General features: G+C 39.9%; 418 protein-coding genes, 22 tRNA genes, 1 rRNA gene, 1 other RNA gene, 2 pseudogenes, 2 riboswitches and 1 other annotated feature (1 of these 447 only partly in view). Of the genes and pseudogenes, 68 read left to right on the top strand and 376 right to left on the bottom strand.

All coding sequences use genetic code 11. The features are described 5' to 3' along the window. From AAA071_RS04000 to recQ, 19 genes are all read right to left on the bottom strand, one after another. A 16S ribosomal RNA gene (locus AAA071_RS04000) occupies nt 1–100 on the bottom strand; the annotation flags it as partial. Between the two features lie 333 nt (nt 101–433). Continuing rightward, nucleotides 434–509 (bottom strand) — tRNA-Lys (locus AAA071_RS04005). A gap of 4 nt (nt 510–513) precedes the next feature. Then, nucleotides 514–588, bottom strand: a tRNA-Gln gene (locus tag AAA071_RS04010). Between the two features lie 24 nt (nt 589–612). Beyond that, nucleotides 613–688 (bottom strand) — tRNA-His (locus AAA071_RS04015). Nucleotides 689–906: 218 nt separating this feature from the next. Then, nucleotides 907–1,746 (bottom strand): polyamine aminopropyltransferase, encoded by an 840-nt coding sequence (gene speE / locus AAA071_RS04020; RefSeq protein WP_004695340.1) that lies wholly within the window; start codon nt 1,744–1,746, stop codon nt 907–909. Nucleotides 1,747–1,829: 83 nt separating this feature from the next. Continuing rightward, nucleotides 1,830–2,459, bottom strand: coding sequence for a hypothetical protein (locus tag AAA071_RS04025; RefSeq protein ID WP_004695338.1), 630 nt, complete (start codon nt 2,457–2,459; stop codon nt 1,830–1,832). Between the two features lie 4 nt (nt 2,460–2,463). Further along, nucleotides 2,464–2,898, bottom strand: a complete 435-nt coding sequence (locus AAA071_RS04030; RefSeq protein ID WP_004695336.1) for a peptidylprolyl isomerase — start codon at nt 2,896–2,898, stop codon at nt 2,464–2,466. Then, nucleotides 2,895–3,602, bottom strand: coding sequence for a tRNA threonylcarbamoyladenosine dehydratase (locus AAA071_RS04035; protein WP_349234048.1), 708 nt, complete (start codon nt 3,600–3,602; stop codon nt 2,895–2,897). Before AAA071_RS04035 ends, AAA071_RS04030 begins: the two co-directional genes overlap by 4 nt. After that, the gene (locus AAA071_RS04040) at nt 3,602–3,976 is read right to left on the bottom strand and encodes a VOC family protein (RefSeq protein WP_004695332.1); all 375 of its coding nucleotides are present in this window, start codon (nt 3,974–3,976) and stop codon (nt 3,602–3,604) included. The genes AAA071_RS04035 and AAA071_RS04040 overlap by 1 nt, the downstream gene beginning before the upstream one ends. A 92-nt stretch (nt 3,977–4,068) precedes the next feature. Then, nucleotides 4,069–7,152: an AAA family ATPase gene (locus AAA071_RS04045; RefSeq protein ID WP_349234049.1), complete on the bottom strand. Its 3,084-nt coding sequence runs from the start codon at nt 7,150–7,152 to the stop codon at nt 4,069–4,071. Further along, the gene (locus AAA071_RS04050) at nt 7,153–8,385 is read right to left on the bottom strand and encodes an exonuclease SbcCD subunit D (RefSeq protein WP_155086589.1); all 1,233 of its coding nucleotides are present in this window, start codon (nt 8,383–8,385) and stop codon (nt 7,153–7,155) included. It abuts the gene before it with no gap. A gap of 216 nt (nt 8,386–8,601) precedes the next feature. After that, on the bottom strand, nt 8,602–9,438 hold the full coding sequence (locus AAA071_RS04055; protein WP_021148455.1) for a deoxyribonuclease IV: 837 nt from the start codon (nt 9,436–9,438) through the stop codon (nt 8,602–8,604). Between the two features lie 193 nt (nt 9,439–9,631). After that, the gene (locus tag AAA071_RS04060) at nt 9,632–10,051 is read right to left on the bottom strand and encodes a Fur family transcriptional regulator (protein WP_004695325.1); all 420 of its coding nucleotides are present in this window, start codon (nt 10,049–10,051) and stop codon (nt 9,632–9,634) included. A gap of 170 nt (nt 10,052–10,221) precedes the next feature. Next, nucleotides 10,222–11,769: a degradosome RNA helicase CshA gene (gene cshA, locus AAA071_RS04065; protein WP_008715062.1), complete on the bottom strand. Its 1,548-nt coding sequence runs from the start codon at nt 11,767–11,769 to the stop codon at nt 10,222–10,224. A gap of 680 nt (nt 11,770–12,449) precedes the next feature. Then, nucleotides 12,450–13,934 carry an aldehyde dehydrogenase family protein gene (locus AAA071_RS04070; RefSeq protein WP_004695312.1) on the bottom strand — a complete coding sequence of 495 codons (1,485 nt, stop codon included), beginning with the start codon at nt 13,932–13,934 and terminating at the stop codon, nt 12,450–12,452. Nucleotides 13,935–14,195: 261 nt separating this feature from the next. Then, complete coding sequence (locus AAA071_RS04075) at nt 14,196–16,508, bottom strand: Tex family protein (RefSeq protein WP_278618672.1); 2,313 nt, start codon at nt 16,506–16,508, stop codon at nt 14,196–14,198. Next, nucleotides 16,505–16,999 (bottom strand): dihydrofolate reductase, encoded by a 495-nt coding sequence (locus AAA071_RS04080; RefSeq protein ID WP_077707591.1) that lies wholly within the window; start codon nt 16,997–16,999, stop codon nt 16,505–16,507. The genes AAA071_RS04075 and AAA071_RS04080 overlap by 4 nt, the downstream gene beginning before the upstream one ends. A gap of 131 nt (nt 17,000–17,130) precedes the next feature. Then, a complete protein-coding gene (locus AAA071_RS04085) occupies nt 17,131–17,922 on the bottom strand; it encodes a thymidylate synthase (protein WP_278618674.1) in 792 nt (263 codons plus the stop codon). A 124-nt stretch (nt 17,923–18,046) separates the two neighbouring features. Continuing rightward, complete coding sequence (gene recQ, locus AAA071_RS04090) at nt 18,047–19,915, bottom strand: DNA helicase RecQ (RefSeq protein ID WP_349234050.1); 1,869 nt, start codon at nt 19,913–19,915, stop codon at nt 18,047–18,049. A 316-nt stretch (nt 19,916–20,231) separates the two neighbouring features. Between recQ and putP the strand changes: the two genes are divergently transcribed. Then, nucleotides 20,232–21,719 carry a sodium/proline symporter PutP gene (putP, locus tag AAA071_RS04095; protein ID WP_004696839.1) on the top strand — a complete coding sequence of 496 codons (1,488 nt, stop codon included), beginning with the start codon at nt 20,232–20,234 and terminating at the stop codon, nt 21,717–21,719. Nucleotides 21,720–21,765: 46 nt separating this feature from the next. On the opposite strand, the gene AAA071_RS04100 is transcribed toward putP, so the two are convergent. The 3 genes from AAA071_RS04100 to nifJ all read right to left on the bottom strand — a co-directional run bounded on the left by AAA071_RS04100 (nt 21,766) and on the right by nifJ (nt 28,568). After that, nucleotides 21,766–22,794, bottom strand: a complete 1,029-nt coding sequence (locus AAA071_RS04100) for a helix-turn-helix transcriptional regulator (RefSeq protein ID WP_012864707.1) — start codon at nt 22,792–22,794, stop codon at nt 21,766–21,768. 361 nt (nt 22,795–23,155) lie between these two features. After that, entirely contained in the window at nt 23,156–24,772 is a 1,617-nt protein-coding gene (locus AAA071_RS04105; RefSeq protein WP_128113973.1) for a methyltransferase regulatory domain-containing protein, read from the bottom strand. A 259-nt stretch (nt 24,773–25,031) separates the two neighbouring features. Then, complete coding sequence (gene nifJ, locus AAA071_RS04110) at nt 25,032–28,568, bottom strand: pyruvate:ferredoxin (flavodoxin) oxidoreductase (protein WP_278473006.1); 3,537 nt, start codon at nt 28,566–28,568, stop codon at nt 25,032–25,034. Nucleotides 28,569–28,954: 386 nt separating this feature from the next. Between nifJ and AAA071_RS04115 the strand changes: the two genes are divergently transcribed. Then, entirely contained in the window at nt 28,955–29,878 is a 924-nt protein-coding gene (locus tag AAA071_RS04115) for a LysR family transcriptional regulator (RefSeq protein WP_008602616.1), read from the top strand. Continuing rightward, nucleotides 29,878–30,306 (top strand): hypothetical protein, encoded by a 429-nt coding sequence (locus AAA071_RS04120; protein WP_119563340.1) that lies wholly within the window; start codon nt 29,878–29,880, stop codon nt 30,304–30,306. Before AAA071_RS04115 ends, AAA071_RS04120 begins: the two co-directional genes overlap by 1 nt. A 149-nt stretch (nt 30,307–30,455) precedes the next feature. Here the strand turns inward: AAA071_RS04120 and AAA071_RS04125 are convergent, their stop codons facing one another. The 51 genes from AAA071_RS04125 to AAA071_RS04375 all read right to left on the bottom strand — a co-directional run bounded on the left by AAA071_RS04125 (nt 30,456) and on the right by AAA071_RS04375 (nt 80,423). Then, nucleotides 30,456–31,073 carry an SAP domain-containing protein gene (locus AAA071_RS04125; protein ID WP_278473003.1) on the bottom strand — a complete coding sequence of 206 codons (618 nt, stop codon included), beginning with the start codon at nt 31,071–31,073 and terminating at the stop codon, nt 30,456–30,458. Between the two features lie 145 nt (nt 31,074–31,218). Beyond that, complete coding sequence (locus AAA071_RS04130; RefSeq protein ID WP_120055971.1) at nt 31,219–32,532, bottom strand: MFS transporter; 1,314 nt, start codon at nt 32,530–32,532, stop codon at nt 31,219–31,221. Between the two features lie 241 nt (nt 32,533–32,773). Next, nucleotides 32,774–33,130, bottom strand: coding sequence for a cupin domain-containing protein (locus AAA071_RS04135; protein WP_024066296.1), 357 nt, complete (start codon nt 33,128–33,130; stop codon nt 32,774–32,776). 28 nt (nt 33,131–33,158) lie between these two features. Continuing rightward, the gene (locus AAA071_RS04140; protein ID WP_195213284.1) at nt 33,159–34,034 is read right to left on the bottom strand and encodes a DUF4261 domain-containing protein; all 876 of its coding nucleotides are present in this window, start codon (nt 34,032–34,034) and stop codon (nt 33,159–33,161) included. A 16-nt stretch (nt 34,035–34,050) separates the two neighbouring features. Beyond that, complete coding sequence (locus tag AAA071_RS04145; protein ID WP_024064552.1) at nt 34,051–34,554, bottom strand: hypothetical protein; 504 nt, start codon at nt 34,552–34,554, stop codon at nt 34,051–34,053. Between the two features lie 249 nt (nt 34,555–34,803). Further along, nucleotides 34,804–36,351 (bottom strand): citrate lyase subunit alpha, encoded by a 1,548-nt coding sequence (gene citF / locus AAA071_RS04150; RefSeq protein ID WP_195213285.1) that lies wholly within the window; start codon nt 36,349–36,351, stop codon nt 34,804–34,806. Further along, complete coding sequence (locus AAA071_RS04155) at nt 36,341–37,306, bottom strand: HpcH/HpaI aldolase/citrate lyase family protein (RefSeq protein WP_004695279.1); 966 nt, start codon at nt 37,304–37,306, stop codon at nt 36,341–36,343. Before AAA071_RS04155 ends, citF begins: the two co-directional genes overlap by 11 nt. Further along, on the bottom strand, nt 37,306–37,575 hold the full coding sequence (citD, locus tag AAA071_RS04160) for a citrate lyase acyl carrier protein (protein ID WP_004696923.1): 270 nt from the start codon (nt 37,573–37,575) through the stop codon (nt 37,306–37,308). The genes AAA071_RS04155 and citD overlap by 1 nt, the downstream gene beginning before the upstream one ends. A 123-nt stretch (nt 37,576–37,698) precedes the next feature. Further along, a complete protein-coding gene (locus AAA071_RS04165) occupies nt 37,699–39,102 on the bottom strand; it encodes a DASS family sodium-coupled anion symporter (RefSeq protein WP_012864718.1) in 1,404 nt (467 codons plus the stop codon). A 388-nt stretch (nt 39,103–39,490) separates the two neighbouring features. Next, the gene (locus tag AAA071_RS04170) at nt 39,491–40,402 is read right to left on the bottom strand and encodes a LysR family transcriptional regulator (RefSeq protein WP_195213286.1); all 912 of its coding nucleotides are present in this window, start codon (nt 40,400–40,402) and stop codon (nt 39,491–39,493) included. A gap of 13 nt (nt 40,403–40,415) precedes the next feature. Continuing rightward, on the bottom strand, nt 40,416–41,159 hold the full coding sequence (locus AAA071_RS04175) for a Bax inhibitor-1/YccA family protein (RefSeq protein WP_101928435.1): 744 nt from the start codon (nt 41,157–41,159) through the stop codon (nt 40,416–40,418). Nucleotides 41,160–41,194: 35 nt separating this feature from the next. Further along, a complete protein-coding gene (gene pyk / locus AAA071_RS04180) occupies nt 41,195–42,943 on the bottom strand; it encodes a pyruvate kinase (protein ID WP_349234051.1) in 1,749 nt (582 codons plus the stop codon). Nucleotides 42,944–43,036: 93 nt separating this feature from the next. Next, nucleotides 43,037–46,444, bottom strand: a complete 3,408-nt coding sequence (locus AAA071_RS04185) for a DNA polymerase III subunit alpha (protein WP_195213287.1) — start codon at nt 46,442–46,444, stop codon at nt 43,037–43,039. A gap of 12 nt (nt 46,445–46,456) precedes the next feature. Then, complete coding sequence (locus tag AAA071_RS04190) at nt 46,457–47,224, bottom strand: M48 family metallopeptidase (protein ID WP_349234052.1); 768 nt, start codon at nt 47,222–47,224, stop codon at nt 46,457–46,459. A 234-nt stretch (nt 47,225–47,458) separates the two neighbouring features. Then, a complete protein-coding gene (locus tag AAA071_RS04195) occupies nt 47,459–47,938 on the bottom strand; it encodes a hypothetical protein (protein WP_077707604.1) in 480 nt (159 codons plus the stop codon). A 23-nt stretch (nt 47,939–47,961) separates the two neighbouring features. Beyond that, nucleotides 47,962–48,306 (bottom strand): hypothetical protein, encoded by a 345-nt coding sequence (locus AAA071_RS04200; RefSeq protein WP_229039603.1) that lies wholly within the window; start codon nt 48,304–48,306, stop codon nt 47,962–47,964. A gap of 181 nt (nt 48,307–48,487) precedes the next feature. Next, nucleotides 48,488–48,760 carry a hypothetical protein gene (locus AAA071_RS04205; protein ID WP_187658824.1) on the bottom strand — a complete coding sequence of 91 codons (273 nt, stop codon included), beginning with the start codon at nt 48,758–48,760 and terminating at the stop codon, nt 48,488–48,490. A gap of 469 nt (nt 48,761–49,229) precedes the next feature. Continuing rightward, on the bottom strand, nt 49,230–50,114 hold the full coding sequence (locus AAA071_RS04210; protein WP_349234053.1) for an immunity protein YezG family protein: 885 nt from the start codon (nt 50,112–50,114) through the stop codon (nt 49,230–49,232). Nucleotides 50,115–50,384: 270 nt separating this feature from the next. Next, on the bottom strand, nt 50,385–51,149 hold the full coding sequence (locus tag AAA071_RS04215; protein WP_012864732.1) for a DUF3969 family protein: 765 nt from the start codon (nt 51,147–51,149) through the stop codon (nt 50,385–50,387). A 75-nt stretch (nt 51,150–51,224) separates the two neighbouring features. Next, nucleotides 51,225–51,473, bottom strand: a complete 249-nt coding sequence (locus AAA071_RS04220) for a hypothetical protein (protein ID WP_012864733.1) — start codon at nt 51,471–51,473, stop codon at nt 51,225–51,227. A gap of 155 nt (nt 51,474–51,628) precedes the next feature. Beyond that, the gene (locus AAA071_RS04225; RefSeq protein WP_012864734.1) at nt 51,629–52,381 is read right to left on the bottom strand and encodes a hypothetical protein; all 753 of its coding nucleotides are present in this window, start codon (nt 52,379–52,381) and stop codon (nt 51,629–51,631) included. Between the two features lie 299 nt (nt 52,382–52,680). After that, nucleotides 52,681–53,142: a helix-turn-helix domain-containing protein gene (locus AAA071_RS04230; RefSeq protein ID WP_012864735.1), complete on the bottom strand. Its 462-nt coding sequence runs from the start codon at nt 53,140–53,142 to the stop codon at nt 52,681–52,683. A gap of 46 nt (nt 53,143–53,188) precedes the next feature. Continuing rightward, nucleotides 53,189–54,493 carry a glutamate-1-semialdehyde 2,1-aminomutase gene (hemL, locus tag AAA071_RS04235; RefSeq protein WP_012864736.1) on the bottom strand — a complete coding sequence of 435 codons (1,305 nt, stop codon included), beginning with the start codon at nt 54,491–54,493 and terminating at the stop codon, nt 53,189–53,191. A 9-nt stretch (nt 54,494–54,502) separates the two neighbouring features. Then, a complete protein-coding gene (hemB, locus tag AAA071_RS04240; RefSeq protein ID WP_008602583.1) occupies nt 54,503–55,477 on the bottom strand; it encodes a porphobilinogen synthase in 975 nt (324 codons plus the stop codon). 9 nt (nt 55,478–55,486) lie between these two features. Then, entirely contained in the window at nt 55,487–56,995 is a 1,509-nt protein-coding gene (gene cobA, locus AAA071_RS04245; RefSeq protein WP_349234054.1) for a uroporphyrinogen-III C-methyltransferase, read from the bottom strand. Then, nucleotides 56,992–57,930 (bottom strand): hydroxymethylbilane synthase, encoded by a 939-nt coding sequence (gene hemC / locus AAA071_RS04250; protein WP_316604163.1) that lies wholly within the window; start codon nt 57,928–57,930, stop codon nt 56,992–56,994. Before hemC ends, cobA begins: the two co-directional genes overlap by 4 nt. A 4-nt stretch (nt 57,931–57,934) precedes the next feature. Further along, the gene (gene hemA / locus AAA071_RS04255; protein ID WP_349234055.1) at nt 57,935–59,206 is read right to left on the bottom strand and encodes a glutamyl-tRNA reductase; all 1,272 of its coding nucleotides are present in this window, start codon (nt 59,204–59,206) and stop codon (nt 57,935–57,937) included. Next, nucleotides 59,175–59,822, bottom strand: a complete 648-nt coding sequence (locus tag AAA071_RS04260) for a precorrin-2 dehydrogenase/sirohydrochlorin ferrochelatase family protein (RefSeq protein WP_349234056.1) — start codon at nt 59,820–59,822, stop codon at nt 59,175–59,177. Before AAA071_RS04260 ends, hemA begins: the two co-directional genes overlap by 32 nt. Nucleotides 59,823–59,879: 57 nt before the next feature. Further along, nucleotides 59,880–60,665 (bottom strand): YlmH family RNA-binding protein, encoded by a 786-nt coding sequence (locus AAA071_RS04265; RefSeq protein WP_349234057.1) that lies wholly within the window; start codon nt 60,663–60,665, stop codon nt 59,880–59,882. A 2-nt stretch (nt 60,666–60,667) separates the two neighbouring features. Beyond that, entirely contained in the window at nt 60,668–61,462 is a 795-nt protein-coding gene (proC, locus tag AAA071_RS04270) for a pyrroline-5-carboxylate reductase (RefSeq protein ID WP_278618692.1), read from the bottom strand. A 26-nt stretch (nt 61,463–61,488) separates the two neighbouring features. Beyond that, on the bottom strand, nt 61,489–61,986 hold the full coding sequence (locus AAA071_RS04275) for a cell division protein SepF (RefSeq protein WP_278618694.1): 498 nt from the start codon (nt 61,984–61,986) through the stop codon (nt 61,489–61,491). A gap of 53 nt (nt 61,987–62,039) precedes the next feature. Next, entirely contained in the window at nt 62,040–62,726 is a 687-nt protein-coding gene (locus AAA071_RS04280) for a YggS family pyridoxal phosphate-dependent enzyme (RefSeq protein WP_004695221.1), read from the bottom strand. A 176-nt stretch (nt 62,727–62,902) separates the two neighbouring features. After that, entirely contained in the window at nt 62,903–63,757 is an 855-nt protein-coding gene (locus AAA071_RS04285) for a purine nucleoside phosphorylase YfiH/LACC1 family protein (protein ID WP_278618696.1), read from the bottom strand. 9 nt (nt 63,758–63,766) lie between these two features. Next, nucleotides 63,767–65,494, bottom strand: coding sequence for a radical SAM protein (locus tag AAA071_RS04290; RefSeq protein ID WP_278618697.1), 1,728 nt, complete (start codon nt 65,492–65,494; stop codon nt 63,767–63,769). A 115-nt stretch (nt 65,495–65,609) separates the two neighbouring features. Beyond that, complete coding sequence (locus AAA071_RS04295; RefSeq protein WP_278618698.1) at nt 65,610–66,314, bottom strand: DUF421 domain-containing protein; 705 nt, start codon at nt 66,312–66,314, stop codon at nt 65,610–65,612. A 12-nt stretch (nt 66,315–66,326) separates the two neighbouring features. After that, nucleotides 66,327–66,788: a DUF3290 family protein gene (locus AAA071_RS04300; RefSeq protein ID WP_278618699.1), complete on the bottom strand. Its 462-nt coding sequence runs from the start codon at nt 66,786–66,788 to the stop codon at nt 66,327–66,329. Nucleotides 66,789–66,961: 173 nt separating this feature from the next. Then, nucleotides 66,962–67,969, bottom strand: coding sequence for a ketol-acid reductoisomerase (ilvC, locus tag AAA071_RS04305; RefSeq protein ID WP_004695212.1), 1,008 nt, complete (start codon nt 67,967–67,969; stop codon nt 66,962–66,964). A 141-nt stretch (nt 67,970–68,110) separates the two neighbouring features. Then, nucleotides 68,111–68,896 (bottom strand): ABC transporter ATP-binding protein, encoded by a 786-nt coding sequence (locus AAA071_RS04310; protein WP_008602563.1) that lies wholly within the window; start codon nt 68,894–68,896, stop codon nt 68,111–68,113. 11 nt (nt 68,897–68,907) lie between these two features. Then, nucleotides 68,908–69,396 (bottom strand): acetolactate synthase small subunit, encoded by a 489-nt coding sequence (gene ilvN / locus AAA071_RS04315; RefSeq protein WP_004695208.1) that lies wholly within the window; start codon nt 69,394–69,396, stop codon nt 68,908–68,910. Continuing rightward, nucleotides 69,396–71,105: a biosynthetic-type acetolactate synthase large subunit gene (gene ilvB / locus AAA071_RS04320; RefSeq protein ID WP_155086563.1), complete on the bottom strand. Its 1,710-nt coding sequence runs from the start codon at nt 71,103–71,105 to the stop codon at nt 69,396–69,398. Before ilvB ends, ilvN begins: the two co-directional genes overlap by 1 nt. Nucleotides 71,106–71,123: 18 nt before the next feature. After that, complete coding sequence (ilvA, locus tag AAA071_RS04325; RefSeq protein ID WP_227037385.1) at nt 71,124–72,347, bottom strand: threonine ammonia-lyase; 1,224 nt, start codon at nt 72,345–72,347, stop codon at nt 71,124–71,126. A gap of 42 nt (nt 72,348–72,389) precedes the next feature. Further along, nucleotides 72,390–74,060 carry a dihydroxy-acid dehydratase gene (gene ilvD / locus AAA071_RS04330; RefSeq protein WP_349234058.1) on the bottom strand — a complete coding sequence of 557 codons (1,671 nt, stop codon included), beginning with the start codon at nt 74,058–74,060 and terminating at the stop codon, nt 72,390–72,392. A gap of 535 nt (nt 74,061–74,595) precedes the next feature. Then, the gene (locus AAA071_RS04335) at nt 74,596–75,999 is read right to left on the bottom strand and encodes a DASS family sodium-coupled anion symporter (protein ID WP_008602554.1); all 1,404 of its coding nucleotides are present in this window, start codon (nt 75,997–75,999) and stop codon (nt 74,596–74,598) included. A gap of 16 nt (nt 76,000–76,015) precedes the next feature. Continuing rightward, nucleotides 76,016–76,459, bottom strand: coding sequence for a cupin domain-containing protein (locus tag AAA071_RS04340; RefSeq protein ID WP_008602552.1), 444 nt, complete (start codon nt 76,457–76,459; stop codon nt 76,016–76,018). Between the two features lie 68 nt (nt 76,460–76,527). Next, complete coding sequence (locus AAA071_RS04345) at nt 76,528–76,836, bottom strand: heavy-metal-associated domain-containing protein (protein ID WP_008602550.1); 309 nt, start codon at nt 76,834–76,836, stop codon at nt 76,528–76,530. Between the two features lie 14 nt (nt 76,837–76,850). Continuing rightward, on the bottom strand, nt 76,851–77,093 hold the full coding sequence (locus tag AAA071_RS04350; protein WP_008602548.1) for a Sec-independent protein translocase subunit TatA/TatB: 243 nt from the start codon (nt 77,091–77,093) through the stop codon (nt 76,851–76,853). Between the two features lie 36 nt (nt 77,094–77,129). Continuing rightward, nucleotides 77,130–77,885: a 6-phosphogluconolactonase gene (pgl, locus tag AAA071_RS04355; protein ID WP_004695191.1), complete on the bottom strand. Its 756-nt coding sequence runs from the start codon at nt 77,883–77,885 to the stop codon at nt 77,130–77,132. A 170-nt stretch (nt 77,886–78,055) separates the two neighbouring features. Beyond that, nucleotides 78,056–78,847: a trans-2-decenoyl-ACP isomerase gene (gene fabM / locus AAA071_RS04360; protein WP_004695189.1), complete on the bottom strand. Its 792-nt coding sequence runs from the start codon at nt 78,845–78,847 to the stop codon at nt 78,056–78,058. 187 nt (nt 78,848–79,034) lie between these two features. Beyond that, on the bottom strand, nt 79,035–79,427 hold the full coding sequence (gene rpsI / locus AAA071_RS04365; protein WP_004695188.1) for a 30S ribosomal protein S9: 393 nt from the start codon (nt 79,425–79,427) through the stop codon (nt 79,035–79,037). A gap of 20 nt (nt 79,428–79,447) precedes the next feature. Beyond that, nucleotides 79,448–79,888, bottom strand: a complete 441-nt coding sequence (gene rplM / locus AAA071_RS04370) for a 50S ribosomal protein L13 (protein WP_004695186.1) — start codon at nt 79,886–79,888, stop codon at nt 79,448–79,450. Nucleotides 79,889–80,045: 157 nt separating this feature from the next. Beyond that, a complete protein-coding gene (locus tag AAA071_RS04375; protein WP_004695184.1) occupies nt 80,046–80,423 on the bottom strand; it encodes a WapI family immunity protein in 378 nt (125 codons plus the stop codon). 218 nt (nt 80,424–80,641) lie between these two features. Between AAA071_RS04375 and AAA071_RS04380 the strand changes: the two genes are divergently transcribed. Continuing rightward, complete coding sequence (locus tag AAA071_RS04380) at nt 80,642–81,847, top strand: MFS transporter (protein ID WP_302132499.1); 1,206 nt, start codon at nt 80,642–80,644, stop codon at nt 81,845–81,847. A gap of 97 nt (nt 81,848–81,944) precedes the next feature. On the opposite strand, the gene rpsD is transcribed toward AAA071_RS04380, so the two are convergent. Then, nucleotides 81,945–82,532, bottom strand: coding sequence for a 30S ribosomal protein S4 (rpsD, locus tag AAA071_RS04385; protein WP_004695181.1), 588 nt, complete (start codon nt 82,530–82,532; stop codon nt 81,945–81,947). 297 nt (nt 82,533–82,829) lie between these two features. Here rpsD and AAA071_RS04390 point away from each other — a divergent pair, with 297 nt between their 5' ends. Continuing rightward, nucleotides 82,830–83,729 (top strand): LysR family transcriptional regulator, encoded by a 900-nt coding sequence (locus AAA071_RS04390; RefSeq protein ID WP_349234059.1) that lies wholly within the window; start codon nt 82,830–82,832, stop codon nt 83,727–83,729. Nucleotides 83,730–83,882: 153 nt separating this feature from the next. Then, nucleotides 83,883–84,206, top strand: a complete 324-nt coding sequence (locus tag AAA071_RS04395; RefSeq protein ID WP_118091555.1) for a YnfA family protein — start codon at nt 83,883–83,885, stop codon at nt 84,204–84,206. Between the two features lie 89 nt (nt 84,207–84,295). On the opposite strand, the gene AAA071_RS04400 is transcribed toward AAA071_RS04395, so the two are convergent. The 56 genes from AAA071_RS04400 to AAA071_RS04675 all read right to left on the bottom strand — a co-directional run bounded on the left by AAA071_RS04400 (nt 84,296) and on the right by AAA071_RS04675 (nt 117,141). Next, nucleotides 84,296–85,003, bottom strand: a complete 708-nt coding sequence (locus AAA071_RS04400; RefSeq protein WP_302132498.1) for a class I SAM-dependent methyltransferase — start codon at nt 85,001–85,003, stop codon at nt 84,296–84,298. Next, on the bottom strand, nt 84,990–85,619 hold the full coding sequence (locus AAA071_RS04405; RefSeq protein ID WP_287542070.1) for a hypothetical protein: 630 nt from the start codon (nt 85,617–85,619) through the stop codon (nt 84,990–84,992). The genes AAA071_RS04400 and AAA071_RS04405 overlap by 14 nt, the downstream gene beginning before the upstream one ends. Before the next feature lie 108 nt (nt 85,620–85,727). After that, a tRNA-Val gene (locus tag AAA071_RS04410) sits at nt 85,728–85,803 on the bottom strand. A gap of 3 nt (nt 85,804–85,806) precedes the next feature. Continuing rightward, nucleotides 85,807–85,881: transfer RNA gene (locus AAA071_RS04415), tRNA-Glu, on the bottom strand. A gap of 8 nt (nt 85,882–85,889) precedes the next feature. Next, nucleotides 85,890–85,965, bottom strand: a tRNA-Asn gene (locus AAA071_RS04420). Nucleotides 85,966–85,972: 7 nt separating this feature from the next. After that, nucleotides 85,973–86,047 (bottom strand) — tRNA-Gly (locus AAA071_RS04425). Nucleotides 86,048–86,050: 3 nt separating this feature from the next. Beyond that, a tRNA-Val gene (locus AAA071_RS04430) sits at nt 86,051–86,126 on the bottom strand. Nucleotides 86,127–86,131: 5 nt separating this feature from the next. Next, a tRNA-Glu gene (locus tag AAA071_RS04435) sits at nt 86,132–86,206 on the bottom strand. A gap of 5 nt (nt 86,207–86,211) precedes the next feature. After that, nucleotides 86,212–86,287: transfer RNA gene (locus tag AAA071_RS04440), tRNA-Lys, on the bottom strand. A 3-nt stretch (nt 86,288–86,290) separates the two neighbouring features. Further along, nucleotides 86,291–86,366, bottom strand: a tRNA-Asn gene (locus tag AAA071_RS04445). A 5-nt stretch (nt 86,367–86,371) separates the two neighbouring features. Then, nucleotides 86,372–86,446 (bottom strand) — tRNA-Gly (locus AAA071_RS04450). Nucleotides 86,447–86,644: 198 nt separating this feature from the next. Further along, on the bottom strand, nt 86,645–87,763 hold the full coding sequence (locus AAA071_RS04455; protein ID WP_302132496.1) for a nicotinate-nucleotide--dimethylbenzimidazole phosphoribosyltransferase: 1,119 nt from the start codon (nt 87,761–87,763) through the stop codon (nt 86,645–86,647). After that, nucleotides 87,760–88,797 (bottom strand): nicotinate-nucleotide--dimethylbenzimidazole phosphoribosyltransferase, encoded by a 1,038-nt coding sequence (gene cobT / locus AAA071_RS04460; RefSeq protein WP_004695173.1) that lies wholly within the window; start codon nt 88,795–88,797, stop codon nt 87,760–87,762. The genes AAA071_RS04455 and cobT overlap by 4 nt, the downstream gene beginning before the upstream one ends. 124 nt (nt 88,798–88,921) lie before the next feature. Then, nucleotides 88,922–89,809 (bottom strand): prephenate dehydrogenase, encoded by an 888-nt coding sequence (locus AAA071_RS04465; RefSeq protein WP_287541883.1) that lies wholly within the window; start codon nt 89,807–89,809, stop codon nt 88,922–88,924. Between the two features lie 107 nt (nt 89,810–89,916). Continuing rightward, nucleotides 89,917–91,263, bottom strand: coding sequence for an MATE family efflux transporter (locus AAA071_RS04470; protein WP_004695170.1), 1,347 nt, complete (start codon nt 91,261–91,263; stop codon nt 89,917–89,919). A gap of 207 nt (nt 91,264–91,470) precedes the next feature. After that, entirely contained in the window at nt 91,471–92,343 is an 873-nt protein-coding gene (locus AAA071_RS04475) for a 2-oxoacid:ferredoxin oxidoreductase subunit beta (protein WP_004695167.1), read from the bottom strand. 1 nt (nt 92,344) lies between these two features. Further along, nucleotides 92,345–94,096: a 2-oxoacid:acceptor oxidoreductase subunit alpha gene (locus AAA071_RS04480; RefSeq protein WP_004695166.1), complete on the bottom strand. Its 1,752-nt coding sequence runs from the start codon at nt 94,094–94,096 to the stop codon at nt 92,345–92,347. A 295-nt stretch (nt 94,097–94,391) separates the two neighbouring features. Beyond that, a complete protein-coding gene (truA, locus tag AAA071_RS04485; protein ID WP_004695163.1) occupies nt 94,392–95,177 on the bottom strand; it encodes a tRNA pseudouridine(38-40) synthase TruA in 786 nt (261 codons plus the stop codon). Continuing rightward, nucleotides 95,174–95,977 carry an energy-coupling factor transporter transmembrane component T family protein gene (locus tag AAA071_RS04490; protein ID WP_004695161.1) on the bottom strand — a complete coding sequence of 268 codons (804 nt, stop codon included), beginning with the start codon at nt 95,975–95,977 and terminating at the stop codon, nt 95,174–95,176. The genes truA and AAA071_RS04490 overlap by 4 nt, the downstream gene beginning before the upstream one ends. Continuing rightward, a complete protein-coding gene (locus AAA071_RS04495; protein WP_004695160.1) occupies nt 95,967–96,827 on the bottom strand; it encodes an energy-coupling factor transporter ATPase in 861 nt (286 codons plus the stop codon). The genes AAA071_RS04490 and AAA071_RS04495 overlap by 11 nt, the downstream gene beginning before the upstream one ends. Further along, entirely contained in the window at nt 96,827–97,735 is a 909-nt protein-coding gene (locus AAA071_RS04500) for an energy-coupling factor transporter ATPase (protein WP_004695158.1), read from the bottom strand. Before AAA071_RS04500 ends, AAA071_RS04495 begins: the two co-directional genes overlap by 1 nt. A gap of 284 nt (nt 97,736–98,019) precedes the next feature. Next, a complete protein-coding gene (gene rplQ, locus AAA071_RS04505) occupies nt 98,020–98,355 on the bottom strand; it encodes a 50S ribosomal protein L17 (RefSeq protein WP_004695155.1) in 336 nt (111 codons plus the stop codon). 12 nt (nt 98,356–98,367) lie between these two features. Continuing rightward, nucleotides 98,368–99,372, bottom strand: coding sequence for a DNA-directed RNA polymerase subunit alpha (locus tag AAA071_RS04510; RefSeq protein WP_004695153.1), 1,005 nt, complete (start codon nt 99,370–99,372; stop codon nt 98,368–98,370). Between the two features lie 70 nt (nt 99,373–99,442). Next, nucleotides 99,443–99,832, bottom strand: coding sequence for a 30S ribosomal protein S11 (gene rpsK, locus AAA071_RS04515; RefSeq protein WP_004695151.1), 390 nt, complete (start codon nt 99,830–99,832; stop codon nt 99,443–99,445). A gap of 19 nt (nt 99,833–99,851) precedes the next feature. Next, nucleotides 99,852–100,220 carry a 30S ribosomal protein S13 gene (rpsM, locus tag AAA071_RS04520; protein ID WP_004695149.1) on the bottom strand — a complete coding sequence of 123 codons (369 nt, stop codon included), beginning with the start codon at nt 100,218–100,220 and terminating at the stop codon, nt 99,852–99,854. A gap of 23 nt (nt 100,221–100,243) precedes the next feature. Beyond that, a complete protein-coding gene (gene rpmJ, locus AAA071_RS04525; RefSeq protein ID WP_004695148.1) occupies nt 100,244–100,357 on the bottom strand; it encodes a 50S ribosomal protein L36 in 114 nt (37 codons plus the stop codon). A 26-nt stretch (nt 100,358–100,383) separates the two neighbouring features. Beyond that, complete coding sequence (gene infA / locus AAA071_RS04530; RefSeq protein ID WP_004695147.1) at nt 100,384–100,602, bottom strand: translation initiation factor IF-1; 219 nt, start codon at nt 100,600–100,602, stop codon at nt 100,384–100,386. 22 nt (nt 100,603–100,624) lie between these two features. Next, a complete protein-coding gene (map, locus tag AAA071_RS04535) occupies nt 100,625–101,395 on the bottom strand; it encodes a type I methionyl aminopeptidase (RefSeq protein WP_004695146.1) in 771 nt (256 codons plus the stop codon). Nucleotides 101,396–101,398: 3 nt separating this feature from the next. Beyond that, nucleotides 101,399–101,962, bottom strand: a complete 564-nt coding sequence (locus AAA071_RS04540; RefSeq protein ID WP_004695145.1) for an adenylate kinase — start codon at nt 101,960–101,962, stop codon at nt 101,399–101,401. 12 nt (nt 101,963–101,974) lie between these two features. Further along, a complete protein-coding gene (gene secY, locus AAA071_RS04545) occupies nt 101,975–103,237 on the bottom strand; it encodes a preprotein translocase subunit SecY (RefSeq protein WP_004695143.1) in 1,263 nt (420 codons plus the stop codon). 1 nt (nt 103,238) lies between these two features. Then, nucleotides 103,239–103,685: a 50S ribosomal protein L15 gene (gene rplO / locus AAA071_RS04550; protein ID WP_004695141.1), complete on the bottom strand. Its 447-nt coding sequence runs from the start codon at nt 103,683–103,685 to the stop codon at nt 103,239–103,241. 22 nt (nt 103,686–103,707) lie between these two features. Beyond that, nucleotides 103,708–103,887, bottom strand: coding sequence for a 50S ribosomal protein L30 (gene rpmD / locus AAA071_RS04555; RefSeq protein ID WP_004695138.1), 180 nt, complete (start codon nt 103,885–103,887; stop codon nt 103,708–103,710). 14 nt (nt 103,888–103,901) lie between these two features. Next, the gene (gene rpsE, locus AAA071_RS04560) at nt 103,902–104,405 is read right to left on the bottom strand and encodes a 30S ribosomal protein S5 (RefSeq protein ID WP_004695136.1); all 504 of its coding nucleotides are present in this window, start codon (nt 104,403–104,405) and stop codon (nt 103,902–103,904) included. A gap of 18 nt (nt 104,406–104,423) precedes the next feature. Then, nucleotides 104,424–104,804: a 50S ribosomal protein L18 gene (gene rplR, locus AAA071_RS04565; RefSeq protein WP_005385510.1), complete on the bottom strand. Its 381-nt coding sequence runs from the start codon at nt 104,802–104,804 to the stop codon at nt 104,424–104,426. A 17-nt stretch (nt 104,805–104,821) separates the two neighbouring features. Beyond that, nucleotides 104,822–105,367, bottom strand: a complete 546-nt coding sequence (rplF, locus tag AAA071_RS04570) for a 50S ribosomal protein L6 (protein WP_004695131.1) — start codon at nt 105,365–105,367, stop codon at nt 104,822–104,824. A 24-nt stretch (nt 105,368–105,391) separates the two neighbouring features. Continuing rightward, the gene (gene rpsH / locus AAA071_RS04575) at nt 105,392–105,778 is read right to left on the bottom strand and encodes a 30S ribosomal protein S8 (protein WP_004695128.1); all 387 of its coding nucleotides are present in this window, start codon (nt 105,776–105,778) and stop codon (nt 105,392–105,394) included. A 27-nt stretch (nt 105,779–105,805) separates the two neighbouring features. Beyond that, a complete protein-coding gene (gene rpsN, locus AAA071_RS04580; RefSeq protein WP_004695122.1) occupies nt 105,806–106,075 on the bottom strand; it encodes a 30S ribosomal protein S14 in 270 nt (89 codons plus the stop codon). Nucleotides 106,076–106,091: 16 nt separating this feature from the next. After that, nucleotides 106,092–106,631 carry a 50S ribosomal protein L5 gene (gene rplE, locus AAA071_RS04585; RefSeq protein WP_004695119.1) on the bottom strand — a complete coding sequence of 180 codons (540 nt, stop codon included), beginning with the start codon at nt 106,629–106,631 and terminating at the stop codon, nt 106,092–106,094. Between the two features lie 23 nt (nt 106,632–106,654). Further along, nucleotides 106,655–106,975: a 50S ribosomal protein L24 gene (gene rplX / locus AAA071_RS04590; RefSeq protein WP_004695118.1), complete on the bottom strand. Its 321-nt coding sequence runs from the start codon at nt 106,973–106,975 to the stop codon at nt 106,655–106,657. Nucleotides 106,976–106,993: 18 nt separating this feature from the next. Further along, nucleotides 106,994–107,362 carry a 50S ribosomal protein L14 gene (gene rplN / locus AAA071_RS04595; RefSeq protein WP_004695117.1) on the bottom strand — a complete coding sequence of 123 codons (369 nt, stop codon included), beginning with the start codon at nt 107,360–107,362 and terminating at the stop codon, nt 106,994–106,996. 24 nt (nt 107,363–107,386) lie between these two features. Next, nucleotides 107,387–107,647 carry a 30S ribosomal protein S17 gene (gene rpsQ, locus AAA071_RS04600; protein WP_004695116.1) on the bottom strand — a complete coding sequence of 87 codons (261 nt, stop codon included), beginning with the start codon at nt 107,645–107,647 and terminating at the stop codon, nt 107,387–107,389. 39 nt (nt 107,648–107,686) lie between these two features. Then, entirely contained in the window at nt 107,687–107,890 is a 204-nt protein-coding gene (gene rpmC, locus AAA071_RS04605; RefSeq protein ID WP_004695115.1) for a 50S ribosomal protein L29, read from the bottom strand. After that, nucleotides 107,880–108,317: a 50S ribosomal protein L16 gene (gene rplP / locus AAA071_RS04610; RefSeq protein ID WP_004695114.1), complete on the bottom strand. Its 438-nt coding sequence runs from the start codon at nt 108,315–108,317 to the stop codon at nt 107,880–107,882. Before rplP ends, rpmC begins: the two co-directional genes overlap by 11 nt. Beyond that, the gene (rpsC, locus tag AAA071_RS04615) at nt 108,317–108,985 is read right to left on the bottom strand and encodes a 30S ribosomal protein S3 (RefSeq protein ID WP_004695113.1); all 669 of its coding nucleotides are present in this window, start codon (nt 108,983–108,985) and stop codon (nt 108,317–108,319) included. The genes rplP and rpsC overlap by 1 nt, the downstream gene beginning before the upstream one ends. A gap of 16 nt (nt 108,986–109,001) precedes the next feature. Next, complete coding sequence (gene rplV, locus AAA071_RS04620; RefSeq protein ID WP_004695112.1) at nt 109,002–109,337, bottom strand: 50S ribosomal protein L22; 336 nt, start codon at nt 109,335–109,337, stop codon at nt 109,002–109,004. 13 nt (nt 109,338–109,350) lie between these two features. Continuing rightward, on the bottom strand, nt 109,351–109,632 hold the full coding sequence (rpsS, locus tag AAA071_RS04625; RefSeq protein ID WP_004695110.1) for a 30S ribosomal protein S19: 282 nt from the start codon (nt 109,630–109,632) through the stop codon (nt 109,351–109,353). A 23-nt stretch (nt 109,633–109,655) separates the two neighbouring features. Further along, complete coding sequence (gene rplB, locus AAA071_RS04630) at nt 109,656–110,486, bottom strand: 50S ribosomal protein L2 (protein ID WP_004695109.1); 831 nt, start codon at nt 110,484–110,486, stop codon at nt 109,656–109,658. Between the two features lie 26 nt (nt 110,487–110,512). After that, nucleotides 110,513–110,797 (bottom strand): 50S ribosomal protein L23, encoded by a 285-nt coding sequence (rplW, locus tag AAA071_RS04635; RefSeq protein ID WP_004695108.1) that lies wholly within the window; start codon nt 110,795–110,797, stop codon nt 110,513–110,515. Further along, on the bottom strand, nt 110,797–111,420 hold the full coding sequence (gene rplD, locus AAA071_RS04640) for a 50S ribosomal protein L4 (RefSeq protein ID WP_004695105.1): 624 nt from the start codon (nt 111,418–111,420) through the stop codon (nt 110,797–110,799). The genes rplW and rplD overlap by 1 nt, the downstream gene beginning before the upstream one ends. A gap of 26 nt (nt 111,421–111,446) precedes the next feature. Beyond that, complete coding sequence (rplC, locus tag AAA071_RS04645) at nt 111,447–112,088, bottom strand: 50S ribosomal protein L3 (RefSeq protein WP_004695102.1); 642 nt, start codon at nt 112,086–112,088, stop codon at nt 111,447–111,449. A gap of 12 nt (nt 112,089–112,100) precedes the next feature. Next, nucleotides 112,101–112,412 (bottom strand): 30S ribosomal protein S10, encoded by a 312-nt coding sequence (gene rpsJ, locus AAA071_RS04650; protein ID WP_004695100.1) that lies wholly within the window; start codon nt 112,410–112,412, stop codon nt 112,101–112,103. Nucleotides 112,413–112,592: 180 nt separating this feature from the next. After that, a complete protein-coding gene (tuf, locus tag AAA071_RS04655) occupies nt 112,593–113,780 on the bottom strand; it encodes an elongation factor Tu (protein ID WP_012864763.1) in 1,188 nt (395 codons plus the stop codon). Nucleotides 113,781–113,830: 50 nt separating this feature from the next. Further along, nucleotides 113,831–115,906, bottom strand: a complete 2,076-nt coding sequence (fusA, locus tag AAA071_RS04660) for an elongation factor G (protein WP_004693557.1) — start codon at nt 115,904–115,906, stop codon at nt 113,831–113,833. Nucleotides 115,907–115,921: 15 nt separating this feature from the next. After that, nucleotides 115,922–116,392 carry a 30S ribosomal protein S7 gene (gene rpsG / locus AAA071_RS04665; RefSeq protein WP_004693556.1) on the bottom strand — a complete coding sequence of 157 codons (471 nt, stop codon included), beginning with the start codon at nt 116,390–116,392 and terminating at the stop codon, nt 115,922–115,924. Nucleotides 116,393–116,444: 52 nt separating this feature from the next. Beyond that, entirely contained in the window at nt 116,445–116,819 is a 375-nt protein-coding gene (gene rpsL, locus AAA071_RS04670) for a 30S ribosomal protein S12 (RefSeq protein ID WP_004693554.1), read from the bottom strand. A 76-nt stretch (nt 116,820–116,895) separates the two neighbouring features. Next, nucleotides 116,896–117,141 carry a L7Ae/L30e/S12e/Gadd45 family ribosomal protein gene (locus AAA071_RS04675; RefSeq protein ID WP_004693552.1) on the bottom strand — a complete coding sequence of 82 codons (246 nt, stop codon included), beginning with the start codon at nt 117,139–117,141 and terminating at the stop codon, nt 116,896–116,898. A 355-nt stretch (nt 117,142–117,496) separates the two neighbouring features. Here AAA071_RS04675 and AAA071_RS04680 point away from each other — a divergent pair, with 355 nt between their 5' ends. After that, nucleotides 117,497–119,518 (top strand): BCCT family transporter, encoded by a 2,022-nt coding sequence (locus tag AAA071_RS04680; RefSeq protein WP_287509974.1) that lies wholly within the window; start codon nt 117,497–117,499, stop codon nt 119,516–119,518. A 261-nt stretch (nt 119,519–119,779) separates the two neighbouring features. Here the strand turns inward: AAA071_RS04680 and rpoC are convergent, their stop codons facing one another. The 3 genes from rpoC to AAA071_RS04695 all read right to left on the bottom strand — a co-directional run bounded on the left by rpoC (nt 119,780) and on the right by AAA071_RS04695 (nt 129,919). Next, on the bottom strand, nt 119,780–123,982 hold the full coding sequence (gene rpoC, locus AAA071_RS04685) for a DNA-directed RNA polymerase subunit beta' (RefSeq protein WP_004693548.1): 4,203 nt from the start codon (nt 123,980–123,982) through the stop codon (nt 119,780–119,782). 29 nt (nt 123,983–124,011) lie between these two features. Then, nucleotides 124,012–128,172, bottom strand: a complete 4,161-nt coding sequence (rpoB, locus tag AAA071_RS04690; RefSeq protein ID WP_302132495.1) for a DNA-directed RNA polymerase subunit beta — start codon at nt 128,170–128,172, stop codon at nt 124,012–124,014. A 331-nt stretch (nt 128,173–128,503) separates the two neighbouring features. Beyond that, complete coding sequence (locus tag AAA071_RS04695; protein ID WP_077707626.1) at nt 128,504–129,919, bottom strand: aspartate ammonia-lyase; 1,416 nt, start codon at nt 129,917–129,919, stop codon at nt 128,504–128,506. Nucleotides 129,920–130,202: 283 nt separating this feature from the next. Between AAA071_RS04695 and AAA071_RS04700 the strand changes: the two genes are divergently transcribed. Next, on the top strand, nt 130,203–131,843 hold the full coding sequence (locus AAA071_RS04700) for an ArnT family glycosyltransferase (protein WP_077707627.1): 1,641 nt from the start codon (nt 130,203–130,205) through the stop codon (nt 131,841–131,843). Nucleotides 131,844–131,884: 41 nt separating this feature from the next. Here AAA071_RS04700 and rplL read toward each other — a convergent pair whose 3' ends face one another. From rplL to hcp, 24 genes are all read right to left on the bottom strand, one after another. Continuing rightward, nucleotides 131,885–132,253, bottom strand: coding sequence for a 50S ribosomal protein L7/L12 (rplL, locus tag AAA071_RS04705; protein WP_008714934.1), 369 nt, complete (start codon nt 132,251–132,253; stop codon nt 131,885–131,887). 70 nt (nt 132,254–132,323) lie between these two features. Beyond that, nucleotides 132,324–132,821 (bottom strand): 50S ribosomal protein L10, encoded by a 498-nt coding sequence (gene rplJ, locus AAA071_RS04710; protein WP_008714932.1) that lies wholly within the window; start codon nt 132,819–132,821, stop codon nt 132,324–132,326. A 175-nt stretch (nt 132,822–132,996) separates the two neighbouring features. Next, nucleotides 132,997–133,707 carry a 50S ribosomal protein L1 gene (gene rplA, locus AAA071_RS04715; protein ID WP_004693536.1) on the bottom strand — a complete coding sequence of 237 codons (711 nt, stop codon included), beginning with the start codon at nt 133,705–133,707 and terminating at the stop codon, nt 132,997–132,999. Nucleotides 133,708–133,783: 76 nt separating this feature from the next. Then, a complete protein-coding gene (rplK, locus tag AAA071_RS04720) occupies nt 133,784–134,209 on the bottom strand; it encodes a 50S ribosomal protein L11 (protein WP_004693535.1) in 426 nt (141 codons plus the stop codon). A gap of 101 nt (nt 134,210–134,310) precedes the next feature. Continuing rightward, nucleotides 134,311–134,847, bottom strand: coding sequence for a transcription termination/antitermination protein NusG (gene nusG, locus AAA071_RS04725; RefSeq protein WP_004696753.1), 537 nt, complete (start codon nt 134,845–134,847; stop codon nt 134,311–134,313). Between the two features lie 12 nt (nt 134,848–134,859). Next, a complete protein-coding gene (gene secE / locus AAA071_RS04730) occupies nt 134,860–135,081 on the bottom strand; it encodes a preprotein translocase subunit SecE (protein ID WP_004693531.1) in 222 nt (73 codons plus the stop codon). 43 nt (nt 135,082–135,124) lie between these two features. Next, nucleotides 135,125–135,274, bottom strand: coding sequence for a 50S ribosomal protein L33 (gene rpmG / locus AAA071_RS04735; RefSeq protein ID WP_004693530.1), 150 nt, complete (start codon nt 135,272–135,274; stop codon nt 135,125–135,127). Between the two features lie 270 nt (nt 135,275–135,544). Beyond that, nucleotides 135,545–137,782, bottom strand: a complete 2,238-nt coding sequence (locus AAA071_RS04740; protein WP_004693527.1) for a nitric-oxide reductase large subunit — start codon at nt 137,780–137,782, stop codon at nt 135,545–135,547. Between the two features lie 335 nt (nt 137,783–138,117). Further along, nucleotides 138,118–139,305: an elongation factor Tu gene (tuf, locus tag AAA071_RS04745; RefSeq protein ID WP_012864763.1), complete on the bottom strand. Its 1,188-nt coding sequence runs from the start codon at nt 139,303–139,305 to the stop codon at nt 138,118–138,120. Nucleotides 139,306–139,485: 180 nt separating this feature from the next. Further along, nucleotides 139,486–139,562: transfer RNA gene (locus AAA071_RS04750), tRNA-Met, on the bottom strand. Nucleotides 139,563–139,567: 5 nt separating this feature from the next. Continuing rightward, nucleotides 139,568–139,643 (bottom strand) — tRNA-Thr (locus AAA071_RS04755). Between the two features lie 31 nt (nt 139,644–139,674). Further along, nucleotides 139,675–139,750: transfer RNA gene (locus tag AAA071_RS04760), tRNA-Met, on the bottom strand. A 5-nt stretch (nt 139,751–139,755) separates the two neighbouring features. Continuing rightward, nucleotides 139,756–139,840 (bottom strand) — tRNA-Tyr (locus AAA071_RS04765). A 10-nt stretch (nt 139,841–139,850) separates the two neighbouring features. Next, nucleotides 139,851–139,926 (bottom strand) — tRNA-Thr (locus tag AAA071_RS04770). Between the two features lie 446 nt (nt 139,927–140,372). Beyond that, complete coding sequence (gene brxF / locus AAA071_RS04775; protein WP_004695092.1) at nt 140,373–140,837, bottom strand: BREX-3 system P-loop-containing protein BrxF; 465 nt, start codon at nt 140,835–140,837, stop codon at nt 140,373–140,375. A gap of 28 nt (nt 140,838–140,865) precedes the next feature. Next, nucleotides 140,866–142,287 (bottom strand): hypothetical protein, encoded by a 1,422-nt coding sequence (locus AAA071_RS04780; protein WP_004697547.1) that lies wholly within the window; start codon nt 142,285–142,287, stop codon nt 140,866–140,868. Continuing rightward, nucleotides 142,284–142,937, bottom strand: coding sequence for a hydrogenase nickel incorporation protein HypB (gene hypB / locus AAA071_RS04785; protein WP_004697543.1), 654 nt, complete (start codon nt 142,935–142,937; stop codon nt 142,284–142,286). The genes AAA071_RS04780 and hypB overlap by 4 nt, the downstream gene beginning before the upstream one ends. 15 nt (nt 142,938–142,952) lie before the next feature. Next, nucleotides 142,953–143,294 (bottom strand): hydrogenase maturation nickel metallochaperone HypA/HybF, encoded by a 342-nt coding sequence (locus tag AAA071_RS04790; RefSeq protein ID WP_008714928.1) that lies wholly within the window; start codon nt 143,292–143,294, stop codon nt 142,953–142,955. Next, entirely contained in the window at nt 143,287–144,114 is an 828-nt protein-coding gene (locus AAA071_RS04795) for a bifunctional 5,10-methylenetetrahydrofolate dehydrogenase/5,10-methenyltetrahydrofolate cyclohydrolase (RefSeq protein WP_101928464.1), read from the bottom strand. Before AAA071_RS04795 ends, AAA071_RS04790 begins: the two co-directional genes overlap by 8 nt. Nucleotides 144,115–144,214: 100 nt before the next feature. After that, on the bottom strand, nt 144,215–146,182 hold the full coding sequence (locus AAA071_RS04800) for a penicillin-binding transpeptidase domain-containing protein (RefSeq protein ID WP_302132497.1): 1,968 nt from the start codon (nt 146,180–146,182) through the stop codon (nt 144,215–144,217). Further along, nucleotides 146,182–147,600 carry a CCA tRNA nucleotidyltransferase gene (locus AAA071_RS04805; RefSeq protein WP_349234060.1) on the bottom strand — a complete coding sequence of 473 codons (1,419 nt, stop codon included), beginning with the start codon at nt 147,598–147,600 and terminating at the stop codon, nt 146,182–146,184. The genes AAA071_RS04800 and AAA071_RS04805 overlap by 1 nt, the downstream gene beginning before the upstream one ends. Before the next feature lie 69 nt (nt 147,601–147,669). After that, a complete protein-coding gene (gene sdaAA / locus AAA071_RS04810; RefSeq protein WP_077707631.1) occupies nt 147,670–148,542 on the bottom strand; it encodes an L-serine ammonia-lyase, iron-sulfur-dependent, subunit alpha in 873 nt (290 codons plus the stop codon). A gap of 11 nt (nt 148,543–148,553) precedes the next feature. After that, nucleotides 148,554–149,216: an L-serine ammonia-lyase, iron-sulfur-dependent subunit beta gene (gene sdaAB / locus AAA071_RS04815; protein ID WP_038125691.1), complete on the bottom strand. Its 663-nt coding sequence runs from the start codon at nt 149,214–149,216 to the stop codon at nt 148,554–148,556. 436 nt (nt 149,217–149,652) lie between these two features. Beyond that, nucleotides 149,653–151,218, bottom strand: a complete 1,566-nt coding sequence (gene hcp, locus AAA071_RS04820; RefSeq protein ID WP_008602464.1) for a hydroxylamine reductase — start codon at nt 151,216–151,218, stop codon at nt 149,653–149,655. Nucleotides 151,219–151,490: 272 nt separating this feature from the next. On the opposite strand from hcp, the gene AAA071_RS04825 reads away from it, so the two are divergent. Continuing rightward, nucleotides 151,491–152,216: a Crp/Fnr family transcriptional regulator gene (locus tag AAA071_RS04825; protein ID WP_021148534.1), complete on the top strand. Its 726-nt coding sequence runs from the start codon at nt 151,491–151,493 to the stop codon at nt 152,214–152,216. 156 nt (nt 152,217–152,372) lie between these two features. Here the strand turns inward: AAA071_RS04825 and AAA071_RS04830 are convergent, their stop codons facing one another. From AAA071_RS04830 to AAA071_RS04845, 4 genes are all read right to left on the bottom strand, one after another. Then, nucleotides 152,373–154,112, bottom strand: a complete 1,740-nt coding sequence (locus AAA071_RS04830; RefSeq protein ID WP_349234061.1) for an LPO_1073/Vpar_1526 family protein — start codon at nt 154,110–154,112, stop codon at nt 152,373–152,375. A gap of 9 nt (nt 154,113–154,121) precedes the next feature. After that, nucleotides 154,122–154,673, bottom strand: coding sequence for a TIGR01440 family protein (locus AAA071_RS04835; protein WP_287550391.1), 552 nt, complete (start codon nt 154,671–154,673; stop codon nt 154,122–154,124). Between the two features lie 171 nt (nt 154,674–154,844). Further along, nucleotides 154,845–155,405, bottom strand: a complete 561-nt coding sequence (locus AAA071_RS04840; protein WP_004695073.1) for a Fe-S-containing hydro-lyase — start codon at nt 155,403–155,405, stop codon at nt 154,845–154,847. Between the two features lie 19 nt (nt 155,406–155,424). After that, complete coding sequence (locus tag AAA071_RS04845; protein WP_004695072.1) at nt 155,425–156,267, bottom strand: fumarate hydratase; 843 nt, start codon at nt 156,265–156,267, stop codon at nt 155,425–155,427. Between the two features lie 740 nt (nt 156,268–157,007). Between AAA071_RS04845 and AAA071_RS04850 the strand changes: the two genes are divergently transcribed. The 4 genes from AAA071_RS04850 to AAA071_RS04865 all read left to right on the top strand — a co-directional run bounded on the left by AAA071_RS04850 (nt 157,008) and on the right by AAA071_RS04865 (nt 158,260). Beyond that, nucleotides 157,008–157,083 (top strand) — tRNA-Asn (locus AAA071_RS04850). 4 nt (nt 157,084–157,087) lie between these two features. Beyond that, nucleotides 157,088–157,162 (top strand) — tRNA-Glu (locus AAA071_RS04855). Nucleotides 157,163–157,166: 4 nt separating this feature from the next. After that, a tRNA-Val gene (locus AAA071_RS04860) sits at nt 157,167–157,242 on the top strand. A gap of 109 nt (nt 157,243–157,351) precedes the next feature. Beyond that, a complete protein-coding gene (locus tag AAA071_RS04865) occupies nt 157,352–158,260 on the top strand; it encodes a hypothetical protein (RefSeq protein WP_058948096.1) in 909 nt (302 codons plus the stop codon). A 47-nt stretch (nt 158,261–158,307) separates the two neighbouring features. Here AAA071_RS04865 and atpC read toward each other — a convergent pair whose 3' ends face one another. The 16 genes from atpC to AAA071_RS04945 form a co-directional block, all read right to left on the bottom strand. Continuing rightward, a complete protein-coding gene (atpC, locus tag AAA071_RS04870; protein ID WP_024060190.1) occupies nt 158,308–158,715 on the bottom strand; it encodes an ATP synthase F1 subunit epsilon in 408 nt (135 codons plus the stop codon). 3 nt (nt 158,716–158,718) lie between these two features. After that, a complete protein-coding gene (gene atpD, locus AAA071_RS04875) occupies nt 158,719–160,143 on the bottom strand; it encodes a F0F1 ATP synthase subunit beta (protein WP_004695069.1) in 1,425 nt (474 codons plus the stop codon). Nucleotides 160,144–160,161: 18 nt separating this feature from the next. Next, a complete protein-coding gene (atpG, locus tag AAA071_RS04880; protein WP_004697537.1) occupies nt 160,162–161,016 on the bottom strand; it encodes an ATP synthase F1 subunit gamma in 855 nt (284 codons plus the stop codon). A 3-nt stretch (nt 161,017–161,019) separates the two neighbouring features. Further along, a complete protein-coding gene (atpA, locus tag AAA071_RS04885) occupies nt 161,020–162,558 on the bottom strand; it encodes a F0F1 ATP synthase subunit alpha (protein ID WP_349234062.1) in 1,539 nt (512 codons plus the stop codon). 16 nt (nt 162,559–162,574) lie between these two features. Continuing rightward, entirely contained in the window at nt 162,575–163,126 is a 552-nt protein-coding gene (gene atpH / locus AAA071_RS04890) for an ATP synthase F1 subunit delta (protein ID WP_021148537.1), read from the bottom strand. Nucleotides 163,127–163,130: 4 nt separating this feature from the next. Next, nucleotides 163,131–163,628 carry a F0F1 ATP synthase subunit B gene (gene atpF, locus AAA071_RS04895; protein ID WP_012864787.1) on the bottom strand — a complete coding sequence of 166 codons (498 nt, stop codon included), beginning with the start codon at nt 163,626–163,628 and terminating at the stop codon, nt 163,131–163,133. An 18-nt stretch (nt 163,629–163,646) separates the two neighbouring features. Next, nucleotides 163,647–163,874 (bottom strand): F0F1 ATP synthase subunit C, encoded by a 228-nt coding sequence (atpE, locus tag AAA071_RS04900; protein ID WP_004695064.1) that lies wholly within the window; start codon nt 163,872–163,874, stop codon nt 163,647–163,649. 23 nt (nt 163,875–163,897) lie between these two features. Continuing rightward, on the bottom strand, nt 163,898–164,572 hold the full coding sequence (atpB, locus tag AAA071_RS04905) for a F0F1 ATP synthase subunit A (RefSeq protein ID WP_004695063.1): 675 nt from the start codon (nt 164,570–164,572) through the stop codon (nt 163,898–163,900). Between the two features lie 200 nt (nt 164,573–164,772). Beyond that, nucleotides 164,773–165,009, bottom strand: coding sequence for a hypothetical protein (locus AAA071_RS04910; RefSeq protein WP_229055813.1), 237 nt, complete (start codon nt 165,007–165,009; stop codon nt 164,773–164,775). Between the two features lie 142 nt (nt 165,010–165,151). Beyond that, nucleotides 165,152–165,346, bottom strand: coding sequence for an AtpZ/AtpI family protein (locus AAA071_RS04915; protein WP_012864790.1), 195 nt, complete (start codon nt 165,344–165,346; stop codon nt 165,152–165,154). A gap of 1 nt (nt 165,347) precedes the next feature. Next, entirely contained in the window at nt 165,348–166,490 is a 1,143-nt protein-coding gene (wecB, locus tag AAA071_RS04920) for a non-hydrolyzing UDP-N-acetylglucosamine 2-epimerase (RefSeq protein ID WP_004695061.1), read from the bottom strand. Nucleotides 166,491–166,547: 57 nt separating this feature from the next. Continuing rightward, the gene (locus tag AAA071_RS04925) at nt 166,548–167,699 is read right to left on the bottom strand and encodes a glycosyltransferase family 4 protein (RefSeq protein WP_004695060.1); all 1,152 of its coding nucleotides are present in this window, start codon (nt 167,697–167,699) and stop codon (nt 166,548–166,550) included. A 34-nt stretch (nt 167,700–167,733) separates the two neighbouring features. Continuing rightward, nucleotides 167,734–169,092: a PFL family protein gene (locus AAA071_RS04930; protein ID WP_101928468.1), complete on the bottom strand. Its 1,359-nt coding sequence runs from the start codon at nt 169,090–169,092 to the stop codon at nt 167,734–167,736. Between the two features lie 8 nt (nt 169,093–169,100). Continuing rightward, nucleotides 169,101–169,376 (bottom strand): ACT domain-containing protein, encoded by a 276-nt coding sequence (locus tag AAA071_RS04935; RefSeq protein WP_004695058.1) that lies wholly within the window; start codon nt 169,374–169,376, stop codon nt 169,101–169,103. A gap of 134 nt (nt 169,377–169,510) precedes the next feature. Then, nucleotides 169,511–171,148, bottom strand: a complete 1,638-nt coding sequence (locus tag AAA071_RS04940; protein ID WP_278467681.1) for a phosphoglucomutase — start codon at nt 171,146–171,148, stop codon at nt 169,511–169,513. Between the two features lie 164 nt (nt 171,149–171,312). Then, nucleotides 171,313–172,263, bottom strand: a complete 951-nt coding sequence (locus AAA071_RS04945) for a YitT family protein (protein ID WP_156697263.1) — start codon at nt 172,261–172,263, stop codon at nt 171,313–171,315. Nucleotides 172,264–172,468: 205 nt separating this feature from the next. Between AAA071_RS04945 and ispE the strand changes: the two genes are divergently transcribed. The 4 genes from ispE to AAA071_RS04965 all read left to right on the top strand — a co-directional run bounded on the left by ispE (nt 172,469) and on the right by AAA071_RS04965 (nt 177,269). After that, the gene (ispE, locus tag AAA071_RS04950; RefSeq protein ID WP_227065187.1) at nt 172,469–173,365 is read left to right on the top strand and encodes a 4-(cytidine 5'-diphospho)-2-C-methyl-D-erythritol kinase; all 897 of its coding nucleotides are present in this window, start codon (nt 172,469–172,471) and stop codon (nt 173,363–173,365) included. Further along, entirely contained in the window at nt 173,362–174,054 is a 693-nt protein-coding gene (locus AAA071_RS04955; RefSeq protein WP_004697535.1) for a GntR family transcriptional regulator, read from the top strand. Before ispE ends, AAA071_RS04955 begins: the two co-directional genes overlap by 4 nt. Nucleotides 174,055–174,192: 138 nt before the next feature. After that, on the top strand, nt 174,193–175,653 hold the full coding sequence (locus AAA071_RS04960; RefSeq protein ID WP_021148542.1) for an alanine/glycine:cation symporter family protein: 1,461 nt from the start codon (nt 174,193–174,195) through the stop codon (nt 175,651–175,653). A 359-nt stretch (nt 175,654–176,012) separates the two neighbouring features. Next, nucleotides 176,013–177,269 carry a Glu/Leu/Phe/Val family dehydrogenase gene (locus AAA071_RS04965; protein ID WP_008602423.1) on the top strand — a complete coding sequence of 419 codons (1,257 nt, stop codon included), beginning with the start codon at nt 176,013–176,015 and terminating at the stop codon, nt 177,267–177,269. Nucleotides 177,270–177,410: 141 nt separating this feature from the next. On the opposite strand, the gene AAA071_RS04970 is transcribed toward AAA071_RS04965, so the two are convergent. From AAA071_RS04970 to AAA071_RS05000, 7 genes are all read right to left on the bottom strand, one after another. Next, complete coding sequence (locus AAA071_RS04970) at nt 177,411–177,902, bottom strand: QueT transporter family protein (RefSeq protein ID WP_316581636.1); 492 nt, start codon at nt 177,900–177,902, stop codon at nt 177,411–177,413. Between the two features lie 472 nt (nt 177,903–178,374). After that, nucleotides 178,375–179,064, bottom strand: coding sequence for a 7-cyano-7-deazaguanine synthase QueC (queC, locus tag AAA071_RS04975; protein ID WP_174892364.1), 690 nt, complete (start codon nt 179,062–179,064; stop codon nt 178,375–178,377). 68 nt (nt 179,065–179,132) lie between these two features. Then, complete coding sequence (locus AAA071_RS04980; protein ID WP_004695049.1) at nt 179,133–179,888, bottom strand: exodeoxyribonuclease III; 756 nt, start codon at nt 179,886–179,888, stop codon at nt 179,133–179,135. Between the two features lie 137 nt (nt 179,889–180,025). Further along, complete coding sequence (locus tag AAA071_RS04985; protein ID WP_004695048.1) at nt 180,026–180,253, bottom strand: hypothetical protein; 228 nt, start codon at nt 180,251–180,253, stop codon at nt 180,026–180,028. A 13-nt stretch (nt 180,254–180,266) separates the two neighbouring features. Next, a complete protein-coding gene (locus tag AAA071_RS04990; protein ID WP_174892365.1) occupies nt 180,267–181,085 on the bottom strand; it encodes a sulfurtransferase in 819 nt (272 codons plus the stop codon). Between the two features lie 186 nt (nt 181,086–181,271). Then, entirely contained in the window at nt 181,272–181,676 is a 405-nt protein-coding gene (locus AAA071_RS04995; protein ID WP_004695046.1) for a (deoxy)nucleoside triphosphate pyrophosphohydrolase, read from the bottom strand. A gap of 8 nt (nt 181,677–181,684) precedes the next feature. Next, on the bottom strand, nt 181,685–184,588 hold the full coding sequence (locus tag AAA071_RS05000; RefSeq protein ID WP_302682756.1) for a DEAD/DEAH box helicase: 2,904 nt from the start codon (nt 184,586–184,588) through the stop codon (nt 181,685–181,687). 314 nt (nt 184,589–184,902) lie between these two features. Between AAA071_RS05000 and AAA071_RS05005 the strand changes: the two genes are divergently transcribed. Continuing rightward, a complete protein-coding gene (locus AAA071_RS05005) occupies nt 184,903–185,832 on the top strand; it encodes a DUF3829 domain-containing protein (protein ID WP_004695044.1) in 930 nt (309 codons plus the stop codon). A 67-nt stretch (nt 185,833–185,899) separates the two neighbouring features. Here AAA071_RS05005 and AAA071_RS05010 read toward each other — a convergent pair whose 3' ends face one another. From AAA071_RS05010 to AAA071_RS05055, 10 genes are all read right to left on the bottom strand, one after another. Continuing rightward, complete coding sequence (locus AAA071_RS05010; RefSeq protein ID WP_316581637.1) at nt 185,900–187,453, bottom strand: ABC transporter substrate-binding protein; 1,554 nt, start codon at nt 187,451–187,453, stop codon at nt 185,900–185,902. A 386-nt stretch (nt 187,454–187,839) separates the two neighbouring features. Then, entirely contained in the window at nt 187,840–188,655 is an 816-nt protein-coding gene (locus AAA071_RS05015) for an ABC transporter ATP-binding protein (protein WP_004697532.1), read from the bottom strand. Then, nucleotides 188,648–189,445 (bottom strand): ABC transporter ATP-binding protein, encoded by a 798-nt coding sequence (locus tag AAA071_RS05020; RefSeq protein ID WP_004695041.1) that lies wholly within the window; start codon nt 189,443–189,445, stop codon nt 188,648–188,650. The genes AAA071_RS05015 and AAA071_RS05020 overlap by 8 nt, the downstream gene beginning before the upstream one ends. Nucleotides 189,446–189,457: 12 nt before the next feature. After that, nucleotides 189,458–191,026 carry an ABC transporter substrate-binding protein gene (locus tag AAA071_RS05025; RefSeq protein ID WP_004697531.1) on the bottom strand — a complete coding sequence of 523 codons (1,569 nt, stop codon included), beginning with the start codon at nt 191,024–191,026 and terminating at the stop codon, nt 189,458–189,460. A 153-nt stretch (nt 191,027–191,179) separates the two neighbouring features. Beyond that, complete coding sequence (nikC, locus tag AAA071_RS05030; protein ID WP_004695039.1) at nt 191,180–192,001, bottom strand: nickel transporter permease; 822 nt, start codon at nt 191,999–192,001, stop codon at nt 191,180–191,182. Then, nucleotides 192,001–192,939 (bottom strand): nickel ABC transporter permease, encoded by a 939-nt coding sequence (gene nikB, locus AAA071_RS05035; protein WP_004697516.1) that lies wholly within the window; start codon nt 192,937–192,939, stop codon nt 192,001–192,003. Before nikB ends, nikC begins: the two co-directional genes overlap by 1 nt. Before the next feature lie 145 nt (nt 192,940–193,084). Then, a riboswitch (cobalamin riboswitch) is annotated at nt 193,085–193,272 on the bottom strand. A 402-nt stretch (nt 193,273–193,674) separates the two neighbouring features. Beyond that, the gene (potE, locus tag AAA071_RS05040; RefSeq protein ID WP_004697529.1) at nt 193,675–195,006 is read right to left on the bottom strand and encodes a putrescine-ornithine antiporter; all 1,332 of its coding nucleotides are present in this window, start codon (nt 195,004–195,006) and stop codon (nt 193,675–193,677) included. Between the two features lie 595 nt (nt 195,007–195,601). Further along, nucleotides 195,602–197,029, bottom strand: a complete 1,428-nt coding sequence (argH, locus tag AAA071_RS05045; RefSeq protein ID WP_008602407.1) for an argininosuccinate lyase — start codon at nt 197,027–197,029, stop codon at nt 195,602–195,604. Beyond that, complete coding sequence (locus AAA071_RS05050) at nt 197,029–198,240, bottom strand: argininosuccinate synthase (protein ID WP_008602405.1); 1,212 nt, start codon at nt 198,238–198,240, stop codon at nt 197,029–197,031. The genes argH and AAA071_RS05050 overlap by 1 nt, the downstream gene beginning before the upstream one ends. 252 nt (nt 198,241–198,492) lie before the next feature. Continuing rightward, nucleotides 198,493–199,299 carry a transglycosylase domain-containing protein gene (locus tag AAA071_RS05055; RefSeq protein WP_058948111.1) on the bottom strand — a complete coding sequence of 269 codons (807 nt, stop codon included), beginning with the start codon at nt 199,297–199,299 and terminating at the stop codon, nt 198,493–198,495. A gap of 330 nt (nt 199,300–199,629) precedes the next feature. Here AAA071_RS05055 and AAA071_RS05060 point away from each other — a divergent pair, with 330 nt between their 5' ends. Further along, on the top strand, nt 199,630–199,908 hold the full coding sequence (locus tag AAA071_RS05060) for a metal-sensing transcriptional repressor (protein ID WP_004697521.1): 279 nt from the start codon (nt 199,630–199,632) through the stop codon (nt 199,906–199,908). Between the two features lie 92 nt (nt 199,909–200,000). Here the strand turns inward: AAA071_RS05060 and AAA071_RS05065 are convergent, their stop codons facing one another. Continuing rightward, entirely contained in the window at nt 200,001–200,261 is a 261-nt protein-coding gene (locus tag AAA071_RS05065) for an HPr family phosphocarrier protein (protein WP_215675767.1), read from the bottom strand. 138 nt (nt 200,262–200,399) lie between these two features. Beyond that, on the bottom strand, nt 200,400–202,127 hold the full coding sequence (gene ptsP, locus AAA071_RS05070) for a phosphoenolpyruvate--protein phosphotransferase (protein WP_278451787.1): 1,728 nt from the start codon (nt 202,125–202,127) through the stop codon (nt 200,400–200,402). Nucleotides 202,128–202,315: 188 nt separating this feature from the next. Here ptsP and dapF point away from each other — a divergent pair, with 188 nt between their 5' ends. From dapF to AAA071_RS05095, 5 genes are all read left to right on the top strand, one after another. Further along, nucleotides 202,316–203,149 (top strand): diaminopimelate epimerase, encoded by an 834-nt coding sequence (gene dapF / locus AAA071_RS05075; RefSeq protein ID WP_349234063.1) that lies wholly within the window; start codon nt 202,316–202,318, stop codon nt 203,147–203,149. Between the two features lie 61 nt (nt 203,150–203,210). Next, nucleotides 203,211–204,548, top strand: a complete 1,338-nt coding sequence (locus tag AAA071_RS05080) for a Na+/H+ antiporter NhaC family protein (RefSeq protein WP_243624569.1) — start codon at nt 203,211–203,213, stop codon at nt 204,546–204,548. 28 nt (nt 204,549–204,576) lie between these two features. Further along, complete coding sequence (gene pfkB / locus AAA071_RS05085; protein WP_278618231.1) at nt 204,577–205,491, top strand: 1-phosphofructokinase; 915 nt, start codon at nt 204,577–204,579, stop codon at nt 205,489–205,491. 33 nt (nt 205,492–205,524) lie between these two features. Then, nucleotides 205,525–207,519, top strand: a complete 1,995-nt coding sequence (locus AAA071_RS05090; RefSeq protein WP_278618233.1) for a PTS fructose transporter subunit IIABC — start codon at nt 205,525–205,527, stop codon at nt 207,517–207,519. A gap of 443 nt (nt 207,520–207,962) precedes the next feature. After that, nucleotides 207,963–211,757, top strand: a complete 3,795-nt coding sequence (locus AAA071_RS05095; protein ID WP_349234064.1) for a subtype B tannase — start codon at nt 207,963–207,965, stop codon at nt 211,755–211,757. A gap of 275 nt (nt 211,758–212,032) precedes the next feature. Here the strand turns inward: AAA071_RS05095 and cysK are convergent, their stop codons facing one another. From cysK to AAA071_RS05170, 15 genes are all read right to left on the bottom strand, one after another. Then, nucleotides 212,033–212,968, bottom strand: coding sequence for a cysteine synthase A (cysK, locus tag AAA071_RS05100; protein ID WP_012864824.1), 936 nt, complete (start codon nt 212,966–212,968; stop codon nt 212,033–212,035). Between the two features lie 15 nt (nt 212,969–212,983). Beyond that, a complete protein-coding gene (locus AAA071_RS05105; protein ID WP_004695020.1) occupies nt 212,984–213,433 on the bottom strand; it encodes an RrF2 family transcriptional regulator in 450 nt (149 codons plus the stop codon). A gap of 482 nt (nt 213,434–213,915) precedes the next feature. Further along, nucleotides 213,916–214,479 (bottom strand): alkyl hydroperoxide reductase subunit C, encoded by a 564-nt coding sequence (gene ahpC, locus AAA071_RS05110; RefSeq protein WP_004695016.1) that lies wholly within the window; start codon nt 214,477–214,479, stop codon nt 213,916–213,918. A gap of 187 nt (nt 214,480–214,666) precedes the next feature. Continuing rightward, the gene (locus AAA071_RS05115; protein ID WP_060919048.1) at nt 214,667–214,882 is read right to left on the bottom strand and encodes a hypothetical protein; all 216 of its coding nucleotides are present in this window, start codon (nt 214,880–214,882) and stop codon (nt 214,667–214,669) included. A gap of 9 nt (nt 214,883–214,891) precedes the next feature. Continuing rightward, nucleotides 214,892–216,502 carry a CTP synthase gene (pyrG, locus tag AAA071_RS05120; RefSeq protein WP_004695015.1) on the bottom strand — a complete coding sequence of 537 codons (1,611 nt, stop codon included), beginning with the start codon at nt 216,500–216,502 and terminating at the stop codon, nt 214,892–214,894. Between the two features lie 15 nt (nt 216,503–216,517). Further along, entirely contained in the window at nt 216,518–218,251 is a 1,734-nt protein-coding gene (argS, locus tag AAA071_RS05125) for an arginine--tRNA ligase (protein WP_278472600.1), read from the bottom strand. Further along, nucleotides 218,217–218,675 (bottom strand): YwiB family protein, encoded by a 459-nt coding sequence (locus tag AAA071_RS05130; protein WP_004695011.1) that lies wholly within the window; start codon nt 218,673–218,675, stop codon nt 218,217–218,219. Before AAA071_RS05130 ends, argS begins: the two co-directional genes overlap by 35 nt. Nucleotides 218,676–218,726: 51 nt before the next feature. After that, entirely contained in the window at nt 218,727–218,978 is a 252-nt protein-coding gene (locus AAA071_RS05135; RefSeq protein WP_278618411.1) for a GIY-YIG nuclease family protein, read from the bottom strand. Nucleotides 218,979–219,102: 124 nt separating this feature from the next. Continuing rightward, nucleotides 219,103–219,744, bottom strand: coding sequence for a peptidylprolyl isomerase (locus AAA071_RS05140; protein ID WP_004695007.1), 642 nt, complete (start codon nt 219,742–219,744; stop codon nt 219,103–219,105). A gap of 226 nt (nt 219,745–219,970) precedes the next feature. After that, complete coding sequence (locus tag AAA071_RS05145; protein WP_004698282.1) at nt 219,971–220,879, bottom strand: DUF3829 domain-containing protein; 909 nt, start codon at nt 220,877–220,879, stop codon at nt 219,971–219,973. Nucleotides 220,880–221,015: 136 nt separating this feature from the next. Then, nucleotides 221,016–221,792: an HAD family hydrolase gene (locus tag AAA071_RS05150; RefSeq protein ID WP_004695003.1), complete on the bottom strand. Its 777-nt coding sequence runs from the start codon at nt 221,790–221,792 to the stop codon at nt 221,016–221,018. An 8-nt stretch (nt 221,793–221,800) separates the two neighbouring features. Next, nucleotides 221,801–222,037: a DUF1653 domain-containing protein gene (locus AAA071_RS05155; RefSeq protein ID WP_278618235.1), complete on the bottom strand. Its 237-nt coding sequence runs from the start codon at nt 222,035–222,037 to the stop codon at nt 221,801–221,803. 44 nt (nt 222,038–222,081) lie between these two features. After that, nucleotides 222,082–223,155: an iron-containing alcohol dehydrogenase family protein gene (locus tag AAA071_RS05160; RefSeq protein ID WP_004694993.1), complete on the bottom strand. Its 1,074-nt coding sequence runs from the start codon at nt 223,153–223,155 to the stop codon at nt 222,082–222,084. A gap of 149 nt (nt 223,156–223,304) precedes the next feature. Beyond that, a complete protein-coding gene (gene brnQ, locus AAA071_RS05165) occupies nt 223,305–224,636 on the bottom strand; it encodes a branched-chain amino acid transport system II carrier protein (RefSeq protein WP_278618236.1) in 1,332 nt (443 codons plus the stop codon). 208 nt (nt 224,637–224,844) lie between these two features. Continuing rightward, on the bottom strand, nt 224,845–226,848 hold the full coding sequence (locus AAA071_RS05170) for a molybdopterin-containing oxidoreductase family protein (protein ID WP_058948118.1): 2,004 nt from the start codon (nt 226,846–226,848) through the stop codon (nt 224,845–224,847). Between the two features lie 580 nt (nt 226,849–227,428). On the opposite strand from AAA071_RS05170, the gene AAA071_RS05175 reads away from it, so the two are divergent. Further along, nucleotides 227,429–228,568: an Ldh family oxidoreductase gene (locus tag AAA071_RS05175; protein ID WP_004698291.1), complete on the top strand. Its 1,140-nt coding sequence runs from the start codon at nt 227,429–227,431 to the stop codon at nt 228,566–228,568. Nucleotides 228,569–228,863: 295 nt separating this feature from the next. Further along, entirely contained in the window at nt 228,864–230,501 is a 1,638-nt protein-coding gene (locus tag AAA071_RS05180) for an L-lactate permease (RefSeq protein ID WP_004694986.1), read from the top strand. Nucleotides 230,502–230,590: 89 nt separating this feature from the next. On the opposite strand, the gene AAA071_RS05185 is transcribed toward AAA071_RS05180, so the two are convergent. After that, the gene (locus AAA071_RS05185) at nt 230,591–230,875 is read right to left on the bottom strand and encodes a PepSY domain-containing protein (protein WP_195213318.1); all 285 of its coding nucleotides are present in this window, start codon (nt 230,873–230,875) and stop codon (nt 230,591–230,593) included. Nucleotides 230,876–231,253: 378 nt separating this feature from the next. Here AAA071_RS05185 and AAA071_RS05190 point away from each other — a divergent pair, with 378 nt between their 5' ends. Continuing rightward, the gene (locus tag AAA071_RS05190; RefSeq protein ID WP_278618237.1) at nt 231,254–232,441 is read left to right on the top strand and encodes a multidrug effflux MFS transporter; all 1,188 of its coding nucleotides are present in this window, start codon (nt 231,254–231,256) and stop codon (nt 232,439–232,441) included. 711 nt (nt 232,442–233,152) lie between these two features. Here the strand turns inward: AAA071_RS05190 and AAA071_RS05195 are convergent. The 8 genes from AAA071_RS05195 to AAA071_RS05230 form a co-directional block, all read right to left on the bottom strand. After that, nucleotides 233,153–237,409, bottom strand: a complete 4,257-nt coding sequence (locus AAA071_RS05195) for a 2-hydroxyacyl-CoA dehydratase (RefSeq protein WP_101928495.1) — start codon at nt 237,407–237,409, stop codon at nt 233,153–233,155. Nucleotides 237,410–237,923: 514 nt separating this feature from the next. Then, complete coding sequence (locus AAA071_RS05200) at nt 237,924–238,757, bottom strand: MetQ/NlpA family ABC transporter substrate-binding protein (RefSeq protein WP_101928496.1); 834 nt, start codon at nt 238,755–238,757, stop codon at nt 237,924–237,926. Between the two features lie 372 nt (nt 238,758–239,129). Further along, entirely contained in the window at nt 239,130–240,443 is a 1,314-nt protein-coding gene (locus AAA071_RS05205; RefSeq protein ID WP_101928497.1) for a DUF389 domain-containing protein, read from the bottom strand. A gap of 9 nt (nt 240,444–240,452) precedes the next feature. Then, a complete protein-coding gene (locus AAA071_RS05210; RefSeq protein WP_101928498.1) occupies nt 240,453–241,490 on the bottom strand; it encodes a nicotinate-nucleotide--dimethylbenzimidazole phosphoribosyltransferase in 1,038 nt (345 codons plus the stop codon). Nucleotides 241,491–241,779: 289 nt separating this feature from the next. After that, nucleotides 241,780–243,099: a dicarboxylate/amino acid:cation symporter gene (locus tag AAA071_RS05215; protein WP_195213320.1), complete on the bottom strand. Its 1,320-nt coding sequence runs from the start codon at nt 243,097–243,099 to the stop codon at nt 241,780–241,782. A 196-nt stretch (nt 243,100–243,295) separates the two neighbouring features. Continuing rightward, complete coding sequence (locus AAA071_RS05220; protein WP_024060227.1) at nt 243,296–244,162, bottom strand: hypothetical protein; 867 nt, start codon at nt 244,160–244,162, stop codon at nt 243,296–243,298. Between the two features lie 41 nt (nt 244,163–244,203). Then, the gene (locus tag AAA071_RS05225) at nt 244,204–245,034 is read right to left on the bottom strand and encodes a hypothetical protein (protein WP_004698137.1); all 831 of its coding nucleotides are present in this window, start codon (nt 245,032–245,034) and stop codon (nt 244,204–244,206) included. Between the two features lie 24 nt (nt 245,035–245,058). Further along, nucleotides 245,059–246,231, bottom strand: a complete 1,173-nt coding sequence (locus tag AAA071_RS05230) for an iron-containing alcohol dehydrogenase (protein WP_101928500.1) — start codon at nt 246,229–246,231, stop codon at nt 245,059–245,061. Between the two features lie 148 nt (nt 246,232–246,379). Between AAA071_RS05230 and AAA071_RS05235 the strand changes: the two genes are divergently transcribed. Beyond that, nucleotides 246,380–247,939, top strand: coding sequence for a hypothetical protein (locus AAA071_RS05235; RefSeq protein ID WP_101928501.1), 1,560 nt, complete (start codon nt 246,380–246,382; stop codon nt 247,937–247,939). A 73-nt stretch (nt 247,940–248,012) separates the two neighbouring features. Here the strand turns inward: AAA071_RS05235 and AAA071_RS05240 are convergent, their stop codons facing one another. After that, a complete protein-coding gene (locus tag AAA071_RS05240) occupies nt 248,013–248,936 on the bottom strand; it encodes a DUF2806 domain-containing protein (RefSeq protein WP_101928502.1) in 924 nt (307 codons plus the stop codon). Nucleotides 248,937–249,556: 620 nt separating this feature from the next. Between AAA071_RS05240 and AAA071_RS05245 the strand changes: the two genes are divergently transcribed. Both AAA071_RS05245 and AAA071_RS05250 read left to right on the top strand, forming a co-directional pair. Then, nucleotides 249,557–251,839 carry a ribonucleoside-diphosphate reductase subunit alpha gene (locus tag AAA071_RS05245; RefSeq protein ID WP_101928503.1) on the top strand — a complete coding sequence of 761 codons (2,283 nt, stop codon included), beginning with the start codon at nt 249,557–249,559 and terminating at the stop codon, nt 251,837–251,839. 199 nt (nt 251,840–252,038) lie between these two features. Further along, nucleotides 252,039–253,067, top strand: a complete 1,029-nt coding sequence (locus AAA071_RS05250; protein WP_058948130.1) for a ribonucleotide-diphosphate reductase subunit beta — start codon at nt 252,039–252,041, stop codon at nt 253,065–253,067. Nucleotides 253,068–253,447: 380 nt separating this feature from the next. Here AAA071_RS05250 and AAA071_RS05255 read toward each other — a convergent pair whose 3' ends face one another. Then, nucleotides 253,448–253,906, bottom strand: coding sequence for a DIP1984 family protein (locus AAA071_RS05255; protein WP_101928504.1), 459 nt, complete (start codon nt 253,904–253,906; stop codon nt 253,448–253,450). A 101-nt stretch (nt 253,907–254,007) separates the two neighbouring features. Next, nucleotides 254,008–254,424 carry a GNAT family N-acetyltransferase gene (locus AAA071_RS05260; RefSeq protein WP_004694957.1) on the bottom strand — a complete coding sequence of 139 codons (417 nt, stop codon included), beginning with the start codon at nt 254,422–254,424 and terminating at the stop codon, nt 254,008–254,010. Between the two features lie 473 nt (nt 254,425–254,897). On the opposite strand from AAA071_RS05260, the gene aroF reads away from it, so the two are divergent. The 8 genes from aroF to AAA071_RS05300 all read left to right on the top strand — a co-directional run bounded on the left by aroF (nt 254,898) and on the right by AAA071_RS05300 (nt 263,230). After that, nucleotides 254,898–255,911 (top strand): 3-deoxy-7-phosphoheptulonate synthase, encoded by a 1,014-nt coding sequence (aroF, locus tag AAA071_RS05265; RefSeq protein WP_101928505.1) that lies wholly within the window; start codon nt 254,898–254,900, stop codon nt 255,909–255,911. A gap of 74 nt (nt 255,912–255,985) precedes the next feature. After that, nucleotides 255,986–257,038: a 3-dehydroquinate synthase gene (gene aroB, locus AAA071_RS05270; protein WP_101928506.1), complete on the top strand. Its 1,053-nt coding sequence runs from the start codon at nt 255,986–255,988 to the stop codon at nt 257,036–257,038. A gap of 10 nt (nt 257,039–257,048) precedes the next feature. After that, nucleotides 257,049–258,317: a 3-phosphoshikimate 1-carboxyvinyltransferase gene (gene aroA / locus AAA071_RS05275; protein WP_195213321.1), complete on the top strand. Its 1,269-nt coding sequence runs from the start codon at nt 257,049–257,051 to the stop codon at nt 258,315–258,317. 74 nt (nt 258,318–258,391) lie between these two features. Then, nucleotides 258,392–259,486, top strand: a complete 1,095-nt coding sequence (gene aroC, locus AAA071_RS05280; RefSeq protein WP_101928508.1) for a chorismate synthase — start codon at nt 258,392–258,394, stop codon at nt 259,484–259,486. After that, entirely contained in the window at nt 259,473–260,612 is a 1,140-nt protein-coding gene (locus tag AAA071_RS05285; protein WP_077707672.1) for a bifunctional chorismate mutase/prephenate dehydratase, read from the top strand. The genes aroC and AAA071_RS05285 overlap by 14 nt, the downstream gene beginning before the upstream one ends. A 124-nt stretch (nt 260,613–260,736) precedes the next feature. Then, nucleotides 260,737–261,972 (top strand): shikimate kinase, encoded by a 1,236-nt coding sequence (locus AAA071_RS05290; RefSeq protein ID WP_077707673.1) that lies wholly within the window; start codon nt 260,737–260,739, stop codon nt 261,970–261,972. Between the two features lie 334 nt (nt 261,973–262,306). Further along, nucleotides 262,307–262,912, top strand: coding sequence for a type II toxin-antitoxin system RelB/DinJ family antitoxin (locus AAA071_RS05295; RefSeq protein WP_038125679.1), 606 nt, complete (start codon nt 262,307–262,309; stop codon nt 262,910–262,912). A gap of 15 nt (nt 262,913–262,927) precedes the next feature. Then, the gene (locus AAA071_RS05300; RefSeq protein ID WP_008602295.1) at nt 262,928–263,230 is read left to right on the top strand and encodes a type II toxin-antitoxin system RelE/ParE family toxin; all 303 of its coding nucleotides are present in this window, start codon (nt 262,928–262,930) and stop codon (nt 263,228–263,230) included. 24 nt (nt 263,231–263,254) lie between these two features. Here AAA071_RS05300 and aroD read toward each other — a convergent pair whose 3' ends face one another. From aroD to AAA071_RS05315, 3 genes are all read right to left on the bottom strand, one after another. Further along, on the bottom strand, nt 263,255–264,049 hold the full coding sequence (gene aroD / locus AAA071_RS05305) for a type I 3-dehydroquinate dehydratase (protein WP_101928509.1): 795 nt from the start codon (nt 264,047–264,049) through the stop codon (nt 263,255–263,257). A 309-nt stretch (nt 264,050–264,358) separates the two neighbouring features. Further along, nucleotides 264,359–265,603: an MFS transporter gene (locus AAA071_RS05310; RefSeq protein ID WP_101928510.1), complete on the bottom strand. Its 1,245-nt coding sequence runs from the start codon at nt 265,601–265,603 to the stop codon at nt 264,359–264,361. A gap of 261 nt (nt 265,604–265,864) precedes the next feature. Next, entirely contained in the window at nt 265,865–266,284 is a 420-nt protein-coding gene (locus AAA071_RS05315; protein ID WP_004694942.1) for an RrF2 family transcriptional regulator, read from the bottom strand. Nucleotides 266,285–266,430: 146 nt separating this feature from the next. Between AAA071_RS05315 and AAA071_RS05320 the strand changes: the two genes are divergently transcribed. Continuing rightward, nucleotides 266,431–267,798 carry an NCS2 family permease gene (locus AAA071_RS05320; RefSeq protein ID WP_101928511.1) on the top strand — a complete coding sequence of 456 codons (1,368 nt, stop codon included), beginning with the start codon at nt 266,431–266,433 and terminating at the stop codon, nt 267,796–267,798. Nucleotides 267,799–268,035: 237 nt separating this feature from the next. Here AAA071_RS05320 and AAA071_RS05325 read toward each other — a convergent pair whose 3' ends face one another. The 5 genes from AAA071_RS05325 to AAA071_RS05345 form a co-directional block, all read right to left on the bottom strand. Beyond that, nucleotides 268,036–269,343, bottom strand: coding sequence for a hypothetical protein (locus tag AAA071_RS05325; protein ID WP_101928512.1), 1,308 nt, complete (start codon nt 269,341–269,343; stop codon nt 268,036–268,038). Nucleotides 269,344–269,357: 14 nt separating this feature from the next. After that, nucleotides 269,358–270,143: a hypothetical protein gene (locus AAA071_RS05330; RefSeq protein ID WP_101928513.1), complete on the bottom strand. Its 786-nt coding sequence runs from the start codon at nt 270,141–270,143 to the stop codon at nt 269,358–269,360. 236 nt (nt 270,144–270,379) lie between these two features. Then, the gene (locus tag AAA071_RS05335) at nt 270,380–270,892 is read right to left on the bottom strand and encodes a pyridoxamine 5'-phosphate oxidase family protein (RefSeq protein ID WP_101928514.1); all 513 of its coding nucleotides are present in this window, start codon (nt 270,890–270,892) and stop codon (nt 270,380–270,382) included. Nucleotides 270,893–270,927: 35 nt separating this feature from the next. Next, nucleotides 270,928–271,371, bottom strand: a complete 444-nt coding sequence (locus AAA071_RS05340) for a MarR family winged helix-turn-helix transcriptional regulator (protein WP_101928515.1) — start codon at nt 271,369–271,371, stop codon at nt 270,928–270,930. A gap of 12 nt (nt 271,372–271,383) precedes the next feature. Beyond that, nucleotides 271,384–271,791, bottom strand: coding sequence for an SRPBCC family protein (locus AAA071_RS05345; RefSeq protein ID WP_004698277.1), 408 nt, complete (start codon nt 271,789–271,791; stop codon nt 271,384–271,386). A 293-nt stretch (nt 271,792–272,084) separates the two neighbouring features. Here AAA071_RS05345 and AAA071_RS05350 point away from each other — a divergent pair, with 293 nt between their 5' ends. Then, nucleotides 272,085–273,527: an amino acid permease gene (locus AAA071_RS05350; protein WP_101928516.1), complete on the top strand. Its 1,443-nt coding sequence runs from the start codon at nt 272,085–272,087 to the stop codon at nt 273,525–273,527. 31 nt (nt 273,528–273,558) lie between these two features. On the opposite strand, the gene AAA071_RS05355 is transcribed toward AAA071_RS05350, so the two are convergent. The 15 genes from AAA071_RS05355 to AAA071_RS05425 all read right to left on the bottom strand — a co-directional run bounded on the left by AAA071_RS05355 (nt 273,559) and on the right by AAA071_RS05425 (nt 294,181). Beyond that, nucleotides 273,559–274,131: an immunity protein YezG family protein gene (locus AAA071_RS05355; RefSeq protein ID WP_101928517.1), complete on the bottom strand. Its 573-nt coding sequence runs from the start codon at nt 274,129–274,131 to the stop codon at nt 273,559–273,561. An 81-nt stretch (nt 274,132–274,212) separates the two neighbouring features. Continuing rightward, complete coding sequence (locus AAA071_RS05360) at nt 274,213–275,109, bottom strand: hypothetical protein (RefSeq protein ID WP_101928518.1); 897 nt, start codon at nt 275,107–275,109, stop codon at nt 274,213–274,215. A gap of 206 nt (nt 275,110–275,315) precedes the next feature. Next, nucleotides 275,316–276,440, bottom strand: coding sequence for a cation diffusion facilitator family transporter (locus AAA071_RS05365; protein WP_101928519.1), 1,125 nt, complete (start codon nt 276,438–276,440; stop codon nt 275,316–275,318). A 260-nt stretch (nt 276,441–276,700) separates the two neighbouring features. Then, nucleotides 276,701–277,819 carry an RluA family pseudouridine synthase gene (locus AAA071_RS05370; protein WP_101928520.1) on the bottom strand — a complete coding sequence of 373 codons (1,119 nt, stop codon included), beginning with the start codon at nt 277,817–277,819 and terminating at the stop codon, nt 276,701–276,703. Continuing rightward, nucleotides 277,819–280,407: a 3'-5' exonuclease gene (locus tag AAA071_RS05375; protein WP_101928521.1), complete on the bottom strand. Its 2,589-nt coding sequence runs from the start codon at nt 280,405–280,407 to the stop codon at nt 277,819–277,821. Before AAA071_RS05375 ends, AAA071_RS05370 begins: the two co-directional genes overlap by 1 nt. Before the next feature lie 12 nt (nt 280,408–280,419). Then, on the bottom strand, nt 280,420–280,671 hold the full coding sequence (locus AAA071_RS05380; protein ID WP_004694917.1) for a hypothetical protein: 252 nt from the start codon (nt 280,669–280,671) through the stop codon (nt 280,420–280,422). Nucleotides 280,672–280,675: 4 nt separating this feature from the next. Beyond that, the gene (gene recR / locus AAA071_RS05385) at nt 280,676–281,272 is read right to left on the bottom strand and encodes a recombination mediator RecR (protein WP_101928522.1); all 597 of its coding nucleotides are present in this window, start codon (nt 281,270–281,272) and stop codon (nt 280,676–280,678) included. Beyond that, nucleotides 281,273–281,602 carry a YbaB/EbfC family nucleoid-associated protein gene (locus AAA071_RS05390; RefSeq protein ID WP_008714816.1) on the bottom strand — a complete coding sequence of 110 codons (330 nt, stop codon included), beginning with the start codon at nt 281,600–281,602 and terminating at the stop codon, nt 281,273–281,275. A 141-nt stretch (nt 281,603–281,743) separates the two neighbouring features. Beyond that, the gene (dnaX, locus tag AAA071_RS05395) at nt 281,744–284,422 is read right to left on the bottom strand and encodes a DNA polymerase III subunit gamma/tau (protein ID WP_278618249.1); all 2,679 of its coding nucleotides are present in this window, start codon (nt 284,420–284,422) and stop codon (nt 281,744–281,746) included. Between the two features lie 167 nt (nt 284,423–284,589). After that, an RNA gene (gene ffs, locus AAA071_RS05400) (signal recognition particle sRNA small type) lies at nt 284,590–284,689 on the bottom strand. A 116-nt stretch (nt 284,690–284,805) separates the two neighbouring features. After that, nucleotides 284,806–289,386 (bottom strand): glutamate synthase large subunit, encoded by a 4,581-nt coding sequence (gene gltB, locus AAA071_RS05405; protein ID WP_278618250.1) that lies wholly within the window; start codon nt 289,384–289,386, stop codon nt 284,806–284,808. A 315-nt stretch (nt 289,387–289,701) separates the two neighbouring features. Then, entirely contained in the window at nt 289,702–290,571 is an 870-nt protein-coding gene (locus AAA071_RS05410) for an RluA family pseudouridine synthase (RefSeq protein ID WP_278618251.1), read from the bottom strand. A gap of 1 nt (nt 290,572) precedes the next feature. Further along, nucleotides 290,573–291,766, bottom strand: coding sequence for a GNAT family N-acetyltransferase (locus AAA071_RS05415; RefSeq protein WP_302131990.1), 1,194 nt, complete (start codon nt 291,764–291,766; stop codon nt 290,573–290,575). 261 nt (nt 291,767–292,027) lie between these two features. Further along, complete coding sequence (locus tag AAA071_RS05420) at nt 292,028–292,963, bottom strand: DUF2156 domain-containing protein (protein WP_316062400.1); 936 nt, start codon at nt 292,961–292,963, stop codon at nt 292,028–292,030. Between the two features lie 102 nt (nt 292,964–293,065). Then, entirely contained in the window at nt 293,066–294,181 is a 1,116-nt protein-coding gene (locus AAA071_RS05425) for an efflux RND transporter periplasmic adaptor subunit (RefSeq protein WP_302131989.1), read from the bottom strand. Nucleotides 294,182–294,292: 111 nt separating this feature from the next. Here AAA071_RS05425 and AAA071_RS05430 point away from each other — a divergent pair, with 111 nt between their 5' ends. Continuing rightward, nucleotides 294,293–295,144, top strand: coding sequence for an aldo/keto reductase (locus AAA071_RS05430; RefSeq protein ID WP_302131988.1), 852 nt, complete (start codon nt 294,293–294,295; stop codon nt 295,142–295,144). A 149-nt stretch (nt 295,145–295,293) separates the two neighbouring features. Here AAA071_RS05430 and AAA071_RS05435 read toward each other — a convergent pair whose 3' ends face one another. From AAA071_RS05435 to AAA071_RS05445, 3 genes are all read right to left on the bottom strand, one after another. After that, the gene (locus AAA071_RS05435) at nt 295,294–295,632 is read right to left on the bottom strand and encodes a branched-chain amino acid transporter permease (protein ID WP_302131987.1); all 339 of its coding nucleotides are present in this window, start codon (nt 295,630–295,632) and stop codon (nt 295,294–295,296) included. After that, complete coding sequence (locus tag AAA071_RS05440; protein ID WP_004694895.1) at nt 295,625–296,290, bottom strand: AzlC family ABC transporter permease; 666 nt, start codon at nt 296,288–296,290, stop codon at nt 295,625–295,627. The genes AAA071_RS05435 and AAA071_RS05440 overlap by 8 nt, the downstream gene beginning before the upstream one ends. 100 nt (nt 296,291–296,390) lie before the next feature. After that, nucleotides 296,391–297,557 carry an iron-containing alcohol dehydrogenase gene (locus tag AAA071_RS05445; protein ID WP_004694893.1) on the bottom strand — a complete coding sequence of 389 codons (1,167 nt, stop codon included), beginning with the start codon at nt 297,555–297,557 and terminating at the stop codon, nt 296,391–296,393. 261 nt (nt 297,558–297,818) lie between these two features. Here AAA071_RS05445 and AAA071_RS05450 point away from each other — a divergent pair, with 261 nt between their 5' ends. Continuing rightward, entirely contained in the window at nt 297,819–298,637 is an 819-nt protein-coding gene (locus AAA071_RS05450) for a MetQ/NlpA family ABC transporter substrate-binding protein (protein WP_004694891.1), read from the top strand. Between the two features lie 72 nt (nt 298,638–298,709). Here AAA071_RS05450 and AAA071_RS05455 read toward each other — a convergent pair whose 3' ends face one another. The 6 genes from AAA071_RS05455 to AAA071_RS05480 form a co-directional block, all read right to left on the bottom strand. Beyond that, on the bottom strand, nt 298,710–299,525 hold the full coding sequence (locus AAA071_RS05455; protein WP_004694890.1) for a nitroreductase family protein: 816 nt from the start codon (nt 299,523–299,525) through the stop codon (nt 298,710–298,712). A 663-nt stretch (nt 299,526–300,188) separates the two neighbouring features. After that, nucleotides 300,189–301,742, bottom strand: a complete 1,554-nt coding sequence (locus tag AAA071_RS05460; protein WP_302131984.1) for a nitrite/sulfite reductase — start codon at nt 301,740–301,742, stop codon at nt 300,189–300,191. Between the two features lie 250 nt (nt 301,743–301,992). Continuing rightward, nucleotides 301,993–303,384, bottom strand: coding sequence for a cation:dicarboxylate symporter family transporter (locus AAA071_RS05465; RefSeq protein WP_008602231.1), 1,392 nt, complete (start codon nt 303,382–303,384; stop codon nt 301,993–301,995). 176 nt (nt 303,385–303,560) lie between these two features. Then, nucleotides 303,561–304,289 carry a LutC/YkgG family protein gene (locus AAA071_RS05470; RefSeq protein WP_004698205.1) on the bottom strand — a complete coding sequence of 243 codons (729 nt, stop codon included), beginning with the start codon at nt 304,287–304,289 and terminating at the stop codon, nt 303,561–303,563. Further along, entirely contained in the window at nt 304,289–305,734 is a 1,446-nt protein-coding gene (locus AAA071_RS05475; RefSeq protein ID WP_004694882.1) for a LutB/LldF family L-lactate oxidation iron-sulfur protein, read from the bottom strand. The genes AAA071_RS05470 and AAA071_RS05475 overlap by 1 nt, the downstream gene beginning before the upstream one ends. 12 nt (nt 305,735–305,746) lie before the next feature. Continuing rightward, entirely contained in the window at nt 305,747–306,484 is a 738-nt protein-coding gene (locus tag AAA071_RS05480) for a (Fe-S)-binding protein (protein WP_004698263.1), read from the bottom strand. A gap of 535 nt (nt 306,485–307,019) precedes the next feature. Here AAA071_RS05480 and AAA071_RS05485 point away from each other — a divergent pair. Together AAA071_RS05485 and AAA071_RS05490 are read left to right on the top strand one after the other, a co-directional pair. Next, complete coding sequence (locus AAA071_RS05485) at nt 307,020–308,735, top strand: S-layer homology domain-containing protein (RefSeq protein WP_302131983.1); 1,716 nt, start codon at nt 307,020–307,022, stop codon at nt 308,733–308,735. 183 nt (nt 308,736–308,918) lie between these two features. Further along, nucleotides 308,919–310,289 carry an S-layer homology domain-containing protein gene (locus AAA071_RS05490; protein ID WP_004698262.1) on the top strand — a complete coding sequence of 457 codons (1,371 nt, stop codon included), beginning with the start codon at nt 308,919–308,921 and terminating at the stop codon, nt 310,287–310,289. 93 nt (nt 310,290–310,382) lie between these two features. Here the strand turns inward: AAA071_RS05490 and AAA071_RS05495 are convergent, their stop codons facing one another. Continuing rightward, complete coding sequence (locus AAA071_RS05495; RefSeq protein ID WP_004694875.1) at nt 310,383–311,228, bottom strand: polysaccharide deacetylase family protein; 846 nt, start codon at nt 311,226–311,228, stop codon at nt 310,383–310,385. A gap of 11 nt (nt 311,229–311,239) precedes the next feature. Then, nucleotides 311,240–313,318 (bottom strand): OPT family oligopeptide transporter, encoded by a 2,079-nt coding sequence (locus tag AAA071_RS05500; protein WP_349234065.1) that lies wholly within the window; start codon nt 313,316–313,318, stop codon nt 311,240–311,242. Nucleotides 313,319–313,815: 497 nt separating this feature from the next. On the opposite strand from AAA071_RS05500, the gene AAA071_RS05505 reads away from it, so the two are divergent. Then, the gene (locus AAA071_RS05505; RefSeq protein ID WP_287531264.1) at nt 313,816–315,171 is read left to right on the top strand and encodes a class II fumarate hydratase; all 1,356 of its coding nucleotides are present in this window, start codon (nt 313,816–313,818) and stop codon (nt 315,169–315,171) included. Nucleotides 315,172–315,324: 153 nt separating this feature from the next. Here AAA071_RS05505 and AAA071_RS05510 read toward each other — a convergent pair whose 3' ends face one another. From AAA071_RS05510 to AAA071_RS05525, 4 genes are all read right to left on the bottom strand, one after another. Further along, a complete protein-coding gene (locus tag AAA071_RS05510; protein ID WP_349234066.1) occupies nt 315,325–315,888 on the bottom strand; it encodes a hypothetical protein in 564 nt (187 codons plus the stop codon). A 378-nt stretch (nt 315,889–316,266) separates the two neighbouring features. Then, nucleotides 316,267–317,448, bottom strand: coding sequence for a metallophosphoesterase (locus AAA071_RS05515; protein WP_316604386.1), 1,182 nt, complete (start codon nt 317,446–317,448; stop codon nt 316,267–316,269). Nucleotides 317,449–317,464: 16 nt separating this feature from the next. Next, nucleotides 317,465–318,562, bottom strand: a complete 1,098-nt coding sequence (gene mutY, locus AAA071_RS05520; RefSeq protein ID WP_323726773.1) for an A/G-specific adenine glycosylase — start codon at nt 318,560–318,562, stop codon at nt 317,465–317,467. A gap of 126 nt (nt 318,563–318,688) precedes the next feature. Next, complete coding sequence (locus tag AAA071_RS05525) at nt 318,689–319,210, bottom strand: 8-oxo-dGTP diphosphatase (RefSeq protein WP_314932702.1); 522 nt, start codon at nt 319,208–319,210, stop codon at nt 318,689–318,691. A 117-nt stretch (nt 319,211–319,327) separates the two neighbouring features. Between AAA071_RS05525 and AAA071_RS05530 the strand changes: the two genes are divergently transcribed. The 3 genes from AAA071_RS05530 (at nt 319,328) to AAA071_RS05540 (ending at nt 321,251) form a co-directional block, all read left to right on the top strand. Next, nucleotides 319,328–320,101, top strand: a complete 774-nt coding sequence (locus AAA071_RS05530; RefSeq protein ID WP_323726793.1) for a DUF4931 domain-containing protein — start codon at nt 319,328–319,330, stop codon at nt 320,099–320,101. 76 nt (nt 320,102–320,177) lie between these two features. Next, nucleotides 320,178–321,011 (top strand): metallophosphoesterase, encoded by an 834-nt coding sequence (locus AAA071_RS05535; protein ID WP_287508120.1) that lies wholly within the window; start codon nt 320,178–320,180, stop codon nt 321,009–321,011. Between the two features lie 9 nt (nt 321,012–321,020). Beyond that, complete coding sequence (locus AAA071_RS05540; RefSeq protein WP_004694858.1) at nt 321,021–321,251, top strand: hypothetical protein; 231 nt, start codon at nt 321,021–321,023, stop codon at nt 321,249–321,251. A gap of 134 nt (nt 321,252–321,385) precedes the next feature. Here the strand turns inward: AAA071_RS05540 and AAA071_RS05545 are convergent, their stop codons facing one another. From AAA071_RS05545 to crcB, 3 genes are all read right to left on the bottom strand, one after another. Next, complete coding sequence (locus AAA071_RS05545; protein WP_349234067.1) at nt 321,386–323,884, bottom strand: S-layer homology domain-containing protein; 2,499 nt, start codon at nt 323,882–323,884, stop codon at nt 321,386–321,388. A gap of 420 nt (nt 323,885–324,304) precedes the next feature. Next, nucleotides 324,305–325,285 (bottom strand): molybdopterin-binding protein, encoded by a 981-nt coding sequence (locus tag AAA071_RS05550; protein WP_077707755.1) that lies wholly within the window; start codon nt 325,283–325,285, stop codon nt 324,305–324,307. Between the two features lie 84 nt (nt 325,286–325,369). Continuing rightward, nucleotides 325,370–325,750: a fluoride efflux transporter CrcB gene (crcB, locus tag AAA071_RS05555; RefSeq protein WP_077707756.1), complete on the bottom strand. Its 381-nt coding sequence runs from the start codon at nt 325,748–325,750 to the stop codon at nt 325,370–325,372. Nucleotides 325,751–325,939: 189 nt separating this feature from the next. Between crcB and AAA071_RS05560 the strand changes: the two genes are divergently transcribed. Beyond that, nucleotides 325,940–326,323 carry a helix-turn-helix domain-containing protein gene (locus AAA071_RS05560; protein ID WP_287508126.1) on the top strand — a complete coding sequence of 128 codons (384 nt, stop codon included), beginning with the start codon at nt 325,940–325,942 and terminating at the stop codon, nt 326,321–326,323. Nucleotides 326,324–326,497: 174 nt separating this feature from the next. Here the strand turns inward: AAA071_RS05560 and AAA071_RS05565 are convergent, their stop codons facing one another. Next, nucleotides 326,498–327,205 (bottom strand): GntR family transcriptional regulator, encoded by a 708-nt coding sequence (locus tag AAA071_RS05565; RefSeq protein ID WP_004694848.1) that lies wholly within the window; start codon nt 327,203–327,205, stop codon nt 326,498–326,500. 208 nt (nt 327,206–327,413) lie between these two features. Here AAA071_RS05565 and AAA071_RS05570 point away from each other — a divergent pair, with 208 nt between their 5' ends. Further along, nucleotides 327,414–328,355 carry a diacylglycerol/lipid kinase family protein gene (locus AAA071_RS05570; protein ID WP_008602199.1) on the top strand — a complete coding sequence of 314 codons (942 nt, stop codon included), beginning with the start codon at nt 327,414–327,416 and terminating at the stop codon, nt 328,353–328,355. 80 nt (nt 328,356–328,435) lie between these two features. Here AAA071_RS05570 and addA read toward each other — a convergent pair whose 3' ends face one another. After that, nucleotides 328,436–332,302, bottom strand: a complete 3,867-nt coding sequence (addA, locus tag AAA071_RS05575; RefSeq protein WP_349234068.1) for a helicase-exonuclease AddAB subunit AddA — start codon at nt 332,300–332,302, stop codon at nt 328,436–328,438. Beyond that, complete coding sequence (locus AAA071_RS05580) at nt 332,292–335,849, bottom strand: PD-(D/E)XK nuclease family protein (RefSeq protein WP_287550323.1); 3,558 nt, start codon at nt 335,847–335,849, stop codon at nt 332,292–332,294. The genes addA and AAA071_RS05580 overlap by 11 nt, the downstream gene beginning before the upstream one ends. 350 nt (nt 335,850–336,199) lie before the next feature. Here AAA071_RS05580 and AAA071_RS05585 point away from each other — a divergent pair, with 350 nt between their 5' ends. Then, complete coding sequence (locus AAA071_RS05585; protein ID WP_287550321.1) at nt 336,200–337,192, top strand: hypothetical protein; 993 nt, start codon at nt 336,200–336,202, stop codon at nt 337,190–337,192. Nucleotides 337,193–337,279: 87 nt separating this feature from the next. Here AAA071_RS05585 and AAA071_RS05590 read toward each other — a convergent pair whose 3' ends face one another. The 6 genes from AAA071_RS05590 to AAA071_RS05615 form a co-directional block, all read right to left on the bottom strand. Further along, nucleotides 337,280–337,954 (bottom strand): flavodoxin family protein, encoded by a 675-nt coding sequence (locus tag AAA071_RS05590; RefSeq protein WP_287550319.1) that lies wholly within the window; start codon nt 337,952–337,954, stop codon nt 337,280–337,282. Between the two features lie 11 nt (nt 337,955–337,965). Next, complete coding sequence (locus AAA071_RS05595) at nt 337,966–338,847, bottom strand: DMT family transporter (RefSeq protein ID WP_287550317.1); 882 nt, start codon at nt 338,845–338,847, stop codon at nt 337,966–337,968. Continuing rightward, the gene (locus AAA071_RS05600) at nt 338,844–339,422 is read right to left on the bottom strand and encodes an anthranilate synthase component II (RefSeq protein ID WP_287550315.1); all 579 of its coding nucleotides are present in this window, start codon (nt 339,420–339,422) and stop codon (nt 338,844–338,846) included. Before AAA071_RS05600 ends, AAA071_RS05595 begins: the two co-directional genes overlap by 4 nt. A 14-nt stretch (nt 339,423–339,436) precedes the next feature. Then, entirely contained in the window at nt 339,437–340,906 is a 1,470-nt protein-coding gene (locus AAA071_RS05605) for an anthranilate synthase component I family protein (protein WP_316101772.1), read from the bottom strand. Nucleotides 340,907–340,980: 74 nt separating this feature from the next. Continuing rightward, nucleotides 340,981–341,228: a binding site (T-box leader), on the bottom strand. A 314-nt stretch (nt 341,229–341,542) separates the two neighbouring features. Further along, complete coding sequence (locus AAA071_RS05610; protein WP_287550554.1) at nt 341,543–342,094, bottom strand: SGNH/GDSL hydrolase family protein; 552 nt, start codon at nt 342,092–342,094, stop codon at nt 341,543–341,545. 148 nt (nt 342,095–342,242) lie between these two features. Continuing rightward, nucleotides 342,243–343,469, bottom strand: a complete 1,227-nt coding sequence (locus AAA071_RS05615; protein WP_287550553.1) for an MFS transporter — start codon at nt 343,467–343,469, stop codon at nt 342,243–342,245. A gap of 142 nt (nt 343,470–343,611) precedes the next feature. On the opposite strand from AAA071_RS05615, the gene AAA071_RS05620 reads away from it, so the two are divergent. Next, nucleotides 343,612–343,776, top strand: a complete 165-nt coding sequence (locus AAA071_RS05620) for a hypothetical protein (protein WP_287550552.1) — start codon at nt 343,612–343,614, stop codon at nt 343,774–343,776. Here the strand turns inward: AAA071_RS05620 and AAA071_RS05625 are convergent, their stop codons facing one another. The 35 genes from AAA071_RS05625 to AAA071_RS05795 all read right to left on the bottom strand — a co-directional run bounded on the left by AAA071_RS05625 (nt 343,777) and on the right by AAA071_RS05795 (nt 383,197). Beyond that, nucleotides 343,777–344,424: a DUF6338 family protein gene (locus AAA071_RS05625; RefSeq protein WP_287550551.1), complete on the bottom strand. Its 648-nt coding sequence runs from the start codon at nt 344,422–344,424 to the stop codon at nt 343,777–343,779. It lies immediately after the preceding gene. A gap of 408 nt (nt 344,425–344,832) precedes the next feature. Next, nucleotides 344,833–344,921: transfer RNA gene (locus tag AAA071_RS05630), tRNA-Ser, on the bottom strand. 168 nt (nt 344,922–345,089) lie between these two features. Then, complete coding sequence (locus AAA071_RS05635) at nt 345,090–346,043, bottom strand: magnesium transporter CorA family protein (RefSeq protein ID WP_004694714.1); 954 nt, start codon at nt 346,041–346,043, stop codon at nt 345,090–345,092. Between the two features lie 445 nt (nt 346,044–346,488). Beyond that, nucleotides 346,489–348,618 carry a heavy metal translocating P-type ATPase gene (locus AAA071_RS05640; protein WP_287550550.1) on the bottom strand — a complete coding sequence of 710 codons (2,130 nt, stop codon included), beginning with the start codon at nt 348,616–348,618 and terminating at the stop codon, nt 346,489–346,491. A gap of 255 nt (nt 348,619–348,873) precedes the next feature. After that, nucleotides 348,874–350,406: an ABC transporter permease/substrate-binding protein gene (locus AAA071_RS05645; protein WP_287550549.1), complete on the bottom strand. Its 1,533-nt coding sequence runs from the start codon at nt 350,404–350,406 to the stop codon at nt 348,874–348,876. Between the two features lie 173 nt (nt 350,407–350,579). Beyond that, the gene (locus AAA071_RS05650; RefSeq protein WP_004694706.1) at nt 350,580–350,906 is read right to left on the bottom strand and encodes a YolD-like family protein; all 327 of its coding nucleotides are present in this window, start codon (nt 350,904–350,906) and stop codon (nt 350,580–350,582) included. A gap of 56 nt (nt 350,907–350,962) precedes the next feature. Continuing rightward, entirely contained in the window at nt 350,963–352,246 is a 1,284-nt protein-coding gene (locus AAA071_RS05655) for a Y-family DNA polymerase (protein WP_004694705.1), read from the bottom strand. A gap of 224 nt (nt 352,247–352,470) precedes the next feature. Further along, the gene (locus AAA071_RS05660) at nt 352,471–352,890 is read right to left on the bottom strand and encodes a hypothetical protein (protein WP_287550548.1); all 420 of its coding nucleotides are present in this window, start codon (nt 352,888–352,890) and stop codon (nt 352,471–352,473) included. A 208-nt stretch (nt 352,891–353,098) separates the two neighbouring features. After that, the gene (dnaB, locus tag AAA071_RS05665; RefSeq protein ID WP_004694701.1) at nt 353,099–354,457 is read right to left on the bottom strand and encodes a replicative DNA helicase; all 1,359 of its coding nucleotides are present in this window, start codon (nt 354,455–354,457) and stop codon (nt 353,099–353,101) included. Nucleotides 354,458–354,526: 69 nt separating this feature from the next. Beyond that, a complete protein-coding gene (rplI, locus tag AAA071_RS05670; RefSeq protein WP_009352526.1) occupies nt 354,527–354,973 on the bottom strand; it encodes a 50S ribosomal protein L9 in 447 nt (148 codons plus the stop codon). Then, complete coding sequence (locus AAA071_RS05675) at nt 354,970–356,997, bottom strand: DHH family phosphoesterase (RefSeq protein WP_349234069.1); 2,028 nt, start codon at nt 356,995–356,997, stop codon at nt 354,970–354,972. The genes rplI and AAA071_RS05675 overlap by 4 nt, the downstream gene beginning before the upstream one ends. A gap of 19 nt (nt 356,998–357,016) precedes the next feature. Next, complete coding sequence (locus tag AAA071_RS05680; RefSeq protein WP_021148697.1) at nt 357,017–357,973, bottom strand: DUF2232 domain-containing protein; 957 nt, start codon at nt 357,971–357,973, stop codon at nt 357,017–357,019. Nucleotides 357,974–358,150: 177 nt separating this feature from the next. Further along, complete coding sequence (locus AAA071_RS05685) at nt 358,151–358,630, bottom strand: DUF4411 family protein (RefSeq protein ID WP_349234070.1); 480 nt, start codon at nt 358,628–358,630, stop codon at nt 358,151–358,153. A gap of 11 nt (nt 358,631–358,641) precedes the next feature. Continuing rightward, entirely contained in the window at nt 358,642–359,757 is a 1,116-nt protein-coding gene (locus AAA071_RS05690; RefSeq protein ID WP_156697312.1) for an ImmA/IrrE family metallo-endopeptidase, read from the bottom strand. A gap of 160 nt (nt 359,758–359,917) precedes the next feature. After that, nucleotides 359,918–362,080 (bottom strand): ribonuclease J, encoded by a 2,163-nt coding sequence (locus AAA071_RS05695; protein WP_316581570.1) that lies wholly within the window; start codon nt 362,078–362,080, stop codon nt 359,918–359,920. A 395-nt stretch (nt 362,081–362,475) separates the two neighbouring features. Beyond that, nucleotides 362,476–363,552, bottom strand: a complete 1,077-nt coding sequence (locus AAA071_RS05700; RefSeq protein WP_349234071.1) for a DUF805 domain-containing protein — start codon at nt 363,550–363,552, stop codon at nt 362,476–362,478. A gap of 51 nt (nt 363,553–363,603) precedes the next feature. Beyond that, nucleotides 363,604–364,401: a uracil-DNA glycosylase gene (locus AAA071_RS05705; protein ID WP_349234072.1), complete on the bottom strand. Its 798-nt coding sequence runs from the start codon at nt 364,399–364,401 to the stop codon at nt 363,604–363,606. A gap of 416 nt (nt 364,402–364,817) precedes the next feature. After that, complete coding sequence (locus AAA071_RS05710) at nt 364,818–365,591, bottom strand: ABC transporter ATP-binding protein (protein ID WP_349234073.1); 774 nt, start codon at nt 365,589–365,591, stop codon at nt 364,818–364,820. An 11-nt stretch (nt 365,592–365,602) separates the two neighbouring features. Further along, nucleotides 365,603–366,355, bottom strand: coding sequence for an ABC transporter permease (locus tag AAA071_RS05715; RefSeq protein WP_038125664.1), 753 nt, complete (start codon nt 366,353–366,355; stop codon nt 365,603–365,605). 10 nt (nt 366,356–366,365) lie between these two features. After that, nucleotides 366,366–367,319, bottom strand: a complete 954-nt coding sequence (locus AAA071_RS05720; RefSeq protein WP_349234074.1) for an ABC transporter substrate-binding protein — start codon at nt 367,317–367,319, stop codon at nt 366,366–366,368. A 489-nt stretch (nt 367,320–367,808) separates the two neighbouring features. After that, nucleotides 367,809–369,440, bottom strand: a complete 1,632-nt coding sequence (locus AAA071_RS05725; RefSeq protein ID WP_316581572.1) for an ArnT family glycosyltransferase — start codon at nt 369,438–369,440, stop codon at nt 367,809–367,811. Between the two features lie 11 nt (nt 369,441–369,451). Further along, entirely contained in the window at nt 369,452–370,039 is a 588-nt protein-coding gene (locus AAA071_RS05730) for a DedA family protein (RefSeq protein ID WP_316581573.1), read from the bottom strand. 253 nt (nt 370,040–370,292) lie between these two features. After that, nucleotides 370,293–371,081 carry an ABC transporter ATP-binding protein gene (locus AAA071_RS05735; protein WP_349234075.1) on the bottom strand — a complete coding sequence of 263 codons (789 nt, stop codon included), beginning with the start codon at nt 371,079–371,081 and terminating at the stop codon, nt 370,293–370,295. After that, nucleotides 371,078–372,079: a FecCD family ABC transporter permease gene (locus tag AAA071_RS05740; RefSeq protein ID WP_278618269.1), complete on the bottom strand. Its 1,002-nt coding sequence runs from the start codon at nt 372,077–372,079 to the stop codon at nt 371,078–371,080. The genes AAA071_RS05735 and AAA071_RS05740 overlap by 4 nt, the downstream gene beginning before the upstream one ends. Then, entirely contained in the window at nt 372,063–373,046 is a 984-nt protein-coding gene (locus tag AAA071_RS05745) for an ABC transporter substrate-binding protein (protein WP_316069023.1), read from the bottom strand. Before AAA071_RS05745 ends, AAA071_RS05740 begins: the two co-directional genes overlap by 17 nt. A 143-nt stretch (nt 373,047–373,189) precedes the next feature. Then, nucleotides 373,190–375,253, bottom strand: coding sequence for a TonB-dependent receptor plug domain-containing protein (locus AAA071_RS05750; protein WP_349234076.1), 2,064 nt, complete (start codon nt 375,251–375,253; stop codon nt 373,190–373,192). A 166-nt stretch (nt 375,254–375,419) separates the two neighbouring features. Then, nucleotides 375,420–376,223 (bottom strand): cell envelope integrity protein TolA, encoded by an 804-nt coding sequence (gene tolA, locus AAA071_RS05755; protein WP_008602148.1) that lies wholly within the window; start codon nt 376,221–376,223, stop codon nt 375,420–375,422. 8 nt (nt 376,224–376,231) lie between these two features. Then, entirely contained in the window at nt 376,232–376,636 is a 405-nt protein-coding gene (locus tag AAA071_RS05760; protein WP_008602147.1) for an ExbD/TolR family protein, read from the bottom strand. Then, nucleotides 376,633–377,244 (bottom strand): MotA/TolQ/ExbB proton channel family protein, encoded by a 612-nt coding sequence (locus AAA071_RS05765; protein WP_008602145.1) that lies wholly within the window; start codon nt 377,242–377,244, stop codon nt 376,633–376,635. Before AAA071_RS05765 ends, AAA071_RS05760 begins: the two co-directional genes overlap by 4 nt. Before the next feature lie 311 nt (nt 377,245–377,555). Next, nucleotides 377,556–377,777: a DUF2922 domain-containing protein gene (locus tag AAA071_RS05770; RefSeq protein WP_174892378.1), complete on the bottom strand. Its 222-nt coding sequence runs from the start codon at nt 377,775–377,777 to the stop codon at nt 377,556–377,558. A 223-nt stretch (nt 377,778–378,000) separates the two neighbouring features. After that, nucleotides 378,001–378,207, bottom strand: coding sequence for a DUF1659 domain-containing protein (locus AAA071_RS05775; protein ID WP_009352393.1), 207 nt, complete (start codon nt 378,205–378,207; stop codon nt 378,001–378,003). A 225-nt stretch (nt 378,208–378,432) separates the two neighbouring features. Further along, complete coding sequence (locus AAA071_RS05780) at nt 378,433–379,179, bottom strand: BUD32 family EKC/KEOPS complex subunit (protein ID WP_174892379.1); 747 nt, start codon at nt 379,177–379,179, stop codon at nt 378,433–378,435. Nucleotides 379,180–379,639: 460 nt separating this feature from the next. Beyond that, on the bottom strand, nt 379,640–380,515 hold the full coding sequence (locus tag AAA071_RS05785; RefSeq protein ID WP_008602138.1) for a CoB--CoM heterodisulfide reductase iron-sulfur subunit B family protein: 876 nt from the start codon (nt 380,513–380,515) through the stop codon (nt 379,640–379,642). Next, the gene (locus AAA071_RS05790; RefSeq protein WP_302131940.1) at nt 380,515–381,477 is read right to left on the bottom strand and encodes a succinate dehydrogenase/fumarate reductase iron-sulfur subunit; all 963 of its coding nucleotides are present in this window, start codon (nt 381,475–381,477) and stop codon (nt 380,515–380,517) included. The genes AAA071_RS05785 and AAA071_RS05790 overlap by 1 nt, the downstream gene beginning before the upstream one ends. A 1-nt stretch (nt 381,478) precedes the next feature. After that, complete coding sequence (locus tag AAA071_RS05795) at nt 381,479–383,197, bottom strand: FAD-binding protein (RefSeq protein WP_004694652.1); 1,719 nt, start codon at nt 383,195–383,197, stop codon at nt 381,479–381,481. A gap of 885 nt (nt 383,198–384,082) precedes the next feature. Between AAA071_RS05795 and AAA071_RS05800 the strand changes: the two genes are divergently transcribed. Both AAA071_RS05800 and AAA071_RS05805 read left to right on the top strand, forming a co-directional pair. Continuing rightward, a complete protein-coding gene (locus AAA071_RS05800; protein ID WP_004698139.1) occupies nt 384,083–384,757 on the top strand; it encodes a response regulator transcription factor in 675 nt (224 codons plus the stop codon). After that, complete coding sequence (locus tag AAA071_RS05805; RefSeq protein ID WP_349234077.1) at nt 384,735–386,150, top strand: sensor histidine kinase; 1,416 nt, start codon at nt 384,735–384,737, stop codon at nt 386,148–386,150. Before AAA071_RS05800 ends, AAA071_RS05805 begins: the two co-directional genes overlap by 23 nt. Nucleotides 386,151–386,317: 167 nt before the next feature. Here AAA071_RS05805 and AAA071_RS05810 read toward each other — a convergent pair whose 3' ends face one another. From AAA071_RS05810 to AAA071_RS05825, 4 genes are all read right to left on the bottom strand, one after another. Then, nucleotides 386,318–387,631 carry a DUF445 domain-containing protein gene (locus tag AAA071_RS05810; RefSeq protein ID WP_349234078.1) on the bottom strand — a complete coding sequence of 438 codons (1,314 nt, stop codon included), beginning with the start codon at nt 387,629–387,631 and terminating at the stop codon, nt 386,318–386,320. Continuing rightward, nucleotides 387,628–388,863 (bottom strand): DUF445 family protein, encoded by a 1,236-nt coding sequence (locus AAA071_RS05815; protein WP_021148718.1) that lies wholly within the window; start codon nt 388,861–388,863, stop codon nt 387,628–387,630. Before AAA071_RS05815 ends, AAA071_RS05810 begins: the two co-directional genes overlap by 4 nt. Before the next feature lie 95 nt (nt 388,864–388,958). Beyond that, on the bottom strand, nt 388,959–389,660 hold the full coding sequence (locus AAA071_RS05820) for an MBL fold metallo-hydrolase (protein ID WP_302131933.1): 702 nt from the start codon (nt 389,658–389,660) through the stop codon (nt 388,959–388,961). 145 nt (nt 389,661–389,805) lie between these two features. Continuing rightward, complete coding sequence (locus tag AAA071_RS05825; RefSeq protein WP_004698176.1) at nt 389,806–390,093, bottom strand: winged helix-turn-helix transcriptional regulator; 288 nt, start codon at nt 390,091–390,093, stop codon at nt 389,806–389,808. A gap of 282 nt (nt 390,094–390,375) precedes the next feature. Here AAA071_RS05825 and ygiD point away from each other — a divergent pair, with 282 nt between their 5' ends. Further along, nucleotides 390,376–391,158 carry a 4,5-DOPA-extradiol-dioxygenase gene (ygiD, locus tag AAA071_RS05830; protein ID WP_004698227.1) on the top strand — a complete coding sequence of 261 codons (783 nt, stop codon included), beginning with the start codon at nt 390,376–390,378 and terminating at the stop codon, nt 391,156–391,158. A gap of 144 nt (nt 391,159–391,302) precedes the next feature. On the opposite strand, the gene AAA071_RS05835 is transcribed toward ygiD, so the two are convergent. The 3 genes from AAA071_RS05835 to pta all read right to left on the bottom strand — a co-directional run bounded on the left by AAA071_RS05835 (nt 391,303) and on the right by pta (nt 393,974). Continuing rightward, entirely contained in the window at nt 391,303–391,848 is a 546-nt protein-coding gene (locus tag AAA071_RS05835) for a glutathione peroxidase (RefSeq protein WP_004698203.1), read from the bottom strand. A gap of 18 nt (nt 391,849–391,866) precedes the next feature. Beyond that, nucleotides 391,867–392,670 (bottom strand): hypothetical protein, encoded by an 804-nt coding sequence (locus tag AAA071_RS05840; RefSeq protein ID WP_004698146.1) that lies wholly within the window; start codon nt 392,668–392,670, stop codon nt 391,867–391,869. 305 nt (nt 392,671–392,975) lie between these two features. Next, nucleotides 392,976–393,974, bottom strand: coding sequence for a phosphate acetyltransferase (gene pta / locus AAA071_RS05845; RefSeq protein WP_004698157.1), 999 nt, complete (start codon nt 393,972–393,974; stop codon nt 392,976–392,978). A gap of 382 nt (nt 393,975–394,356) precedes the next feature. Between pta and AAA071_RS05850 the strand changes: the two genes are divergently transcribed. Continuing rightward, nucleotides 394,357–395,034, top strand: a complete 678-nt coding sequence (locus AAA071_RS05850) for a lactate utilization protein (protein WP_004698255.1) — start codon at nt 394,357–394,359, stop codon at nt 395,032–395,034. Here the strand turns inward: AAA071_RS05850 and AAA071_RS05855 are convergent. Further along, nucleotides 395,012–395,287: a helix-turn-helix domain-containing protein gene (locus AAA071_RS05855; RefSeq protein WP_004698196.1), complete on the bottom strand. Its 276-nt coding sequence runs from the start codon at nt 395,285–395,287 to the stop codon at nt 395,012–395,014. The genes AAA071_RS05850 and AAA071_RS05855 overlap by 23 nt on opposite strands. Nucleotides 395,288–395,756: 469 nt before the next feature. Beyond that, a complete protein-coding gene (locus AAA071_RS05860; RefSeq protein ID WP_195213355.1) occupies nt 395,757–397,109 on the bottom strand; it encodes an NAD(P)-dependent oxidoreductase in 1,353 nt (450 codons plus the stop codon). 439 nt (nt 397,110–397,548) lie between these two features. On the opposite strand from AAA071_RS05860, the gene AAA071_RS05865 reads away from it, so the two are divergent. Beyond that, nucleotides 397,549–398,736, top strand: coding sequence for a MalY/PatB family protein (locus tag AAA071_RS05865; protein ID WP_004698128.1), 1,188 nt, complete (start codon nt 397,549–397,551; stop codon nt 398,734–398,736). A gap of 217 nt (nt 398,737–398,953) precedes the next feature. Here the strand turns inward: AAA071_RS05865 and AAA071_RS05870 are convergent, their stop codons facing one another. From AAA071_RS05870 to AAA071_RS05905, 8 genes are all read right to left on the bottom strand, one after another. Beyond that, nucleotides 398,954–400,600, bottom strand: coding sequence for a DUF438 domain-containing protein (locus AAA071_RS05870; protein WP_302131929.1), 1,647 nt, complete (start codon nt 400,598–400,600; stop codon nt 398,954–398,956). Nucleotides 400,601–400,938: 338 nt separating this feature from the next. Beyond that, nucleotides 400,939–401,091, bottom strand: coding sequence for a hypothetical protein (locus AAA071_RS05875; protein ID WP_349234079.1), 153 nt, complete (start codon nt 401,089–401,091; stop codon nt 400,939–400,941). A 9-nt stretch (nt 401,092–401,100) separates the two neighbouring features. Next, nucleotides 401,101–401,730: a superoxide dismutase gene (locus AAA071_RS05880; RefSeq protein WP_008714722.1), complete on the bottom strand. Its 630-nt coding sequence runs from the start codon at nt 401,728–401,730 to the stop codon at nt 401,101–401,103. 359 nt (nt 401,731–402,089) lie between these two features. Continuing rightward, complete coding sequence (locus tag AAA071_RS05885; protein ID WP_004698113.1) at nt 402,090–402,629, bottom strand: cysteine hydrolase family protein; 540 nt, start codon at nt 402,627–402,629, stop codon at nt 402,090–402,092. A gap of 213 nt (nt 402,630–402,842) precedes the next feature. Beyond that, a complete protein-coding gene (locus tag AAA071_RS05890) occupies nt 402,843–403,355 on the bottom strand; it encodes a phosphatidylglycerophosphatase A family protein (protein WP_058948278.1) in 513 nt (170 codons plus the stop codon). Nucleotides 403,356–403,365: 10 nt separating this feature from the next. Beyond that, nucleotides 403,366–403,761, bottom strand: a complete 396-nt coding sequence (locus AAA071_RS05895; protein ID WP_021148731.1) for a hypothetical protein — start codon at nt 403,759–403,761, stop codon at nt 403,366–403,368. Between the two features lie 100 nt (nt 403,762–403,861). Continuing rightward, on the bottom strand, nt 403,862–404,206 hold the full coding sequence (locus AAA071_RS05900; protein ID WP_004698208.1) for a zinc ribbon domain-containing protein YjdM: 345 nt from the start codon (nt 404,204–404,206) through the stop codon (nt 403,862–403,864). A gap of 126 nt (nt 404,207–404,332) precedes the next feature. Beyond that, nucleotides 404,333–404,695, bottom strand: a complete 363-nt coding sequence (locus AAA071_RS05905) for a MerR family transcriptional regulator (RefSeq protein WP_008714715.1) — start codon at nt 404,693–404,695, stop codon at nt 404,333–404,335. Between the two features lie 66 nt (nt 404,696–404,761). Between AAA071_RS05905 and AAA071_RS05910 the strand changes: the two genes are divergently transcribed. Both AAA071_RS05910 and AAA071_RS09520 read left to right on the top strand, forming a co-directional pair. Continuing rightward, complete coding sequence (locus tag AAA071_RS05910) at nt 404,762–405,139, top strand: carboxymuconolactone decarboxylase family protein (RefSeq protein ID WP_008714713.1); 378 nt, start codon at nt 404,762–404,764, stop codon at nt 405,137–405,139. Between the two features lie 612 nt (nt 405,140–405,751). After that, on the top strand, nt 405,752–405,823 hold the full coding sequence (locus tag AAA071_RS09520) for a putative holin-like toxin (RefSeq protein ID WP_219565824.1): 72 nt from the start codon (nt 405,752–405,754) through the stop codon (nt 405,821–405,823). 176 nt (nt 405,824–405,999) lie between these two features. Here the strand turns inward: AAA071_RS09520 and AAA071_RS05915 are convergent, their stop codons facing one another. Further along, nucleotides 406,000–406,497, bottom strand: coding sequence for an ECF transporter S component (locus AAA071_RS05915; protein WP_024062721.1), 498 nt, complete (start codon nt 406,495–406,497; stop codon nt 406,000–406,002). Between the two features lie 235 nt (nt 406,498–406,732). Between AAA071_RS05915 and AAA071_RS05920 the strand changes: the two genes are divergently transcribed. Then, complete coding sequence (locus AAA071_RS05920; RefSeq protein ID WP_004698115.1) at nt 406,733–407,299, top strand: NAD(P)H-dependent oxidoreductase; 567 nt, start codon at nt 406,733–406,735, stop codon at nt 407,297–407,299. A 137-nt stretch (nt 407,300–407,436) separates the two neighbouring features. Here the strand turns inward: AAA071_RS05920 and AAA071_RS05925 are convergent, their stop codons facing one another. The 21 genes from AAA071_RS05925 to AAA071_RS06025 form a co-directional block, all read right to left on the bottom strand. Then, nucleotides 407,437–407,724, bottom strand: coding sequence for a DUF2695 domain-containing protein (locus AAA071_RS05925; RefSeq protein ID WP_004698173.1), 288 nt, complete (start codon nt 407,722–407,724; stop codon nt 407,437–407,439). A 23-nt stretch (nt 407,725–407,747) separates the two neighbouring features. Next, complete coding sequence (locus tag AAA071_RS05930) at nt 407,748–408,254, bottom strand: YfbM family protein (RefSeq protein ID WP_004698303.1); 507 nt, start codon at nt 408,252–408,254, stop codon at nt 407,748–407,750. An 84-nt stretch (nt 408,255–408,338) separates the two neighbouring features. Beyond that, nucleotides 408,339–408,932 (bottom strand): hypothetical protein, encoded by a 594-nt coding sequence (locus AAA071_RS05935; protein WP_118091220.1) that lies wholly within the window; start codon nt 408,930–408,932, stop codon nt 408,339–408,341. 58 nt (nt 408,933–408,990) lie between these two features. Beyond that, nucleotides 408,991–409,797: a hypothetical protein gene (locus AAA071_RS05940; RefSeq protein WP_004698310.1), complete on the bottom strand. Its 807-nt coding sequence runs from the start codon at nt 409,795–409,797 to the stop codon at nt 408,991–408,993. 72 nt (nt 409,798–409,869) lie between these two features. Continuing rightward, complete coding sequence (locus tag AAA071_RS05945) at nt 409,870–410,412, bottom strand: hypothetical protein (protein ID WP_008602078.1); 543 nt, start codon at nt 410,410–410,412, stop codon at nt 409,870–409,872. A gap of 37 nt (nt 410,413–410,449) precedes the next feature. Further along, entirely contained in the window at nt 410,450–410,956 is a 507-nt protein-coding gene (locus AAA071_RS05950; RefSeq protein ID WP_039965197.1) for a hypothetical protein, read from the bottom strand. A gap of 71 nt (nt 410,957–411,027) precedes the next feature. Continuing rightward, nucleotides 411,028–411,459 carry a hypothetical protein gene (locus tag AAA071_RS05955; protein WP_021148738.1) on the bottom strand — a complete coding sequence of 144 codons (432 nt, stop codon included), beginning with the start codon at nt 411,457–411,459 and terminating at the stop codon, nt 411,028–411,030. A gap of 20 nt (nt 411,460–411,479) precedes the next feature. Further along, on the bottom strand, nt 411,480–412,295 hold the full coding sequence (locus AAA071_RS05960) for a DUF2262 domain-containing protein (protein WP_156697334.1): 816 nt from the start codon (nt 412,293–412,295) through the stop codon (nt 411,480–411,482). A gap of 51 nt (nt 412,296–412,346) precedes the next feature. After that, on the bottom strand, nt 412,347–413,177 hold the full coding sequence (locus AAA071_RS05965) for a DUF6630 family protein (protein WP_195213360.1): 831 nt from the start codon (nt 413,175–413,177) through the stop codon (nt 412,347–412,349). A 287-nt stretch (nt 413,178–413,464) separates the two neighbouring features. Beyond that, nucleotides 413,465–413,541 (bottom strand) — tRNA-Arg (locus tag AAA071_RS05970). A gap of 48 nt (nt 413,542–413,589) precedes the next feature. Continuing rightward, nucleotides 413,590–414,582: a 5'-nucleotidase, lipoprotein e(P4) family gene (locus AAA071_RS05975; protein WP_195213361.1), complete on the bottom strand. Its 993-nt coding sequence runs from the start codon at nt 414,580–414,582 to the stop codon at nt 413,590–413,592. 353 nt (nt 414,583–414,935) lie between these two features. Continuing rightward, complete coding sequence (locus AAA071_RS05980; protein WP_195213362.1) at nt 414,936–416,399, bottom strand: catalase; 1,464 nt, start codon at nt 416,397–416,399, stop codon at nt 414,936–414,938. Nucleotides 416,400–416,714: 315 nt separating this feature from the next. After that, nucleotides 416,715–416,999, bottom strand: coding sequence for a hypothetical protein (locus tag AAA071_RS05985; protein ID WP_004694573.1), 285 nt, complete (start codon nt 416,997–416,999; stop codon nt 416,715–416,717). Between the two features lie 88 nt (nt 417,000–417,087). After that, entirely contained in the window at nt 417,088–418,620 is a 1,533-nt protein-coding gene (gene dinB, locus AAA071_RS05990) for a DNA polymerase IV (RefSeq protein WP_349234080.1), read from the bottom strand. A gap of 2 nt (nt 418,621–418,622) precedes the next feature. After that, entirely contained in the window at nt 418,623–418,967 is a 345-nt protein-coding gene (locus tag AAA071_RS05995) for an ArsR/SmtB family transcription factor (RefSeq protein WP_004694570.1), read from the bottom strand. Between the two features lie 539 nt (nt 418,968–419,506). Further along, nucleotides 419,507–420,790 (bottom strand): adenylosuccinate synthase, encoded by a 1,284-nt coding sequence (locus AAA071_RS06000; RefSeq protein WP_004698212.1) that lies wholly within the window; start codon nt 420,788–420,790, stop codon nt 419,507–419,509. Nucleotides 420,791–420,864: 74 nt separating this feature from the next. Beyond that, a complete protein-coding gene (locus AAA071_RS06005; RefSeq protein WP_004698285.1) occupies nt 420,865–421,137 on the bottom strand; it encodes a helix-turn-helix domain-containing protein in 273 nt (90 codons plus the stop codon). Nucleotide 421,138: 1 nt separating this feature from the next. After that, complete coding sequence (locus AAA071_RS06010; protein WP_255263897.1) at nt 421,139–421,492, bottom strand: type II toxin-antitoxin system RelE/ParE family toxin; 354 nt, start codon at nt 421,490–421,492, stop codon at nt 421,139–421,141. Nucleotides 421,493–421,765: 273 nt separating this feature from the next. Then, nucleotides 421,766–422,938, bottom strand: a complete 1,173-nt coding sequence (locus tag AAA071_RS06015) for an MFS transporter (protein ID WP_004698296.1) — start codon at nt 422,936–422,938, stop codon at nt 421,766–421,768. A gap of 120 nt (nt 422,939–423,058) precedes the next feature. Continuing rightward, nucleotides 423,059–424,354: an adenylosuccinate lyase gene (gene purB, locus AAA071_RS06020; protein WP_004698286.1), complete on the bottom strand. Its 1,296-nt coding sequence runs from the start codon at nt 424,352–424,354 to the stop codon at nt 423,059–423,061. Between the two features lie 146 nt (nt 424,355–424,500). After that, nucleotides 424,501–425,448: a zinc metalloprotease HtpX gene (locus AAA071_RS06025; protein WP_004698199.1), complete on the bottom strand. Its 948-nt coding sequence runs from the start codon at nt 425,446–425,448 to the stop codon at nt 424,501–424,503. Between the two features lie 180 nt (nt 425,449–425,628). Here AAA071_RS06025 and AAA071_RS06030 point away from each other — a divergent pair, with 180 nt between their 5' ends. Beyond that, the gene (locus tag AAA071_RS06030; RefSeq protein WP_004698294.1) at nt 425,629–426,039 is read left to right on the top strand and encodes a hypothetical protein; all 411 of its coding nucleotides are present in this window, start codon (nt 425,629–425,631) and stop codon (nt 426,037–426,039) included. Between the two features lie 154 nt (nt 426,040–426,193). Here AAA071_RS06030 and AAA071_RS06035 read toward each other — a convergent pair whose 3' ends face one another. The 7 genes from AAA071_RS06035 to AAA071_RS06065 form a co-directional block, all read right to left on the bottom strand. Continuing rightward, nucleotides 426,194–427,024, bottom strand: coding sequence for a hypothetical protein (locus tag AAA071_RS06035; protein ID WP_004698233.1), 831 nt, complete (start codon nt 427,022–427,024; stop codon nt 426,194–426,196). A 4-nt stretch (nt 427,025–427,028) separates the two neighbouring features. Continuing rightward, complete coding sequence (locus tag AAA071_RS06040) at nt 427,029–427,433, bottom strand: ExbD/TolR family protein (RefSeq protein WP_004694558.1); 405 nt, start codon at nt 427,431–427,433, stop codon at nt 427,029–427,031. Continuing rightward, a complete protein-coding gene (locus AAA071_RS06045) occupies nt 427,430–428,035 on the bottom strand; it encodes a MotA/TolQ/ExbB proton channel family protein (RefSeq protein ID WP_004694555.1) in 606 nt (201 codons plus the stop codon). Before AAA071_RS06045 ends, AAA071_RS06040 begins: the two co-directional genes overlap by 4 nt. Before the next feature lie 301 nt (nt 428,036–428,336). Beyond that, on the bottom strand, nt 428,337–428,594 hold the full coding sequence (locus tag AAA071_RS06050) for a hypothetical protein (protein ID WP_004698152.1): 258 nt from the start codon (nt 428,592–428,594) through the stop codon (nt 428,337–428,339). 347 nt (nt 428,595–428,941) lie between these two features. Then, on the bottom strand, nt 428,942–430,195 hold the full coding sequence (gene meaB, locus AAA071_RS06055) for a methylmalonyl Co-A mutase-associated GTPase MeaB (RefSeq protein ID WP_004694551.1): 1,254 nt from the start codon (nt 430,193–430,195) through the stop codon (nt 428,942–428,944). Further along, nucleotides 430,188–432,377, bottom strand: a complete 2,190-nt coding sequence (scpA, locus tag AAA071_RS06060) for a methylmalonyl-CoA mutase (RefSeq protein ID WP_004694550.1) — start codon at nt 432,375–432,377, stop codon at nt 430,188–430,190. Before scpA ends, meaB begins: the two co-directional genes overlap by 8 nt. Before the next feature lie 4 nt (nt 432,378–432,381). After that, complete coding sequence (locus AAA071_RS06065; protein WP_287550536.1) at nt 432,382–434,544, bottom strand: methylmalonyl-CoA mutase family protein; 2,163 nt, start codon at nt 434,542–434,544, stop codon at nt 432,382–432,384. 290 nt (nt 434,545–434,834) lie between these two features. Next, nucleotides 434,835–435,010: riboswitch (cobalamin riboswitch) on the bottom strand. A gap of 160 nt (nt 435,011–435,170) precedes the next feature. Between AAA071_RS06065 and rarD the strand changes: the two genes are divergently transcribed. After that, nucleotides 435,171–436,067, top strand: a complete 897-nt coding sequence (gene rarD / locus AAA071_RS06070) for an EamA family transporter RarD (protein ID WP_008602040.1) — start codon at nt 435,171–435,173, stop codon at nt 436,065–436,067. A 93-nt stretch (nt 436,068–436,160) separates the two neighbouring features. Here rarD and AAA071_RS06075 read toward each other — a convergent pair whose 3' ends face one another. Continuing rightward, nucleotides 436,161–437,060 carry a DUF3829 domain-containing protein gene (locus AAA071_RS06075; RefSeq protein WP_349234081.1) on the bottom strand — a complete coding sequence of 300 codons (900 nt, stop codon included), beginning with the start codon at nt 437,058–437,060 and terminating at the stop codon, nt 436,161–436,163. Nucleotides 437,061–437,307: 247 nt separating this feature from the next. Between AAA071_RS06075 and AAA071_RS06080 the strand changes: the two genes are divergently transcribed. Both AAA071_RS06080 and AAA071_RS06085 read left to right on the top strand, forming a co-directional pair. Next, the gene (locus tag AAA071_RS06080; RefSeq protein ID WP_008714667.1) at nt 437,308–437,484 is read left to right on the top strand and encodes a type II toxin-antitoxin system HicA family toxin; all 177 of its coding nucleotides are present in this window, start codon (nt 437,308–437,310) and stop codon (nt 437,482–437,484) included. A 9-nt stretch (nt 437,485–437,493) separates the two neighbouring features. Continuing rightward, on the top strand, nt 437,494–437,871 hold the full coding sequence (locus AAA071_RS06085; protein WP_279008783.1) for a type II toxin-antitoxin system HicB family antitoxin: 378 nt from the start codon (nt 437,494–437,496) through the stop codon (nt 437,869–437,871). A 257-nt stretch (nt 437,872–438,128) separates the two neighbouring features. Here AAA071_RS06085 and AAA071_RS06090 read toward each other — a convergent pair whose 3' ends face one another. Next, nucleotides 438,129–438,776, bottom strand: a complete 648-nt coding sequence (locus AAA071_RS06090) for a tetratricopeptide repeat protein (RefSeq protein WP_279008781.1) — start codon at nt 438,774–438,776, stop codon at nt 438,129–438,131. 118 nt (nt 438,777–438,894) lie between these two features. On the opposite strand from AAA071_RS06090, the gene AAA071_RS06095 reads away from it, so the two are divergent. After that, nucleotides 438,895–438,969 carry a type I toxin-antitoxin system Fst family toxin gene (locus tag AAA071_RS06095; RefSeq protein WP_229039624.1) on the top strand — a complete coding sequence of 25 codons (75 nt, stop codon included), beginning with the start codon at nt 438,895–438,897 and terminating at the stop codon, nt 438,967–438,969. A gap of 283 nt (nt 438,970–439,252) precedes the next feature. Here the strand turns inward: AAA071_RS06095 and AAA071_RS06100 are convergent, their stop codons facing one another. From AAA071_RS06100 to AAA071_RS06150, 11 genes and pseudogenes are all read right to left on the bottom strand, one after another. Next, a complete protein-coding gene (locus tag AAA071_RS06100; protein ID WP_349234082.1) occupies nt 439,253–442,075 on the bottom strand; it encodes an FAD-binding and (Fe-S)-binding domain-containing protein in 2,823 nt (940 codons plus the stop codon). Between the two features lie 468 nt (nt 442,076–442,543). Then, nucleotides 442,544–443,338: a sulfite exporter TauE/SafE family protein gene (locus AAA071_RS06105; RefSeq protein ID WP_004698223.1), complete on the bottom strand. Its 795-nt coding sequence runs from the start codon at nt 443,336–443,338 to the stop codon at nt 442,544–442,546. A gap of 25 nt (nt 443,339–443,363) precedes the next feature. Continuing rightward, nucleotides 443,364–443,813: a GNAT family N-acetyltransferase gene (locus AAA071_RS06110; protein ID WP_101928871.1), complete on the bottom strand. Its 450-nt coding sequence runs from the start codon at nt 443,811–443,813 to the stop codon at nt 443,364–443,366. A 12-nt stretch (nt 443,814–443,825) separates the two neighbouring features. Further along, nucleotides 443,826–445,370, bottom strand: coding sequence for a ClC family H(+)/Cl(-) exchange transporter (locus AAA071_RS06115; protein ID WP_195213371.1), 1,545 nt, complete (start codon nt 445,368–445,370; stop codon nt 443,826–443,828). Between the two features lie 298 nt (nt 445,371–445,668). After that, nucleotides 445,669–446,820, bottom strand: coding sequence for a lactaldehyde reductase (gene fucO, locus AAA071_RS06120; protein ID WP_004694531.1), 1,152 nt, complete (start codon nt 446,818–446,820; stop codon nt 445,669–445,671). Between the two features lie 254 nt (nt 446,821–447,074). Continuing rightward, nucleotides 447,075–448,223 carry a glycoside hydrolase family 3 N-terminal domain-containing protein gene (locus tag AAA071_RS06125; RefSeq protein WP_195213372.1) on the bottom strand — a complete coding sequence of 383 codons (1,149 nt, stop codon included), beginning with the start codon at nt 448,221–448,223 and terminating at the stop codon, nt 447,075–447,077. A 284-nt stretch (nt 448,224–448,507) separates the two neighbouring features. Next, a complete protein-coding gene (locus AAA071_RS06130) occupies nt 448,508–448,741 on the bottom strand; it encodes a (2Fe-2S)-binding protein (protein ID WP_004694527.1) in 234 nt (77 codons plus the stop codon). 378 nt (nt 448,742–449,119) lie between these two features. Next, a complete protein-coding gene (locus tag AAA071_RS06135; protein ID WP_004698228.1) occupies nt 449,120–449,746 on the bottom strand; it encodes a site-2 protease family protein in 627 nt (208 codons plus the stop codon). Nucleotides 449,747–449,755: 9 nt separating this feature from the next. Then, a pseudogene (locus tag AAA071_RS06140) lies at nt 449,756–450,526 on the bottom strand (carboxymuconolactone decarboxylase family protein). Between the two features lie 89 nt (nt 450,527–450,615). Next, a complete protein-coding gene (locus tag AAA071_RS06145) occupies nt 450,616–451,014 on the bottom strand; it encodes a hypothetical protein (RefSeq protein ID WP_038125650.1) in 399 nt (132 codons plus the stop codon). A 154-nt stretch (nt 451,015–451,168) separates the two neighbouring features. Then, on the bottom strand, nt 451,169–451,687 hold the full coding sequence (locus AAA071_RS06150; protein ID WP_008714655.1) for a MarR family winged helix-turn-helix transcriptional regulator: 519 nt from the start codon (nt 451,685–451,687) through the stop codon (nt 451,169–451,171). Nucleotides 451,688–452,067: 380 nt separating this feature from the next. On the opposite strand from AAA071_RS06150, the gene AAA071_RS06155 reads away from it, so the two are divergent. Beyond that, nucleotides 452,068–452,658: a nitroreductase gene (locus tag AAA071_RS06155; protein ID WP_008714653.1), complete on the top strand. Its 591-nt coding sequence runs from the start codon at nt 452,068–452,070 to the stop codon at nt 452,656–452,658. 184 nt (nt 452,659–452,842) lie between these two features. On the opposite strand, the gene AAA071_RS06160 is transcribed toward AAA071_RS06155, so the two are convergent. Then, a complete protein-coding gene (locus AAA071_RS06160) occupies nt 452,843–453,160 on the bottom strand; it encodes a hypothetical protein (protein WP_229039613.1) in 318 nt (105 codons plus the stop codon). Then, nucleotides 453,121–453,312 carry a P-type ATPase actuator domain-containing protein gene (locus AAA071_RS06165; protein WP_021148763.1) on the bottom strand — a complete coding sequence of 64 codons (192 nt, stop codon included), beginning with the start codon at nt 453,310–453,312 and terminating at the stop codon, nt 453,121–453,123. Before AAA071_RS06165 ends, AAA071_RS06160 begins: the two co-directional genes overlap by 40 nt. Nucleotides 453,313–453,625: 313 nt before the next feature. Here AAA071_RS06165 and pgtP point away from each other — a divergent pair, with 313 nt between their 5' ends. Continuing rightward, nucleotides 453,626–454,948, top strand: coding sequence for a phosphoglycerate transporter protein PgtP (gene pgtP / locus AAA071_RS06170; protein WP_349234083.1), 1,323 nt, complete (start codon nt 453,626–453,628; stop codon nt 454,946–454,948). A 108-nt stretch (nt 454,949–455,056) separates the two neighbouring features. Here the strand turns inward: pgtP and AAA071_RS06175 are convergent, their stop codons facing one another. The 7 genes and pseudogenes from AAA071_RS06175 to AAA071_RS06205 all read right to left on the bottom strand — a co-directional run. After that, nucleotides 455,057–455,830, bottom strand: a complete 774-nt coding sequence (locus AAA071_RS06175; protein ID WP_195213373.1) for a hypothetical protein — start codon at nt 455,828–455,830, stop codon at nt 455,057–455,059. Between the two features lie 497 nt (nt 455,831–456,327). Continuing rightward, on the bottom strand, nt 456,328–456,681 hold the full coding sequence (locus AAA071_RS06180) for a Spx/MgsR family RNA polymerase-binding regulatory protein (protein WP_005384960.1): 354 nt from the start codon (nt 456,679–456,681) through the stop codon (nt 456,328–456,330). Between the two features lie 86 nt (nt 456,682–456,767). Further along, a complete protein-coding gene (locus tag AAA071_RS06185) occupies nt 456,768–457,088 on the bottom strand; it encodes a HigA family addiction module antitoxin (protein ID WP_004694508.1) in 321 nt (106 codons plus the stop codon). Between the two features lie 402 nt (nt 457,089–457,490). Continuing rightward, on the bottom strand, nt 457,491–458,207 hold the full coding sequence (locus AAA071_RS06190) for a DUF554 domain-containing protein (RefSeq protein ID WP_008714647.1): 717 nt from the start codon (nt 458,205–458,207) through the stop codon (nt 457,491–457,493). Nucleotides 458,208–458,658: 451 nt separating this feature from the next. Continuing rightward, on the bottom strand, nt 458,659–459,258 hold the full coding sequence (locus tag AAA071_RS06195; protein ID WP_302131898.1) for a DNA-3-methyladenine glycosylase I: 600 nt from the start codon (nt 459,256–459,258) through the stop codon (nt 458,659–458,661). Beyond that, nucleotides 459,258–459,701 carry a hypothetical protein gene (locus AAA071_RS06200; RefSeq protein ID WP_182321330.1) on the bottom strand — a complete coding sequence of 148 codons (444 nt, stop codon included), beginning with the start codon at nt 459,699–459,701 and terminating at the stop codon, nt 459,258–459,260. Before AAA071_RS06200 ends, AAA071_RS06195 begins: the two co-directional genes overlap by 1 nt. Nucleotides 459,702–460,076: 375 nt before the next feature. After that, nucleotides 460,077–460,334: pseudogene (locus AAA071_RS06205) on the bottom strand (TonB-dependent receptor); the annotation flags it as partial. Between the two features lie 145 nt (nt 460,335–460,479). On the opposite strand from AAA071_RS06205, the gene AAA071_RS06210 reads away from it, so the two are divergent. After that, nucleotides 460,480–461,373, top strand: partial view of a hypothetical protein gene (locus tag AAA071_RS06210; RefSeq protein WP_287529271.1) — the 5' portion only. 441 nt of this gene lie beyond the right edge of the window; 894 of the gene's 1,335 nt are visible here — the first part of the coding sequence; the start codon lies at nt 460,480–460,482; its stop codon lies beyond the right edge, outside the window.

Raw genomic sequence — 461,373 nt, forward strand, 5'->3', positions numbered from 1 at the left:
AAGATTGATAGAAGCAAGCTTCCATCGCTCTTCGTTCGACTTGCATGTGTTAAGCACGCCGCCAGCGTTCGTCCTGAGCCAGGATCAAACTCTCCAAGATATCTTGAAGCTATTTGAATAGCTCATTATTTGTTGTCGTTACATTGAAGTAACTTTGAATTATGGTTGGTTTTGACTTTGTCAAAACCCGCACTCTGGCATATGTTCAATCGTTTTGATTGATTACCTATCATTGTTCAGTTTTCAAAGATCTGTTACGTTAGTTCTGCGCCCTAACGACTTGTATAGTATATCAATCTAACCTTAAATCGTCAACCTCTTTTCCAAAGATTTTTTCAACCGATTTTTGATTAAATTTATACTCACAATCATAACCAAAATCTCTAAAAATAGAGATAGAAAACTCACAAACCGAAGTTTGTGAGTTTTAATTTGGTGACTCACCCGCGACTCGAACGCGGGACACCCTGATTAAAAGTCAGGTGCTCTGCCAACTGAGCTAGTGAGTCATGTTGGCAGGGGTGGCTGGGATCGAACCAGCGCATAACGGAGTCAAAGTCCGTTGCCTTACCACTTGGCGACACCCCTACAGTGATTACGATGTGTAGGTTATGGGGTGAGTAGTGGGGATCGAACCCACGCGTAACGGAGCCACAATCCGCCGTGTTAACCGCTTCACCATACCCACCACCTTGTAGGTATCGAAGACATTGTCTTCGTAACAAAGAGAATTATATCTTTTCTAGAGATTTGTGTCAACACCTTTTTCTCAATTTCATTAATTTTTACAAACGAAACTTTTAATTGTGTTATCTCTAATATAAGCCCTTTAATCCCCATATAAATAAGGAAGCACTATCGGAAACTTTCGTTTCACAAATGGTGCTTCCCCATTATACATATTATTTACTTAGTTGGCAAATAATTTTTTACAAAATTTGGCAATGCAAATGCAGCTTTTTGAATATCTGCATTATAATACTTAGTTTCAAAGTTTTGTTCACGGTTTGGAGTCCATGTTAGAGGATCAAATGTTTTGGAACCCAATGTAAAACAATGCATTCCTGCAGGATAGATTGGAATAAAAGCTGTATATAAGCGAGCAATTGGGAAATGGCTATTAACGTAACCAAAAACTTTTTCCACTAATGGTTGATGTAACATCGGAGATTCTGTTTGTTGTACAAACAAGCCATCAGCTTTCAAAGCTTTTAATGTATTCTTATAGAATTCTTCTGTAAATAAGCCTTCACCAGGACCGATTGGATCGGAACAATCCACGATAATTACATCATAGTAATCTTCTGCTTCTGCCATGAAACCAATACCATCACCAATTTTTACAGTCAATTTAGGGTGGTTTTCAATCATAGCTTTAGCAATAGTTGGTAGATATTGTTTTGCCAACTCTACAACCTTACCATCGATTTCAACCATTGTTACTTCTTTTACACAATCATGACGTACACATTCTCTAGCTACGCCACCATCACCACCACCGATAATCAAAACGCGCTCAGGATTAGGATGTAAGAACAAAGGGATATGGCTCATCATTTCATGATAGATAAACTCTTCACGCTCAGATGTTTGGAACACGCCATCTAAAGCGAGCATCATACCATACTCTTTTGATTTAAAAACCTCAATTTTCTGGAACTCAGATTCCCCAGAGTAAAGCACTTCTTCCGCTTCAGCGCTTAGACGTAAGTGAGGTGTTTGTTCCTCAGTAATCCATTGACTCATGTAGTACCTCCTACTATTTATACTACAATACGCATCGCAAATCACTGCGATGCGTATGTATATTACTTTAATTGCTCTATTACTTACTCTTTGCGACTAATGTAACAGAATCCACCACCTAAAATAGTGTCTTTCATCCAATTCGCCAAAGAGAAATCACGAATTTCACCTTCATCAAAGATGCCACAGCGGATATCATCGCCGTCCATAAACATCTTGTGAATCGGAACCCAATGCCAGGTATAGAGAGCCTTCTCTTTTCCTTTATGACGATTTAAAAATGCTACAGGCACATCCTGTGCCAATGCATCATGTATAAACTGAGCTGCAGCCTCCACCTCTACGCGTGATGCACAGAACGGAGATACATTCAACATATGTACATCATAAGATAGGCTTTTATCCTCGAGTAAGCGAGTAAGACCACGTTCCATCCATTGAGTTTTATAAACACCACCACCAAAACGTGGCTTTACATATTTCCAAACTAAGTTCATCCGTTCTAAAGCAAGCGTTTGGTCGGATGTGGTTTCTAGATCTAATAAGCCATCCCTAAATAGCGAATAGCCCAATACTTGTGATGCCGATGTAGGCCCACAACCAGACAAGCGTTGCCACTCATCAGTGAACCACTCTTGGTCATACCCATATGATGTTTTACCATTTACATCGATATATAGCCATTCTGGATGTTTAATAGATACTTCATTCATGAGATTAACCTTCGATTACTTCTACAGTTTCCATGATAGCACCTTGTTGGATACCATCAACTACATCCATACCTTCAATGACTTTACCAAATACAGTATGTACACCATCTAAATGAGGTTGTGGCTCATATACAATAAAGAACTGACTACCACCAGTATTAGGGCCACGGTGAGCCATAGATAAAGCACCGCGCTCATGTTTATGCGGATTGCCAACTAATTCATCTTTAATTGTATAGCCAGGACCACCTGTACCGTTGCCATTAGGACAACCACCTTGTGCTACGAAACCAGGAATTACACGGTGAAAACGAAGGCCATTGTAGAAGCCTTTGTTAATCAAGTCGATAAAGTTTTGTACTGTGCCAGGCGCTTCTTTTTCAAATAATTCAATTACGATATCGCCGCCGTCAGCCATATGGATTTTCGCTTTTTTCATTGTTCAGGTACCTCCAAAATTGTACGCAACACATGTGCTGCTAATATAAAACCTGCCACTGGTGGCACAAAACTACATGTCCCAGGACTTGTGGCATCACCACGGAACTGTGGTTTTGTCGGTTTTTCAGTAGAAAATAAAACTAATTGTTTTTTTATACCCCGTTTTTTGAGTTCCCGACGCATAACGCGTGCCAAAGGACATGTATGAGACTTATTGATATCTGCAATCATAAGTTTTTCTGGGTAAAAGCGATTACCTCCGCCCATACAAGAAATAACAGGGATGCTTTCACGTTGACAAACCTCAATGATATTAAGTTTCGCCGTTACCATATCGATGGCGTCAATAACATAATCAACGTTCAAGCTTTGAATAAATCCAGGATAGTTTTCCTCAGTATACATAATATCATGAGTTTCTATCACCACATCAGGATTGATAGAAAGAGCTCGCGCCTTTGCTACATCTACCTTACGTTCCCCAATCGTATTATGAGTCGTAATCATTTGACGGTTCAAATTGCTAGGCGCTATGGAATCTCCATCGATAATGACGATGCGACCTACACCAGCTCGCACCAATGCCTCAAGGGCACCACCACCTACGCCACCTACACCAAAGAGCGCGATAGACGTGTCTCTTAATGTTTGGATTTTATTGGGACCAACCAACCACTCTAAACGGGTTAACATATATTCCATTAATATTTCCCCGCCGGAATGATTTCTGTCCAATATCCATCTGGATCTGCTATGAAATAAATACCCATATCAGCATTCTCATAAGCAACAACGCCCATTTCTTTATGCTTTTTAAGAGCCGCTTCATAGTCATCTACATAGAATGCCAAGTGGAATTCATTATCCCCCAAATTATAAGGACGATCCCAGTCACGCAACCATGTAAGTTCTAATTCATGTGCTGTATAAGGACTTTTTAAATACACGAGGGTAAAAGCACCGCTTGGGTCTTCCAAACGACGAGACTCCTCGAGCAATAACGCCTCTTTATAGAATGCTAGACTTTTATCAAGGTCTTTAACATTTATATTATTATGAGCAAACGAAAACTTCATAGAACCCCCTTCGTAAATACAGGATGTTTTTGTAGGAATTCTCCTCTTTTTATAGTAACACATTTGGCAAATCTATATCTAGTTTATGATATCTAGTTAATAACAAATTTTGCCGTACTACCGTCGTCACCTCGAGTCACTTCTAAATGAGCAGGTATACGAGACTTTAACTCAGGTACATGAGAAATGATGCCGATGAGACGTCCTGACGCTTGCAACTGTAACAATGTTTCCATGGCGAGTTCCAATGTATCTGGATCGAGTGTACCAAAACCTTCATCAATAAACATCGTATCCATATGGATGCCACCAGCATAGCTTTGGATAACATCCGCTAATCCCAAGGCAAGCGCCATAGAGGCCAAGAATGTTTCACCACCAGATAAGGTATTTGCTGGTCTAGATTGGCCTGTAAAAGCATCCATAACCGCCAAATCGAGGCCTTGCTTGCCACGACCACCACCTGTATAGTCGGATCTCTCCAAGGAATATCTGTTGCGACTCATCTTCTGAAGTCGTAAATTAGCAGCATATACAACCTCATCTAAAATCGCCCCCAGTACATAGCGTTCAAAGGTAACATTTTTAAAGCCTTGCTCCCCACCATTAGCGAGATCATTTAATCGGCTTAAGAACTTCACCTTTTCACGAGCCTCGCCCATAGCAGCTTCGAGTGCTTCTAATGAGGTGAGCGTAGTTTCGATATGCTTTGTTTCTTTATCCCATGCCGCAAGATTACCTACTAATATATCTCGATGCTCTACTGCTGTAGCATAGATTTCATCAGAAACAGTATCACTTGGTTTAACCACAGTTTCTGCTACCTTTAACGCCGCATCATATACAGCTTGTGCTTTATTAAAGGCTTCATCCAAAGCATGCAGCTGTATTCTATAGGTCTCTATCTCTTTAATATCACGTAAAGCCTCTACAAAATCATTCTCTGTTAAAGAAATGGATTGTAATGACTTTGTATAGTTCTTATACATCAAAATAAGATTTTTTGTTTCTTCTTTTACTTGAGAGGACAAAGTTTCTAAGCGTCCGCGTTTGGCATTCAATTGTTCTCGAGCAGTATCTAAATTAGTTTTGCTAACTTTCACCTGCTCATCGTAGAGTGTAATATCACTATCCAATGACTCTACCTGTTTTTGCCATGCATCTATATCCGTGATTGGTAAAGTTTTAGATAGAGCATCAATGTTAGCTTGTACTGAGCTAATACGAATTTCTAGGTCGTGTAGATTTTTAAGTAATTCATTATGGGCAAGTTCTAAAGTTGCTAACTTATCTCTAGCTACTTTTAACTTATGTTCATTGTCAGCTATAGTCTTACTCAACAATTCAGACTCACCATGTAAAGCTGTAAGTCGCTCCATTTTAGTCAACAAATCTTGTTGAACAGATGTAAAGTTTTTCTTAGAAAAACCATCCATAGATGACTTAAGTTTGGAACATTGTTCTACTTCTAACTTAGCTAACTCCTTAAGACGAGCATCTAATGTTTTCTGTTGTCCCACTTCGCTAGCTTGCTTTTGCAGTGCCACGTCACGGGTTTTGCGAGCCTCTTCAATTTCATCCTTAGTCGGATACATCTCCGGCTTAGCAGCTAACCGTGGATGATCTGTAGAGCCACAAACCGGACAAGGCTCATTATCTACAACTAAATGAACTAGCTCAAAGGCACGCCCTTCTTGCATTAGATGCTCTAATCGTTCAAGATGTACCTTTGCAACCTGCAAGGTTTCATCTAAAGACGCTAACGTTTGACCTTTATCGTCGATTTCTTTTTGTACCTTATTAATTTCTTCTAGCAATTCAGAATATCTATGTAAATCATTTAGTTGCCCTTGAATAACATTAGCATCCTCTAAGAATTTGTTATTATCTCGTAACTGTTTACGCAAACGTTCTAAGTCGTTTTCTAAAGTTTTCACAAGCTTCCGTTGTTTAGCTAAGGCATCCTCGCTTTTTTTACTATCTAATTCTTCTAAATTACTCTGTAATGTGGACAATTCCTTTTTCAATACATCTAATTCATTAAACTTCTCTGCTTGTTGTTGAAATTGAGCCAAAGTAGTTCTTTTAGCTTGTATACTTTCAGCTTGACCTTCTAAGTCACTGTATACGTCTAAACATTTAGCCTCATGTTGAGTTGCTAGTTCTACATGTTCTTTCGTATCTGAAAGGGCTTGTTCTAAAGTTTTTAATACAGCTTGTTTCTCAATATATTGTTTATATAATTCATGAGTTGGTGCCAAAGAGTTAAGGAACTGAACCTTTTCGCTTAGATTTACACGCTCAGTTTTCCTTGCTTTCACCATGTCAAGTTTCGAAGTAGCCTCAGCAAGAGATTGTTGAGCCTGATTATATAAAGACCATTGATTTCGGAGCACATTAAACTGTTCTACCACGGTTACTGCCTCATCTCGTTCTACCGCGAGAGCATCTCGATGTGGGCCCCGATTTGCTAGTAACTCACGCACATGCTCAATGGTTACCATTGGAGTCGCTCCATCATGAGGGATGGACTGCATAAATGCAGTTTGCTTAGTTAGATTTTCTTCAATACCTGCCTTTGCTTCATCATAAGCAGCCTTCAGTGCTTCTTGTAATTTTCGATATAGCTCCGTTCTAAAAAGTGTATGTAGTAATTCCTCACGTTCACTCGTAGAGGCCACTAGCAACTTTCGGAATTCCCCTTGAGGTAATAGCACAACTTGTAAGAACTGATCCTTACGAAATCCTATAATTTGCTGAATAGTATCGCGAATGACGACAGCAGAGGTAGCAATGACCTTCCACTCACCATCTTTCTTCTCATATACAGTAGCGCTAGCATTCTGCTCACGCATCCCTGTACCACGTTTCTTTGCTACCATCTGTTTCGGTAATCGTTCAACACGATATTGTGCATTGCCAATAGCAAAGGAGAAATCGACACGAGTCATACGATGAGGTTCTGCAAAGTCACTGCGAATAGCATCTGTTTTGCGTACTTCTCCACTCGGCTCACCATACAAGGCATACACTATGGCATCTAAGATTGATGTTTTCCCTGCCCCCGTAGGACCAGCAATGAGAAACATGGAATGGTCTTGAAGCTCATTAAAATCTAAAGTGACCGAATCACGATACGGACCAAAGGCTTCTATAGTTAATGATATAGGCTTCATTTAGTCCTCCTTAAGAATTCGGTCCCATACAGAGTTGATATATTGCTGTTCTTTCTCTGTTAAAGGTTCCTTCCACACAGTTTCTGCAAACTGATTAAATAGATCACGTTCATTTAATTCTTTGAAAATTGCCTCACCCATATCTGCTACAGGCCCTGCCACGCGACCAACTAGATCAATGGTCATACAACGATGATATACCTGGCGCAGTTTAGCCATTCCATCCATAATCGGCATCGTATCAAGTAAACGGGCTTGCACATAATCATCCCTATGTTTAGCCTGTAATGCTTTATCATTTAACAGGTCTTCAAAATATCCTTCCAAAATAACTACATCTCGCTTCGCCTCTACAGGAATCGTGTTAATATCTACGTTCCCCTTTGTATCCATATCAATGATGGTGAAAGACTTCTTCTGCATATGTTCATCAAAGGAATATTTTAATGGAGATCCACTATAGCGAATATGATCAGCTCCCATTCGCTGAGGCCCATGCAAATGTCCCAAAGCAGTATAGTGAAAATCTTTAAAGACTTGAGGATTTACCTGTTCACTACCACCTACAGACAAGGTACGCTCTGAGCCCCCTACTTCACCTCCCATAACAAAGGCATGGCTAATGGCGATACTGCACATCCCCTTAGGTACTTGTTTATACAAGTGGTCGCTCCAAGCCTGATACATTTGGTCATAATTATGCAGGTTCAAAACGCTTTCACAATTTTGTTCATAACACGGTGTTACTATGTCAGCAATTTCAGTATCGGTAGTTTCTGTATTAGTAGACTCTACATCAGCAAATAAAGCCTCTCCTATGCGCCGGGGTTCACTAAAAGGCATAGGACAAATTGCCACCTTGCCATCTGTCCCTTCAAATTCAAAAGGCATCAACGCGTGATGAGGAGAGCCCCAAATATGGATACCCGATTGGCCCAACATAGAGCGCCCCATTTCAAGACGTTCCGCCCCATCGTGATTACCGCTCACCACAAAGAGAGGCACCTTGCAGTCCATAGCGAGACGAGTGATGATGGAGTCCCACAATTCGATAGCTTCAATGGGTGGCACCGCTCTATCAAAAATATCCCCTGCGAGCAATATACCATCGATGTTTTCATCTTTCAAAATATTAAAAAACTGATGTTCCAACACATGAGCTTGGTCCTCTGTTAAGTACTGGCCATAAAAAATACGCCCTAAATGCCAATCAGCAGTATGTAAAAAACGCATTTTGTCCCCCTTTCCAGCTCTCCCTATACCTTACACAATGTATGTATTCAAAGGCCAAAACAAGCTATTAGTCCCATAAGTTTATGGAAATTCAATAATTTTATATAACTTTAATAGCCTTAACAGTTTTAATAACTTTATGTATTTGCAATAACTAGTATAGTATCAGGTATTCTACATATTTATTATATAACTAAATTAACTTCTGTATTTTAATTATTTATTCTCTACGATAGAGCGTAGCATAGAAATTTCCTTTGCGTACCCGTCCAATTCATTTGGTGTTTCCAAATAGAATGGCAAGTTCGTCAATTTAGGATGTGTTACAACGCGAGCAATAGCATCGATACCAATATGTCCTTCCCCAATTTTTTCATGACGATCTTTATGAGCACCCATAGGATTTTTAGAGTCATTCAAATGAATGGCTTTCAAACGATCAAGACCTACAATTCGATCGAACTCGTCAATAACGCCATCGAGATTATGTACGATATCATAACCCCCTTCGTGAATATGGCAAGTATCAACACACACACCCATGTACTCTTTTAGTTTTACGCCATCGATGATGCGTGCAATTTCTTCAAAACGAGAGCCAATTTCTGTACCCTTACCAGCCATTACTTCCAAGAGGACTGTTGTCTTCATACCTGGGAATAAGATTTCATTCAAGCACTCTACAATGTACTCAATACCTTGATCTACGCCTTGCTTCACATGGCTACCAGGGTGAAAGTTATACATTTGACCTGGTAAATATTCCATACGCTCTAAATCTTCCATCATAGATTGCTTCGCAAAAGCGCGTAAATCCTCTTTGGCGGCACATGGGTTATAAGTATACGGTGCATGGGCCAACAAGGTACCAAAGTTGTGTTCTTTCATATATATACTAAGGTTATTCATATCCTCAACATCGAGAGCTCGCATGCTACCACCGCGAGGGTTGCGCGTAAAGTATTGGAACGTATTGCCCCCAATTTTAGTCGCTTCCTTGCCCATATGTAAATAACCTTTGCTAATTGATAAGTGACTGCCTATTACAAACATAATACTCCTCTATATATGACTATACGATTTCTACAATTTTATAATTATAAAACGCCTAACTCTAATATCTATTGTATTATGCTTATAGCTATTTTTGTTACTATAGCTATTCTATAACACTAATAGATAAAGATATATGATAACTAATATAACCCCTGCCGTGAAGGAGCCCTTCAACAACAGGGGTTATCTATTAATGACTTTCTTTTTTTGCACACTCAGGGCAAACACCTTCGAAGGTAATATGTTGACCTGTGATTTGATATTCACTACCTTGATCAGCAATCGTTTTGATAGCTTTCAAATCAATGCCCATCATGTCCTCTACCTTATTACAACGAATGCAACGGATATGGGAATGAGCTTGTGTGTCCCAATCGTAATGAGCGCGCTCATCACCAACTTCTAGAATTTTAACAAGACCGATTTTTTCAAAAATCTCCATCGTCTTATACACTGTAGCCAAGCTCATGCTTGGATGTTCTGGGCGCAACGTATGATACAACATCTCTGCTGTTGGATGATCATGATGACCACGCAAAGCATCATAAATCGCAATACGTTGTGGAGTTACTTTAAACCCCTGGCTACGCAAAATTTGTGCGATATCCATAATAATCTACCTTTCTCCACTTGGAAATCTATAAGGCATAGGCCATTATCGACCGTTTACAAGAAATAATTATTATTTATTATACCAAAATTCTCAATACTTATCAAGATAAATAGTATTAACTATTAAGTAATAAAAAATGTGGATTGACAGAAGCAACCCACATCCTATTAGTCTTTAAAGTAAGGTTTAAAACCTTCACTTTGATGGCGAGTTTTTTTCTCGCCACGCGGACGATCAAATTTACGATCATCTCTGCGGCGGTCACCTTTACGGTCATTGCGACGATCACTTCTACGATCATCGCGACTGCGACGTGGGCGGTCATCTCGACGACGATCACCATCACGACGGCGACGATCACTTCGACCACTTTCACGACGACGGCGTACGCGCAATGGTTTTTCTTCTGTAATATTTACAGGAGTAGTATCTGGTTCTTTTGTTAACAATTTAAGAGCTGCCGCCAAAAGTGTTACGGAATCTGTATCATTCAACAATTCCTCAGCACTAGATTTGAAAGGCGCCAATGCTTCTAAATTATCTGTCATTTCAACGAGGCTTTCAATTGCCAAACGTTGTTGACCTTCAAGAACTTCACCTAAGGAAGGTGCACGACGACGTGCAATTTTACGTTTTGTTAAACGCTCGATAGCATGTAAATGCTCCATTTCACGAGGGATAACGAACGTGAAAGCTTGACCTGCTTTACCGGCACGACCTGTACGACCTACGCGGTGTGTGTAGCTTTCAGGATCTTGAGGCATATCATAATTATATACGTGAGATACGCCAGAAATATCAAGACCACGAGCTGCCACATCTGTAGCCACGAGAATATCAATGGTACCTTCGCGGAATTGGCGAATTACGCTGTCCCGTTTTTGTTGAGACAAGTCGCCATGGATGCCTTCCGCCATGTAACCACGTTTCTTAAGGCCTTCTGTTACTTCATCAACACGACGTTTCGTACGCGTGAAGATAATAGCAAGTTCAGGTGTTTGAATATCAAACAAGCGGCAAAGAACATCGAATTTTTGACGGTCTTGCACTTCGATATAGTATTGTTCAATCAAGTCCATCGTAACTTGAGTCGGTTTCATGCGAATCAATGTTGGCTCTGTCAAATATGTTTCAGCTAACTGTTGGATAGCTTTAGGCATAGTTGCAGAGAACAACAATGTTTGATGGTCTTCTGGGATAGCACCCAAGATTTTATTGATATCATCAACAAAGCCCATATTTAACATTTCGTCGGCTTCGTCCAATACCACAACTTTCACATGGTCAAATTTAATAGAACCACGGTCCATATGATCCATCAATCGGCCAGGAGTGGCAACGATGATTTGAGGGTTCTTTTTCAAGGCACGGAACTGACGATTAATATCTTGACCACCGTAGATTGGTAGTGCTGTGATATTCGTGTACTGAGCCATTTTGTTAAGCTCTTCAGCTACTTGAATAGCTAATTCTCGTGTAGGGGATAAAATAACTACTTGAACGTGACGCTCATTCCCGTCTACGCGTTCCAATACAGGCAAGCCAAATGCTGCTGTCTTACCAGTACCTGTTTGAGCTTGACCGATCATGTCCTTACCGCTCATGGCAACTGGGATAGCTTCCTGTTGAATTGGCGTAGGCTCTTCAAAGCCCATATCGTTTAACGCTCTTAGAACAGGTTCGCTAATCATTAATTGTTCAAATTTTTCTAACATCTAAATGTGTTTCCTCCTATCGCGCACGAACTATGCGCATTTAAATAGTATATCATATTTCGAGGGTGAGCGCTATAAAAGTAATTCTGAATCTAAGCTAAATAGGATTTCTTTTCCCCTTTAAATGTTCAATCAACACAATTCCACCTGATACACATAACAAAACAAGATATGACAAATGAATAGGCGTATACAAGCATTCAACAAGAATAACCCATAGAATTAATAGTAATTTAGAAATCCATTTCGTTCTTATTTTATCAGCAATCATAAATATAGATAAATTGATAATTATTTTAATAATTATCGCAGAGATGATAACTATAGAAGTAAATTCTTCTCTATAATCCGTCAGTTCATATAAGGGATATAATAAATAACTTAACAAAACGCTAAGTATTATTATGAACCAAATATTTATTCCCTTTAAAAATTTACATTTTCTATAATAGAAAACGCCAACCAAAAGAAATAGTAAAACACTAAGCAATATTCCTATAATTAATAGATAATCTAAATGAATCATGGTTTATATTGTCCTCTCAAAACAATACATTTTCGTATGGCTACAATTATAACATACCGTATACTTTCACATATAATAGACTATTATTTAGCGCAAAAGAGGCACCTCATTCGAGGGGCCTCTTTGCTATAGTTTATTGGAAAGTTGTATATAATTAATCTAAGTCGTAGAACCCAGATGGTTTATCGCTCAAGTTTACGATGATATTTTTCATTTGAGTGTAATGCTCAAGGATAACTTTGTGTGTTTCACGACCGATACCGGATTGTTTGTAACCACCGAATGGTGCGCCAGCTGGGATAGAGTTATATGTATTTACCCACATACGACCTGTTTCGATACCGCGAGCTACGCGGATAGCACGGTTGATGTTTTGAGTAAATACGCCACCGCCAAGGCCGTATAAGCTGTCATTTGCTTGTTCTATAACTTCTTCTTCGCTGTGGAATTTGATGACAACGGCTACAGGACCGAAGATTTCTTCGCGAGCTACGCGCATATCATTTGTAGCATCTGCGATTAGTGTAGGTCTTACAAAGCAACCTTTACCAAGTTCACCATCAGTAACACGCACACCACCGGCTACAATGCGAGCACCTTCTTCTTTTGCAAGGTCTACATAGCTAAGTACTTTATTAACTTGTGCTTCGTAAATCAAAGAACCAAGTTGTGTAGATTCTTCCCAAGGTAAGCCAACTTTTACTTTATCAAATAAAGCGGAAAGTTCAGCTACAAATTTATCATAAATTGTATCTTGTACGAAGATACGGGAACCTGCGCAACATACTTGGCCTTGGTTGAAGAGGATGCCGAGCATTGCCCCATCAAGAGCTTGTTTCCAGTTTGCATCTTCAAAGAAGATATTCGCAGATTTGCCACCTAATTCCAATGTCGCTGGAATCAAACGTTCAGATGCTGCTTTATATACATCTAGACCTACCTCTGTAGAGCCTGTGAAAGCTAACTTGCTGAAGCCTGGATGATCAAGGATATATTGACCGGATTTAGAACCTTTACCTGTTACGATATTTACAACGCCTGGAGGCAAGATTTCTTTCAAAATGTCGCCTAGTTCCAAAAGGCTAAGAGATGTATGGCTAGAAGGTTTGATTACAACTGTACAACCTGCTGCAAGAGCTGGCGCCAATTTCCAAGCGGCCATTAGGAATGGGAAGTTCCAAGGTACTACCTGGCCTACAACCCCAATTGGTTCACGAACGATAAGGCTCAATGTATTTTCGTCAAATACTTGTGCAGAGCCTTCTTCGGAACGAAGCACGCCTGCAAAGTAACGGAAATGGTCCGCCCCAAGTGGAATATCCACGTTCAATGTTTCACGGATTGGCTTACCATTGTCGTATGTTTCAACTTGTGCCAAATGTTCTTTGTGAGCATCGATAGCATCCGCAATTTTCAATAAATAGTCAGCACGTTCTACTTGAGAAACGTTTTTCCACGTTTTGAAAGCTTCTGTTGCAGCCTCTACAGCTTTATCAACATCGCCATATGTAGCCTCTGCACAGATAGCGAGTTGTTCGCCATTAGCAGGGTTATATACATTGAATTCAGCACCGTCAGATGCCTTTACCCATTCATTATTAATTAAAAGTCCATATCTTTCTTTAAGGTTCAAGCTCATTGCATTACCTCCTCTTTAGGAATATGATTTAGGAATTTCCCCTCTGTGATTACATCATACTCCTTATATCTAAAATTTTCAATTAGATATACCATTTTCGATATATCTGTTCTGCATTAATATGCATAGATTTTAGTTATATAGAAAAACCGCACCCTCTAAAACCATAGAGGGTGCGGTTTTTCGTATAATGACTTTTAGTCAAGAATGAGTTTCATTTAAAATCTATTAATATAGATTAACTAGCCTTCTAAGAAATTATCAGTTTCGACGATTCCCATTATTACGAGAGCCATTATTGTGATTATCATTTTGACGTCCGCCATTATTACGGTTGTTATTTCGGTTATCATTATTTCGACGCTGACCGTTGTTATTTCTATTATGGTTATTATCGTTATTCTTCGACTTTTCCGGTTGCAATGCTTTTACAGATAAACCGATACGATTGCGTTTTACATCAACAGAAATAATTTGCGCTTCGATAATATCACCTACCGCAAGTACATCAGATGGATGTTGACGGCTATTGCAAAGCTCGCTGCGATGTAATAGACCATTCGTTTTAAGCCCAAAGTCTACAAAAGCTCCGAAATCAACTACGTTATGAACAGTACCTTTTACAACGGTACCGACCTTGATATCTTCAAGGCTCACTACGTGTTTTCTGGTCAATGGAGCCGGTAAATCTTCCCGAGGGTCGCGACCTGGTTTAGCAAGAGCCGCCAAGATATCCCGAACAGTCGGCACGCCCGCATCAAGCTTGGCAGCCATTTTATCGGCATCCACAAGAGGTAATTTTACTTGCAATGCTTCTAATTGAGATTTATCTTGTAAATCTTTTAAGGTAAAGCCTAATTCACCAATGATGCGCTCTGCCAATTCATAAGACTCTGGATGAACGGATGTATTATCCAGTGGATTTTTACCGTGTTGTAAGCGCAAGAAACCAGCACATTGTGTAAAGGCTGCAGGGCCTAAACGAGGCACTTTTAACAATTCCTTACGGCTTTTAAACACACCATTCTCTTGACGGTATGCAACAATATTTTTAGCCACCGCACTAGAAATACCAGCAACATGCTGCAAGATAGCTGGAGATGCAGTATTTAGCTCTACTCCAACGTGATTTACTACAGTTTCAACTACTTGATCCAAGGTATGAGTCAATTGTTTTTGGTTTACGTCATGTTGATATTGACCTACGCCAATAGATTTAGGATCGATTTTAACAGATTCAGCCAATGGGTCTTGCACACGGCGTGCAATAGATACAGCACCTCGAATAGTTACATCTAAATCTGGTAACTCATCGATAGCTAATTTAGATGCAGAGTATACAGATGCGCCTGCTTCATTAGTAATGATATAGTGGCAATCTAATTTTTCCTCTTCAATCATAGTAGACGCAAATTGCTCTGTTTCATAGGATGCAGTACCATTACCGATAGATAAAAGAGTAACCTTAAACTTACGGATTTTATCAGCCAATACCTTTTGAGCTTCCTTGCGAAGCTTTTCACTATTTGTTAAATAGTACGCACCGTAATCGAGCACATTGCCTTGTTGATCGATAATCGCCATTTTACAGCCAGTACGGTAACCAGGGTCAAGGCCCATGATAACATGTCCGGCCAATGGTGGTTGTAACAATAGATTTTTGAGATTTACACCAAACACCTTGATAGCTTGCTCATCGGCTTTTTCCGTCAATTCATTGCGGATTTCACGCTCTAAAGCTGGGAAAATAAGACGTTTGTACGCATCAGCTACAGCAGCCGCTTTATACTCTGCGAAGATAGACTTCGGATTTTTCTCTAACTTTTGTAACATATAAGCAACATAGGTGTCACCTGGTACAGTTAGAGCTAATTTCAAAGCACCTAATTTTTCGCCGCGATTAACCGCCAAAATACGATGGGACGGCATTTGACGTACAGGCTCAGCATATTCAGCGTATTGCAAGAATTGTTGTTGTTCTTCCTCTTCACCGCTCAATTCAGCTTGAATAAAGCCTTCATTCCACATCTTCTTACGCAAGTACGCCCGGAAGTCTGCACTATCACTGACGATTTCCGCTACAATATCAGAAGCACCTTGTATGGCATCCTCTGGCATAGGAACCTCTTCTGTTATGTATTCTTTTGCAATCTCTAACGGATCTCCAGAGGTAACCGTATCGTTGATAATCATATCAGCCAATGGTTCTAAACCACGTTCGCGGGCAATCATAGCACGCGTACGTTTCTTTGGACGATATGGCAAGTACAGGTCTTCTAACTCTTGTAGCTTTGTAGCAGCTTCCAAAGACTTCATCAACTCGTCTGTCATCTTTTCTTGCTCTGTAATAGAAGCAATGATTTCTTGGCGACGTGTTTCTAAGTTGCGCAAGTATTTAATGCGTTCTTCAATGGTGCGCAATTGCTCATCTTGCAATTCGCCCGTTACCTCTTTACGATACCGCGCAATAAATGGCACCGTATTGCCTTCGTCCAACAATTCTACGGCAGCTTGCACCTGCTTTGGCTTAACATTTAATTCACTGCCAATAATGGCAAACATTCTTTCACTCATTTAGATGCCTTTCTGCGATAGGTTACAAAACGATGAGGATATTTGTTCTTTTCATCCACCGCGCCATCTACTACGGATTCGATGGTGAAAGCATCCTCTGAGAATTCAGGGAAAAATGCATCCCCATCAAATTCGTGGTCCACTTCAGTGATATACATAGTATCTACATAAGGTAGAAAAGCTTCGTATACTTGAGCGCCACCAATAACGTAGGCCCCATCAAGAGCACGTGCTGCTTCAGCAGCCGCCTCAGGGTTATGGAAAATCTTAACACCTTCTGGTGCATCAAAGCCTTTATCACGAGTAATTACCCAATGCTCACGATTTGGCAACAAAAACGGTAAGCTTTCAAAGGTCTTACGGCCCATGATAATAACATGTCCTATTGTTTTTTCCTTAAAGAATTTCAAATCATTTGGCAAATGCCAAATCAAAGTATTATCTTTACCGATTACACGATTATGTGCTACGGCTACGATTAATGCTAACATACTGCCCTCTTTCAGTTAATACTATATGGCAACAGTCATAAATTATACTATTTAGCAATGGCTATGAACACAATACTATATAGCAATAGCCATACATATTATGCTATTTAACAATTGTCATGAATACAATGCTATACAGCAACAGTCATGGATAATTTACCTAAATGTTCATATCCATCTAAGGTAATGTCCTCTGGTGTGAAGTCATAGAAGTCTTTTACCTCAGGATTCACGATAATTTTTGGAGCAGGCAACGCTTGATTGCGACGTGCTAATTGCTCACGCAATGCATCTACGTGATTTTCATAGATGTGGGCATTGTTGATGACATGTGTAAATTTACCTGGCTTTAAACCTGTTACTTGAGCAATCATACATTGTAATGCCGCATATTGAGCCGTGTTAAACGGAACGCCAAGCCCCATGTCGCCACTGCGTTGGATGAGCATGCAGTTCAAGTAACCATCCCCTACATCCCATAAGGTTTCATACGCACATGGTTGCAACGCCATATCATCTAAATCTTCAATATTCCAAAGGGTTACTATCATTCGGCGGCTATCAGGATCTTCTTTAATAGTTTTGATGAGCTTGTCTAATTGCTTATACTTCGCAATTTGGTATCCATAGGCCTTACCGATAGTACCATCTTCACGCATCCACTCATCCCATACGTGCACATTCATTTCTTGTAATTTGCGCACGTCATTGGACTGCATTTGCCAAATCCACAATAATTCTTTTACAGCTGTTTTGAAAGCTACAAATTTAGTGGTTAAAATTGGAAATTCCTCTTGCAAGTCAAATTGCATAATTTGTTGAGGCAATTTGTACGTTGCGATTCCTGTGCGATTTTGACCATAAATGCCTTGATCTAAAATATTTTCAATAATACCGAGGTATTGTGTATCTGCTAAGCTCATTTATCCCCCTAGATCTATTTATAATAAGCAAAAATACTAACGTATATCTTGATAATCTTACTAAAATATATAGTACTATCATACTAAAAAATATATGGTACTACCATATATACAGTAAAATTTATCATCCCTTATATTCTGCAATGGCCTGCAAAAAGGTAAGTCCATATTTTTTCAATTTTGCTTCCCCTACGCCTTTAACATTGCCAAACTCACCTAATGTAGTAGGTCGTAAATTTGCCAAATCTATGAGTACTGTATCAGGGAAGATAAGATATGGTCTAAGGCCCGCTTCTTCAGCCAAGCGCTTGCGATGTTGCCGCAAATGTTCAAATAAACCGCCCGATGTAGGACTGGATTTTCCTCGTGCCACAGAGGCAGCAGACTTACTAGTGCGAGAAGGCACAGACACATGTTGTCTGATTTCCTCTACCTCTTTACGACCTGCTAACACTTCTTCGGCACCAGCCGTTAAGGATAACACAGGATATTTTCCCGTTGAACTGCGCAAGTAGCCAGATGCTACAAACTGCTGAATAAGACCTTTAATAGATTTTTCATCTACATTGCTCAGTAAGCCAAAGACAAGCAATGCATCATGGCCAGCACGCATAATCCGGTCCGTTCGCTCACCACGGACGATAGAGGTTATCATTGATGCCCCATATCGCTCATCGGTGCCCATGATGGCACGGAAAATAGCTTTTGCTTCTTTCGTAACATTGACCTTATCAGCAGAACCCTTACAAGAGCTACAATTATCACAAGTAGTCCAAACGGTGCTTTCACCAAAGTAATTAAGCATATATTTACGCAAGCAATTACTGCAGAAACAGTAATCAATCATGGACTGCAATTTGCGTAACTCCACATCTTGTCGCTCAGGCGTTTCGATGGACTGTTCAATCAAATACTTATGAACTTGTACATCCTGCCCACTATAAAGCAAAATACATTCAGCAGGTGCCCCATCACGGCCGGCTCGCCCTGCCTCCTGATAATAGGACTCCATATTACGCGGCATTTGATAATGTAGCACATAGCGTACATTGCTTTTATCAATGCCCATACCAAAGGCATTCGTCGCCACCATAACCTGTAATTTATCATCTGCGTAGGCATTCTGCATTTCACGGCGCACCTCGTCGTTGAGGCCTCCGTGGTAATGGCCAGCTTTGATGCCCGCACGGGTTATATTTTCATAGACTCGATCTACATCCTTGCGCGTTGCACAATAAATAATACCATTTTCATTGGCGTGCTGACGCACATAATGGACAACGTAATCCATCCGCTTTGGTGTGCGGATGACAGAGAAGGATAAATTAGGCCGATCAAAACCCGTCACGTATACATTAGCCTTATCTAAGCCTAATAACTTTTTTATATCATTTTCTACATATTTCGTCGCCGTCGCCGTGAAAGCCCCCACGATAGGTCTCTTTGGTAATGAATTGAGCCACTCAACGATAAGTCGATAAGACGGTCTAAAGTCATGGCCCCACTCAGAGATACAGTGAGCCTCATCTACAATGACTTGAGCAATCGGTAACGCTCGCAGTACATTACAGAAAAAATTAGAGCTCAACCGCTCTGGCGCAATATATAAGAGTTTAATTTTGCCACTGCGTACTTCGTACATGGTTTTATTAAACTCTGCTTGGGTAAGCGTACTATTGATAAGTGCCGCTGGTATATTCTGTACTAAAAGACCATCCACTTGGTCTTTCATAAGAGAAATGAGAGGAGAAAACACGATAGTCAAGCCCGCCTTACAGAGCGCAGGAATCTGGAAACAGATAGACTTTCCAGCCCCTGTCGGCATGATTCCAATTACATCTTCGTTCCTCAACAAGGATGCAATAGGAGCCTCTTGAGCCGGTCTAAAGGAGGTATACCCAAAGTAGGTCTCCAACATACGCAACGCTTGTTGTTTCGTCACAACTTGATGCGGTTTAGGTACTTCATGCTTAGTGCCTACTTGTTGTTCCATAAGGTCCTCCTTTCACGTTCCAGAAATGTAAATATTAATCTCGATTACTACTGACCAATATTTCGTATACCCAATACGAAATATCGTTTTTCCATTCTTTTATTTTATCATATTTCGTTCGGTATGGGATTCATTAGTATATGATTTCATAAGTAACAATCTAATGCGTATCTCTAAAGTATATGGGCTAAATTGGTATAGGAATCTTGTTGATATCACCAAATTTTTACCCGCTAAAGTACTAATATGTGGTACAATAAAAATTATTTACTATACTATAGAATATAACTAAAACCTAAGGAGGTCTTATATAGGCATGACACAAGACAACTTAATGATTATTATCGCCTTTGCCTTATACCTAGGACTCATGATGTATATTGGGGTCTACTACTATCGCAAATCAAACAGCATTGGTGATTACATCCTCGGTGGCCGACAACTAGGACCATGGATCACAGCACTCAGTGCAGAAGCATCAGACATGAGTGGTTGGATGCTCATGGGTGTGCCTGGTCTAGCGTATACTACAGGGATTTCTGGTGTATGGATTGCCGTAGGCCTCACATTAGGTACATGGGCGAACTGGAAATTCGTTTCTAGACGCTTACGTAACCATACTGAGGTAGCCAGTGATAGCTTGACATTACCGGATTATTTGAAGAATCGTTTCCACGATCAATCGCATTCAGTAGCTGTCATTTCCGCCTTATTTATCTTAATTTTCTTCTTGATTTATACATCATCAGGATTCGTGGCAGGGGGCAAATTGTTCAATACCATCTTTGGTCTTGATTACACCGTATCCCTTTTTATCACCGCTGGCATCGTCGTATTTTATACCTTCCTTGGCGGATTCCTTGCCGTATCTTGGACAGACTGTATTCAAGGCGCATTAATGTTCTTTGCCATCTTGGCAGTACCAATTACAGCAGCCATGTACATGGGTGGCCCTATTGAAACATTCCAACTCATCCAACATGAGTTTCCACAAGGACTTAGCTTGTTTGGTAATCCATCTGATTGGTTTACTTGGGCTATCGGCCTAATTTCTTCTCTTGGTTGGGGTCTTGGCTACTTTGGTCAACCTCACATCCTAGTTAGATTCATGGCTATCTCTGATGCGAAAGAACTTAAGAAATCTACGAACATCGCCATGGTATGGGTTATCTTATCCCTTATGGCAGCTATTGCTGTAGGTCTCATCGGTCATGTTTACATGCTGCCAGATAAGTTAGTAGGCACTGATGCGGAAACAATATTCCTCATCATGACAGAACGCCTCTTTACTCCATTTGTAGCTGGGCTTATCTGGTCCGCCGTATTGGCAGCCATCATGAGTACCGCTTCAGCGCAGTTGTTAGTAACAGCTTCTGCTATTTCTAACGACTTTTATGCTAATATCATCCATCCAAAAGCAAGCGATAAAGAGCTTGTATTAGTAAGCCGTATCGTAGTACTTCTAGTGGCATTGATTGCCATCTATATGGCAATGGACCCAGACAGCTATATCTTGACGATGGTAGCCTATGCTTGGGCAGGCTTCGGCGCAGCCTTCGGTCCAGCAATCTTGTTCTCCTTGTTCTGGAAGCGTATGACTCGTCACGGATGTATCGCTGGTATTGTTGTAGGTGGTTTAACAGTACTCATTTGGAAACAATTTGGATTCTTTGGCCTATATGAAATTGTGCCAGGCTTCATCTTCTCTTCTATCGCAATCTATATTGTAAGCCTCATGGGTAAATTACCTCCACGTCCGGTTCTAAAAGACTATAGAGAAGCAGAAAAAATGCATATTCTATAAGAAAACATAAAAAAGCTAGTTGATTCACCGATCAACTAGCTTTTATTTATGAGTATTGGTGTAAACCTTCTTCAATTGCGGCTTTTACTTCTGTCACTAAAGAAGCTGGAGTAAGCACCTTTACACTTTGCATATATTGGAGCGCCCAATATTTAAAGGCGTCATGATTAACACGTACACGACATACAACATTATCAGCTGTTATATTTGTAAACTCTACATTGCCATCGAACCAATCTAAAATTTGATTTACGATGGAACGTCTAGCTTTAAACGTAACAGTAATAGATTCACCACCGAACATATAAATATGTTCCTTTACGTATTGTGACACATTAAAGGTGCGTTGTTGTTGATATCCCTTTATCTCCCGCAAAGGTTTTCTACGTTCATTTAGCACCGTAATATGTGCAATTCGATCAACGCGTAATGTAGACATGTCATCATAATTTTCGTGATTTCCCACCAAGTAATAATGTCCTCGATTCATTACTAGTTGGAATGGATTAAATACATACTTCCGTTCCTTATGATCTGGCCCAAGATTAATATGTAATCGCTTATCCACATCTGGTTGGCAATAGGCCAATGAAATTTTTCTACCCTTTTGTATTGCTTCTTCTATGAGATCAATATTAAGAAATAAATCTTGGCTTCTATGAAGGTACCCCGTATTACTTTCAATATCAATACCATGAGGCTTAAAATAGGAGCTACCCAATTTTGCAACACGCCCGATTAAATCTTTACGTTGAGATGCAGTAATATGGCGAGATGCCAATATACCATCAATCAATAATCGCAATTCAGAATCTTCAAAGGTATGAATCATATAGAAATCAGTACGTCGAATGGTGCCATCTGCTCCCACAGCAGACTCTTCACATTGAATACTAAAATCTCCAGATTCATATAAATCATTTAAATGACGGCCTAAGGTTTTCCGATCGACGGATACCTCGTACCGTTCGGCTAATATACTGCGAATCTCCTCTTGAGATAACGTATGATTAGCATCTGTTTCGTCTTTCAGGATTTCTAGTATATATACTAGAACTGCCTTCTTAGATGCCATAAAAGACTCCTTTTACAAATAATACAATTAATACAACTTTATCAACTAATACAATTTATAGAATCATCCACAACACATCGGATGATATTTACAAAATACCCATACACATTATACCATACTTTCATGAACGGTTCATTTTTTCCTCATTAAAATTATCGATTTACTATACTTTTTCAGCAATATAAAATAACTAAAAGTAATAAATATAAAATAAAAGTAAATTTAATTATATTAAATAAAACCCGTTAACACTTAATACATATAAATATTATAAGTGTAACGGGTTTTTATTTTAACTATGAAATCAAAATGAATATAATACAACTTCATAGCAATACAATCAAATAACGAGCTCTATCAATTAGAAAATACTACCTGTTTTCTTACTTCTAATAAAGCCCAATTTTTCCATACGCGTTGTTAATTCATTATAAAAAGCTTCAGCCATGGCATTTTGATGCTTTGTAGGTTGAGACTGATCTGCACTAAAGAGAGCATCTTTAATCTTTTTAATTATCGTGGATTTCGCTTTTGGTTTGTTCAATAACTCCATAAATAATAAATCCTCTTCAGAAATATCACCAATAGCATCATTGAACATATCTGCCCCATACATATATTCACTACCACCATTCACAATAGCTTTTACAAAGTTTGTAAAACGGGCAGGTATATAAGATAAGCCCTCCATATACTCTTCTGTTACAGGGAATGTTTTATAGAAGCGAATACCACCGCGTACCATATGTTCTACTACAGCTCGATATAAATTACATACAACAGGTTCTAATTCATCATCAGATGCATGAGCCGCCTCATGAGCCGCTTTCAAAATAGCGAGGGCCTCGATCATATTGAACGTACCACCATCTTTGATAAGCGCTTGGAACGTATCTCTTACGAGCTCATTTTCAAACATTTCCAGTGCTTCCTCATCAAAGAGAATTTGGAAAACAAAGCTATTTACAATAGTACGTACAGGAATTGTATTCACTTCAGCCGGATTCGCAATAGCATAGTTGATATCTTTTGCAGCGCTAGCTTTACAAATAATAGACTTGCGGAATGTTGTATCTAGTATAAAATCTAAATATTGTTCTTGATCCGCTTGGCTATTAGGAGCCAGTTGTTCAAGTTTAGCTGCTATACTTTCATCATAGGTACGAACCATAGATAGTGTAAGGTCTGCATCGCATACATAAGCAAGATTATGCGCTTTCAAATGATCATTAAATTGATAGAAATAGCACGGATCATTATGAGGTTCTAAATGGTCATGACCTACATAATAGTCCTCCTTTTGCATAACAGAGCGCAATGCACCAAGAAATTTACTATTTCGTTCTTTAAGGTTATCATAGTTAAGAATCTGAGCACCTACAAGACTGCCTACGGTCTTACCGCGCAACACCTTTTCCTTATGGGTCAACTTATCTTGGCCACGATTAGCAAACAGCATGAGCTGACGTACTTCTTCCATGGTATGCCAACCTGGATACGTATTGTAAGACACATAGGCAATACCATTATCCGCCAAATGATTAGAAATAATATTGAGCAGCTTATCCTTCATTTCATCATTGATCCAAGAGTAGAATCCATGTGCAATAATATAATCGAAAGTCCCCATAGATTCGTCAAAATTCAAAATATCTCCTTGCACCAAGGATACATTCTCTAATTTTGCATCACTGATAATTTGATTGCCCTTCTCTACTTGGTCTTGTGAAAGTTCAATGCCTACAAAGGTCGCCTCTGGGTTAAATACAGCTTGAGAAATAATATTACCGCCATAAGTAGCGCCTAATTCAAGAACACGAGCTGTCTTCGCCGGTGGAGTATTTAGCCCTACAAGAGCGCCATACGCTTCTAAATAAGCAGGCGTTGTAAAAGGAAATGGATAGGATTTATAGCCTAACTCTTTATATATCGTTTGTTGCGTATCTTCTGTTGTCATTTGTGTATTATCCTTAGCCATATGTACCTCTATATTTAATATTAGAATTATCCCAAATATGTATTGCTAAAATTATGCATGGTTCCTTATCATTATACCAAATTCCTAGTATATTACCTATATTTTAAGCAGTTAATACGTAAATAATACAATAGCAACTAGCACTATAAACTGATTTATGGAAGATACTTAATATGATATTTAGAAAAACTAAATTTACATACAAAAGAGGCACCCTCGAAAGGGTGCCTCATATAGTTTTCAGTCGTTAAATAACGAATTATTTTACGTCTTCAAAACCTTTTTGTAAGCGAACATAGCTTAAGCGACGTTCTTTAGCGTCTTTTTCAGTTTTAGCGAATAATTCTTCTGCAACGTCTGGAGCTGCTTTAGCCAAGGAAGCGTAACGTACTTCACCTTTAAGGAAGTCTTGGAAGCTTTCAGTTGGTTCTTTGGAATCCAAGGAGAATGGATTTTTACCTTCTTCTTTAAGTTGAGGGTTGTATCTGTAAAGATCCCAGTAACCAGCTGCAACTGCTTTACGTTGTTCTTCTTGAGCTTTACCCATACCAGCTTTGATACCATGGTTGATACATGGGCTGTAAGCGATGATCAAGGATGGACCTGGATATGCTTCAGCTTCTGTAACAGCTTTCATCAATTGGTTTTTGTCTGCACCCATAGCTACTTGTGCTACGTATACATAACCATAAGACATAGCCATCATGCCAAGGTCTTTCTTCTTAGTACGTTTACCAGAAGCTGCGAATTGAGCAACTGCTGCTACGTTAGTGGATTTAGATGCTTGACCACCAGTGTTGGAGTATACTTCAGTATCGAATACGAAGATGTTTACGTCTTCGCCAGAAGCTAATACATGGTCAACACCGCCGAAGCCGATGTCGTATGCCCAGCCGTCACCACCGAAGATCCAGTGAGAACGTTTGATCAAGAATTGTTTTTTCTCAAGAATTTCTTTCAATTCAGGAGTTGTAGCGCCTTCAGCTTCGATAGCTGCTACTAAACGTTCGGAACGTTGACGAGTAGCTGCACCAAGGTTAGCAAATTCAATCCATTGTTCTAAAGCGTCTTTCAATTCGCCAGTAGCAGTTTCAACTGCTTTAACAGCCAATTCTACTAATTGTTGGCGGATTTTCTTAACACCGATGTACATACCATAACCATACTCAGCATTATCTTCGAACAAGGAGTTTGCCCAAGAAGGACCATGACCTTGTTGGTTAGTTGTGTATGGAGATGCAGGCATGGAAGCACCCCAGATGGAGGAACAACCAGTTGCATTGGCAATCATCATACGGTCACCGAACAATTGAGTTAACAATTTAGCATAAGGAGTTTCACCACAACCTGCGCAAGCACCGGAGAATTCGAACAATGGTTGTTCAAATTGGGAACCTTTAACAGTTTCCTTCTTCATAGGATTTTCTTTTACAGGAAGGTTAACACCATAGTTCCAAGCTTCAGCTTGTTCGATTTCAGTATCGATGGATGTCATCACGATAGCTTTGCCTTTAGGAGCTGGACAGATATCAACACAGTTACCGCAACCCAAGCAATCTAATGGGGATACAGCGATACGGAATTGAAGATCTTTAGCACCCAATGCAGGGATTGTATCGAAATGTTCTGGAGCTGCAGCCACTTCTGCTTCAGTTGCCAAAATTGGACGAATTGTAGCATGTGGACATACGAAGGAACATTGGTTACATTGAATACAGTTTTCAGGCAACCATTTTGGAACGAACAATGCAGGACCGCGTTTTTCGAATTTAGCAGTACCAGCAGGTAATGTACCATCTTCATAGCCAGAGAATTTGGATACAGGAAGATCATAACCAGCTTGTGCATTGATTGGTTGTGCAATATTTTGAACGAAGGATGGGCAAGATTCGCAACCAGGTTTAACTGCATGATTGCCATCATCTACTGCGTCTTTCCAGCTAGCAGGAACATCTACTTTTACCAAAGCGTTAACACCTTGATCGATAGCAGCATTGTTCATGTCAACGATATTTTGACCTTTTTTACCGTAAGAAGTTACTACGGATTCTTTAAGGTATTTAACAGCATCATCTACAGGGATGATTTCAGTCAATTTGAAGAATGCAGCTTGCGTTACCATGTTGATACGACCGCCCAAACCGATTTCGGAAGCGATTTTCGCAGCATTGATGATGTAGAAGTTCAATTCTTTTTCTGCGATTTGACGACGTAATTTAGCAGGTAAATGTTCATCCAATTCTTCAGGAGACCAAGTACAGTTCAATAAGAATGTACCGCCTTTTTTGATGCCGCGAATCAAGTCGTATTCATGTACATAAGATTGACGGTGACATGCTACGAATTGAGGTTCAGTAATCAAGTAAGGCAAGTTGATTGGATTTTTACCAAAACGAAGGTGAGACATTGTTACGCCACCAGATTTTTTGGAGTCGTAGTCAAAGTATGCTTGAGCATACATATCAGTGTGGTCACCGATGATTTTGATAGCGGATTTATTCGCACCTACAGTACCGTCAGAACCGAAGCCCCAGAATTTACATTCAGTCAAACCAGGAGTTTCAACTTCTACGCCTTCAGCACGATCTAAGGACAAGAATGTAACATCATCATTGATACCCAATGTGAAGAATTTCTTACCATTTTCAGCAGCTAAATTATCGAATACAGCAACGATGTCTGCAGGGATAACGTCTTTGGAGCTCAAACCATAACGACCAGCGATAACTTTTACATTACGGCCACCGTCAACTACAGCTGCTTGTACGTCTAAGAACAATGGTTCAGCCAAAGCACCTGGTTCTTTAGTACGGTCAAGAACTGCAATGCGTTCTACAGTTTTAGGAAGAGCTTTCAACAAACGATCTGTTGCGAATGGGCGGAACAAATGAACGTTGATAAAACCAACTTTGCGGCCCAATTTGTTGAGGTAATCCACGGTGGATTCTACAACTTGAGCGGAAGAACCCATAGTTACAACAACGTCAGTAGCATCAGGAGCACCATGATAGTTAAACAATTGGTAGTTAGTACCTGCCAATTTGTTAACTTCGTTCATGTAGTGTTCTACAACGTCAGGAACGTTCAAGTAGAATTTGTTGGATGCTTCACGATGTTGGAAGTAAACGTCAGGGTTTTCTGCAGTACCACGAGTTACAGGAGCATCTGGATTTAAAGCATTTTTACGGAACGCTTTAACAGCATCCATGTCAACCAATGGTTTTAAATCTTCATAGTCCCAGATTTGAATTTTTTGAATTTCGTGGGATGTACGGAAACCGTCAAAGAAGTTGATGAAAGGTACGCGAGTTTTAATAGCTGTCAAGTGAGCTACAGCGGACAAGTCCATTACTTCTTGTACAGAGGATTCAGCTAACATAGCACAGCCAGCTGCACGAGCAGCCATTACGTCTTGGTGGTCACCAAAGATAGCCAAAGCATGTGCAGCCAATGCACGAGCAGCTACTTGGAATACACCTGGAAGTAATTCACCTGCTACTTTATATAAGTTAGGAAGCATCAATAACAAACCTTGGGAAGATGTGAAAGTTGTTGTTAATGCACCAGCTTGTAAAGAACCGTGGGTTGCAGCAGCAGCACCTGCTTCAGATTGCATTTCTACAACTTGAACAGTGTTGCCGAAGATGTTTTTTCGACCAGATGCAGCCCATTCATCAATGTGTTCTGGCATTGGAGAAGATGGAGTGATTGGATAAATCGCAGCAACTTCTGTAAAACCATAAGAAACGTGAGCAGCCGCTTGGTTGCCGTCCATAGTTTTAAATTTACGACTCATGTGATTATTGCCTCCTTAAGCATTTAGCAAAAATAGAACACTTGCTTAATCTATCATTATGTTTAGGAATAACAACCATTACAAACTTGCGCACATGAAAAAATAATGCAATAATATATATGTTATATATAATATGGCATTATGTGTGAGCATACTTTTTTGTGATGGGCACAACCATAATTCCTAATATCATAACTTGATATAGCCCTATATGCTAATTATAACGTGCTGGGCCCTATCAACGCAACACATACAGTGACTGTCGCTTTGCCAATATTGCTATCCATGCTTTACATAAAGTAATAGCTAATTGCATTACAGTAATAACTATTCTCATTTAGTTAGGTCACGTCCTATAACCAAGTTTTATTTTTAGGGGGTTAATTATGGATTTTCATCATTTGAAATACTTCGTTGAAGTAGCTGATCAAAAAAGCTTTAGTAAGGCTGCAAGGAATTTACACATCTCCCAATCTGCAATCAGCCGTACAATTAAAGCTTTAGAAGACGAACTTGGTGTTGTTCTCTTCATGCGTAATGCTAAATCTGTAGAACTTACTGATGGGGGTACCATCTTCTTAACCCACGCTAAACGCGTTGTGTTTATGTTTGAACATCTAAAAACTGATTTTGAAAACGAGTTTCGTTTGGAGCAAGGTTCCATCAGAATTGGTATTCCACCAATTACTGATGCTCCCATTTTTGCCCAGTTATTAGGTGAATTTAAAAAAGTATATCCACAAATCGAATTGGAACTCTACGAACAAGGTTCTAAAAAGGTTGAGATCAGCGTTCAGGAAGGTTTAATTGATATTGGCATCATCTGTACTAAACCAAACCCTAAAGAATTTGAATCTTTCTACCTTACGAGTGACCCACTGTCCGTTATCATTCCAAAATCTAGCCCTTTAGCAAAAGAAAAAGAAATTCGCCTAGAAATGCTAGCTGATGAATCCTTTGTATTGCATAAAGACGATTTCAACTTACATGATGAAATCATCAAAGCTTGTAAACACACCGGCTTCCAACCGCATATCGTGTTTGAAACGAGCCAACGTGATCTCATGTTACAAACGGTTAGTGCAAACCTTGCTATCGCATTATTACCATCTCGCCTCTGCCCTGAGGTAGGTGAAAATACAGAGGTTGGTTCTAAGGTTGTCGTAAGACCTCTCGTACCTGAAATTATTCATACCCTTTATGTAATTTGGAAAAAGGGTCATTACCTCTCCCACGCTTCTCGCTTGTGGTTAGACTTCGTAAACTCCAAATTACCATTACCTGGATTACAACTCGAGGATCGTCAATAATGAACAAACCATCTGGGCTCGCATCTAAATTGCGAGCCCTTTTGAAAGCTAAAGAAGCTCCCATGTGGGGCGTTATCATTGTGCTGGTTATCGTTATCATATTCCAGCAAATACAAATCTCTGAATTACAATGGCGTGTCGATGAAGACCACGATGGCTCTACCATCGACAGTGTAGCAGGTCGTCTTTACATTCTTGAAGGGATGGCTAATAAGCATAGTGATCAACTAAACGAAATCCTAAAAGATATTCGTCAACTACAAAATGACGGTGCCAAGTACGACTGGGAACTAAAGCAACTGCAATGGTTGCATCCAGAGCTCAAAGTACAACCACCAGAGGCAAACCCACACCCATTCAAATCCACAGATCTAAACCTGGATATGAATCCTGGGAAAGTGCCTGATGTAACAAAACAAAATCAATAAAGAAATCAGAAATAAATAAAAGCACCTTACATACCTACAAAAGTCATCACAAATGACTCTTCTCATAGGATATAAGGTGCTTTTATCGTTATTCTATTATAGATTTAATTGCTAGTTTTCCCATACATCTCTGCAACGACAAGTTGCTTCTACTTGCGATACGCTTCTAATTTATATGCATATTCACTTAAAAGCTCCTTTGAATAAATTTTTTCATTTTTTGAATCTCTAACTTCTTTCCAAATAATAGATGCTACTTTTAATTTATTCGAATAATTGCCACTAGATTCGTCTGCACAAAAATCCTTAAAAAATTGATTCCATTGACAAACCGAATTGTCATACTTTGCATAATCTGATTCACCATAATATACTTTCAGCAAATCTCCAATTGTAAAGCTTGTATTTTTTTCACTTTTTACTTTTCTCCAGGCAGTAGCCATATCAGCATTAAATTTAAATCGTGAAACACCTATTAAAGCAGAGAAATATTCTCTAAACTTCGTATTAAAGGAAAAATTACATTCAAGTAATGGTGTATCTAAAGTAATACTTTCCACTTGCCTTCTTCTATTTTTTATTGATGATTTTTTAATTAAATCGCCTTTAAAGTACTGCTCAATAATATGATTAAGTTCTTGTTTTGTTCCCCTATATTCTAATCCTAATGATTTACATATTTGTGAAAGTTCATCACGATACCAATAATATTTATTAAATTCATCAAATGATGTAATTTCATCAAACTTAGGTCTACACTCTTTCAATATTTGTCTCCTCAAGTTTAAATAATACTATTTTGTAAATTGTAACATAAAATTGAATAGTATCCAAAATCACACCATTGAAGCATTCGTTAAATATTTTCCTATTAAGTTGTCTATAATCTAGTTATCTATAATATAGCTCTACTTAATCCTCTTTATGTTCCATAGATTTTGGAAGTGTCAAAATTAATAGACCAGCAAGGAACATACAAGCCCCCATTACATAGTAACCATAAGCAAAGCTACCAGTGTGACCATTGATGAATCCAAGCATATAAGGACCTACCCAGCCCCCCATATTACCTGAAGAGTTAATGAGTCCCATCGCCCCCGCTGCAGCAGCGCCAGATAAGAAGGTTGTTGGCATGGTCCACCATACACCCATACCACCGTAAACACCTACTGCAGTTAAGCATATAAAGAATAAGCTAACTTCTGGAGATGGACTGTGTGGTGTTGCTAAGAAACCAATAGTACCAATGAACAATGTAGTAGCAACGTGCCAACGTTTTTCATTGCGCTTTTCAGAAGAGTAACCACAGTATATTTGTACAAGTAAGGCTGCTGTCATTGGAATAGCAATAGACCACGCTACCACGCTTGGTGGCCATCCAGATAAGCTTTTAAGAACTTGAGGCATCCAAAAACTAAAGCCCCAGAAACCAATAACCCACAAGAAATAGATTAACGCTAAACGCAATACTTTTGGGTCTTTTAACGCTTGCCAAATAGTATATTTCTTTGCGGCTTGCTTTTGTTGCTCTTCTTTTTCAAGCTCGGCTTTAATATATACCTTTTCTACATCAGTTACCCAAGATGCATGTTCAGGACGCTCTTTCATCCAGAATGCGAAAATGAACGCAAAGATCACAGCAGGAATAGCTTCAACGATAAAGAGTGTACGCCAACCATGTAGACCAAAGAACGTTGTATCCAATAAAATACCTGCCAATGGCCCACCAATGATGTTAGAGAACAATAAAGATGTCAACATCAAGGAGATTGCCTTCGCTCGCTCCTTTGGCAAGAACCAATTTGGAATGAGTAATGAATAAATTACAGGATATAAAGAAGCCTCACATAGACCAAGTAAAAATCGATAAACATAAAATTCCAACTCAGTGGTCATCGTCGTCATAAGAATACATACGAGCCCCCAACTAAACATGATACGCGCCACCCAATGCATAGCATTACAACGAGCTGCAATTAAAGATGCAGGCACTTCAAACAAAACATAACCAATAAAGAAAATGCCTGCCCCCATACCAAATACTTCTGGCGTCAACCATGGTAAATTCTCCTTCATAGTCAAGCCTGCATAAGCAATGTTAACGCGATCCAGGAAGGCAATAATAGAAACAATAAACAATGGTAAGACTACGTGAAGCATACGACGTTTCGTAAAATCTCTGAAATTGATATCCCCACTTTGAGGCTCTAGTGTAGATGAGTTCATATAATTCCTTTCTACTTATTAAAATATTACATACTTTACCATCTTAAAAGAACAAACGTCCTCTGTCAATGGAATTTTATAGAGTATAGAAATAACAAATAGGAATAGTAAAACCAAAATAATGACATATAAAATAGAAAAGGTATATTCGCTAGAAATGACTGTATAAAATAAAAAAGCACTTTATAGTATGAATATATCTCTATCACAAGAGAAGAAAATACTATAAAGTGCTTTCATATTAATTAGTCTTAACAGGATCATAATCAGCAGGCACTGGAGCAACGATACTCACAAAGACAATATCTTCCGTTCCAGTATTTTTTGCACCATGACATTCACCCTTTTTAGATACTATAACTTGCCCCTTTGTAAAAGGCACCTCTGTATTAGGCGTTGGATAAAATACACCCTTGCCTTGCAATATAACCCATATATCATCAGAGTGATGATGATAATGTTTTGGTAAGATTTGACCAGGTTTAATAACCCATACTGAACCACCTGTGGAATCAGTTTGATAAAATGGCGTCCTAACAGCGTTCTCCAAACTTTCAACTTTCACAAGTTCCATATCAAAAACACGTTGATCACTCATAATGCTCACACCTTTCATTGATTAACAACTACCGAGTTGCAGATGCGTATTCACCCATATTAATATCTAGAACCTCTCGAACGGGCTGGATTAAAGAATCCTCGTATTGAACCTTCCACTGAATATCCTGATTCATCTCGCCATTTTGTAACCCCGCAATGGTTTCCCCATCACCTATTATATTACCATGTTCGAAAATATAATTCAACACATTATAAGCATGAAATACTACATGATTAGGATCTACACCGTGAAAGTGATACTGTAAATCAGGTAAAAATAATGTACTCATACCCACAGAATCTACCATCATATCATTGGTACCTTGAATACTAAAATAACGCACATTTACAGCATAATACATGAAACGAGTCACCTCTTTATCAGGATGATTTTCAATCGATTCTCGACTTAAGAACTTACGAGATGGTCCAAATACAACGGCTTTACAAGAGGGATATAATTCTAGTAATGCATCTACATACTTTACAAGCATATCTGCACGTTCTTTGGCCGCTAAACCAGAGGCTAACATATCCGTAGCAAACACCCTGTATTGGCACTCTGCTAATAACTCATCCACATTTGGACAATCCCATACCTGACTACGATCAAAATCATCTAATACAGGCTTATCGATTTTCTCACAATTCGTCACCATCAAGGTCGGTGGAATATCTGCATCAGTATCCTCGTAATGCACCTTATAATTCTGAGGTGCAAAACCTGCGGAATCACGACGATGATCAAAACAATCCACAGGTCCTAAATACTTTGTGAGTACCTCTACCATTGTATCGCGGCCAGGCATATCACACTGCTCTGGCATCAATAACTCAACGAAAAAAATACCACCTGGTCGGACTGAAGTATCTGTTAAATCTTGTTTAAAAACTTGGCTCATATGCTCTCTCCTATAGTTAAAGCGTAATATAAAATGCATCCTTTATCCTATAGTATATCGGATGTTTATAAGTACTACAATTACGTAACCAATGTTTTATAAATAATATAAAGTCTATATTTTGACTACAGGTTAGAGTAATTTCTATATACTGTGACATCACGTTTATATGATTTAAACATAGGGATTCATATTCAGGTTCAAGCTGTTTACTATTCTCTAATGTTTGTAGAAATTTTGCATATAAATAATCAATACTTTCATAACGATTACCAACCTTACAACTCCCCATATCAAATAGGTTACGATAAGAAATATCTCCAGGCAATACAGACATCCAGTTTAAGGCATACTCTGATACACCGAATACTGTATTTTCTGGATTAGGCCCATCTAAATCATCCTGTAACCACGCTGATATTATTTGGTACATATTTAGTATTTCATATTCGCCTATTTCACCATAAAACTCACCTAACCCATCTAGATCAATCTCTAAATTGGCAATACAACGATACATAAAAACTACCTCCTAAAAGTCTCCAATCTTCTTATAGTAAAAGTATAACTATAATCATGTACCATATTTGCCACATTAGACTTTATTTCTATCTTTGAAGTTAATAATAAAACAACGCATAAATTCAAAAAGACCCGCTTCATGGTCCTCGAACTCATGGAGCGGGTCTTTGTATTAACTTACTAGCATGGGATGGTGAGTTGACAGCGAAACCCAAACGGACTCTACCGGACTCCAACCCCTACTCAATTATAGAGGTTTACGAACCACGTCAAGGATAGAACCATCGCGGTATTCTACGATTGCCACGATGTCTTCGTCTTTGTCGGATACAGGGATATCTTGTGGTTTACCTACCAAGTCGAATGCTAATTGTTGTAATTCTTCAATTGTGTAGATAGGCAAGTTGCTATCTTTGAAGCGTTCAATCAAATCAGTACGAGCTGGGTTGATTGCAATACCGTATTCAGTAACAAGTACATCAACGGAGGAGCCTGGTGTAATTACAGTTGCAACTTTGTCACGGATCATTGGCAAACGACCACGGATCAATGGACAAGTAATAACTGTACATTTAGCACCTGCTGCTGTATCGGAGTGACCGCCAGAAGCGCCCATCAATACACCGTTAGAGTCAGTCATTACGTTTACGTTGAAATCAAGGTCGATTTCAGTAGCACCAAGGAATACTACGTCTAGGTAGTTTGTAGTGCAGTCAGTCCATGGGTTAGCATACATGGAAGCGGACATTTCGATGTGTGCAGGGTTTTTATCTAAAGAAGCTGCTGCAGTTGTATCGAATGTTTGAGTATCGTAAATTGCACGAATCAAGCCTTCTTCAAGCATACCAGTCAAGATACCAGTAGCACCACCGATAGCGAAGCCACCTACTTCACCACGTTTGCGAAGTTTTTCAGCGATGAATTTTGCAACTGTCAATGGAGCACCGCCAGCGCCCAATTGAAATACGAAACTATCTTTAATGATGCCTGCTTGGTCAAGGAATTCACCAGCTAGTTCAGCAATTTTAATTTGGATAGGGTTTTTAGTGAAACCTACCGCACCAGAAGCGATACCTTCTGGATCACCAATGCTTTCAACCTCAACAACATAATCTACATCAGTTTGAGGAATTGCATAGTTGTGTACATAATCAACCAAATTATCAGTGATGATAACAGTTTTGTCTGCATAGTGAGAGTCAACTTTAGCATAGCCAAGTGCACCACATGCGGATTTACCCATACGACCAGTAGCATTACCACGTGGATCAGCTGTAGGAGCACCCATAAAAGCTACGTCGATATGAACTTCGCCAGATTCGATAGCACGAGCACGACCACCATGAGAACGAATCACTACAGGGCGTTTCAATACGCCTGGGTTTTGAGTTAAGAATTTACCAAGACGATCGCGCAAGCCAGATGTTTCGATAGCTGTTACAGTACCATCTTGAATCATTTCTACCAAGAATTCATGGCATGGGGACAAGGAAGAAGATGCGATAGTAATATCTTTGATACCTTTTGCTTGTACGCGTTCCATAACCATTTTCATTACATAGTCACCGTTACGCAAATGATGATGGAAGGACAATGTCATGCCATCTTTTACGCCAACCTTTTCGATTGCTTCATCGATAGAAGCAAGTACTTTATTTGTACCAACACGGCTCATGTGTACAGGTTTACCTGCGCGATGAGCTTTAGGTTCGATTGCGAATTCACCTTGATATACTTCGCGACCTTCTAGTGCTGGGATATTTGTTGGGATATCGCGACCTACTTTATTTAACATCGTATTCTGCTCCTTCCTCTAATTCAACTTTAATGCCTGCTGCACGTGCTTTATCAACTACGCGTTGTGCACGAACTACGATAGGACCATCGATCATTTTACCATCTACGGAGATTACGCCTTTATTGTTGCGCAATGCATCTGCATAGCTGTTCAATACCTTAACGGAATGAGCGATTTCTTTTTCGTCAGGAGTGAATACTTCGTGGATAATTTTGATTTGGCTTGGGTGGATACAAGATTTGCCATCATAGCCCAAAGCTTTAATGAATTCAACTTCTTCGCGGAAGCCTTGTGGGTCTTTCACGTCGGAGAATACAGTATCGATTACGCGGATACCTGCTTCACGCGCCGCATGAAGGATTGTTTGACGAGCGAACAACAATTCAACAGCTGGTTTATGTTTACCTGTGCGAAGGTCTGCACGATAGTCTTCAGCGCCAAGAGCGATAGCAACTACGCGAGGACCATGGCAGATTTCACGAACATTATATAAGCCGCGGACGGATTCAATAGCCACGATAATGTTGATTGTACCTTCCGGCCAACCGTTAGCTTTTTCCACTTCTTCAATCTTCTTCGCTACGATTTCAACTTCAGAAACATCTTCAGTTTTAGGTAAACGAATCATATCAGGTTTAGCTGGAACGATAACATCAAGATCGTCATAGCCATAAGGAGTTTGTGTAGGATGGTTGATACGAACAACTGTTTCTGCACGGAATTTACGGGATTTCAATGCTTCTGCAGTTAAAAGACGAGCTGTGTCTTTTTCTGTAATTGGCACGGAATCTTCGATATCGATCATGATGGAGTCAGCACCGTGAATATCTGCACTGTTAATCATTTTAGGTGTATTACCCGGTACGAACATCATGGAACGAGACAAGCGTTTTTTAGCAGCCTCTGTTAATGGGTTAGTTTTAACTTCTGGGAATGTTTTATCGTTAGCCATTATGCTTTGCTCCCCCTTTCCAATGCACCTAATACGCGAGCTTTAATTGTGTAATCCCAAGCATTTTTATCTTGTACGATTACTTTTACGCCATCATAACCAGCTTCTTTCACTGTGTTCAAGATAACGGATTTAATTTGGTCGCCGTATTGGCGGATAACTTTGGATGTTAATTCAATTTCGATACCGCTAGCAATCGGTTCAACCGTTACTAATGCATCATTTTTTTCGTCGAAGCCAGCTTGCGCAGCTTTTACTAATTGTGCCATGTTGCATCCTTTCGTTGTGAAACATATATAAAGTTCAAGTCTGTACAGGCTCGTCGCGAGAGCCCAGTACAGACATTGAATACTAACAATTAAATTCTAACACTCCATAGTGAAAGCTTCATATTACATGAAACCAGTGATTTTCCACCAAGGGATACCGATTACGTAGTTCAATACTAAACATACTAAAGCGGAAATCAAACCAACTGTCCACCAATCTTTTACGTTGTTGTAACCAGCAGAGAAGATGATTGGACCAGGAGCAGCACCGTAGTGAGTTACGGAACCACCATAGGAGTTTGTGCCGATCAAGATGAAAGCAAGTAATGTAGGATCCACGCCTGCGTTAACACCTAAAATCAAGAATACTGGAAGCATCGCGGAGATGTATGCAGTACCAGATGCGAAGAAGTAACGAACCGCAACGGAAACAATGGAGATAAGGATAAGCATCATGAATGGATCTAAACCGAAGTTCATGTGAGTTTCTAAGTATTTAGCCAACCATTCGAAGAATTTACCTTTAGTCAATGCAGAGGATAAGCCCAAGATACCACCAAACCAAATCAATGTGTTCCAAGCAGCTTTAGTTTTGAGCAAATCATCCCAAGTAATAATACCAAATACGAATGTAGCAAGCATCGCTACGATAGCAACTGCTGTTGCATTAAGAGTAACATCAAAAGTAGGAAGAATCCAGCCTACGATTGCAAGAAGTGCGATAGCGATAAGACCTTTTTCGGACGCTTTCATAGGTCCTAATTCCGCCAAACCGTCAGCAGCAATTTTCTTGTTGTCGATGTCTTTTACACTTGGACGTTCATACATGTAGCCAATAAGTGGGATAAGCATTAACATGATGAAACCAGGTACGAACATAGCTAATGCCCATTGAGCCCAGTTTAAAGTTACACCAGTCAATTTAGTAATGAAGTCTAAAGCCAATAAGTTGGGCGCCATTGCTGTCGCAAAGAAGAAGGATGTTACTTTAGTTGCAAAGTAACCATTCTGCAAGAGGTAAGCACCTGCTTTTTTAGCAGTCTCACCAGGGTAAGAACCAACTGCTTCAGCGATGGACAAGTTGATTGGATATACGATACCTGCCGCACGAGCTGTGTTGGATGGTGTTGCAGGAGATAAGATCATATCAAGGAATGCAGTTACATAACCAAGACGAAGTGTTGTACTACCAAAAGCGCGAACCAAGTAGTACGCAATGCGGTGACCAAGGCCAGTTTTACCGAATGCAACGGATAAAGCGAAGGCTGCGAAGATCAACCACAATGCTGTATTACTGTAACCAACCAATACGTCTTTTGTATTGTTCAATAAAACAGAAGATGTAGCAACACCTAATAATACTGTAATAGGAACTGGGAATGGTTTTAATACCAAGCCCACGATAGTAGCTAAATAAATACCAAATAATTTCCATACTTCTGGTTTGAGGCCTTCAGGTGTGCCACCGAACCACATAAATGCGACGATGGCAACCATAAGGCCAATGCGCCATAATTTGTCTTTCATGTGTGTCTTTCCCTTTCTTAACTAACTTAGGCATACATAAAATCATCTAGTCTTTAACAACATAACCGCTCGCGACGTCGATTACATTGATTAAGTCTACCCTCATTATAAATGTTTAAAAGTAATATGAAAAATAGATTACCTTTATAGGGGTTATAAAAACTTTTATATCTACTAATCATACTTTTTATGCATTTTAAGCATAGAATTATAGTCCCAAATGAAAAAAATGCATGTATACCTCCCCAAAGGGGATATACATGCACTTACATGGTACTATATTGCTCTTAATCTATATTATGAGTTATTATATCGAAAAAGTCCAATACTGAAACAGCATGGATAAACAGTTAGAAAATCTCATAGATATACTCTATTATAATGCATCCTATGCTTTATATTCCCTAAAAATACTGTCATCCACTACGGTATGTTCTTTATAGTAATTACGGACATATTCAATAAAGGTTTTAACAACGATTAAATTTTCCGAATCTTTTGTGTACACCATATTAGTATCACGAGTGATATATTCACCATTTTTGCTACGCAATGGACTCACATAGATATCTTTATCCTTACAGGATCCAAGTCCCATATAGGTCAAGATAGACCAACCAAGGCCAGCACGAACAAAATGGCGACAAGTACTCATAGAGTTTACATCCATCGCCACACTTGGAGGCTCATCAAAATGTTCTGCACACCAAGTTTCGATAATATTTGCCACCGATGCATCTGTTTGATATTTAATGAATGGTACTTTTACCAAGGATTCAGGTGGCACTAATTCTTTATATACTAAACAATATGGTTCTGCTAGTAACAATTCAGACTTGCCAGACACATCATAACCACCACGAGCAAAGGCGACCATACAGTCACCGGTATTAAATATCTTTACCACTTGATGGCTGAAAGCAGTCTTCACTTGAATGTGAACATCTGGATATTGTTCTCGGAAAGATCTCAATAAGGCTGGTAATTCATAGTCTGCAAAGTTAATAGATGACGCGATTTTCAATGTCCCTTGAATCTTGCCAGAAGCGGAATTCATAGCATTCTCCAAGGCCTCTTGTTCTTGCATCATTCGCTTGCAGTAATCATAGAAAATTTCGCCTTGTGCCGTGAGGGCAATCCCTTCAGCAGTCCGCAACAACAGAGAATGGCTCAAGGCTTTTTCCATATGGCGCAACCGATAGCTCAACGCTGGTTGCGATAAAAATAATTTTTCAGCAGCCCTTGTAATATTGCCTTCATCCACAACAGTAACAAAGGTTTGCCATTCTCTATCGTCCATATAAACTCCTTTGTTATCGCTTATTACCAAAGATGCGTAATAAGGATAAGAATAAGTTAATGAAATCTAAATAAAGGCTCAAAGCACCAGTGATTTCAATGCGGTCTAAAATTGTTTCATCCTCCATGAGCGCCACTTGTGTCACATTATTTTTAATGCGGTTCACATCGATAGCTGTAAAGATAGAGAATACTACAACACCTACATAACCTAGAACTAAACTAACAGTATCACTAAAGCCACTGAGTACAGTCCAGTTAAAGAAGCGGGCCCCCATCATCACCAAGGATACGATGATCATGCCGAACAATGCCGCCATCACATATGGTGTAAGGGATGATAAATTACGTTTAGTTATAGCCCCTACCACGGCAAAGCCAACGAAGAAAGCAAGCGTACCTATTAACGCCGGAATAACAACATCAAACACATTGTATCGCAACGATACCAAAGTCAATGTGAGACCATTCAAAGCACTATAGAGGAAGAACATACCTCGTAACGTCATTACATTAGCAGAATATGCACGAGCACTAAAAAGGAATACCACACCTAGCTCTACTAATAAGATAATATTAAAATTTTGGTACGCAAAGCGTAACCAATTTGGATTCACTAATGCAGCAAAGCCAACACCGATAGTTGTAAGTAAACCTACAACCATCCATAAAAAAGAGCCTTTTAATCGTTGGGATACGATACTTTCAACCTGTGCAACCTCAGCTGCAGTAGGTCCTGTTACATTATATGGATTCATACTATCCCTCCTTATTTAATTATCACTCATAGAGATTATCGAGCATTGGCAATGCCCGCAAACACCTTACCACGTTCGCCATCGATAGTCACTTCTTGACCTTCAAGAAGCACTTCATGAGCATTTTTAGCGCCTAAGATAACAGGAATACCATAGGTAATGCCCACAATAGCGCTGTCCGATGTATAACCATCTTCTACGGCAATAATGCCACCTGCTCGTTTTGCAATAGCCATCAATTCAGGCTCAATTGTGCCTACCACAAGGATATCACCATCTTTGAAACTTTCATAATTACCCTTATGATTAGCCGCAATGTATACATTACCTGTAACGGATTTACGTAAAATACCATTGCCAGACAAGAGTACTCGACCTGCAATGTGAACGCGAATCATGTTTGTAGTACCGGTTGCACCGGATGGCACACCAGCGGTAACAACTACAAGGTCACCAGACTCGATAGCCCCAGTACCAAGCGCACCAGTAATGGCTTGTTTTACCATTTCATCGGAGTTGATAATTTCATGTCCCTTAATAGCCTCTACGCCCCAGCATAATTGCATGCGACGAATAGTTTCCTCATGAGGTGTGACAGCGATGATTTTACAATCTGGACGATGACGCGCCACGCTAAGTGCGGTGTGGCCAGATTCAGTACATGTCAAAATAGCAGCGGCCCCGAGATTTTGAGCTACGCGCACACTAGCCAAGCATACGGCGCTTGTAGTAGTCATTTCTTCATCCTCACGAGCGCGGCTATAGCTATCGTAAATAGCAGCCTTTTCCGTTACCTCTGCAATGCGAGTCATGGTCGCAACAGCTTCTATAGGATAGGAACCATTGGCTGTTTCACCAGATAACATAATCGCATCGGTACCATCCAAAATGGCGTTAGCTACGTCACTTGCTTCCGCACGTGTTGGACGTGGATTTTGAATCATAGACTCAAGCATTTGTGTCGCCGTAATAACGGGTTTACCCAAGTTATTGCATTTTTCAATCATCATCTTTTGAAGTACTGGCACTTCTTCTGCAGGGATTTCTACACCGAGATCGCCACGCGCAACCATGAGGCCATCAGCTACTTCCAAGATTTCATCGATATTTTTAACGCCTTCTGCATTTTCGATTTTCGCGATAATCTTGATATCTTTTTTCTCAGACTCAAGAATGCGGCGAATAGCCACAATGTCTTTACCGCGTTGCATGAAGGATGCGGCCACAAAGTCTACCCCTTGTTGACAGCCAAAGCGCAAGTCCGCTTCATCCTGTTCAGATACAGGTGGCAAGCTTAGTGCTACACCTGGTACGGCTACACGCTTGCGGTTGCCGATTTCCCCGCTATTTTGAACAGTTGTAATGATATTATTGCCTTCGATAGCATCGATGGTAAGTGTTACAAGCCCATCAGCCAATAGAATTTTATCCCCTACGGACACATCACCTGTAAGACCTTTGTGGTTCACGGAGCTAAGCTCTTTTGTGCCTTCCACATCATCTGTAGTCAACGTAAATGGTTGACCAGCTTCGAGGAATACCTTGCCTTCTTTAAATAGACCGAGACGAACCTCAGGGCCTTTTGTGTCGAGCAATAATGCGATCGGTTTATTCACAATCATCGCTGCATCGCGCACCATTTGCATGCGTTCTGCTTGCTCTTCATGGGATCCGTGAGAGAAGTTAAAACGAGCTACGTTCATGCCCGCCCGCATCATATCTTCTAAGATACCAAATTTATCCGTTCCCGGACCTACAGTACATACTATCTTTGTACGTTTCATCTTTCCTCCTATGAAAGCACATCCAAGATTGGATCTTTCATTTCTTATTATATCAATGTTGGTGAAAGCTATCTGTGCCTCACACAACATATGTTATTGCACCTCTACGGAGCCTTCACCTAAAATAGATTCAATAGCCCTGATGGATTCATCACTAGGGTCAAAGCACATATTTGGTGGCAGATTAATCCGTTTTCGTTGACGGTGTAAATATAATGACGTTGGCACAGAGCCAGCAGTGCTAGTCAACACGCGTTTTAAGGCTTCGCTATTTTCTGGTGTATCATATTGGCTATAAATGTGGATTGCCACCTGTTTTGCCTGCCCATAGTTTACCTTTAATGGCGTAATACGGTCTGCAATGATTTGCACACCTTTTTCATCCGCATCAACCCGGCCTTTTACCTTAACAATCATATCGACTGCAATGAATTGCTGGCTTTGACTAAAGACCTTAGGGAATGCCACTACATTAGCCGCACCAGAATAATCTTCAATGCGAAGAATGGACATAACCTCATTGCGCTTCGTCATGCGGTCTGATTTATTTTCGATGAGACCGCCAAAGGTAATGGTTTGACCATCGTATTGCTCTGGATTTTCTACGAGAGCGCCCAGTTCAAAGAGGCCCTCCAACTCCTTCGCATATCCTTGCAATGGATGCCCCGTAATGTAAAAGCCGGTATATTCCTTTTCATCCTTTAACTTATCGTCTTCCGATAAATCCTCCACATTGGGAACAGGGATAAAATCGACAGATTCTTCCATATCGCCAAAGAGGTTCATAGTGCCCATAGCGGCATCCTTTTGCTCTTTAGCACCAACGGCTTGTGCGCTTTCATACATGTGCAACAATTGGTTACGATTTTCCTTGAAACCATCCATGGCACCACAACGAATGAGACTTTCAAGCAATCGTTTATTAACGACCTTATTATCCACCCGTTTGCAGAAGTCCACGATATCCGTATATAGACCATGCTCATTGCGCTCAGTAATCAAGCGATCGATGGCATTGTCCCCTACGTTCTTGATACCGCCAAGCCCGAAACGAATAGCATCGTCTTGTACGGCAAAGCTGCGCTCAGAATAGTTAATATCTGGACCTAAAACCTTAACATTGTGCTTCTTGCAGGAGTTGATGTAATACGTCAACTTTTGCATGTTCTGCATGAAGCTCGTCATGGTAGCCGCCATGAATTCAGGGAAATAATGGGCTTTCAAGTACGCCGTTTGGTACGCGATATACGCATAAGCCGCACTATGTGATTTATTAAAGCCGTAACCAGCGAAGTATACGAGCAAATCGAATACTTCATTCGCAACGGACTCGGTAATACCGTTCGCTACAGAGCCTTGAATAAAGGACTCCCGTTGTGCCTTTAGAACAGATTCCTTTTTCTTGCCCATAGCACGGCGCATCAAGTCCGCTTGACCAAGGGAGAAACCACCCATGGCGGACGCAATCTGCATAACCTGTTCTTGGTATAAGATTACACCAAAGGTATCTTTTAAAATCGGTTCTAAAATTGGATGTAAATAGGTAACCTCTTTTTTACCGTGACGGCGGTCGATAAAGTCCGCCACCATCCCAGAGCCTAGTGGGCCTGGACGATACAAGGCTACCAATGGAATTAAATCTTCAAAATGCTCAGGCTTAAGGTCCATTACAAGCTTTGTAATACCTTCCGACTCAAGCTGGAATACACCAGAGGTGTCGCCTTTTGTGAGAATGTCACACGCCGCCTTATCATCAAGCGGAATGGCATCTAAGTCTAGGTCAATACCACGGTTCGCCTTGATGAGCTTTAAGGCATCCCCCATAACCGTCAAGGTACGGAGGCCCAAGAAGTCCATTTTTAAAAGCCCTAATTCCTCGATGTTATCCTTATCGTACTGCGTTACAAAGCCTTCATCGTTGGCATTTTGTACTGGTACGTGGTCATCTAGAGGGTCCGCAGAAATTACGACGCCCGCCGCATGCGTGGACGAATTTCGCGCTATGCCTTCTAGCTTTTTACCAAAATCAAATAATTCTTTAACGTTTGGATCAGCTTCGTATAAAGCCTTTAACTCTTTACCTTGTAAAGCCTTATCCAAGGTAATCCCTAGTTCGTTGGGAATCATCTTAGCGATGCGGTTCACTTCAGCCAGTGGTAAGTCCAGCACGCGACCTACGTCACGAATTACGGCACGCGCTGCCTCTGTACCAAAGGTAATAATCTGGGATACGCGCTCCTGTCCGTATTTTCGCGTTACATATTCGATAGCTTGACCACGTTTTTCATAGCAGAAGTCAATATCGATATCGGGCATACTGACACGTTCCGGATTGAGGAACCGTTCAAAGAGCAAATCGTATTTTAATGGATCAAGACCTGTAATACCTAATAGATAGGCTACTACAGAACCAGCTGCAGAACCACGACCTGGACCTACTAAGATATCGTGCTCACGGGCATATCGTACATAGTCCCATACGATGAGGAAGTAATCCTCAAAACCCATCGTACCGATAACATCTAACTCGTAGTCGAGACGCTTTTGTAACTCTTCAGACGTTTCACCATAAAGGCGTGGAATTTCTTGTTCACAAACCTTACGTAAATACGTTTTAGACGTTTCCCCTTCTGGCACATCAAAGTGAGGCAAGTGATGTTCGTCGAAGTTGAATTCTACGTTACAGCGCTCTGCAATTTTTAATGTGTTTTCAATGGCCCCAGGAATATGAGAGAACAACTGCGCCATCTCATCCCCGGATTTCAAATAGAACTCATCATTAGGGAACTTTAAGCGGTCCACTTCGGCACGGCGGCGGCCTGTAGAAATACAAACCTTAATATCCTGAGCGTCTGCATCCTCTTTTAAGACATAGTGGAAGTCATTAGACGCTACGATGCCAAGACCGTATTCCTTGCTGAGCTTAATGAGCTCCTCTTGTGCCTTTGCTTCTTCTGGTAACCCGTGATTTTGGATTTCCAAGAAGAAATTGTCTTTCCCGTACGTCTCAATATACCATTCGATGGAACGCTTCGCGCCCTCCATATTATCTTGCAAGATATACTGAGGGATTTCTCCTTGAATACAAGCACTAAGGGCAATTATACCCTTGCTGTATTGGCGCAATAAATCACGATCTGCACGAGGACGATACAACATACCTTCTGTAGATGCTTTAGATACGATTTTAACGAGATTACGATACCCTTCCATGGTCTCAGCCAACAAGATAAGATGTTTTAGTCTTTCACGGCTGCGACCTTCTGGACGATCGAATCGGCTATTTTCCGTTACATATACTTCACAACCAATGATAGGCTTAATGCCTTGGGCCATACACTCTTTATAGAAATAAATGGCGGCGTACATATTGCCGTGGTCTGTAATGGCAAGGGCCGGCTGATTTAACTCCTTCGCACGACGTACCATGTCAGGCAAACGACTGATGCCGTCCAGCAAACTAAATTCTGTATGACTATGTAAATGTACAAATGGCTGCATGGTACACCTCCTTTAAGGGCGATGAGCAAAATACACGTTCAATGACTTCTTGCGGACCTTCCAATCTGGCAAAAACTGTGCCACGAGATTGTGAAAGTTCTTGGAATGGTCTAAATATTTAAAATGGGCAAACTCATGAACCATAACGTATTCAATATACGCCTGTGGCCCCTCTAATAAGCGGGTATTCATCTTAATGAGCTGCTTTGCAGGCGTACAAGAACCCCAACGGCTCTTCATGCGCTGCTGCTTTATGGTTGGCATAGGTACATCAATACCTTGCTTGTGAAAGCGCTGATATACGACCTTCGCCCAGTGGACAAAGACCTTCTCCCCTAAATTACGCCAATAACTTTGCATTAATTTATGCTTTGCTTCAAAGGTCGTACCACGAGGTACTACCATGGTAAGGATGGCTTTTCCGTCAAAGCCGATATGAGGCTTTCCATCCTGCTCAACTAGGCGTAAGGTAACGAGAATACCAAGAATTGATAAGCTTTCACCATTCACATACTGCAACGCCTCAACGCACTTGGCATTCAATGCATCAATCTTGTAACGAGCCCGCTCAATGGAGGGCATATTTTCGATGACAAATTTATCCACCACATAATCCGGTATGTACCCATTCGCCGACACATGGATCACACCATCCCTGGTAATGCGCATGTTCATGTTCTTCACACGCTTGATGGTTAACTCATATTCAATTCTGTCGCCATTATAGGTAATAGACTTAGTTGTTGAAGTATTCATACCTTTTATTTTATCATAAAACACTCATAAAATCGTAAAATTCTAGTGATTTTAATAGAATGACTTAGATTTTAAGTAATTCTGATTTTTTACTATTTTGTAATATAAAAATGACACCTATACCAAGCCCTTATGGGTGGTATAGGTGTCATTAAAATAATCTGTAATATCAAATTATTTATTAGTATAGAAAAGTCTTAATAAATACATCACAAGCTTGTCTTACGAAGCATCCAAATCACCAAAATATTAAGCATATTATTTTACTTTAACAATAATAGAACGATTAGGATATCTCATCTTCTTATCTTTCAACCGATTATAAATATCCTGTTCCTCAGAAGTTAGGTCTGCCTTACTAGATAAAATATGTATGTGAATTGGTTTCTGTTCTTTTTCTAGCTCTTTTTTCTCTATCAAATAGTTGTTTAAAGTATATTTTTTATAATTTTCATCGGTTTCCTCATCAAATAAATAGTATATTTGATCTAAAATTAAATCAATTTTTAGAAAACCTGTTTTTCCATAACTATATAGATAGTTTAATTGTGATTCGTAAGAGTATCCATTATATTCTAATGTGGACCCAGTTTTATTATCCAATATATAATTTTCACCCTTGGAATATCCCAAAAAATAACGAGGTTCATATTTATATGAATTAGATTCACCAATATAGATTATTGAGCATACTGCTAAACTCAAAATACTTACCAAAATAATTAATATATATTTCATCTCTACTATGCTCTCACTTCAGCTTAAATAACAGTATCAATTTGAATTCCATATTTAAAAGGCTTTATAATTCTAGCTCTCTGTTCTAAATATGCAATATTAGCTGCAGCAATTAATGCACTCTCCTTTGATGCACTCATTACCATAGACCATAGTTTATCTATATACGCAGTAGAAAGCTCTGCCGGAGGAATAGATCCGATTTTATTATCGTAATCAGGAAGCCATTCAAAATTATATAAATCTTTTGCTTGCCCAACCACATGAACTTTATCTTCAGAAATTTTTGTCATTCTAACACCAATCTTTAATTTTCCGAATGCAGCTTTAGCATTACCAAATGCAGCATCTATTTTATCATAAGACACTCATAAAATCATAAAATTCCGGTAATTTTAATAGGACTTATTTAATATAAGTAACATAATACTCCTCTTTAATTAAGAAGTTTTATATTTAATGACTACCGCTTAAACTGATCAAAAAATAATAAAAGATTCCAAGTCCTAACTACGTTATTAGAACTTGGAATCTAAAATTATACTGCTATTAAAAAGAAATTCGGCTACCTTGTGATTGAAACCTTCCAGGCGCTTCTGACAATTTCTTATATATATCAAATGTTTCAGATGGACCTAAACTTTCAATCGGTTGTAATATCATATTATCACCGTAATACCATTGTTGTAATCTTGTAAAATTATTTATAATTTCAACATCTTCTGGATTTAAATAATATACAATAATTGTATTGCTCTCTTGATTAATAATAACATAGACATCATCATTCATCGCATAAATTTTATCATTAATAATATCCATCGAAATACCTTTATTAATGAGATATACACTGTTGGCCTTATCAAAAATTGTATTGTATCTGCTATCAACTACATACCGATACTGTAAATCATGATATAACCAACCCCCACCTATAAAGAGAAATAGACCAAATATACCTACCAATATCGTGGATAACTGCAGTAGACCTTTAATAAAAACAATTATTTTATTCATATTTGTATATTAGTAATATTTCTCCATAAACTCACGTCATCTTATACTCAATAATATCTCTATTATAAATAATAAATCTAGTTGTTGAGATATTCATATCTTTTATTTTATCATAAAACACTCATAAAAACTTAGAAATCTGGTGATTTTAATAGAACTACTTAGATTTTAAGTAATAATGATTTTTTATCATTTTGTAATATAAAAATGACACCTATACCAAGCCCTTGTTGGTGGTATAGGTGTCATTATAATAGTATGTAATACTAACCTACTAATCTGAGTAAGATAATTCTAAAGATACTTCACCATTAGCTGTTAATATAAATATTAATCCAGAGAACGGATTTTGATTATAGAATTTAAAAGTCTCAATCATTGATAAAATTTCATTCTTTAAATTATACATAACTTCCGAAATAATAGCCGGCTCTTCATCATTATTTTCTACATACTTTGTAATATATGAATCATCCTCAGTTTTATAAACCAAAAGCTCTACAGAGGAATTATTAACATTCATATCAAAGTGTAATTTAGCACGATGCCAATTTAGAGGCGTTAACTTGTATATACTTTTGGCTACTTTATTATAATGTTTTTCAAGTTCCGATTCTAAGCTTTTATGCTTTAACTTAAACGCCTTATCAATGGCAGTATAATTTTTTGCTAATACACTAGACTCCATATCTTCCAATAATAAAATACCTCGTGGACCTTTTAGCATTTCTTTATATATATCCGGCTCAAATTCATCTTCTCTAGCTAGAACACCAAAATTCTGATATTCCCACTTATATCTATTTTGAAGCCAACAATCGTCAGTTACAGGATCATTATGAAATTCACAATGGGGCTCATAATCATCGCGTGAAATATACATTGTTCCCCACGTCCATTGTTCTGTAGAAGCTTCATGAAGTAAACGTACATACGTCAAAATCTCACTAGTCCCAGCTTTTATAGATTTTACTTTTTCATCATTACAATTATATAGCAAATCACCATCAGTAATAATAGAACCGGAAGGGGTCTTAACATTGTAACAGGCTGAACTCATGCCTGATTCTGTACATTCAAAAAACAAATAACACTTATACCAATGTATTGGCATACAATCAATAAGTATATCTCTTATTTTCTTAATATATCTATCCATATATCCTCACATTAATTATTAGGAATTTCGTCGAAAAATCTTCTATCCCTCTTACATCATCATTAGTAATGATTCGATGTTTATCTAAATCAAGAAATGTTAGTTCATAACCTAAATAATACCAGCGATTATTGTTAGTATTTAGCACCATGGTCTGAGTTCATTAGCATTTTTCTAACGTTATATAAAGCCTCTTTTGAAAAGTCTTCTAGCTTAGTTTTCTTAAATAATAATCATAAGTATATATACAACTTAAAAATCTTCTAGAATCTATAATCCCAAGTCTATAAACTTCCCTGAAACTTTGATCTGCCAAAACATCCCTTTAGTGGCTTTTAAATCAATGCCTGTTTCTAACTTGTCAAAACTCACATCATAAAATGGTAATAATATCTGTAATGATGCTAATTTTGCTTTCATAGTAATTAAATCTTTACTTAATTGCCCGGATATATTAGTATCCGCTATCTCCTGTAAATTGGAAATACATGCTTGAAGATCTTCATTCTGAATACGTTCACACGTATATATTTCAGACAAATAGGTCTGTTTAATACAACTTAAGATTGATTCAGAAATGAATTCAGGTTTTTGTAAGACTTCATACAATCCTAACAAAAACAACGCCCAAAATATCTCCTCTACATAATCGGTAAAGAAATAGATACCGAACTTCTTTTCATCATGTGTAGAAATCTTTAACGCTTCAGATAAAGTATTACCCTCTAACTCCCGTTCTATTAAAGCAATCCAACTACTGCATTCAATATCATCTAACGTATCATTTAATGCTGGTATAGGGATTCTACGAGCCATCCACTCATCAACATCCTCTAAACTCATCCCATCACCAATTATATTTAACAGTTTATCGGACAGATGTGCTTTTCTACACATTAATCGAATTAACATACTAAATATGTAATATTCTAAAATGGTCAAGTCAATATAATTTCGTCTATATGCCTTAACAGCACCCAATATAAAGACCATTAAAAATGTATCTAAGCTTTTTTTACTTTTAAAATAGATCATATTTATACCTCTATCCACTAATTTATTCTAGCTTAAAATCTATACGTTCATCATTAACCCGTTTTACTTAGTGAATTATAATAGTCCATTATCCATCAGCAAACCCAACAAAGTAAATATTGCAAAAAATAAGAAGATACTCAAAATAATCCTTACTACACATCTCACTATAGGCTTAGCTGAAGTAAAAGATTCTATACTATCATGATTACCAATCAACTCAGGAATACAAATAAATGCAATTAAAAATCCTATAGCCTGAATTGTACCTTTAACCTCATAATTTGTATCATATAAATTCAAAAAAGAATCAAAGAACTCCATCGATCTACTAAATCTCCTTATAATTAAGATAATACATACTAAATAGAATATTTACATTCCTATCTTTTTCAAAACTAACAACTCCATCAAATCAACTCGTTAAAGTACTCTCAATTTTTACTACACAATATTATGAATATAAATATAATATATTACTACTTTTTATTAACATAATTATCTCTTAATTGTAACAAGATGGTCCGTTCGTCTTTCCCAATTTCATCAAGACTATTTAATATGGTTAGATAATCGCCATAGTTATATTTCAACATAGTAATTAAAGAGTCTCTAACCTTTTTACCAGCAATACTTTCATCAAAATATACTTGTATATTATTTGTTTCTTTATCAATGATAATAAAACCACTAACATTAAATATTAAGATTTTAGTAGGAGTCTCTTTTATTCCTCTTACGTCATTTGTAATAATTAGATGCTTATCTAAGTCGAGAAATGTGGCTTCATAGCCTGAATGATACCATCGTTTATTATAATATTTAGCACCACGTTCTGAGTTCATCAGCATTTTTTCAAAGTTATCTAAAGTCTCTTTTGAAAAAGCTTCTAACTTAGATTTCTTATTAACAATCATCTTAGATCTTGAATAATTAATTTTATGCTTGCCAGTCTCATCACCGTAAATTTCAAATTCTAGAACATCTAACATGTGATTTCTAATATCATATCGACCGATTCCATCATAGCCTAAATAATAATAGTAAGGCTCATCAAGATATACGGCTAAAATACGACTAGAGACGGTTTCTTTAATTGATGTATCTACTAATTCATGGGACTCATCCAGAATAACTATATTATTAGGAGAACCATCGTGATAATAATACTGATAAATAGTGGTACTAATAATTGCTATAACAATCAGTATTAAAGAACAAATTTTTTTCATACCAAACTACCTAAGCTATATAATCAAATAGCTTCATACAAAACACCAACATCTTTTAATAATATCAAATATCATATCTAATTAATAAATATTTATTCCCCTTCTATAATTCAATTATATGTTAAACTAGCGTATACCACCAAAGAATATTTTGTTATATACGGCAAAAAAAAAGCACCATCTATCTAGGGACGACTTATGTGTCGTTTAGCTCCCCAAATAGATGGTACTTTTTATAATTAAGTTAATTAAATTGTTCAAATAAACATGTCCCACTCGGTCTACAATGTAGTATAGCACTACTTTATATTCCGTCTTGCCACTAAGCTACCAGCACTGCTAGCTAGTCCAGCCCGATTGATATGAGGGTTCCCATGTTTGTACGTCTTTGGCTTGCTACTTTTATCTTCTACTTTTGATTTCTCAAATTTAGTAAATAGATTATCTAGCTCGCGCAAGAGCGCACGTTTTTGTGAGTCTTTCAACTCGAATACATCACCTTTATAGGCGATGTATTTATTTTTTAGTACAGGACTGAGATCATAGATGGGCTCGTGTTCTTCTCCATTTACATCCAACAGCTCATCCAAGGTCAATCCATAATAGCGAGACAGGGCACAGAGTGTATCTAAATCTGGTTCGCGATACCCTGTTTCGTAATTTGAAAGCGCCGCATTACTGATACCTACGGCCTTTGCTACTTCGATTTGGCTTTTGCCCATGCGCACGCGAGCACGCTTTAAGTTCTTGTAAAACTGCATGTTCATCACCTGTATCGATACATAAACAACTACAAACTATATACTTTTATAATAATGTATCACTGATTTTTTTGAAAGCTTCATCAGCAACGGCTAATGTGCGTTCTACTTCACTGCTCTTATGACAGATAGATACGAAATTACTTTCATAAGGGCTTGGCGCATAGTAAATACCATGGCTCAAGTTATGGTGGAAGAACATTTTGAATTGTTCTTCGTTGCAAGCTGCTGCATCATCAAAGTTCTTAACTGGTTTATCAGTGAAGAAGATGGTGAACATAGAGCCTACCCGCTGTACTACAACAGGTACATTGTATTGTGCTGCCAATCTTTCAAAGCCTTCGCAAAGGGCAATCGTCGTATCTTCTACTTGTTTAAACACCGTTGGATCACGTTGCAGAATGGAAAGCGTTGCCAAACCAGAGGTAACGGCAATTGGGTTACCACTCAATGTACCAGCTTGGTAGATAGGACCAGCTGGTGCAATTTGGTTCATAATCTCGCGAGAGCCACCAAACACAGCAAGTGGCATGCCACCACCAACGATTTTACCAAGGCATGTAAGGTCTGGTTTGATATTGTAACGTTTTTGAGCCCCGCCACTACTAGCGCGGAAGCCACACATAACTTCGTCAAAGATCAACACTGCGCCATGAGCCTTAGTCACTTCTCGCAAGGTTTCGAGGAAACTAGGTACTGGAGGTACGCAACCCATGTTGCCAGCTACAGGTTCAACTATGATTGCCGCAATAGTATCGCCCATATCGTCGAATAATTTACGAACCGCTTCAGAATCATTGTACGGTAATGTTATGGTATTCTCTGCTACGCCTTGAGGAACGCCAGGGCTATCCGGCACGCCAAAGGTAGCAAGGCCAGAGCCAGCTTTCACCAAGAGCGCATCACTATGACCATGGTAACAGCCTACAAATTTTACGATACGATCGCGACCAGTATAGCCACGAGCTACGCGCAATGCACTCATGGTAGCCTCTGTACCAGAGTTTACGAGGCGGATAACCTCCATAGATGGCATGAAGGCTTGTATCTTTTTAGCCAATTCTGTTTCTAGTAGTGTAGGCGCACCATAGCTAGTACCACGAGGAATCGCCTCTTGCAAACTAGCAATAACTTCAGGGTTCGCATGGCCCAAAATCATAGGGCCCCAGCTCAACACATAGTCGATGTATTCGTTGTTATCGATATCATAAATACGGCTGCCACTGGCACTGCTGATAAATGGAGGGTTAGATCCTACGCTACGGTAGGAACGAACAGGGCTATTTACGCCGCCTGGCATATAACGTTTAGCCTCGTTAAAGGCCTTTTCAGATTTACCGAGTTGGAACATAGTTCCTCCTTATTGTTGTAACCATTTAGCAATATCTAAGGCATGGTACGTAATGATGATTTTAGCACCAGCACGCTTCATGGAAAGCATTGTTTCCATAACGAGGCGTTCTTCGTCGATAAGACCAGCCGCTGCGGCGGATTTAACCATCGCATACTCACCAGATACATTGTATACCGCAACCGGCAATTCATAGCGGTCACGCGTTTCACGAACGATGTCCAAGTAGGATAACGCCGGTTTAATCATGATAATATCCGCACCTTCAGCGATATCGAGTTCGATTTCTCTGAAAGCTTCTAAACGATTAGCCGGGTCCATTTGATAAGATTTGCGGTCACCAAATTTTGGCGCAGAATTAACAGCGCCGCGGAACGGACCATAGTAAGCAGATGCGTATTTTGCCGCATAGCTCATGATAGATACGTTGGTATAACCTGCCGCATCAAGGGCTTCACGAATAGCACCTACGCGACCGTCCATCATATCGGATGGAGCCACCATATGTGCACCAGCTTCTGCTTGGCTTACCGCAACTTTACAAAGCAATGGTAATGTTTCGTCGTTCAAGATTTCATGGTCATCAATCATGCCACAGTGACCGGTAGAGGTATATTGGCACAAGCATACATCAGAAATAACCAAAAGATTTGGCACGGCTTCGCGGATGGCTTTGATGGCTTGTTGTACTGGTTGGGACATATCCCAAGCAGAGGAACCTTGCTCATCTTTATATGTAGGAATACCAAAGATTTCTACACCACGCACACCAAGATCATAAGCCTCTTGAGCTACTTTCACAGCCTCATCAACAGACAAGTGATATTGACCTGGCAATGTGTCGATTTCTTTTTTGATACCTTCACCAGGCACGATAAATAATGGATAAATCAAATCAGTTACGTCGAGTGTCGTTTCGCGTACCAAATCACGCATTTCTGGATTGATACGCAAGCGGCGAGGACGGTATGTTAAATCGTACATGTAATCCTCCTAAATGTCTTTTACAATAGCATTTACTAAGCCATCTGTTGTATATACATCGCTGATGATAGCCGGTTTAAGACCTGCACTCATAGCCGTAGCAGCCGTAATTGGACCGATGCAAGCCACTTTAGTTTTGCCTAATAACTCTAGTGCATTGTCGCCCAATAATTGGATTGTATTTGTTACAGTAGAGGAGCTTGTGAAGGTAATATAATCTACATTGCCTTCTGTTAACGCTGTTACTAATGCTTCTTGTTGAGATGTATCTTGTGTAGTTTCGTATAAACGCAAGATATCTACATTCATATCGCGGTGACGCAAGCAACGTGGAATCACATCGCGTGCTACCTTTGGTTGAATCAACAGTACAGAATCCCCTGCATTGAGTTCTTCTTCAAGAGCCTCTACAGCAGATTCAGCCTTGTAGTCTACAGGAATGATATCCGGTACGATGCCATATTTTTGAAGTTCACGAGCCGTAGCACAGCCGATAGCCGCCACTTTAGAATTACCTAAAGCACGTGTATCTTTGCCTTCTTTATATAGAGCATCGAAGAAGTAACGAACCCCTTCACCAGATGTGAATACGATACATTGGTATTCTTTTGTATTGTTGATGATGCGTTTATCTTCCTCAAACAATTCCAATGGAGATGTTTTGATTGCCGCTGCTTCCACTACATTAGCACCTTGAGCCGCTAATTTTTCGCGGAATGCACTTGCTTGGGAGCGAGCGCGTGTGACTACGACAGTTTTACCGAATAAAGGTTTATTATCGAACCATTGTAATTTTTCACGAAGGTTGACAACATCACCTACTACGATGATAGCTGGCGCTTTCAATTGAGCCTTTGCTACATCTTCAACGACATGTTCAAGGGTAGAAACTAATACCTCTTGTACTGTTTTTGTTCCCCACCGAACAAGCGCTACTGGTGTAGAGGCTGCTCGCCCATGAGCCATCAATTTTTCCGCAATGACAGGCAAGTTACCAACACCCATTACAAAGCAAAGTGTATCTACCGCCGTAGCAAGGCCTTCCCAATGGATGCCAGATACTGCTTTTGTAGGATCCTCATGACCTGTTACCACCGCAAAGGATGTGGCCATAGCGCGTTGTGTTACAGGAATCCCTGCATAGGCAGGCGCTGCGATGGGAGATGTTACACCTGGCACGAACTCAAATGGCACACCGGCTTCGCCAAGAGCCATCGCTTCTTCACCACCACGACCAAATACGAGCGGATCACCGCCTTTTAATCGTGCTACGATTTTGCCTTCTTTTCCTTTTTGTACTAATAGCTCATTGATTTCCCATTGATGCATTGTGTGCTCTTTACACTGCTTACCAGCGTAAATTAATTCTGCATCTGGGCGCGCCCACTCTAACAGATGAGCATCCGCTAAATAATCATATACAATTACATCTGCTTTTTCGATGCATTCACGGCCTTTTACAGTGATGAGTTTAACATCGCCAGGGCCTGCACCGATTAGATATACCATACCTGTCATTTTATGATTCCTTCCTCTATGAGAGCATCCACAATACGTTTGCCCCCTTCTTCATATAAGGCTTTTGCAAGATTTTTACCAAGGATCTCGCCTTTTTTAGCGGGACCAGAGATTTCCCCTTCGTACACAGTTTTTCCATCGAGGGATGCAATCATAGCCTTTAAAGTCAATTGACCTTTATTGATGGTGCCATGTACGCCCATTGGCACTTGACAACCACCATTTAATTGACGCAAGAAACTGCGCTCCCCTTCAACGGCATAACGCGTTGCTTCATCGTTGATAGGATCCAACATGTCAAGCATCTCCGTATCGTCGGCACGACACTCGATAGCGAGTGCCCCTTGTCCAACGGCAGGAATCATTTCGTCGGCCTTGAAGACTTGTGTAATTTGGTCTTCTAACCCCAATCGCTTAAGGCCTGCTTGAGCCAAGATAACACCGTCTAGCTTTTCCGTTTCAATTTTGCTCAAACGAGTCTGCACATTACCGCGAATAACCTCTACCTTTAGGTCAGGTCGGACATGTAATAGCTGTGCTTGCCGGCGTAAACTACTAGTGCCAACGCGAGCGCCTTGTGGCAATTTGTCTAGTGTTTTATACACGGGACTCACTAGTGCATCATAAGGCACTTCACGAGCGGAGATGGCACCAAGAGTAAGGCCTTCTGGCAACTCTGTAGGCATATCCTTTAAGCTATGTACGGCGATGTCGATGTTGCCTGCATGCATAGCCTCTTCTAATTCAGCAGTAAATAAACCTTTACCACCAACTTGAGCCAGTGGTTTCTCTAAGATACGGTCACCTTTTGTATTAAAGTGAACCAGCTCTACCGTAATATTTGGGTACAGACGCTGTAATTCTGCACTAATATGTTCAGCCTGCCACAGGGCAAGGGCACTTTTTCGCGTGCCGATTCGAATATGATCTCTCATGGCATTAGCCTTCTTTCTCAAGATTAAACATATCTTTGAATAAGTCCCAGTACAAGCCTTCTTCCTCTGTACCAGCAATTTCGTTGAAGTGAATCATCGGTTCACGCAACATTTTGCGAATGATCATGCGACTCATCGAGTCCATAACACGGCGCTCTTTATCGGAAATATCTGGCAATTTAGCTAATGCGCGATGTAATTCACGACGGCGAATACGCTCAGCCTTTTCCGTGAGCAATGCCATCATAGGACGCACTGTTAAATAGCTCAACTTATCCAATAACTCTTCAATAGCATCATGAATAATAGGCTCCGCACGACGAGCTTCTTCTTCGCGCTGCGCCTTATTTTCTTCTACTACACTTTCAAGAGAGTCAATATTAAATAGGTAAATACCGTCCAAATCTGCCACCGCAGGATCAATATCACGAGGTACCGCTATATCGATCATAACGATTGGTTCACCCTTGCGAAGAGTCGTAATTTTCTTCGCTTCTTTTTCAGTAATAATATAATGCGGTGCCCCTGTAGATGTGATAAGAATATCCGCATCTTTAGCATACTCTACAAAGTTATCGAGCTTAACAGCTTTACCATTAAAGCGTTCCGCTAACATTTCAGCCTTAGCAAAGGTTCTATTAGATACGAAAATCGTTTTTACACCCTTCGCTTGTAAATGAGTAGCTGTCAATTCACTCATCGTACCAGCACCCAAAATAAGTACTGTAGCTTCGGATAATGGCTTATCTAAACTGTCCTCCGCAAGATTGACCGCCGTGTAACTAACAGATACAGGCGTATTAGCAATGCCCGTATTAGTACGTACCTTTTTACCAACGCTAATAGCCCGTTGGAATAAAATATTAAAAATTGTTCCCGTACAGCCTGCGCTATAAGCCTGAATATAAGCCCCTTTTAATTGGCTCAAGATTTGGCCTTCCCCTAACACAAGGGAATCAAGACTAGCAGAAACACGGAATAGATGCTCAATACAATCTCGTTCTTCGTAGAAGAAGAATGCATCTGCATCGATATGATCTGCTCTTTTTAAATCTTTTAACACTGCCAACATGTAATCCTTCGGGAATTCTACACCTTCTAAAGCAGCATAAATTTCCGTTCTATTACAGGTGGATAATATAACGCATTCTGAGATACAGTCAAATTCATAGAGGCGGTTTAGTGCGGCAACTACCTCGTCTTTATCAAACGAGAAACGTTCACGCACCTCTACAGCGGCACTTCTATGATTTAGACCTAATACCACTAATTGCATGGTTTAGTTTCTCCTCTATAATCATCCAATCTCCCTTGAGAATGGCTTCAAATGTTTCTACCGTCAGATTGTCTCGCCAAAATTTCTGTCGAGCCTCTGGCGTAGGAAGTAGTAACTTTACTTCTTCTCTAAATATTTTAAGTCTAGGCATAGCCTTTTGCAACTGACCATAACGATTCATCATATCTTGTCGTACGAGACGATTGATACGAGGTCCTACATTATTGGCACTAATAGCAATATGAAGATCGCCGAGTTCAAGGGATGACGGCACAGTAAATCTACACGCGCTCTGATCATCACTGCGGTTGGTCCACACACGATGTTTTTTTCCTAGCTCATACAAGGTATCGTTTAGTTCATGATTATCTGTGCAGATAAACAGCAAACTACTCGAAATAATATGCTCTTCGTCGTCCATTGTGAAAGCCCGATCACACCAAGTGATGCGATTTTCCTTTGCCCATTGGCTAATCGTATCCGTTACAGCAGGAGCGATAACGACAATTTGGCAAGGCTCCTCAATAAAAAGCTGCATCCGTCGTTCCGCTACTTCTCCGCCGCCTACGAATAGGATTATATCTTCAGTTGTAGGTTGAAATGTTATGGATACCATGGCTGTCCTACTATATACAAAAAAATCGGCTTGATGGTCAAGCCGATTTTCAACTGCCTACATAAATCGTTTCAGATATACGCCGATACGCCCTTTACGAGAGGTACCTGTAATGGCTTCTACCTTCATTCGGCCACGACCACGCATGGAAATGACATCCCCTTCTTTAACTTCTTGGGATGCCCCCTTAGATGGTTGCCAGTTTACTTGTAATAAGCCCGCATTGATAGCACTCACCAATTTAGTGCGAGATACACTAAACCCTGAGCTTGCTACCGCATCTAAACGCAAGGAAGCGACTGTAGTGCGGACTTCTTTAATTTTTTCTTCTTTTGGTGCAATATCTGATAACTCAATAGCCTCTACAGATACAGAAACCATAGCAATTTTCGTAAAGTTTTGAATTACGAAATCAGCCACGCTTTCATCCACCATAATCTGAGCGCCCCCTTGCTGGACAATAACGTCCCCAAATTTGGAGCGATCAATGCCAAGGCCCATCAAAGAGCCCAGCACATCGCGGTGAGTGAGCAATCGGAACCGAGGGTCCCAATTCACCTTAAGAGCGCGAATACCCATATCCACAGTACCGTTAAAATCGCTATCTACAAAGGCGATACGGATACGTTCCGCCCCTTCATAGCCACCGTCAGTTTTAACAGTTAACTGTGGGTAATTAGCCTTGATAGCATCTGCAATAACAAGGCCTGCAGGACTCGTAAAATCCGCCACACGATAGGGGCGACCTTTAACAACCTGCTCAGCCAAGTCAAGCATGCGACGAGCTTCCTCACCGCTGCCACTGGCCTCGAAATATCGTATTAATTTACTAGTATCTGCCAAAATTATTTCCCCAATTCATTCGACCGAGAAAGACATGCTACTACGCCATCTTGGAGAGCACTGCGAAGTCCACCTTTTTCCATGGCACCAATACCAGCAATGGTGGTGCCACCGGGGCTGGTCACTTGATCTCGTAGTACTGCTGGATGATTGCCACTTTCAAGAGCCATCTTACCAGCACCGTACATCGTTTGAGCAGCTGCCCTTATGGCTAGCTGACGTGGTAAACCAATACGAACGCCTGCATCAGCTAAAGCATCAAGGATAACGAACATATAGCCAGGGCCCGCGCCAGATAGTGCGCCTAAGCGATCTAAATCGGCTTCGCTCACCACTGCTACCTCACCTACAGCCTCAAATAAGGCTTGTACAGTAAGACCTAGGTCAGTATTCACATCATCTCCAGCAAGTGCCGTCATGCCAGCACCGATAGAAGCCGGTGTATTTGGCATAGCTCTAAACCAGTTAGCTTGTGGAATAGCCGCATCAAGAGTATCTAAGGTGACACCTGCGGCAACAGAAATCATAACAGTCCCATAAGGTACTTCTTTTAAAGTCTCTAATACAGATGGTAACACTTGTGGTTTTACAGCCAATAGAATAGTGTTGTACTCGTTTACATTAGGCAATGTAGTAAAACCTACTACACCAAGCTCCTCTGCAAGAGCCTTACATTGTTCTTCGCGACGCACTAGAATGTGTGTATCACAGGCTTTCAACACACCATACTGTAATGCACCGCGCAATAGAGCGCCCCCCATTGAGCCAACGCCTATACATAGGGTTTTACCTAACATAGTTATCACCACCATTTATAGAGAGATTATTTGTTTTCCCAAGAATATTCGTTTTGCTCAGTTGTGCTGCTTTCATTGTCATTATAATCAATGGAAATATTTACAGGTACACACATGAAAATGTCTTTACCTACTTTTTCCAATTTGCCATCCAATGCATAGGTCGCACCAGATACGAAATCTACAATACGAGCTGCTTCATGAGGGTCTGTATTTTCAAAATTAATCAATACAGGACGCATGTCGCGCAATTGATGTGTAATATTTTCAGAATCTTCAAATACTTTTGGTTCAATTACAACTACTTTCATAGCTGTTGGACGTTGTGTCATCGTAGATTGGCCTCCTACCTTGCGTGGATGAAATTCAGATGCGCCGGACACGGGAGCCGCTGTTGCTACTGGGGTAGGTTCAGCTTCGTATTCCTCTTCATCTTCGTATTCGTAATCATCATATTCATAGTCATCATCAGTTCTGCCTAAGAATAAGTTTTTTGCTTTGTCTAAATAATCTCCCAATGCCATTTGGATTTCCTCCTAATACAATTAACGCTTCCGATTATCAGGTAACCCGAACCTTAATAATATACACGTTCCCCAAAAATTGCTGTGCCTACACGAACGATGTTAGCCCCTTCTTCCAAAGCAACCTCAAAGTCATGAGTCATCCCCATAGATAAATATTGAATCTGCCCTTCTTCAAAGTAGCGTTTCATATCCTCAAACAAGGCATTCGCTACGCGAAAGATTGGACGAGCTTCCTGTGGATCATCGAAAAATGGCGCCATACACATCAAGCCCCTTACGCGTACATGAGGCAATGTTTTTGCATAATCTCGTATTTCTGGAAACTCTTCGACGGTCATTCCCGTTTTAGAGGCTTCGCGGGCCACATTGACTTGCAGTAATACATCTTGTATTTTATCGTGCTTTGCAGCAACCTTTTCGATTTCATCTAATAATTTACGGCTATCCACAGAATGAATTAAATCAAACATAGGAACCGCTTGGCGCACCTTATTGACCTGTAAATGACCAATCAAATGCCATGTTAATTGTGGCCCCTTATAGGTTAGCTGCTTTTCTTTGGCCTCTTGTACTCGATTTTCTCCTACATGAGTGACACCGAGCCGTGCGACCTCTTCCACAGCCGACACAGGGTGGTTCTTTGTAACCGCCACTAATAATGCTGTATCTACGCGACCAACACGCGCCATAGCATCGGCCATGCGCTGCTGTATAGCGTGTAGGGATTCTTCAATCACGTGAATGCCCCCTTCAATCTATATATCATAATCATCAAATATATTTGTATAGACTATTTTATTATATAGTATTTAAGGTCAAATGTACATGATTTAAGGCTTATCCCTTCCACAAATTCAAGCATGTATATATATAAAATATCATACTTTATTATGATTCCTGTGAAAGTCGAATTTTATCGGTCTTGTAACATCGCAAATAAGGCCATGCGACCTGTTAGGCCTGCCTCTCGACGATAGGAATAACAGTCTACTTCACTTACACTATCGGTACCACCAATTGTGATATTCTCAGGAGGAATTCCATTTACAACGAGATCCTCACCAATAAAATTCCATAAATTGATATAAGCCTTATCTAATTTATCACCAGGATAATTGACAACATCAGATGCATCTCGGTCTGTCATATCTCTCCATGCTAATTCAAAGCGTTTACCTAGTTCTACATCTACTTCAAAGGACTCTGGTCCAATACTAGGCCCAAGATATATATAGCAATCTTTGAACTCGGTCCCATAAGCCTCTTTCATGGCCTCAATAGTAAGTACTGGTAAGCGGCCAATGGCACCACGCCAACCTGAATGTGCCGTTGCAATCGCATGATGTTTGGCATCGTAAATGCCTACGCCAACGCAATCTGCAGTGAACAGAAATAATGGCACATGAGGTAGATTTGTAAATACCGCATCACAATCATCGATGGCCGTATCTTCCCCAAAAGCACCGGCCCCAATAAGGTCTTCTGTGATTTCTACAGCCTTTAAACCATGGACTTGATTGCCACAAGAAATACGGTTTGGTTCAACACCTAAATATTTCGCAACAATAGCTCGATTTTCTCGTACACTCTGAGCTTCATCGCCTACATGAAAAGCTAGATTTAATGATTCATAAGGGGCTTTAGATACGCCACCATGACGATAGGTATCGCCCATAACAATAGGAAATCGCTCACTCCAGCTTGGCGTCTCATAAGACCATATACCATGAGGACCTTTCACATCTTTACGTTTTACAGATTGATTCATCTATTACTCCTATTTACATACACCACAGCGTTTACAACCTACTGCACATGAAGGTGTATATGCTTCATCAAGGGATCTTTGCCATTCCATTTCAAGATAGCCCTCCTGCATCCCCATGTCTAAATGGCTCCACGGCAAGAATTCATCAAAACTGCGTTCGCGATAGTTCATATCGTCCATATCTAGACCAGCCGCCTTCATTTCAGACTTAAAAGATTTACTACCTCGATCGGCTGCACACGCTGCAATAACAGCACCTAAACGACGATCTCCACGAGCAAGAACCCCTTGAATATATGCCTCTTTAGGGGACTCTACGAGAACCTCAATGCGGCGATTCTTTTGCAATGCTTTTTTTATATATTGTAATTTTTTCTCCACCGCTTTTTGATTATCCATGGCCATCCATTGAAATGGTGTAAAAGGCTTAGGAATAAACGGATTAATACTGAGCGTCAAACGACCTTTACAGCCTACCTCAGCCATATGAGCCTGCGTTCTTTCCGCAAGGCCTACAATAGCCTCAATGTCTTCATCGGTTTCCGTTGGCAGCCCAATCATAATATATAAGCGCATATGCTGAATACCTGACTTTGCAGATAAGGTAGCTGCATTTTGTAAATGCTCTTCACTGATACCCTTGTTAATGACGCGACGCAAACGTTCACTGCCCGTTTCTGGTGCAATGGTAATAGTCTTTTGTCCACTGTCTGCTAGTCCATCCACTACGGCTTGTGTTAACGAGTCAGCACGCAAGGATGCACAAGAGTAACGCATATCTTTAGAGCGAATATAATTAACGAGTTCATCTACCTCAGGATAGTCTGAGATAGCAGCACCCATTAGGCCTACCTTTTTACCTAGTTTTTCTGCGCGCTCTACGCCTTCTTTCAAAATGTCCAAAGGACGTACACGAGGTACGCGGAAGCAATACCCAGCCATACAAAAGCGACAGTGACGACCACAACCACGAGCTACTTCTATGATATACATAGCGCCAAATTCAGTATAGTTCGTAGCCACTACCGTTTCACCACCGCTGGTGAGCATTTCAAAGTGACGTTTAATCGTCTTAGGTACGCCCTCGACAATATCATAGCCTTTAAATTCACCATCTTCATTGTAAATCGGCACATACAGGGATGGTACGTAAACACCCGATACATCCGCTAATTGACGTAAAATAGCGTGACGATCCAAGCCTTCCAGTTTCCCATCTCGAATGATATCGAGGACATGGCTCACAAGGCCTTCCCCTTCACCGATAATGAAAGCATCAATAAAATCAGCAAAAGGCTCTGGGTTGAACGTCGCACAAGGACCGCCTGCAATAACGATAGGGTCAAACTCGGTGCGGTCTTTTCCCATAATAGGTACACGACCATGGCGCAACATCAAAGGAATATGGAAATAATCCATTTCAAAGGTGACATCAAAAGCAACTACATCAAATTGATGCATAGGCCTTTGTGTTTCAACACTCATAAGGGGAGTCTTAGTCTTATCGTAAGCTTCTAATTCCTTTTTCTCAGGCAAGAAAATCCGTTCGCAAACGCTATCATTTCGCAAATTGATTTCCTCATAAATGATATGAAGTCCAAGATTACTCATGCCCACGAAGTATGTATTTGGATAGACGATGGCCACCTTTTGCCCTGCATGAGGATTTACTGTTACCCGACTGTCTTCATCTTTATATAATTCTTGTAATCGATCAATTAAATCTTTACGATTCACTAATTTCCTTTCTATATAAGCCCACTACGAATAGTGGGCTTAATAAAAACTAAATACTATGTATCTATTATTAAAATGTTAATAGATTTATACGTTTCATATTCCAAGCTATATATTAAGGCTTTAATTTGCTCTTAGTCTTATTTTTTATAGAGCTTACTAAATTAGGTCTCTCTCTTTTATCATAAGGATATACAACAACTTTACCATCTTTATATTCTGCAATATATATATCCTTAACAGAGTATCCTTGAGCTTGGATTTCTTGTTCAAGCCACTCTCTATCTTTTTCAATTACATCGAGGGTAAACTGATTAATTTGACCATCATCGATAAGATCAAATCGGATATTATCTTCACCGAATTGAACCACGTTGAGCTGACCGTTTTGCTCCAATACGGCACGCTTAACATCCGTAACATATTGAACACCGGCAGCACGAAGTTTTAATTTAAGTTCAGCCGCTTGTATACCATAACGCATACATTCTTCTGTTAGAATATGACCTTTTTCGATTACTATAACTGGATGACCATCAAGAATTGCTTTAAAAATACGAAGATTCCCTTTTAAAAACTTAAGAGTCATTACGAGGATAGTCCATAAAATAAGGACTAACATAAATTGTAAAATACCAATTTGATCATTGTAAATAATGGCACCGATAATACCACCAAGTACGTAGTTTTGCAGTTGATCTAAGGCAGAGGTTGGGGCTAAATTGCCCTTACCCATTAAATTGATTTGTAAAATAATCGCCAAGAGACCGATGGCGAGTTTTGCAAAGACCATCCCATAGACGGCCATAGCTTCTGTCATATGTGGTCCTCCTTATTGTAATGCATCCTCTTTATCGTGAATTCGATCTATAGGGCTTACCTTATAAACACGTGTAATAGTATAGGTTGAAAATTCTGGATTAAATTGAACCTCATAGTAAGCATCACTTACTTTTAAAATCATACCATTACGAATCTTTGAGGAGTTAACCGCCAATTGGTCGCTCGGTACGGAACGATCTGAACTAAAAGAATGTAAAAATTGAGCCATACGAGAGGAGTCCTCAGAATAGGTTTTCATCCGATTATACTCTTGGTATTCAAGCCCTAAGAAGAACACTACGATTAAAGACAATATAATCATCAAGTCACGATAGCGACTAGTAAAACCATTTCGCAATACTTGTACTCCCAAAATGAGCAATGCTAATAGAACAGCTACAATTATAACAAAGCCCCAAGTTTGACCTATTACAGCCTGACTTTCAACATAGGCTAATGTGTAAAAATCCATGCCACACTCCTTTCAAATATTACTTTTTATTATACCATATTTGATTCCAATATTTTCGATGTAATCGTCAAGATGGCCCAAAATAATGTAAGAAAAGATAAAAAATAGCGACCCCTTACGGGGTCGCTTTTAATAAGCATATAATCTCACAAAAGATTACCTAAGTAATACTCTTATTTTAACCAGCTCATCAAGTTGCGAAGTTCTGCGCCAACTGGTTCAATTGGATGATTAGCAGCTGCTTCGCGATGTTCTTTAAGGAATTTTTGACCATTTTTGGAATCTGCTAAGAATTCATCAGCAAATTTACCAGATTGAATATCCGCCAAGATTTGTTCCATAGCTTTTTTAGTATCTGCAGTGATTACGCGAGGACCTGCATGGTAATCGCCGTATTCAGCAGTGTTGGAGATGGAGTGGCGCATTTTTTGGAAACCGCCTTCGTAGATAAGATCTACGATCAATTTCATTTCATGCAAGCATTCGAAGTAAGCGTTAACAGGTTCATAACCAGCTTCAGTTAATACTTCAAAGCCAGTTTTGATCAACTCAGTAACACCACCGCACAATACAGCTTGTTCACCAAAGAGGTCAGTTTCAGTTTCGGATTTGAAGTTAGTTTCCAAAATACCAGAACGGCCACCACCGATACCAGATGCCCATGCTAATGCCACTTCTTCAGTATCGCCAGATGGGTCTTTTTCTACAGCGTACAAGCAAGGAACGCCAGAACCTTCTTGGTATGTACGACGAACTAAATGACCAGGACCTTTAGGAGCTACCATGAATACATTGATGTCTTCACGAGGTACGATTTTACCAAAGTGAATGTTAAAGCCATGAGCAAATGCCAAGTACGCACCTTGTTTCAAGTTTGGAGCAATATCTTGTGCATATACGTCTGCTTGCAATTCGTCTGGGATCAATACCATAACGATATCAGCGCCTTTAACGGCTTCTGCAGTTTCTTTTACTGTAAGACCTGCTTCTTCAGCCGCTTTCCAGCTAGAAGAACCACCGCGAAGACCAATTGTTACGTCCATACCATTTTCTTTCAAGTTCAATGCATGAGCATGACCTTGGGAACCGTAACCTAACACTGTAATTTTTTTGCCTTCCAATTTGCTTAAATTACAATCTGCATCATAATAAACTGTAGTACCTAAAATTTTACCTGCCATATTAGACAACCTCCAAACATATTCAATAGAATATAGATTATATATACTGTACACAATCTAACAAATTTTTGCAAGATGTGGCGTACATTAATTTAGTATCAGCAAGCCAAGTTTTAAGCCTCTGATAAAAAAAATTGATAACTACCGAACCATCACCCATGGACGATCATCTTTCCATACAACTTGTACGGAAAGTCCAAAGACATCAGATAAAATATCATCAGTTAGTACCTTGTGTTTAGGACCTGCATGAATCATCTTGCCCTCTCGCAAGATAGCTACATGAGTAATAAACGGTAGTATCTCTTCAATTTGATGTGACACATAGATAATCGGTGTCTGCTGCTCAGCTACCAAAGTAGATACGATGCGTAAAAACTGCTCCCTCGCTGGTAAGTCCAAACCAGAGCAAGGCTCATCCAAAATCAATAATTCTGGATTTGCCATAATAGACCTCGCTAACAATACCCGGCGCTGTTCGCCAGCAGATAAGGTTCGAAAACGATGACCTTCCAAATAGTCTAGTCCAAATTCAGATAATAATTGCATACCTCGTTGACGCACCTCAGGTGCTACCTCTTGGTATATACCAATGCTACTAAATGCACCAGAAATAACAATATCTTCAACGACTTGTTTATCCAAGGTTGACTGAAATTGTCCAAGCACAGAGCTAACAAATCCTAGTCTAGCCTTGATTTTGGGCCACGCATATTTACCAAATTCCTTACCAAACACACGCAAAGTACCCGTTGTGGGAATTTGATAAGCAGGTATCATGCTGAGTAGCGTTGATTTACCAGCCCCATTAAGCCCTAATAAGGCCCAATGTTCACCGTCCTCTATATGCCAATTTACATTATCTAAAATAGATCTACCATCACGGCGAAAGCAGACATTTTCATAATGGAGTAATTCACGCCCCACGTTATCAGCTCCTACATTTTTTCTCCGCGACTCATAGCGGTGATACCTGTTTTGGCAATTTCAAGAATACCATAGGTTTCCATAATTTGAATGAAGCCACGTAATTTTTCTACACTGCCAATGACTTCAATGATCATAGATGTAGGAGAAATATCTAACACATTACCACGATATACATCGGCAATCTGTACAATTTGTGATCTTGTAGAAGCAGATGCTTTTACCTTAATAAGCATTAACTCACGGCATACCACATCATGATCTTCAAACACTTTAACCTTAACAACATCGATGAGCTTGTAGATTTGTTTTTGTACTTGATCGAGAATTCGATCATCGGCCTCTACAGTAATAGTAATACGTGCATAACCTGGCTGATTTGTAATGCCAGATGTCATTTTTGTAACGTTAAAGCCACGACGGTTAAAGAGTGCCAAAATACGTGTACCAATACCTGGTGCATTTTTTGCAATGATTAAGACTTGATGTTCTTTCGCCATTATAGCACCCCTTTCTTACCCATCATACCGCTTATCGTGCCGCCTGCTGGGATCATTGGCAATACATTATCCTCTCGTTCAACGCGACAGTCCAAGACAATGCTTTCATCCGATGTAATGTATGATTTAAATTCTTTGTTGAAAGTTTCAACATTATCTAGACGCGCTGCTTTCAAGTCAAATGCATCTGCGAGTTTCACGAAGTTCGGACTCACTTCCAAATCTACATAGGAGTAGCGTCTATCATTGAAGATTTCTTGCCATTGACGAACCATACCAAGATAGCCGTTGTTAATAATAACAATCTTGATTGGCAAATTATATTGGCGAACCATCATGAGCTCTTCACAAGTCATTTGGAACCCGCCATCACCGACAACAAGGATAACTTGCTTCTTAGGCGCCCCTACTTGAGCCCCAATAGCCGCCGGCAAACCATACCCCATGGTACCCGCACCGCCAGAGGTAACGATAGTATGAGGTTTTTTATGAGTTAAGAATTGAGCCGCCCACATTTGATGTTGACCGACGTCACTTACGATTATGGCATCTTCCTTGGCAATCTTATTAAGCTCAGATAACACATATTGTGCATGCAATACACCATTTTTAGACTCAGGGATTACCATAGGGTATTCCGCTTGCCATTCTCGGATTTGCTCAAGCCACGCTTCATGAGTTGTAGGTTCTACAAGAGCATTAAGCTCCGTTAATACCTGTTTTAAATCCCCTACGATAGGCACGTTGATTGTAACATTCTTATCAATTTCAGCTGGATCGATATCAATATGGATGATTTTAGCTTTTTTACAGAAGAAATCTGGATGGCCTGTAATGCGGTCATGGAAACGAATCCCTGCAGCAATCACGAGATCTGCCTCATCTGTACTATTATTAGCGGCTACAGAACCATGCATACCAACCATGCCAAGAGCCAATTCGTGATCTCCTGGGAAGCCACCAAGACCAACTAATGTATTCGTCACCGGAATTTGAGCCTTTTCAGCTAATTCTTTAAGCTCATCCATAGCACCAGACTTCAATACGCCTGCCCCAGCAATGATAAGTGGGCGCTTTGCATTTTTGATGAGAGTAGCTGCTTTTTTGATTTGACCTTGATGACCTTTATAGGTTGGATCATAGCCTTCAAGATGAATAGGTACTTCGTACAATTTGTTGTATTCCGCCATGGATATTTTTTCGGTTTGAATATCCTTAGGAATATCGATGAGTACAGGGCCTGGACGACCTGTGCCAGCAATAAAGTACGCCTCTTTAATGATGCGAGGCAAATCATGAATATCTTGAACAAGATAGTTATGCTTGGTTATAGGCATCGTAATGCCTTGGATATCCGCCTCTTGAAAGGAGTCCTTACCGATAAAAGGGCGACCAACCTGACCTGTAATGGCCACCATAGGTACGGAATCCATGTACGCAGTCATAATACCTGTTACAAGATTCGTTGCGCCAGGGCCAGAGGTAGCAAGACATACACCTACGCGACCAGATACGCGAGCATAGCCATCTGCCGCATGTGCAGCACCTTGTTCATGACGGACGAAGTAATGTTTAATTTCAGGGAAGCTATATATTTCATCATAAATTGGAATTACCGCGCCACCTGGATAGCCGAACATATCGGTTACACCAAGGCGATGCAATGTTTCAAGGACAATGCGTGCCCCATTGATTGTTTCTGCGCTCATAGGAACCCTTTCACCCAGCTATTCAGACAATATCTCGCTGGAATTTAAACGTTTAATAATGTAGCCATTATGTTTGAAAGTATCAATAATGTGTTGGATGTGCTCTTCACCATTTGTTTCTACCGTTACTTGCAATTCCACTTCATGGAAACGGTCAAGGTTTTTGAACTGATTATGGTCAAGTTTAATAACATTTGCATCTGCATCGGCTAACATTTGAGATACAGCCACTAACTGGCCTGGTTTATCAGGAAGGTTAACGGAGAAAGTAAAGATACGACCACGTACGACAAGACCTTTATTAATCATAGAGGAAATGGTAAGTACGTCGATATTACCTCCACTGACAATGGCTACAACCTTTTTACCTGTGCAGTTCAATTTTCTAAGACCTGCCAATGGTAAAATACCGGAATTTTCTGCTACTAATTTATGTTTTTCAACAAGCAACAGGAATGCTTCCATCAATTCGTAGTCTGAAACAGTAATAATGTCATCTACATATTGCTTGATATATTCTAATGTAGTTTCCCCAATTTGGCGTACTGCCGTACCATCTGCAATCGTCGCTACTTCATCGAGTGGTACCGGATGATCAGCCTTTAATGCAGCGATTGCACTTGCGGCACCTTCAGGCTCTACACCGATAATCTTAACGCGCGGATTTTTTAACTTTGCCGCTGCCGCAATACCAGATACGATACCACCGCCCCCAACAGGAACAAGCAATACATCTGCATCAGGAAGTTCATCGAGAACCTCGAGAGCAATTGTCCCTTGCCCTTCAATTACATCTTCATCATCGAAGGGATGGACGAACACATAACCATGTTCTTGTTGGAGTTCCATCGCTTTTTGGCAAGCTTCATCATAGATTTCACCATGTAATACGACATCTGCGCCGTACTGTTTTGTTGCATTAACCTTTATAAGAGGCGTGTGTTTCGGCATAACAATAGTCGCTTTAATGCCAAGGCGTTTCGCAGCAAGGGCCACGCCTTGTGCATGATTACCAGCAGACGCAGCGATAACACCGCGCGCCTTTTCCTCTTCTGTCAGCTTTGCAATTTTATTATAAGCTCCACGAACCTTAAAAGAGCCTGTTATTTGCAAGTTTTCTGGCTTGATATATACATCATTTTCGCACTCGTCAGAAAACACATCGCTGTGAAGCAATTTCGTTTTCACCGTGATTGTGCTTAATCGCTCTCGAGCCTCCATAAAATCATATAATTTGTGCATGTACACTATCTCCTCTAGTTAGTATTAAATGAAAGTCTAGTATTAGTCTTCAAATACTTCGATAGCACCTTGTGCAGCAGAGGATACGTGAAGAGCGTATTTTTTAAGATATCCAGTTACATTGGATTTGAACGGTTTCAATGCAGCTTTACGACGAGTGATTTCATCATCAGATACAGCTAGTTCCAATTTACCGTTTGGAATATCGATGTTGATAATATCACCATTTTCAACGATAGCAATGGTACCGCCTGCAGCTGCTTCTGGAGATACATGTCCGATGGATGCACCACGAGTAGCACCGGAGAAGCGTCCATCTGTCAACAATGCTACATCTTTATCGAGACCCATACCGGCGATCATAGATGTTGGTGTCAACATTTCACGCATACCAGGACCGCCTTTAGGTCCTTCGTAGCGGATAACTACAACATCACCTTTTACGATTTTACCGCCTGTGATAGCTTCAACCGCTTCTTCTTCGCTGTTGAATACCTTTGCTGGACCAGAATGAACAAGCATATCTGCATCTACGGCACCGGCTTTTACAACGGAACCATCTACAGCAAGGTTACCTTTAAGAACCGCGATACCACCAGTTTCATGTACTGGATTATCCCATGGATGGATAACATCTTCATCCACAACGTGAGCGGCCGCTGCAATTTCACCTTGTGTTTTAAGAGCAACAGTTTTGCAATCTGTATGAAGACGACCATTTTCTGCTAAACGTTTCAACACGGCAGATACACCACCTGCAGCGTACATGTCTTCAATGAAATATACGCCAGATGGAGATAATTTAGATAATTGAGGTGTAGTTTGGGCGATGCGATCGAAATCGTCTAAGGATAATGGTACACCTGCTTCGTGAGCAATAGCCGGTAAATGAAGCGCCGTATTAGAGGAGCCACCCAAAGCCATATCAAGAGCTACCGCATTTTCAAAGGCTTCACGAGTCATAATATCTTTAGGGCGAAGGTTTGCTTTTAATACCTCTACCGCTTGCATACCCGCTAATTTTGCTAAACGCAAACGTTCAGAATATACCGCTGGGATTGTACCATTGCCAGGAAGGCCCATACCGAGAGCTTCTGTTAAACAGTTCATTGTATTTGCCGTATACATACCAGAGCAAGAGCCACATGTAGGACATGCCGTATTTTCGATATCGGCTAACTCAGCATCATCCATTTCACCAGTTTGATGTTTGCCTACGGCCTCGAATACATCGGACAAACCAATTTTTTTACCTTTATGTACACCAGCGAGCATAGCCCCACCAGATACGAATACAGATGGGATATTAAGGCGAGCAGCTGCAATCAACATGCCTGGCACTACCTTATCACAGTTTGGAATGAATACCATCGCATCGAATGGTGTAGCCATAGCAGTAGCTTCGATGGAATCAGCAATGATATTACGTGTAACTAAGGAGTATTTCATGCCGATATGGTTCATTGCCAAACCATCGCAAATACCGATAGTATTGAACTCGATTGGCACACCACCTGCGTTGCGGATACCGTCTTTTACGGCTTGTACAATATTTTTCAGGCCTACGTGACCAGGGATAATTTCATTGAAAGAATTGGCAATACCGATGACTGGTCTACCCATTTCTTCATCAACAAAACCTAGAGCTTTTAGTAAAGATCTGTGTGGTGCACGTGCTACGCCTGTTTTCAAATTGTCACTTCTACAACTCATGTTAATCTCCTCACTTTTGAAAGCATCCACTTGGACAGCTTTCACGACGCATAAAAAAAGACGATTCCAATGAATCGTCTTAAAAGTTTACAAATGATATTCCTTTTGTTTACAGAATTCCTATATACATAAATAATCCTATGTACCCCTTGGAAAATATACACATAAGAAACAAACCATATAGTCAAATCTTATTGATTGTATATTAAACCATTCGCGGAACTTCTAAGACAAAAACGTGTTAAGTTGTTGTTCATAATTCGAATGTCATTAATAATCACGACTAGCGCAATAATCAATAAGCTAATGACTAAACCTAACATGTTTCCTCCTAAAATATTCTGTAATAATAATCACGGAATAATAATAACACGTTATATTATCCCGCGCAAGATAATTCACAATAAATTCTATAGATTCATCATAGTTTTTTTATGAAGTTCACCATACCCAAAAACTATAGCAAACGTAGTAAGGTATAAAAAATATAGATATAACAAGAAAAATCCCTCACCGTAGTGAGGGATTGAATATATTATAAAATACCAAAGAGCCACATGCCAAAAGTGCCGCCCCAGAAATGAATGAGGAAGCTCACCACGGAAATGGCAAGACCTACGCGCCACCATGTACCTTGTGGCACATAGCCAGCACCGAAGAAGATTGGTGTTACACCTGAACTATAATGAGTCAATGTACAGCCAGGACTGTTCATCAAACCAAAGAGCAATATCGTAAACGGAATAGGAGCCCCCATCGCCACTAAAATGGCTGCAAAGGCGGAGAATAAAGCTGTAATACGCGCCGTACCACTGGCAAAGAAATACTGAGAGTACACAAAGGTAGCGGAAATGATAAAGGATGCCCAGAACCAGTCAAAGCCAGCTAAATGTTGACTTACAAAGTCTGCAAACACAGCTACTACACCGAGTTTACCAAGCAGCCCAGCCATGCCCACAAGCGTACCCATCCAGATAAGGATATCCCAACCGGTACGTTCACCCAAAATATCCTCCCAAGTAAGAGAGCCAGTCACAACACACGCCAGAACCCCCATCATCGCTACTACTGTAGGATGAAGCTTAGTCCAAATTGCTGTAGCCCAAAGCAAGATGCAAAGTACAAAGATAATAGCAACAGAAATTTCAGCCTTCGTAATAGGTCCAAGAGCATCTAGTTCTTTTTGAGCCATTACAGCAGCCTCTGGTGTTTCCTTGATTTCTGGTGGATAGATTTTATAGATAAACCAAGGCATCAAAATCATACAAATCACACCAGGAATGACACCTGCTTGGAACCATTCCCACCAAGATATATCATAGCCAAACAGTTTAGCACCTAAAGACGTAATAAGCAAATTACCGCTACATGCGGTCAAGAAGATCGTCACAGTAATAGTGTTAATAGTATGTGCCGTCGTCATCAAGTACGCCCCAATGCGGCGGGCCGTATTACCATAAGGTTCAGAACCAAAAGCTAAGGAAATATTTTGTACAATGGGGAATACAATACCACCTCCACGCGCCGTATTAGATGGTGTAGCTGGAGAAATAATCAAGTCCGTACAAGCCAACGCATAGGCAAGCTTTAATGAGCTTGTGCCAAAAGAGCGAATCAAGGTGTACGCAATACGCTTACCAAGGCCAGAATTAATAATACCTCGTGAAAAGAATACGGCCGCTACGATAAGCCACACATTCGCCTCTGCATAGCCACCTAGAGCCTGTACCATAGTGATGGAATTAGTGGCTACGGCTACAACAATACCAAAGAGGGCCATAATACCCGTTGGCCAGGGACGTAAGATAAAGCCCACAATAGTAGCCGTAAAGATAGCTAATAAATGCCAACCTTCAGGCTTGATTGCCTCTGTATGAGGTAAAAACCAAATAACGAGGCCCACTAAAACGGTAAGGGCCGCTCGTGTAAAAGTATTCATAGAACCTCCATCAGGCTTAACAACTTTCCAAGAATTCTTTGATTTTAGGATTTGCTCGTAACATTTCCATCTCTTCAGGGGATAATAATTTTACCTTATCTCGATCTTGATTTACCAAGCAAAGAAAACCAATATAATCGCCCTTATTAGCACGGAACTGATGAATTGTTTTGCCTGGAATTTCGATAAAATCACCAGTTTCTACATCGTGGATTTCATCGCCCAATAAGACTTGCCCCTTGCCGCGAAATATCATAACCATATGCGTATGATCGTGATACTCCAAGGTAGAATATCCCCCTGGCAAACATTCAAAATAGCGGAATTGACACGGAATATCATAAGCACCATCGTATAATACTTGACGTGTTACATCTTTAAAAGGACTACCATCTTGTTTATATACCAAGGTTTCAATACCATCCCACTTAAAATTTTTAGCATCAAACTTACGTATCATCGTATTACCTCTTTAAACAAAAAAGGGCTGCATCGAAACAAGGTTTCAATACAGCTCCATCGGTTCGATTATTTGAAGAGACGTTTCAAAGTGCCTAGTAATCCATGACTATGTTTTTGTACACCGTCTGCAACGCCTGTCACTTCAAAGCCAGTTCGTTCAATGGCTTTTGTAATAACTTCTACAGATACTTTTGTTGGATCAAAAGAAACGGTAGCTGTCTTTTCTGGCAAATCTACTTCTGCACTTAATACGCCAGGCAAACCTAGAGATGCACCTTCAACTGTTTCTTTACAGTTGTTGCACATCATCCCCGGTACAGTAAATACCTTTGTTACAACGCCATTATCTTCGCCACAACCACAATCTTTGCACATAGTGTTACCTCCTATTAATCCTTAGCTTCTTTATGTTTATCGTCGTTCTTAGCCCCTGCTGTCACATCGATAGTAGTCGCTTTCTTAACGGCTTCTTTCGTTTCATCAACAGCCTTTTTAGGCCCCGAAATAGCATCTTTAAACTCATTGATGCCTTTACCAATAGCTTTACCGACTTCAGGCAATTTACCAGGTCCGAAGATAACTAGAGCAATCACTAATATAACTATTAATTCAGGTGTTCCTATAGACCCCATATGTATCTCCTTTATTTTTACTACTACTTATACTCTTTAGTGTACATCATCATAGGCTGCCTTGTCCACATACCAGGTCATAGCTTTTTGTGAAAGCACCGCTCCAGGCAATACACGACCAATGCGTTTTTCCCAAGGTAAATCCTCGTAATCTTCGCGTTGATACAATACCTTTGTCAATGCAGTACGCTTACTTTCACCAGTTACGGTAAACCAAACCGCATCAGATTTTGCTAAGAACGAAAAGGTCATAGAAATACGTTCCCACACCTTTCCATCCTCAACAGCTACCACCTCTTGATCTGTGACACGCAATGCATGAGAACCTGCAAATAGACCGGCTGTATGACCATCTTCTCCAAGATCGAGCAATGCCAAATCTAGTCCACTTTTTTTACAGGCCTTGAGAACATTCTTAACCTCTTTCTCGTATTCCGCTGCCGCTTCTATTACAGTTTTAGAATCTGTATTGATTGGCAAGAAATGAGCCGCCCCTTTCGCCTTACACAACAAGTAAGGTTTCACGCGATTGAAGTAATTATCCTCATGAGATTGCGGCAAGAATCGCTCATCAGTCCACACAAAGAATATGCGTTCCCAATTGAGGCGTTCAATATATTCTGGGGAATTAAGCAATTCTAATAAACCATTAATAACAGTCCCGCCCGTAATACCAACAACACACGTTTCAGTGCGATTGATTTCCTCGTTGGTGAAAGCAATAAAATCCTCTGCCAATGCTTGAACTACATCGCTAGGGCTATCATAACATTTAATTGTATCTTGAGCCATGTAATAATGACCTCCTAAAACTATTTCAATAGTTCTATTATATACACTTTTTCTGTGTAATGAAAGCAAAACCGATGCAACTCAATAGTTGGAGCCACATCGGTTCTAATTATATTTGTATTTACCTATGAATTACAGGAAATTCCAGTCCGTATATTCATAAATCAATATTATTGTTGACCAAATTTAGGACGGCGACGCTCTGTGAAAGCACGTACACCTTCTTTAAAGTCCTCTGAAAGACCTAATGCACATTGGTTTTCTACTTCAAACTTCTTGTACTCTTCCCAGCCAGCTAAGAAGCTATTCCACATCATTTCCTTCATAACTCGATAAGATTGTGCAGGTCCTTTTGCCAACTTCTCAACAAGGCGTCTTGTAGCAGTCTCTAAATCTTCTAATTCACAAACCTTATACACAAAGCCAAGTTCCTTACCCTTTTCAGCAGATACGGCTTCACCGGTCATAACAATATGCATAGCACGGTTCATACCAATAGAGCGAGTTAGTAGGAATAAACCGCCTGCATCAGGAGCAAGACCTACATTTACGAAGGCTTGAATAAAGCGTACGTTATTAGCAGCCACAACAAAGTCCGCCGCCAAAGCCATATTGAAGGCAGCACCTGCTGCAGCCCCTTGAAGGCTCATGATAACAGGTTTTGGTAACTTCTTCATAGCCATAGAAATCTCAGCTACCAGCTCAACAATTTCAAATAAAGACTCAGTATCCCCTTCGTTTACAGCGCGCTCCATCTCTGTTAAATCGCCACCCGCCGAGAACACCTTTCCCTCTGCATTGATGAGCAACGCTCGAACGCTTTCATCATTATGAGCTTTATCTAAGACCTCAAGGATCTCCTTGCACATCTCGATATTAAAACCATTGGCTACGGTTGGACGATTAAAGGTCAACGTACCAATACCGTTGTCCACTACGTACTGAATTGTATTATAAATCATATGATTTCTCCTATATAAAAATCTATTTTCGAAAAAATTCGATTATTATATATCTATTATAGGAGAATTAAATATAGATGTAAATGAAAGAATGAAAATTAAACTGACTTGAGTATTAAAAATTATCTAATAATGCAAAAACACCTGCAGACATTGTCTGCAGGTGTAATATCCTGTATTCCAAATATTAACGTTTGGAGAATTGGCTTGCTTTGCGGGCTTTTTTAAGACCGTATTTTTTACGTTCTTTCATACGTGGGTCACGAGTCAAGAAGCCAGCTTTTTTCAAAGATTGACGAAGTTCGCCATCTACGTCCAATAACGCACGGGAGATACCGTGACGAATTGCACCAGCTTGACCGGAAGGACCACCACCAGCTACAGTTGCGATTACATCGTATTGTTCAACTGTGTTAGTCAAGTTCAAAGGTTGTTTTACGATCAATTCCAAAGTTTGGCGACCGAAATAATCATTAAGTTCACGTTTGTTAACAGTGATTTTACCTGTGCCCGGTACCAGACGAACTCTAGCAACGGAAGATTTTCTACGACCAGTGCCGTAATATTGTGCTACTGCCATTATATATTCCTCCCTCTAGATTATCGTACGGAAATTTCTAACACTTCTGGTTTTTGAGCTGCATGTGGATGCTCAGGACCAGCGTATACGTTTAATTTACGGTATTGTTGTGCACCCAATTTATTTTTTGGAAGCATGCCACGAACTGCCATTTCAACAACACGTTCAGGTTGTTTTTCAAGCATCATGGACAATTTAGTGAAACGGGAACCACCTGGGTAACCAGAGTGACGGAAGTATTCCTTTTGTTCCAATTTTTTACCAGTTACGCGAATTTTTTCAGCGTTTACAACGATCACATGGTCACCAGTGTCTACGTGTGGTGTGAAAGTTGGTTTATTTTTGCCCCGAAGAACTTTTGCAACTTCGGCAGCAAGGCGTCCTAAAGTTTTACCTTCAGCGTCAACAACATACCATTTCCGTTCGATTGTGTTCGGATTGGCCATATATGTAGTTTTCATGCTGCATATCCTCCTAATAACGTCATAATTCTACCAAAATCAGCTTGTCCTTTGCTTCCGGGGCTAATGGAAACACGACTAAAGCTTACTCAAAATAGTATACAGATTTTATGGGTTTGTGTCAATTAAAATTTAGCAGTTATATGCTGTCATCAAATTATTTTTTTAGTATAGAATTACATTGCTGTATTACCTCATTCAATACGGTCTGATCAGTATTAAGAAGAAGTTTAACCCAATTATCACGCCAACTGCCTCCTAATTGAGCTTCTACTTTTATCTGTCCATATGATTTACATATAATATGGACATAATCATCCGAATCATCATAAGCAATACGAACGTCTCCATCTAATGTAATATATATTAATTTGAGTTGACTGATTAATTGTCTAAATTCATTTACAGTATAAACAAATGTACCTCGACCAGAAAAGTCTCCACTTTTGATATATACACTAAAAGCTATACACTCTTCCCAAGGCTCAACATCTGCAAAATATTTTTCTTCTAACTCAACACGTATAAAATCCATTAGTATCCCCTCTAAATAATAAAAATGAATAGTTCCCTTTATTATCTTTCATTAGCAGAAACCTACTTATATTACATATTACTTTATATTGTGCAGGAAATTTATATATTTATATAGAATTATGAATATATAATATCAGAAATTGATAAAAGTTTAATTTAGATTTTGTAAAACAATACATATTATATCTGTACTTCTATAATCTAGGAGATGATAATATGAATCTAGAAAATAAAAACTCATTTCTCTTAAATAGTGCTCTATTTTTTTCGACAATGGGAAGCACAGCAACAACACTAGGCTTTATAACATATATATTTAATACCACCCACAGTCCCTTTAATACAGGGGCAGTTACGATAGCAACATTATTAGTTGGAATGTTATTAGGCCCATTTTTAGGGATACTGGTAAAAGAAAAAGGCTTAATGTGGTCTATGGTAGTTCCTGAAATAGTTTCGGGTTTTATATTATTAATTTTTGTTTTCATAGATAACCTTTATTTAGTATATATCATAGCTTTTCTTATAGGTTTTAATAATAAAATTTTAGGAATCGCTAGACTTTCTTTTATACCTAATATAACAAATGATCTAGTCAAATTTAATGCACTGCTCCGGTCTATTAATCGTTTTGCATTGATAAGTGGTTCCTTATTATTTAGCGTTATAATTAATTACTCTTTAACGATGGTGTTTGTTATTGATGCAATTACTTATATTATTTCAGCCTACCTACTTTATCGATTAAATAGAAATGTGAGAATACAATCACACTCAACTATCTCCCAAAAAACTATTAGACAAAGCATATATGACCGCATTCAACTTTTAATAAAAGGATATAAATTATTATTCCTAAATAAAAAAATTAATTTTATAGTTTATTTGGGTATATTAGCTAGAATATTTTATATGTGTATTCCAATTCTACTATTAATATTTATTAAAGATATCTTACATTTAACTGATAGTCAGTATGGATATACACAAACAATCTCTAGATTGGCATCATTCATTATTTTTGGACTTCTTGCTAAATATTTTACTATTAACTTAGCAACGAGTTTTAAAAAAGTTTTGTTCCCTCTTTTTATACTATATGGAGGAAGTATTTTTTGCATAGGCTATATAGAAACAATAAAACAACTTTATATTCTATATAGTATATCTGAAATATTATTATTTACAGCCGTTGTTTTAGTTCATGCATATATACAATCTATTTTTTCACAGGAAGAGTTAACATTAGCTAGCGGTTCTGTAAGTACAGGCTTCTCTATTGGATCAATATTATCAATAACTATATTTACAAACTTAGCAAATATATTACCGCTACATGATATATTTTTTATATGTGGACTGGGAATAATTATAAGCACAGTTATTATAATAGGCTATACTCGATTAAACCAAGAAAAATAGATTTTATGATAATTATTTGATTTACCCTTTTATAAATAATACACACATAATATATAAAAAATCCGCAGTGCGTTGCACTGCGGATTCTTGCGCCAAATTATTTGGAGTACAATTCGACGATAAGTGTTTCATTAACTTCGATAGGAAGTTCTTCACGTTGAGGAAGACGAGTGAATGTAGCTTTGAAGCCTTCCAAGTCTTTTTCAATGTAAGGAAGTTCGAAAGAACGAAGTTCTTGGAAGTTAGTTTTGAACATTTCGTTGTCACGAGATGCTTCGCGTAATTCGATTACATCGCCTGGTTTGCAGGAGAAGGAAGGAATGTCTACGCGACGACCGTTTACCAAGATGTGTCCATGGTTTACCATTTGACGAGCTTGACGAATGGAATTACCGAAACCGATGCGATATACAAGGTTATCAAGGCGTTGTTCCAAAAGGATCAACATGTTTTGACCTGTAACACCTTGCATTTTTTTCGCTTTATCATAATAGCGTACGAACTGGCGTTCTAGCAAGTTGTAGTAAGCTTTAACTTTTTGTTTTTCTAATAATTGTGTGCCATACTCAGACATTTTTTTCTGACGTTGGTCTTTTTTGACGCGATTCAAGGCTTTTGCGTGACCGAATACGTTCACACCAAAGCGACGACAAAGTTTGAATCGAGCCTCTCTTCTCGTTGCCATGTGATTATCACCTCATAAGATTAAAATAAACTTGTACCTACACATAATGGTACCCAAGTATAATATCATTTTCATCTAGTTATGTCAATTATCGATACCTATGAAAGTCATTGAAATAAGTGTATAATCACAATTTTTAATTACACTTTTTTACGATAATACTACGCACTATATCGATTGTGCATGTTTCATCATATTTTATAGATTTAGATGAAAAATCAATTATAGTATGCTACAATATGAATAAGTAAGGTAATAGGTATCATTGGAGTCTTATGTCTAAGTTGGGGGAATAACATGAAAGAGTTACCTACAATGCAAGAGCTACAAAGTTTTATTACCTATAATAAAACAGGAAGCTTTACACTAGCTGCACAATCTATGAATATTACACAATCAGCTTTCAGCGCTCAAATGAAAAAGTTAGAGCGTTTAGTTGGTGTGAAATTAATCTCCCGTTCCACAAGAGGTAGCCGTTTAACACCAGAAGGTGAGTTATTTCTACCAGAAGCTGAACAAGTTCTTGACACGTTGGAACGAGCTATCCAATCCATTCGTTTGGCTAGCAAGGTTGAACGCCCAATTCTAAATATTGGCGTATTACGTAGTCTTGGGGATATCCGTCTAAACGGTTACGTTTCCCACTTTTTCCAAAACCATCCTGAATTCTCTGTTAGTATTTACGATATGGAAGAAGAAGAATTGATGCTCGACTTGCGAGAAAACCGCATCGATATTGCATTACTCTATTTACCAAATAATAAGGATATGTCCGCATACGAATCCACCGCGCTTAGAGAAGACGAATTTGTATACTATGCACCAAACTTAGTGAACGGTATGGAAACAGCCAGTTTAAAAGCTATCCAGCAACAACCACTGCTCATGTATCCACCTAAATACTTTATGTATCGCACATTAAAAAACTATGTTGGGAACGGTCAACAAAACCTACATATCCGCGGTAGCCGTCTATCCAATCCATATACAATGATCGACTACTGTCAAAAGAATAAATCTGGTTGCATCGTAGCACGCCAAATTTTAAGTTCTTTAAACATCAATGATGGCTTTGTACCTTTAGAAAAACTATTCAAACTACAAGTGTGCTTCGCATTTAAGAAGAATAATTCTAAAACAGAAACTATGCATACCTTCATGGATTATGTACAAAGCGAATCACCACCACGTTTATAATAACGAATAGAACCCCGTATACCTTTTGGTGTACGGGGTTTTACTATAAACAACAAATGACCTATCTATACAAAACAATTGCTCTCTTTTATCCTAAGTTGTAGAATAGAGAATAGATTTCAATTAATACAGTAAGAATACAGTGAGGTTACTATGCTCTTATCTATTCTATTCTTTATACTAGCAGGACTTGCGGAAATCGGTGGCGGCTATCTCGTATGGCTCTACATGCGTGACGACAAAGGACCTATTTACCTAATCACAGGTGCTTTTATTTTATTCTTATATGGCATCATCCCTACCTTCCAGCCAGAAGCTAGCTTTGGGAAAGTATACGCAGCATACGGGGGCGTATTCATTGTCCTCTCTATTCTATGGGGCTGGCTTGTGGACGGCTTGCGACCAGACATGTATGATATTATCGGTGGTATCGTGTGCCTTGTAGGTGTATATATCATCATGTATGCACCACGGTAATTTAGCTATAAAACTAGAATAAAAAAATATCCCCAAAAAGTATATCAATTAGTTATACTTCTTGGGGATATTTAGTTAGAGTAAAAGTTCTATTTCTTCATTTTAAAGACTATATATTTGGGGTAATCCCATGTTCTGGGATATAACTTCATTATATCATCAGTTGGATATATCTCATCAATAGAAATATCTCTAAACTTATGTTTATAAGCAACTTCCATATATACACTAATTGCTCGATGATAATATTTAATCTTATTATCCATACACAATCGATCTAAAGATATATTAAAGTTTAAATCATACTCTCGAACGTTTAAATAGCTAAATTCCTTCATTTCCTCCGATCTAAACAAATGATAAAAACATGGATGCGGAATACTAAATGAAAATAAGGCATCAGTACGCAATAGTTTATAAACATTTTCCAAAAGAGTATCCAAATCTCCAATACTATGAATCGACATATGTGCAAAACAGCCATCAAAATTCAGTTCAGAATCATATGTTAAAATATCGCCATTAATATATTTTATATTAGAAGTAAAATTATGATTTATAGCAAACGATATAACATCACTGGCTTTATCTAAGGCATATAAAAAACCAAGCTCACTTGATAAACTTTTACTAAGATACCCAAGACCACAACCAATTTCTAAAACTTTATTTAATTTATATTTTGAAAAGTACTGTTTCCAATATGGAAGAAAAATCTTTTCAAATGTAATATCTTTATGAGACAAAATCTGTGAACTTCTATGGAGAATATCATCACTATAGTTAATTTCTGTCATTCCCTTCTAATAAACTTAAAATATCTTTTGCCAAAGCAATCATATATGGATGATCACTATTATTAAAGATATATATTTCGTGTTCTTTGTTCGTTCCTGTAGAAATAGCTAATTGCTCAGCACCAGCGCGTCCTCTATTAATTATAGTAAACCTAGCATTAGGTTTAAAAGTATCTAAATTATAATTCTTTACGTTCATTCCTAGAGCTTTAAACTTGCTACCATTTACATTTTTACCAATCCAAATATCAACTGATATAGAATTTTTTACTAATCTTTTAATTTCTTTCTGCACATTTTCAGAAGACTCAATCCAAGATGCATCATGTGAAACAATTTCAACAGTTGATGCTCGTTCAAAAAACTCTAATATATATTTATTAATTGCAGCATCACCGTTAAAAACTTTAGCTTCTACAGAAATTCTTCTCCTATCAGATATAATTTCTATAATTTTTTTTATAACAGGAGTTAAGGTTCCAAAAAAAAATTCTGAAAAAAATGGAATCATATAAGAATAGCCAAAAATAAGAGCTATAATTTCTAAAATTAATACTAAAACAATAATGTATTCAAGTGTTGATATATTATTCAAATGATATTTTATACGATACATCTAATTAATCTCACAATCAAACAAAACTACTAAATATATTACATTATTATATCAAAATCATATAAAAATCACATCAAAAAAGAGACCATCAAAGATGATCTCTTAATATGGTGGACGATGACAGGATCGAACTGCCGACATCCTGCTTGTAAGGCAGACGCTCTCCCAGCTGAGCTAATCGTCCATGTGGTGACCCGTCCGGGAATCGAACCCGGGATACCGCCGTGAAAGGGCGGTGTCTTAACCGCTTGACCAACGGGCCAATAAAAATGGCTCCTCGAGTAGGACTCGAACCTACGACCGATCGGTTAACAGCCGATTGCTCTACCGACTGAGCTATCGAGGAATGTGTATGGAGCGGGAAACGAGATTCGAACTCGCGACCCCCGCCTTGGCAAGGCGGTGCTCTACCGCTGAGCTATTCCCGCAAATGGTGGACGATGACAGGATCGAACTGCCGACATCCTGCTTGTAAGGCAGGCGCTCTCCCAGCTGAGCTAATCGTCCATATGTGGTGACCCGTCCGGGAATCGAACCCGGGATACCGCCGTGAAAGGGCGGTGTCTTAACCGCTTGACCAACGGGCCAGAAATGGTGACTCACCCGCGACTCGAACGCGGGACACCCTGATTAAAAGTCAGGTGCTCTGCCAACTGAGCTAGTGAGTCAAATGGCTCCTCGAGTAGGACTCGAACCTACGACCGATCGGTTAACAGCCGATTGCTCTACCGACTGAGCTATCGAGGAATGTATGGAGCGGGAAACGAGATTCGAACTCGCGACCCCCGCCTTGGCAAGGCGGTGCTCTACCACTGAGCTATTCCCGCATACAGAACCGATAATTACTATAACATAATTATCAATCTGTCGTCAAGGATGAATTAAGTCCGTCCTGACTGCCATATAATAATATCAATTTACACATATAGTGTCAATGGTTTTTCCGTAAAATTCCTTGAAAATATAGCATACAAGAATGTCTTTTACCCGAGAAAAGGGGATATACAATCCCCCTTCAAAACGGGTTATTCTTTATCCTTTTGTCTACCTTTACCAGCCCCATCTTCAGCCACGCTAACTTCGGCTTCGATGAATGTTTTCATGTCATTTAGCATATGCATGGATGCATCGATTATAGATAGACCCATAGTTGACCCTAAAGCTTCATCTATTAGCAGGTTATAGTGCAAATAAGGCTTCACCCCTAAGAAGCGACATTGTTCCTTATGTATAGGTTCATCATGTATAGGCTCATCATAGGCAGCCGACGGGAACACATAGTCCTTAACTAGCGGTTCAATGGTAACCGCCGCTAAAACAGCTGCACCAGTTACTATATTATCAAAGACTACAGCCATGCGATGGCTAGCAGCTCCTAAGATAAAGGCCGTTAAAAATGCAATATCTAAACCACCCGCTATGTGAAGCAAGTGCAATACCGCATCACGGCGCTCACTTTCACTAATAGTAGACCAATCATCCACAGAAATATTAAATCGATCTACAAAAGAATGAATATGAGCAGCGCGTTGCTCTATCGTAGGGCCATATTCATTATGAACGAGAATATCCTCATAGGCACAACCTGTGATTGTCGCCGTCGTTACAAGAGAGTCCAGAAAGGCCCGCTCCCCTATATTGCCAATAGCCACCACTTGTAATCCATCTCTATGTAACTTATCTGCATAGGTAAAACCTAGCTCAAGAGCACGCTCTAATTCATCTCGAGAAATAACAGGTTCTACGCCAAAGAAATGGGACCCGTTTCGAATCACCTGTTGCTCAATATTGGCTAAATCAGAAGTGTCTTGTTCTAGACCTATATTCACCACATGTACCGTAGCATTTAATTTAGCTGCAGCCCCTTGTGTAGCTGTTCTTCCCTCATTAAAGCGTTTTATGGCAGCATAACTTTCACTACCATGTTGATCATTTTGCGGTCCATCTACCAAGTGATCAGCTGCCACAACGAGCACACCTTGACGCAAATGATTTGGTTTAGAGTCTCCTAAAATTCCTGCAAAACGCTCCGCTATAGTTTCTAACGTAGCCAGGCTATAGATGGGCTTTGTCAAATTATCAATACGGAATCGACATGTTTCCATTGCTTGTGTATCTAACGGCTCAATTTTGAAAGTTCTCATTTATTACCTCCTGTAATGGCCATATACATATGCACCGCAAGATCTAACATCCCCATTTGTACCGAACTGCCAGAGGCCTCCCCCAAACAAAGTCCCAAGTCTACATACGCTTCTAAGCCTAGGTTTTCTAAGGAGGACTTCGCAGCCTTTTCAGCAGACAAATGAGATGCCATCACATAATCCATCGCTTTTGGAGCCAACGTTTTAGCCACCAATGCACAAGCCGATGTATTAAATCCATCGATAATAACTAACCCATGATTTGCTGCGGCGCCTAAGATAACGCCAACGATACAAGCAAATTCAAAGCCGCCTACAGAGGATAAAATCCCAATGGCATCGTCTTTAGGAATATCCTTATATTTCTCCAGTACGTCATGAACAATGCGTTGCTTTAATTTAAGGCGCTCATCGGAAATATTCGTTCCTCGTCCCGTCGCCTCTTCCGCTGTAAGTCCTGCAAACTTAGCAGTCATAAGGGCACTAGCTGTCGTATTTGATATGCCCATTTCACCTACCAAAAATACGTTAAAGCCTTCATCGATTTTTTCTTTTACTAGACGAATCCCTGTTTCGATGCCCTCCACGGCTTGTTCGCGCGTCATGGCGGGCTCTTCTACAAAGTTTTTTGTACCCATCCCCAGTTTATGACTTCGAAGCCCCGGAACCCAACTCATATCCGCATCAATCCCCATGTCGATAACTTCCATTTGGGCCCCACAATAATTAGCTAGGGAGTTAGCACCCGCCCCTTTAGGGATTAGATAATTTTGTGTCATCCCAACAGTTGTTTCCTTAGGATACGCACTAACACCCATATCAGCTACGCCATGATCCGCAGAAGCAATAATCATACATGGTTTTGGCACGGTTACCTGCTCTTGATTCGTAGCCGCCCCATATTGAGCCACAACATCTACAAGACGACCATATAGTTCCACCGGCGATTCTGCATTCCAGCTATTAAATATATGTTGTTCAATCTTTAAGCTGCGACCTGTAATAGCGCCACAAGTTTCTTGTAACAAACTCATAAAAGCTCCCTTAACATAATACTATTTACATACTCATAACGATATATAGTATACACGATTCTAAATATATGTCATGTTTTTTCAGTTACATTTACACTCTTATAGGATACAAAACTACGCCATTTTAATTATCCTTAATCTGACCAGTTAAATACGGTAACTTTCCTCGAATCTCGCGACTTCGTTCAAGATAGCTTTCTAATTCTTGTCCTTCGTCATCTTGTGAAAGTATCGCTTTAACATGTTCAATTTCTGATTCAATTTGTGTAAGGCCTTCAATAACATTATGACGATTCCCATAGATAATTTCGCGCCACATAGATGGTAATCCACCAGCCACACGTGTACAGTCTCTAAAGCCCCCTGCGGACAATTTCATACGCAATTCGCCCAATTCATCGCCTCCCGAAACTTGTGTTAAAATAGAGGCCAATAAGTGAGGCATATGACTAACCATAGCCAGATATGCATCGTGAGCATAAATATCGACAAACTCGATACGAGACCCTAAGGCACGACCCATGTCAGCTAATTCTTGAGCTACTTCTTCACTATATACATCAGATGCCTTATCTTCTAACACGATCCAGCCCATACCTTTGAATAGGTTTTTATGAGATACTTCATACCCACCCTTTTCGGATCCTGCCATAGGATGGACAGATACGAAAACGGTCCCCTTAGGAATCGATTCATAAATGGCTCGTACAAAATTTTCCTTCGCACTAGATACATCGGTTATGACTTGTCCCGGTCTAAATAGATGAGCCGTTTCAGTAAAAAGTCGTGCATTTGTATCAGGTGGCAAGGAGAACACAACGATATCTGAGTTCTTAATCAATGGCTCAACTTCAGTCCACGCAGCTTTTACCACACCATCTTGAATGGCCGCATCACAGACCTCTTGACGACGTGCATAGCCTACTACCTCATAATCTGTATATTCCTTTAAGGCCTTTGCCAAGGATCCACCTAATAGGCCTAAGCCAATAATGCCCACTGTCTTACTCATATAAACCTACTTTCAAGTAAAACTAGCAATGTCTATTCTCCAATATAATGCTAGTTATATTACATTATTATTTAGCTAATTGTAAATCAAAATTAGGGAGAATGAAATTAAGCTTCGATAAGATGCTTGTTTCTCCATTTACCGCTATACCAACGATATATAAACAATAAACCTCGCAAGATTTCATCAGCGGCCATGGCAATCCATATACCAACAAGGCCCCACCCCCAGTAAATACCAAATAGATACGATAATGGCACGGCGCATAACCACATACCAAAGATTCCCACTAGCATAGGCGTACGAATATCACCGGCAGCCTGCAAACAACCAACCATAACGATATTTACTGCACGTCCTAACTCAAGAAAGATCTCAACCAGTAATACATTATGTGCTAACTCTAGGATTTCCGGATCCGAAGTAAACACAGATACAACAAAATCACTAGTCACATAGAAGAATGTAGCAAGACCTACGTTAATAGCAATCGCTAAATACATGGACTTCCATACACGACTAGTAACCTCCTCTTGGCGTTTAGCGCCCATTAGGAAACCTACGATAACTTGTGAAGCATTGGATAGCGCTATGGTGTATACATAACAAAGCATGGCGATAACAGATACATAAACTTTAGTATTAATAACTGCTAAGCCTAACATGTTGACCATTTTCATGATCGTAGTTTGAGATAATTGATAGCTCAATGTTTCGCCACCAGAAGGAACACTAATATGCAATAAAGATTTAACCGTATGCCACGGAAATGGTTTTAAGAATTTAAAGTTTACCTCTAAGGTTAATAATTTCTTAAAAGTATATCCAATAATCACGAGCCCTACGACTTTAGATAGCCATGTTGAAATAGAAACACCTAATACACCAAGGCTTGGTATTGGACCATGACCAAAGATTAATACATAGTTTGTTAGAATATGAATGATATTCATCACAAGGGCAATGTACATGGTAACGCGTGTTAATGATTGACCTCTAAATACGGCTACTAACGCATAATACATCGCTTGTATCGGTAGCCCTGCAGCAACAATAGTAGTATATATCGACGTATCACTCATCGTTTCTGGTGGTATACCTAGCCATGTAAAGATCCATTCATGGCAAGTAATAAAGAATACTGCCGCTATAGATGAAAAGAGAAAATTCATCATTAAGCTGACCGTACATACCTCTGATAGCTTGGACTGGTTTCTCGCTCCTAAATATTGAGCAATCAAAATCGTCGTAGCTGTACTCATGACGATGATGAGCATAATAAAGATATTTAAAATCTGATTGGCATTAGCTACCGCTGCTACCGCTTGAGGCGAGTAGTGACTCATCATCAATTGGTCTATATTACCTACTAGCATCTGTAGGAACACTTCAATAAATATAGGCCAACTCAAAGTCCAGATAGATAGACTAATCCCCTTTTCGTATGCTTTCATAAAAACCTCTGCAATGAATACGATACGATTGCAATGAATATCATACAATGTCCTTATTATATCACGTTATATAACCACATGGGACAAATCGCAGAAAGCAATATACTTAATAGTTTTTCATAAAATAGTACATACAAAAAACGTGCCACCCAAAGGTGACACGTTTATTATGTAGACAAGCAAGTATCTATAGTGTTCTGCTAATGCTTATTTGAAGCCATTACAAAGGCTGTCGAATAATGCTTGGTCAGGTTTTACAACATCTTCAGTCAATGGACGAGGATGTGGTCCGCCATTTGCTGCAGCCATTGCTTTTTCAAAGGAAGGTTTAGATGTATTTTGATAGATAAGGCCTGTAACCAAACCATCAGTATCACCCAAAGTTTTAAGCGCTGTTGCACGATCTGTTGGGTCATAACCTTCAGGCAATGCTACTAAATGTTCTTTGAACCAATCATAGCTATTGCGTTTGTTGTATGTAACACATGGGCTAAATACATTGATGAAGGAGAAGCCCTCATGATCCATAGCTTGTTGAATCAAATCAACGAGCTCTTTACGATTCACCATATAGCTTTGCGCTACAAATGTAGCACCTGCTGCAATCGCAGTTTCACAAACGGACAATGGAGACTCAAACGCACCATGAGGAGTTGTTTTTGTAACAAAACCGATATCAGAACGAGGGGATGCTTGACCTTTAGTCAAACCATATACATGGTTATCCATTACTACGTATGTCATGTTTACATTACGTTTAAAAGCATGAATGGTGTGACCCATACCGATAGCAAAGGCATCACCGTCACCGGAAAATGCGATAACTTCTAGGTCTTGGTTAGCAAGCTTAACGCCTTGCGCATAAGGAAGCGCACGGCCATGAGTTGTATGCGCACCATAAGCGTAGAAATAGCCACCGATACGGCTAGAGCAACCAATACCGGAAATTACGGCTAATTTTTCTGGTGGAATATTTTTCGCTACTACAGCGTCAGTAATCGCCGCTTGAACCCCATAATGGCCACAGCCTGGACACCAGTTAGGACGAATATCATTTCTGTAATCTTTAGCTGTTGTCATATTATAGGACCTCCTTAATCGCATTTTTCACATAACTTTTTGTGAATGGATTACCATCGTATTTCAAGCAGCTAGAAATCTTATGTTTCTTATGCATGTTGATTTTAAATAAATTAGCCAATTGACCAGTTTTATTGTGTTCTACAACAACTACTTTTTTCGCCGCATCAAAGAACGGTTGTAATTGCTTTGCTGGGAATGGTTTAATTAAGCGCAATTGTAAATGGTTAACTTTAACGCCTTCTTGATCGAATTCAGCAACAGCTTCTTCGATAGCACCACGACTAGAAGCCATACCTACAACGAGTACATCCGCTTCATCGTATTTAGCATTGTTCAAGAATGGTTCATAATTGTCAGCTACAGTTTCCAATTTGCGGAACCGTTTATCAGTTTGCGCTACGTGCATTGTAGGCGCTTCTGCTGGTTTACCTTCTTCATTATGCTCTAAACCTGTGGAAAGGAATAGACCATTTTTCATGCCTGGAATTGTACGCGGAGAAATGCCATCTTCAGTCAATTCAAAGCGTTTGAAGTAGTTAGGTTGTACCAATTCAGGAAGTTCAGCTTCTTTCATCATTTTACCGCGATTAATAGGTACGCGGTTCAAATCGAAGGAAGGAACTGATTGTTTATTCAAACCTTGTTGTAAGTCAGGCATAAAGATAACTGGACATTGATACATTTCTGCCAAATTGAAAGCTTTTTGAATTTCATAGAAGCATTCTTCGATAGATGTTGGTGAAATTACGATACCAGAATAGTCGCCATGTGCATTGTAGCAAGCTGCATCAATATCAGATTGTTCAACTTTTGTAGCCATACCAGTGGATGGGCCAGAACGTTGAACGTCGATAACAACCATTGGCAATTCAGCCATAGAAGCCATGGACAAGGATTCTGCCATCAAGGAAAGACCTGGGCCAGAAGTACATGTGAAGCCACGAACACCTGCGTATACGCCACCCATAGCTGTCATACACGCTGCGATTTCGTCTTCTGTTTGAACAACAGTTGAGCCCAACTTATCCATAGTTTTAATCATGTATTCCATAACTTCGGATGCTGGTGTAATAGGATAAGACGCCATAAAACGGGAGCCTGCTGCAATAGCACCAAGAGCACATGCTTCGTTACCTAATAAGAACATTTGATCTTTCTTACCAGGCGCTGGCAATGTATCGATTTCAACATCGCCTAATTTTTCCATTACAAGGCTATGACCATCATCGAAAGCAGCCAAGTTTTTATCAATAATCTCTTGGGATTTCTTTGCAAATTTCTCAATAATAGCATCTTTAAACATCTTAGTATCAAAGCCAAGAAGCGCTACGGACATCCCCAGTGCTACGATATTACGCATCAACAAGGAGCCTTGTTTCATTGCTGTTTCAGAGATAGGCAAAGATAAGCAATTAATCTTTGTACCTTCAAATTTAGAAAAGTCTGGATTAACTTTGCTATCACAGATGATATATCCACCATCACGTACTTCGGAACCGTGCATATCAACGGTTTCTTGATCAAGGGAAAGCAAGAAGTCTACCCCTTCACCAATGGACATAATTTGTTCCAATGCTACGCGCAATGCGAATGTAGTATGACCACCTTTGATGCGAGATGCAAATAAACGTTGGCTATACAAAGAGTAGCCTTCTTTAGCAAGGATTGTGGCCATAATTTCGCCGCAACTCTCGATACCTTCACCTTGTTGGCCGCCCATTTTCCAGATAAAATCTTTACGTTTTTGCAAGAGATTCACCCTCCTTAGGATAAAAATTACACTGCTGACAAGAGTCTACCTTACTATGTTAATGTTTTATAGTACGAACCTGTCTTATATCGTCATTGTATCATGTATATTTTAGGTTTACAATGTATCATTTCACATAATAATAGGTATAAATTAAGGTATTATAACTAAAAATTATAAAAAAAAAAGATACTACTTTTGAAGTAGTATCCTTTTAGTATTTATGCTCAACGTTTTATACTTTCACATCAAAAAAAGAGTCTATATAAAATTATATAGAATATTTATTCTCGAATCATCTAAAATATTTATTCCGTAATACCTCTTGTTGTCGCTCTTCAGTGAAGAATATTTCTTCTAAACATAAGCCTTGAGCAGGTGCAGTTTTCCCTATAGCACGCCGGTCTTTAGCAGCTAAATATCCTTTAATATCCTCAACCTTGCGACGACCAAGACCTATATCTACAAGTAAACCTGCAATATTGCGGACCATATGATATAAAAAACCATCACCAATCACAGAAATCGTCACCTGTGAACCTCGGGCCTCAACACGAATTCCCATAATTGTCTTTACAGGATCCGCCGGAGTTGAGTTGGTGCCCTTTAGGGTTGTAAAGTCATGCGTACCTACTAGTTCATTACCTGCAGCCTGCATACGAGCAATATTTAAGGGCTTTTTCACATGCCAATGATATCGCTGCGTCAAAGGATCTGCAATGAGCTGATTATGAATCGTATATACATACTCTTTACCGTATATATTCCACCGTGGCTTCCAATCTAGCGGAATTTCTACCGCTTCTAGAACGACTATATCCTTAGGAATATGAGCTATCATAGCACGAGGAATATTTTCTACTGGTATAGTCCCCGACGTTTGAAATGTACAAACTTGAAATTTAGCATGCACACCCGCATCAGTACGAGAGGCACCATAAATTTGAATCGGTTCATTACAAATACGTGATAAACCATATTCCAAACAACCTTGTACAGTTAAACCCTTATCATTAGATTGCTTTTGATAACCGACTAAATCTGTACCATCATAAGCCACTATGATCCGTATGTTTCTCATAGACCTAACCACCACAATGCAATGAGTATAATCGTAATCAAGACAACAGCACCGACGCCAATATAATCGACATAGGTAACTTGTAATTCTTTCATACGTGTACGATTGACGCCACCTCTATAGCAACGCGCCTCCATAGCGATAGCTAATTCATCGGCCCGTCGAAACGCACTAATAAATAATGGCACTAAAAGAGGCACCATATTTTTTGCGCGTTGAATGATAGAGCCTGTTACAAAGTCTGCCCCACGAGCAGATTGTGCTTTCATAATACGATCCGTCTCGTCCAATAAGGTAGGGATGAAACGCAGCGCAATAGTCATCATCATAGCCAGCTCATGAGCAGGAACACCTATGCGACGAAACGGATTGAGCAAGTGCTCGATACCATCAGTCAAACGAATTGGTGATGTGGTATAGGTCAACAAAGAAGAAAACAAGATTAAGAAGATTAAGCGTGCCGCCATTTGAAGGCCCATTGCCACGCCATGGTCGGTAATATTGATAATCCCCCATTGAAAAATTGGATTGCCTGGTGTCGTAAAAATATGAATCCCCATAGTAAATACGATGATAATCCAAAGCGGTTTAATAGCAGACCACATCAGACGTAACGGCAAACGTGATAACAACATTGCAAAGATAGTGAACCCACCTACAATGCCATATGCCAGTGGAGAATTCGCCAAGAATATGGCTACAACGAATATAGTAGTGGCAATAATCTTTGCGCGTGGATCCATGCGATGCAAGAAAGAGTTTCCTGGGAAGTATTGACCAATAGTAATATTATTTAACATGGTTACCTCCTTCGAGAATTGCTTGCACCGCATCATCTACAGATAGTACGCGATTAGACACATCAAGACCTTGTTCGCGCAAATATTCCATGGTAACAGACACTGGCGGTACATCTACACCGACAGCCTGTAATTCATCACGATGATTATTAAAGATGTCCATCGGTTCACCATCGAGAACGATACGCCCTTTATCGAGTACCACAAGACGAGAGGCCATGCGAGAAATATCTTCCATATTGTGAGATACAAGAATTACAGTGATCCCCTTTTCTTTATGAAGTCGAATGATTTCTTCAAAGATTTCTTCCCGTCCAAATGGATCAAGACCAGCAGATGGTTCATCGAGCACGAGAAAATCTGGATCCATAGCCACTACGCCAGCAATAGCCACGCGGCGCATTTGACCACCAGATAAATGGAATGGAGAACGTTCTGCATATGTGTCATAATCGAGCCCTACGAACTTCATCGCATCTCGCACACGCTCGTCTACGTCATCAGCACTAAGCCCTAAATTTTTAGGACCAAAGGCGATATCTTGAGCGATGGTTTCTTCAAACAATTGATGCTCTGGATACTGGAATACCATCCCCACCTTATGACGCATTTTTTTAGCTTCCTCTGTGGAGGCACTAATATCTACACCATTGACAGTAACTGTACCAGTTGTAGGATGTAATAGCCCATTTAGATGTTGTACAAAGGTAGATTTACCGGAACCAGTATGACCGATAACACCTAGAAACTCCCCATTTTCAATGGTAAGTGATACACCACGAAGCGCAGTCTTTTCAAAAGGGGTACCCATGCCGTAGGTATATGTAATATTATCTAACACAATCGCCATTAATGGGTTCCCTCCCCTCTTGGAGCATCTGTTGAGTGTATAGCGGATAATTGCTTGCCTAACTTTGAGCCTTTGAGCCCTTTTGCTAACTCTTCATTATTAATGATACTCTTACCCACTTCATAACCTTTAGCATTCAATTTGAAAGCAATCTCAGAGGCTACCGGTACATCGAGGCCCAGCCCTTTTAAAGTATCTACATGGCTAAAAATTTCACGAGGCGTACCATCATGTAATTTCACACCATTTTTCATAACCACAACTCGGTCTGCCGTAACAGCTTCCTCCATGAAGTGCGTAATATATACAATCGTAATGCCCTCTTCCTTATTGAGCTTGTGAACCGTTTCAAGCACTTCGCGGCGACCTTTTGGATCGAGCATCGCTGTTGGTTCATCAAGAACGATGCAATCTGGCTTCATCGCTAATACACCTGCGATAGCAATACGTTGTTTTTGTCCGCCCGATAATAAATGGGGCCCATGTTCTCTATATTCAGTCATATTAACAGCGGCTAACGCTGCATCGACACGTTGTCTAATTTCTGCACTAGGAATACCTAAGTTTTCTGGACCAAAAGCAACGTCCTCCTCTACAACGGCCGCTACGATTTGGTTATCAGGATTTTGGAATACCATTCCTACATGTTGGCGAATATTCCAAATATGCGCTTCATCCCGCGTATCAAAGCCACATACATTGATATGACCTTCACTAGGTTGTAATAACACATTAAAATGCTTGGCAAGCGTACTTTTACCACTGCCATTAGTGCCAATGATACAAACAAATTCACCACGCTTAATGGATAGATTCACATCATCCAAGGCACGTACATCATTGCCGTTTTCATCAGTATAAATATGACTCATATGATTGACCTCAATCATAATGTCTTGTTCATTCATGGATAACCTCATATCTTTCTAGTCAATTTCGTTTCTATGAAAGTAGAACCATTTGCATCATCTATCATACTCATGTTGTGCATAATCCCCATATTTCAATTTATCCTATTTAATAGAACTTGAATTTAATAATGTCTTAGATATTATGCAAAAGGTTGACAATACATATTCATTCTTTACGATAACTGCTAACATATTACGATATTATACTAGTCGATTGTACCATAAAATTGACAATAAAAAAACGGTGCTGCAACATAAGTTACAACACCGTATGAGTTTGATTAAACTAACTCGATAATAGCCAAAGGTGCAGCGTCACCTTTGCGAAGACCAGTTTTGATTACACGAGTGTAACCACCTTGACGGTCTGCATATTTTGGAGCAATTGTATCAAACAATTTTTTTACTACACTTTCATCCATGAGGTATGCAAGAACTTGGCGACGTGCATGAAGATCACCACGTTTAGCCAAAGTTACCATTTGATCAGCTAAAGAACGAAGTTCTTTCGCTTTAGCTTCAGTCGTTTCAATACGCTCATATTGGAAGAAAGATGTTAACATGCTACGGAACAACGCTTTACGAGCGGAGCTGTCGCGGCCTAATTTTCTGTACATTCGTCTTCCTCCTTATTCGCCTTTTTGTTTAAGTTGAAAACCACCTGGATGATTATTGAGTTTTTCCTCAATTTCATCGATAGATTTTTTACCTAAGTTGCGAACTTTTCCTAAGTCATCAATGGTTTTGTCTAGCAAGTCTGCAATTGTATTAATGCCAGCACGTTTCAAGCAGTTATACGCACGAACAGAGAGTTCCAACTCGTCGATGGAAATCTTTGCTGGGCCGTCATCTACAGCTGGTTCTTCATTATCGGAACCTACTGGATCTATAACGATACCGCCTTCACCAGTGTTTACATCTACAACATCTGCAGAATGCGCTAATTTAGTGAAGTTCCCTAAATAACCAATCATAATGGCAGCAGATTTTGCCACTGCATCAGCAGCAGTAATGGAGCCATCAGTCCAAACTTCTAATGTAAGTTTGTCGAAGTCCATTTCATTGCCTACACGAACATCACTCACTTCGTATTTAGCACGAAGAATTGGAGAGAAGATGGAATCGATTGGAATACAACCAATAACATCAGTATCTTTTTTATTCTTCGTTGAAGGAACATAGCCTTTACCTCGTTCGATTACTACGTCCATTACGAGATGAGCTGTCTCATCCATTGTCGCAATCACGAGTTCAGGATTCAATACTTCTACCTCTGGTGGGAATTGTTCAGCCAAATCAGCAGCTGTCAATATTCCATCCTTTTGGAAGTCAAAATGAACTTCCAAAGGTAATTGTGCTTCTTCTTCAACTTTGATGCACAATTGCTTTAAGTTAAGGATGATATCCGTAACGTCTTCGCGAATACCAGGAATAGTAGAGAATTCATGAAGAACTCCATCAATTTTGATAGAGGTGATAGCTGCCCCATCCAAGGATGAAAGCAAAATTCTGCGTAAGCTATTACCGAGAGTGATACCATAACCACGATCTAATGGTTCACATACGAACTTACCATAACGACCGCCATCGGCGATGTCCACTTTCTCGATTTTAAGTTTCTTTTCTTCGCTCATCAGGAACATCCTCCTATATAACACACGTTCATAGTTAATTATAGCACCGTATCATATCGGTCGCTATAAATTATACACGACGGCGTTTTGGAGGGCGACAACCATTGTGAGGAATTGGAGTTACGTCTTTAATGGAAGTAACTTCAAGACCTGCAGCTTGTAAAGCACGGATTGCAGCTTCACGGCCGGATCCAGGACCTTTTACGAATACTTCAACAGTGCGAAGGCCATGTTCCATTGCAGCTTTAGCAGCTTGTTCAGCAGCCATTTGAGCAGCAAATGGAGTGGATTTACGAGAACCACGGAAGCCCAAGCCACCAGCGGAAGCCCAAGACAACGCATTACCGTTTGTATCTGTCAAAGTTACGATAGTGTTATTGAATGTAGAACGAATATGAGCCGCACCGGATTCAATATGTTTCTTTTCTTTTCTTTTAGTTCTAACAACTTTTTTAGCCACGCTTTATCCCTCCTTTATCTTATTTCTTTTTACCAGCAATTGCTTTTCTAGGACCTTTGCGAGTACGTGCATTCGTTTTAGTACGTTGACCACGAAGTGGTAAACCCATACGATGACGTTTGCCTCGATAGGAGTTGATTTCAATTAAGCGTTTAATGTTAAGAGCTTCTTCACGACGAAGGTCACCTTCTACTTTGTAATCAGCATCTAACAATTCACGGATTTTCGCTACTTCATCTTCAGAAAGATCGCGAACGCGTGTGTCAGGATTGATGCCAGTTTTAGCAATAATTTCAGATGCTAAAGTCGGACCAATACCATAAATATAAGTTAAACCAATTTCCACTCGTTTATCACGAGGTAAATCTACACCGGCGATACGTGCCATCTAATCATCCACCTCCTATCAGATTATCCTTGTTTTTGTTTATGTTTTGGATTTTCGCAAATAACCATTACACGGCCTTTGCGTTTAATGATTTTACATTTTTCGCATATCTTTTTAACTGATGGTTGAACCTTCATTAGTACCTCCTTTGTGGACCCTATGCTTATTTAAAGCGATAGGTGATGCGACCACGATTTAAGTCATACGGTGTCAGTTCCATAGTAACTTTATCACCAGGAAGAATACGGATAAAATTCATACGCATTTTACCTGACACATGAGCCAATACGATATGACCATTTTCCAATTCAACTTGGAACATGGCATTCGGTAATGCCTCAACGACCGTACCTTCCACCTCAATAACGTCTTCTTTTGACATATCTTTTCCTCCGGTTACCTGTTTATTTAATTAACCGCGGTTCTTCCCGCATAGTTAATATTTCAGGGCCGTTTTCTGTAACAACCACTGTATGTTCGAAATGAGCAGCAGGTTTACCATCTACTGTAACTGCTGTCCAGTCATCCCCTAATACACGAACACGGTGAGTACCTAATGTAATCATCGGTTCAATACACAATACCATACCTGGTTTCATAAGAGGTCCTTGATCAGGACTACCATAGTTTGGTATTTGCGGATCTTCATGCATTTCGCGGCCTAAACCATGACCTACGAAGTCGCGTACGACACCGTAACCATGTTTCTCACAATACGTTTGAACAGCGTGACCGATAGCACCAATACGGTTACCGACTTTCACTTGTTCAATTCCCTTGAACAGACTTTCCTCTGTAACTTTTAACAATTTCATCACATCGGGTTTGACGTGACCGATAGGAATCGTCACAGCCGAATCGCCGTGATATCCATCAATAGATGATACGAGATCAATACTGAGGACATCGCCGTTTTTAAGCTTACGCTTAGCGCTCGGAATACCATGAACGACTTCTTCGTTAATAGAAGCACAGATTGTAGCGGGGAATCCATAGTACCCTTTACAACTTGGTATACCACCGTGGCTGCGAATATATTCTTCGGCAATTGTATCTAACTCAAGCGTCGTGATGCCAGGTTTAGCCTTTTTTACTAACAAGGACAACGTGTCTGCTGTAAGCTTACTTGCCTTGCGGATACATTCAATCTCATGGGGCGATTTTAAAATAATCATAGATTATTTCTCCAACGCCTTAATGATGTCAGCAAATACTGCGTCTACATCTTGTAAACCATTAATTTCTTGATATAATCCGCTATTGCGATAGTAATCAATTAATGGTTTAGTAGATTCTTCGTACACAGCTAGACGTTTCTGTACTGTTTCAGGGTTATCATCAGCACGATTTTCTAGAACAGCTCGTTCGCTAATACGTTTAACCAATTCCTCGGAAGGAACGTTTAAGTTAAGTACAGCGTCCAAAGAAATTCCTAATTCTTTAAGGATTGCATCCAAGGATACAGCTTGCGCTGTAGTTCTTGGAAATCCATCAAGAATAAATCCAGATTTGCAGTCATCTTTCACCAAGCGATCACGTACGATACCAACAGTTACACTGTCTGGTACCAATTGACCAGCATCGATGTATTTCTTAGCCTCAACTCCAAGAGGTGTTTCGTTCTTAATCGCAGCGCGGAACATATCACCTGTTGAAATTTGGGGAATACCGTATTTTTCAATAAGTCGAGCTGCCTGAGTGCCTTTACCTGCACCAGGAGGTCCCATTAATAAAATATACATATCGTTTCCCTCCTATTTCACAAAGCCTTTATAGTGGCGTGTTACCATGAGCGACTCAATTTGTTGCATTGTATCAAGTGCTACACCTACAACGATAAGAAGAGCCGTACCACCAAAGTATACGCCTTGGACGCCGGTTATACTACCGAGGAAATTCGGTATAATAGCAACGACAGCTAAGAATACAGCGCCAGCCAAAGTGATCTTGGTCATCACGTTATCCACATAATCAGCAGTTGGTTTACCCGCACGAATACCTGGGATAAAACCACCGTATTTTTTCATATTATCTGCCATATCTGTAATGTTGATAGAGATTGCAGTATAGAAATACGTAAAGATAAAGATCAATATCGCATACAATGCCGTTTGTAACGGCGTCCCCCATGTAAATAAATCAGCAGCTTTATGAACAAATTCATTGTCAATAAATTGTGCAATTGTTACAGGGAACATCAACACAGATGACGCAAAGATAATTGGGATTACACCTGCCTGATTGACTTTCAACGGCAAGAATGTAGAGTGACCACCGTACATTTTACGCCCTACTACGCGTTTTGCGTATTGGATAGGAATGCGACGTTGGCCTTGTGTAACTGCCACTACGACAGCGATCATCGCAAGTGCAATTACAGCAAATAAGAATGCTTGGAACATGTTAATGGTTCCGTTTTGGATATATTGATAAATAGTTTCGAGACCATCTGGCAATCGAGCTACGATACCAGCAAAGATGATCAAGGAAATACCATTACCTATACCATATGCTGTGATTTGCTCACCAATCCACATCAACAAACATGTGCCTGCTGTGAGGATGATGGCCACAACGAATACGCTAAGGAAATCATTATTTACCAAAGCGTTGTTTGCTCTAAGAGCAAATGCCATACCAGCGGCTTGTACAAAGCCAAGGACTACGGTGCCATAACGAGTTACCTTCGCTATTTTCTTACGCCCGTCTTCACCATCTTTACTCCATGCTTCAAACTGAGGAACTACAGACTGAAGCAGTTGCATGATGATGGAAGCATTAATGTAAGGGGTAATACTCATCGCAAAGATAGAGAACTTACTTAGCGCACCACCAGCAAACAAGTCTAATAGACCAAATAGGTTACCGGATGTAAACAAGGATTCGATAACAGATGCATCTACACCTGGTACTGGGATGTGAATGCCGGCTCTAAACACAGCAAACATCATCAATGTGTACAAAATCTTGTTACGTAACTCAGTAATCTTAAAGATGTTCGAGAGGCTATCTAGCACCCTAGATCACCTCAACTTTTCCGCCTGCTGCTGTGATTTTTTCTTCAGCAGCTTTAGTGAAGCCATTAGCGATAACAGTCAAGTTTTTAGTTTCCAATGTGCCGTTACCTAAAATACGAATACCATCGCGTACATTTTTCAAAATGCCAGCTTCAATAAGAGCTACTGGATCAACTGTTGCACCATCTTCAAAGCGATTTAATTGTGCTACGTTAACTTCAGCATATTGTTTAGCAAAAACGCTGTTGTTGAAACCGCGTTTTGGTAAACGACGATAAAGAGGCATTTGGCCGCCTTCAAAACCGGAGCGAACGCCACCGCCAGAACGGGAGTTTTGACCTTTTTGACCACGACCAGATGTTTTACCCAAGCCAGAACCTAAACCACGGCCTACACGAGTACGAGTTTTTTTAGAACCAGCTGCTGGTTGTAATTCATGAAGTTTCATTCAGTGCACCTCCTTATCAGTATTAAACTTCTTCAACTTTTACTAAATGTCTAACTTTATGAAGCATACCTTCGATTTGAGGTGTTACTTCTTTTACGACTTGAGAATTAGTTTTTTTCAAGCCCAAAGCTTTAACTGTCGCGCGTTGATCTTCAGGACGACCGATTAAGCTTCTTGTTAATGTTACTTTAACTTGTGCCATTTCTTGTCTCCTTATTACGCGTTATAGATTTCTTCAACGGTTTTACCACGAAGCTCAGCAACTTCGCTAGCGCGTTTCAAATCTTTCAAACCTTCGATTGTAGCGCGAACCATATTGTTAGGGTTAGAAGAGCCCAAAGATTTAGTCAAGATGTTACGAACACCTACTAATTCCAATACGGCACGAACAGGGCCACCAGCGATAACGCCAGTACCTTCAGCAGCTGGTTTCAAGAATACGCGGCCTGCACCGAATACGCCTGTTACGCTGTGAGGGATTGTACCATTTTTAATAGCTACGTTTACAATATTTTTCTTAGCATCATCGATACCTTTGCGAATTGCTTCTGGTACTTCCGCTGCTTTACCTAAGCCAACGCCTACATAACCGTTGCCATCACCAACAACTACAAGAGCGCTGAAGGAAAAACGACGACCGCCTTTAACTACTTTGGCTACGCGGTTGATGAATACTACTCTTTCTTTAAGATCAAGACTGGTGTAATCAATTCTCGCCATGTCTATAGTTCCTCCTTCTTAGAATTTTAAGCCTGCTTCACGAGCACCTTCTGCAAGGGCTGCTACGCGGCCGTGGTAAATGTAACCACCACGGTCAAACACTACAGTGTCAATGCCTTTAGCGATAGCTTTTTTAGCAACTGCTTCACCAACAGCTTTAGCAGCAGCTACGTTACCACCATAGGATAAGTTCAAATCTTTATCTAAAGAGCTAGCAGCAACCAAAGTTGTACCTGCTACGTCATCGATTACTTGTGCGTAAATGTTGCTCAAAGAACGGTAAACGTTCAAACGTGGGCAAGTTGCCGTACCAGAGATGTGACGGCGAATACGAAGATGACGTTTTGCTCGAGCGATATTTCTACTAGATTTACGAGGCAAGATATTCACTCCTTTCATTCATATAGATGATATTACTATTTACCTTTTGCACCAGCTTTACCAGCTTTGCGACGAACAACTTCGCCTTCATAGCGGATACCTTTACCTTTGTAAGGTTCAGGTTTTCTCCATTTACGGATATCAGCTGCTACTGCACCTACAACTTCTTTGTCTGCACCAGACACAACGATTTTGTTAGGAGCTGGAACGTCGATTGTAATACCAGCTGGAGCTTCCATTTCTACTGGATGAGAGAAGCCAAGTGTAAGAGCTAATTTATTGCCTTGTTTAGCCGCTCTGTAACCAACACCGTTGATTTCAAGAGTTTTTGTAAATCCTTCAGATACGCCTGTTACCATATTAGCAACAAGAGCGCGAGTCAAACCGTGAAGGGAACGATGATTTTTATCGTCGGAAGGACGAGTTACTGTGATTGTGTTACCTTCTACAGTGATATTCATATCTGGATGCAAATCGCGAGATAATTCACCTTTAGGGCCTTTTACGTTCATATGATGGTTATCATATGTAACAGTAACGCCTGCAGGGATCTCGATAGGCATTCTACCGATACGTGACATTATTTCTACCTCCTATTGCTACTATTACCAAACGTATGCGATTACTTCGCCACCAAGACCTTCTTTACGAGCTTGTTTGTCGCTCATAACGCCTTTGGACGTAGAAATAACTGCGATACCCAAACCACCAAGTACACGAGGAAGTTCTTCCTTTTTCGCGTAAACACGTAAACCTGGTTTGGAAATACGTTTAATTCCTGTAATAACTTTCTCGTTATTGGAACCATATTTCAAAGTTACTTTTAAAGTGTTTTCTTCTTTTTCAACGTTCTTTACAAAGCCTTCTTGTAAAAGGATGTCAAGAACGGCTGCTTTCATTCTAGATGCAGGAATGTTTACCGTTTCATGAAGTGCAGCGTTTGCATTACGGATGCGCGTAAGCATATCCGCGATAGGATCGGTCATTACCATAATCTAAAAACCTCCTCTCGTCTAATATTACCAGCTGGCTTTTTTAACACCAGGAATTTGTCCTTTGTACGCCAATTCACGGAACGCAATACGGCTGATACCGAATTTACGCATATAGCCGTGAGGACGACCAGTTAAGTTGCAACGGTTGTGCAAGCGTGTTGGGGATGCATTTGCTGGTAATTTGGATAAGCCTTCATAATCACCTGCTGCTTTTAACGCTTCACGTTTAGCTGCATATTTTTCAACGATTTTAGCGCGTTTCTTTTCGCGTTCAATCATAGATTTTTTAGCCATCTATATGTTCCTCCTATTATTTTTCAAAAGGCATACCGAATTGAGTCAACAATTCACGAGCTTCTTCATCTGTCTTAGCACTTGTTACGATAATGATATCCATACCAGTAACACGTTCTACCTGATCATATTCGATTTCAGGGAAGATGAGCTGTTCTTTAAGACCCAAAGCGTAGTTACCACGGCCATCGAATGCAGTAGCGCTGATACCGCGGAAGTCACGTACACGAGGTAATGCCGCATTGATCAATCTATCAAGGAATTCATACATGCGTTCGCCACGAAGAGTAACTTTTGTACCCAACGCCATGCCTTCACGAACTTTGAAGTTCGCAATGGATTTTTTAGCTTTTGTGATAACAGGTTTTTGACCAGCAATAATAGTCAAGTCATTAACTGCTGCTTCCAATGCTTTTGCATTGCCTACTGCATCACCTACGCCGATGTTGATAACGATTTTTTCCAATTTAGGAATTTCCATTACATTGCCGTATTGGAATTTTTCTTGCATACTCTTTTTGATTTCAGAGTTGTATTGTTCAAACAAACGAGACATTTATGTAGCTCCTCCTTTCCTGATTATTTAAGTACTGTACCGGATTTAACAGTAGCGCGAACGAATTTACCGTCCTTGCCTTCTACCTTTTTGATACGAGTAGCTGTTTTAGTTTCTGGGTCGACAACCATTACGTTAGAAACATGAATGCCAGCTTCTTTAGTAACGATGCCGCCTTGTGGGTTAGCTTGGGAAGGTTTTGTGTGACGTTTTACAGTGTTAACGCCTTCAACAAATACGCGTTCTTTTTTAGGTTCAGTTGCGATAACTGTACCTTGCTTACCTTTATCTTTACCGGAGATAACAACAACTGTATCGCCTTTTTTGATTTGTAGCTTAGCCATATGCTGCGTTCCTCCTTCTTATAATACTTCTGGAGCCAAAGAAACGATTTTCATGAAGTCTTTTTCACGAAGTTCTCTAGCTACAGGTCCAAAGATACGAGTACCACGAGGGGTCTTGTCATCTTTAATAACTACTGCTGCGTTTTCATCGAAACGAATATAGGAACCGTCTTGACGGCGGATACCTTTTTTAGAACGAACAATAACAGCTTTAACTACGTCGCCTTTCTTGACAACGCCACCGGGTGATGCATCTTTTACAGAAGCAACGATTACGTCACCGATATTGCCGAATTTGCGATAAGAACCGCCCATGACTTGGATGCACATAATACGTTTAGCACCAGTGTTGTCGGCAACATTCAAAATTGTTTGTTGCTGGATCATCGTCTATTCCTCCTTACATCACTCTTATTTTTGTCTTTCAAGAATTTCAACAACTCTCCAACATTTATCTTTAGAAAGTGGACGAGTTTCTACAATTTTAACTGTATCGCCAATTTGACACTCATTATTTTCATCATGAGCTTTGAAGCGTTTTGTGCTAACCATTGGCTTGTTATATAATGCGTGAGGTACTTTACGTTCAACAGCAACAACAACAGTTTTGTCCATTTTGTCGCTAACAACTTTACCTACGCGGACTTTACGTACGTTTCTTTCTTCTGCCACGATTTTAAGCCTCCTTTTCAAACTTTAACAAATCTGTTATTATGCGTTTTCAGATTTAAGTTCAACTTCACGTTGTACAGTTTTAATACGAGCGATTGTCTTCTTAACTTCACGAATGCGCATAGGATTTTCTAATTGACCTGTTGCAAGCTGAAAACGGAGGTTAAATAACTCTTCCTTAAGACCGGAAACTTTTTGTTCCATTTCGGCAGCGCTCATATTGCGAATGTCATTAACCTTCATTTACGTCACCACCCAATTCTTTACCCTTAACAACAAATTTGCATTTGATTGGAAGTTTATGGCTTGCAAGACGCATAGCTTCACGAGCTGTAGCTTCTGGCACACCGTCCATTTCAAACATTACACGACCTGGTTTAACCACTGCTACCCAGTATTCAGGAGAACCTTTACCGGAACCCATACGAGTACCAGCTGGTTTAGCTGTGATTGGTTTGTCAGGGAAAATTTTAATCCATACTTTACCACCACGTTTGATATAACGAGTCATAGCAATACGGGCAGCTTCGATTTGACGGTTAGTGATCCAAGATGGTTCGCATGCTACCAAGCCGAACTCACCATGAGACACTGTATTACCGCGCATAGCACGACCTTTCATACGGCCGCGGAATTGCTTACGATGTTTTACGCGCTTTGGAATAAGCATTACTTGCCACCTTCTTCCTTCTTAGCAGGTGCTTGTTTTGCTTCTGGCAAAACTTCACCTTTGTAAATCCATACTTTAATGCCGATACAACCATATGTTGTATGAGCTTCAGCAGTACCGTAGTCGATGTCTGCACGAAGTGTATGCAAAGGAATAGAACCTTCACGATAGGATTCGCTACGAGCGATTTCAGCACCGCCAAGACGACCGCTTACCATGATTTTAATACCTTTTGCACCTAAGCGCATTGTACGACCTACAGCTTGTTTCATTGCACGGCGGAAGCCGATACGACGTTCCAATTGGCCCGCAATGTTTTCAGCAACTAATGTTGCATCCATGTCTGCTTGTTTAATTTCTGCAATGTTAACGTCCACTTGTTTATCAGTGAAACGAGTCATTGCTTTTTTGATATCTTCGATACCAGCACCACCACGACCGATAACCATACCTGGTTTCGCAGTGTGGATAGTCAATTTAATACGTTTATTTGTACGCTCGATTTCAATGCGGGAAATACCAGCAATGAAAAGGGTTTCTTTCAAGAAGTTACGAATTTTTACGTCTTCATGAAGATTAGCAGCGAAATCTTTATCTGCATACCATTTTGCGTCCCAATCTTTTACGATACCGACACGCAAACCGTGTGGATTAACTTTTTGACCCACTCTGTTTCCCTCCTTCTTAAGCTCTTTCTTTAACTACTACTGTTACGTGGCTAGTACGTTTCAAAATTTTGAAAGCTTGACCACGGGAACGAGGATGAATGCGTTTTAATGTAGGGCCTTGATCAACGAAGATCTCGGATACGTAAAGATTGTCAACATTCATATCGAAATTATGTTCAGCGTTTGCGATTGCAGAACGCATAACTTTTTCTACTACATCAGCGCCAACTTTCGGAGTGAACTTCAAGATGGCAAATGCTTCGCCGATGTTTTTACCGCGCACTAAATCTGCAACGATACGGATTTTACGAGGCGCGATTCGGATATGTCTAGCGATTGCTTTTGCTTCCATGTATTATTTCCTCCTATTTTTTGCCTGTAGATTTTTCGTCCTTACCATGACCTCTATAAGTACGTGTAGGAGCGAACTCACCTAATTTATGACCTACCATATCTTCTGTAATGAATACAGGTACATGTTTGCGACCATCATGCACAGCAATTGTGTGGCCTACAAAACTTGGGATAATAGTAGAGGCACGGGACCAGGTTTTTACAACTTTCTTTTCGTTAGTTTCGTTTAAAGCTTCAACTTTCTTAAGCAAATGATCTGCTACGAAAGGGCCTTTTTTAATAGATCTGGACACTATTTTATCTCCTTTCCTTTATCCTATTTTGTACGACGTTTAATGATTAAGCTGTTAGAAGCTTTTTTCTTGTCGCGAGTTTTAACACCATGTGCTGGTTTGCCCCAAGGTGTAACAGGATGTTTACGACCAACAGGAGATTTACCTTCACCACCACCATGTGGATGGTCACAAGGGTTCATTACAACACCACGGTTGCCAGGGCGAACACCCATCCAACGATGACGACCAGCTTTACCGATTACAAGGTTACTGTGGTCAGCGTTACCAACAACACCAATTGTTGCACGGCACTCTTGACGAACACGACGCATTTCACCAGATGGTAAACGAAGAATAGCGTAGCCATTATCTTTACCCATCAATTGAGCAGATGTACCAGCGGAACGAACGATTTGACCACCTTTACCGATTTTCAATTCGATATTGTGGATTTGTGTACCGTCTGGAATATTAGCCAATGGTAAGCAGTTACCAGGTTTAATATCGGACTCAGGACCGGAGAATACAACGTCACCAACTTTTAGACCGTTAGGAGCTAAAATGTAGCGTTTTTCACCATCAGCGTAGTTAAGCAAAGCGATGCGAGAAGAACGGTTAGGATCATACTCGATTGTTGCTACTTTAGCTGGAATATTATCTTTAGTACGTTTGAAGTCAATAATACGGTATTGACGTTTGTGACCGCCACCTTGGTGACGAACTGTCATTTTACCAGTATTGTTACGACCACCTTTTTGAGAAATCTTAGCGAGCAAGGATTTTTCTGGTTTGCTTGCTGTGATTTCGTCGAAGGCGGATACTGTCATAAACCGGCGACCAGCGGAGTACGGTTTAAATGATTTAATTGCCATTAGTGGGCCTCCTTACAACTAGACTCTTAGACACCTTCAAAGAATTCAATGGATTCGCCAGCTTTTAAGGTTACGATAGCTTTTTTGTAATCGCTACGTTTACCTTGTGTACGACCCATGCGTTTAGTCTTACCTAAAACACGAATAGTAGCTACTTTTTCTACTTTTACATTGAAGATTTTTTCAACTGCTTGACGGATTTGCACTTTATTTGCAGTCAAAGGCACACGGAAAGTGTATTTGCCTTCTTCCATAAGCATAGTGGATTTTTCGGTAATAACCGGGCGGATTAGTACATCATGTAATTGCATTATCCGAGCACCTCCTCGATTTTTGCGACAGCGCCTTTAGTAATGAAGAGCTTATCGTAATGAAGAAGATCGAAAATGTTCATACCTTCGCAAGCCAAAGCTTTAACACCTTGGATGTTACGAGCGGAACGTTCAACATTTACATCACCTTCAGTGATGAACAATACTTTTGCATCACCAACGTTGAAGCTGTTAATAATGTTCAACACTTCTTTTGTTTTAGGAGCTGCTAATGTGATTTCTTCCAAAACGTATAATTCGCTATTATTCACTTTATCGCTAAGAGCAGATTTAACTGCTAAACGTCTAGCCTTACGAGGCATAGCTTTGTAATAGCTGCGAGGTTGTGGGCCAAATGTAGTACCGCCACCGATCCAGATTGGGGAGCGGCTGGAGCCTGCACGAGCACGGCCAGTACCTTTTTGTTTCCAAGGTTTGCGGCCACCGCCACGAACCATACCTCTAGTTTTTGTTGCATGTGTGCCGAGACGTTCGTTAGACAATTGACGAACTACGGCTTGATGCATTACGGCTTCGTTAACTTCAACGCCGAATACTGCATCGTTTAACTGTATTTCACCGACTTTAACGCCGGATTGATTATATGTTGCTACTGTAGGCATTACATAATCCTCCTTTCGACAAATGATTATTTAACAGGTTTAACCGTGTTGCGAACCATAACCAAGCTACCTTTAGCGCCTGGGATACCACCTTTAACCAATAAAAGGTTACGTTCAGCATCAACTTTCACAACGGATAAGCGTTGTACGGTAACTCTGTAACCACCCATTTGTCCAGGGAGTTTTTTACCTTTGTATACCTTACCGCCGCCACCGGAGATCATAGGACCGATGGAACCAGGTTCACGGTGAGATTTGGAGCCATGAGTTTCAGGACCACGGGAGAAGTTATGGCGTTTAATTGTGCCAGCAAAACCCTTACCTTTACCTGTACCCACTACGTCCACCAATTCACCTTCTGCGAAGATATCAGCTGCCAGAGTTTGGCCTACTGTGTAGTCAGCTGCATTAGCTACGCGAACTTCGCGAAGATATTTCACTGGAGCTACGCCAGCTTTGTCGAACTGACCTTTTACAGGTTTTGTTAAATGTTTTTCTTTAATGGAACCGTAACCAATTTGTACTGCTTCGTAGCCGTCTGTTTCTACAGTCTTTACGCGCACTACAACGCTTGGGGTAGTTTCCACTACTGTTACAGGAACTAATTGGCCTTCAGCTGTGAAGACTTGTGTCATTCCTAATTTTTTACCCAAAATAGCTTTAGACATTATCGCACCTCCTTATAGTTTTATTTCAATAGATACACCAGCTGGTAAATCTAAACGAGTGATAGCATCTACTGTTTTCGAATTTGGTTCAAGAATATCGATTAAGCGTTTATGTGTACGCATTTCGAATTGTTCACGAGAATCTTTGTTTACGTGTACAGAACGAAGAATTGTGAAGATATTCTTTTCTGTTGGCAATGGAATCGGACCAGATACCATAGCGCCATTTCTTTTTGCAGTGTCTACGATCTTAGCAGCGCTTTGATCGAGAGCTTTGTGGTCGTATGCCTTAAGGCGAATACGGATTTTTTGCTGTTTAGCCATTATTAATAATTCCTCCTGTCGTCCATTTCGTGAATGGGCTGCTCCATAGAAATTCTCCTCCGCAGAGGCAACCTTCTACTTCATAGTTTAAAAACACAACACGAGAGCGGCATTATCTGCCGCTCTGAGTGCTGCATGTATTGTGCTCAACGCATTCTACGATGAGCATAAAAGGTTAAATTAACCTTCGATTTCTGTTACTACGCCAGCGCCTACTGTATGGCCACCTTCGCGGATCGCAAAGCGAAGACCTTCTTCGATAGCGATTGGAGTAATCAATTCGATTTCCATTGTTACGTTATCGCCAGGCATACACATTTCTACACCTTCAGGAAGGTTTACAACACCTGTTACGTCTGTTGTACGGAAGTAGAATTGTGGACGGTAGTTGGAGAAGAATGGAGTATGACGGCCACCTTCTTCTTTAGTCAATACGTATACTTCTGCTTTGAATTTTGTGTGTGGGTTGATGGAGCCTGGTTTAGCCAATACTTGACCACGTTCGATGTCTTTACGATCAACACCACGAAGCAATGCACCTACGTTGTCACCTGCTACTGCAGAATCCAACACTTTACGGAACATTTCAAGACCTGTTACTACATATTGTTCAGCTTTTTCTTTCAAGCCTACTACTTCAACAGTATCACCAACGTTTACTTGACCACGTTCAACACGGCCAGTTGCTACTGTACCACGACCAGTGATTGTGAAAACGTCTTCCACAGGCATCAAGAATGGTTTATCAGTATCACGAACTGGTGTTGGGATGTAGGAGTCTACAGCGTCCATCAATTCGTCAATTTTAGCTACATATTGAGCGTCGCCTTCCAAAGCTTTCAACGCGGAACCTACAACGATAGGTACTTCGTCGCCAGGGAATTCGTAGGAAGAAAGAAGTTCACGAACTTCCATTTCTACCAATTCGATCAATTCTTCATCGTCAACCATGTCAGCTTTGTTCAAGAATACTACGATTGCAGGAACACCAACTTGGCGAGCCAACAAGATGTGTTCGCGAGTTTGAGGCATAGGGCCGTCAGCTGCGGATACAACCAAGATAGCGCCGTCCATTTGAGCCGCACCAGTAATCATGTTTTTAACATAGTCAGCATGGCCTGGGCAGTCAACGTGTGCATAGTGACGGTTAGCAGTTTCATACTCAACGTGTGCAGTGTTGATTGTGATACCGCGTTCGCGTTCTTCTGGAGCTTTATCGATCATGCTGTAATCTTGGAAGTCAGCTTGACCTTTTTCAGCCAATACTTTAGTGATTGCAGCAGTCAAAGTAGTTTTACCATGGTCAACGTGACCGATTGTACCGATGTTAACATGCGGTTTCGTACGTTCAAATTTTTCTTTTGCCATTTTAAATTATCCTCCGAGGAAAATAGTAATTCTATTAATCTAATATGAGATTAACCGTTTTTCTTTGCTTGAATTTCTTCAGCAATTTTCTTAGGAACTTCTTCGTAATGATCGAATGTCATGGAGTAGTTACCACGGCCTTGCGTTTTGGAACGAAGGTCAGTTGCGTAACCGAACATTTCGCTCAATGGAACATATGCTTTGATATGTTGGGAACCATTACGAGCTTCCATGCCGTCCATGCGACCACGACGAGAGTTCAAGTCACCGATAACGTCGCCCATATATTCTTCAGGAACGTCTACTTCTACAGCCATGTATGGTTCAAGCAATGCAGGATCTGCTTTGCGAGCACCTTCTTTGAAGCCCATAGAACCAGCAATTTTGAAGGCCATTTCGTTGGAGTCAACGTCATGGTAGGAACCATCAAATACGATAACTTTAACATCAACCATAGGGTACCCAGCGATAACACCGGATTCCATAGCTTCTTTAACACCGCTTTCAACAGGTCCGATGTATTCACGAGGAATCGCACCACCTACAACCTTGTTTTCAAACTCGAAGCCAGCACCTGGTTCTTGAGGAATCAATTCCAACCAGCAGTGACCATATTGACCACGACCACCAGATTGACGTACGAATTTACCTTCAGCCTTAACAGCTTTACGGATAGTTTCGCGGTATGCTACTTGAGGTTTACCTACGTTACAATCTACTTTGAATTCACGGTTCATACGGTCAACGATGATATCCAAGTGAAGTTCGCCCATACCGGAGATAATAGTTTGACCTGTTTCTTCATCAGTACGAACTTTGAAAGTAGGATCTTCTTCTGCCAAACGAGCAAGAGCTGTACCCATTTTTTCTTGGTCAGCTTTTGTTTTAGGTTCAACAGCAACGGAGATAACTGGTTCAGGGAATTCCATGGACTCAAGAATTACAGGAGATTTTTCATCACACAATGTGTCGCCTGTAGTAGTATCCTTTAAGCCAACCGCCGCAGCGATGTCACCAGAATATACGCGTTCGATTTCTTTACGGGAGTTAGCGTGCATTTGAAGAATACGACCGATACGTTCTTTTTTACCTTTAGTGGAGTTGAAAACGTAGGAGCCGGATTCCAATGTACCGGAGTACACACGGAAGAACGCTAATTTACCAACATAAGGGTCAGCCATGATTTTGAATGCCAACGCAGAGAATGGTTCTTCATCGGAAGAAGGACGAGTTGTTTCTTCTTCAGTTCCAGGAACAACACCCTTAATAGGTGGAATATCGATTGGAGCTGGCATGTAATCGATAACAGCATCCAATAACATTTGAACACCTTTATTTTTATAGGAAGAACCGCAAAGAACTGGGAATAATTGGTTAGCAATAACAGCTTTACGCAATGCCGCTTTCAATTCTTCCACAGAAATTTCTTCGCCTTCCAAATATTTCATCATGATATCATCATCTGTTTCAGCGATAGCATCGATCATCATTTCGCGACGAGCTTCTGCTACTTCTTGATATTCAGCAGGGATATCAGTGATTTCATATTCTTTACCGTCATCGGATTTATAAATTTCCGCTTTCATAGTCATCAAGTCAATGATGCCTTCAAAAGTATCTTCAGCACCGATTGGTACTTGGATAGCTACGGAATTTGCACCCAAACGAGCTTTCATCATGTCAACTACGTTGAAGAAGTCAGCACCTACAGTATCCATCTTATTTACATAAGCGATACGAGGTACGCCGTAGTTAGAAGCCTGACGCCATACTGTTTCGGATTGAGGTTCAACGCCACCTTTAGCACTGAACACCGCAACAGAACCGTCAAGTACACGTAGAGAACGTTCTACTTCTACAGTAAAGTCAACGTGACCAGGAGTATCGATGATATTGATACGATGTTCTTTCCATTGACAAGTTGTTGCAGCAGAAGTGATTGTGATACCACGTTCTTGCTCTTGCTCCATCCAGTCCATCGTAGCAGCGCCTTCATGTACTTCGCCGATCTTGTGAACGATACCTGTATAGTAGAGGATACGTTCTGTAGTTGTTGTTTTACCAGCATCGATGTGAGCCATGATACCGATATTACGAGTTTTTGCTAAGGAAAACTCTCTTGCCACAGTTGTCACCTCTTATTACCAACGATAATGAGCAAATGCTTTATTAGCTTCTGCCATTTTATGAGTATCTTCTTTTTTCTTGATTGCAGCGCCTGCATTGTTGAAAGCGTCCATCAATTCGCCTGCCAAACGTTCTTTCATAGTGCGTTCACCACGAAGACGAGCATAATTTACAACCCAACGAATACCGAGGGTTTGACGGCGATCAGCACGAACTTCAACTGGCACTTGATAGTTCGCACCACCGATACGGCGAGCACGTACTTCAAGTACAGGCATAACATTTTTCAATGCTTGATCAAAAACTTCCATTGGGTCTTGACCCATTTTGGAACGAATAATTTCGAATGCATCATATACGATAGTTTCAGCAATGCCTTTTTTACCATCGTACATAACTTTGTTAATGAAACGTGTTACTAATTTGCTGTTGTACACCGGATCTGGAAGTACATCACGTTTCGGAACAGGGCCTTTTCTTGGCATGTTCAATTCCTCCTTTATAATGATGTGTGTTAATTTCGTTTAATGGCTAAAATTATTTTTTAGCTTTTTTCGCGCCGTATTTGGAACGACTTTGCATACGATTTTGTACGCCAGCTGTATCCAATGCACCACGAACGATGTGATAACGCACACCTGGAAGGTCTTTTACACGACCGCCTCTGATAAGTACAACACTGTGTTCTTGTAAATTGTGACCAATGCCTGGGATGTAAGCAGTTACTTCAATAGCGTTTGTCAAACGTACACGGGCAACTTTACGAAGCGCGGAGTTTGGTTTCTTTGGAGTAGCTGTGTACACACGAGTACATACACCACGTTTTTGTGGAGATTCTTGAAGGGCAGGAGCTGTAGATTTTTTAGTCAAGCTCATGCGGCCTTTGCGTACTAGCTGATTAATTGTTGGCATTTGGGCACCTCCTTTCCAAATTTGAGATTTATAATTGATCCGTCATAACAAAGTGTTACATCGGATATTACCAAGATTAACGTAGGACGCCTACAGCTGTGGCCCGCACCTTAATGCGACACGCACGACCGAGATCATCCATGGTGTGTTTGTCATTCACAGGTATTCCCTGTTCTTCACAAGCAATCCGTAAAGGCTGTACCACACGTTCATCACTATCACAACCCAGGAACACGTACTTCACAGCACCTTTAGCAATTTGTTTCAACGTTTGCTTGGCACCGATTGTTTTGTTCACCGACTTCAGATGGGCAATGTCCATTGTACTAATTCTCCTTACGAAATTATGCCCATTAGGCATACCTCGCCTAAAGCACTATGTAAGTATATCAATTACAGCAGTTCATGTCAAACAATTTCCAATGTCACACACCGCTCTACAGCTGCATTTTATGTGTACACTTATCCGTGTGTTCCATTCAAACTTGAATTATAAATGAAGAGTGATTTTTTATTCATATATCATTATTTTTATGTATAAATAATCATTCTATGCATTTACTATTATTTTTTCTTTTACCAATTATGCAAAATTAATATAAACACCATTTTATTATGATATAAATTAATACAGAACAAATATTTGTATTTATAAGTTACTAAAGAAAGGAGATTATATGATTAAACTCATTAAACGTTATTCAAACTTTAATCCCCCTGTAATTATAGGTAGCTTGTCTATCGTCTTAGGGCTGAGCTTATGTGCCCTTCTGATTCCGCAAATATCTCAAACGATCCTCCAAGGGATTCGTGATATTATATTTGAAGATTTCAGCTGGTTTTATGTTTTATCCATAAGTCTCTTCTTTATCTTCAATATCTTTCTTGCACTTAGTTCGCTAGGTGACATCAAACTTGGTAGCGACGATGAAGAAGCGGAATTCTCTTATACAGCTTGGCTCGCCATGTTATTTGCGGCAGGTACTGGTGTAGGTCTCATGTTCTTCGGTACTGCTGAACCGCTCTCACATTATCACTCCGCTGTAGGCTTAGTCGATGGTGTTCCTAGCGCCAAGGAAGCGTTATTCCGCTCCATCTTCCACTGGGGCATCAATGCATGGACGGTATACGGAATTATGGCTTTAGCATTAGCGTATTTTGGTTTTCGCTATAAGTTGCCATTATCACTACGTTCATGTTTCTATCCGCTGTGGAAGGATAAGATCAATGGCCCACGAGGGCACATTATTGATATCATCGCACTTTGTGTAACTTTATTAGGTATCGTAACCACCTTAGGATTTGGTGCGGCCCAACTAGGTGCAGGGTTCCTATATATTGATATCATCTCCACTAATGACTTTTCCGCACAAACGGTCATCATTATCATCATTATGTCCATTGCCGTTCTATCTGCTGTTACAGGTATTGATAAAGGCGTTAAGCTGCTCAGCGAAATCAATATATCTGTTGCATTAGTCTTAATGCTTTTTGTACTATGTGCAGGTCCTACATTACTCCTATTAAATACAATGGTAGAAAACTTTGGATACTATCTATCACATATTTTAGGGCAAAGCTTCTATACATCTATCTATACACCAGAAACCCGTCCATGGTTCTTCAGCTGGACCATACTATTCTGGGCTTGGTGGTTATCTTGGGCACCATTTGTGGGCATGTTCATTGCGCGTATTTCAAAAGGTAGGACTATTCGAGAGTTCATCTTTGGGGTACTCATTATTCCAACTGTTTTTACTATCGTTTGGTTTACTATCTTTGGTAATACTGCAATTTATATCGATGAAACAGTAGCAAACGGTGCACTCGGTGCATTAACCGATAAACCAGAACAACTACTCTTTGCATTCCTTGAATATTTACCTTTATCCGGTTTAACTAGTCTTCTATCGATTATCGTATTAGCATTATTTTTTATTACATCTGCCGATTCAGGTATTTATGTGTTAAATAATATTGCGGCCTATGATAAATCCACTTCATCTCCAAAGTGGCAATGCTTGATGTGGGGCTCTGTAATGTCCTTTCTTGCCATCAGTTTGCTCAGCATCGGTGGGCTTAATGTACTACAATCGGTAACGCTCATTCTCGCCTTACCATTTGCAGCCTTGATGGTTATCATGTGCTACAGCTTATGGCAAGGATTATTGACAGATACGCAATACTTTAACACAAAACTTTCAACCACATCCATCTACTGGGACAGCAAGAACTGGAAACAAGGTCTTGCCAAGATACTCAACCAAACGCAGTCGGAAGATGTTATTTCCTTTATGAAAACAACAGCACTGCCTGCTATGTATCAGCTCAATAAAGAATTAACCGAAGAGTACGGATTAACTGCGAGAATTGACAAACATTTCAATGGTAACGACGCTTCCGTAGAGTTAACCATCGAAAAAGAATCAATGCGCAACTTTACCTACGGCATCAAACTCGTTACGCAAGAAGTATCGGATCATCTCATTGAAGATCCTAACATTCCTCACATTACTGAAAGCACCAACGCAATTCCTATGACATATTTCAGTGACGGGCGCGCCGGATACGATGCACAGTATATGACACGGGAGGATATCATTACCGATATCATTCGACAGTACGAACGATATCTTACTTTATCGGATGACGTCGGTTATGACATCATGGCTCATGACGCGGAAGAAGCAGCTGAATAGTTTTCATACCACAACCTTAACAAAGTATCATTTTATTTTACAAACTGATACTAACACATATCATGAAGCTCTCAATTCATATAGGCCTATAATTATAGAGACATATAATCATAGAACTCATACACATATATCTCTCAAACCAATAATACCTATAACAAAAAGGTGCACCCCGCAGGTGCACCCTTTTTTATTATGTCGCACAATATCAACTATGCAACAAGCCTATACAATTAATATAGCTTAGACGCTGGTCCGAAGTAATTAATCTTCAGACATAACCTCTTCCGTAATATCAATGATTTCAGGTGTATTTTTTACAACTTCAATCTTACGGTAACGACTCATGCCTGTACCAGCAGGAATCAACTTACCAATAATTACGTTTTCTTTCAAACCCAATAATGGATCGATTTTACCCTTGATAGCAGCGTCGGTAAGAACACGTGTTGTTTCTTGGAAGGACGCAGCGGACAAGAATGAGTCCGTTGCCAAAGCGGCTTTCGTAATACCCAATAGCGTGCGTTTGCCTGTAGCATTTTCACGACCATTGAGAGTAAGACGACGGTTTTCTTCGTCAAAGGTATTAACGTCCACCATATCCCCTGGAAGCATATCCGCATCGCCAGCTGTTTCAATTTTAACTTTATGAAGCATTTGACGAACGATAACTTCGATATGTTTATCGTTAATTTCTACACCTTGGGATTTGTATACTTTTTGTACTTCGTATACGAGGTAACGTTGAGTTGCTTCAGTACCCATGACACGCATGATGTCATGAGGATTGATGGAGCCTTCAGTCAAACGAGCTCCCAAGGATACCACATCCCCGTCTTTAACGATAATGCGGGAGCCGTAAGGAATGAGGTAATCAAGTTCAATACCATCTTCACCAGTGATAAAGATAGTGTTCGTACCTTTCTTACCTTCATTAGGTACAACACGAACTGTACCTTCATTTTCAGCGATGATAGCATTACGTTTTGGTTTACGAGCTTCGAACAATTCTTCGACACGTGGCAAACCTTGTGTAATATCATCACCTGCGACACCACCAGTATGGAATGTACGCATTGTCAACTGAGTACCAGGTTCACCGATGGATTGTGCCGCAATAATACCAACAGCTTCACCAACTTGAACTTGGTTGCCAGTTCCTAGATCACGACCATAGCACTTGCGACATACGCCATATGGGCTACGACAAGTCAATACGGAACGGATTTTTACTGTTTCATAGTGTTTTACAACTTCATCAGCTAACGCCTCTGTGATTTCACCATTAAGAGGAACGATGACTTCGCCAGTTTCCTTGTTAACTAATTCTTCAGCTGCAATACGACCTACGATACGGTCTTTTAATGGCTCGATAACACCAGTACCTTCAACGATAGCTTCCACTTCAATACCGTGGATCTCATTGTTGCGTACTTGTACTTCTTTTACATCGGAGTTAAGGATAGCTTCGATACCTTCTTCAGTGAGACGTGTATCAGCTGGGAAGATTTCTACCCCTTCGCTGTCAACGATTGCTTGTACAGTATCCTTGTTCAACATATTTTGAACCATAGTTTCTTTCAATGTTGCACGGATGCTATCGTCGCTTTCACCAAGAATAATTTTTTGAACCAAGTTAGTATGGTTAATATCGCTATCAGAGCCCAAATGTGCACCGCGCAATGCGATAGATGTAACACCAGCTTCAGCAATATCTGCCAAGCATTGTTCATCCAAGATAGTTTCAGCTGGTACAACAAGTTCCCCTGTTTCAGCATTCACAACATCTTTATCTAAAACGCGACCAATGAGTTTATCTTTAAGCAATTCTAATGCTTGACGTGGAGATGTAGCCAAACGAGCACGTTCACGAACGAGATCGATACCTACAACGTCACAATCGTCCTCACGAACGATTACGTCTTGAGATACGTCAACAAGACGACGTGTTAAGTAACCGGAGTCAGCTGTACGAAGCGCTGTATCGGCTAACCCTTTACGAGCACCATGAGAGGATGTAAAGTAATCCAATACAGTCAAACCTTCTTTAAAGTTTGCTTTAATTGGCAAGTCAATGATTCGACCAGATGGATCGGCCATCAAACCACGCATACCAGCAAGCTGACGAATCTGTTGTTTATTACCACGGGCACCAGAGATAGCCATCATGTAAACAGGGTTAAAGCCGTCTTTATCGCACGCCATATTATCCATCATCGCATCGGTAACATCTTCTGTTGCCTTTGTCCATAATTGGATAGTTTTACGATAACGTTCTTCTTCTGTAATAAGACCACGACGGTACATACGAGATACTTTTTCTACCTCTTGTTCCGCTGTATCTAACAAACTAGTTTTAACTTCTGGTACTTTAATATCAGCAATAGCTACCGTCATACCTGCGCGACGAGCGAAGGAGTAACCCAAGGACTTGATGCGGTCCAATAGTTCTGCTGTTTTTTCATTACCAAACAATTGGAAACATTGATCAACCAATTTACCAACTGTTTTCTTATCCATAACCTTACCTAAAGAGTAAGTGCCATCTTCACGTTTCTCGTATTGCCACAATTCTGGGAATAAAGCATTGTTGAAGATCAAGCGACCTGCTGTTGTTTCTACACGGCCATGATCAGGTAAACGGATATAAAGAATATCTTGCAAACCAATGATATGAGACTCATAGGCAAGCATAACTTCATCATAGGTAGCAAATGTTTTTGCTTTATCACGAGTATCTTCGCGTACAACTGTTAAATAGTATGTACCTAAGATCATATCTTGAGAAGGTACTGCTACCGGCTTGCCGTCCTTAGTGGACAAAATATTATGGCTAGAAAGCATCAATGTACGAGCTTCCGCTTGTGCTTCTACGGACAATGGTAAGTGACACGCCATTTGGTCACCGTCAAAGTCGGCATTGAAGGCTGTACATACTAATGGATGCAATTTGATAGCACGACCTTCCCAAAGGATTGGTTCGAAGGCTTGAATACCAAGTCTATGCAATGTAGGGGCACGGTTCAAGAGAACTGGATGTTCTTTGATTACCTCTTCTAAGGATTCCCATACGCCAGGGCCGATTCTTTCGACTTGGCGTTTAGCGGCCTTAATATTGGATGCTTGACCACGTTCTACCAAGCGTTTCATAACGAACGGTTTGAACAATTCCAATGCCATTTCTTTTGGCAAACCACATTGGTGCATTTTAAGTTCAGGACCTACTACGATTACAGAACGACCGGAGTAGTCAACACGTTTACCGAGCAAGTTTTGACGGAAACGACCTTGTTTACCTTTAAGCATGTCGGACAAGGATTTCAATGGGCGGTTACCAGGACCTGTAACAGGACGACCGCGACGGCCATTATCAATCAATGCATCAACCGCTTCTTGAAGCATGCGTTTTTCGTTGCGCACGATGATATCAGGAGCACCCAAGTCGAGTAAACGTTTCAAACGGTTGTTACGGTTGATAACACGACGGTATAAATCGTTGAGGTCAGATGTAGCAAAACGGCCACCATCTAATTGGACCATAGGACGCAATTCAGGTGGGATTACAGGAACGATGTCCATAATCATCCATTCTGGACGGTTCCCAGATTGACGGAATGCTTCTACTACTTCCAAACGACGAACTGCACGGATTTTACGTTGACCACTAGCAGTGTTCAACTCTTCGCGCAATTCGGCATTCAATGCTTCAAGATCAAGTTCTGATAAGAGAGCTTTTACCGCTTCAGCACCCATGTCGATACATGCGAAGAGAACCTCTTCAGCAGCGCCTAACTCATAGCGTTCTTCGCGAGTTAATTCTTCGTATTCCTTATCAGCTTCTGGTATTGTTGCATCATCACGAAGAGCCGCATTATAGCGCTCTTTGCGTTGTGCTTCACGAACAATAGCTAAACGTTCATTACGTTGAGCCACTGTTTCGATTACGACGGATTTACCACCGATAGTATAACCGTCTTCATTAAATTGAGCTTCGTATTCGCGGTATTCTTGCTCGGACAACAATTGACGTTTTGTCAATGGTGTACCAGCTGGATCTACTACGATGTAGGAAGCAAAGTATAATACGCGTTCCAAAGAACGTGGTGATATGTCAAGGATAAGACCCATACGGGATGGGATTCCTTTGAAGTACCAAATGTGAGATACAGGAGTAGCCAATTGAATATGGCCCATACGTTCACGACGTACTTTCGCACGGGTAACCTCTACACCACATTTGTCGCAGACTACGCCTTTATGGCGGATGCGTTTATATTTGCCGCAGTGACATTCCCAGTCCTTTGTTGGTCCAAAAATGCGTTCACAGAATAGACCATCACGTTCTGGCTTCAACGTACGGTAGTTAATTGTTTCAGGTTTCTTAACTTCCCCATGAGACCAGGATAAAATCTGCTCTGGAGAGGCTAAACCGATTCGCATGGAATCGAATTCATTTACGTCTAGCACTACTATCGCTCCCTTCCTTATAGATAGTTTTAGTCTTCATCGTTAGAGGAGTCGCCCATTGGGTACGCCAATTGGCTAAGGATATCATCTTCACCGCCATTATCAGCTGGTAATTCTTCCTCTTCCTCTACTTCTGGTTCTACTACAGTTACTTCATCAGTTTCTACAGCACTGCCTTCCATAACTTCTTCAATACCAGTTTCTACCACCTCATCTTCGTCCTCAAGTTCTTTCATAACAACTTCTTCTTGATCTTCATTCAAGATTTTTACATCAAGACCGATACTTTGAAGTTCTTTAAGCAATACCTTGAAGGACTCAGGTACACCTGGTTCAGGGATATTTTCGCCTTTAACGATTTTTTCGTATGCTTTCACACGACCAACAACGTCGTCAGACTTAACAGTTAATAGCTCTTGAAGGGTATAGGCTGCGCCATATGCTTCTAGAGCCCAAACTTCCATTTCCCCGAAACGTTGGCCACCGAACTGAGCTTTACCGCCCAAAGGTTGTTGTGTAACAAGGGAGTACGGACCTGTAGAACGAGCATGGATTTTGTCATCAACCAAATGATGGAGTTTAAGCATGTAAACGTAACCAACAGTAACGCGGTTATCCATCGGTTCACCAGTACGACCATCATATAGAACAGTTTTACCATCATCAGGACGACCTGCAATCGCCAATGTTTCGAATACGTCCTTTTCGTGAGCACCATCAAATACAGGTGTAGCAATATGAATACCTGCTACATCTGGTTTTGGCATGCCATATTTGTCAAAATCATAGCCAAGGCTTTCCAACTCTTTGCGAATTTCAACGCGTTTTTCTTCAGCAGAGTGAATGTTGTTAAGAGTATTCTTGACTTTGCTAATTGCCTCTAATTCTTCTACAAGCGCAGGATCCATTTCAGGAGCCTCTTCTTCAGAATCAAAAAATTCTACATGAAGTACATTGTATTTAGCTTCAATAGCTTTAAGCTCTTGGAAACGAGCTTCACCACCCATAGCATCCAATTTCTTTTGCGCTGCTTTTTCTACATGTTTTAAGATTTTAGTTTTCAAAGTAATGATTTGCTCATTTTCTTCGAAATGATTTACCGTAACATCTTCCGAAACTTTCGCTTCCAATGCTTCAATTTGAGCATAAAGGTCGCGGATTGCATCGATTTGTTCCCAGTAAGATGCATCAGTACGGGCTTCTTTCAACACGTTTTGAATGTGAAGGTCTGTAGCTTTAATTTTCATACCTAAGCCTTGAACAGCCCACCCCAAGTGAGTTTCAAGAACTTGACCGATGTTCATACGAGAAGGTACACCCAATGGGTTCAATACGATTTGTACTGGAGTACCATCTGGAAGGAATGGCATATCTTCTTTTCTCATAACGCGAGAAACGACACCTTTGTTACCATGACGGCCCGCCATTTTATCGCCTTCATGAATCTTACGTTTTTGAGCGATATATACGCGAACAAGTTTATTTACACCTGGTTGTAATTCGTCGCCATTTTCACGGGTAAAGACTTTTACATCTACGACTTTACCAGATTCACCATGAGGCACGCGCAAGGAAGTGTCGCGAACTTCACGTTCTTTGTCACCAAAAATAGCACGCAACAAACGTTCTTCTGGAGTAAGCTCAGTTTCACCTTTTGGTGTAGCTTTACCTACAAGGATATCGCCAGGATGTACTTCTGCACCAATGCAGATAATACCATCTTCGTCTAAGTTTTTAAGTGTGTCGTCACCTGTATTAGGCAACTCACGAGTAATTTCTTCAGCACCTAATTTGGTGTCACGAGCATCACATTCGTATTCTTCAATATGAATAGATGTATAGATATCTTCTTTGCAGAGTTCTTCACTAAGCAAGATAGCATCTTCGTAGTTATAACCTTCCCAAGGCATGAACGCTACAAGAACGTTATAACCTAATGCCAATTCGCCGCCATCTGTAGCAGGACCATCAGCCAATACTTGGCCTTTTACAACATGATCGCCACGATTAACGATTGGTTTTTGGTTAAAGCATGTGGATTGGTTAGAACGAAGGAATTTATTCAAACGGTATGTATCAACACGACCATCGCTGTCGCGAAGAACGTGGATTTCATTACCCCAACAACGTACAACTTTACCTGCTTCACGCGCCAATACGCAAACACCAGAGTCAGTAGCTGCTGTATATTCCATACCTGTACCAACAAGTGGTGCTTGAGCGCGCAAAAGTGGTACTGCTTGACGTTGCATGTTCGCGCCCATCAAGGCACGGTTAGCATCGTCATTTTCAAGGAATGGAATCATAGCTGTACCAATGGATACAACTTCTTTTGGACTTACGTCCATATAGTCAACCTTATCCGGTGTAACTTCTAATACGTCATGACCACGACGACAAGCTACGTGTTCAGTTGTGAAGTACCCCTCTGCATCAAGCGGAGAGTTTGCTTGGGCAATTGTCATGCCTTCTTCTTCATCAGCTGTCATATATACTACGCTGTCAGATACGCGCACTTTAACAACTTTATCAGCATCCTTGCCTTTACCATACACTTTTTCTACTTTACGGTATGGTGCTTCGATGAAACCAAATTCGTTTACCTTTGCATAGTTGGACAAAGAGTTGATCAAACCGATATTTGGACCTTCTGGAGTTTCAATAGGACACATACGGCCGTAATGAGAGTGATGCACGTCACGGACTTCGAAGCCTGCACGCTCACGAGATAAACCGCCAGGTCCAAGGGCAGATAAACGACGTTTGTGAGTCAATTCTGCTAATGGGTTTGTTTGGTCCATGAACTGGGACAACTGGGAGGAACCAAAGAATTCTTTGATAGCTGCCACTACAGGGCGAATATTGATCAACGCTTGAGGCGTAATGGATTCAGTTTCTTGAATGGTCATGCGCTCACGAACAACACGTTCCATACGAGTTAAACCGATACGGAATTGGTTTTGCAACAATTCGCCTACGCAACGAAGGCGACGGTTTCCCAAGTGATCAATATCATCTGTATGACCTGCACCATCCATAAGGTTGAGCAAGTAAGAAATGTTAGCGATCATGTCTTCACGTGTTACTGTACGGTGATCATATGGTAAGTTGCAGTTATTACAGATAACTTTGGACTCTACACCATCATTATTTACAATGTAGAATTCAGCGAAACCTTCACCATCGAATACATGGCTATTAGCAACGATATCAAGTTGTTCTTCCCCAACTTGTACGCCTGCATCAAGGATAATTTCGCCAGTTTCTGGATCTACAATTGGTTGAGCCAATGTTTGACCCAACATACGTTGGCGCCAGCCAAGTTTTTTGTTCAATTTGTAACGACCAACGCGCGCTAAGTCATAACGGCGTGCATCGAAGAACAAGTTATCGAACAAGTTGCGAGCAGACTCTACAGTAGGAGGCTCACCTGGACGTAATTTTTTATAGATTTCAACCAATGCTTCATCAGCAGATTGAGTTGTATCTTTTTCTAATGTACGAACGATGCGTTCATCATATACTGGTAAACCATCCTCATCAGTTTTACCATTCCAGAAGAGGTCGAGGATACTTTCATTAGTATCCCAACCTAATGCACGTACCAATACAGTGGCTGGTAATTTACGGTTACGGTCGATACGAACAGCTACCACTTCACTAGCATCTGTTTCAAGTTCAATCCATGCACCACGGTTAGGAATAACTGTGGAATCATACAAACGGTTACCCATTGTATCGATTTCTTTATTGTAGTAAACGCCTGGAGAACGTACCAATTGGGATACGATAACACGTTCTGCACCATTGATGATGAAAGTACCTGTATCTGTCATCAATGGGAAATCGCCCATGAATACTTCTTGTTCTTTAATGTCCATATTTTCTGGATCATTATTTACCAAGCGAATATTTACACGAAGTGGTGCTGCGTAAGTAGCATCACGATTTTTACATTCATTAATATCATACTTAGGTTCACCTAAGCTGAAACCTTCAAAAGAAAGTACTAGATTACCTGAATTGTCTTTAATCGGAGAAATATCGTTGAAAATATTTTGTAAACCACTCTCCAAGAACCACTCATACGATTTACGTTGAATGTCCAATAAATGCGGCATCTTGATAACTTCGTTAATTTTAGCGTACGTATAACGAGTTCGTTTGCCTACCTGTTCAGGTTTGAACATATTTGCTTTCACCCCTATCAAAACACACTGGTCTACCATTTTCTATAACGGCATGAAAAAGACATCTTACAGGTCTCAGTTTTCCTGCTCGGGCAACGTCAAATAAAGCAAGGTCCATTTCATTTTTAAAATAACCTTGCTTCCCATTAACCAAGCACAACCTTGGAAGAAAACCTCATCACTATTTGTGTTATAGTTTTTACATCCAAAAGCAGAAAACGCTACTTTTGCAATATATAATTTTATCAGTATTAAAAAAGACTGTCAACCAAAAGGGTTGACAGTCTTTCATTTTCATGCTCTATTCATGTATCAAAAGAGAACTATAAGATTAGTTACCTTTTTGTTTTAAAAGTTTCGCACCAGCAATACCAGGGCGAGTCATTTCTTTAGGAGAAAGAATATGATTGATTTCATCCTCAGTCAATAAGCCTTGATCCAAGATAATATCACGAATAGCTCGACCAGTTTCATACGCTTCTTTCGCCAATGCAGATGCAGTTTCGTAACCAAGGTGTGGTAACAATGCTGTTACGATACCTACGGAACGGTTCAACCAGTATTCGCATTGTTCACGATCTACTTCAAGATCAACGAGCAATTTATCAACGAATGTATTTACACCATTTTTAAGGTAGCAAAGGTTATTGAACAAGTTGTATGCCAATACAGGTTCCATAACATTTAACTCGAATTGACCATTTTCTACAGCTAATGTAATAGTAAGGTCATTACCGATAACTTGGTAACACACTTGATTCAATACTTCAGCAATAACAGGATTTACTTTTCCTGGCATGATAGAGGAGCCTGGTTGACGGGCAGGCAATTTTAATTCACCAATGCCACAGCGAGGTCCAGATGCCATTAAGCGAAAATCATTTGCCATCTTAATCAACACAAGTGCAGTTACCTTCAAACCGCTAGAGATATCAGCAAATACGTCTGTATTGTTTGTGGCATCGATTAAGTTCTCCGCGGTGTAGAACGGTTCGCCTACTACTTCACTAAGTTCATAAGCTACATCATGAATATAATTAGGCTCAGCATTAAGGCCTGTACCAACTGCAGTGGCACCCATGTTGATTACATGTGCACCTTCAACGGCAGATTTAATGCGTTTAATACCACGACGAATACCAGATGCATAAGCGCCCATCTCTTGGCCCAATGTAATAGGCACCGCATCTTGTAAATGAGTACGTCCCATTTTTAAAATTTCACTATATTCTTCAGCTTTTTTCTCAAGCTCATCAACAAGACGTTGCAAAGCTTCAAGTAACGGTTTAGATTTCAAAATTGCACAAACTTTAATCGCTGTTGGGAAAGCGTCATTTGTAGATTGTGCCATGTTACAGTGATTGTTAGGGCTTACAATATCATAGCTACCTTTTGGATGACCTAAAATTTCACAAGCACGATTTGCCAACACTTCGTTCATATTCATATTCACAGAAGTGCCAGCACCACCTTGAATTGGATCAACTGGAAATTGGTCAGCAAATTCACCTGCAATAACTTCATCAGCTGCTTGAACAATCGCTTTACCGATAGATACATTGAGACGACCTGTTTTCATATTAGCTAAAGCAGATGCTTTTTTTACCATCGCTAGAGCTTTAATAAAATCTTGGTCTAAATGTTTCCCTGTAATATGGAAGTTTTCTAAGGCACGAATCGTTTGCACACCATAATATAACTCATCCGCTACTTCTAATTCACCTAGGAAATCATGTTCTTTTCTCATAATAGATCCTCTTTCCACTATTTCATATATTAGATGATAGTTTAATGAAACGGTTTTATCTTATGCGCTCATTATAGCATGTATTTTGTATACATAAAAGTTATTTCATGTATTCCGAATAAACAATATTCTATACAATATATTATTTCATAAATAATTATTTTTTTGTAATTATCTCCATATTATCTCCATATTTATAAAGGCTCTGTTTTTATCTTTGATTGGTTTAAATATTACACGCCCTATAGTACAATAATATAAACTATGTAAGTAAGGAGTAACTATGATTAACAATCACATGCTGCGCATAGGTGCGCTCTTTTTATTAACCGTTTTGAGCTACGGCTTTTATAATGCCTATTTGCCAATCACTGATCCGGTGGAGTCCAACTATGTTCTCTCCGCCATCACCATGCTAAAACATAACTCATGGATATCCCCCATGATATACGATCACGTATGGTATGATAAACCACCGCTCACCTATTGGGCACTTATGATTACGTACAAACTATTTGGCATATCTGACTTTACATCTCGTATACCAAATACGCTTGTTGCGGGAGCCAGCGTGGCCCTAATGTACCATATAATTTACCGCATATCTAAAAATACTTTTGCTAGTGTACTCTGTGCTATTCTATTAATGAGTACACTACAGTTTTGGTACATATCTCATGCAATTATAACCGACGGATTTCTACTTCTCTTCACCTTAGCTATATTTGGATATAGCTATTTAGCTTTTACCAATAATGACAAGTCAGCTATGGTGAAAGCTTACATTGCTGCTGCCTTAGCTGTAATTACCAAAGGACCTATAGGCATCATCTTGCCCGGCCTGATATTACTCATTTATGTATGCGCTCGCTATATAGTCCATAGAAAAGATGAAAGTTATCAGCTTTCAAAGGATATTAAATTACTATTTAATCCCTTAGGACTATTAGCCTTTATAGCGATAGCTAGCCCTTGGTATATCGCTATGTATTCCATTCACGGTGAGCAGTTTATTTCCGGATTCTTAGGTCTACACAATGTAGATCGAGCTCTTATATCTGAGCATCCTAAATTTAATGTATGGTATTACTATCTATTAATTGTACCCCTTTCACTATTACCATGGACACCTGTAATAGTCTATCATTTAAAAGATCTTAACTGGAAAGATGATTTTGATCTATTAGGTATTATATGGTTTATAGTTATAGTTCTATTCTACTCTCTAGTAGCTACAAAGTATCTAACCTACACATTACCTGCCATTATCCCTTGTATAATATGGGCGGCTGTAAAAATTTGTGAATTAGTTACTGACAAAGAAACCGGTGAATTTACTCAATCATTCAAAAAGTTTAATTATTTAATTACCCTACCACTAGGTATTTACTACATGATTTTTACATTTACTACAGCTTTTGATAAAAGTCTTGATAGTAAACCGTTAATCGTAGGTTCCTTTATTATAGTATGTATGATTTTAATCGGTCGATACTACATAACATCATTTTTTAAACTAGCAATATATGCTTTAGTTCCACTAATTACTTTATACTCAGCTATTACAATTACAGTACCACCAATATTATTTAATCAATCTGGTTTACAGTTTAGAACGTTCATCGAAGATACATCAAAACCAATATATGTATATGGCAGTTACTATACTTCTATTGTATATTACATGGACACTACACCTACCCAAGTTTTTGTAGATACAACAGATGATTCTATATGGACCGAAGGCAAAACATTGATGCCTACAATAACTAAAGAAACATTTCTAAAAGATGTATCAAATAATCGTGGTGCCTATGTCATCGTTCCTAAAAAATATGACAAGGATTTCTCTAATGCATTACCGTATCCAAAGGCAAAATTAGTCAACAAAACAAAACTCGCATCAATTTATAAGCTTCAATAAAAAAGGCGTACCCATAGGGTACGCCTTTAATATGGTTAGAATTATTTCAATTCTACGGATGCGCCAGCTTCTTCTAATTGAGCTTTCAAAGCTTCAGCAGCTTCAGCAGCAACGCCTTCTTTTACAGGTGCAGGAGCACCGTCAACGATAGCTTTAGCTTCTTTCAAGCCAAGACCAGTTGCTTCACGAACAACTTTGATTACGTTGATTTTAGATGCGCCAGCATCTTTCAAGATTACGTCGAAGGAATCTTTAGCAGTGCCGCCTTCAGCACCACCAGCAGCTGCTACAGCTACAGGAGCTGCTGCAGTTACGCCAAATTCTTCTTCGATTGCTTTTACAAGATCATTAAGTTCAAGGATTGTTGCTTCTTTCAATTCAGCAACGATGTTTTCAATGTTCAATGCCATTTTAGATTTCCTCCATAAATTAGTTTATAGTGCCAGCCTCAAGCGGCCAACGAATACTTTGCAAAAAATATTATTCTGCAGGTTTTGCTTCTGCAACAGCTTTGACAGCGTATGCAACATTGCGAACAGGAGCTTGCAATACGGAAAGCAACATGGAAAGCATACCTTCGCGATTTGGAAGAGATGCAATTGCTTTAACGCCTGCTGCGTCCATAACTTCGCCTTCAACGATACCAGCTTTAACTGTTACAACTTCTTTTTCAGTTGCTTTGATGAATTGTTCGATTACACGAGCAGGTGCAACAGCATCGTCTTTAGAAGTAGCCAACGCAGTTGGACCTTCTAAATGCTCAGAGAAACCTTCAAGATTCAATTCGTTTGCAGCGATACGAGTCAAAGTATTTTTGATTACTTTGTATTCAACACCTTCAGCCAACATTTTGCGACGAAGATCAGTTGCTTGCGCAACAGTTAAACCAGAGTAACCAATCAATACAGCACCTTTTGCTTCAGAAAGAGTTTCTTTCATTTGAGCAACGATTGCTTTTTTTGATTCAGTGACAGCCATTAGATTACCTCCTTGTAGATTTTTTTGGTGCTCTATGTACTATCTTAGCGTAAAAACGACCCCATCGCACGCGATGAGGTCGTAACTAGTCCTAGGTTGTTCTAGTGTCAGCCTCAGCGGGCGGATTTTCATCCATTATACATACCAGCCGTCTACAGCTAAGAGACATATTTAATTATTGCTCTTTAGAAACAGTGCTCAATTTGAACACGTTCAAAGGTACACCAGGGCCCATTGTAGCGGACAAGGTTACAGATTTAATGTATTGACCTTTAGCTGCTACAGGTTTAGCCTTGATAATAGTATCAACGATTGTACGGTAGTTGTCAAGTAATTTTTCTTCATCGAAAGATGCTTTACCGATAGAACAAGAGATAATACCTGCTTTATCAGTACGGTATTCGATTTTACCAGCTTTGATTTCGTTTACTGCACGAGCAACGTCTGGAGTTACTGTACCAACTTTAGGGTTTGGCATCAAGCCTTTAGGACCCAAGATTTTACCAAGACGGCCAACTTGACCCATCATGTCTGGTGTAGCAACTACTACGTCGAAGTCGCTCCAACCACCTTGGATTTTAGCTACTAACTCTTCAGAACCTACGAAATCTGCACCAGCTTCTTCAGCTGCCTTAATATTGTCGCCTTTTGCGAATACAAGAACGCGTTTAGTTTTGCCAGTACCATGAGGCAATACTACTGCACCACGAACTTGTTGATCAGCGTATTTAGGGTCGACATTCAAGTTGAAAGCAATTTCAACTGTTTCATCGAAATTTGCAGTTGCAGTTTTCTTAACCAACTCAATTGCTTCTACTGGTTCGTAGAATTTACCAGCTTCAATAAGTTTTACTGCTTCAGCGTATTTCTTACCTACTTTTGCCATTATAATATCCTCCTTATGTGGTCAAACGGGAATTCCCTCCCACCGATTTGCGCCTTATGCGCAAGTCGTACGCTTATTAGTCAACGATTTCAATGCCCATGCTGCGAGCAGTACCTTCCACCATGCGCATACCTTGTTCTACGGTATTAGCATTCAAGTCAGGCATTTTCAATTCAGCAATTTCACGAACTTTATCGCGACCTACTTTTGCTACTTTATCACGGTTAGGTACACCAGAACCTTTTGGAATACCTGCAGCTTTTTTCAACAATACTGCAGCTGGTGGAGTCTTAGTGATGAAGTCGAAGCTACGATCTTCATATACATTAATAACTACTGGAATAATTAAGCCAGCTTGTTTAGCAGTGCGTTCGTTGAATTCTTTTGTGAAAGCAACGATATTAACACCTGCTTGACCTAGTGCAGGACCAACTGGTGGTGCTGGAGTAGCTTTAGCGGCTTCAATTTGTAGTTTTACTTGTTTAACTAATTTCTTAGCCATGGGTAATTAAACCTCCTATGCTTATACTGTGGTGGTAACGGATATACATCCTCCCACTGGCAACCAAAATCGATTGCTCTTTTTAGAGTTATATTTATATATTAAAGAGCTTTCTCAACTTGAGAGAACTCTACCTCTACCTCGGTATCTCGATTGAACATTTCCACACTAAGTTTCAATGTTCCTTTTTCAGGGTTAAGTTCGGTAATAACACCTAGTTTATCTTCAAAGGCACCGGACGTAATGCGAACCGTTTCACCAACTTCTACATCAACGTTAATGGTTGGTTTCTTATCCAAGCCCTGAGACTTAAGTATATGTTCTACTTCGGAATCAGAAAGTGGAACTGGTTTTGTAGCAGAGCCAACGAAACCTGTTACACCTGGCGTGTTGCGTACAACATACCAAGAACGGTCATTAACTTCCATTTCCACCAATACATACCCAGGAAATATCTTACGTTTTACTACTTTTTTAACCCCATCTTTTTCATCTATTTCGTCTTCAAGAGGCACCAAAATTCGGCTGATCACATCTTGTAGCCCCATAGATTGAACTTTAAGTTCAAGAGTGGTTTTTACTTTATTTTCGTAGCCTGAATAGGTATGAATTACATACCACTTCTTATCTGCTTCCATGTAATGGCCCCCTTATCCAACAAAGTGCAACAACGTATTAAAAAGTTGGGCAAAGAGTCCATCAAGCACAGAAATAATCAAAGCGATGAATATGGTCACTAAGAATACTACTATTGTGTAATTGATAAGCTCTTTTTTTGTTGGCCAGACTACTTTTTTTAGTTCAGCTTTCACACCGCGGAAGAATTTTCCAAATCCACCACGCTGCTGCACTGCTGAGTTAGACTTTGCCATTGTGTTTCACATCCTCAAATCAACAGGTAATGAATGATAAGAATTATTTTGTTTCACGGTGTAATGTATGTTTACCGCAGAATTTGCAATATTTCATCATTTCAATACGATCAGGATTGTTCTTTTTATTCTTGTTCGTTTGATAGTTGCGTTGTTTGCAATCTGTGCAAGCTAAAGTAATGGCATTACGCATCCGGATACACCTCGCTTTATATTTACTAATCTGTCTCTTGTACTCGAAAACGCTCGACTACATACTAAAAAACTATATCATACGTAGCAAGCGATGTCAAGAAATTAAGCAACTCAAAAAAGCCAGGCACGTATGCCTGACATGGATAGTATAACAGACAATGGCGCCCCTTGTCTACCCAAAGAACGCCATGTCATATTAGCTTATAGTTAGCTTATATATATTATATTTAATATTATAATTACATATTTACTATTATTGCTTCGTTTATTACTGTTTCTTTGTGAAAGTTACTTTCACGATTTGCCAGAAGAAGGCCAATGCCCCCAATATCATGATGGTATCGCCAACCATGCGAAGCCAACGCAAATTTTGTAACAATGGTTGTTGCATAAAGTCTTCACTGCGAGCGAGCCATAAGCCTTGTGTAACACTTGCCCAACTTTGAATCAAGCCAATTGGCAATAGACTGATAAGAACCATTAACGCAAGGCCCCAATTCAATGCCCAGAAACCGAATTTCATCAACTTGTCGTTAAATTCCACTTCAGGTCGAATATAACGAGCGATGAGGAATACAAAGCCTAAACTCAAGAACCCGTATACGCCGAACAACGCCGTATGAGCATGAACAGCTGTCGTATTTAGACCTTGAATATAGAACAAGGAAACCGGCATATTAATTAAGAAGCCGAAGATGCCTGCACCCACCAAGTTCCAGAAGGATACGGCAATGAAGCAGTATACAGGCCATTTTAGTCGATGCATCCAAGGAGCACTATGAAGGCGTGTATAATTTTCAAACGCTTCATATCCCAAGAGTACAAGAGGCACTACTTCCAACGCGGAGAACGATGCCCCTGTGGCCACGATAGTCGATGTAACACCGGTGAAATAAAGATGATGGAATGTACCAGGGATACCGCCGATAAGGTAAATGGCACCGGACGAAATCGCTGCTATGGTACCTGCACGGTAAGATACGAGACCAAGTGTTACGAAAATAAAGGCCATCAACGTAGTAGAGAATACTTCAAAGAATCCTTCTACCCAAAGGTGAATAACCCACCAGCGCCAGTATTCCATGATTGCCAAGTGGCTGTGTTCTCCGTAGAAAAGACCTGGTCCATAGAAAATACCGACCATCACAACGGAGAAAATAAAGGCAGCAATAAGGTTTTTATCCCCTTTATTTTTGAAAGCACCAATGATGCTGCGCACCATGAGTACAAGCCAAAATAGAATGCCGATATATTCAATCCATTGCCATACGCGCCCCAACTCGATAAACTCATATCCTTGGTGACCCAAGTAGAAGTTTAGAGACGCCGGAATCTCATGAGCAACACCTAAATATGTACCTGTAAAGGAACCCACTACCAACACAACGAGTGCCCAGAACAAAATATCCACGCCCAATTTTTGGAACTTAGGATCTTTACCGCCATTAATAATCGGCGCCAAGAATAAACCGGCACTCAAGAATGCCATCGCAATCCAGAACAAGGATGCTTGAATATGCCAAGTACGAGCAATAGAATATGGGAAATACTGCGCCAATGGAATGCCATAGAAAGCCTGTCCTTCTACGGTGTAGTGCGCAATGATACCACCCATACCAAGTTGGAGTAAAAATAATGCCAAAATCGTAAATAAATATTTTCCTAAAGACCGTTGAGATGGTGTGAGATGCAATTTGGAAATTGGATCTTCCGCAGGTGGTGTTAATTCATGTTCATCTTGTTTGCGACCGAATGCCCACATCCATACGACAATACCAATACCACAAAGTAAAATAATAACACTCACAACAGACCAAGCTACGCTTTCCGGTGTTGGATTATGATCTAACAATGGCTCGTGAGGCCAATTGTTGGTGTATGTTGCATCTGTACCAGGGCGTTGAGTCGATGCCATCCACGTAGTCCAGAAGAAGAATCGTGCCATATCAATACGATCTTTTAATTCTGGCAACGTATTGTCTTTCATCGCAAAATGATCGCGTGTTTCGGACAATTTAGGGTTATCACCATACAGTTCAATAAAATATTGTCCGGTTAAATTCATCGCTGTAATACGTTCCGGTGAAAGCACAACAGTTCCATCTTCACGAACAGCACTGTTAAAGTACTCTGCTTTAACTGCTTCTTTAACAGCCGCTTTCTGCACATCACCTAACTGTTCATAAAGAACACCAAAAGCTTCTTGAGACTTGATATCAAGCATTACGGACACTTCTTTGTGCAACCAATCAGCTGTCCAGTCCGGGGCTTGATATGCGCCATGACCTAGTACGGTCCCTACAGATTGACCACCTGTAGATTGCCAAGCCGATTGACCATGTAAGATATCATCCTTAGTGAACAAAACCTGTCCATCTTGAGATACATACGCGGTTGGTACCGGTGGCGCTTGATGATATACATCAGTACCCAAATAGCCAAGAATAGAGAATCCAATAATAAGAACTGCTACTACGGCTATCCAATACTTTTTGTATTCGCCCATCACATTACCTCCTTTTCTATAAAAGCACAAAAAGAGAGCCTATGCTCTCCTCATATATAATATACACTAATTTTATAAATAAAGTTGTATCTAAGGTTACAATATATTAAAATTTCTTCTCAATTTGTATCAATAGTATGATTATCCTTTGAAGCCTGAATACAACGTATATATCACCTTACAAAATCATCATTGTTTCAATATATTAGCGATTCAATTCTATACTCTTAATCATCAATATATACAAAATAAAAGGGACCCATTGGGTCCCTTTTATTGAATCTAAAATTCAATTATATAGCTAATGTATCGATACATTGAGCTATAAACTTGTATTAACCTTCGATTTCTGTTACTACGCCAGCGCCTACTGTATGGCCACCTTCGCGGATCGCGAAACGAAGACCTTCTTCGATAGCGATTGGAGTAATCAATTCGATTTCCATTGTTACGTTATCGCCAGGCATACACATTTCTACACCTTCAGGAAGGTTTACAACACCTGTTACGTCTGTTGTACGGAAGTAGAATTGTGGACGGTAGTTGGAGAAGAATGGAGTATGACGGCCACCTTCTTCTTTAGTCAATACGTATACTTCTGCTTTGAATTTTGTGTGTGGGTTGATGGAACCTGGTTTAGCCAATACTTGACCACGTTCGATGTCTTTACGATCAACACCACGAAGCAATGCACCTACGTTGTCACCTGCTACTGCAGAATCCAACACTTTACGGAACATTTCAAGACCAGTTACTACGTATTGTTCAGCTTTTTCTTTCAAGCCTACTACTTCAACTGTATCACCAACGTTTACTTGACCACGTTCAACACGGCCAGTTGCTACTGTACCACGACCAGTGATTGTGAAAACGTCTTCCACAGGCATCAAGAAAGGTTTATCAGTGTCACGAACTGGTGTTGGGATGTAGGAGTCTACAGCATCCATCAATTCGTCAATTTTAGCTACATATTGAGCGTCGCCTTCCAAAGCTTTCAATGCGGAACCTACAACGATAGGTACTTCGTCGCCAGGGAATTCGTAGGAAGAAAGAAGTTCACGAACTTCCATTTCTACCAATTCGATCAATTCTTCATCGTCAACCATGTCAGCTTTGTTCAAGAATACTACGATTGCAGGAACACCAACTTGGCGAGCCAACAAGATGTGTTCGCGAGTTTGAGGCATAGGGCCGTCAGCTGCGGATACAACCAAGATAGCGCCGTCCATTTGAGCCGCACCAGTAATCATGTTTTTAACATAGTCAGCATGGCCTGGGCAGTCAACGTGTGCATAGTGACGGTTAGCAGTTTCATACTCAACGTGTGCAGTGTTGATTGTGATACCGCGTTCACGTTCTTCTGGAGCTTTATCGATCATGCTGTAATCTTGGAAGTCAGCTTGACCTTTTTCAGCCAATACTTTAGTGATTGCAGCAGTCAAAGTAGTTTTACCATGGTCAACGTGACCGATTGTACCGATGTTAACATGCGGTTTCGTACGTTCAAATTTTTCTTTTGCCATTAGGATTATATCCTCCTTCACAAAAACAAATTACATTCTAGTATTAATATAATATATTAACCCTAATTTATCAATGGAATATAAGATTTCCTTACCTATTATTATACCATATATACAAAGTCTTAGAATAGCATGTCATATGTAAAGAAATAAAAAAATCCCCACCAAGGTGAGGTTTAATGGTGGCGGCACACGGATTTGAACCGCGGACACACCGGGTATGAACCGATTGCTCTAGCCAACTGAGCTATGCCGCCATGTATGGAGCTAGTGACCGGGATTGAACCGGTGACCTTATCCTTACCAAGGATACGCTCTGCCGACTGAGCTACACCAGCACAATGAACGATCATTTCACTGTGGTTTTTATGGTTGCGGGGACAGGACTTGAACCTGCGACCTTCGGGTTATGAGCCCGACGAGCTACCAACTGCTCCACCCCGCTATGAATGGTGGAGGGAGAAGGATTCGAACCTTCGAAGTCGAAGACGGCAGATTTACAGTCTGCTCCCTTTGGCCGCTCGGGAATCCCTCCATAAATAAAATGGAGCTGGCGATAGGAATTGAACCCACAACCTGCTGATTACAAGTCAGCTGCTCTACCTATTGAGCTACGCCAGCATCATTACGACAAGATGAATTGTATCACCTAGCACACTAAGTGTCAAGAACATTTAAAAACTTTTTTGAAGTTTTTCGTTCACTGTGGTCACTCTTAGTGCTTAATCATAATAACATGAAACGATACCCTATGCAAGTATTTTGTCAAAAAAAATTTATATTTTATCAATCCTCTATAAAATGCCTCGTTTTCAGTATATATCCAGTAATCAACTTTTATTTACTAGTATATTCTTTATATACCTTTACATAGTTTCATTCCTTACCAGTCCATGTCTGCTAACATCCATATTTCAGGTTTACTAAAATCAAATAATAGGAAATTACAAAACTATATTTTTTACCTAATAACTGTAATTATATAACTAAAAAAGGAGATAGCCCGCTATCTCCTTCTATACATCTATAGTTTTCCCTATATTCAACCAATATGTTCAAACATACATTTAGTCGATTGCAATAACATGATCTGGATGTGCAATACTAACTACAGCATGTTTAGGATTATTGTTATGTTCTAAGTACAACTGATCCCCTTCAATATGTCCACGCCAGCCAACGACAATAGGATACTTCTTACTAATAGTTTTTAACAACTCAAATGGTTTTAGATTTAAGATAGGTGCAAAGAATACATTAATGCCATCTAGCAAGACTACTTCCGTATCGCTACGGCTAAGAGCACGGCAAATAACTTCTTCCGCTAATTGAGGCCGTTCATCACGAGGCACGAGCAAAAACTCTTCCTCGATGAGTTGCTTAGCTTCCAAGTATTTCCAGCCCTTCTGCTCAGACAATTCACGAATTAGCAAACTTTTACCAGAACCTGGACCACCAACGATAAACAATATACGTTCATCATCACCTTGAATCTTTTCCCAACGTTCTTTTACATCTTGTACAGTAACCATACCCTTTGCCTCCTCGCTGTGACCTATCCTATTTTACAGGACGGTCAGATAACATAACGGATTTGATATATTGGTTTTTATCATCTAGGGCAAACTGTAAATAAGAGTTGCTTGCCGCTGGATTTTTATATTCATATACGGTAGACGTCCCCGCCTTTGTTGTAGATTCAACAATACGAGTTGGCATACCATACACAAAGAGCAATAAATATTTGGTATCACCCATCGCGATTCCACGACGTGTAGGCGTATAAACATTTAATAATACGCGATTGATAAGATCTTTTTTATCTACACTCACACCGTATTCATTATAGCCAATAAATGTGGAGCCAAACAATATGCCTTGATGTTTCCAATCATTATTAGGATCATTAACAAAATGGTCATTCAACTTGAAACCACGCAATACAAAATCATCAGCCGTAAGTGTACCAGCTTCAAAATCATACACTTCAGCTTTCGGCAATCCAAACCTAGGCCATACTTGTCCACTAATAATGTCTACAGCCTCTATATTGCTTTGTTTAATGGTGAAAGCAATATATTCTTTTTGCTGACCAAGCATAGATTGTTGTTGGCTATTACTATTTGTATTCTCTACAGGACTCTTAAACTCCTTTTTTTGAGGCAATGAATTTTCGGAATGCCCCTCATAAAGGAAAATATACGTCTCATTTTTCTTATCACGCCACATCGCATTAGGACTGCCATAGGCAAATATCAATTCCATCCGTGTGCTACCAGGGCCAATGTCACGTACTGTATTAGCGCCTTTTTTCGTACTATGAATATTTGTAATAGTATTTGGTTCAAAGAAGTAAGTCGCCCCTTGACCGCGCAATTGATTGTTAACCAACAATTCTTGAGCAGGTCCAGTATATACAGTTACTGCTACATCTTTCATGTAATACGTAGTAAAGTTATCACGTACCTCAGTTTTTTCTACATCTTTTGGGACTTCAAACTGATTCCCCAATCGGTATGTGCCAATAGCATAGTCATCTTGAGAACCTAAAGGCGGTAAACTGTTTGCCGTATAAGACTTACCAATATCAGCTAAATTATTCTGAGTGATACTCGGCAAAGGACCTTCGTTCTCACTAGCCGCTTGCCAGAATTGTATAGAATCACCAAATTCAGTTACAGCCATTTGCTCTGCGAGCCATCCAGTTTTAGAACCTTCCTGTTTCGTTTTTGGGTCTAGCTTAACAACTCTAACTGGTGCATTATCAAGGTAAGACAAGCTATCAACCTCACCAGTTCCATCTACACTACCATCATTGCTCGCATTAGCGGAATCTTGAGCTACAACGTTAGTGTCATCAGTAGTTTCTACTGCAACTGGGTTAACAGTGGAAATGGCAGGCTCTGCTGCATAACTGATTGTAGTAGCACACAAGCCCACAAGGAGGGCTGCTACAATACGGCTCTTCATAGAATAGTTCATCGATTATTCTCCAACTGTGCACGCAACCAATTCAACCATGTTTCAAGACCGTTGTGGGCCGTGCAACTTACTTCAAAAATTTCTCCATTTGGATTTAAATTACGGATATCTTGTATTGCCTGCTCCTTTTTGAAAGGCACATAAGGCAATAAATCAATCTTGTTAATAAGGATGGCCTTAGACTCTTTAAAGATTAACGGATACTTAAGGGGCTTATCTTCACCTTCGGTAACAGATAAAATCGTTACTTTCATGCTTTCACCAATCTCAAATTCCGCAGGGCAGACTAAATTGCCTACATTTTCAATAATAATCATATCGAGATCATCAAGATTAAGATCACCTAAGGCATCTTGAATCATCTGTGCATCGAGATGGCACCCACCAACTGTATTAATCTGGATAACAGGCACACCCAACTCATGAATGCGCTTGGCATCCTTTGCCGTAAATAAATCGCCTTCAATAACGGCTAAGCGATAATCCTTTTTTAAATCTTGTAAGGTTGCCTCCAAAAGGGAGGTCTTACCTGCCCCAGGTGAACCTAACAGGTTAAATACAAATATATTCTTTTCCTTAAACAACTGTTGTAAGGACTCTGCAATAGCATCGTTTTTTGCCAGTACATTAGTTTTAACTTGAACTTGCATGCCCTAACCTTTCTATCAATCGATATCTATAGAGGTCACTTGTAGCTCGCGACCGCCTATAGTTTGTACGAAATGGCTGTCACAATAAGGACAAATAAACGTATAATTTTTTACAAAAAATATTTTATCACAATCTAAACACTTTCCTTCAATAGGAACTGTATTGATTTCTATGCGTGAGCCTTCCGCAGGTGTTCCCTTCGTAATGGCTTCCCAACAAAATAGCAATGAATCCGGTTCTACCCCACTCATTAAACCTAAGTCTAGTTGAATAGAATGAATGACTGTCGCATCATGTTGACGTAAGGTATCGAGCGCTACATCAAGAATACCTTCTGCTATAGACATCTCATGCATGATATGCCTCGTATACCGCTTCTAGCATCATTGTCGTTGTTACGGATCCAACACCTCCTGGTACAGGAGTAATGGCAGATGCAATATCTTTTACCGCATCATAATCAACATCACCTACAGTTTTGCCGTCCAGTTCATTAATACCTACATCAATAACAACAGCACCAGGCTTAATCATATTAGCAGTAATCATATGAGCACGACCAGCCGCAGCAATAATAATATCACCACGCTTTACTTGCTCTACTAGATCAGAAGTTCTAGAATGGCACATTGTAACAGTACCATGTGCAGCGAGTGCCATAAGCGCTACAGGTTTACCGATAACTTGGCTACGACCGACTACAACCACATGTTTTCCTTCTAAAGGAATATTATAGTGATTTAAAATAGCCATACAAGCCTTAGCCGTACAAGGAGCAAAGCCACCCTTACCAGCTGTTACTAAACCGATGTTATATGTTGTAAGACCATCAATATCTTTTTTAGGATCTAACATATCGATAAGAGCTTCTGTATCAATGTGTTTAGGCATTGGCATTAGCGGTAAAATTCCATGAATAGATGGATCAGTATTTAATTCATGCAACGCCGCTACTACTTCATCTTGCGTTGTCGTTTCAGGCAATTGCTTTAGCACAAAACCATAGCCAAAATTTTTAGCTGTTTTTTCCATAAATGTAGCATACATATGAGCGCCATGGTCTTCACCGACAAGTAACACTGCCATAGTAATCACAGAGTTGCCTACTGCTGCAACTTTTTCTTGTAAAATCGCCTTGTGGGCATCTGCTACCGCTTTCCCTCGTAATTCGATCATAAGTATCTCCATTCATTCAAACTATTTATAAAAAAGGTGCCTCCTGAGAGGCACCAAAGTCTCTTATTCTATTATATAACGAACTGTCTATAATTTCTAATTATCTACTAAAGTGAACGGTAATTGCCGTCCCGGGTTGAACAGTAGTGCCCCCACTTTCATCTTGAGAAACGGCAATACCCGTTCCATCTGGCTTAAACGCAAGCCCCGCCTTATGTAACCAATCACGTACCTCACCATAGGTGAAGCCCGTAAAATTAGGTAATGTTACGGAACCATCACCAGAAAGATGTGGCTCTGGTAATGTATTGCTAGGTTTAACAGCTACAGGAGTACTATCTTTAACATATGGGCTCAATTGGTAGTACCGTACAAGTTGAGACACGATGTCTTTAAATACTGGCGCTGCAATTTGTCCACCATAAATAGACCCTTTTTGAGGATCGTCAATGGCTACAAGGACCACAAATTTTGGATCCTCTACAGGGCCAAAGCCGATAAAGGATGCAATGTATTGACCATCTAAATAGCCCCCACGTTTAGTGTCTAGTTTTTCTGCGGTACCAGTTTTACCACCGAAGTGGTAGCCTTCCACCATCGCTTTGTTACCACCGCCTTCAGACACCTCTTTTTCCAAGATATCTACAATAGTTTTTGCTGTTTCCTCTGGCACTGGTTGACCTACTACAGTATTTTCGGTAGTGCTTGTTACTTCCCCTTGAGCATTACTATAGGACTTGATAATATGTGGACGCATCATAGCACCCCCATTAGAAAGAGCACCAAAGGCACGTACCATTTGTAATGGCGTAACCGCAATACCTTGACCGATAGACATAGTCGCTACATCCAACTTACTCATATCTTCTGGATTATACAGGATACCTGCCCCTTCACCAGGCAATTCAATACCTGTTTCAGAGCCAAAACCATAATCGCGTACATATTTAGAAAGGATATCTGCTCCAGTTGTTGTACCAATTTCTGCCATACCTGTATTGATAGAATACTTCAAGATATCTAGCAATCGAACTGGTCCATAACCTTCACCATTCCAGTTTCTCATCACATGACCATTCGCTACAAAGGCCCCTTTATCATTGTACACGGTTTCTAATTTCCACTTTCCTGATGCAAGAGCTGCAGATGCAACGATTGGTTTGAATGTAGAACCTGGTTCGTATAAGTTAGTAACAGCAATATTTTTGAAAGCCTCTTCTCCACTTTGGTTATAATTGTTAGGATCATAGCTTGGACGATTTGCCATCGCAAGAATTTCACCCGTCTTGGGATCCATAACGATAACGCTAGCATGTTTAGCCCCTGTATCAGCCATCGCCTTATCAAGCGCACGTTCTGCAATAAATTGGATGGTCGCATCGATTGTTAATGTTACGCTTTTACCCTTATCAGGTAAGAACTTGGACAAAACGGAACCAAAGATAGCATTACCTTTGTTATCGGTAGCAACGATTTCTTGCTGCACACCACCCTTTAACTCTTCATCAAGGACCATTTCGAGACCATCAAGGCCTTTATCATCGGTTCCTACAAACCCCAGTATTTGAGCCGCTAGTACACCATTTGGGTAATAACGTTTGGACTCTTCCACAAAGTTAAGGCCCGCAATATTATTATCCTTAATGACTTGTGCCACCGCCTTAGACTTGTCCGCATCCATCATGCGATTAATCCATACGAAGGCAGAATCCTCTTGCAGAGCTTTCACAATATTTTCTTTTGACATGGTTACATATGGCGAAATGAGTTCCGCAATCTCTTGGGGAGACTGTTTAATCATCTTAGGGTCCGCATACAAAGATTTTGTAACCACACTCATCGCCAAAGGCTTACCATTACGGTCATAGATCGTACCGCGCGGTGATTGTAATTTTCTATCTACTTGAACCTGTAATAAATTTTTCTTCTCCAAGTCAAATGTATCAAAGACCTGCAACTGTGCCAAACGCCCTATGAGGACAAAGGCAACAGTCATGAGAATGGCAAGACACCAAGTAGTACGACTCCAACCACTCACGTGTCGCAACGCTTTATTTAGTAAATTCATCATTTCTCCACTGGACGGCGTAACTTATGGTCTAATGCGTCATATAGCGCATCTGGTTTATTAGGAATAACCCCATTTTGTACCTGACCTAATAAATACTGCAATCCTTCCCCTACTTGTTTCCCAGCGAGCTTAATCACTCGTTCGTCATAATTTAAGTCCTTGGTATGTACAGGCATCTCTAAACTAAGATCTGCCATACATTCTCCAAAGGCTAATGTTCCGTCTGTAGACGAGTAAGGTTTCCCACAACCTAATACATCGGCAGCACAAACCTTAGCTAATTGCTCCCATGCAGTGCGCATAATTTGGCTATCTCGGAATTCACCACTACGGGCTTCCTTGCGAAGCCATTTTTTCTCATTTGCATCGCCATTTTGTACAAAATAGTGAAAACGCATGTGGTTTTTCACTATCCACGCCACGCGTTTTACAAAGGTCTTCGGATATCCTAGTCGGGTTAATAACGTTTCTGCCATCTCCGCACCTAGTGTATCATGCCCACGATCCGTAAGGCGTCCATTAATAACAGCACGTATCGCTGGCATTCCCTTTGCCACATCATGTAATAAGGCACCCCAACGCAACACCAAATCCGGCTCCGTATGGGACACAACGGCTAGTGTATGATACCAACCATCGAATTCGTGAAAGTCCTTTTCTTGGGGCAAATTCACGAGATGATATAGTTCAGGCAAGATGGGAACCTCCCGAGCCACACCATTTTCTACAACGCGACAAGAGCATTCTGCCAAACGAGATTGAACAAGGACATCAAGTCCCTTAGCCACCGCAGGCTCTAACATAAGACGATTAATCTCACTCCGTACGCGTTCTAAGGATAACCCAGGTACGCGATGAAAGGCCTTAGGCATAGCCTCTAATAGATCTTTACTCGGCAAGAAATCCAACTTTGCCACAAAGCGACACGCCCTAAATAATCGCAATGCATCTTCTTCAAAACGTTCCTGCGCATTACCAATGGTTCGTAACATCTTATGTTTAATATCACGTCGTCCACCTACAAGGTCTATAACTTCACCATAACGGTTCATAGCCATGCCGTTGACAGTAAAATCACGACGCAACACATCTTCTTCTAAGGTATCGGCATAAGTAATTTCTTCGGGACGATGGCTATCTGCACCATATCGTTCTGTTCTATATGTAGCGATTTCGTATTGCTTGCCCTCTAATGTAGCTACCACTACACCAAAAGATTTTCCTACGAGGTCTGTCGTTTGAATATCATGACCGCGAAGAACCTCAATCACTGTATCGGGACGTGCAGACGTCACAATATCGAAGTCATGTGGCTTTTGATGCATCAACATATCGCGCACAGCGCCGCCTATGATATAAGCTTCATGGCCGGCTTCTTCTAATACGGTCAATATTCGATTTGCTTGTTCCATCATACACGCTCCTTTCTGAACTAGTCTAATCTTTATTTTACTACAAATGAAAGCATGAAAAAAGTGCAATCCTTATAAGGATTGCACTCGTTCTGCAATAGCTGTACCTGTCGGTGTCACCGCAAGACCGCCATCACTTGTTTCACGCAATGCTGCCGGCATAGCACGGCCTATATTATTCATCGCTTCAATGACTTCATCTGGTGGAATTTGGCTTTCAATATTCATTAACGCCATTTCAGATGCAGTAATAGCATGGACTGCATAAAAGCCATTACGCTTAACACATGGCACCTCTACGAGCCCTGCTACCGGATCACAAGCAAGTCCCAATAGATTTTTCATGCACAATGCAATAGCATGACCTACTTGACGTGGTGATCCACCCATCATTTCAACAATGGCCCCTGCCGCCATACACGCCGCTGTACCGATTTCCGCTTGGCAACCGCCAACAGCACCAGCAACACAAGCACGATTTGCTACTACATTACCAATACCAGACGCAGCTAAGAAGCCTTTTACCACTGTAGCTCTATCTAATTGGTAGTGGTCCGCTACGGCTTTCACAGCACCAGGCATAACACCACAAGAACCCGCCGTAGGACAAGCAACAATGCGGAACATCTTTGCATTTGCCTCATTTACAGCAATAGCATACGTCATTGCCTTATACGCAATATCACTCATAAAACGAGGTGTTTGCCCATTAAGCTGTGCCGCTTGACCACCGGACATACCAGAAGCCGTTTTCTCCGCATAAGCTATGCCATCTTGAATGGAGCTTTCAAAAATATCTAAGCGATTCTCTATTTCACGAACAACCGCGTCTTCACTGCGGTCGTAATTCTCTAATTCATAACGCAATACTACATCGCCAAAAGAAATATTGTTTTCCTCACCTAGGCGAATAATATCTGCAATTGTATCATATGCATAACTCATCATTCGCCCTCCTATAATGCTTCAAAGGTCATCACATCCTGGATGCCTGGAAACTCGCGCATAAACTGAACTGTAATAGGATTTACCACTGTATCTGTAGTAATAACCATGACTGCATCCTTATGCTTGCCCTTACGGAATACGCGCATCGTAGCGATGTTAATATCGGACTCACTCAATGCTTGGCTCACGAGAGAAATCGCACCAGGTCTATCCTCATGGAACACTACAAGAGTGAACTCATCTCCTGTAATGGACATATCATTTCCATCTACTTCGGTAATCATAATCTGACCACCGCCGAGAGAGCGACCAATAACAGTCATATGACGATTATGTTCATCATACATATCAAAACGCACCACATTCGGATGCCCTACATCAAGAGGAGACTCAATAAAAGAAAACTCCATCCCCTCTTTTTTCGCTAATTCATGGGCAACTCGGATGTTCGCATCATCCTCTTTATAACCTAATAAGCCGCCAATCAAAGCACGATCCGTGCCATGCCCTTTATAGGTTTTTGCAAAAGATCCATATAATGTTAAATCTACCTTTTTGGGAGTAGAACGAAAAATACAACGCGCCATCTTCCCTAGCCGCGCAGCCCCCGCTGTATGCGAACTAGACGGACCAATCATAATAGGTCCTATAATATCAAAAATACTATTCATATATGCCTCTACATACACACAAATAATGTGAGAAAGTTCTTACTTACCTATAGTATAACAATCAATATTGATAAATGTCTATATGCACATTAGAGGCATATTTGTGCGTCTATGAAGGACTACTATTTATATGAAAACTATCAAAGAGAAGTATGTTGATGGGACGCCTTTATATCTACAGTTATAAAAAGGAAAGACTATACTTATGCAGCGACATCAGGTCACGAGGAGCAAAGAAGTATAGTCTTTCCTTTCTAACTAAGTTGTGGATACAAAACTGGGCCCCATCAATATGCAAATACTCGATAGATAGCTTTCACAATAATAGTAAAAAAACGCACCTAAGGATAACCCTAGGTGCGTTATTTATAACAACAGTCCTAAATCATAAAAGAGAGGGGACGTAGGACTGTGGTTAACAGATTAATAGATCCTATTAGCCCAAGATAGCTTTCATGTCAGCTTCTGGAGTTGTAATTGGATGTAATTGGAATTTATCTACCAAAATGTTCAATACATTGCTGGAGAAGAATTTAGGCAAGGAAGGTCCGATGTAAATGTTACGGATACCCAATGCCAACAATGTTAACAAGATACATACCGCTTTTTGTTCGTACCAGGACAATACCAATGTCAATGGCAAATCGTTTACATCACATTCAAATGCACCAGCTAAAGCTACTGCTACTTGAATAGCGGAGTAAGCATCGTTACATTGACCCATATCAAGGATACGAGGGATACCACCGATTTCGCCGATGTTCATGTCGTTGAAACGGAATTTACCACAAGCCAATGTCAATACTACAGTATCATTTGGAGTTTGTTTAACGAATTCAGTGTAGTAGTTACGGCCTACTTTAGCACCGTCACAACCACCTACCAAGAAGAAGTGTTTAATAGCGCCAGCTTTTACAGCGTCAATTACTTTATCAGCAATACCCAATACTGTGCCATGACCGAAACCAGTAGTTACTTCATGACCACCGTTGATACCAGTGAATTCTTGAGCTTCTTTGTAGCCGCCCAATTCGATAGCACGGTTGATAACTGCGGAAAAGTCTTTAGTACCATCTTCTTTTTCTTCGATATGTGCACAACCATCGAAACCTACCATATCTGTAGTGAAGATATTAGCTTTGTAGTTTTCTTTTGGTGGCATAATGCAGTTTGTAGTGAACAAGAATGCACCAGGAACATCAACAAATTCTTTTTGTTGGTTTTGCCATGCTGTACCGAAGTTACCTTTCAATTGAGGATGTTTCTTCAATTCAGGATAAGCGTGGCAAGGCAACATTTCACCATGAGTATAGATATTTACACCTTTACCATCAGTTTGTTCCAATAATTGTTTCAAGTCATGAAGGTCATGACCAGTTACAACGATGAAAGGACCTGGTTCTACAGTCAAAGGAACTGTAGTTGGTACAGGTGTACCATATGTTTCAGTATTAGCTTTATCAAGAACAGCCATACATTTCAAGTTAATTTGACCAAATTCCATCAAAAGATCAAGCCATTCTTCAGCACTGTGATCTTTAGCGAATTCTACCATGCCTTTAACGAACCAAGCGTCAACATCAGCATCGTGGAAGCCAAGGCGAGCAGCATGCCATGCATATGCAGCCATACCACGCATACCTAACAATAATGTGGAACGAAGGGATACGATGTCTTCTTCACCTTTCCACAATTGTTCCCAATCGAAATTTTGTTGAGCGCTATCCACTTTTGCATGGTAAGCATTTACTTCGTCAATGAATTCTTGAACGCGGTCTTCAGAGAAGTTTACGTTTGTTACACACATGAACAAACCGCGCATAATATAATCGATACCTTCTTTAGTATGACCCTTTACGTCTAAAGCGCGAGCCAAGCCAACTAAGGCAGCAGTTAATTCGTCTTGTAAGTTAGCAACTGGTGCAGTTTTACCACATACACCTTGTACAGTACAGCCACCTGGTGCTGCAGATTGTTCGCATTGATAACAGAACATACTCATTTAAAAATCCTCCTTTGCGAGACTTCCTCGCAGTCAAGCTAGATAATATAAAACCTATACATTACACTGATGTTTTATCAGTTGTCTGATTGATTACATTTGAAAGTATAACGTAAAGATGATACAATTTCTGTAGCTTGAGCAACAAATAAAAACTTTTTCAAAAATTTTCCTGACTTCCCTTATGGAACAGGTAGACCATTTAGTCTTATACTTTTATTATACAATAATCATTTTTAATTGCTATAGACTTTATCACACCGGAGGTGCTTATGAAACAAATACTTTCAAACGATATCATTAATCAATATATGCCCACCCTCGTGAAATGTCCTTTATTCAATACATTAGGAGAGCCAGAGCTGCGTAGCTATTTAAATAATGCCAAAGTTATCATCCACAGTTACCAAAAAAATGATTTTATAGCCCTCGCTGGAGATCCTATGGAGGGTATTGGTGTCATTCTTGAAGGCAGCGCTTTACTGACTCGTGAAAATGTAATGGGGCAACGGGTTATTATGGCAAACTTAGAGCAATCAGATATTTTTGGAGAAGCACTACTATTTAGCAAACAGCCTTTATGGCCTGCTACCATTAAAGCAACAAAAGCAACTAAAATTATGTTTATTCCCCTTGAAACCTTTATTAAAACATTACCGGATTGTCATCAATGCCAAACTAAAATCCTATCTAATCTATTAGAGGATTTATCTGAAAAAGCAATTCTATTAACCAGAAAAGTCCACTACCTCACATTAAAAGGGATGCGCGAAAAGATTTTTGCGTACTTAACAGATATTTATAAACGTCAGCATTCTAACACAATTCAATTACCCCACAACCGCGAGCAAATGGCTGAGGTTCTCAATGTATCTCGCACAGCCCTTAGCCGTGAATTAGGACGCCTTCGCGATGAAGGTCTCATTGATATTACAGGGCGCACCGTAACAATTAAAAATATTGAAGACATTGAAGAATTCGGCTTTAACACCTTTTAATACTTAATGTCTATTAAATTTAACAAACTAAAAAGTCTCTCAAGATTATCTTGAGAGACTTTTTTATTACACGACTCATAAAATATATAACGGTTTTAAGTATATAATAACTATATAATATAATTTTTCAAACTATATAGTGCTTAAAATTGTAAATTAGAACCAATGAGACAAATCAAATTCTTCACCAATGGTTGCTTTCACATGAGCACGACCTAAGTAAAGGCCTAACAATGTTAAGCTAATTTTAGACATTGGCGTGCTATCAAAGACATCAGCTAAGTCCAATAGAACCGGTGAAATATCATCCATGATATCACGCGCCTCTTGTCCCCTGAAAGCAGTAGGTTTGCTCTTCATCAGAGCTAAAAGATCACGTTGAACCATAGCATTAGAAATTCGTGTTTGTCTAAAGAATTGTGGTGCTAAAGACTCATCTACCAAGGCTAATTTATAAAGATTGGAGTTCAAGCTACGCACCACATAACGTGGATCTACACCATGACCATCTGTAGCACGGAAGAGTTCTTCCTTAGAGAAACCACGATAGTTGAATACAAACGGATATGAATTCGACAACACTTGGCATAAAGTGATAGGCTCTTGTTCTTCTTGTGTACAGCGTAAGTAGTCCAGCTGGCGATAGAAGGAATCATTTCGAGGTAAATCAGAGATGAATGGCTCAATATATTTTTCCACATAATGTTGGAAGTGAATCAATCCATAGTTATTAGAATTTCTAGAATATTGTAACAATAATGTTAAGGCCATAACTTGGAAGTGACCTAATGTTAAATGAGGTAATACACGTAATGCATCAAAAGCTACGAGGTATGGCGTACTAGATTTAGGAGATTGAACTACATCTAGAAAAGCACCTAACCCAGCGGACTTCATCCACTCCGTATTTGTAGCGGCATATGCCTTTTGCATACTCATCAACGCTTCTTGAATAACAATATTCTCTAGTAATGCATTCACTTCAACAATTTTTGTAATATTGAGAGCTGCTAAAGCATCTCTTGTAATAGATTCTACATAGTGTTGCGTATCACCATGTAACACCCCAAAGGAATGAACAAATGGTGCTATAGCCAACTCAACGCATTTATCCTCATGCGCCGCTTTTGCCCATTGACCATGCGGTTCCTCCTCTTCAGTTAAACTTGTTGCCGCCAATTGTGCTTCAATTTCAGAAGCATCAAACAAACGCGTTTCATCTAATACCGATGGACCTTCCGCGGTTTGTATTTCGTTCGCACCACCTATCATCTGCGTAGCATCTATGCTATCCGCTTCATCAGCTTCAAAGGCTTCCACAGATTCACCCATAGCAATTGTATCTTCAACAGAGTTTGCGTTATTGAGAAGTTCATCTGTAACAACATCGAGGACAATAGTTTTATCCACCAACGGAGTAACACCTTGATTAGCTTGATTAGCTTGCTTAAGATCTGATACGGCTGTCATCACAATGGTTTCATCCCCTATTGGTGTGCCATTATCCGAACCTAATGCTAACGCATATTCTCCCTCTGAAACATGACTTGAATTAGACTTTAGAGTACTTCTTCTATTATAAGAGGTATCTATAGGATCAACCAGAGGTTCAGCCGGTTCTCGCTCTTCACCGACCACCGTTTCAACTGTATCCGGAATTGATGCAGTATATACATTAGTCCCACTCGTATGTGTGATTGTTACATTGCCCTCTTGCGACTCCGTTGCAAATATAACATCATGATGCTCTTTAAGATTATTTTTATTACTTATGTTTTTATAGGATTTTTCTTTTGCCTTACTTTCACCATCACCACCGCTAAATACAGCATAGCAAACAGCAAAGAATCCCAATGCCACGACGGCTAATACAAAATACGGTATTAGGTTTGACATACTATCCCCCTACATCAATGCTTCATTATATGCAGCACGCTCACCGCCAATGCTCTTCGGACGAACACGACAAGCGGTCACATGTGCTTTCCCAATTTCTTTCACACAAAGACGTACAGGCACTGCAACGTGTTTCATGTGCATACCAATGAAAGTATCTCCAATATCGATGCCCACTTCAGCTTGAATAAATTCAACCATCACAGGATCATCAAAATGTTCGTACGCCACCACAGCCAGGGCACCACCCGCATGACGTTGAGGAACAACATTAACTTCCTCCTCCCATGTCATAGCGCTACGGTCCATAACAAGTGCACGATTAATATGTTCACAACATTGAATCGCCAAGTTAAGTCCTTTAGCCTTAACAGCATTGTATATTTCATCAAATACGACCTGAGCCACATCAAGGTGAGAGTCAGTGCCGATTTTTTTACCTACAATTTCGCTAGTGGAACAGCCAACAACGAATAATTGACCTTCGCGAACCTTTGCTAAATCAAGTAATTCAGCCATCGCGTTGCGAGTTGACTGACGAATAGTTTCTACAGAAGTCATGTTATCGCCTCACTCAAATTGAATGTATAAAATCTATATGTATATTATCATAAAACCGACAGAATCGGTAGACTAAACTCTACACGTAACGGATGAACATCATATGATTATGGCTTAACAACAAAAAGAGGCTTGCTTTAGCAAGCCTCTTTCTATCACTCAATGGTGATATTAGATTTTTCTGTAAGGTTTTTGGCCTAATTCGTAGAAGTTATTACCTTCAGTATCGCCAACTACGATGCAAGGGAAATCTTCAACAGTCAATTCAGCCAAAGCTTCTGGTCCAAGTTCACCATAAGCAAGTACTTCATATTTTTTGATGGATTTTGCAATCAATGCTGCCGCGCCACCAACTGCTGCGAAGTATGTGCAACCATTTTTCTTCATGGATTCAACTACTTCTGGTTTACGGGAACCTTTACCAATCATGCCTTTGATACCTTGATCAAGCATTGTTGGTGTGTAAGCATCCATACGACCGGAAGTTGTAGGACCAGCGGAACCAATTGGATCACCAGGTTTTGCAGGTGTTGGTCCAAGATAATAAACAAACTTATTTGTCCAGTCGATTGGCAATTTTTCACCACGCGCTAAAGCTTCAGTCATAACTTTATGAGCAGCGTCACGAGCGGAGTAAATTTTACCAGTAATAAGAACGCTATCACCAACTTTTAATTTGCGGGAAAACTCTTCATTATATTCTTCAGTATTAATGCGAATTGATTCAGCCATTGTTTTTACCTCCTATCGATTAAAGTACTACGTGAGCATGACGAGCAGCATGGCACATGATAGTAACTGCAACAGGAAGACCTGCGATGTGAGTTGCACCCCATTCGATGTTTACACCGATACAAGTTGTAGTGCCACCCAATTGTGGTCCAATACCAGTTTTGTTAACCATTTCCATGATTTCTTCTTCTAATTTTGCATAGTCTGCATCTTTATGAGGTACACTAATGTCACGAAGCAACGCTTTTTTGGACATAACAGCTGCTTGGTCCATAGTACCGCCAATACCAATGCCGAGTACGATTGGAGGGCATGGGTTAGGGCCTGCATGTTTTACGATTTCAAGGACTGCATTTTTAACGCCTTCCACACCATCAGCAGGTACGAGCATAGCTACATCGGATTTATTTTCAGAACCGAAACCTTTTAATTCTACTTGAATATCTACTTTATCGCCAGGAACGATTTCAGTGTAGATGATTGCAGGTGTGTTATTTTGTGTATTTTTACGGTTGAACAATGGTTCAGCTACAACGGATTTACGAAGATAACCTTCAACATAACCAGCTGCAACACCAGCATTGATAGCTTCTGTAAGATCACCACCAACGAAATGAACATCTTGACCAACTTTTAAGAATACCATAGTCATACCAGTATCTTGGCAGTATGGACGATCTTCAGCATCGGCAATTTCTGCATTTTTAATAATTTGATCAAGAACGATACGACCTACCGAAGACTCTTCTGTTTCACGGCCTTTTTTCAAACCTTCATAGATGTCTTTTGGCAAGTGGTAAGCTGCGTCCATACACATTTGACGGACTGTTTTTGTGATTTCAGATACTTGAATCTCGCGCAAGATAATCCCTCCTCAGGAAAATAGTTGAATATTAATTCTAATACCGATGAGATAAAATAAAATTCTCAAACATATGAAAGAATATCTATCTCAAACCGATGAGATTAACTCTATACATAAATCGTAGCACACAATATAAGGGGATTCAACGTCTCACCTATACAGTTTTCTCAATGCTTTTCCAGTTTTTGAGAATTGTTTTCATGAATATTTTTGTATATATTTCGGTTTTTCAATAGCCTACATAGACTTTATTCTCCAGTCACTAAAAAAGCCCCATTCTGTGATAAAAGTCATAGTCTATCACATATCAATAAGATTTTAATATCTTATATTTTTACCTACTTTCTTATATATAAATTTGGTTTAAAATGAACCACAAACATAGACTATATCTAATAAGATAAATACACTTTCATCTTAACTGATACTACTTTTCAACTAAATCTTTTAAACTTTTCTATAATGCATATGTATACCGATTATCTTCAATATACTTATATTGCTAACTCCCATTCATTTAGAGCCATACAATCACCTTAGAACGCAGTAAATATCTATAGTTAATAAGCTCTATAGATTTTATTAATTTTAATGACTCTCTCATCAAAATTATTGATAACTAATTTTATTTATAAAGTTATGTCTTTTAGTCATAATTGACAATATCTATTTTATAGTGTTCTAAAAAAAATGCTTGCTTTTATAATTAAACTAACATATAATAACAATCGTACCATTCCTCGATAGCTCAGTCGGTAGAGCAATCGGCTGTTAACCGATCGGTCGTAGGTTCGAGTCCTACTCGAGGAGCCATTTTGGCCCGTTGGTCAAGCGGTTAAGACACCGCCCTTTCACGGCGGTATCCCGGGTTCGATTCCCGGACGGGTCACCACCATGGACGATTAGCTCAGCTGGGAGAGCGCCTGCCTTACAAGCAGGATGTCGGCAGTTCGATCCTGTCATCGTCCACCAGACTAAAGAAGCAAGCTATTAAGCTTGCTTCTTTTTTTTGTATATATGATATAATAATATAAATTGTATAATTTGTAATTTTAAAAGAGTTTTATTAAGAGGAGGAATTATGTTACATAACTTCGGACTCTATAAACGTCCACTACTTACAGTACTTGCTGTACTACTCACAACTGCATTTACAACAGCCAGTGCCGCTATGATCGATTTGAGTCAGTTAACACCAAATACAACACAACCTGTAGCTCTTAGCACTATACAAAGTAGCACAAGTAATGAAGCTCCTACATTAGCCCCTGAAACGAATATGGAGCCTGTCATAAAAGTGGCTGCAACACCAACATCTACACCGATTTCTGGAGCTCCAGAAAAAGCCACAATTAATACTTCTAGTACAAGTCATGATGGACACTTAGAAAACTTTCCGAGCCGTAAAGTTACTATTGTTGTACCAGCAAATTTGCGCAATGAAAACACAGCTCAATTTGGTCGCTACATGACAGATCGCTTATCAAATACACTTAAATATCCTTACTATAATACAACCATCGTAAGTACTAACACACCAACTGCAGAAATTAAAGCCGCTGATCTTGCTCAAATTGCAGAGGCCCAAAATTCTGAAATCGTTATTATGCCTGTACCATTACAAGACGTATATGTACAAGTTAATACTATTAATAGCCCAGATCCGTATAATAAGGATAATCATGAAATTTATATCGCCGCAAAGGTTAATGCCCTTTTATACTATTATGATGTAAACGATAAGATAATCCATACTGTTCGTACGGGCTTCAACCAAACTGATGACTCTTTGACTATGCCAACACATAAATCAGTTTGGAACAAAGTTATGACTATATTACTTGATAAATTACCATATAAACGAATTCCAACAGACCGTGACCGTTACCAAGCACCTGGTATCAATTCTGAGGCACCTGTTGTACTAGATTTTCAAGTAGAACAACCTAAGAATACTGCGTACTCCTTAAAAGGTGTGAGCGTTTTATAATCAAAATTAGAAAGATAAAAAGGCTAGCCAGCTGGCTAGCCTTTTTCTTATAACATTTTTGTAACATGCAAGCGCAATAAGGCACGTTGCAATGCTGCTTCCGCTCTTTCTACATCAATATCAGGTGTAGGATTTGATAACCGACCTTCAGCACGCTCTTTAGCTCGACGAGCACGTTCCACATCAATGGATGTTGGATCTTGACAGTCAGGGGTTACAATACTCACCTTATTATGTTCAATTTCACAGAAGCCCCCAAATACAGCATATTCACGAGATGTTCCATCTGGTTGATCAATGCGTAAAGGTGCCAAGTCTAATGCGATAATCATAGGTGCATGGTTTGGCAAAATACCAAAAGCACCATCGATAGCTTTACCTACAAAGAATGTAGATTTGCCTTCGAATACAATCGCATCAGGTGTAATTATCTGTAGGGTCATAGGTTCCGCCATGGATTATTCCCCCTTCTCTTGCATTTCCTTTGCTTTTTGAACGGCTTCATCTATGGTACCAACCATGTAGAATGCACCTTCTGGCAATTCATCATGTTTACCATCCAAGATTTCTCTGAAGCCTCTCAATGTTTCGGACAATGGCACATATTTACCAGGAGAACCGGTAAATACTTCTGCTACGAAGAATGGTTGACTCAAGAAACGTTGAATCTTACGAGCGCGAGATACAGTGAGTTTATCTTCGTCAGACAATTCTTCCATACCGAGGATTGCGATAATATCTTGAAGATCGCGATATTTTTGCAATACTTCTTGTACTCCACGAGCTACTGCGTAGTGCTCTTCACCAAGTACATGTGGGTCCAAAATACGGCTTGTAGAGTCCAGAGGATCCACCGCTGGATAGATACCAAGTTCCGCAATGGAACGAGACAATACTGTTGTCGCATCCAAGTGAGCGAATGTCGCTGCTGGAGCCGGGTCAGTCAAGTCATCGGCAGGTACATATACAGCTTGTACGGAGGTAATAGAGCCTTCTTTTGTAGATGTAATACGCTCTTGCAATGCCCCTACGTCATTAGCCAATGTAGGTTGGTAACCTACGGCAGATGGCATACGACCTAAGAGGGCGGATACTTCGGACCCCGCTTGAATAAAGCGGAAGATGTTATCAATGAACAAGAGCACGTCTTGTTTTTTCACATCACGGAAGTATTCAGCCATTGTAAGACCAGTAAGACCTACGCGCATACGAGCCCCTGGTGGCTCATTCATTTGTCCATATACGAGGGCTGTTTTATTGATAACGCCAGACTCTTTCATTTCGTTCCACAAGTCATTACCTTCACGAGTACGTTCCCCTACACCGGAGAATACGGAATAGCCGCCGTGCTCTGTAGCAACATTGTGAATCAATTCCATAATCAATACGGTTTTACCTACACCGGCACCACCGAAAAGACCGATTTTACCACCTTTTACGTATGGAGCGATAAGGTCAACGACCTTAATACCTGTTTCCAAGATTTGTGTATCTGGAGAAAGGTCATCAAATTTAGGTGCTGGACGGTGAATAGGCCATTTTTCATCAGCCACAACTGGAGCTGGATCATGGTCTACAGTTTCACCAAGTACGTTAAAGATACGACCCAATACGCCTTCCCCTACAGGAACGGAAATTGGAGCACCAGTATCTTCTGCTTCCATATTACGTGTCATACCGTCAGTAGAACTCATGGCAACGCAACGAACTGTATCGTCGCCTAAGTGTTGCATAACCTCTACTACGATTTTTTGTCTATCGTGTGCCTTGTGGTCATGGTAGATGTGGATGGCGTTGTAGATAGCTGGTAAATGACCAGCATCAAAGCGCACGTCTACAACTGGGCCGATGACCTGCACAACTTTACCAATATTATTACTCATCGACAGATGTCTCCTTATCTATTGCAAGGCATTAGCGCCACCAACGATTTCAGAAATTTCGTTTGTAATGCTAGATTGACGCAACTTGTTATATTCAAGGCCTAAGGACTCAATGAGTTCCCCTGCATTATCTGTAGCCGATGTCATGGCCGTCATACGAGCACCCAATTCACTAGCTGCAGATTGCAACAATCCATTATAAACTGTAATTTCTAAGTATTTTGGCAGCAACGCCTCCAAGACGGATACGGCGGACGGCATAAAATCATACTCTTCGCCTTTTACCTCATCTTGTGGTTGCTCTATTGGCAACAAGCGCTCAGCCTGTGCAATTTGCGTCATAGAATTTACAAAACGTGTATAGATCATGATGACTTCGTCTACTTCATGACGTTCATATAGTGAAAGTGCTTCATGCATGATGGCACGCGCATGTTCATAGGACGGTTTATCAGAAAAGCCCGCATAGGACTTATCGATGCGAATACCTCTAGATTTCATGCTATCTCTAGGCTTTCTGCCTGCCGTGATAACACGGTATGTATCAGGAGATTTACCATGTAATTGTTCCATAGCAAATTTCAACACATTAGACGAAAATGCCCCTGCAAGACCTTTATCTGCACCTACTACAATATAGCAAGTGCGCTCTACAGGTCGCACATCTAAGAGAGGACTTTCAAAGCCTTCTAAATCACTATTAGACATATGACGCAAGATTTGCCCTATCTTTTCTGCGTAAGGACGAGTAGCTTCCGCTTTTGTTTGTGCCCTACGAAGACGAGCAGAAGCTACCATCTTCATCGCTTTTGTAATTTGTTGCGTATTGGTAACACTTTTTATGCGTTTTCGCAAATCTTGTGCACTAGCCATACATTACGCCTCCTTACGAGACACTAATGTATGTGTAGAGCCAAATGCTTCAACACATTCTGGGATTACTTGCTTCAATAGATTTTCAGTTTCTTCGTCAATTTTCTTAGACGTTTCAATGTTAGTGATGATTTCAGGGTAATTTGCTTTTACATAGCGTAAAAGTTCAGATTCAAAGGACAATACATCTGCCACTTGAATATCTGCTAAGTACCCTTTAGTACCAGCGTACAGGTTGATAACCATTTCCGCTACGCTCATAGGCTCATATTGACCTTGTTTCAACATTTCAGTTAAGCGTTCACCGCGATCAAGTTGAGCGCGTGTAGCCGCATCAAGGTCAGAACCAAACTGAGCGAAAGCAGCCAACTCACGATATTGAGCAAGGTCCAAACGCAATTGGCCCGCCACTTGCTTCATCGCTTTAGTTTGTGCGCTACCACCTACACGGGATACGGACAAACCTACGTCAACAGCTGGACGAATACCAGAATAGAACATATCTGTTCCCAAGAAAATTTGACCATCAGTAATAGAAATTACGTTTGTTGGAATGTATGCAGATACGTCACCTGCTTGTGTTTCAATGATTGGCAACGCTGTAATAGAACCTCCACCAAGTTCAGATGAAAGTTTCGCAGCCCGCTCTAATAGACGACTGTGTAAGTAGAATACGTCACCTGGATATGCTTCACGCCCTGGTGGACGGCGCAATAATAGGGACATAGCACGATATGCAGCCGCTTGTTTTGTTAAGTCATCATATACGCATAATACGTGTTTACCTTGGTACATAAAGTATTCACCCATGGCAACACCAGCATATGGTGCAATGTATTGAAGAGGTGCACCTGTGGAAGCACTCGCAGAAACTACGATTGTATATTCCATAGCGCCTGCTTCTTCAAGCTTTTGCACTACGCGAGCAACCGTAGATTCTTTTTGACCAATAGCTACATAAATACAAATAACATCTTTGCCTTTTTGGTTCAAAATAGTATCTAAGGCAATCGCAGTTTTACCTGTACCACGGTCACCGATGATAAGCTCACGTTGACCACGGCCGATTGGTACCATCGCATCAATCGCTTTAAGACCTGTTTGCAATGGTTCATTTACGGATTGACGATCCGCAATACCAGGTGCTGGATGTTCGATAGGACGACGTTCTGTAGCTTGAATAGCACCCTTGCCATCAAGAGGTTGACCAAGAGGGTTTACTACACGACCAATCAAGGCATCTCCGGCAGGAACGTCCATAATTTTGCCAGTACGGCGCACTTGGTCCCCTTCTTTAATCAAGAAGTCATCACCTAATAGTACGGCACCCACATTATCTAATTCTAAGTTCAAAACCAAGCCATATACGCCGTGTGGTAATTCTAGCAACTCACCGGCCATGGCTCTTTCAAGACCATAAATATGGGCGATGCCATCCCCTACGTCGAGAACAGTACCCACATCATCGACATTGAGGTCAACATCATAGTCCTGAATCTGCTGTTTGATTATAGCAGTGATTTCTTCAGGCTTCATTTTCATATATACCCATTCACCCCTATCTAATAGAGTTCGTTCTTAATAAAGATTTTTCTAATTCCTCTAAACGACGAGATACAGAGCCATCAATGCGTTTATCCCCTACTTGGATAATAATACCACCCATAATAGATAGATCTTGACGCACAGATAAAATAACATCTTTCCCTGTTACTTCTCGTAATTTAGCTTGTACAGATGCTTCTACATCAGCTGTGATTGGTTCTGCTACAGTTACAGTAGCTTCCAAAATACCACGAGCCTCTCGTGATTTTTGAATAAACGCTGCAATGGCCTGTGCAATATAACGATGGCGCCCGCGTTTAATCATCACATAGATAAAGTGTAAAGCAACTTTGTCGATACTAGATTCAAAGATGGAACCAACTAACTTAATCTTTGCATCTTCTGTAACGATTGGATTTTCAAGGAATAAACGAAGTTCAGGCTGTTCCGCCATAACGGACGCTACATAACCTAATTGCTCCTCCATGAGTTCCAAAATATTTTGTTCTTGAGCTAATTCAAACATAGCCGAACCATATTTATCTGCTACAATTTCTATGCTCATCGTATCACAACCCTATCGTTTTACTATCAAGTTGACGAATAGCGTCTTCGATCAATTTTGTATTAGTTTCGCTGTTCATATCTTTAGCAACAACTTTACCAGCCATAGCTACAGATAAAGATACCACTTCGTTACGCAAGCTGTTCATAGCACGATCGCGTTCGATGGCAATATCTTGACGAGCACGATTTTTTTCTTGTTCAATTTGCTCGCGAGCTGTTGCCAATTGTTCTCGTGTAGTATTTTCTGCTTCTTGAATTGCTTTTTCAACAATTTGTTGTGCTTCTACACGAGCATTAGAAATTTGAGCTGCATAATCAGCTTTAAACTTTTCTGTCTCTGCACGGGCTTGTTCAGCAGCTTCTAAATCTTTAGCAATTCGTTCTTTACGTTCTGTCATCATAGCCAATAATGGTTTATATGCAAAACGCGCCAATAGCCAAACTAATATAAAAAAGTTCAACATTTGAGCAAGAATCGTTCCAAGGCTTAAGTCAACCAAGGTTATTCCTCCTCGTTATTATCTGAATAACAAAATAAACGCAACTACTACACCGATGATAGGCATCGCTTCGATTAAACCAATCGCAACGAACATAGTAGACATCAATTGACCACGCAATTCAGGTTGGCGTGTAATACCTTCGATTACTTTACTAGATACAAGACCGTCACCGATACCTGCACCAATGGCACCACAACCTACTGCGATCGCTGCTGCTAATGCGAATAAACCTTGAGCTTCCATAATATATCCTCCATATATAATAATTAATGTTCCTCACTAAGAGCCATCCCTAAATAGGATGCTGTAAGAACGGTAAAAATAAAGGCTTGAATAATGCCGATAAACAAACTAAAAGCAATCCACACCCATGGTACAGGTACAAACCAAGGCAACTTGTATAATACTTCTAACAAAATTTCACCAGCTACGATATTGCCGAATAGACGGAAAGCAAGCGTAACAGGTCTAGCAATCTCTTCAAAGATATTAAGTACTAGCAAAGCCTTATAAGGTCGTACAAAATGCTTAAAGTAAGATAAGCCTTTAACTTTAATACCCATAACCCATACTACTAATGTACTGCATAAAGCCAATGCAACTGTAGTATTGATATCAGATGTTGGTGATGTTAACGCCTTAAGTGTAGGCATTAAGCCTAATTCATTTCCTACAAAAATAAATAAGAAAAACGTAAATAACAAGGAACTCACCATCGGCCAATGACGACCCAAGTTCGGAGCTAATTGCCCCTCTAAGCCTTCTAATATAGATTCCACTATATTTTGCAAGCCTACAGGCACCAATTTACGTCCTCGGGTGGCTAGTATTGTTATTAATATTACAATAGCCATAGTAACCCATGTAGCAATCAAGGTATCTATATTAAATGTCAACCCCAACCACTGCACGACCTCATGGTGTCCCGCATGTAATACCACGTTCTCAACCCCTTTCATAGATATAATAAAACCTAATATATTTACAATTAATATAAATATAACATATATGTATCATCATACATCGTTATAGATATATAATCAACACTTGAAGGGTAAGCAATTCCAATTAATCATAAATATAATGTATACAATGCATAATTGGAATACCTTTGTTGTTCCTATTTTACGTCATTTTAGAACTAAAACTGACGACTGAGCCACCAGTACACAGCATATAATGCAGGCTGAATAAGCGCGATACCTATAAACATGCTAACAGCCTCTACACCCGGAATTTTCAGACCTAAGACCACTAGAGAACCTACTAACATAAGGCGCCAAATCATCTGTCTACGAGATTTACGTACGGCTTTATAAGGATCTCCTGACACAATAGATTGTCCATGCAAAGCTAGGCTAAGCAAGTAGAGCACCATTATAAAAATGCCCCACAGCCAGCCCCATACATAGTGTTGTAATCCGCATGTAACCTGTATTATTACTCCTAAAAAGGCAATAAAAAAACAAGTCAGTAGCACGCGCACTATGAATTTTATATATTGATTCATACATACCTCACTACTTAACTTGTTTATATAACATATAAAACCCTGTTATAGCTCCTATTAGGCCAAATATGACCATGCAGAGTGGTTCCGTTTGAAGCCAAGTATCCAATTTATAACCTAGCCAAATAAAACCTCCTATACAGGAGACCAGTGTGACCCCCGCTGATGTTGCCATGGCGAGGGCTTTCACAAGATCCTTATCCATATTATTTACCAAATCGTTCAGGACGATTAGGATTGCCTAAGAACTCATGGCGCAACGCTTGGATGATGCGTTCAGATGCTTTACCATCACCATATGGGTTAACAGAGTTAGACATCAACTTATACGCTTCAGCATTGCTCAATAATTCATAAGCGGCTTTATGTACCGCATCTTTATCAGTACCTACAAGGCGAACGGTACCTGCTTCTACTGCTTCAGGACGTTCTGTCGTATCACGCAATACGAGAACTGGCTTACCAAGAGCTGGGGCTTCCTCTTGAATCCCACCTGAATCAGTCAAAATCAAGTAAGATTTAGCCATCAAGTTTGCAAATGGTTCATAGTCAAGAGGATCGATTAATGTAACACGATCCACAGAGCCAAGCTCCTCTTGTACAACTTGGCGAACTTTAGGATTTTTATGTACAGGGAAAACAACTTGAATATCTTCAAATTCATTAATTAAATCGCGAATGGCTTGATATACATGGCGCATAGGTTCACCTAAGTTTTCTCGGCGATGTGTGGTAACAAGAACCGTACGTTTTTTAGGATCAAGAGCATTAATAGCTGCATCATCGAATACATAGTTGTCTTGTACCGTCGTATCAAGAGCATCGATAACAGTATTCCCTGTTACATAAAGATGTTCTGTATTAATATTTTCCTTTTTTAAATTGCTTTCAGAACTAGAAGTAGGCGCAAAGTGATACGTCGCAATAGCCCCCGTCAATTTGCGATTCATCTCTTCAGGGAACGGAGAGTAAATATCACCTGTCCGTAGTCCTGCTTCCACGTGACCTACAGGAATTTCTTGGTAGAAAGAAGCCAAGGCACCAGCAAAGGTAGTTGTAGTATCACCATGAACGAGTACCACATCAGGTTTTGCTTCTTCTAATACATCTTTAAGGCCCATCAAAGCACGATTAGTTACATCATATAGTGTTTGACCTTGGCTCATAATATTTAAATCATAGTCTGGGGTAATATTAAACAAGTTTAGTACTTGATCGAGCATATCTCGATGCTGTGCCGTAACGGTGACGATAGGTTCCATATCTGGTGCTGCTTGTAATGCTTTTACAAGAGGAGCCATCTTGATAGCCTCAGGTCTTGTACCAAAGATTGTCATAACTTTTAACATAGTTGCCTCCAACGTAGTAGGATAGAAAAAATGGGGCGCCAAGCGCCCCACAGATGGTTATTCCTTATGAGAATCATCAGTATTCTCCAAGGCTTTAGCCAATTCATCGCGATCAAAGGATATGGTATCATCCGAGTCGCTACGTTCAATTGTAGGACGTGGTAACGGATGCCCTGCCGCATCACTATGCATGATAACGCCAAGACGTCGTGCAATATAAATACTACACAAGAAAATTACTAATACCAAGGTCGCGCCGACCCAAGCATTAACCTCTGCAACGATAACAGATACACCGCCGAAAAGAGCTGTTACTGCATACATCAACAATACAGCTTGCTTTTGTGTTAACCCTTGTGCCAACAAGCGATGGTGAACATGACCTTTATCGGGTTTAAAGATTGGACGTCCACTGATTTTACGGCGCACAATGGCAAATAAGGTATCCAAAATAGGCAATCCTAACACAATAGCAGGTACCACTAGAGCAATCGTAGCAGCCGTCTTTACGGCCCCCATAACGGAAATAGCCGCTAATGTATAGCCTAACAACATGGATCCCGTATCACCCATGAATATTTTTGCAGGGTTAAAGTTATACCGCAAGAAACCTACAGTCGCACCTGCTAAGGCAAGAGAGATACAAGCAAGATCAGTTTGACCTAGTTGCAATGTCATTGCACAAACAGCGATACATGCGATAAAAGAAATACCTGCAGCCAAGCCATCAAGGCCATCGATAAGGTTTACAATATTTGTAAAACCAACTATCCAGAAAATAGTCAATGGGATAGCCCAATACTTGAGATATACTACACCACCCCAAGGAAGGTTGATGAAATCTACTCGAATATCATAAGCCACTAGGATAGCGGCGGCTATAATTTGGCCCATTAACTTAGTTTTTGGCTCAATTTGTTTAATGTCGTCCCAAATACCAACTAGCACCAAAATGACTGTACCAAGGACAAACCCAAACAATTTATGATCATGCGGAATGGAATCGTTAAAAAGAACCGATCCCACATAACCGAGAAAGATTGCTAATCCACCAAGTCGTGGAATCGCACCATGATGCACCTTTCGAGCATCAGGTTTATCTATTGCCCCAACAGCAACGGCAAAGCGTTTTACCAATGGGGTAAGTGCAAAGGTTATGATGAGCGCTAGTGCAAAGGCCCACACATAATCGAGCACATATTCACTCATAAGACACCTCCAACAAGTAGGTTGTAAAAACGGATTAGTTCGTTAAGCTACGAATAGGAGCAGGAATTCTGCCACCACGGGCGATGAACTCGGCTGCACTATATGGACTCACTTCGATAATAGGAGCATAACCTAATAATCCACCAAATTCAACAACCTCTCCAACAGTCTTACCAGGTACAGGAATTACACGAACCGCAGTTGTCTTATTATTAATCATACCAATTGCTGATTCATCTGCAATGATAGCAGAAATGGTGTCAGCAGTAGTGTCTCCAGGAATAGCAATCATATCAAGCCCTACAGAACAAACACATGTCATGGCCTCTAATTTATCAAGCGTCAAACTGCCACAGGATACAGCATCAATCATGCCTGCATCTTCCGAGACAGGAATGAATGCACCACTAAGACCACCTACGTGAGAGGAAGCCATAAGACCACCTTTTTTCACCGCATCATTAAGTAATGCTAGTGCCGCTGTGGTACCATGACAACCACAAGAGGACAAGCCCATTTCTTCAAGAACATGAGCTACAGAGTCACCTACAGCTGGCGTTGGTGCCAAAGATAAATCAATAATACCAAATGGTTTACCGAGACGACGGGATGCCTCTTGGGCTACCAATTGACCTACGCGCGTGATTTTGAAAGCAGTACGTTTAATCGTTTCTGCTACAACGTCAAAGGATTGACCTCGAACGGATTCAAGCGCATGTTTTACAACGCCCGGGCCAGATACACCTACAGAAATAGCACTATCCCCTTCTGTTACCCCGAAGAAAGCACCCGCCATAAACGGGTTATCCTCTACAGGATTACAGAAAATTACGAGCTTAGCGCAACCAAGAGCATCATTATCCTTTGTAAGCTCTGCAGTTTTCTTAACGATGATTCCCATGTCTCGCACTGCGTCCATGTTGATACCAGTTTTAGTAGAGCCCACAGCAACAGAGCTACAAACGATATCCGTAGTTGCCAGCGCTTCAGGAATAGAGTCAATCAAAATGCGGTCAGCTCGAGTGGCGCCCTTTGTTACAAGCGCAGAAAAGCCACCAATAAAATTAACACCTACAGTTTTTGCAGCACGATCCATAGCTTCCGCCACAGGAACATAAGCTGTTAAATCACTCCCCCCTGCAACTAGAGAAATGGGTGTTACAGAAATACGCTTATTGATAATAGGAATGCCGAATTCTCGCTCAATATCTTCCCCTGTAGATACAAGATGTTCTGCCTCTTTTGTAATACGGTCATAAATACGGTCACACAGCTCTTTACCAGAACTAGATGCACATTCTAGCAAGCTAATCCCCATCGTAATAGTGCGCACATCAAGCTTATTATCGTGAATCATCTGATTCGTTTCTAAAATATTGTCGATAGATAACATAGTGCCTCCTATCCTACACGGTGCATGCTCAAGAAAATATCAGCATGTTGTGCACGGATTTCAACACCTAGTTCTTTACCTTGAGTCGTCAAAGCCTCTTGGATAGCTGTAAGATTTTTCATATCTTCAGACTTGGTTTCACACATCATAATCATATTGAAAACGCCATCAAGGATGGTCTGATTTATCGACATAATATTTACACCGTAGTTAGCGAGTACGGTACTAACCCCAGCAATGATACCAACGCGGTCTACGCCGACAACGGTAACAACTAATTTCATAACATCACCTTCTCTAAGCACTACAAGCTATATAGCCAGTATAGGGCATTCAATAAACTATATTAATATATTATAACACATTTATTATTTTTCATGAGTGAAATCTTTATGAGTTTTCTAGTGAAAACAACATGTTACACTTCGTCAGACAAAGCACTTGTTACAATCTCTTCACCAGCAGTTAACAATGCGATAAGACCTTTATCCCCTTTATAGCTTTCACCATAAATTTTATATAAATCTTCAGTGCCAGATGGGCGTGCTACAAACCATCCTGTTTCCGTTTCCACACGAACACCATCGATAGGCATATCTTTATACAGAGAAGTAGTGCGAACATTAGTAATCGCATCACCATCTACTTCGGTAGCCGTAATGGAGCTTGCATTTAATTGTTTCAACTTAACCTTGGCCTCCTTTGTACAAGGCGCATCAATACGACCAAAACGAGGATCGCCACACCCTACAACAAGATTATTATAGAGTCGGTCAACAGTAGCCCCCATAACGGCATACATTTCCATCGCAAGGAGAGCCATTACCATGCCATCTTTATCAGTAGTCCATACGGTACCGTCTTTTTTAAGGAACGATGCACCAGCAGATTCTTCACCGCCAATACCAATCTCACCATCGAATAATAGGGAACTAAAATATTTAAAACCTACTGGAACCTCATAAACAGGAACCTCTTTACTAGCAGCCCATTTATCAATCATAGTGGTACAAACAACGGTTTTACCGACCCCTTTATTTGTCCAACCACGAGTCGTAAACAAATAATCCGCCGCAGTCACAAGAAATGCGTTTGGAGAAGCTAGCCCATGCGGACTAACGATACCATAGCGATCATAATCAGGGTCATTCCCAACAGCGAGATCATAATTACCAATTTGTTTAATTACGTCAGCCATGGCATATTCAGATGAGCAATCCATACGTACCTTACCATCATGGTCATAGGTCATAAAGCTAAAGGTTGGATCATACTCATCATTAATAATATCTAGGTTTAGATTATACCGCTCTTTAATAGCACGCCAATAACCTAGTCCACTACCGCCGAGGGCATTAACGAGGACCTTAGGTTTTGCACTTTGGATTGCCTCCATATTAATGATAGAAGATAGTTCTTCTACATATAGACCTTTATAGTCATATGGAACCTGTTGGTCGGGTTCAATATTGTCGATACTAATACGTTTAAATCCTTCTAATTCACAATATGCGTGAACATATTCATTGGCACGTGTTTCAATCCATTTAGTAATCAACGTATCCGCTGGACCACCATTGGTAGCGTTATACTTAATGCCACCATTATCTGGAGGATTATGAGACGGCGTAATCACGATACCATCCGCCTTATCATCGTGGCTTTCATTATAACGAATAATAGCACGAGATATAGATGGTGTTGGCACGAAATCCATATCGGAATCAACCATTGCCGTTACACCATTGCCAGCAAGGACCTCTAGAACCGTCACAAGGGCTGGCTGAGATAAAGCATGTGTATCTTGACCGACAAAAATCGGACCTGTAGCGCCGAATTGACCACGGCCATCACAAATAGCCTGTGTAATAGCGGCCACATGTAAATCTGTAAACGTACTATTTAAAGATGTACCGCGATGGCCAGATGTGCCAAAGGATACGAGTTGTGTCGGATCTGTAATATCCGGAGTATTATCAAAATATGCATCCACAAGGGTTTGCACATCGATAATATCTTGTTCTTGTACAGGCGTACCTGCTAATTTGTGAGTCATAGAAACCTCTAATCTTATCTTGAGGGCAAGCCCTCTCATTTTACAACCTTGATATTCAATCAATCACATTAAATTATTTTCAAAATGTATGTATCATTCATAAAATATTATATTTACGCATAATTAATATAAGATGACAACAGCCAGAGATTTATCATAATTCTTTATTTTAATTTGTTACAACTATTTTCATCTATTACAACATTATTGTTCGCTTCGGTAGTTATATCTTGTGATTTTAGCTGTTTAGATATTTCCGCAGGAACAATAGGTTGAGTAAAACCTTGACCGATAACCTCTTGGGCATCAGTAATCAAGATAAACACATTTGGGTCCGCTTCTTGAATAACCTCTTTCAATTTATTTACCTGCAGCAAGTTGACTGCAACCATCACAATTTGCTTAGGCGTCCGTGTATAGGCACCAATACCATTAATAATAGTGGCACCACGACCAACCTTATTGATAATACACTCACATACTTCATCGGTGCGATAGGTAATGATAAAAGCAACTTTACGTTGATTAAACCCGATTACCACCTTATTTGTAATAATAGTATACACATACACACTGATAAGAGTTACAGCTACCGCTTCAAGTCCAACAACGCCGACAGCAACTAAGAGGATGGCACAGTTGATAGCGCTATTAATGGACCCCATTTGAAGGCCATAATATTTGCGAACGATAAGTGCAATTGGATCAAGTCCCCCTGTATTACCACCTACACGGTAGACGATACCAAGCCCTAGTCCAGTTGTGATACCTGCCATCATAGAACTGAGTAGTGGATCCTTAATGATCATGTCATATTGCAAGAAACTAAACAGATCAATCATCCACGATAACATGAGCGTACCATACAAGGTATTAAGCACTACGCGTTTACCAAGCCACTTCCAAGCAGCCCAAAATATAGGGACGTTCAAAATAACGTTCCAAGAACCAACGGATAATCCCGTTAGATAATACAAAATCAACCCTACCCCACTAATACCAGTACTAACCAGTTTGTGAGGTAGTACAAAGGCATCTAAACCAGCACCAAAAATTGCACAACCAATAGCAACTATGACACATTGATAGACAACATCTTTATACTTGGCGAACATAGCTCCCTCCAAATTGCCATTTCACTATAAATATTCTATAATGAACTAATTAAAACATACGCTGTTTACAATGCTTTTAATAATCAAACAACAGGTATATACAAAATCATCATAAACCACTTAATGGTTATTTTCAATCACTTTATAACAGTATAAAATAAACATATAAACTGCATATATTTTGTACATTACAAACGAGGCTATTATGAGTAAAAGTTTTGAGCAACTCGGTTGCAGCAAAATTAATATTGGGCTTGCTATTACAGGCAAGCGTGACGATGGATACCACGACATCGATTCTATATTTCAATCGATTCGCCTTAGTGATTCTATTTATTTCGCTAAGCATCATTCCGTAGTATTTTCTGGTGGCGCTCCCGAATTGCCTGACTACATGCAAAAACTCGTAAGCTATGGAGAAGATAATCTCGCGCTCAAAGCGTTACGCGCCATACAGGCCTATACGGGTTGTAAAGCCGGTGCCGCCATCCACCTATTAAAACGCGTTCCTATTCAAGCGGGTCTTGGTGGCGGTAGTGCAGACGCAGCAGCCATGTTATTAGGTCTCAACCGCTTTTGGGACTTACGGCTCACACAAGAGGAACTTTTAAACATTGGTGCCTCACTAGGATCTGATGTGCCGTTCCTACTACAAGGTGGTACAGCTCGCGGAACTGGTCGTGGCGAAGTGTTAACCTATAGCCAATCGCCAGAAGCACATTGGCTATTACTAGTAAAGCCAAAGGTATCTATTTCTACAGCGATTGCTTATGGTCGCTTCAGTGGTAAATCTAATGCCACCGCAAAAACAATCGATACCGTTCTGAATCATCTTCAGAATAATGATTTACAATCTGCTTTCACTAGTAGCGCTAATACTTTCGAAGAATTATTATTCCCAGATCACGAAAAACTAGGAATATGTAAGGAGTTTTTCACTAGCCGTGGTTACCCAACCATCATGACAGGAAGCGGTCCTACGATGGTAGTATTACTTAACAAACCTATGGAAGCCTTACAATTACAAGAAGAGATTAAAGCAGCTGGTCATGATTGGCTGTCACTCATTACTAAAACATGTACACAGGAGGACTTAGTATGACAAAACGGTTACAACCTATACGACTCGATGCGTATAAACCACTAAGAGAAGTGGTAAGTGAAACATTGCGTCAAGCCATCCAAGATGGGGTGTTAAAACCTGGGGAGCGCCTCATGGAAATTCCCCTTGCCGAAGAGTTAGGTGTAAGTCGTACCCCCATTCGTGAAGCCATACGTAAACTTGAACTAGAAGGCTTTGTCGTTATGGTGCCTCGCCGCGGCACCTACGTTGCCAACATCTCTTTGAAGGATATCACGCAAGTATTTGAAATCCGTTCTGCCCTGGAAGAACTTGCGGCAGGCCTTGCAGCAGAACGCATTACAGAAGAGGAAATCGAAACGCTGGAGAGAATGCTTGTAGAAATCGGCGATCATATGGAAAACAAAAATATGGAATCCGTTGTGGCTGCGGACGTAGAATTCCACGAAGTCCTCTACCGCGCATCTCGTAATGAAAGATTGGCGGATATTGTTCACAATTTGCGAGAACAAACCTACCGCTTCCGTAGTTTTTCTATGAACCAACCAGGTCGTCTTAGAAAAACTTGGGAGGAACATCGTCAATTAGTGGAAGCCATTGCCTCTCACAATGCCGCACAAGCTCGTAAACTAGCTCGAATTCACATGGAACATTCTGAACAAACCTTGTTGCAAGGAATGGAAGAGTCACAAGAATTTACTAAGGCATAAAAAACATCCTACAAAATACTATATAAAGCAAAATCCTTCCTATTTGTGAAGGATTTTTGTTTTACATAGTCTATAGAAATTGATACAATATCATTGATTAGTATGAAATATGGATTTTTTATAAGAAAGGGAGTTTTTATGGAAGCAATGCTTAATGATGCTATATCCACCATAAACGGTTATTTATGGAGTTATTTCATCATTTTTATTCTTATCGGCGCAGGTCTCTTCTTTACGATGACAACGAATTTTGTACAAATTCGCATGATTAAAGAAATGATTCGCCTCGTAATTAACGGCGCAGGTAGCTCTACAGAAAAGAACCATGTATCCTCATTTCAAGCATTCTGTGTTAGTACCGCATCTCGTGTAGGTGTTGGTAACATCGCAGGTATAGCTATTGCCGTTGTACTTGGTGGCCCTGGTGCTATTTTCTGGATGTGGGTTATCGCACTCATCGGTGCTGCCACGGGCTTCATCGAATCTACATTAGCACAAATCTACAAAGAACCTGTTGCTAAGGGCGGTTTCTATGGCGGACCAGCTTACTATATTCGGTATGGTCTAAACAACAAGGCATTATCTGTTCTATTTGCTATTTTAATCAGTATTACCTATGGTTGGATTTACAATTCTGTACAAGCCAATACTTTGGCTGCATCTCTCCAGGTATTTAACCTTGATGTGTCCTATACAGGCGCTGTAGTAGCAGTCCTTCTTGGTATTATCATATTCGGTGGTATCAACCGCGTTGCAAAAGCATCTGAAATCATTGTTCCTATCATGGCGATTCTATACATTGCTACTGCATTATTTGTGGTAATTATGAATATCACCCAATTCCCACATGTAATCTATACTATTTTCGCCTCCGCATTTGAGCCTGTTGCAGCAGGTGGTGGCTTATTAGGTGCTACTGTTATGAATGGTATCAAACGGGGGCTCTTCTCTAACGAAGCCGGGGAAGGTTCTGTTCCAAACGCAGCCGCTACGGCAGCTGTTAACCACCCTGTAGAACAAGGTCTTGTACAAGCATTCGGCGTATTCCTTGATACATTCATCATTTGTACAGCTTCTGCTTTCATCGTACTCATCGTGGGTGATTACAGCACTACAGGTCTAACAGGCATTGCTCTTGTACAACATAATCTAGCTCAACAACTTGGTTCTTGGGCGCCTACAGCCGTAGCCATTTTCATCGTTATGTTCTCCTTTAGTTCCTTAATTGGTAACTATTACTACGGTGAAATCAATATCAGCCACTTAACAAATAAACGATTCTACCTACATTTGTTCCGTATTGGCGTAATTCTTATGACATTTGTTGGCTCTATTGCTTCACTAGATCTCGTATGGAATCTAGCCGATTTATTCATGGCTTTCTTAGTATTAACTAACGTAAGTTCCATCGTACGCATGGGGCGCACAGCAGGTCTTGCCCTTGACGACTATATCAAACAACGCAAAGCAGGTATTGAAACGCCTGTATTTAACCGTTCCATCCTAAATCACACATATGGCATCGTATGGTGGGGCGATGGTCAAACTACAGACTCCTCCGTACCTCCTACTCCGATTGAAGATACAGTGGAAAAATAAAATATATTGACCTATGAGGCTGGTGAAAGTATCTTTCACCAGTCTTTTTCGTATAATCTTTAAATTCGTATAATCTTTAAAATACTTTATTAATACATACAGATGGGTCTATATTCTTCGGAATATAGATTTTTATTTTTTGTAAAAGTATCCATTTTCATAGATAAGACTATCCTCCACCAAGAGATTTTAAAGTGACAGATATCACAGTAACCATCTATATTTTTCCTACTTTTAAAGGTTAAAAACTATAGAATATATTTATAAAAATATAAAGGGTATTCTATTTATAATGTCGAATACTTAAGTATGTGAAAAATTAGCACTAATTAATTTACTCTGTTATCCGGGAGGTAATTATGAGCGGTTATAACCCATATGAAAACATGTTAAACACATTAGACGTAGCAGCTGAAAAGCTCGGCTATACTCGTAGTGAATACGAAGTATTGCGTCACCCAGAACGGGAACTAAAAGTAGCGGTTCCTCTTCAATTAGATAATGGTGAAGTTCGAGTATACGAAGGCTATCGTTGCCAACATTCCACATTACGTGGTAGCGCTAAGGGCGGTCTTCGTTTCCATCCAGATTCCGACGAAAACGAAGTGCGTGCACTTGCGGCATGGATGACTATTAAAAACGCTATCGCTAACATTCCTTATGGCGGCGGTAAAGGGGGCATTAAAGTCGATCCAAAAACTTTAAACCCTCGTGAATTAGAACGCTTAACTCGTAACTTCGTACGCCGTATTGCACCTATCATTGGTGTTAATACTGACGTTCCTGCTCCAGACGTAAATACAAATGCTCAAATCATGAGCTGGATCGCTGACGAATACAGCACATTAAAAGGCGAATGGAGCCCAGGTATCGTTACTGGTAAACCAATCGAAGTTGGCGGTTCCTTAGGCCGTAATGAAGCAACTGGTCGCGGTTGTCTCATCGCATTGCAAAGCTATCTCGCTAAGAAAAACTTAGATATCAAAAACCTTACAGTTGCAGTTCAAGGCTTTGGTAACGTAGGCTCCGTAGGTGCTCGTCTCATTGCACAAGCAGGTGCAAAAGTTGTGGCTATCGGCGACGTAAGCGTTAACATCTACAATCCTAACGGTCTTGATGTTGAAAAAGCATACGAATATGCTAACTCCCATGGTCGTTCCCTCGAAGGTTACAGCGAACCAGGCATGACTACAATTGGACCTCAAGAGTTATTGGCTCAACCAGTTGATGTATTGTACATGGCGGCCCTTGAAAACCAATTAAACAAAGATAACATGGAAAATATCCAAGCTAAGATCATCTTGGAGGGCGCTAATGGCCCTACTACTAATGATGCGGATAAATACTTCTATGAAAAGGGCATCGATATCATTCCTGACGTGCTTGCCAACGGTGGTGGCGTAGTTGTATCCTACTATGAATGGGTACAAAACAAAGCTAGTTTCTACTGGACTGAAGAAGAGGTTAATGAAAGATTAACTAAGAATATGCAAAATAGCTTCGAAGCTGTTTGGGAAATGCAACATAAATATAATGTACCACCTCGTCAAGCAGCGTACATGGTTGCTCTTGAACGACTCGTAGTTGAAACTAAATGGCGTGGCTACAACTGTTAAACTCCTATACCTCCATACATGTTAGCCATGAAAAAGGCGTAAGCTCAATGTGAGCTTACGCCTTTTTATTTACCTAGATACATAATCAAAACATCTCTTGAGATTCAATTATTTACTTAGTTTTATCAATAAAACCACTTATTATTTAAAAGCACCTAACAAAGCAGCCACACTAGGACGGCTCATCAAAGCTTTCACCAATACAGAACCAAGAATCGCTGGAATAGTTTGACCCACGATAAGGTTCAATACTAATGGCCAGTACGGTAGGCCAAGTAATGGGCTGAGCCACAATGGCACACATAGTGCAGGCACAAAGACAATGGGAATCATTGCCCACCAAGCGCTGAGACCAAGCTTGCGCATCCCTACGATGATGCCTGTCGTTACTACACCGACACCAAAGCCCCCTACCATATCGAAGATACCAAGACCGCCGAATAGGAAGTTAGAAATGAGGTTGCCAATCCCCATGGGAATTACCAAGAACGGAAAGGCATAAGCAAGTGCATATAATGATGTTGCTATACGAATTTGATACGCCCCGAAAGAAACGCTTTGCGTTATATACAATACAACGATGTACAATGCCACAACCATGGCAGAAATAGTCAATTTGCGTGTAGAAATCATAACACTCACCTCCTCAAAATAAAAAAAAGCATGGCAAAACTACCATGCTTACAATGCTTATGAATTTCCGTAGTTTTGTTTAGAGACAGGATGGTTTCAAACTGTCTTATTTAGTTGTCGCCTTTAGGCAGTACTAATATATCATATATCTAATATTTTCGCAATTAATTGGGGTTAAGGCGGACTTGTATGATCATCTACGATTAGTATCAAGATTGTAAGGTGGGGGTGGTGGCAGATACCTTTCCTCATCGCTCCACTGGCGAACCGGTCATCGGCCTAGGGCCTTGACCTGCCAAAGTCGCTCTTTGAAAAGGTATCTGCCACCACTTCAAATTTAGCAACTCTACTTATACCCTAATACTAGTGACGTACAAGTCCGCCTTGAATTACATATACATGCTACTCTATTAGAATATATATAAAGTAGCCACCTAAAAGGCGACTACTTGTCTAAGCCAGTTTATGGGAATTATAGTGCTGGGTCTTCGACTCCGTTTGCGTGAAAGGCTTTGGCTCTGTCGATACAGGTGCCACAGTGTCCGCATGGTTTGTCTCCGCCTTCGTAGCAGGACCAGGTTAAGTGGTATGGTACTCCGAGGCGTAGGCCTTCTTTTACAATGGCAGCTTTGTTGGAGTTAATAAAAGGTGCTTCTAAGGAGCATTCTTTACCGGATCCTTCAAAGATAGCGTCGCCCATGGATTTGTAGAAGTGTTCTGTACAGTCAGGATAGGCATTACCCGCCGCATCATCACTGTGAGCACCGTAATAGATATAGCCGCAGTCTAGAGATAGTGCCAAGGATGCTGCCGCAGATAGGAATAGCCCATTTCTAAACGGTACATAAGTACTCACCGTACCTTCCCCTTCTGCATCTTGTTGTTCTTTGTAGGAACCTTGCGGAATGTCTTCACTAGATTGTACTAACAAGGAGCAGTTACTGAAGGCAAATAGCTTGGTAACATCCATCGTTTTACCTTCCATACCATAGTGCTCTAAAATAGCTATAGCAGCCTCTAATTCTTTACTATGTTTTTGACCATATTGAATCGATAAAGGCACCACATTATCTTTGCCAAATCGTTCAATGGCAAGGGCCAAACAAGTAGTACTATCTACGCCACCACTAAAAAGAACTACGGCCTTTTGTTTTTGAGCCATATTATCTCCTTTTCTATCACAACAGCCTCATCCGTAGATGAGGCTGTACTTTTACATTCACTAAAATTTTATAGATCAATAACCAATTCTACTGGACAGTGATCGGAGCCAAAGATTTGTTGATGAATCTTCGCTTCTTGGATTTTATCATCAAGACGTTTAGATGTGATGAAATAGTCAATTCTCCATCCTGTATTCCGTTCACGAGCTTTCCCCATATAGGACCACCAGCTGTATTGCTCAATAGCATCTGGATAGAGGTGACGGAATGTATCTGTAAAACCTGCCCCTAAGAGTTCTGTCATCTTTGCACGTTCTTCATCGGAGAAGCCCGCATTTTTACGGTTTGTCTTAGGATTTTTTAGGTCGATTTCTTGATGTGCTACATTGAGATCACCACATAGAATGACAGGCTTTTTCTTATCTAATTCAAGTAGATAATTACGGAATGCATCTTCCCAAGTCATGCGATAATCAAGGCGAGCTAATTCACGTTGGCTATTCGGTGTATAACAGCATACCAAATAGAAATTATCGTATTCAGCAGTGATAACACGACCCTCTTGATCGTGTTCTTCAATACCGATGCCATTAGTTACGGACAATGGCTTAATACGCGTGAATACAGCCGTGCCACTATAGCCTTTCTTAACTGCACTATTCCAATATTGCTCATACCCTGGCAACTCCAAAGAAATTTGATCGGGTTGCAATTTTGTTTCTTGCAGGCAGAAAATATCTGCATCTAATTCATTAAAGGATTCCATGAATCCCTTTGTTACAGCGGCGCGGAGGCCGTTTACATTCCAAGAAATTAATTTCAATTCTTACTCCTTTATAATACTTCGCATCAATCTAATACTATTCACCGTATTTAACTTGGTGAAAGTCTCTTTCACATAGAATATACATCAAGTTTTTGCTTACCGTAAGCTAATTTAAGGATTATATGTTAGCAATACTACTGCTTTTTATGTTTTTTAGCATGTCTTGCTTCGGCACGAGCCTTGCGGGCATTTTCATTTGCTTTAAGATCGCTTTCACGTTTCTCACGGAAATAGTTAGCCACCGCCGACAAGATAAGAATCACTAATACGGTTACATTAAACATACCCGGTCCGAAGGTATAGATGTGATAACACAAATAACCAAAGGCAACGACTGTTAATAATTGTTTTAATAGATTCATTCGCCCTCCTATGTTAGTTTAATGTTTCTACACCTGTGCTAAGAGGAAAACCTTCATACGTTACCCAGTCACTAGAACTACCAACATATAAAGCAGATTCAAGGCCTACTTCACTCATGGTTAACAACGCATTGCAGGCAGTCACACCAGACCCACAGTACGTTACAACTGGCCGATTTTGGTAGATTTCGTTGTAATACTCAGCCTCTAAATCTTTCAAGGATTTAGGACCATCTACGGTATAACCACTTTCATAAAAATGATTAACAGCCCCAGGAATATGTCCTGTCATGCCATCCATCGTATCCACTTGAGATCCATCATAACGGAATGGCGCACGAGCATCGATGATAACATGATCTCCGCTTTCACTAGCCTTGAGCACCTCATCGCGACTCATAACCATATCCGTTTGCAACTCATAGTTAAAAATAGACGGTTTAGCAGGTAACGGGGTCGGCTCTTTAGTTAGGAGATGGCCCTCTCGAACCCAGCGTTCAATACCACCAGATAAAACGCGTACATCTGTTAAGCCCATGTAACGTAACGTCCACCAAAGACGGCCCGCTAAGAATAGCCACGAATCATATACTACAACCTTTGAGTTACGAGTGATGCCATAAGACTCAAAGGTATGAGCTAACTGTTCCATATCTGGCAATGGATGACGTCCACCATGCTCGCCTAAAGGACCAGTCAAATCCTTGTCTAAATCTACCGCATAAGCCCCCTTAATATGGCCTTTTTTATAATCTTGATACCCTCTAGCATCTAAAACGATGACCTCATCGAGACAAGCTAATAATTCTTTAGGAGTGATAAAATTTGACATATTGTACTCCTTTCTTTGATTATATCGAAAAATACAAATCTTTTAATATTATTATATACGACTATAACCGAATATACAATTTATTTTGGTATAGTGAAAGTTATTTATTCTTGCCATGTAACAACTAGAGTAAACATAAAAAGCCCCTATCCTAGATAGGGACTTTTAGGTAATTCAATGTTAAGCTTATAAACGTCTATACATTTCATCTACCGCATCAATATCAGCAGGTAACCAATCTACAGAATATAAGGTTTCTTTAGATAGCCATTTAGCAGCTTCATGTTCTACTAAGGTAATATTAGAATCATTTTTCAACGAACATAAATAACAGTGCATTGTTAAATCAAATTTTTCATAACCGGTATATTCGATAGTAATAATATGCTCTTGAATATTAATATCAGCTTCTAGTTCTTCTTTGATTTCTCTAATAAGAGCTACTTCATGGGGTTCACCAGGTTCAATTTTGCCACCCGGAAATTCCCAACCATCTTTTAAATCACCATATCCACGCTGAGTTGCTAATATGGTATTATCCTTTTTTATAATAGCTGCTACAACTTCAATGTGTTTTCGTTGTTCACTCATAAATATCCTTATCCATTAACAATATAATCATAAATATCATCCCGTACAGGTACTTCGAGTACATATTCTAACTCTACCGCCGCAGTACCATTAACCATAGAAATTTCTTTAGCATTTTCCTGACCAGTAGAATGAATCGGTCCCAAATAATAAAACTCTTTAGACTCTTCATCATCCTTGTTTTTTCTCACAAATAAATGCATAGCAACACCTAGTTCATCAGCATTAAACGCGGTTTGTACATCATCAGAGGCAAAGGTTCTCTTATTTTTAGAAATAGCTTTTAGTAATCCTGGATTCTCAAATCTATCCTCGTATTTAATGGTATCTTGAATATCGTCGGCTTTATGGTAATTAATAAAAACGGGATATGTCTTTGTTTCTTTATGGAATTTATAGCCCCCAATGTTGAGAGGAACTTCGTTTTGAGGCCACTCTAATAATTGACACACCTGTTCATATGTATATTTTTCATATAATGCAAATGGTGTATTACTATAAATATTGTCTTTGTATTTTTCATTGAACTGCTTCAACCCATAAGCAATAAGCTCTTGAACTTGTTCCTTAAAATTATTATCCTCTAAAGCCTGTTTAAAGATTCGAGATATACCATAGCTACCATTGGAAAATTCAATAAATTCACTATCGGCAAATGTCTTTTGTGCTACTTGAACACCAAATTGATTTGTCATCATATTGATGAGATTAACACGTCCATATTCCGATAGATCTACATTGTAACTATCAAATAGCTCTTCGGAAACATAATTAATCACATCATCACGACCATCTAGTAACGCTTGCAATAATAGAAGCTCTCTTACACGCATCCCTGTCGTTAATTTCTGAGATATAAAATGTAGCATTCGCTCCTGAGCCGGTGTAAAGGATATATCATAATCCTTATCCTTAATCTTTATCAGGAAATGATGATAGGACTTAAATTTACTAAAAATTCTACTAACATCAATCGAACCATGATCAGCAAAATCAGAAATTTTAGGAATACGACCTAATTTGAAGCGTAAATTAAAATAGGCTTCTTTAATTAATTTCATATCGGAAAATCTTGCCGTATCAATAGATTCATAAATACGTTGTTTTGCAATTTTATCAAAATGTACAGTTGATGTACCTGGAATAATACGATTGCCAGCTTGTACATAACGACGCAATGTATCTTTGTTATAGCTCCTATCACCAGATAAGGCTAATGGAATCATAAAATTATTAGTATAATTTCCAATAAAATCCAAGATAACTACATATTCTTTATCTTCAAATTTACGAAGGCCACGTCCAAGTTGTTGAATAAAAATTATAGGGCTTTCAGTTTGACGTAGCATAATAACTTGATTAATTTCTGGAATATCAACACCTTCATTAAAGATATCTACGGTAAAGATATAATCCAATTGTAGGTCTGGACGCCCCTGATAATCACCGGTTCCCGTTAATCGAGCAATTGCTATTTCCCTAGTTACTTGGCTATCTTCACCAGTCAAACATACAGTGCGATAAACACCACGCTCATTAAAAGCATTAGACAGCTCTTTTGCCTCAACTCGATTACTACAAAATACTAAGCCCTTTACACGACTACCACTATGACCAAAATAGCGAATCTTTTCTACAATTTTATCTACCCGCTCTTTTGTAGACAAGTTTGAAAAGGATACCTCCATATCAGAAATATCTTCTTGATTATCTACCCATAAATCACTAATACCAAAATAATGAAATGGACATAATAAATCTTCTTCTAAAGCCTGTTGTAATCGAATTTCGTAAATAATATTATGGTCAAACAATTCATATAAATCATAACCATCTGTACGTTCCGGGCTAGCTGTCATTCCCAATAAAAATTGAGGATCAAAGTAATCAATGATGCGTTGGTAACTATCTGAACCTGCACGATGCACTTCGTCAATAATAATACAGTCAAATTCCTTTGGATCATACTGTTTCATTACATCATTACGACCCATCATTTGCATCGTAGAGAATACATGAGTCGCATTATAGTATTTAGCATTCCCAGAAACCAAACCAAATGTAATGGATGGATCATTATAAATCCGCTCAAAGCTAGCAATCGCTTGTTTTGCAATTTGTTCCCGATGTACTAAAAATAATATTCTTTTAGGCTTCATTTCTCTCATAGCAAAAGCCGCCGCATAGGTTTTGCCGGTACCCGTAGCAGAAATCAAAAGGCCTCTTTTAGCATTATTAGCCCTTAGTTCATTGAAGTTAGCAATAAACTGTTGTTGCATGGTATTAGGCTCTAGTTGACCCAAATCTATTTTTCTAAATTGCTCTGCTACAGTCTTTTGTGAAGCGCGCTCTGGCCGTACCCATCTTGGTTTATACCAAGGAATAAAATCTTCATAGGGAATAGAAAATTTTGAATTCCAATATAAGTCAAATTCTTCCGTAATTTCTCGAGCATAGGTATCACTGCAATGAGCTTCAGAGCGAGTATTCCATTCACGATTTTTCTTTAATGCATTAATAGTTAAATTAGAACTACCAACTATTATCTGATAAGATTCATCTTTTCTAAAAATGTAGCCTTTTGTATGGAATCCATGATCACTACCTTGCGTGGTACAATACACTTTTAACTCAATATTATTTAAACTTCCTAAATCTTCCAAAACTTGTGGACTATTAAAACCAAGATAATCTGTCGTTAACACACGACCTCGAACACCACGATCCTCTAATTCCTTTAAGATTGGCTTTAACGTCAACAAGCCTTCTGGGGTAATAAAAGCTACAGATATTAAAAACTCATCACAACTGCGTAATCCGTCCTCAATGGCAGATAACACATTACGCCCTTCCCCATTAGCAATAAGTTCCGAAGATGTAGCAAAATTGATTAAATGATTCGATTCTGACATAACGAACTCCCCATATAATGAATACTATACTTGCTATTATACCAGCCGCAGCTGCAACGTCTAGAGAGTATATAGTTTTACTTTTAAAAGTATATTTTTATAACAGCTTACAGCCTCATTCATCGTTTAATCGCTAATTATAAATATAAATACATGTCCAAATCTAACATTTTCATCTATTCCTTATAATTATCGTATCTATACGTCTTTTTTGCCACGTAAAGTTGTGATATAATGTAAATAATTACTCTTAGGACATTAGTCTGTCCAAATGGATCCAAAAGAGTTAGTGTGTTTTCAAGGAGCGTGCGCAGTTGAAAAAGGGGTACATCAAGTTAATAGCAGCCATTGTGCTTGGTGCTGCTATTATCGGTGGTGGGATCTATGGGGTGTATACACTCTTATCATCCAATACAACGACAATTTTATATCGATCAACCGTTGACGATAAAATCAACGCCATACGACCTTATATTGTTGCATTAGATGCATATAACTCATACAGTGTAGCCTATGCTAGCCAATTACAGCCAACTCTTGAAGAGTTGCGCAATGGGTCTCATAATACGACGATTACCTTACCTAAATATAAGGAACTTAAAGCTGCATTAGAGGTAGCAAAACAAGATAGTTCTACGCCCTACGAAGATGTAAACCAAGCAACAAATGATGTCCTCGTAGTACTTGATCAAATTATTCCTATTGCTGATCAGTTGCAATCTTACTATGTGGAACGTCGTTATGAAAAGGATAATTATAAAGGTAGCGATGAGCTAGCAGCTCAATATGTACCTTTAGCAGAACAGTTCTACGCTACATATAATGCATTAGACTTAGCTTTAGATAATCGTAATAATGAGCTTTATAACGAACGCATGACTGAGTATCAGGGAGAAAAACGGGAAAATGCGGTTAACTTTATAGAGATAAATCTCATAACAGCACAAACTATTGACCTTATTGATCCAGATGGGAATACAGACACCCAAAAGGTAGAATCAAACTTACAACAAATTACACAACGCCTCAATAAATTACAACCTGGTACTACACCAGAAGTACAAAATGCGGTAAGAGAGTATCAAGACTCAGTAAAAGAATTTGTTGCAGAAGCACGCAACTACATTATTATCAACTCATCTTATGGCGAAGCTTATACGCAATTATTTACCAAGTATAATAAAATGATTGGCAAGGCCAATGCAGTTAACATGGCAGACTTAGATGTAACAGAAAAAAAATAATATTTAGATAACACAAAGGACTAGCCCATGCGAGCTAGTCCTTTTATTTTTATGTAAGCAGCAAACTTTATTTCTTTTTCAAATCTTTTGTAATGATATAGTATTCAGACGGTGTTATCTTGATACCATCAATACGTTTATTACCTACAATATTAATTTTAGGATACCCAAGGAATAATGCTACAGCGTTATCTAACATCAGTTGTTGCGCATTGATAACCGCATTACGACGCACCACTGGGTCGCTACTGCTTTCACCAAGAGCCAACAATTCATCGAAACGAGGATTAGAGAAGCCAGACCCATTAGTTTCAACACCTGTACCCCAATATTGTTTCAAGAACCATACTGGTTGACCCGTATTAGCGGTTACAACACTGGAGATAATCATATCATAATCACCAGATTGAGATAATGTGTCGATAACCGCATAATCTACGATTTTAATTCGTAAATCTACACCGATTTTTTTGTAGTCCGCTTGCAATGCTTCCGCATATAATGGCAATTCAGGACGAGTTGTGTAGGCATAAAAATCAAGTACGAGGTTTTCACCATCTTTATCGACAATGCCATCACCATTCGTATCTTCATAGCCTTCCTGTTTAAGTAATTCTTTAGCGCGCTCTACATTATATTTATTAGGATCGCGTAATTGGTTAAAGCCATAATCGATGGATGGTGGCAATGGAGCCTTACCAGCTACGAACGTATCTTTCATGAGATTTTTCGCATAAGACTCGCGGTCTGCCGCTGCAATGAGGGCTGCACGAAGATTTGGATTTCGTAGTTTCCCCTTTTGACCCATACGAACAAATACGTCACGCAAGGAAGCCATTTCATAGATAGTAAAGTTCTTATCATTTTGGAAGATACTATATTCACCTGGTCCAATGCTAATAGCCATATCCACATCACCAGATTGTAATGCCATAGCACGTGTATTTGCATCATTAATGGACGGGATCTCAACCTTAGCAAAGCCTGCCTTACCGTCCCAGTAATTATCATTACGTTTTAGTTCAGCACGCTCTTTTGTGAAAGAGGATACTACATATGGACCAGTACCAACAGGACCGTCCTTTGCAATATCACGACCATTCGCTTCTGCTGTCACATCCATAATCAAAAACAATGGATCTCCTAACAAGTTGGGCAAATTATAATATTCCTTGTCAGTCTTGATGGTCAACTCCTGACCGTTAGCAGTAATTTCTGTATAGTTAAAGAACGTTTTTGCTCGTTTACTTTTAGCAAAAGTTCGTTCTAAAGATGCTTTTACCGCCTCAGCTGTCAAACTATTACCATTTGAGAATTTAACTTTATCATTGATGGTGAAAGTCCATGTTAACTTGTCATCACCTTGCTTCCAAGAGGTGGCAAGCCAAGGCGTTGCTTTCATTTGATCATCAAACTTGATAAGCGTTTCACCTATACCAAATCGTACAACGGCCCAACTAAAATAATTTTCCGTTGGTTCTAATGTGCCAGCAAAACTAATAGCCCCTACCTTTAATACATCATTAGATGAAGCAGAATCTTGATTCATACAACCAATAGTCCCGAGCATAGTCACACCAAGGGTCATACCAATTAGTAAAGCCTTGCGTAATCCTTTCATTTATACACCTAACCTTTCTACACACATTAACTATCTATTTATACTCAGATACTCACTATTTTTTGCATTAACATAATCTAGTAAATATAACCTGCTTTTACAATAGTTAATATAAAGAGAATCTATGTACATCACTTCATATGAGCATATCTTATTATACCCATAGGGGTATATTTTATACAGTCAACTATACTATATATTAGGTGTTAACACAATGTATAATTTGAGAAACATTTCAATATATCTATTAAAAAATTTCATATCTTAACTATGCATAAAAATAGCAGTTAGTCTTGAAACTAACTGCTATTTTAAGTTTACCTATCCGATGTAACTCTCTACATTTCAAATTTATACTTTTGAAATTTTGAAAGTAAATTTTCCTATTAAGCTTCTAATGCAGCCTCATCCAAGGTAAGCGGCTTATGATCTTGACCAATTTCAAAGATAGAGCTCAATAAAACCTTTGTATATGGATGTTTTGCATCCGCCAAGTGGAAAGCATCTAGTTCTTCAACGATAGCACCTTTGTACATTACGACCACCTTGTGGCACATAGTACGAATAAAGGCAATATCATGAGCAATAAATAGGTATGTTAAATTTTTCTTTTTTTGTAAACGCGCCAAAAGGTACGCAATGGAGTCTTGTACAGATACATCTAGGGCACTAGTAGCCTCGTCTAACACGAGGATTTCGGGCTCTAAAACGATAGCACGAGCAATGGCAACACGTTGGCGTTGACCACCAGACATTTCATGAGGATAGCGATGCATAAACTCGCGAGGTAAATCTACCATTTCCAGGTAGTCACCTGCGATTTGCTCTTCTTTTCCCTTTTCAAGAAGACCAAAATTATAAAGTGGCTCAAGAATGATATCTTTAACCTTCATACGTGGGTTAAAAGCTGCAGATGGATCTTGGAATACCATTTGAATCTTTTTACGATATTCTTTCGTTTGTTCAGAATTCATATGTTGAATCTCTACACCCTCTACATAAATCTCGCCTTCCGTAATAGGAAGCATTTTCATGATCATACGAACCAATGTTGTTTTCCCAGAGCCAGATTCCCCTACAATCCCAAGGGACTGACCTTTTTCGAGAGTTATATTAATATCCTTACATGCTTCAAGCTCACCACCAGTAGGAAGTGGGAATCGTTTACATACATTCTTAATTTCTACTGCGTAATTAGTCAATGTAACGACCTCCTCCCAATGTTGGCACAGCGTCTTTTAGTTGTTTCGTATATTCATTAGATGGATTTTCCAAAATGTCTTGTGGGGTTCCAGCATCTACAACACGGCCCTTTTTCATAACAATAATATAGTCAGACATATACGCTGCTACACCAAGGTTATGAGTTACCATGACTATTGCAGAATTATGCTCTTTAGCTAGTTCAAGCATTTGCATAACCACTTGAGATTGTGTTGTTACATCGAGTGCAGATGTCGGTTCGTCACCGATGAGTAATGCTGGGTCCAATGCTAACGCCATAGCAATACCAACACGTTGACGTTGACCACCAGATAATTCGTGTGGATAACGGCGCAATATATCCGCTCCATTAGGAAGAGATACAGATTCTAATAACTCAATTGCTCGTCGATCACATTCATCATTAGTGATTTCAATATGAGATGTAAACAATTCTCTAAATTGTTTACCAATGCGAACAATTGGATCTAATGCACTACCACTATCTTGGAAAATCATAGCCATATCTTTACCACGTATGGCTCTCCATTCTGACTTAGATAGGGTACGAAGGTTGTGACCGTTAAAGATCATTGTACCGTCTGTAACCTCACCACCTACAGGTAATAAACCCATGAGGGCCCGGATTACAGTAGTTTTACCGGATCCGGACTCACCTACAATGGTTAATACCTTACCGCGTTCCAAGGTAAAGTTCACATCCATAACAGCAGGCACACCTTGGTACGCAATGTTAAGGTTTTCTACAGTTAGTATGTTTTCTGCCATTATAGCTCCTCACTATTTTGTAATTTTGTTAGTAATCCAGTAGTAATCACTTGGGTACATTACAGCACCTTTCAAGTAAGAACCTGTAACGATATTAGTTTTAGGATAGCCTAAGAATAATGCAGCACCATCATTCATCAACAATTGTTGAATTTGCATTGCGTAATCACGACGTTTTGCTGGGTCGAATTCAGTTTCAGCTGCATCTAACAATTGGTCAACTTGTGGATTGGAGTAACCAGAACCATTTTGAGGGTTGGAGCCATTGTTGTTAGTGTGCCAATAGTTAGCCAAGAACCAGATTGGATCACCTGTATTAGCTGTTACAATGTTGGAGATAAGCATATCATAGTCGCCGTCTTGACCCATTTTATCGATCAAGTTATAGTCAACTGTTTTGATTTTCATATCGATGCCAACCTTTTTAAGGTCTGCTTGAACAGCTTCTGCATAAAGTGGTAATTCTGCACGAGAGTTATATACTATGAAGTTGAATGTTAATGGTTTGCCATCTTTATCAAGGATCCCATCGCCATCAGTATCTTTCCAACCATCTTCAGCCAACAATTGTTTAGAACGTTCAGGATTATACGCATTAGGATCTTTCAAATCGTTGAAGCCATAGTCCATGGATGGTGGAATTGGAGCAGAACCAGGAATAAATGTACCTTTTAACAATACATCAGCATAGTTTTTACGGTCTGTTGCAGAGATAACTGCAGCACGAACTTTGTCATCCCCAAGAATACCTTTTTGATTAATACGGGCCAATACGACACGAAGAGATGCGATTTCATCTACTTTGAATTTATCATTGCCTTGGAATAAACCAATTTCACCAGGACCGATGTTAACAGCCATATCTACGTCGCCAGATTGTAAGCTCAAAGCACGCGTATTAGGATCATCGATGGAAGGAATTTCTACAGTTTTAAATGGTACTGTACCATCCCAGTAGTTTTCGTTCGCAGCCATTTCAGCACGTTCTTTAGTGAAGGATTTAACTACATATGGGCCTGTACCGATAGGACCTTCCTTCGCAAAGTTACGGCCATCTTTTTCAGCTTGAACGTCAACGATTAGGAACAACGGATCCGCTAAAAGGCCAGGCATATTAGGATATTCTTTTGTTGTATGAATAACTAATTGTTGACCATTAGCTTCCATAGAGTCATATTCAAAGAATGTTTTCGCACGATTAGACTTTGCAAAAGCACGTTCAATAGACGCCTTTACAGCTGCTGCATCAACTTTTTTACCATTGGAGAATTTCACCTTATCATTGATTGTGAAAGTCCACGTTTTATGGTCTGGGGATACTTCCCATTTAGATGCAATCCATGGTTGAGGTTTCATTTGTTCGTCAAACTTAGCCAATGTTTCACCTACACCATAGCGCATTACAACCCATGCGAAGAAGTTTTCTGTAGGTTCTAATGTGGATGCGAAGTTAGTAACGCCTACTTTTAATACATCTTTGTTAGCAGCACCATTATTATCAGACCCACAACCAGCTATGAAGGAACCCATCATTACAATACTAAGACCTGCTAATAGGGCCTTTTTCCAAGATTTTTTCATTTAAAATCTCCTTTTACAACTACATGTAAAACATAAAAACATTTAACATCATCACTATCTAAAATAGTTGTGATGGAAAAACCATAATTTCTTACCAATCATAATGAAACTTTCACTAGATAAAGATTCAAATTTATGAAGGTAAAAACAATTTTATCCTTGATTTTTTGGATCCACTACATCTCGTAAGGAGTCAGACCAAAGATTAAAAATAGCAACCACGATAAGGATGGACATACCAGGGAATGCCATGAGCCATGGACTCGTTTGCAAGTACTGGCGACCCTCGTTAAGCATAAGACCCCATTCTGGAGTCGGTGGCTGAGCACCAAAGCCAAGGAAGGATAAACCTGCTACCTCAATCATGATAGCCCCGATATCTAATGCACCTGTTGTAATAACGAGAGGCATAATATTAGGAATGATATGACGTCTGATGATGGCCGTCGTAGATGCGCCCATCATAACAGCAGCCGTTACATATTCCTCACCGCGCACCTTGAGCGTCATAGAACGTACAATACGAGCATATTTTGCCCAACCTACAACAGATAAGGCTAAAATCGTATTTACAATGCTACCACCTAGAATACCAGCAATAGCAATAGCCAATACGATACCAGGGAATGATAACATGATGTCTGCTAAACGCATAAGAACCATTTCAACTTTACCGCCAAAATAGCCTGCTATAGCACCGATGATAGTACCAATGCTCACCATGATAACGACGATGGATACGCCCATGAACAAGGATAATTGAGTACCATAAATGATACGAGATAATACATCACGTCCTAATTTATCTGTACCAAACCAATGTTGGCTGCTTGGTGCTTGCAATGCCTGACTTATATTTGAGGTGAAAGCATCGCCCGGTGCAAGCCAGGGTGCAAAGATAGCGATGAGAACAATGATAATCATCAACCCACTATAGAAAGAGAACAATTTATGTTTTTGAATAAATTCTGCCATTATGCTCTCTCCCTTTTCAATCTAGGGTCTAATAAGATATATGATGCATCAACCAATGCGTTAATACACATATATGCTAAAGCAACCCACAACACAAAACCTTCAATCAATGGATAATCGCGCATAGTAATAGCATAAATTGCCATATTCCCAAGTCCCGGCCAAGAGAATACCATTTCTACGACTGCCACACCACCTAGTAACCAACCAATAACAACACCAAGAATAGTGATGAGTGGTAACACCGCATTAGGTAAAATATGACCGAATAAAATTTTTATCTCACTAACACCGCGAGCACGAGCGCCAATAACATAATCCTTTTGCATTTCCTCAAGGATAACGAGCCGCACTTGACGCATGTATTTAGACCCAACAACAACTGCCAAAGTAATAGCGGGCAAAATAACACCAGACGCAGTCACTCGAGAGGATGCAATCGGTACAAGGCCCAATTTAAGACCGAAGATGTAAATCAGTACAAGACCTAACCAGAACGTAGGCATAGATACGCCTACGAAGGATAGAAATCTCAACACATAATCAACCCATTTGTTACGATTTAAGGCGCTTATAATACCTGCAGGCAATGCATAGAGCAGCGTAAATACTAAAGCCGTACCCGCTAACATTAATGTACCTGGTAAAGCCTCCAACATACGATCTACTACTGGTTTTTTAGCAGAATAACTCATCCCTAAATCACCTTGTGCGGCATTGACGACCCAGTTTGCATACTGTACTACAAATGGTTTATCTAACCCAAGCTGAGCCCGAGTTTCATCGATAAGCTCCTGAGATACGATAGTATCTGCCGTTTCAAGTAACATCGTTACTGGGTCACCTGGTGCTAAATAGGTGAGACAAAATGTCAAAAATGTGATGCCAAACAAGGTAACAATAAATTGCCCCAATTGTTTGACAAAGCGTTTGCCCATAGGCGCCTCCTAAACTCTCTAAACACTAACAACAATTCAAATGACAAACTAATGGTACTAGCTTTTTTATATAGCGATGAAGCTTAAAGGCTAGGGAACGAAAAAAGGTTAGTCGCCCGACTAACCCAAATTAAGCACAGCATATGCATACCATGCCTTTAGAGCAGGCTTTCTGACTCTGATTCATCGCAATATTTCGGCCTTCCCAGTTTCCCAGTGACCCTATAATGAAACCTTGCTCCTCATTACAGCTATTTACATAGTATGGGTTTTTCACCCATTTTCCTCTTTTACGCTCGGTAAATACCGACACTCACTAGTTCATTCATTTTTATCGATTATAAATATACTATATTAACACTCTATTTACAATACATATACCCCTTATGGGTATATGTATTTCGCATATTTTCAATATAATTTTTATACTGATAAAAAATATTGATTAATGATTAAATTCACAATCCTGCATAAAATTATATAAATTAACTTATATAAATAATTTTTTATTATATTTACTGTATATGACAGTATATATATTAATTTTATTAATAATAAAGCAATGTAAAAACTTTATTATAAAATCTTTTTATACACAGCAAAAATTTGATTAATAATTATACTCTTCATGTTTTTTCATATCTAGCTCGCATTAATTATGAGTCTAATGCATGATTATGATAAAAAAGAGGCTATTACCAAGTAATAGCCTCTAATAAGACGAGATGTATTCAGTTAATCAATACTTTGTTGTAAGCGGTGTGCTCTGCGTGTATCCCACGCTTTACGCAAAACATAAATCACCAAACCTATGCTTACTGCCACTGCGCTACCTACCATAGCATCAAAACCACATGCGTAGATTGCATATAGACAATAAAGAACGCCTATACCGAACAAGTAATTAGAGCGTTTAATACGACTTTCAGCTACGCCAGCCATACGCATCATTGTAGGTACTGCCAAAATGCACAATACATACGGTACTACGTTAGTTACAACCGCTAAGTTTACTAAGATTTCAAATTGCTCACGCAAGGATTCGCTTGCAGTGAATAAAGTAAGTAATGTTTCAACAGCGAGTAAAATCAATACACCACGAACAGGAGCATCTTTGCTATTTACACGAGCGAATATTTTAGGGAAGTAACCATGTTCTGCTGCACTTTTGAAGACGCGAGACAATGTGAATTGCCAGCAAAGCAAAGCGCCAAAGCAAGAAATAACCATAGCAGCCATAACGATGTTTGCAATTGTATCATTGAACATGTATACGAATGTCAAACCGAATGGTGCATTAGAATTTAATAAATCAACGTTAGGCACAATACCTGCCATAACGTTTGTGGACAAGATATAAACCACTGCCACTGCTAATGTACCCGCCACAGTTGCGATAGGTACGTTTTTCTTTGGATTCTCAACAGCATCAGCATTAGCCGCTGCGGACTCAAATCCTAGGAAGCCCCATAAAGTTAGGGAAATAGATTGCTTTACCGCATCATAAAGCGGAAGATCATTTGGGTTCCATGCCGCCCAATAAATAGATGGATCAAACCAATACCAGCCGATTGTACCGATTAATAAAACCGGAACAATAGAGCCCCAAATAGTCATATTGCTGAGTCGACCTGTGAAACGATTCCCTCTGAAGTTTAGAATCGCTGCAAACCACAAGAGCACAATTGTTACCTGACTTGTTTGTGTCGCATTGAGGTCAACACCAAAGAAAGCTGCGCCATAACCTACGGCAGATACCGCGATGGCGATATTAGCAATGATGAGAGATATGCTGTAAGCATAGCTCGCCATAAAATGTCCAGTTTTACCGAAGCGATGTTCTGCATAACCGCCCATGCCCCCTTGTTTTTGGGAGAACATACCCGCTTGAGCAAAAATATACGCTAGTAAAAGCGCACCCACAGCTGTCACGAGCCAAGATAAAACTGAAATAGTACCAACTTGAGCCAAATTAGTTGGTAACATAATGATCCCAGCTCCTAGCATATTGGCTGCTACCATTGTGGTTAGCTGGAATACAGACATTTTTTTAGCGGTGGTTTTCATGTATCAATCCCCTTTCACTAAGGTGAATTTTTTCTCGTCCATAATTCACTTAAAATATATATACCGCTAAGTAAATTCAGTTCGTGCTGTGATGGGCTTGAATGTGAATTTACCGTTTTTATTCTTATTACGAGTTAAATAATAACACCTATGAAACCAAAATAAAAGTACTTTATTGGCGGACAAGGCATATTACACGAATTGAATAAATCATAGGTAATTTATCATCAAAATCGAACAGAACTCATTTTAATCGTGGCAAAGTATATTTTTACCCCATTTTATTCTGTGTATAGATGTAATTTTTCCTATCTATCACGGTTATAGTGTCCTAGTACAAGACTATTATTCTCTCACAGTCCACTATACATGTACATGTACATGTAAATACATCATTTTAATAGTGGATTATCAATTAGAATTTTGGGCTTTATAGGTATCGTCTAGCTTTTAAATAAAAAATCGATATACATATAAGTATAATGGGCAATATTAGACCCTTAATGAAATCCTTATATGTATATCAATCTTATTTTTCCAGATTTTATTGATAACTATTCTTTATTTTTATCTACTGCTTATTCCGCACTAAGCTCTACTCTTCTACAGATTCAACGATTTCTTTCCATTCAGCAATTTGCTTTTCCTCAGCAGCGATAATAATTTTACCATTATTACGTTGTCGTTCCACACATTCTGGAGCCGTACCAGAATAGTTATTACGACCTGCAACGCAAGCTTCGATGGAGATAGCGTCAAGAATATCTGCATCAAAATGGTTGGAAATAGCTTTGAAGTCCTCTACGGATAGATCAAGGAGTACACAGCCTTTTTCGATGCAATGATGCACTGCATTACCTACAATTTCATGGGCTTCACGGAATGGGACACCTTTCTTCGCAAGATAATCTGCCATATCCGTAGCATTAGAGAAGTCGTCATCAAGGACTGCTTTCATATGAGCCCCATTGACCTTCATACCACGAATCATAGCCGCATTAATGGACAATGCGAAGTGTACTGTATCAATAGCATCGAAGATACCTTCTTTATCCTCTTGCATATCCTTGTTGTATGTAAGAGGCAGGCCTTTCAAAGTTGTTAAAAGGCCTAACAAATGACCATAGGTACGGCCTGTTTTACCACGAACCAGCTCGCAAACGTCAGGATTTTTCTTTTGCGGCATAATACTAGAGCCCGTGCAGTGAGCATCATCAAGTTCAATAAAATTAAACTCGTTGGTAGACCATAAGATCAATTCTTCACTAAGACGACTCAAGTGCATCATCACTAGAGATGCAAAGGACAAGAATTCAACTACGTAGTCACGGTCAGATACGGCGTCCATACTATTTTCGTAAATACGAGAAAAGCCCAAAAGCTTTTGCGTATATGTTTGATCAATGCCGTATGTAGAACCAGCTAATGCGCCGGCCCCAAGTGGCATGATGTCAGCATGTTTGAATACCATCAACAAACGATCAAAATCGCGTTCCAACATAGAGAAATAGGCCATCATATGATGCCCAAACAATACAGGTTGAGCCCGTTGTAAATGCGTATAGCCAGGCATGATAACATCACTATACTTTTCAGCTGTTTCGATGAGAGCCTTCTGCATATCTACGATGAGTTCACCCATTTCCACAACAGCTTTACGCACGTACATGTGCAAGTCTACTGCGCATTGGTCATTACGGCTACGACCTGTATGCAAACGACCACCTGCTTCACCGATGTCATCAGTTAAACGCTTTTCAATATTCATATGAATATCTTCAAGAGCTATAGAAAATGGGAATTCCCCTTTATCGATTTGCCCTTTAATTTTTGTTAAACCTGCTAAAATAGCATCTCGATCTGCGTCGGAGATAATATTTTGTTTTGCCAGCATTGTCGCATGTGCCTTGCTACCTGCAATATCTTCGGCGTACATCCGCGCATCAAAAGCGATAGAGGATGTAAAATCCTCTACCGCTTTATCAGTGCCTTTTATGAAACGCCCGCCCCACAATTTAGCCATTATTTACCTGCTTTCTCTTTCATCAATGCATTAATTTTGAGAGGTAAACCAAACAAGTTGATGAAACCTTCTGCATCAGATTGATCGTATACATCATCTTCTTCAAATGTTACGAAATCTTCGCTGTACAAGGAATATGGGGAAGTGCTGCCCGCAGAAATGATATTGCCTTTGTACAATTTAAGTTTTACTTCACCGGTTACAGTTTTTTGAGTTTCATCAACAAACGCTTGTAATGCGTTCATCAATGGCGCAAACCACATGCCATCATATACGAGTTCAGCGTATTTGTTAGCAATGAGTTCTTTGTAGTGGTATGTAGCTCTATCTAAGCAAAGGTATTCAAGTTCTCTGTGAGCATACATGATGATGGAGCCACCCGGGTTTTCATAAACACCACGGGATTTCATACCTACCAATCTATTTTCAACGATATCTACAACGCCCACACCATAATGTGCGCCGATTTCATTGAGTTTTTCTAATATTTGTAATGGGGTGCCTTCTTGACCATCTACGGCTACAGGTACACCTTCTTTAAAGGATACAGTTACATAACCAGCTTCATCTGGAGCTTGTTCTGGTGTATGTGTTACCAAGTACACATCATCTTTAGGAGCATTTGCTGGATTTTCAAGTTCGCCGCCTTCATGGGACAAATGCCATACGTTTTGGTCCATAGAATATGGATGAGATTTTGTAGCTACAACTGGAATATCGTGTTTAGCAGCATATTCCATGCAATCTGTTCTAGATTTCAAATCCCATTCTCTCCAAGGAGCAATGATTTTCATGTTAGGAGCTAATGCTTTGATAGTCAACTCAAAACGAACTTGGTCATTACCTTTACCAGTCGCACCATGAGCGATTGCATCAGCGCCTTCTTTTTTTGCAATATCTACAAGGATTTTACCGATTAAAGGTCTAGCAAAGGATGTACCTAATAAATATTTACCTTCGTAGATCGCACCAGCTTTTACTGTAGGCCATACATAATCTTTTACAAACTCTTCCTTAGCGTCAACGATGTACGCTTTAGATGCGCCAGATTTGATTGCTTTTTTCTCAACTGCATCATAATCCTCAGGTTGGCCCAAGTCTACACACACAGCAATAACTTCAGCGCCATAATTTTCTTTTAACCAAGGAATGATAACAGAAGTATCTAAGCCACCAGAATATGCGAGTACTACTTTATTTGCTTTACCCATGATAACACCTCATAAACCACTATCTATTTAGACTCATATAATCAATACAATATCAGATAATTGTGAAAGCACCTTGGTATCTTCTATTACCGACAGGCATTTTCTCCTTCTGACAAAAAATAGTATACACCTGTATAATTATAAATGCAAGCATTATTTTTATTCATTTTGATAATATATTTCCTTTCCGAACTAATAAAAAAACTATATCTAGTAATCGAACACCAGATATAGCTTATTAAATATATTAAGTTATTCTTCCACAAGCTCCAAGTCCTGTTCGTACGCATAGTCTGCCTCGGCTTGTGTAATCATACCTTGGTCTACCATTTGTTCGAGCACCAGCTTTTGTCGAGCTTTAGCCCCTTCATAGTTCGTGTAAGGATCTAAATAGGACGGTGCATTAGGTAATGCTGCGAGTAAAGCGCTTTGCCCCAATGTTAATCGACTGGGACTCGTCCCAAAGTATCCGTGAGCTGCTTCGTAGATACCATAATAATTATGACCATAATATACGGTATTCAAATACATAGTTAAAATTTCTTCCTTAGAATAGTAATGTTCCATCTCGCTAGCGAGGATGGCCTCTTCTACCTTACGACTCATGATGCGCTTTGAGGAAAGGAACAGATTTTTTACAAGTTGTTGTGTAATAGTACTACCGCCTTCCAAGGTTTCACCTGCTATGGTATTTGTGTACAAGGCGCGAATAATACCGAGTACATCAATAGCTCCATGTTTATAATACCGCTTATCTTCAATAGCGATTAATGCATTTTTTGTATACTCAGGAATAACATCCCCTTTCACCCAATGCTCTTTTGAAACACGTTGATTAAGAGCTATCTGTACTTTATCTCTAAATGTAAACAGTCGTATAATTCGATCCGTACGACTGAGCGTGTCTTCACTTTGTTCTATTTGTTTTTCAACAAGTGTATGAGCTTTACTCTCACGATTTGTCCCTTGAAAGCTATGGTATCCGTCATATATAAACATAGCCAAAATCATGACCACCACGAATACAACTAGGTTTCGAAGGTAGCGAAATACTTTCATTTCTTTCACCTATTTCTTAAAGGTCTGTAATATAAACACATGTAAACATAAGTTTATAATCTAGCCATCTATACAATACCTTATATACATATACAAATATAAAGTATATTAAATGTATTGTATCACATCAATCAAGAAGAAGATATGTAAAACACTAGTTTTTACGTCCACTCATACTACAAATATATTTAATATATCTTATAACGGCACGACACTATATATCTATAAATACCGATTAATGCATATTAGTTATACTTATTAAGTTGTATTAAAAACTTTAAATAGAGTATAATATATGAGATGATAAAAACATGCCTATGGAGGAGTAATATGAAACAGTGTATGGATTCAGAAAATCTGCATCGTCGATTGCGTAAAATCTTAGGTCAAGTGCAAGCTATTGATCGAATGATTGAAGAAGACATTCCCTGCGAAGATGTGTTGAGCCAAATTAATGCAGCTAAATCTGCACTACATAAAGTAGGACAAGTAATTCTTGAAGGACATATCAACCACTGCGTACGAGATGGTATCGAACATGGTGACGTAGAAAAAACCATTAGCGACTTTACAAAAGCTGTAGAACGCTTTGCAAATATGGGTAAATAAAAAAGGACTCTACAAATGAATTGCACCCAAAAATTAGACATAATTTTGGGAGGTGCAGTTCAAAATGTAGGGTCCTTTTTATTACCCTCATATTAATCGTGGTTAGTTGTTAAGAATTCGCTCAATGCAGCGAGTACATCATCTTCGTCAGCACCGTCAGCAGTCAATGTAACGGATGTACCTTTTGTAGCACCCAAAGTCAATACAGTTAAGATAGACTTAGCATCCGCTGTTTTGCCATTGGCAGCAATAGTCACTTTAGAAGCAAACTTAGCAGCCAATTGTGTGAAGGCTGTAGCAGGACGAGCATGTAAACCAGATTCGTTAGTAATTTCTACTGTTAATTCTTTCATGATAACCTCTTTCTATCTCGATAGGCAGAGCCTATCTCATACGTTCTAATAGATATATTGTATCAATATCAAGTATTTCAATTCAAGTATATTACATCTTATTTGCTATATAATGATTCTATTTAAGGCAAAGCTGGATTATAGTAAACCTTTTTCAGCTAATACAGATTTAGCGTATTCTGTAATTTCTTCTGCTGTGTCCATAGTAAGTGCTTTATTTGCCACCTCTTCACATTCTGCTTTGGAAACAGAACGCAAGATATTTTTAATAAGAGGAATCGAAGAAGCAGTCATGGAAAATTCGTCGAGACCAAGACCTAATAAAATCATAGTCGCCACAGGATCACTAGCAAGCTCACCACACATACCGGTAAATTTACCTTGCTCATGACTAGCGTCAATGACGTGCTTAATAAGACGTAACACACCTGGATGCAATGGTTGATACAAGCTACCAATTGCTTCGTTCATACGGTCTACTGCCAATGTGTATTGGCAAAGATCATTCGTACCGATACTAAAGAAGTCTACATATTTAGCAAGGATTGGAGATATAACAGCTGCCGCTGGTACTTCGATCATAATGCCAACCTTGATATCCTTATTAAAATCCTTTCCTTCAGCCGCCAGCTCCGTCTTACATTCGTCAAGCATAGCATTTGCTTGTTTCACTTCCTCAACGGAAGCAATCATAGGATACATGATGTGAATATCACCAAATGCACTAGCTCGTAACAAGGCACGCAATTGTACCTTAAAGATATCTGGACGATTTAAAGAAATACGAATGGCACGATAGCCTAGGAATGGGTTCATTTCACTTGGCAAATCAAGGCATTTTAATTCCTTGTCACCACCGATATCCATGGTACGAATGATAACCGGTTGCCCTTTCATCTCTTGGGCTACCTTTTTATATTCTTCAAATTGTACATCTTCTGTAGGCAGTTCATCGTTTTCCATGTAAAGAAATTCTGTGCGGTACAAACCAATACCTTGTGCCCCCATAGTGAGCACATGTTTAGCATCCTTTGCCTTGCCGATGTTACCGAATAATTCTACATGGTGACCATCAGTGGTGGTAGCTTCAAGATTAGCAGATTCGCGCAACCGTTTTAATTCCTCTTGAAACGCCAACGCTTGATTTGTATATTCCGTCCAATCCGCATCAGATGGATTGATTTCTACGATACCATCGGTACCAAGAACGACTGCTTTGTCGCCATCAGCGAAACTTTCAATATCGCCAACGCCCATAACAGCGGGAATTTCGAGTGTACGAGCCATGATAGCCGCATGAGATGTAGGACCACCCGCCGCAGTGACAATGCCTTTTACCACATTTTTATCGAGGGAGGCCGTATCAGATGGTGCCAAATCATGAGCCACCAAGATAACTTCGCCAGAAATATGGGACAAACCGCGAGGATTCATACCTAATATATTGCGCATCAAACGATCGCCGATATCCTTAATATCTGCACCGCGTTCACGCATGTAGGCATCTTCCATACCGAGGAAGATATTGGCAAAGCTTTCAATTGTTTGAGACGTGGCCGCTACCACGTTCATATGGCTAGACTCAACAAGGGATTTAATTCCGTCAGACAAGGATGGGTCTTGAGCAATTTGCATGTGCGCTTCAAAAATAGCCGCCTCTTCTGGTCCCATTTCATCCAACGCTTTTTTACGAATAGTATCCAATTGTTTTAAGGTAGATGCCATAGCAGTTGCAAACTTGCTAATTTCTTCTTCTACCTTGTCTTCCGCTACAGTGTAATCAGGAATGACAATTTCCTCTTGAATATATCTATATACATTGCCTACTGCAACGCCACGAGATCCAGAAATCCCTTGAATTCGCATATGTGTTCCTCTTTCTATTACGATTAGCTACATTACTTTTTATTTTATCATTTCTCGGTTAAACAATAAAGCAACAAACATCTCATTTTCGAGGGCCTTTTATGATATAATATAGAATATATAATTATATGCATCTGAGACTTTCACGGGCTTCATGGTGAAAGTCTTACTTATTGATAGGAGACTTTATGAAATTAACAAAAATGCATGGTCTCGGCAATGATTTCATCCTATTTGCCGACCCACAAGGGACTTCTAAAGACTACACAGACCTCGCTATCCGCCTTTGCGATCGTCGCACGGGTATTGGTGCCGATGGTCTTGCCATCCTAGTACCTTCCGAAACTTGTGATGTGCGCATGCGTATCATCAACTCCGATGGTAGTGAAGCAGAAATGTGCGGTAATGCGATTCGGTGCTTTGCCAAATACGCTTATGAACACGGTGAAACTACGAAAGAGACTTTCACCATCGAAACCTTAGCAGGCATAATGAAGCCTACCTTGACTATCGAAAACGGTATAGTCACACAAGTTACTGTAGACATGGGCAAACCATTCTTCAAAGCCCAAGACATTCCTATGAATGTAAACATGGATAAGGTTATCGACGTAGACCTCGATGTAAACGGTGATACCGTAATAGTAAGCTCCGTATTGCTCGGCGTGCCTCATACGGAGGTATTCATCGACGACATTACAAAGGCCCCTGTTACAACACAAGGCCCAATCCTTGAAAAGCACGATGCCTTCCCTGCTAACACAAATGTAAACTACATTGAAGTAGTAAATGACAAACATATCAAGGTGCGCACTTGGGAGCGCGGCGCTGGTGCTACCTTAGCTTGTGGAACAGGCTCTTGTGCCTCTGCCGTTATGTCCTTTGAAAAGGGTTTAACAGGCCGCGAAGTAGATGTGGAACTCTATTTAGGTACATTGCATATTTCATACTTGGAGGATGGCACGGTGTTCATGACAGGCCCTGCTGAGGAAGTCTTCGAAACAGAACTTCCTATCGACTAAGATGAAGTGGTTACAACTTATATTAAATGCGTTCCTAAGATACCAGCAGGGTCGCTCACTCATGCCACGGAATATAGAGCCCCTCTTAGGACTACTTACATCCATTCTCGTCATCCTCATTGCTGTAGCCAATAGCATCGCCATTGGTTACGCCTTGATTGTCGTATGGTGCATCATGGCCTTTGTATTTTATCGCAAAGGATATCAACCAAAGGAACTATTAAACCTATCCTGGACAGGTGCTAAAACGTCCATCGTGGTGATGCAAATCTTTCTTCTCATCGGTTGGCTCATCGCCATGTGGCAAGCAGCGGGCATTATCCCTATGATCATTGCCACAGGCATCGACTTGATTGATCCGTCTATCTTTATCGTCTGTGCCTTTTTAATAACAGCTGCCGTGAGCATGCTGTTGGGCACCGCACTAGGAACTGTAGGCACGATAGGCATCGTACTCATCACGATGGCAAGAGCTGGGAGTATTCCAGAAAATATCGTAGCCGGTGCCATTATTGCAGGTGCTTACTTTGGTGATCGAAACGGGCCACTATCCTCTAGTGCGTCTCTCGTAGCAGCCTTAACCCATACAAAGGTATCGACGAATATTCCCATCATGTTTAAAGATGGTATTCCAGCACTCATCATCTCTACAGTGCTGTATCTATTACTATCTCAGTGGTACCCACTCAATTACGAAAATAGTTTACTATCCGATACAATTCACTTTATTTTCAACATCGATTGGACATTATGGATTCCAGTCATCATCGTCATTGGTCTATTGCCTTTGAAAGTATCTATCCGTTGGCCTATCGGACTCAGTGCATTAGCAGCGGCCATTCTAGCTTATACAAATCAAGGAGCCACCATTTCTGAGTTGGGATGGTATACCTTAACGGGCTTTGAACTACCGCACTACAATCCACTAGCTAATATCATTCATGGCGGCGGTCTACAAACGATGTTTATCCCTACCCTTTCGATCTTCATGGCTACTGCCATTTCAGGCATGCTTGAAGGGGTTGGCTTCTGGAACGACATACGACAACTGTTAGAACGAGCTAAAACACGGAGCGATATATTTGCTGCCAATGTAGGTCTTGCCTTTTTAACAGGTGCTATTGGATGCAGCCAAGCTATTGCGGTAGTTATGACGCACTCTATTATGCGTATTACCTACGCGCAGCGAGGCATTCAAGACGAAGATGTAATGCTAGACTTTGAAAATAGCGGCATCCTCATCGCTCCATTGCAACCGTGGAATATCGCTGCCTACGTGCCCGTTGTCATGATGGGTACAAGTTCAGCAGGTTACGTACCATTTGCCTTCTTCCTATATCTAGTACCACTCATCTATTGGTTACGACTACGGAAGCAAGATCAATCAATCATACGCTAATTAGTATTATCTCAAAAGGGGAAATTGTATGATTTACACTATTACCTTTAATCCAGCTCTCGATTATATCGTGCGCCTTGATCACCTCAAGACGGGCACTATTAATCGCACCATCCAAGAATACGTTCTCGGTGGCGGCAAAGGTATCAACGTATCTATCGTGCTCAATAATCTTGGCATGGATACGACAGCACTCGGCTTCATCGCAGGGTTTACAGGCGAAGAAATCGTAACACAACTCAAGAACTTCGGCGTAAAAGAAGATTTCATCCGACTTCGCGAAGGATTAACCCGCATCAATGTTAAGGTAAAGGCCTCTGATGAGGAAACAGAGATTAACGGCCGCGGCCCAATCATCGGTGCCGACGAATTAGAGGCCCTATACAAACAGCTTGATGCATTGACCGAAAAGGATACCTTAATCCTTGCTGGCAGCATTCCTTCTAGTCTATCAAGCGATATGTACGAACTCATTATGGATCGCTTACAACATAAAAATATTCGCATCGTAGTCGATGCTACAAAAGATCTACTCACAAAAGTCTTGCCTTATAAACCATTCTTAATTAAGCCAAATAATCACGAGCTTAGCGAAATCTTTGGTCGCACTCTCGCTACAAAGGATGACCTTGTAGAAGCTGCTAAAGCATTACAAGAGAAAGGTGCACAACACGTGCTCATCTCCATGGCTGGTGATGGAGCTATCTTGGTCGCTGCTGACGGCACTGTATACACGAGTCCTGCCCCTAAAGGTATACTCGTAAATTCCGTAGGCGCTGGCGATTCCATGGTCGCTGGCTTTATTACGGGCTATGAAAAGACAGGTAAATTACAAGAGGCGCTCTACTGGGGCATCTCCAGTGGATCTGCCTCTGCCTACTCTGAAAACCTCGCAACCCTTGAAGAAGTAGAAACACTACTTTCACAAGTACGAGTTAAATAATTTTATGTTTTATTTGCATCAAGGAGTACACATATGCAAATCACTGATTTATTAAAACCGCAATCTATCCTGTTGAACGCAGATCCTGTCACAAAGGCTGACGCCATTTACACCTTAGGTGAATTGATGGACAAAGGCGGCCACTTGACAGACAAGGCAGAATATTTAAAAGCAGTGTTCGCTCGTGAAGAGTCTGGTTCTACAGGCCTTGGCGACGGTATTGCCACACCACATGCTAAATCTGCAGGCGTAAAAGAAGCAGGCCTAGCCGCTATGGTCGTGCCTAACGGTGTGGATTTTGAAGCACTTGATGGTCAACCATCTCGCCTATTCTTTATGATTGCTGCTCCAGAAGGCGCGGCTGACACTCATGTAGAGGTATTGAGCAAACTAGCAACTATGGTGATTGACCCAGACTTCAAAGAAGCCCTAATTCAAGCGGCTACTGTTGATCGATTCTTAGATCTCATTACAGCTAAAGAAGAAGGAAACTTTGACCCATCTGTAGAAGGATATATCAAACCAACAGAGGATCAAAAAGCAACCAGCATTACCGATGCTATCGAAGCAAAGGCTACGGAAGCAATTGAAAAGGTAGCACCTAAGATTTCTGTAGATAACCCGCATTATGATGTACTAGCTGTTACAGGCTGTCCTACTGGCATCGCACATACCTACATGGCTGCTGAATCTTTAGAACGCAAGGCTAAAGAAATGGGTATTTCCTTAAAAGTAGAAAAGAACGGTGCCTCTGGCGTTAAAGATGCTCTTACAGCAGAAGAAATTGCACATGCTAAATGTATTATCGTAGCTTCCGATCGCCAAGTAGAAATGGCACGCTTTGACGGTAAACCTATGATTCAAACTAAGGTAGCGAATGGCATCAATAAAGCGGAAGAGCTACTAACAGAAGCTATGGCTGGCACAGCTGCCGTATATCAAGCATCTGCGGCTGACCGCGAAGCTGCTGAGATTGCAGCTAGCGCATCTGATAGCGTAGGTCGTCAAATCTACAAACATTTGATGAACGGTGTATCTCACATGTTGCCATTTGTTATCGGTGGCGGTATCTTGATTGCCCTCGCCTTCTTATTCGACGTATTCGATCCAGCGAATCCTAAAAACTTTGGTTCCGGTACACCTCTTGCGGCTTTCTTAATGCAAATCGGTGGAGCTTCCTTTGGCTTCATGTTACCAGTATTAGCGGGTTACATCGCTATGAGTATTGCGGACCGTCCAGGTCTTGTAGCTGGTTTCGTTGGTGGCTTATTAGCTAACCAAGGTGGCTCTGGTTTCCTAGGCGCATTGATTGCCGGTTTCGCAGCAGGTTATTTGGTATTATTAGTTAAGAAATTAGTATCTGGTTTGCCTCAAGCATTAGAAGGTACAAAACCGGTTCTATTCTACCCTGTACTTGGCGTATTGTTCATCGGTATCGCTATTACCTTTATCATCAATCCTCCTGTATCTGCACTTAATCACTGGTTAATGGACTCCTTACAATCCATGGGCACTACTAGCCGCGTATTATTAGGTCTAATCTTTGGTGCTATGATGTCCGTTGATATGGGCGGCCCTGTAAACAAGGCGGCTTATGTTATCGGTACTGGTGCTCTTGCAACTGGAGAATACGGTATCATGGCTGCTGTAATGGCAGGCGGTATGGTTCCTCCATTGGCAATTGCTCTTTGTACTACATTCTTCCCTAGTCGCTTCACAGAGGCTGAACGCAAATCTGGTATCACAAACTACATCATGGGCCTTTCCTTCATCACAGAAGGTGCCATCCCATTTGCAGCAGCCGATCCAGTTCGCGTATTACCAGCTTGCATCATCGGTGCTGGTACAGCTGGTGCATTATCCATGTTCTTCGAATGCACACTACGCGCTCCACATGGCGGTATCTTCGTAGTACCAACAATTGGTAATCCACTTCTTTACCTTGCATCCATCGCAATCGGTTCCGTTGTGGCTTGCTTTATCTTAGCACTTGTAAAGCCAAGCTTAAAAAATAGTATCACAAAATAAATCATTAAAATTAACCATCAATTATAACTTATATATGATTGATGGCTGATGATTGTTGATTGTTTATGATGAGTTTCGACGATTAGCGGTTAGTAACTAATAGTTAACATTTAGCGACTAATTGATTAATGACTCTTATCGATGGTGAAAGCTGGTGTCACACCAGTAGATATAGTAAAAGGACTAGAATATACGTATTCTGAACTGCCCTAAAATTGGACACAGTTTTGGAACAACAGTTCAGAAGTATACGTGATCTAGTCCTTTTCTTATATTCAAAAATAATTAATATTATTTTATAACTCATGATCAAAACTACTTTCAAAAGTGGAAGCAAATCCTCAAAATTGTACAATTACATTGATTTATGTTAAACTATATAAATATTAATTAACTTTAAAATTATAAATTATTATTAGAAATCTAGTTCGGAGAACTAATTCATGAAGTCATCCAAAAATTGTAAGGTTACTGCTGCATTTCTTGCCGCAGCTGCGTTGGGTGGTGTTACCCATGCAGAGCCTACACTTAACATGAATGATTTAGTAGGTACGAGTACCAGTGCTGAATCAACGACACAGAGTCCTACAAGTGTAGCAACTCCAGTCGTGAAACCAATTGCAACTCAGCCAGTCTTACCAGCTACACCACAACCGGCCACCGTTGTACAACAACAAACACCACCGATGGCACAACCTCAACCATCCTACGTGATGCAACTAGCAACGGTTAGCCCTGTACAAACTCAACAAGTTACACCATTGCAATCAGTACCGCAACAAGTAGTACCAATGCAATCTCAACAACAGGTTCAAACTCAACCTCAGTATGTTGTCAATAAAGATACAAAAACTGTCATGGAGCCTACATTAGCAATGCACAGTTTGATAAATGTACAACGAAAAACTGAACCTGTTACTGTAGAGAAACCAGTGGATGGTAAGCAACAAGTACAAACTACACAAGTAGAGCGTACGCCTGTTGTTATTCAACAAGAATCCATAGCTCCATTAACTGTATCAAATACTACAGTAACAAAAGCCGTAGTAGCAAAACAGAGGCTTACGATTCGAGATATTCAACGAGCTGAGCGTGAGCGTCTAGCTCAACTAGCCGCTGAAGAAGCATCCCAACAAGAAAATTTATCACAAGCTGATCAACAACAACTTGCTCAAAAGCAAGCTGAAGCACAACGGCAAGCCGCACTACAATCACAACAACAAGCAGAAGCCCAACGGCAAGCAGCTTTGCAGGCGGAACAAGAACGTGTGGTAGCTCAACAAGCAGAGGCTCAACGCCAAGCGGCTTTACGTGCTGAGCAGGAACGTATTGCGGCCCAACAAGCTGAGCAAGCGCGTATTGCAGAAGAACGTCGTCAAGCGGCAGAGCTGGAACGCATTCGTATCCAAGAGGAACAACGCCGTATTGCTGAGCAACAGGCGGAACAAGAGCGTATCGCTGCTCAACAAGCTGAAGCTCAACGTCAAGCGGCTATTAGAGCGGAACAAGAACGTATCGCCGCTCAACAAGCCGAAGCGCAACGTCAAGCCGCTATTAAAGCAGAACAAGAACGTATCGCCGCTCAACAAGCCGAAGCGCAACGTCAAGCCGCTATTAAAGCTGAACAAGAACGTATCGCCGCTCAACAAGCAGAAGCGCAACGGCAAGCCGCTATTAAAGCTGAACAAGAACGTATCGCTGCTCAACAAGCTGAGGCTGAACGCCAAGCCGCTTTAAAAGCTGAACAAGAGCGTATTGCCACTCAACAGGCTGAAGCTCAACGCCAAGCAGCTATTAAAGCTGAACAAGAACGTATCGCCGCTCAACAAGCTGAGGCGCAACGGCAAGCCGCTATTAAAGCAGAACAAGAACGTATCGCCGCTCAGCAAGCCGAAGCGCAACGCCAAGCAGCTATTAAAGCTGAACAAGAGCGTATTGCCGCTCAACGGGCTGAAGCTCAACGCCAAGCAGCTTTAAAAGCTGAACGTGAGCGTATCCTCGCTCAACAGGCTGAAGAAGAACGCTTAGCGGCTGAAGAAGCAGCTCGCCAACGTGCTGAAGCCGCCGCTAAAGCTGAAGCCGAACGACAAGCAGTTATTAGAGCAGAACAAGAACGTATGGCAGCTCAACAGGCTGAAGCTCAACGCCAAGCAGCTATTAAAGCAGAACAAGAACGTATCGCCGCACAACAGGCTGAATCTCAACGGCAAGCAGCTTTAAAAGCTGAACAAGAGCGTATCGCGGCCGAGAAAGCTAAAGCTGAACGCGAAGCCGCTATAAAAGCGGAGCAAGAACGTATTGCTGCTAAACAAGCGGAACTTGCAAGACAAGCTGTGATCCAAGAAGAACAAGAACGTTTAGCTGCTGAACAACTAGCAAAAGAAGAAGCGGCAGCTGCAGCTAAAGCTCAGGCTGAAGCAGAGGCAAAAGCTAAAGCAGAAGCAGACGCTGCAGCTAAAGCTCGGGCTGAAGCAGAGGCAAAAGCTAAAGCAGAAGCAGACGCTGCTGCTAAAGCGCAAGCTGAAGCAGAGGCAAAAGCTAAAGCAGAAGTAGATGCTGCTGCTAAAGCTCAGGCTGAAGCCGAGGCTAAGGCTAAGGCTAAAGCTCAATCTGAAGCCGAAGCAAAAGCTAAATCTGACGCAGAGACTAAACAGGTTCAAGAAAGTAAATTACCGCAATCTTATGTAAACGCTCGTAATGAAGCTTCCACAAAGGGCTCTACTGTTACAGAAGAGAAAAATATTCTCTCCCAACCAATTGAACCCCCATTGCAAGCTGATGCGTCTGCAAAGATTAGTCTTGCTTTCGACGCGAAAAATTATGAATCCATGTCTACCACAGTAGATAATAAGGAAATTAAATATCGCGCCTTCGAGTATATCCCTTACGTGGCTAATCCAATCGACATAGATCAGCAATACATGAACATTTATGTACCAGAGGAATATTTCAACAACGGTACAATCAATGGTTACAATACCCAAACAGCCCCTATCTTCATGCCAAATGCAGTAGGTGGTTACATGCCGAGCCAAGCTATGACGCCTAAGGTGGAAAATGGAAAACCTAACAGTGTTCTTTACGCATTATCCCGTGGTTATGTAGTAGCTTCCCCATCTACTCGTGGTCGTACCAATAAAGCTTCCGATGGCAACTTCATCGGTAAGGCCCCGGCAGTAATCGTTGACTTACAAGCGGCTACAGCCTACTTACACGCTAACGATTCCGCTATGCCAGGTAATGCAAACCGCATTATCACAAATGGTACAAGTGCAGGCGGTGGTGTATCCTTGTTACAAGGTGCAACTGGTAACAGTTCCGACTTCCAACCATATTTACAAGCATTAGGTGCAGCTACAGCGGCAACTAATGTATACGCAGTATCTGCGTATGCCCCTATCACTAACCTTGATGCGGCTGATATGGCTTACGAATGGAGCTATAATGGTATCACATCCTTTAACAAAGTAACTATGGGCCAAGGCGAATTACCACAAGCTAATGTAGGTGGCAACTCTGCTCCACCACAACGCACGATGCAACGTGTAAACTTGAATGCAGACGATCTATCATACTCTAAAATGCTCAGCGAACACTTCCCTGATTACGTAAATAACTTACAATTACGTGACTCTCTAGGTCGTGTACTAAAACTTGACAAGAACGGTAACGGTACTTTCAAAAATTATGTAAAAGAATTTATTGTTGCTGCCGCTAATAAAGCAGCAGCTAAAGGTACTGATTTATCCAAGCATACATACCTTGTACGAGATAATAAAACAGGAACTATCAAAGACATAAACTGGGAAGCATATAACCACTTTGTAAGTCGCTCAAAAGCGCCTGGTGCCTTTGACTCTCGTGCTAATGATACAGGTGAAAACAATCTATTTGGTACAAGTACTACAGATAATAATCACTTTACCATTACTGCTGCATTACACGATTCAACAGCTAACCAAGATGTATACGTAGAAAATGCTAAGATCGTTACTATGATGAACCCAATGAACTATCTTGGTTCTCCTGCTGCGACAAATGCACGATTCTATCGTATTCGTTATGGCACAGCCGACAGTAATACATCTGTTGCAATTCCTTTAATCGTAGGTACACGTGCTCAAAACCTTGGGTACAGAGTAGATATGGCAACACCATTTAATGTAGATCACTCTGGTGACTACGATTTAGAAGAATTATTCAACTGGATGGATAATATCGTTAAAAACGGTAGATAATCACAATTAAATACATACCAAAATACTAAAGGAGCTACCTAGTAGTTCCTTTTTCATATACAATTATAAATTTTCTTGTGTATTCAATTATAAATGTTATTGTGAAAGTCCCTCTCCGACTATGAATAATCTGCACCATTATTTAATCAGTACATCACCCTATTATAATAATAAAAGAATTCAATCAAAAAAGGATGCCCCCTGTAAAATACAGGGGGCATCTATGTGTTTGAGCCAGGTAAAAGCAATTATTATGCTTTCACCATGATAGGCGATTAAACTTCAGGGAACAATGCTGTAGATAAGTAGCGTTCGCCTGTATCAGGGAGAATTACTACAATATTTTTGCCTTTATTTTCAGGGCGTTTTGCCAATTCTTGAGCCGCCCAAAGCGCAGCACCAGAGGAAATACCTACCAATACGCCTTCTGTGTGACCGAAAGCTTGAGATGTAGCAAAAGCATCCTCGTTAGAAACTTGGATTACTTCATCGTAAATGTTAGTATCCAATGTATCTGGAATGAAGCCAGCACCTAAGCCTTGGATTTTATGAGGGCCTGGTTTACCATTAGATAATACAGGAGAATCTGCTGGTTCTACGGCAACCACATGTACATCAGGGTTTTGTTCTTTCAAGTAGCGACCTGCACCTGTCAACGTACCGCCTGTACCAACACCAGACACGTAGATATCTACAGTACCATCAGTATCTTGCCAGATTTCAGGTCCAGTTGTTCTGTAATGAATTGCTGGATTAGCTTGATTTACGAACTGACCTGCTTCAATAGCACCGGCTGTAGCCGTTACGATTTCCTTAGCTTTTGCAATAGCGCCTTTCATGCCAAGAGAACCGTCAGTCAATACGAGTTGCGCGCCATAACCAAGCATTAATTTACGGCGTTCAATGGACATCGTTTCAGGCATTACGATTACAACTTTATAACCAAGCGCAGCACCTACAGCAGACAAGCCAATACCAGTATTACCAGATGTAGCTTCTACGATTGTGCCGCCTGGTTGTAATTCACCAGATTCAACTGCAGCTTGAATGATTGCTGCTGCGATACGGTCTTTTACGGAACCGCCTGGGTTGAAGTATTCCAATTTTGCGAAAATATTAGCGTTTGCACCATATTTTTTACCAAAACGTGTAGCAGCTAATAATGGTGTTTTACCGATTAATTCAACAAAAGATTTTGCAATTTTAGACATAGTGGTCACTCCTTATTAAATAGAACCATCCCAATTATCATATTTTGTATCAAGTTTAGCATAGGTCCCATCGATTACATCTTGAAGGGTTACGTTTTCTAAATAATCATGAATATAGTTTTGTAATCCTGCCCAGAAACCAACAGTCCGTTCGTTGATCACTGTATCAGTACTCACCCCTTCATCAAGGGTAGAGATGATAGCCATAGATTCCTCTGTAGCAAGCAAAATTTCAATAATTGTATATTCTTTAGGACTTTTAGATAAGCGATAGCCGCCATACTTACCGCGGATACTATCCACTAGTTTTGCAGCGCCTAAACGAGCTACGATACCTTCTAGGTATTTTTCAGATATGCCTTGTCGTTCTGCCACAGATCGCAAGGAGACAGGTTTATCTTGACCTTGCTCTGCCAAATCGATGAGGACCATCAATGCATACCGACCTTTTGTGGAAATCCTCATATATTTTGCCTTTCTTTGTAAACGTTAGTGTTAAACACACCCTATATTATAAAGTACTTATATTATATTTATAAAACCTTTCATATTAATAGGAATTAATTTCATTATAGACCACTCACTATAAAAATGCAAGAACTTATTTCCTACTTTTATAAAGGGATATTTACTCATTCTATATTTATTGAGTTTATCCTATATTTTAACTTAATAACTTGCCTCGTAGAAAGCTCAAGTTATAATACTTTTGTTAATTCGCAACACAACGAAGTAAGGATAATCTTATAACACAAAAGGACCAGCCCGAAGGCCAGTCCTTTTGCGTATAGTTTGTAGTTTGTTATATGAGGTTTACCATGATGAATTGGAGAGGGTTCATCTGGTATTGGGACTTACCGTATCGTCAGGAAAACGATGCGCGCCCGTGTTTATGTCATTTGAGGAGTTGTCTAGATTACTCTAGCATTTAAGTATAAGTTTCTTAATTAGATTTTACCTACAAGATCAAGACCTGGTTTCAAAGTATCTTTACCTGGTTTCCAACGTGCAGGGCACACTTGATCACCATGTTTAGCTACAAATTGAGCAGCTTGTACTTTGCGAACTAATTCTTCAGCGGAACGGCCGATACCCATATCATGAATTTCTGCTGTACGCACGAAGCCTTCTGGATCTACTACGAATGTACCACGGTAAGCCATAGCAGATTCTTCTTGGAATACATCGAAGAAATCAGCCAATTCATGTTTTTTGTCAGCCAACATGTAGTACTCGATTTTATTAATGCTTGGAGAAGCATCAGACCATGCTTTGTGAACGAATTCGGAGTCACAAGATACGGAGTAAACTTCGCAACCCAATTCTTTCAACTCTGCATAAGAATTTTGTACGTCTTCCAACTCAGTAGGGCATACGAATGTGAAGTCTGCTGGATAGAATACGAATACAGACCATTTACCCAACACGTCTGCAGTGCTAACTTTTACCAATTCAGGTTTTTTGAAAGCATCAAGTGTAAATTCAGGAAGTTGTTTACCAATAATAGACATGTTATGTCCTCCTTATTTGAGTTCCATATGTAACGAATATATTTACATTGGTGTACTTAACACCATATCTATATCTATCTTTGTCTATATAATAACAAATATCATTCAATATTGCAAGCGTTATTTTTAAATTTATCGATATATTTTTTCAACATTTTCGATGTAGGCAAAAAAAGAAGAAAAATGCTCATTTCTGAGCATCTTTCTTCTTTTTACGTACTACAACAGACTTACTGTTCACAGTAGCGTGATCAAAAGCTATTAAACCCGCTATATTAGCAAGCCCTCTCCGTGCTATGTGACCAGTTGTAGATTGTTCTTTTCCCGATTTACCATATACAAACTGCTCTAGTTTGAGTGCAGCTAATATAAATAAACCTATAATAGATAAAATAGATTCCATCGCTTTAATCTATTTTTTTAGTTCTAAGATTGCATCTACGAAACCACGGAATAATGGATGTGCATTATTTGGACGAGATTTAAGTTCTGGATGTGCTTGTGTACCAATGAAGAATGGATGATTTTTTACTTCAATACTTTCAACGAGACGGCCATCTGGAGATGTACCAGAAATTACGAGGCCTGCATCAGTCAATTGTTGACGATATTCATTGTTGAACTCATAGCGATGGCGATGACGTTCATAAATCAAATCTTCTCCATAAGCCTCGTGAGTTTTCGTACCTGCTTCCACTTTGCATGGATAGATACCTAAACGCATTGTACCGCCTTTTTTATCTACATCAACTTGATCACTCATCAAGTCAATTACTTTGTACTTAGCATTTTCGTCGAATTCGCTAGAGGTTGCTCCTTCCATGCCACATACGTTACGAGCAAATTCCATAACTGCAGATTGCATGCCAAGGCATAGGCCGAGATATGGAATATTGTTTTCACGAGCATATTGGATTGTACGAATTTTACCTTCTACACCACGAGACCCAAATCCACCAGGTACGATGATACCTTCAACACCTTCAAATACCTCTTTAGGATCTACAGATGTATCATCAAGTTCTTCAGAGTCAATCCAACGAATATTCACTTTAGTACCCGTAGCAATACCAGCATGATCTAGAGCTTCAACTACGGATAAATACGCATCATGCAACGCTACATATTTACCAACGATAGCAACTGTAATATCTTTATTAGGATTCAAGATCTTATGAACCATTTCTTTCCATGCAGTCATATCGCAAGGACGATCTTCAAGGCCTAATTTTTTGATAACAATATCGTCAAGGCCTTGATCTTGCATCATCAATGGCACTTCATAGATGGAGCTACAAGTTTGATTTTCAATAACTGCTTCAGGTTCTACGTCGCAGAATAAAGCAAGTTTTTCTTTCATATCATCAGAGATATGTTTCTCACTACGGCATACCAAAATATCTGGTTGAATACCAATGCTGCGCAATTCTTTTACACTATGTTGTGTAGGTTTTGTTTTCAACTCGCCTGCGGCATTGATGTAAGGCACTAATGTAACGTGAATGTAAAGTACGTCGTTACGACCTACTTCTTTTTTCACTTGGCGAATAGCTTCCATAAATGGCAAGCTTTCAATATCACCTACGGTACCACCAATTTCAGTAATAACTACATCAGCATTATCCTCTTTACCTACACGGTAAACATTTTGTTTAATTTCATTTGTAATATGTGGAATTACTTGTACAGTGCTACCTAGGTAATCACCTTTGCGCTCTTTATTGATTACAGACCAATATACTTTACCAGCTGTAATATTGGAACGTTTACTAAGGTTAATATCGATAAAGCGTTCATAATGGCCCAAATCAAGGTCCGTTTCGGCGCCATCATCTGTTACAAATACTTCACCATGTTGGTAAGGGCTCATCGTACCCGGATCGATATTAATGTATGGGTCAAATTTTTGAATCGTTACATTGAAACCACGGTTTTTTAGTAAACGACCCAAAGATGCTGCTGTAATTCCCTTCCCAAGAGAAGAAACAACGCCGCCAGTTACGAAAATATACTTAGTTGCCATGATGCCTCCCACCTATTACATTTTTTCCGGAGCGGAAATACCTAAAATACCCAAGCCTTGACGAAGAACGAGAGCAATCGCTGTAATTAATCCAAGACGAGCTTGTTGTAATGCTGGATCTACGCCAATGATACGACCTTGACGGTAGAACGAATGGAACATGCTTGCCAAATCGTATAAGTACCGAGCAATACGATGAGGTGCACGATGTTCAGCAGCTTGAACGACCTCTTCCGGATATTCAGCTAATTTCTTAATTAATTCTAATTCCATTTCACTTGTAAGCGTTGTGAAATCAGTTTCACTATAATCGCCAAATGCAATGCCAGCTTCACGCACTTGGTTGTAAATGCTGTGAATACGAGCATGAGCATATTGGATATAATACACTGGGTTGTCATTACTACGAGATTTTGCCAAGTTAATATCGAAATCAAGTTGGCTATCCAAGGAACGCATCAAGAAGAAATAGCGAGACGCATCTACGCCAACCTCTTCGATCAATTCATCTAATGTAACACTATCGCCACTACGTTTAGACAATTTAACAAGTTGTCCGTCACGGAACAATGCTACCATTTGTAATAACAATACTGTTAATTTATCAGGGTCATAACCAAACGCCGCCATAGCCGCTTTTACACGACATACATAGCCATGATGGTCAGCGCCCCAGATATCAATCATTTCTTTGAAACCACGATCATATTTATTGCGATGATATGCAATATCTGCCGCTAAATACGTAGGAACCCCATTATCACGAATAACTACACGGTCTTTATCATCACCGTAATCAGTGGATTTTAACCACAATGCACCGTTTTTTTCATAAACTTTCCCAAGGGCCTTTAATGCCTCTACGGAATGATGAATCTCATCCGTTTCATGAACTGTACGTTCAGAGAACCAATTATCAAAAGTAACGCGGAAGTTTCTTAATGTTTCCTCTAAGCGAGCTAATTTTTCTTTTAAGCCCTCTTCCTTAAACAAGGCTACACGATCTGCTTCGTTCATAGCATTTAATTTATCAAAGCCTTCGCGTTCTGCAATCGCTTTCGCTGTTTCAATAATATCTGGGCCACGATAGCCATTTTCAGGGAACACTAAAGCCCCTTCTGGAATATCGAACTCAGGCATAGAACCGTCTTCATTGCGTTTAGGTGGGAATACTAATGTAGCACCTTGTAACTCTTGGAAACGGTACTCAATGGAAATAGCCATGTTGTCGATTTGATTACCTGCATCATTGATATAGTACTCGGATTGTACATTATAACCCGCTGCACGTAACAAGTTTACAAGAGCACTACCGTACGCAGCACCGCGACCATGACCAACATGCAATGGACCTGTTGGGTTTGCACTTACGTACTCTACTTGAATTGTATCGCGCGCACGCAATGGTTGAACACCATACTCAGTACCAGCATTCAAAATGGCTTTTAACGTATCGTACACCATATCAGATTTCAAAAAGAAATTAATAAAACCTGCGCCGGCAACCTCAGCACGTTCAAGCCAATCAAAATTCATATGACTAATCAAAGCTTCAGCAATGGCTCGAGGATTTTGACGAGCTACACGAGCGGATTGCATAGCGATGTTTGTAGAAAAATCACCGAATTCCTTTTGAGGTGGCACTTCGAGAACGATTTCTGGATATTCCCCAGCCGGCAAATCACCGCTGTTAATCGTATCTTGTAATGCCTGTTCAATCCCCGATTTCAGGATTTCCTTCATGTCCATGCTCTATATCCTCCCGCACGTCTATATCTAACTGATTATAAAATTGCCATTCACCTTCAACGGAAATATCATATCCTAAATGAACATGACCTACGCCATCATGAAAGTCTACTGTTAATTCATGAGTATTTACAGCCATATGTAAATCACCATATGGTGTTTCATATACGGCTTCACGTTCTTCACCACGGACGTATTGATGACGCATATTGACAGCCCCTGTTCGGAGCAACACGATAGAATCATCATGAATTTTAATGGTCGTCTTAACCCCATCCAATCCAGTCACACTAGATTCTTCATAACGCACATATTGAGCATTACCTTTTTCATGTGACGTACCTGGGGAAATCAGTTCCACTACGGTATCCTTGCCATCCATATCTCGTTGTACACTCTTTACGGACACTAGAACCCGCTTCATTTTCAACCTCCGTGGTAGTAATTAATCATCATATTATACCATAATCAAGGACTATTTTGCACCCTTAATGAGTCTCAATTTCTTAGTCTTCGTCATCAGTTTAATAGCATATTCCCTGCGTTGTGCTTCTTGTTTTTGGTGAAAGCTTTCAGCATATACCAAGGTCACAGGACGACGTCCTCGCGTATATTTTGCACCGCCTGGGATATGTCCATTGTGAGCATCTATTCGACGTTTGAGATCTGTAGTCCATCCACAATACAAAGAATCATCAGAGCAACGCACTAAGTAAATATAGTGCATTTCTTTTGATTCATCGCCTTGAACACTAGCGTCGTTCAAGATTGTATCACAATCTACAATTATACCTTGTACCTCTTGTGTAGATGCGCATTCACCAGAAAGAGACTCTTGAGAAGTACTTTTCTTATTTGCCATTTTTCGCATCATCAGTAATCGGCTCCAATGTAATGGTATTGATGATTACTGGTTCTACTGGCTTATCATTGCGACCGGTTTTAACCTTGCCGATTTTTTCAACTACATCCATGCCTTGTACTACAGTACCAAAGATGGTGTGTTTATTATCTAACCAATCCGTAGGTCCCAAGGTAATAAAAAATTGAGATCCTCCTGTATTAGGACCACGGTTAGCCATGGCTAGAACGCCCATTTTATTGAAGTGTAAATCATTGGAGAATTCATCAGGAATTGTATAGCCTGGGCCACCAGCACCTGTGCCATCAGGATCTCCACCTTGAATCATAAAGCCTTCGATAACACGGTGAAATGTCACACCATTATAGAAGCCTTTTTTCACGAGATAATCAAAATTTTTGACCGTAATCGGCGCTTTAGACCCTAACAAACGAACCTTAAATTGACCATAGTTTGTATCAAAGATAGCATATTCATCAGCAATTGGTGCGTTTGTAAAATTGGGCATAGCTACAGTTTCTGCTTTCACGGTGTTACCTTGTGGTTGTTCACCACTGTTTGTACCGCATGCAGTTGTACCAAGCACTGTAATCCCCAACATTGCGCATAAAGCCAAGCGTTTCCAGTTCATATGTCCCCCAAAATACTAATATTATATTTAACTAAAATGTAGATTTAAAATTTACATAGAAAAACCGCTCAACCCATGAGCGGCTCTTTTTTAGTATATCATATTATGGCACTATTGAGATTAAAAATATAAAAAAATAATATAACAATAAATAATAACAACAAAAAACAGAGCTTCAAAGGAGCTCTGTTTTTGTAATCCTCAGATAATCACGTAGTTAATTCGATTATTTAGAGTCAAATTGGTCTGGAGTTGTATTGTTATAAGACTCAATATAATTATTGAAATTCTCAATCATGTCGTTAAGGTTGTTTTCATTTGCATCGTTAAGTACTTGACGAACAGAACCAACTACAGAGTTATAAGAGTTAACAAGCACTTCTCCACGATCATTATTTATGCTCTTAAGCAATGTTTGAATTTCATTAAGTTCTTTTTCTACAGCTTGTTTGTCTGCATTTTTAGGAGCTTTTTCTACATTTTCTACAAGAGTAGTCAAGCGAAGCGTAGATTCCATTGCTGCTGCATAGCCTTTTTTACCGTCTTTTTTCAATTTTTCGATTTGTTTCTTAGTTTGTTCGGTGTTAGCTTTGTTAAGAGCATCATTGAACTTCGCATAAGCTGCATCAAATTTTTCTACTTGTGCTACGTATTTAGCTGCTAGTTCTTTACCTTTAGCACCACCATCATTCATATAGGCTTTAGAGTCATCATAAGCTTTCAAATCTTTGAATGTTGGTACTAATTCATTAAGAATATTTAATACATTATCGCGTTCTGTGTCAACTTCTTTAAATGTAGAACCTTCTTTTTTAGATTTTTCCAAAGCATCTTTTAAAGTATCATAGTGAGGTTGACGACCAATAGCACCTTCTTGGAAACCACCCTTTAGTTTAGCCAAACTATCTGCATAGTTTTGACCCCAAGTTGCATTATCACCATTGAAGCGATTTGTTGCATCAATAAGTGTATTAAGCTTAGCAGCTGCTTTCTCATCGCTACCGCCATCAACTACGGAGGATACTACGGAGCCAATGCCACCCGCTTTATCACTGCCACAACCAGAAACAAATAAACCAGCTGTCAATGCTGCTACACAAAGTAAAGTTGAAAATAATCTGCGTTTATTGTTCATATCTTCTCTTCTCCTTTTAACACATGAATATTGAACTAAGCGCATTATACTAACTATACTACACCAATTCTGTAGCCACAGCTACAAAAACAAATCTTCATATAAGCTTCACCTAGTTTAGAGGAATTATCAATAATTAATCGATCCATTTAAAATGCTTACACGCATTATAAATACCATCTTTATCACAGTCTGTAGTAATATAATCAGCCTTTGCCTTTAATTCAGGGCGCGCATTACCCATAGCAATATTTAGCCACTCAGGCCTAAACATAGACAAATCATTATACCCATCACCAAATACAACAGCCTGATTTGGCTTCATTCCAAAGTGTTCAAGCATATTACGAATACCCAACGCCTTTTCCATAGGCTCATATAGAACACAGCCATCACCATAACGAATGAGCTTATGTGTCATATGCTCGATATCCTTCTCCTCTTCCTCTCCTTCCTTGAAAAACACATATATCTTATAAAATTCTTCAACACTATGAAAGTCAAAATTAGGGTCTACAGTTGTTTTAAATACATCCCAATTTGGATGCCACTCTAAAATTTCCTTATACGGCGTAATACGACCGAGTTTATTACGGTCAGTTACGGCCCAAGGAATATTATGTGATTCTAAATACTCTAAATATTTAATACATGCATCACGATCCATACCTATCATGGATACCAATTCATTATTAACAGTGATACTGTGACCACCATCTGCTACGAAATCAGTAAGGCCTGCTTGCTCTGCGAAACGCTTAGCATCCACTTGAATACGACCAGTTGCTAAGGCTACACGGTGACCACGACGCTTTAACTCATCTAAACTGTATTGAGCACTTTCAGGGATTTTACCTTCAGGCCATACAGCTAAGGTATTATCGATATCGAAAAAGAAAAACTTCTGCTCCACAGGCCCTCCTAATCACGTCCACTCATTAACTTAAATCGTTCTTTTTGCACTACATCTGGATATTTTTCACGATCTACATCGCTTACAAACATCTCTAAGGGACGTACATACATATCGCGCTCATCATACAGTTTCTGATATACTACAAACTTTTCACCCGTCTCAGAGTGAGTCGCTACATCTAGCACATAATAATACATGCCTTTAAAATGACGATATAAGCCACCCTTTACAATTTCTTGCATTTATAACCTCATCACATAACATACACAAATAGTTACAAACCATATTAATCAAGAGATTCCATATATTGAATAGCTTTAGTCAACATATCTGCTGTAATTTTATATGGAGATACATCAATATCATGAACAGATGTAGCCTTTTCAACAATTTGAGGAATATGCGATGCAGTAAGATCTAATTGTGAAAGTTTAGTAGGCCAACCTAATTCGCGATATACTGGCAACCACCGTTGTAACTCATCCATTTGTTGGTCAACGGTTAACAAAATAAGTAAGCCATAAGCTACTATTTCACCATGCAAATGATTTTCTTCTGTTTCTTTATTAGTAACACAGCCATAACATACAGCATGAGCCATGTTGCTATTATATGCCATAGGAACACAACCTGATACAACACCGGTAGTAAAGATAACAGTCATAGCAATGGTATCAAAGGCATCACTACGTTTATTAGCTTGACTATCTTTATAGGCTTGTATACCATGTGCTAAAATTGGTTCACTACACATAGAAGCTAGAGTAAGGCCTAACTGAGTATTATAGTCTTGCTCGCGATTGCGAGCAGAAAGATGAGTTTCATAGTGTTTTGCAATAGTATCTCCCATTCCTGCCCACAAGTAACGGCTTGGTGCTTCTACGAGAATATCAGCATCAATAAAGCAGTGCACAGGAGGATGATTTACAAAAGCTACGTCATCAAAAGTATGATCTGCCGTGTATACAGCTGCCACTTCTGACGTTGCCGCACAAGTAGATGCAATGGTTGGAATTGTAAAGAATGGTTTATCATCTAACTCTATAGCTACTACTTTTACTGTATCCATGGCCTTACCACCACCAACAGCAAACAAAAAGTCCGCATCTTTTACAGATGCCATTTGTGCAATTTCCTTGCCTCGAGCAAAAGTACACTCTCCACCAAAGTGGATAATATCTAGCACCTTAATCCCCGCTTTATCAAGCACGGGACGAATGTGTGGCAAAGCTTTAGAAAGAGCTGTTTCGCCACCGATGATAGCTACAGACTTGCCATATAATTTTGTAAACTTTGGAATAGCGTCAAATACATCATGACCTCCAAAACTATAACTAGGTAAACAATGAGTACTACGCATAAAATTTCCTTCCTTCTTTTATCATTTATATCCTTATTTATCCTTATTATAGAAACTTCTACACACAAAATCAATTTTATATGACAACAATCAAAACATAAAAAGGCTCTATACTCTCACAAAATGAAAGCATAGAGCCTTTATCTTTATTACTTATTATCGGAAGCAAGACCTTTATGGATAAGACCCACAACAAAGCCTAATACCGCAAAGCTTACCCAGCCCATACCAGCACTTTGAAATGGAATATATTGAGCAAAGAGCTGTTCCAAAGCTGTAGGTGCAATACCTGCAGTTTCAAGACCAGTCATGAGGGCAGAGATCATTGTGAAAGCCATAGTCCATGCATATACGCAACGACGACCACCAAACACATTATGAAGAAGTGCCAACAAGATGATTACGATAGTCAACGGATACAAGAGCATCAACACAGGAATTGCTGCACTGATGATTGTTTTCAAGCCAAACATGCTAAGACCAAACGCCGCTACAGAGAAAATTACTACATATAATTTGTAACTAATCTTTGGCGTCAACTTGTGGAAATATGTACCGCAAGAAGTGATAAGACCAATACTTGTAGACAAGCAAGCTAGCAAAACGATGATAGCCAAGATGATTTGACCGAACTCACCAAACAAATAGTTAGCACTTACGGACAATACAGGAGCCCCTGTCTCGAACAAACCAAAGCGTTCAACACTAGTAGCACCGATATTAGCGATAAATACGTAAACAATACCAAGAAGACCTACCGCAATAGCACCTACCTCCATTACCGTTTTTGTAATCACAGCACGAGATGTAGCACCGCTAAGACGAACAAAGTCGATTACAAGAATAGCAAATACTACGGAAGCTAAGGCATCCATTGTATTGTAGCCATCTAGGAAACCCTGTAATACAGCCGTTGGCGCATCACCATATGCCGGTTGTGGCACCGCATAACCACCAAGTGGAGTAATAAAGGATTTAACAATTAACAACAGAATTACAAGTAGTAAAGCTGGTGTCAAAATATTGCCGATACGGTTAACAAGTTTTTGCGGACTAATAGATAACCACAAAGAAATACCAAAGAATAATGCCAAGAAAATTGGTTCCATATTCATTCTTAAACCTTCAGCAAAAGGTTTAATTGCGATTTCATAAGCTACAGTACCAGTACGTGGCGTCGCAAACATTGGACCAATACTCAAGTATAAAGAAATTGTGTACAACAAGCCATAAATCGGATGAACACGACTTGCAAGTTCTTCAACATCTTTACAGGAAGAGTAACCCATCGCTGCAACACCTAAGAGTGGAAGGCCTACACCAGTTAATACGAAGCCGAGCAAAGCCCAACCTACATTATCACCAGCATGTTGCCCTAAGGCCGCTGGGAAAATCAAATTTCCTGCCCCAAAGAATAGAGCAAATAACATCATACCTATAGCCAAATAGGCACGGGTCGACAGATTGTCGTTACCATTCATAAATGTAACCCCCTTTAGGTCAATAAAATAATATTACCATTATAATCTAAAGGAGCTAAGGTATACAAGAAAAATATCCTCACTATTCTATATCCGTATAATGTTATTCCCATAAGTAAAAGGATTTAATTTTTAAATATAGCTGTAAAAGCATGTGACATCACACATCTTATACATATTCGTTCATGATATGGTAATAAACTATTATCTATGAAAGGTTTCTTATATGAACTTGCACATCATAGAAGGTACTACCCCAGCCTTGATCTGTGGGACGAGCTGCGGTAAGCGCATTGATTGCCACATGAGGATCACTCGATTGGGATTGCCACCATACACCTAGCGTTACCAAAGTCCCCCGTTGCACTTCATCGTCGTAGTAGGCTTTAATTTTTACACTGCCACGATTGTTATAGATTTCTACCTCAGCACCATCGTTTATGTTATACATTTTTGCATCTTCTGGATGAATGCGAAGTTTCATCAACTCAGGATCATTAAAGTCTAATTCGCAGAAGCTAGAGTCCAAAATTCGAATATCATTACCGATTATGAGCCAAAACGGTGCATTGTCACCATATGGAGGCATATACCGAATTAATGGTTCTACATCTTGCGGATTATATAATTCAATTTTTCCAGACGGTGTTTTGAAATCCATCTTATAATTTTCAGGTACCGTCATCTCCACAGGCTCACCGTTTAAAATCAACTCTTGGTCCCTCTTGGATATACGACTCGAAGTGTGCACAATTTGTTCAATAAGCTCTCTTTCACTAAGGTTAAAAAATGCATCCTCCAACCCCATACGTTTTGCTAACTCGGCGATAACTTGCCAATTGGAACGAGACTCCCCAACTGGATCAATCAATTTGTAACCCGTACCAATTGTGTAATGACCATAAGAATTATAAATATCATCATGCTCTACAGATGTTGTGGCCGGCAAAATAATATCCGCATATTTACAGGTATCCGTAAAAAAACGCTCATGCACAATTGTGAATAAGTCATTACGCATCAAACCTTTACGAACCACATTTTGATTAGGTGCTGTAATAGCAGGATTTGAGGAAAACACATATAAGCTATGGACCCCAACTCTTTCGGGATTTGTAAGCATCTCCCCAAGTTTAATCATAGGCATCAATCGTTTAGCTGGCGCATGAACATGAGCCTGTTGCATCATATCTTTGCCAATAAATTTACTACCACTAGCACTCGACAACAATCCCCCCCCAGGATATTGCCATGCTCCAACCACAGCAGGCAAGGCATTAATAGCACGGCATGTCATAGCACCATTACCATATCGAGACAAACCACTGCCGAGACGGATAAACGGCGCTTTTGATGTAGCGTATGCATGAGCGAACTCAGTCATACGATCCACGGAAACACCACAAATATCAGATGCTTTCTCCGGCGTAAAATTAAGCAACACCTCTTTTACCAGCTCATCGTAGCCTTGGACATGTTCCTTAATAAAATCTGTATCCGCCAAACCGTCACGATGAATGATATGGAGCATACCTAATGCTAGCGCTCCATCACTACCTGGTTTAACGTAAATATGCTCATGAGCTTGGCTAAAAGTATAGGTTTTATGAGTATCGATAATCCAAACGCGGGCACCATTCTTTTTTGCTATGTTCACATCGTGTAAAATATGAACATCTGTAGCTGTCGCATTTATCCCCCACAAGACGATACAGTCGCTATGTTGCGCCTCTTGTGGTTTAATACCTAATGTTTCACCATAAACGGACCGGAACCCCGCTTGTTTAGCAGGAGAGCAAATACCTCGATCTTGGTCTGTAGCACCAATACGGCGAAAAAAATAATCTGCTGCAGGACTCTGAATAACCCCCATTGTTCCTGCATAAGAGTAACGCAAAATACTTTCACTGCCATAAGTATCAATAGTTTCTTTGAAATTATTGACAATTGCATCAAGGGCTTCATCCCAACTAATACGAGTGTACTGAGCTTCACCAATTCCCTTTTTACCGACACGCTTCATAGGGTACTTCAAGCGCAACGGAGAATGGATTACTTTTTCATAATGTGCCATCTTAGGGCATAGTGTACCTCTTGTGAAAGCATGTGCTCTATCCCCTCGAACAGATATTACTTTATTATTATCGACTGATACAATGAGTCCGCATGCATCAGGACAATCGTAAGGGCATACAGATTTATATTCTTTCATGATAAGCACCTCGCTTATAAATTGTATAAACTATAGGATGTATATTTATATTATATTATAGTATGACTCGTATAAGTATAACCTTTTGCACATATTCTGAATTAAAAAGGTTTTAGAAATGATTATTTTATGTATATCAATGCATTCAATTATCACATTACATTTATGACCTCATCATTTATTTTGATATATGTAGTTAAACATTTCAAGTTTTATCGATATCTATCCATTATCATTCTTGTCCAATGCCTAAACAGATATACTAATAAGTTCTATAAAAATACCAAAATTCTTCAAAAAAATCATGTAATCATTACTAAAAGTCATAACCATATAGTTTTAGGTATAATCAGACATTTTAATAGTGTCGTATAGATTATGTGACAAAAATCACCGGTACGTATGCGTATTTAGTAATGTCGTTCAGACTGTAAGACTATTCAATCTCACTTGTTTCTGTGCTATACTGACAGTGTCATTTGAGAGGATATAGAACTCACAAGAAATCATTTTGAATTCATGGTTATCTAATGTGAAGTAGCTATATCAGGTACATATTTTCTGAAAAGAGGTTTTAACGATGGCAGACGCAAAAAACACTGTGTTATTCCCTTATGAAACACTAAAAAAATTGAGCATGGACGCTTTCCAAAAATTTGGTTTCTCCGAAAAAGAAGCTGACATCATCCAAGACGTACTTTTGACTTCTGACTTGTTCGGTATTCAAAGCCATGGTATGCAACGTATGGTTCGTTACCATAAAGGTATCACTAATGGCTTGATTAAAATCGATGCTAAACCTGAAATCGTAAAAGAAACTCCAATTTCTGCAGTTATCGACGGTCATGACGGCATGGGTCAATTATTGGGTCATAAAGCTATGGAAATGGCTATCGAAAAAGCTAAAAAATCCGGTGTTGGTATCGTATCTGTACGTAACTCCAACCACTACGGTATCGCTGGTTACTATGCTAAAATGGCATCCGACCAAGGCTTAATCGGTTTCTCTTGTACAAACTCCGAAGCAATCATGGTTCCTACATATGCTCGTAAAGCTATGCTTGGTTCTAACCCTATCGCTTGGACTGTACCAGCTGATCCAGTTGACTTCTTCTTCGATTGCTCCACTACAGTAGTAACTCGTGGTAAACTTGAAATGTACAACAAAATGGGCAAAGCTACTCCAGATGGCTGGGCTGTTAATAAAGACGGCGTTCCTTCCACTGATGCAGCTGAAGTATTGGGCAACATCTCCCGTCATGAAGGTGGCGGTATCCTTCCTTTAGGTGGTGCTACAGAAGTTCTTGGCGGTCACAAAGGTTATGGTAACGGCATGATTGCTGAGTTGTTCTCCTCTATCTTGTCCCAAGGTGGTACTTCCAACAAATGTATGGTTGGTGGTAAATCCAACATCTGTCATGGCTTCATGGCTATCAACCCTGAATTCTTCGGTGACCCTGCGGAAATCAAAAAACACTTCTCCCAATTCTTACAAGAATTACGTGAAGCACCTAAAGCTCAAGGTCAAGATCGTATCTATACTCATGGCGAAAAAGAACATGAATCCGTTGAAAAAGTTAAAGCTGAAGGCATCCCTGTACTTAACGGTACAATGCTTGAAGTTCAAGACCTTTGCAATGAATTAGGTCTAGACTTCAAATCCTACTTCGGCGATTATGTACCAGAAGCTCCTGCTACAATGTTCAAAGGTAACTACTAATACCTAAACTTAGTAATGGCCCTAACAAGGACTTGTAGTTAGTACAGAAGGGGACATAAACACTGTTTATGTCCCCTCTCTTATGTTTTTAACCTCATAGGCTATGAGGTTAAAAAATTTTATGTACTATATCAATTTTTATGATAAGTATATCTGTTATTTTATTGTAAGCTTTTATTTTAACTGAACTTTTACAAATTAACATCATAGCGATTTATTCATCAATTAAATTGATTAAACTACGTCGTCCTGTTGAGCATATATTTTTGTTTTACTTGAAAGGATGATCTTAGAAATGAGTGCTATCACCGTTCTATTAGCGCTATCTCCAATCATTTGGTTGATTGTAGCGTTATCCATCTTGAAATTACCTGCATGGCAAGCAACAAGTGTTGCTGCGATTGGTTCTTTCATTATCGCTATTACAGCATTCCAAGCTGACCCATTTATTATGGTCACTGGTGCCCTTGAAGGTGCCGCATTGGCAATCTGGCCAATCCTATTAGTTATTACAGCTGCTATCTTCGTTTATAACTTGGTAGTACATACGAAAGCAATGGAAACTATTAAAACCATGCTTTCTTCTGTAACATCTGATACTCGTGTACTTGCATTACTACTTGCATGGGGCTTTGGTGCCTTCATGGAAGGTATGGCTGGCTTCGGTACTGCCGTTGCAATTCCTGCAGCTATGATGGTTGCCGTAGGTTTTGACCCACTTAAATCTATCATCGCATGTCTCGTTGCAAACTCCGTACCAACAACATTTGGTTCTATCGGGATTCCAACAACTACATTGGCATCCTTAACAAACCTTGATCCAAGCCATTTAGGTACATTCATTTCCGTACAATTGTTCTTGCTTAACCTTATCGCTCCATTCTTTGTTGTTATGATTATTGGTGGCGGTATTAAAGCGTTAAAAGGCGTATTCCTTGTAACATTGCTTTCTGGTTTAGCATTAGCAGTTCCTGAAACTGTAATCAACGCTGTAATGGGTCCAGAATTATCCGTAATTTCTGCATCCATCGTTATCATGGCAGTTATCATTGGTTGTGCAAAAATCATGCCTCCTAATGATCCTAAATACGCAGTTAAACAAACTGGCGAAGTCCCTAAAGTTTCTGGTGGCGAAGGCCTTGTAGCTGCAATGCCATTCATCTTAATCTTCGTATTATTGTTATTAACTTCTAAATTGTTCCCTGCAATTAATGGTCCTCTTGCGTCCATTAAAACATCTGTACCTATTTATCAAGGTGCTGGTGCAAAACCTTACACATTCGTATGGATTGCAACTCCTGGTATTATGATTTTTATCGCTGGTATTGTTGGTGGTTTCATCCAAAAAGCAAAAGCTGGCGAAATCTTCGGTACATTGGGTAGCACAGTTAAAAACTTGAAATTCACATACCTTACAATCATCACAGTTGTTATGACAGCTAAATTGATGACTTACTCTGGTATGACTGCAGACATTGCAAAAGCAATGGTTGCTGGTACAGGTACATTGTATCCTCTATTCGCTCCTATCGTGGGTGCGTTGGGTGCATTCTTAACTGGTTCTGGTACAAACTCCAACGTATTGTTTGGTCCACTTCAAATCGCTGCAGCTCAAGGTTTAGATCCTACAAACTTCGAAGACCTTGGCTTCTGGTTGGCAGCAGTTAACTCCGGTGCAGCTGGTATCGGCAAAATGTTGTCCCCACAATCCATCGCGATTTCTATTGGTGCCGTAGGACCTGCTTTAAAAGCATACCTAGAAAACCACAAAGAAATCAGTGCTGAAGAAGCTCATAAACTAGAACATGAAATCGAAGCAAGCGTTATCATGAACAGCGCATTCAAATACTTCTTGATCTTCATCGTTATGCATGGTTGTATCTCCTTCTTCGGTCAACATTTCATCCATGAAATTCATCATTTCTTCTTCTAAGAATTAGTGAAACAAAAAGAACAGCTCATTACGAGCTGTTCTTTTTTGTTTGTATTAAGATACTACATTTTTATTCTTACTAATTATAATTAGAAATACTTGCGCTCAACTTCCCATTTTGTAAAGTTGCCACTTGCTGCATCGATTTCAAAGTCATATTCGTAACCATTGTATCGAATTTCACCTTCGTATTCTAATCGACCATGATCATAGTCATGCCCAAATTCAGTTACATTAGCTTGTGTTGCTCCTGGCACGCGTGCCAATGCACGATTTAATGCCTCTTGTTCACCGATACCTTGCGCAGATGCAAATGTTGTTAATCCAACAGCAGCCACAGCAGCCAATACCAAGGCTTTCATAAACTTTTTCATAATAACCTCCTATATACGATAAATTATATTGATTTTTTTAGATTTACTCTATAAATTTATTCTAATCTATAAATCGAAATACATCAAACTCAAACTTTTGGTATACAACCACCTCTCAAACACTATACACTACGTTATTATTTATATACTCACAAAAATATTTTATATATAAATACAAAAATTTAACCTAAGTAAAATAGTATATAAAGGCTAGAGGTATATACAGACCAAAATAGAAAAAGCTTTTACATATAAATCTATAGAATAATCCATACAATTATGTTACAATACATTTTATTATAAGATAAAATTTAATGCAGTCTGCGAAGTGCGATTCGCAGACTTTTATTTTTCTCACTTTTAGTATAGGAGGGTTTTATGACTCAAGAAAGCTCTGCTAAGGTCTCTTTCATCTTGGTAGTATTCCTCGGTCTGTTGACGGCGATTACACCCTTAGCAACAGATCTTTATTTACCAGCATTACCAATTATGCCTGGGGAGCTGAATACAACAGCCTCTAATATTCAAATGACCATAGGTATTATGACCTTTGGTGTCGCATTAGGACAACTATTTGGTGGCCCCATTAGTGATACAATGGGGCGTAAACTACCTCTTATCGTTGGTAATTTACTGTGTGTCATCTCTGGTATCATCTGTGCCTACGCACCTAGTATTGAAATACTGTTACTAGGTCGTTTCTTACAAGGATTAACTGGATCTATAGGCGTTGTAATCGCCAAAGCTATCGCTCGTGACTTTGCATCCGGCCAAGAATTGACTAAGCTATTTGCATTACTTATGATGGTTAATGGCCTTGCGCCAGTACTTGCACCATTAATAGGTGGCCAATTGCTACTCTTTACTACATGGCGCGTTATTTTTATTATCCTCGCTGTATTCTCAGCCATTCTATTAGTAGGTTCTCTTCTCTTCCGTGAAAGTTTACCCAAAGAAAAACGTATTGCAGGTGGTATCACTACATCTGTAAAAAATTATCTTACGCTGATGAAAGATAAACCATTCCTTGGGCAAACCTTAATCCAATTCTTTGCCTTTGGTGCATTCTTCTCATATATCTCAGGCTCATCCTTTGTATACCAAAATATCTTTCAACTATCCGCCCAAGAATTCAGCTATCTCTTTGGTGTTAATAGCTGTGGTATCATTTTAGCCAGTGCCATTAATGGCCGAGTAAGTAATGTTGTAACAAGCCGTCAATTACTTACATTTAGCCTATGGCAACTTACAATCGGTTCTTTACTATTCTTAGTAGCTATGATTCTAGAATTATCCCTTATTCCCGTAACAATTATTCTATTCTTTACAGTATGTACAGTATCCCTATTCGGCTCCGCCTCCTTCTCTATGGCAATGACCAAATATGGGAAAATGGCTGGTAGTGCCTCTGCAGTGCTTGGCTTTGCCAGCATGTTCTCTGCAGGGATCGTGTCTCCACTCGTTGGTATTGGTGGGGAATATACGGGTATTCCCATGGGGATTACAATGCTAGTATGTGCAGCGCTTTCCTTATTGTGCCTATATGGTTTAGTTGAGAAAGAATAATCTATTTTACATTTATGTAAGTCCCACAATGGGGCCCAACTACAACAGAATATTATTAGTATATAAATAAGATACCCCTTTCCTTGCTCAGTACGGCGCTACGCTTCGTAAAATTGCTTTGGAAAGGAGTATCTTATTTGTATTGACACTACCCGTAGAGACGTCCCATTGTAGGGCTAACAAACTATATCTAAAATATATTAATTCTTTCTTCCTACAACATTCTAAGCACAATAAAGGAACTCTCCTGTCCAACGGATTATGAGAAAAAGAGATGTGCCATAGGCACATCTCCTCTCCCTATCCACTGTACTAGTTATATATTTTCAATGGGACATCTTCATAATTAGCGTATATAGAAAAGAATACAGCCCTCTCTGCAGCGATTTTACGGAACGTAGTGACGTACTGAGCCAAGAGAGGGCTGTATTTTTTCTATACTAGTAATATGCAGTTGTATTCGGGCCCCATTATAAAATGTAAGGGACCTTATCGCTTATTCACTAAATTCCATCCCAACTTCTCCCCACTGCACTAGTTATATTTTCAATGGGACCGCTTCATACAGGTGTATATAGAAAAGAACACAGCCCTCTCTGCAGCGATTTTACGAAGCGTAGCGCCGTACTGAGCCAAGAGAGGGCTGTGTTTTTTCTATACTAGTGTTATGTAGTTGTCACGGGGCCCCATTGAAAATATAACAGAGCACCCTTATTCAAACATTGTCGATAGTAGTAGTTTCAATCGGTTTGCTTGGTTTACCGCACTGGATCCTGGATCGTAGTCGATAGCTGCGATTCGCACGTCTGGGTAGGCAGCGGATAGTGTTTTCACCATGCCTTTACCTGTTACGTGGTTTGGTAAACAGCCGAATGGTTGTAAGCATACGATTTGTTTAGCTCCTTTTTCGATAAGGTCAATCATATCGCCTGTGAGGAACCAGCCTTCACCACATTGGTTACCAAGTCCGATGAATTGAGCTGCTTCTTTTGCTACTTCTGTCATACGTTGTAGCGGGTCAAAATGTTTTGACGCTGCTACAGCTTTTGCATATGGCAAGCGGTAGAGCTCAAGGGCTTCACGAGCCAATGTACCAAAGAAGCCAGATAGCCATGTACCATCAAGGTGCTTAGCACGGTATGTGCTATCCATTGCACAATACAAGAAGAAATCTAGCAAGCCAGATGTAACGACTTCGCCGCCTTCCTTTTCAATGAGTTCATTAATATGATTGTTAGCACTTGGATGGAATTTAACATAAATTTCCCCTACGACACCAACACGAGGTTTTTGTACATCTTTATTAATTGGTAAGTTATCAAAATCATGGATGATTTCTTTGATGTACTTATTATATTGTCGAAGACTGGCAGATGTAATATTATCACGTAATTTTTTAATCCAATAATCACATAATGCATCGGTAGAACCAGGATTTGTCTCGTATGGCCGTGTGGCAAGAACACATTGCATGAGCGCATCACCGTATACAACAGCTTGAATCATGCGATGTAAGAAACCTTTTGTCAATTTGAAGCCCGGTTGACGTTCCATATCGCTCGCATTGAGGGATAGGATTGGCACTTGTTTCATACCAGCATCAATCAATGCTTTACGTAAGTAACCGATGTAGTTTGTAGCACGACAACCACCACCAGTTTGAGAGATGATAACAGCCGTCTTATCTACATCATATTTACCGGATAATAGTGCGGACATGAGCTGCCCTACAACGATAATCGCTGGGTAACATGCATCATTATTGATATATTTCAAGCCCACTTCAATATCGTCACGTGTTGGAGCTGGCAACATTTCAAAGTTGTAACCTTCATGTTGAAGTACAGGCTCCAAAAGGCTGAAATGTAATGGTGACATTTGTGGCACCAAGATTTTATATGTCTTACGCATTTCTTCTGTGAAGACAACTCGATTGTAATCGTAAGTTGGTAATTTCTCTACCACTACTTCTTCCGGTGCCTCAGGATTATGATGACGACGCAAGCTACGTTCCATTACAGATTGCAAGGAACGCAAACGGATTGTCACGGCTCCAAGGTTTGTACCTTCATCGATTTTGAGCAAGGTGTGGATTTTGTGATTTGCTGAAAGTATATCTTTTACCTGATCTGCTACGATGGAATCGAGGCCACAACCAAAGGAGTTGAGTTCTACAATTTGGAATCCTTCAGTTCTACTTACAAATTCAGCGGCACGATATAGGCGACTATGGTAGGACCATTGGTCTACAACACGCAAATGCTTGATTTCATTGCCTAATGGTGCAACACCATCTTCTGTAAGAACAGCCATGCCAAGAGATGTGATAAGTTCAGGAATACCGTGGTTAATACCGGAGTCCAAATGATATGGACGACCAGCCAATACGATTGTCGGAATTTGTTCTGCCACGAGGCGAGATACAGTTTTCTTTGTCGTTTCACGGTAAGACGCTTTACAGTTTTCCTGCTCTTCCCAAGCGAGGTCTACAGCCTTAGTAATATCCTTCTTCTTTAAGCCTAAGAAATCCAATGCTTTCACAAGGGCCGGAACAAGGGATTTTTTATCAGCTAGCGGCAAGAATGGGGCGTGGAACGGAGTATCGCCCAAAACCTCTTGCATATTATTTTTGATAAGTTCTGGATAGGAAATAACCATTGGACAATGGTAATTATTGTCGCGGCTAAATTCCTTAGGGCCATGTTGAATACAAGGGTACCAAATAAAGTCTACCTGTGCATTCGCTAAGTCTCGAATATGACCATGTACAGCTTTTGCAGGATAGCAAGCCGTATCAGATGGAATCGTATCGATAGCCTTATTGTATTGATCCTTAGTTGTATAATCTGAAAGGATTACTTCATAACCCAAGCTATTGAAGAATGTAAACCAGAATGGGAAGTCCTCATACATGTTGAGAACGCGAGGAATACCTACACGCATTTTACCTTCAAACTCTGGAATGTTTTTCTTCAAGTAGTAATCAAAGTAACGACGTAATTTTACATCTACCAAGTTAGGAACTGGCTTACGCTTCTCTTGGATCATATCGCCAGCACCGCGGTCACAACGGTTGCCCGTTACGTACGTACGACCATCGGAGAAAGCGTTGATAGTAAGCATGCAGTTATTTGGGCAAAGGCCACAATTGCGCATTGTCGTAGATACTTGTAAAGAATTAAGGCCTTCACTATCTAGCAATGTACTTTCACCCTTTTGTAACTCTTCCGCCGTTTCCGCTGCAAGAAGAGCCATACCGTATGCACCCATCAATCCAGATACGTCAGGGCGAATCACCTCTACGCCCATCAATTTCTCAAAGGCACGCAAAACGGATTCGTTATAGAACGTACCACCTTGTACAACGATATGATCGCCTAATTCTTTAGGGTCTTTCACCTTAAGAACCTTATAAAGGGCATTTTTAATTACAGAATAAGCAAGACCTGCCGCGATATCTTGTACCGTAGCACCTTCTTTTTGAGCCTGCTTAACCTTAGAGTTCATAAATACGGTACAACGAGAGCCTAAATCGATTGGCATAGGTGCCAATAACCCTTCTTTTGCAAATTGATCGATTGGAATTCGTAGACCGGATGCAAATGTATCAATGAAAGAGCCGCAACCAGATGAGCAAGCTTCGTTCAACACGATATCTTCGATATACCCATCACGAACCTTACAGCATTTCATATCTTGACCGCCAATATCCAAAATAAAGGATACATCAGGGCAGAAGAATCGGGCCGCACGATAGTGAGCCATCGTTTCTACTTCGCCTATATCAATGCCAAGAGCGCGTTTAAGAAAGGCCTCACCGTAGCCGGTTACGCCAGAGTGTGCAATATAAGCACCTTTAGGCAATAATGTATAAATCTGCTCAATGATTTCACGAGATTTTTCTAATGGTTTACCATGATTAGGACCATAGTGGGAGAAGATAATTTCCTTATTACTATTAATGAGTACTACCTTTAGTGTAGTAGAACCAGCATCAATCCCAAGATAGCAAGGACCTTGAGCATCCTCAATATTCGCTTTTGGCGTTACCGCCTTAGCGTGACGAGCACGAAATTCTTCTAATTCTTGTTCATTCTTAAATAGCGGATCGACACGGTCTGTAGCTTCCATAGGAATACCGATAAGTGCACCGATTTCCTTTGTCAATTGACCAACAGTGATCTCACGGCACTCATCTTTCATCAATGCCGCCCCTAAAGCAATGAACAACTCACCATTCTCAGGGATAATGCGATGCGCTTCATCCAACTCTAAAGTATCGCAGAAGCATTGACGCAACTCGGATAAGAATGTCAATGGACCGCCAAGGAATGCTACATTACCTTCGATTTTATGTCCGCATGCAAGGCCAGCAATCGTTTGGTTTACAATTGCTTGGAATACGGATTTTGCAATATTTTCATGAGATGCGCCTTGATTTAACAAAGCTTGTACGTCTGTTTTAGCAAATACGCCACAACGTGCCGCAATTGGATAAATCGTATCAGCATTCATGGCTAATTGGTTAAGACCAGATGCATCTGTCTGCAATAAGGTCGCCATTTGGTCGATAAAAGCGCCCGTACCTCCAGCACAGGAGCCATTCATACGGTGTTCCGCAGTTTGACCTAAATATGTAACCTTCGCATCTTCACCACCAAGTTCGATGATAACGTCTGTCTCTGGATAGAGGGCTTTTACAGCTCGCGTTTCAGCAATCACCTCTTGTACGAATGGGATGCGCACCTTTTCGGCCATAGCCATCCCACCAGAACCAGTAATACATACATGAACAAGAGCGTCTTCATGACCAACTTGAGCCTCTTGTAGCAAGGTATATACTGTGTCCAATATGTTTGCATAATGGCGTATGTACTTTTTATACAAATAATTATCGTGTTCGTCCAACAATACAACTTTAACCGTTGTAGACCCCACGTCAATCCCCATGCGTAGCATGTGCTGCATAAATACCTCTCTTTTTAACGACTGTATGACCACCTATGTGACCATACTTATTTTTGTGAAAGTCTCACATGTAATATGTACAACATATATACTGTACTAAGCATCTAAAATAAAAAATTAAAATAGATAAGGATATAATACTTTCACCAAAATATCTAAATTTTTAAATATCCTATCTTTATTATACAACAATAGCAGTTAAAATCTAAGTTATTTCTATATCTAAAATGTTATAGAAAATATGTTAAGATTTGAATTTCAAAGTCATATATATAATAGGATGTAAAAAATATTATACCATTTTACAATGAAAAATAACGTATCTTTTGTAACATAACAGGTCAAATCAAATATATTAATTGCATCAGACAATATGTAATATATAAGAAACTAACCCCAAAATTGATTCCAATTTCGGGGTTAGTTCATAAGACAGTACGTCTTATTCATATCTATAAAGTTATGTCATAAGAGAGTATTAAATTTAATACATATATGTTATTCCAATCATTGATTAGAACGCTGGGATGATAGCCCCTTTATAATGTTCTTCAATGAACTTCTTAACTTCTGGAGATTGTAATGCTTTAGCTAATTTTTGGATAGCTGGTTTGTTTTCATCACCAGGATTTACGGAAAGAAGATTTGCGTATGGAGAATCCGCTTTTTCTACGAATAAACCATCTTTTGTAGGATTAAGACCTGCTGGCAATGCATAGTTAGCATTGATTACAGCTGCGTCTAAGTCTTGAATAGAACGAGGAATTTGGGCTGCCTCTAACTCTGTAATTTGGATGTTTTTAGGGTTGCTAGTCACATCAAATGGTGTATTAGTCAAACCAGTTGGGTCTTTCAAAGTTACAAGACCTGCACTTTGTAACAAAAGAAGTGCACGAGCACTGTTTGTTGGATCAGATGGAATCGCTACTTTTGCTCCATTAGGCAAATCTTTTAAATCTTTGATTTTTTGAGAGTAAATAGCCAATGGTTCGATGTGAACTGGGGCAAAGCTTACGAAGTTTGTACCATGATCTTTATTGAAGTTATTTTGGTAAGGCACGTTAGCAAAGAAGTTTGCATCTACTTCATGGCTAGATAATGCCATATTTGGTTGAATGTAGTCTGTAAATTCAATGATTTGAAGATCTACACCTTCCTTAGCCAATAAAGGCTTAATTTGATTTAAGATTTCAGCATGAGGTACAGGGTTCGCTGCTACCTTTAACACCTCTGCTTTAGAACTACCAGCACTGCTGGAACTTGCATCATTTGTGGAAGAGCCACAACCACTAATCAATAAGGACGCGCCTAATACGGCCGTCGCTGCTAATGCTAACCATTTTTTCATGTAATCCTCCTATCTACGATGAACACCTACATCTATTGACGAGGACTCACGCGTATACAACACACGTAGATATTGTAATAAATTTATATATTCTTATTCATGTATCTACATTTAATCATTTAATAATTTCGATGTTGTAAGTATAGCAATTTAAATCCTACCCGTATAATAGTTTTTATATATCAATTAATATAACCAAAATCTATAGCAAGATAAGAGTAATTACATTTAACTATGCCAAGTACATAAAAACGGTACTAAGATGATTCCCCATACTACTAGGTAATATACCTAATAGGTGAAATCAAACTTAGTACCGTTATTAATATTGCTCTATATAATAAACAATCTAATCAAAATCAAAAAATCAACTTATAGAGTTGACGTTGTTTGCTCGATAGAAATAGTTACAGGTGCTGATAATTTAGCCTCTAGCCAAGCTTTTATTCGTTCCAAATCTGCATCAGATACAGTGGACGTGGTATAGATAATCACCATATAGCGACTCGCTTTAGGCTGTTCTAGATTATCTATCAAAGGCATGCCTTCCACTTTACTTACAAATGGGAACAACGCCTTTGCTTCAGCTTCTGTCGTTTTCATAGTATTTATAGTTTCACTTACTAATTGATAAGTCGGCTGGTACAGATTACTCAAGTTTTTATATGTTTCAAGATTCTCTGAAGATTTATTCAAGTTCGTCTTATCCATAGTAGATTTTTTCTCATCTACGCTATTAACAAATCGTAATGTATAAGGCTGCAAGTACTCATCCTTCTGTAACTTGTCATCCAACTGGGCTTGCTCCTCTGAATTCACAGGAGCTCCTATAACTACTAAGTCTACTAGCTTATTCGTTCGATCCAATGAATAATCAATCACTTGTCGACGTCCATCTTGATTAATATCATTCTTAATAAACTGCTCTATATGATTTGACTCAGAATACTTGATGGTCATATCATAGCCTGCATAAATACTTGGTATAGCCATAATAAGACCAATCACAAGAAATATTAGCTGATTACGACGAATAAGCTCTTCTGCTTGTTTATGGAATGGCAAACTATATACACCCTTTAAAACAATAAAAGATACAAAGAAGATAAAGAATGCATTTATAAAGAATAGATAGCCAGCCCCAAAGAAATAGTTCCAATTTCCATTAGCAAGGCCATACCCTGCCGTACATAGTGGTGGCATAAGTGCAGTTGCAATCGCAACCCCTGGTATAACATTATCTAAGGTCTTACGCGTTTGCCCAATAATCCCAGCTAACCCACCAAATATAGCAATAAATACATCAAAAATACTCGGTTCTGTACGCGCTAATAGTTCAGATGTAGCCGTCTGAACGGGGGAAATATAAAAATATAAAGTAGATGCCAAAACAGCAATCGTAATCTGTAAGGATAATCTTAAAATAGCGCTTTTCACAACTGTAAAATTAAGCGTAGCGAAGCCAAAACCAGTTGCTAGAATAGGTCCCATCAACGGCGATATAAGCATAGCACCAATAATAACTGCCGTACTATTCATATTCAACCCAATAGAGGCAATAAACATGGAGAGGATCAGGATAACCAAAGCAGGTCCCTTAATCTTAGCCCCACCTATCAACCTTTTAGCAATGGTTGCATCATCGGCTCGCTCAAAATGTATATCAAAGTATTTATTTATTTCCATTCTTCTTCCTTATAATTTCATTAGCTCTGCAAAGGTGCCCACATTTACAAACATATGCTGCGTTGTTTTTAGCATTTGAACCATCAAGATGGCCCCCGTGCCTTCTCCCATCGACATTTGTGCTTGAATAGGAACCATGTCTTGAGTGATCCCCACCTCAGCCAAAGCGATTTCCGTACCTTTTTCTTTAGAATAATGCGATGGCAATGCATAGTCCTTAATACGAGCGTTTATGTGCGTTGCACAAGCAGCTGCCACAGATGTTATAAAGCCGTCAATAACAAAAGGCTTTTCAAAATCTACACAAGCTAGCATGGCTCCAAGAATAGCGGCAATATCAAAGCCCCCAACATGAGCTACGATTTTACGAACTCGGTCAGGCTCATGTTCAGAAGCCATATTGTTCTTATGATGCTCTAAAACAGACCGAACAAAATCAATTTTACGCTTCATCAGCTCTGGTTTGTCTGGCCAGGAACCAGGGCCCACGGTTTCCGTTGGCTTAGCTCCAGTTAATGCAGACAAAACACAAGCAGAGGTTGTTGTATTACCCAAGCCCATTTCACCAAAGGAGAACAGATTGATTCCTTGTTCTACATAATGTTGAATCCGTTCATATCCAGCTTGAAAGGCGCTATTAAATTCATCCTCAGCCATGGCAGGATGGTTCAAAATATTCTTTGTACCCTTCGCTACTTTGCGATTCACACCAATACCATCATCTGAGGCAATTCCTACATCTACAACCTCATAAGGAATATTGTTAAAGTTACAAAATTGTGTCGCCGATGAACCACCGAGTAACATATTACGAGATTGCTTTTGTGTCACCTCGTAGTTATAGCCTACATAGCCTTCCATGTTACAACCATTATCGGCAGAAAATATGATATGCTGTGGTCGAATCTCACCATTAATCTCGCTCCAAGCCGCGCAAATCTTACGGAAATATATTTCCCATAAACCAAGACCTCCTGGGATGAGACATTTCGATTGGAGAAATTTATTTAATTGTTTCTCTATAGGTAATACTGACTTATCTTTCATTCTAATCTCTAGTCCGCAACTAATATGCCAACTAGCCTTCTTTTAATTCGATATTATTCTATATGAAAGTATAGCATAAATTATATATCTAGTAATGTGACTATTGTTAGTTTTTAAAAATATAATTTAGTTTTGAATTTTAGTCTTTTAGCATCTATATTTTTAGTTGAAATTATCATTATATAATTACAATCAATCTAGCAGATAAAAAAGGTTATCCCCTCACAGGATAACCTTTTATTTGAGTTATATAATTAAGTATTTTCTTAAGCTTATCTAACCTACGAAATTAAGCACCTTGGAATTGTGGCATATCATCACCACTGGAGTCGTCCAATTTACCCTGAAGGTCATGGTCAACCATGGCACACACAGATGCATCAGACCAAACGTTTTCAGCGGTTTCAATCATGTCGATAATCGTATAGATTGGCAAGATGATACCAAGCAAGCCGATTGGTGCTCCGATGGAGCTCATCAAGGACAAGGTCAAGAAATAACACCCCATTGGAACGCCCGCATTACCAATAGCAGCGAGAACGGCAATAAATAACCATGCTACCATTATGCCAATCGTTAATTCCATTCCGGCATTTTGCATTACAAATAAGGATGTAACAAGAATGAAAGCTGCGCAACCATTCATGTTAATGGTTGTACAAATTGGCAATACAAAACGAGCTACTGCAGGATGCGCTTTCAAATTATCCTCAGCAGATGCCAATGTAACAGGCAAAGTTGCTGCAGAAGATTTTGTGAACAACGCAACAGCTACGGCCGGAGACATTTTACGGAATACGTCTACAGGGTTTAAACCACGGAATAACAAGAACAATGGAATTACGATAAAGAATTGGATTAAGTTACCGCCGATAACAACAGCAGTATATTTACCTAAGGCACCAACAATTACACCTGCTTCGATTTGTGCAGATAATTGACCTGCAAAGGCAAGGATGCCGATTGGCAATACATAAAGCAATGCTTTAATCAACGTGAACAATAACTCTTGTAAACCAAATAACACTTTCAACACCGCTTCACGATTTTCTGTGCGTGGCATGAAAGCAAAGGCTAAACCAACGGATGCGGAGATGAACATTACGGACAATACATTAGCTTGTAAGTAAGGTTGCAAGATATTGTTTGGAATAACGGATAAGAAATGATCGTAATAGGTAACGGTACCGAGTTTTTCTGGTACTTGAGATGCACCGGCACCAATTACATCAAGTGGTAAATTACCTGGAGCAATCCATAGGTATAAGCCAAGACCAACAGCTGCTGCACAAATGGTAGTAAGCAATGTATATACTACGGCGTGTCCAAAGATACGACCTGTGTCCTTTTTAGCACCTAGCATAGATAATGTAGTAATAACCGCTAAAGACACTGTTGGAATCGCAATGAATTGGAACAAACGAGTAAAGACTGCTGCAATAAAATTAAAGAGCTCATTTAGAGCTGGAATGTGTTGCCATCCTAAGATAGCGCCTATGATGAGAGCTCCCATCCATAAAATGAACTGACGCAATTTTCCTTGTCCACGACTTTTCAAGGTAATCTCTTGCGCTAGGGCATCGACATTTTTGTTGTTTTGATCTGCCATGATAACACCTCTCTACAAACTAAACTACTAGAGACTAAAAAAGAAATCCCAGCCCTAGGGCTGGGACAGTGAATATCCGAGTCTCTCTTTAATTCACATTATAGAGATATGATTTAAAATTGTCAATTCCAATATTTGAACACATTATAATATATTCAAGTATTATTTCAATTTTATATAGACATTCTAATAAAAACTAATGATACATATCTATATCTACAGTAATCATTCGCGTTCGCTCTGGATTAAACATAAAGTAAATGACTCTAGGCTGGTCATGATCAAAGTTATGGTAAACAACATATACTATATATTTCTCAGCTGATATCCGAGTACTATAATAATAATCTTCCTTAGGATCATCACCGACACTCTGTGTACCATCAATTACCCAGGGAAATAATTTCCAATTTTGTCGTTGAACGGTAATAATCTCATAATATTCATTCACGTCACTAACTAATAAATTTCTATCCTTTGGATATGTAAATGAATTGAGTGCTTCAACGGTAGTATCTTTATCCCTACTATTTATAAACGAATACCAAGCATGAGATTTAACAGTTTCCTCATACTGTGAAATCGTAGCTTCATCACCATCTAATACCAAGCAACTATAACTCCCACCCAATCCAATTACCTCAGCAGAAGAAACCACTTTCAAGCTCTCTGGTAAAGACTTAGGTGTTTGTAATGGAGCCGGAATATACCCCGCTTTAGATGAGGGCCATGTAGAGTGCCACTGTCTTGTATCATAATGAGATACCCCTATAGCAGAAAATGCTAAATTAACAGCTAATGTAGGAAACATACACAGAAAAAAGATTACATAAAAATATGTTAAAAATCTTTTTCGTATAGCTTTCTTACTATCGATTACTCCACATTTTTCAAACAATAACACAATCGTAGCTACTAACAAAATCAGATAGTATAACCCAGAATATGATATCTCATCCGAAAACAAAAATGTTAGTACCCAAAGAATTATAAAGAACCATATACTTTTTCTATATGGAGGCTCAGTAAACAAATTCTTTAAATACATTAAACACTGTCGCATATACACTCTCCACAATCGAATTTGTAAAAGTCTTAAGTATTTTAATTCGACTGATAAAACACAGCTCGAGTCCCATCATCATTGATTAACAGTTCTACAAAATGAGGCCTTTTTATATCACCATTATCTACAAATACATATAGTCTATGATTACGAACGGAGCTAGTACTTTGATTAACCACCGTTTTTGTTTCTTTTCTAGGTGCAAAGCGCAACCATTCAACAAAATCTCGCTTAGGTAGATTTATTGGCTCTTCATTTATACTTTCAATAATATTATATTCACTCGGATGAGATATTGACGTTTTTCGTTCTCCCGTTTTTAAATCACGTAAAACACCATGCTTATCGATTTGTACTTGATAAGTAGCTTGTGCCTTTGCAATTTTCTCATACTGTGCAATAACTGCAGGGTCCCCTTCTAAAACGGTATATTTCGTAGGATATGCACCCGCCCAAGCTAAGTCATCACCAGATGCTGAGGCTCTAATAATCCCTTCTGGAAGTACACTAGGACGCTTTAATCCTTCTGGTAATTCATCACTATCAGGCCAACCACGTTTCCAATCCATTGTACTAAACTCAAAACCATCAGTTTGATCACGAGTCGTTTGAGTATCATATTTAAGCCAATCAGCTACGAGCCAAGATATACAAAGGGTTATGACAACAAACAAACCACAAGCCAATCGATTATAGGCTCTTTCAGATATAGTTCGTTTCTTAAAGCGACCATATTGCAGTAACACACTCAATACTATAGCTATACCAAAAACCATGTATGTAATAGGCGCTATATTAAATAGGGTTGCCACAACTGCAAACAACATACATAGCATAACCGTTAATAGGCCATAAAATCCTTGAAACAAAACTCTCTCCTATCATGACAATACTTAGAACATTTTCTTATACAACATTTCTATATCTTCCCGACTCACGTCGGCCACTGTATTAGCAATATTCCCGGTAGCTACAACGTATACGTTATCGACGAGCCAAGGAATGTCTTTTTTCGTTAAGCCTAGTTCTGTAAGGTTCGTGGTAAGATCCAGGTCATGTACAATCAAACGTAATGCTTCACCTAGTTCGGAGCCATCTCCATGGTTGAATATACGAGCTAAGGCACCAAACTTATCAGGGTTTGCACTCCATGTATATTCCACTGCAACAGGTTCAATAACGGCAAGGCCTACACCGTGGGTAATATCCTTAAGCCCACTTGCAGGATGTTCCATGCCATGAGCAAGTGTTACACCGGCGGTATTAATAACCATGCCTCCAATTGTGCTAGCCAATGTAACGGACTCCCAAGCTTTTGTAAGTTGAGTTTCGTTGAGAACAGCTGATTTGCCTTCAGCCATTGCTTTCACATGTTTATATAGAGGCACAAGATATTGTGCTAACAAAGTTACAGCATAATGAGCTAATGCATCGGTAAAAGGTTGTGCCGTTTTAGAAGTATACGCCTCGATATTATGACAGAGTGCATCAAAGCCCACAGATGCCAATACATGGGGCGGCATTGTACCCATTACAGCAGGATCTACAATGGATACCTTTGGTACGATGGCATTACATCGCAAGGATTTCTTGTCTCCTGTTTCGGAATTAGTAAGTACACCAAAGCCATTACCTTCGGAACCAGTGCCACAGGTTGTAGGAATTACAATAAGAGGCAACGCCTTATCACTGGTTTTACGATTAAAGATATAATCGTTAATGTCACCTTCGTTAACGGACATAAATGCAATGCCTTTTGCACAGTCCATGATAGAGCCGCCACCGATGGCAATAACCATATCACAGCTTTCAGATTTAGCTAAAGCAGCGCCGTCCAATGCAGTCGTCGTTAAGGGATTGGCATCCACTTGATCAAACAATACATGTTCAATATGTGCCGCATCAAGTTTTGCCGTCACACGGTCATATAGTCCAGATTTTTTGGCACTTGTCCGCCCTGTTACGATGAGCGCTTTATTGCCATAAGGCTTAACAAAATCAGCAACACTATCGACTTTATCCCAACCAAATTGGATATGTACTGGTAAAAAATAAGAGAACTCCATGTGAACGACCTCTTTTCTATAAATACTAGATCTTAATGTTATTGTAATGTATATTCAGACGCCTGTAAAACCTCATAGGACTTTCACTAGAAAACATGTATACTACAGATAAGAGGGGGGCATTTATTTTTATAAAGGGAGAGAATCTATGAAATCTGCAATTACACATTTATGGTCTTCGCTGCGTGACCTAGCAACGCAGTCACCTATATTACTGGCATTAATTGCCGTATTTTCATGTACACCGTTTTATCTAGAGCAAGATTGGTTTACCGATATAGACCTTTGGTTCTATGGGCTGTATTTCTTCATCGTCATACTACAATCATATATAACACGAGATCGAAAGTTCTCCGTAGTATATACATTATTAAGCATAGGTATCAGCGTTGGTCTATATACGATTCATGAAACGTACCATCACATACGAGGCATCGAGCTAGCCACAGAAAACATATCATATCTATGGCTGTACTCTATGATTGCTCTATATTTTACATCGCTTGGAGAATACTACATTGGCGAAATCATCAATCGCCTGAAACGGATTGGTATTACCATTGTTACATCAACACTGTATAATGTCGTCATAATCATGACTCTATGGTTTTTCTTCATCATTCTGAACAAACCATTTACCTTTGATGATCTAATCTTTAAAGTATTAGCCGCTATTAATATATTTATCTGTATGTCCATGCTGTGCACTTACAAAGAGGAGCCTGATGGACCACCAGAACCAAATACATTCTATAATGTTGTTTTTGGAATCATACTACCAAAGGCTTCCATCATTACAGGTATTCTAGCTAATATCTACTTGGTATTGATTCTCTTAGGCCTCCGCGAAGATGCGCGGTTCCTTTATACATATTATCCGTATGTAGCCATTTTCTATCTATTTTACTTGGCTAGTTTCAGATCTAGTGAAAGCAGCAAGACACAAAGGATCCTATGTTTCTTATTTATTACGATTACAATATTGTGCCTAATCCTGATTGGCAAACGTGTAATAAATGAGCCTGTACTCTGGCTCAATACGATTTACGTAGCCGCATTCAATCTAATCTTCTTAGCACATAACGTATATTCCTTTGTAAAGCGTTTGACTCCATCGATCCATACAACGATTATGGCACTCGCCCTAGGTGCAGTCCTTTTAATGCCTTTTATCGGTTACACATCCCATCGAGAGTTTACAAACTATACAAAAATTGACGGTCAATGGCACGTATACTTGCCTATTACAGAAACATTTAACCCTGATTTTACAGACTATGGCAGGACGATTATACAGGGGGATTCTCCAAAACTAGGAGCAACGGAAATATATAAGGAACGAAATATTCAGTTTATCAGCTTTACGGCCGTTGAAGAACCACATGTTATTTCGCTTGTAGGATATAATAAATTCATTTCTAACATTGAATTAGAGGTACGTGAGCCTGCTGATAGTACAGCTGACATACCAACAGCGTCATATGAATCGATCAACTTTAGATTCATCAATGAAGGGCTTGATTTAGAAGTATCTCTACCAAATGGCGTGACCGAAGTTCATCATATATATGAAAAATTCCTCACTGTACCAAAAACGGCTTCAGATTCAGTCATTATAGAAGGCACGGGATACAAACTCTTAATCCACTCCTACTATGCATATCAAGATAGCGCACGAAGAATTATTTTTAGCGTATTATATCAGTAAAACTTATAAAAGGAGTGTTCAAATAGAACACTCCTTTTATAGATTAAACTAATAGTATTTGCTATTATGTAAATCAATCTTCGTTATTAGAAATAGACGCTAGTAGATTTTTACCATCATGTAGGATAGATTTCTCATCTAAACTAACAATTTTATATACCCCTAAAATACACTCCTGATTTTTATTAGCTATTTCCTTTGCAAGTTCAATAAAATTTTCTTCTGATACACTTTTAGAAACTAATACAGCAAGTTCTTGTCCTGCTTTAGTAAAAGGATACGTCTTAATGTGTATTTCAATATTTTTATCATCTGATGATTCAATCGTCATAACTAAATCATTATTCCAGAATAAAACGTTAGGATTTTGACCAATACTCATACTAAATCCAATTGTGCCGTCGTTAAATATAAGTCCTTGTTCATTAAGTTTCATGATATCAGTATAATAAATGTTATGCTTTTCAAGATAGGTGTCATAATGGGGCAAAAAATTTTGTCCCCTAGTCATAACAGAATGAGAACATATCAAACTAAACAGCTCAGCATCCTGTTTACTGAGATTTCTTAGTACATCAATTGTTTTAAGTGAAAATGACGATGGTTCTGCAACCTCACCCGCTAAAAGTTTAGCCCATAAGTCTTGCATTACTTCATCACTAATATTACCTACAGCTTCATAAAATCTTACAAACCAATCAAAATCATAATTTGCATTGTTATTATCATGATGTATTTCCGAATAGTATTTATCAGCTTTCTTTGCAACCTCTAAAAAATTGCTCGCTTGGTAATACTCTACATAGGTCATTTTACCTGCTTTTAATAAACTATCAGCAACTTCCTTAAACTGTCCATTTTTAATCTTTTCAAATTCGGCAACTGATGTGTTACGCCTTAAAAAAATAGTTGTAAACAATCCACCTACTACTGAACTAACAACACTTATTGCAGTTGGACTATTACTTAATAAAGCAATTATTTCCATTCCAGTCATAAATCGATCCCCCTCTTATATTTACCCCCATAAGTATTAATGTAACACTAATAGCACCTCTGACTTTTTCTTTTTATAAAATCTACATTATATCTTCTATGATTTAATATAACTTTATATAAAATTATTATATCTCTAAAATTCAGCTTTTTCTAATTCCGACTATTAAAAAGTAATTTGTATTTATTCTTTCAATCCTCCTTATTTTAATCTTATAATGAGATACAATATTATCATAAATAATGAAAGTATCACTCCATAAAAATAAAATATTCTCAGTAAAATATACTTTAATAATTCTAAAAAGAGATACATTATTCAAAAATATCATATATTACCCATCAATACAATAATTATACGTTTTTTTCACTACTTCCCAAAAATGAGGCAACTATACTTATATTTTTCGTAAAAAGTCAATATTGATTATATAGAAATTTTTCGCTATAATCGTAACATAATGTATAAGCCAAATAAGAAAACTACCATATATAGTAGTTTTCTTATTTTTCTGATTAGACTCAACTTAAAGATATTTTATATAATTCATTCTAATCTTATATATACTTATACGACTATATTAACAGTTTTATGACTTTTTGCTCTCAAGGGGAACAGTAATGGAGATTATGATCAAGAAACGGGATGGCCATTTCGAGCCGTTGTCCGTTGAAAAAACGAAACGAATGATAGCCTTCGCATGTTTGGGGTTAGATTCTTGTGATCCACTAGAATTGGAAATGGATGCGAAGTTGCAATTCGTTGATGGCATGACCACTAAAGAAATTCAAAAAACTTTAGTCCAAACAGCCATCGAAAAAGTTATATCTAAAAAAGACGACGGCTTCGGCAACCAAGTTAATAAAATGAACCAAGATTGGCAGTTCGTAGCAGCCCGCCTATTCTTGTTCGATCTCTATAAAGAAGCCGCTATTACTCGTCGTTACAAAGCATTTGGCTACGGCAACTTCCCAAATCTTGTAAACATGCTTGTAGAAGAGAAAAAATACGCAGACTTCTTCGTTACAGAATACACTGCTGACGAATTGCAAGAGTTAGGCGATTACATCAAACCTAAGCGTGACTATCTCTTCAACTATGAAGGTCTCAAATTATTGGCTGACCGTTACTTGGTAAAAGGTTTTAACAAAGAAATCTTTGAATTACCGCAAGAACGTTTCATGGCTATCGCAATGCATTTGGCTCTTGTAGAAGGGGAAAATAAAGTAAAATACGCTAAGAAATTCTACGATTTGATGAGCCAATTAAAAATGACGACAGCTACACCTACTTTGGCAAATGCTGGTACACCATTCCACCAATTGTCCTCTTGCTTTATCTCTGGTGTAGACGACAATTTATGGTCTATCTACGACGTAAATAGCAAGTTCTCTCGCGTATCTAAACACGGTGGTGCTCTTGGTATCTACCTTGGTAAAGTTCGTGCATTGAACTCCGATATCCGCGGTTTTAAAAACTCCTCTGGCGGCGTTATTCCTTGGATTCGCTTGTACAATGATACAGCTGTTGCAGTAGACCAATTGGGTAAACGTAAGGGCGGCGCTACAGTAACACTTGATATTTGGCACAAAGACTTCTACGAATTCGTAGAACTTCGTACAAATAACGGTGATGACCGCCGTAAAGCGCACGATATATTCCCTGCTATTTCCGTTCCAAACATCTTCATGGAACGTATGTTAGCTCGTGAAAACTTCACCCTCTTCGACCCTCATGAAATTTTAGCTGTAAAAGGCTACTCTTTAGAGGACTACTTTGATACAGAGGACGAAAAAGAGTTCACGAAACGCTATATCGAATGTGAACAAGATCCTAATTTACACGGCATCGAAGTGCCAGCGTTGGACATGATGAAAAAAATCATGCGCTCCGCTGTTGAAACTGGTACGCCATTTATCTTCTTCCGCGACACTGTAAACGCTGCAAATCCTAACAAACATGCAGGTATGATTTACGCGTCCAACTTGTGTCACGAAATCGCACAAAACGTTGGCTTCACTAATCTTGCTGAAGAAATCATCAACGAAGACGGTACAATTACTACTAAAACAAATACAGGCGACATGGTTACATGTAACTTGAACTCTATCAGTCTTGGCCGTATTACAGACGAAGAGTTGGAAGAAAACATTGCCCTTCAAATTCGTATGTTAGACAATGTTATCTCCATCAACCAAGCACCAGTACCAGAGTCTCGCATGACTTCTGATAAATACCGCGCTATCGGTCTTGGTACGTCTGGTTATCACCACTACCTTGTAAACCATGATATCCAATGGGAATCTGATGAACACATCGAAGTAGCGGACAAATTATTTGAAAACATTGCATTCTATGCGATTAAAGCTTCTATGGAGCTTGCAAAAGAAAAAGGCGCGTACCCAGCATTCAAAGGTTCCGAATGGGAAACTGGTGAATACTTCACACGTCGTGGTTACACATCTGATCGTTGGAAACAATTGGCTGCGGACGTTGCAAAATACGGTATCCGCAACGGTTACTTGATGGCCGTAGCTCCTACAGGTTCTACATCCAACATCGCTAATACAACAGCTGGTATCGACCCTATCTTCAAAAAATTCTTCATCGAAGAGAAGAAAGGTTCTTTCACACCAAAAACGGCACCAGATTTGAACGACAAAACATTCTGGCTATACAAAGAGGCACATACAATCGACCAACAATGGTCCATCAAAGCTTGTGGCGTACGTCAACGTCATATTGACCAAGCACAATCTTTCAACTTGTATATCACGCCTCAAATGAAAGCAAAAGAAATTCTTGACCTTTACGTAGAAGCCTACAAACAAGGGATTAAAACAATCTACTACATCCGCAATCAATCCCTTGAAATGGATGAATGCACAAGCTGTTCCTCCTAATATAGGATAGATACACGCTACATTCTATAATGCAATTTAAGCTATGGTAAAAGTTAAAGATATCATTGCCATAGTTTACAAAAAATATGCTCTATAACTAGAGAGCACTAAACTCGGGAAAGATGCTTTCACGAACAATGTAAATCTGATGACGACCTATAGCAGTATAGGTCGCATCATCGTATAAAGGAGTCCTACTATGGATAAAAAACTGATTTTCAACGAAAATGGTGACCGTGGCACGCAATCTATGATTGGCGGTAATACCACGAACCTTCGCGAGTGGAATCGTATCAAGTACGACTGGGCAAACCAAATGTACCGTACGATGCTCAACAACTTCTGGATTCCGGAAGAAATTTCCTTGAACGAAGACGTTAAACAATTCCCATATTTAACAGATTATGAACGTCGTGCCTTTGATAAAATTATTGCGTTCTTGAACTTCCTTGATTCCATTCAATCTGAAAACTTGCCTAATTTGAGCCGCTATATTACAGCATCTGAAGTGGCATCCTTATTGAATATCCAAGCATTCCAAGAAGAAATTCACGCTCAAAGTTATTCCTACATTTTGGACACTGTAACAAATCCTATTACACGTGACAAAATCTATGATGAATGGCGTACAGATAAAACATTGCTTGAACGTAACCGTTTCATCGCCGATGCATACCAACGTTTCAGTGATGAGCCTAGCGAAGCAAATCTCATTCATACAATCATCGCTAACTATATCTTAGAAGGCATCTACTTCTACTCTGGCTTTAGCTTCTTCTACACTTTGGCACGTCAAGGCAAGATGACAGCTACATCCACTATCTTCAAATATATCAATCGCGATGAAGTAACTCACCTTGTATTGTTCCAAAACATCATCCGCGAGTTACGCCGTGAACGCCCTGATTTATTTACACCTGAATTAGAGGCGAAAATTACGGACATGATTCGTCAAGGTACAGAAAACGAAATCGCTTGGGGTCAATACATCACCGACGATAAAATCCTCGGCCTTAACAACGTTCTTATCGAGCGCTACATCAAATACCTTGCCAATATCCGCTTAGAAGCAATCGGCTTACCTCATTTATATCCTGAAATCAAGGATAATCCAATGGAGTGGATCGAAAGCTTTTCTAACTTGAATAGCACAAAAACTGACTTCTTCGAAGCTAAAGTTACAAACTATACAAAAGCAGCGGCATTTGATTTTGACGATTTAGAATAATAGACGTTATAAAATACAATATCTAAGGACATACGAGCCAATAGAAAAGAGCTAATAGCTATAACGCTATCAGCTCTTTTTTCATGATTATTTAAACCTTAGTTATGAGGAATTGCTGCAAATTTAAACAGCTCTCTCCTATTTATCTCTAAAAAACAAAAAACTATCATATCAGTGTATATGTTGCTAGAAATATAGTCCCCAAACGCCACCCTCGTTTTACAGTTGACACATGGTTATACATTGTAAATTATATCAATACATTTGTGCGCAAATAGGCCTACACCGTAGATTTTCATTCGCCCCATGAATGTATTCATAATAAGCTTGGTAAAAGCAAAAGTTTTTGTGTCCACCCTGTTTCAAACTACCAACTATTATCAGCTTTCAATCAATTCAGTTGTCCAGTTAGCAGACTGCAATAGATTGTCTAATAAACGTACTTGTTTTGCGATATGATCAGCTTCTTTTTGGATGTCTGCCACATTCACAGTCGGCATTAGCTTAATCTCAGACCCTCTCGCACGGAAATTGATACTTCCTGCGCTAGATGCCAAAGTTCGATAAGCAGTTAGGCGCAAAGCAGCGCAATCTTTTTCGGCAATGATTTCAGTAATAGATCGACCTTCTATAATAGTTTTGCAATTTGTTAAATTAATATCTGCAATTAATTTTTGAAGTCTATTTACACATTGTTCTAATGTTTTCAAAAGTTCTTCAGGGTTCTCATTCGGTACTTCCCCTTCTTGCACTAAACTATTTTGAGTTAAGCGAAGCTCTAAATCGCTTATTTTATAATTTAAATCAGATCGTTCTTGTAATGCTTCTGCTAGTTTCATAAACTCTCACCTCTCAAAAAGATATATCAATTTACTTATAAAATACTATGTACAATAATAATATATCCATCAATTCTTATTATACAACACTATTGAACGGCTTATAATACTTTCCGCATCATCACATGCGGACAGCCTTCATCAAGGTATTCGTCCCCTTCAGCACGATATCCAAGGGATTCATAGAATGGTTTGGCCTGTACTTGCGCTGACAAGGAGCACGTCTTAAAGCCGTCACGACGAATAGCATTTTCGGCGGCCATCATGATCTTAGTACCTAAATGTTGTCCACGATACAACTTGCGTACCGCCATACGCCCAATATGTGCATCTCCAGCTGTGTCACTGGGAAAATATCGACACGTACCAGCCGCTTTACCATCAATGGATAAGAGCACAAACTTTGCAGTCTCATCGATTTCATCAAACTCGTCTTCAAACCCTTGTTCTTTTATAAATACATCGACACGAATTTGTTTTATTTCCTCTGTTATATGATCTAAGATTTGAATAATCATAGGTGCCCTTTCTGATTATAAGCATATTTATAAGAATTGATTTAGGCGTATTACGAAATACTCTATAAACAATGAAAACTTCTTGTTTTTATTATATCAAAAATACGATTAATACCACAAAGCACCTCAGTTCCTATTAATTCCCACATCAAAAATATTTTAAAACTTCCATGAAATTCACTTTTAGGTATTGCATAATTTTATCATTTGGGTTTATACTATACCCAACATTTTAGAAAGGAGCAACCAAAGATGACTAACCAAATTAGCCTCACAGCAAAGCAATACTTTTATTGGTTCTTTATCCAACGTACGGGTAAGGAACTATTTGTGATGCGCTAATAAAGGATTATTCAACATTAGTTGCTTAGAATAGTAAAAGGGCTACCCGTATTAGATTACGGGTAGCCCTTTTTGTTTGCTATCCGTATGGTCAGCCCAACTATTCACTGTAGTTACAAGGAGGAATTATCATGATTATTACATTGAAACAAAATGCAGCAGCGGAAGAAGTATCTCGTTTACGCAGTGAATTAGAGGCTCAAGGATTTGTTATCCACCCAGTAGAAGGAACACGATACAATATTCTAGGTCTGATTGGTGATACTGCATCTCTTGATGCGCGTCAAATCGAGTCCCTAGATTTCGTAGATAAAGTAACTCGCATTCAAGAGCCATACAAAAAAGCAAACCGCAAGTTCCATCCCGATGATTCTGTAATCAATGTAGGTGGTGCACTTATCGGTGGTGGCCACTTCGCAGTAATGGCCGGTCCTTGCTCTGTGGAAACACCTGAACAAGTATTAGCCACTGCTAAAGCATGTAAAGAAGCTGGTGCTACAATCCTTCGTGGCGGCGCTTTCAAACCTCGTACATCCCCATACTCCTTCCAAGGCATGGGCCCAGAAGGCTTAGAGTTATTAGAGCTTGCTAAAAAAGAAACAGGTCTTCCTATTGTTTCTGAGGTTATGGATATCTCCCAATTACAATACTTTGATAATGTAGATATGCTTCAAATCGGTGCTCGTAACATGCAAAACTTCACGCTTTTAAAAGAAGTGGGCAAATTAAATAAACCAGTTCTTTTAAAACGTGGTTTATCTGCAACATACGAAGAATGGTTGATGGCTGCTGAGTACATCATGTCCGAAGGCAATGAACAAATTGTATTATGCGAGCGCGGTATCCGCACATTCGAAACAAAGACTCGCAATACCTTAGATGTAACAGCAATTCCTATGATGCATGAATTATCTCACTTGCCAATTATCATGGACCCTAGCCACGCAGCAGGTATGAGCCGCATGGTTCGTCCGCTTTCACTTGCATCCGTAGGCGGCGGTGCAGACGGCCTTATGATTGAAGTTCACAACGATCCAGCCAAAGCATTGTGCGACGGTCCGCAAGCATTACGTCCAGACCAATTCACTAGCCTTATGAAAGAAATTAACGCGTTACGCCAAGCATTGGTAGAATGCACTAAATAATCTTACATATCACACAAATAAGCTAGTATCCGTTATAATAGATACTAGCTTATTCTTTTAAGAAAGGAACCGTTATGACTCGCATCCATATTAATGCATCTACACCGTATGATGTTGTCATCGAGGAAGGCGCTTTACAACGCATCACCGATTATATTAAACCATTAAAACCAAATTGCCGTGTTATCATCGTCAGCGATAGCAACGTGACGCCTCACTATTTGGACTCTGTGAAAGCTAATATGGAACATGCGGGTTATGCTGTTTGTGATTATGTTTTCCCTGCTGGTGAAAGCTCCAAAAATGCTCATCAACTCATCGATTTAGTAGAATACATGGCGGCCCAATCATTGACTCGCAAAGACTTGCTCATCGCCCTTGGCGGCGGTGTTGTAGGCGATATGGCAGGATTTGCGGCAGCGACCTATTTACGTGGTATCGACTATGTTCAAGTTCCTACATCCCTATTAGCCGCAGTAGACTCCTCTGTAGGTGGTAAAACAGCGGTCAATCTCGAAGCCGGCAAAAACCTATGGGGCGCTTTCAAACAACCTATCCTTGTCCTCTGTGATCCAGCTACACTCAATACATTACCTGAAATGGAATGGATTAATGGGTGCGGTGAAATTATCAAATACGGTTTCCTCGACGTACCGGGTTTACTCACTCAACTCGAGAACAGACCACTAATTAAACATCGCAGTAGTGTAAGTGGCGTTATTGCCCGCTGCGTACAAGCAAAAGCGGATATCGTGGAACAAGACGAACGCGAGTCTGGCGTACGTGCTCTCCTAAACCTGGGTCATACCTTTGGTCACGGTATTGAAAAAGCGAGCCACTTTGAAGTGCATCATGGCTATGCCGTTGCCATTGGCATGGTCCTCATGGCACAAGGTGCTGTCAAACATGGAGAATTAGATACGGAGGCTTTAGAGAAATTAAAGGCCCTCATCAAAGCACACGATTTGCCAACCACAACAACGATAAGCAAAAAAGAGATTCTAGCTGCCGCTAAGCACGACAAAAAAAGCGAAGGAGCAACCATTAAAATCGTAGTACCTACTAGCTATGGTCACAGCGAACTCAAGGTAATAACGCACGAGGAACTTGCTACCTATTTAGATTAAGGAGATTTATATGCATTCTGTAACGAACGCCATCCCTACAGGGACTATCGCGTCCATCCCTGCAAAAGCTCATGCACACCGTGCGCTGATTTGCGCAGCTCTCGCAAACTCGTCATCTACCATACTACTGAGCCGCACCTCTAAAGACATCAATGCAACTATGGACTCCTTACGAGGCTTAGGAGCACATGTTGTGTATGAAAATAAAGTTGTCACTGTTACACCTGGTCCTGTACCTACAAAGGGCAATGTAGTACCGCACGAATCAGGGACTACATTGCGCCTCTTATTGCCTGTGGCGGCCTCCATTTGTAATGTGGTAGCTGTGGATGCGAAAGGGCGTTTACCAGATCGTCCTTTAGAGCCCATGCTCGGTGAAATAAAAGCTCACGGCGTAACATTCTCCCAAGATAAACCACCATTCACCATGACAGGTCGTCTCCAAGGTGGAGAGTTCTGTATGGTTGGCGATGTGAGTAGCCAGTTTTTCTCTGGATTATTGTTAGCAGCTCCACAATGTGAAGGCGCTACAATTATATCTACGACACCACTTCAATCTAGCGACTATGTCACATTGACAACTACAACGATGGCAGACTTCGGCGTAACAGTCGACCATATACCTGCCGCTGACACAGTCCAAGAATCCTTTACGGTAGCGGCTAATGCTACTTTCAAAGGACAGAACGATTACCAAATCGAAGGGGATTGGTCTAATACAGCGATTTGGATGGTTGCTGCCGCTATGACAGGCCAAGCTATTACCATTACGGGTATGAACAAGAATTCTGTACAAGCTGACCGCCGCATCATGCAGGTCATCGAATCCGCAGGGTGCACTATTACATGGGATGGCATGAATATCACTGTATCAGGTCGCGCTAGTAAGCCAATCCATGCCGACCTCGAGCAAATGCCCGATATGTTGCCAGTTATGGCAGCCCTCGCTTGCTCTATCCAAGGTGAAAGCTCCTTTGTTAATGGTGCTCGCCTACGGTTAAAAGAATCAGATCGCCTCGAAGCCGTTGCTAATCTCGTCAGAGATTTAGGAGGCACGGTTCGCGAAGATGGTGATGACCTATATATCATCGGTAGTGGTATACTAAAAGGAGGACAAGGTGATTGTGTTAACGACCATCGCCTCGTTATGGCAGGCACATTGATGGCTCTCATTAGTGAAACCCCTGTCATCTTACAAGATAGCGAAGCTATTACAAAATCCTATCCTGACTTTTTCGAGGACTGGAACATGCTAGGTGGCAATGCACAGCAAGTATAGCGTCCTAGTCACAGCTAATGCGTTTCAATAGATAAGAATACTAGTCATACATACTATAAGTAGGAGTTAATATAATGGCATCTAATTTCGGTAAAACTATACAAGTAGCTACCTTTGGCGCGTCTCATGGGTACGCCATCGGTGGTATCGTGGAAGGCCTCCCTTGTGGACATACCATCGACATCGACGAGCTACAAGCCTTCTTAAAGCGCCGTGCGCCAGGTCAAAACCAATTACAAACGCAACGTAAAGAAGCCGATATACCTGAATTCTTATCAGGTATGGTAGATGGCATGCTCAGTGGATCTCCATTAGCTTTTATGATTCGCAATACATCGCAGCACTCCGGTGATTACAATAACTTGCGCGACATTCCTCGCCCATCTCATGCGGACTTTACGGCTCGCATGCGCTATGGTGACAAGGTAGATATGCGAGGTGGCGGCCACTTCTCGGCACGTCTTACAGCACCTCTTTGCGTAGCTGGTGGCATTGCACTACAGTTATTGCGTGAAAAAGGTATCGAAATTCACGGCCATTTAAAACAAGTTGGTACAATCCAAGATACTCCTATCGATATGGTTCATCCAGATATGAAAGCACTTGCCAAAATAGCTACCGAAACTATCGCTATGGTCGATGCAGACAAGCGCTCTGAAGTAGAAAACTTGGTCATGAAACTAAAAAAAGACGGCGACTCTACCGGTGGTATCGTAGAGGTTATCGCTACAGGATTGCCAGTTGGTTTAGGCAATCCAAACTTTGATGGCATCGAGAACCGATTAGCTCGCGTGATCTTTGGCGTACCTGCCATCAAAGGCGTGTCCTTTGGGGGTGGCTTCGACATGTGTTCTCGCCTTGGATCAGAAGTGAACGATGCTTTCACCATGGACGGCGATATAATCACAACAACTACCAATAATAGCGGTGGCATTCAAGGCGGTATCACCAACGGCTTGCCCCTCATTATGCAAGTGGGCATCAAGCCTACTCCATCCATTTATAAGGAACAATATTCTGTGTCTCTTTCACAAAAAGAGGACACATTACTCACCATTAAAGGTCGTCACGACCCATGTGTAGCGCTTCGTGCTGTACCTGTTATCGAAGCCGTTACGGCCCTTGTCATTCTTGATTTCTTAGGAGATATTGACCATGAACTTAGATGAAGTACGCGTTAAGATTAACGATATAAACGACCAAATGCTAGCCCTCTTCAAAGAGCGCATGGAACTCTCTAAGGACGTAGCGGCTGCAAAAAAAGAAATGAATAAGGCTATTTACGATGCCAAACGAGAGCGCGACATCCTCGACAAGGTAACAAAAGATGCAGGTCCAGACCTCGATCTATATGCACGCCGCTTTTTTGAAGCATTATTTAGCTTGAGTCGTACCTACCAATCTGAGCAACTATTCCAAGACAATGAATTCACTTTAAAAATGAAAAAAGCCATTGACCAATCCCCTACTTTGCCACCTCAACGGGGCAGTGTAGCTTGCGCCGGCGTATTCGGCAGCAATGCTCAAATGGCGTGTGATAAATTATTACCCCTCAGCCAAATCCATTATGTAACGGGTTTCCGTGCCGTATTCGATGCCGTAGAGTCAGGCGAATGTCAATTCGGTGTATTGCCTATTGAAAACAGCTCCAATGGTTCTGTAAAAGAAGTATATGACCTCTTAGAAGAGCGCAAATGCTATATCGTTCGCGGCACGCGCCTTTGGATTTCTCATGACTTGCTCGTAAAAAAAGGCACTAAACTAGAAGATATCCATACCATAATTTCCCACCCTCAAGCGTTGGGCCAATGCAGTCACTTCCTAGATAAGTTAGAAGGCGTAGAATTACGCTCCTATGACAACACGGCTCGAGCTGCACAGCTCGTAGCGGCTAGTGATGACCCAGGTGTGGCAGCTATCGCAGCACCTCAATGTGCAGACCTATATAATTTGTCTCCATTGCTAAGAAACATCCAAAATAGCGACAACAACTATACGCGCTTTATCTGTATTAGTAAGGACTTCCACGTATACCCAGGAGCCAATAAAATCTCTGTTGTAACCACTGCAAGTCATGCACCTGGTGGCCTTGGTACATTGCTCACCAAATTTGCTAACATCGGTGTAAACCTTACAAAACTTGAGTCCCGCCCTATCGTAGGACATAACTTTGAATTCTTGTTCTACCTTGATTTGGAAGCATCCTTAGCAGATCCAAAAGTACTCTCCGTGTTGGCAGAACTCCACGCATCGCAAGATAAATTCCGCTTGCTCGGTAATTATCCTGAAAATTAATATTTTCCTCTATAGTAGTGCTTATTAATGGCATATATAGTACAATGGATATAGTTTTAAAACTCCAATGGCTAATAGGTGACAGCCTATTAGCCATTTTGTGTATATTGACCTAGGAGGTCCTATGAAATTTGGTTTACTTGGCCGTACGTTGGGCCATAGCTTTTCCCCACGCATCCACAATGCTTTGGGAAATACTAATTATGAATTATTTGAACGAGAACCGAGCCAACTGCAAGAGTTCTTCGCAAATCCAGAATTACAAGGTATTAATATTACCTTTCCTTACAAGGTTAATGCCCTTGAGGCTTGCGATGTAGTTGACCCTCGCGCGGAACGCATTGGCTGTGTAAACACTATGGTCCGTAAAGACGGCAAATGGCATGGTTACAATACAGACTACGATGGATTTGTATTCACCCTAAAACACGCTGGTATCGATGTATCTGATAAGGAGTGCATCATCCTTGGCGATGGCGCATCTTCTGCTACCGTTCACGTGGCTCTTGAAGATCTAGGTGCTAAGAGCATCACGCATCTATCCCGTAAAACAGCTCCGCTCTATACCGATGCACCTAATTACTACGAAACAGCACAGATTATCATTAACTGCACGCCTATCGGGATGTATCCGCATAATCCGGCTAGCCTGATAGATATTATGCAATTTTCCAAATTAGAAGGCGTTGTAGATCTCATCTACAATCCGCGCCGTACCGTTTTGCTTTTACAAGCAGAAATGATGGATATTCCTCATTGTGATGGTCTACCTTTCCTCGTGGCACAAGGCGTTGAGGCAGCTAATCATTTCCAAGGTGAAAGCTTTGGCACCAAGGAAATCGAGCAAATTTTGCGAGATATGCGCCGTGAAAAGGAAAATATCATCCTCATCGGCATGCCTGGTGTTGGGAAAACAACTGTAGGCAAGGCAATCGGCAAAGAGATGGGCCGTACTTGTATTGATGTCGATCAAGAGTTAGCAAAAGAAATCGGTGATATATCCACATATATTACGGAGCAAGGGGAAGCAGCATTCCGTGAAAAAGAAGCAGAAATGATTGCAAAATTAGGCACAGAAACTGGCCTTGTCATCTCCACTGGTGGCGGCTGTGTAACAGTACCTAAAAACTATGTACATCTACGTCAAAATGGTCGTATTTACCAATTAACGCAGCCTGTAGAAAAGCTATCTACGTCAGGTCGTGTTCTCTCTAGTGGCGGTATAGAGCGCTTACGTGAACTCGAAGAAACTCGCACTCCAATGTATGAAAGCTTTGCACAATGCATCGTAGAACATAATCGTAATGCACCGGAAACAGTAGCGGCTATACTAGAAGACTTCGAAGCAAACTTATTGTAAGAGTTTATATAACGGTATTTATAAGATTGTTTCCTCTATATAAGTAAGGACTTCTACATTTTTAGAAGTGAGAGCATTTACATCTGTATTTTTAGATAAAACTAAAACTCATATCATGACATACATGATATAAACTGAAAAGCAGTAGCTATCCTCAGGGTAACTACTGCTTTTTTAGGTCTCCTATGTATTATATATATTGGTAGAAAACTACATTTGCAATTACAATGTAATTACAAATAGGATTGAGTAACTTAAATACTTTTTAACATAAAATCAACAATATAACCAAGATGTTTCAGTCATAAGCCAAAAGAATACTAGGAGAGATACTATGAAAACCGTAAACCTACAAGTCCGTATCAACGAAGATCTAAAACAAGAAGTATCTAGCATATTAAAAGCACAAGGTCTATCATACACCTCTATGCTAGATGCACTATTCCGCCAAATCATCAAAGAGCGTCGCATTCCGTTTGCCATTGCGTTACCAACGGCACCTATCGATGAAACACCTACACCAAGCACACTCAACAACGGCACCTATGAACAACCACAAACTACATTAAAAGCCTCAGATTATATAGGTGCATATGGTACACCAAGAGAAGAAAATCAAGAAATATCCTTCGATACAATCGATAAGACAGGAGTTCTTAACATCCGTATCAATCCTAAAGTTAAGACACTAACAACAGCTATTCTAAAAGAAATGGGATTAACCATGTCACAAACAGTTACACTTGTATCTAAACAAATACAATTTAATAAGGATATTCCACCTACTATCCTCCGTCCAGAATGGATTGATGCTATTAATAATGATTTCTGGACTGAAGAAGATTTAACTACAAGAATACAATTAGGGCTAAATCAAGCAGAAAAAGAAATTGGTGAACCTGCGGAAAAAATTTTTAATGAACTCCTTGAAGATTTATAAATTTGGAGAGCTGAAATGAAGTATACAGTAATTATGACGCCTACAGCTAAGTCTGATATAGTAAATCTCAAAAGTTCACTAGAACAACAGATTATAGATTCTTCCTTTATTAGAAAAGAATTAAAGTTGATTTATCAAAAAATTTCTTCATTAGCTATCTTTCCTGAACGTTATCCTATTGTAAATAGTAATACCAATTACAGAAAATTATCATACAAAAAATATCTTATTCTATATAAAGTCATTAATAATAACATATATATTTTTTATATCCGCCCTTCAAAAATGAATATACTACAAGAAATACAAAACATATAAAAAAGTCGGCTCTCGCCGACTTTTTTAATGCACTTTTACGCGTTTATGTTGTTGTTCGTCAAATACACCATCTACATCGATGGTATCTAGAATTCGTTTTAAAGCATGTACATCGATTTGCCCTGGTGCCGATGCTTTACCAGCAGAGGCAAAGGTCATGGCATTTCCAAATAGAGCACCTACAGTGCGTGTAACAGCACCTAGTTCTCCCATTGCCATCGTAATAATTGGATCCGAAGGATACAAAGCTTTCACTTCAGCAGTTGCTTCAAGTAGCGTCAATACATCACCAGTTGTGTGAGGCATAACGGCAATCTTTGGCACATCGGCCAAGAACTCTTTCATTTGAATAAGTCGATTTACAATGACTTCACGGCTCGGCGTACAATGGAAATCATGGTTGCTCATGATAATAGTGATTCCATGAACCTTAGCAAACTCTATCGTTTTAAGCATTCTATCTTGATCAAAAAACAGCTCAATATCGATAGCATCCACCAATCCTGTAGGAATCAAGCGCTCCAGCATTGTAAAATAATCTTGTGTAGAAATCGTTCTTTCCCCACCTTCACCTTTTGTGCGCCATGTAAAGAGCAACCCACGACCTTTCAGTTGTGGCTTGATGAGCATTAATAATTCAATAATAGCGTCAATGGAGTGGGCCCGCTCGAAATAGTCAATGCGTAGCTCCACTACATGACACGGTGTATTACATGCTACCGCGGTGGCATCTAGAATCTCTTTCATTGTTGTGCCCACAATAGGCACGCATATTTTTGTACCCTTTTCTCCGAGTACAGTATGTCCGATACGGACCATAATAACTCCTTTCTGTCCCACGCGGTGAGACTAGTGACTTACCTTAAACTAACTATATACCAATATTTTTGTAAAAGCAATCAATCAGCCCATATTGGATTGCTATTCACTAAAAACGTATGAAAGCCTGCTATTATGCACTAAAACAGTATTCTTAGATTAACGATTAACATTACTTTTTCTTATACCCTAGATTAAGACCTCTTACCAATAAACAATCTGTACTTGAAAGTTTCGTATTATAAAAATAGCCTAAAAAAGTAAAAGCTCCTTACCAATATATTAGTAAGGAGCTTGTTAGACTCTAATTCACACACTATATTTATCATGTTGTACGGATAGTTTCCGTGATTGGAATCCCATATAGAGTAATAGCAAACCTGTAATGCTAAATACATAGGATATCCCAATATAGGTAGATACAATACTTGCAAACACTGGACCCACCATGGAACCAAATTGTTGAGCCGTCGTCGTCATACCAAACATGCGACCTCTAAAGCCTGGTTCTGTATTAAGTGTTACAGCTGCACTCAAAGATGGGTTGATCCCTACAATACAAGAGCCAATTAACACTTGTAGTACACCAAACCACCAGATACCTACTGGTAAGCTTTGAAGTAAGAGAACAACACCACTACCAAGCATACAGTAGGAAATGGTTCTAAAGTACCCACGACGCTCACCGAGGCGCACCCATATATTGGTCGTTAAGGAACCGGCTAAACCACCGATACTGAGGATTGTACCTGAAATGATGGCTGCCCCTTCCATGGTGCCTTGCATATCACCTACATAAAGCGCCAAAATAGGCTGTAGCATCATGATGACACATTGCATAAAGAAGTAAATCCATAAAAGTCTTACTAATACAGGTTGTTCTTGAACCGACTTAAAATCCTCTCGCAAGGATGTAGCTTTTACCGGCTGTTTGGACTGCTCCTTAGAAGTTGTATTTTCAACTTCTAGTTTTGGTTCTTTTACAAGAAACAATACCGCCAAAGTAGCAATGAATACAGCTATACCAGAAATATAAAATACAGGGCGCATACCTACGACACTTTCAACGGCACCACCTAAAAATGGGCCGATGACATTGCCTAAAATCAGACCTGTTTGGAATATGCCGAGGGCACGGCCCACCTGTTTCTCATCAACGCTCAGGGAAACCATGGTCATCGCCGCAGGATAGAAACCGTTGGCAAAACCTACCAAGGCACGCCCCATCAACAATTGGTACTGATCCGTTACCATACCGATGAGGACATAACTGACAGCAATGGCAAAACCAGCGCGCAAAGCCATCCGCTTTTTCCCTTTATTATCTGCAATTTTGCCCCATATAGGCGCCATAATACCAGCAATAAGGAAGGTAATACCAAAGACAAGACCTGACCAAAGTGCCACATCAGCCTTAGGAACACCGAGTTCCAACAGATATATAGGCAGAAAAGGAATTATCATTGTGTAACATATGGCTAGCACGGTCATACTAGCCGTAATAATCCATACATTGCGCATGCCACCGCGAGCATCATATACACTTGTACTCATAGTACCCTCCCTTCCACATAAAATTGTTTAGATAAACTAATATACACATAAATCACTTTTAATTACAGTTCCATTTAAATTACAGTCCTACTTAGATTTCAATCTATGTTACTATTCATAAAATGTTATTACATTTTAATTTCATATATAAAGAAGAGCCGCATACGAAACGCGACTCTTTCCATAAAAAATACCTAAAATATAGGTATACAATGTAGTAATCCTCAAAGATTATTCAAATTAAAGTTTTCGGACTATCAATTATTCCGTAGGAAATTTGTGATCCATTACATCTTGCAAGGAAACATGTTCCATAACATGTCGGAACTCATCTTGTAAATACTGCCACAATGGAGCTGTCAAGCAGTCATTAAACATAGGACACGGTTCTACATCATCTTCTAAACAAGACACGAGAGCAATGGAGTCCTCTGCGGCATATAAAATTTCATATACATTGTATTCAGCCGGAGATTTCACCAAACGATATCCTCCATATTTACCACGTCCACTTTTAACAAGGCCCGCGGAGGATAATCGAGATACAATCCCCTCTAAATATTTATCGGAAAATCCTTGGCGTTCTGCAATCTCACGAATTGGTACATTTTTTTCTACTCCATGTTCTGCAATATCCGCCAATATCCGTAAGGCATAACGCCCTTTTGTAGATATTTTCATAAGTTAACCTCTATATCATTCATAATATATTAATAGTATATCACAAATTCATACAAAAAATGGTGGGAAATATGATACACTATACATATATCGAAATATCTTTATTTAGGTATGATTTTAATTTCATATAGGGAGGATTTTATCTAATGTTAGATAAATTATTTCAACTCAGTGAGCGTGGCACAACCGTTAAAACAGAAATTTTAGCAGGTATCACTACGTTTATCACGATGGCGTACATCCTATTCTTGGCGCCAAACATTCTTAGTCTTGCAGGTATGGATAAGGATGCGGTCCTCATTGCCACAGCCTTAGGTGGAGGTCTTGTGACGATTGCTATGGGTTTATTCGTAAACTACCCAATTGCTCTCGCTCCAGGAGTTGGCCTCTTGGCATTTTACTCCTTTACTGTAGTTCTCGGTATGGGCGTATCTTGGCAAACAGCATTAGGTGCGGTATTCATTTCAGGTCTCGTATTCCTCGTATTAACACTTACGTCGGTGCGACAAATGATTGTTGAAGGCATCCCTACCTCCATGAAAATTGCCATTACCGTTGGTATCGGTCTCTTCATTTCTATCATCGGTTTGAAGTTATCCGGCTTGATGGCCATCTCCATTAGTTTGTCTCCAAACTCCTTAGGTCAGGTTGTACAAACACATGGTAATTTAGTCCCTCCAGCATCTGAGGCACTCTTAACGCTTGGTAATTTGCACAGTGGTGAAACATTGTTAGCACTATTCAGCCTCATCTTTACAGCTTTATTGATGGCTCGCAAAATTCAAGGTTCCCTCTTGATCGGCGTTTTAGTAACAACAATCATCTCCTATGCGACAGGCCTTTCCACAATGCCTGAGAACTTCACCGTATTGGCCGTTCCTGATTTCTCCAAAGCAGCATTCTTGCAATTAGATATTCCTGGTGCTCTTCACATGGGCTTAATTACGATTATCTTCTCCTTCACATTTGTAGAATTATTCGACTCTATGGGCACTTTGATTGGTACCGCTACAGAGGCGAAAATCGCAGATCCTAAATCTGGTAAATTCCCCGGTCTTGGTAAAGCCATGACCGTAGATGCTATCGGTGTTAGTGCCGGTGCATTGCTCGGTACTTCTACAATTACGGCTTTCGTTGAAAGTGCGGCAGGTGTAGGGGCTGGCGGCCGTACAGGTTTAACAGCTGTCACAACAGGCGTACTTTTCCTAATTTGCTTATTCTTGGCTCCATTGGTATCCTTGGTTCCAAATGCAGCCACATCTCCTGTTCTTATCATCGTAGGTGCCCTCATGTTAGGTGCCATTCGCAACATCGACTTCGATGATTGGACTGAAGGCTTCCCTGCATTCCTCGTTATCGTATTAATGCCGTTCACATACAGCATCGCTAACGGTATCTCTGCAGGTCTTATTGCATACCCTCTACTCAAAATCATTGCAGGCCGTGCAAAAGAAGTTAACTGGATTATGTACGTATTGGCGGTTCTCGTTATTATCCGCTACGTATTCTTCTAATTAACGTATACCCATAATGATGCTATTAGTGAAAGCTACTTTATATTCGATAACTATAAAATCACTAATACCTAAAAGCAAAATATATGTAAATTACATACACTAAAAGAACCTATCTCCAAAGATATTACTCTAATATCTAGGAAATAGGTTCTTTTTATTATGTACGCTTTTACTAAACGCTAACGTCGTATGGCATCACCGAATCGTGCTATAGAGTCTTATTAGGGTTTAGTATTAACGAATTGTTTTTACACCGATTAAGTCTGTACGACTTGAATCAATATTTTTTAATGGTACTACATAATCTTTATAAAACTCTGCTTCAGATGCTTTCACAGGCACTTGGAAGAACAAGAAATATGCCATGTTATCTTTGCTCCACGCAACACTGCGTACTAAGCCCTTATCTACATTACCTGTATACTGCACATCACCGGTTGGCGTAGAGTCAATCCACTGTACGTCATGGTATTCCGTTGGAACATATTCTTTAGGCCATACTGTATCCATAGAGTAGCTCATGCGAAAGACCATCGTATGATTTACCCAACGTCCGCTGCGTTCTTGATATTCTTGACCTTCCTTCCAATATACAGTTTCTAATACATCATTATCATAAAAATGTGTAGCATAGTATGTATAGCCAAGAGGCAAGTAACTTGGTACAGATACGTCATAGGACATCTTACGAGATGCATCAATTACACCGCTAGGTAAGCCGATGGATTTACTCGTAAGTATAGGCCACTCAGAATTCGTATGTGTACGCAGTGGCAAACCAATAGTTTCAAAATGAGGTCTATCTTGTTCACCATTTTGTTTAACACTTTGCGCATCGTTTTCTTCAACATGTTGCTTATCATTGCGTTCACCACGTAATCGAGTATCATCAGCGGCTACGTTAGTAAGAGGACCTACAGAGTCTACAATTTTGCTTACAAAGTTTTGGTTTCTTGTAGAGGCAAAGTAGAGCATATATACTTTATTATCTTTTTCCCAGTAAGCAATTTGAACAGAGTCGTTGCTAGAGCCTAAAGTATGTACAGGGACTCCATTAGGGGTAGTAAAGCTAACGGCATCATCAGCATCATATTTTGTCTTTTCCAATATAGGCTTTACCACGGTATCGATAGCCCACCCCATGCGATACACAATATCTGTATTAGAGAAGGTTAATTTCTGACCATATTCTCCATTATGGCCCGTTTCCGTATACACGATTTCTAATACGTCATGATCACTTGACTTTACATCGCGTACTGCATAATCTTCAAGCATATAAGACGGAATTTGTAAATTATATCCAAAATAATTAGTAGTTGCCTCAATATTACGCTCTAGGATATCACCATTATCAAGTTGATCATACCACCGATAGCGATTCATTAGCTCTTTATTCTTTTCCACTGTATCAGTGGTAACTGTATGTCCATTTTCATCCACTAAAGGAGATAATGCACTAACTGGTTGTACTCCAAAGCTACTTACCACAGCAGCTAGTATTCCTATTGCTAATAATGATTTTGTTATTTTCAATCTCATAATTTCTTCTCTCTCTAAAACACGCCAGTCTTTGCTTTCATAGGAACTACATGTTCCTGTTTCATTTCTTCAATAGTTTTAGGTTTAATCGGTGTTGTCGGATAGTTACCAACTAGTTCATAACGAGAGCTATCAATACTCTTCAACGGTACTACATGCTCTTTATAGAATTCCGCATCAGCCTCTTTCATCCGTTCTAAGAAGAATAGAGAATAAGCCATACCATCCTTCGTCCACGAAATGCTGCGAACCATATGTGTTTCAGGATTACCTGTAAAATAAACATCACCAGAATCACCTGATTTAGACCATTCGAGATCGCCGTACTCAGATGGAACATATGGTGTATCTCTTACGGTATCCAAGGAATATCCCATTCTATATGCCATAATACTATCTATATATTTTTTCCCATCCCGATAGATAGTCACACCTTTTTTATAATATACAACCTCTAATACATCATTTTGATCTTGACGCGCTGTATAAAGCTGATAACCATAAGGTATATAGCTAGGCGCCTTGACCTCATACGGCAGTTGCTGTGCAGCTTCTACTATTCCTTTCCAATTACGAGCTCCTTCTTGAGTTTTCATAGGCCACTCTAATAAAGTCTTTCTTGGTAATGCTTTGATTGCTGAATCAGGATGAACTCTAGGCATATCATTTGTAATGGTAGCGGAAACGCCAACATTATCGGTAGATATTGAATCATTAACAACATCAGCTAAAACATATCCTGCACACAATAATCCTACAGCCATAGCAGATAAAACGGACTTAACTAGAAGCTTCTTCATGATCTCTCCTTTTATAAAAACTTGATATACTTTACACATATAATGATATATTTTCTTATTTATATCAAAAACATACCACCAATTCTGTTGCCCTAGCTACTTCATAAAACTTTTATCTTTCCTATTGTGAAAGTATAGTTATGAGCCATCAGCTGCTTTAATGCTAACTAGTTATACATAATAAAACATCCTACTAAACGCTATATTACAATAGAGTTCAATAGGATGTTTTGTCATTATTTAGTTAATGGAGGCATAATAATATCTTGTTCAAGCTGTCTTCGTCTCTTTGCAGTATAGTCTACAACTTTAATTTGAACTACGCCCACAGAGTTTACCATGGCATCGGTAAAGGTAAATTCTCGACCGGTCTGATGCTTCATCAACACTTGTAAACCATGAACTTTTTCATCAATGTTATCTATATAGGTGGCCTCTCCTCGTCCCATTACACTGGAATAGACTGAACTATATTTACAAGGAATATCTCCACCTGAAACGAGAGCCTCATCATCACCATCAATTTCGATAAATACATGAGGATTCGCTTGCATCAAACTAAACTTCTTCCCCTCATGATGTCCATGCACAAAAATATGAAGTACATTATCTATAAATTCATAGCCGAAATGCAAAGGTACCACGTAAGGGTAATCACCATCCATCATCCCTAAGTGAATGATGCGAGTGCTATTTAAAATACCTTTAATTTCATCTATATTTGTAACCATACGATCTTGACGTCTCATAATAGCCTCCATAAGAATCGGAAAATTGATACACCTTACGCTTCATGTAATCTGCTAAGAAGATGTTTAAATTGAGCCTCATCACTATTTAGCTTTCCGAAAAAAACTTCATCAATTTCTTCAACTAATGGAACTGCTTTTTGTAATATTTCACTGCCCTTTTCATTTAAAAGAACCGCTTTCGCACGTGTATCTCTAGAGTGCTCTTTTCGCTCTACAAAACCACGTTTTTCCAATAAGCTCAATATTTGAGATACCGTCATAACATCTATCCCTGAAAGTTTTGAAATCATAACTTGTGTAACTTCGTTATCATGTTGTGATAAATACGCAAGAGATGCTAAAACAACAAATTGAGGATGTGTTAAATTCAACTCTTTTAACGCTTGTTTTATAGTAAAATGCCATTTATTGTACACCCTCATGAACAATAATCCTGTTGATTTTTCTGAATTGTCTTTATATTTTGATGTAAACAAACAGCAATCACCTTATCTTTCTAAACAATTTTTTAGAATAAATATAGATTGAGGAACATCCGAAAAAACTTGACTTAAAAATTCCAAATGTTGCTTATCTTCACTTTCTAAACTTACAGTATGCTTTACATTTACACTTCCATCATGATTATCAATTATTTGATGTCCGAAAAGTATAGCTCCAAATGGAGTTTCAGTCTTATCCCAAAACTCTTCAAAAGGTTTTACAAGAGTAAGCTGATATTCCATAGGTGGCATGCCTTCAAGCTCCATTGTACCACATGAACCAGTCTCAAATTTACCGTTTAATGTAATATTTTTTAGATCCTCTTCCCAGTCATACCATTTTTCGATATTCGCATAGTACGCCCACACAGCTTCTTTTGGCGCTTTTATGTTCAAACTAAAACTAAATTCCATTTTATATCCTCCTTTTTTATTAGTGTTTTATTATAAGTGTACTTATTATAAATTATTTTATATTATTCGTCAATTAACTTCATAAAAAAGATATTCTATGAGTTTATCAATATAAGGGTATACTCTCATCAGAAAATCATCAGACCTTTTGTCTACTGTAAAAATACATTTGACTTTTTAGGATAGATACTGTATTATAAAAAAATAGTTTTAAAGATTCTATAGATTGTTAAAGCTATGGTAATCCATAGCCTTTATATTTATAGATAGTTTGTAGAAAAGAGGTCTTTATTATGTCTGATACGCATCAGTTAAAACGGGGTCTTAAGAACCGGCATGTACAGCTGCTCGCCATCGGCGGTGCTATTGGTACAGGCCTATTCTTAGGCTCCGGTCGCGCCATTCACTTGGCTGGTCCATCCATCATATTCGCCTACCTAATAACAGGTGTTATGTGCTTCTTTATTATGAGAGCACTAGGCGAGTTATTGTTATCTAACCTAAATCACCACTCTTTTATCGACTTTGTAGAAGATTACTTAGGGGATCGAGCAGCCTTTATCACGGGATGGACATACTGGTTCTGCTGGCTTTCACTAGCCATGGCGGATTTGACAGCCGTAGGCCTCTACATGCAATACTGGATACCGTGGCTTCCTCAATGGATACCAGCCTTACTTGTTCTAGTCGCCTTGCTGTTAATGAACTTGACAGCTGTAAAATATTTTGGCGAAATGGAATTCTGGTTTGCCTTGATTAAGGTAATTGCTATTATCTCTCTTATCATTATCGGTATCATCATGATTGTTACTGGTTTCACCACAGATGCTGGCGTCGCCGCCTTTAGCAATATGTGGAATTACGGAGGATGGTTTCCGAATGGAACGATGGGCTTTATCCTATCATTCCAAATGGTTGTATTTGCTTTCACAGGCATAGAACTCGTAGGTTTAACGGCTGGCGAAACAGAAGATCCTGAAAAGGTTATCCCAATGGCCATAAACAATATCCCATTGCGTATTATTTTATTCTATGTAGGCTCTTTAGCCATTATCATGAGTATTTACCCTTGGACTGCCGTTAACCCTGCTGCAAGTCCATTTGTAGCGGTGTTTACCGCCGTTGGCATTACAGCCGCCGCAGGTATCGTAAACTTCGTTGTTCTTACTTCTGCAGCCTCTGCTACAAACTCTGGTATCTTCAGTACAGGCCGTATGATTTATGCCTTGGCAAAACGCGGTCATGCACCAAGCTCAATGCGTCGCTTGACGCACAGCAGTGTGCCATACCAAGCAACGATTTTCTCGGCAGCCGTATTATTGATTACAGTTGTACTCAACTACGTAATGCCTGAAGCAGTATTCGTTATGATTACATCAATCTCCACGTTCTGCTTTATCTTTATTTGGGCCATGATGGTTATTTGTCACCTCAAATATCGTAAGAAAAATCCTGAACTAGCAGCACAATCTAAATTCAAAATGCCTCTATACCCTGTAATGAATTACATTATCCTAGCTTTCTTTGTTTTTGTTCTAGCCATTCTAGCCTTAAATGAAGATACGCGAATTGCCCTCTTGTTCACACCAATTTGGTTCATCATTCTTTGGGCCTTCTACTCCATGCTCAACACGGACGATGAAGATGCGCTTGGAGAAGAACTCATTGAAATGGCTGGTGTAAAAGAAATTTACAAAAAACCTAAAAAAGACGATTCCGATGATTACGTAATCTAACAAAAGCCCGTGCATAGCACGGGCTTTTCTATTACTTCATAGTCGGGAAGTTTTCTTGTTCATATTGTTGTTGATACGCTGGTAGATTATTTATATTTTCATTGTAATTAAAGATAGTCTTAATGCGATAGCCTTCTTGAGTGATGATGATATCAATAGAGGATGGTACTTCTTGACCATTCTGTTGCAAATGGTTAACTAATTCTTGCAATGCCTCTATTTGACGTAAAGAACCAGCCTTATATTTACCCTTGGATAGGCCTGTATTTCTAATGATTTGACCATTATATACTTGCCCTCTATTATCTTTGTAATAGAAGCGCACAGCATCCTTATCCCCCGCAGGGACTGCTTTAATATAAATAATCTTCCAATTCTTCTTAATCATCACTTTTGTAGCTTGTGCTAAATTATTAGACAAACGTCGTGTTTCTTGATTAGTAGACTTAGATACACCATTAACCTGTTGAATTTCATCATTCATAGGCATTTCAATAGGTGTCATTACTGGATCTTGTTCTACCTTTTTTGCATCTACAGGCTGAATCGCAAACACGCCAACAACCGCCATTACAGCTAATGAGGTAAGAGCAATTTTTTTCATTCCATCTCTCCTTAGAGAATTTATCAACACAAATTACATTTTATACAATATATTATATTCATTCAACTATATATTATCAAGTTAATTTGATTTTTCAGTATTTACATTCTTAATTATTTGATTCCATTGTTCGAAAAGTTCAGTATTATAATTCATATCCATATATTTTATATTGAAAGAAGTTATAGACTTTAGATTATCATAACTTTCCATTCTATTAGTCTTAACATTCCAAAACAACATCATATTTTCATATATAGGAATACCATAATACTGTTCTGCTTTAAAAAACTCAAAAGGTAAATTCATATTTGGTTTCGCATATATAAGAGAAGTAACTGTTAGTAAATAAGTATCTCCTACCTTACCATTTATATATAATTCTCTAGGAATAAGAGAATCTAATATTACTTTATCATTTTTAATACCATGTTTACTTACTTTCTTTTGTTGAACCAAACGTGGATCTGTATCAACTATTTTAGTAGCAGATAAAGTAGCATCTAAAATATATTTTCCCTCCCTATTAGAGGCTATAATATTACCATTGATATAGTCTAAGGAAGCAGAAAACTTATCAAAATCATATCCTATAACATTAGCAGTCAAAGATGTATCAGTGACCCTCAAAATCAAAAGCGGATACAAATTCATATTAGAAATAGTATCATTAGAGCGTGCAAGCAGATATAATTCATCGTTAACGATAAGATAATCAAAAATATAACAGTTATATTTTTTCATAATAGGTAATACATCAATGGCATAAGACTCAGAGTAATTACTTGCATTTATAACTGTTAAGATTGCATTAGGATTACGATTAATATCAACTGTAATATCCTTTTCTAAAATTATCCCTTGTTTTGGTAAAATACATTTCTCATTTCTCGTACCACTGAGGTGTAAGGCACACAAAATAAGAATAAGGATAATTAAAAAACTTACAATATAATATTTCTTTATCCATTGCAACATAGGACCACCTCTCTTACCTATAGTATAACTAAATCTATCGATTAATAAAAGAAAAGGCTTCTACCGATTCTTGACCGATTATATTCGGTCAATTACTGGTAAAAGCCTTTAATTTTATAATATTAGTTATGAAATTATCCCATATAGTAAAGAGATATACTTAGAAGTTTCTATTCGCTTAGATATCTAAAATCAATATTACTAAACTAGTTACTAAAATCCGTATCCACAATAGCGAATTGTGTATAGTCAGGGTAACGTTTTTGCATTTCTGCCTTGATTTTTTCCAATGTACCATGTGGATCTTCTTCGTCAAAGTCAAAGATAATATCGTAGTAGATAACCTTCTTTTCTTCTTGTACGTAGAAGGCATGTACTTGTACTACATGTGTATATAAACTAATAACTTGATCAAGAGCTTTTCTAATTTCAAGTACTTCTACACTTGGTTTATTTTCAGCATATACACCAACGGTCATATTGATGCCAAACTTTTTATAAAGATGAACCGCAATGCCCTTTGTTAGAGGATGGACTTCTGCCATTGTCATAGAATCTGGTACAGAAATATGAACGGAACCGATTGTTTCTCCCGGACCATAGCTATTTAATACCAAATCATATACACCACCCACATTTGGATGCTGTGCAATAGTTTCTTTAATATTACGGATTAAATTATCATCTGCTCGAACACCGAGCAAATGGTTATACATTTCACGTAAAATATCATACGCTGCTTTTAAAATCAAAACAGAAATAACAGCGCCCACATAACCTTGAATATCAAAGTTAAAGAAAAATACTAAGCCTGCAGATACCAATGTAGCAAAGGTAATCACTGCATCAAAAAGGGCATCTATACCAGATGCTACGAGTGCATCGGATTTATATTTTTCTCCTTGTGCCTTGATGTAACGGCCCATCACTATTTTCACCACGATGGCAACAGCGATGATAACAAGGCCTGGAATATCAAATGTAGATACCTCAGGGTGAATAATTTTTTCCACAGATTCTTTAAGGGATCCAATGCCAGCACCGAGAATGATGAAAGCTATGGCCATAGTAGTCATATATTCTATACGGCCATGACCAAATGGATGCTCCTTATCAGCCCCTTTGGCGGCTAATTTCGTACCCACAATAGTTAATACAGAGGACAATACATCTGTTAAGTTATTTACTGCATCAAGGATGATGGCGATAGAATTAGACGCAAGGCCCACAATCATTTTAAAAATAACGAGAACGACATTACCTATAATGCCTTTTATACTGGCAAGCGTAATCCCCCGATTACGTGCTGCACCATTATCTTGTAAAATCATACTACACCTCTTACATTCTGATTTATAGTTCTTAAATTGAACTATATCGATTTGCTCCTATTTATATTATAGCTTATCGATTATCATTTGTCATTATTTTTCTTGAAAAATATTTTTAAACTTATTGATTTTACTGAATTATCAATAATTCTCATTTCTCAATTAGGAACTTTGATGTATTGTGACTTCACAATGTATAGTACAAACTTATGACTAACAAACTAGTATTTTGTATTACGTAACGAGTTAACCAGATCAGATTATGCCATAACCGTAATATGCTCTCCTGTTCGAATGTGTGTAAATACTACCTTTTGAGCGCGCAATTGGAATGGCTGTCCCGTAGGTTGTGCACCGTATAATGTATCTCCTACAAGAGGGTGCCCTAAATGGCTGAAAGCTACTCGAATTTGATGTGTTTTCCCTGTGTACAAACGAACTAAAACCTCAGTATATCCACATTTATTGGACTTATACACAGTTTTGTCCACATTTGGATTATTTTTATCCACATCTACTAATTCTATATCCACATTTTTTAGTCCTATATCCACAGAATTTTCAGACTTATTCACAGAGTTATCCACAGGCTGGGAAGAATGTCTACATAGGACGGAAAAATCTGTGCGAGTCTCTTTGCCCTTTGCATTTACTTCGTAATGAATACCATCAGCACTGCGTTCCATAGGGAATACTAAAGTATCCTCATCAGCTTCTACGATGCCTTCTACAGTAGCCATATACCACTTTTCAAAGGTGTTATTATCCATTTGTTGTTGATAAAGACTTTGAGCTAGACCGCTTTTAGCAATGATAATACAGCCCGTCGTATCTCGATCTAAACGGTTCAAGAAACGTACCTTTCGCTTGATACCATGTTCTTTAAAATAGTGCGCCACACCATTGGCAAGAGATAGTTGATCTTTAGAGTTCACCGTCACACCACTTGGCTTATCCACAATAAAAAGATCCTCGTCTTCGTATAAAACGGATAAGTCCATTTCAATTGGATCGTGGTCAATCTTCTCTTTAGCCATAGCAATCCAGATCTCATCGTCTACGGAGATTGCATCCTTTGGTGTAGCCTTATGCCCATTAATGTGGATTAATTTCTCTTCAAAGAGTTTAACTAAGGACTTTCGAGGATATTTAGTATCTAACACTTCACCGAGTGAAATATCACATGCTTCGCCAGTATGTTCTAGATCACCACTTGACATGTCTTGATTGCTACTCGATATACCTCGACTGCTACTAAATACGTCTCGACCGTTATTAGACAAATTTTGTTTTGCATATTTCTGACTAAGCACAGCGTCTATATCTGCAGCGGTCACGGTCCACAGAATATCGTCAGGACGATGTGTTTTTCGCGCCATTAGTATCTCCTTTCTACGAGATCAGGGTCTCGTGGCATATAGTTGAGTAGCGAGCTTGGTTGAACCGCTCGACCTCTTATACTCGTCTGTTCAAAGGTAATGGCCAATTCTTGTTTAGGTCGAGTGATGGCCACATAGAACAAGCGCTTTTCTTCATCATCACGACCTTCTGCAAGGGCAAAAGGACTTGGGAACGTACCTTCGTTGAGTCCTGCTAAAAATACATAATCGAACTCACTGCCCTTTGCTTGGTGAATGGTAATGATAGGAATGCGGTCTTCGTTTCGCACCTGTTGTGTAGGCTCGCCCGCCGTAAGGGCCGCCATCTGTAAGATTTGATTTAACCGCGCTAGTCCTGGTGGCCCTTCATAAGCCGTATCTAGTTTTTCCATGATGCGATATAAATCGCGTATATGCTCTACTTTAGCCGCTTCCCCATGAGATTTATAGTACTCTAAAACCCCCATTTGGTTCATGATATACACCAATAATTTCGTTGGCATCTCCGTATAGGCTTTTCTACGCAAGGTCGCCATTTGAGAGGCGATATCCGTGAAAGCTGCCTTATATTTATTTATAGCTACCATGCGACCCGTTGTGGTCGGTACGATTTTTTCTTTCACCGCATAAATTAAAAGCTGTGCAGTAGCCAAGATATCATCCATTGCATTATGTGTTGGCTCATGATGTATAGGGAACTTAGATGCTAGGAAGCCCAATTTATGATTTGGCAAATTAGGATAAAAACGACGGTAAATATCGAGGGTATCGTAAATAGCCTTGAACTCAGGATTACCTAAGTTATGACGCGCCAATTCATTCGTAAAGATGGTCACATCATAGTTTACATTGTGACCTACGATAATAGCATTCTTGGAAAATTCCTTAAAGGCTTGTAATACTATAGCTGACTCTTCGCCGTGTTCTTGTAAATACGCATCAGAGAAGCCGTGTACCTCTTCGGATTGACCAACAGGTATACCAGGATTGATAAAGCGTTCAAAGGCCTCTAAGACCTGTCCATTTTCATCGATGCGGATAGCTGCAATTTGAATGATGCGGTCTTGAGACGTATCTGTGCCGGTGCTCTCCACATCATAAACAACTACTTCATGCTGCTCTAAGCCACTGACAAGCTTTGCATAAGGCTCCGCCTCAAAGATAGGCATATCCATAAAATCTGTCAATTTTAAACCTACTTGGCGCGTCTCTGGGCTTTCAATCGCAGCGATACGAGCATCACCAATACCAGCAACATATCGCTTGATAATGCGCTTCGCACTGACAGAGTCGTTTGGATTCATGAGCAGTTTGAAGTAGGCCATAATGTCCTTTATTTCTTGACGTCTAAAGAATTTAAACTCGTCGATAATCATGAAGTGACGGCGTTCCTCTTCAGGTCGTTCGCCGTTAAGACGTTCAAAAGAATCACTTAACTGCTGTGCCTTTTTATTATCCCTCACGAGAACGCCGATATTAGCATCCTTCGGTAATGCACAGATAGCTTCGTAGATATATCGGCCCTCAAGGTAGCTATTTTTACAACCTTTAATGAGAACAGGCTTACCCTTGCTTTCACTATTGGCACGAGGCAATTCAGTGTAGATAGACCCAACCAGGTCAGGGAACATATTTTGTAAGGTTTTGAAAGCCATCGTAAAGAGCGTCCAATTAGAACGATAGTTTTCGTAGAAGATGATTTTTAAAGGCTTGAAATCCGCATCAAATTGCTTGAGCAAGCGGAACGGATCGGAGCCACGCCATTCGTAAATCGTTTGGAAATAGTCACCACATAATAGCACGTGATTACCTTCCCACAGCATTTCTAGAACTTTGTACTCTAGTACGCCTGTATCTTGCATTTCATCTACAAAGATATAGCTGTAACGACTGCGCCAGCGCTCACGAACTACAGGATCTTGAAATAGGCGATGAACACCGCAGATGAGATCTGTAAAATCTAGGCCGTGCACGGAAGCTAAGCTTTCATCATACGCAGCAATCCATTCGTGACCATGGTTCAAGAAATCATGGAGTTCACTGTAGAGGACATTACCAAAGCTAGAGAAGAGCTGCTCAATAGCTTCGCGCTGTTCCTTCTGTAAGCGTTCGATTGTCCGCTTGTAGTCACCTACGAGATCATCAGAATAAAAGCCATATAAGGAACGATATTCTTTCACCATGGAGATAACATTAGCAAAGGACATTTCTCGCAATTTACCAGGACGGTACGGTTCAGAGAGTTCCTTGCAGTCTTCTTCGTCAAAGATGGTCACATCCGTGTACAAGGTTTCGTTGCGCTTGCCCTCTTGTTGGAGAATGAAAAAGCAAAAGCTGTGGAATGTACTAACCTCCACAGCCTTTGCAGGACTGCCCACGAGCGATTGAATGCGGCCTTTCATCTCGTTTGCGGCCTTGTTCGTAAAGGTCATGCACAAGATATTCTCCGCCTTCGCATAGCCACCCTCGATGAGATGAGCCACCCGATAAGCAAGTGTATTCGTTTTTCCCGTCCCAGCGGACGCTAACAAGAGGATATTCTGTTCCACTTCATCAATAACGCGTTGTTGTTCACGATTGATAAGCATAAAAACCTCCTGTTATTTAATGCCGTAATATATAGCAGCTAAGACCATAGGAATAGGGCCTAAAATTGCTGTTAATGCCCAAATACCCACCCCAATATCCATTGGAATATTAAGTATATGAACGCATACCCAGTAGGTTAACCCACCAATCACAACATTCATAGCCACCCGTTTAATGGTGAAAAATGCTACTTTGAAAGCAATGTAGGCTACAGCAATGGAAATAACCGCCGATATAATCGGTGATGCTAATAAAGCTCCCATACTACTATCCTTTCATTTCTTGACGGTTCACTACGGCACCGCCTAGAGTTAATTCATCGGCATATTCGATATCGCCACCCACAGGAACACCGCGGGCAATGCGCGTTACCTTGATGCCACTTGGACTTAATAATCTCGCCAAATACAGAGCTGTTGCTTCTCCTTCGACATCTGGGTCTGTCGCGAGGATAACCTCTTGTACAACACCATCACGAAGGCGTGCAATCAATTCTTTTACGCGAATATCATCGGCACCGATGCCCTCCATAGGGGATAAAGCGCCTTCCAATACATGATACAAGCCCTTATAATCACCACTGCGCTCGATAGCAATCACATCGCGAGATGTTTCAACAACCATAATCGTCGTTTGGTCGCGATTTGGATTGCTACAGAATTCGCAAGGATCTTGAGCTGATAAGTTAAAGCAAATAGAACAGTGACGCGTAGCCCCCTTCGCTTCTACGATAGTTTCCACGAGGCGGTCTACCTCTTCCTTCGGCATTTCTACCAAATGAAAAGCCAAGCGTCTAGCCGACTTGGAGCCGATGCCAGGCAAGCGGCGCAGCTGTTCTACGAGCCGTTCTAAAGCGTTTGTCATTTAGAATAAACCTGTTGGCAAGTTAAGACCACCAGTTACTTTGCCCATTTCTTGAGCCAAGAGGTCGTCTACTTTTTTGCTAGCTTCGTTTACCGCAGCCATTACTAGATCCTCTAACATTTCTACATCTTCAGGATCCACTGCTGTTGGGTTCAATTTCAAAGACTCGATGATTTTTTCGCCGTTCATCACAACTGTTACAGCACCGCCACCTACGGAAGCTTCTACAGTACGAGTTTTTAACTCTTCTTGCATTTTCTTCATATCTGCTTGCATCTTTTGAACTTTTTTCATCATGCCAGTCATATTGCCCATACCTTTACCAAACATTGTATTTCCTCCTTTTAGGACATCGTCCTATACTAATATTCTAAGTCCACATCATTAACAATATATGACATAGATTTATAACATATATGTCACCTAATAGCCCCAAGGCCAAAGGTTATTATATAACAATTACTTTTTCATCTATTCTTCGATGACCTCAACTATGATGTCATGGTCTTCAGATAATTTTTCTAACGTTTCCGCCAAGAGAGGATTGTTTCGTTCCTCTTCTGTCATATGCTCTGGATCCCAAGCGTATTCTCGAGCCACCGTAACACTATCGATAGCCTCTACTTCAATAGGTGCTGCTGAAAGCATATCATTGTCATCACCTTGATGCGGGGTTACCTCACGAGGTTCACCCCCATCAGACTTTGGGACAGCTTCAACCTCGATATGCGCACCGCTATCCATAGGGCGCTCTAACACTTCGCCATCCTCGCTGATAACAGTCACACTATCTAATGGATGTGGCGGCATATCATCTAAGGATGATACATAAGAATCCTCCATATCATCTACAGGCACATCATCAAAGGAATGAACTGGAATATCATCCCCTTCAATAGAACCCGCTAGAGACTCAATAGGAATCTCACCATCGGGGACCTGATTAGATGGACTGCCATCAAAAGTTGTAATCGGCACATCACCACCAAATGCAGGCTCTGTTTCTACATCAGCTCCTACTGCAGTTTCTGATGCATCTATTGTACTTGTATTCGCACTATCACTAACTGCTGTATTTGCAACAGCACCGCCGGTTTTCTTGGCTAAGAATGCCATAGCCGCAGCCTTAGCCGCGTCCACGGCTGCAGAATCAGGCTTACTCTCTTGCGGATCATTGGTTAAATCCATTTGTGTCGATTGCCCACCAGAGGTCGTCTTTACGTCAACCATCGGTTCTTGTGGTCGTTGGGGTGCTTTTACTTGGCGTTGTGTGGTGCTACCAGCAGCCTTTTTATAGTCTTTATAAACTTGCGTGAGAGCATCCACGATTTCTACATGTACTGCATAGCCCAGTGTATAGGTGAAAGCATCAACCGCCTCCGCCAAATTCACTTCATTGGTCATTACATTGAGATGCAATGCATTTTTAAAGGCCATGACCGCCTTGCTTTGGTCTACGTACACTAGCTGACCTTGACCGATAACGGTAGAGGTCATATTGCGATTGCTATCCTTCAAGTATTTAATCACATTGGATTGTACATTGCGATACTCTTGAGCAGACAAGATTTGGTCACTAATGATAGCTTGTGTACTAATGCCTTTTTTACCGCGACCTTTAGCTTGGTTTCTCGTGTTTTTTCGGGAAACTGGGTCTCCATTATCCGGTGGTGGCGCCATGCCAACGCCGCCCATTGGTGGCGGAGCTATACCCACTCCATTCATCGGAGGAGGTGTACTACCTGGTGCTCCCATCGGTGGAGGCGTCATACCCACACTCGCAGGCGGTGGTGTCATGCCTACGCTGCTTGGAGGTGGCACAATGCCAACAGCAGTATTTTGAATACTACTCATGGAAGTATTCTGTACAGCAGCATTATCTACAGGAACAAAGCTGTTCGCATAGCCGCTAGGTGGACCAAATGCATTAGCACCATAAGCTGGTGTAGGAGCCGCTGGGCCTCGTTGTTCCAATTGAGCCATGCGGTTCAATAAATCATTTCGTTCAGATCGCTCAGCACTTTCTAGAGCATATACACGGTCTTCTAAGCTTTCATCAACAGAGCCTAATTTAGCACAAAGCACAAGTAGACCCATTTCAATGATGGTTCGTGGATTATCCACTTGTTTCGCATCATTCATGATAGATTGCGCACTGCGTACATATTGGTTAAGTTCATTGAAATCAACGCTATTAGCCTGAGCTAAAAACTCATCCTTAAAGGCATCGTATACCTTGAGTTCATCTGCATCTGGAGCCACCTTACCAACGAGCAAGGCGCGCACATGTTGAATAAGAGCTTCCATTATCTGCGTTGCATCACGACCTTCTGCCAATGCATCGTGAACGTAGGATAATACTTTAGGGCCATCGCCATTGCGCAAAGCATCTAGGAAGTGAATAATCCATTCCTTACTTACGAGACCGATTAATTCTTCCACCACTTGCGGTGTAATAGAGCCCGTTGCCATACCGGCACATTGGTCTAAAATACTCAAGGCATCACGCAAGCCACCATCTGCATGAACAGCAATGAGCTGCGCCGCTGCAGAATCAAGGCCAAAGCCTTCTTTTTCTGCTACATAGGATAAACGCTGAGCGATATCATCAGATGTAATGCGTCTAAAAGTGTACCGCTGACAACGAGACACGATAGTAACAGGCAATTTTTCAATTTCTGTAGTAGCAAAGATAAACATCACATGAGCAGGAGGTTCTTCTATGGTTTTTAAAAGTGCATTCCACGCCTCTGTAGTGAGCATGTGGGCTTCGTCTATGATGAACACCTTTTTACGCCCCTCAACAGGCATAAATTTGACGCTTTCACGAAGAGCACGAACCTCATCGATACCACGATTGGATGCGGCGTCGATTTCAAGAACGTCCATGGACTGTCCACTCAAAATCGATTTACAAGCACTACATTCGTTGCAAGGGTGATCCGTTGGGCCCTGCTCACAGTTAATAGCGCGCGCAAAAATCTTCGCCATACTCGTCTTACCAGTCCCCCGAGGACCGGCAAATAAATAGGCATGAGCTACCTTATCCTCCCGGATAGCGCGCATCAACGTATCAGACACCTGATGCTGACCAACTACATCGGTAAATGTCTGTGGACGATACTTACGATATAGCGCAATATATGCCATTGGAACACCCCCTTTTTCCGAAACTTACAATACTTTATTATACCATATTCAAGAAAATCTGACTCATTTTATAGAGTTTTATCAGTAATTCATACTAGTCATTTGAGCCCATCAATTAGACATAAAAAAAGCGGCCCCACAGGCCGCCTTGCAATATTCGATCACGACAGCCCCCGGGTTCCCCGTGGCACATGAAGGTTACCGCTTAGTGCTGCTACCTCTCAGTCCTGACACGATTCACAGGCCCCCATTGCACAGGCCCGAGAACTGCCATGATCCAATATTGCAATATAAATATTATACATGAAAAAGCCTCTATAGTCAAAGCTATAGAGGCTTTTCATATATCCTATCCAAACGATATTCAATCAAATTAAAAATTATTATGCATATTTCTCTTTAAATGCAGCCAATTGTGCTTCTTCTAAGGATAAGCCTTGTTCTTTGAAGCGTTCAATAGCAGCTTGCATTTCTTCGTATGCTACAGGCACAACTTTTGTAAATCTGTTTACAAAGTTATTCCAGTTTTCTAAGATGTGACGGCCTTTAGCAGAATTAGTATGCAATACATGTTGTTCTATCAGTTCTTTAATGCGTTTAAGGTCATCATTATTGGCTGTACGTAATTCTACGAGACCTGTATTAACATAGCGTTCATCGCAATCAAGGATGTACGCATAGCCACCGGACATACCTGCTCCAAAGTTACGGCCAATTTTACCGAGTACGAGCACTTCGCCACCAGTCATGTATTCACAGCCATGGTCGCCAACGCCTTCCACAACGGCAGTAATACCGCTGTTACGTACGGCGAAACGTTCACCGGCCACACCGTTGATGTAGGATGTACCAGAGGTTGCACCATAGAAGGCAACGTTACCGATAAGGATATTTTCATCAGCTTCAAAGATGGATTTCTTCGGTGGATATACAGTGATGGTACCTCCGGACAAGCCTTTACCGAGGTAATCATTCGCATCACCTTCAAGTTCTAGTGTCATGCCTTTAGGAATGAAAGCACCGAAGGATTGACCTGCAGAGCCTTCGAAATTCAACTTGATTGTATTGTCTGGCAAGCCACTTTCACCATAACGACGTGTAACCTCAGAACCAACCAAGGTACCTACAACGCGGTTGATGTTAGTGATAGCCAGTTTAGCGCGAATCGGTTTTTGGTCCTCAATAGCAGGACGGCACATACGCAAGAGTTTGGACATATCCAAGGTGCGTTCCAGCTCGTGATCTTGGTCAACCATATGCATATGGCCTACAGAGGAATCGATGTACGGACGGAACAATATGCGTTTAAGATCAACGCGAGACAATTTGAAGTTATCATCTTGAGATTTTTGACGCACAAGATCGATACGACCAACGAGCTCAGCTACGGAGCGAATACCTAAACGAGCCATGATTTCACGCAATTCACGTGCGATGAAAATCATCAAGTTTTCAACATATTCAGGCTTACCTGTGAAACGAGCACGCAATTTTTCGTCTTGTGTAGCTACACCATAAGGACATGTATTAAGATTACATACACGAGCCATTTTACAGCCTACTGCTACGAGAGGCAATGTGCCAAAGCCAAATAACTCAGCACCGAGCATAGCTGCCACAGCCACATCGAATCCCGTCATCAACTTGGAGTCTACTTCTAATTGAACACGGTCACGCAATCTGTTGAGCATCAAGGTTTGATGAGTTTCAGAGAGACCAAGTTCCCAAGGTACCCCTGCATGTTTTACAGACGTGCGACCTGCTGCACCTGTACCACCATCGTATCCGGAAATCAAGATGTTATCTGCTTTTGCTTTCGCAACACCAGCAGCGATTGTGCCAACACCTGCTTCAGAAGTCAATTTAACGGAAATACGCGCATCTTTGTTGACACATTTCAAGTCGTAAATCAACTCTGCCAAGTCTTCGATGGAGTAAATATCATGATGTGGTGGTGGAGATACGAGCTCAACACCTGGAGTGGAGTGGCGAGCCTTGGCAATTTCAGGATATACCTTTTTACCTGGTAATTGACCGCCTTCACCTGGCTTAGCACCTTGAGCACATTTAATTTGCAATTCTTTTGCATGAATGAGGTAGTTCGCAGTTACGCCAAACCGCCCAGATGCAATTTGTTTTACTTCGGAATTCATGCTATCGCCGTTTGGCAATGGTTTAAAACGATCTACATCCTCGCCGCCTTCACCAGAGTTAGATGTGGAGCCTAAACGGTTCATTGCGATGGCGATAGCTTCATGAGCCTCTTTACTGATCGCACCGTAGCTCATAGCACCAGCTTTAAAGCGTTTTACAATAGATTCTTCAGGTTCAACCTCTTCGATAGGAATACCGCCACCTACAGGGTAGTTCAATTCCATCAAGGAACGCAATGTAACGTGGTAATCGTTGCGAATCGCTTTGGAGTATTCTTTATATTTTGTGTAGTCGCCGTTGATAAGAGATTCTTGTAAAAGCTCGATTGTCTTAGGATTGAATAGATGCTCTTCCCCATCTTTTACAGGACCATACCAACCGCCTGGTTCGAGTACTGTTTCATCGGATTTGAAAGCACGTTCAAAGCGAGCTAATGCTTCATGTGCTACCCCACCAAGACCAATACCGCCAATACGTGTTGGTGTATTTACGAAGAACTTATTAATGAAGTTAGTATTCAAGCCCAACGCTTCAAAGATTTGTGCACCGTGGTAGGAACGAACTGTGGAAATACCCATTTTGGACATAACCTTCATAATACCACCTACAGCGGCCTTGATGTAGTTCTTTTCTGCTTGTTCTGGTGAAATATCGCCAAGACGTTTACGAGCTTGTAAATCGCGTACAGTTTCAAGCGCCAAGTATGGGTTGATAGCTGTTACACCATAGCCAATCAATGTACAGAAGTGATGTACTTCACGAGGTTCACCAGATTCAAGGATGAGACCAATTTCTGTACGCAATACTTTGCTAATCAAGTGATTGTGAACGGCTGCTACAGCCAACAACGCTGGAATTGGCGCATGATGTTCATCGACACCACGATCAGATAAAATCAATACATTTTGATCTGTACGAGCTGCTTCTTCTGCCTTAGCACACAATTCATCTAATGCATCGCGCAAGCCTTCGGCACCCTTAGTTGGATCAAATAGGATTGGCAAGGTTACAGATTTCATGCGACGGCAATCAAGAGCTTTAATGGATGCCAATTCTTGGTTTGTAAGAATTGGGGTACGCATGGACAATGCATAGGTACCAGCTTTGTTAGGTTCTGTTAAATTACCAGAGTTACCAAGCATAACCCGTGTAGATGTAACCATTTCCTCACGAATAGAATCAATTGGAGGATTCGTTACTTGCGCAAACATTTGCTTGAAGTAGCTATATAGCAATTGTGGTTTATCTGACAAGATAGCTAAAGGCGCGTCGGCCCCCATGGCACCAACAGGATCTTTCCCATCTTTTGCCATAGGCACAATCATACGCACAAGGTCTTCTTGGGTATAACCAAAAGCTTGTTGTTCTTTGAATAAATCATCTACTGTTGGAATTGTACTTTCATCGGCCTGCGTAATTTCAGACAAATGAATAACGTGTTCCTTTACCCATTCATTGTATGGTAATTCAGTAGCGACGCGATGTTTGATTTCTTCATCGGAGATGATACGTTGCTCCTCTGTATCAATGAGTAGCATTTTACCTGGTTCCAAACGGCCTTTAGCGCGGATGTTTTCAGCATTTTCGTTTACAACGCCAACCTCGGAGGCCATGATAACGCGATCATCTGTTGTCACATAGTAACGAGCAGGACGCAAACCATTGCGGTCAAGGACACCGCCGATAACTATACCATCGGTAAATCCCATAGCAGCAGGGCCATCCCAAGGTTCCATCATAAAGCTATTGAACTCATAAAAATCATGTTTTTCTTGGCTCATGAGATTATTGCGTTCCCAAGGCTCAGGAATCATCATCATAATCGCATGAGGCAAGGAGCGACCTGTCATGTGCAAGAATTCTAATGTGTTATCAAACATAGCAGAGTCAGAACCGCTATCATCTACTACGGGGAATACCTTTTTGATATCTGGGAACAATGGAGATTCCGCTTTACCTTCACGAGCATTGATCCAGTTTACATTGCCGCGGATGGTGTTGATTTCACCATTGTGAACTAAGAAACGGTTAGGATGTGCTCGAGCCCAACTTGGGAATGTATTCGTACTGAATCGGGAGTGAACCATTGCCAACGCAGAGGTAAAGTCAAGGTCGCTCAAATCGAGGTAGAAGTCGCGCAATTGACCAGGTGTTAACATGCCTTTATATACGATTGTTTTGGAGGATAAGGAGGCAATATAAAAATCGCTAGACAATTCCTTGCTCAATGGGATAATGCGTTTTTCTGCCAATTTACGAATGATATATAATTTGCGTTCAAATTCCTTATTGTTCGTTACATCAGGGCCTTTGCCGATGAGGATTTGAATCATCCAAGGACGAATCGCCGCAGCCTCTTTGCCGACCTTTGTACCATCAACCGGTACTTCACGCCAGCCGAGAACAACTTGCCCCTCTTCGCGCACGACCTCTTCGAGAATTCGTTTTTGCTCGTTACGGAGACTTTCATATTTATGGGCAAAGACCATACCTACGCCATATTCGCCAGCTGCAGGTAGATTAATACCAAGCACTTCACACTCCCGCTTGAAGAACTCATGTGGGATTTGTACTAAAATACCGGCACCATCCCCAGTATCCTTGTCGGCACCGGCACCGCCACGATGTTCCAAGCGCTCTAAAATGCGTAAACCATCGTCGATAATATCATGAGATTTTTTCCCCTTAATATTAACAACGAAGCCCATGCCACACGCATCCTTTTCAAATTGGCTACTGTACATACCATTGGCTTCAAGTCTAGCTTGATCTAGACGTTGTTGCTCTATTGTGCTTTGCTTCATATCCATAACGTGCACTCCTTCATATCACTTGATCATTCCAAGCACTGCGGCATCGTTCCGTTCGGTCTTGGTAAAAGTATAACTAACAAACTATTTCTCTATAAAATTATCAATTTAACATTCTATAGAATTTTATGTCTATACACAGTATACTCCTGTCCACTGTGAATTGAAAATATAAAAAAAACATAGTCTATGCTTTTCATGCATAGACTATGAGTTTTTATCACTATTGTTTTTTGTATACAAGGATACAGGGATACTAAGCTTCTCATCCAATAAATACGATGGGCTTATTATTTAGAGTGGAAAAATCAACAGTTATTTTTCTCGACCAAAATTATCCCCTACTTCACAAATAATCGTAATAGCTTCGTCCTTACCATACGGCACGAAAGTTAGCTCTGATGCGTGTAAACATTGGCGTGTATAGGGCTTCTTGCGCGTACCATACATAGCATCACCTACGATAGGATGACCAATATGTTCCATGTGAACCCGAATTTGATGAGTTCTGCCAGTCAACAATTTAAAACGTAACAGAGTATTGTCTCCTTCATAACCGAGAACGGTATATTCCGTTTGAGCAGGCTGACCAAACTCATCGATAACACGGCGATTATCGAATACTGGATCTACCCCAATAGGCTCATCTACCATGCCATCCGCATCAATATGACCTTCTACAAGACCTGTATAAATACGGTCGATACGACCTGCTTGTAGCTCATCCGTATAGTATTGTTGTGCTTCTTTTGTTTTACCAAAGAGAATGCACCCCGATGTATCTCGGTCGAGGCGGTGCACAGGTCGAACCTTATGAACTACGTTTTTCTTCGCATAATACCCTGCCACATAGTTACTCAATGTACAAGACTTCGTTTGCCCTGCAGGATGAACGAGCATAAAGGGATCCTTATTTACAACTAACGTATGCGCATCTTCATAGAGAACTGTAATCGGTCCCTTTTCTACATCAATCCCATAATCCTTATCTTGTGGTAACTCCAAGGTTAATACATCACCCTTTTTAAGTGCTCGCTGCGAATGAGCCACACGGCTATTAACTTTTACCCGTTTCTTGCGAAATACCATTTGGATATCCCGAGAGGATAGGGAAAATCGTTCCTTTACATATTTAGAAACCGTCAACTCAGTAGGTTCTTTCACCGTATACGTTTTCCAGCTCATATTACCACCATTCGTTAATATATGTTTTTTGTTCAGGATAGAGAATATCGAAATAGTCCAACCATTCTTCGCTTACTGATAGTTTCCCTTCAAAAGCAAGGTCTCGAGCCGTAAGTGTGCCCATTAATAACTGGCTCAATGCACCAACTTCAACGGTAACATCCGCTTCGCCATCCAATGTATCAGAAATCTTTTTAACGGATGGAGTTAATGCACCGCCATATTGTACTTCATAGCGACCTTCGTTCCAACTGCAAAGCCCATCTTTTACAGCAAAGGTCATTGTTATAGGCATCATCAATGCCTCTTGATTGACAGGAATTGCTTCGAAAGCAGCTTTTACATCTACAATACGACTCATCATATATGGCATGGTAGCGTGGCCAGTTCTACCATCAGGATAGAAGCGATAATATGTATCGTGAAGGCCTTCATTCCAACGGATAGACGTACCTTGAGAACGGTGATTATAGAAATAATTTAATAATGCACGTTGTGCACGGCGTGTCGTGTAAACCAACTCAGTAACAGGAATTTCAGGCTGACCTAAACGATACACTGCGTAGCCTTCAATGACATGGTCATCGTTGCGCACTACAGCAACATTTACGCCTTCTGCAAAAAAGCTGCCTAACAAACGTTTCCATTCCTTTTCACCACGTTCTGCGTAGCCAGAAAGACGAGCCGTATATGTTTTATATACTGGATCTAACAAAGTCCATTGATCTACGCTATTTAGTAAGCCAAAGCTCAACGTTTTATCTGTCATAGGGCGCAAGTCTTCTAGCGATATGGTATTCACCCATTGATGAGCATAAAGCTCCCAACCATATTGTTGATAGAACGCTGCCTTGGATGGCATCAAAATCGTCATAGCTTGACCGCGTTTACGAAGCTCCTCTAGTGCAGCAGTTAACAGTGCACCGCCTACACCACCACGGCGGGCTGCTGGATGCGTTGCAACGCCTACCATATAGCTCGTAGGCAATACGGCACCACGTACATTAAGATTGTATTGACGCAAATGAACGGTACTCAACAATTGGTCCTGTTCTAGGCCGACCATTGTATTCTCTGGTTCATAACAATTTGTAAAATAATATTGGAAGAATGGATCTTCCTTTGGTTCAAAGCAGTACGCCCATAGATTTTCCACATGAGGCGTATCTTGAGCCGTCGCAATTCTAAATTCCATAATTATGTCCTCGTTATATCATAAGAGCCGTTATCTATCTGTCGCGTCACAGCGTATAATATCTAATCTGATCTAATTTAAGCACATCACATCGCCATATCGCCATATCGCCATATCGCCATATCGCCATATCGCCATATCGCCATATCGCCATATCGCCATATCGCCATGATGATACGATAGTTACATTCAAATAGATAGTCTAACAATTCTATTATAACAAAATGAGCTATGAAGCACATCGACTTCATAGCTCAGATTTTATTTACCACCTGTCGCATTATCTGCTTCGTTAGCATATACTGCGTCATATTTTTCAGCAAAATGATCTGGGTTATAAGATTCTTTTGCTTGACGAAGACCAGGCAAGCCCATATCTTCTTCACGGTTGATGAATTCTACTTCGCTAAATTCATGACGAATGAATTCATTATTGATAGCTTGATACAAACCACGAATATCTGGATTTGCTTTTTCAATGTGAATCAAAGCAATTCTGTCATTGAGAAGTTCACCGATACTAAAAGCCTCAACACGGCCGAATAATTTAATGGCACCGCCTTTAAGGCCCAACACGTCCCAGTTATCAAACAACAAGTTGATGGCTACCAATTCATCTTCGATACCTTCTTCATGATGCGTTTCTACCCAAGATGCTGCCGTTTCACGACATAATGGGATGATATCATCTGTAATTGGCACATATTCATAGTTAGAATATTGCATGCGAAATTGGTTTAAATGGTTTTTCTTTTGACGGAATTTCTTACCAGACAAGTTGATAAGATCTTCGGACTTGTAAATATATTCGTAATTGTCACGGTCAGGTGTAAATGCATAGCGACCAGGACATAGGTCTTCCATGCGTTCTTTCACATCTTTGCTAACGCCTTTAAATCGGAACGGCAATTTATTTTCTACGAACCATTCTTTAGCACGCAACAAACCATCAAGGAACTTTGCATCTTTACCAGCAAATGGAGGCAATAGGAATGGCTCACGCTTGCCACCACCTTGGATATACAATACGCCATTCTCTTCAGCCCAGCGAATACCGTATGGATCTTGCCACATAAACAATGTAGTAAAGCAATTATCGGATGCTTCATAATGATGTTGTTCAAAATACTTGTCGATTAATGGTTTATCTCGCAATTCAAAACGTTTAAATTCTAAAATAATAATCCCTCCTATCAGATTCCTCTTTTGAGGTTACTTTCACGATTTGTGAAAGTTTCGATTCTATCATATTTAAACATAAATTCTAACAATCTAGTATTAACCCCATAGGGTTCGTAATTACAATTTTACAGATTCACCTAACTCAAAGGTGCCATCCGTTGTGATAACCTTGTCACCTTCGTTAAGTCCAGAAATAATAGCTACGTCATCACCTTCAGTAATGCCTACCTCAACAACACGTACATCAACTGTATTATTCTCGGTTAATACATATACATATTTGCCATCTTGATTTTCCCGAACCGCCTTAGTTGGAACGGTCAGCATCTTGGCTTTCACATTAGATTCAATAACGAGTGTATAGAATTCACCAGCCTTGATAAGGCCTTTCTCATTATTGAAAGTGGCTTTCACAAGAACACTTGGCACATTTTCAGGTTGAGTAATATCTACGTAAGTCAATTCACCTGGTAATTCTTGGTCACCTACCTTGAGAAGTACCTTCATGCCATTCTTCGCTTCAGGTGTACCTAATTTCATAGCCGCATCACGAGGAATGCTGAGGGATGCAACCATCGGCGTAGATTGCTGAATCATCATAAATGGACGGTCTGCAATCGCCATTTGACGGTCTTCGTTATAGATAGATGTTACAGTACCTGCTATAGGAGCCACGATTGTAGATGCCGCCATCTGAGCCGATACTTGTGCGATTTGTGCCTCAATGGCCGCCGTATTGATGCCTCCGCCACCACCGGTTGTAACTGTTGTAGTTTGTGGTTGAGATCGTTCCAAAATACGATCATATTCTTTTTGTGTGATTATGCCCGCTTCACGCATGCGTTGAGCCTGTTCCAGTTGAGTACTGTCTATAGATGCTGCAGTCGTAGTCGTCACAGCTGAGGCATATGATTGTGATTGGGCTTGCGCTAATTGTCCTTGCAAGGATGCTAGCTGTTGTTGTAAAGCCGATGTATCTACAGTTGCCACAGTTTGACCTTGCTGTACTTGATCGCCTACTTTCACGGCATACACGACCTGCCCCGTCAAGGTCGGCGTTATCGTCGCCTTATTAAGGGCCGTTACATTGGCATCATTATGAATCTGCAACGGCATATCCTTGTACGTTACCTCTGCGACGGATACGGTTTTCGTACCACATCCCGCAATAGCGAGTGTCATAATCATAACACCAAGGATAGCAATTACAGAGCAAAAACGATTTATTTGCATTCTGTCACTTCCTATCATATTGATTTTTATCAATACCTTAGTATATCATAAAATCAGTTAGAATTGTATGAAAGCTAATTCCTTTAATTTATGGATATAACGGAGGTTCTCATGGAAGAACGGATGGACTTTAGGATTTTAAATAATGGTAGCTTCATTCCCTCCATCGGTTATGGTACCTATAAAACAGGTACCGAAGGAGAGACTGAACAAGCTGTTGCCAATGCACTTGGCGTAGGCTATCGTTTACTCGATACGGCCGCCTATTATGGCAATGAAGAAGCCGTGGCTAAAGGAATCAGAGCATCTGGTATCAAACGAACAGATATAATCATCACTACTAAAATTTGGCACACTGATGCAGGCTACGATAATACGATGCGTACTATTGAAAGTTCCTTAAAGAAATTAAATACCAACTATATTGACATCATGCTGGTGCATCAACCACTGGGTGATTACTACGGTTCTTGGCGCGCCATGGAAGAATTATACGATCAAAATGTACTTCGTGGGTTAGGCCTATCTAACTTCTACGAGGATCGCCTCATTGACTTGTTGTACCACTGCAATGTAAAACCGGTGGTCAACCAAATCGAATGCCACCCGTTCAACCAACGTCACTCCCTCTTACAATTGATGAGAAAGCATCAAGTTGTAGGTATGGCATGGTCTCCATTTACCCGTGACCGCCAACCAATTTTTGACCATCCAATCATCAAAAGCTTGTCGGAAAAATACGGTGTTTCAAAACATCAAATTATCTTGCGTTGGCACATCCAACGGGGCATCATTCCATTGCCAAAGGCAAATAACGTGAGCCATATGGAAGCTAACTTTGATGTATTCGATTTCAAATTAACTAACATCGACATGGACGTTATGGAATTATTAGACCAACAAGACTTCTTGGAAGACCATCATACTGCACCAGGTCTTGAAAGACTATTACAACTTAAATAGAATATACTAACATTTATTTATAATTGGCAATAGTTAAAATAAATATTACAACTACGCTGTCTCAATAAATAAAACAGTACATAAATAACAAAACCACTTATATCTAATTTAGGAATAGATATAAGTGGTTTATTTTAGTGTGCTTTATTCTATTTAGGTACATTAAATACGGCTTGAACAAGTATCATATATACTACAGTGCCTGCTCCAATAGACATGAACATATTTCGTTTCCATACATGCATGGCAACGGTCACTAATAAAGCGATAAGTTCCGGTACTCCATATGGATAAGAAAGCACAATTGTATCTTTAAAGGTATACACAACAAGCATCCCCATAACAGCTGCAGGTAATGCCTTGCCTAAATACTGTACAAAATCTGGGGCCTTCCTACCAGGTGCGAAAATAAGAAAAGCAGAGAAACGTGTAAGTAATGTGCCCGCTACAACAATGGCAACGGTAATGACTATTTCAAAACTAGTCAAGATGTACACCTCCCCACTTATACGCTATATAACATACTACGAGCATACACCCCATAGAAGCAAGCATAAATAAGGATTTTCCCGTTAATAGAAGCATTGCTAGGGCTACAACGGCTCCAACAGCACCTAAGCCTCGAATATTATTACTTTTAGCATTAAATAACATTTCAAGGAATATAACAATAAATAAGCCAGGTAATACAAAACCAATACCTCGCAAATCTACAGATGCTAATAAATCGCCGAACAATCCCCCTACAAGAGTACTCACAACCCAGAAGATATAATTAAGCCACGATACATGGAAGTAGAACCATTTTTCATCTACATCATCGGGTAACTTCGTAGATACATTAATTGCAAAACTTTCATCACACATCCACGCAACTGTAGGAAACCACTTCCATCCCATATGCACATATCGCTGTAGTGCAGATAGACCATAGAAGAAATGACGCCCATTGACAAACAAGGTCAACATAAAAGTATTCACTGGATCAAAGCCTGCCATTAACAGCCCAATAGTTACGAACTCCATGGAGCCTGCAAATATGGTACTAGCTAAAACAGGAGCGGTCCACCAAGGAAACCCTTGACTGGTAGCATACAAACCAAAGCCTACTCCAAGAAAGAGGAAACTAAGCCCCATGGGAATCATAATAGGAAGTGCAAAAGAAAATGCACTTCTATTTTTTATTTTATTTATAGGGAGCGCCTCCTTTCCATATCATACAAGTTTACACTGTTAATCCCCTTAATTATAAGGCACGCATTAAAATCTCGCGAGCTACTTCTGGTGTTACATCACCATTTTCACCAAGTTGTGTCATGCCATGGTCCTCTAATTGTTTCACAATTTTATCAACTGCTTCTTCACCAAGACCATAGTCTTTCAAATGCGTAGATACGCCAAGGGACTCGAAGAATTCACGAGTTTTAGCGATAGCCTTGTCCGCTTTTTCTTCGTTTGTACCTTCTGTAATATGCCATACCCGTGTAGCATATTGTGCCAATTTTTCAAGTTTGTCTGCTTTTTTCACTTCTAACAATGCAGGTAATACGATAGCCAATGTAATACCATGGTCAAGATGGTACGCCGCAGTTAACTCATGGCCAATCAGATGAGTTGCCCAGTCTTGTGGCACGCCGGCACCAATTAAACCATTTAATGCCAATGTAGAGGCCCACACGTGGTTAGCACGAATATCGTAGTTTTCTGGATTTTCTACTGTTTCTTTGCCGATTTCAATCATAGTTTTTAAAATACCTTCGCTGAAACGATCTTGAATACGACCTTCTACAGGGTATGTTAAATACTGCTCTGTGGTATGCACAAAGGTATCGATAACGCCATTCTTAACTTGTCTTTCAGGCAAGGTGAAAGTCAATGTTGGATCAAGCATGGAGAACTTAGGGAATACTAAGCTACTGAATACAGGGTATTTACCGTCACCATAAGTAATAACTGCACCATTGTTCATTTCGGAACCAGTTGCAGGTAGTGTCATAACTGTGCCAAATGGTAATGGATTTGGTACCATGTCTACCGGAACCTCTGGCACACCAACTTTCATTACCTCAATAACGGGACCATCATAGGTAGCACCCATAACGATAAGTTTTGTAGCATCTACTACAGAACCGCCGCCTACAGCGAGAACGAAATCTACGCCATGTTCTTTAATGAAAGCTACCGCACGTTCACAAGTTTCAAGAGATGGGTTTGGCTCAATACCACCAAACTGCTCAACCTTGCGGTTACCAAGAGCTTTCACAATGCGATCAATAAGACCACTGTGCACAGCGGAGCCACCACCATAAGTAATGAGCACCTTTGCATCCTTTGGTACCAATGTATCTAATTCATCTAAACGGTCTTTACCAAATACGATATGTGTAGGGTTATAAAAATCAAAATTATACATACATCCTCCATTAATCCGACATATAGATATATGAATCCATATTAGAATTATACAAAAATATTTAAAATATAAATTTACTACCTAGCGATCACACATTCAATATAACACATTAATCAATATATTATATTGAATTGTATTATAAATGAGCTAGAATTTCACCATAGTTTTAATCTATAGCTAACTGATATGCTTTTATCATATACAAATCCCCTTCATCCATGATAGGATATAACCATTATAAGACTTGAAAGGGATGATTATATGAAATTAAAAACATTGTTAGCACCATTACTTATCGGTGCTCTTGCATTTGCTATCGCTGGTTGTGGTAGTACATCAAATCAATCAACACAAACACAAAAAGAAATCAAAATAGGTGCTACATCTGGTCCTCATGCACAAGTAGCTGAAGCTGTAGCAAAAGAAGCTAAAAAACAAGGAATCGATCTTAAAGTAGTTGAATTCTCAGACTATGTAACACCTGATAAAGCCCTTGCAGATGGCGATATTCAACTGAATGCTTATCAACATGTACCATTTATGGAAAACTTTAACAAACAAAATGGTTCCAACTTAGTAGCAATCGGTAAAACAATTTTGGTGCGTATGGGCTTATATAGTAATAGCGTACACAGCGTACAAGATGTACCTGAAGGCGCTACTGTTTCTATCCCAAATGACCCTACTAATGGTGGTCGTGCATTAGCATTATTAGCTAAAGCTGGATTAATTACGTTAAAAGATGGTGTCGGCTTCAAAGCAACAGTTGCAGATATCACATCTAACCCGAAGAATATAAAGATTCAAGAACTAGAAGCAGCTCAATTACCTCGTAGTCTAGATGATGTAACAATTGCAGTTATTCCAATGAACTATGTGCAAAGTGCTGGTCTTAGTGTAGAAAAACAAGGTTTCTTCTTCGAATCTAAAGATGAACCACTAACAGTTATCGTACTTGCAGTTCGTAGTGAAGACAAAGACAACGAAACATACAAAAAAATTGCAGATATTTACAAATCTGATGCTATTAAACAATACATCGACGAAACATTCAAAGGCACTATTACAACTGCCAACTAATAAAGTTTATATCGTCACTATATAACTAAAAAGAGATGCCCCAATGATTACAATCATTGGGGCATCTCTTTTTTACTCTTCTGTATCAAATGTAACATCTAATGGTTGACGCTCTACAATATTGCGATATCGTACTTTAGGATATCCCATAAGAATGCCACCAGCTACAATTTTATCATCAGGTACACCTAATTCATCTAATAATGGTTGGTATTCAGCTTCTCCAGCATGTTCAAAGAAACCAGCCCAACAAGTACCAAGGCCTAAAGTCGGCGCATATAGCTCAGCATAAGACAAGCAAGAGTGACCACTATCATGGGTACGATGAATATCTTTTTTAGAGCCAATTGCCACTACGAGAGCCGGCGCATCGCGCAAGATATACTCCTTGCCTTTATCTACCTCTGCTTGAGCAGCACGAGCATAGAGACGCATAATCGGTACTGTTTTTGCAGCCAGATGCATCCACTCTAGAACAAGATCAGCAATACGGCGCAACGTTTGTTTATCTCGGATTACTATATACGAAATACCTTGTGTGTTAGTCGCTGTTGGCGCCATTCTTGCAACGTTTAGCACTTTGCGAATGAGCTCTACAGGGACTGGTCTATTTTGATAGTTACGAATAGAGCGACGACTACGCATGAATAGCTCAGCTTGCTCAGGCGTTAACTTAGGTTCCTTTGTAATATCGATTTGCTCCTTACGCGGTGTCATATCGCTATCAAGAGCAAGCGTTGGGCATACGGAAATACAATGCCCACAGGAGATACAACCTCCCCTGCCAGTTACAGGTCCAGCATCGGACATCACCAGCAATCCGGTCGGACAGTCAGCAACGCAAAGGCCGCATCGTGTACAGACTTCTGTATTGACGGTAAATAACATCTGAATATCCTCCAAATACTACTATAAAGCCTATTATAACATACAAAATCAAGTCATATCTAGTTTTAAACAATTATTCTAATTGTAATGGAGCTAATCCCTGTTCCTATATTTGCCTTTTGGATGGGGCCCCGTTTCATTAATACAACTTGGTAAAAAAAGTAAGAATACGCTTGCTTGCTCCGTTCTTCGCAAAGTCGCTGCACAAGCGTATTCTTACTTTTTTATCACTGTATTTATAAAGATGCCCCATCCAAAAGCGTAAATAATCTAGCTAATACTTATATAGAGTCATTACAATTACACCTTGAAATAAATCATAGAAAACACTATCATTTTACACATTATAATAAACTTTATAGTAGTGGCGCCATGCCCACCGTATGGGAAGGACTAGCCAGAGGATAATCTACTGGCTTGTCTTGATGCAAATTCAGTCAAAACTACTTAGCCGCTCTCGCCTCTCCGTTCCTCTAATTATAAAAGCATATTCAGTAAATATCAGATGTAGCTTGTGATGGGACCGGTTAATAGCAGACGCTCAAATAATAAAAAGAGTTCCCTATGCAGCGACTTTGCGAAGAACGGAGCAAAGAGGGAACTCTTTTTATTATTTATTGAGTTGTCGCAATCTAACAGGGCCCCATCACAAGCGGAGAAGATTTACTCAAATGCTTTTATAAGTTCCATGTATTGCGCTTTATGTGTCATTCTCCAGGTCCCAAAGTCTGGTTCTGCGGATTGGTTTAGAATATTTGCCAAAGATTCCAAAAATTCTGGAATTTTTGTAGCTACAATATTGCCGGCCATTTTACCGAAGTTTTCAGAGCCCATGTGTTCTGAGCCACCGTCTACAAGGATAAATGCTACCATAGGTTTCTTATCTACTAATTTTACAGCACCATGGAAACCAATTTCGCCAATTTGGTGTGTACCACAGGAGTGTGGGCAACCAGATATATGTAAACGAGGTAGTTTTCTTGTATCTATGCCCTTTTCTTCAAGGTGTGCGAAGATATCTTTCAAAAGACCGTTAGAGTCTTGCATACCAATCTGACATATAGTAGAACCAACGCAAGATACGGAACGGCGGAAATCATTTTTAGCGCTGTCATCAGTTAATTCCGCAATTTTGCGTGCTTCATCAGCTGTGAGATTGATGAAGAACAATGCTTGGTCTGGCGCAATACGTGCTTCAACTTGATCAAGTGTCACCGCATAGTCAAGGGCCGCCAGCAAGTGTTCAACGTTCGCATCGCCACCTGCCGGATGGTATTCTACATAGTATAACCCGTCTTGTTTTTGACGGTGAATACGATAGTTTTCCACAGAAGCATCACGCTTACCAGTTTTTGTAATTTCATAAGCGTAATCAGCCGGATTAATACTTAGGTGTTCTACTTCTTTTACCATAGCTAGGGTTTCTTCATAGATTTTGATGAAAGCTTCCGCCCCACCCATTTCAGCAGGCATGTAACGAGTACGAGCCTTACCGCGGTTTTTGAAGTTACCATGGTTAGAAAAGACCATAAGCATAGCTTTCACATGGTACAAAACATCCTCAGGCGCTACATCATGTGCCACCGGAATACCAATGCGAGGATTAGGACCAATACCGCCACAAGCATACACATCAAAGGTATTGTGTTTTGTTAAGTTAAAACCTAGGTCCTTGAACGTAGAATGTGGGGTACTATCAAAACCATTATCTATGCCCATTTTAAATTTGCGAGGAATCTTGATATAGAACATTTGCTCCATAAGAAATTCACTAATAGCCGTTGCATATGGCGTAATATCTAGAGTTTCACGAGGATCAATGCCGCGTAAAATACTAGCTACCACATTGGGATTATCACCACCAGCACCACGGTTGTAAATACCGTGATCATAACATTCCTTATAGAGCTTTAATATTGTATCACCATCGAGGCCGTGCATTTGTAAGCATTGGCCAGTAGTGAAATGTACGTGTTGTAGGTTATATTTACGAATGGAGTCCGCTAAAAACTGCATGTGCTCGCGCGTCATGCGGCCACCATTGAAACGCCAACGGCTCATACCAGTATTTGCACCGCGCTCAGCGTAACTACCATAGGCACCGGACTGCCCTTTATAATCTGCAATAGATAGTTCTTTCTTATAGAACTTATGTGTCATATCCTCAAACTTTGGATAATCTGCAATTAATCGATCTTTCAATTCTTGTGTAATCATACTATTACCCTCTTGGCTTATATTTATTAAGCATAATTCGTAACTTTATAACGCTTAGTATACCATATATGCATAAGTATGTTAGTAGCTAAGCTCACAATTTCAATATCGATTCTTAATAATATAGTTTACAATCTGTAATAATTATCACTTTTAAAAAAGGCAAAAGAGGCTGTAACCAAATGTGGTTTTACCACATTCAGCTACAGCCCCTTTTTATAATAATTATATGATTAAGTATTGCTAGTTATTATACTCGACCTTCGTTAGGATTATTGTATGCATCCTTATCGATGGTTCCCATAATTTTGTCTACTACCAAAGCATTTGTTAATGACCCAGATACGTTCAAACATGTACGTCCCATGTCAATCAATGGATCGATAGCTAGAATTGGGCTAATGGAGGTGAAGTATGCTCCAAGGCCTGTACCACTAAGGGATACAGATGCCGCCATTGTAGCCGTACCTGGCACGCCTGCGATACCAACAGAACCAATAGCAATAACGATAACACTCATGATATACATAGTCATATCAAATGGAATATTGGCTACATTAGAGATGTACACCACAACAAGTGCTGGGAACACGCCCGCACAACCTTGCATGCCCGCAGTAGTACCGAAGGAAGCTACTGTATTAGCAGTTGTAGCATTTACACCAAGACGTTTTGTCAAAGTCTCTACAGTTAATGGCAATACACCCATCGAAGAACGAGAAGTGAACGCCAATAAGAGTGGTGCTTTCGCTTTCTTGAAGTATGTAATCGGATTGTAGCCAAAGCTAGTAATCAAGATTGCTTGTACGACAAACATAATCAAAAGACCAACGTAAAGCAATACTACGAACAAGCCCATATCAAGAATAGCTTGTACACCGCGTGTTGCCAATGTAGATGCTAATAAAGCAACTACACCATATGGCATAAGACCAATAATGAAATCAGCTACCCAGGAAATCAATTGGTGAAGTTCATCAAATAGTTTTGTGAACACCTCCATAGAGTTTGTCCCTGTTTGTTTTAACAGACGAGCTACGCTACCCAAGATAATTGCAAATACGACAATGCCGATAACATTTGTTTCAGCAGCCGCTTGAATCGGATTGCTTGGGATTAGTGCTCGGAATGTATCAACCATAGGTTTGATTTCACGAATCTTCTTACCAGATTCAACAATATCAAAACCTTGACCTAAACCGAAGGCATTCCCCAAAATTAGGCCGACTATAGCAGCAACGGCTACCATGCCGAGATTTGTAGAAATCATGGCAACTACTAACTTTTTGAGGTTAGCTCCTGCCTCCATGTGTAAAATAACGTGAACAATAGAGATAAAAACGATAGGAATAACAAGCATGCGGATTAAGTCGATGAAACCGCCCCCTACGAGAGAGAACCACTTTGTACTTTCCTTGATGTAAACCACTTTGGATGGATCATCAGGGAAGCCTGCAATAATTTGGACCGCTATACCAAGTACGGCACCAGCAATAGTACCAATAATAACAAGATTACCGAAGGATGTGCCCTTGCGTTGCAATACATAAATACCAATTAACACGAGCACAAACACCGCGATAATACCAATACTTAGTGGATTGCTTAACATGAGGTAATCTGTAAAGAATGGAATATTCATAATACACCTCTTTAATTCATATCACAACAATAGGTTATGAACTTAGTATAGCATATATCGAAAAAAATACAAGTATAATATTTATTTTTTGGTAACATTTAATGTATTCTGTAATATATACACCAAAAAGGCGATTTTCCAGAAGAAAATCGCCTTTAGTAAATCTAGCTATTATATTATCTGTTAACTAAGATATAAGTTACTTGGATAGGACCATGAGCACCATCTACAGTTACCAATTCGATATCCGCCGTACGGGACGGACCAGAAATCAAGCAGATATTTGTAGGGAACTTAGCTGGATCGTTGTGATACCGTTCAGCCAAATGTTCCATTGTTTGTGTCATGCGAGGGTTGATTGTATCAGTATACAACACAGCAATATGTGTTGTAGGCAACAAGCTAATCGCACGGCCAGAGTCCTCACCAGAAGCTTGTACTACAGTAGCAGTTTCTGCAATACCGCAGTATGGGAATGTAATACCAATATCAGCATTAGCAGTATTAGAAATACATTCTTCACGACCTTTAGCTGGATCCCATTGGAAGTATGTACGAGTGCCACCATTATTAGCTGCATCTTGTTCGAACAATTCTTTTAATTTATATTCTTCTACTTCAGGAGAGCTTGGGAATACAATTTTACCGTTTCCCCAGTCTTCGATAGCTGCAAAAATTGTTTCACCTAGTTTGTCAGGTGTAGTTTCAACGAATTTTGTACCAACACGTTGACATTGTTCCTTAAACATTGTCAAAATTTGATCCCGACTCAAATCTTGGAACATAGTTTCTTGAGGACCATGGCTATAATCAAAGCCTTCTACAAAAGCAGGGCACATTTCTTGATCACGGCCTAATGCACGAGATAAACGTGCAATAAATTGATTACGTTTAGCTACATCCATTATTTTTTCTCCTTCTTCTTGTTCTTTTCATGTTCAGCATATAAATCACGGAATTTCTTGAATTTCAAGGAACCCAACTCTTTAGACTTAGTCCAACCGTTCATAACTGGAATAGCTTGAGTCCATTCAGGCATGTTACCTTCTTTATTACTAATTAAGTTCATACCGATAGCACCAGCTTTTGTGCCAAGATCAAATAATGTTGCATTACCGAACATCTTAGCAGCTGCTGTGAAGATAGCTTCTTCTGCTTTTGGACGAGTCTTTTCAATATCAGCCATGATATGACGGTGCTCCATCAACAATTCATGCAATGGAATAGCTACTGGACAGTTTTCTGTACATGCACCGCATAATGTAGAAGCATATGGAAGATCGCCGGCTACATCGTAACCTTTGAATAATGGAGTCAATACAGCACCCATTGGACCTGGATATACAGAACCATATCCATGACCGGAAACGTGACGGTATACAGGACAGATATTCATACATGCACCACAACGGATACAACGTAGCATTTCTTGGAATGTACCACCCAAGATGCCAGAACGACCGTTATCAATAATGATGATATGAGTTTCTTCAGGACCATCAGCTTCACCAGGACGCGCAGGACCAGTCATCATGGAGAAGTAGTTAGAAATCTTAGAACCTACTGCAGAACGGTTCAACATTTCCATCATAACATCAAGAGCTTTGAAATCAGGAACAATACGTTCTGTACCTAAGAAAATCAATTGAGTCTTAGGAATAGAACTAGCCATACGACCATTACCTTCGTTGGAAACGATTGTACATGTACCAGATTCAGCAACTGCAAAGTTACAACCATTAACACCTACATCAGCTTTTAAGAAGCGCTCACGTACATAACCACGTACAAAGTGAGTCATTTCCGTAGGGTTTTCAGTTCCTGTATAACCTAATTTTTCAGCAAAAATTTCGCGGATTTTGTTACGTTCAAAATGAAGACCTGGTACTACGATGTGAGATGGAGGACTTACTGCAGTTTGCAAAATAAATTCAGCCAAGTCAGTTTCGTTAACTTCAATACCAGCTTCTTCTAATACTTCGTTCAAACCAATTTCTTCAGTTAAGATAGTTTTGGATTTAACGATCATTTTTGCTTCGCGTTGGCGAAGGATATCTAATGCAATTTGAGTCGCTTCTTTGTCATCGAACGCAAAGTGAACTTTAGAACCAGCTTTTTCAGCATTGTCAGCAAATTGACTTACATAGTAATCCAAGTTGTTAAGTACGTGATCGCGAATTTTAGCCGCTTCAGCGCGGAAATCTAACCATTCAGGAACATCCGCAACTACTGTATTACGTTTATCATAAAACACGTCTTGTGCTTTTTTAATAGCTGCAACTTTGAAATCGTCAGCCAAACATTCTTTTATACGTGTTTTATAGGGGCGATTGTCATATATAAGTGCCATGTCGTCTCCTCCTTAACGGCAGTTTAAGATTTCAGCAATATGCATAACTTTGATACGGCGATCAATTTCGCCTTCTTTATGAAGACGATCAAGCATACCAGCGATGTTCATTAAGCACGCTTGGTCAGAACCGGAGATAACGTTGGCACCTGTGCCAGCAATTTCCAATGCTTTTTCGCGTGTCATAACTTCACTGATTTCAGGGTTTTTAACTGAGAAAGTACCGCCGAAACCACAGCAACGATCTGCACGTGGTAATTCAATCAAGTTGATATCTTTAACGTTTTTAAGGAGTTTGAAAGGAGGCTCTTTAATGCCCATCAAACGAGTTACGTGGCAAGATGTATGGTATGTAACGGATTCGTTAAAACGAGCCCCTACATCTTCAACACCTAATACGTCAGTAATAAATTGAGTGAATTCGTAAATTTTACCACTCAATCTTTCTGCGCGCGCCAACCACTCTGGTTGATCTTTTAAGAAATGATGATATTCATCGCGGATTGCAAAAGCGCAAGAACCGGACATGCTGACTACATATTCAGCGTTCTCAAAGCATTCGATTGTATTCTTAATTGCGTCCATAGCCGCGTCATTATAACCGGAGTTAGTGAACATTTGTCCACAACATACTTGTTTCTTAGGTACTACAAGCTCACAACCTAATCTTTCAAGTACTTCTACACCAGCCATACCTACATGAGGGTAGAACATGTCAATCAAACACTGTTGGAAAAGATGAATTTTCATATTATCTTCCTCGTCTTTTCTAGTACTTAACCTAATAAAAAATTTTGATATGTATGTGTTATGGCAATTTTTAGTAGTGAATTTTTCGACTAAATTTCTGCCCTGAACATTACTTATGCTTTCAAATAAATATTCAAAAGCTCATCGCTATAATTATAAATTAATCATGTAGATATTGTCCAAAGAATTGCTATATTCGTATGTACCCTTTTATTTCTTATATCGTTATGACTTTTTGTAATAACAAACATTGAATTTTATCACATCTATTATTTCATTTATCATTTTTTCTTGTAAAAGCCCTATAAAATCTAGATTTTGCGAATGTTTATCATTTTGCATTTTTAACTACTTTTTTAACTACTAGAAAATCAACTTTTATCTATATTTCATTCTATATTTATATAATGGTACTCAAATTTTCAAATTCATGTAAGTTTTATCCTTATAGATTACATTTTCTTATAGTAGTGTATAAATTTAAAAAGTGTTATAATTTATTTTATATAAGTATAGTTTGAAAGGAGCCCTTTTCATGAAACTAAATAAATTATCCTTGTCTTTAGCAATTACATTGGCCCTTGGTTCTACATTCAGCATGGCTCACGCTGAAACAACTGCGACTCATATAAAATCTGAAGTATCTAATGTGGCTACTAGAGCTGAGGTATCTGCTAAAGCGGATGAACACCGTGTTGATACATCTGTTAAAAACGATGCTAAACGTATTGATACATCCGTCAAAAATGATGCTAAACATGGTAGCACAGTTGTAAAACGTGATGCAAAACATGCTGATGCATCCGCTAAAAACGCTGCTAAACGCGCTGATACATCCGTAAAAAACGATACTAAACGCGTTGATACTTCTGTAAAAAATGACGTTAAACGCATTGATACTTCCGTAAAAAATGATGTAAAAGAAGATGCTGCAAAGGTAGAAGGTAAAAAAGTTGTAAAAACTAAAGAAAACTTACCTACTGGTGTATACCCTGACACAAAAGATAACTGGGCTCGCGATGCTATCCAAGCAATGACACAAGCTGGTTACCTTTCTGGTTATGCTGATAATACATTCAAACCTAGTGCACAAATTACTCGTGAACAAGCAGCTGCTATTTATGGCAAAGTGCTACAACACAACTTAAACGAACAAGAATTAGCAGAGATTGCAACAAAAGAATCCTCTACCTCCTACTCTGACGTGGAAGCAGATCGTTGGTCTAGCTCTGCTATCAAATTAGTTAGTGCTGCAGGCGTAATGGACGGCACATCTAAAACAGCTTTCACACCTAGCAAAACTATGGACCGCGAACAATTCGTTGCATCTGCTGCTAGTCTAGCTAAAAAATTGAATCTTTCTACACCTGTAAAAGCAGAAAAAGTAACATTCAAGGACGAAGCTAGCATCTCCTCTGCTTACTTGGCAGATATCCAATACATGGCACAACGAGGCATCGTAGCATCTGGGGCAACAGAAAACTTTAACCCTAAACAACCTGTAACAAGAGCACAAGCGGCAACAATCTTAAATCGTATGCTTAATGGTGCTGGCCTTGCAACACCAAAACACACTACAACTGAAGCTAAAGCTGAAACAGCTGTAAAAGAAGATGCCAAAAAAGCTGATACAGCATTAGAGAAAGATACATCTAAAGTAAGTAAAGACGCTAAAAAAGATGTAGCTAAAGCTGATAAAGCTGTAAAATCTGATGCAAAAAAAGTTGAAAAAGACCTAAAAGGCAATAAAGATGCTGCAGTAGCTGAAAAAGCTGAACCTACTCGTGCCGTTCGCCCTGTTCGTCGCAGCACACTAAAAGCACTTGATCAAAAACAACAAGCTGCATTAGAAGACAAAGTATTTTCTGAATTAAATAAAACTTATAAAACAGAAGATGCATTCCAAAATTATGGCGTAATGTACTGGCGTGACAATCAATTACACGTAGCTTTGAAAACAGACAGCGATATTTCCACAGTAAAAGCTAACCTTGCAAACCGTGGTGATTCTACTGTAAATAACTATGTTGTAGTTGAATCCTCCCAATACAGCCAAGCTGAATACGATGCAATCGATACAAACTTCCGCAACTACTACAACAAAAATGAAAAAGCAGGTACAATTCTAGCTACATTCCCTGATGTAGAAAATAACCAACTTTACGCAGTTGTATCTACAGCATCTAAAGAAACACAACAAGGAATCTCTAAATTATTCGGTTCCAAAGTAAAAATGACAGTAAAACGCTAATCGGCGTTACACTTAACCAGCCAAGGCAGCGTATACTCGACAGTACTACGCTGCTTTGTTGTATATCACTATGCATGCCAACTAATTGACTATGATGCGACGGATATAGCTTTTTATGCTGGTGAAAGTTTATATTCTACGGCTATCAAGCGCTAGCCTTTACCATGATTAGGAAGGATTTTTATGTACAAGAATACCCCTCACGCATTACGTGCCCTCGTACTCGGCACATTATTGACTACAACAGGCCTTGGTTTTGCTTCTGCAAACACAACCACTACAACTCATGCTCCTGCAACTACTGTTGAAGCCACTAAAATGGAAACAACTAAAGCACCAATGGCTAAAACAGATGCTACGAAGATGGAGACTACTAAAACAGAAGCGGCTAACGTTAAATCTACTAATACCGCATCACCTGCAATTGTAAACACCTCTATCGGTACACCTCAAGATATTCAAAAAATCCGCGCCCACATCTTTACAGATGTGCCTAGTGATTTTTGGGCAGCTAACTCGATTAGCACTGTAACAAAAGCAAACCTAATGAAAGGGTATTCTGATGGTACATTCCGACCTAACCAACCTATGACACGTGAAGAAGTAGCAGCGCTCTTCAACAATATTACGGATGATGGTACGGCCGCCTTTTTATCAAGTAAATTTAAAGATATTACATCTGACCGTTGGTCTGCTCTTGCTATTGAATCTGTAGCTCGCAAGAATATCATCAGCGGCTATGGTGATGACACTTATAAACCTGAGAAATATATGTCCCGCCAAGAGTTTGCGGTAGTAGCAGATAACTATATCCATTACTTAGGATATACCACTGAAGACCCAACAGTTCTTGATAATATAGCCTATGGAGACCAAAAATTTGTAGCTCCTTGGGCACAAGATGCCGTTCGCGAGCTTGCCTATCTTGGGTTCACAAACTACGCTCCAGGTACATTGTTTAACCCTGAAAAATATGTAACTCGTGCAGAAGCAGCGGAAATTGCGTACCGCATGACACAAACAGAACAAGCACTTGCCTTCCACAATACATTGTTCAAGCAACAAGTAGAAAACAAAACAGCTAATATCATCGACAAAGCATTAGGCTATGGCAATGATTTCACCAAATTCCGTCAAGACGGAGCTCTATTCTGGGAGGCAGGCCAATTACATGCATCTTTAACGGATCAAAAGAAAACTGACCTTGTTTCCAAAGCGATTACAGAGGCTCATGATCCACAGCTAGATAGAACTGTAGTCGTATCAAAAGGTAAATTAAATCAGGCCCAACTAGAGGAGTATCAATCCGATGCCATCGCCCTTTACCAACAAAAAGAACCTCAAGGAAAGATTCTTTCCATCTCCCCAAATACTGATACAAGTGCCCTTCTCATTACCGTTGATTCTATTCAAAAATCGACATTGAAAGCATTTAAAAAGAAATTCCATGATAATGTATTCTTACAGTTACCACCAGAACCACTTACAAAGTCAGACGGAAACATTCAATTCCCATTACCACCACGCGTAAACTATTATAACGACAAACAATAACATAGACAAAAAAGAACCGCCCCCTTAGGAGCGGTTCTTTTCACAATTAAACAGCTGTTACTATACACACATAATCGAATTTACACAGTTCGATTATTTTTTTGTTACATCATTTTCGCGGTCACGCAAGATACCAACTGGTACATATACCGTACCTGCGCTATGGATTGCATCCACATCTTGTTGCAAGATCATTACAACGGAATAATCATCTGTTGTGTAGAATTCAGTAGGCATTTTATCGATATTTACATCGCCACCTAATTTATCTTTCACATCTTGATTATTATTAATCGCATTCACCAGTTCTTTTTTATTAAGACCACCAAGATCGTACAAGGACAATTGTCGCCCTGTTGTAGTGTTAAATGTGAAGCCTTTTACATAGTTTACACCATTGGCATCATGATCACGCATAGTATATGTGTGAATCAATACGCTGAAAATACCGTTTTTATCTGTTTTAACATCATAGTACATAACTACATTTGTTTTATCAGATTCTTTAGCATTTAACTTTTCTACATCATTTTGTATTTTAGAAACATACTTTTTGATGGTCGTATTGATTGCTTTTTCTACCGCAGGGCTAACAGATTTAACCTCTGGGAATACTAAATCCAAATGATCTGTAGTAGATTCCACAGGTGATACAGCAACCTCTTTACGATCCATATAACGGTCCGCATTTGGAGCTACCACTTCCACTGCATTACGATCTACTTTAGACGCTTTAGAGCGCAACGCACGATTTTGCTCAGGTGTAGCAGTACTAGAAATACGATATGTTAAATCATTACGATTAACACGTTTCGCATTTGTTTGATTTGCTTGTACATTTACAGTATCTTGCGTTACAGGTATTACTTCGCTTGCTGCGAAGGAGACTACTGGCAATGCAGCAGCCATAATGATGAGTACAGACTGTTTTAATTTCATTGTTTAACCTCTTATTGTTCTTGCTCAGCTTTCATAGCAAGAGCTTCTTCTTTATTGAACTTGTGTGTAACAACACGGCGAACAAGATAGAGACCAGCAAATATGAATGCAAGCAATCCTAACCATTGTGCTGTGCTTTCAAATTCAGGACCTACTAATTCAAGTGGAGCTTCCCCACCACCAGTTGTAACAGACAATACAATAATAACAGCTATGATTACACCAATCAAGCTTTCACCAACGATCAGACCAGAAGCAAAGAGAACACCACGGCGGTTGGATTGCTCTACATCGTAGTCAGCAAGCTCACCGGCACGCATTTTAGCACGAGCTACAAGATAACGACCTACGAAGTAGCTGACGAAAGAACCAATAATAAGCGGTACTTCTAAAGTAGGTGGTAAATAAATACCCATACCAACAGCCAATGGAGGCAATGTTAAGGTTGCAGTTGTGCTCTTGAGAATCAAGTTGACGATAATCGCCACAACACCAACGCCAACACCGATTAAGATATAGTCCCAATCCATGCTAGAGTTGAAGATACCTTGTGCAATGGTAGTCATCAAAGTCGCTTGAGGAGCAGATAATGCAGCACTTGGATCCATTTCGGCACGTGGTAACGCACCTGTGAAACCGTATGCTTGGTAAAGTAAGTTAAGAACTGGAGCAATTGCAATGGCACCAGCTACAGACCCAAGTAACAAGGCAATTTGTTGACGCCAAGGTGTAGCACCAACGAGTTGGCCAGTTTTCAAATCTTGTAAATTATCATTAGAAATAGATGCAATCGCAATAACTACGGATGTCATAAAGATAGCCATAGCAGTAGCGAACTGAACACCTTCTTGTGTAGCAAATAAATTATTTTCCGCTGCGATAAAGTATACAACTAAGGAAGAAATAATAGTCGCTAAAATACCGATACCAGAAATTGGAGAAGCAGATGTACCGATAAGGCCTGCCATATAGCCACATGCTGCAGCTACGAAGAAGCCAATCAATAAAGCTACTACGATACCTACTACAACGAGTGTCCACATTAATCCTGCACTAATAGGTACGACAGATACGAAATCCCAGAATGTAAATACTAAACCAATAAGAATAAGTATGAATACACCTAAAACGGATTTTGTACTCATATCTGTATCCATACGATGCAATTCACGTTCTGCGGAACTGCTATTCATGGATTTAACAGAAATTTTCATACCTTCGATGATAGGTTTGATTAAGGTAATCAAAGTCCAAATCGCAGCAATACCAATAGCACCAGCACCGATGAAACGAACTTTAGATTTCCAAATAGCCATTGCAAACTTAGCAGTAGCACCGCCATCTGGAGCAAACATGTTAGTGAAGTAAGGCACGAAGCCAGCCCATGCGATGAGTACACCGACGAGGATAGCGATACCAGAGGCGATACCGATAAGATAACCAGCACCTAACAACGCTGTAGAGAAGCCCAAAGGAATTTGAGTAATCCCTTTACTACCTACAGGGATCCAGAAGCTCATGCTATCGCCAAGCACCTTAAAACCATTTGCACAGAGGCTAATAAGACCAGCTACAAAGCCACCGGACACGATGTCTGTCATACCAGAGCTAGATTGAGGACCTTGTTCACCATTGTGAGAGCCAACCTTCAAAATTTCTGCTGCTGCACGACCTTCAGGATATGGTAGATCGCTATTCACTACCATGGCACGACGCAATGGAATGGTGAATAATACACCTAGAGAGCCACCACAGGCACAGAGCAGGAATGTTTGCCAGAATGGAAAGCCATTCCAATACCCAAGCATGAGTAAACCTGGCAAAATAAAGATAATGGCGGACAATGTACCAGCCGCAGAAGCCTGCGTTTGTACCATGTTATTTTCAAGAACATTAGAATCCTTGAAGAACCGTAAAATTGCCATTGAAATAATAGCTGCCGGAATGGATGACGAGAACGTCAAACCTACCTTCAAACCGAGATATACGTTAGATGCTGTAAAAATAACAGTAATCAATGCACCAAGTAGCATCCCACGTAACGTCAGTTCCGGCAGATGAAGGTCATGGCTCGTAAAGTCATGTTTCATAAGTACTTACCTCCTCTGTGAAATCATAAACTTAAAACAATATACTAAGCTACTTCCATTTTATCGTGTTAAAGCGATGATTTCAATATATATGCGATATTTATAATGTATACATATAAAAGATTATAAATTTAGCTTCCTCCAACAGATATCTTAAAAGGTCTATTCTGTACCCTAAACACTTTATTAGGCGTGGTAGCCCTCCAAAAGCCTCCAAAGCCACCTATCCCGCTCCGTGGGGCCGCTAAGTCATTTTGGGCTATCGTCTTCTCCCTCTCAAATCAGCATTATATAAAACATGTATACAAATTGAATATAAATCATCACATATATATTGTAAGGAGGAGATAGGTGTATATGCGCATTATGCATATACACCTATCAATTATATGAAAATAGAAATCATTCTCTTTTATTCTGTACAAATATACAGGATTTTATATAATTAAAGTACCGACAATAGAGTCGGCATGTCTTTTAAGGAGGTTGTAAACATTATGGAAACAAGAATTGAATATGATTCAATGGGACCAGTCGAAGTCGACGCTAGACGAATTTACGGACCTCAAACGCAACGCTCGTTCAATAACTTTAAGATCGGTGACCACCGTATCCCTATTGAGCAAATCAAAGCGCTTGCGCTTGTAAAAAAAGCATGTGCTTTAACCAATGCAAAGTGTGGCGCAGTAACTGAGGAAAAAGCGAAACTCATCGCTCAAGTAGTAGATGAGATCGTGGACGGCAAATGGGATGAAGAATTTCCATTAACTGTATTCCAAACAGGTTCTGGCACACAAACGAATATGAATGTGAACGAGGTAATCGCTCACCGGGCTAAACAGTTAGATGAAAGCAATCCGCTTCATCCTAACGACGATGTAAACCGCGGCCAAAGTACAAACGATACATTTCCTACGGCAATGCATATCTGTGCGTACTTTGAAATTACAAAACGCGTAATTCCTGCATTGGATGGCCTTATCGGATCTTTTGAAAAATTGCAAGAAAAAGGGAAAGGCTTGCAAAAAGTTGGTCGTACCCATCTACAAGATGCTACTTTCATCATGGTAGACCAAGAAATTAGCGCCTTTGTGGACGGCCTAAAAACTGCCAAAACTATGCTCCTTCAAAATGCTGACCACCTCCTCGACGTAGCACTCGGTGGTACTGCGGTCGGTACAGGTGTAAACACACCTAAGGGCTATCTAGACGTTATGGAAACTGTATTGCCAGAGGTAACAGGTGCTCCATTCCGCGTTAAGAATAACAAATTCCAAGGACTTGCTCTCAAAGATGCATTTATGATGGCTCACGGTGCACTTAACACATTAGCGACTACCCTATTCAAAATCGCTAACGATGTGCGCTTCTTAGGCTCTGGCCCTCGCTGTGGCTACGGCGAATGGCATCTTCCTGAAAACGAACCGGGCTCCTCCATCATGCCAGGCAAGGTAAATCCTACACAATGTGAAGCCTTGACCATGGTATGCGCCCAAGTATTTGGCCATAATACGACTATGACAATCTGTGCAGGTAGCGGTGCATTCCAATTGAACGTATATATGCCTATCATGATTTATGACTTTGTTGAAAGCTGTCGCCTCCTCGCAGATGCGATGAATTCTTTCACAACACACTGTATCGACGGTGTAGAATTCGTACCTGAAAAACTCAACTTCTTCGTAGAACAATCCCTCATGATCGCAACATCCTTAACACCGTACATCGGCTACGATAAGAGCGCTAAAGTTGTAAAAGAAGCGTACAAACGCGGTTGCTCTATTAAAGAAATCATCTTGGAAGAAAAACTCATGACAGAAGACGAATTTGCTGAAGCAGTTCGCATGAAATAAAATCTCTCACATCTCTATGACATATCTGTAACATCCTCTCATACCTCAAATGAACGGAACATAAAAGGACGCTATAGTCTTGAATTCTTCAGTACTACTTATTACTGAAGATTAGACTATAGCGTTCTTTTAAGTTTTATAAGACTAAAAAAATTAGATTGTAATTTTTTGACCTAATAAAGCTTCTAACCCTTTGAAAACTTTAATAATATTAACGTATCCTTCTTGAACAGCATTTGCGTTATATGGAGGTCTGTAATCATTTGCTTTTGTATTTATTACCATATTTCTAAAAATTTCTTGGTCATGTATAGAGAAATCATTAAATGATGTATAAATAACTAGTGTACTACCATAGGCTTTTCTCATATCATCTATTGTATCATCAGCATAACTTAACTTTTCACCGTCTCCTTTTTGATTATAAAAACTATCATTGGGCAGTTTCTCTATATAACCTATAAATGGAATATTCAATATTTTTGTGAACCCTCCAGCCCCATAAACATATATAAAAGGAAAGTGTGTTTCATAAGAAAAGACATAACCTTCTATTCCTACTCTTTTCCAATTATCCCGTAATGCCATATTAAATTGATACGGCCATTCATATCGTCCTAAAGCCCAATTCATTGTACCGTCTAAATCAAAATTATAGAACCAACAAAAAGGAAATAAAATTAGAATAGTAATAAGAATCTTTTTAAATGTCCACATTTCTAAATACAATACCCCTTTTATTTGGTAACCCTTAATCCTCTATAGTCACATAAGCTGTGTATTCATTAGCACGGCCAATGCTATAATGAAAATCGCCTGTTTTGTATTTAACAGTTCATAGGTTTCGTTAAATGTATCATTCTTAAACGCCTGTATTAGCAGTATTTCTTGTTTACTAAGTTCCAGGTATAAATCTAAATGGCATCCAATTGCCACTAGTATTGCTATTTTGAGATATCTCTTATATATATCCGCTGTCATATCGTAGATTAGAGAGATATCAAATAGCATAAGCACAATAATACATATAAGGATTTTATAAATAAAGGATTTACTATACATTAATGTATACCTATAGTGAGTTTGTCTTTCAAACTAAGCTACTCCATCAAAGAATGTAATAACCGTAATTTCTCGTGGACAGTTGATACGAATTGGGAACCAGTGTCCTGTGCCGTTATTAACGTAGCATACGCTTTGTTCTTCTACATAGCGACCTTTTGTATATGGTGTGCCTGTTGGTACTAACGGCATACCCATAAATACGATTTGACCTCCGTGGGTATGTCCAGATAGAGTCAACGGAATCTTTCGTTCAATAGATTCTTCGAAGAATTCAGGGTGATGAGCCAATAGGATAACAAAGGCATAGTCTGGAATTCCAGATAAAGCCTTATCAATCATAGCTTCACGCTTTTCTTTTTCCCGATCGTTATCGTACGCAACGCCCGCAATATATACAGGTTGTTTGCCCCCCATGATTTGAATATTACTATTCACAAGAATATTCATAGGTGTATTTCGTTTAAGTGAATCCAGCACCTTATTTACATCGTGATGATACTCGTGATTTCCCAAGATAAAGTCAACCCCATCTGGGATTTGTTTTGCAAAGGTTGTCAGTCTTTCACAGACTTGCGGCAACCATGCAAGCTTATCAATGAGGTCACCAGTGATAACAACGCGATTAGGCTTTTGTAAAAGCGCTAGTTTCAGGATTTCATCAAAGTCATCTAAGTCGATACTCGGACCTATATGAATATCACTAAGTTGAACAATTTTATAGTTTTTCAAACCAGGTGGTAGATTCGTGTAGCCAAAGCTTTCATGCGTTACTACTACCTCTTGTTGACCTGCAAAGGCAGCATAGCTAGAACCACCGATAGTAGCCAACGGCACTATAGTTGCAGCAGTTCTAAAGAAAGCACGACGACCCGTTCTATTTTCCTCTGGTGTTTTGCTCCAAATCTTATTAATTGTCCAATATAATAGACTAAGTATGATAAATACAGGAATCGCTAGGAATACGCCAAAGAGGAATCCATAGCTTTCAGTACGGAACATATTCATCAAAGGATAGTACATCGTACCATATAAATCCACTTGATTGAGTATATAGTATCGGATAGCCGCGAACCACGCACCGATAATGATGATATAGCCCACCCAGGCAGGCCATTTCTTTTTAGGCTTCCACAAGTTGAGGAATAGAGTCCAAAATCCTACCAGACCTATTGCGAGGATGGCAGAAAAAATGATATTAAATAGAATTCTCATTCATTGCTCCTACAAATTACTTTGCGATTTCCGTCAGTTTACCATGAGGTCCCGCCCAAGCATAGTCGGAGAACTCATCGCGCTTGATGAGCATCCAGTCCTTTGGCAATTGCTGTTGGATATCTGCAATCAATATATTATTAGCGTCCCCTGTGTACGTTAAATCACCGCGGAATGCTTTCATAAACCATTTTCGGTGAGAGAAAATATGTGTTATTTCTTTCACAAGTACTGGTTGCAAAGATAACTCAAAGCCAAGGGCCTGAACTAATTCCTCAAGGCCTCGTTCTCCGTCCTCAAAGGCAGATACCATTTCCACAGATGGGAATTCCCACATGGATCGTAAGAGTCCACGGTTCGGCCGTTTATGCAATAAATAATAGCCTTTATACTGCAAGATCCCCACGAATAAAGGCACCTCTACTACCTTTGTTTTCTTGATACGCACAGGTAGTTTATCTGTATCCTTATGTTGGTATGCTTCGCACATATTTACAATAGGACATTCGCCACAGCGGGGTGTCTTTGGAATACATACGGCAGACCCAAAGTCCATCAAGGCTTGGTTAAAGTCGCCAGGTCGATCGTGAGGCAAAGTCTCCTCTACGATAGCCGTAATAGCCTTTTTACCTTTAGTGCTCAAAATATCATCAAAGATGCGATACAACCGAGCATAGATGCGCAACACATTACCATCTACAGCCACCTCTGGTTCGTTGTACGCCATGGACAGCACAGCCCCTGCTGTATAAGAACCTACGCCCTTTAAGGACTCCATGGTCTTACGATCATGAGGCACGATACCGCCGTAATTTTCAACGACGTCCTTTACGCCAAGACGCAAGTTACGAGCACGACTATAATAACCAAGCCCTTGCCATGCGTGAACCACCTCATCTTCGGAGGCCTTTGCCAAATCCTCCAAGGTTGGAAATAGACGCATCCAGTTATCATAATAGGGCTTCATCGCCTCAATGCGCGTCTGTTGGCTCATCACCTCGGACACCCAAATCTTATAAGGGTCCCCACAATCGCGCCACGGCAACTCCCGTTTATGTACATCATACCACGCCAATAGCTGTGGCACCCACTTTGGGTTCTTTTTATCAGTCATATTACCTCAATATATTATAAATTTAGGAGCCTAGTACCACTTTCACGGCTACATAGTCCCTATTTTATACTCCAATACCCACCAGATAACGATTTTAACGTTAAATTGTAACAAATCGTACATTCATCATCCATTAATATACAGATCGATGCGCGCCAAGTGTTCGCTTTCAAGAACAGTATCAACAGTGGTCAAATCCATCTTATCCACCATATTATTATCTCGTCCAAACACAATAGGTCCTTTTAATTTCTTACCTTCTAACAACATCGGCAACCATCTGCGGTCACCATCCCACATATGTCCATAAGGAATTTGATTCGGTTCTAGCCAATGAGGCTCCATTTCGTCTGTTTCCTCTACATTGCCTGTGAAAGCACGCAAGAAATACACATAACTCACGTGCGTTAAGCTTTCATCAAAAGGAAATTGAAAATCAAAAGCCGCGACACATTCTAAGTCTTCAGGGGTCCCCTGAAGGCCAGATTCCTCATAGAGTTCGCGAATGGCACACTCTCGGAAGCTTTCACCATCATCTAGTTTACCACCGAAACCATTATATTTATCAGCCCCAAAACCACGCTTCTTACGCCCTAACAATATACGATTTTGTTCATCAATGGGAAATACGAGCGTCGTTGGTTTCATAGGGCCTCCTTAGTCACAAAAATAACACATTATTATTATACCATTATTTCATGTACGAATGTGCTAGTTGTGGTATGATTAAGAGTATAGAATTTCTTACAAGGGAGGAGGCACATGATGAACAAACCACTTAGATTTAATATCGAATTAGGACGGACAAAGCCCGTCAATATTCGCAATGAACAAGTGCGTTGTCCCTTCTGTGATCGTTCCAAATTAACGGATATTCTCGATACATCAGGTCATATTATATGGCTCATGAACAAGTATCCTGTATTAGAAAAAACTTGGCCTACCGTCATCATTGAAACGGAAACCGACGAAGGCGAATTTTCCACCTTACCTACAGATGAAGCCGCCCATATTCTCCAATTTGGTCTCGATAAATGGCGCGAAACTCGTCAGCGTAAAGAGTTTAAATCCGTACTGTTCTTCAAGAATTATGGCTATATGTCCGGTGGCTCTATTCGCCATCCTCACAGCCAAATCATAGGCCTTGAGAATTACGATTACCATAAAGATATTACGGTGCAAAATATGGAGGGTTGGCTCTTACACGAGGATCAAGATGTACGCATCACCTTGTCTACCCATCCGATTATCGGGTTCTTTGAGTACAATATTCGCTTTAAACCAGATACACCGGTTCGTGCTGTAGCCCTTCGCCTACAGCAAATTTTGCGCTATGTATTGCATAGTGTAGCAAACTTTAGCCAGTCCTATAATTACTTCGTATATAATCTTGAGGACGGCTATGATTACATCAAAGTAGTGGCGCGCTATGTAACGACGCCCCTCTATGTAGGATACAAAATTCCACAAACTTGCGATGAGGGACGAGCTGCTAAAATCAAGCACGATATTACGCCTTATTTTCAAGCTACTAAATAGCGCTAACCATAGACCGTACATAATTTGATAGATAATTTTATATATGGTTTAACCATACATATTTGAAAGGATTTTTATGAAAGTATTTGCCATCGGCGACCTCCATCTATCTGGCAATCCTCCTACAAAGCCGATGGATATTTTTGGTCCTCACTGGAATGATCACTGGGCCCGCATCAAAGAGCATTGGAATGCCAATGTAAGCGATGAAGATATCGTCTTTCTCGTAGGTGACATGAGCTGGGCTCTCCGCCTTGAAGAAGCGGCCTGCGATTTACAAGAAATTGCATCTCTACCTGGTAAAAAATATATGATTCGCGGCAACCATGATTATTGGTGGGCATCGGCAAACAAGATGCATAATCTCATGGGAGACGCTATTACCTTTATACAAGGTCACGGCACCGCAGAACTCATCCAAACCGAAGAAGGTCCGCGCCTTATTGCATTCGGAGGAACGCGTGCCTACCTTTGTCCTGGAGACTCCCACTTTTCCCCAGAAACGGACCAATCCATTTACGATAGAGAAGTGATGCGTACTGAAGCGGCACTTCAAGAAATGGATAAGGCAATACATAAAGTACTTGAAGAACTCAGGACGGAAACAAAGGTCTGTATAACAGAATCATCCGGTTCTAAAAAGTCCTATTCATCAACACCTGATTCTATTATAGATATAGAGACTATTCCTATAACAAAGTTATTGTTGCTACATTACCCTCCATTCAACGAGTCCAACGCTCCTTCGGGCTTTACGGACCTCATGGAGCAATATAAGGTAGATATCTGCATCTTTGGCCACTTACACGATCAAATTTCCTTTAACCGGATTCCAAAGGAATTTGGTACGACAAAACTAGAATTGGTATCTGCAGACTATCTAGACTTCAAACTAAAGCAAATTATTTAAGGAGAGACCATGAGTCGCATTCACAAAGAACATTTACAAGCCGGCTATATTTTTGGTGACACCGTCAACCAAGAATATATATACTTACCTTCTGGTGAGGTGGGCACGGAGCATCCGTTAGCTGTCCTAGAAACACCAACGAAGCGCGAAGATATTACATTGGACGAAGCCGTCCATATGATTGATACCCTAACGCTAAAACGTTGTAGCCACCCTACACTAGGTAAAAAATCATTTTAATAACGTATTTAATAATGCAATCAATTGAACAAAGGAGGCCGTTTATCACAGCCTCCTTTGTTTTTTCTTTAGTTTATACAAGAACTATTTTGTTGTCTTCCTTTTAGTTTAAAAGGTTAATTCATGACAAGTAATTACTTCGCATTACGCTCGATATGACTACCATAAACATCTCTGTAATCATTAGTTTGCTTATTGTCTTTATTGTTTACACGAAGTCGTTCTACCTTATGACGATCATTGTCTTTACCAGAGATTCGATCCACACGAATGCGATCCAAGTCACGAAGACGAGCCAATTCAGGATTAAATTCGTTAATCGCACGCCCCATTTTACCATCAATTGGAGCACCCAATTGTAAAGCACGGTAAATGATCGCAGCATACTCATAACGAGTCATCGTACGATCGCCTTTAAATTCGCCATCAGGATAACCTTCAACAAGACCTTTATCAGCCAAGTCTTTTACATATTCATAAGCCCAATGATTAGCCGGTACATCAGGGAAGTTCACATCTTTCTTGTCATACTGAGGTGCCATTCCCATGGATACCTTCATTTGTTGAATCTCTACATTTTGGGCTTTTACAATGGCCTTTAAGTCTTGAACCTCTTTAGCCAAAGCTACTCTAGAAGTAGATACACCATTTTTTTGACCTAATTTCAATGAAACGCCGGCATTGACCATGTTTTCACCGTTACCCATGGATCCAGCTACGCTGAACATAGTGTCTTCATTTGGTCTGTAGAAAGCACCTAATGCCATCGCATTTTCACCGGCATAGTTACCGTAACCAGCCGCAAAATTCCATTTATCATCAGGATCAAAATCCAATGGATGAATAGCCGCTAATGCAGCCGCACCAGCACCAACTTTTCCTATTTTGCTATTTAATAGGTTCACACCATTACTAATACCGCTAGTAGCTTGATACAATTGGCTACCGTTAACGGCATCTTTAGATGTAGCGGATACTTCACCATCGGCTACATTAGTGATTTTATTGCCACCATTATTTAGACCTTTATTGTCCAAAGAAACATTACCAAATTTAACTTTATCTACAGATACTTTGTAATCAGTACCACCAGCAGCATTTGTGCTTGTAGTTACAGTTACATTATTACCTGCAGAAATGCTAGTATGTTTTTTAGCTTCTTTTAATGCTTCTGTGGCTAAAGTCTTATTATATTCAATACGACGTTCATGACTTTCGATACGCTCACTATGATTTTCAATTCGAGCATCATGATTATCAACACGATTATCTAAATAATCTAAACGCTTATCTTGATTGTCAATACGTTTTTCTTGATTATTCATACGTTCAGTTTGATTTTTTAATTGAATGTCATGATTTTGAATTTGATCTTCATGACGAAGTAAATCAGCATCTTGACGAAGATTTTCTTTAGTTAAACGAGTAATTTGATTATCATGATTTACAATTAATTTATTATGTTTTTCTAATTCTTGACTATGTCCATTTAAAATATCTTCATGTTTTTGTAAGACATCTGTATGATCTTTTAATTTTCGTTCATTGTCGGCAATTTTTTCTTTATTTTTATCGATTTCATTAATATTATTTTGAATTAATGTATTGTGATTATTAAGAATTCCGCCCACTGTATTTGCTACTGCATATAATTGACTACCATTTATAGCATCCGTGCTATCAGAAGATACTTTCCCAGATGCTACATTAATCACCTGACGTTCTTTACCAGATGCACCAACACTCGTAACGCCGTTACGAGCTGACCCTACCCCAGCAAAGCCGGAATAGTTGATACCATTTATATTAGCTTGTGTTTCTGTTGTGGCAGCTCTATCGGTAGATGCATTGCCTAAGAGAACACTATTTCCTTGTGTTGACGTCACATTACTGCCCAGTACATATGTATTTGCTTGCGCTACGTTATTTCTAACCCCAAAAGCGCCAGAATCAATGCCAGAAACAGAATTACTGCTACCAATTCCAACTCCACTACGTGCAGTAATCGTATTACCTGAACCTACTGCAACAGCATTTGCAGCACCAGCATTAGCATTATTACCTACAGCAGTTGCACTCTCTTCAGCTTTTGCATTATATCCAACGGCTACTGAACGATTTCCCTTTGCTCTAGCATCATTACCATATGCTGAAGAGAAATTACCAGATGCCTCAGCATTAAAGCCAGTAGCGGTACTTGAAATACCACTAGCCTTTGTACTATTGCCAACCGCTGTAGAAGCTTCAGCAGATGCTTTAGCGGATGAACCAAAGGCATTTGAATTACGCCCTGAAGAAACTGATCCATGGCCTATTGCAGTAGCATTTTCACCTTCTGCTCGTGCACTCCGACCAATAGCATTGGTATTATTAGCAGTTGCCTGTGCACTTCGTCCGATAGCTAGTGAAGTCTCACCAGATGCGGTAGAAGACTGTCCTACAGCAGTTGAATATGAACCGGATACCGTATTTCTGAAACCTACTGCTAAACTATGGTCACTGGTAACCGTGTTTTCATCACCAAAGTGACGTGAATACTCTGTCGGATTTCCTTGTGCTTCTACATGTAATACAGTTCCCGTGCCTAACGCAAGTAGTATTGCCAATGATAATGCAACTTGTTTGCTTTTCATCGTTTACTATTCCTCCCTACATCTAAAATTATAAATACAACGGATAATATATTATCATTTATAATATATATTCAACAAAACTCAGCATAAAATATGTCCATTATTAACTAATGTATTATCATTATCCTTAACTATTATTGTACTTTAAATATTAAATGAAGTAAACGAATTTTTTAACAAAATAGATAAAATTATCAATTTTATCTATAAATAAAAATTCTATCAAATTCATCATACTATAAATTAATAGCATAATAACAATATAAGGAGATAAGATTTATCTTATCTCCTTATATTGGCTATATTAACTATATTCATTATATTAGCTATACTAATTATTCTAGTTATATTATTTGCTTTAGCTATATTACTTAGAATAGCTATATTGGTTATTCTAGCTAATCTTGTTATACTAGCCTATTAGCCCAAGAATCCTCCATGGCCCATAGCTATACAATCTTCTTTGGTGATTTCATCATCTGCGATGAGGCGTGGCACAATTTCATCAAAAGCAGTCGGTTTGCTGAACAATACACCACCTGGTACACCAAGAATTGGTGTGCCATCTGCACAGTAAGCAATGCAAACCATGGACCCTGGTAACACAGGTAATCCATAGGTAACTACTCGATCTGCATAGCGTTTAATCGCTCCTGGAGTGAGATCATCTGGGTCAACGCTCATACCGCCAGTGCAGAAAATGATATCTGCGCCTGCTGCTTTCACCTTGTCGATAGCCGCCACGATATCGTCTGTATTATCCGTTACAATTTCGTGAGCTACCTTTGTAACACCAAATTCAGCACAACGTTCTTCAATGATTGGTGTGAAAGCATCTTTAATACGACCTTCAAATACTTCAGAACCAGTCGTAACGATACCCATTGTTTTGCGCACGAACGGCTTTACATGTAACAAAGGCTTACCATCAGCAATTTTCTTTGCATCTTCTACTTGTTGTTCTTCTAACAACAATGGAATACAGCGCATGCCTGCTAGTTTATCACCAGCTTTCACAGGTGTATTATTAAATCTCGTTACAATAGTCAACTCACCAATGCTATTGATAGCATATAATCGGTCTACATCGACCTTGAAAAGGCCATCTACATCCGCAATGGCTTCAATTTTACCTTGTGCCATAGGGCCATCGTGCATGTTTTCACCGCCTGCCATATGGTATAAAGCACGAGCTACATCCTCTTCGTGCAAGAACCCCTCATCTTCTGGCTCCATTACAAATACATGTTCCTTGCCAAGATCCAAGAGTTTAGGAATGTCCTCTTCTGTAATTACATGTCCACGGCGGAAGGGCGTGTCTTTCACCTCACCGATGACGATTCTTACGAGATCGTGTAATAATATTTGCCCTACGGCATCTTGTGTTCTAATAGATTTCATAATATCTCCCAAGTCATTAATAACAAAATACGTTACTGTATAACATCAAAATGTATTTAATACTATTATTCAATATTAATATGTTTACATAGTACAGAGTAGACGCACTATTAGCATACCAACCCAACAGAGGATTAAGCCCCCTACGACTTGTACTGCACCGTACCATAATGCTTGTACATAGGATTCAGCCATCATAAGCTGTAGCATTTCAAAGGCAAAGGTTGAGAAGGTGGTAAATGCACCTAGCCCACCTACAACGAGGAAGAATCTCGCCCATTGAGGTAGATCTGGCTTTTGCATATAAAGGCCTAAGACTAGACCGATAATGAGGCAACCAACGAGGTTTACTACTACCGTACCATACGGAAACGAGCTGACCTTTGTCATCACCCATTCACCAAGAGCCATACGGCATAAGGCCCCAGTGGCGCCACCGAGGGCAACGGCTATGTATTTTTCCATATTGCCTCCTCTACTCAAGATAACATACTAGATGGTATGATCACATTACTATAGCATACATGTAATACTACTTTCACAATTCGTGTAATTATCTGTAATAGCCGATAATTATCTACTTTTCTATATTAGTCAGATGCTAATAATCTCAGTATACTATATTTAGAGAGTAGGGAAAAGAAAGGAGTCCCTATGCACCCCTCGTCTACACCGCTCACCGAACTGCGGATCAACACATACGAAGACCCGTTTTTACAACATCAATATGTTTGTTTAGGTCATAAAATTGCCATTATTCGCGTATCCCTAAATATGTCTCAACAAGAGTTAGCTCGTCACATTGGTATCAGTCGTAGTTATTTAAGTAAATTAGAATGTGGTACAGGCATCTCAGGCATGTCTTTAGAAATTCTTTTTAAAATCGCTCAAGCCTTTCAAATCAACGTAGGTCAGCTCGTAAGACTGCGTGTTGTAGATTATAAAAACTGTAATGCGCACCTAACATCACATTATAAACGGCTAGAGCTTCTGAACCACACCAAGAGAACGTCTCGAAATCAAACAAAAGAAAACTAGTCCAATAGTCTAAAACAACGGTTAATTAAATACAACAAATGATAACTAATTTATATCAAGATGCTCTAAATACTCTAAATGAAAATTGAATTAGATATTCAAAATAATAATCAAAAAAGCTCCGCCATTGGCGGAGCCTCTCATATGTAATTATGCCCATTGCATCAGCAGGCATTATACTTCATTAAGTTTTTTATGCTGTACTTCCGCATTTGCTTTTTTGAAGATAAATGCATTGTTGATATGCTGACGCATAGCTGTTTCTGCAGCTACTTCGTCGTGACGTTCAATAGCGTCTACGATTTGATCATGCTCATCATCACAGTCATGTGTACGTACAGCATTGAAAGAACTGATGTACATGTCACGATTAACGCGTTCACGGAAACCTGCTAGATAATCTACAATGCGTTCATTGCCAGAGTAATGAGCAATCATTGTATGGAATCGGCTGTTTACATCAACACGTTCTGTGGCATCTTCAATTTCATGCATTTCTTTACAAAGGGTTCTTAGCTCTTGTACTTGCTCAGGTGTAGCATGACGAGCACATAATCTAGCACCAAGTCCTTCCATTACTTCACGAACTTGGTAAAGTGCTACGATTTCTTCTGGCGTGTCAGCTTTTACAGTAACACCTTTCCAAGGAACGATAACTACGAGATTATCTTTAGCCAATTTGCGGAATGCCTCACGCACGGGTGTAGCACTCACTTGTAATTGTTCTGCAATCTTTACTTCGTTAAGCTTCTCTTGAGGCATCAATTCGCCTGTTAAGATAGCTGTTTTTAATGTTAAATATACTTGTTCACTGAGAGGTAATCTTTCGATAGAATCCACTGCGGACAATTTGTATTTATCTTTTGAACTTTGTCTTCCCATTACTAGCCCCTAAACCTTACTAACCATTCATGCTTTCAGACTTTCAAAGAACGGTTAAAATGAGTATAATATAGTATACAACATATCTTAGACAGTATGTTGTGCGAAATTAAGTGCATACATTACAATTATAGAACTCATCATTAAGACTGTCAATTTAACTATAGATAATAGCTATATCTCATTTTTGAAAGTAAGGAAGTATACTATGAGCCGTTGTTTGATTATCATCAACCCTGTCTCAGGAGGCGGTGCAGCGCGCCGTTACGCCCTCGATTTACAATGGAAATTGAGTACATTGTTCGAAACGATTGAGGTCAAATTCACCAGAGGTGAAGGCGATGCTACACGTTTCGCTAAGAACGCTTGTGAGCGCGGGTTTGATGCCGTATTCTGCATGGGTGGTGACGGCACTGTTAACGAAACCGTTAATGGTATTGCCCAAGGTGGATTCTCCTGTACCTTTGGGTTTATCCCCGTTGGTACAGTAAATGATATGTCTCGTGCGCTCGGCATTCACCAAAATCCAACACAAGCTATCAGGCGTATCGATATCAATGAAACTCGAACCATTGATATCGGCCGTTGTAATGATCGGTATTTCTGCAATAATATTGCAGCTGGTGTTATTCCTAAGGTTGTGGATGAAGTTACGCCAAAGGAAAAAAGCATACTCGGCCCTCTTGCGTATTTCTTGCGAGCAGGCCAAGCGTTGTTCACTACAAAGGACTACACGTACCGCATCAAAACAGAGAACGACGATTTCATCTGCAAATCCCCTCTCGTTTTAGCCCTACTTACCAATGTAGTCTCTAGCTTTGAACGTTTTATGCCAGAAGCCTCTGTAGATGATGGTTATATGCGTATCATCATCTTCAAGGAATATTTTATCCTCGATATTCTCAGCGTATTACCACTCATTATCAGTGGTGCCATCTATAATTCTCGTTATACAACGACATTAACGGTGAAAAAAGCTCATATCGAACTTCTATCTGACGTCGATGATTTATCGACTAATATGGATGGTGATGCAGGTCCGGATATGCCTGTGGATATTGAAGTATTGCCACGCGTACTCAAAGTATTTGCACCTGCAAAGCACAAAAAGAAAAAAGCCTTAAATCTGCCTAAACTACCACATATATAATAAGTAATTGGTAACACAAAAGCTCTCTATCAAAAGATAGAGAGCTTTTGTGTTTATTAATTTATAAGAATCTATGCGCATTAGTCCACAATGATTGCATCATGCAAGCGGAAGCTATAAATGTAACATGCTTTCACGGGCATTCCCGTCAATCGCTGCAAGGCCTCTTTATAGAGGTCCATTTGGATTTTATAGCGCTTAATGAGTTCTTCTCCGGATGTAACGCGATCCGTTTTGTAATCTACGAGAACCCATTCGCCATCCTCCTCAAAGGCCGTATCAATAATACCTTGGAGGAACAGATTTTCCCCGTCCTCTAAGGTGTCGTATACGCGTTTTCCTTCAAAGAGCATGCTAAACGGCAACTCTCGTTCGATACGTTTTGCATTGATAAGGCGCTTACCAAGATCAGAGCTAAAAAATTTATACAAACTCGTATCGCTTAATAAATTCCGTTCTTCCTCTGTAAAAGTTCCATTCGCCACCAGTGCATCGAGTTCTTTCGTCAAAGAAGCTTGCGTATACGTCACAAGAGGTAGCCATTGCATAGCCTCATGCATCAAGGTCCCCCATTGAGCACCGGTCAATACATCATCTTCAGACTGTAATGCTTGTGGCTTTCGACCGAATACGGAATTTGCTAAATCATCCTCCGAAACTATAACAGGCTGAACACTAATATTACTAGTATCATCGGCACTAAGATTCAGGTTCGTTGTATCTAGCTCGATAGCCTGAACCGCATCCGACACAGCTCGTTTAGCACCCAAATCTACCGTTGCAACAGATTCATTAAGAGTGTCTATATTTCCTGCCTCTAGTTCTCGTTCTTGGAACCGTCGTTTCAATTCACTAACTGAGATTTTCGCTGTCCGACGAGTAGCATCACTGTACGGATAGCTATAGTTGAATCGATTCACGATTTCCTGTGGCAACTCTACAGAATTAACCACTTTCAACTCCCGAACTTTATTGATTGTAGTCTCGTCGATATCCGCTTTGTAATCGAGATCACCATAAAGAGAGCCATCATGGATTTCAACCTTTAAACGACACTGTTTATCCGGTAAATCAAAATAGGTGGGTCCTTCGTACTCGATGGCTACGCGCAATGGATTACCGCCATCTAAATGACGAGCAAAGCCCATGATCATCCAGTCTAGATAGGTATTAGCTTGTGTAATAATATCTGTCGGTAACTGTTGAGTTTCTACGGAAGCCACATTTTTAATGAGCTCACCTATGGTGCTTAACATACCTTTAGAATTTTTAAAGCCTTTAATAAAGCCTGTCATGAATAGCTTATCTCGTGCCCGTGTCAAGGCAACATAAAGAATGCGCTGCTCCTCCGCCTTGAGGGCCGCCTCTTTTACGTCTTTCACATAGAACCAAGGCATGGTCGGGAAGGACACTCGAATATCTGGAAAATACCCTTTCAAACCAAGGCCTGCATTTTTATCGATAAGAAGCTCTGAACGCAAGTCCATCATATTGAATCTTTTTTGTACACCAGATAAAAATACTACAGGGAATTCAAGACCCTTACTCTTATGGATGGTCATGAGGCGCACCACATTATCTGCCTCGCTCACCACATTGGCAAGTGGCATATCTTGGTTGCTGTCACGCAAGCTTTCCACAAAGCGCAAGAACCTAAAGAGCCCGCGGAAGCCAGAGGCTTCATAGCCCTTAGCTCTATCATATAAGGCGAGCACATTAGCGCGTCGAACGAGGCCATTCGGCATAGCCCCTACATAGTTTACATAATCTTGGGATTCGTAAATATCCCATAGCAAATCGGTCACACCGTGGCGACGCGACAAGGTACGCCATCGCTCCATATGACCAATGAAAGCTAATAAGCGCTCATCTTGAGCCACTTCTGCATAGGCTGGCATGAGCGACCATAGGGACCCCTCACCAGACAGGCGCAATGCGCCTAGTTCGTTCGCATCAAGGCCTACCAGGCCAGAGTGCAATACGGCAGCCATCGGCAAATCTTGTTCCGGATTATCTATGATGGATAACAATGCCAATAAAAGTTGAATCTCTTGTGCTTCAAAGTAACCGTCTCGCTCATTTACAACCGCAGGAATCCCCGCTTGACGCATGGCTTCTACGGCACGCGTACCCCAGCCCGCCAAGGATCTGCGCAAAACAGCAAAGTCTCGCCACTCGATTTGACGGAATGTGCCATCTGGATTTTGCACCTGTTTCTTAGCAGCATGGATTTCCTTGATTTTTTGAATGATGAAATCTAGCTCACGCTCGTTGTTTTCAGGGTCATCCCCTTCATCTTCGTCACTTTCACTAGCACCAAGGGTATCCTTACTCACATCTAAGAGCTGCAATTCCACGTCGCCTCCAACCCAATCCTCTGGTGCATCCTCTACGATGCGGCCAGGAATAAGCGATTCAGCCTCTGTATAATTAAGCTCTGCCGCGTCTTCCGTCATGATTTGATAGAACAAAAAGTTCGTAGCAGCCAAAATATTTGCATCAGATCGGAAGTTTTTCGCCAAGTCGATACGTCGTTCTACCGCATCAGTACCACCGTACGTATTATATTTCTCCATAAATAGAGAACTATCAGCCATACGAAAGCTATAAATAGCCTGCTTCACGTCCCCCACATAGAATCTATTATCAACGCGAGAGATCAAATTGATAATCGTTTCTTGAACACCGTTCGTATCTTGGTATTCATCGACCATGATTTCTTTGAAAGTATCTTGCAGTTCCTTTGCTACTTCAGATTTCTGAGGCTCATCCTCTGTGCCAGGTGCAACGAGAAGAGCCAAGCATAGATGCTCAAGATCGCTGAAATCCATGATGCCTTGCTCTTGCTTCATGTCTCTATAAGCTTTATGAAAAGCAATCGTCAGCTCTACAAGGCCTTCTATGATTGGATATTGAGCCTTAAACTGCTCTTGCAAGGTAGCTTCCGGAACAGTGAATATAGCGGTTTGCATGGCTTTGAGGTCATCTTTATTTTGACCACCTAAAGATTTAAACTCTGCCACCAAAATAGGGTCATAAGCTTGTGCCTCTTTTGAACCCATACGGAATTGATCCTTAATAAAGGTATCCATATGCTTACAAGCATCGCCCATATCATTCCAAGATTGAGCTGCTGAAAGCATACTTAGTGCAGCCAGTTGATTATCGTATATATTTTGCCACTTATGAGGACCTACGGGATCAAGTAAAATTTGCTCCATCCGCTCTAAGCGCTCTCGAATACGGTCGATAACAGCTAAATGATTCGACCACATATATTCGCCCCACATCGTATCACTAGGGTTTATGTTCATCGCCTCTTTATAAGGCTCTAAGGCTTTTCTTAGCCATCCATCGGGATTAGCAAGGGACATGGCGTAATTATATAAAGACATAATCTTTGCCGTTAAGCCCGCATCGGATTTATCGTCGCTGAAGAAGTCCGCTAGCTCATAGATATTATAAAGGCCCTCTTCATAGGACTTAGTTAATAAATCGGCTAATACCTCTTGTTGTAACAACGCCATTTCTGCTTCATTGCCGATACGAGCCGTTGGATTAATATCGAGCTTGTAGAAATAGGACCGGATTACCCATTGGCAAAAGGAGTGCAAGGTAGAAATATGAGCAGACGGCAATAGATTGAGCTGTCGTTCAAGGCGCTCTTGTAGTACTGCATCATCTGTAGATTCCATGGCTTTAGCCAAGGCAAGGCCAATACGAGCGCTCATCTCTTGGGCTGCAGCCTTTGTGAAAGTTACAACCATGAGTTCTTGAACGGATAAGGGATTATCCATATCCTTAAGGCGCGTAATAATGCGCTCTACGAGGACCGCTGTCTTACCTGAACCGGCAGCAGCCGCAACAAGTAAGGTCTGATTATCTAAGGAGGAGTCCTTAGGTGCTATGATGGCAGACTCCTGCTCTGGCGTCCATTTAACACCCATGGTTTTCACCTCCTTCGCTACTATTATTTCCGTCATTATTATTATTTTTTTCGTTGCTGTTATTTCTGTCGTTACTGTTGTTTCCGTTGTTTCCGTCGCTTAAGACCTCTTTCATCCGTTCTAATGCATCATCTTCAGACAATCTAGACAAATAATTATATCGATTACGGCTAGAGTCAAAGCGACATACCGTTCTGTAATCGCAGAATGTGCAAGGTCTAAGGCCATTCAATTGATATGGCTTAATCGGGAACTGCCCTTCCCCAATGTGACGACCCGTCTCAGCCATCACGTGATTTGTATAGCAGCACATTACGTCAAATTCACCTGTAGACTTAACTTTTCGCAAATCTCTGCTAGAAATGGTTTGATCTTTTTTCGTAGCAATCGGCACATAAGGCCCACGCTTAGATCCATAGGACAAGAACTTATTGTCAATATGCGTCAACAACTCTATATCATCGGAGAAGTACCCACTGTTTTGCCAAGCATCGCTTTCATTAGCCAACGAAACCGCATCTTCATAAGATATAGGCGCATCAGCAGGGATTTTAGGGTTCTTCACGTAAGAGTAAACCACCGCCGCAGGGGACATAGATCCGCCATGTGTTTTACCATAAGCGGACTCCAAAGCCAACAGATAGGTCATGAGTTGCAGTTTAAGTCCATAGTACACATCTTGGGCCGTCACATGAGCACCACCCGACTTGTAGTCGATAACCATGCCATAGGTTTGATCATCCCGTGTATATTCGTCGATGCGGTCAATTTGACCGATGAGTCGCAAGTAACGGTCTTCACCAAGAGGGACCCGAATAGGATCCCAGCCACCTTGACGACCAAAGTCTTGCTCTAAATACTTCGTATCAAAATCGCTGCGCTTAGACCACTCTACGAGACGATCTACCGTCACATGTAATGTTCTCTGTACACGCTGTTCGATGGCCTTTTGGTAGGCATCGCTCGTTTCTTCACCTAGCTGATTTTCTTGCAAGATTTCGTCTGCCACAGTACGGCATAGATTTTCTTGTTCCTCTTCGTCGAGGTCACGCCATTGTTTGTTATTTTCTAGCAGATAATTACCTAAGCGCTCTAAATTAGCATGTAAGAACGTACCGATTTCAGGAGCTCCAAAGGAGCGTACTGGACGCGGTTCTAGCTTCAAACCATATTGGGCATAGAACTTAAACGGACATTGTTGGTATCGTTCAAGGCGCGTCACAGAGCCAGACATGTAGCCTTTAGACAAGAATAGACCATTCACTAAATCCTGCGTTATGACAGGCACATCGTTGTTATCTCGAATACCACGTGACACCTCCGCTAAACGAGGACGATATGTTTCGCTTTCACGAGCCCAGTTATAGAGTCCCCACCAAAGAGGATTGACCTCATAACCACTAAAGAGAGCCCCCCAACGCTCAGATAGCAATGACAGACTTTGGAGCGGACGCCACATGTAATCTGCCTCTGTATCAGGTGCAATAGAGAGAGGAATATCTACTGCCTGATCTACGTACCCAAGAGATTCTAATCGCTTTACAACGAGGGATGGCTCAAGACCTGTTCCATCCTCACCAGAGCCCGCATAGGACAAGGTCAACGAATCGGATGCCCGTGTCATGGCGAGATATAATAGGAAATTCTCGTTGAAAGCCTTCGGCAAGGCCCCTTCTGCTAAGGTAATGCCTGCATCGGCCAATTCTTGACGCTCCTTATCCTTGATGAGGCCTTCATCTCCCATACTTTGAGGAAATACGCCTTGGTTGAGGCCCATTACGAACACCTTAGGCCACCACTGGCTGTAACCACGTTCGATAGTGGTAATCACCACATGGTCTAAAGACGGCGGAATCATAGAGTAGTTTACATCGCTAAGGCCTTCTTCGAGGAGGAGCATCATCTCATCCAGAGTCAATATTTCATCCTTCATGACCATAGAAATTTCGTCTATAAAGGAAAGAACCGCATTATACATCTGTTCATGACTAGCTTTGGATTCTTGATCACCTACAATTTCTGCGTCCTTCGCCCATTCATAGAGGCGCTCTGGCACTTGTAAGATTTCTAATAAACCATAAAGTTGTGTACCCCACTCAGCCCCTGTATGACCATCCGCATTAGCAGCAAAGTCAAACCATGGAGATAATATATCCATAATGGTTTGTCTTGCTTTGTTAATACGTGCTCTGCGCGGTGCATCTACGTGGCTTTCTTCATCTTGCCCCTCATGAAAGCCTCGTAAGTACGGCCAGCTTTCACGTTCCCATTTATAATGATCGATACCAAACTCGAGAACATAATTCTCTAACTCATCTACAGCTTCACGGCTAAGAGGCATCAAGTCCGTCTTGAGCAAGAGGAACATGCTGTCCCGACTATAGTTATGACGCACGATATCAAAGAGTGCCGTCAATAGCTCGCCTAATGGATGGTTTTTCATAGGCCGCTGACGATCAATAAAGTGCGGGATACCGTAGCGAGCAAAGACCTTTTCTAAAGTATCACCATAGGTTTCAGACTCGCGGAGCATAATACATACATCTCGGTAACGAGCCTCTTCAGATGATTCTATATAGGCTAAAATACGACGAGCCACCGCATCGGCTTCGCGTTCCCGGTTATAGCCGCGAATAAGCGGAATCGTTTCATCTGTAGAGTTTTTCTTACTAGGACTAGCAAAGTAATTAGACTCTAGAGCTTGAACGATTTGAGGGCCTCGTTTCCCGTCAAAGCCAACCCAGTTGATACTAGAGCCATAACGAGCGACTAAGGTGTCGTAAATCTCTAAAGGACGGCTGAAGAGATGCTCCCCTCGACGAGCTAGATTTAACGCCTTCGGATCCATCGGTAAATCGATAGTAATAACGGCCTCCTTCGCCAAGTCAAACAAGGTATAAATCAACTCATAGTGTGTGGGCGTAAACCAATGGAAACCATCGATAAAGACGTGGCTATTCTCCATGAGAGGAGATTGTGGCAAAGCCTCTACGATTTCCATGATAGGATCGATGTCGCGCTCCCCATGGCGACTGAGTTCTTCTTCATAGGCAGACATACAAATAGCTAGCTCGCGCAATTTCTTTTGTAATACTTTATTTTTAACAGATTCTGCCCCTCGTTCTAGGTCCACAGGGCCTACACGGAAGGCGCGGAACTCAGAAAAGAGTTGTTGCAATACAGAGGAAAACTCAGGTCGCTTTGTGGCCTGTTCTAACAGCCCTAGTTCCTTTTGCTTTCGTTTCATTACAAGGCGCAACAACATAGACCGGCCAAAGCTTGATAAACTTGATTGACCGACCCCTTTTGAGGCTATCGATTGATATACCTGATAACCCAAACGACCAAAGCCTACGACGCGAACCGTAGTAAAGCCTTTTTCAGGCATAAATTCAGCTAGCTCCCGTTCCACCCGATAGGTGGCAGGTTCAGGAACAAGCAAGATTATTGGTTCCCCTGGACAGTCTGTCATGACCTGACGTATGCGCTCATATACGGCGCGCGTCTTGCCTGATCCAGCCCGTCCATAATAGACACTAATACTCATGAGACCTCCCTAGTGAAACTTTCACCATCTCAATTGATATAATCCACAAATGTATATTGCTCATATCAGTTAACGCATTAGAATAGCACTACACAAATTAATTGTAGCACTATACGAATTAGATATAGCATTAAACGAAGTTTTTCGATATAATAAATTACTATACTGATTATTATTATATAGTAATATGACATTCTATGGCTAATTGTACAATATTTGACTCATTTGATTATATTTATTTATAATTAAGATAATATTTTATATTTTATTTACAATTAGCATGAATTCCTATATAATACAAGTTAGTATCTGTGTTATTTGTAAAATCATGTATTTAGGAGTAAATTATTATGAACAAAAAACATTTAGCAACTGCTTTTGCAGTGTTTGCAGCGACAACGATGTCTTTCTCTGCTTTTGCTGCAACTATTGATGCTAATGCACGCGCTTACGAACGTGCTTCAGCAGAACAATATTCTTATCCTGCACCACAAGCGGCTACGCCAGCTTACCAAACTAGTTATGCCACAAGTGCACCACGCCCTGGCTACAAACCATTGCCAGCAGTGCCTTATACAGCAGGCGATATGGCTCAACAAATGCCTGTATCTAAAGAATTAGGTGATCCAATCTTTGTGGCACCACAAACAACAGCTGTAGGTCTTCAAATCATGGATCCTATCCCTACTGAAGCCCAACCTGTATACCAAGAAACTGTAAACTCCGTAACAGCTAATGGCAACGGCAGCTCCTACGTTTCTCGCTACAAAGCTAACCAATTAAACGCTTTCGACTTGTTGTTAAATGGTAAAACTTACACATATGACTTGCCTGCATACACTAACGGCTACCAAGTGAAAACTGCTAGCTCTTACAACCGTGCTGGCAACGGTGTTGCGAATGTATTCTCTACAAACGTAATCACTGAAGCAGTTGTAAACAACAACTCTTTGCGCATCACTGTAAACATGACTCAACCAACAGCTGTAGCAGCTGCTAAATTGCGTTCCATGCAACAAACTGGTCAAGTAGCAAGTGGTGAAGTAGCTGCATTGTTCGCTTACAATGAAAGCTATGATGGTGTAAAACAAGCGGCTCATTACGATATCTTCAACAATAACGGTCGTTACATCGTTGTTAAATCCGGTGCTGTAACTGTACCAAATGGTGCGCAACACCCTTACGCAACTGCATTATTCGCAGTAACTGAAGACACTGTAGCAGCTGTAACCGTATCTGGCAACACTGCTGAAGCTTCTGATTTAGTAAAAGGCACTGCATATGCAATCGCACAATCTGCTAAGGTATCCAATAACAAAGTATCTACTAAATCTAAAAAATAATTCGTACAAAAATTAAAGCTAAAAAGTAGCAAGGAAAGGCTGTACTCAAATGTAAAATTAATTACATTTTGAGTACAGCCTTTCTTTCTATATTGTAGTCTTTATTGAATATATAAAATCTCTCTCATTAAGCAATATTTCTTTATCAATACCTATATTTGTTTTTTTTAATTTGATAAATACGGCAAATTCAAGCATCCTAATAACCATTCTATATAAAGAGTCTAAGCCTTCTGTATCATTTTGTATCTCACCCTTCTGTCCTCCATATAAATATACTGGAAATCCGCTACCAACAACAATCATTCTATTCAGTAAAAAATTTTGAATTAACTGAGTAAAAACCGCAGAATGAGCATATCTTCGTCCTACAGCAATAATTCCTCCAATTTTATTAGTTAATGGACGCTCAAACCTTAAATATCCCACGCCTAAACGATCAATAAAAGATTGCATTAAACTGGGCATGCCAAATCCATGTACTGGAGTTGCATATATCAAACAGTCTGCCTCTTTCATTTTCTCATATACTTTTACTACATCATCATTCTGTCTACATGGTTCCGTTCGATAATTACAATTTTCTACATCCTCACAAGTATTACAAGATTTTACAGATAGCTCACGCAAATTTATCACGTCAAAAACCACATTATACTTTTTTGATACATTTATTAAAATCTCCTTCGCAATATTTATTGCAAATTCAGTATTACCATTAGTTCGTTCAGAACCATTGATAACAAGAAACTTTATTTTCATATGCGCCTCCATTATTTATATGATCTAGTTAAATAGGTAACGCTTAAAGTTACAATTATAGTGCCAATAATTTCATTTATAGTAATATTATGATTCAATACAATGACATCTAACACTAATGTTGAAATCGGTCCTAAAGCACTAATTATTGCAGTTTGTGTTGCACTAATAATTTTTACTCCATAAGATAAAAGATAAGAAGGGATTATTGAGCACATTAAAGCCAATAATACTAAATAAACCATCACGCTATCTTCAAACAAAAAACTAGTTGCAATATCTCTTGAAAAAATCATAAAAATAATAACTAAAGCTATAGTACTTATACACATATAAGCACTGGTAAAAACAGTTGCACCAATCATTCGAACGGCATGCTTACTATAAATTATGAATATAGCCCAAAAAATTGCGGACAGCAAAACTAATCCTCCACCAAGTAGAGTCTCTTTAATATTCCCTATTACAATTGGATTAAACATAAAAATTAGACCAATTACTGTCGAAAAAATTAAACCCATTTGAACTATCGTAATTTTAGAGTTTTCTTTAGATAGCAAAAAAACATATATTGGGAAAGTAAACAGAATAGCTCGTTCCAAAGATGCAGATATGAATAGCAATCCGATAAAATCTGCTATTGATGACAACAAATAGATGAAAGATCCGATTGCACCATATATCACTACCTTTTTAATTCCCCTATTTTCCCAATCTACATTCAGTAATGGAAATAAGAAAAAGGGTAATGAAATGATAGACCTATACATTAATATTATAATAGGAGTAATTTCGTTTAAATAAAGAAGTTTCGCAAAAATCGATTTCGTTGATAAAAAAATAGTTGCTAAAAATATTGCCAATAAGCCTATATTTTTTACTGACAAATTCATTCTACATACCTCTTTTTGAAATTTTGTAACATTTCTAATCCATTGATAGTACCTATACTTTCGGGATGAAACTGTATCCCCTCTATAGAATACTTCTTATGCCTAACTCCCATGATATAATGATCATCCATAGAATTCGAAGTTATAATTAGTTCATCATTATTAAAACCTTCTTTATCAATAATAAGAGAATGATATCGTGTTACTAAACAAGGAGAGTCAAAATGTTGAAATATACATTGTTGATCATTCGTTATTAAACTTTTCTTTCCATGTCGTAAGTTACATGCTTTAGAGATTTTACAGTCAAACGCTAAGCCAATCGCTTGATGTCCTAAGCAAACTCCCAATATAGGAATTTGGCCTTTGAATCTATGAATAATCTCAGTATAACCAGCATCTTTTGGATGACCTGGACCTGGTCCTAATAAAATCATATCAGGACTCAGTTCCTCGATTAAAGCTATATTAATTTCATTAATCCTATATACAATTGGATTCATATCTAGTTGCTTTAAATATTCAACTAATATATATACAAAGCTATCATATGCATCTACAACTAATGTTTTCATGTTATCCCCCTAAATCAATCTAAAAGTGATTTGCCAGTAATAGTAAGATATGTTGCAGCTAATTTATTTAATGTTTCATTCCATTCATTGCAAGGCTTTGAATCTGCAACAATACCAGCAGATGCCCGGATATGATAATTTCCTGCATAATATAACGCCGTCCTAATACAAAGCGCTAAAACAGCATCTCCATTTAATGTAATTTGACCTATAGCACCAGCATAAAGTCCTCTTTTATTATTCTCGTATTTTTCAATAAGCTTCATAGATTCAATTTTAGGTGTCCCTGTCATAGTTCCTGCTGGGAAAGTGGCTTTAATCACATCAAAAATATCATATACATCCTCTAAATCTATTTGTAAATCAGAAACCAAATGAAAAACATGTGAGTAAGTTTCTACAAAAAATTGCCGTGTCAACTCCAATGTTCCTTTAGAACAAACTTTAGCTAAATCATTTCTACATAAATCAATTAACATTAAATGTTCTGCGATTTCCTTCTCATCACATTTAAGTTTTTCAATAGCCATATTATCAAGTTCTTCATCATGAGTCCGCTTTGTAGTACCTGCAATTGGTCTCATTTCTATAGTACGACCATTTTTTCTTACAAATAGCTCTGGACTAGCACCAATTGAAAAAACACTATTTATAGGTGCAAAATACATATATGGGGAAGGATTAATTTCACGCAAACGCAAATATACATCAAATGGTCTTGTATTAGTACTAATAGATATTTCATGACCAATTTGAATTTGATAAATATCCCCATTAGCAATATGCTGCAAACACTCATTTGCAACCTCTAAGAATTCAGATTTACTCATACTGTCTTTTATAGTATTGACTGGATAAATTTCTGGTATTGGTAAATCATATTTTGTGTATCTTTGTAAAGTGCTTTCAATATTCACCCAATCGATAACAGGTTGTCCGGTAAACTTCAGTTCTTCATAAGTTATACTGTTATCATTTAAATTAAACTCAATGATTCCTCGATATAAGTCAAGCACTATATCAGGTATTTCATAATTACATACTCGGTTTAAGTCTGGTATATCCTCTATATATCGTATACTTTCATAAGAAATAAATGATAAAAAGCTTAATTTAGTATTACATTCTTCTTTATTAAATAATCCTGTAATAAAACTCAAAACATCAAATATATGCCCCTCTCGAACATATATTTCAAGTCCATCAATAATAACTGTATTTATAGCTTTTAAATTACTCTTAATATAATCTATCAAAGCACTATCACCCTGTAGATTTAAATAACTATCCTTTATAGATATTGACAACACCTTATCAAAACCTACATATGCAGAATTAACATCCTGAGACGGTCCCGCTAGCGATTCAAAAATATAGCAGTTATTAGCTCCATAAAGTTCCTGAATAGCCATATAACATTGAATCGCTTCACAAGTACACTTAATAAGGCCTCTTCCTATTCCAAACTCTAAATCTGTATTCATATAATACCTCCAACAATTAATAGATATTAACCTTTCCAATTTAGATCTAAATAATAAAAAACACATTTCATCCTAAACAGGACGAAATGTGTTCGCTATACCACCCATTATGTATACTTTCAAGTGCGGAAAAGTCAATATACCTTTCGATACTCTAGTCATATAACGGTGACAACCGTTCCAGCCTACTCGAAATACTTTCGGTGAACTCTCATGAGCCCATTCACTATACGCTAATCGCTGATCATCTCATCTCCATAGTGGTCATCAACTTGCTGTAGAATAGTTAGTATAGTTACTACTTCTCATTCAAAGATTTGAAATATTATTCACATGTGATTTAATTACATTATACATTAACTAACTATAATGTCAACTCACTTTTATAATTAATGTGTGTTTTTTTACTCATCATAATTCAAAAAAGTACATTTAGTCTGTATTCAATCCATCTTATTTTTTTAATTAATAAAACCTTTTAGAAGTATATCTAAATAGTATTATATGTAAATGATATATAGCAACCCTTTTTTATTATATTTATTCATTAATATACACAAAAAATTATATCAACTAAATACATTATATTTTGATAAACTCCATAAAGCACCTATGTATACATTCTAAATATTCTATCTAACCGATTTGTAAAAATACCTTCAATGCGGTTTGTGACATTAATCGATAACCGCGCTCGTTGGGGTGTACCTCTCCGGCAAAGACAATTTGTCCAATTTGATCCGCTTCAAACAAGGTGGTATAAAAATCTATGACCTTAATATTACGTGCCTCTGCATAGGCTTTTAGCTGTTCATTAACCTCTCGTACAACCAGATTTAATCCATCCATATCGCTATCAATTTGAGTTTCTAAACCGATGATTACCATCCCTTTTGTACTAGCCAGCTCAATAGCTTTCACCAAAGTCTTGTACACATAGGTACTATCTCGACCTTGTAAAATATCGTTAGTGCCACACATCAAGAAAATATGACGTGTTGGATCAGTTGTAGCCGTAATTGCCCAATTTTCAATATTATAAATCATACCCTGTACGGAGCAGCCATCTTCACCATAATTTGTAAAATTAGCACCTTCTATGGATGCATCACAGATTTCGACCCAACCCTGTCCATAAGGTACATCATAGCCACGCGTAATACTATCGCCAAAACAGATGATTTCCATTTACATCCCTCCTGTAATATGACTCAATCATATAATAAAAGAACACCATACACAATATACATATTAATTACAAAAAGGACCCGTTTTGAACTGCCCTCCAATTAGGCGCAATTTTTAGAAGGGCAGTTCATTTACGGATCCTTTTATATTATTTAAGACGAATGAAAAACAATGCGCATGCACCGATAATAGGGGCAATGGCGATAGACATCAAGGACATTTGGTAACTGCCCGTCATAACGAGGACATTGCCCAAGAGCAGTGGTGCCAAGAGAGCCCCAATTTGATTAAACAAGTTTACAAAGCCCGCTGTAGTGCCGCGTAAATGAGGTGCTGCCGATTGAACTACAAGAGCATTAGTCAACGCACTATGCATGAAGGCACCTATACCGAGGATTGGACCTGTTACAAAGAGCATATTTGGATTTGCCGTACTTGCAAACAAGATTAAAGCGGGCGCAAATAAGAACATAACGAGCGCCGCTAAATGGTTCTTCTTAATTGGCAAAATATCAGATAAAATACCAATTGTTGGTTTCGCAATTAGTGCCGCCGTACCGAACACGCTCATGACTTGGCCTGCATAGATAGCAGTTACGCCTAATTGTTTAACCATGTACAAGTTCGCCCATTGCGTTACGCCCCAAGTCGTACCTGTTGCGAAGAAGCCTGCAATTGCCAAGCAACGAATGTTACGGTTGGAAATGATGTGCTTCAAGTTTTCTACTAAAGACGTTTGGCCTACGCCAAGTTTAGCAGCCGCTGCAGAAGCCTCGGCTTCTCGTTGTGCTAGGATTTCTGCACTTGGCTTACGCACTGTGAAGTAACATAACACGAGTACTGCCAATGGCAAGATGGCTGTAGCAAGGAATGCCGTTTGCCAACCGTAATGTGTAGCTACATATGGAGCGTAAAGGTTTACCGTAGTAATACCAAAGGACGTACAGCTCATAAAGATACCTACGGCCGCACCCCGTTGATTCGGACCGAAGTGATCTCCGATAGCACTCAAGCAAGAAGCTTGTACAGGACCAGACATAACGCCTAATAAGAAACGCAAACCCCAAGCCATGGTATAGTCTGTAATGGTACTCATCAAAGCCGTTACAGCGGCCATACCGATCAAACTAAACAAGATGGTGCGTCTGTAACCGATTTTATCGGCTAAGATGCCGCCTGGTAATACCGTTAACGCATAACCAAAGTAAAAGGCCGAAATATGTTGAGCCCCCATCTTAGCTGTGAAATGCAACGCCTCATTGAGGATAGGCATAACAGATGCCCAGGACAAGCGCATAACAAAGCTCAACAAGAACGTGAGCCACACACTAAGGAGAATTAAAATCTGAGTTCGCGAGAAACTAAGTCGATTCATACGAGCTCCTTTCTACAGAAAACCTAATAAATATATCGATAGCATATCATAGTGGACAAATATTGAAAAGGACATCTATTATTAGATGTCCTAAACTATTGATTATGCTATTATATTTTTGAGGGCGTAGAAAGGTCTATTTATGACTAACAATAAGTCAAAAAAAATTTTCATCGAAGAAAGCACTAATATAAATAAATTAATAGAGACTAGAGGCGGTAATCTTCAAAATATAAATAAACCGCCAATAAGTGCAGCAGATGAACTATCTAACTATATAAATAAATTACCTAAAAAGAAAAAATAATTACTCATCTTGGGTTACTGGTATTCTGACATCGTATTCTTTAATCATAATACCTAGTCTTCCATCATAGTAAATATGCTTATACGGAATTTTCCCTAATCGTTCTTCTAATTCAATAAACTGATCCTCACAGGGTTCAATTCCTAATTCCTTATATTTTTCTACACAGTTATTTAAACGCCCTCTACATATAAGCTTGTCATCTTTATAAAGTTCGATATAATGACGATATTTCCTATCATTAAAATATGTATCAAATATACTTTGATTTAGCGTGACCGCAGTTTTCTGCGAACCTCTAGCTTTATTTATCCAATATGTATACCACTCATTCAAGCGATACGTGATTAAACCTAGTATAGTAGCTACTATTAAAACTAATCCAATATACTTGGCAATAAATTCTAAATTATTTGCATATACTTGTACATCAGTAGCTTGTAGAGTTGAGTAATTAAAACAAAGCCCATGAATAGATACAAGCATAATAGATGCTGCAACAATTGAAATAATTCCACTAAACATCAAGCAATATAATGTTTCCTCGAACGTGCTTAAATCATCACGTACGTCATTTGTATGTTTATAGATTTTTCTAGCAATATAACCTGGAACAATAAGTAATAAAATAGCTAACTGATTTTCCATAGTCTCACCTCTTTATTCCACTATATCATGATTATCTTTATTTCGCATCAGAGAACATTTAGTATTCTGTAATATATAAAAAACTGTATCACATTTGATCTGCACCCATTTTCTTGGACAGATATAATTAAGCTACTTTTTGGGAATGAGTTCGGTATTCTACCGAACTCATTCCTTTTAATTGTATGCCTATTCGGCATACAAAAAACGCCCCCATTACACACTGCATGCACAATGGGGGCAAATTATTTTATTCTTTTGGGGGCAAAATGGTGGCAAAATTGTGTTATAGTTCGTTACAATTCGTTATAATTTCAATTCTATAATACTATTATAAACCTTTATTCTTACTATGTTTGTTATAGTTCGTCACGATTTGTTATAATCTGTGATTGTTATATTTATTGGTGGCGGAGAGGGTGGGATTCGAACCCACGGCCCCTTGCGGAGTCACTGGTTTTCAAGACCAGCTCCTTAAACCACTCGGACACCTCTCCATAACGGTACTATTATATCAAATTGGTCTAATAATAAGCAACAACGTAATACGTAAATAAGCAATAATATAATACATAAGCAAGCAAAAAAGCTGACTTACAGCCAGCTTTTTCATTTGTATTTAACATTTAGTATTGCCCTAATCTATTAGTTATTTGTCATATATATTAGAATAGGTCTTTTTTCCACATGCCGATGATAGCAATGATAGAACACACCACGGAAATACCTACTACTTCGTAGAATCCATTCGGATCATCCTGGAACGGCAACGCCACATTCGTTCCCCACAGACTGAATATGATTGTGGGCACTGCCAAAGTAATCGTAAGGGCCGCCAACATTTTCATCACCATATTAAGGTTATTTGAGATAATCGATGTAAAGGCGTTCATCATATTCATCAAGATATTAGAATACATTTCAACCATCTCGATGGCCTGTTTATTCTCGATGATAACGTCTTCCAAAAGATCCTCATCCTCTTCATACATTTTAAGCAAATGTCTATAAGTGCTGTGACCACGCAAGCGCAATAGGCGTTCCATAACAGTTCCATTCGTACGCAACGCAGAGGTAAAGTATGTCATGGATTTCTGTAATTCCAATAGTTGGAAGAAGTCTTTATTCTTCGTCGTATGACGCAACTGAACTTCAATATCGTCGGTACGGCGGTTAATTTGTTGTAAGTAACGCAAGAACAACGTCGCTGTACGGTACAAGATTTGGAACAAGAATCGTGTCTTTTTATACGTATAGAACGTAGACAGTTGGTTTGAAATGAACGGATACAACACCTCGGACTCTTCAAGACATACGGTAATAAAAAAGTCAGGCGTCAAAAAGATACCAAGTGGCACCGTATCGTACATATCATTACCACGAATCGCAGGAATGTTGATAACCACAAAAATATAGTTGTCCTCTAACTCCACGTGAGAACGTTCTTCCATATCGAGGGCGGTCTTTAAAACGTCCGTTGGAATTTCCGTCAAAATGTTGATGAGGGACAACTCATCGGGGTCTGGGTTCACCAAATTTACCCAAGAACCTTTTGTGGCATCTGATACAGTGCAGTCTGAAACCAACTCTTCTTCTATGTGTTTGTACACCGTGATCATGCTATCCCTCCTTCCAACGAACATATAGTAATCATCTAATAAATTATATACTATTTTATAGCTATTATTCAATTCAATTGTGAAAGTTTTGTTTATGTAGTATATACATAAACCACTTTATGTCTATTAACAATGCACAATTGTATATGTTAAAAGCATCTCAAAACATCCTTTTATCAAATCTACCAAAAAATCTAGCGAGCACATAGATTAATAAAGCTGCTAAACTAAAAAATCCACCAAAAGATTAAACCACTAAAACTTACAGTGAGTAAGTATGCAAACAAATAATCAGCAATATATCATTAGGTTAAATCTTATAAAAATAACCTCTATACTAGCTTATCGCTAATATAGAGGTTATTTGTTTTATCCTACTCTGTCAAATCAGAATCATGTCATTTGTTATATTTCTGCATTAATCTATAAGATTACTTTCACCAAATTAACGGCGCAAGATACGAACAGAGTTCAAGATACAAAGGATGGATACGCCAGTATCACCAAATACTGCCCACCACATGGATGCATAGCCCATGAGGCCAAGCGCCATGATAAGGATTTTTACAGCAATAGCGAATACTACGTTTTGCCATGCTACACGCAATGTCGCTTTGGACAAGTCAAGGATATGTGCAATAGCAGTCAAGGACGGACGCATAAACACAACGTCTGCCGCTTCGATAGCCGCATCAGCACCGCTACCCATCGCACCACCTACATCAGCACCAGCAAGTACTGGAGCATCGTTGATACCGTCCCCTACGAACATAGTTGGACCATATTCAGAGCGAATATCTTGTACTACGGACAATTTATCTTGAGGCAACAACTGAGCACGTACAGCACTTACGCCAGTTTCTTTAGCGATGTAATTTGCACTTGCTTCAGCATCACCTGTAAGCATAACAGTTTTAATATCTTGACCATTAAGATTAGCAATCGCTTCAGCAGAGTCTGGGCGAGCTTCATCGGCGATGATGATACGACCTAAGTATGTATTACCTTCTGCCACAAGAACTTCTGTGCCATATTCAGCAGCCTCTGTTGGATAGCCTTGCACATTATAGCGTTCCATAAGGCGACGGTTACCAATAAGTACTTGTTGACCATCTGCCATACCTACCATACCTTCACCAGCTAACTCTTGAACGAAATCAGAAGGTTCCACTGTAAGGCCTTGATCTTTTGCTTCAGACACGATGCTTGTTGCGATTGGATGTGTAGAAACGGCTTCGATAGCTGCCGCCATGGATAACAATTGACTGGAACTTACATGAGAGCCTACAGTTTCTACGCTGTGAACTTTGAACTCACCAGATGTGATAGTACCAGTTTTATCAAGAGCTACTGCTTTCACATTAGCCAACGCCTCGATAACTCGACCACCTTTTAATAAGATACCGTGTTTAGACGCATTGCCGATACCGGAGAAGAATGCAAGTGGCACGCTAAGCACCAATGCACATGGGCAAGAAATAACGAGGAATGTTAAGGCTGTGTAGATCCATTTATGCCATTCACCTGTAATAAGGGATGGGATAATAGCAACAGCAAGAGCAAGGAATACAACGATTGGAGTGTACACGCGAGCAAAACGCGTAATGAAGCGGTCGATTTTAGGTTTAGAAGATGCTGCATTTTCAACGGCATCAAGGATTTTAGTAACCATGGATTCTTCAAGAACCTTATCTACACGCATTGTAATGCGACCAGATTCGTTGATACAACCAGACATAAGTTGAGTGCCAGGTACGGCGCGAACAGGAACAGGCTCACCTGTTACAGGTGCTGTATTAACGCGTGTTTCACCTTCAAGCACTGTGCCGTCTAGAGGAATTAAATCGCCAGGACGAACTTCGATAGTCCAGCCTACTTCAACCTTTTCAGGAGCCATAACTACGATTTCACCACCGCAGTCTGTATCTACAACGCGCACCTCTTGTGGACGCATATCAACAGCATTCATAATTTCTGTACGACTACGATCAGTAGCTTTTTCTTCGAAGAACTCACCGATACGGTAGAACAAGATAACGCCTACGGCTTCAGGCAATGCATCGATAGCAATAGCGCCCAATGTAGCGATAGACATCAAGAAGTTCTCGTCGAACACTTGGCCTTTTAAGATATTGCGACCTGCGATACGCAATACTGGGAATGCAAGAAGAATATACGCAACATAGTAAATTGGAGTCTCAATACTCTCTGGCAAGCTGATGGATGGGATAAAGGATGACAAAACATCATAAATCATGAATAACAAGCCTGCTACGATGACTGCAATTGTTACAGCATCACCACCACGATCCTGGTCAGGACCATGATCATCCATAGCCGCTTTAGATTTACGTTCATAATCTGCTACTGTAACGCCCTCTTCGATGGCATCACAAATGTCTTGAATGTCACGTTTAAGAGCTTCACGGTCTTCCCAAGAGCCGGTTAATTTTAATTGATGTGTAGCAAGTGTGAAATTTGCAGTCTCTACCACATCCATTTTACAGATACGATCTTCAATTTTTGCTGCGCAGTTCGGACAGTTCAAATTCTTCAACAACAATGTTTCTTCCATGATATCTCCTTTGATAATAGTGAACGCTTCTATCCTGTATTGTAAGTTAATAGGTAATATTTTTCTAATACTTATTAGACATATCTTGTTTCATATCTTGTTATATATGTTCCTAAACATTATTCATCAGATATTTTTATTTATATGAATATCTGTGCATATGTTTATATTACATCAAAGGAGATTAAATGTCAATACAAAATCATATTCAATATATATCAAATTTTATTTACTTTAGTTCTAACTATATTCACCTTATATCAAATTTCGTTCTACCAGGAATTTATGTGCTACATCAGCTGGCAATTGATGTTCCGTTTCAACGGCATAATTCATCTTTGCCATCTCTTGATCTGTAATCGTATGATTTAAACTTTCTAATACAGGCCGCAGTTCAGGATGAGCAATCAACACTTCGCTACGTACGACATTACCAGCCATATAGGATGGATATAAATGTTTATCATCTTGTAACACCGTAATCGGTGCAATACTTAATTGACCATCAGTCGTGAATATCGGCATTGCATCCACCTCACCACGACTAATAGCCGTATATTTTAGCCCTATATCCATATCTTTAGTAGCTTTAAAGTTCATGCCATACACACGTTGTAATCCAGCATAGCCATCCTCACGGCCAAAGAAATCATATTCCCCTCCTAAGGTTAGGGATGGTGCTATACGAGCAAGATCGGAATATGTTTTTACGCCATAACTCTGAGCGATTTCATTACGCACCCCTATGCCATAGGTATTATTAAAGCCATACATGCCGACCCACTCAAAATTATATTCCTCTTTGTAGGCCTGTGAAAGCTCATTAAATAGGCTTTCATCATACGCATCCGTACGTTTCAGCACAGCAGACCAAGCCGTACCAGTATATTCAGGATATATATCAAATTGGCCGGAAAGCATAGCTGGTTGAATATTTGATGTACCACCGCCTACACCTTCTGTAACCTCTACGGTTAAATCAGTCTTCTTCTCGATTAATTCTTTTAAAACATTCCCCAAAATAAGCTGTTCCGTCATAGGTTTCGTTGCAATATGAATAACATCGGTCTTCACATGACGGCAATACATAGCCCAGCCACCTATACCCATTGCAATTAGCGTCATAATCGAAACAAATATAATCGTATAACGCTTCATATGAGGGCTAATACGCGTTACTCTTTCACCTAGAGAAAAGAGCGCATCAACAGTAATGGCTAATAGTGCAATCAGTAGACTACCGGCAATCGTCAAAGCACTTTGATTCGTTGTAATGCCCCTATAAATCGCCACACCTAAACCACCAGCACCAATAAAGGATGCAATACCTGTCAAGGCAATGGTCATAACGAGCATAGTCCGTATACCAGCCATAATCGTCGGCATAGCCAAAGGAATCTCTATATTCCACAAACGTTGAATCCGCGTGAGCCCTAATGCAATCCCCGCTTCACACATGGCTTGATCAATCTGGTTAAGACCAGTAAATGTATTTCGTACCATCGGTAATAAAGCATATATAACCAATGCAATGATAGCCGTCGTATTACCAACACCTGATACGTACAACAAAAGGCCTAACATCGATATAGATGGAATTGTATATAGGAAATTAACCACTACCATAACTGGCGCAGCTAGCCGTTTATATTCGTATATAAACACACCCAATAATCCACCGATGATGATCGCAACAACAGAAGCTAATACTGAAATTTCTATATGCTCCCATAATAGCTGGAGGAAAAAATCATAGCGATTTATAAGTAATGATATGACATCATGCATTACATACACCGCCTTTCTAAGTCAAAAAACACGAAAAATTATATAGGTATATTAGAGTCAACAAAACTCAAGAAATCTTTATAAAGCTATATTTACCCATGATACTATTGTATACCTAATTATTTCTTAACTCTAGTCTATTTACCATACACAGTAAAAGCCATCATTTATATTTATATATCATACAAGTTCAGCTCTTTAATATATCTGAAAGGAATAACAGTTCCTTGTACAGATAGAATTTGTAATTGCTCACTAATCATATCAACAGCTCCTATAAGTTCCGTATATTTTCGTTTGTTGTAGTAAACGATTCGTACCCACTCCCCACAACGTACAGATTGTAAAACTGTATTTAACTCGTCTATTTGATCCTCTGATAACTCTGCCCGATTTTCTTTTGGCTTTGCTACAGCGGCTAATAACGCTTCAAATCCCCTCAATGCCGCAAAGGGCATAAATTGTTTTGCTCGCTGTAACCGAGACATGCGATGTTTCATTAATTTATACCTCCCCTTACGCGACTAATGTATTTCCAATGTATCCATTATAATATCTATTCCCCATTATGACCGCCTACCAAGGTATTTCTAAAGCGCATGGTTCCTTCCTCTTGTAAGCTCGATGCACGCAAAATAGAATTCTTACCAAACTGTTTCTTAATGGATAGCATAGCCTCTTGTACCTGTCGCTCTTTTTCCTCTTCATTTGTAGTAAGAGTGCTAAATAGGTCCACCTCTTGAGGTATGGCGGATCGATTGACTAAATCCTCAAAGCTGATTCCTATGCGACGGATGAGCTCATTTTTACGGCAATGCTGCTCGTATAATTTAATAACTGCCGCCGTTAACACCTGCAAAGAGTCAGTGTACTGCTTAAGCTTTTTAGAACCTCCTGTAGAGCGCATCATTTCATCAGCATAGCCGATATGAACGTGAATATGGTTCGTAACCCCTTTGATTTGTAAAAGCTCTAATACCAAGGACTCTACCATTTCGCGCATAGGCACGTATGCCTCTTCATAGGTATAATTACGCAACAAAATCTGACTGTGCGAGATAGAGTGCTTAATAGGTCGATACGCATGGATATCCGCAATCGTACAAGGCTCACGGCCCCAAGCATGGTCAATGATGAGCTCTGCATTAATGCCAAACTCCTTGTACAACTTCGTCTCTGGAATCATAGTAATACCATGTAAGTCATAAGCACCATACTTATGCAAACGATTAGCTATGCCCTTACCAATCTGCCATATATCGGTCAAAGGCTGATGATACCAGATTGTCTCTTTAAAAAGGCTTTCATCAAGATAGCCTATAAAATCAGACGCATGTTTCGCCAAAATATCAAGGGCAATCTTAGCAAGAAACAAATTTGTTCCGATTCCAACGGTGGCATAAATCTTCGTTGCCACTAGCACCGCATCAAGCAACATCTGCGCCAACTGACGAGGCGTCTTTTTATATAGTGGTAAATAGGGCGTAATATCGATGAAATACTCGTCGATAGAGTACACATGCACATCTTCGGGCGCCACATACTTGAGCAAGGTTCCATAAATCTCAGCAGACACCTGCATATACCGCTTCATATGTGGCTTCACCGTCAAATACTCAATATACGGTGGAATCTGAAATAATCGGCTGCGATTTTTAACACCTAACTTTTTTAAGGCAGGAGAAATAGCCAACGTAATAGCCCCCTTGCCACGAGAACCATCGGCCACCACCAGAGGCGTCATAAACGGATCCAGTCCTAAATCGGCGCATTCTACAGACGCGTAAAAACACTTCAAATCAATACACATATACAGCCGATCCGTATCAGCTGAACCCATACAAACACCTCCCTAAACCGCTAAACAAGTAGCTTTTACAAAAATTAAGAACACAAGAATTTGTATGACTAGTATAACAAAAAAACAAAGTATTTTCAAACATATGTTTGTTTTTATAGAGGTAATTTTATAGAAAAATAAAAAGCACCTAACACTAGATATATAATCTAATGTTAGATGCCTATATGTTTAACAAACTATTAAAGATAGCTAATTTATTTCTATCAAAACAAACTTAATAACACTAATCCCCCTAATACAATTGAAACAGCGCCATACTCAATAGTTATCGTCACATTACCTATACTTACTTCTCCATTTTTTGCAAGCACACCTGTCGGACTAAATTGAACCATAGGTCCACTGGTTGGTGCAAAAGGAATATAAAACTCTACACTCTCAGCAGTATGAGTTTCACCATTCAAAATATACTTAATATCATAACCATAAATATATCTATCCGCACCAATCACTCTAAATGGTATTTCCTTTGTAACTCGTGGAAGTATAGACACAATCGTTACTGGAGTTCCATTGCGACGTAATAAAAAACGTTTGATAATTAAATACAACCCACTAATTATTAACCCAAGAGCCACACAAAAGAAGTAAAACACAAAAAACTCAGTACCTCTAACCATCATACGCTCCTCTCCCAACAATACAACGAAAACTATCTAGTGCCACTATATTGATGGGACACCTTCATAACTACAGTGATAAAAAGAAAGGACTATACTTATGCAGCGACATCAGGTCACGAGGAGCAAAGAAGTATAGTCCTTTCTTTTTAATCAAAATGTAGCTATGTTATGGGGCCCCATCAATATAGTCCCCCCACGATAGCTTTCATTATTGTTCCGGCCCTAGGTCTCGGAATTCTACATCTCTAAATTGTGTTAATTCTCCAACGAATTGGAGTTCTACGGTACCGACGGAGCCATTACGGTGTTTACGAATGAGGACTTCTGCATTGTCCCCTTTTTCAGAGTTTTCATCGTAATATTTATCGCGGTACAAGAAGATAACGATATCCGCATCTTGTTCGAGGGAACCAGATTCACGAAGGTCCGAAAGTACAGGCCGTTTATCTGGTCTGCTTTCAACACTACGAGATAACTGAGACAAAGCGATAACTGGTACGTTAAATTCACGAGCAATCAATTTAAGATTACGAGAGATTTCGGATACCTCTTGTTGACGGTTCTCGCTGCCCTTACCAGCATTGCGACCTTGCATCAACTGAATATAATCGACGATAACGAGGTCGAGGCCATGTTCCACCTTGAGACGGCGCAATTTAGAGCGCATATCTTGTACGGTAAGGCCCGGCGTATCATCGATAAAGAGTTTAGATTTACTCATGCGATCCGCCGCAGCAATCACCTTTTCCCAGTCAGCAGGATCCATGTTCGCACGGCGCAATTTTTCAGAGCTCACACCTGCCACGGAGGACAAAATACGACCAACGAGCTGTTCCTTGCCCATTTCCAGCGAAAAGAACGCCACCGTCTTGTCGTACAACATCGTTACGTTTTGAGCGATGTTCAAGGTGAAAGCTGTTTTCCCCATCGCAGGACGAGCTGCTACGAGGATGAGGTCAGATTTTTGTAAGCCGTTAAAAATATGGTCTACATCTTTAAAGCCTGTTGGCACGCCTGTAATAGCACCATCATGCTGTTGCAGTGCATTGAGTTTATCTAGATTAGATAAAACCACTTCACCAATGGCTGCAAAGGATGATTCAGACTGAGTTTGACCGCTTACGTCTAGCACCATTTGCTCTGCCTTATTAAGGATTGCCGTAGGCTCATCTTCGCCAGCATACGTCATGCCTACGATTTTATTCCCTGCATCGATGAGGCGGCGCAACTGAGCTTTCTCGCTGATGATTTTCGCATGTTCCTCAACATTGTAGGACACCGATTCATTGGCAAGAGATGTAATATAAGCAAGACCACCTACCGCATCGAGGCGCTTACGACGGTCTAGTTCTTCACCAACGGTGATAAAATCAGCCGTCTTATTGGCATGCACGATTTCTAAAATAGCATCGTAAATAATACGATGTGCATCGCGGTAAAAATCTTCAGATTTAAGAATACTCGTCACCGTATCTACAACGGCTCCCATATTGGATCCATTAGTTAATAAAGCCCCCAAAACGGCCTTTTCCGCATCTAGATTATGCGGTGGAATGCGTACATCCATGATAATCCCCTTCACACAACCACTATGGATAAAAGAATTCACCATACTCAAAGAGCATGGTGAATACTATTATTCGGCTACTACATTAACCTTGATAGTACTTGTAATTTCAGGATGAACACGAACTAATACGTCATGTACGCCCAATGTTTTCAATGGTTCTTTGATTTCGATTTTCTTTTTATCGATATCTACTTTGTATTGAGCTTTAGCAGCATCGGAAATATCTTTTGCAGTAACGGAACCGAATACGCGACCTTCTTCACCCATGCGAACTTTTACAGTTACTTCAACCTTAGTCAATTGAGCTGCCAAGATTTTAGCTTCGTCATTCGCTACAACCTTGTGGTGAGCAATGGAGTCTTGTTTTTGTTTCGCATTGTTTACATTAGTCGTTGTACCTTCAAGACCAAGACCTTTTTTAATCAATACATTACGACCATATGCATCGCTAACTTCAACGATTTCGCCTTTTTTACCAACTTTCTTAACGTCTTCTAACAATACTACTTTCATTGTTGTTCCTCCTCTTGTTCTGCGGAATGAAGCGCCTCAAGAGCATGCTCCAAGATGGCCTGCTTCGCTTCCTCTACGGTCATACCTTGTAATTGAGCACCCGCCACAGTTCTGTGACCGCCACCACCCAAGGCTTCCATTACAACTTGTACGTTTACCTTGCCTTTGGATCGAGCGCTGACGCCGATACCACCCTCATTCAAGGAATATAGTACAAAGGCTGCTTCAATATCTTCATTACTGATGAGCATATCCGCACTTTGTGCAGCCAACGCCATCATATCCTTCAAACCTTCAGGAGCTACGGAAATAGCGATCCCTTCAGTACGACTTGCTTCAAATACCATTTTAGCACGCAATTGGATAGAATCGAAGGTTTCAATAAACAATTGTTTAACTCTGTCGATATCCGCCCCTGCACGACGCAAAAATGCTGCAGCCTCAAAGGTGCGTGCACCAGTTTGTTGAACAAAGTTCTTTGTATCTAGCACGATACCTGCATAAATACCTGTGGCTTCCGCTTTTGAAAGTTTCACAGGAACGCCTGCATATTGTACAAGCTCTGTTACGAGCTCAGATGTGGACGATGCAGATGGTTCCAAATAGGTGAGCAATGGATTCTCTACAAAGTCCGCTGCACGACGATGATGGTCGATAACGATGCGTCGTTCAGAAATTTCAAGCGCCTCTTGAGCCGCCACCATTTCCTGACGATGCGTATCACACACGACAGTGAGCGTATTCGCATCTACCCATACTCTTGCAGCTTCTGCAGTAATAATATTCTCTTTCCAGAACTCTGACTCGTTAAGAACATTCACCATTTTATCGATGGCGCTAGTTTCTTTTGAAAGCGCAATGCGCACGTCTTTACCAAGTGCTCGAGCAATGGCAGCTACACCGATAATGCCACCTAAGGCATCATAGTCTTCGCGCTGATGCCCCATGATAAGGATCTTATCAGAATCAATCATAAGCTCATGGATCGCTTGAGATACAACACGAGCACGAACGCGCGTATTTTTCTCAACGCCTGCCGTATTACCACCAAAGAAGCGCGTACTTTCACCATCCATAATACACACTTGGTCACCACCGCGACCTAATGCAATATCTAAGGCTGCACGAGCACGACCAGATACATCTTTCACAGAACCTATATTTTCACTAATACCAATGGAAATCGTAGCTGGTACTTGACGAGGAGATGGTACTTTACGGATTCGTTCGAGCACTTTAAAACCATCTTCCTCCATCTCATGAAGCGCACCACGAGAAATGGCAAAGGTATACATATCGTCTTGGAAATTACGAATAAAGCCTTCATTACCGTCGATTTCGTCTACAATAATATTGTTAATATCAGTCCAAATATTTGTGTAATCGCGATCACTGAGGCCTTTAGTCAATTCTTCAAGATTATCGATTTGGATCATGCCCCATACAGGCTGGCCCTCTTCCGCTTTGATACGGGCTTTTTCTAAGTCTGTAATGTCCTTGAAGTACAATGCCATCACTGCATGTTCCGCAAGTTCATCTTCACTATCAATATCTGATCGCGTATCCCGAGGATCGATAAATTTATAAATAATTTGGAAGTATCGATTTTCATATTTTTCCGTCATATATCCGGACTTACCCCAAATTTTATCGATACGGAAACCAGGTAACAACGCAGACATTTTTTGGAGCTTATTCCAGTCCACCCTAACCCAGTCAGCAAAAACACTATTATTCCACACCAATGTACCTTGTTTATTAACAAGAACAATCCCCATTGGCAAATTTTGTAAAGCAAAGTTAGAAGCTTGTGTGACGTTTTTCATCATCGCACTAAACTGTTCTCTTGCTAAACGACGCCGGTTATGAAGGGTATTATAATTAACCAAATACGCCGCTACTACAATGATTAATGCTAAAATTGCAATAGCCCAATTTAAATAGGCCAACAATAATAGCAATAATACGAGAACGGCAACAATGGTAATTTCTAAACCTTTCCATCTCCGTTGAAAGGATTTCATAACGGCCTCCTTTCTATTACTATTGACGCGCTTTGTAACGTGTCCGTAAATCTAAAAACATATCTATAACACCAAATATCGCTAGTGCTTGTCCAAAGAAGAAGGCATATACACCAAGTAATATCCACTTCAATTTATTACTCATGCGATAACTACTCATTAAATCTGCTAAAGCAGCAAAGCCATGAACAGAACACATAGAACTACCAAGAAGAACTAAATTATTACTAATAGTTGTAATCCATGAAGACTCCATATTAATATGTGGAGCGCCATAAATCCCAATGATACCAAGTGCATATAAACCAGCACTCCAAATAGGCATCTTCCATTCTTCAATCGGTAAAAATCGAGGTATGGAAATATGTAATCGCTTGCCTAACCATATAGATATCTGAATTGTTACATAACTATATGCTACTGCGGCTATTGCCACAGCTACAAAAAACATATCCTTCAAAGAAGCAGTAAGCTTATTCATTCTTTCTAAGAATAAATCCGCTTGCTCTTGTGTCATATTAGGATTTGTTTGTAACGCCTGTTCTGCTAATGTACGAGCTTGTTCAGTTATTTGAGTATCTATCATTGATAAGTCAATACCAGATATATATACTTGTGAAATTAGGCTAACTAATACAGCAATAAACATGGCAATACTAGGAAGTAGTAACCGTTTAATCGTTCCCAACGAAAGACGATTGCCTTCTCCAACCCCTACGCCTACAACAGAAAATAACCCTACGGCCAATCCATTCCATGGTCCGAATAACACTACTGACAAAAATGTAGTAATAACGGCTGCCGATATACTATACTTGCGGCCCCATTTTGTTCCAATTATTCCAATCGCTGCAGGCGTAACCAAAAATGCTAAAAAAGCGAAACCAGGCACATATACACTGATAGCACCTAGCATAACACCTATAGCACTAACAAACGCAGTTTCTACCATCGCTCTTGTATTTGTTTTATTCATAAATCACCATTCTTACATAAGAAGATATATTAATTGGTATCTTTTAATTATAACAGTTTAAAAGGGTAACTTCAAATACCCCATATAGTAGACAATTGCGATAGTGGTGCTATTTATAGTACTGGCAATACATATAAATAACGAAAAATAGGGAGCCACCTAAAGTAGCTCCTCATCTCATATTACCATATGTAATTGACGCATCATTTCAAATACATTCACATATGAAACATCAAAATGCTCACATATATCCGGTATTTTGACTTTCGTAGTGCTTGGTCCCGCTAAGGTTTTGTGGGTTACAACCACACCTCTGCGGACACTCGCATAAGCTATAAGCCAAGGATCCGCTTTAGCCAAAAAGCGATGTTTTTCTGCATCCTTATATTGTTGATTTGACATCACATATTCAGCGATATCTACATATGAATTTTGTATCTCATCATCATTTGTCGCTTCAGTAAATGTCAAATAATGAGTGTTAAACCAAGTAGATAACTCATCATTACCGCTCATAATTTCATTTTTAATGTGATCAATAGTTAAAATATTACCTCTACTGCGAGATATCAACTCATTCCAGAACGATGGAACAATATCAAACCCATAATAGCGGTTCTTTGCATCTATAAAGGTATTACTATCAAGAACATACATAGTTTTTTCTCCTAAAAACTATACTCATTCACATATTTTGTAAAAGTACTACCACGTAAGCCTAACAACTCATACGCATCTCGATACGCCAATTCACCTGCTCGAGCAGCTTTGACAACAGTACGACTAAAACTTTCACCCAACCGAGCGTGAGCAGTGACATAAAAATCCCCACCACCTCTTGTCTCTCGTTCAGGTAAGCTTTGTAATCGCTGATTAAAACGTTCCACTAGTCTATGATATTGAATTCGAGTAATATATCCATGCTCTAATGCTATACGATAGATAACATATTCACTCACCTTAAAACGCTTAGCTACGGTCTCATAATCCTCCAAATGTTCATTCCACACTGGAATAAATCGAGATTCCGGCACAAGAAATTCACCTGCAAAGCTGTTACAATACGGCTCAGAAGAGCTATCAGTAACGCCTTCCTCACCTAATAATATATGACAAAACTCATGAATAATCGTAAACAGCCTCCCATGATTCGAATCAGCTCCATTGATAAAAATAACAGGTGCATAAGAATCAATTAATGTAAACCCTCTAAACTCATCGACAGATAATTTACGTCTAGTGTTAGAGCCCACAATACCGTTAACAAATACAGTAACACCGATAGCCTCGATGCGTTCACGTATATATGTAAACGGATCTGCTATACCTATTTGCCAACCAGCCTCTATATTTAATAACGAATAAGCTTGATGCACAAGACTTCTGCTATCCATGTGTTTAGAAAAACCCCCTACATAAGATAACGCATCTATTCCTAAATTAAGCTTTCGATATTGACTCAACCAATCTTGGCGAATCTGCATATCATAAATAGTATCTCTTAACTCAGGACTATATGGCCTATCAGGGATTTCACCATTTAGTCTTCTAAAATCAGTAATCTCTTTATCCGATAACTGTGGAGGATTCTTTAAATAAATATACCCTAACGGTACATTGGAAAAAGTAGCTAATGCCTGTATTTGGCAAATTGTCGGATGCACACTGCCGGCAATCCACTCTCCATACTTTGGAAACCGCTTATAAAAAGCTTCATAACCTTTACCACTATATTTAGGTAACCAGTTTAAAATAGCTCCACTCACCGGAAACCGTCCGGACATACCCTCACCTCCCTTTCCCCTTTATTACTCTTCTACTAAATAATATTCGCTACTTATTATAAAATTCCTACTTTGATTACATTAATTTTACAATCATATACCAATGAAAAACAAGCAGTTGTTAAATAAATATTTTAACAACTGCTTGTCTTAATTATATCTATACGTCTTGAATAATTGGCAAGATCATAGGGCGACGACGAGTTTTATCATAGAAGAATTTACCCAATGCGTCACGTACGTTTTGCTTAATGGTTGTCCAGTCTTTGATGCGTTGCATTTCGCAATCTTCAAGAACTTGTTCTACACGGCGCTCCGCAGCAAGCATGAGTTCTTCTGCGTCACGAACATATACGAAACCACGAGATACGAGGTCTGGACCAGCTACGATAGTACCGGAAGCTTTATCCATCGCCATAACGACGATAACCATACCTTCTTGTGCCAATTGTTGACGGTCACGGATAACGATATTACCTACGTCACCAACACCAAGGCCATCAACGAAGATAGCGCCAGCTTGTACGCGGCCACCTTTGCGACCACCATCTTTATCGAATTCAAAGATTTGACCATTATCACCGATAAGGACTTTCTTAGGATCTACGCCCATGGCCACACCAAGTTCACCATGACGGCGCAACATGCGATACTCACCATGAACTGGGATAAAGTATTCCGGACGAACAAGGTTAAGCATTGTTTTAAGCTCTTCTTGGCTCGCATGACCAGATACGTGAATACCACGGTCTTTACCGTATACCACATTACAACCTAAACGAAGCAAGTTATCGATAGTTCTACCTACAGCACCTTCGTTGCCTGGAATTGGTGTTGCAGAAATGATAACAGTATCATTCGGTGCCAATTCTACAGTGCGATGGTTGCTTGTTGCCATACGGGACAAGCCTGCCATCGGTTCACCTTGAGAACCAGTCGTTAAGATCATGATTTGGTCATCTGTGTAGTTGTGCATTACATCTACGTCGATAATTGTATTTGGTGGAATATTCAAGTATCCGCGCTCTTGGGCAATCTCTGTAACATTGACCATGCTGCGGCCCATAACTACAACCTTACGGTTGAACATAACCGCCGCATCAATAGCTTGTTGGATACGGGATACGTTGGATGCGAATGTTGCCAAAACAACGCGACCTTTTGCTTCTCCAACAGCTTGTTTAATCGCAGGACCTACGGAACTTTCAGAACCGGTAGTACCTGGTTTTTCTACATTTGTAGAGTCCGATAATAGCGCTAATACGCCTTTGTTACCGAGCTCAGCAAATTTGTGCATATCCATCAAACGGCCATCAACAGGAGTTTGGTCAATTTTAAAGTCCCCTGTATGAAGAATTGTTCCGATTGGTGTATTAAAGTATACAGCGCAAGAGTCAGGAATAGAGTGATTTGTTTGGATGAAACCAACAGTCACTTGACCAATTTGAACTTCATCGCCGGCAGCAATCGTACGAAGACATTTTGGAGATACCTTATGTTCTTTAAACTTGCCTTCGATTAATCCACAAACGAGGTTTGTTGCATATACTGGGCAACTAATTTCTTTCATAAGGTACGCCAAAGAACCGATATGATCTTCGTGACCATGAGTAATTACGACAGCTTTCACGCGGTCTTTATTCTCGATAATATAGCTCATATCAGGAATAACGATATCTACACCAAGCATATCTTCACTAGGGAATGCAAGCCCAGAATCAAGAACGATAATTTCGTCCTCGTATTGGAATATGGTCATATTTTTACCAATTTCACCAAGGCCACCTAGTGGGATGATTTGGAATTTGCCCTTGTTGGCGCCATTTGGCGTACGACCGACTAATTCTACTTGTTCCTCTTGATTATTCCAACCTGTAGAACGGTTATTGGAGCGGTTATTATTGCGGTTCTGACCATTTTGGCCATTGCGACCATTATTAGTACGCGCATTACGTGTATTTTCACCACGCGGTGCACGAGTTTGGCGAGTTTTGCGTTCTTGACCTTCACCTTGTTCCGCATTGCGGCGTGTATTTGTACGGCGAGTCGTATTAGTACGACCACTATTCGCACTTGTACGAGTATTTGTAGACCGGCGTTGGCGTGTTGCACCTTCACCAGCTGTTTGTTGGCGCGTACGACCTTCGCCAGCAGGGCGGCGTGTATTTGTACGGCGACGCGTTTGTTTTTGCTCGCCTTCAGTCGCAGCTGTAAGAGTAGCGTCTTTTGCTACTGTCGGTTCTGCTTTCACTTGCGCAGTAACCTGATTATCTGTTGTATTCACAGTTCCTCCTAAAATTTTGTTCATTAATTTATTTAACATAGTTTTTCTCACCTATCACTTGAATTGATCTATGCCACGAGGAAATGTCACACAAAGAAAAAGGCGCTATTATACTAGCGTCTCGTCAAATGGGCGCAAAAATGCGCTATCAAATTTTGCCGTTCCTAGTTTGTGTGCCATTTGCCGCAGCAAATGAGTATAGTGCACTATCAGATGCTTCAACCGCAAGAGACCTCTGTTTTTATCTCAATCCGATACGCAGTGCAATATAGTCCGATCTGTTTTGATGAAAGCCTCACTTTCATACGTTGTGCTAATTATAACATAAAAACAACATAAACAAAAGAGTTCTACGCTTGATTCATTAAAAGTAACATAAAATTTTACTACTACTTAAAAGGGCGGCTCAAATTGAACCGCCCCGAAGCATTTCATTATTTATCATCTGGCATACTTTTATAAAACCCTTCAATATGCCATTCGCCATTTTCTTCGACGAGAGATATGTAGCGTGTCATGTGCGCAGCCTCAACCGCGCCATCTCCGGGTTTAGTGACTTGCAGATCCGCTTCGTAAATGATGCGTTTCATGCCATTTATACGACTGATACGACTCGTGCCTAAGGACCCGACAACCACCTTCGGCGCCGACATCATAGACTCCATCCATTTCTGCTTTTCTACGGGATTCGTCTTAGCCTGATTGGTAACATAGGTGAAAGCCTTATCATAGTTCTTTTCATTGACGGCGTCAAAATAACCGTGAACAACATCCCGTGCAACTTCATCACTGCCTTGACCGACGATGATATTCGTAAACCATCCGCCCGGATCCAGTTCATTTTCCAGTCCTATATAACGAGATGAAACGTTGCATACGCAGATAGCACTCACCAGCAATGTAACGAGAATTCGAGTAGTGAAAGCGCTGCTCGTAGGCGATACTTTCATAATAGAGGCCAACCGTTTGTCGATAGTGATGTTCCTCAACGCCTCACCATATTGATTAGCCTTCGGTTCGCCTTTCTTACACAGTAGAACAAATAGAATTATTGGCCCTATAAAAGGTATTAAAACAAAAAATAGATGTTCACTACTTTTACCGGTATCATGAAGGCGACGGATACATAGAGCCCCCAACGGAATTAGCGAGACTAGACCGATGATTGTCAGTAACATCCATGCCAACAGGATTAAATAAATACCCCTATGAAGCACCGCCGTAAGTCCATAAGCAAGCGCCAGAATTCCAACGATAACTAATAGCCACAACAAAAAGAACCGCAAAAATTCCCCTTTAGACGCGCGGCCATCTGAATTTATAAATTTGCGGCCTACCACATAAAGAAATGTATCCTTGTAACTCAACCGATAATGCGCCAGCGGATAGATAATATCCCCTTCCGGTGCGATTCTCTCAACCTCCACCGCAGTCGTATACTGCCCGCAATGCGGACAGAACATGGCAGCCTCGTCACAATACTGACGGCAGGATTCACAATATCGTTTCATATGTAATACCTTCTATCTCAAAACTCTCTCTATATAGCTTCAGCAAGACCTTCACGGTATAAATTGGCCTATAGCTTTAGCAAAACCTTCACGGTATAAATTAGCCCCACCGTTAGCCGGATGTCTAAGACCGATGGCTGAAAGGCCGAATCGCCCCATCGTGTCTGCCGATTTTTGACCGACAGCGAGCACGAGCGGCTCCGGTCCACCTAATTCGGTGTGCAATGCCAACAGTCTTTTCGTATATTCCCAACCCAGCTGCTGCTCCGACTCGGTCGGCGTCCGATTAGTGAGCGGTTCGCCCGCCTTGTGAGGGTGAAAGGGGAATATATTCCACAGCAACGCATCGTACGGATCAATACCTTGTTCAATGATAGCGCTCCACACCACCGTGTCCGTAGGCTCGTTAAAGCCTTGTTCCTGTTGAGTGCGTTTCAACATTAAACTCGTAGGTGAACTGGTCCGCTGTAACGTAATAGGCGTTATCTGATGTGCCCGAATTGTTTTATGCTTATCCAGCAACATGCGCTCACAGGTAATGGCAATGCCCGAAAAGCGCCCACCTTGATATCCGACAGCCTCCGCCACCACAAAGATCTTGGAGCGTCCCAACCGCGGCAGCAAATACGCCATCAAATTGTTACGACGCACCTGAGCCGCATCAAAATCAGGCCGAACAATTTCGAGGTCAGGATTCACCTCGCCCCATGGATTGTGAACAAGCTCGCCCCTATATTGACCGAGCCAGTCTATAAACTGCTGTACTTTTGCAATCTGATTCGTATCAAACGAAGTCATATATTCATCAAAAGACAGCGTTTTCTCTTCCTCTGATGTAAATAAGGACATAGGCTCTCCCCCAATTTATACTACCGAACCATATAATAAATAATGCTGTATATCATGATTATCAATGCTTTATATACTGTATTTATACACTAAAGCCCATAATAATACAATCCATATATTACGATATCCAATCATAATATGTGATAATATATCTGATAATCACGCACTACATAAAATGTATGCCGTTACTATATTATAATAGCATCCATTTCTGAAAATTTGATGCGAAATTAATATTCAAAATATCCACATGCAACAAAATATAAAAAACTGTAATTTTAAAGCGACTTTAGATTCTCTACCATCAAAACGACAGGCCTCATGTAACAGCCCTGATGGTAATGAACGATCCTACTATCTTTGAAACTACAGTTTTTGTTGGACTTCTGTTGCTACTAATATATACAATCTCACATTTATATATAAAACTCGATTTTGTCTTCTTTGGCAAGTTGGAATTGTTCAAATATGTGATTTCGAATATTGACGAAGGATGCGGAGGTCCTGTCCGTCCTATCGATGAGATTGACGGGGATGATCGTTTGCACCCGTCCCGGATTGGCGGCAAGCACTACGACGCGATCCGCAAGTACCACCGCCTCTTCTATGTCATGCGTAACGAATACCACCGTTTTACCCTCTTCACGGCAGATGCGGGAGATTTCGTCCTGTAAATTAATGCGTGTCAACGCGTCGAGGGCCCCTAGCGGCTCGTCCATGAAGATAATATCCGGATCGACCGCCAGCGCCCGCGCAATGGAAACACGTTGCTGCATCCCGCCGGACAACTCCGCCGGATAGCGGTTCCGAGCATGATCGAGCCCCACCATTTTCACGTATTTATCGATAATGGTAGGTCGCTCTTCCTTTGGTACATTCTTACTTTCAAGACCCAGTTCAATATTGCTTTCCACCGTTCGCCACGGTAACAGTCCGTAATTCTGAAAAACCGTTACATACCGCAATTGGGGTGCTTTCACCTCTGCGCCATCAATGGTAATAGAACCCGAGGTAACGAGCTCAAAGCCTGCCATAGCATTTAAAAGCGTACTTTTACCGGACCCGGAAGGACCTAAGAGACAAATAAATTCACCTCGTTCAATGTCCAGATTAATATTTTCAAGGATGGTGAGCGGTTCTCCATCTTTCATAAATTCCTTGTGTGCATTGCGCACCGAAATGTAACCCATGCGTCCACCTCCTATTTCTCAATGCCCCAACGTCTATAAATCCATTTTTCGATGAGGGACACGCCCCAATCGAGCAAAAGTCCTACAAAGCCAATCGTCAAAATCGCCACCATCAGAAGATCGTTACGCAAATTGTTCCGCATATCGATGATGAGGAATCCAAGACCCGTCTGAGAGCCTACCATTTCCCCCGTCACCAGGAAAATCCACGCCGTACCGAGCGCGATGTGAAGTCCCGATGCGATGCCGGGAAACACGGCGGGCAATACAATTTTAAATAACAATTCCGGCTGCTTGATACCAAAATTTCGAGCCACCTTGATGTATACGGGATCGATATTTTGAATCGCCGACACCGTGGACAATAGAACCGGGAAAAACGCCGCAATAAAGATGATAACAATGGCAGGCGCTTGACCGATACCGAAGAACAGAACGATAAACGGCAACCATGCTACCGGCGAAATAGGACGAATCACCTGAACGATAGGATTAATATAGTTCCAAATGCCCTTATACCAGCCTAAAATAAGGCCTAAGAACACACCGGCTACGACGGAAATGATATAGCCGATGAAAAAGCGCACCAAACTATCCGCAATATCCTTGAACAATACGCCGTCCCCGATAAGTTCTCCGAACCCGAGCAGCACCTTGTACGGCGTTGGCAACAAGGCCTCGTTAAATCCGCCGATGCGAACAACTAGCTCCCAAATCAGCCAGACCGCGATGAACGCCCCCGGCACATATGTGTATTTCTTCATGGTCTACCCCCTATGGCAATAGCGATGTATCTACAAACTCTGAATAACTCGGCACCTTTTTAATCAAATCGACATGGGTCATGTGATGCACGAGCGCATTATAACGATCCTCGGTGAGGGCCAAATCTCCAAACCCAATTACTTGCAAGGAACGCTCGATAACAGGATCCTTAAATTTCATATATTTCAAGGCAATCTCCTTTTGCGCCTCCGGATGCTCATCTAAATATGTACCTGCATCGAGATAGGCTTTTGTGAAAGCCTTCGCCAAGTCGTGATGTTCATCGACGAATTGACCGTTGAATACGAGGGCACAGCAGATATTGTCATGCCATAAGTGATCAGGGTCTTCAAAGACCTTCCCGGCGCCCATTTCTATGGCAAGAGAACCGAAAGGCTCAGCCACGCTATACCCAGCGATTTGACCGACCGACAATGCGGACGGCATTTCAGGAGGACTCATCTCCACTATCTGTACATCCTTCTCACTAAGGCCTGCCCGTTCAAGCATGAGGTCTACAAGGATTTTTTGAGTTGATTGCTTATGAGGGATAGCAAAGGATTTGCCTTTCAAATCCTGTACAGAGTTAATGTCGTTATTTACAACGATAATGTTGCCTTCCGTATGGCCTAATGCCGCTGCGCGCACATCAATTCCCTGTTCACGAGCCTTTACTCCGAGTTCAACGAGAACGGCTGCAGCATCTACTTTACCGGTATTGAGCGCATCCATGAGTTCCGGCCAGGAACCATATTTAACAAGCTCTACATGGACTGGACCATCTGCTGTCTCCAGTTCCTTCGTAGCAAATACGGGTAGCGCATGAGTAATCGGCAAATACGCTACGCGTACAGTTTTTAATTCTTGGGCGGTCTTTGGTTTACTGTGTTCATGATAACCATACGCCAACCCACTTACTATCAACAGCACGATAGCAATGATTAGATACCAAGTTTTCTTCATAATGTCCCCTCTTTCTACCTCACAACAAGGGGCGTTTCTGACTCATGTCACTTTTCGCATTTTTCTATACCTTAGATGAAATCAGGCTTTAGAACACCTCGTCTTCTAAACTTAATATAACCTACTATATCAATATGTATTAATTATGTCAATAAATCATATTAATATTGTAGGTATTATTATTTATGTACGAAAAATGTCAATATAGACAAGATCCTATTCATTTAAATAAGCATTTTAATATAAAAGGCAAATAAATAGATAGTATATATAGGATCAACACCAGTAAACTTTCAGATAACATAAAACCGCAAGATTTTAATTAACCAAAAACAGCAAACAACTAATTAACGAAAAGTGGTAAGGTGCTAATTAACAAAAAAACAGATAGTATTCGTTGTGATATGTACCCCCTTTACTAGACAACCAGTAAAGGGGATACATATCATTGGATACTACCTGTTTTTAATGTTTATTAAGTTTTCACAATTATTTGAATAGAGTCTTTTTATTTAATACGTAAACTTCAGATGTACCTGCTTCACTAGACTCAGATACATGTGGATAAATGGAGGACTGATGGAAATGCTTAATTTCCCCTTTTGGAACGATTAACATAAGTGGCTTACCAGATTCGATAATCTTGTTAAATTCCTCTTCACTTACTTGTTCCATAAGATATTTTTTCTGCCATTCAGCGCTACGTTTTTTTAATTTATCTCGATCATCCCAGCGACTTTCATCACCATTAATCTTGATAACCTTATGACCCGTATAATACACAACAGCCGTACTATAGCCGTTATAGTAATAGACATCCCCTTCATAGGAATCCACTACTGGAACAACATCAATATTACTACGTTGCTTAACGAATGGCTCTAAACCTTCCATAACAACTATAGAAGATATAACCATCGTACCAAGGACAATAATTGTAACTAAACGATATCCTCTTTTCGTATACCATGTATAGAACATAGCCAATATTGCCATAGCAACCACGACATAGAGCAAACAATAAAAACCCCATGGTGCGAAGAAAGAACCTGCTACATAAGCAATCCACAAAAGCAACGTCGGCCCCATAATAATCCATTTTAAGGCTCTAGATTTGCCTTTGCGAATAAGTTTCATAACGCCCAAAGCACCGATAGCACTAAATGGGACTAAGCTAACAAAGGTATATAGAGGGTATTTTGTTGCCATCAAGGTGTAGAATAGCACAATTCCAACACCCCAAGTCATATTATAGATAAACCCTGTATGACGTTGTTTAAAACCATCGATTATACCGTAAATAACAGCACCCGTCCACGGCATAGAAGCACCAAGGAAGATAGCGAGATAATACCACCACACATTATCTTCTGGATGCTCCGATTGAGTAGCGCGAGTCACATTGTGAAGCCCTAAGAAGCCATTGATAAAGTCTTGACCATGAACACTGTACATGTACACATACCACGGCAAACAAACTACACAAAAAGCTAAAATGCCACGCCAATCGAAGATGGCTTTCACCATAGACCAAGAACGATTAATACCTGCAAAAACAAGTAGAATCATACCAGGCAACACAATGGCTACCGGACCTTTAGTGAGTACGCCTAACGCTGCGAATACATAGGCTACAATCATGGCATACGGTTTCTGTTCTACCAGTCCCTTGTAGGAGTAAATCATGACCATCAATGTCGTATAAAGGAGCACCATATCTGTAATAACGCCATGAGCTACGGTCCAGAACATGAGAGATGTGCCTAGAACGGATGCCCCAATGAGACCAAGCGCCCACTTACCGCTCATGGTACGCGTAGATTGATACATGGTCGCCACCGACAAAGCACCGAAAATAGCACTCGGTAAGCGCACCACCCAATCAGCAATTCCAAAGACTTTAAAGCCAAGAGCAATGAGCCAATAAATCATGATTGGTTTATCGTACCAATAAGTACCATAAATCTGCGGAGATAGCCAATCACCAGAAAGAACCATTTCCTTTGCCGTTAACGCATAATTAGATTCAACGGGATCTGTAACAGGCAACATATTATTGCCAAACATATAAAACACTAGCCACACAATAAATACGACTGGTGTTAATCGAGAGAATTTCATAAGGGGTCTCCTTATCGACGATTACGATAGTATCTAAAGCCCAGTACTGCAGCTATAATGACAAATACAACGATCATACCAATCAATAACTCATGATTGTACTCGATAAGGTCTTGCCAATTTTCACCAAGTACCTTGCCTAAGTAAACGAGCAAAATCGTCCAAGGAATCGTACCGAGTACCGTCCAGATGATGAAATGCCACATGGGATAGCGTGCCATTCCTGCCGGAAAGGAGATGAAGGTACGAACACCGGGTAAAAGTCGACCAAAAAATACAGCTACACCGCCATATTTATTAAACATTTTTTCTGCCAGTTCAAATTTATGTTCATTAAAAAATATATATTTACCATATTTCAATAATAAAGGGCGCCCACCATGCTCACCCATCCAGTAGGATACTATAGAACCAACAATCCCTGCTAAGATACCTACCACCATTGTCGTATGCATATCAAATATGCCTTGAGCTATCAAATACCCCGCAAAACCAAGTACGATTTCACTCGGAATAGGCACGTTAGCATTTTCTAGAACCATTGCAATAAACATGGCCGTATAGCCATATGTTTCCATAAACGAAATAATATATTCCACTATTTTACCTCACTAAAAATCCCCATCCGGGTTCTATAATGTACTTATTCTTGTACATCGTTTCGTGAAAGTTTCACCCAACCATTTGGTATACCATATATTTTACCATAATAAAGAGACCCTCACCACAAGTGGGGCCTCTTTAAGGTATAAACAGTATGCGATTTTCGTAATGGACTTTTTTTGCTATTGTGTACATCTCGCTAAAAACAGCTGCCAATCAGCTAGGTATATGGCACTTAAGTTCCTCTATTTAAGCAAGGCCATACGGTACACAAATAGGACATGTTTCTTCACTGCGAGGACTTTGTAAAATATCCGCTTTAATGCCGAACCAATTTGCTAGATTCTCTGCAGTCATCATCATATGCGGAGCTCCATCACCGACGATAGCCCCCTCTTTGATGGCAATAATACGGTCACTATAGCGCAAAGCTAGATTCAAATCATGTAGCACCATAACGACCATAATATTTCGTTCCCGCTGTGTCCGTTTAACCAGTTCCATCAATTCAATTTGATGACGACTGTCGAGATAGGTAGTCGGTTCATCGAGGAGTAAAATATTTGGTTCTTGAGCCAAACTTAATGAAAGCCATACGCGTTGCCGTTCACCGCCGGATAGTTCCCCTATGTGACGATACCGATATTTCCATACATCTGTGCATTTCATCGCCTGCTCCACAGCAGCTAAATCCGCATCAGATAGTTCCTTAAAAATCGATACATACGGATTTCGTCCGGATCGAACCAACTGCTCAACTAACATTCCTTCAGGGGCTGTCGTAATTTGCGGCAACAAAGCTATATGGCGCGCTAATTCCTTTGTATTCCACGAATGTAAAGATTTTTCATCCAGCGATATGGTGCCTTGTTTTAGCTTAATAAGTTGGACCAAAGCTTTCAAAAACGTTGATTTTCCTGAACCATTCGGACCGATGATAGATATTATTTCCGGTTTATCAAAGACGATGGATTGATTTTCCAGTATCAATCGTTTTCCATAGCCTACCGTTATATTATCGACTGTTAACACACTCATCTTCGCCCCACCCCTTTCAATAGATATAAGAAGAATGGAGCACCCAAAAAGCTCATCAGTACACCTACAGGGATTTCACCGGGCGTAATCATCATGCGCGCCAATGTATCGGCATAAACAATTAATATGCCACCAAAAATCATGGACGTAGGAATCAAATAACGATAATCCACACCTACGATGAGACGCGCCACATGAGGCACAATAAGGCCTACAAAACCCAACATTCCCGACACGCTCACCGCTGATGCGGCTAATAAAGAAGCTAATACGAGTAAGGACAATCGACATCTTTCAACATGCACACCTAAAGTGCGCGCCGTATCATCGCCTAAACTAAGCAATGTAAGCCATCTGATAGATATCATAGATCCAATAATTCCTATAGCCGTATAAGGCCAGATCATCATTACATCGTCCCAGCTGCGCCCTACAAAACCACCTGCCATCCAGCTCACCGTTCCTTGAACACGATCCGGATAAAATACGGATAGAATCGTATTAAATCCGCCGAAAAAAGCAGCTACAGCCACACCGGCCAAGATAAGGCGCAGCGGATTGAGCCCACCTTGCCAAGAAATCCCATAAACCAAAAACGATGCCACTAACGCACCAACAAAAGCGCCAATAGGAACAAGCATAACGTAAGTAGGCATGAGAATCATGATGATCATAGCCGCCAAAGCACCGCCAGAGGTAATGCCTATAATTCCGGGATCCGCCAAAGGATTTCGCAAGATACCTTGTAAAATCACACCGGCTAAGGCAAGATTCATGCCAGCTAAAAAGCCCACTACAACACGTGGTAAGCGTATAGTCATGATAATTTGACCAATTTTCGATGTGTCGCCACCCGTTATGATTTGGTATAATTCGCCCCAAGTTAATGGAACAGCGCCCAGTTTCATACTCAGCAACACCCCTGCTATTAACAGAATCAGCGCAGCCACAAAAACGCGTAAGCCACGACGTTCCTGCACATTAATGAGATTGTCCATATAACACCTTTTCTGCATATAATAACACTTGATCCATTCGAGCGGTCGGCACCGACGCAAACAACGGACCCGGCAAGACCTCTATATTCCCATTAGCAACAGCAGGTACATTCTGCCATGCCGGCGTCTTAAAAGCCTTTTTAAAAGCTGCTATATCTTTCTCCCCGCTACTGCCATGATTAATCAAGATAACCTTGTCACAATCAAGAACGGCCATCGTCTCCAGATTAAGCGGAATATATCCATCCAAAGCATTCTCCGATATATCCTGCGGCAAATATACATCAGCCACATTTTTTGCTCCTAATCTTTGGAAAATATCTCCCACATATGTTTTACTGGAGGCTAGTTGGTAACTCGTAGGTGTTCCAAAAACGATGAGGACACGCGGTACAGACTCATCTTTATGGCGCTGTATGATTTCTGTTAGGATATCATTATATTTCTGGACCAATGCAGCCGCCTCCCTATCATGACCAGTCATGGTGCCCACATGCCGAATATGGTCCATGATGTCATCATAATTGGAGGATAGATGGTAAAAGCTAGGGATATGATTCGCATTAAAAGTTTTGCGCAACGCCGTTTGAAACGGCATGGCAATGCCGATAACGAGATTCGGGTCGGACATAATAATTCGTTCAATACTTGGAGATACAGCACTATTCATATTCGGATACTGTGCAATTTTAGTCTGCACCTCTGCCGGTAACTCCCTTGAATTTACTACGCCTACGGGGCTAACACCTAAAGCGATGAGTAATTCACTATCCGCCGAAGAAATAGATACTACACGACTTGCTACACTTGGCAATGACACAATTTGCTTCGTATCATCTTCAATCTGAATAGCACCTGCCTCGCTGAATACCTCTCGCTTGCCTTCAAAGCTCATAACCGTAGTGAAAGTTCCCACAACGGCAACAAGCCCCAACAAACATAATAATGGCTTATTGATAATGATCACCTCGCAGATTACTTATGCAAGCTAAACCTCATACATTATAGTTTCAAATTAATGCCACTATATTACATACACCAATACATATGCATGTATTTCATTCATACATTAAGGCCTCAGCATTTCATGCGTACATTAATATCTCACTATTACATACGCAAGTTAAGGCCCATGCGATAAGTAGCGCCATGAATATCTCGTAAATCTTGTTTTTCACCAAATATATTTTCAACCCCTACATACATGGATGCATTATCATTCAACTGACGAGTCACCATAACATTCCAAGTTTGAATATTTTTCTTCTTCGGAATGCTGAGACGTGGGTTAACAACGATAGCATCGATGCCATCAAGGTAGTTAATATAATAATTACCCCAGAACGCACCAGTCCAACGGCCTTGATGATAATTAACACCACCACTGAATACATGGCGACCACGGTTTAACAAACGGTCGTGAGTCACGTCATTTTTCGCATCCAAATATGTATAGTTGCCGAATACATCCCATTTATCATTGAGTTTGTGATTTACAGATAATTCTACACCTTGCAATACAGCACGAGGTAAATTGGAATACGAAACATAAATTCGGCGATTTGCCATATCAATACGATTAGCACCGCTTTCAATATAATTTTTAATAACATTGTGGAAATAGGACGCCTTAACACTTGTCTGTTTCCAATCTTTTTCTACAGAGAAATCAAAGTTATATGAGCTTTCAGGTTTCAAATTAGGATTACCTTGCAAATATATATCGAAAGCCCCTAATCGCCCTCTCGGTACATTAGATGCCATAAGCCAATGATGATACATTTCCGTCATACCAGGTGTGGAGTAGCCTGCACCATAGTTTATTTTAAAGCGAATACTATCATTTGCTTTATAGGTAACACCAATCTTAGGCGACCAATGGCTATCAAATGCATTTGACGTATCGTAGCGAACAGCAGGAATAATTACCCATTTACGACTAGGTTTCCATTGATGTTGCACAAAGTAACTACCGTAATTAATGGTTGCCTTACCTGCGGTATCTGTAATGCCTTCTCGAGTTCTTGACCATGCTATGGAGCCATTATTAATACGCGTACTAATCGCTTCTTGACGGCGGAATTGAACGCCATACGTCAAGAGATTTTTCTTATCAATTGCCGTGTTAACCTGTGCGTCTGTAATCCATTCTTTATTATAATATTCATCCCAAATGGATAGTTTTTTTATGCCACCCATGCGCTTATATTGATCATAAGTGTCTTTGTAATGATTGTAGTAAGACTGCACCATAAGCGATGACCGGCCGCGACGGCCATTCCAACGAAGACCTGTGCTTGTAGTAGTCGTATTTTTATCAACCGATTGAGTTAATGCGCTACCCTTTTTCGTATTCATATCCAAGTCTTCAGTTTCTCGATCTATAAAGAAGGAAAATTTATCCCTTTTTCCCGCTTGATAAGATACGTCAAAATGAAGCGGTATTCGGTCACCATGATAGTTATTATCCGATCCAGAATCATTATTTCCCGCTATATTCCTACGAATTCCAGCACCAATCGATCCGTTCCACTTCCCTTTTTGTCCGCTACGAGCCAATACATTGAAGTTATATCCTGTCGCACTCGATGCATCACGTCGGGAAATTTCAGTATTAACCTCTACACTTGGCTTTCTGGATTGCTTTGTAATAATATTAATAACCCCACCGTTCGCCTCGGAACCATAAAGGGCACTCGACGGGCCACGCGTTATTTCGATGCGCTCCACATTATCCATGCCTTGACGAAGCCAGCCCATAGCATTAGCTCTTGTTTTCGTCAACTCTCCCGTAACACGTCGTCCATCAATAAGAATTAATGTATGACGAGATTCGGCACCACGCATCGTAATATTTTGTCCACCGTGAGCATCGGTGCTGAAAGCAACGCCTGGCACACTTTGTAAGGCTTGCTCTAAATTACGATATTGGCGACTTTTAATTTCTTCTTGTGAAATAATCGTTGTCGCAATTGGCACATCCCGAACTAAAGCCTCCGTACGAGTAGCAGTAACCGTAATATCTTTCATGCGTCTCGACTGCTCATCACTCGCATTATTTTGAGATTCATCCACACTAACTACACTTGTAGAACTATTATTTTCTGCACCTACCACACCTGCAGCAGATGTTAGATACACAACACACAATAGTGCTGCCCATGATTTTTTCATCACACACCTCCAGAAAATATATTAGGGCTCTAATAGCATAAAACGATATCTAATCTCAATTATATATTCATTAAGAATAACTATCAATATTATTTTATGTTATCAAAGTAATATATATACATATAAAAAAACTAGTATCTATAAAGATACTAGTTTTTCATTATACTTATAAATTATAGTGAATTGTGATATCTGCATATTGTTGTATACCTGTAGAATTTTCAGCACCACCCACACTATAAGCATATTCTCTAGCATGTTCTGATAACATAGGGTCATCAGAGTTAAGAACTTCCACACTGGCAACACTGCCACCTGGGGCAAAATAAATTCTTAGTGTTACATCACCTTGAATTCCCATAGTGTATGCATCTGTAGGGTAATTACTATTAATTGCACTTTGTAAATTACTCCAATACCCATCATAACTGAATGTGCCGCCACCACCGACATCAACTTCAGTACCTCCGGTACCTTCACGATCGCTAAGCCCTTCTCCGCTACCTGTTGATGCATACCCGATTCCAGAACCTTCAGCTCCGACAAGTCCACTCCCCGTATTGCTACCAACAGAAGATTGTTTAACCGTTCCTATTTCACCAGCACTCGCTTGTTGACTAGACGGACTTACATCACTTTTTGTAGGAACAGCAGAGTTTCCATTTTGTCCTCCATGACCGGCTCCTCCGTTATCAAGTTGAACATTATTATTTTCCAATTCTTTTGAGTGTTGAAGCTCATGAGCTTTTTCTTCTTTAATTTGCTCTTTAATTTCCTCTACTTGTTTCTCTGCTTCCTGTTCCGTTAGAAAATTAATTTGTAACGATCCAGTCATTTGAGATTCGATATAATCAGAAAAAGAAATAAAGGCAACACCAACCGTAATAATACTTATAATGGTAGCAATAACAAAGGCTTTTTTATAGGTCATATGTGGATATTTCCACACATCTACATATTGTTTCGCCATAGCATCACCTATTTATTAACAGTGGCAATACTAATACTTGCAGCGCCGGCTAATTTCATATCATCCATTAATTCCACGACCTTGCCATAACTTAACTCCTTGTCGGCACGAATAAGGAAGTTTTGATTTTTATTCTCTCCAATTTTGGCTTTCACAGAGCTAATAAGCTGTTCTTTCGTCACATATCCATCATCAATCATCAGCTGCCCAGATTTTTCAAAATCAATTAAAACCGGGCGCAACTCTGCGGACTGTTGTGTTTTTGTTTTTGGTAGCATAATAGACAAGGATTGTTGTGGAATCGTATATATGGTGCTAATCATAAAAAATACGAGCAAGAAAAAGATGATATCAATCATAGGGATAATCATCAAAGTAGGCTTTTCTCCCTCCATACGGCTCATTCGTTTCATGCAGCATGCCCCCGATCATAAGAATCTAAGACACGAGAAAATGAATCTTCTAAACGAGATATTGTCATACGTACATGATGAGTAAACCCGGCATGAAAACACAATGCCACAATAGCCACGCAAAGACCAGAAGCAGTTGCAACAAGGGCTTCCCCCACACCACCGGTAATAGCAGTAGGTACCGCACCGTCAGCACCGAACACCTGAAAGGCACCAATCATACCCGTTACAGTACCAAGCAAGCCTAATAATGGTGCTATCGTAACAATAGTAGAGAGCCAATCAAGGCCACGTGAAGCGTGTGTATAAACATGGGCCACCATATCTTCCATTTTGGATTGCAATACATTGCGATCATGACACTGTCCAAGCACGCGAGTTAGATTATACGAAATATTAGCTGTATATTTAGATTCTAAGCTAGTTAATAAGGATTGCCAGTTTATTTCGCTCTCTTCTAATGCATCATTCAGAGCAAACATTTCCCGCTTCAATTGTCGATAATAAGCTATACGTTCTATCGCTATAGCTACGGTTATGATAAGTGCCACTAGTAGCGGCCACATAACAAATCCACCATGTAAGAATAATTCCCACGCCTCTTTCATCGTAAACCTCCTTTATAAGTAGCTTAATTCTATATACTAATTTCCTACACTAACAAACTGATTATAAATAGACTATCCTATTGTAAATTGATAAATAAAATCACTTAATAAGTCTATCATATCATACTACATTTTCCAATCTTATATGTATAACAAGCACTTTAAGAGCATTATAATCTGTGAATCTGAAATAATTTTGAATTTATATCTCAATTAATACGCAAAAAAGCGACCAGGATTTCTCCATGATCGCTTTTATACTACCTTTAGATTATATTTGTACCTTTCTAGACTACATCATAGAAGCAGTACTATTGCAATTCAGTAGTTTGTGTCTTTACTTCACGAGCTGTAGTAAATGCTGCTAATTCTGCATCACCAGAACCAAGAATTACTTTATTAGCCACTAACGCATTAGCCGCTGTTTTAGCATCTTGTAAAGTAATTCCAGCACGAGGAGCACTAATTGTGATTGATGTGCTTTTACCACCGACCGTAGAAAATGTAAGATATACAACGCGTTTCTCCGCCATGTGGGCGCCTCCTTTCACGTTTCATAAACAAGTTCATCGAATCTAGATAGGCTGTAAACATGTTAGATTACAAATATACGTATCTTCGATTCATATCAATAAGGATGGGAATGTGTGGACTTGCTATTTCTACACCTCTTTACGACTATGTGAGGCTGTATGAAATCAGCAATTAACAATGTGTTTGGATCACCTAAAACAAGAATGAGTAGAAACTCTACCCTTAATGCCCTAAGGATACTTCATTGACGCGGACCACGTCGGACAAGCTGTGGTCATACAAGGCTGCCAGCGCATTACCAACGGTTTTCACATTATCGTCAGACGCTTCTTCTGCAACACGAGTATAGGTTACGTCTTTGTACTTCGGCGCATCTTCGGTACCGATGTTAAAACGCAACACCAATTTAGTGCGTTTAATGTTAGCCATCGTATCACCTCCTTTCACCCTCTTATATTCCTGAGGTCCTCATTCGACAACCCCTTTGCCGTTATTTAAGGTACTTATGGTGAAAGTAGCTGAACTCTACTTGTAATATGATGAATTGAAATAGAAAAAGACCTCTACCAAGTGTTATCTAGAAACTTAATATTCTAGATAGCGCCAGTAAAGGTCTATAAAGCGCTCTTACTACGAGTACTATTCAAATCCATATTATTCGGTTTTCAAAGCCAATATAAAGTCATATGCTTTAACAGCGGCTTCAGTGTCCACAAAATGTAGAGGGTTTAACATACGACAGAATTTAAAAAGATATTCATGTTTACTCAAAATGTCTTTTATATGTAGCACTGTCTCACGGGCTGTACAGGCTGAGCTATAGCCATTCATCATAGCATATAGATACGAAATGGATAAATTATCCTCCCGAAGGAAGCTGTGAACGAAGACGAGTAAATCCCAGCCTTGCGGTGTTAACTCAGGCCAACGACGGCTATTCTCCCAATCGAGCAATGTGATCTTATCTAGTTCAGGCTCATAGGTAATGTCGCGCATAGCAGGACGGCCATGACTCAAGCCATAATCATGCAACTGACCTAATGTCTTGCCAAACATATAAAAAATATGACTTAACATATCCTGCAAACTATCATCCTCTGGATGTTGATCGGGCAATTGGCTATAATATGTTAACGTTTTACCACAAGCTTCTGTAACAAAATAATGTTCTCTAAAACCAGCAATAACAGGAGCTACTGGCAATTGCGTATTCACAAAAGAAATCTTGTAAAACTCATAATCAAAAGAAGCTCTAGGTGCGGGCTTAATCCAACTAGAGCGATGGTTACTTATATCCTGTTTTACAAAGTACTGTTTGTTGTTAAAATCCACAGAAAAAACACGATGTTCTGTCTCTTGATCAATCATTCGATCGATATATTCTAATAGCATATCATTCATTATTTCCCCCCGTATATACACTCTATAATGCTAATCGCCCTCTCAAAGCATAATAACTAGCATTTCCAATATAATATCTCCCAAATTTATATTGTATAATCTAGTATATATAGCATTATAATAATTTATGAATTACAACATATTAGCTATTACTCATATAAGTGTATACAATTTGTGTACTTATTATACTACAATTATCAATCGATATCAAAATCAAATTTATTTATAAAGTTAGTATTTTACTGTATTTATTTTACATTTATCGATTTATATATATTTCACGATTTATAATTCAGTACAATTAAATCCAAACCTATTACCATTAACATTACTAAAAATCTATTTATAGAAAAGAAAAACCCCCTAGCCTAAGCTAGGGGGTTCTTCTGGTAATTATGATAATAGGTTTAGATTCAGACTACTATATAGACCAACTCTGATCATGTCTAAATCAAACGAATTAACCTACAAATTTTGTCACTGCCGCAGTATCAGTTAAGTGACGTTTAGGCATACCCATTTCAGCAGGGGAAATGCCAAGAGCAAGACCTACTAATTGGGACATGTGTAAGATTGGCATATCTTTGCCTCCGCCTACAACTTCTTTAGCTTCTTTTTGGAACATATCAAGTTGCATTTGGCAAAGTGGGCAAGGAGTAACTACGCAATCTGCGCCTTCTGTAGCCGCATCTTTATTGATAGAGCCAGTCATTTGCATTACGGAATCATGTGCAGGGTATACTGCATGGAAACCGCAGCAGTCAAGTTTACGGGAGAAGTCAATTGGTGTAGCACCGATAGCGGAGATCAAATCTGCTAAGGATGTAGGCATTTGATAATCTTCGAAGCCCAATTCAGTTTGAGGACGAAGAATATGGCAACCATAGTATTCAGCTACACGTAAACCAGTTAAAGGTTTAACAACTTTAGCTTTCAATTTATCCAAACCGTAATCGCGGATCAATACCCATAAGAAATGAGTAATATCAGTTGTACCGCGGTATTGTTTACCGATTTGAGCTAATTTTTTGTTAACTTCGTTCTTTTCTTTTTCGTTATTGTCTAATTCATTTTTAGCTTCACGAAGCATCAAAGTACAAGTGTTACATACAGTTAAAAGGTTCAAACCTTTTTCTTCTGCCAATGCAATATTACGAGCATTTGTAGCAAGTGTAATTTCTGGAGCGATGTCTTGAACGTGGGACGCGCCGCAGCAAGTCCAACCGTCAAGTTCTTCCAACTCGATGCCTAATTTTTTAGCTACAGCAACTGTTGCTAAGTAGTCTTCTTTGGCAGCGCTTTCAAGAACGCAACCTGGGAAAAATGCGTATTTCATTATTTGCTTACCTCCTCAGCTGCTTTCATAAGTCTGCGAACACCATCAATACCGTTTACAGGTTTTTGAGGTACTACAAGTTCGAATGGATTGATTTTGCTGTGTTTCCACAAACGCAATGCATAGAATGCTTGTTTAGCGGAATCTACAACACCATCAGATTTCAAGCTCATAGAAACTTCTTTCAAGCGACCAGTTTTGTAAAGGTCCTCTTTGAAAGCAACTGCATGGCGAACGCCTTTGCTGTTAGTAAGACCAGCTTTTGTAGCTTCTTTACGCAAGTTGGAAATATCTTGAGCAGGTTTTAAGTGTTTAGGGCAACGGGAGATACAGTTCATGCAGTGAACGCATTTCCAAAGGCCATTGTCGAATGCAGGTTGAATGTGAGCCATAGGTGCATCATCACGGCTATCCAATACGAAACGGTTAGCTTTTGTGAATACATATGGTTCTAAGAAGTCATCTTGACGTGCAGTCAATTTGTTACATTCAGATGCGCAGCAACCGCAAAGAATACATTCTGTACCAGCAACGAATTTTTTGAAGTCAGCTGGAGTTTGGCGAACGATTTTGTCCCCTTCGTTGAATTCAGCTTTAAGGAAAATCCAAGGAGCAACTGTTTTCAAACGATCAACTTTGGCTTCCCAATCAACAACTAAGTCACGGATAACACGGAAGTTGCCGATTGGAGCGATTGTCAATTCGTCTGTGCCATAACGTTCTGTTAATTCATCGATTTTAGATTCACAGCCGAGCATCGCTTCGCCGTTTACACGAATGGAGCAAGCGCCGCAAACTGCGGAACGGCAAGCTGCCAAGAATGTCAATGTTGGATCCTGTGTATCTTTAATTTTTTGAAGGCCCCAGAGGATTGTACGGTCAGGTTCGTAATCAAATTTGAAAGTCTGTACAAACGCGCGACCTTGTTGGTAACGGTGAATATGGTAGGTGATTTGTCTCATCTTAGTACTTCCTTTCTTGTGGTTCGTATTTAGTGAACACTACGTCGCGTTCTGTTAATTCGTATTGACCGTCAGCACCTAATTTGATCAAAGAATGTTTTAAGTATTTTTCATCATTACGTTTAGGATGGTCTTCACGAATATGAGCACCACGAGATTCACGGCGGTGTAAAGCGCCCATAGCAATAGCTTTTGCTACTGTTAACATGGAGCCGATTTCACAATAGTTTACGAATGCCATGTTGTAAGTACGTTCAGGGTCACCTACATAGCAAGTTTTATAATCTTCAATCAATTGTTCGATTTCTTTTAAGGCTTCAGTAATACCTTCTTCATTACGGAAGATACCTACTTTATTCCACATTGCATCAGCCAATGCATCGCGGATTTCTACAACCGGACGACCGCCTTCACGGGATGTTACTTCTGTGAAACGAGCTTCCCAAGCTTTTGCAGCTGCAGCAAGTTCCGCATCTACGTTAGGTTGTTCATGTGTTTCAGCATAATCAGCTGCGCCAGCACCGGATACTTTACCGAATACTACACCGTCTGCCAAGGAGTTACCACCCAAGCGGTTCGCACCGTGGATGGAGATACAAGATGCTTCGCCAGAAGCGAACAAACCAGGCAATTCACATGCACAAGTTTTGTAATCCACTACGTCGATACCGCCCATTGTATAGTGACATGTAGGACGAATAGGTACCGGTTGAGTCAATGGATCGCAATGTTCGAAGCACATAGCTAAGTCGCGGATACCATGAAGTTTTTCGATAATAACTTCAGGGCCCAAGTGACGAAGGTCAGCTACTACATATGCGTTAAGGCCAGAACCGAAACCACGACCTGCAGCGATTTCATCTTCGATCGCTTTCGCTACAACGTCACGAGATGCCAATTCCATTTTGTTAGGCGCATATTTTTTCATGAAACGTTCGCCTTCAGCGTTAAGAAGGTAACCACCTTCACCACGAACCGCTTCGGACATCAAGATACCAGTACGACCAAGACCAGTTGGATGGAATTGGATCATTTCCATATCTTTCAAGCCGTTACCAGCGCGGAATGCTGCTGCCATACCATCGCCTGTGGAAAGGAATGGGTTTGTAGTACGAGTCCAGAAGATACGGCCTGCACCACCAGTAGACAAGATAATAGCTTTCGCTTTAATTTGTTCTACGCGACCTTCTTTCATGTTCCACACAACAGCGCCACCAACGTGACCTTCTGCAGATTTAACAAGATCTAAAAGATACCATTCTTGTAAGAAGTGTACGCCTTCTTTCAAGCATTGTTCGTAAGTTGTGTGCAAAATAACGTGACCAGTTTTATCCGCAGAGTAGCAAGTACGTGGATAGGATTGACCACCGAAGTTACGTTGCGCAATTTTATTCTCTTCAGTACGGGAGAATGGAGCACCCATGTGGTCCATTTCAAGTACGCCTTCTGGACAACGAGAGCAGAAGAATTCGATTGCATCTTGGTCGCCAAGATAGTCAGAACCTTTTACAGTATCGAAAGTATGAGTTTCAACTGTATCTTCAGCTGCAACGTTGTTCAAACATGCATTTACACCGCCTTGCGCCATTGCTGTTGCAGAGCGAGTTGGGAAAATTTTAGTAATAAGAGCTACTTTTAAGCCTTTGCGACGACCTACTTCAAGAGCCGCACGCATGCCGGCGCCACCGCTACCTACTACTAGAACATCAAACTGTTCCATAATGACCTCCTCATAACTACCTATTAATAAGAAACCTGTTAGACTATCTCATTTCAAAAACTTATAAAAATTTTTGATAACCTAATCATTTTTCTTTCAAGAAAAACCCCATACTTATGCGATTTTTCTTATTTCTTTACCTATAATTATAGAGAGCATTTCAGGTCATGTCTAAACCCTATTATGCATAATTAATTTTGATTAATCTAATTGATAATTTATTTCACTTAGCATTTTTAAGGTAAAAAGAGGAGTCAAAAAATTACCTATATGAATAATTTTTACAAGAAGTTAAGGATTTTACGAAAGTAGTTCGGTTCCGAAATTTTTCTATGTTTTTATTTCCTTTGGTATCTATAGAATTCGCATAAACACTAGCTTTTTAATTATTGCTAACCATTCCTAATAATTAATATCCATTAAATTCCTACTAAATTTACCTCGAATTTAATCATCGAAAATTATCGTATTTCTCCGTTCATAACAAGCATTTATTTCTGTGATAATAATTATCATAAGTTTTTTTAGTGATTTATCGCACATCATCTAAAATCGATAAAATCACCCTCATCTATGCGCATACGGCAATCTTCGATATAGTTAGATTTTATTCATTAGCAGAATTCATTAAGTTTCAGTCTTTCACCATTTTTAAGGCTTTCAAAGATGAAGAAAAGTCTTGTAAACTCGCATGTACATTCATCTTTTGCTCATTACTATTGTATAAGGTATGATAATAGATAAATAAGTTATATAATATTATATATATAGTCACCTTATATGGTGTTGTGGCTTTCAAAAAAAGAAAGTTTATATATATATAATGACTATAATTAATGTAGTTGGAGAGCTATATTTTTAAATCATACATAAGGAGAACAGAGAATGAAAATTTTACTTGTAGAAGACGAAGAAATGCTGAATGGTATCACGGCTAAATATTTACGTGCAGAAAATATGACAGTTGATACATGCTTCAATGGGCAACAAGCGATCGATTACGTTAACACATCTAGCTATGACGTTATCGTAATGGATATTATGATGCCAATCCTCGATGGTATCAGTGCTCTTGCACAAATGCGTAACGACGGTAATACAACACCTGTATTGCTTTTAACAGCAAAGGATTCCTTACAAGATAAAGTTACAGGCCTTAACACTGGTGCAGATGATTATCTTGTAAAGCCTTTCGATCTTGAAGAGTTAACCGCTCGTATTTATGCATTGGCTCGTCGTAATGCGCGTCATGCACAAAACGATATCCATGTAGGTCCACTTACCATCAATGTTCCTCAACGTACTGTTAAACGCGACGGCGAAACAATTACATTGACTGCAAAAGAATTCGACCTATTATTCTATTTAGCAAGTAACGAAAATATCGTATTATCTCGTCAACAAATCCTTGACCATGTTTGGGAATACGATTATGAAAGCTACTCTAACCTTATCGACGTATACATTAAAGATTTGCGCAAGAAAATTGATACTGATGAGAATGTAAAACTCATTCAAACGGTTCGTGGAGTAGGGTATGTCCTCAAAACAGAAAACTAATGATCCTCACCGAGATCTAGATACCATGTCTGGGGCAGCCACCGATTTATTTAATCGGCTGCCCCTAACCTTTAAAATTATGTCTTGGTATACCATCTTTTTGCTTATCATTTTGATGGTTGCATCCGCATGGATTTACGCATATACACATGAATCCGATAACAAAAAAGTGCGCGAACGCTTACAACAACAAGCGATGATTATGGCTACGGATATTCGCAAGTTTAAACCGTACCAAGATAATACATTCTTCTTTGTATCAACTCAAGACGGCTATATTATTAAAGGCGCCTTGCCAGATGGGTTTCCAAACCAAACAATCCTTTCCTTAGGCCAAGTTGGTGAAATTGCTGCTGGTGATGATACCTTCTACTACTACGATACTCCGGTCAACGAACCGAACTATCGTGGTATTTTGCGTGCTGTTACAAAAGTAAAAACAGCCTCTAAAAAGACGGAAAACCTTTTATACAGCTTACTATTAGGGAATATCATTTTCTTACTAATTTCCTCCCTAGGCGGTTATCTTTTCATCAAAAAAGGACTTAAACCGGTCCGAACTTTAACAAAAACAGCTAAAGTCATCGGTAAGAACAACGACTTGAGCCGTCGTATCGACATTCCTGCTCGCACAGCGAGAGATGAAATCTACGAACTAACTACAACATTTAACCGTATGATTTCAGGTCTTGAGGATTCTTCCAATCGTGAAAGACAGTTTAGTTCTGACGTATCTCACGAGCTACGTACACCAATTGCCGTTATTAAAGCAGAAAGTGAATTTGCTCTAAAATACGGTCGTACAGAAGCAGATCTACGGGAAGGTTTAACACATATCTTAGAGCAAGCTAAGTTCATGACTAACCTCGTAAGCCAACTGCTTGATGTAGCCCGCCTTGAAAATGCACAAGGTCTAAGCTTTGCACCTGTCAATGTATCATTGATGTTATCCAATATGGTCCACGACTATACAAGACTCTGTACAGAAAATACAGATAAACAGATTACGATTACATCTCATATTGAGCCTAATTTACATATGAATGCTCACGAAGTATCATTACGTCGAGCTATCACAAACCTAGTGGACAATGCCATTAAGTTTACAAACTCTACTATTGATATTTCGGCTAAACTAGTAGGCAGAGACTTAGTCATTACCGTAACAGATAATGGTATTGGCATCGAACCTGAAGCTCTAGATCATATTTGGGATCGTATGTATCAGACGGAACAATCGCGAAACAAAAAATCTAATCACGGTATCGGCCTAGGCCTCTACTTTGTAAATAAAGTTATTAACTTACACCATGGTACAGTAACGGCCACGAGTGAACCACAAGTAAAAACTACATTTACCGTGCGATTGCCGTACAATACAAGGGAAGAATAACATAAACGGGACTGACCAATGGTCAGTCCCGTTTCTATATCAATTTTAATCCAAAAGCCCATAATGTAGAATTAATTAAACCATAAAAAACTAGCATATAGAAGCTCCTTCTATATGCTAGTTTTTGTGTATTTAATTTTAAAGCAACTTATTATAGATAATTAACTTTAGCCTACAAATTGTTGCCAAAACGGCATATATACATATTCTAGGAAGGTCCATACAAGCAGACCCGCTACAGCACCAACGATAGCACCATTAATGCGGATCCAGCTGAGATCGTCCTCCACCTTAGATTCGATAAAGTAAATAAATTTATCTGTACTGAGGCCACCTAATACTTGACGTATGATAGTTTCAATGAGGTCATACCCTTGTTCAAGTACGTAGTCGCCAATATCGTGTAAGGTTTTTTCAATACGATTTCTAAGATCTTCTGATTGACCGTATACATTCCATAATTCAAGAGCAATATTAACTAAAACCTGAGCCGGAGTTTCTCCGTTTTCATCCCCTACGAGCAATAGTTCTTCCATATAAGGGCATAAATGGTTTTCGATAACAGATTCCCAGTCTTGTTCGCGAATCCAACGTTCCCACGCTTCATCAAGAGCATCGCAGACTTCATGATTCTGTTCAATATTACGAATTGGTTCTACCCATTGTCGCAACCAAGCAGTTCGTTCGGGGCTATTGGGCCGTTTCCAGCTTTCCAACATAGCATAGGCCTCTTGAACGATAGCCTCTGCCATTTCTTGATAGTTTACTACATCGGTAGCTTCGGACATAGAAATAAGGAAGTCAGACCAGAAGCCTTTTCGCTTTTTCTTATGTGCCTCTTCTGCTACGACAGCAGTAAGCCAGGTAACCATAGCTGGATGATTAATCCGTTCTTGAATCACGTTTAGAACTTGCACAACCATACTTTCATAGCGATTATGCTCACATAAATCGAGTAATACGTGTTTCAAAACGGGCACGAGAGAATGTTGTTGAAGCAATCCACGAATGCGTTTTGCCCCCCATTGTGCCCATTCTTCATTAGTTTGAGATTTCCATAAAAGGTGTAGTCCTTGATGAATCACAAGACGTGCTGCTCGCTGCCCCTCAGGAGACAACAAGAACTTCTCAAACAATGGCACAAATTGCACATTTTTTAATAATACTTTACAACGCTCCTTGGTAAGCATCTTCGTCTCTACAAGTTTAATAACGCCATTAATGAGGCGATCTTTATTTCGAGGAATTAGCGCTGTATGATATGGGAAACCTAGTGGCTTACGGAATAATGCTGTTACAGCAAACCAGTCGGCCACACTACCGATGAGGGCAGATTGAACAGCCCAGTACAACGGTTGATACCAACTTTCATAGCCAAAGAAAAATTGTCCTACAAAAGCAAAACAATACAATACGGCAGTCAAGCCTAAAATGCCATTAGCACGCTGTTTCAAGGTAAGGGATTTCAAATAACTAATCATTTGATCACCCCCTCTACAATGATGGTCAAACCGTATAAGATGCCGCCAAGGACAGCCCCTATAAGGGAACCATTAATACGCACCATTTGAAGGTCATAGTACATTTTGCCGCGCACAATTTGAGTGATTTCATCTGGCGAATAGCGAGATAATTCCTGACCTACCACACTGTCGATGAGGGGATTCAATTTCTGCAACCACGGAATACTACGCAACAAGAAGAACCGCTCAAACGGCGCCTGCTTATCTGGATTCAACAAAATTTCGGTACCGAGCACATTAAAGCGCTCCATAACGATGTCCATGAGGCGTTTCCAATCCAATGTATCCCCATCGATAAGTTTGCCTTCCCATTCTTCAAGAACCATTCTAATCCACTGATTTTTATGTTCTTCGATGAAAGCTTGCCACTCTGTATTAGTTTCCAAATTATTGAAAAAGCGAATAGCTTGGCCCCATACATAGCGCCCCAATGCAGAGTCAATAGATTCATTTTCCTTCAAGAATTGAACGGCTTTTTTCTGTACCGTTTCTACCAATCGTTCTGGTGAAAGTCCATCTCCGCCAAAGGCGATGGCCAATTCACGAAAGAAAGAATCCTTTGTATAAGTTTTCATAATGTCTAGCATGACGCGATACAAATACGGATATACCTGATTTGATGCGATAACACGCTGACATGTGCGGTTAAAATAAAGCCAAAACACGCTTGCTGTGTGACGTTCTAGCATACAACGGCCAAAGAGAATAACGAGGGGTGTTGCTTTCCAGTTTGTAACCCCCTTATAAATGGCCTTATTAATCTCTTGGCGCATCGGTTCAATATCCATATGAGATAAAACTTGATTCCCCACACCGTACAAGAGATTTCGAATTTGAACTTGTCCCATATCGCTCATGCCGTATTCAACGATACGGACCATAACGCGTTCTTTTTTGATAGCATAATACATCTGTGGCACGCGCAATAGCTCTTCGCTGAGCATAGTGCGACCTATCTGAATTAATCGTTCCTTACTGCGCGGCAAGATTGCCGTTTTGAAAGGAATGCCTAAAGGCTTCGTAAAGAGAGCCGTTACTGCATACCAGTCCGCGAGGCCACCTATCATAGCTGCCCCAGAGATATGCATGATAAAGGCCCAAAATGTATCATGTTGCTGCGGATATGAAATTAAAAATATAATAGCCATGACAACCAACAGGGTGGTTGCCACTGGTTTGGTTTTCATCATCACTTGATCCTAACTTACTCAATTACGCTTATAGACTGTTCCTATATAACGTAGTGACCTCGAGGTCTACGGACTTTCACAATTATATCTACAATCTAAAATGTAGCCTCATCGCCATCTTTTTGAGGTTCCCAAATCGGCACCTCCCCAAAGAGAGCTTTAAAGTACACAGACGGTGTCCATAATGGACCATTCAAATGCATTGGAATAAAGGCTTTATTCACCTGTACACGGCGCAAAAATTCAATACTACCCCATTCCATAGCGTCTTCCAAACGATTATCTACAGGGAACATCGCTACATCTACGGACAAACCATCTAATTCCTTGAACTCACGCCAAGCCATACGCTTTGCATCCGCATTGTTTTCTGGCGTATCGCCAAGCCAATGCCACCAATTAAGGTCGCCTGCATGGAAGATAGAGTCAGAGTCGATATTGGCCGTATTTGTCTTTACGTAAAAAGAACCGCCTTCATCGGTGCTGCCATACATATGGATGCCTACATCATCTAATGTCGCATCTTGGCCAGGACGCATGGTAATACATTTTTTTACTTTGCCCTCTAACGGCACATCTTGATGGCAAATATAGCGAGTTTGAGGACCATCAAATTCTGTAATGGACGGATTAAAGTGGTCCCCATGAGTATGTGTCACAAAGAACCAAAGCTCACGGCCTCGTTTTGCCAATTGCCAAACAATATTATTAGGATCCTTATAATAATCAAACACATAGCAACGCTTACCGTCATCTACGAGGAAGCCGCTATGAGCTAAAAAAGTTACATTCAACATTATTATCAATACCTCTCATTTATTGAGAATTTATATCATTCGTATTTTTTATTATACCATATTTTTTGTACCTACGCTTAGATATAACAAGGACTAATACAATTTAATAGTAGCAAAAACTGAAAAGAAATGCCGCTGGCATTTCTTAGATGCGACCAGCGGCTTTCATATAGTCGATATATTGGTTACCCCAGTTTTCAAGGGATACTAAAACAGTCTTAAAACCTGCCCCCACTTCGGTAAGGCTATATTCAACCTTTGGTGGAATGGTACCGTATACTTCACGATGTACAAGTCCATCATCCTCCATTTGACGCAACGCTCTTGTCAATGTAGCTTGCGTAATGGGATGTAGACGACGCTCTAACTCACGAAAGCGCACAGGACCTTCAGACAACTCATGCATAATCAACAAAGACCATTTGCCAGCCAATAACTTTTGGCTCGTTGCAAAAGGACATCTGCCAACTAGATCATGAATATTTTAGTAATCGGTGCCAATGGTAACGCAGGTCGCCAACGTTTTACGGCAGTGCAAAACTAATATCTCAATCTATTTTCATGTCTCTATATGCAACACTCATCCTCCCAATACAAAACAACGTATATAAAGACACCGAGGGCTATTGACTGCAACCAATAGCCCTCGCTTATAATTAAATCAATACCTTTAAACAAATATTAATTTTTATATTTATAAACAGTAGGTGATATTATGAAACGCATGCCAACATTATTCGTAGGCCATGGCAGTCCCATGATGGCCTTAGAACATACAGAAACAACAAATACTTTTACAAGTATAGGACAAAATATAATCAACAAGTATGGCAAACCAAAAGCCATACTTGCCATCTCCGCCCATTGGTATGCAGATGGCACCTATATTCAAAGTGCAGAGAATCCAAAACAAATTTACGATATGTATGGATTCCCTCAAGAACTCTACGAAGTTGTATATCCTGCAAAGGGTGACAGCAATTTAACGAAAGAAGTACAAAAATTACTGGGTAACTCCGTTTCTATAAATGACACTTGGGGCATCGATCACGGCATGTGGACCGTGTTAGTTCACATGTTCCCTGATGCATCAATTCCAGTTGTCCAACTATCTATCAACAAACACCTGAGCCCAAAAGAAGCCTATCAACTAGGAACAAAACTTCAGTCATTACGCGATGAAGGCTATCTTATTATGGGTAGCGGTAATATCGTTCATAATCTAAGACGCATAGAATGGGACAGTCCATCCGGCACCTCCGCCACAATTGAGTTTGACCAATACATTTCTAAGGCAGTCTTAGAAAACGATATAGATGCTATTGTTAATTACACTCGACATCCTCAGGCTAGCTATGCAGCACCTACACCAGATCACTATCTGCCATTAATTTATATTATGGGTGCGAGTGAAAGTGCAAAACCGACTGTATTTAATCAAACTTATAATTTAGGCTCCCTATCCATGACAGGCTTTATCTTTGAGGATGCAGAATAATAACTTACACACTAATACTATATAAATCTATACACACAAAAACTGCTTGTACCTATGGTACAAGCAGTTTTTATATGTCTATTATTTTTCAATATTTGATTTAAATTGATTAAGTGCAGCCTGTACTCACCTCAGGAATATAAACTACACTAGTAATTCTTTAATGAAAGCTTCCATTTCCTCTGGGCTTACAACAGGCTCAAAACGGCCCACTACATTACCTTTACGATCTACAACAAATTTAGTAAAATTCCACTTTACTTCATCATCATTTAGATAATTAGGGTCAATACCATTAAGATAATCCGTAAGCATTTCCGTCTTATCACTAGCTGGGAAGCCTTGGAATGGATGTTCTCGAATCATGTATTTGAAAAGATCTAATGCACTTTCATCGCGCACATCTGCCTTTCCCATAACCGTAAAGGTCACACCGTAATTTAATTTACAAAACGATTGAATTTCGCTATTTGAACCAGGTTCTTCTTCTCCAAATTGATTGGAAGGAACGGCGATAATTTCTAAGCCTTGCTCCTTATATTGCTTATATAAAGCCTCTAAGGCTTCATATTGATGTGTAAAACCACATTTACTGGCCGTATTAACAATGATAAGAACCTTGCCTTCAAAATCTTTCAATGATTGTAACTCACCAGACTTTGTAGGCAGAGAAAATTGATAAACAGACATACTATCTCCTAACTTATATTAATAATCGCTATTATATTTATAACGAATATCATAATCAAAGGCCGCCGTTGTTTCAGAGGCTGTTTCCTGCCATTCTGTAGGGGCTGTACCATCTTTATCAAGGAAGTAACCAGAGTCAAGATAGCGGATAATAATATAGTTGGAATCCTTTTGGTCAAAACCGTTACCGCGGGTAAAATCAATACCATGGCCTGTATTGCGCGTTACGATAGCCTCCAACAAAGGTAATGTGATTGCATTCAATGTGATTTTCATATCAGGAGAATCAAAAATTTTTTTAAAGAAAGAGCTAGGTTTTTCTTCCTTGTATACTAAAAGCTTGCTAATCGTGCCATTAGATGCACATACTACGCGACGGATATCTTTAATAGGAATATCTACCTTGCCATTAGAGATAACGCCATTTTTAATGGTAATTTCTCGTTTACCCATAATGGAATAATCCAATGGTAATTGAAGCGTGTCTAAATTTGCAGGGAAGTCCGCTGTCAATTTATGGCGAGCAAAGGCAGCAATGATTGCTTTGGTTTCACGAATATTATGACCACCATTACAATCTGTACGGTCAGTATCTAAATCTTGGCCTTCAATATTTTTCCAATTGTGGTCTCTAAACACAATCGTATAATTAGAGTTTGAATTTAAATATCTTGTGAGATGAAGCTCATTTACATCTTCAAAATTAATGTCGGTTACAACCTGCCCATTTGCATCTTTACAAAGTACACCATTGTAACTAATCGTTAAGGTACGATCATCACTTTCAAAAATAATGGGATTTGTGTCGAATACAGAAATCATAGCCCTCTCCTTTTCACGACTCTAAACACAACTACACTTGTACATATCAAGTGCATTTACTCAAACATTGATTAAATATATTAATTAAATATTCTTAACTTAATCATACACCTTCTATATAAATGTAAACAACTACTATATTTTTCTGACTCTCTATGTTCTAAATTAACTTACAAACACTATATGCTTTCACCAATATATTTACAAAAGATATCAAACAATATCTGTATAAAACAAAAAAGCTGATTCCGAAGAATCAGCTTTTTATATTTCATTGAATCGTTCAAATGAAGTTATTATGGAAATTAGATGCTTTCAACAGCAGCGATAGCCGCAACATCTACAACGTCTTGAGCGGAGCAACCGCGAGAAAGGTCATGGATAGGTTTAGCCAAACCTTGAATCAATGGACCAATAGCGTCAGCTCCAGCGAAGCGTTGAACCAATTTGTAACCAATATTAGCAGATTGAAGATCAGGGAAAATCAAGATGTTAGCTTTACCAGCTACATGAGAACCAGGAGCTTTCTTTTCTGCTACGGAAGGAACGATGGAAGCGTCCAATTGTAATTCGCCGTCGAATTTGAAGTCCACATTACGTTCTTTCAACATGTTAACAGCTTCTACTACTTTGTCTACTTCTGGAGTGGAAGCGGAACCTTTAGTGGAGAAGGACAACATGGATACGCGAGGATCAGCCATGCCAACAACTTTGCGAGCTTTTTCTACAGTGGATTCTGCAATATCAGCTAATTGTTCGCTAGTTGGGTTAGGCAATACGCCGCAGTCGGAGAAGATGAGCATGCCATCATCGCCATATTCTTTTTTATCTGTGAACATAACCATTGTGGAGGATACAGTTTTAAGACCTGGTTTAGTACCTACAACTTGTAATGCAGCGCGCAATACAGATGCAGTTGGAGTAGCAGAACCAGCAACCATGCCATCTACTGCGCCAAGACGAACAAGCATAGCGCCGAAGAATAAGCAGTCGCCTTTCATAGTTGCGTCAGCTTTTTCAGGAGTCATACCTTTTTTAGCGCGCAATTCTACGAATGTATCAACCATTTCTTGGTAACGATCGTAGTTAGCAGGATCGATGATTTCAGCGCCTTCGATAGAAACGCCAGCAGCTTTAGCCGCTTCAGCGATTTCAGCAGGATTACCTACTAATACAGGTGTGCAGAAACCTTCTTTTAAAATGATTTCAGTAGCTACCAAAACACGTTCATCTTGGTACTCTGGCAATACGATTTTTTTACCTAATGGTTTTACTTGGTTTTTCAAATTTTGAATTAAATCCACGATTTTTGCCTCCTTAACATTGGCATTACGCCATATCAATACTATTATTATAGCAAATTCAACCTATTGGTAAAAGTAAAAATTATTTCTTAACATATCATTCCTAGTATTATACTCTTTTTGTGAAAGTTGAAACTCATTCCAACTTTTCTCAATTTTAATTATCAACTTGGATTTCATTCCAACTTTTTATCATTTTAAATATAAGATTGGATTAGATTCCTAATTTTTTAATTTAAAACCTAACGCCTCAAATAAGTTTTATCTACGAACTACATACCAATAATTGAACTCTTTACACATACACGCTACAATAATAGAAACAAAATACGGATAGCCAAATGCCAATTTATATTCCTTATACACCCATTTAGGAGGGCTTATGGCAAATACTGAGACAACAATCAACGCCGTTATAAATCCAGAAAATAACGAAACGCCTATAGACATAGAGAAAACGATTAAAGCCTTGGAGCGAAATAAATTTGTAGTTCATTATTTTGAAACAGGCGCAGAAGCTATTTCCTATTTAAAAGGTCGTATTCAAAATAAACGTGTAGCCATCGGTGATTCTCACACCTTATTGGAGCTCAAGGTTCATGATGTCTTAGCCCAGGTCAACGATGATATAACAGATATTCAACGTCCCCTTCCTGGTGAAAGCTTCCGCGACACCGCATTGCGCACCATGGGACGTGATGTATTTCTCACCTCTGTAAATGCTCTTGCTCAAACGGGGGAAATGGTCAATATCGATGGTACGGGTAATCGTGTTGCCGCCTCACTCTTTGGCTCTCAAGAGGTATTTTTTGTGCTAGGCATCAACAAAATCACACCAGATTTAGCTTCCGCCATCTATCGTGCACGGAATGTGGCCGCTCCGCTCAATAGCAAAAAGAACAAAAAGAGCTCTCTCAATCCATGTTCTAGATTAGAAGAAAAATGCTATGACTGTGGTTCTCCAGATCGTATATGCAATGCATTAACGATTTACTATAAAAAGATGCGCAATATGCAAACCATGGAAGTCATCATCATTAATGAATCTTTAGGCTTCTAATAGCTTGAGGTCCATTCAAAAAATCTTGTACACTCATTTCTCCGAGTCCGTATACAACCCGATAAATTGTAGACCACCTCGGATCGATAGAACCACTTTCAAGATCACTAATATAAGATTGGGCTAGACCAGATTTATCTGCTAATTGATACTGGGTCATTCCCAATTGTCTGCGCCAAAGTAAAATCAATACGCCAAGTTTATGAATTTCTTGTCGAACTTGTAAGTCTTGACAACATACGATAGGATTCATGCCAACCTCTATCTACTTTCTCCCTCAACACATACTTATGCCTTTACTATACGGCTAGGCTCAGTCAGTGCCTAGTAGTAGTTGAAATGCAATAACACAAAAGCCTTAACAAAAACTAATGTCTAAATTAGTTTAGTTAAGGCTTTTTACTATGTAGATTACGTTTCGTAGGATTTCATCATTTCGTGGAATTTTAGTATATATAAAAATTATTATCATTAAAAATACAGTGAATAAATCAAAAAATACAGGTATTATCTATATATTACCATTTCTATACAGCATTCATACATTATGCATATACTTGATTTATAAAATCACCTAGTTCTATTAATACTACAAGAAGACTATACGATGTATAGTAAATACGCAATATTGTTAACATACATTGAGAAATAATAAGTCTATTAACAATACAAAAGGACTATACGGTTCAACTGTATAGTCCTTTCTATGTATTTATATAAGATTATTGAGTAATGCTTTCTTGTGCTTTTTTGATTTCCATGTATTTAACCATGCCATCAACAGCTTTTTTAGCTTCACGCATCGCTAATACTACAGTAGCTGGTTTATGTACAACGTCACCGCCTGCAAATACGCCTTTACGGTTAGTCATGCCATAAGGATCTTCTGCAGTAATGATGTAACCTTTTTCGTCTACTTGTAGGTTATTACCTTCCCCAACAAGACGAGCATTTGGTTTATGACCTGCAGCGATAATGATTTTATCTACAGGCATTACTTGGAAGTTACCAGTGCCGTGGATACCTGCACCATCTTCGTTAAGTGCCATCACTTCGTATTTAAAGCCTTCTACCTTATCTTTACCTTCTACGCCTACTGGAGAAGCGAACCATTGGAATTGAACACCTTCAGCGCGCGCTTCTTCGTATTCAGATAACAAAGCTGGCATTTGCTCTTGGCTACGGCGGTATGCTACAGTTACCGCTTTACAACCTAAACGCACGCATGTACGAGCTGCATCCATCGCTACGTTACCACCACCGATGATAATTACGCGATCGCCTTTTTTAACAGGAATTTGTTCTTCATCAAGCTCGCCATTTTCTACCAATTGTACATTCGTCAACAAATACATTGCTTGGAATACGCCATGCACTTCATCGTTTTCCATGCGCACTTCTTGAGGAATATGCGTACCAGTACCGATAAAGATAGAGTCAAAACCTTCAGCAAAGAGATCATCCAAAGTTTTATCTTGACCGATAAATGTATTGCATACGAATTTAACGCCTAAGCCTTCAAGACGAGCGATTTCACGACGTACAACGGCTTTAGACAAACGGAATTCTGGAATACCGAATAAGAGTACCCCACCTGGTTCAGATTGGCCTTCAAATACAGTTACATCATAACCAAGTTTAGCTATATCACCGGCTACGGACAAGCCTGCAGGGCCGGAACCTACGACAGCAACCTTACCAAGATCTTGTTTGATTTTCTTAGGTTTGCGAAGTTCATTGATGCTTTCAAAATCAGCAGCAAAGCGTTCCAATTTACCGATATTAATAGGCGGTTTTTTCGCCTTATTCATGATACAGTTGCCTTCACATTGATTTTCACGTGGGCATACGCGACCACAGATGGATGGTAAGTTTGTGCGTTCCGCCAAAATATCATTGGCCTCACCAAAGTTACCGCGTGCGATGGCTTGAATGAAACGAGGAATTTCGTTCTCAATAGGACAACCCATTTTACACAATGGTTTCGGACAATTTAGACAACGTTTCGCCTCCGCGAGCGCTTCCTCCATCGTATAATCCGCATCAAAATGTAGTGGTTTTAATTCGTTACTCATGGCACATGCCTCCTAACAAGGATCCAGTATACTATACTTACAGCGTTGCATGCACCTAAGCATTCCGATGAGCCCTCTCACATAGGGACGCCGCCACATGCTGCTAACATTTATCTTTTGTAACCATTCGATAGACGTGTGGTCACTGGTCAGACTCACACTATTCTATAGTATATTCTAAATTGTGAAAGTCCCAACAGTCAAGCAAATATAGCACCTTTTGTATACGAATATAGCCCCTATTCATGCAAGGATTGCATAGATTTTATACAAGTCCATTTACATATAATAGGATGCATGTATACTGATAATAGATACAGTAATAAGAATTAGAGATACACCTTACAGAATAGAAATATCTATTTCGTAATTGAATATATACATACATATAAGAATTAAAGATATAAAAGCCAAGGTATATCCTTATATGAGGTTTCTTATGAACACAGCAGAATTCACTAGCAAATACTATATAGACCGCCGCGGTTCTCATTCCCGAAAATGGGACGGTGAGCATTTAAAATTCAGTCGCACCGACCTATTACCATTATGGGTGGCAGATATGGACTTTATGCCACCTCAGTGCATCCAAAATGCCATCTGTAACTATGTGAAAGCCAATCCGTTAGGTTATACTATGACAAATCCAAATTATATAGAGGCTGTTATAAGCTGGTATAAACGCCGTCACCATTGTAAGCTTCAAGAAGAATGGCTTACAAGCGCCCCCAATGTAATTACTGGTATTATGTGGTGTATTGGGGCTTTCACAAAACCAAACGATTCCATCGCCGTTCTAAGTCCTGTATACGGCGCCTTTGATACGAGCGCCAGCGATGCACAACGTCAAATCATCGCTGTTCCCATGATGCGTAACAAAGATAATCGCTACACCGTGGATTACGATGCATTTGAAAAGGCTATCACCGAACATGATGTGAAGCTGTTCATTCACTGCAACCCACACAATCCTGTGGGGCATGTGTGGACGGAAGAGGAGATGGACCGATTATTTAGTATCTGCCAACAGCATAATGTGCTCATCATAAGTGATGAAATCCATCAAGATCTCATCACAGGACCAACAGCCTTTACATCAGCCTTAACCGTAAAGAACGGAGCCTATGCAGATAACATGATTGCCATGTCCTCCTTGTCCAAGTCATTCAATATGGCTAGCTTGCACCACGCAGAGGTTATCATTCCTAACGAAAAGCTACGAAGCCAATTCAACGCCTATAAAGCTCATGTATACCATACGGACTCAGACGTTATTGCCGAAACTGCCATCACAGCAGCCTACACTCACCCAGAGGCCGAAGCATGGTTAACAGATGTACTGGCCATGGTTCGTGAAAACTATGAATATCTATGCCGAGAGCTTTGTACGGCATTACCAAAAATCCGCATCAGCCCTATGGATGGCACCTATTTAGCGTGGATTGACTTTAGTGCCTATGTAAAGCCCGAAGATATGCACGACCTATTCGAAAACAAATGCCGCCTCGCACCAAGCTTTGGCGAATGGTTCGGAGGTGAAAGCTACGCAACCTTTGTACGTCTTAACTTAGCTACAAGCCTAGAAAATATAAAAAGCGCTACCCACAGCATTATTAGAAATATTTAATATATCAGCCATATTAAGCATAATAATTGTATTTAATCATACTATCCCCTACACAACCTTAGTACATACAGGGATGTATGTGCGGTAAACTATAAGGTATGCAAAAAGGCTGCTCTACCATCAAATCGTGTAGAGCAGCCTCTTTTCTATACATGTCTTACTTTTCTATATATGTCTCATATATGTTACCTATTCAGGTTACCACATATATAGGGTCTTATTTAGTTCTAGCGAAATGATCTTTTGCAAATTGCATGTCTTGTACGAGTTCCAATGTACCAATATAGTTATTGTTTTGATCACGAACAGCCATGTAATTGACATAGAACGGACGACCTTGTTTTTCAAGCCATACCGCCACATTATCGCGTTCCCCTTTGCGGAAGGATTCAATAATACCGCGTACGATAGGCTCTATCTTTGGAGGATGGCAAGAGTATACATCGCGACCGATAGCTGTAGTAGGGCGTTTAAAGACCTTTTCACCATCGTTGAAGTAACGGTTAATGTCTTCGTGGTCAACGAAGGTTACTTCCATTGGCATTGTATTAAGCATGGCATTTAATTGATCCACAGTTAAGCTACCACCTATTAGAGCAATAGTATTATCATCGCCACTTGCTTTTGTTATTTGTGTAGCTAATGCGGCTTCAGCCTCTGTCCAAATAGTGCGTTTTACCCCAAGGATTTCTTCATACTGCGCTGTATCTTTGTAAATTTGATACCACTCTTCAGTACTAAAGTTCTCTGCACAGATTGGGAACAAAATATTTTGCTCTTTGTAGATCATCTCTTGAGCACGTGTGAGAAGACCATCAAACTCTTCGTACCAAGCATCATCAATAGACTTAGCACGAGCTAGACGACCAAAGCCATCGCGAATATCGTCATCAACAGTCCACATAACCATGGATGGACCAGAAATATCATAGGCTACTTTCAAATGAGGATATAAAAGGTCTCCCTTCTTAGCGTAGTGAATAGACACTTGGCGCACTTCGTTCACATCATCTACCGTAGCAGTCTTATCGGCCACCTTAACCTTTGTAGCTTCAATCAATGCATCGAGAGCCTTGTTTTCTTCTGTTAATCGATTGAGTGGATGACCTACTGTTTCGACTAGCGTTACTACGCTTTGACTTTTTTCTTGTGCTTCTAGTACAGCCTCAACCTTAGCGTGTTCAGACTCCATTTGTTCATGGATAGTGGAGCCGTGGAACAAGGCAGAGTGAAGGTCACATAATTGTTGAACCTCTGCTAGTGGTGTGCCTTCACGCATAAGGCCTTGTTCAGCTTTCATGATTTCACTAGCCTCAACATGGGCGAATTGACTAGCAAAGTCTTCACGAACCGCACCAAGGTCTTCACCTGTGCCTAAACGTTTCAAGAAGCCTTTGAGCTGCTCTACTCGTTCGCTATCTTGAACTGTATCTTCAGCCTTAGTTTCGGAATCTTCATCAGTATTAGCTGTCGCTGTAGTAGATACTGGTTCACTGTTTTCTACTGCATTTGCTACAACTGTACTAGATGCTACGTTAGCAGATGTATCCGTAACATTAGACTTTGTAGCCGTTGCAGTAGGCGCTACGCCAGGATGACCCGCAGTTTCCGCATCATCACCAGATAGATTTGGCATTTCACCTTCTAAGGTAAAGCCAGCTTTCATGAAAGCGCCCACGATATCGATCATGGATACGCCTTTCATCTTAGCCCCTTTCGGGATGGTCATGATTTTACCAACAGAGTTCAACATCACCTTGTTTGTGATTTCGCTGAACCCTAATTCTTTCATAATATCTGCTACTTCAGGATATTCTTTTACCAAATCATATACAGATTTGGATAGATCTAATTTCTTTTCCATTTTGAGCCCCTCATGTCAAAATCTTTATAAAATACTTACTAATATTAATGAGCCCCTATACGTAAAAATCTCGCATATAAGGCTATCTATTTACTGTAAAAGGTCTATATATAATGACCTATGAATCTATGATAAACGATATCGATTAGAAAATCTGTATCCGTGGCAATACTTTTGAAAGTAATTCAAAAATTTTCAAAATATTATGTAACTCTTTACCAAGAAAATAAATTATACGTTCAAAAACAGTAAAAAAAGATAAAAATAACGGATAGATGATTATCCATCCCGGCTCATACATGAAGGGAGACACATCAACTATCCGTTATATATTTAAATTACTTGTCTATTACTATTACTGTTTCTGTTTCTGTTTCTGTTTCTGTTTCTGTTTCTGTTTCTGTTTCTGTTTCTGTTTCTGTTTCTGTTTCTGTTTCTGTTTCTGTTTCTGTTTCTGTTTCTGTTTCTGTTTCTGTTTCTGTTTCTAACAAGTGTACCACTTAATCATGATGTGGTTTCAATGCTTTTTCGTAATTTTCAGAAACTTTGTCCCAGTTAATAACTCGGAAGAATTCCTTGATATAGTCTGGGCGACGGTTTTGGTAGTGCAAATAGTATGCATGTTCCCAAACGTCCAAACATAAAATTGCTTTTTTACCTTCCAATAGAGGGTTGTCTTGGTTCGCAGAGGATGTCACTTCTAGCTTGCCATCTTTGTTAACTACAAGCCAAGCCCACCCGGAGCCAAAGCGTGTAGCTGCCGCAGTAGAGAAGCTTTCAACAAAAGCATCGTAGCCACCAAGTTCAGCGTCGATAGCCTCTTTCAAAGGACCTTGCAATTTAGAAGTATCTGGTTTTGTCATGATTTCCCAGAACATGGTATGGTTCTTGTGACCGCCACCATTGTTGATAACTGCTTGACGGATATCTTTAGGCACATTAGCAATATCGCCGAGAATGCAGTCTACACAACCATACGGAAGATCAGGATATTTCGCGATGGCAGCGTTCAAATTATTAACATATGCTTGATGATGCTTATCATGATGCAATTTCATTGTTTCTGTATCGATAACAGGTTCAAGGTAATCATACGCATACGGTAATGGTGCGAGTTCGAAAGGTTTCATAGTAGTCCTCCTTAAATTTAGGGCATAGAACAATGCTAACTGTTTCGTATCATCGTTCTTGTGAAAGCGATTCGATGCACCTGCATCGGTAATATAGAATCAATCTACTAGCATAGCATATATACTTCAAGAAGAGACTGATTATCCTAACGTAACCAGAAGTTAGGATATAATATTTCAGCTAACAAATTGATATGAATTATCATTCTTTATCTAATTGTACACATTATATAGAAAAACGTCAATATAAAAGACGAACATAAAAGGCCATAGGAACTCCTACAGCCTTTAATTAGTTAATTATTATGTGACTTTTGATCAGCAATATCACATAACTTTATATAAATTTGATCCACAAGTTAGTCAATGATGCACTGACACATTTTCATAGTTGTTAATGCCGCTTGATGGGACTCCTCTGTTACGCCAGCACAACAGCTCGAATCAATGTGAATAGGAATCTCTGGCAAGCCTGCTTTCAACATAATCGCATTGGAAACAACGCAAATATCTGTGCATAATCCGATGAGCGTAATAGACTCAATAGGATTTACCCTATCCATGCCCTCTAACCGAGTGAGCAGCTCAAAAGAAGCAAAGTTTGGTTTATCTACAAATGATACAGGGCTCATAATTGATCGACCTTCTGCAGCCTCAATCAAGCCATCCACAATATGCCAGCCCTCGGTATTTTTAACGCAATGTGGCACTGGTAAAAGCTTTCCTTCTTGGTGTTCCAAGTAATCTCTATCATGCGTGTCACGCGTAAAGATGATAGGACCATCAAAGCTTTCAATTTTCTTACGTACATTATCTACGATTAACTGTGCTTGCGATGAACCAAGGGCACCATCTACAAAATCATTTTGCATATCGATAACTACTAGAACCTTTTGCATAGCTCCTCCTGTATATAGCTACAAAACAAAGTACTTATTTCCAATCAATATTATTTATACTCTTTATTCTTTATAACATCAATAGTATCTACCAACTCTATAAATTGTTATCAAGTTGTTGTGAAAGTGTCATCAAATTGTTGTGAAAGTGTTATCAATTAGTCATCGAAGCCCACCTCATACTTTATCGACAAGTAGATATATGACGGACTTCTATTCTTCTACTATAGCATGTTGCACGCGATTTGGTTCATTATGTGCTAGTTTCCCTGCCGCTGCTGCCGCTACAGCACCTACTAAATCATCAAGGAATGTATTACAGCGTCCCCCTTCTTCGCTATCTAGCTTTTTGATGATACCTGGCTTCACCTTGTCTAAATAGCCATAGTTTGTAAAGCCAATAGACCCATATAAATTAACGATGGAAAAGGCTAAAATTTCATCAATCCCATACAGGCTTTCATCATTAGCAACAATACGTTGCAATGGTTGAGATAGTTTATTCTGCTCCGTTAACTTATCAAGCTCTATGCCCGTAATAATCGCATTATGCACCTCACGCTTAGATAGTACAGAAGCCACACTTGTGCGACACTCTTCCAGTTTTAAATTCGGCATATACGGTTTTTGTACGTAAAAAACAAGCTCTGCAATGTCCTCTAATGTGACACCCCGTTCAGCGAGAAGCTCGTAAGTATATTTCTCTAAATCTTTTGTAGCCTCCATAAGTCCTCCTTTATCCTTTCTTCAGATTGTTATCAGATAACATGACAATACTAACGGGAATCGTTACAACGAGCGCTTCATCAGTATCAACATGCTTAGTATTCCAAGCCGCCTCTTTAGCAGCCTCCTCAAAAATTGGGTACGCTTCACGATCTAGCTTCCAATTATTAGGACCCGCTTCAACAGCTACAATATTGCCCTTATCGTCCGTCTTAATCTCTATAGGAACGATTAATGTTCCGTCTGCACTCGTTTCAAAAGCCTCTGGTGGAATGATTACGTTATAAGAAATCTGTTGTTGCAATTCATAATTACGCTTGTCCGCAGGCTTTAAATCTGCAGCTAGAGAACTAATAGGACTCATCATAGATACTAATAAGGCCAATAAAATAACACGGTTAACCATAGTTTCCTCTCATCTAAAAACTCTCTTACTATATGCATTATAAGTTGATTATACCACGAAAAAATCCCTACCGAATTTTTATCGGTAGGGATTCCTTAGATTAGATTTTCTTAACCATTTCAGATTTCAATGCCATCGCACCGAAGCCATCAATTTTACAATCGATATCGTGACCATCGCTTGCATCGGTGATGAGGCGAATATTTTTTACACGCGTACCTTGTTTCAATACGCCCGCTCCTTTTACTTTGAGGTCTTTTACAACAACAACTGTATCGCCATCAGCGAGCTCGTTGCCATTAGCATCGCGAATGATACCCGCTTCAGCTGCAGCTTGTGCATCAGCCGCTGTCCATTCGTTGCCACACATAGGGCAGATAAACATATGGCCGTCTTCGTATGTGTACTCATCGCCACACTTAGGGCAGTTAGGTAAATTTGCCATTTAGATCTCCTTTTTCACTACATAATGAAAGTATTATACCATACCTTGGAAACCGAGCTCTATATTGATATGATGACCACTGGCTTCATATTAATACAATGGCTATATAATATCTACAATACAAAACTACTCAATCTCATTTTTCTTTACTAAAGTTTCATATAACTTCAATTTATCTTCAAGATTGTTCTTATAGCCTTCCAATCGTTTGATTTCAGCCTCAATAAACCGATAGTGTTCCTGCAACAGTATCATTCTTTCACGGGCCGTATGAGCTCCGGCATACCGCAAGTCCGCATATCGCTTGATGTTCACAAGCGGCATCCCCATGTCTTTCAAGCGTTTAACAAACTGTACAAAACCCACGTCCTCCGCATGGTAATTGCGAATGCCGTTCTGTCGCTCGATGTGAAGGAACCCCTGATCCTCATAATATCGCAATGTAGAAATAGACAGTCCTACCAATTTTGAAAATTCACCGATTTTCATACTTTCACCACCTTGACCTCAAGTATACTCGAGCATATATCATACGTCTAGACGGAGGTAATAATTATGAAAGAAACACGTTTTAACATCGGTATGAACACATTGAAACAAATTGACGGACTGCACGGCGAGGAGGTGTATAACACAATTCAAGAGATTTCACCGGCCATAGCCGCTTTATTGGTCGAGCTATTCGGCGACATCTACACGCGCCCCAACTTGAATTTCAAGGAACGGGAACTGATTACACTCGCATCCCTCTTAACGCTGGGTGGTTGCGAGGCTCAACTGAAAGTACACACTAATGCGGCACTCAACGTCGGTATTGCGCCCGAGCAAATCGTAGAGGTCTGCACCCACTGCATCCCCTATGCAGGATTTCCACGCGTACTGAATGCACTATTTACGGTGAAAGCAGTCTTTGAAGAACGAAACGTACTATAATTAAGGAACGACGGCAACAAAAATAGAGGATCCCGACGGACCCTCTCAACAGCATTATTATATTATGTACATTACACGACGCATCCAGATTGACGATATACGACAATCTCATTATAATGTAATAAAGAGATAGTCGACGAGTGGTTCCGTCAGGCTCATCCCAAAACATTATAAGACATGCAAAAATGGCCTTTCGTTTTCAGCTACCAGTTGGTAACGAAGGGCTATTTGTCGTTATTACGACAAATCAGCACTATCAATGCGCCAAAGGAAATAACGACAGTTAAAATCCCGAGGACAATCATAATGACTTCATAAGCATTCATAGGCTTTCACCCCCTTCAAAGAAAAAGGGTGTCCCAACCTCGTTCGACTATCTTACGTTTATTATAAACCGAACTTATGTTCTATGCAATAAAAATCTATTAATAAATATTAGTCTATTTATAACTAATAAAAGGGAGACTCTTGATAGAGTCTCCCTTTTATTTGTGTACAAGTTGTACGAAATTAATCCATATTTTTCAATCAATATTTTCTGCTATATACTAATAACGAAAGAGCCATTAACGTGAGTTGGGTTCATCTCCGTCTTTTGAGGGAGGTGACATTATGACTGTATACGAAGCATTATCATTAATGATTTTATTCGCTACCCTCGTAGTGTTAATTCTTAAGAAATAATCAATATATTGATTATAAAATAAGATAAACCTAACGTTTAAGACTAAGTACGGCAATACTTAGACACGTTAGGTTTATCAAATTCACAATTTCTTTGATGAGCCTAACGCCTAGAACACGTTAATTGGCTCTTTTGTACTTATAGTATAGTCTGAATTCTAAAGACTGTCAATTTACTATCCAAGTCGTTTACGCAAAATCGCATAGAGTATCATGCTAATAATAACGCTCATAACAGCTTGAATAGTATTAGTTAAAATACTTGCAATGGCTACGCCTGGGTCGAATACAAAGTATTCGGCGATAAAGTAGCCTGCTACGATAACAATACCGCCTACGATAGTTGCTACCAAGGCAGAGGTAGTTGTCTTATTGTTATAGACAGTACCGACAAGATAGCCTTCAATGCCTTTCACCACGAAGGTGATAGGTACAAAGACTGCATAGCCGAGAAATAAATCAGCTAGCGCCGGACCGATAGCACCAATATAGGCGCCATATTTTCGACCTAATAATAGAGCTGACGTCATAATAACGACATCTCCTACATTGAAATAGCCGCGAATGCCAGGTACTGGAATTTTCGTGTACATGGTAAACAATGTTGCGAGGGCAATCAATACGGCTGTGAGTACTAACGCAGACGTAGTACTGCGGGTTTGAACGTGTTGCATAGCGTCCTCCTTATAAAGAAAAATAGATATGCGATAAAATACACCGCATATCTATACTATATACCTTTATAACAACACCCGCAAACAGAAGGAATTAATAATACACTCTTCCCAACATTTATCGTTATTTACGTTTAGAATAGGTGCTCTTCACTAGACTTTAACTTAATATAGCTACCATTTTACTATACAGATTCTCTCAACCTGACGATGATTAACAAGAAAGGAACTAGCCATGAATATTTTAATCATTTACACCTATCCTAATCATCAAAGTTTTAATGACGCTATTCTGAAAGTAGTGCAACAGAATCTTTCAAAAGACCACAATGTGAACACCTTGGATTTATATGAGGAGCAGTTCGATCCTATATTACGATTTGATGACACGCACAAACGTCGAGATTTAAGCACTGTACCGGACATGGAAAAGTATCGTAACTTAATTACTTGGGCAGACCATATCGTCTTTATCTACCCAATTTGGTGGAGCGGTATGCCGGCAATGCTCAAAGGCTTTATCGATCGCGTGTTTACAGCGGGCTTTGCCTATTCATACGGAAAACGAGGACTTATAGGTCATTTACAGGGAAAATCCGCCTGGATCATCACCACCCACAATACTCCCGCCTTTTTGACGCCGTTTATTCAGGACTATGGCAAGGTATTGAAAAATCAAGTTCTGAAATCCTGTGGCATTAAACCGGTTACACATACCCAGTTGGCTGGCACAGAAAACAGCTCAGACGAAAAACGCCGGCGCTTCTTAGACAAAATCGCTAATATCGCCGGCAGTATTTAACATTTCTAGTATACTATGATTTTTTACCAAAGATTACTTGGTTACCAAAATCACAAATAAATTTTCATTAGACTGCTTACAGTTTGCTCTAAGTCAAAAACAAGCTGTATACGAAAACCTTCCCAATTACATAGATATTACTCTTCAAATCTCTCTTCTACATTGTAGAGAACCTCGCAGTCACAACCGCCACCTTCGTTGACGATCCAGTCTAATACGATTTCTACATCTACCTTTTGTTTTTCCAAGAATTCTCTAGTGAAAGTCAAACTATGATCGCAACCGTCATTTTCCTCTAATTTCTCGTCTACATAATCAAAGAGATTCCAAAACAACTCTTCATCCATAGGTAAACTATCTTTAAACGATTGTCTCTGCTTATCTGCATATGCTTTTAACAATTCCTTTTTACGTGCTTTATCCATGATAATAATTTCCTTTTATGAACTTAGCAAATCGATACAAGCACGTTCCCATTAGCGTCTAGTACTTGTTTGTAGAAACGTTTCATTTGCTCGAAATCATGAAGAAGTTCGTCTTTGATTTCCTCCTCTTCCTCATCGTAATCCCAAATATCTGGATATAGCTCAGCCTCTTTGCAAGCTGCCATATCAAAAGATTCAAGAGCCTCTTCCATATCAAACTGCTCTAGAGCCGCCACGATATCTGCTAACTTATCGTGTTCCGTATACGCTAAGTAATCCGATAGTTCTTCAACAGCTGTTATGCCAAGCACAGCTTGGCTAAGAGGATTCTTATCGTCCTTATGGTCAGTGCCTACGCCAGTTAGCACAAAGTGAAGTACATCCCACATTTTATCGATATCAAGCAATAATTCATCATCGTCATTCCACTCTTCAACGCTTTCAAGAATTTCCTCTTCTTCTGAGCCCATGGCTTTAATTTCTTTTAAATTCGCATCGCTTAAACAGCTATAATTTGCAATTAGTCCCATAGCCCATAACCTCCTAATCCTGTAATCTCAGTAGATATGTAATAATCTGCTATCCCCTTAGATATTTAGTACTCTATCTCTCATTTAGTACTCTATCTCTGTCAGTAAGTCTAGTAAATTAGCTTCTCCTTCATGAGATTTATCTAATAACGGAATAGCTAGTAAAAGCACTTGCAGTGAGTAGTAATAAAAGCTAAAGAATAAATCATCAGGAAATACGTCTTCTTCCTCATATCTAAGAACATCTTCGTCTTCATCGTATTCTTCAGACCAAAGGTATTCTTCGTTAAGCATATCCACAAAATGAGGTAATGGATCTGCATGCTCTAGCACGAGACCATCTCGGATGCACTCAGCAATCACAGTAAATAGGTCTACCAATTGTTCTGCTAAATAATGAGCTACTTCATTCTGAGTTCTCTCTTCTAGGGCTTTCTTAAAAATACGAAGCAAGAAAATCATAGCAAATGGTGTAGCATGCCACAATGTCGATTGGTGCTCAATATTCATTGCTAACGCCTCACCAGCCGCATCAACAGCATCAATACTTTTCATGCTCCACAACACATCAAGCTCTGTAGGAAAATCTGTGGCACGACCGTAAGTTGTGGTTAACCGATGCCACGGTATATCACTGACTTTCACAGTTTCTATATATTGTTTCGTCACAGTATCCATTATAGTTATACCTTTAGCATTATATATACGCCCACCTATTAATGCGTTTACCCCATAATTATTTCTGAATAACCTTTTTCACCAGTTCATAGGTGTCTATGAGACGCAGTTTTCCTATCCTAGGATTATCTGTAATCTCCTCATAAATATCTTCCAACGTGCCTGCTGGTGCTAGTTTCCACAATTTACACGGATATAGTTCGACGTTCCCTATGATTTCTAAATCGTCTAGCAATAGGCCTAGGTCTTTATGATTAAACCAACAATCTGTATCGATACCGAAATTTGTATTATCTTTCCGGCAGGCGATTTTACTATTTAAAAACTGCTCCATTGTAGGTTTTTCTTCTTGTAAAAGTCGCGTACAGGCTAAATGATATTCGATTTTCCGCGGTGATTGATCCACGTCAGATACAAAGACGGCACCATAGTCGTTTTCAAACTTAACAGCTAATACGTCGCCCACCTTAAAATGAGTTTCTCTCCTCGTTTTAGATTTACGAACCTTAATAGGCTTTGGATTTTCACTTTGTAGCTGTACTGCTAACTTATCTAATACCTTTTGGCGCTGTTTAAGTGCCTTACTATCAATGTCTAGCCAAAACTCATGAGGGCCCTGAGCGATTATGTCTAAGGTTTTCTCTTTGATATCCTCAGACAGATGCCCTATCTTCCATAAAGAATAGGCCACCGCAGTCCAATAAATTTCTGTGTAAAACTCATCAGTACAAAAATTTTGTTCCTCACCTAAGATTTCAGAAATTATAGTATCGACACTGATACCATCCTTGTACCGCTCAACAATAGCATTATAAATATCATGACCGTCATCGCTGTCTATGATCTTTACTCCATCAATTGCCATACGATTCTCCTATTACAACACAAAACCTCTTGAAACACTCTTTTATTGCTGATTATTTTCCCATTTTACATATTAAAAGAATAGACCTTCATAAGCCGTAATACTACCATCTTCTTCATGGTAAAAGCCTTGGTATACAGGTTCTCGATGTGCCGCATCGTAAAACTTTTGCAGTACAGCAGCCAAGTTTGCTTCAGAAGGCATGCCTAGCGCCTTAACAACTGTTTCCCATTCGTCCATTTCTGTATAAGATGTAATTTGAGCATATCGCTCCTTAGCATACGATTCAAGAATTCCTACATCCGTATATTGGCTAGAGTCACAATAGTCATGCCAGCAAATGCTATACACCAATAAACAAATTAAATCGTCTATACTTTCAGCTATGCGACCGCATTCACCTTCGCTACTCATATATCCAATTGATCCATCCTCTAGTTGATGATATTCACCGCCTGCACCATCACGAGCAAAGGCTACTCCATCCACGGAAAAGGTACATCGCCCCTCTACCTCATCACGTTTTGTAGGTTCATCAAGCAGAAAGAAATCAAATAGTGCATCAAAATCTGCTGCCAAGTTAGAATCTTCATGTAATATTTTTAAATAATCCATATTGTTACCTCTTATAGATTCGTCTATTCTCTCTATTTCATCTCTTATTTTCTCGTAATTCTAACAACGCAGAAACCTCGCTCATACTGAGATTAAACATGTTGCTTTCTAAATCAATAGGTACAAAATAATAACAAACTATATCTGCACCAAACTCATCTTCTAGCTTTAGCCATTCTGTCCCTGAAAGCACGGTAAATCCGAGCGTATCATCGCCAAGGCTTTCAGCAAACCAGCGCACCTCATAATCAGGTTTAACGAAGTCGTTGAAATATTTGATAGTCACATCCCGGTCTTTCTCATCACCGTAGGGAATTAGCAATTTTTTATTGCCCTTTTGTAGTACAATATCGTCACCATACTGCTTTCCATTGCTAACGGTTTGAATGTCGATAGGCTCATCCATCATGTCATTAAAATAGTTCACCACACCTTCGTCATCCTCGCGCCAGTCAATCCAGATGATAGCTTCGGAATCAAATAAATCATCTAAATCCATATCATGACTAAAGAAATCTTTGACTAATTTATACATATCTTCCATAGTCTCTCTCCTGCATATCACTTATATTTTTAGGTAGAATACAACACCAGTATCACCACTTTAAAACAACTCTATAAGGTTTCGTATATCACATCTTGTTGAGCCGTAAAGTTTTCATCAAAAGGAACCAAAACATATAGATGTCCTGCTGGAGATTCTCCCACATCATAGCCTAGTGCAAATGCATCGTAACAACCTGATTTATCCAGCATTATATCCGTTAGCGTTAGTACAACAGACTCTTCTTGCGGTATTCCCTTTTGTATGAGCCTCTTCGCCAGTTGGTCTAATTCATCTAATTGAACATATAATTGCTCCCATATTGATAGTGAAAGTACATCATCTTCAGTATAACCGGTACAACTAATATTAAGTTTTTTAAAGGCTTGTCCTACATTCTCTAAACGATTAGTACCCAATCGGCGAGATACAAAGTAAACACCATAAGGTTCTTCAGACCAGCTTTCAACATTCCATAATGTCATTAATTCCGATTTTCTCATTAGGACTCTCCATTAATTGATTATCCTGCAATATCTGCATCAATAGGGTTCCCATCCGCATCAATATGGACTATGATACAGTGCCCCCAGAAAATATCATCGTCGTCATAATATACCTCTATAGTGCCATCGTTGCGAAACGCCAATTCGCCCATCATAATACGCTTGGCAAATACGTCTGATGTAATCGGATCTTGGTCATCATTGTCGAGCCAATCATTAGCAAGGTCTAGCAATTTTTCACTAATATAGGTACTAATTCGTTGTTCAAATGCTTTGAAATTATCGATTGTATTGAAAGCAGCCAATGCTACGGTGCAGCTTTCATCAGAGCCCTCATCCACATCAAGGGTGAATGCATAATCATCAATTCTCGCTGTGTAATATTGATACTCTCGATTTAACAGGAAGTCACCCTTGTCGGTATGAAGGTATTTAGGAGTTTTCAAATACGCCGACAACGCCTCTAGCTCGCTATGTTTAGCATGTTCCTCTAACACCTCAAGCACATAATAGCGATTATTCCAAGAAGGGCGCATGTAGCCCAAGTCCTCTATAGGTTTTGCTTTCTTAACTAACAATTTGTAAACACCATGGGGCTCAAAAGAATACCCCCAACCAGTGTCAAAACCTTCAATAATCCACGTCAAAATGCCTTCGCTACGGTCAAGCACGCCAGTTCGAGTATCTAAGATAGCATCGGTAGACACTAGTGGTCTATGGTACTTCTCTAAATAAGGACTAGCTCCATTCGCATCACTGCGCGGCAATGCATAGATTTCAAACTCTTCCGCTTCAAACTCTGCTTCATATTCTGGTAGACGTACAATACTCATATGACTCTCTCCTACATTATAATCACGCTACTCATCATAATTTCTGTTATATCATAAGCGTTCAGCTACATCGATTCTATGTAATAGTTCTTTCGCTAATTCTTGGGCTGTTTTGAATTCCTCATTTGAAAGCACCATGAGCACAAAGCTATCGGTTCCAATATCCATGCCTGCTAACGTATAGTTTTCCCATTTAGAATTAAGATCTGCACACCAGTCCATAATACATTGGTCTTCATCTAATGCTGCTGTATCAATAATTAGACCTTCACTAGTATCTAAAGACTTGTTACGTATTAACTTCTGTACATAATAAATAAAATCCTCTAGTTCACATTTACAGCTTAGCTCTACAGCATATCCTTTAGAGACTAGTTTCTCATAGAGGTTCCACCAGCTATCTTCTAATTCTTCCATGGAGCGCAACTTAGCCTTGGCCATAAACGATTTAGCTTGTTTAGCATCGCCTAGCAACAACGTTGCTAACTCTGTAAATGTCAGTTTCATCTGATCGATATCTAGATACGCTACTTCTACACATAAACTACAATCAGGTACTCTGCGTTTTTTCACAAAGGCCCGCATCATCTTCACTGCATCAGGATAACTTACATCAGCCATACGATACGTCTTACCATCTATGTCTAAGAATATATCTACTGCATCTGGTGTTTTTCCTACACGCACTTTCATCGCAGTGCAACCATCGATGGCATGAGGTGGATACAATTCTATATACATGAAAAATCCATCATGCATAGCCTTTAGGGTATTATCTATTCCTACTATATTAAAACCATTTCGATTATAATCAGGGCACCTCAAACGCCATTCTTCGTAATCATCAAATAGTTTTTCTTGAATCCAATTGTAAATACTCATATAGACTCTCCACTATACACTGTTGCTTCCATATAATTTTTAACTGAATATGTAACTAAATATGTAACTGAATATATATCTTAATTATATCATTATTAAGGAATACTTATCATAAAACTTATGTTTAATTAGCATATGAATAATTTTTGATAAAAGCAGGTTTTCAAACCTATTCTGCTCTATAGAAACGGTGTTTTAAATTTCAAAACCTAAAAAGAGCCAAGAATTAAATCTTGGCTCCTAAAAAGGCATAATACTAAAAAACATATGCTCATTAATTATTTTTTTGGTGCGCCTAACCGGAATCGAACCAGTGACACGCAGTTTAGGAAACTGCTGCTCTATCCTACTGAGCTATAGACGCATGTATACTTTATTATATCGTTTTTAATAAAGTATACGCAAGACATCCTTATTGTTGTAGGTATTGGTTATTTACTTGTTTTTGTTCTTCTGGGCTGAGGTTTTGGTAGCCTTTAGCTAATGCACTTACCCAAGATCCGTAAGCAGGGTTTGGGAATACCACAAAGGTAGTACCAAAGTCCTCTTTATGATTGTCGATGATGGCATTTCTTTCAGCTAGTGTCTTGCCTTTTGTGCCGATTGGGAAATCACCGGCGTTATCGCCCATATATACAATGACATAATATTTTTTAGCAATCATATCAAAGCGAGGTTGTTTATCAGAGTCTTTTTCGAATAGTAGTACATGGTCTTTATCGACAGAGGGGAATCCTAGTTCTTTAAAGTTCTGTATCGTTACATCAAGGTTTACAGGTGCGTAGCGGTTTGAAACATAGAAGATTTCTACCCCTTGTTTATGTACTTCATTTAGAAATTCAACAGCGCCAGGCATGGCTTGCGATTTTCCTTGATGTACGGCTTGACGCCACCAAGGAGCATCAAAACGGCCATTACCATTTACAATGCTTTCACCCATCAACTTGGTATTATCCACTACGGTTTCGTCCGCATCAAGAACGATAGCTAAAGGTTTTCTTTGATGAGATGGATCAGTAACGGCCATCTTAACCGCATTCATTGCCACATTATACCCTTGATACGCCAACGCTCTGTACTCTGCAGAGGTACGCATCCATAGCAAGCCCATCGTTTCAGTTTCGGCTTGGTACTGTTGCTTTTGCTTGAGGGCTTCCTGTGCCGCTACATCATTAGCTACTACATTATTAGTTACTGTATTATTTGTTGTAGCACTAACTCCATCATTCTTAACTGCTGTAATAGTAACAGGCTGAACTGGTTGAGCCTGCGTTACAACAGCAGCAGAAACAGGGCTATTTGTTTTTACCTTAGTTGGAGAATCCGCTTGTACCACAGGCCCCATACAAAGGCTTCCTCCAATACAAGCCACCGCCACATACCATGCCAAACTACTAGATTTCATAACTGCCTCCTATTCACATGTAACATTTCGTGTAAATTCAACACATCATATAATTCTACATAGTTATACTAAAATCCTTTTAAAATTTGTATATTTTTAACACAGCAAAAGAGCCCTTGCTACACATCTTTGATGATTCTTAACTTAGATGTGATTAGCAAAGGCCCCTTAAAGGGTTTTATTTGTTTATAAGATAATTGGTGTCAGTGTATAAAAATTTTGTGTGAATTTAGATTTTTTATAGATTTGTTTTTATATAAGTGTAAGAGAGTTATTAGTTAAGAAAGTTCTTTTCAATCGTTAGTATTATTTAGATAAACTATTTTAATGTTGCTTAAATAATATCTTTAGTCTTATTTCACATCACTAAAATCAATGTCCATGCCCAATGCTTTGGCAACGCCTTCACCATAAGCTGGATCGCATTGGTAACAATGTTTTGCATGACGTTCTTTGATAAAATCAGGTACGCCATTCATAGCTGCTGCGGTGTTATCAAATAAGACTTGTTGTTGTTCAGGGCTCATGAGGCGGAACAGTTTACCTGGTTGTGTAAAGAAGTCAGAGTCGTCTTCATAGAAGTCATATTGGTAGGCTGGGCCAGATACGTCGAGAGGAGGATTTTTGAATTCCGGTTGTTCAGCCCATTCACCAAAGCTATTTGGTGCGTAGCCAATTGTAGACCCATGGTTTCCATCTATACGTCCTTGACCATCGCGATGATAGATATTTACAGGACATTTAGCGGCATTAACAGGGATTTGATAATAATTTGCCCCTAGACGATAGCGTTGCGCATCCGCATAGGAGAACAAACGACCTTGTAGCATTCTGTCAGGAGAGAAAGAGATACCAGGAACGATAGTTGTTGGTGCAAATGCAGCTTGTTCTACATCTTGGAAATAATTTTCTGGGTTGCGGTTAAGTTCCATCACACCAACTTCGATTAATGGGAATTCGTCATGATACCATACTTTTGTTAAATCGAATGGATTGTATGGCATATTGTTAGCTTGTTCTTCGGTCATCACTTGGATGCATAATTTCCATTTAGGGAAATCGCCTCTTTCAATAGCCTCAAAGAGGTCACGTTGATGACTTTCACGGTCACTAGCTACCACATTAGCCGCCTCAGCGTCAGAAAGATTTTCAATCGGTTGTTGGCAAACCCAATGGAATTTAACCCATACGCGCTCATCGTTTTCGTTAATAAGACTGTATGTATGACTGCCAAAACCATGCATTGTGCGGTAGGATTTAGGAATACCACGGTCACTCATGACGATTGTTACTTGGTGGATCGCCTCTGGCAAGCTAGTCCAGAAATCCCAGTTTGCTGTCGCATCGCGAAGATTTGTTTTCGGATTCCGTTTTACAGCGCGGTTCAAATCAGGGAATTGCAATGGATCGCGGATAAAGAATACAGGTGTATTGTTACCTACGAGGTCCCAGTTTCCTTCTTCCGTATAAAATTTTACGGCAAAGCCACGAATGTCGCGTTCTGCATCGGCCGCACCACGCTCACCGGCAACGGTGGAGAAACGTACGAATAACGGCGTTTGCTTGCCTACTTCAGAGAAAATTTTTGCTTTCGTATATTTTGTAATATCGTTAGTTACTGTGAAAGTACCAAATGCACCGGATCCTTTAGCATGCATGCGGCGTTCAGGAATCACTTCGCGCTCAAAATGCGCTAATTTCTCCATGAGCCAAACATCTTGCATCAATACAGGACCACGTTTACCTGCTGTAGCAGAGTTGCGATTATCTGGTACGGGAGCGCCAAAGGCGGTTGTTAGTTTCTTTTCATTATTCATGTTACAAACTCCTACTTAGAGATCAAAATTAAAGTAATTTACTTTACATAATTTTTAAATCATATATCTCAATTACGATAAAATTATTAATGGATAATTATTATCCATTAACATGTAATTAGAATAGCACAAATTTTTTAACATAACAACCCTAAACCTTTATAAATTTTGTATACACGATATCATTTATAATTTTAAAATGAGAATTTCAATGTTATATATTTAAATTCTGTTAAGATATACCTACAAAAATACGCAAAACAAAAAACACCTTGTTTCTACTAACTTGTAGATCACAAGGTGTTTTCATTCAATTTATGCCGGACGACTCCAATCAACTTGTACGTCGATCGCTTCCCACATACGTGTTAAAGCTAACTTAAGATTATCCAAAGATTCTAATGGTTTTACGGTCAATCGTTCATACGTATCAAGACCTGTAGCATGCTCAATAGCATGTTCATTATTCAAGTAAGCGATTACCTTATCAACCCACTCTTGTTCAGGTAAATCTACGGACACTGTTTTTGTTTCTGTATCATAGGACAAGAAACCATTGCTGTTTACGCCATAATGAATGGCCACACGAAATAAACTCATATCTATACCTCTCTTGCGGTAATTTATTAACACTACACCCATATTGTAACACGAACAATTATATTAGCGAAAGTATTCAATATAATCTTTATAAGTCCTTTTTGACGGTCTTTTTAGGTCCTTCAATAGATGGGTGTGTATCTGCAATTGTAGACCGATTAGCCTCTTTAGTTGAGACTACATCAACATTAATAGACTCCCCATCCTCTTGATCAGGCTGTGCATCCACTGCCGCTTTCAACTCTGACCGTTTTCTGCGTATTCCATTGTCTCCGTGAAAGCGTTGCCATAACGCCCCACTCATGACAGCGGTTTCACCAAATTTAGACTCTAAGGAGTCTAACACACTAGATAGCTTATCCTCTATTTTATCCTGTGGGGATTCAAAGAGACTGTCCTGCATAGGAACCTCCTCATCGAGACCACTCACAGTAAGGCCTAATAAACGGATAGGACCAGGCGGATCCATAAAAGTAATCTCACTAGAACTACTATATTTAGAAGTACTATATTTAGAACCAATATGGTTAGAACGATTATCTTTAGAACTACTATATCTAAAATCAGTAGATTTCACTTTCATAGTTGCCCCTAGTGCTTCTACGTCTTTCTTTGTACCTTTCGGATTCTTACTCATTTTATCTTGCATGAGCTTATTCCACAAGAGCAGCGCAGTTTCAAAAAATACATGCTCATGATCTGACGGCGTATCTAGCCGCTTCTGCCGTGATACGGTGGTAAAATCATCATACCGAACCTTGATAGATACAGTATGTCCATAAAGGCTACGTCTCCGAAGCCGTTTCGATAAACGGTTTGCAAAGTACCTAAATTCTAATTCAATAGCACGGCCTTCTGTGAGATCTTCTTCATAGGTTTCCTCAGCGCCAATCGATTGTGTCTTTCGGTCTGTTTCAACAGGTCTATCATCGATACCATTCGCGAGTTCCCATATGCGCTTTGCCTGATTTCCAACAAGAGGAATTAAAGTGCTTTCATCAGGCAAAGACTGAATATGACGTATCAGATGAAAGCCACCGGCTTTCAAAATTTTCTCTGTCCGAGGACCAACACCCCAAATACGTTTAATCGGCAAAGGAGCCAGCACCTCTTTTTCACGACCATATGGGATGACTACAAGGCCATCAGGTTTATCTAAATCAGAAGCCAATTTAGCAAGAAATTTATTGGGTGCTAAGCCTGCAGAAATAATAAGTCCTGTTTTCTCGAATACACGATCTTTAATGGCTCGCCCTAGCGCTTTAGGGCCACTATACATGGTAGACATGCCACTCACTTCAAGAAAAGCTTCATCAATAGATAGAGGCTCAATGTAAGGGGTAAATTCGTTCATAATGGAAAAAATTTGGTTCGACACCTCTTTATAGCGATCCATTCGAGGATATACATAGATCCCATCAGGACAGAGTTTCTTAGCCCTCGAGATTGGCATCGCAGAGTGAACACCAAATTTTCGGGCCTCATAGGAACAGGTAGCTACGACACCACGTGAAGAAAGACCACCCACGATTACGGGGTGGCCTTTATACTCTGGATGATCCAGTTGTTCTATGGACGCGAAGAATGCATCCATATCAACATGCATAATCCAACGTCTCATTGTTACGCTTCTTTTTCGTGCTCAGAAATGCGGCAGTATTTAATTTGCGCGCAAATGCACTCATCTTTAGTTTTGTATAATTGAGGGAGAATATCTAAAATATCCGCAAATGTAGCTTCATTAATGGAGTAACGCGTCCATAAACCATTACGTTGAGAGTTAACTACACCTGCATCAATTAAGATTTTCATGTGGTAACTCAACGTAGATTGAGACAAATTGAAGCTCGCTAAAATATCGGCTGCACATAATTCATTGCAAGACAACATATCGATGATGTGTAATCTTGTTTCATCGCTTAATGCCTTAAAAATCGTCGCTAAACGTTCGTAAGAAACTTCAACCATATCTTTAACTCCTCAGATCCTTATCAAAAAATATCAATCTACTTCTTGGTACTATTATATACTATTTCTTAATGTAAATCTATTTTTTTCTTTATATTTGTATCTTAATAATTTATTATGAATACAAAAAAATTATAGATAAGTAAATTTCGCCTCATTATAAACTAATTTAAGCACGTAGCTATTTGTATAAAATGAATATTTTAAACAAATTTTCATTTTATAGATTTATCTGAGTATACATTTTTCTGTATATATAACAATTACGCTCTATTATTCGTTATATATTTTTCGATATGCTCACGCTTTAATAACTATAAAGCATACTTCGATATACCGCACTACTGTAGCAACCTAAAGGATTAGATATAGAGGATCCACGTTTGTATTCTACATCCATTCAATACAAAAGACCCCTCTGTGAGGGGTCTAATCTGTATAATTCTATAAATCGATTGCATAGCAAGAAATGTTAAAATATATAACACTCTATCAATGCTACCAAATGCAAATTTTCTATTATATCAAATTAGTATAGATTAGAATACATTTACTAAATCGATAGTTTGGCTACGGTTAGGACCAACAGATACAATGCCTAAAGGCACGCCTGTTACTTCTGCAATACGTTCTACATATTTACGAGCATTTTCAGGCAATTTATCATATTCACGGATACCAGAAATATCAGTTTCCCAACCTGGCAATGTTTCGTAAACTGCTTCGCAAGCTTCAAGATCTTTTAAGTTAGCTGGGAACCCTTCTACGTTTTTACCATTCAATTTGTAACCTACGCAGATTTTCAATTCTTTAAAAGTATCAAGAATATCCAAACGTGTAATAGCTAGGTAATCAAGGCTGTTAAGACCTGCCGCGTATTTTACAACCATGAGGTCTAACCAACCACAACGACGAGGACGACCCGTTACAGTGCCGAACTCATGACCAAGCTCACGGAGATTATCGCCAGTTTCGTTAAGAAGCTCTGTAGGGAATGGACCTGCACCAACACGTGTAGCATACGCTTTTACAACACCAAAGATGTTTTTCAAGTAGTTAGGACCCACACCAGCGCCCGTAGAAGCACCACCTGCAATTGGATGAGAGGATGTTACGAATGGATAGGTACCATGATCAAGGTCGAGCATAGTAGCTTGAGCACCTTCGAATAATACCTTTTTATCCTCTTTTACAGCTTTAAGGACAGCCGCATTAGTATCTGTTACATAAGGTTTCAAGGCTTCAGCGTATTTGATGTAATCCGCTAAGATTTCATCGTAGCTAACAGGTTCAGCATCGTATACCTTAGTAAGCATTTTATTTTTGAACTCTACATTGTACGCTAATTTTTGTTTGAATGTTTCCATATCATACAAATCGCAGATACGGATGCCGATACGATTGATTTTATCAGCGTAGCAAGGACCAATACCATTTTTAGTAGTACCGATTTTAGCATCCCCTTTAGATGCTTCCTCTGCAGTATCTAGAGCGATATGGTATGGCATAATGACATGTGCACGGTCGGAAACTTGAAGGGATTTAGCAGATCTGCCTTGCTTTTCAAGACCTTCAATTTCTTGTAGCAGAACTTTAGGGTCGATAACAACACCAGTACCCACGATATTTTGTTTGTTATCGTATAAGATACCACTTGGTAAAAGGCGAAGTGCAAACGCTTTATCATCAACTACAACAGTATGACCCGCGTTATTACCACCTTGACTGCGCACCACAACATCCGCACGTTCTGCGATCCAGTCAACAATTTTACCTTTCCCCTCGTCACCCCATTGAGTGCCGATAACCATACTAGTTGCCATATCTATATCCTCCATATGAAAGTCTAAATAATTCAATATCATTATACAACAATGTTCGGATTCTGTGAAAGTATTTATACAAATTCAATCTTTAGTTTCTTCCCAAAAGCACGAGCTATCTTCTGCAATGTTTTCAAAGATGGATTTCCATTTCCATTTTCAATCTTGCTAATATCGGATTGTGTAATACCAGTTAATTCAGATAATTGCATTTGCGTCATATGAGCTGCAAGGCGAGCCTCTACAATATTCTGAATGATTTGATATTCATCATCTAACGCATCCCACTCTTTTTTAAACTTCGGATTTTTTAATTGCTTTTCTAAATATTGATCTAACGTTTCCATATTATCTATACCTCTCAATATAATCCTTTTTATACTTAACAGCCAATGTAATTGCATCCTTAGGCGTTTTCATAGATTTTTTAACAAAACCATTCGTCAAAACAATGCATTTTCCCACAAAAAAGAAATATAATATCCTAGAAATATTTGAACCTTGTTTTGTACGCAACTCATAAATGCCCTCTTCTAAATATTTAGACTGAGGCTCTCTCAAACGATTGCCATATAATTCGAGTATCTTTAGATCTCGAATTGTTTTAGCTCGCTGCTTATCTGAAAGTTCATTTAAGAATACTTTTGCTGGTTTATCTCCACTTAGAGTTTCATAAAAAACAACAGAAAACGTATCCATCATATTCCTCCTAATACTAGAAGAAATCTTTACCTCAATTATATGTTAAAACATATATCCAGTAAAGATACAGAAATATAGAGATATAAAAATTTAAAGTCTTACTATATCCAATATAGATAACTGGTTTATTAAAGTAAACAAATGGGAGGTGACCAATGGTCACCTCCCATTTATTGACATTTTAACGAGTCAAAATATTCTATTTTAGTTCTTTTATACGATTTTGCTACTTACATACTATTATGTCTTTAATATGACCCTATTGCAGCGATGTTATTTTGGTTCTTTTAGCCAGAAGCTCATTAAGAGCCCTATCAACCCTACAGGTATTAATGTCATCAATGCCGTTTGTACGTCATAAATATCTGCTAGATGTCCTACATAAGGTGCCACAAGGCCACCTAAGGTAATGCCAAGGCCTAGCGTAATACCAGATGCAAAGCCCGCATTTTTAGCAAGGTATTTTTGACCTAACACCGTAATTGGCCCGTATTGTGAGAACACACCAAAGGCCATCGGTATCATGGCACCAAAGAAGCCCCAAATATTAGACACAAATATAAATACTAAAACAGAAGGCAAGAAAATCAGATTACCTAAGCGTACAGTTTTAAGAAATCCAAGTCTATCAGATAAAGCCCCTCCCATATAGGTAAGAACGGCCCCCATCGCAAAGTACGCAGTAAGGGCCAAACTAGATGCACTAGCTTCACCATTAATAACGGTAATATACAAAATAGGAATAAAAATAGCCAATACAGAGAAGAGTATAGATCGAGAGGCAATCACAAAAAATAACTTACCAAAGCTCGCCCAATCATTTGTAGCAGTACTAAGAACCTTAGAACGACTTTCACGGTTACCAGTATCAACAGTATCAGCAGTATCATCGGTATCAGCTTCACCCTCGCCCATAAAGGCATAGAGATATAGCAATACGCCAAGTAGCGCGATAATCGTAAATACCCAAAGGAATTGTCCCCCAAAGACATATACACCCCCAGCGAGGAGAGGTCCAAGTGCAAAGCCAGCGCTACCACCGACTGCAAAGCGCCCCATAGCATTACCAAGCTCATGAGATTGCGTACGATTTACCAGTAGAGCTGCCTCAGGATGGAATAATGCGGCCCCTACCCCGGCCAAGAGCGACAAAGCAAGAATCATTTCGTAACTCGTAGCAATCGCTATAGCACTAATGGATACCAATGTAACCGAAAAGCCTACAGGAATGAACCACGGCACGCGCCAACGATCTGCTACATAGCCCAAAATAGGCTGAGCTATGGATGCAACTACGGTGTTACAAAATATAATAAACGCCGATTGATAATAATTAAGTCCAAAGTTAGTAATAAAGAATGGTATCAACGCAGCTAATGAACCTTGCCCAAAGTCATTAATGCAGTGAAAAATAGGTGGTCCGTACTTTCTTATGATACGTTTCATATAACCTCCTAATACAAAACAGGTAGGCACAGCCAACGCCTATTGCATGTACCATTGTACCATAGGCTGGTTGGTCTATACCTACCCTAATTTTATATGTTATGTGGAAAGCGCCTACAATTATAGGCCAAAGCGAGCCATGATTGTATCTACATGTCTTAGCAATTTATATGGGTCGAAGCATGCATCAATTTCCTCATCAGTCATGTATTTCTTAATATTTTCATCAGCTTTTAAACCTGTTGCAAAGTCTTTGCCTTCAAGCCAGCGTTCCATAGCATGTTTTTGAATCCAACGGTATGCTTCGTCACGTACCGCTCCTTTATCTACAAGGTGTGTCAAAATTGTTTGGCTAAATACGAGTCCCCCTGTGAGGTTAAGATTTTTAAGCATGGTTTCAGGGTATACCAACAATTTATCAATGGTGCGAATTGTTAAGTGAAGCATGTAATTCAAAGCGATTGTCGCATCTGGCAAGATCACACGTTCCACGGAGCTGTGAGAAATATCGCGTTCATGCCACAATGCTTGCTCTTCGTAAGCAGATTGTGCATAGCCACGAAGCAAGCGAGCCATACCGCAAATTCTTTCACATGTGATAGGGTTGCGTTTATGAGGCATCGCAGAGGACCCCTTTTGTTTAGGGCTGAAATATTCTTCTGCTTCGCGTACCTCTGTACGTTGTAAGTGACGGATTTCCAATGCGATTTTGTCTAATGTACCGCCTACAACAGCGATGGTAGACAACAACTCAGCATGGCGGTCACGTTGCACCACTTGCGTAGCAATTTTAACAGGTTCAAGACCTAATTTTTCACACACATATTGTTCTACGAATGGATCGATATTGGAGTATGTACCAACAGCACCGGACAATTTACCAACGGCAACGCTTTTACGTGCATGCTCCATGCGTTCAATATCACGTTCTACCTCTGCCATCCACAACGCCAATTTCAAACCGAATGTAGTTGGTTCGCCGTGGATGCCGTGGGTACGGCCAATCATAGGAGTATATTTGAACTCAGCTGCACGACGACGCAATACTTCGTACAAACGCTTTAAGTCATCAATTAAGATATCGCAGGCTTGTTTCATCATGTACCCAAGCGCCGTATCTTTCACATCTGTAGAGGTAAGGCCAAGATGGATGTATTTAGCCGCTTCAGGACCTACGTATTCGCCCACTGCTGTTACGAAGGAAATGATATCATGGTTCGTTTCCTTTTCGATTTCATGAATGCGCTCAACGTCGAAATTTCCCTTTTCCCGGATTGTTTTCGCCGCTTCTTTAGGAATAACGCCCAACTCAGCTTGTGCCTCAGATGCGAGGGTCTCCACCAATAACATTGTGTCGAATTCGTTGCGTTCGCTCCAAATATGGCCCATTTCTTCTCGTGTATAACGTGGTATCATGATGTCTCCTTTGCATGATAAAAGCTAGATTTATAGGATTATTGTACCATATGTGAAAGCTCCATTCAACGAACAGAGCTAAATTTTCCGAATGATAATTATATTAATTTTACTTATTGTTCGTATTTATTAAATTAATTATCACTTTAACGATTTTCTTTAAGACTTTGCTTGAGATTATATACCTCTATCCCTTCATTGATACGTTGTATTCGCTTAATCATTTTTGGATGAGTAATAAACAAGCGACTGAAAAATCCTGTACTTTCACAATCATATAATTCACCATTCTCTAGAATACCAATTTGTTCAGTAGCAAGTCCTAATGAAACTAGACCATCACGCAGCTCCCGCCCCAAACCAATCGAAACGGCATAGGCATCAGCAGCATACTCTCGACGACGGCTATCAAAATAATAGGTAATCCACTTCGGTAATAGAAGTACATATTTCACGATTGCAATCATAACGATAAGAATTAATTGAATAATACGTACTACGATATTAACAATTGGTATAATAGCCAGTATATTTAAAGCAAAATTTAGATATATTACAAGATTTAAAATTAATTGCCCTAGTCGATCCATAGCATAGGTAATGGTTAAATAGATAGTATCACGATGCCGTAAATGGCCTAATTCATGGGCAAGAACACCTAATAAATGCCGTTTATCTAACGAATACAAGGCTCCTGTATAAATCGTAATGTGATTTAATCCAGATGCAAAGGCATTAATTTCCTCATCTGTACGCATGCGCAATATCAGTGAGTTACGTGCTACACCGCTAAATGCACATAATTCCTCAAACAGCGGTTCAATATATTCAGATTCTTCTGCATTTGGTTTTCTTTCACCTTGCAATACATGGACAATCCAACTAAAAGGTGGCAAAAATAATCCGATGGCCACAATAATAGGCAACGCAAAGGATATAATAATATATACATCGAGCTTATCCACTAAATGTAGCGGTTTTATAAGCCAGTCCCATGAAAACGGATACACATATTGAACTACAGATTCTAAAATAGGAAAAAATACAAATACAATAATAACATTAACAATATAGGTAAGAATAACTTGAATCATAATCTCTCACTTTGATTTCTCATATAGTTATATAGTAATAAATTAATTTATAATATATCATAGCTATACATTGTGATATATAATAAACATACAGACTAAATGTACTGCGAATAATTGCTCAATCTATACACGAGCTTTATACTAATAGTAACAAACATTTCTACTATGGGGGAGGCTTTCATGGCAACTTTAAATCGTAAGGAACGCCGCGCACAGCGCAACGAATCTAATACTATAGGTATTCTATTACGTCTATTCTTTGGGCTCAGCTTTATCGGCTTGGCGGTAGTCCTTTTTGGCGAGTTTGATTATAACTTTATCTTCTCCATCTTTACGGCAGACATCGTAGTATCTTTAATTTACGTAATGACGAATAAATCGCGTATTACTACATCCTTAGCAGTAAACACAAATGTACGCGTTATCATCGCATTTCTCATCATGTTGATTACCATGTTCTTCTACGCTTTTGCATTGTGGCGAGCTGATCAATTCAGCACTCCTATGCAAGTCACATTATTCATCGGCGGCGCCATCGTATATCTAGCCGTCTTCAACTCCACGAAAACAATACTTACCAATCAAAATTAATACAATACATATAATTAATCCTTGAAATATAACTCAACATGACTCAGATAGAACAAGTATTTCATAGTAATACATAGTATCAATCAATACAATCATTTTTTACAACCATAACAAAGAGGCATATCCCATACTAATGTATGTAAGATATGCCTCTTTATTGTCCTAAAACAACAGGGACTGCTAGATATACAGGTTCCCCTCTTCGATTGATAATAGAACCACTGCTTTTAACGATGCGCATTGCTTCCTCTTTTACAGGTTGCGGCACATCTTCTGCGATGAGCGGTGTATGTTCTCCCACGATGACATGTCCATTAACGTCAAAGTTAACGCGCACTACAACCTTACCTGTTACGATTGATCCCTTCCCCTGTTCTTGTACAGTTCGTAAATATTCTTGGGGATTTATATCCGACTTTTGTAAAAGCGCTTGTTGCCCTGGTGTTAGGAGCCCCCACGCAAGATCAGATAGGAAGGATAAATCACTAGCTTCGGCAAAGCCGTTTCCATTGGCATTCGGATCAGATGTTATATCCTTACCTATAGGAGCATTGTCAGGCTTAGAGGATTTCCCGTCTTTGGAATCATTTCCACCCGTAACTACAGCTTGTTCATTATTAGTCGTTTCCGATTCTATGGCCTTTGGAACGGCCCATTCACGACGAGCATTAGATGTAGTCTTATTGGCATTTAAATTGTGAGCACTTTCATCACCTGTATTTTCCGTTACAAGAGGATCTGCCTTAGGCGCAGGCCCTTCTGGAGTCGGAGGTTCAACCGGTGACTTATCCTTAGGTATAGGCTCAATAGCGGTAGTTTCCGCATCACTTTCACTATCCTCAGGCAGATGAAAGCTAACCTCTGCGGCATCATAAGCCACACCGGTTCCAACGATGCCACGCAAGGAAAGCCCCATGCCAGAGATAAGCATGATGGTAATGCCTAAAGATACAATAAAAGGTTTCAGATAATGTGATTCAAACATGGAATCACTTCCGTTCCGTAGCGACGCTAATATATTTAGCACCGTTCACCTTGAGCATGTCCAAAAGCTCGATAACATCGTTATAATATACATCTTTTGAAGCGCGAATCACAAAGGCCTGTTGAGGTGCTTGTGTAACGATAGATTTGACCTCTTGCGCCAAGCGATCCGAAGAAATTTCCTGATTATCGATATACAGCGTGTGCGTTGTAGTCAAGGTGATGGTGATAGGTTCGATAGATTTCGCCGTAGACGTCGATGCAGATGGTAAATTAAGCGGAATTTGTTGCTCTGTATTCATGTACAGCGTGCCTACCATGAAAAATACCAACAAAAAGAATACGATATCAATCATAGGAATAATCATAATGGTAGGCTCTTTTTTAACCCCTAATGTGCGTCGTCTCATATATCATGTTCCTCATTGTACGCATCAAGGATATTGCCGCACTCATGTTCTAATGTCGCCACAGAATCGTTGACCTTTGCCGCACAGTAACTGTGAAAGCCAAGGGCAATAATGGCCACGGTCAAACCTGTAGCCGTTGCCACTAAGGCTTCAGAAACACCACCTGTAATAATGGTCGGAGCCCCAATATCGCCGCCTACCACAGCAAACGCACGAATCATGCCGAGGACCGTCCCTAGCAACCCCAATAACGGAGCCATTGTTACAATCATGCTGAGCCAACTAAGGCCGCGTTTTAAACGTTCATCAGCGTACGACACTACATCTTGAAGGCGGTTTTCCAAGCCATTATAATTCTTTGCACTGCGGATAGCACGGGCAAATAAAGAACCAAGTTCCTCTGTATCCCGTTCCAAAACACTTGGTAACATAATCCAAGATTGATTCTTCTCTAAGACCTTATTAAAACGGCGCAAATCCTTTGTAAACTTGCGATATAGAAAGATACGTTCAATGCCAATCATCAAGGTAAACAGTAAAAAAATCACCAGCGGATACATAACAAATCCACCAGCTACAAATAAATGCGCTATACTACTCATACTAACCTCCAAAAGCCACATACTTTTAGGCTCTATCCGGGTTAATTATACCACGTTTTATCCCACCGAAAACAGATATAGAGCGTAAAACCACAACATAAATAGATATAGGATGACTTGCAAGATAAATATAGACTAATTCGCTAGATAGACATAAGCTAGCTAAAGTCCACAGGATAAAATTAGGGTTATAGGGCAAAACCAACACGTTTTGTCCTATAACCCTAAAATTAAAATACAAAAAGGCTGCACTAGAAATGATATACATTCTAGTACAGCCTTTGATACGTTCCTAAATAGATTAGTCTTTTTTAATAAAGCCTACAATGAAGCCACCTACTGACAGTGCAATGCCTAAACCGCTACAGAACATACCAATAGAATACCACAATGTGTAAGATTGGTTATTCTCAGAAATCGCCTTTGCTGCCGCTTGAGCATTTGTAGCATTTCTCGCAATTTCCAAATTAGCCGCCCCTGGATCTGGATTTAATAATAGAATCGCAATACCAATAATTAGAACGACTACACCTACAGGTAATAATAATTTTTTGTTCATTTGAATGCCCCTCTCGTAACATTAAACGATTAATAAATAATATAACTTAATTATACACTGATTTTTGCATTTTAAAAAGATGAACTTATATATTAATCAACTTTTATTAGACAATTAATGGGAACTAGTTATTATGACATAGAAAAAGGCATAGTATGCAACTACTATTGGTCCAAATCCAACAGTGAACATTGATACTATGCCTTTTACAAATACATCTTTAATTATATCGAAATACATACGATTGCTAACGGAGTGCGTATTAAGATAAGTTATGCCGGCTTATCTAATATATATTTAGCAATACGATATATATTTAACAATACAATATGTATTTACCGATCTACTTATTGTAAGGACTTATCGAAAACGCCAATAAGTTCTTCAACGGCTTGAGATTCGCTCATTTCACCGTCTAAGACAGCGGCTTCGACTTCGCCCATGCGACCTTGAATGACTACATTATTAAAGAATAGGTTGTGCAAGTGTTCGTCAATCATATCGCGTACCCAACGAAGGGATTGTTCTTGACGGCGTTTTAAGAAAACTCCATTTTCTTTGCCTTGTTCAGTAAATTCTTGGATAACATCCCACAATTCATCGAGGCCATCCTTTGTGACAGCTGAACATGTATAGGCTTGAGTCTTCCATTTTTCCGTAGCCGGACGGATGTAATGCAACATCCGGTCATAATCGCTACGAGCAATGAGAGCTCGTTTGAGGTTATCCCCATCGGCCTTGTTGACCACAATAGCATCAGCAAGTTCCATAACGCCTTTTTTGATGCCTTGCAATTCATCGCCTGCCCCCGTTAAAACGATGAGCATAAAGAAGTCTACCATGGAACGCACGGTAACTTCGCTTTGCCCAACCCCAACGGTTTCAACGAGAATAATATCGTACCCAGCAGCCTCGCAAAGTAGCATAGTTTCTCTACTTTTACGAGCCACACCGCCTAGTGTACCACCAGCTGGCGATGGACGAATATAAGCCTCTGGGTGTTTCGTCAACGTTTCCATCCGCGTTTTATCACCCAAGATACTGCCTTTTGTGACTTGGCTCGTAGGGTCTACAGCCAGTACGGCAACCTTGTAACCCGCTTCAATGAGCATGTTACCGAAGGCTTCAATAAACGTACTTTTACCGGCCCCAGGCACACCAGTAATACCGATGCGCAATGCCTTGCCCGTGCGAGGCAATACGGCTTGCAACACCTGTTGAGCTAGTTTGAAATGGTCCTTATTATTACTTTCTACTAATGTGATAGCCCGTGAAAGTATAACGCGGTCCCCCTGCTCGATACCGCGTACATAATCAGCGACAGTTAATTTCTTTCGCCGCTGTACGGGACGTACCGCTGGAGCCAGATGAGCAGAGCTAGATAAGAGGCCGTCATGCATTTCCTTGACGCCTTTCATTACGTGACACGCGTAAGTGTCATCTTTCTTCGCTTCTTCTGGCACCCAGTCGGGACGATAGGTACTACCCTCGGTGCTTGCGTTTTTTACACCTAATTCAGGGGCTTTGCCTTCACCAGTGGTGAAAGTTGCGTCCTGTGTATTGCGCAATTCATCCGGAGTAGGCCGTTTGTTATCAGTCATGAGACTCGTCTTGAACGTGACTAGTCAATGTTTCTAGTAATTTTTTCGCCGCTACTGGCAAAACTGTACCAGGGCCAAAGATAGCCACTGCGCCATGTTCGCGTAGGAATTCATAGTCCTGAGCAGGGATTACGCCGCCGATGGCAACTAAAATATCTCCACGGCCCCGCTTGTTGAGTTCCTCTACAAGTTGAGGCAATAATGTCTTATGCCCCGCCGCAAGAGAACTAAATCCGACAATATGAACGTCATTATCCACCGCATCTTGTGCTGTTTCTTCTGGAGTTTGGAACAAAGGTCCGATATCCACGTCAAAGCCCATGTCCGCGAAGGATGTAGCGATAACTTTGGCACCACGGTCATGACCGTCTTGGCCCATCTTCGCAATCATGATACGAGGACGACGACCTTCGAGTTCTTCAAAGTTATCTGCCATTTGGCGTACTTCTTTGATTACATCGTCATCTTCAAATTCGCTGGAGTATACACCGGAAATAGAGCGAATAACCGCTTTATGACGACCGCATACCTTTTCAACAGCAAAGGAAATTTCACCCAAGGATGCACGAGCACGAGCCGCTTCAAGTGCAAGAGCAAGCAAGTTGCCTTCACCCGATTCTGTAGCCTTTGTAATCGCTTCAAGACAGGATTGAACCTTTTCTTCATCCCGGTTAGCACGCAATTGTTCGAGGCGACGAATTTGCGCTTCCCGTACAGCTGTGTTATCTACGTCGAGGATATCCAATGGATCTTCTTTATCTAGACGATATTTATTGATACCAATAATCGCTTCACGACCAGAGTCGATACGAGCTTGGCGACGTGCAGCAGCTTCTTCGATACGCATCTTAGGAAGCCCTGTGTCGATAGCTTTCGCCATACCACCAAGAGATTCGATTTCTTGAATATGACCCCAAGCGCGACGAATCAATTCATCTGTCAACGCTTCTACATAGTAGGAACCGCCCCATGGGTCGATAACCTTACATACCTTAGTTTCATCTTGGATGTAAAGCTGAGTATTACGCGCAATACGTGCAGAGAAGTCCGTAGGCAACGCAATGGCTTCGTCAAGCGCATTCGTATGTAGAGATTGCGTATGACCTAACGCGGCACCCATCGCTTCCATACATGTACGAGCCACGTTGTTGAACGGATCTTGTTCTGTAAGAGACCAACCAGATGTTTGGCTATGAGTACGAAGTGCCATGGATTTAGGATTTTCAGAGCCGAAGCTATTGATAATCTTAGCCCACAACATACGAGCCGCACGCATTTTTGCCACTTCCATGAAGTAGTTTTTGCCGATTGCCCAGAAGAAGGACAAGCGTGGTGCGAACTGGTCAACGTGAAGGCCTGCATTAACACCGGTACGGATATATTCGAGACCATCGGCCAATGTATAACCTAATTCGATATCCGCAGTAGCGCCCGCTTCTTGCATATGGTAGCCAGAAATGGAGATACTGTTGAACTTAGGCATATACTGGGATGTATACGCAAAGATATCCCCGATAATACGCATGGACGTAGCTGGAGGGTAAATATAGGTATTACGTACCATGAACTCTTTCAAAATATCATTTTGGATTGTACCAGCCATAACCTTTTTATCTACGCCTTGTTCTTCACCAGCCAAGATGTAGAACGCCATTACTGGCAATACGGCGCCGTTCATTGTCATGGATACGGACATTTGATCAAGAGGGATACCGGAGAATAGAATTTCCATGTCGAGGATGGAATCTACCGCAACACCCGCTTTACCAACGTCACCTACTACACGAGGATGATCAGAGTCATAACCACGGTGAGTAGCAAGGTCAAAGGCGATAGACAAGCCTTTTTGGCCCGCTGCCAAGTTACGACGATAGAACGCATTGGATTCTTCCGCTGTGGAGAAACCAGCGTACTGACGTACTGTCCAAGGACGAGTAACATACATTGTGGAATAAGGTCCACGCAAGAATGGAGGTACACCTGCCATATAGTCAAGGTGTGTCATTCCTTCATAATCCATCTCTGTATAGAGAGGCTTTAGTTGGATTTGCTCCATTGTTGTATTATATAAATCTTCAAAGCTTTTTCCTGTTTCTTTTTGAAGTTCAGCAAGCCATGCATCGCGAGATGTTGCTGTCTGAGATCCCAAGCCAAGAGAGGAGAAGTCTGGATTTTTAAACATGAGCTCACATCCCTTTCTTATCTTGTAACGTATTCAAGATTTCGTAACAATTTGCACGAACAGAAATGAAGTCGTCCACGCCAGCTTCACGGTATACAGGTTCTAAGTCCTTAGGAGGTGCCCCTGCTAAAATAACCGTTACATGCGGCATCGTTTCTTTCAATTCCTTAGCGAGTGGTGGTACCAATTCTGGATAGGTATCATCTGTAGAACAGATAACAACTACATCAGCACCACTTTCACGAGCAGCTCTCGCCGCATCAGCCGTTGTTTCATGGCCATCATTTTTGATAACTTCAAAAGCCCCTACTTCGAAGAAGCCTGTGGAGAAGTCCGCACGAGGTTTATGTTGAGGGATTGGCCCCATATTGGCCAAGAATACCTTCACATTATCTTTCGTACGTTGTTTATAATTCTCAGTGCGCATGCGAAGTGCTTCAAACTGTTCAGTCCAGCGATGGGCTGCAATGGATTCAATCGTTTCGGATGCAATATCGCCAGCATCTAAAGCCTTGCGGATTTGACGTATTGTTAATTTTTGTAATGCACCGAGTTCAATAAGGCCAATCAAAGCGCCTGGCTCTGTCGTACCTGCTTCTAGGGTAGCCTGTGCTTTCACAACCGCATCTGGCTCCGCACTCGCCAAGTACTCTTCGATTTGAGCAACCCGTTTTTGACGCAATGTTTCTTGATTTTCTGGTTTTGGATCAAGCAATTCTTCAGTCATATTCGCATACATGTTGTTACCTACAGCCACATCTTTGCGGAATGCAAGGTTTTTGAAGCGTTCATCAAGAACTGCTTTAACTTGAGCTTGTGGATAGCCTTCTTTCAAGGCTGCTATGATACCACCTTTAGACTCAATAGTTTGGAACTCGGCCCAAATTTTTTCGCATAATTCAGCTGCCAATGTTTCCACATACCAAGAACCACCTACAGGGTCCACTGGTTGACGTAACTCGAACTCAGTTTGTAACATCACTTGAATATTACGGGCAATACGGCGAGAGAAATCGTCAGCTTTGCGAATTGGTTGGTCGAATGGGGACACTTCAAGGCTATTTAAACCGCCTACAACGCCAGAGAATGCTTGTGTTGTATTGCGCAACAAGTTTACATATGGGTCGTATACAGTTTTTGTGAAAGCCGATGTTCTGCCGTGTACATGAACAGCACGGTCAGCTTCTTCGGCACCGAACGCTTCCATGATGCGCGCCCAAAGCACACGTAATGCACGTAATTTAGCAATTTCCATGAAGAAGTTTGCACCCAAGGAGAATGTAAACATCATGCTGTTAGCAATAGTGTGAATATCGATGTTCCGTTGTGCTAATTGACGCACATAGCAAACTGCTGTTGCCAATGCATACGCAACCTCTTGCACATCGTTCGCGCCACCATTAGCGTATACATCACCAGATACGAGTACAGTTTTAAGCTCTGGAGCTTGTTCTTTAGCCCATACAACAGTATGTGCCATTTCATCAAAGGCTGTATCTAAAGACATATGCAATGTACCATCTTTAGCCCAAACACCAATAGGGTCTGCACCAACGAGACCTTTCAAGTCAGAGGTCTGTTTTTTAGAGCCTTTCACCGTAGCCGCTAACATACCGAGCAAGATAGCTGCAGAAGCACCTGTTTCAATATATAAAGGATTTTCCTTTAAATTAAAGCGCTCAATTAATTGTCTACAATCATCCATTGTAGACAGAGATGTACCGCCGATACCAACAGCTGCGCCTACTTGCACATCTTGATCATGGCGTGTTGCTTCATCAAGGCGAATATTGTGAATGGTGCCACCTTTTACAATTTCGTATAAACTTGCATGGTTAGCATCCTTAGGAAAAGATTCGTCTACATATTGGGATACGCCCCAAGAGTCTTTAATATAACCACTTGCCTTTGTGCCACGTAGGAACTCACCTGCCCCAGGGTATACACCCTTTGGAATTTTTTCTCCATGCAATGCAGGCGTATAAATTGGTTGTAACGTAATTCCCTCATAGGTTTTAGTGAACATCTTCTTATGGAAGTCGCCACCTTTTAACGCTTTTTCAACCTCGGCCTGCCATTGTTCATACGTAGGTTTCTTAAACTCATCAAAGGATACAGGTGCTAATAAATCACGTTCAGCATCCTTTGAAGTCTTTTTGTCAGACATATATGTGCCTCCTTTTCAACTCGAAACCATACCGAGAAACAGCGCACCGTACCTACGAATTGTTAGATATATGAATCACTCGAGCTTTATCTTATTGGACCACATCAACCTCAAAATGTGTCCATCTGTTTAATATCTATAAAACCTGATTCCTATACTCAACATCCACTCTAAGGGCAATAAAAAACGTGCCACCTAAAGTGACACGTAAGGTTTCTTATTGAAAGGTACACTAAAAAATACTGTAGCCAGCATACCCCAATCCCCTTCCTATCGCTCGTAGGTACATAACGGTGATTATCAAATAGGCAGTTCTCCTGGCTCGGGATCATCACCTTGCTTTCGCCTTCCCAGATTACTCCAGTGACATGTATGAAAGCAGACTCATCCTTACAGTGGCGGGACCGCATCGGCTTATACCGATTTCTCTATTAAGTCTTGCGACACCTATTCTCTATATTCGTTGTTCTAAGTCCAATATAGTGTAACAATATGCACAAAGTCAATGAACATAACATTTAATCATAAGTGCCAAAATCAAAGTTATAACTGAAAATCATATGCAATAACTAAAACGCATGACTTGAGTATTAGTGATATAATAAATACTATCACGAGGAGGCATTATGGAGCATACAAGTAAAAAAGGGTTAATCACAGCCCTTAGTTGTTATATAATTTGGGGCTTACTCCCTCTATATTGGGCATTATTAAACCATGTTTCACCGTATAATATACTGGCACAGCGCATTATCTGGTCAGGTGTTTGCATGGCTATCGTTGTATTTGGCTTACACTTTAAACAATTCAAAAAGGACTTTCAATTACTAAAAGAACAACGTTCACAACTATTCCTACTGTTAATTGCGGCAGTCATCATCAGTGTAAACTGGTTCACCTACATTTGGGCCATCGCCAATAATCAAGTTATGAATACGAGCCTTGGCTATTACATCAACCCACTCTTCAATGTAGTATTAGGTGTCATCCTATTTAAAGAGGTTCTATCGATACCGAAAAAGCTGAGTGTCCTCATCGCTACCATCGGCATCGCCTTACTCACCTATCAAGTGGGATCCTTGCCATTAGTGTCGATGATTCTCGCCATTTCCTTCGGCCTCTATGGAGCCGTAAAAAAGAAACTACTCATCTCTCCCTTTACGAGCATCGCCTTTGAGGCCTGGCTATTAACACCGCTAGCCTTACTATATACGACCATGGTCGATAATACCGTGTGGTCCTATTTCGGCACAAACTGGTATACAACCATGTTGCTCATAGCCTGCGGTCTAACTACATCTGTCCCATTGGTTCTATTCTCCTATGGTGCACAGCTATTGCCGCTTAACCTACTAGGCTTCTTGCAATATGTATCCCCTACCATTGCCTTATTGCTAGCCATCTTCTACTTTGGTGAAAGCTTTGGCACACCACAGATGATCGCCTTCGGTTGTATCTGGATAGCCTTAGTATTATTCTCCTTATCGAGCCAAATTACAACACGCATTAGCCTAAAAAAGTAAGGTATATCCTATATATCAACTAAAAAGCTGTATCAAATGATACTCTCATTTGATACAGCTTTCTTTTATATAGACGTATTAATCTAACTTATTTTAATCTAACTCATTCATATTGGTCGTATTCAGATTAGAAATGTAATGGTTATAGGCCTCAATCATACGATTATAGTCATTATCTTGTTTCGAACCCATATAGGTACGGATTGCACCAATCGTAGAGTTTACAGAGGTCTTAACAGAATCATACTTAGGACTAGTAATACCATTTGATACATCACCAATAGATTGCAACTCTTGATTGATAGCATTTACATCTAGTTGTTTTTCACTATCGATCTTTTCTAGGACCGCAGTAAGTCGCAAATGAACCTCTTGTGCTGCAGCGGCATTTTTCTTGCCTGCATCACGCAATTGTTGCAACCGTTGTTGCAAGCGGTCTGTATTAATTTTATGCATAACATTATCAAAGTCAGCATAAATAGGAACAAATTGTTTATATAATTGAACATATTTAGGGCCTAATTGTTGCTCCTTAGCATAGTTGTCTGTGGTATACCCTTTAGATTTATAATATGCATCGAGCTCTTCCGCTACCGGTGTAATTTCGTTCAATTTTGAAAGCAGCTTATCTAAAGGCTCCTTCATTTCATCATACGGAATACCTGCTTGCTTAGCCTCTTCTAATTCTTTTTGTAACTGCTTAAAGTTCGGTGCACTAAATACAGTTAAATGCTGCCCCGCTTTTAACTCATTAAGAGTTGGCGTATTCGCATAATCAAACATGACAGCCATGCGATTGTATCGGCTTACAGCTTTCACATATTGATTAAATAACTGCACCTGATCCTGCTCAGACCGCTGCGCAATTTCCTTACGGCTCTGTTCAGTACCCTGCCATAGCTCTGACATACTACAACCGCTCAACAACAATGGGGATGTCAATGTCGCCGCACACAATACAGCCATTGCTACCTTTTTACCGAATAGTTTCATGATGAATCCTCTCCTTCCATCAATACACAACCTAATTTATATATATTAATTATATACTAATATGATTTTTATGAATAGAATTAATATATAAAGGTCATTTATCAATTTTGTCAAGTGACTAATAGAATCAAGGGTGACCAATGGTCACCCCTATTTTCCTTTATATACTGTTAGACTATAAATAAGAATGTATAACTCCTAATAATTGTTTTGTACGTATACACGTGTTATCATAAAAGGAGAGAATATGAAGGATAAGGATTTACTTAAATTATTACTGCAAAATGGCTGGAAGGATGTACGGCAACGAGGTAGTCATCATCGTTTAAAAAAGGATGATCAAGTTGAAGTTATTGCCGTACATGGAAAAGATGTACCTATCGGTTTATTAAATGCCATTTTGAAACGTACGGGACTAAAATAAGGAGGACCTATGAAATTTATATACCCTGCCATAATCCATGATGATGCCGATGGTTTCTGGGCCGAATTTCCAGATCTCGAATACACTAGTAGCACCGGCTCAACACTAACAGAATTAATAACCAATGCACAAGAGGCTATGGAACTCTATATATTAGGAGCTTTAGAAGATGGACAAACTCTACCTACCCCCACATCTATTCGTAGCTTACCATGTACCGATACAACATATCCTACATTAGTGCAAACAGATATTGATTTAGCTAAAAATAGTAAGTCCGTAAAGAAAACTCTAACGATTCCTGCCTGGCTTAACGAAAGAGCATTGGCTAAAGGAATTAATTTTTCTCAACTTTTACAAGAAGCATTAGTAGAGAAAACAATGTAATTTACATCATCAATTGCTCAGTAAAAATAGAGCTTTCACATTAGGATTTAGCTTCTTCCAGTTCAGCATAATATACGGCGTTACAAAACAACCTATAAACACCAAATATGTAAGGAATAGGGGTGTTTCTATATTATGTTGGGACATAAACCCTGACCAGTCTACGACCATTAGACCACCAAGGTATAGAAAAATAAACCAATATATAAATCCTATCACCTTTATAATAAGGCGAATCATCTGTTTCACATCCATGTCTATAATTCTACCAATGTTTTAAATCGTCCGTTATTGTGAAAGCGTTCAAAATGGTCTTGTTCCGCTGCAACGGATTTTACAGAGGGATCAATTTTTATAGCCTTTTCTAGCCAATCAAGGGCCTTAGTATCATCCCCTTGGTCTGCATAAATGGTAGCAATTCCATACACAGACCAGGTGTTGCTAGGGTCCTTTTCTAATACCTTTTCAAACCATTGTTTAGAATCGTTTAACTGCCCTTGCAACTTATAGACCATGGCCATGTTATAGTAATTAGCCACATTGTTAGGGTCTAAATCATAAGCCTTTTTAGTATCTGTCAAACCTTTAGCCGCATCACCGTTTAATGCTGTTGCAAAGCCACGTACAGAATAGGCTTCTGCATTATTAGCATTATCCTTAATGGACGCTGTAGCTTCCTCTATAGCTTTCGCATACTCACCAGCGGATAAGGCTTGCTTTGCTGTAATTAGATGTCCATCTTGCTTGGTAGTCGCTTGGCTGTTTCCCGCAGCAGATGTAGAAAAACCAGTTGCAGTAGCAGAACTAGTTGCATTTGATTCTGTTTTATTACTATTCGTATTTTGATTCAATCCACATCCCGTAAGGGCTGTTATTAAAAGAAAGAAAAGCACAACCTTCTTCATTAGAAATTCTCCAATCATTAATTATATACAAGACTCCTTAGCATGATGATATAATATAAAATACCTCCCGAAAGGAGGTGGTATATTGCAGGAGCTGTTTTATGCACTCTGGGGCACCTTGCTTGCCCCTATTATTGTTGCCTTAGTTGTAACTACCTACAGCTACTGGCTTAACAATAAAAACAAAAAATAAGCAAGAAAAAGGACGAGCTGCCACTCGTCCTTTTTTTGGTTATATTGCAGGTAATTTCATACACTCTACTACCTACGTTTAGTATACCACATTTCTTAGAAAAATAAAGAATTAGCAATAAATCTCATAAAACTCCTAAAAACTATTAGTAGTTTTAACATAATTTACGAGCAATATTAAAGCAACATTAACATAAACTACCAGTTACTTTAACCCAACCTACTAGTAACCTTAGTGTAAACTACTAGCAACATTAACGTAAATAGCAATAGATATACAAGACTTATTTCTTAGCCTTAGAGCAACGGTCCAATAGGAATGCAACGCCAATGAATGGGATGCCCCCGTTTTCGCCAAGGCCGATTTCACAGGTAGAACTGGAGCTTACACCTAGTGTTGCACCGTATTCAGCGATTTCGGCTGCAAGGTCTTTGGTAGCACATTTGTTGAGTTCTGGTGTGAAGAACCCTTTTTGACCGGCAAAGCCATCGCATGCAAAGGATTTAATATTGAATACATGGTCTGTACATAAACGAGCTAAATCTTCAATATATTGAGATTTATTCAAGGATTTGATCTTACATTGTTTATGTACGATAACCCGTTCATCACATTTTTCAATGTCGAGATGAGGCACAACGTATTTGCACAAGAATTCAGAAATATCGTTGATTTCTAAGTCTGGCATATGTTTGAATGCATGATTAAAGCATGCACTATGGTCAATCACGATTGGGTATTTACCATTTTGAGATGCTTTCATCAACGCATCGTGTAAGTCTTTCACAGCACGCTCATGAACGTCATCGTAGTTTTCAAAGCTCAAGCCACAGCAAAGGTTTTCGATATGTTCAGGGTAGATAATATCGATATGGGCCTTGTTGCAAAGGCTTTCCACTACTTGTTGCAAGCTACGTTCATCGTCATAACCTTGATTAGGTTTGAAAGCGCGGTTCGCACAGGTACTAAAGTATACAACCTTTTCAAAATTAGTCGGTTTAATGCGGCTTCTCAATCTGTAACGGTTGGCCTTAGGCGTAGTCTTAGGAATGTACGGAGTAATACCAGTTACACCATGTAAGCCTTCTGTAATCTTGGAAATCGCTTTTTGCGTAACGATAGAACCGGCAATACCTTCGAGACTTACGCCGGCACGAGCCATTTGAAGTGTAGTAGGGAAATTATCGTAAATCTTCTTAGCCAATTCTGGTGCTGGAGGATCGATGCGACGCATGGATAATGCAATTTGAGCCGTATCGATGCTGAGTGGGCAAAGACCTTTACACATGGAGCACGCAGCACAGGTATCTACACCAAAGTATTCATAGCCTTTTTTAAGCTCCGCAGCCAATGTGAAATTACCTTCGTTTTCAAGGCGTTTCGTTTCGCGCAACAATGCAATACGTTGACGTGGAGTCAATGTTAAATTACGGCTTGGACAATGTTTTTCACAAAAACCGCATTCCATACAGATTGTAAAAGCATCATCAATAACACATTGAGCTTTAAGGTTTTTCTTATACACATCTGGGTCATCAGTAATAATAACATCAGGATTCAAGATGCGTTCAGGGTCAAAGATGGCTTTGATGCGACGGTTAATTTCGTACGCTTTACGGCCCCATTCCATTTCAATGAACGGTGCCACCATGCGGCCTGTACCATGTTCAGCTTTCAAAGAACCACCGAAGCCAGAAACGCGTTCGGACATTTCTTTTACCAAATCGCCAAAGTTCTTAGTATCTTTAGGATCACTGAAATCAGGCGTAATGTTAAAATGAACATTACCAGACAAAGCATGACCGAAGATTACGCCACCATCTACGAAATCGTATTTGTTGAATAATTCGGTAAGCATTTCGATGCCCTTCGTGAAATCTTCGATTTGGAAGCATACGTCTTCTGTAATAACAGTGGTGCCTTTTCTACGTTGACCACCAACGATTGGCAAAATACCTTTACGGATTGCCCACCAAGAGTCGTATTCTTTAGCATCTTGAGAGTAAAGACTTGGGATAGCCGTTGGAATATCTTTCAATTTGTCTTTAATGAAAGCTAGATTTTCATCGACAATTTCTTTAGAGTAACTTTCAGTTTGGAACAAGATAGCACTTGTACCTTCTGGAACTTCACGAACGAAGTCAGGTACATTATCTAGAGATTGAACGGCCTTAAGGGATTGATAGTCCATCATTTCCGCAGCTACAACCTTGTCGCGACCCATATTAGCCAAAGCAACAACTGCAAGGGATGCGTCATTCAATGTTTTGAAGAACATGAGACCGCAACCTTTGTAAGGTACGTCCTCAACAGTGTTGTACACGATTTCAGATACGAAGCCCAATGTACCTTCAGAACCGATGAACAAGTGGTTGATGATATCGATAATATCTTCGAAATCAACAAGGGAGTTCAAGCCGTAACCTGTGGTATTTTTGATTTTGTACTTGTGATGAATCAAGTGTATCAATTCTTCATCGGCCAAGATATCCTTACGCAATTGTAAGATATCCTCTACCATTTGAGGTTTTTCTTTAAGGAATTGATTAATACTCTTTTGGTCAGACGTATCAAGGATGGAGCCATCTAGCAACACAACGCGAATGGACCGAATTGTTTTATAAGAGTTTTGCGCCGTACCACAGCACATACCAGAGGAGTTATTATTCAAAATACCGCCCACTAATGCAGTGGCAAGCGTAGCAGGATCTGGACCAATTTTGCGGTTATACGGTTTCAATAAATCATTCGCATCGGAACCGATAACACCACATTCGCATTTTAAAGCCTTGCCATCGTCGATAACTTCCATTTTCTTGAAGCCATCATTACATACGATGAGTACATCTTCACTGGAACATTGACCAGACAAAGAGGAGCCGGCCGCACGGAACGTAAATGGTGTACCACATTGTTGACACAAACGAATGAGACGTCTTACTTCTCGTTCATCCTCCGCTTTAACGACTACCTTTGGTAAATAGCTATAACAAGACGCATCAACGCCATATGCATAACGACGTAAATGATCGGTATATACGCGACCTTTACAAATCTCATTTGCCTCTTTGGCAAAACGTTCATAATCTCTAATAAGTGTACTCACTTGTATTTCCTCCTATCCTTTCTTAAGGAATCTATTACTTTTAGTATACGCCGTTCTCATTCTCCTCACTATAATTATGCATAATTTATATCTCTTCTAACAAAAATCGATATGCATTACCCTTTTATTCCTTCAGTTGAAAGTACATCTCATTAGCATTATCATGTACCCATTTTTCCACATATGCAATCAAGAATCCTTATTTATTAAGCATGTATAGATATAGTCAGTAATAATATACTAAAACCTCTCTAAATAACGATTCGTACTACCCATAATTCTATAGTAAATACATTACTAACATTATGCATAAAAATAGTATGATTTATATATTTTAAATTTTTCATTCTCATTTATAGTTCTCTATGACTTTTAGTTATACCCTTTTATAAAATGCTGAAAATACAGAAAGCCCTCTAATGGTAACATGCTTACGAATCACCATTAGAGGGCTTTTATTAAGTTATATCATCCCAAGATACCAGATTTAAGAATGAGGCGTACCGCCAATGCAAAGACAGCTATGCTCATGAGGGCGAGGATAGCTTTTGCTTTGAGACGTTTTGCAATACGGGCCCCCGCTTGAGCGCCAAAGATAGCGCCAATACTAGTAGGGATAGCAATGCTAAATACGATGTGACTTTCAATTAAATGTGTAATAACCCCCACCGTTGTTGATACGGCGAGAATAGATTGACTTGTAGCTGTTGCCATATGTGTAGGAAATCCCATGAGATAAATTAAAGCCGGCACATGAATAAGTCCTCCACCGATACCAAAGATACTGGAGATGAAACCTACAAAGAAACTAATGCTAATACCGATAGGTTTGCTATAGCTCAACTGCTCAAGAGTCAGAGACTCTTCCTTTCGCTCCCCTTTTCTAAAATTTTTAAAACCAATCAATACAGATGCACACAGCATAAAGCATCCAAAGGCAAACATAAAGCCCTTGCCGGAGAACCATCCCGACATTTGAGCCCCTAAAATGGCGCCTGGGAATGTAGCTAAACTAAAAACAATAGCAGCGTTAATGTATACCTTTTTTTGTTTCAGATACGCTATAGATCCAGAAATGGCGTTACACATAACAGAAAAGAGTGACGTCCCTACAATCATGGACGGAGACCACTCAGGGAACCAATACATAAAGAGAGGCACGAATACGAGACCCCCTCCGGCACCGATGATGGTGCCAAGCATAGCCGCTAAAAAGCCAACTATGGTAAAGAATATATAGAATACCACTATATTATCAAGCACATTAAGACCTCCCATGCCGTTTGAATTATTGCTTCTCCATATATACAAAGGATAATCCCGTGTCATCCTGTATTTCTCTAACGGCTTTATACCCCATTTTTGTATATAACTTTATATTAATCCAGCTTTTCGTACATGTATATAATACACGCCGGTCTTGGCTGCATTGTTCATCTACAAAGGCTAATAATTTTCGAGCCAACCCTTGTTGCCGATAGTCTGGATGCACCATCAAGCGACCGACCTCTACTACGCCAGCATCATATTGATAACGAATGCCTCCGATTATCTTCCCCGCATCATCTACCATTTTATAGGTATGCCACTGGTTGAAAGTACCTCTATAATCCTCTTCCGACTCCATCAATGCAGGGATCAGTCGACAGCCAATCATTTCCGCTTCACTTTCAAAAGTAAGCAATTGTAATCGATATAATTCTAATATATCTGACTCGGTAGCTTTTACAATCTTCATCTACTAACACTCCTAGTTAGATTGGAAATACGTCTTCGCCGCTTTCAACCGGCCTCGTTCACAAGAGACTTGTAGTTCGTCACCAGGTTCTAGCTTTACATCGCCTAATGGCACAATGTAGGTACCATTACGGCGAATGCTAACAATCAACGTGCCATCTGGTAAGGCCAAGTCTTGTAGCTGTACATCCGTATAGTTTGCCACCACAGGCACCTTCGTTTGAAAGAAGGTTTGCACCGATTCTAGATTGCTTTGACCACTCATGGCTTGCAACAAGGAATCGTAAATCGGCGGTTCTTTTAAAAGATCCGCCACAAGATAGGCCACTAGCGTAACGGTACCGATAGCATAAATATTAGAGAAACTATTTGTCATTTCAAGGACGAGCAAAATCGCCAAGATGGGAGTACGCATAGCTGCGGCCAACATCCCTCCCATGGCACAGATAACGAACTGTGGTACAAAATCAAGAGAAATAAGTCCTAAGGTTGAAAGTAAGCTTTCACAAAAAGCACCTGTTGCAGCACCAATCACGAGCATGGGCAAAAATATGCCCCCTTGAGCACCACTGCCATAGCAGAAGGTGGTAAGTAAAATCTTGCCTAATACGATGCCACCTAAGAGCAATACGCCATGAGATTGAAAGGCAAGCTGACCCACAAGGTCATTGCCCCCACCCAAGAGGAGCTGCGAATCAAAGCCAATGGCTGCCACCGCCACAAAGGTAAGGACTAATTTCAAGAATCGAGAACATTTGAGCCAGTCAAAGAACCTCTTGAAAGCAAAAATCATACGGCAAAATAACACGCCACATAGCCCCATGATAACACCAACCATGAGCAGTATCGGAAAATATTCAAGAGGAACCCCTGAGGTCACCGTAAAGCCCAGCGCTGGTGTAAGTCCAAAGATACTAACTGTAATATAGTTAGAAATCAAAGTTGCCACGAAGGTTGGTACAACGAGATACGGATAAAAGCTTTTATGTACCTCTTCAAAGACGAACATCGCCCCCGATACGGGCGCACTAAAGGCAGCTGTTAAGCCTGCCCCAGCACCTGCGGATGTCAAAATACGCTGTTCTCGTAGTCCCGAATTCATCCAGTAGGACACAATCTTCCCAGCAGAGCCGCCAATCTGTACGGCTGGCCCTTCACGACCTACGGAAAATCCTGCAAAGCCGGTCAGTACGCCACCAATCATTTTAGATACTAGTGTCCGATAGGGCTTCATATCAAAGAGACCTAACATCTCTCCTTCAATTTGCGGGATACCAGAACCACCAGACAATGGGGCCCATGCGAGCAATCGATCTACAATAAACGCAAAAATGACCATTACCACAAGCCAACCTATGGCCCATTCCATAGTAATATCATCCATCAAATGCCACCTGATATGCTCTGATTCAAGTATCAAATAGCGGTATGATGCCCCAAAAAAACCTGCAATCACCCCAACAAGAGCACCCTTTGCAATGAGCTCCGTTAAGAGCACTCGATTCATGGACATATCTGCCAAGGTAGAACTACGCTTATTAAATTTCCATAATTTCATAACATCCTCCTTAGCAGTGACCAAAACCAACCGTTCCTCTGCCGACATAGGTCTACACGAACTATGCATTCATATCCTTAGTATACTTATGTAAACCACCATTTTCAAGAAAGGATTACGTATAAAAATAGCTTTCTCACGGAACACGAGATCAAAGGTCCGAATCACAAAACAATAGATAGCGCTTTAAACACAAAGCTAGCCACCTCTAAAAAGAGATGGCTAGTTTTGTTAAGCAAGTGTGTAAATGTATTTTCTTTACACATTCGGAGGTATTTGAAATATGTAAAGACGCTAATTAGAATATGGATTCATAGATGCCGATTATTTCTTCTAAAGAGGCATCCCGTGGGTTACCAGGTGTACATGCATCGTTGAAAGCAGATTCAGCGAGGAATGGAATATCTTCCCGTTTTACGCCTGCTTCGCTAAGAGATTTAGGAATACCTACGTCATCAGCTAATTTCTGAATTACGTCGATAGCCGCTTGACGATAGGTTGCTTCATCCATAGCATCTACATTAGGAACGCCCATAACGCGAGCGATTTCACGATATTTTTCACCTGTAGCAGGGGCATTGAATTTCAATACTGCTGTTAACAGCATCGCACAAGCCTTACCATGAGGGATATCGTACACAGCACTCAATGGATGAGCCATGGAGTGAACAATGCCGAGACCTACGTTGGAGAAGCCCATACCCGCAATGTATTGACCTAAAGACATAGCTTCACGGCCTGCATAATCGCCAGCCACAGCGCTACGCAAGGAACGACCAATGATTTCGATAGCTTTCAAATGGAGCATATCAGTTAGCTCCCACGCACCTTTTGTGATATAACCTTCTACGGCGTGTACGAGGGCATCCATACCTGTGGCCGCGCAAAGACCTGTCGGCATAGACGCGGACATATCAGGATCTACGATGGCAACGATCGGGATGTCATGCGGGTCAACGCAAACAAATTTGCGGTTCTTTTCAACGTCTGTAATAACGTAGTTGATAGTAACCTCTGCAGCCGTACCAGATGTTGTTGTAACAGCGATGATTGGCAAGCATGGATTTTTAGTAGGCGCTAAACCTTCAAGGCTGCGTACATCGGCGAACTCAGGGTTCGTAATAATAGTAGCAATCGCCTTGCTTGTATCGATCGGGCTACCGCCACCAACAGCAACGATAACATCGGCGCCAGCCGCTTTACAAGCCTCAACACCAGCCGTTACGTTTTCGATGGTAGGATTTGGTTTGATACCGTCGTAGACTTCATAAGCAATACCTGCCGCATCAAGCAAATCCGTAACCTTTGTAGCCACTTTAAATTCAAATAAATCTGGCGTAGATGTAACGAGGGCTTTTTTGAAATGGCGATTCTTAATTTCGTTCACAATCTCCTGAATCGCGCCTTGCCCAAAATAAGACGTGCCGTTCAACATTATTCTGCGAGCCATATACTTCACTCCTAACAAAACAAACTATACAATAAAAAAATAAACCGACAGAGAATCACTTTACTTATTAATTCTCTATCGGTTTAATAAAATCCTTGATAGCACGTTATGTATACACTATATATTTTTCTATTGTAACGATTCTAAAGTTTGTCTCCATTAAGTGTCAACTCAGATTCGCCGTCCATGAATAGTATTTCCACTGTCTATATTCGTGATATACTCTTAAAATTCCTTCCTTAAAATAAGAAATTCTAAGAAATTTTATTCATTTTCATGAGCAAGATTCGTTTCACCGATTCGTCGAGTCGTTCTTTCGAGATACGACCGTCTTTCACGGCTTTCATAAGGCCGTTATACGCCTCTTGCATGTGTTCGTATTCGTGACACACGAGCAAGATATCACTGCCGGCGAGGATGGATTGCACCGCCATATCGCCAAAAGTATAGTGATTTGCAAGGGCCCCCATGTCCATATCGTCCGTTACCACAACGCCATTATAGCCTATGTTCTTGCGCAACCAATCGGTAATAATTGCTTTCGATAAACTAGCAGGATGATCTGGATCGATTTGTGGGTACATCGCATGAGACACCATGATTGTATAGGTATTCGGTTTGGACTGTTTGATGAGGTCTACGAATACCTTTGTATCCTCTGAAAGCAATGTTTCTTTAGAGACAGGAACGATACTTGTGTCAGCGTGCAAGTCTACATCGGTCTTACCAATGCCCGGAAAGTGCTTATAGGAATACCACAAGCCCGCTTCATCGTAAGCCTTGCCAACGGCGCCTGCATAGCGAACGACCTCATCAGGGCTCGTACTATAAGAGCGACCATAGGTTAATCCTAAGTCCGCCACAGGAGCAAAGTTAATGTTAAAGCCCAAGTCTTTCAACTCAATGCCTACCTCTTTTGCCAAGGATGAAGCTTGCTCAACGGGCATTTTGCCTACCTCCTCAGCGGGAGGAACCTTGATGAGCTTATCATCCATGCGCGCTACTGCACCGCCCTCTTGGTCGATGCCGAGGAACAGTGGCGTTAAACCGGCGCTTTTACCAGCCTTATTAATATCTGCAATGAGCGTTTTAACTTGATCCTTGGACTCCATATTTCGATCAAACAAAATGATGCCTCCCACGCGGTACTCGTTGAGCATGAATTTAGCATCATCATTCAACGTCTTGCCGTGAATGCCAATCATCAACAATTGCCCCACCTTGTCTGCATCGGACATATTAGCCACTAACTTGTCCACCTTTTGCTCTGGTGAAAGCTCGCTTTGTGCCACGGACTCATAGGTCACAGGCTCTGCCTTTGAAGTAAATGGATTATGTAAACCGCAGCCCGTTGTGAGTGCTAATGCACCAATCATAGTGGCTGCTACGAAACGTCGAAACATGCATACCTCCCTTAAATCTCAAAAAAGTATTATGTATAGTATATCAAAAAATATAAACGAGCCCAACATAATCAATACACGACAAGCAGCAGTATAGTACATGCATCTTACAAAACAAAAAGATTGTTACTCGAAAACCCAACGGGTATATCCATTGAGAGAATCAAATAACAATCTTTATATGTTTCATTTTTGTTGTATAAACATTATAGTTTACATTTTGGAGTGTAAACTATGTATCTTACATTTTGGATGTATAAAATGTGTATATTACATTTCGCAAATCAGATTTTGCCTTGCTCTTTCATTTCCGCTAAGAGCTTTACGATACGAGGCCCACAGCCTTTGCCACCGCAAGCGCCCGTGCCAGCACGAGTTGCTTCTTTTACTTGTGGAAATGTATGAGCACCATCTAAAATGGCTTCCTTAATCGTTTTGCGCGTAATACTACGGCATGTGCACACCTTTGTAAGCTTGTCCAGAATCGCCTCTGGCACTTGATTTTCTTCAAAATTCATATGTAATTCCTCTTGTATTCACTTGAATATCTATATACTGTATCGATTTAATATATCGATTTACGTGTCAATTTAGTGTATTGATTTACATATCGATGTAGCAGATCAATTTACTCTATCGATAGTATCTAATAATACACTGTAATATTAATATATCGAAAATTTACGATTTCTGTATTTATTATAACACAATTGAGGAACTACATCGATAGTTTTTAATATAAAATCCAAAGAACAGTCAAAAGTAAAATTGTTACTATAAAAACGGAAAAAATTTACAAATACATTATATGTAAAGATAAGCTAAATCTATCTATAAACTATAAAAAACTACCATAAAGATATTATCTTTATGGTAGAAACTTTCACAAAATATAATTATAGTATGAGCCCAATAATGGCAAAGTAGATTTTAAATATCGTTTGTTGTAATGGACGAATAACCATGGAAATAATGGGTGTATTAATAAGGATGATAAAGAATAATAAATTAAGCATCCCTAATTGGTAATATCTCATCTGCCACTCTGTAGGCAACCACGGTAAGATAATATTAAAACCAGGCAATGGTGGGAACGGAATCAAACAGAAGATTGATAAGCCAATACTATATAAAATAATATATTGCATAACCATGGCAAGACCTTGGGACTCCATGAGGCCTAATTTTCCAAGAAGCATATATATAAAGGTGAATATGAAGCCTGCTATAAGACCTGCCACAGGACCTGCAAAAGCAAGCAAGCTTATATCACGTCGTGGATCTTTAAAGTAAGATGGATTAATTGACATAGGTTTTGCCCAACCGAAGCCAACAAGAATAATACAGATGGTACCAATTAGATCAAGGTGCGCCATTGGTGACAATGTGAGGCGTCCCGCCAGACGCGGCGTTGGATCACCAAACCAAGTTGCTACCTTCGCCTCTGCATATCCAAAGATAGAAAAAACGATCATAATAGCAGGAATACTTGCTAATATCTGAACTGGATTTAAATCAAACATAGAACTCCTTTATTGTTTAGCTTCCCATGCGGTGTAACCTTCTTGAATGCAACGAAGGGCATTCAAGGTACGAGGATAGCCGATATACGGCACGCATTGGGATGCGATGTTAATCAAATATTGTTTGCTGTTCCCTACGTTCAAATTACCCTCTACATGAGCCTTGAGTTAAGCTTCACAGCCACCTTGAGCCGCAAGGAAGCAGAAAGTAATCATTTCACGATGAGCCACGCTAAGGCCTTTACGCGTATAGTAATCGCCGAACATATTGGCAAGCCATTTGTTGATGTGACGAATATCTTCTGGCCCTTCTTGGTAAGAATTACGCATAGGCTCGCCAAAGATTTCCACTTGCTTTTCTACGCCTTTTTCAAGACGAGACTCGCCAGTAATCGTGCTACGAGATGGATCAACAATAGCTTCTCCTCGATAGTCAAAAATCTTATTGGTCACCTTAAAGAATGGGCGCACACGTCCGATGCCAAGATAGGGTACCGCTTGATAAATGAGCTCTACCACTTCATCAGGAATAAGACCAAAGTTTAATGCTGCCGGTAGCATTAATGCATATTCATCAACAGCAGAGGCGCCTACTAATGTTGCAAGAATGGCTAAGAAGCGATCTTTTGCCGGTACATTACGGCCTTCTTCGGTGATGACTTCATCAAAGGCAAAATTATCAAACAATACTTCAAACTCTGGATCAATATAACCTGCTGGGGCTGCAATATCAGGGAACATACGCTCAGTGTAGGCTTGAGCAAATTCAGATTTAGACATAAAAAACCTCCATAAACAACACTGGTGAAAGCCCAAAAGGAGCTTTCACCAGCAATAGTTATGTAATTATTACGATACGGGCCATCAAATTATAACGCTGGGAATTCGAAAGTTGTGCCGTATACTTCTTTCCAAGCAGCCATGAACATATTGAACTCATTTGTTCCAGGTTGAATTTGGTAAACTTGACCATCTGGAGCGTAACGATATACAGTATGTAAGCTTGGATTAACAAGATATTTGAACAATGTAGCTTCCCCGTATTGGTTATTATGCATGTTAATTACATTAACACCAAATACGTTGTTACGGCTGCTATCGATACCTTTAAACTCAGATGCTTTATCAAAGAAATACGTTTCTGTACCATTTGCACTATTTGGAACCTCTGGGTAGTTAGCTAACCCATTCCAGTTTGCTGCGTTTGCAACACCACCTACTAATAATGTACCGGCTAATACAAATGCACCTAATAAATTTTTATTCATAATGATCTCCTTTGTGCCACGAGGGCAAATCATGAATCAGTCATACTCTCACATGACTTGAATACAATACGCTATATGTATAGTATATCACATTTTTAATAAAATTTTTAGATTTCCAAGGTTACAGAATATATGCATATGAGGTTGTATCAAATTAGCCCTTCATGTTCTCTGCTGTTTTTGCGTTTGCATTATCGATTGCTTCTAGTAATTTATTGAGCAACATACGCAATTGACGTGTCTCTTCTACATCAAAAATTGGACCTGACGCTTCAGCCAAGCGGCGTGGTATATGAACAGCTACATCACGTAATTCTTTGCCCGTATCAGTAAGGGTTACCATAACTACGCGTTCATCTTGACGACTGCGTTTGCGTTTCAAGAATGCTTTAGCTTCTAATTTCTTTAAAAGCGGTGTTAATGTACCGGAATCTAGGCGCAATACTTGGCCCAATTCCTTAACGGATAAATCACCATATTGCCACAATGCCATCATTACGATGTATTGAGTATATGTCAAATTTAAAGGATCTAAGTGATTACGATATGCATTAACAATTTCCTTCGCCACTACATAAAGTGGGAAGCTCAATTGGTTTTCCAATCTTAAATATTCTGAATCAGGAACATCTTCTTTATGTTTGTACCCTTCAAGTACACCAATTTCTGCCATATTCTACCTCCATATGCACACAATTATCTACTAATTAATTGTACACAATTTTACGGTAAACAGTCAACGCAAAAAGCCTACTTTGAACAGATATTTTTAAATTTGTCAATTAATTAATATTTATTTTCTTATTCGTTAAGAATTAGGCACTTCTATAGAATTTATGGGTAAAAATCATACCATAAAATTGTTACTTTATTTATAAATTATTTTAATATTAAATTAGAAAGTTATAACTTCTGTTTTCAATGAAATCTTTTTTCGTTGCAGGACCGTCTCCTAATAGATGACTTAGTAAAAATACGCCCCCTACTAGGTCCTTCCTTGTAGTATAATAAAAGAAATTCTATATCAAAGCTAACTTATAATAGGAGGCCTATATGAACACCTTAGAGTGCATCAAAACTCGTCATAGTACGCGTAAATTTAAAGCAGATCAAGTATCTCGAGAACTTATTGACCAAGTACTCGACGCTGGTCGACGCGCTCCATCCGGCGGTAATACACAATTAACACATTTCATGGTCATTACAAACCAAGATGTGCTTCAAGAACTAGTAACACTCATTCAAGAAGAATACGGCAAAATGCCGATTACAGAAAATACTTTACCTTACATGGTGAATATCATTAAGATGTCCTCCGAAGGCAAATTTGTATTCCACTATAATGCACCTGTGCTCATCGTATTAGCTAGTAAAGCAAACTATGCTAATAACTTTGCTGATGTATCTTGTGCTATGCAAAATATGATGCTTGCTTGCAATGAACTCGACCTTGGCAGTTGCTGGGTTAACCAAATCCGTCATCTTCAAGATAATGAACGCATCCAAGCCAAAATGCGTGAACTAGGTCTTAGCGAAGACGAAAAAGTCTACGCTAGCCTCGCTATCGGCTACCCAGATCTACCAAATGACCTTAACCGCCGCGAAATCGAGCCAAAAGGCTATCCTGTAACATACATTGATTAATCGAGACTAGAAACCATCGATTTCATACTATAAATGAAACAAAAGCGCTATCTATCCTACAACTCTATTTGAGTTTCGTTAGGAATAGATAGCGCTTTTTATTGACTATATTATTTTTTAACGCTCACCGATTTAGTAATCAAATCGATGCACACTCCATACTTATATTTATAATGAACTACTATTAAGCCTCAAACACGCGTTTACGTGCTGCTTTCACAAGAACGGAATGATCATCATCTACTACATGGTTAGATTTGTAAGCCCAGCGCAACAATAGTGCAGAGTTTGCAACTACGAGAAGGCTCCCTCCGTTATGAACAAGGGCCCCCCACACTGGAGATAAAGTACCAACCATTGCCAAGATGATAGCTACGAAATTCAAAAGCAAGGAGAAAGAAAGATTAATTTTAATAGTAGTCATCATGCGTTTAGATAATGCTACTAAGTGAGGAATTTCCTTTACATTATCGCTGCCGGCGTTGCCAATACGAGAGCACAAGGACAGAACACAACGAGGATGGTTACGGCACGAATGATTTCTCCAGTTACCACATAGGTGCCAACCGCGGCCAATAACGCAATCACTACAATCCATGTGGCCCAACGGTCAGCCAAGCTAACGATTTTCGCATTACCTTGTGTCAATAACAAAATATGTACAATTATTCATATACACTCAAAAGTACAGGAAAAATGCGAATTCAATAAGATTATATTATTCATGCATAGCCTCATTACGCAAATACATGAACAGCCATTCATATATATATTTGCAAATTGATAATATTTACATAGAAGATATTTTGATATTTTCAACCTATTCAATACTATTTCACCCTAATCAATGTTATCCATAATTCAATTTTCTAATAACTATTTATTATAATAGAAAATTAAGTATAGTCGACTACATACCCTACATGGTATTATTACAAATGACATGTTGTAGAAAGGATGTGTAACGATGTCGATTTTCTCTCCTGCTCCTCATATTGAACGTTTACCTGAGGCGCAAATCGATTCCACCTACAAACGTCTTCGTCGCGAAGTCTTTGCAGGTACATTTATTGGTTATGCTACATTCTATTTGATCCGTCAAAACTTTAGTTTAGCTGTTCCGTACATGATTGCTGAGTACGGCTACACCAAAGCGGATCTTGGTATAGTTATGACCATCTTATCCGTAGCTTACGGCGTAAGTAAATTTGTTATGGGTAATGCGTCTGACTGCTCTAACCCAAAATACTTCTCCACAGTAGGTCTATTGCTTAGTGCTTTAGTTATGTTATTATTCGGCACCTTACCAGGTGTTATGAGCAGTATTCCTATCATGTGTGTTCTTGCCTTATTAAACGGTTGGTTCCAAGGTATGGGCTACCCTCCATATGCGAAAAACATGGTAACTTGGTTCTCCCGTTCCGAACGCGGTGCTTGGTGGTCTTGGTGGAACGTGTCCCACAACCTAGGTGGCGGCATTATCGCTCCTCTTGCTACGCTTGGCATCTACCTATTCGGTACATGGCATAGTATCTTTTTCTTCCCTGCCCTTATCTCTATCGTGTTAGCGATTATTACCTTTGTATTGTTGAAAGATACGCCTCAATCTTGTGGCTTACCGCCTATCGAAGAATACAAACATGAAGTAGTTCATACACATACAGCAAATGAAGAAAAAAGTACTTTCAAAGAAATCTTCTACAAATATATTTTGCATAATAAATACTTATGGTATCTTGCGATTGCAAACATTTTTGTATACTTCATCCGTTACGGCGTAGTTAGCTGGGCACCGACCTATTTAACCGCTGTGAAAGGCTTCACAAAAGAAGGTTCCCGTTGGGCTTACTTCTTATACGAATGGGCTGGTATTCCAGGCATGCTCGTAAGTGGTTACTTGAGTGACCGCGTATTCCGCGGCCGTCGTGCTCCAGCTACAATTTGCTTCATGCTATTCGTTATCTTGGCGATTCTCGTGTACTGGTTTAACCCTGCAGGCAATATTCTCATCGATAACTTAGCACTCATCGCTATCGGCTTCCTCATCTACGGTCCTGTTATGATGATTGGCCTTCAAGCAGCAGATATGGTGCCACGCGTAGCAACAGGTGGAGCTACTGGCCTTACAGGCCTTCTTGGTTACCTCATCGGTTCTGCCGGTGCTGGTGCTTTCATGGGTCTCATGGTTGACCTCTACGGTTGGGATGGTGGTTTCATTGCCCTCGTTGGTGCATGTATCCTATCCATCGTATTCCTACTCCTCACCCTTGGAGACAAAGGACAACAATAGAATACGTACTGTATAATACGTAATGTATAAATACGTACTGTACAACTCACTGTTGTATATACAAAACTCCCCTAGTAATACTTATGATTACTAGGGGAGTTTAATTATTTATGCGACGCACAAGGAACCGTTTAATACTTTCAAATTATACACGAGACCAAGTCGAGCCAAGCCATGTAATGCAGCAGCTGTTACTGGATTGATAGATCCTAACACACCAGCACCGATGATGGCAACGTGGAACAAAATAGACACGATAAGTAGGCCCAAATGGCATTGTTTTGCCTCTTTTGAAAGCCCCGCTGTTGGAGAGTTTTCATCTACGAGAGAACCCATCATGAGTGCCACAAGAACGAGTTCCAAAGAGCATGGGCAAAGGATAACTAGCAATGTAATGGTATGCATAAAGTTCTGCGTCAATGCATAGGAACCCATGGAAAGCAACATAACAGCCACAACAATAACAGATGAATAATTGTTAATGCCCTGACGCAAGGCTACAAGCTGTGTAGGCATGGTCGGCAACATATCATCATCCAATGTATAATGTACGTCACCCGTAATAAGCTGCTCTAAGAAAAAGCCACCATGTACGATGATTCCTACATAAGCCGCCGTATGGTAATCTCCAATCGCAATAAGCGCCACCATGGCTATCACGATGAGAAAATTAGCATGAATCTCTAAATGATCCAAAATACTTTGCACGCTGTTAATGAGCAATGGCAAGCCACAAATGATGACCGTTACCCACGCCAAATCAATAGCTGGGTTCATAGGCTCCGTAAGCGCATCTAATATAATAAATAACAAGCCGAGTGCCAAAATAGCCCCCTGCGTACGCAGAGAAACCTGCGCTGATAAAGACTGTAAAAACTTCATATAGACCTCTCTATAAATGAGATACCGGCCTTACTTAATCCGGAAATAAAATACAAAACAATTTATTAAATAGTAAGGTACACCCATGCAATATGACACTAATCTTGTGTTAATATCGTACTAATATTAACCTAATAGTAATCAACTACCGATCTGAAGTACCTTTTGTTTCTATTCTAAATTTTTATAGTACCCATAGGGGTATATCTATTGTGTAAATATTATACAAAATATATAAGTTATATACAAATCAAAATTTTTGATAAATGAAAAATATCTTAACTGTAAAAGAGATCCTAGTCGTGAGCTCTAATTTCTTTATTAAAACGTAGAAAGAACAGGTCCCTAAAAACGACTTAGCTCACTTTGGAGCTCATTTTAATAGGCACTAGTTGAAGATCCTAATTTCATATAAAAGGAAAAGCCCCTATCTCTAAAAATGACTTAGCTCGCTATGGAGGCTTTTAGAGATAGGGGCTTTGACCAAGGTTATGAAATTAGAGCTTCAACGCCTCAATCCATTCTGCTTCTTTAAATCCAACAAGTACTTTGTCTTCAAGAACCAAGATAGGACGTTTTACAAGCATGCCATTAGATGCTAATAATGCTAGTTTTTCTTCTTCACTAAGGTTCGGCAATTTATCCTTTAATTGTTGTTCACGGTAAATCATACCAGAAGTATTAAAGAATGCTTTCAAATCCTTGCCAGATTGTGGATACCAAGCAGCAATTTCCTCTGCTGTAGGGTTTTCGGACTTGATGTCACGATCTGTGTACTTAATGTTGTGATCATCTAAGAATTTCTTTGCTTTTTTGCATGTTGTGCATTTAGGATATTCAACGAATAACATAGGTTCTCCTTATATCAATATTCAATGTTGTAATGACTTACTAATTTAAGATAATTGTACCAAATACATCGAAAATTATCAATCTCTTATTGACAGTCTACGGGTTCTAATGAAGCACAATGTGTAATAGAGGATAATACTTCATCCATCCCCTCACTAAGTTTTGCTGTACGCAAATCAACATCCATCTGTAAACGCAAGAAATACCCTTCCGAAACACCAAAGTATTTCGCTAAACGCAACGATGTATCTGCTGAAATAGACCGTGTACCATTCAATATTTCTTGAATACGTGAAACAGGCACATGTATATCCTTAGCTAATCGATATGCAGATAGTCCTAATGGATCCATAAACTCTTCTTTTAATATTTCACTAATGGTAGGTGTAGGAATAAACTTTTCCATATTAATTTCCTCTCTATTAATGATAATCTACAAATCCGATAATCATAGAATCTCTCCTTTGATTATACCTGTTAAACAGGTATAATTCAATAACATATACTTGATGAAAAACTATACATAGAATTAAAATTATTCTACAAATAATTTTAATAAAGAGATTCTATAAAACATCATCTAATTCCTACACTTGAGATGACTCTATTGGCCACCTATTTCGGAATGTAATCAATTTACCCTATCGTCATAATTGAATTAAAACTATCATTAATTCCCACTTCAACTAAATTAATTTTAAAAAGTAAAAAGACCTACATCCTCGACCGTATCATGTATAAAATACATATTAAAGGTTGAGAGAATATAGGTCTCTTATAAAAATCTATGTATTATTTATAATACTAGTTATAGCAAAAATGTAAGTCCCATTGCCACGAAGATGGCTGGCAAAAGGTTTGCAATACGTACTTTGCCAGGCCAGATGAGGTCGATACCAACGCAGAAAATCAGAATAGATCCAACGTAGGATAGGTTATCGATGGCACTAGGTGTCATCAATGGCGCTGCAATATGTGCCATAGCCGTAATGAGCCATTGCGTAATACCTACAGGAATAAAGGAGAACAGCGCCCCTTTACCCATAGAGGATACCATAACCATAACGATGATGCCGTCGAGGATGCCTTTTAAAAGTAATGTCTGATAATTTCCAGTAAGGCCATCTTGAATGGAACCAAGTACACCCATAGCACCTACGGTAAACGTCAAAGATGCCGTGATAAAGGCGTGCGTAAACTTTGGATCACCAGCGTTGCCAGTGCGAGCTTTCACCCAGTCACCAAATACGGTAATCCAATGATTGAGGTCAATAATTTCGCCAATAACGGCACCTACAACCATGCTAATAATCATCAATAGAGGGCCCGTTGTTTGTAGAGATCCATTGACAATGACGAGCATATACTGCATGGCCCCGCTCATACCGAGGAGAAGCACGATAATACCGCTCACAATCATGAGCGTTTGCTTTAAATTTTCTTTCATAAAGCGACCAAACGCGAGGCCACATAGGCTGCCAGCTATAATGAGGCCAATATTAATGGCCGTTCCCAAACCAATCATATATTTCCCTTCTTTAATTGTGAAAGTAACACTATCAATTTACTTCAGTATAGCAATCATATCGAAATAAATCAATTTATATGGCATAAAATATATAATATGAAATTGGATTAATTAAAGTTTTTTAGGACCATACATATAGCCTGATTAATGCTGCTATAGGTTTTCCTAATACAGTATGACTCCTTTTATAACATTATATATAGCAAAAAGCCTCTATCCAATAAGGATAGAGGCTCTGTATAGTTTATAGCGTTGAGAGAGAACTAATGATAGACCCGCTTAGGAGAGAGAGAGTATATGTGTTTATATATAAAGCGGGCCGACATGAGATGAGTCGCTATCGCCTCATCGACTTTAGTGTACACCCAATTCCACATAACAACAAATTCAATTATGTAAACACAAGTATGCATAAAAACTATTGTTAACTAATTTATACTTATCACCCTTACGCTTCATCGTCTACAGGTAACCGTACGATATCTGCTGTTTTATTAATCTCCTCAAAGCAAGGGCAGTCTTTACCGTGATCATTGATAAGGCCACTAGCTTGTAGATGCGAATAAATTGTAACAGGACCTACAAACTTAAAGCCCCTCTTCTTTAAGTCTTTACTGATCCGTGTAGATAAACCATTCTTTGTAGGAAAATGACCTTCTGGATGGTTTTCATAAATAATCGTTTTATGATTTGTAAATCCCCAAATATAGTTACAAAACGAACCAAATTCAGATTGAATACGTTTAAAAGCAGCAGCATTATTGATAATGGCTTCAATTTTAGGACGATGCTTAAGCATCCCCTCCGTCTGCATGATGCGTTCAATGTCGCTTTCACCATAAGCAGCCACCGCATCAATATCAAAATGATCAAAGCATGCTCGAATGATGTTTCGTTTATTCAAAATCGTAAGCCAACTGAGACCACATTGGAGACTTTCAAGGCAAAGATGTTCAAATTGATGTTGGTCATCATGAATTGGTCGGCCCCACTCGTAATCGTGGTAATCCTGATATAAAGGCGTCGTCGGCCATTCACAAGTCGTCATCACACACCTCCATGCGCCCATACGAGGACGTCATACATGAGCGCTACTACGAGGCCCATTACAAGATGACCACCCACATAAAATGGCACTAGATAATAAATGAATAAAAGCAAGGAATGCAAGGCTTTACGAAGCCATATAATCGGCGTAGATGTGTCGCCACCCACCTTACTATCAAGCCAATTATGGACGGTGTAAATAGGCGTTCCTAAACGGCGAATCCAGTCTGGAACACGTACCCCAGGATTCAAACCAGGGCAATAGAAGATCACCAAGGGCAACGCCACCACATCAATGACGAGCAATAGGGTTAACATAAAAGCAAACCAATCTAATTCGCCTTCCCACGTGAAGGGTTGTGCCATGAAACGGGCACCCCACAAATAGGCTTTGTATACGATATACGGTTCTAATAGCCATAATAAGGGCTTCACTACACTCATGGGACTACCTACACCAAACAAAAAATAATAAAAACTACGCATTTGCGTAGTCATTTCATATATACAACATTCCGATTATATCGACTGCATACCAAGGACATAGCGATTTTCTAGGTTAGAAAATCACTTCATACACACCATTTTTAGTCCTTACATACATCGATTTTCATATTAATATTATATCAGATTTTGTAGTTCTTGTGGGATTATATTTTATAAAAATTTTATCAATTTACACTATTTATAGTACTGATTAACAAAAGAAGTCACTATATAAGCCATCCGCTCTATTTTATCACTCTAAAAAGCCCTTTATCCATTTTAATAGATAAAGGGCTGCATATATGTATTAAGACTTTCACTAATAAAAGCAGTTTAGTTGTCACTAATAATAATTTTCGTCACCTTGCTACCATTGTGCTCGAAAAATATACCTACAATATTGTCACTGTTATAGCGTAGATATCCATAGAACCATCGATTATTAAAGTCTATAAAATCAGGACGGCCATAGATGTCCATCACTTTTTTCAAGGAATCGCCAACAGCAATGCCACGGGCAGTCACGGCATCACGATTGCTGACAGTCATATACCATACGATAGGACGACTATCTTGCATCAAAGAATGTCCTACAGGAAGTAGTAGCATGTAAGCAAAACACGTTTCCATGTCACTTAAAAATATAGTCATTTAGTTATATAATTATACTTAATAACATAACCTACGGATTACTACAATACCAATAAATACAGAAATGTAAGCGGGAGATACCACCATGACTAAACTACCACTATTAGCGTGTACTTTCATCATGAGCACTATATTATCACCAATAGGAGCCATCGATGTTAATATTCCTGGTGCAGATTCGAAGATTCCAAAGGATGCCTACGTAAACTACCAAGCCACAAACCCTGATATTGAAAAGGATGTAGCAAACTATGTGAAAACATTAAAAGCAACTGACAAGGCTAAGGGTATTAGTAAAAAAGAAATTGAGTATACTAAAGCAGCCTCTATATATCGCGGTCAAAATTACCATAATACGGTCATTTCCGTTCATGATCAATACAACCAAATTCGCCTTTCATTCCCAGTAGCGGGCATAAAAAGTGATTATCATATAGGACGTTACCAAAATCCAAGTCGAACCATTGAGGACTATCGAGTTTTAACCAATAATGGAAGTCTCAATTTAGAAATTGACTACGCAGATTTTAAAGATTACGACTGGCGCAACACCAAAATAGCTTATGAAAAGCTAACAGACAAAGACGTCCGTAATTTCTTGCAAGACAATGCGAAACGAAAGTCCTCCAAACAGATTTCTGATATAAAGGGCACTGTATTTTCATATCCTACTGTTACCTACAGCACTTGGGATAGCATGAAGATGCCACACTTTAAAAATGGTAAAAAAACAACGCTCACCATCGACACAATCAATTTTAAATTTAAGGGCTATAACATGCGTCATCCCTTATATCACGCAGGGTTTGTCTATTATGATAACAACCCCGTCCTGAACAAGGTTCCTACAGATAAATTATTGGCTAATTATGTGCTTCCCTCTGTACAAAACCTAAATGAATTAAATCAATATTCACGCATAGAAAGCTTAAACGGTGTACAATACCGCGTACCAAAAGACGCCATATACGAAGGTGAA

It is taken from the genome of Veillonella parvula (assembly GCF_040097785.1).
In the GTDB taxonomy this organism is placed as follows: Bacteria; Bacillota; Negativicutes; order Veillonellales; family Veillonellaceae; genus Veillonella; species Veillonella parvula_D.

What these genes read in the sequence shown, in the direction of transcription:
- AAA071_RS06130 (WP_004694527.1), bottom strand. Translation starts at nt 448,741, where the DNA reads ATGAATTTTGAAGAAAATCAAGTGCCAGAGGCGATTCTGGACAAGCTT.
- AAA071_RS04185 (WP_195213287.1), bottom strand. Translation starts at nt 46,444, where the DNA reads ATGCAGCCATTTGTACATTTACATAGTCATACAGAATTTAGTTTGCTG.
- AAA071_RS04995 (WP_004695046.1), bottom strand. Translation starts at nt 181,676, where the DNA reads ATGAGTGAACAACGAAAACACATTGAAGTTGTAGCAGCTATTATAAAA.
- ilvC (WP_004695212.1), bottom strand. Translation starts at nt 67,969, where the DNA reads ATGGCAGGTAAAATTTTAGGTACTACAGTTTATTATGATGCAGATTGT.
- rpsJ (WP_004695100.1), bottom strand. Translation starts at nt 112,412, where the DNA reads ATGGCTAAACAGCAAAAAATCCGTATTCGCCTTAAGGCATACGACCAC.
- purB (WP_004698286.1), bottom strand. Translation starts at nt 424,354, where the DNA reads ATGATACCACGTTATACACGAGAAGAAATGGGCCATATTTGGAGCGAA.
- AAA071_RS05145 (WP_004698282.1), bottom strand. Translation starts at nt 220,879, where the DNA reads ATGAACAATAAACGCAGATTATTTTCAACTTTACTTTGTGTAGCAGCA.
- AAA071_RS06015 (WP_004698296.1), bottom strand. Translation starts at nt 422,938, where the DNA reads ATGAAACGTATCATAAGAAAGTACGGACCACCTATTTTTCACTGCATT.
- AAA071_RS05320 (WP_101928511.1), top strand. Translation starts at nt 266,431, where the DNA reads ATGTTAGATAAATTATTTCAACTCAGTGAGCGTGGCACAACCGTTAAA.
- rpsN (WP_004695122.1), bottom strand. Translation starts at nt 106,075, where the DNA reads ATGGCTAAAAAATCTATGATTGAACGCGAAAAGAAACGCGCTAAAATC.
- cysK (WP_012864824.1), bottom strand. Translation starts at nt 212,968, where the DNA reads ATGTCTAAAATTGCAAAATCTTTTGTTGAATTAATCGGTAAAACACCA.
- AAA071_RS05610 (WP_287550554.1), bottom strand. Translation starts at nt 342,094, where the DNA reads ATGGAAATCATCTGTTTTGGCGATAGTATTACGCGTGGCTATGATGTA.
- AAA071_RS05955 (WP_021148738.1), bottom strand. Translation starts at nt 411,459, where the DNA reads ATGAGAAAATCGGAATTAATGACATTATGGAATGTTGAAAGCTGGTCT.
- AAA071_RS05055 (WP_058948111.1), bottom strand. Translation starts at nt 199,299, where the DNA reads ATGAAAGTATTTCGCTACCTTCGAAACCTAGTTGTATTCGTGGTGGTC.
- AAA071_RS05925 (WP_004698173.1), bottom strand. Translation starts at nt 407,724, where the DNA reads ATGGATAAAGCACGTAAAAAGGAATTGTTAAAAGCATATGCAGATAAG.
- AAA071_RS05290 (WP_077707673.1), top strand. Translation starts at nt 260,737, where the DNA reads ATGAAATTTGGTTTACTTGGCCGTACGTTGGGCCATAGCTTTTCCCCA.
- rplW (WP_004695108.1), bottom strand. Translation starts at nt 110,797, where the DNA reads ATGCAATTACATGATGTACTAATCCGCCCGGTTATTACCGAAAAATCC.
- AAA071_RS05850 (WP_004698255.1), top strand. Translation starts at nt 394,357, where the DNA reads ATGGCAAATACTGAGACAACAATCAACGCCGTTATAAATCCAGAAAAT.
- pyk (WP_349234051.1), bottom strand. Translation starts at nt 42,943, where the DNA reads ATGAAACGTACAAAGATAGTATGTACTGTAGGTCCGGGAACGGATAAA.
- AAA071_RS05195 (WP_101928495.1), bottom strand. Translation starts at nt 237,409, where the DNA reads ATGCAGCACATGCTACGCATGGGGATTGACGTGGGGTCTACAACGGTT.
- AAA071_RS05515 (WP_316604386.1), bottom strand. Translation starts at nt 317,448, where the DNA reads ATGAGAATTCTATTTAATATCATTTTTTCTGCCATCCTCGCAATAGGT.
- AAA071_RS04540 (WP_004695145.1), bottom strand. Translation starts at nt 101,962, where the DNA reads ATGTATATTTTATTAATGGGACCTCCTGGTGCAGGTAAAGGCACTCAG.
- AAA071_RS05605 (WP_316101772.1), bottom strand. Translation starts at nt 340,906, where the DNA reads ATGAATACAGATTTAGAGTTTGGAATAGGAAGAGGCCTTATTAAGTGT.
- rplO (WP_004695141.1), bottom strand. Translation starts at nt 103,685, where the DNA reads ATGAAACTTCATGAATTACAACCAGCAGCTGGTTCTAAAAAAACTCGT.
- AAA071_RS05595 (WP_287550317.1), bottom strand. Translation starts at nt 338,847, where the DNA reads ATGAATTTGTCAGTAAAAAATATAGGCTTATTGGCAATATTTTTAGCA.
- AAA071_RS04055 (WP_021148455.1), bottom strand. Translation starts at nt 9,438, where the DNA reads ATGTTTGTAATAGGCAGTCACTTATCAATTAGCAAAGGTTATTTACAT.
- recR (WP_101928522.1), bottom strand. Translation starts at nt 281,272, where the DNA reads ATGACAAACGCTTTAGAACGGCTCGTAGAACAGCTGCGCCGCTTGCCT.
- rplV (WP_004695112.1), bottom strand. Translation starts at nt 109,337, where the DNA reads ATGGAAGCAAAAGCAATCGCTAGACATATCCGAATCGCGCCTCGTAAA.
- AAA071_RS05300 (WP_008602295.1), top strand. Translation starts at nt 262,928, where the DNA reads ATGAAGTATACAGTAATTATGACGCCTACAGCTAAGTCTGATATAGTA.
- nifJ (WP_278473006.1), bottom strand. Translation starts at nt 28,568, where the DNA reads ATGAGTCGTAAATTTAAAACTATGGACGGCAACCAAGCGGCTGCTCAC.
- AAA071_RS05770 (WP_174892378.1), bottom strand. Translation starts at nt 377,777, where the DNA reads ATGGCGGAGAAACGCGTTGTATATCTTACATTTTCTACGGTCGGTGGT.
- AAA071_RS06180 (WP_005384960.1), bottom strand. Translation starts at nt 456,681, where the DNA reads ATGTTATTCGTTGAATATCCTAAATGCACAACATGCAAAAAAGCAAAG.
- AAA071_RS05790 (WP_302131940.1), bottom strand. Translation starts at nt 381,477, where the DNA reads ATGAGACAAATCACCTACCATATTCACCGTTACCAACAAGGTCGCGCG.
- AAA071_RS05915 (WP_024062721.1), bottom strand. Translation starts at nt 406,497, where the DNA reads ATGCAACACGTTCAAACCCGCAGTACTACGTCTGCGTTAGTACTCACA.
- AAA071_RS04960 (WP_021148542.1), top strand. Translation starts at nt 174,193, where the DNA reads ATGGAAGCAATGCTTAATGATGCTATATCCACCATAAACGGTTATTTA.
- AAA071_RS05480 (WP_004698263.1), bottom strand. Translation starts at nt 306,484, where the DNA reads ATGAAAATTCATCTTTTCCAACAGTGTTTGATTGACATGTTCTACCCT.
- AAA071_RS04395 (WP_118091555.1), top strand. Translation starts at nt 83,883, where the DNA reads ATGCTCTTATCTATTCTATTCTTTATACTAGCAGGACTTGCGGAAATC.
- cshA (WP_008715062.1), bottom strand. Translation starts at nt 11,769, where the DNA reads ATGTTAGAAAAATTTGAACAATTAATGATTAGCGAACCTGTTCTAAGA.
- AAA071_RS05360 (WP_101928518.1), bottom strand. Translation starts at nt 275,109, where the DNA reads ATGTTGCAATGGATAAAGAAATATTATATTGTAAGTTTTTTAATTATC.
- citF (WP_195213285.1), bottom strand. Translation starts at nt 36,351, where the DNA reads ATGTTAAATAAAGTAGGTCGCGATATCCCAACAAATATCCCAGCACTA.
- AAA071_RS05565 (WP_004694848.1), bottom strand. Translation starts at nt 327,205, where the DNA reads ATGGGAAGACAAAGTTCAAAAGATAAATACAAATTGTCCGCAGTGGAT.
- AAA071_RS05805 (WP_349234077.1), top strand. Translation starts at nt 384,735, where the DNA reads ATGTCCTCAAAACAGAAAACTAATGATCCTCACCGAGATCTAGATACC.
- AAA071_RS05635 (WP_004694714.1), bottom strand. Translation starts at nt 346,043, where the DNA reads ATGATCACGGTGTACAAACACATAGAAGAAGAGTTGGTTTCAGACTGC.
- AAA071_RS05530 (WP_323726793.1), top strand. Translation starts at nt 319,328, where the DNA reads ATGAACAAACCACTTAGATTTAATATCGAATTAGGACGGACAAAGCCC.
- AAA071_RS04790 (WP_008714928.1), bottom strand. Translation starts at nt 143,294, where the DNA reads ATGCATGAGATGTCTATAGCAGAAGGTATTCTTGATGTAGCGCTCGAT.
- atpG (WP_004697537.1), bottom strand. Translation starts at nt 161,016, where the DNA reads ATGGCTAGTGCACAAGATTTGCGAAAACGCATAAAAAGTGTTACCAAT.
- queC (WP_174892364.1), bottom strand. Translation starts at nt 179,064, where the DNA reads ATGGCTCAAAAACAAAAGGCCGTAGTTCTTTTTAGTGGTGGCGTAGAT.
- AAA071_RS04260 (WP_349234056.1), bottom strand. Translation starts at nt 59,822, where the DNA reads ATGGTATCCATAACATTTCAACCTACAACTGAAGATATAATCCTATTC.
- rpmG (WP_004693530.1), bottom strand. Translation starts at nt 135,274, where the DNA reads ATGCGTAATGCCATTACTTTAGCTTGCACAGATTGCAAACAACGCAAC.
- rpsE (WP_004695136.1), bottom strand. Translation starts at nt 104,405, where the DNA reads ATGGCGAGAATTGATTACACCAGTCTTGATCTTAAAGAAAGAGTAGTA.
- AAA071_RS05585 (WP_287550321.1), top strand. Translation starts at nt 336,200, where the DNA reads ATGAACAAAAAACATTTAGCAACTGCTTTTGCAGTGTTTGCAGCGACA.
- AAA071_RS05710 (WP_349234073.1), bottom strand. Translation starts at nt 365,591, where the DNA reads ATGGGTTACATTTCGGTGCGCAATGCACACAAGGAATTTATGAAAGAT.
- AAA071_RS06195 (WP_302131898.1), bottom strand. Translation starts at nt 459,258, where the DNA reads ATGACGACTTGTGAATGGCCGACGACGCCTTTATATCAGGATTACCAC.
- hemA (WP_349234055.1), bottom strand. Translation starts at nt 59,206, where the DNA reads ATGCAATTAGTGGTATTAGGTCTAAATCATAGAAGTGCCGCTGTAGAG.
- pgl (WP_004695191.1), bottom strand. Translation starts at nt 77,885, where the DNA reads ATGGCTCAAGATACAATTAAATGTTATGATAGCCCTAGCGATGTAGTT.
- putP (WP_004696839.1), top strand. Translation starts at nt 20,232, where the DNA reads ATGACACAAGACAACTTAATGATTATTATCGCCTTTGCCTTATACCTA.
- AAA071_RS05865 (WP_004698128.1), top strand. Translation starts at nt 397,549, where the DNA reads ATGAACACAGCAGAATTCACTAGCAAATACTATATAGACCGCCGCGGT.
- aroD (WP_101928509.1), bottom strand. Translation starts at nt 264,049, where the DNA reads ATGGTCCGTATCGGACATACTGTACTCGGAGAAAAGGGTACAAAAATA.
- AAA071_RS05700 (WP_349234071.1), bottom strand. Translation starts at nt 363,552, where the DNA reads ATGAAACGATATTGTGAATCCTGCCGTCAGTATTGTGACGAGGCTGCC.
- cobT (WP_004695173.1), bottom strand. Translation starts at nt 88,797, where the DNA reads ATGAGTTTGTTACAAGAAACTTGTGGCGCTATTACAGGTCGCAGCTTA.
- AAA071_RS05460 (WP_302131984.1), bottom strand. Translation starts at nt 301,742, where the DNA reads ATGATTACACAAGAATTGAAAGATCGATTAATTGCAGATTATCCAAAG.
- AAA071_RS05115 (WP_060919048.1), bottom strand. Translation starts at nt 214,882, where the DNA reads ATGGAATCTATTTTATCTATTATAGGTTTATTTATATTAGCTGCACTC.
- AAA071_RS05130 (WP_004695011.1), bottom strand. Translation starts at nt 218,675, where the DNA reads ATGAAGCGGGTTCTAGTGTCCGTAAAGAGTGTACAACGAGATATGGAT.
- AAA071_RS05285 (WP_077707672.1), top strand. Translation starts at nt 259,473, where the DNA reads ATGAACTTAGATGAAGTACGCGTTAAGATTAACGATATAAACGACCAA.
- AAA071_RS06050 (WP_004698152.1), bottom strand. Translation starts at nt 428,594, where the DNA reads ATGAACAAAAAATTATTATTACCTGTAGGTGTAGTCGTTCTAATTATT.
- AAA071_RS04955 (WP_004697535.1), top strand. Translation starts at nt 173,362, where the DNA reads ATGACAAAACGGTTACAACCTATACGACTCGATGCGTATAAACCACTA.
- secE (WP_004693531.1), bottom strand. Translation starts at nt 135,081, where the DNA reads ATGGCAAAGTCTAACTCAGCAGTGCAGCAGCGTGGTGGATTTGGAAAA.
- rplB (WP_004695109.1), bottom strand. Translation starts at nt 110,486, where the DNA reads ATGGCAATTAAATCATTTAAACCGTACTCCGCTGGTCGCCGGTTTATG.
- AAA071_RS04500 (WP_004695158.1), bottom strand. Translation starts at nt 97,735, where the DNA reads ATGAATGAACAAGACATTATGATTGAGGTCAATCATATGAGTCATATT.
- ilvN (WP_004695208.1), bottom strand. Translation starts at nt 69,396, where the DNA reads ATGGCGAAAGAACATCAAGTCTTAATCATTGCAAAAAATGCACCAGGT.
- AAA071_RS04085 (WP_278618674.1), bottom strand. Translation starts at nt 17,922, where the DNA reads ATGAGCTTAGCAGATACACAATACCTCGGTATTATTGAAAATATTTTA.
- AAA071_RS06190 (WP_008714647.1), bottom strand. Translation starts at nt 458,207, where the DNA reads ATGATTGGTTTGGGAACGGCCATTAATATTGGCCTCATTATAGCTGGC.
- hemB (WP_008602583.1), bottom strand. Translation starts at nt 55,477, where the DNA reads ATGTACGATTTAACATACCGTCCTCGCCGCTTGCGTATCAATCCAGAA.
- atpH (WP_021148537.1), bottom strand. Translation starts at nt 163,126, where the DNA reads ATGAGCATAGAAATTGTAGCAGATAAATATGGTTCGGCTATGTTTGAA.
- AAA071_RS05935 (WP_118091220.1), bottom strand. Translation starts at nt 408,932, where the DNA reads ATGGATACTGTGACGAAACAATATATAGAAACTGTGAAAGTCAGTGAT.
- AAA071_RS05910 (WP_008714713.1), top strand. Translation starts at nt 404,762, where the DNA reads ATGAAAGAAACACGTTTTAACATCGGTATGAACACATTGAAACAAATT.
- hcp (WP_008602464.1), bottom strand. Translation starts at nt 151,218, where the DNA reads ATGAGTATGTTCTGTTATCAATGCGAACAATCTGCAGCACCAGGTGGC.
- speE (WP_004695340.1), bottom strand. Translation starts at nt 1,746, where the DNA reads ATGAGTCAATGGATTACTGAGGAACAAACACCTCACTTACGTCTAAGC.
- atpC (WP_024060190.1), bottom strand. Translation starts at nt 158,715, where the DNA reads ATGGCGGAACCTATGACCCTACAGATAATTACACCTGATGCGATTGTA.
- argH (WP_008602407.1), bottom strand. Translation starts at nt 197,029, where the DNA reads ATGGCTAAATTGTGGGGCGGGCGTTTCATAAAAGGCACTGATAAAGCG.
- AAA071_RS05975 (WP_195213361.1), bottom strand. Translation starts at nt 414,582, where the DNA reads ATGAAATCTAGTAGTTTGGCATGGTATGTGGCGGTGGCTTGTATTGGA.
- AAA071_RS05855 (WP_004698196.1), bottom strand. Translation starts at nt 395,287, where the DNA reads ATGAATCCTATCGTATGTTGTCAAGACTTACAAGTTCGACAAGAAATT.
- AAA071_RS05000 (WP_302682756.1), bottom strand. Translation starts at nt 184,588, where the DNA reads ATGTCAGAATCGAATCATTTAATCAATTTTGCTACATCTTCGGAACTT.
- atpA (WP_349234062.1), bottom strand. Translation starts at nt 162,558, where the DNA reads ATGAAAATGAAGCCTGAAGAAATCACTGCTATAATCAAACAGCAGATT.
- AAA071_RS05540 (WP_004694858.1), top strand. Translation starts at nt 321,021, where the DNA reads ATGAGTCGCATTCACAAAGAACATTTACAAGCCGGCTATATTTTTGGT.
- AAA071_RS05740 (WP_278618269.1), bottom strand. Translation starts at nt 372,079, where the DNA reads ATGGACAATCTCATTAATGTGCAGGAACGTCGTGGCTTACGCGTTTTT.
- AAA071_RS05080 (WP_243624569.1), top strand. Translation starts at nt 203,211, where the DNA reads ATGCCACGGAATATAGAGCCCCTCTTAGGACTACTTACATCCATTCTC.
- AAA071_RS05625 (WP_287550551.1), bottom strand. Translation starts at nt 344,424, where the DNA reads ATGGAAAATCAGTTAGCTATTTTATTACTTATTGTTCCAGGTTATATT.
- AAA071_RS05470 (WP_004698205.1), bottom strand. Translation starts at nt 304,289, where the DNA reads ATGGATGTAGCTAAACGTAATCAATTTATTGCACGTTTATCTCGTGCA.
- AAA071_RS05065 (WP_215675767.1), bottom strand. Translation starts at nt 200,261, where the DNA reads ATGAAAGAATTAACAGTAGAAATTACTAACGAATCTGGTTTACATGCT.
- AAA071_RS05985 (WP_004694573.1), bottom strand. Translation starts at nt 416,999, where the DNA reads ATGAGTTTATTTCGTGTGGCCATTCATTATGGCGTAAACAGCAATGGT.
- AAA071_RS05330 (WP_101928513.1), bottom strand. Translation starts at nt 270,143, where the DNA reads ATGAAGAAGCTTCTAGTTAAGTCCGTTTTATCTGCTATGGCTGTAGGA.
- AAA071_RS04300 (WP_278618699.1), bottom strand. Translation starts at nt 66,788, where the DNA reads ATGGATTTTTACACATTAGCCTATGTTGAAAGTCAGGCTGTAATAGGT.
- AAA071_RS05025 (WP_004697531.1), bottom strand. Translation starts at nt 191,026, where the DNA reads ATGAAAAAATCTTGGAAAAAGGCCCTATTAGCAGGTCTTAGTATTGTA.
- ilvB (WP_155086563.1), bottom strand. Translation starts at nt 71,105, where the DNA reads ATGAGCGCAGAAACAATCAATGGGGCACGCATTGTCCTTGAAACATTG.
- AAA071_RS05445 (WP_004694893.1), bottom strand. Translation starts at nt 297,557, where the DNA reads ATGTATAATTTTGATTTTTATAACCCTACACATATCGTATTTGGTAAA.
- AAA071_RS05550 (WP_077707755.1), bottom strand. Translation starts at nt 325,285, where the DNA reads ATGAAATCTATTAGAACACAAGATGCCGTAGGGCAAATATTATTACAC.
- AAA071_RS06110 (WP_101928871.1), bottom strand. Translation starts at nt 443,813, where the DNA reads ATGAAGATTGTAAAAGCTACCGAGTCAGATATATTAGAATTATATCGA.
- ilvD (WP_349234058.1), bottom strand. Translation starts at nt 74,060, where the DNA reads ATGAGTTGTAGAAGTGACAATTTGAAAACAGGCGTAGCACGTGCACCA.
- AAA071_RS06155 (WP_008714653.1), top strand. Translation starts at nt 452,068, where the DNA reads ATGAACACCTTAGAGTGCATCAAAACTCGTCATAGTACGCGTAAATTT.
- AAA071_RS05560 (WP_287508126.1), top strand. Translation starts at nt 325,940, where the DNA reads ATGCACCCCTCGTCTACACCGCTCACCGAACTGCGGATCAACACATAC.
- dnaB (WP_004694701.1), bottom strand. Translation starts at nt 354,457, where the DNA reads ATGGATGTACGCATTCCACCGCATAATCTAGATGCGGAAAAGGCCGTT.
- AAA071_RS05505 (WP_287531264.1), top strand. Translation starts at nt 313,816, where the DNA reads ATGGAAACAAGAATTGAATATGATTCAATGGGACCAGTCGAAGTCGAC.
- AAA071_RS05430 (WP_302131988.1), top strand. Translation starts at nt 294,293, where the DNA reads ATGGAAGAACGGATGGACTTTAGGATTTTAAATAATGGTAGCTTCATT.
- ygiD (WP_004698227.1), top strand. Translation starts at nt 390,376, where the DNA reads ATGAAACGCATGCCAACATTATTCGTAGGCCATGGCAGTCCCATGATG.
- AAA071_RS05350 (WP_101928516.1), top strand. Translation starts at nt 272,085, where the DNA reads ATGTCTGATACGCATCAGTTAAAACGGGGTCTTAAGAACCGGCATGTA.
- AAA071_RS05175 (WP_004698291.1), top strand. Translation starts at nt 227,429, where the DNA reads ATGGCAGACGCAAAAAACACTGTGTTATTCCCTTATGAAACACTAAAA.
- AAA071_RS05380 (WP_004694917.1), bottom strand. Translation starts at nt 280,671, where the DNA reads ATGGGAGCTTTATTAGCATCACCGATTATATCGGCGGTTATTTCCATT.
- mutY (WP_323726773.1), bottom strand. Translation starts at nt 318,562, where the DNA reads ATGACTGATAAAAAGAACCCAAAGTGGGTGCCACAGCTATTGGCGTGG.
- AAA071_RS05780 (WP_174892379.1), bottom strand. Translation starts at nt 379,179, where the DNA reads ATGAATGATATGCTATTAGAATATATCGATCGAATGATTGATCAAGAG.
- AAA071_RS05580 (WP_287550323.1), bottom strand. Translation starts at nt 335,849, where the DNA reads ATGAGTATTAGTGTCTATTATGGACGGGCTGGATCAGGCAAGACGCGC.
- rpsI (WP_004695188.1), bottom strand. Translation starts at nt 79,427, where the DNA reads ATGGCAGTAGCACAATATTACGGCACTGGTCGTAGAAAATCTTCCGTT.
- AAA071_RS04935 (WP_004695058.1), bottom strand. Translation starts at nt 169,376, where the DNA reads ATGAAATTAGTTGTTACCGTTGTCGGCGTAGACCGCGTTGGTATCATT.
- AAA071_RS04985 (WP_004695048.1), bottom strand. Translation starts at nt 180,253, where the DNA reads ATGAATCTATTAAAACAATTATTAACAGTCGTTGCCTTTGGTTATTTG.
- AAA071_RS05370 (WP_101928520.1), bottom strand. Translation starts at nt 277,819, where the DNA reads ATGGCGCGAAAAACACATCGTCCTGACGATATTCTGTGGACCGTGACC.
- AAA071_RS05960 (WP_156697334.1), bottom strand. Translation starts at nt 412,295, where the DNA reads ATGAGTATTGTACGTCTACCAGAATATGAAGCAGAGTTTGAAGCGGAA.
- AAA071_RS05715 (WP_038125664.1), bottom strand. Translation starts at nt 366,355, where the DNA reads ATGAAGAAATACACATATGTGCCGGGGGCGTTCATCGCGGTCTGGCTG.
- AAA071_RS04105 (WP_128113973.1), bottom strand. Translation starts at nt 24,772, where the DNA reads ATGGCTAAGGATAATACACAAATGACAACAGAAGATACGCAACAAACG.
- AAA071_RS04285 (WP_278618696.1), bottom strand. Translation starts at nt 63,757, where the DNA reads ATGAATCAATCTGTAAAACGTAAAGATGTGAAAGGTCCTCATGGTATA.
- AAA071_RS05345 (WP_004698277.1), bottom strand. Translation starts at nt 271,791, where the DNA reads ATGGAATTTAGTTTTAGTTTGAACATAAAAGCGCCAAAAGAAGCTGTG.
- rplC (WP_004695102.1), bottom strand. Translation starts at nt 112,088, where the DNA reads ATGTCTAAAGCTATTTTGGGTAAAAAATTAGGAATGACACAAGTCTTC.
- AAA071_RS04455 (WP_302132496.1), bottom strand. Translation starts at nt 87,763, where the DNA reads ATGAGAACTTTCAAAATTGAGCCGTTAGATACACAAGCAATGGAAACA.
- AAA071_RS05940 (WP_004698310.1), bottom strand. Translation starts at nt 409,797, where the DNA reads ATGGCAATTGATGGAGTAAAGATCATAGACAGCGATGACGGTCATGAT.
- rpsD (WP_004695181.1), bottom strand. Translation starts at nt 82,532, where the DNA reads ATGGCAACGAGAAGAGAGGCTCGATTCAAACTTTGTCGTCGCTTTGGT.
- AAA071_RS04405 (WP_287542070.1), bottom strand. Translation starts at nt 85,619, where the DNA reads ATGTATCGTATAAAATATCATTTGAATAATATATCAACACTTGAATAC.
- AAA071_RS04120 (WP_119563340.1), top strand. Translation starts at nt 29,878, where the DNA reads ATGAACAAACCATCTGGGCTCGCATCTAAATTGCGAGCCCTTTTGAAA.
- tuf (WP_012864763.1), bottom strand. Translation starts at nt 139,305, where the DNA reads ATGGCAAAAGAAAAATTTGAACGTACGAAACCGCATGTTAACATCGGT.
- AAA071_RS05450 (WP_004694891.1), top strand. Translation starts at nt 297,819, where the DNA reads ATGAAATTAAAAACATTGTTAGCACCATTACTTATCGGTGCTCTTGCA.
- AAA071_RS05500 (WP_349234065.1), bottom strand. Translation starts at nt 313,318, where the DNA reads ATGAAACATGACTTTACGAGCCATGACCTTCATCTGCCGGAACTGACG.
- rplM (WP_004695186.1), bottom strand. Translation starts at nt 79,888, where the DNA reads ATGAAAACTACATATATGGCCAATCCGAACACAATCGAACGGAAATGG.
- AAA071_RS06080 (WP_008714667.1), top strand. Translation starts at nt 437,308, where the DNA reads ATGAAGGATAAGGATTTACTTAAATTATTACTGCAAAATGGCTGGAAG.
- AAA071_RS05180 (WP_004694986.1), top strand. Translation starts at nt 228,864, where the DNA reads ATGAGTGCTATCACCGTTCTATTAGCGCTATCTCCAATCATTTGGTTG.
- AAA071_RS04070 (WP_004695312.1), bottom strand. Translation starts at nt 13,934, where the DNA reads ATGAGCTTGAACCTTAAAGAAAGATATGGACTTTTAATTAATAATGAA.
- rplD (WP_004695105.1), bottom strand. Translation starts at nt 111,420, where the DNA reads ATGCCTACAGTAGCAACATATAATCAATCCGGCGTTAAAGTCGGTGAA.
- AAA071_RS04465 (WP_287541883.1), bottom strand. Translation starts at nt 89,809, where the DNA reads ATGAGTAAGACAGTGGGCATTATTGGCTTAGGCCTATTAGGTGGATCC.
- AAA071_RS04210 (WP_349234053.1), bottom strand. Translation starts at nt 50,114, where the DNA reads ATGGATAGATATATTAAGAAAATAAGAGATATACTTATTGATTGTATG.
- AAA071_RS04930 (WP_101928468.1), bottom strand. Translation starts at nt 169,092, where the DNA reads ATGTTATCTATCGACAATATTTTAGAAACGAATCAGATGATTCACGAT.
- AAA071_RS04075 (WP_278618672.1), bottom strand. Translation starts at nt 16,508, where the DNA reads ATGAGTGAAAGAATGTTTGCCATTATTGGCAGTGAATTAAATGTTAAG.
- AAA071_RS05750 (WP_349234076.1), bottom strand. Translation starts at nt 375,253, where the DNA reads ATGAAAAAATCATGGGCAGCACTATTGTGTGTTGTGTATCTAACATCT.
- AAA071_RS04025 (WP_004695338.1), bottom strand. Translation starts at nt 2,459, where the DNA reads ATGAATGAAGTATCTATTAAACATCCAGAATGGCTATATATCGATGTA.
- AAA071_RS05440 (WP_004694895.1), bottom strand. Translation starts at nt 296,290, where the DNA reads ATGATTCCCATGGGGCTTAGTTTCCTCTTTCTTGGAGTAGGCTTTGGT.
- AAA071_RS04205 (WP_187658824.1), bottom strand. Translation starts at nt 48,760, where the DNA reads ATGGATATTATTAATGATAAAATTTATGCGATGAATGATGATGTCTAT.
- AAA071_RS04135 (WP_024066296.1), bottom strand. Translation starts at nt 33,130, where the DNA reads ATGAGTGATCAACGTGTTTTTGATATGGAACTTGTGAAAGTTGAAAGT.
- rpmD (WP_004695138.1), bottom strand. Translation starts at nt 103,887, where the DNA reads ATGGCACAAGTTAAAGTAACATTAACAAGAAGCTTAATCGGTCGTCCT.
- AAA071_RS05835 (WP_004698203.1), bottom strand. Translation starts at nt 391,848, where the DNA reads ATGTCTGTTTATCAATTTTCTCTGCCTACAAAGTCTGGTGAGTTACAA.
- sdaAA (WP_077707631.1), bottom strand. Translation starts at nt 148,542, where the DNA reads ATGAGTTATGCATATGATACAATTGCAGATATTATTCGCCTAGGTGAG.
- AAA071_RS05615 (WP_287550553.1), bottom strand. Translation starts at nt 343,469, where the DNA reads ATGAATCGACTTAGTTTCTCGCGAACTCAGATTTTAATTCTCCTTAGT.
- AAA071_RS05795 (WP_004694652.1), bottom strand. Translation starts at nt 383,197, where the DNA reads ATGGAACAGTTTGATGTTCTAGTAGTAGGTAGCGGTGGCGCCGGCATG.
- rplP (WP_004695114.1), bottom strand. Translation starts at nt 108,317, where the DNA reads ATGCTTATTCCAAAGCGCGTAAAACATCGTAAGCAATTCCGCGGCCGT.
- rplN (WP_004695117.1), bottom strand. Translation starts at nt 107,362, where the DNA reads ATGATCCAGCAACAAACAATTTTGAATGTTGCCGACAACACTGGTGCT.
- AAA071_RS05675 (WP_349234069.1), bottom strand. Translation starts at nt 356,997, where the DNA reads ATGAAATCCTTTCAACGGAGATGGAAAGGTTTAGAAATTACCATTGTT.
- AAA071_RS05310 (WP_101928510.1), bottom strand. Translation starts at nt 265,603, where the DNA reads ATGAGTACAAGTGTATATGATGCTCGCGGTGGCATGCGCAATGTATGG.
- AAA071_RS05890 (WP_058948278.1), bottom strand. Translation starts at nt 403,355, where the DNA reads ATGGAGGCTACAAAAGATTTAGAGAAATATACTTACGAGCTTCTCGCT.
- AAA071_RS05255 (WP_101928504.1), bottom strand. Translation starts at nt 253,906, where the DNA reads ATGAAACTAGCAGAAGCATTACAAGAACGATCTGATTTAAATTATAAA.
- AAA071_RS05645 (WP_287550549.1), bottom strand. Translation starts at nt 350,406, where the DNA reads ATGCATGATGTCATATCATTACTTATAAATCGCTATGATTTTTTCCTC.
- AAA071_RS05185 (WP_195213318.1), bottom strand. Translation starts at nt 230,875, where the DNA reads ATGAAAAAGTTTATGAAAGCCTTGGTATTGGCTGCTGTGGCTGCTGTT.
- AAA071_RS05600 (WP_287550315.1), bottom strand. Translation starts at nt 339,422, where the DNA reads ATGAAAACATTAGTTGTAGATGCATATGATAGCTTTGTATATATATTA.
- AAA071_RS05885 (WP_004698113.1), bottom strand. Translation starts at nt 402,629, where the DNA reads ATGCAAAAGGTTCTAGTAGTTATCGATATGCAAAATGATTTTGTAGAT.
- brnQ (WP_278618236.1), bottom strand. Translation starts at nt 224,636, where the DNA reads ATGAATGGTAACGACAATCTGTCGACCCGTGCCTATTTGGCTATAGGT.
- dnaX (WP_278618249.1), bottom strand. Translation starts at nt 284,422, where the DNA reads ATGGCATATATTGCGCTATATCGTAAGTATCGTCCACAGACATTTACC.
- AAA071_RS04945 (WP_156697263.1), bottom strand. Translation starts at nt 172,263, where the DNA reads ATGTTCGCCAAGTATAAAGATGTTGTCTATCAATGTGTCATAGTTGCT.
- tuf (WP_012864763.1), bottom strand. Translation starts at nt 113,780, where the DNA reads ATGGCAAAAGAAAAATTTGAACGTACGAAACCGCATGTTAACATCGGT.
- aroF (WP_101928505.1), top strand. Translation starts at nt 254,898, where the DNA reads ATGATTATTACATTGAAACAAAATGCAGCAGCGGAAGAAGTATCTCGT.
- rplA (WP_004693536.1), bottom strand. Translation starts at nt 133,707, where the DNA reads ATGGCAAAAGTAGGTAAGAAATACGCTGAAGCAGTAAAACTTATTGAA.
- AAA071_RS05210 (WP_101928498.1), bottom strand. Translation starts at nt 241,490, where the DNA reads ATGAAAGATAAGTCAGTATTACCTATAGAGAAACAATTAAATAAATTT.
- AAA071_RS05725 (WP_316581572.1), bottom strand. Translation starts at nt 369,440, where the DNA reads ATGAAATTCTCTCGATTAACACCAGTCGTATTTATTGTGTGGCTAGTG.
- AAA071_RS05010 (WP_316581637.1), bottom strand. Translation starts at nt 187,453, where the DNA reads ATGAAAGGATTACGCAAGGCTTTACTAATTGGTATGACCCTTGGTGTG.
- AAA071_RS05135 (WP_278618411.1), bottom strand. Translation starts at nt 218,978, where the DNA reads ATGCACTATATTTACTTAGTGCGTTGCTCTGATGATTCTTTGTATTGT.
- tolA (WP_008602148.1), bottom strand. Translation starts at nt 376,223, where the DNA reads ATGGCGAAACAATATGTAGATGTGTGGAAATATCCACATATGACCTAT.
- AAA071_RS04140 (WP_195213284.1), bottom strand. Translation starts at nt 34,034, where the DNA reads ATGAGCCAAGTTTTTAAACAAGATTTAACAGATACTTCAGTCCGACCA.
- AAA071_RS05905 (WP_008714715.1), bottom strand. Translation starts at nt 404,695, where the DNA reads ATGAAAATCGGTGAATTTTCAAAATTGGTAGGACTGTCTATTTCTACA.
- rpsH (WP_004695128.1), bottom strand. Translation starts at nt 105,778, where the DNA reads ATGGTAATGACCGATCCTATCGCGGATATGCTTACGCGCATCCGTAAT.
- AAA071_RS04780 (WP_004697547.1), bottom strand. Translation starts at nt 142,287, where the DNA reads ATGAACTATTCTATGAAGAGCCGTATTGTAGCAGCCCTCCTTGTGGGC.
- AAA071_RS05695 (WP_316581570.1), bottom strand. Translation starts at nt 362,080, where the DNA reads ATGTTAAATAAATTAATGAACAAAATTTTAGGAGGAACTGTGAATACA.
- AAA071_RS04175 (WP_101928435.1), bottom strand. Translation starts at nt 41,159, where the DNA reads ATGAATCCATATAATGTAACAGGACCTACTGCAGCTGAGGTTGCACAG.
- AAA071_RS05170 (WP_058948118.1), bottom strand. Translation starts at nt 226,848, where the DNA reads ATGAAAGAATATAAATCTGTATGCCCTTACGATTGTCCTGATGCATGC.
- AAA071_RS05020 (WP_004695041.1), bottom strand. Translation starts at nt 189,445, where the DNA reads ATGGCAGAAAACATACTAACTGTAGAAAACCTTAACATTGCGTACCAA.
- AAA071_RS05490 (WP_004698262.1), top strand. Translation starts at nt 308,919, where the DNA reads ATGTACAAGAATACCCCTCACGCATTACGTGCCCTCGTACTCGGCACA.
- AAA071_RS05295 (WP_038125679.1), top strand. Translation starts at nt 262,307, where the DNA reads ATGAAAACCGTAAACCTACAAGTCCGTATCAACGAAGATCTAAAACAA.
- pyrG (WP_004695015.1), bottom strand. Translation starts at nt 216,502, where the DNA reads ATGGCAACTAAGTATATTTTCGTAACTGGCGGCGTTGTTTCTTCTCTT.
- AAA071_RS05655 (WP_004694705.1), bottom strand. Translation starts at nt 352,246, where the DNA reads ATGGGTTCAGCTGATACGGATCGGCTGTATATGTGTATTGATTTGAAG.
- AAA071_RS05325 (WP_101928512.1), bottom strand. Translation starts at nt 269,343, where the DNA reads ATGAGATTGAAAATAACAAAATCATTATTAGCAATAGGAATACTAGCT.
- aroB (WP_101928506.1), top strand. Translation starts at nt 255,986, where the DNA reads ATGACTCGCATCCATATTAATGCATCTACACCGTATGATGTTGTCATC.
- AAA071_RS05880 (WP_008714722.1), bottom strand. Translation starts at nt 401,730, where the DNA reads ATGAAACCTTTCGAACTCGCACCATTACCGTATGCGTATGATTACCTT.
- AAA071_RS04340 (WP_008602552.1), bottom strand. Translation starts at nt 76,459, where the DNA reads ATGATACGTAAGTTTGATGCTAAAAATTTTAAGTGGGATGGTATTGAA.
- AAA071_RS05415 (WP_302131990.1), bottom strand. Translation starts at nt 291,766, where the DNA reads ATGGAATTTAGAATTGCGACGGCTCAAGATACGCCTCATGTGGAAAAT.
- AAA071_RS04080 (WP_077707591.1), bottom strand. Translation starts at nt 16,999, where the DNA reads ATGTTAGCATTAATCGTAGCCGTAGCACATAATCGTGTAATCGGTAAA.
- AAA071_RS04375 (WP_004695184.1), bottom strand. Translation starts at nt 80,423, where the DNA reads ATGGATTTTATACGTGTTGAGTTAGAAGAAAAATATTTTGCAGATGTT.
- proC (WP_278618692.1), bottom strand. Translation starts at nt 61,462, where the DNA reads ATGTTAGGTAAAACCCTATGTATAGGCGTTGGCTCAATGGGGGGCGCT.
- AAA071_RS05995 (WP_004694570.1), bottom strand. Translation starts at nt 418,967, where the DNA reads ATGGTTGAAGTTTCTTACGAACGTTTAGCGACGATTTTTAAGGCATTA.
- AAA071_RS05335 (WP_101928514.1), bottom strand. Translation starts at nt 270,892, where the DNA reads ATGAGACGTCAAGATCGTATGGTTACAAATATAGATGAAATTAAAGGT.
- rplK (WP_004693535.1), bottom strand. Translation starts at nt 134,209, where the DNA reads ATGGCTAAGAAATTAGTTAAACAAGTAAAACTACAAATTGAAGCCGCT.
- AAA071_RS05365 (WP_101928519.1), bottom strand. Translation starts at nt 276,440, where the DNA reads ATGATTTTACAAGATAATGGTGCAGCACGTAATCGGGGGATTACGCTT.
- AAA071_RS05785 (WP_008602138.1), bottom strand. Translation starts at nt 380,515, where the DNA reads ATGAAATACGCATTTTTCCCAGGTTGCGTTCTTGAAAGCGCTGCCAAA.
- AAA071_RS06025 (WP_004698199.1), bottom strand. Translation starts at nt 425,448, where the DNA reads ATGATTCAAGTTATTCTTACCTATATTGTTAATGTTATTATTGTATTT.
- AAA071_RS04825 (WP_021148534.1), top strand. Translation starts at nt 151,491, where the DNA reads ATGAAACAAATACTTTCAAACGATATCATTAATCAATATATGCCCACC.
- AAA071_RS05705 (WP_349234072.1), bottom strand. Translation starts at nt 364,401, where the DNA reads ATGTCCTTATTTACATCAGAGGAAGAGAAAACGCTGTCTTTTGATGAA.
- AAA071_RS05640 (WP_287550550.1), bottom strand. Translation starts at nt 348,618, where the DNA reads ATGGAAGAAACATTGTTGTTGAAGAATTTGAACTGTCCGAACTGCGCA.
- AAA071_RS04275 (WP_278618694.1), bottom strand. Translation starts at nt 61,986, where the DNA reads ATGGCATTGGGAGATTATTTAGACAAAGCAAAAAACTTATTCTTAGGC.
- meaB (WP_004694551.1), bottom strand. Translation starts at nt 430,195, where the DNA reads ATGACTGATAACAAACGGCCTACTCCGGATGAATTGCGCAATACACAG.
- AAA071_RS05475 (WP_004694882.1), bottom strand. Translation starts at nt 305,734, where the DNA reads ATGGCACTTATATATGACAATCGCCCCTATAAAACACGTATAAAAGAA.
- AAA071_RS04045 (WP_349234049.1), bottom strand. Translation starts at nt 7,152, where the DNA reads ATGAAGCCTATATCATTAACTATAGAAGCCTTTGGTCCGTATCGTGAT.
- AAA071_RS05525 (WP_314932702.1), bottom strand. Translation starts at nt 319,210, where the DNA reads ATGAAACCAACGACGCTCGTATTTCCCATTGATGAACAAAATCGTATA.
- AAA071_RS04800 (WP_302132497.1), bottom strand. Translation starts at nt 146,182, where the DNA reads ATGAATTTACTAAATAAAGCGTTGCGACACGTGAGTGGTTGGAGTCGT.
- AAA071_RS04675 (WP_004693552.1), bottom strand. Translation starts at nt 117,141, where the DNA reads ATGGACATTGCCCATCTGAAGTCGGTGAACAAAACAATCGGTGCCAAG.
- AAA071_RS04220 (WP_012864733.1), bottom strand. Translation starts at nt 51,473, where the DNA reads ATGGAGTTCTTTGATTCTTTTTTGAATTTATATGATACAAATTATGAG.
- AAA071_RS05240 (WP_101928502.1), bottom strand. Translation starts at nt 248,936, where the DNA reads ATGACTGGAATGGAAATAATTGCTTTATTAAGTAATAGTCCAACTGCA.
- AAA071_RS06200 (WP_182321330.1), bottom strand. Translation starts at nt 459,701, where the DNA reads ATGAGTGTAGTGAAGCCCTTATTATGGCTATTAGAACCGTATATCGTA.
- AAA071_RS05765 (WP_008602145.1), bottom strand. Translation starts at nt 377,244, where the DNA reads ATGAAAGAGGCGTGGGAATTATTCTTACATGGTGGATTTGTTATGTGG.
- rplR (WP_005385510.1), bottom strand. Translation starts at nt 104,804, where the DNA reads ATGAAAGGAGTGAATATCTTGCCTCGTAAATCTAGTAGAAATATCGCT.
- citD (WP_004696923.1), bottom strand. Translation starts at nt 37,575, where the DNA reads ATGGCACAATTAGTAAAAGCTGCGCAAGCTGGCTTCGACGAAAAAAAT.
- AAA071_RS05920 (WP_004698115.1), top strand. Translation starts at nt 406,733, where the DNA reads ATGAATATTTTAATCATTTACACCTATCCTAATCATCAAAGTTTTAAT.
- AAA071_RS05245 (WP_101928503.1), top strand. Translation starts at nt 249,557, where the DNA reads ATGGAGATTATGATCAAGAAACGGGATGGCCATTTCGAGCCGTTGTCC.
- AAA071_RS04965 (WP_008602423.1), top strand. Translation starts at nt 176,013, where the DNA reads ATGAGCGGTTATAACCCATATGAAAACATGTTAAACACATTAGACGTA.
- AAA071_RS04050 (WP_155086589.1), bottom strand. Translation starts at nt 8,385, where the DNA reads ATGCGTTTTTTACATACTGCTGATTGGCATTTAGGGCGTATTTTTTAT.
- AAA071_RS05685 (WP_349234070.1), bottom strand. Translation starts at nt 358,630, where the DNA reads ATGTATGTTCTTGATAGTAATACCTTTATAGATGCAAAGAACCGCTAT.
- rpsL (WP_004693554.1), bottom strand. Translation starts at nt 116,819, where the DNA reads ATGCCAACAATTAATCAGCTAGTACGCAAAGGCCGCATGAGCTTGACT.
- rplE (WP_004695119.1), bottom strand. Translation starts at nt 106,631, where the DNA reads ATGTCTCGTTTGTTTGAACAATACAACTCTGAAATCAAAAAGAGTATG.
- rpmC (WP_004695115.1), bottom strand. Translation starts at nt 107,890, where the DNA reads ATGAAGGTTAATGACATTCGCAATATGAGCGCTGCCGAAATGGAACAA.
- crcB (WP_077707756.1), bottom strand. Translation starts at nt 325,750, where the DNA reads ATGGAAAAATACATAGCCGTTGCCCTCGGTGGCGCCACTGGGGCCTTA.
- AAA071_RS05095 (WP_349234064.1), top strand. Translation starts at nt 207,963, where the DNA reads ATGAAGTCATCCAAAAATTGTAAGGTTACTGCTGCATTTCTTGCCGCA.
- AAA071_RS06005 (WP_004698285.1), bottom strand. Translation starts at nt 421,137, where the DNA reads ATGGAAACGTTAGATCAATATTTAGAAAAGCAATTAAAAAATCCGAAG.
- AAA071_RS05060 (WP_004697521.1), top strand. Translation starts at nt 199,630, where the DNA reads ATGAAACAGTGTATGGATTCAGAAAATCTGCATCGTCGATTGCGTAAA.
- AAA071_RS05690 (WP_156697312.1), bottom strand. Translation starts at nt 359,757, where the DNA reads ATGTCCGGACGGTTTCCGGTGAGTGGAGCTATTTTAAACTGGTTACCT.
- rpsM (WP_004695149.1), bottom strand. Translation starts at nt 100,220, where the DNA reads ATGGCACGTATCGCCGGTGTAGATTTACCTCGTGATAAACGAGTGGAA.
- nusG (WP_004696753.1), bottom strand. Translation starts at nt 134,847, where the DNA reads ATGGAAGCAGATAAGAAGTGGTATGTAATTCATACCTATTCAGGCTAC.
- AAA071_RS05650 (WP_004694706.1), bottom strand. Translation starts at nt 350,906, where the DNA reads ATGAAACATCGCATGTCTCGGTTACAGCGAGCAAAACAATTTATGCCC.
- AAA071_RS05620 (WP_287550552.1), top strand. Translation starts at nt 343,612, where the DNA reads ATGACTAACAATAAGTCAAAAAAAATTTTCATCGAAGAAAGCACTAAT.
- recQ (WP_349234050.1), bottom strand. Translation starts at nt 19,915, where the DNA reads ATGGAACAACAAGTAGGCACTAAGCATGAAGTACCTAAACCGCATCAA.
- AAA071_RS06065 (WP_287550536.1), bottom strand. Translation starts at nt 434,544, where the DNA reads ATGTCTGACAAAAAGACTTCAAAGGATGCTGAACGTGATTTATTAGCA.
- AAA071_RS04700 (WP_077707627.1), top strand. Translation starts at nt 130,203, where the DNA reads ATGATTAACAATCACATGCTGCGCATAGGTGCGCTCTTTTTATTAACC.
- AAA071_RS05820 (WP_302131933.1), bottom strand. Translation starts at nt 389,660, where the DNA reads ATGTTGAATGTAACTTTTTTAGCTCATAGCGGCTTCCTCGTAGATGAC.
- hemC (WP_316604163.1), bottom strand. Translation starts at nt 57,930, where the DNA reads ATGAGAGATCATATTCGAATCGGCACGCGAAAAAGTGCCCTTGCCCTG.
- AAA071_RS05590 (WP_287550319.1), bottom strand. Translation starts at nt 337,954, where the DNA reads ATGAAAATAAAGTTTCTTGTTATCAATGGTTCTGAACGAACTAATGGT.
- AAA071_RS05570 (WP_008602199.1), top strand. Translation starts at nt 327,414, where the DNA reads ATGAGCCGTTGTTTGATTATCATCAACCCTGTCTCAGGAGGCGGTGCA.
- pgtP (WP_349234083.1), top strand. Translation starts at nt 453,626, where the DNA reads ATGTCGATTTTCTCTCCTGCTCCTCATATTGAACGTTTACCTGAGGCG.
- nikB (WP_004697516.1), bottom strand. Translation starts at nt 192,939, where the DNA reads ATGGGCAAACGCTTTGTCAAACAATTGGGGCAATTTATTGTTACCTTG.
- AAA071_RS04680 (WP_287509974.1), top strand. Translation starts at nt 117,497, where the DNA reads ATGATTAAACTCATTAAACGTTATTCAAACTTTAATCCCCCTGTAATT.
- AAA071_RS05250 (WP_058948130.1), top strand. Translation starts at nt 252,039, where the DNA reads ATGGATAAAAAACTGATTTTCAACGAAAATGGTGACCGTGGCACGCAA.
- AAA071_RS04040 (WP_004695332.1), bottom strand. Translation starts at nt 3,976, where the DNA reads ATGAAGTTTTCGTTTGCTCATAATAATATAAATGTTAAAGACCTTGAT.
- AAA071_RS05895 (WP_021148731.1), bottom strand. Translation starts at nt 403,761, where the DNA reads ATGGTTAACCGTGTTATTTTATTGGCCTTATTAGTATCTATGATGAGT.
- ilvA (WP_227037385.1), bottom strand. Translation starts at nt 72,347, where the DNA reads ATGCACAAATTATATGATTTTATGGAGGCTCGAGAGCGATTAAGCACA.
- AAA071_RS05980 (WP_195213362.1), bottom strand. Translation starts at nt 416,399, where the DNA reads ATGAATAATGAAAAGAAACTAACAACCGCCTTTGGCGCTCCCGTACCA.
- AAA071_RS04335 (WP_008602554.1), bottom strand. Translation starts at nt 75,999, where the DNA reads ATGAATACTTTTACACGAGCGGCCCTTACCGTTTTAGTGGGCCTCGTT.
- AAA071_RS05775 (WP_009352393.1), bottom strand. Translation starts at nt 378,207, where the DNA reads ATGGCTAACATTAAACGCACTAAATTGGTGTTGCGTTTTAACATCGGT.
- rarD (WP_008602040.1), top strand. Translation starts at nt 435,171, where the DNA reads ATGGAGCATACAAGTAAAAAAGGGTTAATCACAGCCCTTAGTTGTTAT.
- truA (WP_004695163.1), bottom strand. Translation starts at nt 95,177, where the DNA reads ATGAGAAACATACGGATCATAGTGGCTTATGATGGTACAGATTTAGTC.
- AAA071_RS06040 (WP_004694558.1), bottom strand. Translation starts at nt 427,433, where the DNA reads ATGAGACGACGCACATTAGGGGTTAAAAAAGAGCCTACCATTATGATT.
- AAA071_RS04215 (WP_012864732.1), bottom strand. Translation starts at nt 51,149, where the DNA reads ATGATCTATTTTAAAAGTAAAAAAAGCTTAGATACATTTTTAATGGTC.
- AAA071_RS04840 (WP_004695073.1), bottom strand. Translation starts at nt 155,405, where the DNA reads ATGGCTGAATCAATTCGCATTAATACTGAAGAATATAATGAAGAGTTT.
- AAA071_RS04350 (WP_008602548.1), bottom strand. Translation starts at nt 77,093, where the DNA reads ATGGGGTCTATAGGAACACCTGAATTAATAGTTATATTAGTGATTGCT.
- AAA071_RS05155 (WP_278618235.1), bottom strand. Translation starts at nt 222,037, where the DNA reads ATGCAAGAAATTGTAAAGGGTGGCTTATATCGTCATTTTAAAGGCATG.
- AAA071_RS04390 (WP_349234059.1), top strand. Translation starts at nt 82,830, where the DNA reads ATGAAAGAGTTACCTACAATGCAAGAGCTACAAAGTTTTATTACCTAT.
- AAA071_RS05485 (WP_302131983.1), top strand. Translation starts at nt 307,020, where the DNA reads ATGAAACTAAATAAATTATCCTTGTCTTTAGCAATTACATTGGCCCTT.
- AAA071_RS06030 (WP_004698294.1), top strand. Translation starts at nt 425,629, where the DNA reads ATGGCAACTTTAAATCGTAAGGAACGCCGCGCACAGCGCAACGAATCT.
- AAA071_RS06090 (WP_279008781.1), bottom strand. Translation starts at nt 438,776, where the DNA reads ATGAAGAAGGTTGTGCTTTTCTTTCTTTTAATAACAGCCCTTACGGGA.
- AAA071_RS04230 (WP_012864735.1), bottom strand. Translation starts at nt 53,142, where the DNA reads ATGCAGTTTTACAAGAACTTAAAGCGTGCTCGCGTGCGCATGGGCAAA.
- AAA071_RS06075 (WP_349234081.1), bottom strand. Translation starts at nt 437,060, where the DNA reads ATGAAACTATTCGGTAAAAAGGTAGCAATGGCTGTATTGTGTGCGGCG.
- infA (WP_004695147.1), bottom strand. Translation starts at nt 100,602, where the DNA reads ATGTCAAAAGAAGACGTTATTGAGGTGGAAGGTACGGTCGTTGAGGCA.
- AAA071_RS04695 (WP_077707626.1), bottom strand. Translation starts at nt 129,919, where the DNA reads ATGAGAAAAGAACATGATTTCCTAGGTGAATTAGAAGTAGCGGATGAG.
- AAA071_RS04060 (WP_004695325.1), bottom strand. Translation starts at nt 10,051, where the DNA reads ATGGATATCGCACAAATTTTGCGTAGCCAGGGGTTTAAAGTAACTCCA.
- AAA071_RS05965 (WP_195213360.1), bottom strand. Translation starts at nt 413,177, where the DNA reads ATGAGTATTTACAATTGGATTCAAGAAAAACTATTTGATGATTACGAA.
- AAA071_RS04380 (WP_302132499.1), top strand. Translation starts at nt 80,642, where the DNA reads ATGAATCTAGAAAATAAAAACTCATTTCTCTTAAATAGTGCTCTATTT.
- sdaAB (WP_038125691.1), bottom strand. Translation starts at nt 149,216, where the DNA reads ATGAATAGTATTTTTGATATTATAGGACCTATTATGATTGGTCCGTCT.
- AAA071_RS05260 (WP_004694957.1), bottom strand. Translation starts at nt 254,424, where the DNA reads ATGATTATTCAAATCTTAGATCATATAACAGAGGAAATAAAACAAATT.
- AAA071_RS06175 (WP_195213373.1), bottom strand. Translation starts at nt 455,830, where the DNA reads ATGAAGTTTTTACAGTCTTTATCAGCGCAGGTTTCTCTGCGTACGCAG.
- AAA071_RS06045 (WP_004694555.1), bottom strand. Translation starts at nt 428,035, where the DNA reads ATGAGTAGTATAGCGCATTTATTTGTAGCTGGTGGATTTGTTATGTAT.
- AAA071_RS05900 (WP_004698208.1), bottom strand. Translation starts at nt 404,206, where the DNA reads ATGGCAAATTTACCTAACTGCCCTAAGTGTGGCGATGAGTACACATAC.
- AAA071_RS05425 (WP_302131989.1), bottom strand. Translation starts at nt 294,181, where the DNA reads ATGCAAATAAATCGTTTTTGCTCTGTAATTGCTATCCTTGGTGTTATG.
- wecB (WP_004695061.1), bottom strand. Translation starts at nt 166,490, where the DNA reads ATGTTAAAAGTTATGACAATCTTTGGTACAAGACCTGAGGCTATCAAG.
- AAA071_RS04925 (WP_004695060.1), bottom strand. Translation starts at nt 167,699, where the DNA reads ATGAGTGAATATGTGCTCGATTATGTGTGGGCCTTTGCACTAGCGCTC.
- AAA071_RS06085 (WP_279008783.1), top strand. Translation starts at nt 437,494, where the DNA reads ATGAAATTTATATACCCTGCCATAATCCATGATGATGCCGATGGTTTC.
- aroC (WP_101928508.1), top strand. Translation starts at nt 258,392, where the DNA reads ATGGCATCTAATTTCGGTAAAACTATACAAGTAGCTACCTTTGGCGCG.
- rplQ (WP_004695155.1), bottom strand. Translation starts at nt 98,355, where the DNA reads ATGTACAGAAAATTAGGCCGCGACAGCTCCGCTCGTAAAGCGTTGTTC.
- AAA071_RS05410 (WP_278618251.1), bottom strand. Translation starts at nt 290,571, where the DNA reads ATGAGCTGGAAAACGTATACGGTGAAAGAACCTACTGAGTTGACGGTT.
- addA (WP_349234068.1), bottom strand. Translation starts at nt 332,302, where the DNA reads ATGGGTGTTAAATGGACGCCAGAGCAGGAGTCTGCCATCATAGCACCT.
- AAA071_RS05760 (WP_008602147.1), bottom strand. Translation starts at nt 376,636, where the DNA reads ATGAAACGAATGAGCCGTATGGAGGGAGAAAAGCCTACTTTGATGATT.
- AAA071_RS06035 (WP_004698233.1), bottom strand. Translation starts at nt 427,024, where the DNA reads ATGTTTGAATCACATTATCTGAAACCTTTTATTGTATCTTTAGGCATT.
- dapF (WP_349234063.1), top strand. Translation starts at nt 202,316, where the DNA reads ATGAAATTAACAAAAATGCATGGTCTCGGCAATGATTTCATCCTATTT.
- AAA071_RS04470 (WP_004695170.1), bottom strand. Translation starts at nt 91,263, where the DNA reads ATGAAAGCATACGAAAAGGGGATTAGTCTATCTATCTGGACTTTGAGT.
- AAA071_RS04865 (WP_058948096.1), top strand. Translation starts at nt 157,352, where the DNA reads ATGTTACATAACTTCGGACTCTATAAACGTCCACTACTTACAGTACTT.
- AAA071_RS05545 (WP_349234067.1), bottom strand. Translation starts at nt 323,884, where the DNA reads ATGAAAAGCAAACAAGTTGCATTATCATTGGCAATACTACTTGCGTTA.
- AAA071_RS04345 (WP_008602550.1), bottom strand. Translation starts at nt 76,836, where the DNA reads ATGTGCAAAGATTGTGGTTGTGGCGAAGATAATGGCGTTGTAACAAAG.
- AAA071_RS04170 (WP_195213286.1), bottom strand. Translation starts at nt 40,402, where the DNA reads ATGGACGATAGAGAATGGCAAACCTTTGTTACTGTTGTGGATGAAGGC.
- fabM (WP_004695189.1), bottom strand. Translation starts at nt 78,847, where the DNA reads ATGATTTATAATACAATTCAGTACGTAGTGGACAACGGTATTGGTACG.
- AAA071_RS05810 (WP_349234078.1), bottom strand. Translation starts at nt 387,631, where the DNA reads ATGATTAGTTATTTGAAATCCCTTACCTTGAAACAGCGTGCTAATGGC.
- AAA071_RS05950 (WP_039965197.1), bottom strand. Translation starts at nt 410,956, where the DNA reads ATGGAAGATATGTATAAATTAGTCAAAGATTTCTTTAGTCATGATATG.
- AAA071_RS05680 (WP_021148697.1), bottom strand. Translation starts at nt 357,973, where the DNA reads ATGAATAAAACAAATACAAGAGCGATGGTAGAAACTGCGTTTGTTAGT.
- AAA071_RS05465 (WP_008602231.1), bottom strand. Translation starts at nt 303,384, where the DNA reads ATGAATATTCCATTCTTTACAGATTACCTCATGTTAAGCAATCCACTA.
- AAA071_RS04165 (WP_012864718.1), bottom strand. Translation starts at nt 39,102, where the DNA reads ATGAAAGACAAATTATGGCGCATTGGCCTTATGGTTGCCATCGTCGCA.
- atpD (WP_004695069.1), bottom strand. Translation starts at nt 160,143, where the DNA reads ATGAGTAATAATATTGGTAAAGTTGTGCAGGTCATCGGCCCAGTTGTA.
- AAA071_RS04510 (WP_004695153.1), bottom strand. Translation starts at nt 99,372, where the DNA reads ATGAGCGAAGAAAAGAAACTTAAAATCGAGAAAGTGGACATCGCCGAT.
- AAA071_RS05390 (WP_008714816.1), bottom strand. Translation starts at nt 281,602, where the DNA reads ATGTTTGGTAAAGGTATGGGCAATATGACTGGCATGATGAAAAAAGTT.
- AAA071_RS05945 (WP_008602078.1), bottom strand. Translation starts at nt 410,412, where the DNA reads ATGGATTATTTAAAAATATTACATGAAGATTCTAACTTGGCAGCAGAT.
- brxF (WP_004695092.1), bottom strand. Translation starts at nt 140,837, where the DNA reads ATGGTTACTGTACAAGATGTAAAAGAACGTTGGGAAAAGATTCAAGGT.
- AAA071_RS04495 (WP_004695160.1), bottom strand. Translation starts at nt 96,827, where the DNA reads ATGGCGATTGTGTTAGATAATATTACATATACCTACGGCATGGGTACC.
- AAA071_RS05140 (WP_004695007.1), bottom strand. Translation starts at nt 219,744, where the DNA reads ATGAACTGGAAACGCTTGGCTTTATGCGCAATGTTGGGGATTACAGTG.
- AAA071_RS06125 (WP_195213372.1), bottom strand. Translation starts at nt 448,223, where the DNA reads ATGTTTCGACGTTTCGTAGCAGCCACTATGATTGGTGCATTAGCACTC.
- AAA071_RS05220 (WP_024060227.1), bottom strand. Translation starts at nt 244,162, where the DNA reads ATGCGACAGTGTTTAATGTATTTAAAGAATTTGTTTACTGAGCCTCCA.
- AAA071_RS05375 (WP_101928521.1), bottom strand. Translation starts at nt 280,407, where the DNA reads ATGCTTATCAATCGTGAACAACAACGCGTTATTGATGAAGTGGAACAG.
- AAA071_RS06135 (WP_004698228.1), bottom strand. Translation starts at nt 449,746, where the DNA reads ATGTTTGATTTAAATCCAGTTCAGATATTAGCAAGTATTCCTGCTATT.
- rpsG (WP_004693556.1), bottom strand. Translation starts at nt 116,392, where the DNA reads ATGCCAAGAAAAGGCCCTGTTCCGAAACGTGATGTACTTCCAGATCCG.
- AAA071_RS04835 (WP_287550391.1), bottom strand. Translation starts at nt 154,673, where the DNA reads ATGACTTCTGTAGAAACTATTCGTCAGTCAACTCGCAACGCGATGGCT.
- cobA (WP_349234054.1), bottom strand. Translation starts at nt 56,995, where the DNA reads ATGACAGGTATGGTATATCTAATCGGTGCAGGCCCTGGCGATGTTAAA.
- AAA071_RS04100 (WP_012864707.1), bottom strand. Translation starts at nt 22,794, where the DNA reads ATGGCATCTAAGAAGGCAGTTCTAGTATATATACTAGAAATCCTGAAA.
- AAA071_RS05930 (WP_004698303.1), bottom strand. Translation starts at nt 408,254, where the DNA reads ATGGGACTAATTGCAAATTATAGCTGTTTAAGCGATGCGAATTTAAAA.
- AAA071_RS04130 (WP_120055971.1), bottom strand. Translation starts at nt 32,532, where the DNA reads ATGAACTCATCTACACTAGAGCCTCAAAGTGGGGATATCAATTTCAGA.
- rplJ (WP_008714932.1), bottom strand. Translation starts at nt 132,821, where the DNA reads ATGGCTGTCACTGAATCAAAAAAAGCAATCGTTGCTCAAATGAAAGAA.
- AAA071_RS04155 (WP_004695279.1), bottom strand. Translation starts at nt 37,306, where the DNA reads ATGGCTAACGATAAAACATTCCCAGAAGTTAAAACTAACCCATTAACA.
- AAA071_RS04145 (WP_024064552.1), bottom strand. Translation starts at nt 34,554, where the DNA reads ATGTATCGTTGTATTGCCAATTTAGAGATTGATCTAGATGGGTTAGGT.
- AAA071_RS04940 (WP_278467681.1), bottom strand. Translation starts at nt 171,148, where the DNA reads ATGACTCACAAATTAGCAGGTACGCCTGTACAAGAACAAGATATTATC.
- AAA071_RS05235 (WP_101928501.1), top strand. Translation starts at nt 246,380, where the DNA reads ATGAAATCTGCAATTACACATTTATGGTCTTCGCTGCGTGACCTAGCA.
- AAA071_RS05455 (WP_004694890.1), bottom strand. Translation starts at nt 299,525, where the DNA reads ATGTTATTTACCGTCAATACAGAAGTCTGTACACGATGCGGCCTTTGC.
- AAA071_RS04295 (WP_278618698.1), bottom strand. Translation starts at nt 66,314, where the DNA reads ATGACAGAAGCTATGGCCGTCTATGGGATGGTCTTTGCAAAACTCGCC.
- rplL (WP_008714934.1), bottom strand. Translation starts at nt 132,253, where the DNA reads ATGGCATTGAACATTGAAAACATCGTTGCTGAATTGAAAGAAGCAACA.
- AAA071_RS06000 (WP_004698212.1), bottom strand. Translation starts at nt 420,790, where the DNA reads ATGGCAACTAGTATGGTTATCGGCACTCAATGGGGTGACGAGGGGAAA.
- AAA071_RS04035 (WP_349234048.1), bottom strand. Translation starts at nt 3,602, where the DNA reads ATGGAATATATGTTAACCCGTTTAGAGTGGTTGGTTGGTCCCAATAAA.
- AAA071_RS05355 (WP_101928517.1), bottom strand. Translation starts at nt 274,131, where the DNA reads ATGAAAAAAATTGCTCTTACCTCATTAGCTGTAATGGCGGTTGTTGGC.
- AAA071_RS04830 (WP_349234061.1), bottom strand. Translation starts at nt 154,112, where the DNA reads ATGTCAAACCTAATACCGTATTTTGTATTAGCCGTCGTGGCATTGGGA.
- AAA071_RS04225 (WP_012864734.1), bottom strand. Translation starts at nt 52,381, where the DNA reads ATGAAAAAAATTTGTTCTTTAATACTGATTGTTATAGCAATTATTAGT.
- AAA071_RS04490 (WP_004695161.1), bottom strand. Translation starts at nt 95,977, where the DNA reads ATGTTAAATAATATTACTATTGGTCAATACTTCCCAGGAAACTCTTTC.
- rpoB (WP_302132495.1), bottom strand. Translation starts at nt 128,172, where the DNA reads ATGTTCAAACCTGAACAGGTAGGCAAACGAACTCGTTATACGTACGCT.
- AAA071_RS04990 (WP_174892365.1), bottom strand. Translation starts at nt 181,085, where the DNA reads ATGTCAAATTTTATCACTCCTAAAGAATTATTAGCTTGTCTCGATGAG.
- AAA071_RS04195 (WP_077707604.1), bottom strand. Translation starts at nt 47,938, where the DNA reads ATGAAATATATATTAATTATTTTGGTAAGTATTTTGAGTTTAGCAGTA.
- AAA071_RS05815 (WP_021148718.1), bottom strand. Translation starts at nt 388,863, where the DNA reads ATGATGAAAACCAAACCAGTGGCAACCACCCTGTTGGTTGTCATGGCT.
- AAA071_RS05535 (WP_287508120.1), top strand. Translation starts at nt 320,178, where the DNA reads ATGAAAGTATTTGCCATCGGCGACCTCCATCTATCTGGCAATCCTCCT.
- AAA071_RS04115 (WP_008602616.1), top strand. Translation starts at nt 28,955, where the DNA reads ATGGATTTTCATCATTTGAAATACTTCGTTGAAGTAGCTGATCAAAAA.
- AAA071_RS05840 (WP_004698146.1), bottom strand. Translation starts at nt 392,670, where the DNA reads ATGATTTCTGTATTCGACACAAATCCCATTATTTTTGAAAGTGATGAT.
- rpmJ (WP_004695148.1), bottom strand. Translation starts at nt 100,357, where the DNA reads ATGAAGGTTCAACCATCAGTTAAAAAGATATGCGAAAAATGTAAAATC.
- gltB (WP_278618250.1), bottom strand. Translation starts at nt 289,386, where the DNA reads ATGGATATGAAGCAAAGCACAATAGAGCAACAACGTCTAGATCAAGCT.
- AAA071_RS06010 (WP_255263897.1), bottom strand. Translation starts at nt 421,492, where the DNA reads ATGATGGATACGTTTTCTGTTGTTTTTTATGAAACTCTAAGTGGAGAT.
- rplF (WP_004695131.1), bottom strand. Translation starts at nt 105,367, where the DNA reads ATGTCACGTATCGGTAGAATGCCTATCGAGATCCCTGCAGGCGTTACT.
- AAA071_RS05510 (WP_349234066.1), bottom strand. Translation starts at nt 315,888, where the DNA reads ATGTGGACATTTAAAAAGATTCTTATTACTATTCTAATTTTATTTCCT.
- AAA071_RS05160 (WP_004694993.1), bottom strand. Translation starts at nt 223,155, where the DNA reads ATGCGTAGTACTCATTGTTTACCTAGTTATAGTTTTGGAGGTCATGAT.
- AAA071_RS06185 (WP_004694508.1), bottom strand. Translation starts at nt 457,088, where the DNA reads ATGGAAAAGTTTATTCCTACACCTACCATTAGTGAAATATTAAAAGAA.
- AAA071_RS06115 (WP_195213371.1), bottom strand. Translation starts at nt 445,370, where the DNA reads ATGAAATTATGGAAATTTAATAAGCGTAGTTCTACCTTGGCAGATATG.
- pfkB (WP_278618231.1), top strand. Translation starts at nt 204,577, where the DNA reads ATGATTTACACTATTACCTTTAATCCAGCTCTCGATTATATCGTGCGC.
- AAA071_RS05090 (WP_278618233.1), top strand. Translation starts at nt 205,525, where the DNA reads ATGCAAATCACTGATTTATTAAAACCGCAATCTATCCTGTTGAACGCA.
- AAA071_RS05800 (WP_004698139.1), top strand. Translation starts at nt 384,083, where the DNA reads ATGAAAATTTTACTTGTAGAAGACGAAGAAATGCTGAATGGTATCACG.
- atpE (WP_004695064.1), bottom strand. Translation starts at nt 163,874, where the DNA reads ATGGAAGCTCAAGGTTTATTCGCATTAGCAGCAGCGATCGCAGTAGGT.
- ispE (WP_227065187.1), top strand. Translation starts at nt 172,469, where the DNA reads ATGAGTAAAAGTTTTGAGCAACTCGGTTGCAGCAAAATTAATATTGGG.
- argS (WP_278472600.1), bottom strand. Translation starts at nt 218,251, where the DNA reads ATGGACATGAAGGAAATCCTGAAATCGGGGATTGAACAGGCATTACAA.
- ptsP (WP_278451787.1), bottom strand. Translation starts at nt 202,127, where the DNA reads ATGCGAATTCAAGGGATTTCTGGATCTCGTGGCGTTGCAGTAGGCAAT.
- dinB (WP_349234080.1), bottom strand. Translation starts at nt 418,620, where the DNA reads ATGAGACGTTGGATTATGCATGTTGATATGGATGCATTCTTCGCGTCC.
- rplI (WP_009352526.1), bottom strand. Translation starts at nt 354,973, where the DNA reads ATGAAAGTAGTATTGTTAGAAGACGTTAAGAAAGTTGGTAAAAAAGGC.
- AAA071_RS04970 (WP_316581636.1), bottom strand. Translation starts at nt 177,902, where the DNA reads ATGATTTCTACACGCAAATTGACTATTTCTGCCATGGTTGTGGCATTG.
- AAA071_RS04475 (WP_004695167.1), bottom strand. Translation starts at nt 92,343, where the DNA reads ATGACAACAGCTAAAGATTACAGAAATGATATTCGTCCTAACTGGTGT.
- AAA071_RS05495 (WP_004694875.1), bottom strand. Translation starts at nt 311,228, where the DNA reads ATGAAATTAAAACAGTCTGTACTCATCATTATGGCTGCTGCATTGCCA.
- hypB (WP_004697543.1), bottom strand. Translation starts at nt 142,937, where the DNA reads ATGCAAGTTCAAGTTAAAACTAATGTACTGGCAAAAAACGATGCTATT.
- ahpC (WP_004695016.1), bottom strand. Translation starts at nt 214,479, where the DNA reads ATGTCTATTATTGGTAAACAACTTCCTGAATTTACACTTGATGCTTTC.
- AAA071_RS05205 (WP_101928497.1), bottom strand. Translation starts at nt 240,443, where the DNA reads ATGGAAATAAATAAATACTTTGATATACATTTTGAGCGAGCCGATGAT.
- AAA071_RS05105 (WP_004695020.1), bottom strand. Translation starts at nt 213,433, where the DNA reads ATGAGGATTTCCACAAAAGGTCGGTATGCATTGATGGTCCTCATCGAT.
- AAA071_RS04805 (WP_349234060.1), bottom strand. Translation starts at nt 147,600, where the DNA reads ATGATGGAACAAGCAAATCGAATATTGACCGTATTAGAAGAAGCCGGC.
- AAA071_RS05215 (WP_195213320.1), bottom strand. Translation starts at nt 243,099, where the DNA reads ATGGCAGATCAAAACAACAAAAATGTCGATGCCCTAGCGCAAGAGATT.
- AAA071_RS06150 (WP_008714655.1), bottom strand. Translation starts at nt 451,687, where the DNA reads ATGGCAGAAATTGGTGTACTTGAAGGGTACAAACATAAAGAAGATGTT.
- hemL (WP_012864736.1), bottom strand. Translation starts at nt 54,493, where the DNA reads ATGTTCCAACTCGGTAAATCTGAAAAGGCCTTTAACGAGGCTAAACGT.
- AAA071_RS05200 (WP_101928496.1), bottom strand. Translation starts at nt 238,757, where the DNA reads ATGAAAAAATGGTTAGCATTAGCAGCGACGGCCGTATTAGGCGCGTCC.
- AAA071_RS04030 (WP_004695336.1), bottom strand. Translation starts at nt 2,898, where the DNA reads ATGAAAAAAGCGAAAATCCATATGGCTGACGGCGGCGATATCGTAATT.
- AAA071_RS05720 (WP_349234074.1), bottom strand. Translation starts at nt 367,319, where the DNA reads ATGAAGAAAACTTGGTATCTAATCATTGCTATCGTGCTGTTGATAGTA.
- potE (WP_004697529.1), bottom strand. Translation starts at nt 195,006, where the DNA reads ATGAAAACCACCGCTAAAAAAATGTCTGTATTCCAGCTAACCACAATG.
- AAA071_RS04915 (WP_012864790.1), bottom strand. Translation starts at nt 165,346, where the DNA reads ATGGATAAGGATCTTGTGAAAGCCCTCGCCATGGCAACATCAGCGGGG.
- map (WP_004695146.1), bottom strand. Translation starts at nt 101,395, where the DNA reads ATGATTATTTTAAAATCGCCCCATGAGATTGAATGTATCCGCAAGGCA.
- rplX (WP_004695118.1), bottom strand. Translation starts at nt 106,975, where the DNA reads ATGGCTAAGCTACAAATCAAAAAAGGCGATACAGTTGTTGTTATCTCC.
- fucO (WP_004694531.1), bottom strand. Translation starts at nt 446,820, where the DNA reads ATGGCTCGCAGAATAATGTTGAACGGCACGTCTTATTTTGGGCAAGGC.
- AAA071_RS04795 (WP_101928464.1), bottom strand. Translation starts at nt 144,114, where the DNA reads ATGATCGAATTACGAGGGAAAGCGGTAGCAGATGCCCACAAGGCGATT.
- AAA071_RS04910 (WP_229055813.1), bottom strand. Translation starts at nt 165,009, where the DNA reads ATGGTGCTCTACTTGCTTAGCCTAGCTTTGCATGGACAATCTATTGTG.
- AAA071_RS05660 (WP_287550548.1), bottom strand. Translation starts at nt 352,890, where the DNA reads ATGATGGTTAGAGGTACTGAGTTTTTTGTGTTTTACTTCTTTTGTGTG.
- AAA071_RS05230 (WP_101928500.1), bottom strand. Translation starts at nt 246,231, where the DNA reads ATGGAGTTCTCTTATTTTTTACCAGTACATATCCAATTTGGTTGGGAT.
- scpA (WP_004694550.1), bottom strand. Translation starts at nt 432,377, where the DNA reads ATGTTTAAAAATCCAGACTTCTCCTCTCTTGGCTTGGGATCTCAGACA.
- AAA071_RS04400 (WP_302132498.1), bottom strand. Translation starts at nt 85,003, where the DNA reads ATGACAGAAATTAACTATAGTGATGATATTCTCCATAGAAGTTCACAG.
- nikC (WP_004695039.1), bottom strand. Translation starts at nt 192,001, where the DNA reads ATGGCAGAATTTATTCAAAAACATAAATTGTTCTCTTTCTATAGTGGG.
- AAA071_RS05860 (WP_195213355.1), bottom strand. Translation starts at nt 397,109, where the DNA reads ATGAGTAACGAATTAAAACCACTACATTTTGATGCGGATTATACGATG.
- AAA071_RS05870 (WP_302131929.1), bottom strand. Translation starts at nt 400,600, where the DNA reads ATGGAAAAGAAATTAGATCTATCCAAATCTGTATATGATTTGGTAAAA.
- AAA071_RS05050 (WP_008602405.1), bottom strand. Translation starts at nt 198,240, where the DNA reads ATGGGTAAAGCAAATAAAGTAGTACTCGCATATTCTGGTGGCTTAGAT.
- AAA071_RS05735 (WP_349234075.1), bottom strand. Translation starts at nt 371,081, where the DNA reads ATGAGTGTGTTAACAGTCGATAATATAACGGTAGGCTATGGAAAACGA.
- AAA071_RS05190 (WP_278618237.1), top strand. Translation starts at nt 231,254, where the DNA reads ATGACTCAAGAAAGCTCTGCTAAGGTCTCTTTCATCTTGGTAGTATTC.
- AAA071_RS04740 (WP_004693527.1), bottom strand. Translation starts at nt 137,782, where the DNA reads ATGGGCGAATACAAAAAGTATTGGATAGCCGTAGTAGCAGTTCTTATT.
- AAA071_RS06145 (WP_038125650.1), bottom strand. Translation starts at nt 451,014, where the DNA reads ATGAATAAAAATTTATTAGGTGCATTTGTATTAGCCGGTACATTATTA.
- aroA (WP_195213321.1), top strand. Translation starts at nt 257,049, where the DNA reads ATGCATTCTGTAACGAACGCCATCCCTACAGGGACTATCGCGTCCATC.
- AAA071_RS05315 (WP_004694942.1), bottom strand. Translation starts at nt 266,284, where the DNA reads ATGAAAATATCTACAAAAGGGCGTTATGCCTTACGGATATTGGCGGAT.